Genomic DNA, 454,588 nt, shown 5'->3' with positions numbered 1-454,588 from the left:
TCCGCAGGTCCCGCACGCGGGAGCCCGTGGTCGCGATCACGCGCCGCGCGGCGGCCAGCGCCCGCAGGTCGCCCGGCACGACGAGCAGTCCGAGGTCGAGCTGGGTGAGGGCAGCGTGGGCCGCCTCGTCCGCGGTCCTGGGGAGGTCGAGGACGACGAGGCCGCCGCCGCGCCGTGCGGCGGCAAGGACGGACCGCATGGCGTCGGCGGACAGCGGCGCCGCGTCCGAGCGGTCCCAGCTGAGGAGCCGCACTCCGTGCGCCCGGGGCAGCGACTCGTCCAGCACGCGGCCGGGCAGCCTGCCGCGTGCGGAGAGCAGCGCCGGCCAGCGCGGTCCCGCCGCGCCCTCGCTGCCGAGCACCACGTCGAGGCCGCCGCCGAGCGGATCGCAGTCGATCAGTGTGGTCCGCAGCCCCGTCGCGGCGGCGGTGACGGCCAGCGCGCAGGCGAGGGTGGAGGCGCCGGCGCCGCCCCGGCCGCCGATGACGCCGACGGCAGGCGCGGGCGCGCCCGGTTCGACGGCCTCGGCGATGCGCTCGGCGAGCCAGGGCTCGTCGCCCGGGAGGTGGACGACCTGCTCGACGCCGAGCGCGAGCCCCCGTTCCCACACGGTGTGGTCGTCGAGATCGCGTCCGACCAGCACCACACCGGGCCGGCGCCCGGGCCACTGTTCCGGCCCGGGCCGGGCGAGGGCGCGGTCGTCCCCGAGCAGGACGAGCGGCGCGCGCTCCCACCGCCCGGCCGGCACCGTGCCGCCGTGGACCACCTCCGGTTCGGCGCCGGCCGCGGCGCACAGCCGCAGCAGGTCGTCGAGCGTCCCGTCGTCCTCGGTGAAAATCAGAATGGATTCGGTCATGTCCCCGATCCCCGTTCAACCCGTGTAAACCGATCAACCGTTTGGCACTTCGACTTCGCGCTGCGCGTCCGGCCGGTCGCCGACCGCAGCGAAAGTGATGGCCATTACGGTGCCGGTCGCCCGCACGTTTCGGGGATCACGGGCAAAATCTGTGGATAACTCCGCCCCTGTGGAAAACTCCGTCACCCGTTTCAGTGACATCACAGAGCGAAAGCCCCCACGGGTGTTCCCATCGGCTACTCTCGGTCACGCCCGAGGGGGGCAGTGGCACCCTCGGGCACCCACCCGGCTACGGCACGCGGCGCACCGGTGGCACCCACACGGTGTCGGAAATGCCCCTGGACATGCGACGACCCCCGCCGGGGGGAGAGCGGGGGTCGTCTTCCTCGGCCGACTCGGGGGGGGAGGAGTCGGACCGGGTTAGCACGGTCGCGAACGATCCGTGACTTCCATGGTGTACCCGAGAGGCTTCTCAAGCAAACCCAACACCACCAGCGTACGCCGAATGGCGGCCCTTTATGCTCGGCACGTGGAAATCCTGCCCCGGCCACGTACCGCCGCCTTCTTCGACCTCGACAAGACCGTCATCGCGAAGTCGAGCACCTTCACCTTCAGCAGGCACTTCTACCAGGGCGGCCTCATCAACCGGCGTGCCGTACTGCGCACCGCGTACGCGCAGTTCGTCTACCTGGTCGGCGGCGCCGACCACGACCAGATGGAGCGCATGCGGGAGTACCTGTCCGCGCTCTGCCGCGGGTGGAACGTCCAGCAGGTCAAGGAGATCGTCGCCGAGACCCTGCACCAGGTGATCGACCCGATCATCTACGACGAGGCCGCCTCCCTGATCGAACGGCACCACGCCGCCGGCCGGGACGTCGTCATCGTCAGCTCGTCCGGCTCCGAGCTGGTCGAGCCCATCGGCGAACTCCTCGGCGCCGACCGCGTCGTCGCCACCCGCATGGTCGTCGAGGACGGCCGCTACACCGGCGAGGTCGAGTACTACGCCTACGGCCCGACCAAGGCGGAGGCCATCGCGGGCCTCGCCGCATCGGAGGGCTACGACCTGGACCGCTGCTACGCGTACAGCGACTCCGTCACCGACATCCCGATGCTGGAGTCGGTCGGCCACCCCCACGCCGTCAACCCCGACCGCGCCCTGCGCCGGGAGGCGCTGGCCCGCGAGTGGCCCGTGCTGACGTTCGAGCGCCCCGTGCGTCTCAAGCAGCGCGTGCCGTCCCTGCCGCCGCGCCCCGCCCTCGCCGTCGGCGCCGCCGTGGCCGCCGCCGCGTGCGCCGCGGGGTTCGTCTGGTACGCGAGCCGGCGCCGCACGGCGCGCGCCCTCACCGCCACGCGCCCCTGACCCCGGGGGCACGCGCCCGGGTTCACGCGCCGCGCTGCAGGGCCTCGCACACCGCCACGGACTCCCGCGCCCCCAGCTCCGCGGCGCGCCCGCAGTGCGCGATCCACTCGGCGACGCCCCCGGGCGTGCCGGTGGCGTAGCCGGCGAGGGCCGCCAGGTAGGCGTCACGCCCCTCCTCCGCGTGGCCCACCTCGGTCGGTACGGCCCCCTTCGGGTCGAGGCCGGCGGCGACCAGCACGATCCGCTGCGCCGCCCGCGCGACCTGCCCGTTGTACGAGGTGAAGGGCCGCAGCGCGAGCAGCTCGCCGTGCACCACGGCGGCCTGCACGAGCGCGGGCGCCCGGGTGCCGGCGACGACGAGACGGCCGAGCGCGTCGAGGCGCGCGGCGACCTCGTCCGGCGGCGGCACCGGCACGCCGAGGCCGGCGAGGGCGGGCTCGTCCACCGGTTCGCCGCCGGTCCTCGGCCTGCCGACCGACGCCCGCGCGTCGCCCGCCGCGAGCAGGTGCAGCCGTGCGAGGACACGCAGCGGCGAGACCCGCCAGACGTCGAGCGCCTGCCCCGCCTCCCCGGTGAGGCGCAGCGCGGCGCCGACGGTCCGCGCCGCGTCGTCCGCGCCGAAGTCGCTGCGTCTGCGGACCTCTTCGAGCGCCCAGTCGGCCCCGTCGAGCGCGGCCGACGCGCGGGCGCCGCGCAGCGCGGACTCGGCGGCGACCTCGGGGCTGCGGCGGCGCATGACGCGGTGTCCGTGGACCCGGTCGACGGCCGCGCGGACGGACGCGACGGCGGCGGCCACGCCGGGCAGGTCGCCGAGGGGGGCCAGCGGGTCGGACGGTGTGTCGGCGTTCATAGCACCGAGCCTAGGCCCGGTCCAGCGGGCCGCCGTCACACGATGGAGTGCACTTGCCCGGACGGGCGTCCGGCCGGGGCACGGCCCACGGCTACGCTCTTGAACATGAAGATCGCTTTCGTTGGCAAGGGGGGCAGCGGCAAGACGACGCTGTCCTCGCTGTTCGTCCGCCATCTGGCCGCGCGGAGCGTTCCCGTGACGGCCGTGGACGCCGACATCAACCAGCATTTCGGCGTGGCCCTCGGCCTGTCGGAGGAGGCCGCGGCCGCCGTCCCCCCGCTCGGCGGGCACCTGCCGTTCCTCAAGGACCACCTGCGCGGGGACAATCCGCGCATCCAGTCGGCCGCGACCATGATCAAGACGACGCCGCCCGGCGAGGGATCACGGCTGCTGCGGCTCGGCGAGGACAACCCGGTGTTCGACGCCTGCGCGAGGACCGTGCCGCTCGACGGCACCGGCGGCGGGACGGCGCGCCTGCTGGTGACCGGCCCGTTCACCGCGGACGACCTCGGCGTCGCCTGCTACCACTCCAAGACCGGGGCCGTGGAGCTGCTGCTGAACCACCTGGTCGACGGCCGGGACGAGTACGTGGTGGTGGACATGACGGCCGGGAGCGACTCGTTCGCCTCCGGCATGTTCACGCGGTTCGACATGACGTTCCTCGTGGCCGAGCCGACGCGCAAGGGCGTCTCCGTGTACCGCCAGTACCGCGACTACGCCCGGGGCTACGGGATCGGTCTCCGCGTCATCGGGAACAAGGTGCAGTGCCCCGACGACCTGGCGTTCCTCCGGGAGCAGGTGGGGGACGACCTGCTCGTGTCCTTCGGCCACTCGGACTGGGTGCGCGCCCTGGAGCGCGGCGCGCCGCGGCCGTTCAGCGGCCTGGAACCGGCCGCCCGCCGGGCACTCGGCACCGTGCACGAGGCGGCGGACGTGTCGTACGAGCGGCGCGACTGGGTGCGGTACACCCAGCAGATGGTGCACTTCCACCTGAAGAACGCCGCCGGCTGGGGCAACGAGCGCACCGGGGTCGACCTGGCCGCGCAGGTCGACCCCGGTTTCGTGCTGGGCGAGCCGGCGGGCGCCGGCTGGGGCCGGCAGCCCGTCTGAGCCGCTCAGGTACCGGCGGTGGCGCCGGCCTCCGTGTCCGGTTCGGTCCCGGGCTCCGTCTCCGGCGCCGCGCCGGCCCCCGCACCGTCGCCGCCGTCGTCCCCGCCGGAGAGGAACGCCGCCCAGCCGCCGGCCGGCGCCTCGCCCACGTCCAGGGTCCGCAGCTTCTCCAGCACGGCCGGGTCCTGCGCGTCGAGCCAGTCCACGAGCTGCCGGAACGACACGCACTCCACGCCGTCGCGCGGGCAGACGTCCTTGATGACGGCCTCGACCGCGTCCATGTAGACGCCGCCGTTCCAGCTCTCGAAGTGGTTGCCGATGATGAGCGGCGCGCGGTTCCCGTCCAGGGCCCGGTCGAAGGCCGCCATCAGGCCCTGCCGCATCTCCTCGCCCCACTCGGCGTGCCGCGCGGGGTCCCCGCTCCCGGGGCCGGACTGGTTGTACATGAAGTTGTAGTCCATCGACAGCGTCTCGAAGTCGTGCCCCGGCACGGGCACGGACTGGAGCGGGACGTCCCACAGCCCGTGCCGCTTGTCCGGCCACACCTGGAGACCGTTGCCGCTGGAGTCGTAGCGGAAGCCGAGGTCGGCGGCCGCGCGCAACAGGTTGTCCTGGCCCTCCAGGCAGGGTGTCCGGCCGCCGATGAGCTCTTCGGCGTAGTCGAACGGCAGCGGGTCCATGTCGGTGAACCCGGTGGTCGTGCGCCAGTTCTGCACCATCCACACGGCCTGCTCGATCTCGCTGCGCCACTCCTCCGGCGTCCAGGAGGCGACGCCGTCGGCGCCGCAGAAATGGCCGTTGAAGTGGGTCCCGATCTCGTTGCCCTCGCGCCAGGCGGCCGCCACCTGTTCCAGGGTGTCGGCGATGTGCTGGTCGTTCAGGTAGCCGATGTCGGAGGCCCCGGGGGCGCGCCCGGGCGGGTGGTAGCGCTCCCGTTCGCTCTCCGGGAGGAGGTAGAGGCCGGACAGGAAGAACGTCATGTCGGCGTCGTACTCCTGCCCGAGTTCGCGGAAGCGCTCGAACAGGCCGCTGCCGTCCTCGCCGGCGCCGTCCCAGGAGAAGACGACGAACTGCGGCGGCTCCTCGCCCGGCGCGAGCGGCTCCGCCGTACGCGCGCCCGGCTGCGGGCCGGTGTACGCGGTCGAGCCGTCGCCGATGAGCCGGACCGCGCTCTGCTCCTGCCGCTCCTCCGCCCGTTCGCGCTGCCGTGTGGGCGCCTTCTCGCCGCCGCGGGTGTCGCCGGCGGCGCCGTCCGTCGCCGTGCCGCCGGAGCAGCCGGCCGCCACCAGGGCGAGGACGGCCAGCGCCGCCGCCCGATTCGCCCGATTCCCGTGTGTCACCATCCCAGGTCCTCTCGCCGCCGTCACGGCGCCCGGGGCCGGGGATCGCCGCGCACCCAACCTCCCGCATGGGGCATACGAGATGTTTGTACGACAAGCGGATTTGATGACTAATTAACTCATACGGCTTAAATCAGGGCTGAATGGCGACAGAGCGGTAGAGACGGTCTTTACGCGGCATTACCCTTCATTTACCGGATCTTGAAAGCGCCCATACCCAGCCCATCGCCATCGGACGGAGACGGAAATGTCCGCCTGCGCCCCACGCCGGGCCGATCTCTTCGCGTCGGTCTCGGTCTTCCTGATCGCCCTCCCCTTCGCCCTGGGCATCGCCCTCGCCACCGGCGCCCCGCTCCAGGCCGGCCTGGTGGCCGCCGCCGTCGGCGGCATCGTCGCCGGGTCGCTCGGCGGATCACCGCTCATGGTCAGCGGCCCCGCCGGCGGCCTCACGGTCGTCACGGCCGAGCTGATCCAGCAGTACGGCTGGCGCACCACCTGCGCCATCACGGCCCTCGCGGGCGTCGTCCAGCTCACGCTCTCCGCCTGCAGGGCGGCCCGGTCGGCCCTCGTCGTGAGCCCGGCGATCGTGCACGGCATGCTCGCCGGCGTCGGTGTCACCATCGCGCTCGCCCAGTTGCACGTCGTCCTGGGCGGCAGCCCGGAGAGTTCCGCCGCTGCCAACCTCCAGGCGCTCCCCCGGCAGCTCGCCTCCCCCGGCGGCGCCGCGCTCGCCGTCGGCGCCGTGACCGTCGGCGCCCTGCTGCTGTGGCCCCGGCTGCCCGGCCGCACCGGCACGGCGCTGCGGAAGGCGGTTCCCGCCGCGCTCGCCGCCGTCATCCTCGGCACCTTCCTGGCCCGGGCGGCCGGTTTCCGGATGGAACAGGCCGATCTGCCGTCGTGGAGCAGCCACACCCTGCCCGAGCTGCCCGACGGACCGGTCCTCGGCCTCCTCGCCGCCGTCCTCACCGTCACCCTCGTCGCCAGCGTGGAGTCGCTGCTCTCGGCGGTGGCGATGGACAAGCTGACGGCGATCCGACAGCGCTCCGGCGGAGCGCCCGTCGCCCGCACCGACTTCGACCGCGAGCTGCGCGGCCAGGGCACCGCGAACATCGTCTCCGGCCTGTTCGGCGGCCTGCCCATCGCGGGCGGTGCCGTCCGCAGCACGACGAACGTGTCCGCCGGAGCCACCGGGCGCGCCTCGGCCGTCCTGCACGGCTGCTGGATCGTGCTCGCCGCCGGCCTGCTGGTCGGGCTGATCGAGTTCATCCCGCTCGCGGCGCTCGCCGCGCTCGTGATGGTCGTCGGCGTCCAGATGGTGAACGTCCGGCACATCCGCAGCATCGCCCGGCACCGCGAGGTCCTCGTGTACGCGGCGACCGGCCTCGCCGTCACGCTGCTCGGCGTCCTGCAGGGTGTCGGGATCGGCGCGGCGGTGGCCGTGGGCGTGGCCCTGCACCGCCTCGCGCGCACCCGGATCGAGCACGAGCGCGCGGCCGACGGTGCGCACCACGTGCGCGTCCGCGGCCAGCTCACGTTCCTCGCGGTGCCCCGCCTCAGCAGGACCCTGGCGCTGATCCCCGAGCGCGGCAGGGCCACCGTCGAGCTGGACGGCACGTTCATGGACCACGCCGCCTACGAGACGCTGCACGACTGGCGGACCTCGTACACGGCCACGGGCGGCGAGGTCGAGGTCATCGGCAGCTCGGGGCAGCGCATCGGCGAGCAGGAGCCCGTGCACAACTGCCGGCCCTGGCAGCCCTGGCGCAACCACCAGTGCACCGGCGCCCCGCACTCCGGCGTCACGGAGCGGTCCGCCGGCGGCACGCGGGGGCGGGGCGACGACCGTGCCCGTGCTCACGGACACGGCCACGCCCCCGAGGGCGACCACGACCAGCTCATCAGCGGCGTGCGCAACTTCCAGCGCACCACCGCCCCCCTGCTGCGGCGGGAGCTCGCCCGCCTCGCGCACGAGGGCCAGCGGCCGACCCAGTTGTTCCTGGCCTGCGCGGACTCGCGGGTCGTCACCAGCATGATCACGTCCAGCGGCCCCGGCGACCTCTTCACCGTCCGGAACGTCGGCAACCTCGTCCCCCTCCCCGGCGCCGGGTCCGCGGACCACTCGGTGGCCGCCGCCATCGAGTACGCCGTGGACATCCTCGGCGTGCGGACGATCACGGTGTGCGGGCACTCCGGCTGCGGCGCCATGCAGGCGCTCCAGCAGCCCCCGACCGGAGGTGACGGCGGCGCGCTGGAGCGGTGGCTGCGGCACGGCCGGCCGAGCGTCGAGCGCATGGCCGCGTGGAACGGCTCCGCGCCCCGCCTCGACCGGCGGCCCACCACCGACGCGCTGGAGACGCTCGTCCTCACCAATGTGGTGCAGCAGCTCGACCACCTCGCGCGCCACGCGTGCGTGGCCCGGCGGCTCGCCGACGGCACGCTCGAACTGCGCGGGATGTACTTCCACGTCGGCGAGGCCCAGGCGTACGTCCTGGAGCGCGGTGGTGCCGCGGTGCCCGTCTTCAGCGCGGTCGAGCCCCTGCCGGAGGCCGCGCCGCAGACGGTGGCCGGCTGAGCACGGTGGGAAGAAGCGGTCCCGGCGGCCCGTCCGAGCGGCCGCCGGGACCGTTCACCGCGCCCCGCGACCGTTCACCGGGACAGGTCTACACCTGTGGGCCGGTTGCCCTTGTCAAAGCGGACATCGCCTGATGGGGTGTGGTCCGGGGACGAAGCTGACGCCGCAAGGGAGATGTCGTGAGCAACGAGAGCCTGGCCAATCTCATGACCGAGGAGCGGAGGTTCCCGCCCCCCGCCGAGGTGGCCGCTGACGCCAATGTCACCGCCGCCGCCTATGCGGCGGCCTCCGCCGACCGGCTGGGATTCTGGGCCGAGCAGGCGCGGCGCCTCACCTGGGAGACGGAGCCCACCGAGACCCTCGACTGGTCGAACCCGCCGTTCGCCAAGTGGTTCGCCGACGGCCGGCTGAACGTCGCGTACAACTGCGTCGACCGCCACGTCGAGGCCGGCCACGGGGACCGCGTCGCCATCCACTTCGAGGGCGAGCCGGGCGACAGCCGGGCCATCACCTACGCCGAGCTGCAGCGCGAGGTCTCACAGGCGGCGCACGCGCTGACCGAGCTGGGCGTCGTCGCGGGCGACCGCGTCGCGATCTACATGCCGATGATCCCGGAGACGGTGATCGCGATGCTGGCGTGCGCCCGCATCGGGGCGCCGCACTCCGTGGTGTTCGGCGCGTTCTCCGCCGACGCGCTGGCGGCCCGCATCGTCGACGGCGACGCCCGGGTCGTCGTCACGGCGGACGGCGGCTGGCGGCGCGGCGCGCCCTCGGCCCTCAAGCCGGCCGTGGACGAGGCGCTCACCCGCCCCGGCACGGAGAACGTGCGCAGCGTCCTCGTGGTGCGCCGCACCGGGCAGGACGTCCCCTGGTCCGACGGCCGCGACCACTGGTGGCACGAGCTGGTGGCCCGGCAGCCCGAGGAGCACACGCCCGAGGCGTTCGACGCCGAGCACCCGCTGTTCATCCTGTACACGTCGGGCACCACGGGGAAGCCGAAGGGCATCCTGCACACGTCGGGCGGCTACCTGACGCAGACCTCGTTCACGCACCACGCGGTGTTCGACCTGAAGCCCGAGACCGACGTGTACTGGTGCACCGCCGACGTGGGCTGGGTCACCGGCCACTCGTACATCGTCTACGGCCCGCTCTCCAACGGCGCCACCGAAGTCCTGTACGAGGGCACCCCGAACACCCCGCACAACGGCCGCTGGTGGGAGATCGTCCAGAAGTACGGCGTCACCCTCCTGTACACCGCGCCGACGGCCATCCGCACCTGCATGAAGTGGGGCGACGACATCCCCGCCGGGTTCGACCTGTCCAGCCTGCGCGTCCTCGGCTCGGTCGGTGAGCCGATCAACCCGGAGGCGTGGATCTGGTACCGCAAGCACATCGGCGGCGACCGCACGCCGGTCGTGGACACGTGGTGGCAGACGGAGACGGGATCCGTGATGATCAGCCCGCTGCCGGGCGTGACGGTCGCGAAGCCGGGGTCCGCGCAGGTGCCGCTGCCCGGCATCAGCGCGACGGTCGTCGACGACGAGGGCAACGAGGTGCCCGACGGCTCCGGCGGCTACCTCACGGTGACCGAGCCGTGGCCGTCGATGCTGCGCACCGTCTGGGGCGACGACCAGCGCTTCATCGACACGTACTGGTCGCGCTTCCCCGGCACGTACTTCGCGGGCGACGGCGCGAAGAAGGACGCCGACGGCGACATCTGGCTGCTCGGCCGCGTGGACGACGTGATGCTCGTGTCCGGCCACAACATCTCGACGACCGAGGTCGAGTCGGCGCTCGTCTCGCACCCCCGGATCGCCGAGGCGGCCGTGGTCGGCGCGAGCGACCCGCAGACGACGCAGGCGATCTGCGCGTTCGTCATCCTGCGCGGCGGTGCCCGGCCGGACGAGGACGACGCGGCCCTGGTCGACGAGCTGCGGTCGCACGTGGCGAAGGTGCTGGGTCCGATCGCCAAGCCGAGCCGCGTCCTCCCGGTGGACGAACTGCCGAAGACGCGGTCGGGCAAGATCATGCGGCGGCTGCTGCGCGACATCGCGGAGGACCGCGAGCTGGGCGATGTGACGACGCTGACCGACCCCGCCGTGATGGAACTGATCCAGGCCAAACTGCCGTCCGCGAAGAGCGAGGACTGATCCGGGGCGGCCGGCTCACGGGCCGGCCGCCCACCTGGGGGCGCCCGGTATGTCATCGGGCGCCCCTATAGCATTCGGATCACTCCCCGGGGGCAGCGGACAGGTGTCAGGAACTGACGCGTCACCAGCGCGCCGTTACTGTCGGACTGCACCGGCGACGCGACGACCACCGCCACCGGGAGACGAAAGAAGGAGACCGCGATGACCGCAGCCGACGACGGGCGCAGCCTCGGGGAGCTGATCTCCTCGGCCACCGCCGAGCTGTCCGGCCTGGTGCACGACGAGATCGCGCTGGCCAAGGCGGAGATGCGGCAGGACGCCAAGAAGGCGGCGCTCGGCAGCGCGGCGGGCATGTTCGGCGCGGTGCTCGCGCTGTTCGCGATGCCGATGTTCAGTTTCGCGCTGGCCTTCTGGCTGCGGAACTGGTGGGACGTCCCGCTGGCCATCGCCTGCACGATCGTCGGCGGGCTGTACGTGGTGATCGCCGCGATCCTGTTCGGCCTCGCCAAGGCCAAGTTCGGCCGCATCTCGCCACCCGAACGGTCGATCAGGTCCGCCAAGGAGTCAGCCGCCGTACTGTCGAACGTCAAGCCGCATCCGCGTGACGTCCCCTCGGACGCGTCAGGCTCGGCCACATGACCCCTGCCGCCGACCAGTCCGGCGCCCGGTCCGCGGCCGTCCTCCTGGACGGGCCGTGGACCCATCGCGACGTCGCCGCCAACGGCGCCCGGTTCCACATCGCCGAGATGGGGGACGGGCCGCTCGTCCTGCTGGTGCACGGGTTCCCGCAGTTCTGGTGGACGTGGCGGCATCAGCTTCCCGCGCTCGCCGAGGCCGGCTTCCGGGCCGTGGCGATGGACCTGCGCGGCGTCGGCGGGAGCGACCGCACGCCCCGGGGCTACGACCCGGCCAACCTGGCGCTGGACCTGACGGGCGTCATCCGTTCCCTCGGCGAGCCGGACGCCGCCGTCGTCGGGCACGACCTCGGCGGCTACCTCGCGTGGACCGCCGCCGTGATGCGCCCGAAGCTGGTGCGGCGGCTCGCCGTGGCCTCGATGCCGCACCCGCGGAGCTGGCGCTCCGCCCTGCTGCGCGACCCGCGGCAGACGGCGGCGAGCGCGTACGTGTGGGGGTTCCAGCGCCCCTGGCTGCCGGAGCGCAAGCTCGTCGCGGACGACGCGCGGACCGTGGGGCGGCTCCTCGACGAGTGGTCGGGGCCGCGCGGGCTCGATCCGGCCGCGGTGGAGGTGTACCGGCGGGCGATGACGATCCCGTCGACCGCGCACTGCGCCATCGAGCCGTACCGCTGGCTGGTCCGGTCGATCGCCCGCCCCGACGGCGTCCAGTTCAACCGGCGGATGAAGCGGCCGGTCCTCGCGCCCACGCTGCATCTGCACGGGTCGCTCGACCCGGTGCTGCGTGCCCGCAGCGCGGCCGGGTCGGTGGAGTACGTCGAGGCGCCGTACCGGTGGCGGCTGTTCGACGGGCTCGGGCACTTCCCGCACGAGGAGGACCCGGCCGCGTTCACCACCGAGCTGATCGACTGGCTGCGTGACCCCGAGCCGGACCGCTGACCCGCCCCGCGCGGTGGCGCCCGGCGGGGCGCGCCCCGGCGCACGTGCCGTCGGCATAGTCCGGGCGACTTCGCTCCTGGAAGGTTACTGACCTTGGAGGCCGGGCAGGGAGCTGAGTATGGGCTGGACGCACGACTACCGTGACGTGGCACGTGACCGCAGCGGCAACGGCGCCGCCGCCCCGGCGCACAGCGCCGTGCGGCATCTCGACGGTTCGCTGCACGATCCCCGGATCGGCTTCCCCGACATCCTCCGCCGCCGCGCGCGCTGGGTGAGCGCGCGCCTGCGGCACCCCCGCACCTGACGGACGGCGGGGCGAGTGCCCCGCGTCCGCCTTCTCACATCGCGCAGGACCCGCTGTCCACGGGCTCGTCGGCGGCGCGGCCCCGCGTGGCCAGTTCCCGCACCTCGTCGGCGGTGAGGGCGTACCCGGTGTGCTCGTCGTCGAGCGACTTCGCGAAGACCACGCCGAACACCTCGCCGTCCGGCGTGAGCAGCGGGCCGCCCGAGTTCCCCGGCCGCACGGTCGTGTGGAGCGAGTACACGTCGCGGTGGACGGTGCCGCGCCGGTAGATGTCGGGTCCGGTGGCCGGGAAGCGCTCCCGCACACGGGCGGCGCGGACGTCGTACGGGCCGCTCTCCGGGAAGCCGGCGATGATCGCGTCGTCCCCCGAGACGGCGTCGCCCTCGCTGAACTCCAGCGCGGGCGCCCGCAGCCCCGGCACGTCGAGGACGGCGACGTCCCGCTCCCAGTCGTACAGCACGACGGTGGCCGTGTAGAGCCGCCCCTCGCCGCCGACCTGGACGGTGGGCTCGTCGACGCCGCCGACGACGTGCGCGTTCGTCATGACCCGCTCGCGGGCGAAGACGAAGCCGCTGCCCTCCAGCATCTTCCCGCAGGACGCCGCGGTGCCGACGACCTTCACCACCGAGGCCCGCGCGTCCCGCGCCGTCTCGCCGCGCGCCAGCTCCGGGTCGGGCGGCGGTACGTGCCGGATGACCTCGCCGCCGCCGAACGGGGCGAAGACCTGGGGGAAACCGTTCTGCGCGAGGATGTCGCCGAAGCCGGCGAACCACGAGTCGGCCCGCTCCGGCACCACCCGCGACACGCCGAGCAGCACCCGTGAGTCCCGCACCTCACGGCCGACCGTGGGCAGCGTCGTCATGGCCAGGGCGGACCCCAGCAGCCAGGCCACGAGCAGCATGGCCAGGACGTTGACGAGGGCGCCGCCCGTCGCGTCGACGGCGCGGGCGGGGGACCAGGTGATGCGGCCGCGCAGGCGGTTCCCCCAGTGGGTGGTCAGCGCCTGACCGGCCGAGGCGCACACCAGGACGACGACCACCGCGACCACGATCCCCGCCTCGCCCGGCCGCGCCCCGTCACTCACCTCGCGCCACACCACCGGCAGCGCCGAGACCGCGAGCAGCCCGCCGCCCACGAACCCGCTGACCGACAGGACACCGACGACGAACCCCTGCCGGTAGCCCATCACCGCGAACCAGACGGCGGCGAGCAGCAGCAGGACGTCGAGCACATTCATGTGCGCAACGGTCTCACGCGCCGTGGTCGAGAGGTAGCTCGCGGTCGTGGTCCCAGGGGCGCTCCCAGCCGGCGAAGTGCAGGATCCGGTCGATCACGCCGGCCGTGAACCCCCACACGAGCGTCCCGCCGACCTCGAAACACGGCCCGCGGTACCCGCTGGGGTGAACCGCCGTCCCGCGCCTGCGCCGGTCCGCCAGGTGGCTGACCGGGACGGTGAAGACCCGCGCCGTCTCCGCCGGGTCCATCGGCGCGACGGGCGACGGCTCGCGCCACCAGGCGAGGACCGGCGTGACGACGAAGTCGCTGACCGGGATGTACAGCCGCGGCAGCGTCGCGAAGACATGGACGCCCGCCGGGTCGAGGCCGGTCTCCTCCTGCGCCTCGCGCAGCGCGGCGCGCAGCGGCCCCTCACCGTCCGGGTCGCCGTCGGCCGGATCGAGCCCCCCGCCGGGGAACGAGGGCTGCCCCGCGTGGGCGCGCAGGCTGGTGGCCCGCTCCAGGAGCAGCAGCTCGGGTCCCTGCGCGCCCTCGCCGAGCAGGACGAGGACGGCGGAGGGCCGGCCGCCGGTCGGGGGCGGCAGCCAGCGGCTGAGCTGGCGCGGCCGGATCGTGCGGGCCGCGTCCGCCAGGGGCCGGAGCCACGGGGGCAGCACGCCGTGGTCCGCGGGGTCCGTACCGGTGTCGGTGTCGTGCGCGCTGCTGGTCATGGGCTCCTCGGCGGTCGGGGCTGCGGTCAGTTCGCGGGGGCGGGCGCGGCGGGCGTGCCGGGATAGTCCGGCGGCGGCTTCAGGCGCTGCCCCGGCTTGCCGCCCATCTCGTACTTGAGGAGCTTCCGCGCCTTCTCCGGGTCCGTCTCGCCCTCACCGAACGACGGGCACAGGTGGGCGACCGGACAGGCGCCGCACGCCGGCCTGCGGCTGTGGCAGATGCGGCGGCCGTGGAAGATCACCCGGTGCGAGAGCATCGTCCACTCCTTCTTCGGGAAGATCTCCGCCACCTCCGCCTCGATCTTCTCCGGGTCGGTCTGCTCGGTCCATTTCCAGCGGCGCACGAGCCGCTGGAAGTGCGTGTCCACGGTGATCCCCGGGCGGCCGAACGCGTTCCCGAGGACGACGTGCGCCGTCTTGCGGCCCACGCCCGGCAGGGTGACGAGGTCCTCGATGCGGCCGGGGACCTCGCTGTCGTACCGGTCGCGCAGGGCCGTGGCGATGCCGAGGAGCGCCTTGGCCTTGCTCCGGAAGAACCCGGTCGGACGGATCAGCTCCTCCAGTTCCGCCGGGTCGGCGACGGCCAGGTCCTCGGGGGTGGGGTAGGCGGCGAAGAGGGCGGGAGTGGTCTGGTTGACCCGCAGGTCGGTCGTCTGGGCCGACAGGACGGTGGCGATCAGGAGCTGGAAGGAGTTCTCGAAATCGAGCTCCGGATGCGCGTAGTAGTACGTCTCGGCGAGGACGCGGTTGATCCGGCGGGCGCGGCGGACCATCGCGAGCCTGCTCTCCGGGCGCGCCGCGCCACCCGTACCGGCGCGTTCGCTGTCGGCGGAATCCTGGCGTGCGTTCACCCGGCCGGCCTCTCCTTCTCGTGCGTCTCGCGGCGTGCCCGCCGGGCAACCGCACGGACCCGTACGGGCCGTTGGGCACCCGGCCAGCGTAGACGGCGGCACCGACATCCGCCCGGTTCCCGGCCGTATCGGCCCCCGAGGGGTGCCCTGCCGTGGGAAGGGCAGCCGTAGTACGTCAAACTTGTGACTGATAGCACTGCCGAGGCGTCCGGCATCATGGGGGACGTCACCCGGCCGACAAGGAGAAGAACTCGTGGACGACGTTCTGCGGCGCGCCCCGCTCTTCGCGGCGCTCGACGACGAGCAGGCCGCTGAGCTGCGCGCTTCCATGACCGAGGTCACCCTGGCCCGCGGCGACACCCTCTTCCATGAGGGCGACCCGGGCGACCGCCTCTACGTCGTCACCGACGGCAAGGTCAAGCTGCACCGGACCTCGCCCGACGGCCGCGAGAACATGCTGGCCGTCCTCGGTCCCGGCGAGCTGATCGGCGAGCTGTCCCTCTTCGACCCGGGGCCGCGCACCGCCACCGCCACCGCCGTCACCGAGGTCAGGCTCCTCGGCCTCGGCCACAGCGACCTCCAGCCCTGGCTGAGCGCCCGCCCCGAGGTGGCCGCGGCGCTGCTGCGGGCCGTGGCGCGCCGGCTCCGCCGGACGAACGACCAGATGTCCGACCTCGTCTTCTCCGACGTGCCGGGCCGTGTCGCGCGGGCGCTGCTCGACCTCTCGCGCCGCTTCGGCGTGCAGTCCGACGAGGGCATCCACGTCGTCCACGACCTCACCCAGGAGGAGCTGGCCCAGCTCGTCGGCGCCTCCCGGGAGACGGTCAACAAGGCGCTGGCCGACTTCGCCGCCCGCGGCTGGCTGCGGCTCGAGGCCCGCGCCGTGATCCTGCTCGACATCGAGCGGCTGGCCCGCCGCTCCCGCTGACGGCGGTCCGACCCCCGGCCGCCGCGCCGGGGGTCCCGCGCGTTCCCGCCCTGGTCAGCGGCGGCGCAGCAGCACGCCCCGCACGAACGCGGCCTGCCCCACGTGCTGCGTGTCGTCGTTCACGACGCTCACCAGCCGCACGCCCAGCGTGACGTGCGGCGTCCACGAGGTGTCGACCACCCGGGACAGATCCTCGTCCGCCAGGCCCCCGAGGTACGCCACGGTCCGCCCGTGCACCTCGTCGTGATAGCCGGCGAGCAGTTCGGGGGCGATCCCGCGCACGGCCGCCACGTCCTCGCTCGTATGGCCGTACCCGATGTCCCCGGCGGGGAACGGCAGCCCGAACCGGCCGTCCCAGTCCTCCTTCGTCCAGATCTGGTCGTGTCCTGCCACGCCCGCGACGTGGTCGTCCTGGACGCGGGTGAGGTGCCAGACCAGCCAGGCGATCGAGTTGGCCGCCGGGTCGAGACGCGCGGTCAGCTCCTCCTGCGTGAGACCGTCCAGCACTTCGTGGACGGACTCGCGGACCCGGTCGTAGGCGTCGATGAGCAGTTCGGTGCTCGCGGTCATGACGTGGCTCACTCCTCGCTGGTCGGTCGTACGAGTCCATGCTCGCGCAGGTAGGTGAGCTGGGCGCGCACGGTCAGCTCGGCGGCGGGGCGGACGGCCGGGTCCACGTCGGCGTAGACGCGGGCGACGATCGCCGCCGGGGTGCGCAGACCGTTCTCCACGGCCGTCTCGACCTGCGCGAGCCGATTCGCGCGGTGCACCAGGTAGTAGTCGACGGCCGCCTGCGCGTCGTGGAGCACGGGGCCGTGGCCCGGCAGCACGGTGCGGACGCCGTCGTCGGTGGTGAGGGAGCGGAGGCGGCGCAGCGAGTCCAGGTAGTCGCCGAGCCTGCCGTCCGGATGGGCGACGACAGTCGTGCCCCTGCCGAGCACGGTGTCGCCCGTCAGCACGGCGGCGTCGGCGGGGAGGTGGAACGACAGCGAGTCGTCCGTGTGGCCGGGGGTGGGGACGACGCGCAGTTCGAGCCCGTCGACGGTGAGGACCTGGCCTGCCGTCAGCCCCTCGTCGCCGAGGCGCAGCTCCGGGTCGAGCGCCAGGACGGGGCTTCCGGTCAGCTCGGCGAAGCGGGCGGCGCCGGCGGCGTGGTCGGCGTGGCGGTGCGTCAGCAGGGTGTACGCCACGCGGCGGCCGGCCCGTTCCACAGTGGCGGCGACGTGCCGCAGGTGGGTCTCGTCCAGCGGCCCCGGATCGACGACGACGGCGCGGCGGGCGCCGGGCTCGGCGAGGATCCAGGTGTTCGTGCCGTCCAGCGTCATGGGGGACGGGTTCGGCGCGAGGACGAGGAAGGAACGTTTCCCCACGGGTCCGGTCGCGACCGTGGCCGCGGGGCGGCCGGGCGGCGGGTCGATGTCGGTCATGGCCGTGGCTCCCTCGGTGCTGCGGGCAGTCGTCCCCCGAAGTCCTCGTACCCCGGCCAGGACACCACCACGTCCCCGCCCTCCACCGCGGCGCGCGCCATCACCGGGCCGGGCACCGGTGCGGCGGCCGCGGCGGCCCGTACGTCCTCGGCGCGGCCGCCGGCCTCCGCGTACGGCAGGAGCGCGCGGAGGGTCGCGACGGTCGGCGGCAGCATGCCGTACGCGAGCGCGTCGGCGGGCCGGAGCCACGCGGTGCGGTCCGCCTCGGTCGACGCGTTGCGGCACCGCTGACCGGGCGGCAGCGCGGCGACGAAGAACCAGGTGTCGTACCGGCGTGCCTCCCACTCCGGCGTGACCCACCGCGCCCACGGCGCGAGCAGACCGGTGCGCGCCGTGAGGCCGTGGTGCTCGAGGAAGGCGTCGAACGCCGGCGGGCCGCCGGGTCCCGGCACCTCCGTCACGACGCCGTCGCCGCCGGCGGGTCCGGCGAGCAGCACACCGGCCTCCTCGTACGTCTCCCGCACGGCTGCGTGCGCCGGCGACGCGTCACCCGGCTCGACGGCACCGCCCGGGTAGGCGTACATCCCGGCCGCGAACGCCATCGTCGCGCGCCGCCGCAGCATGAAGACCTCGATCCCGTCCGCGCCGTCCCGCAGCAGCAGCACGGTCGCCGCGGGCCGGGCCGGCACGGGCGCCAGCTCCCCCCGCAGGAACGCCCGGACACGCACCGGCCAGTGAGCGGGAAACCGCCCGGCACCACTTCGTCCCATGCCCGGATGCTACGCGCGGACCATAACCACCGGCCCCGCACCATCCGAGTCATGCCACCGCCATACCGACACGCCCGAGGATCTCCAGCTCCCGGCCCCTTGAGTCCGCCTACCGGGACTTCGCCACGAGCCGCGGGCATTGCGCAGGCCGGGTAATGCCTTCGGCAGCAAGTGGAAGAAGGGGGAGGGGCGGCGGGGGCCGTAGCGGTTGCCGTACTCCGCTGCCGTGCCGAATGCCAGAAGGCACCTACTCACGTGAGTAGGTGCCTTCTGATATGTGTCGGGGTGGCGGGATTTGAACCCACGACCTCTTCGTCCCGAATGAGGTTCGACCATGATCCCCATCTTTGCCGTCTTTAGATGTGCAGGTCAGGGTGTTGTTCTGAGGTGGTGTGGCGGGGCTTCAGCGGGCCTCAAGAGGAAGATCATCTCCCAGGATTCTCCCAGAAGTGGGCTGCCCGTCCACAGAGTGTCTGGGCGCCTTAGGGCAGGTCGTATAGACCCTCTTCATCTTCTTCCAGATCCTCTTCATCAACCAGTTCATCGAACGCTCGCAGTAGTGGGTAACCCACGTCTGGCTCGACTGCGGCGATATAGCATGCCCAGCCCAACAGGCGACGCCGAAACATCTCATCGCCCTCGCCGCCGAACTCTGTCATATAGGCGGCGTAACCGAATTTCGATATCACGTGCAAGATCCATCGCATCTTGCGCTTCACCCTACGTGGAATCCGCGGCCCGTCCGATTCTCCGACATACAAACCGGTAACGTATTGCGGACCGCCGCGGCGCATGAAGACGGTCTTGCGCGTGTTTATCGACCAGCCAGCGTCGTCGAGAATACGAGCGATATCTACTGAGTGGCGGTTAGTGACATCTCCAGAGAATGTCAGATCGTCCACGTAGCGCGTAAAAGAAAGACCCTCCGACCGTGCATACTCAGCGAGGGAGCGGTCCGTGCTCAGGAAAGCCAAATTAGACAAGAGGGGCGACGTACTCAGCCCGATTGGCAGCTTGCCACCGATAGTAACAAGATTGACGGCAAGTTCCGCAGCCTTCTCTTCGTAGCCTTGCTCTCGCAACAAATCCCGTATCGTTGCGGCACCAATGGACGGAAAGAAGTCCTCAAGATCCATGCGCAAGACGCACCTCTTTGCAAGGTGCTGACTGGCATTGCTGATCGTGGAACGTCCGCGAACGAACCCGTGAACATGGCCGGGAGCTTCATACGAGAATCGGCTCGTAAAGCTTCGATGCAGATTCTTGCTAATGGTATTGAATGGCGACTTCAGCTCGAATACTTCTCGTATCCCGCCGTGCTTCTTGCGATGCCTCCGCTGGACATAGAAGATCCCTTCACCTGCAGGAAGATGTGCGGATAGCCATTCCAGATCCTTGACCGACAGGAAGGCTTGCTCCGCCAGGTGATCAACCGAAAAAGCCACTGGTCCCCCTGCGGTGGCACGTCAAAGAGGTAGGGCCACACTCCCGTGCAAGGACTATCATGCAACGCACGCGAACTCGCGCACAACGTTGACCGCAGCCCCACCTCGGCGGGATTGTATCACACATCAATGAAGTGGGTCCTTTCGACTGGAAATGCGGCCGTGCTCGAACGAATAGAGTATAGAAATGGACGGCTCAACCTCGCGGAATCCCCTGTAAGGCCGGCCTTTCGGATCCAAGGTGCGGCCGGCTTGGAGCCATCTACTTACGGCTGCCATGACATAGTCGATGATGGCGGTAGACATGTAATCGCGCTTGGCGACCATTGCGAGCTTCAATTTTGGCAGCGGTGCTGTTTTGCCGATTGTTTTGTGGGCCTGCTTGGTGACGATATTAGGTAGTCGGCCAATGATCGACGTCATCTCTTCGCTCTGTTCTATGTAGCAAAGCAGCTCAGATTCATTGCGATGTCGGACCAAAAGATCACTCAACAACTTTATATACATGAACTCGATTCGCTCGGATTCCGTGCCGCCAGGGACGCGCGTTCGATCAGTGACGAGCATGTACGTCTTGAAGAAGGTGGCCCGCATCAGTTCTAGAAATGGAACAGAAACCTCTACCGGATCGTTCGAACTGTGAAAGCCATCCTTGCGGAATTCTTCGAAACTACCAAATCCGGTCAAGCTACTCCTTGCGTCTAGGCGTTTGTGCAAATCACGGATTCTCACCTCAATATCTTCTGCATCTTCACCCAGTTCAACCGCGCCGACAATTAACGGCTGGGAGGCGTTTCCGTTTCCTGACTCGTCCATAAAAATTTTCACTAAATAGCCTTTCGTGTGGCCTGCCTCAGCGCCAGCCAAGCTATCCGCACCATCGCGCTTCGAGGGGTAACGGCGTCCACCAGGCCATGCTCGGCGTTTCCCGGTCTCACAACCTAAACTTCACCGGATAACCCACACCCTATACGGGGCTGCCTGCGAATTGCATTGCGGAGCAAGTTTGCAAGGTTCTGCAGGCGAGACGGTATCTGTGGGGATGGAGCGATTTAGACCTTGGCCTTGCGCCACGGTGCGGTGGGGTGGGGTCCGACAGGGTGTCGAGGATCAGCTCGCACCAGGTGACGGCAGCGTTGACCGTGAGTCGGGCGTGGCGCACTCCAAGCCCGGACGGTGCGCTCGCCTGGCCGTGACCGCTGCCGAAGCCCTGGTTGCGTAGTTCGGCGACCCCGACGGCGATGTTCACCGAGCCCGAAAGGATCTTCTTCACGGCCTTGCTGCCGTCCGGTCCGTCAGGTGCCGAGCCGGCGTCAAGCTTCAGCGCTTTCTGGACAGTGCTGATCAGAGCGGGAAGTGCGGCGTTCTTGTCGACGTCGATGCCGAGTTCGTTGAGAGCCGTCTTCGCGGTCGCCTCGATGAGCTGCTTGGCTGAGCCAATGGCACCGTGGGGATCTGTGGTGAGATCTCTGCGGATACGCTCCAGCTCGATCGTGATGCCTGAGGCGTCGCTCAGGCCGCTCAGATCACGGACCAGCACCGGCGGGTTGGACCAAGAGATCCTGCCCTCCCGATCGAGAGCGAAGCCGTCCGGTTCCAGGCGCACCCTGATGTCGTCCAACCACTTCGGTGTGCCCTGATCGCCCGGGTCGCGGTACGCGCGAATAAAGTCCTCGAAGACCAGGAGCGCACGCCGCACCTGGTTAGGGTCTGACCAGTCGACACCTTCCGCGTAGAGCATGAACTCGGTTCGACGCTGGCCCGAGTCCTGGTACTTCAGCTCGTCTGGAGGGACGGGAGCGAACCCGTGGTCTTCCCACAGCTCGGCCACGATGCGAATGGTCAGGTCCGTGGCCAGAGAGCGAAAGGCATTGCGGGTCGCGGGGCTCACCAGATCCCGCCGTGCGGTGACGGTCATAGTCTGAAGATACGAGCAGACGCTGGCGCCCGTCTCGGTCTTTTCGCAGCGGGACGTCTGTCGCTGACGAACATCGCCCCCTCTGCTGTTACTGGGCCTACGCCCCTCTGTGGAGTACGAGCCTGAATGCAGCGGCCCGCTTGGCCATCCCCTGCTTCCACGGCGTTGGATCCTCCTCGGCGATCTCCCGCCACAGCACCGCAGATGCGGAACCGAATGCCGTCAGTGCCTCCGGATCGGTGTTCCGCCACGACGGGAAGCGGCCTGCGAACATGATCGCGTCCTCCGCCGGGTGGCCGGCGTCCATGAGCCTCAGCGCCAAGGCGCCTGGATCGATCCACGCCGCACCGCGCGTTGGCCACGCCCAGTCGATGAGGCGAGCCCGCCCGTCGGCGATCAGGTCGTTGTGCGGTGCGAAGTCGGTATGCAGCAGGGTGTTGCCACTGAAGTGCTGGAGCGTTCCGGGCGGAGCGTAATCCGCCCAGCGGTCCACCGCGTCCTTGATCTCGATGTCGGCCGGAGCGGTGACCCGTTGCAGTTCGGTGAGCGCGGCTTCTACGAGCACCAAGTCGGCTGAGCCGGGCCTGTAGTCGGCGTGGCGACCGCTCAGGACCTCGTATCCGAGAAGGCTCCATCTACCGACTTCCAGGTGCCAGTACAGGTGGGGACACGACGTGGGCAGGTGGGGAGCGATCTCCGCCTCGCGGCGCTGTGCTGCGACCTGCGGATGATCACTCGCGATGCCCTTCACGAAAACGCTGCCGCTCTCGGTCTCCAGGACGGAGGCGACACCGGAGTTCATGCCGCCGGTCATGGTCACTGCCTGATGCACGGCGCCGGTCTTGTCGGTGACAGCTTGGCGGACGTCGGCGGGGAGCTGATCGAAGGGAATGCGAGACATCCGGCGCGGGCAGTGGCGCGACCCGGGCCTCGGTCAGGAGACCTTCGGCGAGTACGCAAGCCGCTGGTACGAGGCCCAGGACCTGGCCGCCTCGACCATGCAAAACTACAAGCGCCACATCGAGGAGCACCTGCTCCCCGACTTCGAGGACAAGGCGCTCGCCGGCATCTTGCGCACGGACGTCGCCGCCTGGGAGAAGAAGGGGAAGGCCGTGTACGCGGCCTCCAGCGTCAAGACCTGGCGCTCGACCTCCACCTGATCTTCGAGGACGCGATCGACGAGGGCCTGATCACCTCCAACCCGGCCGCCAGGCGGCGAGGGCGTGGCAAGCGCGCCGGCCGCTCGCGGGACCGCGGTCCGGAGAAGGTCGTCACCGACACCCTCGGCATCCTCCTGACCGCCGAGCGAGCGGCCCTGCTGTCTGGCCGCGACGACGAGTTCGTCGCCGTGGTCCTCAAGGGCTACACCGGAAAGCGCTGGGGCGAAATCGTCGGCCTGGAAACGGAGCTCGTTCGGCCCGGCGTGTCCCGTGTCGAGTGGCAGCTGTACGAGTTGGACACCGGTGAGCTGGTGCGCTGTCCGCCGAAGGACGAAAGCTACCGCAACATCGACTCGATGGGCTGGCTATCGTCCCTGGTCTTCGACCACATCGCCCATACGAAGCCGACGCCGTGTCCCTGTCACGGAGGACGTACGTCTTCCGGGGCCAGGGGGCAGCGCGTACCGGTGGGCACCAGGGCGCGAAGCTGGTCGATGTCGCGCGGCTGGCGGGCGTCTCCACGGGGACGGTCTCCAACGTCCTCAACCGACCCGACCGGGTCGCCGAGGCCACCCGAGTGCGGGTCGAGAAGGCCATCGCCGACCTCGGATTCGTACGGGGCGGCACAGTGTCGGAGCACGCAGCCCACTGGCGCAGGAACGGCTTCGCCACCTGGCTGTTCACCCCGGCGGCCTCCGGCTGGTACCCGAAGAAGGCACCGCAGGAGGCCCGCCCCGTGCCCATCCTCGGCGAGCGGTGGCCCGGCGTCCCCGCACGAGGGCGGGGCGCCACCGCTCGCGCCGATGCCTGCTGGCTCCCGATCGCCAAGGGCCTCACACCCCACGGCCTCCGTCACACCCACCGGACGTTGATGGAGCACCTGGGCGCCGAGAAGGTGCTCATGGACGAGCGCATGGGCCACCTCGACGGTTCGGTCTCCGCGCGCTACGCCCACGTCACACCCGGCATGCGAGAACGCCTCAAGCTCGGCCTGACCCAGCAGTGGGAGGCAGCACTCGACGCCCGTCTGGCCCTGTGCCCAAGATCCCCTGTGGGTGTGCTCAACGACCTCCTTCGCACGCGCGCGGCCGCCTTCCGGTAGCCCCACGGTGCCCCACGACACTGTTGTGGGGCACCGTCGCATTCCCCGTTCTTAGCGCACTGCGATGTGCTGAAGCGTTTGACCGGTCGAAGCGATAAGGACCGCCTATCGTCGGTCGCGTGAGTGACTTCAGCCCTGGTGCCCCGCTGTGCAAGCTGCTCTTCGGCCGTGCGACGAGCTGTGCATACCCCGATTGCCCAGAGCCCTTGGTCGAGGAGCATCGAGGACTGCTGAGCATCAACGTGGAGGTGGCTCACATCCGCGCGGAGAAGGCTGGAGGGCCGCGATTCGATTTGAACTTTACCGAGGTCAACAGTGAGCCGAACTTGGTGCTTCTGTGTCACAAGCATCACAAGTGGGTGGACCGCCACCCGGACGCCTACCCCACCGAAGAACTGCTGGCCTGGAAGGAATGTCAGGCTACCCAGAGCCGTGGTGGCGGCCTGAGCGCAGACCAACTCAATCAGGTCGTAAAGGCGTTCACGACGCCGCAGGCTGAGGCGGAAGCGGTCGGCATTATCAGCGCCGGAGGCGAGAACATTGTATCCAAGATCGAACACCTCCCGGAGCTGAAGCTCCTGAACGCCGACACTGAAGCGCGCTACCTCGGCGTGCGCATCACCAACGTGGGAGCGATCGGATTCGGGGTCGATGCCGTCGGCTATGAGATCGATATCCACGGGCCAGCCCCGCTGGTCTATGGATTTCCCGCCGAGCACATCCGCCACCGGCCGCCGAGGCGCCTGGAGCCGCAGGCGAACACGGTCTGGCTCATCGACCATGATGTGCTTTGTAACGGAATCCGACTCGTGATGCAGACGGTGAGGGTATACGTCCCTGTGCGGTTTCGTGCGTTCTGCCACCTCGGATCCGGAGGTCGAGTGCTCGGGCCGTGGGTGTCCGCGCTACACCTCCCCATCTGGAAGGACCACATCTCTCAGGAGTGGCTGGACGGCTTCGCGGAGCGAGCGGAGCAGACGCGCGCGAAACTTCGGCCAAAACAGTGATTTCGCAGATCTGTTCCAACCAGAGCTGACCGTCACCACCCGGGACCCCGGTACCGGCAGCAGCCCGGTGAGGGCGGAGTGGCCGAGGCGGTTGGTGTCGAGCAGCAGTTCGATCTTCGGAATCTTGAATCTGATCCACTTAGCAGATCAGACCCCTGACCTAGCACTTTATTGTCGGGAACGCACGACGTCTTGGTCCGACGAGCGCGAGCGCGGGAACGCCCGCGAGCCGGGGGCGTTGGCTGGTGCGTCGGCGGCAGCAGCCGCCGAGCCAGCGGCGCCCGTTGGCGTACGACCTTTAGTTCTCCGCACTGCGCTGACCTGCCCCCGGCATTCGGATGTGGCGCCACACGTGCGCGTAGCTGCGACGCACTGCGCGCATCCAGGAAGGAACAGAGTTCCAGTCGGCGGCCACCTCTCGCTCGCCCCAAGCCACCTGCATGATCCGGCGATCACCGGCGAAGTCCTCGACAAGATCGCGTCGCAGGAAGAGTAGGTGGCCGCGCCAGGGCTTGTCCGCGCGGAAAACTGCGGAGGCGCGCTGGCCATCCAGGCCCACGAGGTCGACCGTGCCGGGCAGTTGGCGCAGACCGAACCTGGCAGCGAACTCGAACGACGGCACGTCGTAGCTCCCGCCGAGACCGATCTCCGAAGGGCTGTCGGGGGCGAACTCCACGGCGACCTGGTCGAGCCCGATGCCTTCGTCCTGCCAGTCGCGACGCAGCGCGCGGTGCGGGAAGGCGCCTGAGGCATCGTCGTCGAGGGTCAGCTCGAACCGGGGGCTCCACGGCATTTCAGCGGCCAGCACGTCGCGGACCATCGGCAGCGGAGGGAAGAAGTGGTTTCCCAAATATTGGCGCTCGCCGGCGAGCTGTTGGGCGGGTTCCGCGTCCTCCGGCTCCATCAGGAGGGTGCGGAAAAACCCGAACACGGTCCGCCCGTCGTGGCCGTGCTTCAGATACCCCTCGACCAGAAGCCAGCCGCCCTTCACGCCGTGGACCTCCTCGGGTGACCACAGCTGGTCCGGGACGGCCACCGTCCCCGAGGTGAGCCACGTCTGGTCGTCGGTCGGTTCCACGGGCGCCCAGAGCGGAAGGGGCATGGGCGCCACGGGAGGTCGGTCGGGAAAGGTCGGGTCGATGTCGGGCATCAAGCGCTCTGCGTCCCCGAATGGGGCTGGTGCGCGGCCGACGTCCACGAGGCGGCCGACCATTTCGTGGTAGGCGATCCAGCCGTACTTCTTGCCGTACCGCTCCACCCTCCTTTTAGAGCTGTAAGGCCGCTCGGCGTTCGCGGCAATGGACTGGTCAACGCTGCCGAATCCCTTCTCGCGCCAGCCCAGTTCCCAAACGCGGGCCATGACCTCGGCGCGGGCCCTGCGGTAGTCGGGGTGGGTGAAGTCGTAGTTGTCCCTGCCGTTGATGGCGGCCCCGATGATGTAGTTCTCGAAGTCCATGCCGAAGGTGCGGGCGCACTCCTCGGCGTTGGGGTCGTCGTCCTCCATCACCTCGGCTGGCGCCACGGCAGCGAACCTTGGCGCGAAGGCGTCGACACTCTCCGGGACGGCGGTAGGGTGGAGGGCGCCGGCGAATTCATAGGTGGCCCGTACGTGGCCGCGCAGTTGCTCGTGTGAGGTGGGTGTGGTCCCGCCATCGAGGAAGTGGCTGCGCAGTTGCACCAGCCAGTCCCGCAGCGCGCCTTCGAGCGGTCCGCCGGGATCGGGCATCTGGTGGGCGCTGACGGCGCCGAACGCTGCGGCGACGACCCGTTCGATGACGTAGGGGTCATCGATATCGAGCATCCGGGCGGCGAGGTCGAACAGCCGCTTGGGTTCGGGCCGGCCGTAGCGCTGGATGGCTTTCGTCGCCAGGTCCCGCATGCTCGTGTCCGAGGAAGTCAGCAGCCAGGCGATGGCCAGCGCTTCCAGGTCGTCGCTCTCAGCGCGATCGCTGGTGCCGGACCACCTGTCGATCGCTCGTTCCAGGTCGGCCGTCAGCCGGTCTGGAGCCTGGCCTCGAGCCCATTCGGTCCAGCGCAGGTCACGTTCGGGAAGGGGCAGCTGGCGCAGGACGCGGTCGAGGAATACGGCATTCAGGCGGTGCGGCGCCGACCTGCGGATCTCCCACAGACGGCCGAACGCTGGTCGGCCCTTCCTTCTGCTGGGATGCGCGGTAACGAGCGCGGTTGCGAGCGCGTCGACGGTCTCGTCGTCGAGGAAGTCCGATTCGGTGGTGAGTTCCTGGGCGAGCACCAACGAACGGTGTTCATCGGGGGCGACGCGCCACAGGTGGTGCCGGGTGAAGCGGCGTGGCAGCAGTGAGATGAGACCGATGAGGATGTCCTCGGCGAGGGGGTGCGCTTGGTCGCCCAGGAAGGACTGCCAGAGAGTCGCCTCCGCGAGCTGCTCGTTGACGTCCGCGGGGGGAATGCGCACCAGAATCGCGTCGGCGATCAAGTATCCAGCGAGGCGATCAAAAACGAAGCCGCACTCCGTGTCGTCGGAGCCTCTGATCTCTTCGCGGAAGATCACTCCCTCCTCTGCGAGGCGCCGGAACAGGCTTTCGTCCCAGTTCGTCTGGTCAGCGTCGAGGATTCTTCGTGCTTCGTCGAACGGAAGCCGACGGACGCTGTGCGCCCACAGGTGTCTCGCCAGAGCCGTGAGGCGGCGCTGGATCTGGTCCGCCGGCACCGGGATGCGGGCCGGATCCTGGGCCAGCCGCTCGACCACACCCTTGCGGTACAGCTCGAAGACGCCGATGAGGGACTGAGGCAGCGCTTCCACGCCCACCGGCACTCGGCGGGCGTGGTTCGCGGCCTCGCAGTACATGCGGACGAACAGCGGGTTGTGGAACTCTCCCATCGGCAGCCAGGCGTCGGCCGGATTGATCAGGTAATGACGGAAGTACACGCGGAGGATGTCGTCGACTTCCGCGCGCTGCCACTCCAGCTCCAGGAGCACTGTGTCCTGCGGGAGGGCCTGGTCGGCGAGCGCCTCGCGGAGGGTGACGATCACCGCCACGTGAGGGTAGGCGCCCAGGGCCGGTGCCAATCCGGCGAGCAGTGTTCTCCACTGCGAGGGCCGCTCTGCCTCGTTCAGGCCGTCGATGATCAAAGGAATCCGGCAGCCGGCGCGGCTACCAGCTGAGTTGAGCGCTTCCAGGAGGTCCTCGAAGTAGTCGACCTTCAGTCCGGGGATCCGTCGCGCGAGGTCGTCGAGCGTCCCGCGGGCAGGCAGGTTCCCGCCCTGGATGAAGACTCCTGCCGTGGGCTGGTCGTTCGGGGAGGTCATCTGCGCGGCGAGGTGCGTCTTGCCCTGTCCCGCGGCGGCGATGACGGCGAGTAGGGGGGCTTCGATGTCCGCCCGGGTGTCGTGCAGCCACTGGACGATGTCGCGGATCTCCGCACCGAGACCAGTGACCAGCAGCGCCTCGGGCAGGCCACGCTTCCTCAGTCTGAGCACGAGGCGTCGCAGTGTTCGGGGAGAGGTTGCGGGCAGCCGCTGTTCGGCGAGGCGCTCGCGGACCTCCCAGGGCCGGAGGCTCCTCCCTGCGTCAAGGACCTCCCGCAGGTCGTCGACGAACCGCTCCAGGTCGTCGGCAATCTTTACGGCGTCTTGGCGGAAGGTGTTGTCGAGGCCGTCGGGGGCTGCGCGCAGTGCCTGGATCCGGGCTGCGATGTCGTCGGTGCGCTGCTGCAGCCACTCGAACGACGCCGGGCGCAGCAAGGCCCGGTCGATGCGATGCTCCACGTGGTGGGAGGTGTGCAGCCGTGGCATCCACCGTGCCTCGACGGGTGCAACAGATCGCTTGTGGGCTTGCGCCAGTACGTCTGCGGTGAGGGCAAGTTCACCGAAGAAGGTGGAGCGGAGCTCGTCGTGTCCCGCGAGCTGGTCGTCGTAGTTCTCGGTGGACCAGAGTTTGACGCTGACCCCCTTCTGACCGAGTCCGTTGATCCATTCCTCGTCCCCCTTGGCGGGTCGCTTCGGAAGGCAGAGCACAAAGTCGGTCAGCCCTACGACGTGCTCGATCGCCTTAGAGAGCGAGTCCTCGATCTGCTTGCGCTGGCCTGCGCTGAGCTCATTCTTGCTGTTGAGGATGAACCACTTGCACGACCAACCCCAGACGCGGCCGGGGTCGCCGAGAGCACCGGCGTGATCGACGTGCAGGTAGAACTCGACGCCGGGCTGGTTGCGGCGCTCCCGCATCGTGCCCAGCGCGCCGTAGCGGCGGGAGACGATGGCCCGTGTGAGCGCTTCGAAGTTCCGGTCGGCGGCGCCGGGCAGACGTTCCAGATCAGTCAGATCCACTGTCGCTCCGAGTGCTTGCATCCGACCGAGTGATCGTGTCCTCGTCCCATTCGTGACGGGAGAAGATCTCGACTTTCGCGCCGTAGTGGAGAAGTGCCTTCAGGAATCCCTGGACGTCGGACTCGTCGGTCCAGATCCGGACCATCTCTCCGGTGCGGGTGACGGTGTGGTCAAGGGCGAAGACATCGACGTCGTACCTCCCCATGTCGTACAACTTCATTTTGGCGAGTGCTTCGCCGAGTTCGCGAGGCATGCGCTCGCCAGGGCTCTGCCAGTCGTCATCGGACCACGCGTCCTCGGCAAGAGCCTTCAGAGCCTCCATGCGCTCCTCCGCTGCCTTGGCACCGGTGACCGTCTGAAATCGGCCGATCAAGACCAGGTCCATCGAGTGCTCCGAGCCGTAGCCGTTCCAGATCCTCATCGGGCCTCCCTCAGCGCCTGCACGGCTTTCATGATGGAGCCCCCGACTGACAATCCCGTGGGCGCATAGGCGTGAGGGCGCAGGACGCCTGTCGCGTCGACATGCATGTGTGCGTCGAGGGGGCGCTCGCCTGGGACGGCCTCCGCCGTGGGCAGCGTGGCTTCGAGGCCGGTACGGGAAATCGCGAGCCGAACCCCGTTCCTGGCTGCCGCGGCCCACTCGACGAGGCGCTGAGCGTCGGCGTCGCTGATACCGGGAGTTGCCGCGGTTGGCTGCTCCGGAAGAAGCAGGAGTTCGGACGCGCCGACCTCGTCGGCGAACTCTGCGAGGTCATCCAGTTCGCCGACCGTGTCGGCATTGATGACAGCGTTGATGCCGAACGGGGCGAGAGAGCCGAGCAACCCGGCCGCCTGGACCACGGCCGCGAACGGCCGGCCGCGGAGCCGCTCGTAGGTGGCTGCTACCCCGTCGACTGACAGGCGGACGAAGTGCACGGCCCCGCGCAGGGATTCGACGAGTTCGGGTGTGAGCCGGTGCCCATGCGTCGTGAAGGTGACCGCCATAGACGTGGACTGGGCTATGTCCGAACACAACTGGGCGAACCTTCGGTACGCGGTCGGTTCCCCTCCTCCGAAGCCAACCCCGAGGCACCCGGCAGCATCGAGTTCGACCGCCCACGCGACTACACGCTCCCTGTCGAGCGCGGCGGCGTGCTTGGGCGCATAGCAGTAGGCGCAGCGGAGTTCGCAGGCGTTAGTCAGCGCGATGGACAGGTACCGCGGAGCACGGGAGAACTGCTCAACGGGAACAGGCACCTCGTCGAGGAGCACGTTCATCCCCGAGTTACGGTCGAACAGGTGAACACCGGCTGCGGACAGGCGAATCTTGCACGTCACCGACAGCATGATGCCACCGCTGCCAGTGATGCCGGGAGGGAGCGTGCAAGGTCGTCGGTGCAGTGCCCGCAGTGGGGCGTCGGGAGCGTTGTAACTGAGCGCGGCACTATGAGGGCGCCACGGCGACGACCAGCATCAAGGTGGAGCGGCTGTAGGAATGACGGCTGGGGTCCCCGATGCGGTTGGCCCCGGGGACCATGCCCTGCGTAATCACCCTTACAGGTCGAACAAACTCTCCTGGAAGTTCTCGACGACATCCCGTCGCGGGTAGAACAGGCCCAGCAGCAGAAAAGTCTTGGGGCGGGCCGCGACGTTTCCGACGAAGCAGTGCACGGCCTTCTCCGGAGAGATCATCCGGTCGAACCAGCGCTCGCGGAGCTTCTCCTCCACGTCGTCCTTCCCATACTGGCGAAGGAACTTGCGGTACGACTCGCCCGCCTCCCAGTCCCTCAGCCCCATGTCGTGACCACCGCACTCCCGATCCGCGCATCGGAAGCTGTACCGGAACTCAAGTGGCACCCACTCCAGTTGGCGAAGGTCCTGCGCGAGTAGATCCAACTGATCAGCCAGGGCCGCCTTTGAAGCTGGCCAGGGCTCAGCAGGTGCGAAGCGGAAGCCGGTGAACTCTTCTGGGCGGAAGACACCAAGCGATGTCCCTCGCCGTTCCTGGTCCCGCTTTATGGAGCACAAGGACGGCGCCACGAGGGGCTGAACATGCGAGAAGCGTTCGCGCCAGCCGTCCGCTGTCCCGAGGCGCTCGATGACCTTGAGGGTCTGCAGGTTGGGGCGCAAGCTCTCGGGACGGCGGTCCCCGGGGTGTCGCTGCACGTCGACCTCGACGATCGAGTACTTGGCGAACTGGCTTTCTTCGTTCAGCAACCGGAACGGAACCGGAAAGAGCCGCACATGCTGGGGCGTTCCCTGGTCGAGCCGTATGCCGGCCACGCAGCTTGTCTCGTGGTACTTCGCGGACAGTTCCGGATAGGTCTTGACTGTGATCATGATCCGTGCGCGCTCTCGACTCCCCGATCCCATGGTTGCCCCCTCCATAGATCTCCCGATCCTATGATTGGAGGAGAGGCATGCGATGCGGGCAAGAGCGCGTGCAGGAGCGAGGGGTGAAGTCAGGCCAGGGGAATTACCGGCACGGCGGCTCGATTGCGAACCGTCTCCAGGACGACCTGCCGGTGGCAGCGGCTCTCGTCCTTCTCGAAGCACAACACCGCCACCCGCGACTGCTGGGCATGCTCCGCGAGGCGGTCAAGGTCGGCCTGCGCCTCCTGGGACCGCAGCAGGCCACGGAAGCGCGCGCGTCCCACCTCGACCCGGCCGTCCCAGAAGGGCTCCCGGTTGTCCTTCGGATTGCCCAGGCCACGCAGGTGCGTGTACTCAATACCGGCCTCCGCCAGGGCATCTCCGAGGCGGGTCTTGCTGAAGCCCTTCTTGCGACTGATCGGCGTGAGCCGTACATCCGCCACGACACCGATGCGGCTGTCGACGAGCGCGGCGACGAACGAGTCGATGTCCCGCCCTTCGTATCCGGCGGACCATAGGCCGGGCGTGACGGCCGGGACCTGGGTCGCCCGGAACAGATCATCGAGAGAGACCGCAAGTGCCTCAGCCACCGAGCCAACGGTCAGGAAACCTGGCTGGATCGCTCCCTCGCTCTCCAGGCGACTCAGCGTTCCGACGGCGATGCCTGCCTCTTTCGCCAGCCGTTCCCGCGTCCACCCACGGTCTTCCCTTAACGCACGTACCCGCTGGGCGAGCGCACGGGCCCGGTCGTGAGAAGGAGCTGAGAGATGACCAGCCATATGCGGTGTTCCTAACGACCGTTGGGGTGGCCCGCACGGGTGTTCCTGATCAGCTACGAGCCCGGATTCGCGAATGCGCAGGTCATCGGGCGCGTGAGCGCCACTATTCCTGCGGCACCGGAGACTGCTCCCGGGAGAAGCCGATCAAGATCTTCTCCCATATCTCTCCCAAGCGATCTCCAGGAACCAATCAGGGACCCGACCCGCGCTGCGGATCAGGCCCCTGACCTGGTACTTCACTGTCGGGGTGGCGGGATTTGAACCCACGACCTCTTCGTCCCGAACGAAGCGCGCTGCCAAGCTGCGCCACACCCCGGTGCAGCGGTGACTACTTTAGCCGACGCGGGGCCGTTCGGGGAAATCAGGTTTCCCTCGGGGTCAGGGTCAGCAGCGTTGCCTCCGGTGGGCATGCGAAGCGCACCGGGGTGTAACGGTTCGTGCCGCAGCCCGCCGATACGTGCAGGTACGAGCGGTGGCCCGGTGTCTCGTGGGTCGAGAGGCCCTTCACCCGCTCCGGGTCCAGGTCGCAGTTCGTGACCAGCGCGCCGTAGAAAGGTATGCAGAGCTGGCCGCCGTGGGTGTGGCCGGCGAGGATCAGGGGGTAGCCGTCCGCCGTGAAGGCGTCCAGGACGCGTAGGTACGGTGCGTGGACCACGGCGAGGGAGAGATCGGCGTCCCGCTCCGGGCCGCCCGACACGTCCTGCAGGCGGTCGCGGCGGATGTGGGGGTCGTCCAGGCCCGTGAAGGCCAGGTCGAGGCCGTTCACCGCGAGGCGGCCGCGGGTGTTCGTCAGGTTGAGCCAGCCGGCGGCGTCGAAGGCGTCGCGCAGCTCCCACCACGGGTTGCGGGGCACGTTGTGCGCGGGACTGTTGCCGTGGCGGCCCGAGGCGCGCTCGGCGAGGTAGCGGGCCGGGTTGCGCAGCACCGGGGCGTAGTAGTCGTTGGAGCCGAAGACGTACGCCCCCGGGAACTCCAGCAGCGGCCCCAGCGCGTCGATCGTCTCCGGGACGGCGTCCGGGTCGGAGAGGTTGTCGCCCGTGTTGATCACGAGGTCGGGGCGCAGGCCGGCGAGGGACTGGAGCCAGCGCTGCTTCTTGCGCTGCCCCGACACCATGTGGATGTCCGAGACCTGCAGGACCCGCAGCGGTCCGGCGCCGGGCGGAAGGACCGGGACGGTCACCCGGCGGAGGCGGAACGAGCGGACCTCGAAGCCCGCCGCGTAACCGACGGCGGCGGCGCCGAGACCGGCGACGGTGAGGGCGGCGGTGAGAGGGATGCGGTATCGCGCGCGCATGGGGGACATCGTGTCACGGCTGACACAATGGTGAGCATGAGCTCCCTCAAGTCCCGCCTGCAGAACGACCTGACCGCCGCGATCAAGGAGCGGGACGAGCTGCGTTCCGCGACGCTGCGGATGACTCTCGCCGCGATCACCACCGAGGAGGTCGCCGGCAAGCAGGCCCGGCAGCTCTCGGACGACGAGGTCCTCGCGGTGATCACGCGGGAGACGAAGAAGCGGCGCGAGGCGGCCGAGGCGTTCGACCGGGCCGGGCGGGACGAGCAGGCGGCGCGGGAACGTGCCGAGGGTGAGGTCCTGACCGGCTACCTGCCGGCGCAGCTCACCGACGACGAGCTGGCCGGCATCGTCGCCGAGGCGGTGGCCGAGGCCCGCGGCGCGGGTGCCGAGGGCCAGCGCGCGATGGGCGCCGTCATGAAGATCGTGAAGCCGAAGGTCGCCGGCCGGGCCGACGGCGGCCGGGTGGCCGCCGCCGTGAAGCAGGCCCTGGCCGGCTGACCCGGCCCGTCAGGGCCAGTTGCCGCCGCCGCCGGACGGGAGGTCGATGTCTCCCAGGCCCGGCAGGTCGAGGTCGATGTCGCCGTCGTCACCGTTCCCGTTGTCGCCGTTGCCACCGTTGCCGTTGCCGTTGCCGCCGTTGCCGTTGTCACCGCGGTCGTCGTCACGGTCCTCGTCGTCGCCTTGCTCGTCGTCCCCGTGGTCGTCGGCGCGCGGCACGTCGACCTCGGTGAAGGACGAGGCCTGCACGCCCTCGAGCGCCCCCGTCATCGCCTGCCGCCAGATCGGCCCGGCGACGCCCGCGCCGCTGGCCCGCTCGAAGTACTGGCCGCCGATGGTGACGTCCTCCATCGCGAACAGCTCGTCGGCGCCGCCGACGCGGACCGCGGTGACCAGCTCGGGCGTGTAGCCGACGAACCACACGTTCTGCCGCTCGTCGGAGGTACCGGTCTTGCCGGCGTTGTCCCGGTCGGTGAGCCCCACGGCCTGGCCCGTGCCGTCCTCGACGACGCCCTTCAGCATCTGCGTGACCGTGTCGGCGGTGTGCGCCGACATGACCTGCTCGCACTCGGTCTCCGGCACGGGCAGCTCCTCGCCGTCCGCGTCGACGACGGAGGTGATCACGATCGGGGTGCAGTACGTGCCGTGGTTGGCGAAGGTCGCGTAGGCGTTGGCCATCTCCAGGGGGGCGATGGTCTCGGCACCGAGGGTGAAGGAGGGGCGGACGGGGAGTTCCTCGTCGTCACCGCGCACGACACCCATCTCGCGGGCGAGCGACACCGCGTTGCAGAGGCCGGCCTCCTGCTCCAGCTTCGCGAAGTAGGTGTTGATGGACTGGCCGAGGGCGCTGGTCATGTCCCAGGTGCCCTCCTCGTCCTCACGCTCGTTGGAGACCTCCCAGACCGGTTCGTCGGCGGAGCCGAAGCGGTTGCCCTCGCAGTCCTCGAACTCGTCCATCTGCATGACGATCTCGGACTCGGTCTCGTACGACTGGGCCGGGCTGATGCCCTCCTCCAGGGCCGCGGCCGCCGTGATCGGCTTGATGGTCGAACCGGGCTGGAAGCCGTAGTACGAGCCGCCCATGGAGTTCGACACGTTCATGTTGATCTGGGTCTGGTGCTGCGCGGGGTCGAAGCCGTACGGGCGGCTCTGCGCCATCGCGAGGACATGGCCCGTGCCCGGCTCGACCTGGACGACGGAGGCGACCGCGTCGTCCTCCGGGTCGGCGCCGTCGCGGGCGGCCTGCGCGGAGGCGGCCTGGGCCTGCGGGTCGAGCGTCGTGGTGATGGTCATGCCGCCGAGCGCCCACCGGGCCTCGCGGTCCTCCCTGGTCTCGCCGAAGACCGGGTCGTTCAGGAACGCCTGCTTCACGTACTCGCAGAAGAAGGCGGCGTCGTTGGTGGCGGTGATGCAGCCGACCTGGGTCTCACTGACGTCGAGGCCGAGGTCGGTCGCCTGCGCCTCGTCGGCCTCGGCGCGGGTGAGGTGGTCCGCCTCGACCATCTTGTCGAGGACGGTGTTGCGCCGGGCGAGGGCGGCCTCCGGGTGGAGGATCGGGTCGTATGCGCTGGGCGACTGGACCAGGCCGGCGAGGAGCGCGGCCTCCGCGACGGTGAGGTCCGCGGCGTGCTTGGAGAAGTAGCGCTGGGAGGCGGCCTCGATGCCGTACGCCTGCTGGCCGAAGTACGTGATGTTCAGGTAGTTCTCGAGGATCTGGTCCTTCGTCAGCTCCTGTTCGAGCTGTATCGCGTACTTCATCTCGCGGACCTTGCGGCCGAGGCCCTCGGCGCCGCTCTGCGTCATGGCCTCGGCGACGGCGGCCTCGTCGTTGCCCGCGGCCTCGACGAAGACGTTCTTCACGTACTGCTGGGTGAGGGTCGAGGCGCCCTCCTCGACCGAGCCCGACTCGACGTTGCGGGTGAGGGCGCGGAGGATGCCGCGCAGGTCGACGGCGCCGTGTTCGTAGAAGCGGGCGTCCTCGACGTCGACGAGGGCGTGCCGCACGTGCTCGGACATCTCGTCGAGCGGGACGACCGTGCGGTTGCGCTCGTAGACGTCGGCGATCTTCTCGCCGTCGGCGTCCAGAATGGTCGTCTTCTGTGTGAGCGGTGGCCGCTCCATCATCGCGGGGATCTCGTCGAACCCCTCCATGGTCCCCGCCGCCGCCAGACCGATGAGACCGGCGGCCGGCAGGGCCAGACCTGCGAGTACGGCTCCGGCAACGACGCTCACCCCGAGGAACTTGGCGATCTGCTGCGTCGCGCTCAGCCCGCCACCCGGACGCTTCCTACCCATGGCGCCAGCCTACGTTGCGAAACACCGGACAGGCGGCCATCCCTTCGCCTAGGCTGCTCACGATTCACACGACATGCCTGCCGTCAAGCTGAGACTCACTCGAAAGGGTGCACTCGAACAGACGTCGCACGCACGCCTGTCACGCCTGTGACCAGCGCGCCTCCTGTTCACTCGTACGAGTGACATCGCCCAACGCATAGTCCTAATGGGCCATAGGAGATTAGGCCCCTCGGGGGTGTTGTGGGGTGCCCGCCTTCCGTAACGTCCTGCTCCGGCGAGGCGAATATGCCAATCGCCGCCGTGGGGGAGCCTGGTTTTCGGGGAAGGACGGCACCTGCATGAGCTGGCTTACGGACTGGACCGCGCAGGCGGCCTGCCGCACGACGGATCCCGACGATCTGTTCGTGCAGGGCGCGGCGCAGAACCACGCCAAGGCGGTCTGCACCGGCTGCCCGGTCCGGACGGAGTGCCTGGCCGACGCGCTGGACAACCGGGTCGAGTTCGGCGTCTGGGGCGGCATGACGGAACGGGAACGGCGCGCCCTCCTGCGCCGTCGGCCCACCGTCACGTCGTGGCGCCGGCTGCTGGAGACGGCACGCTCGGAGTACGAGCGGGCCGCGCGGCCGGAGGAGGCGGACGCCGCCGGCGGCCCCGGGTTCGAGGAGTACGCGAACGTGGGGTGAGCGCCCGCGTCATGCGGCGGGCGCCGGGGGGAGGGCCAGCAGGTCGCCGATCGTGCGCAGACCGGTGAGGTCGTGCACGTCGCCGGGCAGCGCGGTGATCTCGGCGACCGGCACCGTGGGGTGGAGCGAGGTGAAACGCGCGCGGACGCGCTGCTGGCGCGCGAGGCGGCGCATGCCCTCGGCGTGCACACGGAGCAGGGCGGCGGCGAGCGCGTCGGGGGCCTGCGCGGGGCCGTCCCAGGGGTCAGCATCCCCGGTCCGATGATCGACAATGCCGGACTGCGGGATTTTTTCCGTACCGGTCGGGGGGACGGACGCGGCGCCCGGAAGGTGCTCCAGCGTCTCCGCCGCGGCCGTGGCCCGTTCCGCGCCCAGCCCCGGCACGGCCGTCCTGTGCACCCTGTTGAGGATGAGCCCGGCCAGCGGCATGCGGTCGGCGGCGAGGCGTTCCACGAAGTAGGCGGCCTCGCGCAGCGCGTCCCGCTCGGGCGCGGCGACGACGAGGAACGCCGTCCCCGGCGCCTGGAGCAGCCGGTACGTGGCGTCCGCGCGCGTCCTGAACCCGCCGAACATCGTGTCCATCGCCGCCACGAACGTCTGCACGTCCCGCAGCAGCCCGGTGCCCATGACGGTGCCGAGCGCGCCGGTGACCATGCCGAGCCCGGCCATGCCGAGGCTCATCACCTTCCGGCCGGCCCGGCCGCCAGCCCGCGCCGGGGCCGCCAGGACGCGGATGAGCCGGCCGTCGAGGAACGAGCCGAGGCGCTGCGGCGCGTCGAGGAAGTCGAGGGCGGACCGGCTGGGGGGCGTGTCGACGACGATGAGGTCCCACTCGCCGCGGGCGGCGAGCTGGCCCAGCTTCTCCATCGCCATGTACTCCTGCGTGCCGGCGAAACCGGCGGAGAGCGACTGGTAGAAGGGGTTCGCCAGGATCGCGCGGGCACGCTCGGGCTCCGCGTGCGCCTCGACGATCTCGTCGAAGGTGCGCTTCATGTCCAGCATCATGGCGAACAGTTCGCCGCCGGCCCCGCGCGCGGTGCCGGGCACGGCCCTGGGCACGTTGTCCAGCTCCGTGAGCCCCAGGGACTGGGCGAGGCGGCGGGCCGGGTCGATGGTGAGGACGACGACGCGGCGGCCGCGTTCGGCGGCGCGCAGGGCGAGCGCGGCGGCGGTGGTCGTCTTGCCGACGCCGCCCGAGCCGCAGCAGACGACGATGCGGGTCCCCGGGTCGTCGAGCAGCGGGTCGACGGCGAGCGCGGGGACGTCGTGCGGTGCGGCGTGGGATGACGGGTGCGGGCTCATGTCCGGGTCACCATTCGTGGTCGCGGAGCAGGCGGGCCAGGCGGTACAGGCCGGCGATGTCGACGCCGTCGCCGAGCAGCGGCAGGTCCCGGACGGGCAGGCCGGGGCCGGTGAGCGCGGCGCGGCCCTCGGCCTCCAGGGCGAGCCGTGCCGCGTACGCGTGTCCCTCGGCGAGGAGGGGGCCGGCGATCCGTTCGGCTTCGGGGAGGCCCGCGCGGGCGAGGGCGGCGGCGAGGGCGGCCGGCTCGGCGTCCGGTGCCGGCGGCCGGGCGAGCAGCGGCGGCCGGACCATGTTGACGACGACGGTGCCGGTCGGCAGGCCGGCGGCGCGGAGTTCGGCGATGCCGTCGACCGTCTCCTGGACCGGCATCTCCTCCAGGAGCGTCACGAGGTGCACCGCCGTTTCCGGGGAGGTGAGGACCCGCATGACGGCCTGGGCCTGGTGGTGGACGGGGCCGACGCGGGCCAGTCCCGCGACCTCGTGGTGGACGCCGAGGAAACGGGTGATGCGCCCGGTGGGCGGCGCGTCCATGACGACGGCGTCGTAGACGTACCGGCCGTCCTGGCCGCGGCGGCGGGACGCCTCGCACGCCTTGCCGGTCAGCAGGACGTCGCGGAGTCCGGGGGCGATGGTCGTGGCGAAGTCGATGGCGCCGATGCGGCGCAGTGCCCGCCCCGCGCCGCCGAGCTTGTAGAACATGCTGAGGTAGTCGAGCAGGGCGCGTTCGGCGTCGATGGCGAGGGCGAAGACCTCGCCGCCGCCGGGGCCGATCGCGATGCGGCGTTCCTCGTAGGGCAGGGCCTCGGTCTCGAAGACCTGGGCGATGCCCTGGCGGCCCTCGACCTCGACCAGCAGCGTGCGCCGCCCCTCGTCGGCGAGGGCGAGCGCGAGCGCCGCGGCGACGGTCGTCTTGCCGGTGCCGCCCTTGCCGCTGACCACGTGCAGTCTGCGCGCTGGAGTCACACCGGCGAGCCTACGGCGCGGCCCGGACGCGCGGGGCGGGGGGACGTACGGCGGCCGGCCCGGCATTGTCAGGGGCAGGGCCTAGAGTGGCGACCATGACGAAGTGGGAATACGTGACGGTGCCGCTCCTGGTGCACACGACCAAGCAGATCCTGGACAACTGGGGCGAGGACGGCTGGGAGTTGGTCCAGGTCATCCCCGGGCCGAACCCCGAGCAGCTCGTGGCGTACTTCAAGCGGCCCAAGGGCGGCCAGGCGTGAGCACGGTCGAGGACCGGCTGGCGGGGCTCGGGCTCGTGCTGCCGCCGGTCGTGCCGCCGGTCGCGGCGTACGTGCCGGCGGTGCGCACCGGGCGCCATGTGTACACCTCGGGGCAGGTGCCGCTCGTCGACGGAGCGCTGCGGTACGCCGGCAAGGTCGGCGCCGAGGTCACCCCTGAACAGGCGTACGAGTCGGCGCGTGTCTGCGCGTTGAACGCGCTGGCCGCCGTCAAGTCGGTCGCCGGCGACCTCGACCGGGTCGCGCGGGTGGTGAAGGTGCTCGGCTTCGTGGCGTCGGCGCCCGGGTTCACGGGCCAGCCGCAGGTGGTGAACGGCGCCAGCGAGCTGCTCGGCGAGGTCTTCGGCGACGCCGGCGTGCACGCCCGCAGCGCGGTCGGGGTCGCGGTGCTCCCGCTGGACGCGCCCGTCGAGGTCGAGATCCAGGTCGAGCTGGCCGGGGACTGACCGGCGGCCGTACGCCCGGCGGCCCGCGCCGCGCGTACGCCGGCGCGCGGTGCGCCGGGCCCGTCCCGGCGATGCGCCGCGGGGCCTCTCCACTTCTCAACGGGCGTGCCAGAATGGCGAATTGGCCCGGCCGGGCCTGCGGCGTACCCGGAGCCGGGGAGGGTGAGCAGTGCGGGCGCTGAAGAAGGACGATGCACGGCGCGCCGGCCCGGACGGTGCGATCGTCGTACGGTCGCGGCGCGCCGCCGCCCCGGGCCTGCCGCCCGCCGGGAGCCTCCGGTGAACGGCGGCCCGTTCCCCTACGAGCGGTACCTGACGCCCGTCCCCGAGCAGGCCGACGCGCTCGTCGACCTCTCGGACGTCGTCCGCGACGCCCGCCTCGGCCGCCACGGCGCCCGCTCCCTCGACCGGCTCCGCCTGGTCATCGAGGCGCTCGGCGACCGGCTGCGCGACCAGTGGGTCACCGTGCACGCGATCGCCGACCCGCGCCTGCGCACCCGCCGCACCGAGTTCCCCGACCGCACGGAGCCCGACCTCCTCGCCCGGCTGATACGCGACGGGCTCGTCGCCGAGCTGCCCGACGCCCGCGAGGCGCTGCTCGACATCGCCGGCATGACCGGCCTGCCCGTCATCGGCCGCGACTCCTACGACGACCTCCGCGGCGGCCACCCCTGGGTGCAGGGCAACACCGCCCAGTTCCTCATGCCGCGCCCCGCGCCCGCGCGTACCGTCCGGCTGACGGCGCGCGACATGGGCGTGCACGCCGCCGATCGCGCGCCCCGGCCCCGCCGGCCGCTCGTCGACGTGGTGGCGCGGCACTGGCGGTGCCCGGAGCGGACGTGCTCGCTGTACGACCGGCGGCGCGGGGAGGCCGTCCAGCTCCCCCGGGTGCGCGGCGGCGAACCGCAGTGCGAGTGGCACGGTCTGCCGCTCGCCGACGACGGCCCGCGGCCCGGTGTCGCGGGGCTGAGGCTGCGCTGCGGCCCCGACGCGGTGCACCGGCTCGCGCTCGACGCCGGGACGACCGTCGTCCTCGGCCGCGCGCCGGGTCCCGCCCTGGACGGGGAGCGGACCATCGCCATCGACCGCTGCATCGCCGATGGCGGCTCCCCGCCCGACGCCGGGGGCCGCCGCGTGAGCCGCAGACACCTGGAGATCCGGGTCGGCGCCGACGCCCTCCGGCTGCGGAACCTCAGCAGGCACGGCACCCGCCTGTGGCGTCCAGGACCCGGCGCCGGGACATGGTCGGCGCTGCCCGACGACCGGCCCGCCGTCCTGCACACCCGTGACATCGCCGAACTCGCGCCGGGCGTCACCCTCGCCCGCACCGGGCGCCGGCTCCCCGCGGAGATCGCGGCGGCCTGGCGCGAGGCCGCGGCGGAGGCCGAACGCCGGGGCGGCGGGGGCGCCCTCACCGGTCCGCCGCCGTGACGCGGGCGCGACGATCCCGGGCACCCGGCGTCGGCACCCGGCCGATCGGGTAGAACGGGGCGATGACCGACTCCACATCCGCCACACCCGAGCAGGAGCGCCCCGACTGGGAGAAGCGCTTCCGCGCCGCCCGCGTGTCCCTGCCCCGCTGGGCCGAGGACGCGCCCGACCGGTCGCTGTTCGTCTCCAACGCGACCGGCACGTTCGAGCTGTACGCCTGGGACCGCGCGACCGGCGAGCAGCGCCGCGCCACCGACCGGCCGAACGGCACGGTGCACGGCACCCTCAGCCCGGACGGCGCGTGGCTGTGGTGGTTCCGGGACAGTGACGGCGACGAGTTCGGCACCTGGGTGCGCCAGCCGTTCCACGGCGGCGCGGACGAGCCCGCCGTGCCGGGCCTGCCCCCCGCGTACTCCGCCGGCCTCGCGCTCGGCCGTGACGGCACGGTCGTCGTCGGCCGCATGACCGAGGAGGACGGCACGACGATCCACGTCGTACCCGCCGGCGGCGGCGACCCCGTGGAGATCTACCGGCACCGCCAGTCCGGCGGCGTCGGCGACCTCAGCCACGACGGGACGCTGCTCGCGATCGAGCACACCGAGCACGGTGACGCCATGCACTCGGCGATCCGCGTGACCCGTCTCGACGGCACCCCCGTCGCCGAGCTGGACGACACGGCCGGCGGCACCGAGGAACTCGGCCTCACCGTCCTCGGGTTCGCGCCCGTCGACGGCGACCCCCGGCTCCTCGTCGGCCACCAGCGGCGCGGCCGGTGGGAGCCGCTCGTCTGGAACCCGCTGACGGGCGAGGAGCAGGAGCTGGACCTCGGCCTGCCCGGCGACATCGCCGCCGAGTGGTACCCCGACGGCAGCGGTCTGCTCGTCTCGCACAGCTACCGCGCCCGCGACGAGCTGTGGCGTCACGACGGGGCGACGGGCGCCACCGAGCGGATCGACACGCCGCCCGGCACGATCATGGGCGCGTCGGCCCGCCCCGACGGCTCGGTCGAGTACCTGTGGTCCTCGGCCGCCGAGCCGCCGGTCGTACGGTCCACCGCGGGCGGCCGGGTCCTTCAGCCGCCGGGGCCGCGGGCGCCGCGTTCCGTGCCGGTCACGGACGCGTGGGTGGAGGGTCCCGGCGGGACGGTGCACGCCCTGGTGCAGCGGCCGGCCGGGGGCGAGGGGCCGTTCCCGACCGTCTTCGACATCCACGGCGGGCCGACCGCCCACGACAGCGACGCGTTCGCGGCCGGCCCCGCGGCCTGGCTCGACCACGGCTTCGCCGTCGTGCGGGTCAACTACCGCGGCTCGACGGGGTACGGGCGGGCCTGGACCGACGCGCTGAAGCACCGGGTCGGTCTGATCGAGCTGGAGGACATCGCCGCCGTCCGCGACTGGGCGGTGGACAGCGGCCTGGCCGATCCGGAGCGTCTGGTCCTCACCGGCGGTTCGTGGGGCGGCTACCTCACGCTCCTCGGCGTCGGCACCCAGCCGGAGGCGTGGGCGGTCGGCGTGGCGGCCGTGCCGGTCGCGGACTACGTCGCGGCGTACGAGGACGAGATGGAGGCGCTGAAGGCCCTGGACCGCACGCTCTTCGGCGGCGCGCCCGACGAGGTGCCGGACCGCTGGGCCGCGTCGTCGCCGATCGGCTACGTGGACGACGTGAAGGCCCCCGTGTACATCTCGGCCGGCCTCAACGACCCGCGCTGCCCGATCCGGCAGATCGAGAACTACGTCGAACGGCTCGCCGCCCGGGGCGCGGTGCACGAGGTGTACCGGTACGACGCGGGGCACGGCTCGCTCGTCGTGGAGGAGCGGATCAAGCAGGTGGCGCAGGAGATCCGCTTCGCGCGAGCGCACCTTCCTGGCTCGGCCGGGGCTGCTCCGGAATGATGCCGAGCTCGGCGTCGCGCTGCTGTTCCACCTCGCGCCGGAACAGCCGGAACCACATGAAGACGGCGAACGCCGCGAAGACGAACCACTCGGCGGTGTAGCCGAGGTTCTGGAAGGCGTCCATGTCGAGGCCGGTGCCGGTCGGCGCCTCGGCCGGCACGGCCAGCATCGGCTCCTCGGCGTCCCGGACGGTCAGCCACGCGTCGGTGATCCCGTACGGCAGGATGTTGATCAGCGCGGCGGCGCCGATGACGCCGAGCTGGCCGGCCGGCAGCCCGTCGGTGGGGCCGTCCACGGTGGACGGCGACTCGGGGGCCTGGAGCGCCCCGGTGACGGTGACCTCGCCCGTGGGCGGCGCGGGGGCGCGGTCCGCGTCGGCGGTGCCGGGGAGCCAGCCGCGCACGACGGGCAGGGCGGGGCTGCCGTCGCTCGGGCGCAGCGGGGTGAGGACGTAGTAGCCGGTGCGGTCCTCAAGCCGCCGGCCCGGGACCAGCAGTTGGTGGGCGGCGTCGTACGTACCGGTGACCTCGGCCTGCTCGCCGACGCTCTCGGTGGTGAGGGGGAGGAGGTCGGCGATGGGCCGGGGGTCGCCCGTGGCCTCCGCCTGGCGCTGCTGCTCCCGGTGGTTGTCGACCTGGTCCTCGAAGCGGCCGAGCTGCCACATGCCGGCGAACAGGCAGACGGGGATCGCCAGGACGACGAAGAGGTTGATCCCCCACCAGCGCGGGGTCAGGAGGAACCGGTACACGGCCCCACCGTACTTCGGCCGGCGCCGTTCAGGACGCCGGGGCCTCCAGGACACCCGTGCGGTAGACGGTGCCGGAGCAGGTTCCCGCGAGCAGGATGCGGGCCGCCTCGGGCTCGCCGGCGGCGGGTGTGTAGCGCAGCAGGACGCCGTCGGTGGTGCCGTCGTCAGTGCCGTCGCCGTCGGTGCCGCCGGTCGTGGGCTCGTCGGTGCCGTCGCCGTCGCCGGGGGCCGTCGGGTCGGTGGAGCCGCTGCCGTCGGACGTGCCGTCGCTGTCGCCGGGGGTGGTCGGGTCGGTGGTGCCGCTGCCGTCGGACGTGCCGTCGGTGTCGCCCGGGGCGGACGGGTCGTCGGTGGCGCTCTCGGTCCCCGTCGTGTCGGTGCCGGTGCCGGCCGTCTGGGTCGTGGTGGTGCTGTCCGGGGTGCCGGCGAGCGGCGCGGTGCCGCCCAGCTCGGTGGTGAGCCCGCCGTCCGACGTGCCGGCGGCCGGCTCGGCGGCGACGGCGCAGCTCGCGGCCGTACCGGAGGACGGCACCCAGGCGAACTGGATCTCGTACGCCCGGCCGGGGGACAGGACCAGCTCCTCCAGGGTCTCGTCGGGCGTGGGCAGGCCCACGGCGCGGTCGCCCTCGGTCCGGTCGAGGACCTGCACCTGAGCGGTGGCGGACATGTCGCCGGCGGCGAGGGGCAGGGCGGACAGCTCGTCGTCCCCGGTGACGCGGCAGGCGTCGTCCGAGACATTGACCATACGGATGAACCCGTAGACGCGGCCCTGGTCGTCCGGTGTGCCGGCGACCGTATGGACGCTGCCGAGCTGGTCGCGGTCGCACGTCGGGGAGGAGACGCCGTCGTCGGACTCGACCCCGCCGGCGGCGCCCCCGGCCTGGTCCTCCGGCGACCGGCCCGTGCCGCCCGGGTCGGCGCGCGGCTCGTCGGAGGGCAGCGGCAGGCCGTCGGGCGGGTACGGGCCGGCCGCGCCGGGCAGCCCGTCGAGGTCACGTGTGCCGTCGAACGCGCTGTCGCCCTCGGGACCCGACACCGTGTGCGTCCCCGAGCCGCCGACCGCCCCGGTCGCCGACAGCACGACGGGCGCGCCGATACCGAGGAGCGCGAGTGACGCGGCGGTGCCGACGAGGAACTGCTTGCGGCGCCTGCGGCGGGCCGCGACGGCGGACCGCAGGTGGTCGAGGGCGTCGGCGGACGGATCACCGATGCCGTCGACGGCGTCCCGCAGGAGGCGGCGGAGCGCCTCCTCCCCGTCCTCACCGTCCTCGCCGCCGGGCGCGCCGGTGTCCCCGGGCGGTCCCGGACCGTCCGGTGCCTCCGCCCCCGGCTCCGGCCACCGCGTACCGCGCGCCGGCCGGCCGGGATCGCGGTCGGTCATCTGGCGGCCTCCATGGCGACGCGCAGCGCCGCGATGCCCCGGGAGCCGTACGCCTTGACCGAGCCGGCGGAGATGCCGAGCGTCTTCGCGACCTCGGCCTCCGTCATGTCGGCGAAGTACCGCAGCACGAGGACCTCGCGCTGACGGCGCTGGAGACCGCGCATCGCCCGGATGAGGTCGGCGCGCTCGAGCTGCGCGTACGCCCCCTCCTCGGCGCTGGCGGCATCGGGCATCGGTTTGGAGAGCAGCTTCGACCCGAGGATGCGGCGGCGGAGCGTGGAGCGGGAGAGGTTGACGACGGTCTGGCGCAGGTAGGCGAGGGTCTTCTCCGGCTCCCGGACGCGGCTGCGCGCGGAGTGGACGCGGATGAACGCCTCCTGGACGACGTCCTCGCAGGAGGCGATGTCGTCCAGGAGCAGTGCCGCCAGGCCGAGGAGCGCGCGGTAGTGCGCCCGGTAGGTCTCGGTCAGGAAGTCGACGGTGGTGCCTTCAGCCATCGTGCCGTCCGCGGCGTCCCGCGGGGCGTCGAGGCCGCTCGCGGGCGTCGGCGCCGAGGCGGGCAGCGGGGCGATCACCGGCATGCCCCGGCGGCGCGTCGTGCTCGCGGGACGCGGAAGGCGTCGAGGGGGGACGGCCGGGAAGTCGAGTACCTCTGCCACGCCGATTGGACACGCCGTCCCCCGCGAAGGTTGTACGGGACGCGTGGGATGGCGGTCGGCGGGGCGGTCGCCCTCATGGTCCATCACCTGCCCCGCTCGTCCGTCCGATGGGCGTCCCGCCGCCCGTGGGGCACCAAAGACGCTCCCCGTACCGCGACTGGTTCCGTTGCGGCACGGGGAGTTGAAATGGTCTCCCGGCGCCCGGTCCTGAGCAAGCCGTGGAGCCCTACGAGTTGGTCACGGCAGCTTCACGACCGGCGCGGACGCGGGACCTGGACGTACGGCGGCGGGCGCGCGCCTCAGCGGCCGGTGCCGCCGTAGACGACGGCCTCCTCGGAGTCCGAGTCGAGCCCGAACGCCGTGTGCACGGCGCGGACGGCGGGCACGACGTCGTCGTGGCGCGTGACGACGGAGATGCGGATCTCGGAGGTGGAGATCAGCTCGATGTTGACCCCGGCGTTGGACAGGGCCTCGAAGAACGTCGCGGTGACGCCCGGGTTGGTCTTCATGCCGGCGCCGACGAGGGAGATCTTCGCGATCTGGTCGTCGTAGCGCAGGGCCTCGAAGCCGATGAGCGGACGGCGCTTCTCCAGGGCGTCGATCGCCTTGCGGCCCTCGTCCTTGGGCAGGGTGAACGAGATGTCGGTCAGGCCGGTCGCGGCGGCGGAGACGTTCTGGACGACCATGTCGATGTTGACCTCGGCGTCCGCGATGGTGCGGAAGATCGTCGCGGCGACACCGGGCTTGTCCGAGACGCCGACGATCGTGATCTTGGCCTCGGACGTGTCGTGGGCGACACCCGAGATGATTGCCTGCTCCACCGGCTGACCTCCGAGCGGCTCGTTGCTGACCCATGTGCCCTGCAGGCCGGAGAACGACGACCGCACATGGATGGGGATCTGGTAGCGGCGCGCGTACTCCACGCACCGGTGCAGCAGCACCTTGGAACCGGAGCTCGCCAGTTCCAGCATGTCCTCGAAGGAGATCCAGTCGATCTTCCGCGCGGCGCTCACCACGCGCGGGTCGGCCGTGAAGACGCCGTCGACGTCCGTGTAGATCTCGCACGCCTCGGCGCCGAGCGCGGCGGCGAGGGCGACGGCGGTGGTGTCGGAGCCGCCGCGGCCCAGGGTGGTGATGTCCTTGCCGCTCTGGGAGACGCCCTGGAAGCCGGCGACGATGGCGATGTTCCCGGCGTCCACGGAGGACTGGATGCGGCCGGGCGTCACATCGATGATGCGCGCCTTGTTGTGGACCGCGTCGGTGATGACGCCGGCCTGGCTGCCGGTGAACGACTGGGCCTCGTGGCCGAGGGCTCCGATCGCCATCGCCAGCAGCGCCATGGAGATGCGCTCGCCCGCGGTCAGCAGCATGTCCAGTTCGCGCCCCGAGGCGACCGGGGACACCTGGCCCGCGAGATCGATCAGCTCGTCCGTCGTGTCCCCCATGGCGGAGACCACGACAACCACCTGGTTGCCGTTCTTCTTGGCCTCGACGACCCGCTTGGCGACCCGCTTGATGCCCTCGGCATCGGCAACGGAGGAGCCGCCGTACTTCTGCACGACAAGGCCCACGTGTGCTGCTCCTCGTTCTCTCACTCTCCGTAGCCAGTGCGGCGGCCACGGCCGGATGAATTCTACCGAGCGATACGGCCGGGCGGCCCGCTCAGCGACGACCCCTGCCCAGACGACACGCCGCACACACGGAAACACGCGCGAAACGTAACCGACCTCACACGCCGCCGGTCCACATGTGCCCACTCCCCCACCGGCGTAATGTGCGCCTATGGGGCTTTCCTCCGAATCCGGCGCGCTGGACCGGCTCCTCACCGACGCGGTGCGGGACACCGGCGCCTACGGGGCGGCCCTCTACCTTCTCGACCCGACCGGGCGGCTCCTGCTGATGACCGCCATCACCGGCCTGCCCGCCGACGTCGCGGAGCCCTGGCACCGGGTCGACCTGGACATGCCCAGCATCCTCGCGGACACGGTCCGCCTCGAACGCCTCCACTGGCGCAACGCCCCCCTGGAGGAGGCCGAGGGCCGCCAGGCAGCGCTGACCAGCCTGCCCATGCCGTACGCCTACGCCACCGCCCATGTGCCGCTCGCGTGCGGCGACAGCCCCTGCTCCGGCGCGCTGGTCGTGCTCTGGCCGCCCTCGCACGCCGCCCTCACCCCCGGGGAACACGCCGCCCTGTCGCGCATCGCGGACCGCATGGGTACGGTCCTGCGGCGCGCCGCCGACGCCGGCACCCCCGAGACCGCGGGCGACCGTCCCCGCGAAGTCCCCCTGCCGCGCGACCGCACGCCCGACCCGGCACTCACCCTGGCCGCCGCCGACTTCGCCGAACGCCTCCCCGAGGGCGCGCTCGCCCTGCGCCTCGACGGCAGCACGTCCTGGGCCAGCGCCACAGCGGCGGACCTGCTCGGCACCACCGTGCGCGACCTGCTCGACGCCCGCCCCTGGGACGTCCTGCCGTGGCTGTGCACGCCCGCCTGCACCGACCGCTACCGCGCCGCCCTGCTCACGCGCGAGCCGACCTCGTTCACCGCCGTCCGCCCGCCCGACCACCGGCTGCGGTTCCAGTTCTACCCGGGCGCCCACGGTCTCAGCGTCCGGGTCACACCGACGTCGGAACCCGTGCACGGCCCGCCGGCCTCCGGCTCCCCCTGACCCAGGACGGCACACTGCAACGCGTCACCCAGGTCGCCGTCGCGCTGACCCAGGCCATAGGCGTCCGCGACATCGTGGACATCTCCGCAGGCCACATCCTGCCCGCGTTCGACGCCCAGGGCCTCGTCCTCTACGTCACCGAGGGGGACCGGCTGCACGTCGCCGGCCACCGCGGCTACAGCGAGGAGGTCATGGCCCACTTCGACGGCGCCACCCTCGGCACCCGGGCGAACGCCGCAGCCCGCGCCATGGAGGAGAACCGGCCCGGCTTCTACGGCAGCCCCCGGGAGATGTCCGCCCTCTTCCCCGGCATCCCCGAGCTGACCGGCAAGGCCGCCTGGGCGTTCCTGCCGCTCGTCACGTCCGGCCACGCCGTCGGCTGCTTCGTCCTGTCGTACGACCGGCCGCACACGTTCACCCGCGACGAGCGGACGATCCTCACCTCGCTCGCCGGCCTCCTCGCCCAGGCCCTCGACCGGGCGCGCCTCTTCGACGCCAAGCAGCAGCTCGCCCGCCAGCTCCAGGCCGGCCTGCTCCCCCACGCCCTCCCCGACCTGCCCGGCCTGTGCCTGGCCGCCCGCTACCTCCCCGCTACCCGCGGCATGGAGATCGGCGGCGACTTCTACGACGTGCTCCCCCTCGACGCGTACGGCCGCGTCGCCGCCGTCATCGGCGACGTCCAGGGCCACAACGTCACGGCCGCCGCGCTCATGGGCCAGGTCCGCACGGCCGTCCACGCGAGCACGGACCGCCCGCCGCAGGACGTCCTGGCGCGTACGAACCGGCTGCTGACCGACCTCGACCCCGGGCTGTTCACGAGCTGCTGCTACCTCACGCTCGACCCGGCGGCGGAACGGGCCACCCTCGCCACGGCCGGCCACCCGCCGCCGCTCATCCGCCTCCCGGACGGCCGGATCACCGTGCCCGACCTACCGCCGGGACCGCTCCTCGGCATCGACGCCGACGCCCGCTACCCGGCCGTCGGGCTGCCGCTGCCCAGCGGCTCCGTCCTGCTCCTGTACACCGACGGCCTCGTGGAACGGCCCGGCCTCGACCCGGACGCCGCCACCGCCGGCCTCGCGCGCGACCTCGCCGCGGCGGCGGACCACACCTTCGGCTCCGGCGGCACGATGGACGACCTCGCGGACCACCTGCTGCGCGTCCGCCACACGGAGAACCGTGAGGACGACATCGCGCTGCTGCTCCTCAACCCGTGCGCACCGCGCTCCCCGCACCATCGGAACCACTGACCCGCGCGTCGTGGGCGGCGCGGGCGCTGTCGGCGGCTGCGCCGTGGGGCTGGCCGCGGCGCGCGGCGTACGGGTCGTGGCACTCGCCGGCGCGGTGGACGAGCCCGCCGTCCGGGCGCTGGACGCGGCCGTCCTCGGGACAGCGGCACTCGCCGCCGTCCGCACACGCGGCACCTGCGCCGCCCTGAGCGGCGGGGCGCCCGTACCGCTGCGCGCATCCGCGTGCGCACCGCCTGGATCGCGGTGGACGGCACGGCCCTCGCCGGCCTGGCCGCGCTCGCCGCGGCCGGCCGGCTCACGCTCCGCGTCGCTGGCACGCTGCCCCTGACGGACGCCGCGCGCGCCCACGAACGGCCGGCCGCCGGCGGCCTGCGCGGCCGGCTCGTCCTCGTGCCCTGATCAGGACGGCCCGTCGGCGGCCGTCCGCAGGCCGAGGGGCGCGGCGATCTCCGCCTCCATGACGCGGCCGGCCTGCCGTTCCAGGTCACCGTCCTCGGCGTCGCTGTCGGTGTCGAGCCCGTCCAGCTCGGCCAGCGGGGTGTCGAGCCGGACGTGGGCGACCAGCGACTGCAGGGCGCGGAGCGTGGCGCTCGCGGTCGGGCCCCAGTTGGACAGGTAGGAGAACTGCCACCACCACAGCGCCTCGCTGACACGCCCCGCCGAGTAGTGCGCGAGGCCGTGCCGCAGGTCGGAGACGATGTTCGCCAGGTCGTCGGAGATCCGCGCGGCGACCGGCGTGCTGCGCGGCACGTACGGGTCGAAGACCTCGGAGTACACGTCGACGGGGGCGAGCAGGGTCGCCAGGCGCTCCCGCAGCTCGTCCAGGTCGGCCTCGGGGCCGGTGTCCGGCTCGTACCGCTCCTCGGGGACGATGTCCTCGTGCGCGCCGAGCCGGCCGCCCGCCAGGATCAGCTGGGACACCTGCAGCAGCAGGTGGGGGATGGCGCTGTCCGGGTCGTCGCCGCGCGCCACCTCGCCGACGGCGACGATGAAGCTCTCGACCTGGTCGGCGATCTGGACCGCGAAGTCGTCGGGGCCGCCGGCGCCCGACGGCTCGTCCGCCGCGGCTCCGGCCGCGGGACCGCCGTGCGTACCGCTCCTTGTCATCGTGTGGCCGCCTTCCCCGTGCCGCTGCCCGGCGCGTACGTCTCTGCCTCACACATCAAGCAGCCGCCTTCCCTCGAAAGCGCGTCCCAAGGTGACTTCGTCGGCATACTCCAAGTCTCCACCGACCGGCAGCCCGCTGGCCAGCCGTGTGACGCGCAGCCCGAGGGACCCGACCATCCGCGCCAGGTAGGTCGCGGTCGCCTCGCCCTCCAGGTTGGGGTCGGTGGCGAGGATCAGCTCGGTGACCGATCCGTCCGCGAGCCGCGCCAGCAGCTCCCGGATGCGCAGATCGCCCGGCCCGACGCCGTCGATGGGGCTGATCGCCCCGCCCAGGACGTGGTACCGGCCGCGGAACTCCCGGGTGCGCTCGATGGCCACGACGTCCTTCGGCTCCTCGACGACGCAGATGACCGTGGGGTCGCGGCGCGGGTCGAGGCAGACGCGGCAGCGCTCCTCCTGGGCGACGTTGCCGCACTCGGCGCAGAACCTGACCTTGGCCTTCACCTCGGTCAGGGCGCGCGCGAGCCGCGTCACGTCGGCGGGCTCCGCCTGGAGGATGTGGAAGGCGATCCGCTGGGCGCTCTTCGGGCCGACGCCCGGCAGCCGGCCCAGTTCGTCGATGAGGTCCTGGACTACCCCTTCGTACACGGAATGCCTCGTCTCTGGTCGTTGGATCCCGCCCGGCCGGGGCCGGGCGGGACGGCGCCGGGCGGCACGGTCGGGAGGGTCAGAACGGCAGGCCCGGGATGCCGCTGCCGCCACCGCCGCCGAGCCCCTTGGCCAGGGGGCCGAGCTTCTCGGCGGCGAGCCGCTGCGCGGCCTGGTTCGCGTCGCGCACGGCGGCGATCACGAGGTCGGCGAGGGTCTCGGTGTCCTCGGGGTCGACGGCCTTCGGGTCGATCACCAGGCCGGTCAGCTCGCCGGAACCGGTGACCGTGGCCTTCACGAGGCCACCGCCCGCGCTGCCCTCGACGGGGGTGCTGGCCAGCTGCTCCTGGGCCGCCGCGAGGTCCTGCTGCATCTTCTGGGCCTGCTGCAGCAACTGCTGCATGTCGACCCCATTACCACCGGGAAACACGGTCACTCCTGGCTCGTCGCTGTCTAGAGAGGTGCCCTCCCGAGCCTACGGGGCTCATGGAGGCGCGGTCCCACCCGAGGGGGAACTCACTCGTGCTGGTACTCCTCGATGACCGTCGCGCCGAGCTCCCGGACGATCAGCTCGTAGCCGCTGAGCGCCGTCTCGTCGAGGTCGGGGTCGTCGTCGGCCGGCATGTCGTCCTCGGCGGCCACGGGCGGGGGCGCGGCGACGGGCGGCCGCGGCGCGGCGGGAGCCGGAGCCGGCTGCGGCGGACGGTCGGCCTGCGGCGGCGGGACGGCGCCCGGCGACGGCGCGGCGGGGGCCGCGGGTGCCGGCGGCGGGGTACGGGGGGCGCCGCCCCCACCGGGACCGCCGCCCGGATCGACCACGGCGTCGATCCGCCACTGGACGCCCAGGGCGTCGGCGAGGGCCTGGCGCAGGACCTCGTCGCTGCCGCTGTTGACGAAGCTGTCCCTGGCCCCGACCGTCGCGAAGCCGAGCCGCAGGGTCCCGCCGTCGAAGCCGGCGAGCTGCGCGTTCTGGCTGAGCAGGATCCAGCTGAACCGGCGGCGCTGCTTCACGGCGTCGAGGACCTGCGGCCACAGCTGGCGCACCTGCGCGGGATCGCCGCCCCCGCCGGTCGCCGCCGGGGGCACGGCGGCCGCGGGAGCCGCGGCCGGCTGCGGTTCCGGCTGCGGCGCGGCGGGCTGCCGTGCCGGTGCCGGGGCGCCCGCGGCCCGTGTGGGCCAGGCACCGGGCCGGGACCCCTGCGCGGGGGCCTGCACGGCCGGCGGGGCGGCCTGCGCGGGCTCGGCGGGCGCCGGGGGGGGCGTCCGCACCGGCGCCGGCTGCTGGGCCGGCGGCTCGACGGGGGCCGCCGGCGCGGGCGGCGGGGTCCGGTCGACCGGTGGCGCGGGCGCCTGGACGGCGGGCGGCGCCTGCTGCGGCGGCGCCGCGGGGACCGCGCCGAGCCGCTGCCCGCGCTCCAGCCGGTCCAGCCGGGCCTGGAGGGACCGCTCGTCCCCGTACGCGGCGGGCAGGAGCACCCGGGCGCAGATCAGCTCCAGTTGGAGCCGCGGCGAGGTGGCGCCGCGCATCTCCGTGAGGCCGGTGTTCACCAGGTCGGCGGCGCGGCTCAACTCCGCCGCCCCGAGCGCCTCGGCCTGCCGGCCCATCCGCTCCAGGACGTCGGCCGGCACGTCGATGAGGCCCTTGTCCGCCGCGTCGGGCACGGCGGCGAGGATGAGGAGGTCGCGCAGCCGCTCCAGCAGGTCGGCGACGAACCGGCGCGGATCGTGCCCGCCCTCGATCACCCGGTCCACGACCGAGAACGCGGCGGTCCCGTCCCCGGCCCCGAACGCCTCCACGACCGCGTCGAGCAGCGCCGCGTCCGTGTAGCCGAGCAGGCCGGTCGCCATCTCGTACGTCACGCCCTCGTCCCCGGCGCCCGCGAGGAGCTGGTCCATGACGGACATGGAGTCCCGCACGGACCCGGCGCCGGCCCGGACGACGAGCGGCAGCACGGCGTCGGCGACGGGAATGGCCTCCCGCGCGCAGACCTCCGCCAGGTGGTCCCGCAGGGTGCCGGGGGGCACGAGCCGGAACGGGTAGTGGTGCGTGCGGGACCTGATCGTCCCGATGACCTTCTCCGGCTCGGTGGTGGCGAAGATGAACTTGAGGTGCTCCGGCGGCTCCTCGACCACCTTCAGCAGGGCGTTGAACCCCGCCGGGGTGACCATGTGGGCCTCGTCGATGATGTAGATCTTGTACCGGCTGCCCGCAGGGCCGAAGAACGCCTTCTCGCGCAGGTCCCTGGCGTCGTCGACACCGCCGTGCGAGGCGGCGTCGATCTCGATGACATCGATGGACCCCGGCCCGTTCCGCGCGAGATCACGGCACGAGCGGCACTCGCCGCAGGGTGCGGGCGTGGGGCCGTTCTCGCAGTTGAGGCACCGCGCGAGGATCCGCGCACTGGTCGTCTTGCCGCACCCGCGCGGACCGCTGAAGAGGTACGCGTGGTTGACCCTGTTGTTCCGCAGGGCCTGCTGCAGCGGGACGGTCACGTGCTCCTGCCCGATGACCTCGGCGAAGGTCTCGGGTCGGTAGCGGCGGTACAGCGCGAGGGAGGACACGTCACCGACGATATAGGCCACCACTGACAAGCGGGACACGCACGACAAGACCCCTCGCGCACCCGCCAGAGCTCACCTACCCTTGCTGCCTTCCGGCCCTGGGGGAGTTCAGCGAGATGACGCCGCGCGAGGGGCTGCTGCCAACCCTACCGGATCCCCGCACGCGCTCGTCCCCCCTCCCCCTCCCGGAAGACGGTTCGCAACCACCGTCCGTCGTCTTGTATCGTTTGCGGCGGAGGATTCGCCTAGAGGCCTAGGGCGCACGCTTGGAAAGCGTGTTGGGTTCACACCCTCACGAGTTCGAATCTCGTATCCTCCGCCAGCTCTCACCGGGCTGTCCGAAGGCCCCCGCCGCCATCCACGGCCGGGGGCCTTCGTCATGTCCGTCCCAGGTGCCTGTCCGGTGACCCCGATCGGCGCCCCCGGTCGCTGGCCCTCGTGCGTCCCCGCCCCTCGGGCCGGCTACCACATGAGGGCGGCGTCCGTGGAGGTCTGCCAGTAGGTGACGGCGGCCGCGTCTCCGACGAACACCTCGCCGCCCGGCAGCGCCAGCTCGATCCCGTCACCCACCGCGTGTCCGTAGCTGTCCATGAAGGTGAGAGTGGAGGAGGTCGAGACGTACCCCTCCGCCGAGTCGCCGGACGAGGTGATCACGCCCGCGTACGCGACGTCGCCCGGCTCGAGCGTGATCACGGCCTGCGGCGCGCTGTCCTCGACGGGCGGCAGCGGAGCCTGGGAATCGTCGAACCCCAGGAGGGGATAGGAGTGGGCGTCGCACCTCTCGTCGCCGGTGTTGGTGACGGTGAGCAGCAGGTGGTTGATGGGCTGCTCGACGGGGGAGACGGTCACCTGGGTGTTCTGGTCGGCGCAGGGGATGACGGCCACCTCGTCGCCGGCGGTACCGTCCTCGCCCTGTCCCCCTTCCTCGTCGATGTCCTCGTGCTCCTCAGCCTGGCCGCCGTCCTCGGTGACGCCGTCGCTGCCGCTGTCCTGGTCGGCGGGCGCCTCGTTCTCGCTCTGGTCCGTGCCGCCGCCCGCGGCGAGTTCGTCGTCCTCGCAGGCGGTGAGCGAGAGGGCGGCCACGGCGGCGACGGTGGCGACGAGCGCCCGGGTGCGGTGGCGGAGCGTGAAGGCGGTCATGGCGTACTGCTTTCTCGAGTGGCCTGTCAGGTGCTTGCCGGCGGCGGGTCACTGCCGGACGACCACAGACTGGGCCGGGTTTCGTCCCGCCCGCCAGCGGCCATGACCGGGACGGGAGGCTGGGACGTTCGAACCACCGCTGAGCTGGGCGAATGTGAGCCGCGTCGAATGCCCGCCCGGAACGGAGAAGCGGGGGACGCGGGCCGTGCGGTGGGGATCCGCAAGGTCTTTCCCTCCCCGGGTGGATTGTGGACGGTGTGGTGCCCATCATGGCGGGGTGGAGATCCGGACTGAGCTGACTCCGTTGGTGCGCACCGATTTCGGTGATGACGGGGCCTGGTGTGCCGTTCTGCGTGTGGTCGAGGCGCCGGTGGGTGGTGAGGGTGGCGTGCGTGCGGTTGTCGAGGTGGTGGATGACCCGTCGTTCGCCGCCGTCAGCAGTGAGCGGGTTGTCGCGTCGGTCGGCGCCGATGTGCCGCACGCTGTCGTGGTCGTCGCCGATCGGCGGACCATGGTCGATCCGGCCAAGCCGCTGCTCGTCGTCGATCGCGCGGACGGGACCGGCGTGCGGTGTGTTCCCGAGGCGCTGTGGGCGCTGCTCAATGACACGGAGTTCCGGGGCATCGGGCTCGCGGAGATGGTGGAGCACGTCGGCGCGGACGGGCTGTTCCGCGGGGTGGGCGGGCCGCAGGGTCTCGAACGGCGGCTCGCCGCGATGGCGGCGCTGCGCCGGACCGGTGCCGCTCCGGCGACCGTCCGGGTACCGGGGCGTTTCCCCGGCGCCGGTGGTGGCTCAGCGGCCGAGTGACACGACGGCGCCCCGGCCCGTGCCGGAACGGGGACGCCGTCGGGACGCGGGTGCGTCAGGACGAGAAGAAGAGGCCGGAGATCCCGCCCCTGCGGTGGCCGTGGTGGCCGTAGTGGCCGCCGTGCTGCGGCGCGCCCCAGGCCGGGCCGTGGCCCTGCTGCTGGTACGGGGCGGCGGGCGGCGGAGCCTGCGGGGCGGACCACTGCGCCTCGAGGCGAGTCAGCTGCTCCAGTTCGCCGAAGTCGAGGAAGATGCCGCGGCAACCGCTGCACTGCTCGATCTGGACCCCATTCCGGTTGAACGTGTGCATCATCGCACCGCACTTGGGACACTGCATCGGTCGGCTCCCTCATCGGCTGCCTGGTGGACCCACTGGGCCGTTCAGCTTAGTCGGACAGTCTGCTGATACGGAGGCAGGCTTCGGCAAGTGCCCGTTCCTCGGCGTCCAGTTGCCGGCCCGACGCGCGGGCGCGCTCCAGCGCCCGGACGGTCAGGCAGGCCGTCATCAGACGCGCCGGTACGTCCACGTCCGGCCACGGGTCCCAGCCGGGCCGGTAGGCGCCCGTGAACGCCTCCCACGCGGCCGCGGGCAGCAGCCCCGCCGCGTACCAGGCGGCCGGGCGCGACAGGTCCCAGGCCGGGTCGCCCGCGCCGAGGTCGTCCACGTCGATCAGCCGCCAGCCGCCCGCGAACCGCACGAGCTGCCCCAGGTGGAAGTCCCCGTGGCACAGGACGGGCGCGGCGGGCGACGGCAGCGGCGTGGTCCGCAGGACGTGGGACGCCGCCTCGGTGAGCGCGCTCGGCGGCAGCGCGGCCAGCGTACGGAGGGCGGCGGGGACGCGGGACGGTGCGCCGCTCGGGGGCAGCGGCAGGCCGAGGGATGCGGCGGGGAGCGCGTGGAGCCGGGCGAGGAGCCGGCCGGCGTCCTCCCACGGGACGGCGTCCGGCGCGGCCGGGTCGATCGGTTCGCCGTACGGCCAGCGGGTCGCGGGACGGCCGTCGGGCCACGCGGCGATCCGTGCCGGCGGCAGGGGCGGCAGCAGCAGGCCGGCGGCGGCCGGGTGGGCGGCGATCGCCAGCCGGCGGGCGAGCGCGGGTATGTCGGTGTCCGGGGCGTGGGCCTTCGTCACCGTGTCGCCGGCGCGGACCACCGTGACGCCCGACCGCTCGGCCAGGACGGCGGTGCCCGCGCCGGGCGTCACCGGCGCGGGATGCGCCACGATCCGGGGCCGCGCTCGCGGCGCTCGGAGACGGCCCGTTCCATCGCGGCGCGCTCCTCGTCGCTGACGCGGTGGATGACGACGAGGCGGTCGGTGAGCTGGAGCCGCCCCACCTCCGGGTCGTCGAACGGCAGGAGCTGGTGGCCCCGTATGACGGTGACCACCAGGTCGTCGCACTCGCGCGGGGTGCGGCCCGCCTCCGCCTTGGTGACCGGCCGCTCCCGGAGGCTCAGGCCCTTGCTGTGCTGGATCAGGTCCTCCATCACCGCGCCCGAACTCGGACTGATCATGGACAGGCCCAGCAGCCGGCCGGCCGCGCTGGAGGACGTGATGACGGAGTCGGCGCCCGACTGCCGCAGCAGCGGGACGTTCTCCTGCTCCCGGACGGACACGACGATGCGCACGCTCTTGCTGAGCTGGCGCACCGTCAGCGCGACGAGGACCGCCGTGTCGTCGCGCTGGGTGGAGATCACGACCGACTTGGCGCGGTCGGCGCGGGCGCGCATCAGGACGCTGCTGCGGGTCGCGTCCCCGACGACGCCGGCGTAGCCGTCGGCGCCGGCCAGTTCGACGACGGCCGGGTTGGGGTCGACCACGACGATGCGGTCCTGGGTGAGTCCGGCGCTCATCAGGGTCTCGGCGGCGGAACGGCCCTTGGTGCCGAAGCCGACGATGACGGTGTGGTCGCGCAAGGTGTTCCTCCAGTGGGCGAGGCGCCACTGATCGCGGGTGCGCTCGGTGAGCACTTCCAGTGTCGTCCCGACCAGGATGATCAGGAACAGCACCCGCAGCGGGGTGATGAAGAACGTCGTCAGCAGCCGGGCCTTGTCGCTGACCGGCACGATGTCGCCGTAGCCGGTCGTCGAGAGGGACACGGTGACGTAGTACAGCGAGTCGAGGAAGCCGACCGGGCCGCCTCCGACGTTGTCCTTGTAGCCCTCGCGGTCGAGGTAGACGATGATCACGGCGGCGACCATCACGGCGGTGGCGAGCGCGATGCGCCGCATCACCTGGACGAGCGGGCCGACGCTGGTGCGGGGCAGGAGGACGCCGTGCGAACGCTCGTCCCGGGGATCGTCCGGGACGTCGTCGTCCTCGCTGCCGCCGCGTGCGGATCTTCCGATGATTCTCATGCCTGGGGGAGGTCGAGGAGACGGACCCGGTCACGCGCCTGCGCGCCGCCGGGCGGGATGACGGCCAGTGCCGACGCGGCGGCGATGCCGCGCAGCATCGCCGGTCCGGTGAAACCGATGGGCCGCGCAAGACCGGGCTCGGGGCACACTACCGGCACGAGCCGCGTGTCGCGCGGGTGGCCCCGTACCGGGTCCGTGAGGGCGGCCGGGCGCTCCGGTGGCGCGGGCTGGTCGGCCAGGCCCCGCAGGAGGGGCGCGGCGAGGGTGAGGAGCCCGGAGACGGCGGCGAGCGGGTTGCCCGGCAGGCCGACGAGGGGGAGGCCGGAGGGCAGTTCGGCCAGGAGCATCGGGTGCCCCGGGCGGACGGCGACGCCGCTGACGAGGAGGTGGGCGCCGAGGCGGTCCAGCGTCGCCCGCAGGTGGTCCACCGGGCCGCGCGCCGTCGAACCGGTGGTGACGACGAGATCGGCGCGGCTCGTGCTGATCGCCTCGTGGAGGGCCTCGGCGTCGTCGCCGAGGCGCCGGGTGACGAGCGTCTGGGCGCCGAGTGCCGTGAGCCAGGGGCCGGTCATGGGGCCGAGGGCGTCACGGATGCGGCCGTCGTGCGGGAGGCCGCGGTGGAGGAGTTCGTCGCCGAGGACGAGGACCTCGACGCGGGGGCGGGGGCGGACGACGAGCTGGTCGTAGCCGGCGGCGGCGGCGAGGCCGAGCGCGGCGGGCGTCAGCGTGGTGCGGGCCGGGAGGAGTTCGGTGCCGGTGCGGCACTCCTGTCCGCGGGCGCGGATGTCGGTGCCGGGGAGGGGGTGCGCGCCGGTGAGGCGGCCGGCCGCGGCACTCCCCCGTTCGGCCCGCAGCACGGCCGTCGTGCCGCGCGGGACGCGCGCGCCGGTGGCGATCGCGACGGCCTCCCCGTCGGCCAGGCGCGGGCCTGCGCCGCCGCCGGCGAGGACGCCCCGCGCGTCGCCGGTGGACAGCACGCGCCAGGGTCCCGGGCCGGCGACGGCCCAGCCGTCCATGGCGGAGGTGTCGAACGCGGGGAGGTCCGTGAGCGCGACGAGCGGCGCGGCCAGGGTGTGGCCGAGCGCGAGGTCGAGCGGCAGGCGGCGCGGGGACAGCGGCCGGGCCGCGCGGTACGCGGTCGCGCGCGCCGTCTCCCACGACGGGGGTGCGGGCGGCGGCTCGTGGCGCTCGGGGGCGGGCGCCGCCGCGGGCGGGGGCGGCGCGGCCGGCGGGCGGAGCGCCGGGGTGACCGTCGCGGCGGCGGCCGGCCCGTTGGCGAGGGCCAGGGCGTCGTCGAATTCGTCGATCACGGGTGCGCGCCCCCGGTGCCCGGCTGTCCGGGGCTCTCGCCGGCCGGGGCGGACTCCTCGTCCCAGCGCTGCGCGAGCGCCGCCACCTTGCGGGCCGCCTCCGCCGGCGACATCCCGTGGAGGGCCGCCGCGTAGCCGACGAGGAAGGTGCTCAGGGGCGCCGCCGGGCGCGCCACGGAGTGGGCGGCGTCACGGGCGACGTCGAGCAGCACCGTGGTGTCCACGTCGGGGTCGATGCCCAGTTCGGTCTTGACCGCTGCGATCCATTCGTCCAGCACCCGTCCATGGTCCCTGATCCTGGCGCGGGCCGCTGCGATGTCCGCCCAGGTGTCGCAGTCGGAGGTGTCGGCGCCCGGCACCTCGGCGGCGGGGAGGCGGCGCAGGCCGAGGCCGGTGAGCGGCAGGTGGAGGGGCAGGCCGGTGAGCGTGCCGTACTCGGCGGCGGCGAGGGCGAGTTCGCGGCGCAGGGGTTCGGCGCGGTAGACGGCCGTGAGGGGCTGGTCGCGGCCCCCGGGGTCGGTGAGGAGGGCGGCGTCGGCGTCCGGGTCCTCCGCGAGGGCGGCGCGGAGGGCGTCGATCGCCGGGAGCGCGAGGAACGGAAGGTCCGCCGCCAGCACGGCGACGACCGGCGCGTCGGTGTGGGCGAGGCCGGCCGCGAGGGCGGGCAGGGGGCCGCCGCCGGGCGGCTCCTCCCGTGTCCAGACGACGGTGCGGCCCGGGGTGGCGCGGCGGGGGCCGACGACGACCGTGCGGCGGGCGCCGGCGCAGGCGCCGAGCACGCGGTCCAGCAGGGACCGCCCGCCGACGGGCACGGCGGGTTTGTCGGCGCCGCCGAGGCGGCGGGCGTCGCCGCCGGCCAGGACCAGCGCGTCGTAAGGCGTCATGTCGCAACGCTAGCCGGGTGGTCGGCGGCGCTGTTCCCGAGGTCCCGCGTCGGTGGTGTGCCGCGCCGGCGGCCCGCCGGGTGACGGCGCGATGAGTTTTCCGGCGGCGTCCGGTCGTACGTGCACGGTGCCGGTCAGGGCGCCGGACGGACAGGCACGCGCGAGGAGAGGGCGGTCGCCATGCGGTTGACGCTGACGCAGTTCATGACACTGGACGGGGTGACGCAGGGGCCGGGTGGCCGGGAGGAGGACCCGAGCGGGGGGTTCGATCTGGGCGGCTGGTCCATGCCGTTCGTGGACGAGGACTTCGGGCGGTGGATCAACGGCTGGTTCCGGCAGGCGGACGCGTTCCTGCTCGGGCGGCGGACCTACGACATCTTCGCCGGCCACTGGCCGCGCGTCACCGACCCGGCCGACCCGATCGCGTCCCGGCTGAACGGGCTGCCGAAGTACGTCGTCTCGCGCACGCTGCACCACCCCGAGTGGGGCGGCACCTCCGTGCTGAACGAGGACGTGCTCGGCCAGATCGCCGAGCTCAAGCGGCAGGAGGGGCGTGAGCTGCAGGTCCACGGCAGCACCGCGCTGGCGCGCTTCCTGCTGGCGCACGGGGTGGTGGACGAACTGCGGCTGTTCGTCCACCCCGTGGTCCTCGGCGGCGGACGGCGGTTCTTCGCCGAGGGGGAGGCGCCGGCGGCCCTGCGGCTGCGGGAGAGCGGTACGACGCACTCGGGGGTCGCCGTGCTCGTCTACGAGCCGGCGGGGGAGCCGCTGTACGGGGAGGCGCCGCCGCCCGGGGAGTAGCCGGCGGGGGCGTGGGCGACCGGGCAGCCGGCACCCCGGGCGCGTGCGCGCGCGTCGTCGTCGAGGAAGAAGTTGGGGAGCTGGTCGGCCTCGTCGTAGTACCGGTGGTAGACGGGGGTGAGGCCGCCGGACACGGGCGGGACGATCCAGCTCCAGTCGGCCGGGACGATCCGCCCCTGGGCCTCCTCGCGTTCGATGTGGGTGAGGAAGCGGCGGGACTCGGTGTGATGGTCGGCGATCTTGACCCCGGCCCGTTCGAAGGAGTGCAGGACCGCGACGTTCAGCTCGACCAGGGCGCGGTCCCGCCACAGGGTCGTCTCGCTGCTGGTGTCGAGGCCGAGGATGCCGGCCATGACGGGCAGGAGGTTGTACCGGTCGGCGTCCACCAGGTTGCGCGCGCCGATCTCGGTGCCCATGTACCAGCCGTTGAACGGGGCGAGCGGGTAGTCGATGCCGCCGATGGACAGCCGCATGTTCGAGATGGCGGGGACGGCGTGCCAGCGCAGCCCCAGGGCGTCGAACGCGGGCAGGTCCGGGTGGGTGAGCGGCACTTCGAGCACCAGCTCGCGCGGCACGTCGTAGAGCCGGGGCCGGTCGTCATGGGTCTGGACGACGAGCGGCAGGATGTCGAACCAGCCGCCCGGCGCCTGCCAGCCGAGGCGCCGCACGGCGTCCGTGAAGTCGATGTGGGCGCCGTCGCCGACGGTGCCGCCCCAGGCGTCGCGGTAGCCGGCGTACCGGATGAGCTGGCTGTTCCAGACGCGGGGGGCGGAGCGGTACGGCGTGGCGGGGGCGAAGACGGAGAGGACGGGGCGGATCCGGCCCTGGTTGGTGGCGAGCCGGAGGTGGTCGCAGAGCCCCTGGAACACCTCGTCGGCGGTGACGGCGTCCCGGCGATCCACGACGCGCAGGCTCTTCCAGTACAACCGCCCTATGCACCGGCCGGCGTTGCGCCAGGCGACGCGCGCGCCGAACTCCAGCTCCTCCTGGGTGTGCCGGTAGGTGCCGGTGCGGTCCAGGTGCTCCCGGATCTGCCGCAGACGCATGTCGAGCGGAACGGGCTGATCGGGATGTTCCACGTGAAACATCCGCAGGAAGTCCTCGGCCTCGCGCCAGTCGGGCGTCCGCCAGTCGGGGACGTACCGGGGCGAGGTGGCGGGTATGAGGCGGTCGGTGGTCATGGGGTCTCCCGGGTCGCCTGCACCTGCTGCGCTCACGTGCGGGGTTCACGCGCTGGAGCATGGGCTGGGTCAGGTAGGTCCGCCCTCGGCTGGAGAGGGCGGATGGGGACGCACACCGGGCCGTGCGGGCCGGGGCCGTCGCCGACCGGGCGGACGCTACCACCGCGCACGGGCGATGATCATCTCGCGCACTCCGCCGGGGCGGGCCGGGCGCGCGGCGGGGGACCTCAGCCGACGTTCCCGTACGGGGGGAGACCGCGCCGCCGGGGACGCCAGAAGCGCCAGGCGGCGTCGAGGACATCGGCGTTGCGCTGCTCCCACTCGGTCGCCTCACGGGCCGCGTCCACCGGGCACTCCCAGGAACGGCCACTCGTCAGGGGAGCGAGCCGCAGCACCCGCTCCGTGCGCGCCGTGACCCGACCGACCCTGCCGGTCCGCGTGTCCACCACACACGCGCCCTGCGTCCAGGCCATCGCGGCCCCCTCCGTCGTCCGTCACCGTCGGGACCACTCTGCTCGCTGTCCGTACCGGGAGGACGCCGATTTCCACCGCATTGCGCAACGGAAGACCCCTTCGGGGGACGGGCCGGGGGTGAAACGGGCCGCGCGTTCGAATCCGCGGCGGGTGGGTGGCGGGCCGGCCCGGGGCACATGCTGGGGGCACTATGCCAGGTCCGCCCCCGGCCTGTCCCGGGTTCGGCCGGGGACCGCCCGGATCGCGTACAACACCGTTTCCCGCCCCCGGGGCCGTGCGTACGCTGCCGCCCATGATTCGAGCCGTGTTGTTCGACGTCGGTGAGTGCCTGGTGGACGAGAGCCGCGAGTGGGACGGCTGGGCCGCCTGGCTGGGCGTGCCGCGCCACACGTTCTCGACGCAGTTCGGGGTGACGATCGCCCAGGGCAGGGAGCACTGGGACACGTTCAAGATCTTCAAGCCGGGCTTCGACCTGGCACGTGAGCGGGCCAAGCGCGACGCCGTGGACCAGCCGGAGTGGTTCGGCGAGAACGACCTGTACCCGGACGTCCGGATCACCATCCGACTCCTGCGGCAGGCCGGTCTGCTGGTCGGAGTGGCCGCCAACCAGTCGGAGGCGACGACGATCATCCTCCGCCGGCTGTTCGAGAGCACCGTGGACCTGATCGCCACCTCGTACGACACGGGCGGCATCGAGAAGCCGGACCCCCGGTTCTTCCAGATCATGGCGCAGGCCCTGCGGCTCGAACCCCACGAGGTCCTCTACGTCGGGGACCGGCTCGACGAGGACATCCGCCCGGCCGGCGCGGCCGGACTGCAGACGGCGCTGATCAACCGGGGTCCGTGGGGGCTCACCCACCGCTTCGACCCCGATGCCGACACGCTGCCGACCATGCGCATCGACGGACTGCGCGAGCTGAACGAGGGCATCGCCAAGTACAACGCGGGCGCCCACTGACGTCCCGCGCGGCTCAGGCCGGCGGGCGCCGCGCCATCCAGTGGTAGAGCGTCATGGCGACGCTGGTGGCGAGGTTGTAGCTGGACACCCGTGGGCGCATGGGAAGCGCGAGCAGGGTGGTCGCGCGGGCGCGCACGGCGGGGGACAGGCCGGCCCGTTCGGAACCGAACGCCAGCAGCGCGCCGTCCTCGATCGTCACGGTCCGCAGGTCCGCGCCGTCCGGGTCGAGGGCGTAGAGGGGACCGGGGGGCAGCTCGGCGGTCGTGCACCGGCGCACGGCCGTCGCCCAGTGCAGCCCGGCCGCCGCGCGCAGGACCGCCGGGTGCCAGGGGTCGGCGGTGCCGGTGGTGAGGACGCCGCCCGCGCCCGCGCCGGCGGCGAGGCGGACGACGGCACCGATGTTGCCGAGGTGGCGGGGGTTGTCGAGGACGACGACGGGGGCGTCGCGGACCGGTTCACGGGGCGCGGGGACGGCGAGCGCCGCGACACCCGTGGGGTGCGGGCGCGTGACGAGCGCGGCGAGCACGGCGGCCGGCACGGGCGTCAGCAGCGCGTCCAGGGCGGGTGCCACGTCCGGCGCCAGGTCGGCGGCGAGGGCGAGCGCCGCCGGTTTGTCGGAGGTGACGGCGAGCGGGACCTCGGCGCCGAACCGTACGGCGTGCTTCAGCGCGTGGAAGCCGTCGAGGAGCACCGCGGGACCGGCCGCCAGCTCCCGCCAGCGGTCCGCGGCATCGTTCACCACCGTTCGGACGCCCGGTCGGGCACCGCCGGGCGCGGTCCCGGCACCGGCGCCTGCACCGCGCCGTCCCGCGGTGCCGGGACGCCCGCGGGAGCGGGCCGGGGCAGCAGCCGCAGCCGTTCCGCCACCGCGCGCACCCGCGACCCGCCCCACAGCAGGAACGCGGTCGGCAGGAACACGCTGTCCATCGCGATCATCGCCAGCGAGAAGAACGGCAGCCCCATCAGCACCGCGATGCCGATGTGCTCGCCGACCATCACGAAGAGCAGGATGTTCTTGGCCCGCCGGTTGAGCAGCGCGAAGACGAACCCGACCTGTACGAAGACGGTCATGTAGCTCATCACGAGGATGATCCAGCCGTTCTGCGACAGGAGGTCCGACAGCCAGGGCCACGGCGTGAAGTAGTCGAGGTGCATGGGGTAGTAGACGGCGGTGCCGTCCTGCCAGCGCGAGCCCTGGATCTTGTACCAGCCGGCGGCGGCGTAGATCAGGCACACCTCGCACATGATCACGGCGATCGCCGCGTTGTGGACGAGGTTCGCGATGATGTCGGCGACGACGCGCGGCTCCCCCGGCGCGTACCGGCGGAGCAGCCACCAGACGGCGTGCACGGCCCACATGCCGCAGAGGAAGGCGGCCCAGATCCAGCTGTCCAGCTTCCCCGAGGTGAGGGACAGCAGCAGCCCGACGCCCGAGGCGACCCACAGCGTGACGCCGACGGGATCGTCCCCGTCCCCGTCCTGCCGCCTCGCCTCGCGGCGCGCGTCCAGGGACCAGACGCGTCCGCAGCGGGTGAGCGTGAGGTACATGGCCATGAGGTGGATGACGTTGTCGCCGCCGTCCCCCATGAAGACGCTGCGGTTCTGGAGGGACAGGACGCCGACCATGAACACGATGGAACTGAACCGCGTCCGCCAGCCGAGGAGCAGGGCCACGCACGCGAGGAGTGTGGTGTGGTAGACGCACTCGAACCAGACCGTGGAGTGCGACCACAGCAGGACGGTGAACGCCTGGTTGCTGTCGACGAAGCGGGTCGCGAGGTCGAGGCCCCAGGGGCTGCCCGGGCCGTACAGCGTGTCGCGGTTGGGCCACTCGCGCAGCAGGAACAGCAGCATCGTCGCGGCGAAGCCGATCCGCACGACCGCGCTCTGGTGCGGGCCGAGCGTGCGGCGGGTGACATGGCCGATGCCCCGGGCGACGGCCGCGTCGAATCCCCGGCTCAGGCCCTTGAACGGCGACGGCGGGGCGGCGGGCGGCGGGGCGGCGGTCATGACCGGTCCTCCGGCAGGTCCCCGGGCTGGACGTCGCGCCAGTCCGTCAGCGTGTACTCGGTGTCCGTCTCGTAGTCCTCGGTGCGCCAGTCCGGGGCGGGAACGCGTGTCCTGGCCTCGCGGAACTGCACCCGGGTCACGGCCGAGACGTCGACGCGGTCGCCGATCCTGGCCAGCGCGATCCGGCGGATGTAGGTCTCGGACAGCTCGCCGCGCAGGCCGACCGGGTCGCCGTCGTCGTCGTGGGACCCGGTGTAGAGGTCCCAGGCGCGGCGCAGCATGTTCTGGTCGGCGTGGCTGGGGAGGAGGTTGTGGCGGATCGCGTCGATGTCGGTCGCCGTGAGGTCGTACCACTCGGTGACGCGGGAGGCGCCGCCCTCGGGACCGTCCACCTCGAACCGGACCTCGACGGCGACGTTGCGCTGCAGCGGGTTGGGCGCGAACAGCTTCCAGTTCTGCTCGAACTCGGGCATGACGTAGCCGACGACCCGGTCCTTGCCCTGTTCACGGGCGGTGTTGGACGGTGCGACGAAGAGGAACACCATCAGCAGGTGGAACACGCCGTATATGGCGATGCCGCCCAGCGCCAGCGCTATGACGATCCTGGACGGCCAGGACAGGGCGCCGATGCCGACGGTCTCCGTGCGGGTGGCCGCGTCCACGGTGCCCGGCGCCGCGGCGGGGGACGCGTAGAGCCCGCTCCCGGGCGGTTCGGCGGGCTTCTGTGGCCCCGGCTCGGATGGCAGCATGCTCGGCCCGCTCCCCCACGACGGCTGATTCGTGACCCGAGCACCGTACCCGCCCGCGGGCCGCCTTGACACGCCGGTGGCGGCCCCCGCGACCGGAACCGGTCGCGACGGCGCGGGCGGGCGGGCGGCCGGGTGACAGGATGGCCCCACGGACCGACGCGCCGCGGCCGGACGCGGACCAAGGACGGTGGGACATGAACGGCAGGCCCCTGCTGAACCGCAGGCTCGAAGGACTCGGCACCACGATCTTCGCCGAGATGTCGGCCCTCGCCACCGCGACGGGCGCCATCAACCTCGGCCAGGGCTTCCCCGACACGGACGGCCCCGAGGCGGTGCGCGAGGCCGCCGTCCGCGCCCTGCGCGACGGCCGGGGCAACCAGTACCCGCCCGGTCCCGGCGTCCCCGAGCTGCGCGAGGCGATCGCCGAGCACCAGCGGCGCTTCTACGGGCTGGCGTTCGACCCTGCCACGGAGATCCTGGTCACGGCGGGTGCCACGGAGGCGATCGCGGCGTCGATGCTCGCGCTGCTCGAGCCGGGCGACGAGGTCATCGCGTTCGAGCCGTTCTACGACTCCTACACCGCGTCCATCGCCATGGCGGGCGCACACCCCATGCCGCTGACCCTGCGCGCCCCGGACTTCCGCCCCGACCTGGACGCCCTGCGCGACGCCATCACACCCCGCACGCGCCTGCTGCTCCTCAACTCCCCGCACAACCCGTCCGGCATGGTCCTCACCCGCGGTGAGCTGGCGGCGATCGCCGAACTCGCCGTACGGCACGACCTGCTGGTGGTGACCGACGAGGTGTACGAGCACCTGGTGTTCGACGGCGAGCACGTCCCCCTGATCTCCCTGCCGGGGATGCGCGACCGGACGGTGTGCATCTCCTCCGGCGGGAAGACCTTCTCGTTCACCGGGTGGAAGGTGGGCTGGGTGACGGCCGCCGCGCCGCTCGTGGCGGCGGTGCGGACGGCGAAGCAGTTCCTCACCTACGTGAGCGCGGGGCCCTTCCAGTACGCCGTGGCCGAGGCGCTGCGCCTGCCCGGCGACTACTTCACGGGCCTGCGCGAGGATCTGCGGGCCAAGCGCGACCTGCTGGCGGCCGGGCTGGCCACGGCGGGTTTCGAGGTGCACCGCCCGCAGGGCACCTACTTCATCACGACGGACATCGCACCGCTGACCGACGAGGACGCCGCCACCTTCTGCCGCGCGCTGCCCGCCCGCTGCGGTGTCGTCGCCATCCCGAACTCCGTCTTCCACACGACGCCCGGCGTCGGCACCACGCAGGTGCGTTTCACGTTCTGCAAGCGCGGGACGACGCTCGACGAGGCCGTCGCACGGCTGCAGAACCTGTGACGGCGGCGGTCAGCCGACGGCGGACGACAGAGGTGCGAAGCGGCGGGTGATGTCGCCCGGCAGGTCGCGGATGCCCAGGGTCATCAGGGTCGAGGTGCCGTGCGGCACGAGGCCGTTGGCCGCGAGCCAGTCGGCGAGCTCGGGGTGGCGCCTGTCCACGTCCGTGCGGAGCGGGACGCCTGCGGGCGCGCCCGCAGCGAGACGGGAGATCAGGGCCTGCGCGGTCGCCGGGTCGCGGGCGATCACGGGGCCGAGCACGGTCGACGCCGGCTGCGGCCAGGCCGCGGCGAAGCCGGTGAGAGCGCCCCCGTCCTCGGCGACGAGGAACTGGTCGGCGAACGACGGCAGGCGGGCGAGGAGGTCCGTCCGGTCGGCGCCGAACGCCGTGCGGTCGAGCGCCAGGACGCCCGGCAGGTCGGCGGCGGTGGCCGGCCGGACGCCGGACGCCTCCGCCGCCGGGGCCGGGCGGGAGCCGGTGAAGTGGCCGCGGAAGGTGTCGGACGCGCCGGCCTCCGCGAAACCGAACCGCCGGTACAGCGGCAGGGCCTCCTGAGTGGCCGACAGGAACAGCGGCGTGCCCGCCGCTTCGGCGATCACATGGCGCAGCAGCCGGCTCGCGAGGCCGCGGCGTCCGTAGCGCTCGGCGGTGAGGACCATGCTGATCGCGCCGAGCGTGCCGGCGCAGGAGGTGGCGACGACCGTGGCGACGAGCCCGCCCACCGGGTCGCCGGCGGGGGCGTCGATGCCGTACCCCCGGCCGGCGGCGAGGAGGAGACGCCACTTCCTGTCCTTGCGGCCCCAGCCGCGGCTCTCGGCGAGGTCCAGGCAGGCGGTGTGATCGGCGAGACTGAGGCGCCGGATCGGCAGCGCCTCCGGATCGAGGGGAAGCGCGTCGGGCGATGCGGTGGTCGTCACCCGTCCAGCCTCCCCGATCCCGCGCCACCGGGGCGACCCGTTTGTACGAGTGCTGCGTCACACGCGATCCGCACGGCGCGCGAAGTCACTGGCGCGCCCCCGCCCCGGGCGGTTGGCTGGGCGTCATGACGGACGACTTCGACGAACCGCTGCCCGGCACACGCCGTGTCCTCGCCCACCGCCTCGCGGTCACCCAGGCCCGGGGCCGCGCCCCGTCGGTGGTCGCCGCCCTGGTGCGGGACGGCCGCACCGTGTGGAGCGCGGCACGCGGTGAACTGCCGGACGGCGCAGACCCGGCCGGGGTCCAGTACCGCATCGGATCGATCACCAAGACACTGACGGCCGTCGCCGTTCTGCGGCTGCGCGACGAGGGGCTGCTCGACCTGGGCGACCCGCTGCGCGCCCACCTCGCCACCCCGCACGGCGGCGACGCCACGATCGCGCAGCTCCTGTCGCACTCCTCCGGTCTCGCCGCCGAGGCGCGCGGCCCCTGGTGGGAGCGCACACCGGGCGACCTCCGTCCCGAACTGACCGACATCTTCGGCCCGGGGCCGCTGAAGCACCCGCCGGGACGCCGGCACCACTACTCGAACCCGGGGTACGCCCTCCTCGGCGCCCTGGTGGAGAAGCTGCGCGGCGCGCCGTGGTACGAGGCGGTGCGCGAGGACGTCCTGACGCCGCTCGGCATGACACGGACGACCCCGCTGCCGTGCGAGCCGCACGCCGCGGGCTGGGCCGTGCATCCGTACGCGGACGCGCGGCAGCCGGAACCGGCCGTGGACACCGGGCGGATGGCGCCCGCGGGCCAGTTGTGGTCCACGGCGCGGGACCTCGGCACGTTCGCCGCGTTCCTGGCCGGCGGGACAGAGGACGGAGTGCTGTCCACGGCCACGCTGGCCGAGATGCGCCGCCCGGCCGTGGCGCCCGAGGCCGCCGCGTGGGACGCGTCCTACGGGCTCGGGGTGCAGCTCCTGCGACACGACGAGCGGCTGCTCGTGGGGCACACCGGGTCGATGCCGGGGTTCCTCGCGGCCGTGCTGACGAGCCCCGGGGAACGGCTCGGCGCGGTCGTGCTGGCCAACGCCACGGCGGGACCCGCGGTCACCTCACTCGCCCGCGACCTGATCGCGCTGACGGCCGAGCACGAACCGGTGCTCCCCGAACCCTGGCGCCCGATGCCGGCCGCCGACGCCGATCCGGCGCTGATCGCGCTCACGGGAACGTGGTTCTGGGGGCCGACGCCCCATGTCCTGCGGCTCACGGCCGGCCGGCGGGTCCACCTCGGACCGGCCGACGGAGCGGGTCGCGGCTCGGAGTTCCGGCCGGAGGACGACGGGACGTGGACGGGGCTCGACGGCTACTGGGCGGGCGAGACGCTGCGCGCCGTGCACGGGGAGGACGGCCTGGTGAGCCACCTGGATCTCGGCTCGTTCGTGTTCACCCGAAAGCCGTACGACCCGGCATCGCCGGTGCCCGGCGGAAGTGATGCCGGCGGGTGGCGTTGATCACGGCACGAAACTTTCACATTGCGGTGGGCGGGGTGACCTGTCGTCCCGTCACAATTCCCGCTTGAAACCGGTGTGCGTGGCGCGGAATCCGAGCCGCTCGTAGAAACGGTGCGCGTCTTTCCTGGTGTTGTCCGAGGTGAGCTGCACCAGGGCGCAGCCGAGGCGGCGCGCCTCCTCGACGGCGAGGCGGATCATCGTGCCGCCGATGCCCCGGCCGCGGAGTGCGGAATCGACGCGCACGGCCTCGATGAGGGCACGTGACCTGCCCTGACGCGACAGGCCGTGGAGAACGGTGAGTTGGAGGCAGCCGACGGTGCGCCCGTCCAGCTCGGCGACGAGGAGGTGCTGCGACGGGTCGGCGGCCAGCCGGTCGAACGCCGCGCGATACGGCGTGAGATCGGCCGGATTCTCACGGGTCGCGCCGAGAATGTCATCCGCGAGCATCGCGACAATCGCGGGGACATCTTCGGCGGCGGCGGGTCTCAGGGCGATGTTCATGACGGCGCAGTCCAGGTGAAGACGGGGAAAGGGGAGCGAAACACGCGTCGCGGCCGGGGGGTTGTGTATCAGCCGCATAACGGTAGGGTCGGACCGGCATCACGCCGGTGAGTAGCCGTTCAGTTTATGAGATGCAGGGGGCGTGACAACCGGGTTTCCGGTTAACCACCCGCTCCCGGTGAGCATGCGCGCACGCTGTGCAATCGGGAGTTGATCGAGGCGAGGCAGGGTCATGACCGCGATATCGGCCGGTGACGGCGCCACCAGCACCACCACCGGGCAAGGGACCACCCAGGGCGGCAGGCCGCCCTCGCACGACGCGCAGATCATCCAGCGCACGCTCACGGAGATCCAGCCGGTGGCCGACCAGGCCACGTCCTACTTCTACGCGCTCCTCTTCGTCCAGGCACCGGCGCTCCGCGAGCTGTTCCCGGCCGCCATGGACTCGCAGCGCGATCGCCTGTTCGGGGCGCTGCTCGTCGCCGCGGAGCGCATCGACGACACCGAGGCGCTGACCGAGTACCTGAGCAATCTCGGCCGCGGGCACCGCAAGTACGGCACGCAGTCCGACCACTACCCGATCGTCGGCGAGTGCCTGATGTCGGCGCTGGAACGTTTCGCTCCGAGCTGGGGCCCCGAGGCCGAGGGCGCCTGGGTGCGGGCGTACACGGCGATCTCGCAGATCATGATCGACGCGGCGGCCGACGACGAGCTGCGCGCGCCGCCGTTCTGGTACGCGGAGATCGTCTCCCACGAGCGGCGGACGAACGACGTGGCGGTCGTCACCGTGCGCACCGACCAGCCGTACGCCTACCGCGCCGGCCAGTACGCGAGCGTGGAGACGCCGTGGTGGCCGCGCGTGTGGCGGTACTACTCGTTCGCCTCGTCGCCGCGCTCGGACGGGCTGCTGTCCTTCCACATCAAGGCGGTGCCGGCGGGCTGGGTGTCCCGGTCGCTCGTGCACCGCGCGCGGCGCGGGGACGTGATCCGCCTCGGGCCGCCGAACGGGCAGATGACGGTGGACCACGCCTCGTCGCGGGGGCTCGTGTGCGTCGGCGGCAGCACCGGCATCGCGCCGATCAAGGCGCTGGTGGAGGACGTGGCCGCGCACGGCGGGCGGCGCTCCGTCGATGTCTTCTTCGGCGCCAACCGCGATGCCGAGCTGTACGACCTGGACTCGTTCCTCGACCTGCAGCGCCGGCTGCCCTGGCTCTCGGTACGGCCGGTCGTCGCGGAGCTCGCCACGCGCGGGACGCAGGGCCTGCTGCCCGAGGCGGTGCGGCAGTCCGGCCCGTGGCGGGAGAGCGACGGGTACCTGTCCGGGCCGCCGCAGATGATCCGCAAGAGCGTGGACGCGCTGGTGTCCGCCGGCATCCCGGTGGAGCGGATACGGCACGACTTCATGGGCACCCTCGTCAGCGCGGCCGGGAAGTAGCCGGGCTCGGGGGATCGGCGGAGCGACAGCAGTACAGCGCGGCACGGCACCGGCGCGCGCCAGGACACGGAACAGCACAGCAGCGCACGGCGAGGATCAGGAGACATGGCAGGGATATCCAGGCCCGGTGGCACCAAGGGACGGCACCGGAACGGCCGGCTGCTCCCCCCAGGCACCGAACCGGCGGCTCCGCCGGCGCTCCCCCCGGCCCTGCCGCCCGTGCCGCCGCCCGTGCCGCCGCCGGTGACCTCCGCCGCGGCCGTTCCCGCCGTACCGGCCGCGCCGGCCCCTCCCCGCGCGCTTCCCGCGCCATCGGCGCCGCGGGCACCGCAGCCGCAGACACAGCCGGTGCCGTTCACGGTGCCGCCACCGCCGGAGCGCGCGGGCCGTCCGGGCAGCGCCGGAGAGCACGCGGTGCAGCGCGCGCTCGGCAGCGAGGACCGCGCGTCGCGGTTCTACGACGAGCAGGTCCTCGATCACCTGAACGAGCGGATGCGTGAGTTCGTGGGCCGCCAGGAGATGTTCTTCCTGGCCACCTCCGACCGGCACGGCGAGTGCGACAACTCCTTCCGCGCGGGGCCGCCCGGCTTCCTCCACGTCCTCGACCCGTACACCGTCGTGTTCCCCGAGTACCGGGGCAACGGCGTGCACGCCTCCGTGGGCAACATCTCGGAGAACCCGCACGCCGGACTGCTCCTGCTCGACTTCGAGCGGTCCCGGATCGGCCTGCACATCAACGGGCGCGCCCGCATCGTGGCCGACGCGGAGCTGCGCGCCCGGCACCCGGAGCTGCCGTCCGACACGGTGCCGGGCCGCCGGCCGGAAGTGTGGGTGCGGGTCGACATAGAGGAGGCGTACATCCACTGCGCCAAGCACATCCCGCACATGATGAAGGTGGACCGGCGCACGGCGCGTGAGTGGGGCACGGACGACATGAAGCGGAAGGGCGGCGACTTCTTCGGCGCCGCCCGCGAGGCGCAGGTGCGCCGCGCGCGGGAGCTGGGCGGCGGGGCCGCCCCGCGCACACTGCCGCCGGGGGCCGGCGTCGTGGCCGTCCGGGAGGCACCCGTGCCCGAGGCGCCCGTGCCGCCACCGTCGGCCGAGGCGTGGCGGGAGGAGGCCCGGCGGGCGCTGGAGCGGGCCGAGCGCTCGGCGTCCGCCGGCGGGGGCGGCGGCTGGTTCGGCTGATGGGGCGGTGGCGCCCGGGTCAGGCCAGGTCGTCGGCCAGCAGGGCCTGGAGGCCCGCGATGTTGCGGATCAGGTAGGCGGCGAGCGACGCGGGCACGATGTCCGCCGACACGAGACCGCGCGGCGTGAACGGCAGCCGCACGATCTCGTACGTGCCGCGCGGCTGCTCCACCTCGGGGCCGTGCCGTCTCCGCGGGTCCATTCCGGCGAGGCGGCAGACGAAGAAGTGCTGCACCTTCAGCCCGCCGGGCGGCACGTCCTCGCCGGGCTCGGGGACGTGCGGGACGGTGTCCACGAAGGCGGGCACGACGTCGGTCACCTCGGCGCCCAGCTCCTCGGCCACCTCGCGGTGCAGGGCGGCCACGACCGTGGGATCCGTCGGTTCGACACCGCCGCCGGGGGTGACCCAGTAGGGCCGCAGGCCGGGCTTGGTCCGCTTGATCAGGATCAGCCGCCGGGGGCCGGCCGGGTCGGAGTCGTCGAACAGGATGGCGCGGGCGGTGCGTTTGACCACACGGCGGGCAGGGGTCATGAGGGACATGTCGCCCGCGCGCCCGGCAGCGAAACCTGCTGCCTCACCGGGCGGCGGCGTCCAGGGCCCGCAGCAGGTCGGCGACGATGTCGTCCGCGTCCTCGACGCCGACCGACAGCCGTACGAACCCCTCCGGCACGGGGTCACCGCCCCACCGGCCGCGCCGCTCGGCGGTGGACCTGACGCCGCCGAAGCTGGTGGCGTCCCCCACGATCCGCAGCGCGTCCAGGAACCGGTCGGCGAACTCCCGCCCCGGCAGGGTGAAGGAGACCACGCAACCGAACAGGCGCATCTGCCGGGCGGCCAGGGCGTGCGACGGGTCGTCGGGGAGCCCGGGGTGCCGCAGCCCGGTGACCTCGGGACGCTCCCGCAAGGCGCGGGCGACGGCCAGGGCATTGGCGGCCTGCCGTTCGACCCGCAGGTGGAGGGTCGCGATGCCCCGGTGGGCGAGCCATGCCTCCATCGGGCCGAGGATCGCGCCGACCTCGGTGCGCCAGGCCCGGATGCGGGCGGCCAGCTCCTTGTCGCGGCAGACCACATACCCCAGCAGGACGTCCCCGTGGCCGTTGAGCGCCTTGGTGCCGCTGGCGACGGAGAGGTCCGCGCCCAGGTCGAGCGGGCGCTGCCCGAAGGGTGTGGCCAGGGTGTTGTCCACGGCGACGACGGCACCGCGGGCGTGGGCGGCGTCGGCGAGCCTGCGGATGTCGCACACGTCGAGGCCCGGGTTCGCGGGAGTCTCCAGCCACAGCACGCGGGTGTCGTCGTCGAGGGCGTCGAGCTGGGCGTCGCCGCCCGTCGGCGCGGTGCGGACGGTGACGCCGAGGGAGGCGAGCCGCTCACGGACGCGCGGCATCATCTGGTACGCGTCGTCGGGGAGCACGGCCGCGTCGCCGGGCCGGAGCAGGCCGAGGAGCACAGCGGAGATCGCCGCCATGCCGGAGGGGAACACGATCGCCTCGGCGTCCTGGTCGGGCGACTCCAGCGCGGCGATGGCCTTCTCCAGCGCGGTCCAGGTCGGGTTTCCCTGCCGGCCGTAGGCGTACGGGGCGACCGCGGGGTCGCCGGGCAGGTGGAAGTGCGCGGCGAAGACCGGACCGGGGAGCGGCGGTTCGTAGGGCTCGGGGGTGGGCACCCCGGCGTGCACCGCGCGCGTTCCGTCTCCGGTCATGAGCTGCCTCCTGGATTGTCGTATTTGACCAGAGTAGGCGGTGGGCGGGAGGAGGAGCCGGTCAGGGGAGGGCGGCCCGGGCGGCGGCGCCGGCGCTCCGGCCGTAGGCACCCCCGAACAGCGCGGCGTGCACGAGGAGGTGCTGCAACTGGTGCAGCGGTACGCGGGCCGCGCGGCCGGGGATGGGGCGGACGGACGTGTAGGCGCCGAGCAGCCGGTCGAGGTGGGGACAGCCGAAGAGTTCGAGGAGCGCGAGGTCGGTCTCTGGGTGGCCGCCCTGGGCCGCGGGGTCGATGAGACGGGGCCGGCCGTCGGACGACCACTGGATGTTGCCCGACCAGAGGTCGCCGTGCACCGTGGCGGGCGGCTGGGGCGGACCGGCGGCCTCGCCGATCCGGTCGCACAGCAGCTCCACGGCCCGCGCGTCGGCGTGCCCGATGCCTCCCGCGTCCACGGCGCGGCGCAGGAGGGGCAAAAGGCGATGTTCCACGTGAAACATCGGCCAGTCGGCCGGGTCACGGACGGGCTCGGCGGGGCGGGACAGGGGGATGGTGCCGAGGTAGCGGGGGCCGGCTGTGCCATAGCGGTCGGCGGGGGTGGCGTGGAGCGCGGCGAGATCCCGGCCGAGGCGCTCGGCCTGTGCCGCGTCGGGCGCGGCGGGCTCCAGCCACTCCAGGACGAGGAGGTCCTCCTCGACGGCGAGCACCTCGGGCACGCGTACGGCCCCGGTGGCCCGCAGCAGGGCCAGCCCGTCGGCCTCCGCGGCGAAGAAGCCCGGCGGGGGTGCGTCGAGTGTCTTGACGAAGACGCCGGTGTCCGTGCCCGCCGGGGAACCGCCGGGCAGCGTGACGCGGTAGGCGTCGCAGATGTCGCCGCCGGCCAGGGGCTGGACGGAGAGGGGGGAGCGGGTGGCGAGGAGCCGCGCGGTGCGGGTGCCGAGCGCGGCGGCGTTCACCGCTCCCCGTCCGGCTCGGCCAGCCACGCGACCAGCCCGGGAACCGCCCCCTCGATGATGCGGAGCGAGGTGACGAAGTCCTCGGCGCCGCCGTAGTAGGGATCGGGCACATCGAGCCCGGCGCCCCGGCCGGGACCGGCCGGCTCGAAGCTCCGCAGGAGCCGCACCTTCGCCCGCTCCTCCGGGGTGCGCGCGAGGGCACGGAGCGCGCGCTCGTGCCCCCGGTCCAGGGCGATGACCACGCCGTACCGGTCGAACCAGTCGGCCTCGAACGCCCGGGCCACGTGGACCTCGGGCGCCGTGTCGTACCCGGCGTCGAGGAGGGCGGCCGTGGCGCGGGGGTCGGCGTGCTCACCCACATGCCAGTCCCCCGTGCCGGCGCTGTCCACGGCGTACCGGTCCGCCGCCCCCGCTTCGCCGAGGCGGGTGCGCAGCACCACCTCGGCCATGGGGGAGCGGCAGATGTTGCCGGAACAGACCATGCAGATCCGTCCGGGAGGGGTGTCCGTCATGCCTGCGTGTCCGCTCCTGTGCTCGGGCCGGTACCGGTGCCGGTCAGTCGTCGTCGTCCCGGTCGAGGACCATGTTCACGGCCCAGGACACGATCGAGATGATCAGCGCGCCGAGGAACGCCGCTCCGAACCCGTCGACCTCGAACCGGTCGTCACCCGCGATCCAGCTCGTCAGCAGCAGCATCAGCGCGTTGATCACCAGGGTGAACAGGCCGAGCGTCACGATCAGCAGCCCGAGTGAGAAGAACTTCACGATGGGCTTCACGACCACGTTGACCACACCGAAGATCAGTGCGACGACGAGCAGCGTCACCGTACGGCTGCCGGTGTCGTCGCCGTCCTCCCCGAGGGTAATGTCACCCACCAGCCACACCGCGACGGCGAGGGCCACCGCGTTGGCTACGAAACGGAACAGGATGCTTGTCATACGGAGATCGTTTCAGATGGCACGGTCGAAGCAAGGGGTCACGGGGCGATGAAGGAATTCCGGCTGGACCGGCTGGAGGCCGAGCGGCTGGCGAACGACGGGGCCTACCTTCGCTTTCTTCGCGAGCGCACCATGTCCGCCGGGCTCTACGCCCTGGACGCGGGCGCACAGGACTCCCAGGGTCCGCAGCGGCAGGACGTCGTGAACTTCGTCGTCAGCGGACGGGCGTCCATGACCGTCGGCCAGGAGACCACGACGGTGGGCCGGGGCAGCGTGGTCTTCGTCCCCGCCGGGGTGCCGGCGCGCTTCCACCACATCACGGAGGACCTGCGCGTCATGGTCGTGTTCTCGCCCCCCGAGGGCTGATCCGGCCCGCTCTCTCAGGGTCGCGTCAGGGAACGGTCAGGGGCGGACCGGGGCTGCCGAGCCTCCCGTCGCCCCCCTGACGCGCCTAAGCTCGCAAGAGCCGGGGCAGACGCGTCCCGGCGACACGTTCTCGGAAACAGGAGCCCCTGGCCATGAAGGAAGCCTTCACACGACTGCCGTGGTGGGTGCGGTGGATCGCCATCCCCGCCATCCTGCTCGTCGTCTTCGGCAGCCTTCTGATCTCGGTGATCACCTGGGTGGTCTCGCTCGTCTTCCGCATCCTCCTCGCGGCCGCGCTCATCGCGATCCTGATCTTCGTGGTGCGGAAGTTCACCTCTTCCTCCTCCTCCGGCGGCGGCTGGTAGGCGCCGCCGCGGGCGGCGCCTTGTCGGCCGTGACCATGAGCGCGGCGAGGCACGTCGTCACCGGAACCGACGCCACGAGGCCGATCGAGCCGACCAGCGTGCGGACGATCTCCTCGGCCACCAGCTCGCTGAACGCCACGCTCCCCACGCTGCTCCGCGCGATGGTGAACAGCAGGAGCAGCGGCAGGGCCGCGCCCGCGTAGGCCAGCACCAGGGTGTTCACCACCGAGGCGATGTGGTCGCGCCCGATGCGCATGGCCGACCGGTACAGCGTGAGCCAGCTCGCGCCGGGGTCGGCCTGCTTCAGCTCCCAGACGGCGGACGTCTGGGTGACCGTGACATCGTCCAGGACGCCGAGGGACCCGATGAGGATGCCGGCGAGCAGCAGGCCGCGCACCTCGATGCCCGGATAGAGGCTGTGGACGAGACCCGTCTGCTCGTCGGTGTTCCCCGTCAGGTGGGCCCACCCGGTGAACAGCGACCCGAGCACGCCGATCAGCAGCAGCGAGACGAGGGTGCCGAGGACGGCGACGGAGGTCCGCGCGGTCACGCCATGGGTCAGGTAGAGCGTCGTGAGCATGATGACGGAGCCGCCGATGACCGCGACGACCAGGGGATTCGAGCCGTGGAGGATCGCGGGCAGGATGAAGAGCGTCAGCACCGCGAAGCTGACGACGAGTCCGACCAGCGCCAGGACGCCGCGCAGCCGCCCCACCGCGACCACCGCGAGCGCGAAGATGCCGGCGAGCAGCAGGATGGGCGTCTGCCGCTCGACGTCGCGGACGCTGTACTGGAGCTCCTCCGGCGCGTCGGGCGCGTAGGCGACGATGACCCCCTGGCCCGTCTCGTACCGCAGGGTCGCGTCGGGCGGCACCACCTCGGTGAACTGCCGGCCGCTGTGCGGGCCGGTGGTGACCTCGACGGTCGCCTCCTCGCACGGCCCCTCCGAGCCGCGCGGCACCTGCACGCCGAGGTCCTCGCAGGCGTGCTCGGTGACGGCGACGACACGGGCGTGCTCCGTCTGCTGGTCGAAGCCGACGCCCGTGTGTTCCTGCTGTTCGGGGCTGCCGCCGGGCCACAGGAGCACCAGCCCTGCGGCGACCGCGGCGGCGAAGGGGATCAGCACGGCCGCTATCACCCGCCGCAGCCGCGCCGATACGGGCGTGGCGGGGCCGTGCCCGTGCCCGTGCGCATGCCCGTGATCGTGTCCCGGTCCTGGCCGGTCACCGGGGTCGCGCCGGCGTCCGGACGGGGTGCCCGCCGGGTCGCGGGGCGCGGGCGGGGTGTCGTCGTCGAGTCGGCTCACGCCCCGATCATCGCGCAGCCCCGGGGGCACCCTGGTCAGCACACCCCGGCGCGGGCTAGCGTGTGGGGTGCGACCAAGCACATCGCGGGAGCTCCGGGCACGGGGCTGAGAGGGCGCTGCAGCCGCGCCGACCGCCGAACCTGTTACCGGGTAATGCCGGCGTAGGGAGTGGGTCTGATGACCACGCAGAACGCACGCACGTCCGACGTGTCCGCACTCGGCTCGCACAAGGGGTATGTGACGGGTTCACGCCCCGACCTGCGGGTCCCGGTCCGCCGCGTGCACCTCACCAACGGAGACGACGTCACCCTGTACGACACGTCGGGTCCCTGGACCGACCCGTCCGTCGAGACGGACGTCCGCGCCGGGCTGCCCGCCCTGCGCGCGGACTGGATCGCCGAACGCCGCGCCGACGGCCGGCCGGCCGTCACCCAGCTCGCGTACGCGCGGGCCGGCGAGATCACGCCGGAGATGGAATTCGCCGCGATCCGGGAGAAGCTGGCGCCCGAGTTCGTGCGCGACGAGATCGCCGCGGGCCGGGCCGTGCTGCCGGTCAACGTCAACCACCCGGAGTCCGAGCCGATGGTGATCGGCAAGAACTTCCTGGTCAAGGTCAACGCCAACATCGGCAACTCAGCTGTCACCTCCTCCATCGACGAGGAGGTCGAGAAGATGCGGTGGGCGACCCGCTGGGGCGCCGACACGATCATGGACCTCTCGACCGGCCGCGACATCCACACCACGCGCGAATGGGTCCTGCGCAACTCCCCCGTGCCGGTGGGCACGGTGCCGATCTATCAGGCGCTGGAGAAGGTCGGCGGCCGGGCGGAGGAGCTGACCTGGGACGTCTACCGCGAGACGGTGATCGAGCAGGCCGAGCAGGGCGTCGACTACATGACGGTCCACGCCGGCGTGCTGCTGCGGTACGTGCCGCTGACAGCGCGCCGCAAGACCGGCATCGTCTCGCGCGGCGGCTCGATCATGGCGGCCTGGTGCCTGGCACACCACAAGGAGAGCTTCCTCTACACGCACTTCGACGAGCTGTGCGAGATCCTCCGCGCGTACGACGTGACGTTCTCGCTCGGCGACGGCCTGCGCCCGGGGTCGATCGCCGACGCCAACGACGCGGCGCAGTTCGCGGAGCTGCGGACCCTGGGCGAGCTGAACCGGATCGCCAGGGCGCACGACGTGCAGACGATGATCGAGGGGCCGGGCCACGTCCCGATGCACCTGATCAAGGAGAACGTCGACCTGCAGCAGGAGGTGTGCGACGAGGCGCCGTTCTACACGCTCGGGCCGCTGACGACGGACGTGGCGCCGGCGTACGACCACATCACGTCGGGCATCGGCGCGGCGATGATCGCGTGGTGGGGGACGGCGATGCTGTGCTACGTCACGCCGAAGGAGCACCTGGGCCTTCCGGACCGGGACGATGTGAAGACCGGCGTCATCACGTACAAGATCGCGGCTCACGCGGCCGATCTCGCCAAGGGGCACCCGGGCGCCCGGGAGTGGGACGACGCGCTGTCCGACGCGCGGTTCGAGTTCCGCTGGGAGGACCAGTTCAACCTGGCCCTCGACCCGGACACGGCGCGGGCGTTCCACGACGAGACGCTGCCGGCCGAGCCGGCGAAGACGGCGCACTTCTGCTCGATGTGCGGGCCGAAGTTCTGCAGCATGAAGATCTCGCAGGACATCCGGCGCGAGCACGGGGACGCGCTCGCCGGCGCGGCGGCCGGCAGCGAGGCGGAGGCGGCGGCCGGGATGGCGGCGAAGTCGGCGGAGTTCGCCGAGGCGGGCCACCGCGTCTACCTGCCGGTCGCCGAGTGACCGACGGCGGCTGACGCACCGCCGGCGCGGCCGTCCCCGGGCGGGGGCGGCCGCGCCGTGGCGTACGGACGGGGTGTCAGGCCGTGAACCCGCCGTCCGCCGTGAGGACGGCCCCCGTCGTGTACGACGCGTCGGGCGACGCGAGGAACGCCACCGCCGCCGCCACCTCGTCCGGCGACGCGTACCGCCCCAGCGCGGTGAAGCCGCGGACGGTCTCGGCGAGCGGGCTGTCGGCGGGGTTGAGATCGGTGTCGGTGGGTCCCGGCTGCACGAGGTTGACGGTGATGCCGCGCGGGCCGAGGTCGCGGGCGAGGCCCTTCACCATGCCGGTCAGGGCGGCCTTGCTGAGGGCGTAGAGCGTGAGACCGGGGAACGTCGAGCGCTCCGCGATCTGGCTGCCGATCGTCACGATCCGGCCGCCGTCGCCCATGTGCCGCAGCGCCGCGCGGGCGGCCAGGTAGGGCGCCCGCACGTTGACCGCGAGCGTCGCGTCGAGCTCCGCGCGCCCCATGTCCTCGACGGATCCCATCGGGTAGGACGCGGCGTTGTTGACGAGGATGTCGAGCCCGCCCAGGCGCTCGGCCGCCGCGTCCACCGCGGCCTCGACGGCGTCCGCGTCGGCTGCGTCGGCACGGAGCGCGACGCCCGTCCGCCCGGCACGTTCCACCGCGCCGGTCACGGCGGCCGCGCTCACCTCATCCCTCAGGTAGGTGATGGCGACGTCGGCGCCGCCGTCCGCGAGCCGCAGGGCCACCGCGGCACCGATCCCCCGGCTGCCGCCGGTCACCAGGGCCTTGCGGCCCGCGAAGATCTGTTCGTTCATGTCTCGATCCTCGGCCGGGAGCAGCCACGGCACCGGCGGTCGCCGGACATCGCGTTCGGGGTACGCGCGGCGCGGCGTCAGCGGGCGGCGAACCGGTCCGTCGCCGCACGGACACGGGCGCGCGTCTCCTCGTTGCCGAGGTGGCCGGCCGCCTCCGTGACGTGCAGTTCGGCGTCGGGCCACGCCTTCACCAGCTCCCAGGCGGTCGTCAGCGGACTGCCCATGTCCATCCGGCCGTGCACCAGGAAGCCGGGGATGCCCGCGAGCCGTCCCGCGTCCCGGATGAGCTGGCCCTCCTCCAGCCACGCCCCGTGCGAGAAGTAGTGGGCGCAGATGCGCACGAGCGAGATCCTGTCGCGCGCCGGGCGGCCGCCGTACGGGCTTCCGCCGGGGGGCACCTCGCCCGAGAGGACCGTGTCCTCCCAGGTGCACCAGTCGGCGACCGCTTTGTCGCGCACAGCCTGGTCGGGGTGTTCCAGGAGCCGCGCGTAGGCCCCGACGACGTCGCCGTCGCGCGGCGTGCCCGGCGCGCCCTCCAGGAAGCGGTCCCACGCCTCGGGGAAGAAGCGCCCGACACCGCGGTACAGCCAGTCGATCTCGGAGCGGCGTGTCGTCGTCACGGCCGTGACGACGATCTCCGAGACGCGCTCCGGGTGGGCCTCCGCGTAGGCGAGCAGCAGGGTCGAGCCCCAGGAGCCGCCGTACAGGAGCCAGCGGTCGATGCCCAGGTGCTCGCGCAGCAGCTCCATGTCGGCGATGAGGTGGTGGGTGGTGTTGTGCCGCATGTCGGTGGCCGGGTCGGCGGCGTGCGGGGTGCTGCGGCCGCAGCCGCGCTGGTCGAACCGCACCACCCGGTACAGCTCGGGGTCGAACACCTGGCCGCCCCGGTAGCTCATGCCCGAGCCGGGGCCACCGTGCACGACGACGGCCGGCTTGCCCGCCGGGTTGCCGCTGACCTGCCAGTACACCTGGTTGCCGTCGCCCACGTCGAGCATCCCGGACGCGTACGCCTCTTCCATGGCGGAGATCCCTCCCTGTTGTGACAGCACTAATACAGCGCTGTTACGATACCCCCATGGACCCCACCGGACCCGCGTACCTCGGCACCCGCCTCCGGCACCTCATCGAACTCCTCGACGGCGACATCGCCGCGGTCCAGGCGGACATGGGCATCACGGGCTTCCGCATCCGGTACTCCGCGCCGATCCGCGCCATCGCCGCGCGCGGCCCGCTGTCGATCCGCGACCTGGCCGCCGCCACGGGCGTCACGCACTCCGCGGCCAGCCAGACCGTCGCCCGGATGGCCAAGGACGGCCTGGTCGTCCTCGACGCGGGGACGGACGCCCGCCGCCGCATGGTCCGCCTCACCCCGCGCGCCGAGGCCCTGCTGCCGAAGCTGAACGCCGAGTGGGACGCCACCGCCCGCGCGGCGGCGGCGCTGGACGCCGAACTGCCGTACCCGCTCAGCCGCCTGATCGAGGAGACCCTCGACGCCCTGCGCCGCCGCCCGATGCGTGCCCGCGTGACCGGGATCGCCGAGGCCGCCGACGACCAGCAGCCGCCCCCGTAGGGTGATCCCATGGATTCACCCACCCGTACGAACGGGGTCGCGCTCGTCACCGGCGCCTCACGCGGCCTCGGCGCCGTCATCGCCGCGCGCCTCGCCGCCGACGGTCACCCCACGGCCGTCGTCTACCGGTCCGGCGCCGACGGCGCCCGCCGGGTCGTGGACGGCATCCGCGCCGCCGGCGGCACGGCCGAGGCGATCGCCGCCGACGTCACGGACGAGACGGCCGTCACCGCCCTGGTCGAGGACGCGGCACGGCTGCTCGGCGCGCCCGTCACCACTCTCGTCGTCAACGCCACCGGGCCGCAGCCGGACACCGACCCCACGGAGGTGACCTGGCAGGATCACCTCGACCAGCTCACGTTCTTCGTGAAGAGCCCCACCCTGCTCATGCGCGCCGTGCTGCCCGGCATGCGCGCGCACGGGGGCGGCCGGATCATCCAGATCGGCTCGGACGTGCTGGAGCGCGCCCTCCCCCAGATGACCCCGTACGTCGCGGCGAAGGCCGCCCAGCACGCGCTGACCGAGTGCTGGGCGCAGGTCCTCGGCCCCGACGGCATCACGGTCAACACGGTGGCGCCCGGCTGGGTCCCCGTCGAGCGGCACGCGGGCACGGCCGCCGAGTCGCTCGCCTCGTACGCGGCCGAGGTGCCGCTGCGCCGGATGGGCCGCCCCGAGGACATCGCGGCGACCGTCGCCTTCCTGGCGTCCGACGCGGCCTCCTTCATCACGGGTGAACGCGTCAAGGTCAACGGCGGCCACACCCTGGGGTGAGTCCGGGGCGGCGGCGCGGACCCGGACCATGATCACGAAACCCCGCATACTGGTCGGATGACCGACAGGACACGGGGGTTCGTCCTCCGCTCCCCCGAGGGCGCCAGGTACCGCTTCGACCCGGGCGCGCTGAGTCTGGAGTTCCTGCTGACCGGGGGGCCGGGGCCGCAGGCCGCCCGCCACGAGTCACTGCACGAACCGGGTGACCTCGGCGCCTGGGCCGCCAGGTCGCGCCTGGCGCTCCGCCCCGGCACGGTGCGCGTCGCGCCGGACGACGTACCCGCCGCCCGGCGCCTGCGGGACGCGCTGTGGCGGCTGGTCGGCGCCGTGATCGCGGAACGGGAGCGCCCCGCCGCCGACATCGCGGAGCTGAACGCGGCCGCCCGCGAGGCACTCGTCCCCCGCATGACCGAGGACGGACGGCACGGCTGGGCCGCTCCCCCGACGGGCCGCCAGGTCATCGGGACGGTCGCGCGGGACGCCATCGGCCTCCTCACCGGCCCGCACGCCGCGCGCGTGCGCCAGTGCGCCACGGACACGTGCTCCCTCGTCTTCGTGGACACCTCACGGCCCGGCCGCCGCCGCTGGTGCTCCATGGAGCGCTGCGGCAATCTCCAGAAGGCCCGCGCGCTGCGCGAACGCCGCAGGACGGCCGCGGGCTGACCCGTGCGCTACGCTCCGCCCGGGTCCAGGGCGCGCACGGTCCGGGCCGGGTTCCCGACGGCGAGGACGTCCGCCGGCAGGTCCCGGGTGACGACCGCCCCGGCGCCGACGACCGTGTTCGCGCCGATGGTGACGCCGGGGCAGACGATGACACCCCCGCCGAGCCACACGTTGTCGCCGATGGTGATCGGCCGCGCCGCCTCCCACTTCGCGCGGCGCGGCCCCGCCTCCAGCGGGTGGGTCGGCGTCAGGAGCTGGACGTTCGGACCGAACTGGACGTCGGCGCCGATGGTGATGGGGGCGCAGTCGAGGAGGACCGCTCCGCAGTTGACGAACGTGCGGGGGCCGATGGAGATGTGGATGCCGTAGTCCACCTGGAGCGGCGGGCGGACGTAGGCGCCCTCCCCGAGGTGGCCGAGGAGTTCGGCGAGGACGGCGACGCGGTCGGGGTCGTCGTCGGCGGTGGCGTTGAAGCGCCGGGCGAGCCGGTGGCCGCGGGCCGCGTCCGCGGCCAGCTCGGGGTCGTCGGCGAGGTAGGGCTCGCCGGCGAGCATGCGGGCCTTCATGGACCGCGGGTCGGGGTCCGGGACGACGCTGGTCATGCCGTCCGTTCTACCGCCCGGATCCCTCCAAAAGGGACAGAATGCCGGAAATCGCCAGATCGAATGACCTGGAATCGTCCGCCGCGCGCGCGAGGACGTAACCCCCTTGCAGGACGGCGACGACGGCGGCCGCCAGAGCGGCGGGCTCGGCCGCGGGCCGCGGGTCCTCGGCGAGGACCGCCGCGACGCGCTCCCGCAGCCAGGCGAACGTCTCCTCGACCGGGGCGCGCAGCACGGGGTCGGCCATCACGTCGGGGTCCTGCGTGAGGCGGCCGATCGGGCAGCCGCGCAGCACGTCGCGCTCACGGCGCAGGTAGCCGGCGACGCGCTCCGCCGGCGCCCCCGGAGCGGACAGCGCCTCGTCGGCCGCGGCGCGCAGCGCGTCGGCCGTGCGCCGGATCGCGGCCAGGGCGAGCGCCTGCTTGCCGGGGAAGTGGTGGTACATGCTGCCCTGGCCCGCGCCGGCGCGCTGCTGGATGGCCTTCGGGCTGGTGCCGACGTAACCGCGCTCCCACAGCAGCGCGCGGGCGCTCTCGATCAGGCGCTCCCGCGCGGACGCCTCCGGGGAGGACTGCCGCGGCACGCTCACAGGACGTGCGGCTCGACGCCGGGCGCCTCCGCCGCCATCGGACGGCCCGCCGCCTCCCACGCGAGCATGCCGCCGTCGACGTTGACCACGTCGAGGCCGCGCTGCGCCAGGTACTGCGCGACCTGCGCGGAACGCCCGCCGACCTTGCAGATCACATACAGCGGACCGTCGTGCCGGGCGGCGAGGCCCGTGATCTCCTCCAGGCGTGCCACGACCTGGCTCATCGGGACGTGCGTCGCGCCGTCCGCGTGGCCTGCGGCCCACTCGTCGGGCTCGCGGACGTCCAGGAGCGGCGCGTCGGCGGGAACGGCGGTGGCGGGCGTGGACGGAAGCGGTGCGAAGGTCATGCGCCGACCCTAACGCGCCGGCCCGTCGCCGCCGCCCGGCTCCGCGGGACCCGTACCGTCCGCTGTGCCCGGGTCGTCGGCGAGGAGACCGGCGAGTTCGGCCTCGCGCTCGGCGACGCGGCGCCGCAGGCCCTCCGCGATCTCGTCCAGCATGCCGTCCGGGTCCCCGCCGGCCATGCGCAGCATGGAGCCGACCGCGCTGTCCTCCAGGGCGGCCACGGCGTCGGCGAGGAGGTCCTTGCGCGCGGCGAGCCACTCCAGGCGGGCGTACAGCTCGTCGGCCGGCATCCGGCCGGGCTCGGGGGCCGGGCCGCGCTCCCACTCGTCGGCGAGCTCGCGCAGGGCGGCCTCGTCGCCGCGCGCGTACGCCTGGTTCACGCGGGCGACGAACGCGTCGCGGCGGTCGCGTTCGTTGGCGTCGGTGGCCAGGTCGGGGTGGCAGCGGCGGACCAGCTCCCGGTAGAGGCGGCGCGCCTCGTCGCTCGGCCGGACGCGCGGGGGCCGCTGCACGGACTGCTGGGTGAGCATGGCGTAGCCCTCGGGGCTGAAGCCGTCGCCGTCGAGCCAGCCGTGGAAGAGTTCGGCGACGCCGGGCATCGGCATGATGGCGGCGCGCAGCTCGCGGGCGCGGCGCTCGTCCTCGGGGTCGCCGGTGCGGGCGGCGACGGCCTCGGCGATGGCGGCGTCCAGTTCCTCCAGGCGGGCGTACAGGGGGCCGAGGCGTTCCTCGTGGAGGCGGGAGAAGTTTTCCACCTCGATGCGGAAGGTCTCGACGGCGATCTCGAACTCGATCAGCGCCGTCTCCGCGGCGCCGACCGCGCGGGCGAGCCGCTGCGTGGCCTCGTCGTACGCCGCCGCGTCCGTGGCGTCGGGCTCTGCGGGGGAGGGGACGGCCTGTGGTGTGGCGGGGTCTTCGGGGGTCGCTGCCATCCGGACAGGGTACGGGTCAGGGCCGCAGTGCCCTGGGGCACCTCTCGGCTTCCTCGGGGCCGAGGTGGTTCTCGGCCCAGCGGCTCAACTCGACGAGGGCAGGACGCAGTTCGTAGCCGGCCCGGGTGAGTTCGTAGCTCACGCGCAGGGGCGGGCCGTCCACGACACGCCGGGTGAGGAGGCCGAGGGCTGCCAGCTCGGAGAGGCGGTCGGAGAGCATGCGCTCGCTGATTCCGGGGACGGCACGCTTGAGCTCGCCGAAGTAGCCGGGGCCGGTGAGCAGTGCGGCGATGAGGAGGCCGGTCCAGCGCTTCCCGAACACCTCGAAGACGCGCGTGATGGAGGAGCCGGGCTCCGTACAGACGCCCGCCCCTTCACTGTCCCGTGCGTCCTGCATGTCATCAGCCTAACGGTGATATGAGACTTTCTCGTCGGTGCAGAAAAGTAAGCTACCTGTGGTACTAATAGTTGAGTACGTAACCACAGTACCTGAGATCACCGCCCCACAGGAGGTCCCCATGGCCACGCTCCTTCACCTCGACTCCTCGCTCAACGGCGACGCGTCCGTCTCCCGCGCCGTCACGCGCACGTTCCGCGAGACATGGGAGCAGGAGCACCCGGAGGGCACGGTCGTCTACCGCGACCTCGCCGCCGACCCGCTGCCCCACCTGACCGGCATCGCCTACCACACCCAGAACACCCCGCCGGCCGAGCGCACCCCCGAGCAGACCGAGTCCTTCGCGCTGCGCGAGCAGCTGATCGAGGAGCTGGAGAACGCCGACGCCGTCGTGATCGGCGCCCCGCTGTACAACTACTCGATCCCCTCCACGCTGAAGTCGTGGTTCGACCACGTGATCGTCCCCGGCCGCACGGCCGGTGAGACCTCGACGATCGCCGGCAAGCCGGTGACCGTCGTCACCAGCCGGGGCGGCTCCTACGCCGAGGGCACCCCGATGGCGGGCAACGACTTCAACCACCCCTACCTGCAGTGGCTGCTCGGCGGCTCGCTCCAGCTCGACGTCACGTTCATCGTCCCCGAGCTGACCCTCGCCTCGGTGGTCCCGGCCATGGCGCCGCTGCTGGACAAGGCCAAGGAGTCGGAGGCCACCGCCCACGAGACCGCCCGTTCGACGGCCCGCGAGCTGGCGTCCCGGCTGGCCGCCTGACCGACGCGGCGCCGGCGGGGGGTCGGGGCCCGGCCGGCCCCCGACCCCCCGCGTCAGCGCGCGGCCAGGGCGCGGGGCCGGGGCTCCGTCGCGGCCAGATGCGCCCGTACGCCCGCCACCAGCCGCGGCGCCGCGAACGAGGCGCCGTACACGAACCGCATCGAAGGCCCGAACACCGGCGCCGTCAGCAGCCCGGCGAAGAACAGCCCCGGGTGCGACGAGGCGAACGCGGCCGTCAGATCGGGGGACGCCGTGCCCCGGACCGTCCGCAGCGTCTCGCGCAGCGAGGCGTCGAGGACGCGCAGCCGGCGCAGGTCCGGCTCGAACCCGGTTGCCGCGATCACGTGGTCGGCCTCGGCGGACTCGCACACGCCGGCCCCCTCCGTCGGCGCCAGGTCGATGCGCAGGCGGGCCGCGTCACCGTCCGGCACGGCACGGACGACCCGCAGGCCGAGCCGCACCGGCACCACGCCCTCCACGCGCTCCCGCAGCCACCAGGCGCCCGCGGGGCCGAGAGCGGTCCGGGCGATGTGCGTCCTCGCCTGCGCCGGCAGCAGGCGCACGGCGCCCGGCAGCCGGGACCAGGCCCAGCTCGACCAGCCGGTGCCCAGGCCGCTGTGGGGGGCGCGCAGGGTGGACAGAGGGCTGCGTCGCAGCGGGAGAGGGAGCGTGTTCCACCGGATCGCGCCGGCGCGCGCGATCAGTACGGGGCGCGCGCCTTCTTCCGCGAGCAGCGCGGCCGTCTCCAGCGCCGCCTGTCCCGCCCCCAGCACGACGACGTCCCGGTCGCGGAAACGGGCCAGGTCCCGGTGGTCGCTGCTGTGGGACGCCAGCCCCAGCGGCAGGTCGCGGAGGGCGCCCGGCAGGTGCACGAAGGGCATCACCCCCGGCGCCATCGCGACGGCGCGCGCGTCCACCGTGCCCCCGTCCGCCGTCTCCAGGCGGAAGCCCGGCGCGCGCGGCAGGACGGCGGTGACCGTCCTGTCCTCGACCGGCACCGGCAGCCGGTCCGCGAACCACAGGCCGTAGCGCGTGAACGCGCCGATCGGCAGCGGTCTGCCGTGCTCGGCGCGCAGCCCGTGCGCGGCGGCGTACGCGGCGAACGACGTGCCCTCCCCGGGCGCCGACAGGTCGGAGGCCCAGGGCTCCGACTTCAGGTACATCCCCGCCGGCATGTGGTCGCGCCACGACGCCATCGCCCGCCCGAACACCCGTACGTCGAGTCCGGCGGCCGCTGCGTGCGCGGCGACGGACAGCCCGTACGGACCGGCACCCACCACAACGAGGTCATGCATCAGGCGTCTCCTTCTCCCACTGTCCTGCCGGTCCGGCGCACCAGGCGGCGCGCCCACGCCCCCGCCACGGCGCAGAACGGCGCCGGGTCGTCCGCCGCGAACCACGCCCACTCGGTCTCCCCCCGCCCGCCCGGCCGGCCGCCCCACCACCGCTCGCCCCGCCTTGCCCCCGCCAGCGCCGCGAGGAGCCCGTGGCTCTCCACGACGAACGTCCGCCACGCCCCCGCCGGGCGCGCCGGTGCCGGCCGCTCGGGACGCCGCCCGGTGAGGTCGAGGTGCAGCGCGCGGACGACGTCGAGCCCGGAGCGGTCGGCGAACAGCCGGAACTGCGCGCCGGGGCGCGGATTGAAGTCGAGCAGGTGGTACGCGCCCCCTGCCGGGTCGCGCCGGAAGTCCAGGTCCACGACGCCGCGGAAGCCGAGGCGTGCCGCCAGATCGCGGGCCAGGGCGGTGAGCGGCGGGTTCGGCAGCCAGCGGCCCACCGCGGTCCCTCCGGCGGGTCGCGGCCACGCCAGGTCCTTGCGGCCGGTCCCGGCGAGGAGGCATGTCCCGTCCGCCGCGAAGGTCCCGTGGAAGAACCAGTCGGCGCCAGGGCCGCCGCGCACGAACCGCTGGAGCAGCAGACGGCTGCCGGCCCGCGGCGCGCGCTCGTAAAGCCGCAGCGCATCGGCCGCCGTGCGGACGACGACCGTGCTGCGCAGCCCCGTGCCCGGCGGCAGCAGCCACGGGCGCGACCACTTGGCGACGAGCGGCAGCCCGAGCGCGCGGACGGCCGCCGTGACGTCGGCCGGGCCTTCGGGCACGACGGTGCGCGGGTGCGGTACGCGGTGGCGCGCGCAGAGGTCGGCGAGCGCCGCCTTGTCCGCCACCGCCTCGACCACGTCGGGCGGGGCGCCGGGCAGCAGGAACGCGGACGCGATCCGCGGGGCGATACGGGCCGCGGTGAGGGCGCCGAGGTCGTCCATCGGGATCAGCGCCGCGGGCCGCCCGATCCGCCGTGCCGCGGCCAGGAGCGCGCGGGCGACGGCGTCGGGGGAGGCCGGGTCGCCGGGGAACGGGTGCGCGGCTGCGAGGTGGCGGGAGCGGGCCAGCGGCACGTCGTCCGACTCCGTGAACGCGTGGACCTCGACCCCGGCCCGTCCCAGCGACCTGACCGCTCCCAGCGAGCCGTGGTGGAACGGGTTGCGGTCCAGGCGCAGCAGGAGGGCGGGGACCCGCGCGTCGAGCGGTGGCATGGGGTGATCCTTCATCGCCGCCCGCGCACCGGCGCCGCGGCGGCGGCCGCGTCCGCGATCGGCCGGGCGGAAAGCGTTCGGGCGGCCCATTGGTCCGACCTGCACTCGATACGACGATCAGTGCGCGCTGCGGGTACTCCCCCGGTCGGCCGTGTCCTCGCGACCCGGCGCGGCGTTAGGGAGGGACCGGCCCACTCCGCACCCCGTCGAAGGTGATACCCCCCATGCAGCACGCCCGACCCGCCGCCGTGTCCGGGCAGGTCCCGCAGCCCCGGCCGGCCCGGGAACCCGACATGACGAACGCCGAGTACGCCGCCTCCCGCCATGCGGTCTGGCTCAGCGCGACGGCCGTCATCACCGATCCGTACGGCCGCGTCCTCGTCGTCGAGCCGACGTACCGCGACACGCTGCTGCTCCCCGGCGGGGGCGTCGAGGCGGGGGAGACCCCGGCCGAGGGCTGCCGCCGCGAGATCGCCGAGGAGACCGGCCTCGACCTGCGGCCGAGCGGTGTCCTCGCCGTGGACCACGTGGGGCCGCGCGCGGAGGGCATCCCGGACGACCTGCCGTTCCCCGGCGATGTCCACTTCGTCTTCGACGGCGGCACCCTGCCCACCGAGACCGTCGGCCGGCTCCGCCTGCCGGCCGACGAGCTGGCGGGCGCGCGGTTCCTCCCCGCCGAGGAGGCGGCGGCGCGCATGGCGCCGGGCGAGGCGCGCCGGCTGCTGGCCGCGCTGCGGGCGCGGTGGGGCCGGCCCGGGCCCGTCTACCTCCAGGACGGCCGGCACGCCGGGCCGCTGCCGGTCCTCGACCGGCACCGGGTCGTCGGCAGGCCGGGCGACGGGGCGTCCCGGCCCTGGCGGCCGGGGACCGAGCTGCCCACGGCGCTGCCGCCGGTGCGCTCGTGGGGGTGGCTCTTCGCGCCCGACGGACGGGTGCTGCTGCTCGTCCACCCGGGCGGGCGGCACATCCTCCTGCCCGGCGGCCCCCTGGTGGGACGCGACGGGGGCGATCCCGGCGCCGCGCTCGTGCGGGAGGCGTACGACACGGCCGCCGCCAGGGTCACGGATCCCCGCGTCCTCGGCCACGTCCCCGACGCTGCGGGCGGGCACCAGGGGCTCGGCCCCTGCGCCCGTGTCGCCATGGCCGGGCGGCTGACCGGCATCGGCCCCGCCGCTCCCGACCCGGCGACCGGCCTCACCTACCCGCGCCTGCTCGCGACACCGGCGCAGGCCGCGGAGCTGCTGGGCTGGGGGGCTCCCGCGCACGAGCAGGCCGCGGCGGCCGTACGGATCGCGGCGGAGCGGTGGGGCGTCCCGGCCGCACCGGAGTCGGCCGTCTCGGACGTGCCGGCGGAGGGGCTCCCCGGCCCGGCCGGGACGGAGCGCGTCAGTCCCCGATGACGCCGGCCGCGCGCGCCGCCGTCAGCCACGCCGGGAACTCCGACAGCAGCCGGTCGTACAGGTCGGCGTCGGCCATGGCGGCGATGTCGTCGACCGCGAAGAAGCCGACGTTGTCGATTTCGCGGTCCGGCAGGGTGTCGAACCGCTCCAGCACACCGAAGCCGCCGCTGCCGAGGCCCACGAACTGCCAGAAGACCGGCTCGTCCGCCGCGGCCCGCAGCTGCTTCTCGATGAGCGCGTTCTGGTAGACGCCGCCGTCCGAGAAGAACAGCACGAGCGTCGGCACGGTCGCGGACGAGCCCTTCACGAAGGAGCGGACCTGCCCGATGACGAGGTGCTCGTTGTTGCCGAAGCCGATGCGGGACATGTCCACCTGGCCGTCGGTCAGTTTCCCGCGCCTGGCCTTCCGGCCCATCTCCGAGCCGCGGACGTGCAGTTCCAGCCAGCGCGGGAGGTCGCCCAGTGCGAGGTCCGGCAGCCGGGCCGGCTTCGACGCGAAGGTCCACGCCTGCATCGCGCCGTCGTCGTCGAGGCTCGCGGCGACGGCGGCCATGCGCTCCACGACGCCGTGGACGACGCGCTCGCGGTACAGGTGGCTCATCGACCCGGAGGCGTCCAGGACGAGGACGACGCGGGCGCGGACCCCGCCGGCCCCACGCTTGGCGAGGCTGACGGCGATCTGTTCCTTGCGCAGGGAGAGCCGCCCCCGCATGTCGACGGGCAGGCGTTCCTCGCCCTTGGTGAGACGTACCGCGGGCGCGGCGGGCTCCGGTTCCGGCACGGGCGGGGGCGCGTCGTCGTCCACGCCGATGCCGAAGTCGGTGGCGAGGCCCGCGAGGCCGCTGTCGTACCCCTGCCCCACCGCACGGAACTTCCACTGGCCGGAGCGCAGATACAGCTCGCCGCCGATGAACGCCGTCTCCGCCGCCGCCGTCATGGGGAAGACGGCGAGTTCCCGGCCGGTCGCCGCGTCCAGCAGCAGCATGCGCAGGTCGGCGAGCCCGCCGAACGTCCCGCCGTCCGCCGACGCGGCGAGCAGCACTCGTTCGACGCCGGGTTCGAGCGCTGCGAGGTCCACCTCCACGGTGTCGGTGCCCGGCTGCTTGCCGAGGTGCCGTACCGCGCCGGCGGGATGGACCGGCTGGTTGTAGAAGACGAAGTCGTGGTCGTCGCGGACGCGTCCGTCGGCGGTCAGCAGCAGCGCGGAGGCGTCGGCGTCCGGTCCGCCCGGCGCGGCCGTCCAGGACAGGACGGCCCGCACCGAGGGGACGCCGACCGGCATGTTCGCGCCCTTGGCGAGGTGTATCGGGGTCACGTCGCCAGTGTGCGGCACGGTGGCCGGAATCAGACCCCGAGGCCGCCCGCGATCTCGGTCTCCTCGCGGGTGAACTCACCGGTCAGCAGGGGCATCGCCGCCCGGATCGACTCCTGAGCCGCGGGCAGGCGCAGGGACGCGTCGTGCGCCTCCTTGTCCGTCCAGACCTCCGTGACCCAGATCAGATCCGGGTCGCCGGCCGCGCGGGCCACCACGTACGCCCGGCAGCCGTGGTCCTTCAGCGCGTCGGCGGAGCGCAGCAGCAGGCCGATCACCTCGTCGCGGCGGCCGGGCTGTGTGCGCATGCTGCCGATGTATCCGTAGCTCATGTCCCCTGCCTACCACCGGCCCACCGCGGCCTCAAGAGTGGTACGGGAGCACACGCGTCACGGCCCGCACCGGCAGGGAATCCGGTACGGGCCGTGGTCGGCACCGCGTGGCGGCGCGGGGTCAGCCGCCGATGTACCACCCGCCACCGCCCATCGCGGCGATCGCCACGATCGCCAGGACGATGTCGATCGCTCCGAGGATGACACCGGCCTTTGCCATACCGGTCGGGGTGCCGCGGTTCGCGAGCATGCCGAGCACGATGGCGATCACACCGAGGGGTATCCCGGCCAGGAACAGGCCGACGATGCCGCAGACGAGGCTCGCCACCGCCATGGCGTTGCTGTTCTGTCGCGTACTCGCGTAATGCCCTGCCATCTCCGCCTCCGTCACATTCGTGTCGCTTGCGTCTCGTTCAGGTCATTCGTTCGCCGAGGTTCCGGTTACCCGTGAAACGGAGGAGCACACGGCGCGAGTACGGCGGAGCCCCGTCGGGTCACCTGGGCGCGCCGGCGGGCGGGGCTTCCGTGGCGGCGGGGGCCGTCCGGGGGGATGCGGCGGCGACCCGCCCGCCGCTCCCGGCACGGGGAGCACCGCGCCGCTCCAGGACGGCGGCGGCGCCCGCGAGCGCGAGCGCCGCCAGGGCCATGCCGCTGCCCACCAGGTTGGCCCTGGTGGCGTCGGCTCCGGTGGCCAGGACGAGGCCGCCGAGCCAGGCGGCGAGCGCGTTGCCGAGGTTGAAGGCGCCGATGTTCAGCGCGGACGCCAGGGTCGGCGCTCCGCCCGCGTGGTCGAGGACGCGCTTCTGCAGCGGGGGGACCGAGGCGAAGCCGAACGCGCCGATCAGCGTGAGCGTCACGGCCGCCGCCGCCTTGTCGTGCGCCGTCACCGTGAACAGGGCGAGGAGCGCGGCGAGACCGCCGATCGTCACGGCGAGCAGCCGCATCGGGGCTCGGTCCGCGTACCGGCCGCCGACGAGGTTGCCCACCACCATGCCGGCACCGAAGAGGATCAGCAGCCACGTGACGTCGCTCTCCGCATAGCCGGCGCTTCCGGTCATCATCTCGGCGATGTACGTGATGGCGGCGAACACGCCGCCGAAGCCGAGGATCGTCATGCCGAGCGCGAGCAGCACCTGCGGGTGGCGGAGGGCGGCCAGTTCGGCGCGCAGCGAGCCGGCCCGTCCCCGGGCCTGGGGCTGTGCGGACGTGCGGCCGGCGTCGGCGGGGACGAGGAGGAGGACTCCGGCGAGTGCCACGACCCCGACGCCCGCGATGGCGGCGAAGCTGATGCGCCAGTCGAGGCGCTGTCCGATGAGGGTGGCCAGGGGGACGCCCGCGACGTTCGCGACCGTCAGGCCGGTGAACATCAGCGCGATGGCACGCGCCCGCTGCCCGGGGGCCACCATGCGCGCGGCGACCACCGACCCGATGCCGAAGAACGCGCCGTGGGCGAGGGAGGAGACGACCCGGCCGGCGAGCAGCACGGAGAAGGCGGGGGCGACGGCCGAGAGGGCGTTGCCGAGGACGAAGAGGACCATCATCGCGGTGAGGACGCGTTTCGGGGGCGCCTTGGCCCCGAGGATCGCGATGACGGGCGCGCCGATCACGACGCCGAGCGCGTACCCCGTGGCGGTGGCGCCCGCCGTCGAGGTGGACACGCCGAACTCGGCCTCGAACTGCGGCAGCAGACCGGTGACGGCGAACTCGGTGGTGCCGATGCCGAACGCACCGATCGCCAGGGCCAGGAGTGCGACGGGCACGGGAGTCCCCTCCTCGGTTGGTGGATGACCGCACAGGACGGCGACAGTACGCGCGTACGCCGATAGTTGCAAGCGCGCTATATTGCTGACGCGCCTATTACCGGTAGCCCTCTAGCGGCCCGCGCCGAATATTGCGCGGTCGCTTACCCTGGTGGAGTCCGCCGCGCCGAAGGGAGAGGGCCATGTCACGACCGGAGCCGGCCCTCGCGCAGAGCTGGTGCGCCCTCTCGGCCCTGCACAACCGCATCGAGAGCCACATCGAGAAGGCCCTCCAGTCCGCGCACGGCATCAGCGTGCGCGAGTTCTCCGTGCTCGGCGTCCTCAGCGGGCAGCACGACGGGGACGGCGGCCACTTCCGGATGAACGAGCTGGCCGACGCCGTCGTCCTCAGCCTCAGCGCCACCACCCGCCTGGTGACCCGCCTGGAGGACCGCGGCCTGCTCTCCCGCTACCTCTGCCCCACCGACCGGCGCAGCATCTACACGGACGTCACCGCGGCGGGCGCCCGGCTGCTCGCCGAGGCGGGGCCGACGAACGACCGCGCGCTCGCCGAGGCCCTCGCCGACGCCGAGCGGCGGCCGGAGCTCGCCCCGCTCGCCGCGGCCGTCCGCACGCTCCGGCCGGCCGCCTGACCTGCGACGCGCCGCGGACACCGACACGGCCGATTCCTTCAAGAACCGGGCCGAGGCCCGTGCGTAGCCTGCGGGCATGACACCTCGACTCGACCTGTTCGGCATCATCACCGACGACATGGCCGCCTCCCTGGCGTTCTACCGGCGCCTCGGGCTCGCCGTCCCGGCCGACGCGGACAGGCAGCCGCACGTGGAGATCACCCTGCCGGGCGGCGGACGGCTCGCCTGGGACACGGCGGACACGGTGCGCGCGTTCCTCCCGGACTGGACGCCGCCGCAGGGCGGGCACCGGCTCAGCCTGGCCTTCCTGTGCGAGGGACCGACCGAGGTCGACACCCTGTGGACGGAGCTGACGCAGGCCGGCTACACCGGTGAGAAGGCGCCCTGGGACGCCTTCTGGGGCCAGCGCTACGCCATCGTCCTCGACCCGGACGGCAACCCGGTGGACCTGTTCGCGCCGCTCCCCCAGGCGGAGAGCCCCAGCTGAGCCCCGTCCCGGCCCGGCAGCGCCCCGGCCGAGCCGTCCCCGCTCGCCGCGCCGCCCGGGACCCGGGTGGGGCGGCCGCGCGGGGCCCGGAGCCGTCCCGCGTCAGGACGCGCCGCCGGCAGGGCGCCGGTCGCGTCGCAGCCGCGACCACGGCACACCGGCCAGGTCACGCACGTCGCGCGCCAGGTGCGCCTGGTCCGCGTACCCGGCCAGCGCGGCCACCGACGCCGCCGGCACCCCGGCGTCCCCGTACCGCAGGGCCCGCTGCAGGCGGAGGATGCGGCCCAGCGTCTTCGGCCCGTAGCCGAACGCCCCGGTGCACCACCGTCTGAACTGCCGCTCGCCCAGCCCGGTCCGGCGCGCCGTGGCCGCCACTCCGAGCCCCGCGCCGAGGGCCGCCACCGCCTCCCGGCGCCACGCGGGCGGCGGCGAGGCCGACCGGGCGAGCAACCGTGCCGCGAACGCCTCCAGCGCATCGCCGGTCCGGCCGCCCGGCGCGATGGACCCCAGCCGTTCGGCGGGCTCCCGCACGGCGCGCGGCGACCACAGGTCCGCCAGGGGGACGCGCAGCCCGGTCAGCTCGTCCGCCCGCACCCCGAATACGGCGGGTCCCACGCCCGGTTCGAACCGCACACCGACCGTCTCCACGCGCCGCCCCGTATCCGGGACGACGAACGCCCGCCGGTCCGGGCCGGCCACCGTCAGACACGCGCCGTCCCACAGCAGGTCCATGCACCCGTCCGGCAGGATCCGACCGCCCGGCCCGGCCGTGCCCCGCCACACCCGCGCCGCGCCGAGCACCGCCGAGCGCGCCGGTCGTTCCCTGTACATGGTTCCCCATCGTGGCACGCTGCTGCCGTGCGCCATCTCGGACTGATCACGCTCCTCGTCCCCGACTACGACGAGGCCATCGCCTACTACACCTCCGTCCTCGGCTTCGAACTCCTCTCCGACCTGCCCGTCCACGAACCGGGCAGGCCCAACAAGCGCTGGGTCGTCGTCGCGCCGGGCCGGGACGCCCAGACGGGCCTGCTGCTCGCCCGCGCGGACGGTGAACGGCAGACCGCCCGCGTCGGCGACCAGACCGGCGGCCGGGTCGCCTTCTTCCTCTACACCGACACCTTCGACACCGACTGCCGCCGTCTGAAGGAGGCCGGTGTCTCCTTCGAGGGGGAGCCGAGGAACGAGCCGTACGGCCGGGTCGTCGTGATCGCCGACCGGTACGGCAACCGCTGGGACCTCATCGAACCGGCACCGGCCTGACGGCGTCCGGCACCGCCGGGGCGCCGCCGTCCGGGTCCGCGAAGAGACGGAGCAGTTCGAGCAGGCGGTTCCCGGGCTGGGCGCTCCAGTGCGGCGCTCCAGGCCGGGGGCCGTCCCCGAGCCGGGCGACGGCCCAGCTCAGGTGGAGCAGCAGGACGCGCGCCCACCACACGCCGGCCTCGCCCGGCGGGACCCCGTACCCGGTGAACACGTCGCCGAGCGACCTCGGCGGCACCTTCGCGAACTCGACCGCCGGGTCGGTGACCGCCGCGTCCCCCCAGTCGACCAGTGTCACCGCACCACCGTCCGCGGGAGCGTCCACCAGGATGTTCAGCGCGGAGACGTCGCCGTGGATCAGGACCGGCCGGACCACCGCCTGCGCCGCGAGCCCGGTGAGCCGGTCGCACCAGTCCCCCAGCCAGCGCGCCGGCCCCGGGCCGATCCACCCCTCCGCCGCCGAGCGGTCCACGCCCGGCCGCGGATCTCCCGCCACGTCCTCCACCGGCACACCGGGGAGCGCGGAAGCCGGCGGCCCGGCCCCGTGCAGGAGGGCGAGCTCACGGCCCAGCGCGCGGTGGACGGCCGGCGACGGCTCGCCACCGCCGGGCACCGTGCCCCGTATCCGGCGCAGCAGGAGGTACGGGACGTCCGCCGCGCCGCCGTCCTCGACGATCTCGGGCACGCGCACCCCGAGCCGCGCGGCGTACGGGATGACGACGGCCTCCTTCCGCAGGTCGGCGACCGGCCCGGGCGACCGCCGCGCGACCTTGGCGACCAGCCCGTCCCCGAGGTACCAGGTGTACGCCGCCTCGCCCGCGACCGGCACCGGGCGCACCGCCGCGGACGGGACGCCGTGCCGCCGCGCCACGGCCGCCACCGTTTCCCGCACGGCGGCCGGCGCCGCTTCCTCGCCACCACGATCACTTGCAGTGAGCATCTGCTGTCTCATGGTGGCGACCTTACCCGGGGCCACTGACAATTCGTTACGTGGTGTAGTCGGCGTTGATCCTGACATAGCCGTCCGACAGGTCGCAGCCGTACACCGTCGCCCGGCCCTCGCCGATACCGAGCGTCACGCCGATGTCCACCTCGTCCTGGCTCATGACCCGCGTCAGCCGGGCCAGCACCTCGCCGGTCTGCTCGGCGGGGTAGACCTCGACGTCACCGAACCGCACGGTGACCTTCTCCTGCTCGATGTCCAGGTCGTCGCTGTTCTTGCCGACCGCCATGACGACCCGCCCCCAGTTGGGGTCGGCGCCGTGCACGGCCGTCTTGACGAGCGGCGAGTTGACGATGCTCTTGGCCACCCGCTTGGCCTGCTCACGGTCCCGCGCGCCCTCGACCGTGACCCGCAGCAGCTTGGTCGCGCCCTCGCCGTCCCTGGCGAGCTGCTCGGTCAGATCGAGGCACACCTCCCGCAGGGCCGCGGCGAACGCCACCGCGTCCACGGGGCCCGCCGCGCCGCCCGCGATCACCGCGACGGTGTCGGACGTGGAGGTGTCGCTGTCGACGCTGAGCGAGTTGAACGTGTCGTCCACCGCCGCCCGCAGCGCGCCGTCCAGTTCGTCCGCCCCGACCTCGGCGTCGGTGACGAGGTACGCGAGCATCGTCGCCATGTTCGGCTCGATCATGCCGACGCCCTTGGCCACCCCCACGATGCGGGCGCCACCGACCGCGCGGACCGCCGTCTTGGGCCGGGTGTCGGTCGTCATCATGGCGCGGGCCACGGCCGTCGGATCCGCGTCGAACGCGCCCCACGCACCGGTCAGCCGCGCCCTGATCGGCCCCATCGGCAGCGGCCTGCCGATGACGCCCGTCGAACTGATGAGCACCTCGTCCTCGGCGACGCCGGTCAGCCGCGCCACATGGCCGGCGATCTCCGTCGCGTCGGCCGCGCCCTGCTCACCGGTCGCCACGTTGGCGTTGGAGGCCAGCGTGACGATCGCCCGCAGCCGCCGCCCCGCCGCGTGCCGCCGGCTGACCACCACGGACGGCCCGGCGAACCGGCTGCGCGTGAACATGGCCGCGCTGACGGCCGGCCGGTCGGAGACGATGACCGACAGGTCGTCGCCGGCCTCACGGACCCCCGCGTGCGCGGTGACCGCACGGAAGCCGGCCGGCCACTCCACTGCATCAGTATTCGACATGCCGCATATGATTTCACGCGTCTCGGGCGGCGTCCAGTGGCTTCCCCCGCCCCCCGCCAGCCCCGTACCGGCATGACGAGCGTCGTGAACGTCCCCTGGTCGGCGGACCGCACCACGACCGGCCCGGACTCCGCCGGCACCTCGATCAGCACGTCCGGGTCGAACGCCACCCGCACCCGCCCGCCCGTACAGATCGCGCCCAGGTCGCCCGAGCGCAGCACGAACGGTGACACCGCGTCCGACAGCGCATCGCGCAGAACGGCACGGCACGCGCCTCCTGCCCGGGGGCATACCGGCGGTACCCCGCCGCGTCCACACGCTCCGGGCGGAGCAGACCGCAGTCGTCGTAGAACCGCAGCGCGCTCGGGGCCGGCCCCACCCGGCGGGCGAAGGCACCGATCGCCGGCAGTCCGCCGTCCTCCTCATCGGCCATATGGACGATGCTGGACGTTCAGCCCACTCGAAGGTCAAGCCGCGCCGCCCGCCCGCGATACCGGTTCCGGCGGACGCTGGCCTTGACGCCGACGTCAAGGCATACGGTCGCGACGACAGACCGGCTCTGCACCGTGCCGTCGTCGGAAGGGAACCGCGCATGCGTATCGGAGAACTCGCCGCGCTCGCCGGGACGACACCCCGCGCCCTGCGGCACTACGAGTCCCTGGGGCTCCTCGCCTCCCGCAGGGACGCGAACGGGTACCGCACCTACGACAGCGGTGACCTGCGCCTGCTGCGCCAGATCCAGGCGCTCCAGGCGTTCGGCTTCGGGCTGGAGGAGACCCGCCCGTTCCTGGACTGCCTGCGGGCCGGACACCCGAGCGGCGACACCTGTGCCGGCTCGCTGGCGATGTACCGCGACAAGCTGGCCGAGCTCGAGGCGTGCATCGAGGAGCTGAGCGCCATCCGCGACACCGTCAGGGAACGCCTCGCCCGGGCCGAGCGGGCCGCTCCCCCGGCACCGCCCCGGCCGCTCTGCGAACTGACCGCCCACCGGCCCCCGGCCTGACCCCGCACCGAGGAGAACAGCATGCCGCCGACCACCTCCGGACACGCCCCCCTCACCGAGACCACCGACGACGACTTCGCCACGACGGTGCTCGCGTCCCCCGTCCCCGTCCTGGTGGACTTCACCGCCGACTGGTGCCCGCCCTGCCGGATGGTCGCACCGGTCCTCGCCTCGCTCGCGGCGGAACGGGGGGACTCCCTGCGCGTCGTCAGCCTGAACGTGGACCACAACCCGGTCACGACGGCCAGGTACGGCGTCCTGTCCATGCCGACCCTGATGCTCTTCCGCGCGGGCGAACCGGTGCGCTCCCTGGTCGGCGCCCGGTCCAAGGCACGCCTGCTGCAGGAGCTGGGCGACGACCTCTGATCCCTCGGCTTCTTCACGCGGAGATGTGGTGTTCTGCTTCCTTCCGGCGAGCGACGGGTGTCCGCGCTCCCGGGGGAAGCCTGTCCGTCGCCCATACGGCCATCGCGCAGACCGCGAATCCGGCCCCGAGGAGACTGGAGCCCGCCCAGCCGTGGGCGGCGTACATGGCGGTGGTCGCGGCTGCGCCGACGGCGGAGCCGAGCGAGTAGAAGACCATGTAGGCGCCGGTGACGCTGCTGGTGCGCCCGGGGTGCGCCGAGGTGAGCACGTGCTGGTTGCTCACGTGCACGGCTTGGACGGCGAAGTCGAGGGCGACGATCCCGATGACGAGGAGCCCCAGTGTCCACGGCAGGTGCGCGATCGCCGCCCACGAGAGGACGAGCAGCGTGAGCGCGAGGCCGGTGACCCGAGCCGTCCGTCCGGCGTCCGCCCACCGCCCCGCCCGTGCGGCGCCGAGCGCGCCGGCGAGCCCCGCGATGCCGAACAGTCCGATCCGGCTCTCGTCCAGGTGCCACGGCGCGTCCGCGAGCGGCAGGGACAGCCCGCTCCACAGCGTCCCGAAGGAGGCGAACGCGAAGAACGCGATGAGTCCCCGCGTCAGCAGGAGACGCTGACCGAAGAGTCCGCCGAGTGAGGCGAGGGCCTGCCGGTACCCCGTGGGCCGGCCGGGTCCCGCCTCCGGTGGCAGGGTGACGAGAACGACGGCCGCGAGCCCGAGCGACAGCACCGCCACCGCGGCGTAGACACTCCGCCAGCCCCACACATCGGCGAGCGTGCCGGTGACGACGCGCGCGCCCAGGATGCCGACCACGACGCCCGAGGTCACGAAGCCGATGTTCCGTCCGCGGTCGGCGGGCGGCGACACCGATGCGGCGTAGGCCACCGTGATCTGCACGACGACCGCGAACAGCCCGGACACCGCGAGCCCGGCGAACGCCGTCCACGCTGCCGACACGGATGCCGTGAGGAGCATGCCCGTCGCGGTGACCGCCAGATGCACGGCGATGAGCCGGCGCCTGTCGATGACCACATCGCCGAGCGGCACCAGGAGCACCAGCCCTGCCAGGTAGCCGAACTGGCCGGTCGCGACGATCCATCCCGCCTGCGATGCCGGCAGTCCGAGGTCACGCCCCATCGGTTCCAGAACCGGCTGTGCCGCATAGATGCCGGCCACGGCGACACCGCACACCGCCGCGAGCAGAAGCCGCCGCCACACGTCCATCGCGCCCCAACCCCAGTGAGTAGCTGATTGCAACCATTTTGACGGTAGGGCATGATGGTTTCAATAAGCAACTCATCGGAGGTGTCATGCCGCGCACCGCCCTGCGCGCCCCGAAGCCCGACTGGACCGACCCCGACTGTCCCGTCGCCCGCGCCCTCGACTTCGTCGGCGACAGGTGGAGCTTCCTCGTCATCCGCGATGCGATGGACGGAGCGCGATCGTTCACCGAGTTCCGGCGACGAACCGGGATCGCCCGCAACATCCTCACCGAGCGCCTGCGACGGCTCACCTCGTACGGACTTCTCGCCCAGCGCGCCGCGCCGTCGGGCCGCCGCCAGGAGTACGTCCTCACCGACGCCGGGCGCGACCTCTTCCCCGTCATCCTCACCCTGCGCCAGTGGGGGGAGCGCCACGCCTTCGCCCCCGGTGAGGCCCGCTCCACCCTCGTCGACGGGCACGGAATCCCCGTACCGGAGATCGTGCCGACCGGCGCGGACGGCAGCCCTCTCGATTCCTGTACCGCCCACGTGCAGAAGGCGCGTTAGAGGGCGTTCTCCGACGGGTCCCGAAGCGACGGGCGCCTCAGAAGCCGCCCTCCATGTTGACGAAGCGTGAGTAGTGACCCTGGAACGCCACGGTGATGGTGGCCGTCGGGCCGTTGCGGTGCTTCGCGACGATGAGGTCCGCCTCGCCCGCGCGCGGCGACTCCTTCTCGTACGCGTCCTCGCGGTGCAGCAGGATCACCATGTCCGCGTCCTGCTCGATCGAGCCCGACTCGCGCAGGTCGGAGACCATGGGCTTCTTGTCGGTGCGCTGCTCAGGACCTCGGTTCAGCTGGGAGAGGGCCACGACCGGTACCTCCAGCTCCTTCGCGAGCAGCTTCAGGTTCCTGGACATCTCGGAGACCTCCTGCTGCCGGCTCTCGGGCCGCCGGCTGCCGCCGCTCTGCATGAGCTGGAGGTAGTCGATGACGACGAGCCGGAGGTCGTTGCGCTGCCTCAGGCGACGGCACTTGGCGCGGATCTCCATCATCGACAGGTTGGGGGAGTCGTCGATGTAGAGCGGGGCCTCGTTGACCTCGGCCATCTGGCGGGCGAGCCGGTTCCAGTCCTCGTCGGTCATGCTGCCGGACCGCATGTGGTGCAGGGCGACGCGCGCCTCGGCGGACAGCAGGCGCATCGCGATCTCGTTGCGCCCCATCTCCAGGGAGAAGATCACGCTGGGCAGTTTGTGCTTGATGGAGCAGGCCCTGGCGAAGTCGAGCGCCAGAGTGGACTTGCCCATCGCAGGACGAGCCGCGATCACGATCATCTGGCCGGGGTGCAGGCCGTTCGTCAGCGAGTCGAGATCGGTGAAGCCCGTGGGGACGCCCGTCATCTCGCCGCTGCGGTTGCTGATCGCCTCGATCTCGTCGAGCGCGCCCTCCATGATCTCGCCGAGCGGCAGGTAGTCCTCGGCGGTGCGCTGCTCGGTGACCGCGTAGACCTCGGCCTGCGCGCTGTTCACGATGTCGTCGACGTCGCCGTCCGCCGCATAGCCCATCTGGGTGATACGCGTGCCGGCCTGTACGAGGCGGCGCAGAACCGCCCGGTCGTGGACGATCTCCGCGTAGTACTCCGCGTTGGCCGCCGTCGGGACCATGTGGACGAGCTGGTGCACATAGCCGGCGCCGCCGACCTTGGCCAGCTCGCCGCGCTTCGTCAGCTCGGCCGAGATGGTGATCGGGTCGGCCGGCTCGCCCCGGGCGTACAGGTCGAGGATGGCGGCGTAGATCGTCTCGTGGGCCGGCTTGTAGAAATCCTGACCCCGCAGGACCTCCACGACATCGGCGATGGCGTCCTTCGACAGCAGCATGCCGCCCAGCACGGACTGCTCGGCGGCCAGGTCCTGCGGCGGGACGCGCTCGAAGGCGGCTCTCTCGTCCGGCTCGCCCTCGGCGCTGCGCCGGGGCCGGGAGACGACCGTCCGCTCCGCCGTCTCGATGTCGTCCCACGAAGGACCCGCGTGTTCGAGATCAGCCATCGATCCCGCCTCCTCCCGGCCAGGCGAACCGCCCCGTCGTTTCTCAGTGATACGGCACAGCTCTGACATCCACCGGCCGGTGCGGGGCCTACGCTACGAGCCCCGGCGGAAGAGGACCAACCAAGTTATCCACAGGCTATGTGGATTTCAGATCGCACCCTGTGGACAGCCGCCCCTTTCCTGTGGACGACGGGGGGTCCGGCGGGGGACAACGCTGTGGAGAACCCGATCAAGATCATCGAAAAAGCCGCCTGACCTGCGGGTTCACCATCCACCACCTGTGGGTGGAAAAAAGTTCGAACCTTCCCTCCGCGCGCCGCCGCACCGGCCGCGACAGCGTGTGACCACCAGCACGAAGTAAGGGTCAGTTCACCATTGCATCTCTTACCTGTGGATGTTTGGATCGGAGCATGCCAGCCACCGTCCCGGGCGCACGCCGCCACGACCGGGAGATCCTCGCCCTCGCGCTCCCCGCGTTCGGCGCACTCGTCGCCGAGCCGCTGTTCCTCATGGCCGACAGCGCCATGGTCGGACACCTCGGCACCCCGCAGCTCGCCGGCCTCGGCGTGGCCGCCGCCCTGCTCGGCACGGTCGTCAACGTGTTCGTCTTCCTCGCCTACGCCACCACCGCCGCCGTCGCCCGCAGCGTCGGCGCCGGCGACCTGGCCACCGCGATCCGGCGCGGCATGGACGGCGTCTGGCTGGCCCTCCTCCTCGGCACCGTCCTGTTCACCGTGGTGCTCGCCACCGCGCCCGCCCTCGTGGACCTCTTCGGCGCATCGGCCACCGCCGCCCCCCACGCCACGACCTACCTGCGCGTGAGCGCCGCCGGCATCCCGCCCATGCTCATGGTTCTGGCCGCCACCGGCATTCTGCGCGGCCTCCAGGACACCCGCACCCCGCTGCGTGTCGCCGTCGCCGGCTTCGCCGCCAACCTCCTGCTCAACGCGCTCTTCATCTACGGCCTCGGCCTCGGCGTCGCGGGGTCCGCCTGGGGCACGGTCGCCGCCCAGTTCGGCATGGCCGCCGCCTACCTGCGCGTGGTCGTCCGCGGCGCCCGCCGGCACGGCGCCGACCTCCGCCCGAGCGCCGCCGGTCTCCTCGGCAACGCCCGCGCCGGAGCGCCGCTCCTCATCCGCACACTGTCACTGCGCGCCGTCCTGCTCATCACCACCGCCGTGGCCGCCCGCTTCGGCGACGCCGAGATCGCCGCCCACCAGATCGCGCTCACCGTGTGGACGCTCCTCGCGTTCGCCCTCGACGCCATCGCCATCGCCGGCCAGGCGATCATCGGCCGCTACCTCGGCGCCGGCGACGCCCCCGGAGCGCGCTCGGCCTGCGCCCGCATGGTGCGCTGGGGCGTCGTCTCGGGACTGGTCCTTGGCCTGCTCACGGCCGCCGCCGCACCGGTGCTGCTGCACCTGTTCACCGGGGACGAGGACGTACGCGGCCACCTGCTGCCCGTGCTGCTCGTGGCCGCCGTCTGCCAGCCGGTCGCGGGCGTGGTGTTCGTGCTGGACGGGGTCCTCATGGGCGCCGGGGACGGCCTCTACCTGGCGGGCGCCATGCTGGTGACCCTCGCCGTCTTCGCCCCGGTGGCACTCCTCGTGCCCGTGCTCGGCGGCGGCATCACCGCGCTGTGGTGGGTCTTCGGCGGCCTGATGATGGCCACGCGGCTCGTCACCCTCGCGCTCCGCGCGCGAACGGGCCGCTGGGTGGTCACCGGAGCGGCCCGCGCCTGACGCCGGCGCTACCCGGACACACCGATGGCCGCGCACCGCCGCTCGGACGGGGCGCGGCCATCGCGCGGGTCACTTCGCGGCGTCCACCTGGAGGCCGACGTTCGCGACGACCTCGGGGTGCAGCCGGACGGAGATCCGGTGCGTGCCGAGGCTCTTGATCGGCGTGGTCAGCTCGATGCGGCGCTTGTCCACATCGGGGCCGCCCGCGCTCTTCACGGCGGTGGCGATGTCGGCCGGCGTGACCGAGCCGAACAGCCGGCCGCCCGTGCCGGCACGGACCTTCAGCCGGACCGTGACGCCCTCGAGCTGGGTCTTCACCTCGTTGGCCTGCTCGATCGAGGCGATCTCGCGGATCTTGCGACCGCGGCGGATCTGCTCGACGTCCTTCTCACCACCGCGGGTCCACCGGATGGCGACACCGCGGGGCAGCAGGTAGTTGCGGGCGTACCCGTCCTTCACCTCGACGACATCGCCGGGCGCGCCGAGGCCGGAGACCTCGTTGGTCAGGATGATCTTCATGATGCGTGAGCCACCCGTTCCTTATCGCGCGGTCGAGGTGTAGGGCAGCAGCGCCATCTCACGGCTGTTCTTCACGGCCGTGGCGACGTCGCGCTGGTGCTGGGTGCAGTTGCCGGTGACCCGGCGGGCACGGATCTTGCCGCGGTCGGAAATGAACTTCCGCAGCAGGTTCGTGTCCTTGTAGTCGACGTAGGAGATCTTCTCCTTGCAGAAGACGCAAACCTTCTTCTTGGGCTTGCGCGCAGGCGGCTTCGCCATGGTGTCTCTCCGGTGAGTTCAAACAGAAGTTGGGTGGGAGCCGTCCGTCAGAACGGGGGCTCGTCCGAGTAGCCACCGCCACCGCCGCCCCAGCCGCCACCGCCGCCGCCCTGGCCGCCGGCCGGCGCGCCCGTGGCCCAGGGGTCGCCCGCGGGCGCGCCCTGACCGCCACCGCGGCCGCCCTGGCCGCCGGGCTGACCGCCGCCCTCGGGGCCGCCCCAGCCGCCGCCACCGCCCTGGCCGCCGCGCCCGCTGGCACGGGTGACCTTGGCCGTGGCGCTGCGCAGGCTGGCGCCGACCTCGTCCACCTCCAGCTCGAAGACCGTGCGCTTGACGCCCTCCCGGTCCTCGTACGACCGCTGCTTGAGGCGGCCCTGCACGATGACACGCGTCCCCTTGGTGAGGGACTCGGCGACGTTCTCCGCGGCCTGCCGCCACACCGAGCAGGTGAGGAAGAGGCTCTCGCCGTCCTTCCACTCGCTGGTCTGCCGGTCGAACATGCGCGGGGTGGACGCGACACGGAACTTCGCGACCGCCGCACCGGATGGGGTGAAGCGCAGCTCGGGGTCGTCGACCAGGTTGCCGACGACCGTGATGACGGTCTCGCCTGCCATTGGGGGAACCTCTCGGCGGGGGTTAACTGCTGTTGCTGCGATGATTGCTTACGGCACTGACAGTGCTGCTCGAAATGCCGGACATTCCCGGCCGTTCCCCTGCCTCAGTGGGTGGCGGGGCGGAGGACCTTCGTCCGCATGACCGACTCGTTCAGGTTGAGCTGGCGGTCGAGCTCCTTGACGAGAGCCGGCTCGGCCTGGAGGTCGATGACGGAGTAGATGCCCTCGGGCTTCTTGTTGATCTCGTAGGAGAGCCGGCGACGGCCCCAGGTGTCGACCTTCTCGACCTTGCCGTTGCCCTCACGGACGACGGACAGGAAACTCTCGATCAGGGGGGAGACAGCGCGCTCCTCCAGATCGGGGTCGAGGATCACCATCACCTCGTAGTGACGCATGCGGAAACCCACCTCCTTCGGACTCAGGCGGCCACGGTCGTTCCGTGGCAGGAGGGTCGTGATGCGTGTGCCCGCCGCCTCCGCGACGGAGGGGCGGACAGTACACCGTACCCGGTCCAGCCGTTCCGGTTGAAATCGGGCCGGAAGAGGGAGCACCCTGGACCAAGGAGGACATTCACGTCCAGGAGGTGTCATCCATGGCACAGGCCGCGCATCACGGGCCGCTGGCCCGCGCGCTGAACACCGACGGCCGGTCCCACCCCAGAGAGAACGGCCTCGCCGTCCTGACGCTCGTCCTGGGGGCGATCGCAGCCGTCACCTGCATCTTCTCCGGACTGCACATCCTGAGCGCCTGGGTCGGCATCGCCGGGCTGCTGGTGGGCGGCTGGTCCCAGATGAACTCCGCCACGACCGGGCAGCGCGTCCTCACGGTTCTCGGACTCGGGGCCGCCGGCATCGGTCTGTACATCGGCATGGCGAACGGCGGGCCCTGGAACGGCTGGCTCGACTGACGCGCCCCGGGGCGCGCGGACCGGACCGTCCGCCAACTATCCGGCCCTACGGGCGGCCGTACGGGACGGGCGCCGTTAGGCTTCCGGCCAGACCCTGCGATTGACGCAGCCGGCGACCGGAGGAGCGCCCCGTATGAGCCTGACCCTGAGGACCATCAGCCGCGAGGAGCACCTGGCGTACATCGACTCACTGCCGTCGGCCAGCCACATGCAGGTCCCGGCGTGGGGCGACGTGAAGTCCGCCTGGCGCTCGGAGTCGCTCGGCTGGTTCGACCGGGTGGGGCAGATGGTCGGCGCCGGCCTGGTGCTGTACCGCCAGGTGCCGCGGGTGAAGCGGTATCTGGCGTACCTGCCCGAGGGACCGGTGATCGACTGGTTCGCGCCGAATCTCGAGGAGTGGCTGAAACCGATGCTCGCGCACCTCAAGCAGCAGGGCGCGTTCTCGGTCAAGATGGGGCCGCCCGTCGTGATCCGGCGCTGGGACGCCGCGGCCGTCAAGGCCGGCATCCAGAACCCCGACGTCAAGCGCCTGAAGGACGTCCAGGCCACGTTCATCGAGCCGCGTGCCTTCGAGGTGTCCGACCGGCTGCGCCGCATGGGGTGGCAGCAGGACGAGGACGAGGGGGCCGGCTTCGGCGACGTGCAGCCCCGGTACGTCTTCCAGATCCCGCTGCGCGGCCGGTCGCTCGAAGAGGTCCACGCCGGCTTCAACCAGCTGTGGCGCCGCAACATCAAGAAGGCCGACAAGGCGGGCGTCGAGGTCGTGCGCGGCGGCTACGAACACCTGCCCATCTGGCAGCACCTGTACGAGATCACCGCGGAGCGCGACCACTTCAGGCCCCGCCCGCTCAGCTACTTCCAGCAGATGTGGCAGGCCCTGAACCGCGAGAACCCCGACCGCATGCGCCTCTACATCGCGCAGCACGAGGGTGAGCCGGTGGCCGCCGCCACGATGCTCATCGTGGGCGGACACGTCTGGTACTCGTACGGCGCATCGGCCAATCACAAGCGCGAGGTCCGCCCGTCGAACGCCATGCAGTGGCGGATGCTGCAGGACGCGTACGCCCTCGGCGCCCACGTCTACGACCTGCGCGGCATCGGCGACGCGCTGGAGGACTCGGATCACCTCTTCGGCCTGATCCAGTTCAAGGTCGGCACGGGCGGCGAGGCCGCGGAGTACCTCGGTGAGTGGGACTTCCCGCTGAACAAGCTGCTGCACAAGGCGTTCGACATGTATATGTCGCGTCGCTGACCCGCTCGCCGTCCTCACGCCCACCGCCGACGCCGAAGACGCCGCCGACACCGAAGACACAGAGAACACCGAAGACACAGAGAAGAGGTCCCATCGGCCATGGCGCTCACCCTCTACGTCGACACCGACCGCTGGCGGGCGCACCAGCGGTCGGTGCTGGCTGACTTCCCCGACCTGATCCCGGTCTGCAAGGGGAACGGTTACGGTTTCGGCCATGACCGCCTGGCCGAGGAGGTGGACCTCCTCGGCACCGGCATCATCGCCGTCGGCACCACCTTCGAGGCCGCGGCCATGAAGGACCGCTTCAGCGGCGACATCCTCGTGCTCACGCCCTACCGGCGCTCCGAGGAGCCGGTGCCGCTGCCCGACCGCGTGATCAGGTCGGCGTCGTCCGTCGACGGCGTGTACGGCCTGGTCGGCTCGCGGGTCGTGGTCGAGGTGATGAGCTCGATGAAACGGCACGGCGTGACACCGCGCGACCTGGGGAAACTCCAGGCGGCGCTGGACGACGTCCGGCTTGAGGGCTTCGCCATCCACCTGCCGCTCGACCGCACCGACGGGTCGGACGCCGTCGAGGAGGTCATCGGCTGGATGGACCGTCTGCGGGCGGCCCGGCTGCCGCTGGACACGATGTTCGTGAGCCACCTGACGTCGCAGGAGCTGGCGCGGCTGCGTCAGCAGTTCCCGCAGACCCGGTTCCGGGCCCGCATCGGGACCCGGCTGTGGCTCGGCGACCACGGGGCGACCGAGTACCGGGGCGCGGTCCTGGACGTGACGCCGGTGGCGAAGGGCGACCGGTTCGGGTACCGGCAGCAGAAGGCGCCGGGGGACGGCTGGCTCGCCGTCGTGGCCGGCGGCACGTCGCACGGGGTCGGTCTGGAGGCGCCGAAGGCCCTGCAGACGATCACGTCGCGCGCCAAGGGCATGGCCCGCGCCGGTCTCGCCACGGTGAACCGCAACCTGTCCCCGTTCGTCTGGGACGGGAAGCAGCGCTGGTTCGCCGAGCCGCCGCACATGCAGGTCTCGATCCTCTTCGTCCCCGCGGAGGCGCAGGGGCCGAAGGTCGGGGACGAGCTGAAGGCGATCCTGCGGCACACGACCACGACCGTCGACCGGGTCGTCAACCGCTGACCGCACAGACGGCGGCAGCCCCGGGTCCGGACCGGGGCTGCCGCTCATTCATGCCGATCGCGGCATGAGGGCCGCGAGGGGTCGGGTCAGCGCTCGACCTCGCCGCGGATGAACTGCTCGACGCTCTCGCGGGCCACGTCGTCGAAGTACTGGACCGGCGGGGACTTCATGAAGTAGGAGGACGCCGACAGGATCGGGCCGCCGATGCCGCGGTCCTTGGCGATCTTCGCGGCGCGCAGCGCGTCGATGATGACGCCGGCCGAGTTCGGGGAGTCCCAGACCTCGAGCTTGTACTCCAGGTTCAGCGGGACGTCACCGAAGGCGCGGCCCTCCAGGCGGACGTACGCCCACTTGCGGTCGTCGAGCCAGGCGACGTAGTCGGACGGGCCGATGTGCACGTTCTTCTCGCCGAGGTCCCGGTCGGGGATCTGGGAGGTGACGGCCTGCGTCTTGGAGATCTTCTTGGACTCCAGCCGGTCGCGCTCCAGCATGTTCTTGAAGTCCATGTTGCCGCCGACGTTCAGCTGCATCGTGCGGTCGAGGATGACGCCGCGGTCCTCGAAGAGCTTCGCCATCACACGGTGGGTGATGGTGGCGCCGACCTGCGACTTGATGTCGTCGCCGACGATCGGGACACCGGCCTCGGTGAACTTGTCCGCCCACTCCTTGGTACCGGCGATGAAGACCGGCAGGGCGTTGACGAAGGCGACCTTGGCGTCGATGGCGCACTGGGCGTAGAACTTGGCGGCGCTCTCGGAGCCGACCGGCATGTAGCACACGAGGACGTCGGCCTTCGTGTCCTTCAGGACCTGGACGACGTCGACGGGGTCCTCGTCGGACTCGACGATGGTCTCGCGGTAGTACTTGCCGAGACCGTCGTGGGTCTCGCCGCGCTGCACGGTCACGCCGCTCGGGGGCACGTCGCAGATCTTGATGGTGTTGTTCTCGCTGGCGCCGATGGCGTCGGCGAGGTCGATGCCGACCTTCTTGGCGTCGACGTCGAAGGCCGCGACGAACTCGATGTCCGAGACGTGGTATTCGCCGAACTGGACGTGCATCAGACCCGGGACCCGGCTGTCCGGGGAGGCGTCCTTGTAGTACTCGACGCCCTGTACCAGCGATGCGGCGCAGTTGCCCACGCCGGCGATGGCTACGCGAACCGAACCCATACCGGTTTGCTCCCTGTTGTGTGTGCTTGACATACCCCGCTCCGTCGCGGGGTGGTTATGTGGTGGTGTCGTCGGACGGCGGCCGGTCGCGCCGACGCCCACCGTCACGGTCGTCACGTCGCTCGCGCTGGTCGCGCCCTTCCCGCTCGCTCTCGATCAGTTCGTTGAGCCAGCGGACCTCGCGCTCCACGGACTCCATGCCGTGGCGCTGCAGTTCGAGGGTGTAGGCGTCGAGCTTCTCCCGGGTGCGGGCCATGGAGGCGCGCATCTTGGCGAGACGCTCCTCCAGCCGGCTGCGGCGTCCCTCCAGGACGCGCATGCGCACGTCCCGGGACGTCTGGCCGAAGAACGCGAAGCGGACGCCGAAGTGCTCGTCCTCCCACGCGTCGGGGCCGGTCTGGTCGAGCAGTTCCTCGAACCGTTCCTTCCCCTCGGCGGTGAGGCGGTAGACGATCTTGGCGCGGCGGTTGGACAGCGGGACGGCCGCGCGGGGGTCGTCCGGGTGGCGGCCGCTCTCCTCGGCCAGCCAGCCCTGCTGCACGAGGGCCTTCAGGCACGGATAGAGGGAACCGTAGCTGAACGCGCGGAAGACGCCGAGCGAGGTGTTGAGCCGTTTCCTCAGCTCGTATCCGTGCATCGGGGACTCGCGCAGGAGACCGAGGACGGCGAACTCCAGAATCCCTGACCGCCGGCTCACCGGGGAAACCACCTCCGTCCTCATGCGCGTGCCGTGCCTTGCCTGTCCGTCCGGGTGCCTGCCGTGCCGTTCGCACGGTCATGTCGTCGTCATGCCGCCCCGATGTATCGGTGCGATACATCCTGACGATAGAGGGGGCACCATCTCTCGGCAAGCGGGGGGTGAGTGAACGGGATCACATCGGCGGTTCACCCGGTCGTTTCGTGCGGATTGACCCGCACCGTGGACAAGGGGGATTGCGGTGCTGCGTAGTCTTGGGGCCGTGCGCACCACCATGGCGGGGAACCTCACGGCGCGAAACGGCGTCCAGGTCGGTGGTGCCGTGCGCCCGAACATCCATCCGGGGCGCGCGTCGGGGGAGTCGAAGCAAGCAGAAGTGTCTGCCGTCACCAGGCGATGGCGTCTGTCCGAGGAGTAGCTGTCCCATGAGCGAGCACCGTCGCAAGCAGCCGCCGAGCCGCGGCCGCCGGGCCGCGGCGCCGTCCGGCCGCAGAGCCGGGCCGCCGCCCCCGCCGCCGTCCGAGGGAGCCACACGGTCGGAGGGCGGCCCCGGCGCGACGGCCGAGCGCCCGTACGGCAGCCGTGCCGAGGCGAGGCGCGCGGCGCAGCGCTCGGGCCGGCGCCGGGGCAAGCCGGAGGTCCGCAAGAAGCGGTTCATCGACTACCCGCGCTCCGGGTACACGGGGCTGCGCCGCTGGGTGCCGTCCTGGCGCCAGGTGCTCGGGTCCGCCCTGACGTTCTTCCTGATGCTCATCGGCCTCGTCGGCGTCGCCTACGCGATGATCGACATCCCGCCGGCGAACGCCCTCGCCCAGGTGCAGAGCAACACGTACTACTGGGCCGACGGCTCCGAGATGACCGTCACGCGCCCGAGCGACACGAACATCACCCGCCAGTCGCTCGCGCCCGAGGAGATCCCGCAGGACACCAAGGACGCGGTCGTCGCCGTCGAGAACGAGTCGTTCTGGACCGACCGGGGCATCGACCCGATCGGCATCGGCCGCGCGATGCTCAACATGGCGCGGGGCGGTGACGTCCAGTCGGGCTCGACGATCACCCAGCAGTACGTGAAGAACTTCTACCTCAACTCCGACCAGACGCTCTCGCGGAAGTTCAGGGAGCTGCTGCTGTCGGTGAAGGTCAGCGCCGAGCAGTCGAAGGAGGAGATCCTCGCCGGCTACATCAACAGTGCCTGCTGGGGACGGGGTGCCTGCGGTATCCAGGCCGCTTCGCACGCCTACTTCGACAAGGAGCCGGAGGAGCTGACCATCAGCGAGAACGCGTTCCTCGCCGGTCTGCTCAAGGGTCCCTACCTGTACGACCCGTTCGACGAGAACGGCAACACGGACGAGGAGCGCCAGGAGCGGGCCACGAACCGCTGGCTCACCGCGATGCAGCGGCTTCTCGACGGCGGCGTGGTCGATCAGGCCGAGTACGACGAGATCATCGAGGCCGGCTTCCCCGAAGTGGTCGAGTTCCAGCCGGGCGCGGGCCAGGAGGGCCAGATCGGCTACCTGGTCAATCTCGCGAACCACTACATCATCTCCAGCACCGAGGAGACCGCGAACCCGGTCACCCAGGAGGACCTGGACAAGGGCGGCTACTCGATCTGGACCACCTTCGACAAGACGATGATGGAGCAGATGGAGGAGGCGGTGCAGACGACGATCGAGAACAACCTCGATCCGGAGAACCGCCCCGAGGACCGCTACGTCCAGTTCGGCGGCGCGGCCGTCGAACCGGGTGACGGCGCGATCCGTGCCATCTACGGCGGCGAGGACTACCTCGAGCACTACCTCAACAACGCCGACAGTCCGAACGTCCAGGTCGGTTCGACGTTCAAGCCGTTCGTCCTGGCGGCGGCCTTCCGGGACGGCATCCGAGATCCCGACAAGGGACCGGACCAAGGCCCCGAGGACAGAACGAGACTCTCGCCCGACAGCGTCTACCGCAGCGAGAACCACCTCCCCATCGTGACGTACGACGGGGAGCCCGCCATGGTCGAGGACGCGGAGACCGGCGAGGACGTGCAGTGGGAGCAGGAGAACTTCGAGGGCGGTGACCAGGGCGACATCACCCTGCGACAGGCCACGAACGTCTCGGCGAACAGCCCCTTCGTCCAGCTCGGCATGGACATCGGCACCCAGACCGTGGCCCAGGCGGCCGTGGACGCCGGCGTCCTCGAATCCAGCCTCGGCACGGTCAACGACACGGTGCCCACCTTCGCGCTCGGTGTGTCGACGCCGGGTCCGATCCGTATGGCCAGTGCCTACAGCACCTTCGCCGCGAGCGGTGAGCAGAACGACCCGTACTCCGTGACCAGGGTCGAGCAGGGCGGCAACACCGTTCTCGAGCACGAGGGGGACCCGGAGCAGGCGTTCAGCTCGGATGTCGCGGACACGGTCACCGACATGCTCACCGGTGTGATCCAGGAGGGCAGTGGTATGGGGGCCAAGGACATCGGGTTCCCCATCGCCGGCAAGACCGGTACCACGGACGACAACCGCAGCGCCTGGTTCATCGGCTACAGCTCGGAGCTGTCCACCGCCATCGGCATGTGGCGGCAGGCCGACTCCGAGGAGGACATCGTCGAGGGCGACGATGTGCAGCCCAACGAGTTCCTCCCCATGTACGGCACGGCCGGCAAGGACAAGATCAACGGTGGTTCCCTCCCGCTGGAGACGTGGAAGCGGTTCATGAGCGCCGCCTCCAACGGCGAGGAGGAGGACTTCCCCGAGGCGCCGGACGACCTCGGCGAGGTCGTCTGGGACGACCAGGCGGAGAGCCCGACTCCGGAGATCACGGAGGAGGAAGAGGAGGACCCGACGGAGGAGCCGACGCAGGAGGAGACCCAGGAGGAGCGGCCGACGCAGGATCCCACGCAGGAGGAGCCGACCGAGGAACCGACGGACGACCAGACCACACCGTCGGGGAACGAGACGTGTGGCGGCTGGGTCAACCCCTGTTCCGATGACGGCGGTGGATCCGAAGGGGACACCGAGGGCGATACCGAGGGATCAGAAGGCACATCCGAGGGGGACACCTCCGGCGAGGAGACGGACGAGGGCGCCAGCGAAGGCGCCGACGCGGGCGAGGGGGACAGCAACACGATCTGGTAGCTGCTTCCCGGTCGCTGTGCCCTGACCGGGGCACAGCGGGGCCGTGCGGCAGGATGTGGACATGGATCACCCCACTCCGCGTCCGGTCGCACGGCCCTCCGCCGAGGACGGGGTCGCCGCCGCGGCCAGTGAGCTGATCGGCGGCCCCATCGGCCGGCGGGCGGTCTCCACCGGAGACCCGCGGACCCCCCTCCGGGTCGTCGCACTGGTCATGATCGGGATGTTCGCGCTCGGGATGGCGCAGAAGGCGTCCTGCTACCACGGGGGCTGGTTCTCCGGCCCGGCGGACCAGTACACCCACGCCTGCTACTCCGACATCCCCCATCTCTACGGAGGCCGCGGCTTCGCCGACGGCCTCACCCCGTACTTCGACCGCATCCCCGAGTCGGTATCCACCATGGAGTACCTCGAGTACCCCGTGCTGACCGGCCTCTTCATGCAGGTCACCGCGTGGCTCACCCCCGGTTCCGACCCGCGCCCCGAACAGCTCTACTGGCTGATCAACTCGTCACTCCTCATGGTGTGCGCGGTGGTCCTCGTCATCTGTGTGAGCCGCACCCACGCGCGCCGCCCCTGGGACGGGATGCTGGTCGCCCTGTCCCCCGCCCTCGCGCTCACCGCGACGATCAACTGGGACCTCCTCGCCGTCGCCCTCGCGGGAGCCGGGCTGCTCATGTGGTCGCGCAGCCGGCCGCTGGCCGCCGGGCTGCTCATCGGCCTCGCCACCGCGGCCAAGCTCTACCCGGCTCTGCTGCTCGGTCCACTGCTACTGCTGTGCTGGCGGGCCGGTAAGTGGCGTCCCTTCCTCACGGCCGCCGGCGCCGCCGTCACCGCGTGGCTCGCGGTCAACCTCCCGGTCGCCATCCTGGCCACCGAGGGATGGGCGCAGTTCTACACCTTCAGCAGGGAGCGCCCCGTCGACTTCGGCTCCTTCTGGCTGATCATCGCCCAGCGGGCCGACACGACGCTCGACTCGGTGAACGTCTGGGCCACCCTCCTGGTCCTCCTGGGCTGCGCCGCCCTGGCCGTTCTGACGCTCTCCAGCGCCCGCCGTCCACGCCTGGGCCAGCTCGCCTTCCTGGTGGTTGCTCTCTTCGTCATCACCAACAAGGTCTACTCGCCGCAGTACGTTCTGTGGCTGATCCCGCTCGCCGCCCTGGCCCGACCGCGCTGGCGGGACATTCTGATCTGGCAGGCGTGCGAGGTGCTCTATTTCATCGGCATCTGGATGTACCTCGCGTACCTCAACACCGAGGGCAACGATGGGCTCCCCACCGGGGGCTACCAGTGGATCGTGCTACTGCACCTCTTCGGCACGCTCTACCTGTGTGTGATGGTCGTCCGGGACATCCTGCGCCCCGCCGAGGATCCGGTCCGCCAGGACGGCTCCGACGACCCGGGCGGCGGAGTCCTGGACGGGGCAGCCGACCGCTTCACGCTGCGGCGTCCCCGCCCGGTCTCCCCGCCGCCCCCGACCGCCTACGCCGGCTGGGGCATCGGTGCCGAAACGACTCACCCCACGGACGTTTCACGTGAAACATGACCGACATGACCGACAGAGCAGGCAGCACGAGCCGAGCGAAACGGAACAAGCCGAGCCCGGGTCCTCCGGCTCTTCGGTGAGCCGTACCGTCCCCGCCGCCGGAGTCGGCACAGCCGGCGCGCTCCGTGCGCTGCTGCGCCTGGCCGGGTTCCGCCGACTGCTGACCGTCCGTCTGCTCTCCCAGTTCGGGGACGGCGTCTTCCAGGTCGGTCTGGCCACCTACGTCGTGTTCTCCCCCGAGCAGCAGACATCGCCGGGTGACATCGCCGCCGCGATGGCCGTCCTCCTCCTGCCCTATTCGCTGCTCGGCCCGTTCGCGGGCGTCCTGCTGGACCGGTGGCGCAGGCGGCAGGTCCTCCTCCACGGCAACCTGCTGCGCAGCCTGCTGGCCCTCCTCACCGCCGCCCTGGTCATGGCCGACGTCGCCGACTGGCTGTTCTATCTGGCAGCGCTGTCGGTCACCGCGGTCAACCGCTTCATCCTGGCCGGTCTCTCCGCCGGGCTGCCCCGGGTCGTGCACCGGGAGCAGCTCGTCGTCGCGAACTCCCTGTCCCCGACAGCCGGAACGCTGGCCGCCACCATAGGCGGCGGGGCCTCCTTCGTGGTCCAGCTCGTCGCCCGTTCCCAGGGGGCCGAGGACGCCGCGGCCCTGGTGCTGTCGGCGGCCATCTACACGGTCGCGGGTCTGTCCGCTCTCACGATGGCCGCCGACCTCCTCGGGCCGGCCGGCGACACCTCCGTCCCCCGGCTCGCGACCGCCATGGCCGACGCCGCGCGTGGCCTCGCGGCGGGGCTGCGCCACTTGGCCGTGCGCCCCCTCGCGGCCCGCTCCCTCGCGGGCGTGGCTGTCATGCGGTTCTGCTACGGCGCGCTGCTGGTCCTCGTGCTGATGCTCACCCGCTACGGATGGTCCGAGGGCGACGACGACGGCATGGCCCTCCTCGGCCTGGCCGTCGCCGTGTCCGGCGCCGGATTCTTCGTGGCCGCCGTCGTCACACCGCCGGCCGTGGCGCGCTGGGGCGCCCTGCGGTGGTTCAGCTTCTGCGCGGGTACCGCCACCGTCCTGGTGCCCGCTCTGGGGCTCACCTTCAGCCCGGTGCCGATCATGGTCGCTGCCTTCGTCCTCGGGCTGGTGACGCAGGGCGCCAAGATCGTGACGGACACCGTGGTGCAGTCCTCGGTGGACGACGCCTACCGGGGACGTGTCTTCTCCCTCTACGACATGCTCTACAACGTCGCGTTCGTGGCGGCGGCCGGCCTCGCGGCACTGGTCCTGCCGTACGACGGCCGCTCGCCGACGCTGGTGGTGACGGTGACCGTCCTCTACGCCGGCACCGCGCTGCTCGCCCATCGGCTCACCAGCCGGGCGGTTTCACGTGAAACGGTCACTTCTGGGCGGACCACCACGTCCTGAGCGCCGCCTCCGCCGCTTCGCGGCCCAACGGCCCTTGCTCGATCCGCAGCTCCAGGAGGTACCGGTAGGCCCGTCCCACCTCCGGCCCCGGGCCGACGCCGAGGGCCGTCATGATCTCGTTGCCGTCGAGGTCGGGCCGGATCGCCTCCAGCTCCTCCTGCTCCCGGAGCCGCTCGATCCGCTCCTCAAGGCTGTCGTACGCCTGGGAGAGGGCCAGGGCCTTGCGCCTGTTGCGGGTCGTGCAGTCCGAGCGGGTCAGCTTGTGCAGCCGGGGCAGCAGCGGCCCGGCGTCACGGACGTACCGGCGCACGGCCGAGTCCGTCCACTCCCCGGTGCCGTAGCCGTGGAAGCGCAGGTGGAGCTCCACCAGCCGCGCCACGTCCCGCACCATGTCGTTCGGGTACTTCAGACGCGTCATCCGCTGCTTGGTCATCTTGGCCCCGACGACCTCATGGTGGTGGAACGAGACACGGCCGTCCGACTCGAAGCGCCGTGTCCTCGGCTTCCCGATGTCATGCAGCAGCGCCGCGAGCCGCAGCACCAGATCGGGCCCCTCCTTCTCCAGCCCGATGGCTTGCTCCAGCACGGTCAGACTGTGCTCGTAGACGTCCTTGTGCCGGTGGTGCTCGTCCCGTTCCAGCCGGAGCGCCGGGATCTCGGGCAGGACCCGGTCGGCGATGCCGGAGTCGACCAGAAGCGTGATGCCCTCGCGGGGGTGCTCGCTCAGGAGCAGCTTGTTCAGTTCGTCCCGGACCCGCTCGGCCGAGACGATGTCGATCCGCTCCGCCATGGCGCGCATCGCGGCCTGGACCGGCTCGGCGACGGCGAAGTCGAGCTGAGCCGCGAACCGGGCCGCGCGCATCATGCGCAGCGGATCGTCGGAGAAGGACTCCTCCGGGGTTCCCGGCGTCCGCAGGACACGGCGCGCGAGGTCGCTCAGGCCATCGTGCGGGTCGATGAACTCCTTGCGCGGCAGGGCGACGGCCATCGCGTTCACGGTGAAGTCCCGGCGCCGCAGGTCCTCGTCGAGCGAGTCACCGTACGCGACCTCCGGCTTGCGGGAGGTCCGGTCGTACGCCTCGGAGCGGTAGGTGGTGATTTCCAACTGGAAGTCACGCCCGTCCTGCGCCTCGGGCACCCTCTTCCGGCAGCCGACCGTGCCGAAGGCGATCCCGACATCCCACACCGCGTCCGCCCAGGGCCGGACGATCCGCAGCACGTCCTCGGGGCGGGCATCGGTGGTGAAGTCCAGGTCGTTCCCCAGCCGGCCCAGCAGCGCGTCCCGCACCGAGCCGCCGACCAACGCCAGGGAGAAGCCGGCCTCGGCGAACCGCGCGGCCAGGTCGTCGGCGACGGGAGCGACGCGCAGCAGCTCGCCCACGGCCCGCCGCTGCACCTGGTTCAGCTCCGGAGCGGCAGGACGGAAGTCGGTGTCTTTGGTGTCGTTCGGCACAACAGCACAGGGTACGTGGCCGGTGCTCGTCGGGTGTCCGGCCAGGTCCGGGAAGCGCGGCACCCGGGCCGGTCGATCATCGTTACCATGAGGGCCGATTCATGACGAGGGAACGGGGCTTACGCGTGCCAGAGGCTGCAGAGACGGTGTCCTGCGCCCCTCCGGACAGCCGCCGGAGGGCCGTGCCACGCCGCCGCAGATGGGTCGCCGCCCTCCTCACCACGCTGTCGGCCGCTCCGGTGCTCGCCGGGCTCACCGGCACCCCGGCCGCGGCCGCGCCGACCGCTGCCGTCGCCGATGTCGCCTCCGACTCCGTGCGGACGACCGTCACCCTCACCGAACTGACCCCGGCCTCGCCCGGCCCGGACGACACGATCACCCTGCGTGGCACCATCACCAACAACGGCGATGCCGCGATCACGGACGGGACGGTGGACGCCCGCGAGGCCGTCGCCCTGTCCAGCCGCAGTGCCATGGACGATGCGGTGGAACGCCAGGGCTTCACCGACAGCTCGGTCGAGGGCGAGATAGTACGCGGACACGGCCAGGACATCGGGACCATCCCTCCCGGCCTCTCGACCACCTTCGAGCTCCAGGTGCCGGTGGACGCGCTGAGCCTCGGCGAGGACGGCGTCTACCAGATCGGGGTGACCCTCACCGGGCAGACGGAAGCCGAGCGCTGGGACCACATCTACGGTGTCGGCCGCACCCTGCTGCCCTGGTACCAGGAGTCCAGCAGCACGCCGGACACCCGGCTGACCGTCCTGTGGCCGCTCATCTCCACCACCCACCTCACGGCGGAGACCGGGCCGGACTCCGAGCAGACGCCCGCCTTCCGCGACGACTCGCTGCTGCAGGAGATCTCGCCCGGCGGCCGGCTCGACCAGCTCGTCAGCCTGGGCACCTCGCTGCCCGTGACCTGGGTGATCGACCCGGACCTCCTCGCCTCGGTGGAGGCCATGACGGAGGGCTACCGCATCGACACCCCCGAGGGCGCGGTCGACGGGCAGGGGCAGGACGAGGCCACCGCCTTCCTCCAGCGCCTGCGCGAGGCGGTGAGCGGCGACGAGGTGATCGCCCTGCCCTTCGCCGATCCCGACATCGCCTCCCTCGCCCATCAGGGACAGGAGGTGCGCGGCGCCCTCGGACACCTGCGGGACGCGACAGAGATGGCCGGCGACACCGTGGAGGCGGTCCTGGACACCGACTCGATCACGAATGTCACCTGGCCGGTCGAAGGGGCCGTCGACCCCTCCATCGTGACGGTGGGCACCTCTGCGGGCGCGGACACGATCATCGCCCGCAGTGACAGCCTCCGAACTCCCGACTCCCTCGACTACACCCCGTCGGCCGTTCGTGCCCTGGATGAGGGGATCAGCGCGACCGTGGCCGACGCCCGGCTGTCCACTCTCTTCGAGGGCGACATGACGAGCGCGGGCAATGTGTCGCAGGCCCGGCAGGAACTGCTCGCGCAGACCCTGGCCGTCGCCCAGCAGGACGCCCCCGGCGAGCGGAACATCCTGCTGGCCCCCCAGCGGATGCCGGACCTCGCCCAGGCCCAGGCCATGGCCGAGGCGATCTCCGCGCTCCAGCGGGAGGGGAGCTGGATCGGGTTCGCCGACTTCTCGGAGACGGCAGCGGCCACACCGGACCCCGCGTTCTCCCAGGAGGTGCCGTCGGCCGAGGCATACCCGCAGGAGCTGCGCGACCGGGAGCTGCCCACCAGCGCGTTCCAGGCGATGCGGCAGACCGAGCGGACCCTTGAGGACTTCACGGTGATCCTGACGCAGGCGGACCGCGTGGAGACGCCGTACGGCAACGCCCTCCGCCGTGAGATGTCCACCTCGTGGCGCGGGAACGCCCAGGAGGCGTCCGTCTACCGGGCCAGTGTGCAGAACGGCCTCGACGACCTGAGAAGCCAGGTCCATCTCATCCAGAAGACGCCCATCACCCTCTCCGGGCGCAGCGCGACGATCCCGGTCACGGTGCAGAACAACCTCGTCCAGGACGTCGAGGGCCTGACCCTGCGCATCACGTCCAGCCGGCGCTTCGGTCTCGAGGTGAGCGAGCCGCAGGAGATCTCGGTCAGCGGTGGGCACAGCCAGTCGGTCAAGTTCTCGACCACGGCCAGGGCCAGCGGCCGGGTCACGATCACGGCGCAGCTCTACACGGCCGACAACAAGCCCTACGGTCAGCCGATGGAGTTCACCGCGGATGTCACCTCCATCACCTCGGCCGTGATGATGGTGATCGCGGGCGGTCTGCTCCTCGTGGTCCTCGCGGGCATCCGGATGTACACGCAGCGCAAGCGGGCCGCCCGGATATCCGGGTCCGACGAGGGCGCCCCGGACGCGGACGCCGAAGCCCGCCCGGAGCCCGGTGCGGCGCCCTCCGGGCAGGAGGCTTCCGAAGGGACACCGCCCGGTGAAGCTGCCTCGGGAGACACCGGCGGGACGGGGCGGCCCCCGGGTGAGCACGACGCCGACACCGGCGGCGGGAACACCGGCACCCAGCCCGGTAGTGAGAGGCTGGACGACGACCAGTGAGCCGCCGGGCGGCGGGGCACCACCGGCCCGTGAACCTTGAGGTGGAGTAGCGATGGAAGCGCCATACGACCGTGAGGACGGCCAGGCGCCGGGTGCCGGCGCGCCCTCGGGCCGTCGGCACGACCATCCGGCCGGTCCCTACCCGTCCGGCGCTCCCGGCTCGCGGCCTCCGGCGTCCGGCTACGACCCTGCCCATGATCCGCGGGCGGGTCATGGTGGGCACTATCCCGCCGACGCATACCATCAGGGCGCTTACGGTCAGGATCCCTACGGCTCCGACGCGGGGTACGGCGTGGGCACGCCCTACCCGTCCTCCCCGGAGCACCATGCTTCCTACGCGGCCCCCTATGACCCCGCGGGTCCGCAGGCCGGGTACCCGCCGCAGTATCCGGACACCGGAGCCGGTGGCTATGCGCCGGGGCACCAGGGCGCACCCGCCAGGCACTATCAGCCGCCGCAGAACCAGTCCGAACGCCCGCCGCCGGCAGACATGCAGCAGCCGCACAGCGGCTACCCGCAGCAGTCCCCCGACCCCTACCAGCAGGCCCCCTCGAACTGGCCCGATCAGGGCGGCGCCGGAGGCTACGCACCGGACCAGCAGCGCGCCCCCTATCCGGCGCAGTACGCGGAGCCCTACGGGGACCCGTACGCGCCCCCTGCCGATGGCATCGACGGGCTGATGAGCAGCGCGGCCGGGCCGCCCGCGGAGCCCGGCGGCCCGGGCCACCACCGCCCGGACCTCGACGACGCCTTCGCCCACCTCTTCCGTGACCAGCAGGGCGGCGCCGGCTCCTACCCGTCCCGGCCCGCGCCGCCGCCGGCTCCGCACCCCTCCGCGTACGGGGAGCAGTACCAGCAGCAGCCCGCCGGCCCGGAGCACTCCGGCTCCCCCGGCGGTCCCTACGGGGCTGCGGAGCAGCAGGAACCGGTGGCCCCCGAGGAGCCCGCGCGGCCGGCCGCCCCGGCGAAGCGGCAGGGCCGCGCGGCCGGGCTGCTGCGCTCCAGTGCCGTGATGGCCGCCGGCACCCTGGTCTCCCGGCTGACCGGCTTCGTACGTCAGCTGATCATCGTCGCCGCCCTGGGCGCCGCCGTGCTGGGCGACACCTACACGGTCGCCTGGGCACTGCCCAACATGATCTACATCCTGACGATCGGCGGCGGGCTGAACTCGGTGTTCGTCCCGCAACTGGTGCGGTCGATGAGGCAGGACCGGGACGGCGGCACCGCGTACGCCAACCGGCTGCTGACCCTCGTCATGGTGATCCTCGGGGCGCTGGTCGTCGTCGCCGTGCTGGTGGCGCCCGTGCTGGTCCGCCTCATGTCCGCGAAGATCGCGGACGATCCGGCCGCCAACGAGGTGGCCGTCACCTTCGCCCGCTACTTCCTGCCGACCATCTTCTTCATGGGCATCCACGTGGTGCTCGGACAGATCCTCAACGCCCGCGACCACTTCGGTCCGATGATGTGGACCCCGGTCCTCAACAACATCGTCGTCATCTTCACCTTCGGCATGTTCCTGTGGGTGTACGGCACCCAGCGCACCTCGGGCGTGGACGCGGCGACGATCACTCCGGAGGGTGTCCGGCTGCTGGGCATCGGCACGCTGCTCGGCCTCGTCGTCCAGTCCCTCGCGATGCTGCCCTACCTGCGGGCCGCCGGCTTCCGGGTCCGTCCCCGGTTCGACTGGCGGGGTCACGGCATGGGCAAGGCCGCCAAGCTCGCCAAGTGGACGGTCCTCTTCGTCCTCGCCAACCAGGCCGGGCTGGTGGTCGTCACCCAGCTCGCGACCTGGGCCGGTGACAACGCCGAACGTGCCGGCCATCCGGGCACCGGATTCATCGCCTACAACAGCGCGCTGCTGATCTGGCAGATGCCGCAGGCGATCATCACGGTCTCCGTGATGGCCGCCCTCCTGCCACGGCTGTCCCGGTCCGCGGCGGACGGCGACACGGCCGCCGTGCGGGACGACCTGTCCCACGGTCTGCGGACCTCCGCCGTGGCGATCGTGCCCATCGCCTTCGCGTTCCTCGCGCTCGGCGTACCGATGTGCACGCTGCTCTTCGGCTCGGCCGGCGAGGAGGGTGCCCGCTCCTTCGGCTACATCCTGATGGCCTTCGGCCTGGGTCTCATTCCCTTCTCGGCCCAGTACGTCGTCCTGCGTGCCTTCTACGCCTACGAGGACACCAGGACGCCGTTCTACAACACCGTGATCGTCTCGCTGTCGTGGATCGTCCTCTCGTCGATCTGCTTCGTCGCGCTGCCCGACCGCTGGGTGGTCGCCGGCATCGCGCTGAGCTACGGCATCTCCTACGCGATCGGTGTACGGACGGCCTGGCGGCGCCTGCGCCGCCGCATGGGCGCGGATCTCGACGGCACGCGCGTCGTACGGACCTACATCCGCCTCGCCGGCGCGAGCATCCCGGCGGCTGTACTGGGCGGCGCGGCGGGGCTCATGGTGCTGGGGGCGCTCGGCGAAGGCATGATGGGATCATTCGTCTCCCTGGTCAGCGGCGGTCTGATCCTGCTGGTCGTCTTCTACGGAGCGGCCAGGAAGATGCGGATCGAGGAGCTGACCGCGCTCGTCGGCATGATCCGTGGGCGGTTGGGCCGCTGAAAATGAACGAACGGGGCACCCGATCCGGTGACACCCGGCACGACACCACTCGGCCATATGGCGTACAGCCTTCGGCCGCCCTCATATGTCGTGCACTACGACGGACTACCGGCACAATGAGTCTGGCAGTGTCAAGAGCCCGACAGCCGAGAACGGGGAGGCGGAACGACGGTGGCCGAACGGAGCACGGCGACGAGCGCGCCGCAGGGGCCGACCAGCGTTCGCGACACCAGCGACGCCCCGGACGCCGAGCGCGCCGACACCAGGACGATGGCGCTCACCGCGGAGCCGGCGCCCGGCCGGCCGGGGACGGCCGACGACACCCCCCGCACGCCCGAACTGCACAGCGGCCACAGACTCGCCAAGCGGTACCGCCTGGAGGAGTGCATCACCCGTTTGGACGGGTTCAGCAGCTGGCGTGCGATGGACGAGAAGCTGCGTCGCGCCGTGGGTGTCCATATCCTGCCCGCGCACCACGAGCGCGCGGCCGCCGTGCTCTCCGCGGCCCGCTCGGCGGCTCTGCTGGGTGATCCGCGGTTCGTCCAGGTCCTCGACGCGGTGGAGGACAACGGACTCGTCCACGTCATCCACGAGTGGCTGCCGGATGCCGTACCGCTGAGCGCGCTGCTCGCGGCGGGTCCGCTGGAGGCGCACGAGGCGTACGCGCTGGCGAGCCAGGTCGCGCAGGCGATGACCGCCGCCCACCGCAAGGGGCTGGCGCACCTGCGCCTCACCCCCGGCACGGTGCTGCGTACCGCACCTGGCCAGTTCCGCATCCGGGGTCTCGCCGTGGACGCGGCACTGCGGGGGATCGTCTCGGACCAGGCCGAACGCGCCGACACGGAGGCCATCGGAGCGCTCCTCTACGCCGCCCTCACGCAGCGCTGGCCCTATGACGAGGGTGCCTATGGCCTCGCGGGCGTCGCAGGGCTCAGCAAGGGCTCCCGCGACTCACTGGCCACTCCCGAACAGGTCCGGGCCGGGGTCCACCGCGGTCTGTCCGAGGTCGCCATGCGCGCTCTGGTGAACGACGGCGCCACCGCGGCCAGCCAGAAGCCCGCCTGCACCACTCCGGAGGAGCTGGGGAAGGCACTGGCCGCTCTGCCCCGCATCCGCCCCGCGGACCCGACTCCGACGGGTATCGCCGGTTTCCAGCGCACCACCTACCAGCGGGGCTCGCTCGGTGCCGCACCGACGGCGGTGAACCCTCCCGTCCAGCCGCCGGCACCGCCCGCGCCGGCCCTCCCGGGCCGTACGGGTACCGCATTGAAGTGGGGTGTCTCGGCCCTGCTGATCGCGGCTCTCGGGCTGGGGAGCTGGCAGCTCGCCGACACCCTGCTGAAGGGGGACAGCCCCGGCGGGACCACCACGGAGGAGCAGGCGGCGCCCCCGGTCCAGCCGAACGACGCGCCCGAGCCTCAGCCGATCGACATCGCCGACATCACCGAGTTCAATCCCGGGGGCAGCGACCAGAGCCCCAGCACCCTGCAGAACGCGATCGACGACGACCCCGAGTCGGACTGGCACACCAAGAACTACTTCGGTCCGCACTTCGCCAACCTCAAGGACGGCCTCGGGGTCGTTCTCGACCTGGGTGACGTCACGACCGTCCACTCGGTCACCGTCGAGGCCGTCGGTGACACCCCCATGGAGTTCCGGGCGGCCGACCCGGAGGCGACATCCGCACCGTCGGATCCCGAGGACTTCACCACCGTCGCCGAGGGCAGCGGGGAGTCCGTCACGCTGGCCGGGGACGGCACGATCGAGACACGGTACATTCTCGTCTGGCTCACCGATCTGCCGCAGGGTTCCGACGGCAACTACCGTGGCCGCATCACTGACATCACCGTCACGGGGGAGTGAACACCGGGCAGTGCCCGGCCCGCCCGTCCGGGCCGGGCAGCGACGAGGGGAGGGTTCGCCGTGGGACACCGCGCGCCCCGCGAGCCTTCCGACACCGCGACCGATGACGATCTGCTCCACCGGCACGTGGCGGGCGACCCCGATGCCTTCACCGAGATCGTGCGCCGCCACCGCGACCGACTCTGGGCCGTGGCCCTGAGAACGCTCGGCGACCGCGAGGAAGCCGCTGACGCCCTCCAGGACGCCTTCGTCTCCGCCTACCGGGCGGCCCACACCTTCCGCGGCCAGGCCGCGGTCACCACCTGGCTGCACCGGATCACCGTCAACGCCTGCCTCGACCGCATGCGCAAGGCGAAGAGCCGTCGCACCGCCCCGCTCCCCGAGCCGGGACGCCTGGAGGACCTCCTGGAGCCCCAGGAGTCCGCCGCCGATCCGGCCGAGCGTCAGGACCTCCGTCGCCAGCTCGAAGAGGCCCTGGCCGAACTGCCCGCCGAGCAGCGCGCCGCACTGGTCCTGGTGGACATGCAGGGCTACCCCGTCGCCGAGGCCGCCCGCATCCTGGAGGTACCGGTGGGGACCGTCAAGAGCCGATGCGCCAGGGGACGATCCCGGCTGCTGCCCCTGCTCCGACATCTTCAACCCCGCACGGAAGCGGAAGACAAGGGAAGGAACCGGACACCGGGCGCATCCGTCCCATCTCCGAGGAACGCGGGAGAGACCGGAGCCGTACAGGGAAGGGGGGAGAAGCGCTCATGAGTGATCGACACCCCGGGCCGGAGGAGCTGGCCGACCTCGAAGAGGATCTCCTCCCCACGGCCGAGGCGGCAGCACTCCACGACCACCTCACCCACTGCACCGCCTGCTCGGACACACTCGCCGATCTCGCTCTGCTGAGACAGGAACTCCAGGCCTTCCCGGCTGCGCCGATACCGGACGACATCGCTGCGCGCATCGAGGACGCCCTCGGCGCAGTTTCACGTGAAACCAGAAGAGAGGTGCCGCGTGAAACCAGAGGAGCGGTGCCACGTGAAACCAGAAGAGCGGTGCCGCGTGGCACCGAGAAGGAAGGGCCACGGGAGTTCGGGGAGGGAAACCCCGCGGACGGTCGGACGGCGGAAGCCGAATCCGAGGAGTGGGGTCCGGTCGCATCCCCGACAGGGCCGGGCAGCGGTTCCCGGCGGCGCCGGCCGCGCCTGGCGCTCGCAGCAGCGGGCGCCCTGGTCATGCTCGGCTTCGGCGCGATCGTCGTGCAGTCCATGGACCATGTCGGGACGGGGACGGAGGATGCCGGAACCGCCGAGATGTACGCCGATGGCGAGGCGGCCGATGGTGCGGATCAGGTGGCCGTGCAGGTGCGTGAGCTGCTCGCCGAGGCGGCGGTACTCCCCAGCGTGCTGAGCACCAGTGGCACGGCCTCCCCGGACCCCTCCGAGGAGCGCTCCGCGGAATCCGCGGAGCCGACAGAGACCGAGGCTCCGGACTCGGCCGAGGCTTCGCCCGACATGGGTTCCGGGACCAGTCCTGGGCCGGACGAGACCGGCGTCGCCGAACCGGCCGAGGTCCCCTCCTGCGTCGAGGCCGCCATCGGACGCCGGGAGGCGCCGCTGGCCGCGGGTGAAGAGGACTACGCGGGGAACGACGCCTATCTCGTCGTCTTCGCCCACTCGGCGGACCCGGACCGCGTCGACGCCTACATGGTCGACGCGGGCTGCGTGAACGCCCACCCCCCGATCTCGGGGGAAGTGCTGCTCCGGGCGAGCTACCCGCGCGAGTGAGGGCTGCCCGTCGCGCGAGGAGCCGGGAATGTCTGGGACCCTAGGATCGGTTATTGGACTGTGGGCCCCGGCCGGGGTCCCGGGTGAGAGATCCTGAGACAAGGAAGATTTCCGTGAGCGACGTCCGCAACGTGATCATCATCGGCTCTGGACCCGCCGGCTATACGGCTGCGCTCTACACCGCACGCGCTTCGCTCAACCCCCTCGTCTTCGAGGGATCGGTCACCGCGGGCGGCGCCCTGATGAACACCACCGAGGTCGAGAACTTTCCCGGCTTCAAGGACGGCATCATGGGTCCCGACCTGATGGACGGCATGCGTGCCCAGGCTGAGCGATTCGGCGCCGAGCTGGTCCCGGACGACGTGGTGTCCGTGGACTTCAGCGGCGAGATCAAGAAGGTGACCGACACCGCCGGCACCGTCCACGAGGCCAAGGCCGTCATCGTGGCCACCGGATCGCAGCACCGCCGGCTCGGCCTCCCTCAGGAGGACCAGCTCTCCGGCCGCGGGGTCTCCTACTGCGCCACCTGCGACGGTTTCTTCTTCAAGGAGCAGGACATCGTGGTCGTCGGTGGCGGTGACACAGCCATGGAGGAGGCCACCTTCCTCAGCCGCTTCGCCCGCTCGGTCACCATCGTGCACCGCCGGGACACCCTGCGGGCGTCCAAGGCCATGCAGGAGCGTGCCTTCGCCGACCCCAAGATCTCCTTCGCCTGGGACAGCGAGGTGGCGGAGATCCACGGCACCGAGGGCAAGCTCTCCAGCCTCACCCTGCGCAACACCAAGACGGGTGAGACGTCCGAGCTGCCGGTGACCGGCCTGTTCGTCGCCATCGGCCACGACCCCCGGGTGGAGCTGTTCACCGGTCAGCTCGAACTGGACCGCGACGGCTATGTCCAGGTCGAGGCCCCCACCACGCGCACCAGTGTCCCGGGCGTCTTCGCCGCCGGTGATGTCGTGGACCACACCTACCGCCAGGCGATCACCGCCGCCGGGACGGGCTGCTCCGCGGCACTCGACGCCGAGCGCTACCTGGCCGCCCTCACCGACGCCGAGGCCGTTTCCTCGGACGTCCAGGTCTGACTTTTCTCTCCCACCACCACCCCACCGAAAGTGAAGGAGAAGCATCATGGCCGGTGCCACCGTGACCGCCACTGACGCGGACTTCGAGGAGAAGGTCCTCAAGAGCGACAAGCCCGTCCTGGTCGACTTCTGGGCGGAGTGGTGCGGTCCCTGCCGCATGGTCGCCCCCGCGTTGGAGGCCATCGCCGCCGAGCACGCCGAGAAGCTCACCGTCGTCAAGCTCAACATCGACGAGAACCCGGCCACGGCGGCCCGCTACGGCATCATGTCCATCCCCACGATGAACGTCTACCAGAACGGCGACGTCGTGAAGACCATCGTCGGAGCCAAGCCGAAGGCCGCGATCGAGCGGGATCTCAACGCCTTCATCTCCTGACACCGGCACCCCCTCCGAGGGCCGGTCATGTTTCACGTGAAACGTGACCGGCCCTCAGTGCTGGCTGGAGCGAGACCCTCCCTCTACCGCTCCCGACCAGCCGGTCCCACGCCTGCCCGACGTCCGTCCGCCAGGACACCGTGCGCCGCAGCTCCAGCCGCATGCGGGGAGACACCCGATGGGAACGCGCCTCCTCGAACCCCACCGCCGCCAGGAACGGCGCCGGGAGCAAGCAGGAGTCGGTGCGCCCACGCGCGTCGGCGAAGCACTCGATCGCCCGGACGCCGCGGCCCGCGAGATCCTTCACCACCGACTGCATCAGGGTCCGCCCGAGCCCCTGTCCCCGGCACTCAGGGGCGAGCCAGGCAGTCAGCAGCAGGACGGCGTCCGGACTGACGGGGCTCGTGGGGAAGGCAGCGGCCCGGGGCACACGGTCGGGAGGCGCGTAGAGAGCGAAGCCGACCCGAGTCTCATCGACCACGACCAGTCGGCCGCAGGGCCCCCACTCCTGAGTCAACGACGACACCCACGCCCGCTTCCGACGCAGGCCGTCCGCTGGTCCCTCGGCGGACAGCGAGCCGGACTCCCGGCGCGGCTCACCGACCGGACCGGCCTCCCAGAAGAGACAGTCACGGCAGCGGGCCGGTAGATCCCCGACACAGTCGGGCGTCAGTGGCACAAGACGGCGCCCCATGGATGCATGGTATCCATGGGGCGCCGAGATGATGCGACGCTCGCTGCCGGTCGCTTTCCTGTCAGTCGCTCCCCTCGGCGGAAGGCGCGGGATCGGCAGCCCGGGTCTGCTCCAGGACCGGCCGCTCGTCGGGCGCCAACTGGCTGAGGATGCGGTTCAGGTCCTCCACCGAGGCGAACTCGACGACGATCTTGCCCTTCTTCTGACCGAGGTCCACCTTCACGCGTGTCTCGAAGCGATCCGACAGGCGGCCCGCCAGCCCTTCCAGGGCGGGGGAGATCCGAGTGCCGGCCCGGGGGCCACGCGGCTTCGCGCCCTTCTTGGCGGCCGAGCCCATCAGCACGAGGATCTCCTCGATGGCCCGGACCGAGAGGTTCTCGGCGACGATGCGATGCGCCAGCCGCTCCTGCTCCTCCGGGTCCTCGACAGCCACCAGGGCACGGGCATGGCCGGCCGACAGCACACCGGACGCCACGCGCTTCTGGACGTTCGTCGACAGGCGGAGCAGCCGGAGCGTGTTCGACACCTGCGGACGGGACCGGCCGATGCGATCGGCCAGTTCGTCGTGGGTGCACTGGAAGTCCTTCAGCAACTGGTCGTAGGCGTGCGCCTCTTCCAGCGGATTGAGCTGAGCCCGGTGGAGGTTCTCCAGCAGCGCGTCCAGGAGCATCCTGTTGTCTTCGGTGTGCCGGACGATCGCGGGGATCGCTTCCAGCTCCGCTTCCTGACAGGCCCGCCACCGGCGCTCACCCATGATCAGCTCGTACTGATCGGAGTTCACCTGCCGGACGACGACCGGCTGGAGCAGCCCCACCTCCTTGATGGAGGTGACGAGTTCGGCCAGCGCGTCCTCGTCGAAGACCTCGCGGGGCTGATGGGGGTTCGGGATGATCGCGTCGATCGGGATCTCGGCGAAGTACGCTCCGGCCGGCGGAGCCGGTACCGGTTCAGCGGCCGGACCCGAAGCGGGGTCCGGGGCGCCCGGTGCCCGCTCCACGGCCGGCGTACCGTCCAGACGCTCAGCAGCGGACGGGACGGGGATGCCCCGCTGCGGGTTGAGCATGGGCAGGGAAGCGGGTGAGGCCGGCCCCGCCTCGGAGGCCGCGGCCTCGCTCTCCGAACGCGGCGGCGCGGCGGGAATCAATGCTCCCAGCCCACGGCCGAGACCTCTGCGTCGTTCGCTCACTGTGTTCCCTCCACCGGGCCGCGCTGTTCCTGCTGCGGCAGAACATGCTGAGAAGCCACACCCCGCAGGGCGATCTCCCGAGCGGCTTCCAGGTAGGACAGGGAACCGCTTGAACCGGGATCGTAGGTGAGGACCGTCTGTCCATAGCTCGGTGCCTCGGAGATGCGGACGGACCGGGGGATGTTCGTCCTGAGGACCTCGGCGCCGAAGTGGCTGCGCACTTCCTCCGCGACCTGGGAGGCCAGCCTGGTCCGGCCGTCGTACATGGTCAGCAGGATGGTCGAGACGTGCAACTCGGGGTTGAGGTGTCCCCGGACCAGCTCCACATTGCGCAGGAGCTGCCCCAGGCCCTCCAGGGCGTAGTACTCGCACTGGATGGGGATGCAGACCTCCGCGCCGGCGACCAGCGCGTTGACGGTGAGCAGGCCGAGCGAAGGCGGGCAGTCGATGAAGACATAGTCCAGCGGTTGCTCATAGGCGCTGATCGCCCGCTTCAGCCGGCTCTCCCTGGCCACCAGGGAGACCAGCTCGATCTCGGCACCGGCCAGGTCGATGGTGGCGGGAGCACAGAAAAGGCCCTCGACATCGTGCACCGGCTGGACGACGTCGGACAGCGGCAGGCTCTCCACCAGGACGTCGTAGATGGACGGGACTTCGGCGTGATGATCGATACCGAGCGCCGTCGAGGCGTTCCCCTGCGGGTCGAGGTCGATCACCAGGACCCGTGCCCCGTGCAGGGCCAGCGAAGCGGCGAGGTTGACCGTGGTCGTGGTCTTGCCGACGCCGCCCTTCTGGTTGGCGACGATCATGATGCGGGTGCTCTCGGGACGCGGCAGGCTTCCGCCGGTGCGGTACATCGCCGCCACCGCCTGCTGAGCCGCCCGGCCTGCCGGAGCCGGCCCGGTCGGCGGCGGGGCGCTCGACGCGATGTCCACCGCGCCTCCCGGTGCATCCGCCGGTTCGGACCGAGGGCCGGGGACCGGATCGGCCGTCGGCCCCGCGATATTGGCGTCGGACCGCAATGGTTCACTCTCCTCGACACGCGCAGCCTTCGTGGGTTCAAAGCCTGCCATGTCGGAGGGCTCCGGAACCAGCGAGGTCCCCATACCTGTGGACAACTGACTGCCTGTGGAGAGTGGCGCCCCTCGTGTGGGTGAGGAACGGCGGCCCCCTCGCTCCCTCGACTCGGAGGCCGCGCGTCCCCGGCTGATGATTCCGTGCAACAGCGAGCGACGTTTCACGTGAAACACGATGCCCAGCGCCACGACCGCCCGAGGAGCGACACTCCGCGTCGAGGTCATCTCAGACGCTTTTACCGTCGCTTCGGACGAACCCATGACACTGGGCAGGAGAAAGGAAGGCGGAGCGGCCGGACCGCTCAGCGGTGCCCGCGGCCGGAACGGGTGCCGCGGCGTGCGGCCTTGGCCCGTTTGGCAGCGAAGCGCACACCGCCGGGGCTCTCCCCGACCTCGACCCGCACCACGGTCGACGGCGGATCCACAACATCCGCCCCGACGCGGAGGACGGAGCTGCTGACGGCCCCCAGCTTGCCGAGCGCGGAGCGGGCCGCCCGCAGCTCATCCTCGGCGGTGTCGCCCTTGAGGGCGAGCATCTCGCCGTAGGGCCGCAGCAGTGGGATGCCCCACCCCGCGAGCCGGTCGAGCGGAGCGACGGCCCGGGCGGTCACCACATGGACGGGCGTGAAGGTGCTCAGCACCTCCTCGGCTCGTCCCCTCACCACGGTGACCTGGTCGTCGAGGCCGATCAGCTCGACCACCTCCTGGAGGAAGGTCGTGCGCCGCAGCAGGGGTTCCAGCAGGCTGATCCGCAGGTCCGGCCGGACCAGGGCGAGCGGAATACCCGGCAGACCCGCACCCGAGCCGACATCGCAGACGGTGACACCCTCGGGCACCACCTCGGAGAGAACCGCGCAGTTCAGGAGGTGGCGCTCCCAGAGACGGGGCACCTCACGCGGACCGATCAGGCCGCGGCGCACCCCCACCTCGGCGAGCAGGTCCGCGTACCGAACCGCGTCGGGCAGCCGGTCGCCGAAGACCCGCTGCGCCGCGGGAGGCGGCGTCGGTACCTTCGGCGACTCGTCCGCGGAGGGGGCCTCACTCACGGGAGGACGACCACCCGGCGCTGCGGCTCCTCGCCCTCCGACTCGCTGCGCAGGCCGGCCGCGGCCACCGCGTCGTGCACGACCTTGCGCTCGAACGGCGTCATCGGCTTCAGCTTGACCGGCTCGCCGGTCTCCTTGGCCTCCCGCGCGGCCTCGGTGCCCAGCGCGGTGAGCTTCTCGCGCTTGTGCGCCCGGTGGCCGGCGATGTCGAGCATCAGACGGCTGCGCTCACCGGTCTCCCGGTGCACCGCAAGGCGGGTCAGCTCCTGGAGGGCCTCCAGGACCTCGCCGTCGCGGCCGACGAGCTTCTGCAGGTCACGCGCCGAACCGTCGGCGATGATCGAGACCGCGGCCCGGTCGCCCTCGACGTCCATGTCGATGTCGCCGTCGAGGTCCGCGATGTCGAGCAGCCCCTCCAGGTAGTCGGCCGCGATCTCGCCCTCCTGTTCCAGCCTGGTCAGCGCATCGGTGACCTCGGCGGGAGCGGCGGCGGCTGAAGTGGTCTCCGTCACGGGTGGCGCTCCTTCTTACTTCTTGCTCTTCGCGGACGGCTTGTTCTTGCCCTGGGAGGGCTTCCGGGCGGGCTGCTTCTTCGCCGCCGGCTGCTTCTTCTGCGCGGTGCCGTTGCTCTGCGCTTGCGGCTGGGCCTCCGGCTCCTCGACATCCGCATCGGGCTTGTCGGTCGCCGAGGACTCGGCCTGGGACCGCGGCTGCTGCCCGGTGCCGGACTGGCGCTGTGCCTTGGACTGCCGCTTGGGCTGCGTCCGCGCGCTGCGGGCCGCCTCGGCGGTCTTCTTCCCCGGGGACTCCGCCGGCGCGGCGATCTTGCCCTTCTTCTGCAGCCGCTCCTGGCGCTGCTTGTAGGCGAGGCTGCCCGGCGTGGGGTTCCGCTGGATCACGAAGAGCTGCTGACCCATGGACCAGACGTTGGTGGTGAGCCAGTAGATCAGGACGCCGACGGGGAAGTTGATGCCGAAGACGGCGAACATGATCGGGAAGACGTACATGAGCAGCTTCTGCTGGTTCATGAACGGCGTCTTCGCGGTGAGGTCCACGTTCTTCGTCATGAGCTGGCGCTGCGTGTAGAACTGCGACGCCGACATCAGGATGATCATGATGATCGTGACGGTGCGGACCGTGCCCAGGGAGGCGCCCAGCTCGGCCACCTCGTGGGCGCTGTCCATGAACCGGGTGGCGATCGGAGCGCCGAACACCGTCGCCTGGCGCGCGCTCTCGACCTCGGCATCGGTGAGGACACCGACCTTCTGGTTGTTCGCGATGTGGCTGAGCGTCTGGAAGAGGGCGATGAAGAAGGGGGACTGCGCAAGGATCGGCAGGCAGCTCGCCAACGGGTTGGTGCCCGTCTCCTTGTACAGCTTCATCATCTCTTCGGACTGACGCTGCCGGTCGTTCTTGTAGCGCTCCTGGATCTTCTTCATCCGGGGCTGGAGCGCCTGCATGTTCCGCGTCGCCTTGATCTGCCGCACGAAGAGCGGGATCAGGCAGATGCGGACGAGGACCACCAGGGAGACGATCGACAGGCCCCAGGCCCAGCCGCTGTCCTCATCGAAGATCAGGCTGTACAGCGAGTGAAACCGGATGATGATCCATGAGACAGCGATATAAAGAGGACTGAGGATCGAGTTGATCGTGTCCACGGGTCAGGCTCCTTGGGCATTGTTGGGGGCACCCCCGGGCGAGGCGTGGGAAAGCGTCCGGTGCCGCAGACGGTCGCGAAGCCGCCGATGCCATACCGGGCGCTTCCGGGGAGGAACGTGATCGACTCCCCCGGGCGACCAGGGGTTGCAGCGCAGGATGCGCCAGGCCGCCAGGACGGTCCCCTTCACCGCACCGTGCCGGTCGATGGCCGTGTATCCGTAATGGGAGCACGACGGGTAGTAGCGGCAGACGGGGCCGAGCAGCGGGCTGATGGTCCACTGGTACAGCTTGATCAGCAGCAGCAGTGGGTACTTCATGGCCGTACCCCTCCCAGCAGCCGTTCGAGCGCGGCATCGAGCTCCCGGGCGAGGCGCTCATGGGCGAGATCGCCCGCACCGGGCAGTGCCCGCACGACGACCAGGCTACCGGCGGGAAGCCGCGTCAGCCGGTCCCGCAGGAGATGACGCAGACGCCGTTGCACGAGGTTGCGCACGACCGCGTTGCCCACGGCCTTGCTCACGACGAAACCCGCACGCGGCGGAGGAAGGGTTTCCTCCGCCGGGTGCGGGTTGTCACCGCCGCTCAGATGGACGACGAGGTGCGGGCGTCCGGCCCTGCGCCCGCGGCGCATCGCCGTCGCGAAGTCCTCGCGCCGCCTCAGCCGGTTCTCGGAGGGCAGCACCGCATGGACCTGTGATCGGGCAGGTCAGGCCGACAGCCGGGCGCGGCCCTTGCTGCGGCGGTTCGCGATGATGGCGCGGCCGGCACGCGTCCGCATCCGCAGCCGGAAGCCATGGGTCTTGGCCCGGCGCCGGTTGTTCGGCTGGAAAGTGCGCTTGCTCACTCGGGGACTCCAGAAGATCTTCGGTGTCCGGCTTCGGGTAGGCAGCCGGGACAGGACGTGGACCGCCGACAGCTGTCACCGTGCGCCCGCGAGGAACCCGCTGCGCCCGAGTCAGCCGCTGGCCAGCTCTTCGAAGGCAGATCTTCGGAGGCATGCGGCAGCAGCCGTCGACGACTCGACCTCGCCACGGTACGCGCGACGCGTCCCACAGGTCAAACCCGGACCGCCCCGACTTGTACACAGCCTGTGGACAATGACTTGATGTGCCCCCGGACCGCTGACTAACGTGGCTGAACTCGGAATCTTTTCCCGACCGCCCCGGAGTCAACCCTCGGGCGCCCGACAACGCCAGCGCCACCCGTGCGAGTGAGGAAGCGTGCCCCGTGGCCGACCTGCCTGTAGATCTTGCCGCGGTCTGGCCACGCGCGCTGACGGCCATGCTGTCCGACCCGCAGCGTCTCGAGGCGAAGGATCACCGGTGGCTCCAGGACTGCCAGCCACTCGCCCTCGTCTCGGGCACGGCGCTCCTCGGCGTCTCGAACGAGTACGCGAAGAGCGTCCTGGAGGGGAGGCTCGCCCCGCTGCTCGGCGACGTGCTCAGCCGCGAGTGCGGCCAGCCGATCCGGCTGGCGATCACCGTCACGGCGCCCCCGCCGGAGCCCCGGCGCCCGCTCCCGGAGCCGCCGGCGCACGAGGCACCCGGGCACCACGACGTACCGGCGCCGCACGCGCCCCCCGAGCACGATCCGTACGCGGACGGCGGCTACCGCGGTGAGCCGGTGGTGCGCCCCGCGTATCCGGACCATCCGCAGGCACCGCGCCCCGGCGGCGGGTGGCAGCAGGCGCACACCGCGCCCCCGGCCCCCGAGTACGCGTCCTACGGCCGTTCCGAACCGTACGAGCACCAGTACGGAGGTGGCGGCGCGGTCGGCTCGCCCGCTCCGCCGCCCGGGGGCTCGCCGGGCGGTCCCGCCGAGCCGACCGCGCGGCTGAACCCGAAGTACCTCTTCGACACGTTCGTCATCGGCGCGTCCAACCGGTTCGCGCACGCGGCGGCCGTGGCGGTCGCCGAGGCGCCGGCGAAGGCCTACAACCCCCTCTTCATCTACGGGGAGTCCGGCCTCGGCAAGACGCACCTGCTGCACGCGATCGGGCACTACGCCCGCAGCCTCTACCCGGGCACCCGCGTGCGGTACGTGAGCTCCGAGGAGTTCACCAACGAGTTCATCAACTCGATCCGCGACGGCAAGGCGGACGCGTTCCGCAAGCGCTACCGCGACATGGACATCCTGCTGGTGGACGACATCCAGTTCCTGGCCAGCAAGGAGTCGACGCAGGAGGAGTTCTTCCACACCTTCAACACCCTGCACAACGCCAACAAGCAGATCGTGCTGTCCTCGGACCGGCCGCCCAAGCAGCTGATCACCCTCGAGGACCGGCTCAGGAACCGCTTCGAGTGGGGCCTGATCACCGATGTCCAGCCGCCGGAGCTGGAGACGCGCATCGCGATCCTGCGGAAGAAGGCGGTGCAGGAGCAGTTGAACGCGCCGCCCGAGGTGCTGGAGTTCATCGCGTCCCGGATCTCGCGGAACATCCGCGAGCTGGAGGGCGCGCTGATCCGCGTCACGGCCTTCGCCAGCCTGAACCGGCAACCCGTCGACCTGGGCCTGACCGAGATCGTCCTCAAGGACCTCATCCCCGGCGGGGAGCACGCGACGCCGGAGATCACGGCGGACGCGATCTCCTCGGCCGTCGCCGACTACTTCGGTCTGACGGTGGAGGACCTGGCGGGCTCGTCGCGCAGCCGCATCCTCGTCACGGCACGGCAGATCGCCATGTACCTGTGCCGGGAGCTCACGGACCTGTCGCTGCCCAAGATCGGCCAGCACTTCGGCGGCCGGGACCACACGACCGTCATGCACGCGGACCGCAAGATCCGCGCCCTCATGGCCGAGCGGCGGTCCATCTACAACCAGGTCACCGAGCTGACCAACCGCATCAAGAACGGCTGAGCGCGGCCCGCGAGCCGGCCGGGCACCCGCACGACGGTGCCCGGCCGCGTCCGTGTGCCCACGTTTGTGTGCCCGCAGCCGTCCGTCGACCGTCCACGGCGCCCCCGGAGTCCCGGAGGCGCCGTTCGATTTGTGATCCAGGCAGGCCAGTTGTCCACAGGAAGAGCGATCCGCGCCCGTCCACACCCTGTGTGCGGCCGGAGTTGTCCGCAGCCGTATCCACAGGGCCTCGACAAGAAGATCGTTCGCGCTGGTCAGGCGGCTGTGGAAATGTGGGAAACGATGATCCACAGTCTGTGGACGAAGCAGGCGCCCACAACGGTCGCGGAGCGTTGTCCACCGCTCACCCACAGGCCGAGGCGGGTTTTGCACAGGTAATCCACAGGGTTGTCCACTGTTCGGCAACACAACGCGCCGCCTCACCGGGGAGAGTGAATCAGATCACAGGACGGCCCGCCGGAGCCTGTTGAGAACCGCCCCGGATCTGGGGACGAAGCTGTGGGCAAACCGGCCGCTCCTGTGGACGCCCTGTGGACGGCCGGGCGTCATCCACAGGAGGCCCCTGTTCATCCACTGGTCCACCCACAGGCGCTGTGGACAAAAAACGGGGCTTGAGCTGGGGAAACGCGGTTATCCACGGTTTCCACAGGCCCTACTACTACCACTACGGATATAAGTCGGCCGGATCGTTTGAAAGCGGGGGCTGTGCACAACTCGGCCCGGAGCCGGTCTACCCACCTCGCATCGATTTGACTCACCGAAGCGCCTAGTGTCAGTGGGGTGCGCCAGACTGGAGCCTCGAACGAGAGCCAGCAGGCGACGAGCCAGCGAGAGCGGGAGGCTGCCGAAGTGAAGATCCGGGTGGAACGCGATGTGCTCGCGGAGGCGGTGGCATGGGCCGCCCGCAGCCTGCCGGCCCGGCCTCCGGTACCGGTGCTCGCGGGCCTGCTGCTGAAGGCGGGCGACGGCGTCCTGAGCCTCTCCGGCTTCGACTACGAGGTGTCGGCGCGGGTCTCGGTCGAGGTCGACGTCGAGGACGAGGGCACGGTCCTGGTCTCCGGCCGCCTCCTCGCCGACATCTGCCGCGCCCTGCCGAACCGGCCGGTGGAGATCTCGTCGGACGGGGTGCGCGTGACCGTCGTCTGCGGCACGTCGCGCTTCACCCTCCACACCCTCCCGGTCGAGGAGTACCCGGCGCTGCCGCAGATGCCCACCGCGACCGGCACCGTCCCGGGCGACGTGTTCGCGTCCGCGGTCTCCCAGGTCGCCATCGCCGCCGGCCGCGACGACACCCTGCCGGTCCTGACCGGTGTGCGGATCGAGATCGAGGGCGACCGGGTCACGCTGGCGTCCACCGACCGGTACCGGTTCGCGGTCCGCGAGTTCCTGTGGAAGCCGGAGACGGCCGACATCTCCGCCGTGGCGCTCGTGCCCGCCAAGACGCTCCTGGACACCGCGAAGTCCCTCAGCGGCGGCGAGACGGTCTCCCTGGCCCTCGCGGGCGCGGGGGCGGGCGAGGGCCTGATCGGGTTCGAGGGCGCGGGCCGCCGCACCACGACCCGGCTGCTCGAGGGCGACCTCCCGAAGTACCGGACGCTCTTCCCCACCGAGTTCAACTCGGTCGCCGTCATCGAGACCGCGCCGTTCGTCGAGGCCGTGAAGCGCGTGGCCCTCGTCGCCGAGCGCAACACCCCGGTCCGTCTCGGGTTCGAGCAGGGGGTGCTCACCCTGGAGGCCGGGTCGAGCGACGATGCACAGGCTGTGGAGCGGGTGGACGCCCAGCTCGAGGGCGACGACATCTCGATCGCCTTCAACCCCGCCTTCCTCCTGGAGGGGCTCAGCGCGATCGACGCACCCGTGGCCCAGCTCTCCTTCACCACCTCCACGAAGCCCGCGCTGCTCAGCGGGCGGCCGGCGGTGGACGCCGAGGCCGACGAGTCGTACAAGTACCTGATCATGCCGGTGCGGCTGAGCGGCTGAGCAGTCGGCCGCCCGGTCCTGGCGGCCGCCGGGCACCGAGCAGGTGAGCGGCCTGGCCGGACAGGTGTGCGCCGGGCGTGCGAAGTAGGCTCGGGCTCAGTTTCGCAACGTCACGAAGGAGTCCTGATGGAGCTCGGTCTCGTCGGTCTCGGCAAGATGGGCGGGAACATGCGCGAGCGCATCCGCCAGGCCGGCCACACCGTGGTGGGATACGCCCATGAGGCGGATGTCGCCGATGTCCACAGCCTGCGGGAACTGGTGGACGCGCTCGCCGCTCCGCGGGTGGTGTGGCTGATGGTCCCGGCCGGTGCCGCGACGCAGTCCACGGTCGACGAACTGTCCGAGCTGCTGTCGCCCGGCGACGTCGTCGTCGACGGCGGCAACTCGCGGTGGACCGACGATGCCAAGCACGCCGAGCAGCTCGCCGCCAAGGGCATCGGGTTCGTGGACTGCGGCGTCTCCGGCGGTGTCTGGGGCCTGCAGAACGGCTACGCCCTCATGTACGGCGGTGACGCGGAGCACGTCGCCCGCGTCCAGCCGATCTTCGACGCCTTGAAGCCCCCGGGCGAGTTCGGCTCCGTGCACGCCGGCAAGGTCGGCGCCGGCCACTTCGCCAAGATGGTCCACAACGGCATCGAGTACGCCATGATGCAGGCCTTCGCCGAGGGCTGGGAGCTGCTGGAGGCCGCGGACGAGGTCACGGACGTCCGCGAGGTCTTCAAGTCCTGGCGCGAGGGCACCGTCATCCGCTCCTGGCTGCTCGACCTCGCGGCCCGCGCCCTGGAGGAGGACGAGCACCTGGAGTCCCTGCGCGGGTACGCGGCCGACTCCGGCGAGGGCCGCTGGACCGTCGAGGCCGCCATCGACAACGCGGTGCCCCTGCCCACCATCACCGCGTCCCTGTTCGCGCGGTTCTCCTCGCGGCAGGACGACTCGCCGCAGATGAAGATGATCGCCGCGCTGCGCAACCAGTTCGGCGGGCACGCGGTGGAGAGCTCGAAGTAGTCCCGCCGTGCATGTGACGCACCTGTCGCTGGCGGACTTCAGGTCCTATCCCCGGGCCGAGGTGGAACTCGGCCCGGGGGTTTCGTCGTTCATCGGCCCCAACGGCCAGGGCAAGACGAACCTGGTGGAGGCCGTCGGCTATCTCGCGACGCTCGGCAGCCACCGGGTGGCCTCGGACGCGCCGCTGGTCCGGATGGGCGCGGAGCGCGCCGTCGTCAGGGCCTCGGTCACGGAGGGCGGCAGGCAGCAGCTGGTCGAGCTGGAGATCAATCCCGGCCGGGCCAACCGCGCACGGCTCAACCGGTCCGCGCAGGTGCGTCCCCGCGATGTGCTGGGCGTGGTCCGCACCGTGCTGTTCGCCCCGGAGGACCTGCACCTGGTGAAGGGGGACCCGGGGGAGCGCAGGCGGTTCCTCGACGAGCTGGTGACAGCCCGCGCGCCGCGCCTCGCGGGCGTCCGGGCCGACTACGACCGGGTCCTCAAGCAGCGCAACACCCTGCTGAAGTCGGCGGCGATGGCCCGCCGCCACGGCGGCCGCGGCGCCGATCTGACGACCCTCGACATCTGGGACCAGCACCTCGCCCGGTCCGGCGCCGAGCTGCTCGCCCAGCGGCTCGCGCTCGTCGCCGCCCTGCGGCCCCTCACCGACAAGGCGTACGAGGAACTGGCGCCCGGCGGCGGGCCTGCCGGGCTGGCGTACCGTTCCTCCGCCGGGGAGGCGGTCGAGGAGGGGGCGTCCCGGGATGAGCTGTACGCCGCGCTGCTCGGCGCGCTCGGCGAGGCACGCGCGCAGGAGATCGAGCGCGGTGTCACCCTGGCCGGCCCGCACCGGGACGACCTCGTACTGCGGCTCGGCGACCTCCCGGCCAAGGGATACGCGAGCCATGGCGAGTCCTGGTCGTTCGCGCTGGCGCTGCGGCTCGCGGCCTTCGGGCTGCTGCGGGAGGAGGGGCCCGAGCCGGTGCTCGTGCTGGACGACGTGTTCGCCGAGCTGGACGGCAGGCGGCGGGAGCGGCTGGCCGAGCTGGTCGCGCCCGGCGAGCAGGTCCTGGTGACGGCCGCGGTGCCGGAGGACGTGCCGGCCGGGCTCACCGGGAGCCGGTACGCGGTCGCGGAGGGGCGGGTGGACCGTGTCTGAGACCACGGGTGACGGCGCCGGTGCGGGTGCGGGAGGCGGGGCGGAGCCCGGCGAGCCCCGGCTGTCCGGCGTCGACCTGGCGCGCGTGGCGCTGCGCGCCGCCCGTGAGCAGGCGCGCGCCCGGGGTGCCATGACCCAGCAGCGCCGGCAGGCGCGGCGTGGCGGCGGCCTGCGCTCCGGCGCACGCGCCGGCGGGCGCGATCCGCTCCCGCTGGGCGCGGCCATCGAGCGGCTGACCGTGGAGCGGGGCTGGGAGATGCCGCTGGCCGTGGGCGGTGTGGTGGGCCGCTGGCCGGACCTGGTGGGTCCCGAGGTGGCGCAGCACTGCGCGCCCGAGGGGTACGACGAGGAGGCGCGCGTTCTCACCGTCCGCTGCGACTCCACGGCCTGGGCGACGCAGCTGCGGCTCCTCGCCCCGGAACTCCTGCGCCGCCTGAACGCCGACCTCGGGCCGGGGACGGTCCGGCTGATCAGGGTCCTGGGGCCTTCGGGACCGGGGCGCGGCCCCGGCAGACTGCGTGCTCCGGGCAGCCGCGGCCCCGGTGACACCTACGGGTGACGGAGGTCGATCAGGGGTGCGGAAGTGATGCCGGTCACGTTCGCGGGACGTTGACAGGTCGAAGCGCTGAGTACGGCCGTGAGCGGATTCGGGACCGGCCCCGAATATGGGGAGTCACCGGAGGGCGGTTGAGGGCGGCACATGCGGACTGAGAGGCCGGGAAACAGCCACTATGGTTTGCGCTACCGGTAGACTGGAGTAACCCGCCCCGTTGCGGACCATGTCGAACGACGCAGCCGCTCCTGTTTGCCGGAGTTGGCTCGTGCTGTGCCAGAAAGGGCGCTTCGTGGCCGATTCCGGCGATGCCAACAACCCCACTCCGTCCCCGGCCGACCCCGCGGACGGCTCCTCCTACGACGCCAGTGCGATCACGGTCCTGGAGGGCCTGGACGCGGTCCGCATGCGGCCGGGCATGTACATCGGTTCGACCGGCGAGCGCGGCCTGCACCACCTCGTCTACGAAGTCGTGGACAACTCGGTGGACGAGGCACTCGCGGGCCACGCCGACCTGATCGATGTCACCGTGCTCGCGGACGGCGGCGTCCGCGTCGTGGACAACGGCCGCGGCATCCCCGTGGGCATGGTGCCGTCCGAGGGCAAGCCGGCCGTCGAGGTCGTGCTCACGGTCCTGCACGCGGGCGGCAAGTTCGGCGGCGGCGGGTACGCGGTCTCCGGCGGCCTGCACGGCGTCGGCGTCTCCGTGGTGAACGCGCTGTCCACCCGGGTCGCCGTCGAGGTCCGCACTGACGGTTACCGCTGGACCCAGGAGTACGAGCGGGGTGTCCCCACCGCCCCCCTGCGCCGCAACGAGGAGACCGACGAGACCGGCACCACGGTCACGTTCTGGGCGGACGGCGACATCTTCGAGACGACCGACTACTCGTTCGAGACCCTCTCCCGCCGCTTCCAGGAGATGGCGTTCCTGAACCGCGGGCTCACGATCACCCTCACCGACGAGCGCGAGGCGGCCAGGCAGACCGCCGGCGCCGACTCGGCCGACGGCGACGGCCACGACAAGCCGCGCACCGTCACCTACCACTACGAGGGCGGCATCGCCGACTTCGTCCGCCACCTCAACTCCCGCAAGGGCGAGGTGATCCACCCCTCCGTGATCGAGATCGCCGCCGAGGACCCGGAGCGCAAGATCTCCCTCGACGTCGCGATGCAGTGGAACACCCAGTACAGCGAGGGCGTCTACAGCTTCGCCAACACGATCCACACCCACGAGGGCGGCACCCACGAGGAGGGCTTCCGCGCGGCGCTGACGGGCCTCGTGAACCGTTACGCGCGCGACAAGAAGCTGCTGCGCGACAAGGACGACAACCTCACCGGTGAGGACATCCGGGAGGGGCTGACCGCGATCATCTCGGTGAAGCTCGGCGAGCCCCAGTTCGAGGGCCAGACGAAGACGAAGCTCGGCAACACCGAGGCCAAGACGTTCGTCCAGAAGATCGTCAACGAGCACTTCGCCGACTGGCTCGACCGCAACCCGAACGAGGCCGCCGACATCATCCGCAAGGGCGTCCAGGCGGCCACCGCCCGCGTCGCCGCGCGCAAGGCCCGCGACCTCACCCGCCGCAAGGGCCTGCTGGAGACGGCGTCCCTGCCGGGCAAGCTCAGCGACTGCCAGTCGAACGACGCGGCCCAGTGCGAGATCTTCATCGTCGAGGGCGACTCGGCCGGCGGCAGTGCCAAGGCCGGCCGCGACCCGCAGTACCAGGCCATCCTGCCGATCCGCGGCAAGATCCTGAACGTGGAGAAGGCCCGCATCGACCGGGTCCTGCAGAACACCGAGGTCCAGGCGCTGATCTCGGCCTTCGGCACCGGTATCCACGAGGACTTCGACATCGCGAAGCTCCGCTACCACAAGATCATCCTCATGGCGGACGCCGACGTCGACGGCCAGCACATCAACACCCTGCTGCTGACGCTGCTCTTCCGCTTCATGCGCCCGCTGGTGGAGGCCGGGCACGTGTACCTCTCCCAGCCTCCCCTCTACAAGATCAAGTGGGGCCGGGAGGAGTGGGAGTACGCCTACTCCGACCGGGAGCGGGACAGCCTCATCCAGCTCGGCCGCGAGCGCGGCAAGCGCATCCGCGAGGACTCGATCCAGCGGTTCAAGGGCCTCGGCGAGATGAACGCCGAGGAGCTGCGGGTCACCACCATGGACCGCGCGCACCGCGTGCTGCGCCTGGTGACGCTGGACGACGCCGCGGCGGCCGACGACCTGTTCTCGATCCTCATGGGCGAGGACGTGGAGGCGCGCCGCTCCTTCATCCAGCGCAACGCCAAGGACGTCCGCTTCCTGGACATCTGACGCCGCCCGCCCGTCCCACAGCAGCCCGAAAGGAACCGGACACACACGATGGCCGAGGACATGCCTCCCACCGACACCCCCGCGTCGGGGGACGAGGGCGCCCTGCGCATCGAGCCGGTGACGCTCGAGACCGAGATGCAGCGCTCGTACCTCGACTACGCCATGAGCGTCATCGTCTCCCGCGCGCTGCCCGACGTGCGCGACGGCCTGAAGCCGGTGCACCGGCGCGTGCTGTACGCCATGTACGACGGCGGGTACCGCCCCGAGCGCGGCTACTACAAGTGCGCCCGTGTCGTCGGCGACGTGATGGGCACGTACCACCCGCACGGCGACACGTCGATCTACGACGCGCTCGTCCGGCTCGCCCAGCCCTGGGCCATGCGCATGCCGCTGGTCGACTCCAACGGCAACTTCGGCTCGCCCGGCAACGACCCGGCCGCCGCCATGCGGTACACCGAGTGCCGCATGGCGCCGCTGGCGATGGAGATGCTCCGGGAGATCGACGAGGAGACCGTCGACTTCCAGGACAACTACGACGGCCGCAACAAGGAACCGACCGTCCTGCCCGCCCGCTTCCCGAACCTCCTGATCAACGGTTCGGCCGGCATCGCGGTCGGGATGGCGACCAACATCCCGCCGCACAACCTGCGCGAGGTGGCGTCCGGCGCCCAGTGGTACCTGGAGCACCCCGACGCGTCCGCCGAGGAGCTGCTCGACGCCCTGGTCGAGCGCATCAAGGGCCCCGACTTCCCCACCGGCGCGCTGATCGTCGGACGCACCGGCATCGAGGAGGCGTACCGCACCGGGCGCGGCTCGATCACGATGCGCGCGGTCGTGGAGGTCGAGGAGATCCAGGGCCGCCAGTGCCTCGTCGTCACCGAGCTGCCCTACCAGGTCAACCCGGACAACCTCGCGCAGAAGATCGCCGAGCTGGTCAAGGACGGCCGGGTCAGCGGCATCGCCGACGTCCGCGACGAGACGTCGTCCCGTACGGGCCAGCGCCTCGTCATCGTGCTGCGGCGCGACGCGGTCGCCAAGGTCGTGCTGAACAACCTCTACAAGCACACCGACCTCCAGACCAACTTCGGCGCGAACATGCTGGCCCTCGTGGACGGCGTGCCGCGCACCCTGTCGCTCGACGCGTTCATCCGCAACTGGGTGACGCACCAGATCGACGTCATCGTCCGCCGCACCCGCTACCGCCTGCGGAAGGCCGAGGAACGCGCCCACATCCTGCGCGGCCTGCTCGCGGCCCTCGATGCCATCGACGAGGTCATCGCCCTCATCCGCGGCAGCCAGACGGTGGACGTGGCGCGCCAGGGCCTGATGGGGCTGCTGTCGATCGACGAAATCCAGGCGAACGCCATCCTGGAGATGCAGCTCCGCCGCCTGGCCGCGCTGGAGCGGCAGAAGATCATCTCCGAGCACGACGAGCTGGAGCAGCGGATCCGCGAGTACAACGCGATCCTCGCCTCGCCCGAGCGGCAGCGGGAGATCATCTCCGAGGAGCTGGCGTCCATCGTCGAGCGGTTCGGTGAGGACCGGCGCACCGCGCTGATCCCGTTCGAGGGCGACATGTCCATCGAGGACCTGATCGCCGAGGAGGACATCGTCGTCACGATCACCCGTGGCGGCTACGTCAAGCGCACCAGGACGGACGACTACCGGGCGCAGAAGCGCGGCGGGAAGGGCGTGCGCGGCACCAAGCTGCGCGAGGACGACATCGTCGACCACTTCTTCGTCTCGACGACGCACCACTGGCTGCTGTTCTTCACCAACAAGGGGCGCGTCTACCGGGCCAAGGCGTACGAGCTGCCGGACGCCGGGCGCGACGCGCGCGGCCAGCACGTGGCCAACCTGCTGGCGTTCCAGCCGGACGAGCGCATCGCCGAGATCCTCGCCGTGCGCGACTACGAGGCCGCGCCGTACCTGGTGCTCGCCACGAAGTCGGGTCTCGTGAAGAAGACGCCCCTCAAGGACTACGACTCGCCCCGCTCGGGCGGCGTCATCGCCATCAACCTCCGCGAGATGGCCGACGGCCGGGACGACGAACTGATCGGGGCCGAGCTGGTCTCGCCCGAGGACGATCTGCTCCTGATCAGCAAGAAGGCACAGTCGATCAGGTTCACGGCGACGGACGACACGCTGCGTCCCATGGGCCGGGCCACGTCCGGTGTGAAGGGCATGAGCTTCCGCGAGGGCGACGAGCTGCTCTCGATGAACGTGGTGCGTGCCGGAACGTTCGTGTTCACCGCCACGGACGGCGGGTATGCGAAGCGCACGCCGGTCGACGAGTACCGGGTGCAGGGCCGTGGCGGGCTCGGCATCAAGGCGGCCAAGATCGTCGAGGACCGTGGCTCGCTGGTCGGCGCGCTCGTGGTGGAGGCGACCGACGAGATCCTCGCCATCACGCTCGGCGGTGGGGTGATCCGCACGCGGGTCAACGAGGTCAGGGAAACGGGCCGTGACACCATGGGCGTCCAACTGATCAACCTGGGGAAGCGGGACGCCGTCGTCGGCATCGCCCGCAACGCCGAGGCCGGCCGCGAGGCCGAGGAGGTCGAGGCGGAGGACGCCGACGCCGGCACCGAGGCCGGCGCGGCGGTACCCGGGCAGCCCGAGGGCACCGACGCCCCGGGCGCGGAGCATGAGGAGTGACGCGTGAGTGAAGCCACGGGCGCCTCGGCAGGCGGCACGGGAAGCGACGGCGCACCGCCGTACCCCCCGCCACCGGCCGCACCGCCGGGCGTCGGCGCCCGTGGCGAGGGCTCCGGGGGCACCCGTTCCCGGGGCAGATCCCGTAAAGCCGACCGTGGGGGGACCACGATGACCAGCGCCAGACCCGCGGACCCCTATGGGCAGGGCCAGGGAACCGGCCAGGACCAGCACAACTACCACCCGCCGCGCGCCTACCAGGCGCCCGCGGGCAGCGGCCCCACCGTGGGCCACCAGCAGGGCGACCGCGGCCAGCGGGTGGCCCGTACGGGCGCCCGTACGGTGCCGAGGACGCGCAAGGCCCGCCTGCGGGTCGCCAAGGCCGACCCCTGGTCGGTGATGAAGGTCAGCTTCCTGCTGTCGATCGCCCTCGGCATCTGCACGATCATCGCCGTGGCGGTGCTGTGGATGGTGATGGACGCGATGGGCGTCTTCACGACCATCGGCGACACCATCAGCGAGGCCACCGAGACGGACACCTCCAGCGGCTTCGACCTGGTGGCGTTCCTGTCCCTGTCGCGCGTGCTGCTGTTCACCGGTGTGATCGCCGTGATCGACGTGGTGCTGGCCACCGCGCTCGCGACGCTCGGGGCGTTCATCTACAACCTGTCCGCGGGCTTCGTCGGCGGTGTCGAGGTGACGCTCGCCGAGGACGAATGACGCACGCCGCCCGGCCGGCTCCCGGCCCGGGCGGCGTCCGGACCGGTGCGATTTTGGCGCGGAGGCGGGCATGCGCTAGCCTTTCTTCATCCGCGCGGGGCTATAGCTCAGATGGTTAGAGCGCATCCCTGATAAGGATGAGGCCACAGGTTCAAGTCCTGTTAGCCCCACCGCGTGTTCTGGCCCGGTGGAGGGAGGATCTCCCTCCACCGGGCCAGACCCTTTGTGGCAGGACACGATTGGGTATCATCGGGCCCCAGATGATCCGATCACGTTTGAAGAAGGACGAGGTAGCGCGGTGAAGAAGCTGCTCCTGGTCGCCCTGGCCGCCGTGGCCGGTCTGCTCGTGTACCGCCAGATCCAGGCGGACAAGGCCGAGCAGGACCTGTGGACCGAGGCGACGGACTCCGTGCCGTCCGGGTCCGCCGGGGCCTGAGCCGTCCGGCGCGTTCCGCCCGTCGAGGCGGAGGCGATTTCCCGAAGACACAGACACGCCTCCCGTTTCCCGTCGCCGCTGTGCGGCCCGGGGCGGGAGGCGTCGTCGTACCCGTGTGCGCGTGTGCGGGTGCGAAAGAGGCGGGTGCGGGCGGCTGACGTCCGCGGTGCACGACCCCCTTGTCGTGCACCGGCGGCCTGTCAGCCCTGGTGGTGCTCGTAGTGCTCGACGGCCTCACGGGTGCGGGCGATGCCGTAGACCCGGAGGAATTCGGCCAATTCCGGGTGGGTGTCCGCGAGCAGCCGGGAGGCGCTCTGGATCTCCGAAGCGTCCGCGACCGACCGCAGCAGCGCCTGGATCTCGCGGACCACGCGCTTCGACGGGTTCGCCGGAACGCCCACCGAACCCGGGCGGGTGGCCGTCGAGTTGGGGCTGAGGACGTTCCCGCCGGCGGTACGCCGGATCTCGTCCATGGCGGCGGTCGCCTCCGCCGCGCTGATGCGCCCCGCCCGCACCTCGCCCGCCAGGTCCTGGAGCGCGCGGACGCGCTGGACCACGGCCGGATTGCCGATCTTCGCCCGCTGGCCGCTCATGAGCTGCGACAACATCGGTGCCGAGAGCCCCAGAACCACCGCCAGGCGCGCCTGGTTGAGGCCGAGATCGGCGATGAGACGGCGGAACAGGGTACCGAGTGGCTCCCCGTACCAGGTCGTCTGCTGCTCTCTGGCCTTGTCCGTCGACTCCTGCTGTGTTGCGTCCATCGGTGTCTCCCCTGTTCTCCCCTGATCGCTTCACGTGAGCGAAGCTGCGCGTCATCCTACGGAGGGACCCTTGCCCGGGGCGATACCCGGTCGGCATCGGGCGTCCGGATTGGGTAACCTAGGGCGAGGTCGCCGCCGGGGAGTTCCGGTGGTGGTCGAGGGGCCTTAGCTCAGTTGGTAGAGCGCCGTCTTTGCATGGCGGATGTCAGGAGTTCGACTCTCCTAGGCTCCACACTTCCCGGATCAGTCCGCCTCCCGCAGTTCCGCGGGCGGTGTGCGGGCCTCGTCGACCGGTTCCGTGCGCTCCAGCTCGCCCCAGACGATGTAGCGGTGCCGCGACGTGTAGACGGGCGTGCAGGTCGTCAGGGTGATGTAGCGGCCGGCCTCGGTGGCGCCCGAGCCCTCCGGGACGGGGGCGATCACACCGGTGTCGTACTTCGAGGTCTCCGGCAGGATCTCGAACACCCGGTAGATGTACCAGGTGTTCTGCGTCTCGAAGACGATCGGGTCGCCCTCCTCGATGTGGTCGATGGAGTGGAACTTCGCCCCGTGGCCGTCCCGGTGGGCGGCGAGCGCGAAGTTCCCCTCCTCGTCCCACGGCATCGCGGACTCGACGGGCTCGTCGTAGTAGCCGGCGACGCCGCCGTTCAGCACATCGAGGGCGATGCCCTCCTTGACGAGGATGTCGTCGTCGCTCATGGACGGGACGTGCAGGAAGCCGATGCCGTCCTCGGGGTCGTACTCGGGCGGGACGGTGGCGTCCTCGCCGTCGTCGTCCGCCCCGGCCGCCCAGTGCTCGCGGACGGCGTCGCTGTCGTGCTTCGCCTCCTGGTTGGCGACGACGTTGGTCCACCACAGGGAGTAGACGACGAAGAGGGCGAGCACGACGCCGCCGGTGATCAGCAGTTCGCCGAAGACGCCGACGGCCGCGGCGGCCCGGCGCCGGGCCGCACTCACCGGCGCGGGGGCGGGCACCGCGGTCTCGTCGTCCGCATCGTCGTCCGCGTCGGTGTCGGGCTCGGTGCCCGGTGCGCCATCGGTCTCCGGCTCGGGACCGTGCCCGGCGGTGGGTTCCCCGTCGGCTGGATCCCCGGCCGGCCCGGTGTCCTCCGGGGGCGGCGACTGCCCGGCCCCGGAGGCGGCGCCGGGCTCCTCCGGCGGATCAGTCGGTGAGGGCATCGGGAGTCCCTTCGCTGCGGGGACGCTCATCGGTCAACGTCCCCCACACGATGAGCCGGTAGGTCGAGGTGAACTCCGGTGTGCAGGTCGTCAGGGTGATGTAGCGGCCCGGTTCGGTGAACCCGCCCTGTTCGGGCAGCGGGTCGAGGACGGAGACGTTCGACGGGGAGGTGGAGTCCAGACGGCTCGTCACCTCGTAGGTGTAGAACGCGTCCTCGGTCTCGACGACGATCGGGTCGCCGTCCTCGAGGTTGTTGATGTAGCGGAACGGTTCGCCGTGCGTGTTGCGGTGGCCGGCCAGGCCGAAGTTGCCCTCGTCCTCCCACGGCATGGCGGTCGGGAGGCCGTCGTCCTCGGTGTAGTGCCCCACGAGGCCCTGGTCGAGGACGTCCTCCTTGTCCACGCCCTCCGCGATGGGCACGCGGATGTCGAGCGTCGGGAGGTAGAGGATGGCGAAGCCCTCGCCCGGTGAGAAGACGCCCGGGTCGCGGTCGTCCTCCGGCTCCTCGTCGCCCTCGTCGCCCGTGCCGCCGGTGTCCTGCTGGTCCCACTGCTCGGTCAGGTTGTCGGCCTCGGTGTTGGCGTGGGCCTGGGCGCGGTAGTTCGTCCACCAGAGCTGGTAGACGACGAAGAGGAGCATCACGACACCGGTCGTGATGAACAGCTCCCCGATGACGTTGCTTATCGCGGTGCCCGTCTGGCGGGCGGCCTTCGCCGCGGCCTTGGCGGCCCTGCGCCGGGCGGCGCGCCCCCCGGTCACCTCGGCGGCGTCGGCGGGCGGGGCGGCCGGGGTCTGCGCGGCGCCCGCGGGACGGGCGCGGCGCCGTGACGCCGGCTTCCCCCGGGCGGCGCGGCGGCGTTCCGCGCGGCCGGGCCCCGGGGGTCGGCCGGGATCGGTCAGGTCAGCGGGGCGGCGCAGCCCCACCGTCTCCGGGTCCTCGGGGAACGGACCGGGCAGCCCGGGACCGTACCCGGTGCCCTCGTCGTCGCCGGGGACGGCGGCCATGATCTCCGTGGCCTCCCCGGCGTCCTCGGGGCCTTGCGGAGTCGCGGGGCCGGGGATGTACGGGGGATGGCCGTGCGGAGCGTCGTACGGGTCGTCCCGCGGACGGCCGTCGGTCACGCCGCCGGCTCCTGGAGGCCGGTCCGCCCCACCACCGGGGCCAGGCCCGCCGACCGGGCGACCGCCTCCTCGTCGCCGCAGACGGTGAGCCAGTTCGCCAGCATGCGGTGACCGCCGGTCGTCAGGACGGACTCGGGGTGGAACTGGACTCCCTCGACGGCCAGTTCGCGGTGGCGGAGGCCCATGATGACGCCGCTCGCGGTCGTGGCCGTCACCTCAAGGCCGGCCGGGACGGTCGCGACCTCGACGGCGAGGGAGTGGTAGCGCGTGACCGTCAGCGGGGCCGGCAGCCCGGCGAAGACCCCGGTCCCGCTGTGGTCGACCTCGGAGGTCTTGCCGTGCAGCAGCTCGGGCGCGCGGCCGACGACGCCGCCGTACGCGACCGCCATGGCCTGCATGCCGAGGCAGACCCCGAAGACCGGGATGCCGTGGCCGGCGCAGTGGCGGACCATGTCGATGCAGACACCGGCCTGTTCGGGGGTGCCGGGCCCCGGGGAGAGGAGGACGCCGTCGAAACGGCCCTCCGCGACGCGGGCCGGGGTGACGGCGTCGTTGCGCAGGACCTCGCACTCCGCGCCGAGCTGCTGGAGGTACTGGACGAGGTTGTAGACGAAGCTGTCGTAGTTGTCCACGACGAGGATGCGGGTGCTCATGGGGACGCTCATTCGACGGTCACGTTGTTGAAGGGGAGCAGTGGCTCGGCCCACGGGAACACGTACTCGAAGAGCAGGTACACCACCCCGAGCACCAGGACGATGGAGAGCAGGAGGCGCACCAGTGTGTTGCCCGGCAGGTGCCGCCAGATCCACCCGTACATGGCTCAGCCACCCCTTCGATCAACCACCGGCTGGACCAAGCGTACGACGTGGTGCCGGTGGGCCGGAGGGGATCGCGGTCATTCCACGGGCGACGCGTGACGCAGGGCCGTGCCGCCCGCGTAGCCGGGGAGCGTGACGGTGGTGTGGTCCGTGACCTCCCAGCCGAGGCCGTACGCCGCCACGTACTGCTGATAGGTGCTGATCGCGGGGGAGGCGGCGATGGCGTCGTGCAGGGCGCCGGTGTCGCCGACGGCGGTGATGGTGTACGGCGGGGAGTAGAGGCGGCCCTGGAGGATCAGGGTGTTGCCGACGCAGCGGACGGCGCTCGTGGAGATGAGGCGCTGGTCCATGACCTGGATGCCCTCGGCGCCGCCGGCCCACAGGGCGTTGACGACGGCCTGGAGGTCCTGCTGGTGGATCACCAGGTCGTTCGGCGAGGGGTCGGGCACGTCGGGGACGAGGGGGCCGGCGCCGGGCGGGGCGTCGGTGAGCGTGACGGTGAGGCCGGGGCCGGTGAGGGGGGTGAGGCCGGCGGCGGCCTCCAGGCCGGCGAGCCGGTCGCCGGCGGCGGGGTCGTCCGCCGCGTCGTGCCGGGCGAGCTCCTCGACCTCGGCGCGGAGGGCCGCGGTGGCGGCCTCCAGGTCGTCGTTCTCGCGGGCGCGCTCGCGGATGAGGTCGGACATCCGCAGGAGGGAGTCGTCGGTGCGGATGTTGCTGCCGCCGGAGACCTCGACGCTGGACCAGAAGATGAGGCCCGCGAGCGCGAAGACGGCGGCGGTGGCGAGCCGGGCCGGCCGCAACCGGATCCTGTTCACGGTACCCCTGGTCTCCAGAAACCGTTGTGGACGGACTACGCTAACGGACGTGTCCCGTGCTACGCGCTGAGAGGCGCATCGACAGGAGAGCACTCGTGCCGAAGTCCAGGGTTCGCAAGAAGAAGGACGACACCTACACCCCGCCGGAGAAGCGGCAGGCGACCAAGCTCGACATGGGCGGTCGCCGCTGGGTCGCGCCCGTGATGCTGGCGCTGTTCGTGATCGGTCTGGCCTGGATCGTCGTGTACTACGTGACCCAGGCGGATCTGCCCGTCGAATCGCTCGGGGACTGGAACATCGTCGTCGGCTTCGGCTTCATCGCGCTCGGGTTCGTCGTCTCGACGCAGTGGAAGTAGCGGGTTGAGCGGCCCCGGGAGACCGGGGCACGTTTATCCACCGACCATCACACCATCTGTGGACAACGGAGTGATGGGGCGAACGTCTGTGCGGGTTCTGTGTGGGGTCGGATTGTGTCGAAACCTGCGCTGACCAGGGGGAACGTCGTCCTCGACGGAGAGCGGATCAGTGCGCCGACCCCATGCACAGGGACGTGCACCGCCTGTGGATAACTAGCTCCCGAGCAGGGCCGACGTGCGCAGCGCGATGGCGGTGAGCAGCACGGCGAGCACGACCGCGCATGTCCCGGCCTGGACGAGCAGCCGCCCCTTGCGCGGCGCGTGCACCATGCCGAACGTCACGGCGGCGCCCGCGACCAGGCCGCCGATGTGGGCCTGCCACGCGATGCCCGACATGACGAAGGTGATCACGAGGTTCACCGCGAGCAGGGTCAGGATCGGGCGCATCTCCATCCGCAGCCGGCGTGCGAGGACGGCGGTGGCGCCGAACAGGCCGAAGATCGCGCCGGAAGCGCCGAGGGCCGACTCGTTCTGCGGGGCGAGCACGTAGAACAGCGTGCTGCCGCCCAGGGCGGAGATGAGGTAGAGAGCGGTGAACCGCACCCGGCCGAGCGCGGCCTCCAACTGCGGGCCGAGGAACCACAGCCCCAGCATGTTGAAGGCGATGTGCCAGATCTCCTGGTGGAGGAACGCCGAGGTCAGCAGCCGGTACCACTCGCCGTCGGCGACGCCGCGCCACTCCCACGTGTACCACTCCTGGGCGTGACCGAGGAGGCTGAGGTCGAGGACCAGGTCGTCGCCCCCGGCGAGGACGGCGACGAAGACCACGAGGTTCAGCGCGAGGAGGACGCTCGTGACCACGCGGGTGTTGGCCGTGAGCGCGGCACCGGTGATCGTACGGGGGCGCGTGGCGCGGTTCGCGCGGGCGGCGGCGGCTCCCCCCGCGCACTCGGGGCACTGGTAGCCGACCGCGGCCGGCACCATGCAGGCCGGGCAGATCGGTCGGTCGCAGCGCGCGCAGCGGACTCCCGTCTCCTGGTCCTGGTGCCGGTAGCAGCGGGCCAGGGCGGGCTGCTGCGGCTGGCTGTACCACTGCGCCATGGTGCTGTCCTCCCCTCTCCGTCCCAGCGTAACCGTGCGGCTGCCGAACGGGGCCGGCCTCCCGCACGCACAGTACGCGCGGGAGGCCGGAAAGGTTCCCGGGCCGTCAGCCCTCGGTGGAGATGGTGACGGACTCGATGACCACGTCCTCGACGGGACGGTCGGTGCCCCGGTCGGTCGCCGTGGTGGCGATGGCGTCCACGACCTTCTGCGACTCGGGGTCGGTGACCTCGCCGAAGATGGTGTGCTTGCCGGTCAGCCAGGTCGTCGGCGCCACGGTGATGAAGAACTGCGAACCGTTGGTGCCCGGACCGGCGTTCGCCATGGCCAGGAGGTAGGGGCGCGTGAAGGCGAGGTCCGGGTGGATCTCGTCCTGGAACTTGTACCCCGGGCCGCCGGTGCCGTTGCCCAGCGGGTCGCCGCCCTGGATCATGAAACCGCTGATCACACGGTGGAACACGGTCCCGTCGTACAGCTTGTCCGACGACCGCTCGCCCGTGGCCGGGTGGATCCACTCGCGGGAGCCCTCCGCGAGTTCGACGAAGTTCTTGACCGTCTTGGGCGCGTGGTTCGGGAAGAGCCGGACCACGATGTCGCCGCGGTTGGTCTTGAGAGTGGCAAGGAGCTGCTCGGCCACGATGTACCTTCCGTCTACGTCAGTGACGGTTCCCGATCCTGCCACGACCGCACGACACGCGGTGACCCCGGATGGCCGTTAGGCGTGCCGGAGGCCCCGGTAGCAGGAATGATTTCCGCACGAGTGGACAAACGCCACCGGTAAGCGCATGGAGGAGGAACAGTGAGTCACAACGGGAAGTCAGGTGTGCGCCATGCCACTGACATGGTGACCCCCTACGCCCTGACGGCCAAGGAGAACGCCGTTCACTACGCGCAGCAGGCGGGTGCCCACGTGGCGCCGATGGCCAGGAAGGCGGCCACCCGGGCGAAGCACGGTTACGCCTCCCAGGTGGTCCCCCGTGTGGCGCGCGCGAAGGCGGCGGCGGGGCCGGCCCGCGCCCAGGCCACGGTCCGCTCCCAGGCGGCGATGGCCGCGCTGCGGGGCGACGTGTCCGTGCGGGACATCAAGGCGGCGGTCCGGCGCCGGCAGCGGCGCGCCAGGACCGGACGCATGATGCGCCGGGTCGGCATGATCGGTCTGGTGGCCGGTGGCGCGTTCGCCGCATGGAAGTGGTGGTCGGGGCAGAACAGCCCGGACTGGATGGCCGAGGACTCCCCCGCCACCGAGGTGCCGCAGGACTCCGGCGAGCACTGAGCGCGCCGTGCGCGGCGTCGCACGGGCGGGGCCGTACCCGGAAGTCCGGGTACGGCCCCGCCCGTGACGTGTGCCGCGGTGAGCGCGGCGGCTGTCAGCCGTTGCCGAGGATGGTGTTGCCGTTGTTCCCGCCGTTGTCGCCGCCGCCGTCCTGGCCGCCGTCCTGACCGCCGCCGAGGTCGTACGTGCGGAGCACGATCTCGGAACCGGGCTCGACCTGCTGCGTCGAGTCCGGGGACTGCGTCATGACCATCGCCGTCGCGGTGTCGGGACCCTCGACCCTGACGGTGAAGCCCTGGGACGTCAGGGTGTCGCGCGCCGTGGAGAGCAACTGGTTCGTGACGTTCGGCGGATTGACCGTCTCCGGCTGCTCCGGGGCCTTCGCGACCGTCAGCGTGACCTGGCCGCCCGGCTGGTAGGAGTCATTGGCCTGCGGGTCCTGGGCGATGACCTGGCCCTCCGGGTAGTCGGACGTCTCCTCGTAGCGCGGGGCCGCGGTGAAGTCGTCCTGTTCGAGCCGGGTGACGGCCGCGTCGTACTGCATGCCGACGACATCGGGCACGGTGACCTCGTCCGGCTCGACGGCGACGGTCACCGTCACCTCCTCGCCGGGCTGGATCATCTCGCCAGCCTCGGGATCCTGATCCAGGACCGTGCCGGGCTCCTCGTCGTCCGTCTCCTCGGTCTCCTTGGTCGACTCCAGGCCCGCATCGGTGAGCGCTGCCTCCGCGTCCTCCCACGACATGCCGCTGAGGTCGGGGACCTCGATGTCCTCGGGACCCGCGGAGAGGAACAGGGTCACCTGCGCGCCCTTGTCCAGCTCCTCGCCCTCGGCCGGGTCGGTCCGGCAGGCGAGGCCCTCGTCCTCCTCGCACGCCACGGGCTCGCCGGTGGTGACCGCGAAGCCGCGGTCCTCCAGCGCCGCGGTGGCGTCCTCCTCGCTCTGCCCGGCGACGTCGGGCACCGTGACCTTGGCCTCGGGCGAGTCGCCGGAGAACAGGACCCGGCCGATGAAGATCGCGCCGATCAGGACCAGGACGGCCGCGATGACCAGGAGGATGGTGGAGGTGTTGCGGCGGCGCTGGCGCCGGTCGGCGCGCCCGCCGTAGTCGTCGTAGGAGTCGTACCCGTCGCCGCCGTCGGCCGGGGGCATCATCGTGGTGCCCGGGTCGGTGGCGCGCAGGGCCGTGGTGGGCCGGTCGTCGTACCCGTACGGCACGGAGCCGAGGCCCACCGCCGCACCGACCGGGCGGCCGTCGAGCGCCGCCTCGATGTCGGCCCGCATCTCGTCGGCGGACTGGTAGCGGTAGTCCGGGTCCTTGACGAGGGCCTTCAGGACGATCGCGTCGGTGTCCGGAGTGATCTCCGGGTCGAAGACGCTGGGCGGCTGCGGCTCCTCGCGCACGTGCTGGTACGCGACCGCGACCGGGGAGTCGCCGATGAACGGCGGCCGGACGGTCAGCAGCTCGTACAGCAGGCAGCCCGTCGAGTACAGGTCGGAACGCGCGTCGACCGTCTCGCCCTTGGCCTGCTCCGGGGAGAGGTACTGGGCGGTGCCGATCACGGCGGCCGTCTGCGTCATCGTCATGCCGGCGTCGCCCATCGCGCGGGCGATGCCGAAGTCCATGACCTTCACCTGGCCGGTGCGGGTCAGCATGACGTTGGCCGGCTTGATGTCGCGGTGGACGATGCCGTTGCGGTGCGAGTACTCCAGGGCCTGGAGGATGCCGATGCACATCTCCAGGGAACGCTCCGGCAGGAGCTTGCGGCCCGAGTGCAGCAGCTCGCGCAGCGTCGACCCGTCCACGTACTCCATGACGATGTACGGGATGGAGATGCCGTCGACGTAGTCCTCGCCGGTGTCGTAGACGGCGACGATGGCGGGGTGGTTCAGCGAGGCCGCGGACTGGGCCTCGCGGCGGAAGCGGGCCTGGAACGTCGGGTCACGCGCCAGGTCGACGCGGAGCGTCTTGACGGCCACGGTACGGCCGAGGCGCGTGTCATGGGCGAGGTACACCTCGGCCATGCCGCCGCGGCCGAGCACCTGGCCCAGCTCGTACCGCCCGCCGAGGCGACGCGGCTCTTCCATGTTTCCAGCCCTCTCCGTTCGGTCACGGGCGGCACCCCCTGGCCGGCCCGTGGGGCGCGGGGACCAAGCCCTGGCTTACGGTACCCGCCGGACGCCCGCCCGCCGGACGGCGGTGGGCCGCCGATACGCAACCGGTATCGCCGTCCCCCGCGGCCGGCCGCAGGGGACCGGTCCTGTGTGAGACGTACGGGGCGGGCGCGCGGTTGCCGTGCCGGGGGTGCTCATCCGCGGCCCGTCGTCCCCGGGCGGCCGGTCACTCCTGGCTCCCGAGGACGGCCTCCATCACGTCGTGCGCGATCGGGGCGGCGAGGCCGCTGCCGGAGATGGCGTCACGCTCGACACCCGCGTCCTCCACGACGACGGCGACCGCGACCGGCGACTCGTCGTCCACCATGGCGTAGGAGACGAACCAGGCGTACGGGTTCTCCGAGTTCTCCTCGCCGTGCTGCGCGGTGCCCGTCTTGCCGCCGACCGTGACGCCGTCGATGGACGCCGCGTCGTGGGACGGGCCGTCCGACACGACGCTCTCCATCGCGGACTGCATCTGCTGCGCCGTCTCCGGCGACATCGGCCGGCTGAACTCCTGCGGCTCGTGCTGCTCGATCACGTTCAGGTTCGGCGCGACGAGCTTGTCCACCATGTACGGCTCCATGAGGGTGCCGTTGTTGGCGATGGCGGCGGCGACCATGGCCATCTGGAGCGGGGTGGCCCGGTTGGACGCCTGGCCGAAGCCGGCCTGCGCGTTCTGCGGGGCGTTGTCCTCGGGGTAGACGCTCTCCTGCACCCGGATCGGGATGGTGAGGTCCTCGCCCTGGTTGTACCCGAAGGACTCGGCGGTCTCGATCATCTGCTCGTTGCCCAGCTCGTCGGAGAGCTTGGCGAACACGGTGTTGCAGGAGTCGACGAGGGCGATGCGCAGGGTGGCGTTCTCGCAGCGGTCGTTCGTGAGGTTCGTGACCTCGGACTCGGTGCCGGGGAGGTAGTACGGGTCCGGGGTGTCCGTGGGCTCGTCGACGTCGGGCAGGAGGCCGTTCTCCAGGGCGCCGGTGGCCGTGACCAGCTTGAACGTCGAGCCCGGCGGGTACGTCTGGCGCAGGGCGCGGTTCAGGGTGGGCTCGTCCGGGTCCTCGCTCAGGGCGGCGAACGCCTCGCTCGCCTCCTCCGAGTTGCCCGTGACGGTGTTCGGGTCGAAGCTCGGCGTCGAGACGAGCGCGAGGACGGCGCCGGTGCGCGGGTCGATCGCGGCGACGGCACCCTTCGCGTCGCCCAGGCCCTCGTATGCGGCGCGCTGGGCGTCGGCGTTCAGGGTCGTGACGACGTTGCCGCCGCGCGGGTCCTCGCCGGTCAGCATGTCGATCGTGTTGTTGAAGAAGAGGCGGTCGTCGTCGCCGGTGAGGAACTCGTCCTCGACGCCCTCCAGCATCGTGGCCGACCGGAAGAGCGACGTGAAGCCCGTGACCGGCGCCCACAGCTCGCCGTCCGTGTAGGTCCGCTCGTAGGTGAAGTCGTCGTCGTCCGTCTCGACGGAGCCGGTGACCGGCTCGCCGTCGACGATGATGTCGCCGCGCGGCTGGGCGTACCGCTCGATGATGGTGCGGCGGTTGTTCGCGTCGTTCTGCAGCTCGTCGGCCTGGACGAACTGGACCCAGTTCACCCGGGCGAGGAGCGCGAGGATCAGCAGGCCGCAGAAGATGGCGACCCGGCGCATTGGCTTGTTCATGCTCGGACCACCTGAGTCTCTTCCGCGTCGAGGGAGGGTGCCGGTGCGGGCGCGGGCTTGCGGGCAGTGTCACTGATGCGCAGTAGGAGCGCGATAAGCGCCCAGTTCGCGATGACGGAGGAACCGCCCTGGGCGAGGAACGGCATCGTCATGCCCGTCAGCGGGATCACACCGGTGACGCCGCCCGCCACCACGAAGATCTGGAGGGCGAAGACCGCCGTCAGACCGCCGGCGAGGAGCTTGCCGAACGGGTCGCGCGCCGCGAGGGCGGTGCGGAAGCCGCGCTCGATGAGCAGGGCGTACAGCAGGATGATCGCCATCATGCCGGCCAGGCCCAGCTCCTCGCCGACCGTGGCGAGGATGTAGTCGCTCTTGGCGCCGATGCCGCCGATCAGCCGCGAGAAGCCCTGACCGAGGCCTGAGCCGAACAGGCCGCCCGAGCCGAAGGAGTACATGACCTGCGCGCTCTCCGTCACACCGCCGTTGGACGCGAGGGCCAGCGGGTCGAGCCACTGGTCGACACGGGTCTTGACGTGGCTGTTGAAGCTCGCGACGAAGACGGCGCCGCCGACCGAGAGCAGCAGACCGAAGACGATCCAGCTCGTCCGCTCGGTGGCGATGTACAGCATGATGACGAAGACGCCGAAGAACAGCAGCGACGTACCGAGGTCCGTCTCCAGGACCAGGATCATCAGGCTGATCGCCCACACCACGAGGATCGGGCCGAGGTCGCGGCCGCGCGGCAGGTACAGGCCCATGAAGCGGCGGCTGGCCAGCGCCAGCGCGTCCCGCTTGACCATGAGGTAGCCGGAGAAGAAGACGACGATGATGATCTTGGCGAACTCGGCCGGCTGCAGTGAGCCGACGCCGGGCAGCGAGACCCAGATGCGGGCGCCGTTGACGTTCTTCCCGAGACCGGGCACCAGCGGCATGACCAGGAGCACCAGCGCCACGACCATGGAGATGTACGTGTAGCGCTGGAGGATGCGGTGGTCCTTCAGGAACAGCAGCACCAGGATGAACAGCGCCACGCCCACCGTCGACCACAGGAGCTGGTTCGGGGCCATGGGGCCGCCGAGGGAGTCCGTCGTGATCGTCGGCTCCTGGTCGAGGCGCCAGATCAGCACGAGGCCCATGCCGTTCAGCAGGACCGCGACCGGCAGCAGGAGCGGGTCGGCGTACGGCGCCCAGCGGCGGACCACCAGGTGCATCACGCCGGCCAGCAGGCCGAGCCCGAGCCCGTAGCCCGCCATGCCGGCCGGGAGGCTCTCGTCCTTGGCGAGGCCGACGTTCGCGTACGCCAGGACCGGAAGGAGCACGGCGAACACGAGCATGGCCAGCTCGGTGTTCCGGCGGCTCGGGAGCCCGCCGGTGGAGACGGTGGTGTTGCTGGTGCTGCTCATGACCTGGTCTCTGGGTCGGCTGCTCGGGGACGGGACGCTACGCCGGGGCGCACTCGCTGGCCAGCTCCTGCTGGCGCTCGGTCATCGACGGCACGGCCGGCTTCTCGGAACTCTTGCCGTCGTCGGCCCCCTGGTCCAGGGCCTCATCCTGCTCGGCCTTGAGGCGGCACGCCTCGGCCTGCTCGGCCAGCTCGGCGATGGCGGCCTCGGCGTCGGAGCGGCCACCGGGCGAGATGCTGCCCTCCAGCTCCTCGCGCTGGTACGGCGGGAGGTCGTCGAGGGTGATCTCGGGGTGGTCCTTCTCGACGCTGCTGAGGCTCAGGGGGCCGAGTTCCTGGCTGATGCCCCGGTACAGCGCGACGTGATCGCCGTTGACCGCGACGTAGTACTGGGTCTGCGTCCAGCGGTACCCGGCGTACGCGCCGCCGCCGACCACGGCGAGGGCGAGGACGATCAGCGCGGCGCGCTTCAGCCCGCGGTGGCGGCCCTTCGGGCGCCGGGGGACGTACTCCTCGTCCGTGAACGCGCCGAACACGCCGGTCGGCGGGTCCTGCCCGGGGGCGGGCTGCGCGCCCTGCGGCCGCGCCAGTTCGGCGGCGCGGGCGGCGGGGGTGCGCGGCGTCTCCTGCGCGCGCTGCGCCTGCGCCTCGGCGACAGCGCCCACGATCTGCGGGGCGTCGTTGAGCTGGCGGGCGAGCGTGTCGCCGACCTGGGTGTCGGTGTCCAGGACGTCGGCGACGATGCACGTCACGTTGTCCGGGCCGCCGCCGCGCAGGGCCAGCTCGATCAGCTCGCGGACCGTGTCCTGCGGCGGGTGGTAGGTGCCGAGGGTGTCCCGCATCGTCTCGGCGCTCACGACGCCGGACAGGCCGTCGGAGCACAGCAGGTAGCGGTCCCCGGCGCGCACCTCGCGGATCGACAGGTCCGCCTCGATGTGGTCCTGGCTGCCGAGCGCGCGCATCAGCAGCGAGCGCTGCGGATGCGTGGTGGCCTCCTCCTCGGTGATGCGGCCCTCGTCGACGAGGCGCTGCACCCAGGTGTGGTCCTGGGTGATCTGCGTCAGCTCGCCGTCGCGCAGCAGGTACGCGCGGGAGTCGCCGACGTGGACGACGCCGAGGCGCTGGCCCGTCCACAGGAGGGCGGTGAGCGTCGTGCCCATGCCGTCGAGGCGCGGGTCGTCGGCGACCATGGAGCGCAGCAGCCCGTTCGCGCGCTGCACGGACTCGTCGAGCGAGGTGAGGATGTCGGAGCCGGGGATGTCGTCGTCGAGCTGGACGAGGGTGGAGATGACCTCGCTGCTCGCCACCTCGCCGGCCGCCTGCCCGCCCATGCCGTCGGCGATGGCCAGCAGGCGCGGCCCCGCGTAACCGGAGTCCTCGTTGTGCTCGCGGATCATCCCCGTGTGGGACCCGGCCGCGAATCTCAGTGACAGGCTCATGCGCGCCTTTCCCACCCTCCGGTCGTCATGGGATCGGGCCTACTTCCGCAGTTCGAGGACGGTCTTGCCGATACGGATCGGCGCGCCGGTCGGGATGGGGACCGGTGTGGTGAGCCGGCCGCGGTCCAGATACGTCCCGTTGGTCGAGCCGAGGTCCTCGACGATCCACTGGCCGTCCCGGTCGGGGTAGATCCGGGCGTGCCGTCCGGAGGCGTAGTCGTCGTCCAGCACGATGGTCGAATCGTGTGCCCGGCCGAGCGTAATGGTCTGCCCCTGGAGCGCGACAGTGGTTCCGGCGAGGGAACCCTCGGTGATCACGAGCTTCGTCGGGGCGCCCCGGCGCTGCCTGCCCCTCGGCTGCGGCTGTGGCTGCGGCTGCGGCGCGGGCCGGCCGCGGTCGGCGCGGCGCGGGGACGCGCCCTGGGGCTCGGGGCGGCGGGCGGTCGCCCGCTGCGTGACCCGGGTGCCGAACAGGTCGCTGCGGATGACCTGCACGGCGACGATCACGAACAGCCACAGGACGGCCAGGAATCCCAGCCTCATGACCGTCAGGGTCAGCTCTGACATTGCCCCCCGCTTACCCTTCGGCTTGCCGGTAGATGACTGTGGTGCTGCCCACGACGATCCGTGAGCCGTCGCGGAGCGTAGCGCGTGTGGTGTGGCGGCCGTCCACCACGATCCCGTTCGTGGACCCGAGGTCGCGCACCGACGGGGGATCCGTGGCCTGGATCTCGCAGTGGCGGCGGGAGACACCGGGGTCGTCGATCCGCACATCGGCCTCGGTGCTGCGGCCGATCACGAGGGTCGGCCTGGCGAACTGGTGGCGCGCGCCGTTGATCTCGATCCAGCGCCTGGTCCTGCCCCTGGCCGGAGCGGCGGGCGGCACCGGGGCGGCGTTCGCGCGGGGCGGGGCCGGCGGGCGCGGGGGCGCGCCGGGCGGCACCGCGCCGGGCCGGGGGGGCATGCCCGCGGGCGCGGGGGCCGGGTCGGCGTAGGCCGGGGGGACGGCGCGGCTGTCGTAGCCGGGGCCGGAGGAGGCCGCCAGGGTGCGGCTGCGGACGCGGTAGAGGCCGGTGTCGAGGGACTCGGCCTTCTCCAGGTGGACGGTGATCTCGCCCATGAACGTGTACCGCTGCTGCTTGGCGTACTCACGGACCATGCCCGCCAGCTCCTCGCCGAGCTGGACGGCGTAGGGCGCGAGGCGCTGGTAGTCCCCGGCGCTGAGCTCGACGATGAAGTCGTTCGGGACGACGGTGCGCTCGCGGTTCCAGATGGTCGCGTTGTTGTCGCACTCGCGCTGGAGCGCGCCGGCGATCTCGACCGGCTGCACCTCGGACTTGAAGACCTTCGCGAAGGTGCCGTTGACGAGGCCCTCCAGACGCTGCTCGAAGCGCTTCAGTACTCCCATGTGTGCACCTCCTCCTCGCATGTCCCGGGTGCGCGCCTGAAGTGGTAGGGATTGCTGATCGTATCCACGCGCACGGATGATCAGGTGGTTCCCCGGAACGCAACGCTCCACCCCGGATCGTAGGGGGGAGCTTGGAACAGTGTCGCGCATGCCGGGAGGTAATGCGGAGGGGATGCCCGGTCCGGGAGCCGGGGTGCGCGGGGAACGGGGATGAGACCGGGGTCCGGGGCGTGTTAGCCTTCTGGATGTCGGCGCCCGGGCCGGTCCCGCGAGGGATCGGGGGCTGGGAGCCGGTGGTGCGAGCGCGGGTGGCGGAATAGGCAGACGCGCTGGATTCAGGTTCCAGTGCCCGAAAGGGCGTGGGGGTTCAACTCCCCCCTCGCGCACCACGATCAGGACCCCCGTTCCGGGTACGGAGCGGGGGTCCTTCGTCGTGTGCGCGGGGTGCCGGCCGGGCTGCCGCGGTGTGAGGCGTTTCACGTCAGGCAGTTGATATGTAAATCCCAGAATGACCTTGTGTGTCTGGCGCCGCGCGTTTTACGTGATTTCGCTTTTGTTGTCTGTCATGGTTTTCACCGCTTGCCGATCACGGGTTGGAAGTGGGGCCATGAGACATTTCGCGCCGATTTCTCTGCTCTCCCTGGTGCTTCTCGCGCTGTTGCCGCTGGCTCCGGCCGGCACCAGCGCCGCGGCGGACACCGTGCCCGCCCCGCCCCTCGCCGAGCGGTATCGCGCGGTGCTGCACGGAGGGTTCGCGCGTGCCGCCAACACCGTGATGACCTGCGGCGACGTCATGGTGGACGACGCCGTCCCGTGCGCGGACGCGCAGGCCGGGCAGGCAGCGGCGAGCGGCCAGTACGCCATGACGTACGTCGACACCGACGACGACCCGAACACCTACGATTCCAGCGCCGCCGAACTACGGCTCCCCGCCGGTGCGCGGGTCGACTACGCGCGGATCTACTGGAGCGCGAACATCAGCGTCGGCGAGGAGAAGGCGCCCGCCGACAACCCGAGAATCCTGCTCGCCGAACCCGGTGGCCGATACCGCGAGATCCTCGCCGACGACACCGCCGGCGACGTCACGGCCGAGGACGGCTCCCTCTACACCGCGTCCGCCGACATCACCGAACTGGTGCGGTACGCGGGCGGACGCGGCCCCTGGACCGTCGGGCAGGTCAACGCCGCCGCGGGCAACTCCCCCGCCGGCGGCTGGGGCGGCTGGACGATCGTCGCCGCCTTCGAGCACCCGGACGAACCGCTGCGGGAACTCGTCCTGTGGGACGGCCTCGCGACCGCGGGCCGCGGCAGCCCCGTCGAACTGACCGCGACCGGACTCGACGTGCCGGCCGGCGCGGAAGGGCGGCTCGGCCTCGTCGCGGGCGGCGGCGAGCGCGTGCCCGACGGCGCGGACGGCGGCGACCGGGTCACGGTGAGCGCCCCCGGCGCACCCCCGACCGTCCTGCACGACGCGGCCAACCCGGGCACCGACGTCCTCAACGGAACGGTCGCCGACCTCGGCCGCGCCACGGCCGGCCGCGACCCGGCCCACGCCCACACGCTCGGCTACGACTCGGACGTGCTCGACCTGACCGGGGCGCTGGAGCCGGGCGCCGACCGGCTGTCCGTGGCGTTCGGCGGCGGCCGGGACGCCTACCACCTGAGCGCGGTCTTCCTCCAGACCGCCGCGCGGCAGTGAGCGGGGGCGGGCGGCCGTGTCCACCGATCCCCGGACGGCCGGGGCGCCCCGCGCGCTGACCGTCGCCCACCTCGTCCAGCCCGTGGACGGCGGCGTCGCCCGGGCCGTCGCCGACCTGGTGCGCGCCCAGACCGGGGCGGGCACGCGCGCCGTCGTCCTGTGCCCGCCGGGCGGGCGGCTCGCGCGGGACGTCCGGGCGGCGGGCGCCGGGGTGCGCCTGTGGCTCGCAGGCCGCGGGCCGGGCGCTGACCTGCCGTGGGAGGTGCTGTGCGCCGCCCGCCTGCTCGGGCGGCTGCGGCCCGACGTCGTCCACCTCCACAGCGCCGAGGCGGGCCTCGCGGGGCGGCTCGCGCTGCGCGGCCGGGTGCCCACCGTGCTCCAGCCGCACGCGTGGTCGTTCCAGGCCCTCACCGGACCGGCCGCCGCGGCGGCGCGGCGCTGGGAGCGGTACGCGGCGCGCTGGACCGGCCGGTTCCTGTGCGTCAGCGAGGCGGAGCGCGCGGAGGGCGAGCGGGCGGGCGTCCGCGGCCGGTACGCGGTCGTGCCGAACGGCGTCGACCCCGCGCGGCATCCCGTCGCCGGGAGCGTGGACCGGCGGCAGGCGCGGGCCGCGCTGGCCATGGTGCACGGGCTGCCGCAGCGCGCGCCCCTCGTCGTGTGCGTGGGGCGGCTCACCCGGCAGAAGGGGCAGGACGTGCTGCTGCGGGCCTGGCCGCGGGTCGCCGCCCGCGTGCCGGGCGCGCGGCTCGCCCTCGTGGGCGAGGGTCCCGAAGGTGCCGCGCTGCGCCGCGCCGCGGGTCCCGGGGTCCTGCTCGCCGGGCACAGCGACGACACGCGCCCCTGGTACGCGGCGGCGGACGTGGTCGTGCAGCCGTCCCGCTGGGAGGGGATGGCCCTGGCGCCGCTCGAAGCGATGGCGGCCGGGCGGCCCGTCGTGCTGACGGACGTCGGCGGGGCGCGGGAGAGCCTGCCGGACGGGCACGCGCCGCACTGCCTGGTGCCGCCGGAGTCGCCGGACGCGCTCGGGGACGCGCTGGTCGCGCTGCTCGCGGACGCCGGGCTGCGCCGTCGCCTGGGGGAGCGGGCCGCCGGGCATGTGCGCGAGGCGCACGACGTGCGGCGCGCGGCGGACGCGTGCGCCCGTGTCTATCGCGAGCTGACGTCCGTGGTGGCGCCGCGGGTGCCCGACGACGGGGAACGCGCGCGGCGATGACGATCGAGGGAACGGCCGGGCGCGCCGGCACGACGGGGCGCCCGGGGACGCGCGGACCGGCGGTCGTCCCACCGCGCGGGCCGCTGAGCGCGCCGATGGCGCCGCGGATCCGCCCCGGGGGCGGCCGGCTGCGGGACGCGGCCCACGGGCCGCTCCTGGCCGACGTCCTGGCCGTCGCCGTCACGGCCGCCGTGTGGACGGGCGCGCAGACGCACCGCCTGCAGGCCGCCGTCGCTGCGGCAGCCGTACTGATGCTGCTGAACGCCACGCGCGGTCTGTACCGGCCGGCCCCGACGGACGGCGCCCTGGACGAACTCCCCATGCTGTCCGCCCACTCCGCCGTCGCCTGGTGCGTCGCCGATGCGGTGCTCGACGCGGCAGGATCGTTCCTTCACCTGCTGGCGGCCGTCATCGGACAGGCGCTGACCGCGTGCGCGCTCCGCGCCGTGGCGCACGCCGTGCGGCGCGGCGCCGCACGCAGCAGGCCGCGCTCCACGCTCGTCATCGGGACCGGCCCGCTCGCGCAGCGCCTCGCGGCGGGACTCGCGCGGCACCCGGAGTACGGCATGCGGCCGGTCGGACTCGTCGGCCGCGCGCCGAGGCGGTCGCACGGGGCGGCGCCGCTGCCCGTGCTGTGCGCTCCGGGCGACATCGAGCGGGCCGTCGTCCAGAACACCGTGCGCGACGCTGTCTTCACGGTCCCGCCGCGCCCCGAGCTGCTGCGGCTCCTCCACGGGCGCGGATGCACCGCGTGGCACGTCTGCGGCGAAGCCGGCGCGCGGTCCGCGGGGAACCTGCTCGGTCACCCGTGCCGGCGGGTCGAGCCGCCCCGGACACCGGGCGCGCGACGGCCGGTGAAGCGCGGGCTCGACATCGCCGTGGCGGCGGTCGCGCTCGTCGCCGCCGCGCCGCTGCTGCTCGCCTGCGCGCTGGCCGTCCGGGTCTCGGACGGCCCCGGCGTGCTGTTCCGGCAGGTGCGCGTCGGGGAGGGTGGACGCCGGTTCGTGCTGCTGAAGTTCCGCACGCTGCGGCCGGCCGACGACCGGGAGGCGGCGACCCGGTGGTCCATCGAGGGCGACCCGCGCGTCTCCGCCGTGGGCCGCCTCCTGCGGCGCAGCTCCCTCGACGAACTGCCGCAGCTGTGGAACGTCCTGCGCGGCGACATGAGCCTCGTCGGACCGCGCCCCGAGCGTCCGTACTTCGTCGAGCGCTTCAGCCGCGCCCATCCCGGCTACGCGGACCGGCACCGCATGCCGGCCGGGCTGACCGGGCTGGCGCAGATCAGCGGGCTGCGGGGGGCCGCGGCGTCGATCGAGGAGCGCGTCCGTTTCGACAACCTGTACATCGACACCTGGTCGCTGTGGCAGGACGTGCTGATCATGCTGCGCACGACGGCCGTGTGCCTCCGGTTCGGAGGCGGGCGATGACGGCCCTCCTGGCGCCCGTCGCGGCCCGGACGGTCGCGCACCGGCGGATCGTCCCGCTGCTGGCGACCGTGCTGCTGCTCGCGCTGCCGGCCGACCGTTGGGGCCTCGGCGCGGGGCGTGCCGGGCCGGCGGACCTGGCGTCGGTCGTGCTGGTCGGCGTGTGCGGGGCGGTGCTGCTGCGGGGGGAGCGGCCCGCACTGGGGCGTGCCGCGGTGGCCGTCCTCGGGGCGCCCGCCGTGGTGTTCGCCCTGGTGACGATCGCCGCGCGCGACCCGGAGGCCGCGCTGCCCGGGGCGCTGCGGCTGCTGCAGACCTTCGTGCTCGTACCGCTCGCGGTCGTCGTCCTCGTGCGGGACGCCCGGGACGTACGGCTCGTGGCGGGCGCCCTGGTGGTGCTCGCGCTGGTGCAGGGCGCGGTGGGGACGTGGCAGTACGCGTCGGGCAGCGGGGCGTCGTACATGGGGCGGACCGTGCGGGCGGTCGGTACGTACGGTCCGCAGCACGTGATGACCATGGCGACGGTCGTCGGCTTCGGGATCGTCGCCGCCCTCGCGTGCGCGCTGGCCCCGCCGCCGCGGGCGCCGCGCTGGTGGCGGCCGGCGGCCCTCGGGTGCGCCGTGCTGCTCGGCGTGCCCCTGGCCGTCTCGTTCAGCCGCGGCGCGTGGCTCGCCACGGCGGTCGCGGTCCTGGCGGTCGCGGTGCCGGCGGCGCTGCTCGGCGGGCGGCGGGCGCGGCGGGTGCTGCTCGCGCTGCTCGCGGCCTGCGCCCTGCTCGGCGGGGGCGCCGCGTTCGCCTCGGGCATGGTCGGGGAACGGCTCGGCAGCATCGGCGAGGTGACGGGGACACCGGACCAGTCGGTCGTCGACCGGTACGCGATGTGGGACGCGGCGCTCGGGATGTGGGCGACCGACCCGTGGACGGGCGTCGGGCCGAAGGGGTTCGCCGCGCTGCGGGACGGGCACGCCTCCATCGCCCTGTCGGGCGGCAGCGACACGGGCGGCGCGGGGCACGGCTTCGTACGGCAGGAACTGCTGTCGCCGCACAACATGTACCTCATGGTCCTCGCCGAGCAGGGCCTGTTGGGCGCCACGGTCCTCGTCGGCGGGTGGGCGGCGCTCGTGGCGCTGGGCGCGGCCGCGCTGCGGCGGCGCCGGGCGGACGCGGCGGGGCTGCTGGCCGCCGGGCTGCTGGCCTGGCAACTGGTGGCGTTCCTGTACGGGGACATCGGCGGGCCGACGACGGTGCTGACGGGCATCGCGTTCGGGCTCGCGGCGCGGTGGGTGGTGCCCGCGCCGGCCGGCGACGGCGCGGGGGGTGCGCGGCCGTGAGCGGCACGCTGCGGGCACCCGCGCGTACGCCGGCCGGCGTACGCGGTGACGGGGCGCGCGCCCCGGGCCGGTTCGTCGCCCGGGCCGCGGCCGTCACCGCCGCCCTCACGGCGGCCGGTGCGGCCTGCGGGCTGGTGCGCGACCAGATCATCGCCCACCTGTTCGGCGCGGGCGGGGAGACCGACGCGTTCCTCGTCGCGTGGACCGTGCCCGAGTTCGCCTCGACGCTGCTCATCGACGACGCGATGGCGCTGGTGCTCGTGCCCGCGTTCAGCATGGCGCTGGCCCGGGGCGGCGCCGGGCACGTACGGGCGCTGCTGGCCGGCACGTTCCCGCGCCTGCTCCTCGCGCTGGGCTGCGTGTGCGCGCTGCTGGCCGCGGGCGCGCCGCTGTTCGTACGCCTGCTCGCGCCCGGGCTCGCCGACCCCGCGCTCGCGGTGGACTGCACGCGGCTGACCGCCCTCAGCGTCCTGACGTTCGGCATCGCCGGGTATTTCAGCGCGGTCCTGCGCGCCCATCGCTGCTTCCTGCCACCGGCGTCGATCCTCGTCGCCTACAACGCGGGGATCATCGCCGCCGCCCTCGCCCTCCACGGCCTGTGGGGCGTACGGGCCGCCGCCGCCGGGGTCGCGGTGGGCGGCGCGCTGATGGCGGCCGTGCAGCTCCCGGCGTTCCTGCGGCGGCTGCCGCGCGGTGCCGCCGTGCCGCGGACCGTGGAGCGCGCCGTCCCCCTCGTCGTGCCGGTGGTCGCGCCGGTGGCCCTGTTCGCGGCCGTGCGGCAGACCCAGGTGCTGGCGGAACGGTTCCTCGCGTCCGGTCTGCCCGCCGGTGCCATCTCCCACCTCAACTACGCCCAGAAGGTCGCCCAGCTCCCGATGGTGCTCTCCCTGATGGTCTGCACCGTCACCTTGCCGCTGGTCGCCCGCGCGCTGGCCGACGGCGACACCCGGGGGGCGCGGCTGCGGGTCGAGCGGGACCTCGCGCTCGCCGCCGTCGTCGTCCTCGCCGGTGGCGCGTACATCGCCGCGTACGCCCCGCAGATCGTCGCGCTGCTCTTCGAGCGCGGCGCCTTCGACCCGGAGGCCACCGCCGCCACCGCCCGGGTCATGCGCGTGTACGCGCTCGGGCTGCTCGGGCACACGCTCGTCGGCGCCCTCGTCAGGCCGTACTTCTCCACGGGGCGGCCCACCTGGTACCCCGCCGCCGCCATGGCTCCCGGCCTGCTGGTCACCGTCGCGGCCGGCGCCGTGGCGGCCCGCTGGGGCGGCGCGCCGGGCATCGCCGCCGCCAACGCGGCGGGCATCACCCTGACCGCCCTCCTCCTGCTGCGCGGGCTGGGCCGGTACGCGGTCCCCGTGGACGCGCGCCGCATCGTCGGCCGCCTGCTGCGGCTCGCCACGGCCGCCGCGCTCGCGGCCGGCACCGGCTGGCTCGTCACCGCGACCGGCCCCGCCACCGGACCCCTGGCCACCGCGGCGGCCGGCTGTCTCGTCGTACCCGCCGCCTTCGCCGCGTACGCCCACGCGCTCCGCGCCCCCGAGGCGGCCCTGCTCGTCACCGCCGTCCGGACCCGCCGGAAAACCCGTACGACCCCCGACCGGAGGCTGCCGCATGCCCGTTGACCCCCGCCGCCGCGGCGAAGCGCCCGGCGCCGTCCCGCTGTGGGTGCTCATGTACCACTCCGTGGACTACGCCGACGAGGACCCGTACCGCATCACCATCACCCCGGACCGGCTCCGCGAGCAGCTCGCCTGGCTGCGCCGCCGCGGACTGCGGGGCGTCTCCGTCGGGGAACTGCTGCGCGCCCGCGCGGCGGGGCGCGGCGAACGGCTCGTCGGCCTCACCTTCGACGACGGGTACAAGGACTTCGTCGACTACGCCGTGCCGCTCCTGCGCGGCCACAACTGCACCGCCACCGTCTTCGTCCTCCCCGGGTACCTCGGCGGCAGCAACGTCTGGGACGCCGACGGGCCGCGCAAGCGCCTGCTCACCGACGACGGGGTGCGCGCCGCCGCCGACGCCGGGATGGAGATCGGCTCGCACGGCATGACGCACGCCGCCCTGACCGCGCTCCCGGACGAGGACCTCGACGCCGAACTCACCCGGAGCAGGGCCGCGCTGCACGAGATCACCGGCGCCGACGTGCCGGGTTTCTGCTACCCGTACGGCGCCGTCGACCGGCGCGTCGCGCGTGCCGTACGGGCGGCCGGCTACGCGTACGCCTGCGGCATCAGCCCGGGGTCGCTCACCGGACGGTGGGCGCTGCCGCGCGTCCACGTCGGCGAGTCCGACTCGGCACGGCGGCTGCGGCTCAAGCACTGGCTGCACCCGGTCCGCCGCCGGTCCGTGCGCCTCGACGCAGCGGCCGCGGGCGGGGCGCTGCGGTGAGACGCGCGCTGCACGTCATCACCGGCCTGGGCGTGGGCGGCGCGGAACGGCAACTGCGCGCCCTGCTGCGGCGGCTGCCTCTGGCGTGCGACGTCGTGACGCTCACCGACCCGGGGCCGGTCGCCCGCGACCTGCGCGCCGACGGCGTCCGCGTCGCCCACCTCGGCATGCGCGGCAACCGCGACCCGGCGGTCCTGCCCCGGCTCGTGCGGCTCATCAGGAACGGCCGCTACGACGTGGTGCACACGCACCTGTACCGCGCCTGCGTGTACGGGCGCGTCGCCGCGCGCCTCGCCGGTGTGCGGGCCGTGGTGGCGACCGAGCACTCGCTCGGCGAACGGCGCATCGAGGGCCGGCCGCTGACGCCGGGGACCCGTTCGCTCTACCTGGCGACCGAGCGGCTGGGCGCTGCCACCGTCGCCGTGTCAGCGACCGTCGCCGAGCGGCTGCGCGCATGGGGGGTGCCGGCGGGGCGCATCCACGTCGTCCCGAACGGCGTCGAGGCGGACCGGTTCCGTTTCGACCCGGCCACGCGGCGTGCCGTACGGGCGGCCCTCGGGGTGCCCCAGGACACGGTGGTGGTGGCCGGCGTCGGGCGGCTGGTGCCGGGCAAGGGCTTCGGGACGCTGGTGCGTGCGGTGGCGACCCTGCCCGGCGCGGTGCGGCTCGTGCTCGTGGGCGACGGACCGGAGCGGGACCGCCTGCGGACCCTCGCCGAAGGGCTCGGCGCGGCGGGGCGGGTGCTGTTCGCCGGGGAGCGGCCGGACGTCCCGGCGCTGCTGTCGGCCGCCGACCTGTTCGTATCGCCCTCCGCCGAGGAGACGTTCGGCCTCGCCGTGCTGGAGGCGCTGGCCGCCGGTCTGCCGGTGCTGCACGTGACGTGTCCCGCGGTGGACGAACTGCCGCGCCGGGAGGCGCCGGGTGCCCGCCGGGTGGGCGCAGGGGCCGGGGAGCTGGCCCGCGCGCTGCGCGCCGAACTGGCGCTGGGAGTGCGGCGGCTCCCCGTGCCGGCGGCCGTCCGCCGCTACGGCGTGGACCGGGCCGCCGAGCGGCTGATGACCGTGTACGAGGGAGTGCGGGAACGATGAGCCAGCGGGTGGTACGGGTGGTCGCGCGGGTGCGGCCGGGCCGGCGGCTGCGCCGGCGCCTGGCCCGGCTCCGGTCGTGGTTCCGGCGGGGGTTCCGCGCCTGGCCGCGCGTACGGCTTCGGTCGCTGTCCCGTCCGTGGCTGCCGCCGCTGGCCGGGATGGCGCTCGGCGCGCTGCTCGGCTGCGGCTGCGCGGCGCTGACCGACCACGCCTACGCGGCCGACGCCTACGTCGTGGTGGCAGCCGCCGACGACGCGGACCGCGCGGCGGCCGTGGGGCTCGCCCAGGCGTACGGCCGGCTGGTGACGAGCGGGGACGTGCTGCGGACGGCGCACACGGACGCCGGGGTGGACACGGCGACGCTGCGGGACCGGGTGACGGCCGCCACGTCACCGGACGCGCCGGTCATCGGCATCACCGGGCGGGCGCCGGACGCGCAGGACGCGGCACGCGCCGCCAACGCGGTGGCCCGTGCCCTCGTGGCCCGGACGGACGCGGCCGACGAGGCCACGGGCACGTCGCTCGTCCAGGTGCTGGAGGCCGTGCCACCGGCGGATCCGGTCACGCCGCGCGGCCTGCTGTCGGCGGCGGTGGGAGGCTGCGCCGGGGCGGTGGCCGGGCTCCTCCTGCCCCTCGCCCGTCCGGGCGGGGGCACCGGGCGCGGCCCGGGCCGCACCGGCCAGCCGCCGGTGCCGGCACAGCCGGATCCGCAGGAACGGGCCGGAGCGACGGTGTGACACGGGCCGGCACTTCCGTGGTCAGTGCGGGCGGGACGCGCCGCCGTCGATCATGAGGGTCTGCGCCGTGATGTGCGCGGCGGCGGGGGAGGCGAGCCAGTGCAGCGTCGCCGCCACGTCGCCCGGGCGGCCGGTGCGGCCGTCGAACGCGTCCGTCGTCGCGTGCGGGACGGCGCCGGCGCCGTCGACCGGGCCGGGCGCCACCACGTTCACCGTGACGCCGCGCGGCCCGAGGTCGCGTGCGAGGCACACGGCGTACGGGTGGAGCGCCGCCTTGGCGCCCGTGTGGGCCGCCGGCGCGCCGCCCCGGCAGGCGGCGGCCGAGGACACGAACAGCACCCGGCCGCCCGGGGACGCCAGGCGGTCGCGCAGCGCCTCCGTCAGGAGCACGGCGGTCAGGACGTTGCGCCGGAAGTGCGCCGTCCACTCGCGGGCCACGGTGGCCAGCGGATCGGCGGGCACGTCGCCGGTCTCCGTCCCGTCCGTGCCGCCGGCCGCGAGCACCAGGACGTCCACGGCGCCGAACCGGTCCCCGACCCGGCGGGCCACCCGGTCAGCGCCGGCCGGGTCGGTGAGGTCGGCGGGACAGGCCACGGCGCCCCCGACCGCTTCGGCCGCCCGTTCGAGGACGGCCGCCCGCCGGCCGACCAGCACGGCCGTGTCGCCGTCGCGCGCGAAGGCGTGCGCCGTGGCCAGGCCGATGCCCGTGCCGCCGCCGCTGATCACCACCGTCCGTCCGGCCATGTCCGGACCGTAACCCGTCACCTCGGGACCCGCCACGTGAGCGTCGTCCCCTTCCCGTCCGGCCCCGGCCCCGTCGACGCCTCGCCGCCGAGGGACACGGCGCGGTCCCGGATGTTGCGCAGGCCGCTGCGCCGCGTCACGTCGGGCGGGACGCCCACACCGTCGTCCGACACGGTGAGCGTCACGGCGGGACGGCCGTCCGGCAGGGTGCCGGCCGCGTCCACCGTGACATCGACGCGCGAGGCCCTGGCGTGGCGCGCGGCGTTGGACAGGCCCTCGCGGAGCGCGGCCACGAGCTGCCCGGCGACCTCCTCGCCGACCAGGGCGTCCACCGGACCGCCGAACGCGACCGACGGCGCGAAGCCGAGCGTCGTGGCCGCCGCGCCCGTCTCCCGCAGCACACGGGTCCGCAGGCCGCTCGGCGCCTCGTCCGGCGGCTGCTGGAGCGCGAAGATCGCCGTACGGATCTCCTGGATCGTCGCGTCCAGTTCGCGGGTCGCCGTCTCGATGCGCTCCGCCGCCGCGGGAGCGGCGCGCCGGGCGCCCTCCAGGACCATGCCGACCGCGAACAGCCGCTGGATCACCAGGTCGTGCAGGTCGCGCGCGATCCGGTCGCGGTCCTCCAGGACGGCGAGCTGTTCGCGGTCGCGCCGCGCGCGGGCCAGCAGCAGGGCCAGGGCCGCCTGCTGCGCGAACTGGATCGTGAGCGCCCGTTCCTGGACGGTGTACGGCGGCGCGCCCGGCTCGCGGGAGAGCGCGAGCGCGCCGAGGACCGTGCCGTCGCTCGCCAGCGGCAGCAGCATGCCGGGTCCCTGCGCGCTGGTCAGGCCCATGTGCATCCGGGGGTCGCCGACCGGGTCGTCGAGCACGACGGGTTCTCCGGCGAGGACCTGCCGCACAGCCAGGACGTGCCCGGGGAGCACCGTTCCGATCAGCCCGCGGGGGGCCTCGGCGCTGGCGGCGACGACCTGCAGGCCCCGGTCGCCGGTCGGTTCGAGGACGGCGCCGGTCGTGGCGCCCGCGAGCCGGCGGGCCTGTTCGGCGACGACGGCCAGGGCGTTGTCCTCGTCGTCGGACAGCAGGGTGGTCGACAGTTCGAAGCTGCTGTCCATCCACCGGGACTGGACGCGGATCGCCTCGTGCAGCCGGGCGTTCCCCAGCGCGATGCCCGCCTCCGTGGCGAGGACGCGCAGGAGCTGGCGGATCTCGGCCGTGAACGGGCGGCCGTCCGCGCGGGCGGAGACCTGGAGGGCGCCGAACTTCGCGCCGTGCACGAGGACCGGCACCCGGAGCGTGTCGGGAGTGCGCGGGGAGGTGCCGTCGAGCAGCGCGCGCACCAGGTCGTCGGGCGGCGGGCCGTCGCCGTGGGTCACGAGGTGGCCGATGCCGTTCCCGTCGTCGTTGAGGACGGCGACGGCGGCGAACCGCGCGCCGGCCAGTTCGGCGGCGGTGGCGGCGGTACGGCGGAGCACGGCCAGGGGCTCGGTGTCGCCGCCGATGGACTCCATGGCCCTCAGCAGCCGGGGGATCGGTGTCCGCTGCCGCATGGGCCGAGCGTAATCAGTCCGGTATGGGGGCGAAAGTCGGGAATGCGGGAACGGGGGGTCACCCGGCCGCCGCCATCACCGGTCCGTCCTGGGCCTGCTCCCGCGCGAGGAGGCGCCGGTAGGGGCCGTCCGCCAGGGCGAGCGCGGCGGGGGTCCCGCGCTGTACGACCCGGCCGCGGTCCAGCACCAGCACCTCGTCCACGGCGTCGAGGCCGGTGAGCCGGTGGGTGATCAGCACGGCGGCGCGTCCCTCGGTGGCGGTGAGCAGGTCGGCGGTCAGGGCGTTGGCGGTGGGCAGGTCGAGGTGTTCCGCCGGCTCGTCGAGCACCAGGACCGGGAAGTCGGCCAGCAGAGCGCGGGCCAGCGCCAGCCGCTGCCGCTGCCCGCCGGAGAGATGGGCGCCGTGTTCGCCGACCGGGGTGTCGAGGCCGTCCGGCAGGCCGTCGACCCACTCCAGCAGGCGGGCGGCGGCGAGGGCACCGCGGAGGGCGGTGTCGTCCGCGTCCGGTGCGGCGAGACGCAGGTTCTCCCGCAGGGTGCTGTCGAAGAGGTACGCGTCCTGGGCGCACAGGCCGACCATCCGGCGGACGGCGTCGCCGTCGAGCGCTGTCGCGTCGGTGCCGCCGAGGGTGTACGTCCCGCCGGCCGGGTCGAGGAACCGCAGCAGGCAGTGCGCGAGCGTTGTCTTGCCCGCGCCGGACGGGCCGATGACCGCGACACGGCGGCCCGGCGTGAGGTCGAGGTCGATGCCGCTCAGCGCGGCGGGCGCCGTCGCGTCGGCCCGGTCCGGGTGGCGGGCGGTCAGACCGCGCAGCCGGACCGGGAACGGACCGGCCGGCGGGGACGCGGGACGGTCCGGCTCCCGGACCGGCGCCGGGGCGTCCAGGATGTCGCGGACGCGCTCGGCCGACCGGCGGGCGCGCTGGCGGTGCGCGACGGCGAGCGGCAGGCCGGCCACCGCCTCGAAGACGGAGAGCGGCGTCAGCACGAGGGTCGCCAGCCAGACGCCCGGCTCGGCGGGTACCGCCAGCCAGGCGACGGCGGTGACGGTCCAGCCGGTGATCAGGGCCAGCAGGCCGCCGCCCAGCGCCTGGGCGGCGGCGGAACGGGCCGCGAGCCGGGTGAGGCGGCGGTCGGCCTCGGCGGCGACGGCCAGCCGGGCGGGCAGCGCGCCGGCGACCGCCAGTTCCGCGGTGCCGGTCAGCAGGTCGACGGTGGCCGTCGACAGGGCGCCGCGCGCCGGGGCGAGGCGCTGCTCGGTACGGCGGGCCACGGCGGCCGTCAGCAGCGGTACACCCACCCCGGCGGCGAGCAGGCCGGCCGCGAGCGCGGCACCGGCGGCCGGGAGCAGCGCGCCGGTGAAGACGACCGCCGCCAGGCCGACCGCCGCCGCGCCCACCAGCGGCAGGAGCCACCGCAGGAAGTAGTCCTGGAGCGCGTCCACGTCGGCGACGAGGCGCGAGAGCAGGTCGCCGCGCCGTGTGCGGCCGAGCCCGGCGGGGGCGAGGCGCTCCAGCCGCCGGTACACGGTGACGCGCAGACCGGCCAGGACGCGCAGCACGGCGTCGTGGCCGACCAGCCGCTCGGCGTACCGGAAGACGGCCCTGCCGATGCCGAAGGCGCGGGTGGCCGTGACGGCGACCATCAGGTAGAGCACCGGCGGCTGCTCGGACGCCCGTGAGATGAGCCAGCCCGAGGTGGCCATCAGACCGGCCGCGCTGCCCAGGGCGAGGGCGCCGAGGAGCGCCGCCAGGCCGAGGCGGCCCGTGTGGCCGACCCCCTCGGCGCGTACCCAGCGCAGCGGGGACAGGGCACGCGATCCGCCGGCCCTGTCCGTGGCCTCGGCGAGCGGCGCACCGTCCTGCTCGGTCCTCGTCGCGGACGGCGCCCCGGCCTCGTCGGTGGGGCCGGGAACGTCCGGCTTGGCGGCCTTCGGCCGGTTTGGTTTCACGTGAAACACGCGGTCCGCGGCGGCCAGGAGAGCGGGCCGGTGGGTGACCAGGAGGGCGGTACGGCCGGTGGTCAGCCGCCGGATGGCCGCGACGACCTCCGCCTCCGTGTCGCCGTCCAGGGCGGCCGTGGGCTCGTCGAGCAGGAGGATCGGCCGGTCGGCGAGGAACGCCCTGGCCAGCGCGACACGGCGGCGCTGTCCCGCGGAGAGGCCGGCGCCCAGCTCGCCGAGCCGCCGCTCCGGGGCCAGGTCGCCGGCCGCCGCGGCGCGCAGGGCCGCGGCGACGGCCTCGTCGTCCGCGTCCGGGCGTGCCAGGCGGACGTTGTCGGCGACCGTCCCCGCGAAGAGGTGGGGGTGCTGCGGGACCCAGGAGATCCTGCGCCGCCAGGCGGCCGGGTCGAGCGTGGCGAGGTCCTGACCGCCCACCAGGATCCGGCCGGCGGCCGGCCGCACCAGTCCGAGCAGTGCTGCGAGGAGGGTGGACTTGCCGCCGCCCGACGGGCCGGTAAGGGCGACGGTCTCGCCGGGGGCCAGCGTCAGACTGGTCGGGGCGAGCGCGTCGTCGGTGCGCCCCGCGTACCGCACGGTCAGCCGGTCCAGCGTGATCGTGCCGTCCGCCGGAACGGGAGCGGTGCCGGTGGCCGGGAGTTCGGCCTCCAGCAGGGTGAACACCTCGTCGGCCGCCGACAGGCCCTCCTGCGCGGCGTGGAACTGCGCTCCGACCTGCCGCAGGGGCAGGTATGCCTCCGGCGCCAGGATGAGGACGACGAGCCCGGTGAAGAGGTCGAGTTCGCCGTGCACCAGGCGCATGCCGATGCCGACCGCGACCAGTGCGACCGAGATGGTGGCCAGCAGTTCGAGGGCGAAGGAGGACAGGAAGGCGACCCGCAGGGTGCGCAGCGTCGTCCGCCGGTAGTCGTGGGTGATGGCCCGGATGGTGTCCGCCTGGGCCTTGGCGCGGCCGAAGACCTTCAGCGTCCCGAGGCCGCCGACCACGTCGAGGAAGTGGCCCGCGAGCCGGGTGAGCTGTCGCCACTGCCGGTCCATCTGCGTCTGGGTGGCCCAGCCGATCAGCGCCATGAAGAGCGGGATCAGCGGCAGCGTCGCGGCGATCGTGGCCGCCGACACCCAGTCGTCGGTGACGATCCGGGCCAGCACGGCGGCCGGTACCACGGCGGCCAGCCCGAGCTGGGGCAGGTAGCGGGCGAAGTAGCCGTCGAGGGCATCGATGCCGCGCGTGGCCAGCGTGGCCAGCTCACCGGTGGACCGGCCGCCGCCGTCCGGCAGCCGGGCGGCCCGCTCGAGCAGCCGCATCCGCAGCTCCGACTTCACGGCGGCGGCCGACCGGTGCGCGGCGAGTTCGGTCAGATAGCCGACCAGGCCGCGCCCGACCGCCGTCGCCGCGAGCAGCAGGAGCGGTGTGCGCAGGTCCGCGAGTGCCCTGCCGTGGACGAACGCGTCGGTGACGATGCCGGCGATCAGCACGGCCTGGGCGATGACGAGCCCGGCGCCGGCCAGCCCGAGCGCCACCGACGCGGCCAGGAAGCCGCGTGTGGCGCGGGCGTGGCGCAGCAGGCGGGGGTCGATGGGCTTCATGGTCGTCCCGCCCTACGACGCTATGTGCTGGGTGCCGACGCGCTTGCGGAACACCCAGTACGTCCAGCCCTGGTAGAGCAGCACCAGCGGCGTGGCGAGGACGGCGCACCAGGTCATGATCCGCAGCGTGTACGGGGCGGACGCGGCGTTCTCCACGGTCAGGCTCCACGACGGGTCCGTCGAGGACGGCATGACGTCCGGGAAGAGGGCCAGGAACAGCGTGGCCACCAGGGACACGATCACCACGCCCGAGAAGACGAACGCCCAGCCCTCGCGGCCCGCCGCGTTGGCGGCCAGTGCCGCGGCGAGCGCGGCGCCCGCCACCACGATGGCGGCGAGGCTGCGGACGTTGCCGTGGTCGGCCTGCGTCCAGGCGAGGAACAGGCCCGCCAGCACGGCGGTCGCCGCACCGAGCCCGCCCGCCGCGCGCCGTGCCCGCAGCCGGATGTCGCCCACCGTCTTCAGCGCGGCGAACACCGCGCCGTGGAACGTGAACAGGACCACCGTCATCACGCCGCCGAGCAGCGCGTACGGGCTGAGCAGGTCGGCCGGGCCGCCGGTGTACTCGTGCCGCGCGTCCATGGGCACGCCGCGCACGATGTTGGCGAAGGCGAGGCCCCACAGGAAGGCGACGCCGAGCGAGGTCCAGAAGACGGCGCGCTCCCAGTTCCGCTGCCACCGCTCGGACGACCGCTTCGCCCGGTACTCGAACCCGACGCCCCGCACGATCAGGCCGACGAGGATGAGCAGCAGGGGCAGGTAGAAGCCGGAGAAGAGGGTCGCGTACCAGTCGGGGAACGCGGCGAACGTCGCCCCCGCGGCCGAGATGAGCCACACCTCGTTGCCGTCCCAGACGGGGCCGATGGTGTTGATCAGGACCCGGCGCTCCGCCCGGTCGCGGGCCAGGGTGCCGCTGAGGACGCCGATGCCGAAGTCGAAGCCCTCCAGGAAGAAGTAGCCGGTCCACAGCACGGCGATGATGACGAACCAGATGTCGTGGAGTTCCATCGCACGCTCCTCAGTACGAGAACGCCATCGGGCGGTCGGCGGCGGGGTCGTCCCCGCCGATCCTGCTCGGCGGATTCAGATCGGACTCGGTCAGCTCCGGCGGCCCCGCCTTGGCGTACTTGATCAGCAGCCGCACCTCGATGAACCCGAGCACCGCGTACAGGGCGGTGAAGACGATCAGCGAGATGAGGACCTCCGCCTGCGACACCCCCGGGGACACGGCGGCCGAGGTGCGCAGCAGGCCGAAGACGGCCCACGGCTGGCGGCCGGTCTCGGTGAAGATCCAGCCCCAGGCGTTGGCGATCAGCGGGAAGAGCATGGTGAGCACGGCGAGCCGCCAGTACCAGCGGGTGAGGACCGGACCGAGGGCGCGGTCCCGGGTGAGCGCCAGGTGGGGGCGTTCGTCCGGTCCGGTGCGCAGGTGCTCCGCGAGCCACAGCCGACGGCGGGTGAGCCACAGTCCGACGGCGCCGAGCGTGAAGGAGGCCATGCCGAAGCCGATCATCCAGCGGAAGCTCCAGTAGGCCACCGGGATCGCGGGCCGGTAGTCGCCGGGGCCGTACTGCTCCTGCATCGCCTCGTTGGTGTCGTTGATGCCGGGGACGGCCTCCGAGAAGTTGTCGTGCGCGAGGAACGACAGCAGACCGGGCAGTTCCACCGTGACCCGGTTGTGGCCCTCGTCCACGTCGCCGATGGCGAAGAGCGAGAACGGCGCGGGTGCCTGGGTCTCCCACAGGGCCTCGGCCGCGGCCATCTTCATCGGCTGCTGCTCGTACATGATCTTGCCGAGCCGGTCGCCGGTGAACGCGGTCAGCAGGCCGGCGACGACCATCGTGACGAGGCCGAGGCGCAGGGACGTCCGCATCACCTGGACGTGCCGGCGGCGCATCAGGTGGTAGGCGGCGATGCCGACCATGAACGCCCCTCCGGTGAGGAACGCGGCGGTGATGGTGTGCGCGAACTGGGCGACGGCCGTGTTCTGGGTGAGGACGCGGACGAAGTCGGTGAGCTGCGCGCGGCCCGTCTCCTCGTCGATCCGGTATCCGACCGGGTGCTGCATCCAGGAGTTGGCGGCCAGGATGAAGTAGGCGGACAGGACGGTGCCGACCGCGACCGTCCAGATCGTGGCGACGTGCAGCTTCGGCGGCAGCTTGTCCCAGCCGAAGATCCACAGGCCGATGAACGTGGACTCGAAGAAGAAGGCGATCAGCGCCTCGAAGGCGAGCGGGGCGCCGAAGACGTCTCCGACGAAGCGGGAGTAGTCCGACCAGTTCATGCCGAACTGGAACTCCTGCACGAGGCCGGTCACGACCCCCATCGCGATGTTGATCAGGAAGAGCTTCCCCCAGAACTTGGTCGCCCTGAGGTACTTCTCCTTCTTGGTGCGCACCCACGCCGTCTCCAGGCCCGCCGTCAGCGCGGCCAGCGAGATCGTCAGCGGGACGAAGAGGAAGTGGTAGACGGTCGTGATGCCGAACTGCCACCGCGCCAGGGTCTCCGGTGCGAGAGCGAGGTCCACGGTTGTGCTCCCTCCGCCGATGAGCGGGTGGAATGATCAGGTCTTGTGAACGTATTCACATTCACAAGCCATTATGGACCACACCCCCCGCGATCACCGTCGCGGGGGGTGCCGTCAGCTCCGCAGCCTGGGATGCCGGGCCAGGAACGCCTCGGCCGTGCGCAGCAGCAGGTCGTTCCCTTCGCGCTCCCCCACCGAGGCGCGCACGCCCTCGCCCTGGAACGGCCGCACGGTCACGCCCGCCTCCTCGCACGCCGCCGCGAACGCACCGGTGTCCGCACCGAGCCGCAGCCACAGGAAGTTCGCCTGCGAGACGGGCACCCGCCAGCCCTGCGCCGTCAGCGCGTCCCACAGCCGCGACCGCTCCGCCACCAGCGCGTCCACCCGCTCCGCCAGCGCCGCCTCGCTCCGCAGCGAGGCGATGGCCGCGTTCTGCGCGATCTGGCTCACACCGAACGGCACCGCCGTCTTCCGCAGCGCGGCGGCCACCGGCGCGTGGGCCACGGCGAACCCGACGCGCAGCCCCGCCAGGCCGTACGCCTTCGAGAACGTCCGCAGCACGCACACGTTCGGCCGGTCGCGGTACAGCTCGATGCCGTCAGCGACCTCCGGGTCCCGGTTGAACTCCCGGTACGCCTCGTCGAGCACCACCAGCACGTCGTCCGGCACCCGGTCGAGGAACCGCACGAGGTCGGCGCGGGGGATCGCCGTGCCGGTCGGGTTGTTCGGCACGCAGACGAAGACCAGCCGCGTCCTGGGCGTGATCGCGTCCGCCATCGCGTCGAGGTCGTGCCGCTCGTCCGGCGTCAGCGGCACCCGGACCGAGACGGCCCCCGAGATCTGCGTGATGATCGGGTAGGCCTCGAACGAGCGCCACGCGTAGATCACCTCGTCGCCCGGCCCCGCCGTGCACTGCACGAGCTGCTGGGCCACTCCGACGGAGCCGGTGCCGGTCGCCAGGTGGTCGGCGGGGACGCCGAACCGCTCGGCCAGCTCGGCCGTCAGCGCGGCGCAGGCCAGGTCCGGGTACCGGTTGAGAGCGCCCGCCGCCGCGACGGCCGACTCCAGCACACCGGGCAGGGGCGGGTACGGGTTCTCGTTCGAGGAGAGCTTGAACGTCACCGGCCCGCCGTCGGCCGGCTTCCCCGGCACATAGGCGGGGATGCCGTCCAGCGCGGACCGCAGCCGTGGACCCGCGGCCGCCACGGCTGCCGGGTCCTGAGAAGATGAGGTTGTCACCCGATCCACCCTAAGAGACCCCCCACACCGGCGTGTCTCCGCGCGGGAGAGGCGCTGACGGCATCCGTGCGCGGGTGGCGTGCGCCGTGGCGCGCCCCACTCTTGAGGGTGAGGCGCGGGGCGTTGAATCGACGGCCGCGGGGCCGCGAATTCCGCACACCCCCTTGGGATCTTCGGCGAGGTGTGCCACTCAGCCTTCGAAAGCTCTCCAGAAGACGCCTCCTGTCGTGCAGAAACGTCACGCCGTCACCGCGTCCACGTCCCGCCGCGCCGTGCCCCGACCGGGCCTACCATCAGGTCGCCATGACAGCAGCGAAGCATCAGGTGACCCGGACCGCCGGCCGCAGGACGAGCGGGCAACGGGCGGGCATCAGGGATGTCGCCGCGGCCGCCGGGGTCTCGATCACCACCGTCTCCGACGCGCTCAACGGCAAGGGCCGCCTCCCCGACGCGACCCGACGCCACGTCCGCTCCGTGGCCGACCGCCTCGGCTACCGCCCCTCGGCCGCCGCCCGCACCCTGCGCACCGGCAAGTCGGGCCTGATCGGGCTCACCGTCACCACCTACGGCGACGAGCCCTTCACCTTCACCGAGTTCGCCTACTTCGCGGAGATGGCCAGGGCCGCCACCTCCGCGGCACTCGCCCGGGGCTACGCCCTGGTCATCCTCCCCGCCGGCGCGCAGCGCAGCGAGTTCGACGTGTGGTCCAACGTCGCCCTCGACGGCACCGTCATCATCGACCCGTCCGACCACGACCCGGTCGTCGCCGAACTCGTCCGCCAGGGCGTGCCCGTCGTCTCCGACGGCAGGCCGGGCGGCAGTCTCCCCGTCACCGCCTGGGTGGACAACGACCACGAGGCCGCCGTGACCGGCCTCCTCGACCACCTCGCGGCCGGCGGCGCCCGCCGGATCGGCCTGCTGACCGGCACCAGCACCGACACGTACACCCGCCTCTCCACCCGCGCGTACCTCACCTGGTGCGAGCGCCACGGCCAGGCCCCGGTGTACGAGTCCTACCCCGCCCACGACCCGTGCGCCGGCGCCGTCGCCGCCGACCGGCTGCTCGCGCGCCCCGACCGGCCCGACGCCGTCTACGGCCTGTTCGACCCGAACGGCACGGACCTCCTGGCCGCCGCCCGCCGCTACGGCCTGCGCGTTCCCGAGGACCTGCTCATCGTCTGCTGCAGCGAGTCGACGGTCTACGCGGGCACCGAGCCGCCCATCACCACCCTGTCCCTCAAGCCCGCCCGCATCGGCACGGCCGTCATCCAGCTCCTCATCGACGCCATCGAGGGCGTCGACGGACGCTCGGCCACCCCCGTCCCGGCCGCCGAGGCCGTGCACCGGGTCATGCCCACCGAACTGATCGTCAGGACCTCGTCGCAGCGGCCGCCCCTCACCGCGGCCCGCGCGGACGGCGGTCCCGCGGTCCCCCGGGTGGCCGCCCCGCGCCGCGCACCCGCCGCCGACCAGTAGATTCCCGGGTACAGGTGTGTCACATCCGGGCACCGGCGTTCCTATGATGGGCGAACGGCACCGGGACCGGCCGGTCGGCGGGTCCAACAGGTGGAGGCGGCGCGTAGTGGTGGAGGGGTCGATGACTCAGGGGGCCGGCGAGGGACCGGATGTGTGGCCCGGCGGAGCGGAACCGGCCGTGCCCGGCGCCCCCTACACGCCGACGGAGCGCGACCTGCCGGTGATCGAGGGGGCGGGGCCGCTGTACGTCGTCGGCGACGTCCACGGCTACCTGGAGGAACTCCGCGCCGCCCTGCGGGAGGCGGGCCTCATCGACGGATCGGACGCCTGGGCCGCGGGCAACGCGCGGCTCTGGTTCCTCGGCGACTTCACCGACCGGGGGCCGGACGGCGTCGGCGTCCTCGACCTCGTGATGCGGCTGTCCGCCGAGGCCGCCGCGGCCGGGGGCTACTGCAAGGCGCTCCTCGGCAACCACGAGCTCCTTCTGCTCGGTGCCTGCCGCTTCGGCGACGCCCCGGTCGAGTCGGCGGCCGGCACCGGCTCGTTCAAGACCGCCTGGCTGCTGAACGGCGGCCAGCACTCCGACATGGAGCGCCTCGAGGACCACCACCTCCAGTGGATGTCGCGCCTCGACTCCCTCGCCCTCGCGGACGGGCACCTGCTGATGCACTCCGACACCACCTCGTACCTGGAGTACGGCAGCACCGTCGAGGACGTCAACGACGCGATCTGGCAGGCGCTCCAGCGCAATGACGTCGAGGAGACGTGGGAGCTGTTCCGCAAGTTCACCAAGCGCTTCGCCTTCAGGGACGACGCCGGGCCGCAGACGGCGCGCGAGCTGCTCGACACGTACGGCGGGCGCCGGATCGTGCACGGGCACAGCCCCATCCCCTACCTCACGGGGGAGACGGGCGGCGCCGACGGTGACGGGGAAGGCGGCGACGAGCCCCCGGGCGCCCGTGTGACCGGCCCCTACGTCTACGCCGACTCGCTCGCCGTCGCGATGGACGGCGGGGTGACCATGGCGGGGAAGCTGCTGGTCGCCTCGCTGCCGCTCACGCAGGAGTGACCGCGCGGGCCTGACGGACGCGGCCCGCGTTCAGCCGGCCACGGGCCGCCGGCAGGACAGGAGCTGCTCGATCACCCGGGCGACTCCGTCGTCCTCGTTCGACGTGGTGCGGTGCGGTGTCGCCGCGAGGACGGCGGGGTGGGCGTTGGCCATGGCGTACGCGGTGCCCGCCCAGCCCAGCATCTCCAGGTCGTTCGGCATGTCGCCGAACGCGACGACCTCGTCGGGCCTGATGCCCCGGCGGGCGCAGCGGTCGGCGAGCGTGCTGGCCTTGCTCACGCCGGGCGCGCTGATCTCCAGGAGCGCGGCCGGGGAGGAGCGCGTGACCTCGCCGTACGCGCCCGCGACCGAGCGCGCGAGGGTGAGGAAGGCGTCGGGGTCGAGCGCCGGGTGGTGTGCCAGCAGCTTGAGGACGGGCAGCCCGGCGTGCCGGGCGTCCGGGGCGAGGAGACGTTCGACGGGCGCGATCTCGAACGCCGGGTCGAAGCCGAACGGCGGGTAGTCCGGCTCGTAGTGGAGACCGGTGGTGCGTTCCACCGCGAAGGTGACGCCGGGCGCGGCGGTCCGCAGGGCGCCGACGATCGCGCACGCGTTCTCGCGCGGCAGCGGCCGGGTCTCCACGAGCTCACCGCCCTGGTGCAGGTCCACGACGGCCGCGCCGTTGCCGCAGATGGCGATCCCGTGGCCGTGGACGTGGTCGCTGACGACGTTCATCCAGCGGGCCGGGCGCCCGGTCACGAAGATCACCTCGAGCCCGGCGCTCTCGGCGGCGGCGAGGGCGGCGATGGTTCGTGCGGAGACGGTCTTGTCGTCGCGCAGCAGCGTGCCGTCGAGGTCGGTGGCGATCAGGCGCGGCAGGGCTTCGGGAAGGGACACAGTCAACGAGCATATGCGCGCACATCCGTGCGCGACCTCACTCGTATGTGGGCGGAGCCGGTCGTTGTCGTGAAGCGGCGGTTGCGCGGCCGGATTGGCCCTACGCTTGCGGGATGGCTGACACACCCGAGCTGCCGCTCCGGCTGTCCACCGTCATCCTTCCCGTGCACCGCTGGTCCGGCGGGGGCCGGCGGATCTGGCAGCGCGCCGAGGAGCTGGGCTTCCACACCGCCTACACCTACGACCACCTGTCGTGGCGCGGCTTCCGTGACCGGACCTGGTTCGGTGCCGTGCCGACGCTGACGGCCGCCGCCGCGGTGACCGACCGCATCCGTCTCGGTCCGCTCGTCACCTCGCCCAACTTCCGGCACCCCGTGACGCTCGCCAAGGAGCTGATCACGCTCGACGACATCGCGGACGGCCGGATCACCCTCGGCATCGGCGCGGGCGGCACCGGCTTCGACGCGACGGCGCTCGGGCACGACGCCTGGTCGCCGCGCGAGCGGGCGGGGCGCTTCGCCGAGTTCCTGCGGCTGCTCGACCGGCTGCTGAGCGAGGGCGGCACGGGCAGTGGCTCCCGCGGCGTCTCCTACCGGGGGGACTACTGGTCGGCGCACGAGGTGCGCATGATCCCCGGCTGCGTCCAGCGGCCGAGGCTGCCGTTCACGGTGGCCGCCACGGGGCGCCGTGGCATGCGGCTCGCCGCCCGGCACGGGCAGGCGTGGGTCACGGTCAGCGACCCGGCCGGGTTCGACGGGGGCAGCACACCGGACGCGTTCGACGCGCTGGCCCGGCAGGTGCGGCGGCTCGACGCGGTCTGCGAGGACGAGGGGCGCGAGCCGGGGACGCTCGGCCGTGTCCTGCTGGACGCGGGGGGTCCCGGCGGCGGCGCGCCGCTCTCCTCGGTGGGCGCCTTCGTCGAGTACGCGGGGACGGTCGCCTCGCTCGGGTTCACGGAGCTGGTGCTGCACTGGCCGGTGGAGGACTCGGCGTTCGCCTCGGACCCGGCGGTCTTCGAGCGCATCGTCACGGAGGCACCGGCGCAGCTCGCCGCGTGAGTGCCGCGCCGGGCGGTGTCCCGGGGCCGGCGTCCACCGGGAAAGCTACCGAAGTCGACAAGGGGTGCGACCAAAGAAGGACGCGCCGTCCGGCGGTGCGGCGTTAGCGTCCCTGGTGTGAGCGGACACAGCACGTACACGAGTGTGATCCGGACCGACGGTCTGACGAAGCGGTACCCCCGGGTGACCGCGCTGGACCGGCTGACCGTGGACATCGGCCCCGGCGTGACCGGCCTCGTCGGGGCCAACGGCGCCGGCAAGTCCACGCTGATCAAACTGCTCCTCGGCCTGGCCCCCGCCACCGAGGGATCCGCCGCCGTGCTCGGTCTCGACGCGGCGCGTGAGGGCGGCACCATCCGTGAGCGCGTCGGGTACATGCCGGAGCACGACTGCCTGCCGCCGGACGTGTCGGCCACCGAGTTCGTCGTCCACATGGCGCGCATGTCCGGGCTGCCCGCCACGGCCGCCCGCGAGCGCACGGCCGACACGCTCCGCCACGTCGGGCTCAACGAGGAGCGCTACCGCCCCATGGGCGGCTACTCGACGGGCATGAAGCAGCGCGTCAAGCTCGCCCAGGCCCTGGTGCACGACCCGCACCTGGTGCTCCTCGACGAGCCGACGAACGGCCTCGATCCCGTCGGACGGGACGAGATGCTCGGCCTGATCCGCCGCGTCCACACGGACTTCGGCATCTCGGTCCTGGTCACCTCGCACCTGCTGGGCGAGCTGGAGCGCACCAGCGACCACATCGTCGTCATCGACGGCGGCCGGCTGCTGCGCTCTGAGGCCACCGCCCGCTTCACGGAGGTGACCACCGCGCTCACCGTCGAGGTCACCGACACCGACACCCATCCGGACGGCGCGGACGCCCTGCGGTCCGCGCTGGCCGCCGCCGGGCTCACCGTGGAGGCGGCCCCGGGCCGGCTGCTGAGCGTCGAGGCGGGCGACGACTCCGTGTACGACACCGTCCGCGACACCGTGGCGGAGCTGGGCCTCGGCCTGGTCCGCATGGAGCAGCGCAGGCACCGGATCGCCGAGGTCTTCGAGGAGGCACGGTCATGACGACCCCGCGAGAGGCGGCGCCCGACCGCATCCACAACATCGGCTACCGCCGCTACGACGGCGCGCGTCTCGGCGCCGGGTACGCCCGGTTCTCCCTGTTCACGCACTCGCTGCGCGGCTCGTACGGCCTGGGCCGGTCGGGGAAGTCCAAGGTGCTGCCGTTCGGCCTGTTCGGCGTGATGGCGATTCCCGCCGTCGTCATGGTGGCGGTCGCGTCCACCACCGGCATGGACGAGCTCATGATGGACTACCGGTCGTACGGGCTCACCATGCAGCCCGTCCTCGGCCTGTACGTGGCGCTGGCCGCGCCGCAGATGGTCTCCCTCGACCTGCGGTTCAAGACGATGCCGCTGTACTTCGCGCGGCCCATCGCCCGGGCCGACTACGTGCTCGCGAAGTACGCGGCGCTCAGCGCGTCCCTGTTCCTGTTCGTCGGGGTGCCCATCACCGTGGCGTACGCGGGCGGCCTCCTGGCCGAGCTGGGCTTCGCCGACCAGACGACCGCGTACCTGCGCGGCCTCGTGGTGACGGCCGTCCTGGCCGTCCTGCACGCGGGCATCGGGCTGCTCGTCGCGTCGCTCACCCCGCGCCGCGGCTTCGGGGTCGCCGCGATCATCGCCGTCCTCACCATCCCGTTCTTCGCCGTGAACGCCCTGCAGGTCACGGCGAGCGAGCAGGGCAGCACCGGGGCCGTCGGCTGGCTCGCCGTCTTCTCGCCGGGCACGCTGCTCGACGCCTTCCAAAGTTCGCTGCTCGGCGGCGAGAGCGGCTTCATCGACGGCATCACCCCGTCCGTCGCGGCGGGCACGGTCTGCCTCCTGGTGATCGCAGGGCTCGCGGTCTCGTGCCATCTGCTCCTGCTGCGCCGCTACCGGAAGGCCGGGCTCTGATCACCATGACCACCATCGACATCACCAACGCCTCCCGCTGGTTCGGCAACGTGGTCGCCGTCAACGACGTGACCATGTCGATCGGCCCCGGCATCACCGGCCTGCTCGGCCCGAACGGCGCCGGCAAATCGACCCTGATCCACATGATGAGCGGTTTCCTCGCGCCCTCCGCCGGCACGGTCACCCTGGACGGTGCCCCCATCTGGCGCAACGAGGACGTCTACCGGCACATCGGGCTCGTCCCCGAGCGCGAAGGCATGTACGACTACCTGACCGGCGGTGAGTTCGTCCTCGCCAACGCCGAGCTGCACCGGCTGCCCGATCCGCCGGCCGCCGCCCGCGCGGCCCTGGCCACGGTGGAGATGACGGAGGCGGCTGACCGCCCCATCGCGACCTACAGCAAGGGCATGCGGCAGCGCGTGAAGATGGCCTCGGCCCTCGTCCACGAGCCGTCGGTCCTGCTGCTGGACGAACCGTTCAACGGCATGGACCCCCGGCAGCGCATGCATCTCATGCGGCTCCTCCGGCAGATGGGCGACGACGGGCGGACCGTCCTGTTCTCCTCCCACATCCTGGAGGAGGTCGAGCAGCTCGCCGGGCACATCGAGGTGATCGTGGCGGGCCGGCACGCGGCGTCCGGCGACTACCGCCGCATCCGCCGTCTCATGACCGACCGGCCGCACCGCTACCTCATACGCTCCAGCGACGACCGGTCCCTGGCCTCCGCGCTGATCGCCGATCCGTCCACGACGGCTGTCGAGTTCGACGCTGCGGAGCACGCCCTGCTCGTGCAGGCCCAGGACTTCGGCCGCTTCACCACCGAACTGCCCCGGCTCGCGAGGGAGCGCGGCATCCGGCTCCTGACCGTCTCGCCCGCCGACGAGTCCCTCGAAAGCGTCTTCTCCTACCTCGTCAGCGCGTAAGGAGCGCCCGCGTGTACAACGAGACCGTCGCCCGGCTCACCTACCGGGCTCTGCTCGGCCGCCGCAGGGCCGCCATCCTCGCGACGCTTCCCGCGCTGCTGATCGTGATCGCCATCGTGGTGCGCGCGCTCGGCGGTGAGGACGACCGGTCGGCCGAAGGCGTGCTGGGCGGCTTCGCCCTCGCGTCGATGGTGCCGCTGATCGGTGTCATCGCCGGCACGGGAGCGATCGCCCCCGAGATCGACGACGGGTCGATCGTCTACCTGCTCGCGAAGCCCCTGCCCCGGCGCACGATCATCCTCACCAAGCTGTCCGTCGCCGTCGCCGTCACCGTCGTCTTCACGACGATCCCCGTGCTGATCGCCGGGCTCGTGCTCAACGGCAACAGCCAGGGCATAGCCGGGGCGTACGTCCTGGCCTCGGCGGTCGCCTCCGTGGCGTACAGCGCGGTGTTCCTGCTCCTCGGCACCGTCTCGCGCAACGCGGTCGTCCTCGGCCTGGTCTACGCCCTGGTGTGGGAGGCGCTGTTCGGCAGCCTCGTCCCCGGCGCGCGGACGCTGAGCATCCAGCAGTGGGCACTCGCGACGGCCGAGCGGGTGGCGGCCGACGGCACCGGCGTCACATCGGACGTGGCGCTGCCGACCGCGATCGTCCTGCTCGTCGTGGTGACGGTCGCGGGCACCTGGTACGCGACCCGGAGGCTCCGCTCGCTGACGGTCGCCGGGGACGACTGAGGCGGCCGGGCGGCAGGTCAGCGCGCGTTTGCCGCGACGCGTCCGACGACCGTCACCGCCCGGTCCAGCTCCTCCTGTGTCGTGTAGTAGTGCGGCGAGAGGCGCACGAGCGGCGGCAGCTTCCGCTCCAGGGCGTCGAACTGCGCGCCCTCCCGGTTGGTCAGGCTGACATTGATGCCGTGGTGGGCCAGTTCGGCGGCGACCTCGTCCGCCGGCACCCCGGCCACGGACGCCGTCACGATGGCGCACCGATCGCGCCCGAGGTCGTGCGTCGTCACGCCGGGCAGGTCGTCCAGGGCGTCGCGCAGCCGGGTGCCCAGCGCGACGGCCCGCGCGCCCGTCACGGCCGGATCGAGGGCCAGGGCCTCGCGCACGGCCGTGCCGAGCCCGAGGACGGCCGCGTAGTTCTTCTCCCATGTCTCGAACCGGCGGGCGCCCGGCCGCCAGGTGAAGCCCTCATCGCCGTCCCACTCGGCCGAGGCGATCTCGGCCACCGGCGGGTCGAGCAGGGGAAGAATCGTTTCCGCAGCCCACAGGAAGCCCGTGCCGCGCGGCCCCCGCAGGAACTTGCGGCCCGTCGCCGCCAGCAGGTCGCACCCGATCGCGGCCACGTCGACGGGGAACTGCCCGACGGACTGCGTCGCGTCCAGCAGGTAGGGGACTCCGGCGGCCCGGGTGATCCGCCCGATCTCGGCCGCCGGGTTCACGAGCCCGCCGCCGGTCGGCACATGGCTGACGCCGACCAGCTTCGTCCGCTCGTCGATCAGCCCGGCCAGCGCGCCGGTGTCCAGGGCGCCGTGCTCGTCGTTCGGCACCACCACGATCTCGACACCGGTGCGGCGCGCGGCCTGGAAGTACGTCAGCACGTTGCTGCCGTACTCGGCGCGGCCGGTGAGGATGCGGTCGCCGGGCCGGAAGGTGTGGGCCAGCGCGGCGAAGGCGGCCTGCCAGGCGCGCGTCGAATTGTCGAACAGGGCGATCTCCGAGGCCCGGCCGCCGATCAGCGCGGCCAGGTCGTCGTGGACCCGGGCGATCCGGTCGGCCGCCGCATCGGCCGCCTCGTAGCCGCCCGTCCTGGCCTCCAGGTCGAGGTGCTCGGTCATGGTGCGGAGTGTGCCGGAGCTGAGGAGCCCGGCACCGGCGTTGTTCAGATGGATCCGGTGCGCGCAGCCCGGTGTGTCATGGCGGAGGGCGTCGATGTCCAGCCTGTTGAGAACCATGGATCACCAGGATGCTTCACGGCACACGGCCGCACAAGCGCAGCGCCGGTACGCGCGGAAGTGGCGGTGGTCACGGGAGTGGCGGAGGAACGGTGGTGGGGCGTCGGGAAGTCCGGTTATCCACAGGCTCGTTGTGCACAACCTGTGGATAACTTCCGCCGCGTGATCGCCGGTTGAGCCGTGCGGATCAGACCGTCCGGTCCGTCGAGGGCCGCAGCAGCGCCTCGAGCACCAGCGCGATGCCGTCCTCCTCGTTGCCCGCGGTCACCTCGTCGGCCACGGCGATGACCTCCGGATGGGCGCCGGCCATCGCCACGCCGCGCGCCGCCCAGGTCAGCATGGGAACGTCGTTCGGCATGTCGCCGAACGCGATGGTGTCCGCCGCCCCGACGCCGAGACGCCGCGCCGCGAGCGCGAGCCCGCGCGCCTTGCTGAGGCCGAGCGGCAGCATCTCCACCAGCCCCTCGCCGGACACGACGACCGTCACCAGGTGGCCCACCCGCTCCCGCGCGGCGGCGGCCAGCGCGTCGTCGGACAGCGAGGGGTGCTGGAGGTACAGCTTGATGACCGGCTCCGCCAGCACCTCGTCCCGGCCGGGCACCCGGTACTCGGCCACGGCGGCGTCCTCCGTGACGCCGTACCCCGTCATGCTGCGGAAGCGCGCGTCGAGGACCAGCCGGCCGTCGGCCCCGCCCCGGTCGGCCGCGAGCCCGAGGGGCCCGAGAGCCTCCTCCAGCAGACCGACGGCGTGCCGCGCGACGGCCCGGTCGAGGGTGACCGAGGTCAGCAGCCGCCGTTCGCCCGCGTGGTAGACCTGCGCGCCCTGCCCGCACACGGCGAGCCCCCGGTACCCGAGGTCGTCGAGTATCGCGCGGGTCCACGCGACACTGCGGCCGGTCGCCACCACGTGCTCGGCGCCCGCCGCCTGGGCGGCGGCGAGCACGCCCCGCGTGCGTGCCGAGACGGTCTTGTCGTCGCGCAGCAGGGTCCCGTCGAGGTCGGTGGCTATCAGCCGGTACGGGAAGCGCTGCGGCAGGCTGGGCCGGGGCGTCACGCGCCGGCCGGGGACAGGACGTCGCGGCCGCCGAGGTACGGACGCAGCACCTCGGGGACACGCACCGACCCGTCGGGGAGCTGGTGGTTCTCCAGGAGGGCGACGATCGTGCGGGGGACGGCGCACAGGGTGCCGTTCAGCGTGGCCAGGGGCCGGACGCCCGACTCCTTGGTGCGGACCCGGACGTTCAGCCGGCGGGCCTGGAACTCCAGGCAGTTCGACGCGGAGGTCAGCTCGCGGTACTTGCCCTGCGTGGGGATCCACGCCTCGCAGTCGAACTTGCGCGAGGCCGACGCCCCGAGGTCACCACTGGCCACGTCGATCACGCGGAACGGCAGCCCGAGCGAGGTGAGCCACTGCTTCTCCCACTCAAGAAGCCGCCGGTGCTCCGCCTCCGCCTCCTCCGGCGCGACGAAGCAGAACATCTCCACCTTGTCGAACTGGTGCACCCGGAAGATGCCCCGGGTGTCCTTGCCGTACGAGCCGGCCTCGCGCCGGAAGCACGGCGAGAAGCCCGCGTACCGCAGCGGCAGGCGGTCGGCCGGGAGGATCTCGTCCATGTGGTACGCCGCGAGCGGGACCTCGGACGTGCCCACGAGGTAGAAGTCGTCCTTCTCCAGGTGGTAGACGTCCTGCGCGGCCTGGCCGAGGAAACCGGTGCCCTCCATGGCGCGCGGCTTCACGAGGGCGGGCGTGAGCATCGGCGTGAAGCCGGCCGCCGACGCCTGCGCGACGGCGGCGTTGACGAGGGCCAGTTCGAGCAGTGCGCCGACGCCGGTCAGGTAGTAGAAGCGCGACCCGGAGACCTTCGCGCCGCGCTCGGTGTCGATGGCGCCGAGCGCCTGGCCGAGCTCCAGGTGGTCCCGGGGGGCGAAGCCCTCGGCCTCGAAGTCGCGGATCGTGCCGTGCGTCTCCAGGACGGCGAAGTCCTCCTCGCCGCCGACCGGCACGTCGGGGTGGACGATGTTCCCGAGGCGCAGGAGCAGGGCCTGGGCCTCGGCGGCGGCCTCGTCCCGCGCGGCGTCGGCCGCCTTGACCTCGGTGGCCAGCTCGCCGGTGCGCGCGAGCAGGGCGGCCTTCTCGTCGCCCGTGGCGCGCGGCACGCGCTTGCCGAGCTGCTTCTGCTCCGCCCGCAGCTCGTCGTAGCGGGCGGTGGAGGACCGGCGGCGCTCGTCGGCGGACAGCAGCGTGTCCACGACGGCGACGTCCTCTCCTCGGGCGCGCTGGGACGCGCGCACTCGGTCCGGGTCCTCACGAAGCAGGCGAAGGTCAATCACGGGACCAGGCTACCGGGGGCCGCGGGACGCGCGTAAACAATAAGTCCCCTCGATGCATATGCCCGTTTTGCCGCTTTGATGGAGAAAGCCGCGCCGGGAATCCACAGGTCAGGAGCGCTCCCGCAGAAAGTTATCCACAGGGATGGAGATGCAGCTGTGGACAAGTAGGGGAATGCCGGGAGTGCTGTTTGAGGCGTCTGGGAATGCCCGATTCAAACCCCGTTCACGCTCTCTTCCGGGGGAATCCGGCCCGAATTGACTCACTCCGCAGAGTTATGGGTACCGCGCGGGGTGACGAAAGTGGTTTCGACACCCTGTGGTGCCCTTCGCTCCCGGTGGGGCGGTATGTCGATATTGTCCAGCCGCCCGTATCGACTTGTCCACAGCCTCCGGACCCCGCCTGTGGATAACTCGGCCGGTCATCCACAGGCGGCCGCCCCGTCGCCCGTCAGGACCGGTCGGGCGCCGGCCTGCCGTCCAGGCAGCGCGTCAGCCAGTCCGCCGCCGCGAGGAAGTCCGCGTCCGCCGTGCCCGTCCGCACCGTCGGCGCCACCCCGTCCGCCCGCGGGTACGACCCGAGGAACCGTACGTCCGCGCACAGCCGCCGCAGCCCCATCAGCGCCTCGCCGACCCGACGGTCCGCGATGTGCCCCTCGCAGTCGGCGGAGAAGCTGTACTGCCCGATCCCCGCGCCGGTCGGCCGCGACTCGATGCGGGTCAGGTTCACACCGCACGCCGCGAACTCCTGCATCACCTCGAGCAGCGCGCCCGGATGGTCGGCCCGCAGCCACAGCACCACCGACGTCTTGTCCGCGCCCGTCGGCGCCGCGGGCCGCGCGGGGCGGCTCACCAGAACGAACCGCGTCGTGGCGTTCTGCGCGTCGTGGATGTCCGTCACGAGCGGCACGAGACCGTAGATCGGCGCGGCGAACTCCCCGGCGAACGCCGCGTCGTACCGCCCCTCCTGCACCAGCCGGGCACCGTCGGCGTTCGACGCGGCCGACTCCCACTGCGCGTCGGGCAGGTGCCGCGCCAGCCACCCCCGCACCTGCGGCTGCGCCACCGGGTGCCCGGTCACCGTCTTGATGGTGTCCATCGTCGTCCCCGGCCGCGCCAGCAGGGCGAACGCGATGGGCATCAGCACCTCGCGGTAGATCATCAGCGGCCGGCCCGACGCCAGCTCGTCCACCGTGGCGTTGACGGCGCCCTCCACCGAGTTCTCGATGGGCACGAACGCGGCGGCCGCCTCACCGCCGCGCACGGCGTCGAGCGCGGCGGGCACCGAGATCGTCGGGACCAGCTCGCGCGTGGCCGCCTCGGGCAGCGTCCGCAGCGCCGCCTCGGTGAAGGTCCCCTCGGGGCCGAGATACGTGTAACGGCTCGCACCTGTCATGCCGCCACCGTAGCGGCGCGCCGCGCCCGGCCGCCCGCCGGTCTCAGCCTTCGAGCAGCCGTTGACCGACGTACTCCCCCTGTGCTGCGCCGCCCGGCACGGCGAACAGCGCGCTCGCCTCGTGCCGGATGTACTCGGACAGCGCGTCGCCCCGGTCGAGCTTGCGCTGCACCGGCACGAAGCCCTTCAGCGGATCCGCCTGCCAGGCGATGAACAGCAGCCCCGCGTCCGGGCTCCCGTCCTCCCCGAACCCGTCGTGGTACGAGAACGGCCGCCGCAGCATCGCCGCTCCGCCGTTCGTGTCGGGCGAGGTGACGCGTACGTGCGCGTCCGCGGCGATGACGGGCCGCCCGTCCCCGTCCACCGCGTCCAGGTCGACGGGCGAGGTCTCGGAGCCGCCGGTCAGCGGGGCGCCGTCCGACTTCCGGCGCCCTATGACGCGCTCCTGCTCGGCCGCCGACAGGTCCTCCCACGGGTCGAGCAGCATCCTGATGCGGCGGACGACGGCGTAGGAGCCGTGCGCCATCCACGCCGGGTCGCCGTCGGACGGTACGAAGATCCGCTCGTCGAAGTCGGCGTCGCCGGGCGCCGGGTTGTTGGTGCCGTCCACCTGGCCCATGAGGTTGCGGGTCGTCATCGGGCGCGCGGTGGCGCCCGGGCTCCGGTTGAAACCGGACATGGTCCAGCGCACGTCCGCCGTGCCCGCCGCCGCCCGCTGGATCGTGCGCAGCGCGTGGAACGCCACCAGCGCGTCGTCCGCGCCGATCTGGACCCACAGGTCGCCGTTCGAGCGGTCGGGGTCGAGCGCGTCCGACGAGAAGTCGGGCAGCGGGTCGAGCGCGGCCGGCCGGACGGCGGTCAGCCCGGTCGCGTCGAAGAAGCTGTGGCCGAAGCCGAACGTCACGGTCAGGGACGCGGGACCGGCGTCCAGCGCGACCCCGGTGTCGGTCTCCGGGGTGCCGCCCGCCATCAGGTCGGCGGCCAGCGCGGACCAGCGGCGCAGCAGCGCGGCGGCCTCCCGCCGCCCCGCGTCCGGGACGAGGTCGAACGCGGCGAGGTGCCCGCGGGCCTGCATGGGGGTCGTGATGCCGGGCTGGTGCGTTCCGTGGAACGCGACGGACGTACGCCCCACCGTGGCCAGGTCGGGACCCGGGTCGCCGGTGGCGGCCGAGTGGCCGAGGGCGCCGCCGGCGCCGCCGACGGCGAGTCCGGCGGCACCGGCGGCGCCGGTCGTGGTGAGCAGTCGGCGGCGGGAGATTTCGGGCATGACGGGTCTCGCAGTGTCGCAGGATCAGCCGATGGGAACGGTCGCGGTCTCGGTCACCTGGTCGATGTCCGAGGTGCGCAGGGTGAGGGCGAGCTGCCAGTCCCCGGCGAGCGGGAGCTGGACGTCGGTCACGGTCCAGTGTCCGGAATCGAACGGCACCGGGTCGTGGCGCAGCGGGCCGAGGTCATCGGCGGGCAGCGTGAGGGCGACCTTGATCTCCGCCACGTCGAGGGGCTCCCCCTGCGGATCGGTCAGGGTGATGTGGAGCGTGTTCTCGCCGGTGCGGGCGGGGGTCAGCTCCAGGGCTGCGGTGCCCTGACCGCCCGGACCGCCGGTGTCGAACGGCATGCTGACGGAGACGGGCCCCGACGGCTCGACGGTGTCCCCGCCGCCCTCGCCGCTCCCGTCGGCCGCCGCCGGCGCGTCCGCCGCCGTGTGCGCCGGGGTCGTGGCGGTCAGTGCCGTCGTGACGGCCAGCAGGACGGCGGCGATCACCGTCTCGGCCAGGACGGAACGCCGCAGGCCGCTGCGCTCCGGGTCGCCGTCGCGCGCCCTGCGCCGGGCGGTGGCGGCCACGGCGTCGCGCTGGCGGGCGAGCTGGCGCGCCCGTTCCGGATCCTCGGCACCCCCGGCCGCGGCGGGGACGGGCTCGGGTTCGGGCTCGGGTGCGGCGGTCCCCGCTTCCGCGCGGTCCATGAGGCGGCCCGTCCAGCGCCGGGAGAAGCCGGCGGCCACGAGCATCGCGGCCACCAGCGCCACCTTCACCATCAGGAGCTGCCCGTAGGACGTGCCGGTCAGCGCGTCCCAGGAGAGGCCGACCTGCCGCCACGACTGGTACAGCCCCGTGACGGCGAGGACGGCGACGCTCGTCAGCGCGACCGCGGAGTAGCGGGCGACGGCGGCGCGCGGCAGGGGCAGCGGGCTGCGGGCGAGCAGCGTCAGCAGGGTGGCGAGGCCGCCGAGCCAGGCCGCGACGGCCAGCAGGTGGGCCACGTCGGCGGGGATCGCGAGGCCCGTCTGCCGGCCGGTCGACGCGTGCTCGGACATGGACCAGGTCGCCGCGGTGCCGACGGTGAGGATCCCGCCGGCGAGCAGCAGGCCGAACGTCACGTCGCGGACGCGTTCCGCGTGGGCCAGCGCGTCGTCGGCGCTGTCGTCGGTGTCCTCCCCGGCGGCCCTGTCGGCGCGCAGCCGCGCGTACCAGCCGTACAGGACGGCGACGAACGCGCCGGCGGCCGCCGTCAGCAGCAGCCGGGTGACCAGCGCCGTGCCCGTCCGCGTCTCGACGACGTCCCGCAGCCCGCCGAGGTCGAACACGTCGGACAGCTCACCCGAACCGGTGTACGGCGTACGCAGCAGGAGCAGGGCCACGGTCCCCGCCGCGAGCAGCGTCCACCCCGTGAGCGTCACCCGTTGCGCGGCCCGCAGCCCCGTCGCCACCGGCCAGCACACCAGGACGAAGGCGCAGGACCCGAAGAGCAGGACGAACCCCGCGTACGACGCGTACCGCCCGATGTCGTACAGCAGCCCGACCGCGCCGTCGTCGCCGCGGCCCGCCACCGCCGCCAGGTCGACGCTGCTGTCCGACGGCGCCCCGATGGAGAAGGTGAACGCCCCCGCCACCGGGTGGCTGTCGGCCGAGACCACGTGCCAGGCGACGGTGTACGTGCCGTCCCCGAGATCGCCGGCGAGCGCCACGCCGTGGGTCGTGCCGCTCCCGGTCGGCCGCCCGGTGTCGGCCTGCGATCCGTCCGGCGCCAGCACGCGGATGCCGCCGTCGCCGACGGAGACGCTCTCGGAGAACGTCAGCGTGACCTCGTCCGGTGCCTCGGCGACCACCGCGCCGTCCTCCGGGTCGGTGCCGGTGAGCGCCGCGTGGGCGTCCGCCGCCGGCGCGGCGATGAGCAGCGCGGCGAGCGCGCCGGCGCAGGCCAGCAGCGCGGCCAGCGCGCGGTGCCGGCGGCGCCGGGGACCCGGCCCCGGCTCCGGCCTGGAGAAACGGTACGGCAGCGCGGTCATGACGGTGCCTCACTCTCCGGTGTGGTTGGCGGCCTCCACGGGCACGTCGAGCGTGATCGGCGCGGAGGTCTCGAAGTGGAGTTCGAGCGGTACGGTGTCGCCCTCGTCGGGGCGGCGCTCCAGGCCCATGAGCATGAGGTGGTTCCCGCCCCGGTCCAGCCGCAGCGTGCCGCCGGCCGGGACGGCCAGCGAGTCCACCCGGTGCATCGTGGTGCCCTCCGTCTCGTGCATCTCGACGGATTCGGCGGCCTCGCTGGTGACCGAGGTGAGGGCGTCGTCGGTGTCACCCGTGTTGCTGATGGTGAGGTAGCCGCCCGCCACGTCGGCCGTCGGCGGCTGCGGGATGTAGGCGCCCGAGACACTCAGCCGGGGCGCGTCCCCGGCGTCGTCGCCGTCCTGTCCGCCACCGCCGCCGCACCCGGCGAGCGCCACGGCGAGCGCGCCGGCGAGTACGGACGCGGCGGCGCGACGGCCGGCGCGCGTCACGGCAGCTCCCCGGCGATCAGCTTCGGCAGGTCGCGCTCGAACGTCTCGGCGGTCACGCCCTCGGAGTACAGGACGTGCGCCTTGTCGTCCGTCGGCAGGAAGCCGATGACCTGGGCGCCGTGCGTCGAGACGATGTCGCCGTTCTCGTCCTCGTACGCCGGCTCGATGTACACGCCGAGCGACTCGGCGGCCGCCTGGACGGCGTCGAAGTCGCCCGTGAGACCCGTGAAGTCCGGGTCCTGGGCGTCGAGCCAGGGGCCCAGCGACTCGGGCGTGTCGCGTTCGGGGTCGGTCGTGACGAAGACGACCCGCAGGTCGGCCCGCTGCTCCTCGGTCAGGTCCCGGGCGGCGACGGCGATGTTGCTCATGGTCAGCGGGCAGATGTCGGGGCAGTTGGTGTAGCCGAAGTAGAGCAGGGTGGCGTGCCCGGCGGTCTCGGCCCGCAGGTCGTACGGTTCGCCCTCGGTGTCGGTGAGGACGAGGTCCGGCTTGTCGAACGGCGTGTCGAGGACGGTCCCCTCGTCGACGGCCGTTCCGCCGGACACCTCGGCGGCCGGGGCGTCGCCGCCCTCGTCGCTGTCGTCGCCCCCGCCGCCGCAGGACGTGAGGGCGAGGAGGCTGACGGCGGCGACCGCCGCGGTACGGAAGGTGCGCAGGTGCATGTGTGGTGTTCCCGGAGTGTGAGGGGCGCGGGGACGGGCGGACGGTGAGGCCCGTCCGCCCCCGCGCGGTGGAGCGTGGTGCGAGGGGGCGGCACCGTGCGCCGCCCGCCGTCAGGAGGCGTTCCGGCGGCGGCCCGCGAGGACGCCGAACGCGACGCCCGCGAGGCCGACGACGATGCCCGCCGCGCCGAGGACACGGGCCATGGTGTCGCTCGCGTCGTCGTCCGTGCCGTCGGCGGCGCTCTGCGTGTCGGCGCCGGACTCGCCGGCCGCCTCACCGTTCGCCGCGTCGTCGGTGACCGCCTCGTCCCCCGCCGAGGCGTCGGCGGCGGGCGTCAGGGTCAGGACGGGCGACGGGTTGTCCGGCTCGGTGCCGCCCTCCTCGGCCGGCTCCTCGATCCAGCGGACGACCTCGTCGTTGCTGTAGGTCTGGATGGCGTCGAAGACGAGCCGGTCCACGCCCTCGGGCAGCGGCCCGACGGACAGCGGGAACGACTGGAACTGCCCGGGCGCGATCTCCCCGCCCGTCCAGGTGATGACGCTCGGCGCCTCGGTGACCTCGCTGCCGTGCACCTCGACCGGCTCGTCCAGCTCGGCGGTCTCGACCTCGACGTCCCAGCCGGGCACGGGCTGCGGCATGACGGACGTGAGCGGGTGCTCCGGGTCGAGGTGCAGTTCCAGACGGACGGTGGAGGCGTTGTCCCGCTCGTTCGGGACCTTGACGTCGATGACGCTGTACCCGCCCTGCTCGGCTTCCGCGGGGTCGATGCTGACGTGCGCCGACGCGGTCGGGGCGGTGATCGCGACGACGGTCGCGGCAGCCGCCGCGACGACGGTGCCGGCGGTCAGACGTGTGCGCTGCATGAAGGCACTCCTGAGGAGTAGTCGGAGGAGAACACGGGGATCGGGTGCCGGGGTGCGCCCCGGGCGCGCGGCGGTGGCGCACCCGTCCTGTTTCCTCCGGGGGAGTGCGTCAGGCCGCGAGAGCGAAGAGGTGCGCCGTGCGCGCCGGCGGTCCGCGCCGGATCACGACGTCCGGCAGGGGCGTGCCGCTGGTCGCCGGGGTCGCGTGGTGACCGGTGCGCGCCGGTCGTACGACGGGCACGCCCGGCAGCAGGTCGGCGCACAGGAGGCGCGCGAGGAACAGCACGCGCCCGAGCGTGAACGGCCGGCGCGCGGCGAGCCGTACGAGCCGCCAGAGCGCCGCCTCACCGCGCCGCAGCAGCCAGCCCGCCGCCAGCGCGGCCAGCACGTGGCCGGCCAGCATCCCGCCGGACGGCAGCAGGCCGTGGGCCGCGCCGCCGGCGTCCGCGGCGGGCGCCGCCGGATCGAGACCGGCGGCGGCGACGATGCGGGTCGCCGAGCGTTCGGTGAGCGCGAGCGCGTGGTCGTTGCACAGGAGGCGGTGGGCCTGGGCGATCGCCCCGCCACCGTGGTGGCCGGCGCCCGTGGCGCCGAGGCTGTAGAGCCCGTGCAGGAGGAACTGCCCCGCCGCAAGCAGGGCGGCGAGCGCGGGCAGCGAACGGCGCTCCCGGCCGGTCAGCGGCAGCGCGACGAGGAAGGCGGCGGCCCAGCCGGCGGCCAGCGCCCAGGCGCTGACGCCGAGCCCGCCGGCCGAGAGATGCCCGGCCGCGGCCAGCGTGGCGCACGCCGCGGCGAAGACCGCGGCGCGCAGCACTCGCAGATCCGCTCCGGCACGCATGGCGCGCCCATCATCTCATCGGAGGGCGCCGGGAGCGCCGGTGGGGCACCGCCGTACAACGCGGGAAGCACCCGAGCCGACCCGCAGGGCATACCCCCCTATCCGGCGATACGTCATGACACATCCGCCGAACGAGGGTGTTGGGTCACCTGTACGCTTACGCACCCCGCTGATAGGCAATACCTACAGACAAGTCCGGACCGTCCGACCGGTCAGGACCGTCACCGGAAGGAGGCTGGAGCATGAGCATCTGGTGGTCTCTCCAACTGCGGCGGGAAGCGGCCAGTGTCCCGCTCGCGCGCCGGCTCCTCGTCGGCGCGATGGAGGCGGCGGGGGTGGATCCGGAGATCGTGCACGAGGTGTCGGTCGCCCTCTCCGAAGCCTGTTCCAACGCCGTGCGGCACGGGGGCGAGCGCGCCGGCGTCTACCGGGTGACGGCCTCGATCCACGGTGACGTGTGCCGGATCGAGGTCACCGACTCGGGCCCCGGCTTCCCGCCGGGCGGCTGGCTGCCGCCGGTGGCCGCGCCCCCCGCCGCCAGGGATCCGGCGCCCGGCGGACGCGGCCTCGGACTCATCGAGGCCCTGTGCGACCGCGTCCGCTTCGGCAACCAGCCGGGCTCCGGCGGCGCCGTCGTCACCTTCGACAAGGTCCTCAAGTGGCGGGACGGCGCGCTGCTGTCCCTGCGCTGACCCCGCCCCCGGCCGCTACTCCCCGGCCGGGGCGTAGACGACGAGCATGCCGCTCTGGTCGTCGGGGAACACGCCGTACCCCTCGACGTCCAGGAACGGCAGGACGTCCCCCGTCGTCTCCTCGACCTCGCCGGTCGCGATGTCGAGGCGCACGGGGACGTACTCGTAGCCGCTGTCGCTCTCGACCGTCGCCGTGCCGTACGCGTGCCCCGTGTCGTCGACCGCACCGAACAGGACCGGGTTCGTCCGGTCGGTGGGGGCGAAGCAGTGGCCCGTCCCCTCCTCCAGGTCGAAGGCCAGGTAGCCGTAGACCAGGTACCGGCCGGTCGCCGACATCCGCCACTCCTCGTCGTCGGCCGTCATGCCGTCGGCCGGGCAGGTCGCCGACGCGACGGTCTCGCCCGTGTCGTCCCGGAGGATCGCCCAGGTCTCGTCGCCCTCGTCCTCCTTGCCCTCCCACCGCGCGGCGATGAGGCCGTCCTGGTGGCGGAACGCGCGGGCGCCCTCCGCCAGGACGTTCTCCGGGGCCACGCCGTAGCTCGTCCACGCGTCAGGGACGAAGAAGCCCTCGTAGCCCGAGTCCTCCGAGATCAGCGGGCCGGCCGCCGTGATGCCGGCCACGGCCGGGTAGAACCAGTCGTCGCAGGCGTCCTCCGGGCAGTCCGCCGGCGCGGCGATGCTGTCCGCCTCGGTGGTCGCCAGCTCGCCGCTCGCGAGGTCGACGGCCACGACCGACTCGTCGAGCTCGACCATGAGCGCGCTCCCGCCGTCCGTCACCTCGCCGGCGCCCGGGACCTCCACATGGTGGAGGGGCGCCAGCTCGTCGCCCGCCTCACCGGCGGCGAAGATGTCGATCACGACGGTCTCCTCGCCGCGGTCGATCAGCTCGGCGCCCGCGGTGCCCGACGACCAGAAGGCCACGTAGTCCGTGCCGTCGACGGTGGGCGCGAGGACCTGGAGCTCCGCGTCCGGGTTGACCGGCTCCACGGGCGCGGTCCGCCACAGGCGCTCGCCGGTGGCGATGTCGAACACGGTGAGGACGCCGCGGCCCGTCTCGGTGTTGAACAGGCCGACGGCGCCCGCCCGCGGGAGGGTGACGACGCTGCCGTCGATCTCGCGCTCCCAGCCGCGGGCGGTGTCGTACACCGGGGGGACGCTGAGCTGGGTCGTCGGCAGTCCGAGCGCGTCGTCGTCGGCGGGGGTGTCACCGCCGTCACCGCCGCCCTTGCCGTCGCCGCCGGCCGACGTGCCGCCGGACGTCTCCGCGCCGCCGTCGTCCCCCTTCTCACCGCCACCGCCGTCACCGCTGTCACCACCGCCGCCGCACGCGGCGAGCACCCCCACCGCGACCACACCGACCAGCGCGTACCGCAGCCGCATCACCGCATCCCCCTCACCGTCGCCGCTTTCGGCGGCATCATGGCACAGGCGGGGCGACGGGCCGCCGGGTCGTGCGCCGGCGGATGGGGCGGGGCCGCGGATTGTCCGGTCTGTACCCGGTTCGCCGGACCCGCGTTACCGTGGGGGAACGGCGCGAGCTGCGCCCTCGATCGCGCGGAGGTGGCGACCATGACCCAGATCGGGCCGAAAGAACTCGTGATCCTTGCGATCGTCGTCCTGCTGGTCTTCGGGACCAGGCGGCTCCCGGACATCGCCCGGTCGCTCGGCAGGTCGGCGCGCATCCTCAAGAGCGAGACGGCCGCCCTCCGCTCGGACGGCGCGGCCCCCGCCACGGGCGACACCGCCCCGGCCGGGACCGGCGCGGAGCCGGGCCCCACGACCAGGAGCTGACGGCCGGCGTCAGCGCTTCGCGTGCCGCCCGTGCCCCTGCGCGGTGGGCGGCGGCGTCCCCGTACCGCCCGTCTCCGCCGACCGGGCCGCCGCGCGCCGGGACCGCAGGAACTCGATCGCGATCGGCACCACGGACAGCAGCACGATCGCCACGAGCATCAGCTCGATGTTCTCCCGGACGAAGGCGACCTTGCCGAGGCCGGCGCCCAGCAGCGTCACCCCGGCTCCCCACAGCACACCGCCGAGCACGTTGAACACGACGAACGAGCGGTAGTCCATGCGGCTCACGCCCGCGATGATCGGCGTGAAGGTCCGCACGACCGGCACGAAGCGCGCGAGCACCAGCGACTTCGGCCCGTGCTTCTCGAAGAACGCGTGCGCCTTCTCCACGTTCTCCTGCTTGAAGAGCCGCGAGTCGGGCCGGCGGAACAGCGAGGGCCCCACCTTCCGGCCGAAGAGGTACCCCACCTGGTCGCCGAGGACGGCCGCGAGCACCACGAGCAGGCAGGTCAGCCACAGCGGCGTGTGCAGGTACTGCCCGGTCGAGACGAGCATGCCGGTGGTGAACAGCAGTGAGTCGCCCGGCAGGAAGAAGCCGATCAGCAGCCCGGATTCGGCGAAGACGACGATCAGGACGCCGATCAGTCCGAAGCTGTCGATCAGTGTCTCGGGGTCGAGCCAGCTGGGGCCGAGGGCCAGTGATTCCATGCGGGGAACCTCGCGGGGCGCGGCCGGGGTACGGTCCCCGGCCTTTCGATCAGGCTACCAACCCCGTGACGCCCGCCCGCCGTTCCGCGCACGGGCCGTGACGGGGCGGCCCCGGCGCCGCCGTGCGCGCGCTGTGACGCACCGCGATCGGGGCAGACGCGCGGGAGAGGCGTGGTGCATGATGTGGGACCGGAGCTCCACACGGACAGACATTCGGAAGGCCCTCTCATGACCCGCTCCCCCCGTCGGCTGGTGATCGCGCTCCTCTGTCTCGGCTCCCTCGGTCTGGCGACCGCCTGCGGTTCCGACGACGGATCGTCCGACGACGCGGGCTCCGAGCCGTCGTCCGAGCAGTCGTCCGAGGGCGTCGTCCGCGAGAGCCCCAGCGAGGACGCGGGGAGCGACAGCGACAGCGGTCCGGCCAGTGTCGAGCCGTCCGATGCCACCGCCGCCACGGTCCACACGAGCCTCGGCGACATCGAGGTGACGCTCTTCCCCGAGCAGGCCCCGCTGGCCGTCACCAACTTCGCCGGGCTCGCCGACGGCAGCCTGCCGTACGAGGGCCAGGAGGGGGACGAGCCCCTCTACGACGGCACGGTCTTCCACCGCGTGATCGCCGACTTCATGATCCAGGGCGGTGACCCGGAGGGCACCGGCATGGGCGGTCCCGGCTACGAGTTCCCGAACGAGACGAGCCCCGACCTGACGTTCGAGGACCCCTACCGCCTCGCGATGGCGAACGCCGGCCCCGACACCAACGGCTCGCAGTTCTTCATCACCGTCGCGCCCACGACCTGGCTGGACGGCGGCTACTCCATCTTCGGTGAGGTCACCGACGAGGCGAGCCGCGAGGTCGTGGACAGCATCGCCGCCGTGGAGACCGACGCGAACGACAAGCCCGTCGAGACGGTCGTCATCGAGTCGATCGAGGTCGCCGAGTAGCCGGTCGGCCGCCGCGGGGACGACGATCTGCCCATATGCCCGGCTGATACTCTCGCCGGGTGACGCCGCACGCCCCCGGGCCGATGCCCGCCGCCGCCCCGCAGGCCGCGCCCCCCGCGTTCCCCGGCATCCCGGCGGACGAGGGCTCGTGCACCTACGCGGTGGACCTCTGGCCGGCCGACCCCGCCGTGCTCACCGACGAACCGCGCCTCCTGGCCATCCTGCGCACCGCCGCGGCCCGGGGCGGCGCGACCGTGCTCGGTGAGTCGTCCCACGTCTTCCCCAACGGCGCCGTCACCGCCGTCCTGCTGCTGTCGGCGTCCCACATCAGCGTGCACACCTGGCCGGAGCACCGGCTCGCCCAGGTCGACGTGCTCGCCTACGGCCGGGAGAACGGCGAGCGCATGGTCGCCTCGGTCGAGGCCGCGCTCGCACCGGCGCACGTCACCACCGCCCGGCTCCCGCGCTCCTTCACGCCCTGAGCCGGCCGGGCGGCCCGCCGGCGCTCAGGCCGAGAGCCGCGCGACCCACGCCTCCACGTCGTCGGCGGTGCGCGGCAGGGCGGCGGACAGGTTGCGGTACCCGTCCTCGGTGACGAGGAGGTCGTCCTCGATCCGCACGCCGATGCCCCGGTACTCCTCGGGCACCGTCAGGTCGTCCGGCTGGAAGTAGAGACCCGGCTCCACCGTCAGGCACATGCCGGGCGCGAGGGTGCCGTCCGCGTACGTCTCCCGCCGGGCCGCCGCGCAGTCGTGCACGTCCATGCCGAGCATGTGACCCGTGCCGTGCAGGGTGTAGCGGCGCTGGAGACCCAGGTCGAGCACGCGGTCCACCGGCCCCTCCAGCAGGCCCCACTCCACGAGCCGCTCCGCCAGCACGCGCTGCGCGGCGCGGTGGAAGTCGCCGTACTTGGCACCGGGCCGCACCGCCGCCATGCCGGCCTCCTGCGCCTCGTACACGGCGTCGTAGACCTTGCGCTGGATCGCGCTGAACCGGCCGCCGACCGGCAGGGTGCGGGTGACGTCGGCGGTGTACAGCTCCGTCGTCTCCACGCCGGCGTCCATGAGGAGGAGGTCACCGGGGCGGACGGGGCCGTCGTTGCGCACCCAGTGGAGTGTGGTGGCGTGCGGTCCGGCGGCGCAGATCGAGCCGTAGCCGACGTCGTTGCCCTCGACGCGGGCGCGCAGGAAGAAGGTGCCCTCCAGGTAGCGCTCCGAGGTGGCCACGGCCTTGTCGAGGACGCGCACGACGTCCTCGAAGCCGCGGGCCGTGGCCGCGCAGGCGTGTTCGAGCTGGGCGATCTCGAAGTCGTCCTTCACGAGGCGCATCTCGGAGAGGAAGACCCGCAGCTCCTCGTCGCGCTCGCCCGTCACCTTGTCGGTGAGGGCCGCCTCGACCTCCGTGTCGTGGCCGCGGACGACGCGCACCGGACCCGTGGCGGCGGCGAGGAGTTCCGGCACGGTCCGCACGTCGGCGACCGGCAGGCCGTACAGCCGTTCGGCCTCGGTCAGGCTCGTGCGCCGGCCGACCCACAGCTCGCCCTGGCCGCTGAGCCAGAACTCGCCGTTCTCCCGGTCGGAGCGGGGCAGGAGGTAGAGCGTCGCGTCGTGGCCGCCGTGCTCGGCGGGCTCCAGGACGAGTACGCCGTTCTCGGACTGGTCGCCGGTGAGGTACGCGTACTCGACGGCGGCGCGGAACGGGTAGTCCGTGTCGTTGGAACGGGTCTTCAGGCGTCCGGCGGGCACCACGATCCGCTCACCGGGGAAGCGCCCGGACAGCGCGGCCCGGCGGCGGGCGGTGTGCTCCGCCTGGGGGACCGGGGCGAGGTCGCGCCGCTCGGTGTTGGCCCAGCCGCGCCTCATGAACTCCATGAGTTCGTCGGAGACGCGGGGGGTCACCTTGTTCTTGCGGTCGGAGCGCTCGGCGTTCCCGTCGGCGGCGGGCTGCTCCCCGCCGTTCGCGTCCGGGGTGGTCTCCTCGGTCCGCTCCTCCGCCATGTCGCGCCTCCTCCGCCCGGTCACCGGTCGCCCCCATCGTATGCGGCGCGGGGCCGGCGGCGACAGGGCGGGCCGACGCGCGGATCAGTCGAAACGCGCCGCCAGCAGGACGATGTCCTCCGCGCCGGATCCCGCGCCGTCCCCGCCCTCGCCGGCCGGGACGGTGGCGAGGACGTGGTCGCACAGGGCCTCCGGATCGGCGAGGGCGTCGGGTCCGGCCGCCAGCGCGGCGGCCCGCAGCCGGGCGAAGGCGCGGTCCATCGGCTCACCGGTGCGGTGGAGCAGGCCGTCGCTGAAGAGCAGGACCGTTTCTCCCTCGGCCAGGTCGAGCGTGACGCTCGGCGCCTCCCAGCAGGCCAGCATGTTGAGGGGCGCGGACAGCGTCGTCTCGGCGAAGTCGGCACGGGCCGGGCCGACGACCAGGGGCGGCGGGTGCCCGGCGGAGGCGAACACGACACGGCGGGCCGCCGGCTCCGCGTGCCCGAACAGCGCGGTCGCCGGACGGCCCGGCTCCGTGAGGCGCAGCAGGAGTTCCAGGTCCGAGAGCACGGCGACCGGGTCCTCGCCCTCCATCACGGCGTACGCCCGCAGCCCGGCGCGCAGCCGTCCCATGGCGGCCAGCGCGGCGGGCCCGGTGTCCGCCGTGCCGCCGACCGCGAGGCCGAGCGCACGGTCGGGCAGCGCGAGCGCGTCGTAGAAGTCCCCGCCGCCGTGCGGCCCGGTCCGGTGCCGCACGGCCAGCGTGACGCCGGGCAGGCGCGGCAGCCGGGCCGGCAGCAGGCCCTCGCGGACGGTGGCGAGCGCGGAGCGCGCGCGGGAGAGGTCGAGACGGTTCGCGATGTGCTGGGCGGCGTGCCGCAGATAGAGGGAGAGCAGGCGGCGCTGGCGGCGGTCCGGCTGACCCGGCTCGTCGTACAGCCAGACGGCGGCGCCGAGCCGGCCCGCGGGGTCGGCGGACAGCGGGGCGGCGTAGCTGGCGGCGAACCCGAGGCGGGCGGCGACCTCGCGGTGCCGGGGGTGCAGTTGCTCCTCGCCGGCGATGTCGCGGTGCACGACCTCGCCCGGCTCACCGGCCTCGCGCGCACCCCCGTCGGTGTCCTGGCCGGCCAGGGCCGCCGCGGGGGTGTGGAAGCCGCGCGGTACCGTCTCGATCTGCCCGAGGTCCGCGCGGCCGAGCCCGAGGCCGGTCAGCCGCTGCGGGCCGAGTCCGTCGGCCGGGCCGAGGGTGACGAGGCCGCGCCGCGCGCCCACCAGGCCGGCGCCGGCGCGCAGGGTCTCATGCAACGCGTCGGTCAGGGTACGCGTACGGGCGATGCGTTCGGTGAGGCTGTGCAGGGTCGTCAGATCGGAGATCCAGGAGGCGAGCCGGTCCTGCACGCCACCGGGCCGGGCTGCGGTGGGGGCGCCGGCGGGCCGGGACGGCCGTGGCGGGGGAGTCTGCGTCACGGAGGAAAGCGGGGCGTGGATTCCGGCCACTTTCGGCGAGGGTGAGGTGCTCATGCGGGAGGGCTTTCGTCATGGCGCGCAGGCCCACGGGTGTCGGTATTGTCCTGCCGAGTTGGATGATGCCCAGGTGGTGCGCGCGTTCCGGGGGCGACAGGCCGGGGCGCCGCGACTTTGGCGGAAAACGGCCTGCGCTCCCCGCCGGACACGATCGACTGGCGGCCACGGCCGAGGAACGGTCCGGGACGGACCGGGCGTGCTGCCCGTACATATCGGAACGGATCGGCGGGTTCCGGCGTCCTACAGGACGAGGTGGTCGGCTCCCCCCTCGCCCGCTGCTCCTCACTGCGCGACACGCTGCACACGGTGATCTGGGTTCCACGTGGTGTATCCGACCCGCGAAGGAAGGGACGAGCGCTGATGCGCGAGATCCTCGGAGAGCGACGCACGAACGGAGACGGTGACGGACACGGCGAGGAGCGGCGGCAGGACGACGCCCGCCGCCGCGCCGCCCTGCGGTACGCGACCCACTGGGGGTGGCCGGTGCTCCCGGGCGCCGGAGCCGGCCCCGACGGCCTGTGCGACTGCGCCCGCACCGGGTGCCCGGTGCCCGGTGCCCACCCCGACGACCCGGCGCTCCTCGCCGCCACCACGGACCCCGCGATGGTCCGCTGGTGGTGGACGACCCGCCCCGGCGCGCCCGTCATCCTGGCCACCGGCGGCCGGGCACCCTGCGCGCTGAGCCTGCCCGCCCTGGCCGGCGCGCGGGCGGTGGCCGCCTGCGAACGCCTCGGTGTCGCCCTCGGCCCCGTGGCCGCGACCCCTACGCGCTGGCTGCTGCTCGTCGAACCCTACGGACTGCCCGAGCTGGGTGAACTCCTCGCCGACCAGGAGCACGTGCCGAGTTCTCTGCGGTTCCACAGCAGCGGCGGATACGTCCCGCTGCCGCCGTCACGCATCGGCGCGGGCGGCGTGTGGTGGGCGCGCGAGCCCGGGGCGCCGCGCGGCGGCGACCGGCCCCCGTGGCTGCCGCGGGTCGGCGAGGTGCTCGACATCCTGGTGGACGCCGGGCTCACCGCTCCCGACCAGGGCAGCCGGCTGGCGTACTGAACCGCCCGGCCGCGGACATGAGGAGACCCGATCGCTGGCGACGGGGGATGCACCAGCGACCGGGTCCACCTCAGAAGGTAACAAGACATCGGGGAATCGCAAATCCCCCGCCGGCCGGCCCGGGCCGCAGGACCGGCCCGTTGTGAGCGGGATCACGGCCGCGCGGGGCCGCCGCCCGTCAGGTGAGGGTGATCTGACGGTTGGTGAGGCCGCTGCGCGCCCGCCGCTCCTCGGGCGTGAGCGGCGCGTCCGCGGCGAGCGCCTCGGCGAGCCGCTCGCCGAACGCGGCCGCCGGCTTCTCGCACTCCTCGGCGCCCATCGAGGTCGGCAGGTCCCACACCGGCACGGTCAGCCCGTGCGCCCGGAACGACCCGACGAGACGCGTGCCGTCGCCCAGCGACGAGGCACCCGCCGCGTGCAGCCTGGCCAGGGCGTCCAGCAGGTCGTCCTCGGCCTGCGGCATGACCCAGCGCAGGTGGTTCCGGTCCGGGGTGCGGCACCAGTAGGCCGCCTCGACGCCGGACAGGCGCGCCGTCGGGAGGGCCGCCTCGTTCGCCCGTTCGAGGGAGGCGGTGACCTCGGGCGTCGCCTGCGTCGCGTCGTCGAGCCAGAACTCGAAGCCCTCGTGCACCTGCGGGACGAACGGCGCCGACAGGTCGAGCACGTCCTGCAGCCGCGGCCCCTCGGGGGCGGTGCGCTCGGACGGGACCGGGTTGCCCGGCGCCGAGGTCAGCGCGCGGGTGAGGACGTCGGCCAGGTCACGGCTCAGGTCCCCGGTGGCCGTGTCGTTCTGCACGGCCACGAGGACCGCCCCGTCGTCCCGGCGCAGCGCCGGCCACGCCATGGGCAGCACGGTGGCCAGCGTGACGGACGGCACGTCGCCCGGCAGCCCGTCCCGCAGGGTCAGCGGCACGGTGGCCGCGGGCACCAGCTCCCGCAGCGCCACCCAGTCGCACTCGCCGGGCAGGCCCTCGAACGGCCGCCTGACCAGCTCGGTCGCCGCCTGCGCGGCCGCACGGCCGTGACACGCCTTGTACCGGCGGCCCGAGCCGCACGGGCAGGGCTCACGGGCGCCGACGACGGGGACCTCCCCACCGGCGGGACGCTGCTGCTGCGGTTGGGGACGGCGCTTCTTGGCCATGGGGGACCGGTCTCCTGCGTGCGTGCGGACGGCTGAACGGGTACGCCCCGGGAGCCTAGTGCCCCATCGGCCGAGGTTCGCCCCGTCGCGTCGTCCTGCCTACGCCGGGGGCGTGCCGAGCACCGCCCACACCGTCACCGTCCCCGCGCCCTCGGCCTCCCGCACGCCCCAGGCACGGGCCAGCGTGCCGATGATCGTGAGACCACGGCCGCCGCGCGCGGTGACCGACGGGGTCGCCGGGCGGGGCCGCGTCGGACCGCCGCCGTCCGTGACCGCGACCGTCACGGCGCCGTCGCTCTCCCGCGACCACGCGGCCCGTACACCGTCGCCGCTCGGCAGCGGACGCGCGTGCCGCCACGCGTTGCTCAGGAGTTCGGACAGGACGAGCGCGGCGTCGTCGACGACGGAATCGGGTGTGCCGCTGTCGCGCAGTTCCGCGCGCAGCCGGCGCCGGGCCGCCGCGATGCCGGACGGGCCGTGCAGCACCGTCATGGATGTCGACGTCGGTACCTGTCGTGTGACCACCAACGCCACCCCCGCAACCTCCTCAGCCCCACGCCAAGTGATTGGTGCCCTCGGCGGGTGGCCAGGAAACCGGGGCCGGACGACCTGTTGACGCGGACGTGACCGGCGGTGTGCGCCGTGTGCGCCGGGGCGCGCGCGCTCACCCGGCGGGGGACCGGCGGGCGAGCTGCTCACGGACGGCGCGGGGGCGGTTCGTGATGATGGCGTCCACGCCCAGGTCCGCGCACAGTTCCACGTCGGCCGGCTCGTCGACGGTCCACACGTGGACGCGGTTGCCCGCGCGGTGGGCGCGCTCGACGTACCCGGGGTCGCGGCGCAGGACACGGATGGCCGGCCCGGCGACGCGCACGCCGTCCGGCAGCCGGCCCGTGCGGTGCACGGGCAGCAGGAACTGCATGAGGAACACGGTCGGTATGTCCGGCGCGGTCTGCCGAACGCGGTGCAGCGAGCGGGCCGAGAACGACATCACCCGCACCTCGCCCGGCAAGGGGTGGCGCGCCAGCGCGTCGAGCAGCCGTTCCTCGACCCGTCCGGCCCAGCGCGTCGGGTGCTTCGTCTCGATGGCGAGCCCGACCGGCCTGTCCGCCTCGGCGACGAGCCGCAGCAGGCGCTCCAGCGTGAGGACGGTGGTGCGTTCGGGATCGGCGGTGTCGGGGGCCTCGGCGCCCGCGGGGGTGCGCCAGGAGCCGAAGTCCAGCTCCGCCAGGTCGGCGAGTTCGAGGGCGGAGACGGCGCCGCGGCCGTTGGACGTCCGGTCGACCCTGCGGTCGTGGACGCACACCAGGTGGCCGTCGGCGGTGAGACGGACGTCGCACTCGAGCGCGTCGGCGCCGTCCTCGATGGCCCTGCGGTAGGCGGCGAGGCTGTGTTCCGGTGCGTCCTCGGACGAGCCGCGGTGCGCGACGACCTGGGGGCGGGGCGGGCGGTTGCGGTCGGCTCCCATCGCGTCATGGTGCCACGGGCGGGACGACGCGCCGCCGATCGGTGGCCCTGCCGCGGGTTTATGCCCGTCTGACAGAGCATGGGCAACACTGGACGCCTATTCGTCGTGCACCCGAGGAGTCAGCTGTGAGCACCGAGGAAGAGCGCGCCGGCCGGCCGGACGGTCCCGCGACCGGCGCGCCGGTGGGCGGCGGTCCCGCGGACCCCGCCGCACGGTCACCCCAGCCTCCGGCGGTTCCCCCCGCAGGGCCTCCCGTGGCGCAGCCCCCCGCCGCCCCGCCGGCGGCACCGCAGGGGCAGCAACCGCCCTCGCCGTACGCACCCCCGGCTCCCCCCGCCGGACATCAGGCGCCGCCGCCCGCCGAGCCGCAGGAGGCGCCGGGGACCACCGTGCTCCGCGCGCTGCCCGCCGGGCCGGCCCCGGCAGCGCCGCCGCCGGCCCTGCCGCCCGCCGACGCGGCGGGTCCCGGCATGCCACCGCCCGCCGCGCCGTGGTCGGCGTTCCCCGAGCCGGCGCCCCGGCGCAAGCGGCGCAACGGCCTCGTGATCGCCACCCTCGTGGCCGCGCTCGTCGCCGGTGGTGTCGGCGGCGGCGTCGGCTATCTCGTCGCGGACGACGACGGGACGTCCGCCTCGTCCGCCGCCCTGAACCAGGGCTCGGAGGACGGCCCGGCCGCCCGCCCGCCGGACTCCGTCGCCGGGATAGCGGACGCCGCGCTGCCCAGCGTCGTCACCATCGAGGCCGGCACCGCGACCGAGGGCAGCACCGGCACCGGCTTCGTCTACGACGAGGACGGCCACATCCTGACCAACAACCACGTCGTCGCCTCCGCCGCCGACGGCGGCACCCTCACCGTCACCTTCTCCGACGGCGAGACGTACAACGCCGAGGTCGTCGGCCGCGCCGAGGGCTACGACGTGGCCGTCATCCGCCTCACCGACCTGAACGGCCGCGAACTCACGCCCCTGCCGCTCGGCGACTCCGACGCCATGGCCGTCGGCGACGCGACGATCGCGATCGGCGCGCCGTTCGGCCTCTCGGGCACGGTCACCACCGGCATCATCAGCGCGAAGGACCGCCCGGTCGCCTCCAGCGACGCCACCGGCACCAGCGCCTCCTACATGAACGCCCTCCAGACGGACGCCTCCATCAACCCGGGCAACTCCGGCGGCCCCCTGCTGAACGCGGACGGCGAGGTCATCGGCATCAACTCGGCCATCCGCTCCACCGGCGACGGCATGACGGAGGCCGGCAGCATCGGCCTCGGCTTCGCCATCCCCATCAACCAGGCGAAGCGGGTCGCCGAGGACCTGATCGAGGGCGGCGAGCCCATCTACCCGATCATCGGCGCCTCGGTGAACAGCGGCCAGACGCAGCAGACCGCGGGTGCCCAGATCGTCGAGCGGACGGGCGACGGCACCGAGCCGGTGACCCCGGGCGGCCCCGCCGCCGAGGCAGGGCTGCAGGCGGGCGACGTGATCACCGAGTTCGGCGGCCGCGCGATCGACAGCGGCCCCACTCTGATCAGCCAGATCTGGACCTACGAACCGGGCGACTCCGTCGAGCTGACCTACGAGCGCGACGGCGAGGAGCACACGACGACCATCGTCCTCGGCCAGCGCGAGGGCGACTGACGGACAACCGCTAGGCTGTGCGGGTGCGCCCGGGAGGCGTGCCCGAGCGGCCGAAGGGAACGGTCTTGAAAACCGTCGTGAGGCAACCCCTCACCGTGGGTTCAAATCCCACCGCCTCCGCGCGATGAGCAGTGAGGGCGGCCTCCGACCCGAGCGGATTCGGTCGGAGGCCGCCCTCGTTCTGCTTCCCCGTGCCGGCCCGTGCCCGGCCCGGTTCCGGGGGATCGCTGCGGTTCAGGGGCGATCGGTGGTGTAGCCACCGGTCCCCGTACCGCGCGTGCCGCCCGTGTCGTGCTTCTTCTTCCCACGAGGGATGAGGCCCAGCAGGCCGAACAGGCCGAGCAGGCCCCAGAGCCCCCAGCCGCCGCCCCCGCCGTCGTCGTTGTCGTCCTGGGCCTGGCTCTCCATGGTCTGCGCGGCGACGGCCGGGGCCGTCTCCGGTGTGTGCGCCTCCGCGGTGACCGCGGCGGGTCCCGCGAGAAGAGCGGCGGTAAGGACGGCACCTGTAGTCATGCGACGCATTGGTCTCCTCCTCCAGACGACCCGTGGTTGGGTCCTGTGTCCATGTCCGCCGCCACCGGAGCGCCGTGCAACTCCGACGGGCGCGCAAGTCCCCCGACGGCGGTGTACGCCGTCTGCGGCAAGGCTTCTCCGGCTGTCGGGCGCGTTACGGCGAATGGGTGACCCGACCGGGCCGCCGGCCCGTGTGCGGCCGGGTACCGGACGTGACGGCCGGCGGCCGGCACCCCGGTGCGCGGCCCGGCGGACGCAGATCACACTGCGCCGCCCGCGCCGGGAAACCGCAGGTGGCGGCGATCTCCGGCGATCAGGCGCCGCTTCGGTGCTTCCGGGTGGTTTGGCGATGTCGTACCGACCTGAGAAGCTTTTCTCGTAGAGGAGTTCGGTCCGGCCGCACGGTCGGCGCCGGCGGCGACGAGAGGACCAGGAGGTCCGTGAACGAGCAGACCGGCGGGTACGGTGTCCCGGGCCGGGTGCCGCGCATACGCGTGACCGGCCGCCCCGGGGAGGACGTCCTGTGAACGATGCCTCCCCCGCGCGACGCAACGGTGTGAGTCCTCTGATCTCCCTTCCCGCGGATCTCCGCGCCTTCCACCAGATGTACCGGCCCGCCTACGTCCGCTGGGCCGAGCTGCACCTCGGTCACCGCGACGCGGCCGAGGCCACGGCCGACCGCGCGTTCGAGCGGCTGGCCGCCGAGTGGGCCGACGTCCTGCGCCTCGACAGTCCCACCGGGTACGCCTGGAGCGTCCTCAAGCAGTGCACGCTGGACGAGGCTGGGCGCCTCGGCCGGCGGGCCGCCGTCGTGGACACCGCCGCGTTCGAGACCGTCGCGCTGCGCACCGCCGTCGACCCCGTCGGCGAACTGGCCGACAGCATCTCGCTGCACCAGGCCATCCGGGAGCTTCCCGAACGCCAGCACGACGTCATCGTCCTGCACTACTGCGTCGGGTACAGCGCCGAGGAGACCGCCGACATCCTCGGTCTCACCGTGCCCGGCGTGCGGTCCACCGCCCGGTACGCGCAGCACCGCCTCAAGGAGCTGCTCGGCCTCGGCCGTCCGGAGAAGGAGGGCGCCGATGACGGCACCGACCGTTGAGGAGCTGCTGGCCCGGGCCGTCCTGGCCCGTCCGCTCCCCAGCTACACCACGGCCGAGCTCGAGGCGGCCGAACGCCGGATCGCCGCCCGGATCGCCGCGGCCGGGCAGGAGTGCGCGGCCCGCCGCCCCGAGCCGCTGCCCGGCAGCGTCGGCGGCCAGCTGGCCACCCTGTGCCGGACGGTCGTCGACAAGGACGGCGCCCTGGAACACATGGGGGCGCTCGTCGGGGGGCGCATACCGCAGCCGGAGGGGGCGCGCGTGCTGGGCTGCGTGCTCCAGCTCGCCGGCCGGGAGGACAGCGCGCGCTTCTGGTGGCAGTTCGCCGCCGGTGCCGGCGACGCCCCCGCCGCGTACTGCCTCTACCTCCACCACCTCGCGCTGGGCGAGGAGTGGGAGGCCGAGCTGTGGCGGCGGCAGGCCGATCCGGAGCACACGCCCGGGTTCCCGCCGGACGGCGAGCCGGCCGACGGGAGCGACCCCGCGCTGGTGCTGCGGGTGCTCGCGCTGCTGCACGGCGACCACTCCTGCCTGACGGACGCGGCGGCGGCCGCCGTCGACTCCGTCCCGGACGCCGTCCAGTTCGTCGACGAGATAGAACTCCCGCTTCCCTGTGCGGACTTCGCCCAGCGGATCGAGCGGCTGACGGATCGATCCGTGGCCTGACGGAGGTTTGAACGGCCGCCGTCATTCGTGCGAGCGAATCCGGGCGGTACGGGTGGTAGCCGGGTGATCCGGTGGGCAACTCTGGTCTCGCGACGTCGTGTTCCGTCCGCGGCAGACAGGCCACCTGCCGAGCCACACCATCCGTCCGATCCCGACCGGATCGCGTCCGATTCCACGGAGGAATTGACATGGTTAGCATGCGCACCGCTCGCGCCCTCACGATCCTGGCCGCCGCGCCGTTCGTCGTCGGTGCCCTGGCGGGGGTCGCCCAGGCCGACAGCGTGGACGCCATCAGTGGCAACGTCATCGCCGGTGACACCGCCAACAACCTGAACGGCAACTCCACCATCACCCAGCAGTCGGCGGTCGGCCCCGGTGCCACCAACGAGAGCAACTCCGCCAGCGTCAATGGCCTCGGGTTCATCGACCAGTCGGACAGCAACGTGCTGGTCTTCATCGACGGCTTCGGTCGGTAGTCCGCCGTGCGGTGACGTTCCGGGGTACGTCGTCCGCACTCCGCACCGGCAGGGTCAGCCGCGCGGGCCGCACCGACAGGTGCGACCCGCGCGGTCGTATGTCCGTCGGAACAACGCTGCCGCCCGAACGCGCGCCGGGCCGTGCGCCGTCCGGCTGAACCGGCGCACCCCCCGGGGAGTGTCGCCCCGCCGCGCGCCGCCCCCGCGGCCTTCACTCATTCTCATGCGATATGCCCATCACACTCTGCTGGCCCTGTTGCTGACGGCCCTGCTGGCGACCCCGGCCACCGCCCAGGCCGCCGACGACCCGCGTCCGCTGCCCGCCCCCACCCTCATGGACAGCGACCTCACCGAGCAGGGCGCCGAGATCTACGAGGGATCCGCGTTCGACACCTGCGAGGCCCCGTCCCTGTCCACCATGGGCGCCTGGCTCTCCTCGCCCTACCGCGCCGTCGGCGTCTACATCGGCGGCCGGGGCCGCGCCTGCCCCACGCAGACCAACCTCACCCCCGACTGGGTCGGCGACGTCTCCGAAATGGGCTGGAAACTCCTGCCGCTCTACGTCGGCTCGCAGTCCCCCTGCGTCCGCGACGACGCGAAGGCCGCCGTCTCCATCGACGCCGACCGCCCCTGGCAGCAGGGTGTCGAGGAAGCCGCCGACGCCATCGCCGCCGCCGAGGACCTCGGGCTCGCCCCCGGCAGCCCCGTCTACCTCGACATCGAGGACTACGACCACCTCGACACCTCCTGCGCGCGGACGACCCTCGCGTACGTCCAGGGGTTCAGCCGCGCCCTGCGCGCGGAGGGCTGGATCCCCGGTTTCTACTCCAGCGCCGAGTCCGGCATCGCGCACATGGAGGCCGCACGCGCCGACGGCGCCGTGGACCTGCCCGACGTCCTGTGGTTCGCCCGCTGGGACGCCGTCCCCGACCTGGACGCCGAGCCGTCCCTCGACCCCGCCGCGTGGCAGCCGCACCGCCGCATCCACCAGTACGCGGGCGACGTCACCGAGACCCACGGCGGGCACCGCCTCGCCATCGACCGCAACCTGGTCCACGCTCCCGTCGCCGTCCTCAGGTGAATCCCTGAGCCGCACTGAGGGTGCGCATCCACCCCCGTCCACCCACGGGAGGTGGGGCCCGCGCCACCTCTCCACCCTGGGGCGGATGCGTCATCGAGACCTGTGGCCGATCCGCCCGAGGGGGGCCGGCGCCTAATTTGTAGTACATGACCACGCCCACCGCGGCTCCGAAGGCGCCACCACCGACCTTCACCTCCTACGTCCGGGAGCGCGGCCCGATTCTGCTGCGGACGGCCCGTTCGCTGACGGCCAACCCGTCCGACGCCGAGGACCTCCTCCAGACCGCCCTGACCAAGACCTACCTCGCCTGGGAGCGCATAGAGGACCACCGCGCCCTCGACGGCTACGTCCGCCGCGCGCTGATCAACACCCGCACCTCCCAGTGGCGCAAGCGCCGCGTCGACGAGTACGCCGTGGACGAGCTGCCCGAGCCGGACCGTGACCCCCGGCCGGACCCGGCCGAGCAGCAGGCCGTCCGCGACGCGATGTGGCGGGCCATAGTGAAGCTGCCGGAGCGCCAGCGCGCCATGGTCGTCCTCCGGTACTACGAGGACATGAGCGAGGCGGCGACCGCGGAACTCCTCGGCGTCTCGGTCGGCACGGTCAAGAGCGCCGTGTCCCGCGCCCTCGCCAAGCTGCGCGAGGACTCCGACCTGAGCGGTGTGCTGCGCGCCCCCGCGCCCGCCGCCGCCCGCGCCCGCCACACCATGGCCGCCTGACTCCTCGCGCGCCCCTGCCGCGCATCTGGCCAAGACGCCACCGAGCCACCACAATCACCGGCACACGCGTCGCACTCGTCCCCCGTGGGAGGCCATGGTGCTCGGCACGATGCAGGACATCCCCCTACTCGTGAGCCGCATCCTGCGGCACGGTACGACGATCCACGCCCGGTCCACCATCACCACCTGGGCCGGTGACGCCCCGCCGCGGCGCCGCACCTTCGCCGAGGCGGGTGCCCGGGCGGCCCAGCTCGCCCACGCGCTCCACGACGACCTCGGGGTCCGCAGCGACAGCGTCGTCGGCACCCTCATGTGGAACAACGCCGAGCACGTCGAGGCGTACTGGGCGCTCCCCTCCATGGGCGCCGTCCTCCACACCCTCAACCTCCGCCTGCCGCCGGCCCAGCTCGCGTGGACCATCCGCCACGCCGCGGACCGCGTGATCATCCTCGACGGCAGCGTCATCCCCCTCATCGCGCCGCTGCTCCCCGCGCTGCCGGACGTCGAGCACCTCGTCGTCTCCGGACCGGGCGACCGTGCCGCCCTCGCGGCGAGCGGTACGACGGCTGCCGTGCACGACTACGAGGACCTCATCGCCGACCGCCCCACCACGTACGACTGGCCCGACCTCGACGAACGCAGCGCGGCCGCCCTCTGCTACACCTCCGGCACCACCGGCGACCCCAAGGGCACCGTCTACACACACCGTTCCATCTACCTGCACTCGATGCAGGTCAACATGGCCGAGGCCATGCCGCTCGGCACCGGCGACGCCACGATGCCGATCGTGCCGATGTTCCACGTGCTGGCGTGGGGGCTGCCGCACGCCGCGTTCATGTCGGGGGTCGGCCTCCTGCTGCCCGACCGCTTCCTGCGGCCCGACGCCCTCGCCGCCATGATCGCCGCCGAACGCCCCACCCACGCGGCGGCCGTCCCCACCCTCTGGCAGGGCCTCATCGCCGAACTGGCCGCCCGCCCCCGCGACATCTCCTCCCTCGACCGCGTCACCATCGGCGGCTCCGCCTGTCCACCCGCACTGATGAAGGCGTTCGAGGAACAGCACGGCGTACGCGTCGAACAGGCCTGGGGCATGACCGAGACGTCGCCCCTCGGCGCCGTCGCCCGCCCGCCCGGCGGCCTCACCCCCGACGAGGAGTGGCCGTACCGCCTGACCCAGGGCCGGTTCCCCGCCGGCGTCGAGGCCCGCATCACCGGACCCGACGGCACCGCCCTCCCCTGGGACGGCGTGTCCGCCGGCGAGCTGGAGGTACGCGGTCCCTGGATCGCCGGCTCCTACTTCGGCGGCGCGGGCCGCGAACCCCTCCGCCCCGCCGAGACGTTCACACCGGACGGCTGGCTGCGCACCGGCGACGTCGGCACCGTCTCCCCGGACGGCTACCTCACCCTCACCGACCGCGCGAAGGACGTCATCAAGTCCGGCGGCGAGTGGATATCGTCCGTCGCCCTGGAGAACCACCTCATGGCCCACCCCGCCGTCGCCGAGGCGGCCGTCGTCGCCATCCCCGACGCACGCTGGGGCGAACGCCCCCTGGCCGCCGTCGTGCTCGCGGCCGACGGCCCCGCCCACCCCGGCTTCACCGCCCTGCGCGACCACCTCGCCGACCGCGTGCCGCGCTGGCAGCTCCCGGACCACTGGACCGTCATCGCCGAGGTGCCGAAGACGAGCGTCGGCAAGTTCGACAAGAAGCTGCTGCGCGCCCGCCACGCCGCCGGCGACCTCGACGTCACCACGCTCCCCCGCCCCTCGGCCGGGGGTCAGTGAGCCCCGATCTTCGTCAGCAGATCGACGATCCGCTCCTGCACCTCCGGGTTCGTGGACCGCTCGGCGAGGAACAGCACCGTCTCCCCCGACGCGAGGGACGCGAGCTGCGCCGGGTCGCTCTCCGCCGCCGTGTAGACGACGAAGGGCGTCCGGTGCAGCAGTCCGTTGACGCGGAGCCAGTCGATGATGCCCGCGCGGCGGCGGCGCACCTGGTTCAGGTCCATGACGACGAGGTTCGGCCGGATCTGCGAGGCGACCTCCATCGCGTCCGCGTCGCTCGCGGCGTGCGCGGCCTGCATGCCCCGCCGCTCAAGCGAGGCCGCGAGCGCCGTGGCGATCTCCGGCTGCTCCTCCACCAGCAGGACCCGGGGCGGGTGCTGCTCGCTGTCGCGCGGCGCGAGGGCCTTCAGCAGCACGGCCGGGTCCGCCCCGTACGCCGCCTCCCGGCTCGCCTGGCCGAGCCCGGCCGTCACCAGCACCGGGACCTCGGCCGCCACCGCGGCCGCGCGCAGCGACTGGAGCGCCGTCCGCGTGATCGGCCCCGTCAGCGGGTCCACGAACAGCGCCGCCGGGTACGCGGCGATCTGCGCGTCGACCTCCTCGCGGGAGTGCACGATGACGGGCCGGTAGCCGCGCTCGGTGAGGGCGTGCTGCGTCGACGGGTCGGGCTCCGGCCACACCAGGAGCCGGCGCGGGTTGTCCAGGGGCTCGGGCGGCAGCTCGTCGTCGGCCTGCGGGCGGGCCGGGACGAGGGCCCGGCCGTCGGTGACCTCGACCGCGCCGTTCGGCCCGTCCAGGGGCTCGGGTCCCTCCGCGGCGCCCGCGGCCGGCGCACCGATCGTGTACTGCCGCCCCCGGCCCTGCGTACCGGCCGCGGGGCCGGCCTGCGCCGCTCCCGGCACCGGCCGCGCGGGCAGCGCGGGCTGCTCGGGACGCGGATCCTCGGCCGGCGGTGTCGCCAGCTTCCTGCGCCGTGTCGGCTGGGCCTGCGGTACGGGCGCCTGCGCGGGCGGCGCGGGCGACGGCACACCGGGCGGCGCCGGGCGCCGCTCCGGCAGCGGGGCCACCGGGACGCCCTGACCCAGCGTCTGCACACTCACCCCGGGCAGCGTCGCGTCCGACCGGGCGCGGTCGCTGCCCGGCATCGGCAGCGCGCGCGGCTGACGCGCGGGCGCCATCGGCGGCGGCGCGCTCCCGTCCAGGATCGGGCTCGCCGCGACCACGGAGTGCTCGACGGGCGGCGGCTCCTCCTGCGGCTGCTGTGCCTCCGGCGCCTGCTGCTCCGGCGCGGCGGCGGGCACCTCGGCCACGGGCTCGGCCTGCCTCCGGCGCCTGCGGCCCGTCGGCCGGGCATCCGTCTCGACGCCGCCGGGCGGTGTGGCGTCGGACATCTCGTCGGGGACGGGCGCGGGGCCGTTGCCCTGCGCGTCGGCGGGACCGAGGGCACGGCGCCGCCGCCCGTGGCCAGCCGCCGTCTCACCGGTGTCACCGGACGGCGCGAACGCCGCCTCCGGCACCGGCGTCGAACCCGTCCCGTGCCCCTCGTCGGCCGGCCGGCCCGCGCGCCGCCGCCGTCCGGTCGGCGTCGCCTGCACCGGCTCGATCTCCGCGGCCGGCTTCCGCGCGGGCTCCTGCGCCGTCCCTCGGGCGGGCTGCGCCGGGACGGGCATCACCGTCGTGTCGCCGCTCGCGTCGCGCGTCGCCGGGGCGGCCGACACCGCGCCGCCGCCCGACAGCACCGGCACCTCCAGCACGTACGCGGAGGCGCCCCCGACCTCGTGCGTCTGGAGCACGCCGCCGTGCTGCCGCACGATCCCCCGCACGATCGGCTCGTGCACCGGGTCTCCGCCGGGGTACGGGCCGCGCACCTCGATCCGTACGACGTCTCCGCGCTGCGCGGCCGCCACGACGATCGTCGAGTCGCCCGCGGCACCGGCGCCGGACGCCGCCCGGCCCGTCGCGTCGACCCCGGCGACGTCCGCCACCAGGTGCGCGAGGGCCTGCGCGAGCCGGTCCGGGTCCACCTCGGCCTCGATCGGCGGCGCGTGCACGGCGAACTGCGCCCGCCCCGGGCCGATCAGCTCCGTCGCCCCCTCGACGCCAGCCGACACGACGGCGTCCAGCGAGACCCGTTTCACCGACAGCTTCTCGCGGCCCTCGTCGAGCCGCTGGTAGCTCAGCACGTTGTCCACGAGGGTGGTCATCCGCGTGTAGCCGGCGGCGAGATGGTGCAGCACCTGGTTGGCCTCGGGCCACAACTGGCCCGCGGGGTCGGCCGCCAGGGCCGACAGCTCGCCGCGGAGCTGCTCCAGCGGCCCCCGCAGGCCGTCGCGCAGCACGGACAGCAGTTGCGCGTGCCGGGCCGCCAGCGCGTCCATCGGCCGCCGGTCCGTGAACGCGAGGACGGCGCCCACGAGTTGGTCACCGTCCCGGACGGGCGCGGTCGTCAGGTCGACGGGGATGGCCTGCCCGTCCTTCGTCCACAGGACCTGTCCGCGCACCCGGTGCTTGCGGCCGGACGACAGCGTGTCGTGCAGCGGCGTCTCCTCGAACGACAGCGGCGTGCCGTCGGCGCGCGAGTGCTGTGCGAGCGGGTGGAGTTCCTGACCGCCGAGCTGGCTGGCGCGATGCCCGAGGATCTGGGCGGCGGCCGGGTTCACGAGGACGATGCGCCCGGCCGTGTCGACGCCCACGACCCCCTCGGACGCGGCGCGCAGGATCATCTCCGTCTGCCGCTGCTGGCGCACCAGTTCGGCTTCGGTGTCGAGCGTCCCGGAGAGGTCGCGGATGATGAGGACGAGCAGTTCCTCCCCGGCGTAGTCGTCCGCGAACGCCGCCTCGATGGCCGAAGCGTACGGGGCGCGGCCCGAGTCGAGCCCCGCGCTGGTCACCTCGACCTGGAGCGCACTCCCGTCCGTCCGCCGGGCGATCATCCGGGTCGGCCTGGTCCTGACACTGGGGTCCTCCTCGGGCCGGCGCATCGAGCCCGGAATCCGCCGTGGGTCGAAGTCCGGGACGATGTCGAGCAGTCCACGACCGATGAGGGGGGCGCCCGGAGCCTCCAGGGTCTCCACGGCGATGGCGTTGGCGTTCACGACGGTGCCGTTGCCGTTCACGAGCAACAGCGCGTCGGGAAGTGCGTCGAGTATGGCGGCGAGGCGAGCAGCGCCTCTCGCTGGCCTGCTGCTCACGACGTCGGTTCCTCCCTTGACCCACGTGATTCAGGTGCACGGACCCCGTGCGTGTCACGAAGGGAGTCTACGGCCAGTGGCGCCGGGCGCACGGGTCCGTTCGAAACTCGCAGCTCAGGACTGTTCGGACGCCATGCTGGGCAGGACGGGGACGAGCGCGTCCCACCGGGCGATCTCGCAGCCGTTGGTCCTGCGGTACGACGCGTCGACCGCCCGGCCGTCCCACACGCCCCGGACGGTCGCGGTCGCGGGGCCGCCGTACAGGTAGGTGCACAGGGGCGCGGCCTCCTTGGTGCCGGTCTTCTCCTCCGTGAACGGCGCGTCGGCCGCGAGGAGCGCGTCGCACGCGGCCTCCGGGTCGGGGTGCGTCCCGCCGGCGGGCTCGCACGTCAGCTCGTACGTGCCGTCCCGCTCCGCGCCGGCGCCGCTGACGGTGATCGTCAGGTGGTACGGCCCCTCCTCCGCCCCGGCGGCGGCGACGGCGGGGCTCGGCAGCGCGGCGGAGGCGGCGAGGACGAGGGCGGCGACGATGGTCTTGCGCGACATGCGGGTGCTCCAAGGGGGCGTGTACGGTGCGTGAGCGGGTTCGCTCTCCCTGTCAACGCTCCCCCTCCGCGACCGGAGCGCAACTCGACGGACCGTGTGTACGCCCGTAGGGTGGAATCCGATTGGCTGACGCCGTTCGGGCTGTGGCATCATTTGCACGCACGCATCGTCCGCGCTGCCGTGCGAGGAGGCTTCGCCTAGTCTGGTCTATGGCGCCGCACTGCTAATGCGGTTTGGGGTAACCCCCCATCCCGGGTTCAAATCCCGGAGCCTCCGCAGGGAACACGAGCCACTCGAAGCCCCGGCCCCACGGCCGGGGCTTCTGCCGTTCACAACCACATCACCGCAGGTCGGACGGGGTGCGGGGAACGGATTTCACGCTCGCCCACGAGTCATGTAATGTTGTCCACGCAACGCCCCCCCAGGGGGCAGGCGCTCGTAGCTTAACGGATAGAGCATCTGACTACGGATCAGAAGGTTGCAGGTTCGAATCCTGCCGAGCGCACACCATGGAGGCCCTGTCGATCATCGACGGGGCCTTTTGCGTTGTCGTCCGCGCTATGGTGCGGCCATGCCGTACGTCAATGTCCGACGGCGAGCCGGTGAGGGGCCGTACGCCTGTCCTTGCTGCGGTTTTCTCACTCTGGCCGAGCGGGGAGGGCACGGGATCTGCCCCGTGTGCTTCTGGGAGGACGACGGGCAGGACGATCAGGACGCGGAGCGTGTGCGCGGAGGGCCGAACGGTCGGCTGAGCCTTTCCCGTACCCGGGCCAACTTCCTTGCCTTCGGGGCGTGTGACGAGCGGCGTGTTCCGCTGGTCCGGGAGCCGACCGCGGAGGAGCACCCGCTGCGGGGGGATGGACCACACAGCTGAACTGGCACGTCGTGGACAGGGGCCGGTCGGCGGCGTTGGCGACCGGCCGGGTGGGTCAGGACAGTGCGTGGCGCTGCTGGCGTGCCCGGCGGTTCGCCTCCGCCACGCGGTGGCGGAGCGACTCGCTGGCGCTGATCGGGCGGACCTCGTCGGGGAGGGCCGTCCACTCGCGGCCGCCGCCGGGCGGGCGCAGCCAGATGTGGCCGGACAGGTAGGACATGACACGGCCGATCCGGTCGTGCGACGCGTCGTAGACCATCGTGCCTATCTCCGGCTGTGCTGGGGTGTCGGTCATGGCCGGGCTCCGAACGCTGTGACGGACGCTGGTGCGGTGCCGTGTGATCGGCTTCACTTTCTCTACCATGCCCGACCGGCGGGGCGCCGAACGACCGGCGCCCCGCTTCCAGAGGGAAATTTGAGGTTGTCCTGTCCGTGATGTCCGTGCGGCCGGATTCATTCGCCCGTGCATATGCCACCGGGATGGGGCAAGTCGATCAGTCGGTCGCGGCCCCGAGGGGCAGCGCCTCGGCCAGCGTGCGGTACGCGGCGAGGGGGATGTCGGTCATCGGCCCGTCACTGACGACCTGGACGGCCACGTGGTCGGCGCCCGCGTCGAGGAACCGGTCGACCGCGGCGCGGATCGCCGTCGCGTCGCCGAGGCCGTAGACCGCGTCGAGGAGCCGGTCGCTGCCGCCGGACGCGAAGTCGTCCTCGGTGAAGCCGAGACGCAGCAGATTGTTCGTGTAGTTGGGAAGGGCCAGGTAGCGCGTGAGATAGGCGCGCGCGGTCGCGCGGGCGCCGTCGAGGTCGGGGTCGAGCACGACCTTCAGCTCGGGCGCCAGGAGAGCGGTGTCGCCCAGTTCCTCGCGGGCCTGGGCGACGTGCTCCGCCGTGACGAGGTACGGGTGGGCGCCGGCCGAACGGTCGCGGGCGAGGCGCAGCATCTTCGGGCCGAGGGCCGCCAGTACGCGGCGGTCGGCCGGGACCGGGCTGTCGGCGGCGTCCAGCGTGTCGAGGTAGGCGACCATCGACGAGTACGGGCGGTGGTACTGCTTGTGCAGCGCGCTGTGGCTCGCGCCGATGCCGAGGACGAAGCGGCCGCCGTACGAGGCGTTCACCTCCGTGAAGGCCCGGGCGGTGTCGGCGGCCGGGCGGTCCCAGATGCCGGTGATCCCGGTCGCGACGGTGAGGCGGGACGTGGCGGCGAGCACCGGGACGGCGTGGACCGGCGCCGGGCTGCCGCCGATCCAGACGGCGCCGTAACCCAACTCCTCGATCTCGGCGGCCGCCTCGGCGATGACGCCGCGCCGGGCCGGGTCGTCGCCGCGCAGGGCGCCGGACCAGATCCCGACGCGGCCGATGGTGTCGGTGAGTGCTGTGGTCATGGACGACGGAACCTGTGCCGCGCGGCGTGTTATTCCGCCACGATCTCCTCCCCCTCGATCGTCACCCGCACGGCCGGGAGGGGGGACGGCGCCGGGCCGGAGACGACCTCGCCGGTGGCCGCGTCGAAGACCGACTGGTGGCAGGGGCAGCGCAGTTCCGCGCCGTCGGGCTGGACCGAGCAGCCCTGGTGGGTGCAGATGGTGCCGAACGCGGCGACGGTCGTGTCGTCGGAGCGGTAGACGTACGCCTCGCCGCCGCTCTCGGTGCGGACATAGGTCGGCTCGCCGACGGGGACGTCGTCCAGGGCGGCGAGCCGCTCCCCCGGGCGGACGCCGGGGTCGGTGGAGTCGCCGCCGGTGTCGCAGGCGCTGAGGCCGAGGACGCCCGCCGACGCGGCCGGCACGGCCAGGGAGGCCGTCAGGACGGCACGGCGGGACGCGGGAGCCGTGCGGGGTGCGCTGAGCTGGGAGGAGGTGTCGGACGCTTGCATGCCGGGGGAACGAATCAGTGGCTCCCCGGGTGCCCGGACCGGCGCACGGGGAGACAGCACGCGCCGGGGAGCGTGCGGGGCGGCGGGAAGGAGCGTGCGGTGTTCATGGGTCGGGGTGTCCCGGCGCGGGGGGCATTCGCTAGGGTCGGCAAGCATGGCGCACAACCAGCAACAGCCGTACGGTTCCCAGGATTCAGACCCGGCCGGCAGCACCCAGATGTTCAAGGCGTTCGTCGACGGCGGAGGCACCCCGCAGGCCGGCCCCGCCGCGACGCCGGCCCAGTCGTCCGGATCGAAAACCGGGCTGATCATCGGCGTCGTGGTGGCGATCGTCGTGATCGCCGTCGTGGCCTTCCTGGCACTCGGCTGAACCGCGCCGGACCGGCGGGCGCTCGTACCGCCGGTCCGGGCCCCGTCACTCCTCGGCGGTGAGCCCCTCGCGCAACTGCGCGAGGGTCCGCGTGAGGAGGCGCGAGACATGCATCTGCGAGATGCCGACCTCGTCGCCGATCTGGGACTGCGTCATGTTGCCGAAGAAGCGGAGCATGATGATGCGCCGCTCCCTGGCGGGCAGGCGGGCCAGCAGGGGCTTGAGGGACTCGCGGTACTCCACGCCCTCCAGGGCGCTGTCCTCGTATCCGAGGCGGTCGGCGAGGGAGCCCTCGCCGCCGTCCTCCTCGGGCGCGGGGGAGTCGAGGGAGGAGGCGGTGTACGCGTTGCCCACGGCGAGGCCGTCCACGACCTCCTCCTCGGACACCCCGAGGCAGGTGGCGAGTTCGGCGACGGTGGGGGAACGGTCGAGGCGCTGGGACAGCTCGTCGCTCGCCTTGGTGAGGGCGAGCCGCAGCTCCTGGAGCCGGCGCGGGACGCGCACCGACCAGGACGTGTCACGGAAGAAGCGCTTGATCTCGCCGACGACCGTCGGCATCGCGAACGTCGGGAACTCCACGCCGCGTTCGCAGTCGAAGCGGTCGATGGCCTTGATCAGTCCGATGGTGCCGACCTGGACGATGTCCTCCATCGGCTCGTTCCTGCTGCGGAAGCGGGCCGCCGCGTAACGGACGAGCGGCAGGTTGAGCTCGATGAGGGTGTCCCGGACATAGCCGCGCTCGGGACTGTCCGGCTCCAGCGCCGACAGCCGCTGGAACAGTGAACGGGACAGGGTGCGCGTGTCGAGGTTGTCGGTCTCCGCGGGAAGGTCTGGCGGCAACGAGGGTACGTGCGGCGCGGGAACATGCGGCGTGCCGGTCGTGGCGAGCACCTTGGAGCTGCCCAGTTCTACGGACATGCCACCCCCTTGAGGTCGTGGACGGGTCGCGGCGGCGCGCTTCCGGCGGTACTGGACGAGAGAAGTGCGCCCTCTCGTGGATACCGGCGGGACCGCCACGGCAAACGCGGTTCCAACAGAATGTCACATGTCATCAACGCGACGTAGCTTCATGTCGATAAAACGGCACGGCTGGTGTGGAAGTTCCCGGAGTTGGGTCACTCGTCGGAGTCAGGAGTCGATCGGATTTGCGGACCGCAGGCGGGTGAAGCTCCGGGCCAGCAGTCGGGACACGTGCATCTGCGAGACGCCCAGCTCGGCGCTGATCTGGGACTGGGTCAGGTTGCGGTAATAACGCATGAGGAGGATGCGCCGTTCCCGCTCCGGGAGTTGGACCAGGAGATGCCGGACGAGCGCCCGGTGCTCCACGCCGGCGAGGCCCGGGTCCTCGTAGCCGAGCCGGTCGGCGATCGCCCGGTCGCCGCCGTCCTGCCGCTCACCGTCCGCCTCGATGGAGGTCACCCGGTACGCCCGGCCGGCGTCCACGCTGGCCAGGACCTCCTCCTCCGGAACGCTCAGCCGCTCCGCGATCTCGGCGGCGGTGGGGGCGCGTTCGAGCGCGACGGTGAGGTCCTCGGCCGTCGCGCAGACCTGCGCCCACAACTCGTGCAGCCTGCGGGGGACATGCACCGTGCGCACGCTGTCGCGGAAGTAACGCCTGATCTCGCCCACGATCGTGGGCAGGGCGAACGTCGCGAACTGCACGCCGCGCGCGGGGTCGAAGCGGTCGATGGCGTGGATCAGTCCGATGGTGCCGACCTGGACGATGTCCTCCATCGGCTCATTGCGGCTGCGGAAGCGGAGCGCGGCGTAGTGGACGAGGGGGAGGTTCGTCTCGATGAGCGCCCCCCGGACCCGGTCGTGCGCCGCCGTGCCGGCGTCATGGCGGCCGAGCTGCTCGAACAGCGCGCGGGTCAGCGCGCGCGCCTTGGCGCCCCGGTTCTGCGTCACCGCCACTGCCGACCACCCCTAACGGTGCACGAGCCGCAAAAGCACCTCTAGCATCACCGGACGGATTGACCGTGTGCAAGCACCTGGCTGCGCCGTGTTAGGGAAGCGGATCGGTGGCGAGGTCGCCGACACCCCGGACGGCCTCGGCCACGCCGCCGAACACCAGCTCGACGCACTCGGCCGACCGCTGCGGCTGGGACACCACGCCGTACAGGACGGCCACGGCGACGACGAACAGCCCGGCGTTCCTGAGCCGCGCGGGGGAGATCCTGTCCATGCCTGCCGCCTCACTCGGTCCGACGGGGTGCACGGGCGGGCGGCCCGGTGCACGGGGGCTCATTGAAGCACGCGGGGTGCGCCGGGCGGAACGCGCGGCGGACCGGCTCCGCCGCGATGTGCACGGTCAGCCACGCGTGGCCGCCGCACCGTCCCAGGGGTTCACGAGCAGGACACCGGTGCCCTCGAAATCCTCGACGTTCCTGGTGGCCAGTGTCGCCCTGCGTCTGGCGCAGATCGCCGCGATCTGCGCGTCGGCGGTGGCGATCGGCCGACCGCTCCTCTCCCGGGCCAGCGCGATGTCCGCGTACCGGGTGGCCGAAGCCGCGTCGAACACCTCGATGCGCCCGCCGAGATCCTCGAACAGCATCGTGTCGATGCCTTCCGCCAGTTCGGACCTGCGCCTGCCGTCCGGCAGTCGGCGTACCCCGTACCACAGCTCCGCCGCAGTCACCGAGGTCGTCACGACCTCATCCGGCACGAGGTCGTCGAGCCAGTCGATGACCCGCTGCTCCGGAACCGGTTTGATCAGCTCCGACAGGATATTCGTGTCAAGGACGATCATTCGAAGGCCGCCGGGCGCGGCGCATCCTGCCGGACAGGCGTTTCCAGCTCCGCTCCGCCGAGGCCGGCGAACCGCTCGCGGATGCGGGACCCCAAGGGGCGGGCGGGGCTGCTGGGGGTGAGCTGCTCACTGAGGATCGCGCGCACCTCGGCCTCCATCGACCGGCCGTGCCGTGCGGCCTGCACGCGCAGTCGCGCGTGCGTCGCATCGTCCAGACCTCGGATCGTCAGAGTCGCCATGCCACCTCCTTCTGGATTGCTGTCAATGCTAGCATCGCATTCGTCTTCGGGGGGTGCGTATACGAGGCGGATCGCGCGGCCGGCCTGCGCGCCGTCCGGCAGTGCGGTATGCGCCCGCATGCGAAAACCCTCCCGGCCCGCGGAGACGCGGGCCGGGAGGGTCTGAGAGCGGTAGCGGAGGGATTTGAACCCTCGGTGGAGTTGCCCCCACACTCGCTTTCGAGGCGAGCTCCTTCGGCCGCTCGGACACGCTACCGGGGGTAGCGTAACCCACGGGGCGGCGTGGGTTGAAATCAGTTGCCGCGCACCCGGGCGGGGGAACGGAAGAAGTCCGTCAGGACGCGGCCGCAGTCGTCCGCCAGGACCGAGCCGATCACCTCGGGGCGGTGGTTCAGCCGGCGGTCGCGCACCAGGTCCCACAGCGAGCCGGCGGCGCCCGCCTTCTCGTCGCGCGCCCCGTACACGATCCGGTCGACCCGCGCCTGCACGGCCGCGCCCGCGCACATCGTGCACGGCTCAAGCGTCACCACGAGGGTGCAGCCGGTCAGGCGCCACGCGCCGAGGCGTGCGGCGCCCGCGCGGAGCGCGAGCACTTCGGCGTGCGCCGTCGGGTCGCCGGCGGCCTCCCGTTCGTTGCGGGCCTCGGCGAGGACGGCGCCCGTGGCGCCGCCCGGGCCGAGGAGGACGGCGCCCACCGGGACGTCACCCGCCGCGCCCGCCGCCGCGGCGCCCGCGAGCGCCCGGCGCATCGCCGGCCGCCACGGGTCGCGCAGCGGGTCGGCGCCGGTCACCGGGCGCCGCTGTACGTCACCTGACCGCCTCCAACACGTCCGCGCAGCCCAGCGCTTCGGCGATCGAGCCGAGGGCGTCGTCGGGCGTGAGCCGGCGCACCGTGGCCGCGTCGATGCCGAGGTCGGCCAGCAGCCCGGCGTCGCCCAGCGGGCCGCGCGGCACCGCCTCCTGGCCGCCGGTGCCGGGCACGGCGTCCTCCGGCTCGTCCGCGGCGAGGCCGTCATCGTCCTCGCCGTCGTCCTCCGGCAGGCCGGCGAGGCCGTCCAGGAGGTCGTCGTCGCCGGGCGCACGGCCCGTCAGCTCGTCCGTCAGCAGGATCTCGCCGTACGCGCTGCGCATGGCCCGTGCGGCGTCGGAGACGTAGACGCGGGGATCGTCCTCGCCGTCCACGCGGACGAGGCCGAACCACGCGCCCTCCTGCTCGATGCAGACGAGAACGGTCTCGTCATCGGGAGCGGACTCGCGGGCCAGCTCCGCCAGCTCGTCGAGACTCTCCACGTCGTCGAGTTCTGTGTCACTCGCTTCCCAACCATCATCGGTCCGCGCGAGCAGTGCGGTGAAGTACACCGTGACTCTCCCCACTCGGTTAGGCAGTGCCACGAGCATCGTGGCAGAAAAGGTATGTCCTGTCGGGTAACCCGGCAGGACTCCACGGAATGTCCGTCGGCGTCACGCCGGTCGTGCCGGCGCCCCGGGCGGGCGGTCGCGGGCGTGGCCCGCTCCTTTCTCCACGCACCACTCTCCACGTCGCCGCCGTCGATTGTCCACCGGGGGTCCACATCGGCGAACCAGCCGGTCAGGCACCGGTTGTCGGCGGGGTTCGGTACTGTCGGCCCCATGCGGACCCACGTCGTCGACCACCCTCTGGTGGCCCACAAGCTGACCACGCTGCGCGACGCGCGCACCGACTCCCCGACCTTCCGGCGGCTCGCCGACGAGCTGGTCACCCTGCTGGCCTACGAGGCGACCCGCGACGTCCGCACCGAAGTGGTGGACATCACCACGCCGGTGGCGGAGACCACGGGCGTGCGGCTGTCGCACCCCCGGCCGCTGGTCGTGCCGATCATACGGGCGGGGCTGGGGATGCTCGACGGCATGGTGCGGCTGCTGCCGACCGCCGAGGTGGGCTTCCTCGGCATGATCCGCGACGAGACGACGCTGGAGCCGTCCACCTACGCGAACCGCATGCCCGACGACCTGTCCGGCCGTCAGGTGTACGTCCTGGACCCGATGCTGGCGACCGGCGGCACGCTCGTCGCGGCCGTCCGCGAGCTGATCCGGCGCGGCGCCGACGACGTGACGGTCATCTGCCTGCTGGCGGCCCCTGAGGGCGTCGAGCGGCTGGAGGGCGAGCTGGCCGGCGCGCCGGTGACGGTGGTCACCGGCGCGCTCGACGAGCGGCTGAACGAGCAGGGCTTCATCGTGCCGGGCCTCGGCGACGCGGGCGACCGGATGTACGGGACCGTGTAGCCGGTCAGCAGGCGGGCGGTGACGAGGCGTCGTCCCCGGCCGGCTCGGCCGAGGGCGACGCCAGGTCGGCGAGCCGCTGCTCGGCCTCGTCGGCGGCCGCCAGTTCGGTGAAGCCGTCGCCGATCACGAAGTCGACGACGGCCGGGTTGTCGGCCCGCTCGCCGGACTCGGGGGTCCCCGTCTCCGCGTCCTCGACCTGGGCGCCGAGGACGGTCAGGGCGCCCGACTCCTCGGCCGCCGCGGTGCCCAGCAGCAGGGCGGTGGCGTCGACCTGGCCGTCGAGGTCCGCCGGGGCGTTCTCGACCTCACCGATGGAGAAGCCGCGCTCGGCGAGGGCGTCGGCGGTCGCCTGGGCCAGTCCGGTGCGCGTGGTGGCGTTGTAGACGTTGACGGTGATGGTGTCCGGCTTCGGCAGGTCCACCCGGGTGTCGGTGCCGCCGCCCGCGCAGTCCTGGCGGCCCGCGGCGTTGCGCGTGCCCGCGCCGGCGGGGCGGTCGCCGTCGCCGGTGAAGACGTCGATGAGCTGGAGGGTCCCGTAGCCGAGCAGGCCGAGCACCGTGACCACGGCGAAGACGGCGAGTGCGGCCCGGCGGCGGCGGCGCGGCCGGCGCATCCTCGGGTAGCGGTCACCCGTGATGCGGAACTTCTTGCCGCCCATGCCCGGTGGCGTCAGCATGCTCATGGCCGCAGCGTAGCCACGCACGTGCCGGTGGCCCAAGACATGATCAGCTAAACGGCTCCCGGCGCCCCGAACAGCGCAGTGGCGCGCGGGCCGCGGCGGCGCCGGTCAGCCCAGTTCGAGGACGCGCGCGTGCAGTACCTGGCGCTGCTGGAGTGCCGCGCGGACCGCCCGGTGCAGGCCGTCCTCCAGGTAGAGGTCGCCCTGCCACTTGACCACGTGGGCGAAAAGGTCGCCGTAGAACGTGGAGTCCTCGGCGAGGAGGGTCTCCAGGTCGAGCTGCTGTTTCGTCGTGATCAACTGGTCGAGCCGGACCGGGCGCGGCGCGACGTCCGCCCACTGCCGGGTGCTGTCCCGGCCGTGGTCGGGGTACGGTCGTCCGTTTCCGATGCGCTTGAAGATCACACGGGAAGCCTACCGGTCGGCGGCCCGCCGCCGCAGCCTCCGCGGTGCCGCCGGCGGTCAGCGCGCGGTGCCGGGGAGGCTCCACGCGTACCGGCCGACGGCGTGGGCGACGACGCGGGCGGTGACGGTGAGGGCGGGGCGGCCGATGTTGTCGAGGTCGTCGCAGGGGCGGTGGTAGCAGGGGTCGTACGCGCTGTCCGCTGTCCCGCCCCACCGGTCGGCGCCGGCCGGGGTCTTGATGCCCTCGGCGCCGGTGAACACGCCGCCGGCCGGGATGCCGGCGTCGATGAACGGGGTGTGGTCGCTGCGTCCGTCGAGCGCGGTCGCCTCGGGGTCGGCGCCCTCGGCGCGCAGCAGCTCCGTCAGGTCGCCCGCGATGGCCGGGTCGCCGTCGAGGACGAAGAGGCCGTGGTTGGGCGAGGCGAGCATGTCGAAGTTGAGGTACAGCGCGATCGCGTCGCTGGCGCCGCCTGGAAGGTGCTCGACGTAGTGCTCGGAGCCGGCGAGGCCCGACTCCTCGGCCGACCACAGGGCGAACCGCAGGTGGTGCGGTGCGCGGCCGGCCGGGTCGGCCTCGGCGAGCCGCAGGGCCGTCTCCAGGAGGGCGGCGGAGCCCGAGCCGTTGTCGTTGATGCCCGGGCCGTCGGGCACGGAGTCGAGGTGCGCGCCGGCCATGACGGTGCGCCGGGGGTCGCCGCCGGGGGAGTCGGCGATGACGTTGACCGTCTCGCGTTCCTCGGCGAGCTCGGCGAGTTCGAGGCGGACGGTGACGGTCTCGCCGGCGGCCAGGGCGTCGGCGAGGGCGGTGCCGTCCTCGCGGGTGATGCCGCCGGTGGGGATGCGGCCGGCGGCGGGGTCGCCGAGGGTGCCGCTCAGCTCGCCCGCGGTGTTGTTGCGGACGAGCGCGGCGAGCGCGCCGCCCGCGGCGGCGTTGGCCTGCTTCTCGGCGAAGGTGCAGTCGCCGCGTTCGATCAGCGCGATGCGGCCGGTGTACGTGCCGGCGGGGGAGGGGGCGCAGGCGGTGCCGGCGTCGGCGAGGGGGGCCTGGATGCCGCCGTCGGGGGTGGCCGGGGTGTAGGTGAGGGTGCGGACGGGGATGGCGCGCTCGTCGGGCGTCAGCTGGGTCAGGCGTTCGGTGAGCGGCTCGCGGTGGTCGAAGGTGAAGCGCTGGTGGGTGACGTCGTAGCCGGCGGCTTCGAGGAGGCGGCCCGCGTACCGGGCGGATTCCTCGTGGCCGGGGCTGCCGGCGGCGCGGTGGCCGCCGGACGCGTCGGCGATGCGCTGGAACTCGGCGAGGTGGCGGAGCGCGCCGTCGGCGGTCGTCGCGTCGGCGAGGGCGCGGGCGAAGACCTCCGCCCGGTCGTGCGGCGCGGGCGCCGGGGGCGTGGCCGGTGCCGCGCCGAGGAGGAGGGGGACGGCGGCGAGGGCGGCGGTGGCGGTCAGGACGGCGGTGGCACGGGCGGTGCGAACGATCACGGCATGGGACGGTAGCGCACGTTATGGGTGGATTCGGTCGTCTCGGGGAGGTCGGCGGCGCCGGCGTAGGCACGGGCGAACGCGGTGGCGCGCGGGCCGGGGGTGACCAGGTGTTCGATGGCGGCGAGGCGGCGGCCGAGCGCGCGGTCGCGGTCGGCGCCGTGCGCGGCGGGCAGGTGCAGGAGGCGCAGCAGACGCCCGGAGAACGCCTGGGTGCGCCGTACGTCCGGGAGGCGGCGTGCCGAGTACGCGGCGGCGGGGCCGGCGGCTGTGGGAGAGGCGATGACGGCGGCGAGGGCGGCGGCGTCCGCGATGGCGAGGTTCATGCCCTTGGCGCCGCACGGGGTGAGGACGTGCGCGGCGTCACCGGCGAGGAGCAGCCGTCCGTGGCCCATCGGCGCGGTGATCTCGGAGCGCATCCGCAGGACGCGGGCCTCGGTGACCGCGCCGATACGGGGCAGGTCCGCGCCGTCGAGGCGGTGGCGCAGCGCGGCGGTGATCCGGCCCGGCGGCCAGGTGGCCGCCGTGTCGCCCGGTGGGCACTGGAGGTAGAAGCGGGCGAGCCGCGGGGAGCGCGGCATCATCCCCGCGAACCCCGCCGCGTGGACTCCGTACACCACGCCGGGCACGGGCCGGTCCACCTCCGCCAGGACGGCGAGCCAGTCGTACGGGTGGCGGCGCGCGCTGCGTCCGGCGCGCACGGCGGCGGGCAGGGCGGTGCGGGACGGGCCGAGCGGGCCGTCGCAGCCGACGGCGAGGTCGCAGGCGACGGTGAGGCCGTCGGCGCAGCGGACCGTGAGCGGGGCGCCGGGCGTGTCGTCGATCCCGACGGCGGCGCGCGCGAACAGCGGGGGCGTGCCGGCCGCCTCCAGTGCCGCGATCAGGTCGCGGACGAGGAGCTGCTGCGGGTAGACCCAGTGGCCGGCGCCGCCGAGCGCGGCGTAGTCGAGGCGCAGGAGGCGGCCCCGGCACAGGAAGTCGCACCAGCCGTGGGGGACGCCGCCGGCGATGAGGCCGTCGGCCAGGCCGTGGGCCGCGAGCAGGCGGACGACGCGGTGCTCGACGAGCCCGGCGCGGGGGCGGCGTTCGACGGCGGCGCGGGAGTGACGTTCCAGCACGACGCAGTCGGTGCCCGCGCGGGCGAGGAGGTTGGCCAGGACGAGACCGGCGGGTCCTGCCCCGATGATCGCGACGCGGGTGCGGAGGCTGGGCACGGGCGGCGGCCGGTCAGTCGGCGGGGACGAGGTCGGGGTGGAACAGCTCGTTGATCAGGGCGAGCGGCGCGTCGCCGTGCCAGACGAGGTACGTCTTGTAGCAGGCCGGCCGGGCGTCCCAGGTGCGGCGGCCGACGTCGAGGAGCGTGCGGCGGTGGCCCGCGCCGGCGGCGTTGAGCGCCGGGCCGAGGGGGACGGAGTCGCCGGTGAGGCAGGCGGTGATGGCCGCCGGGAGGTGGGGGCCGAGGTGCGCCACGACGTGGTTGGCGGACAGCGGGGCGCCGTCCGCGCGCAGCAGGGCGGTGCGGCGGACCAGCACGTCCGTGCCGGGCGCGACGTGCAGCAGGGGCGGTACGGCCGGGCCGCCGGCGGCTGCGGGGGCGTGCGACTGGGCGACGCGGTGCAGGCGGGGGCGTTCACCGGCGAGGGCTTCGAGCAGGGTGGTCGTCAGGCCGTCACCGGCGAGCAGTATGCGGGTCAGGGGCGACGCGAAGCGGTCGGGCGTGGCACGGGGGTCACGGTGGTCGCCCAGGGGAAAAGAGGCGCAGGGTGTGGGCAGGGGCGTGTGCATACGGCTGTCCGCTCCCGTTGCGTGGATGGGGTGTGTCGGTAGGCAAACGCGCGGTGGGGGCCTGAGGTCACTCGGTCGGGTGGGCGCGAGGATGGGGGCATGCCGTCGCCAGTCGATCCGTCCGCGTCCCGTCCGTCCCGCCGCTCCCCGGCACCGTCCCCGCCGAAGGACCCGCCGGGGACGTTCGACGAGCTGTCCGCGCTGCTCAGGGAGCGGCGGGACGCGCTGACGCGGTCGCAGCGGCTGCTGGCCGACCGGGTGCTGGCCGACCCGGAGGGCGTCGCCTTCATGACCGTGTCGGAGCTGGCGTCGGCGGTCGGGGTGAACGAGGCGACCGTCGTCCGGTTCGCCGCGGGGCTCGGCCTCGACGGCTACCCGGGGCTGACGCGGCTGTGCCGGGAGCGGCTGCGCGAGCAGGCGCAACTGCTGCGCCGCTACCGCACGCTCGAACAGCTCGGCGGCGAGGACGGCGACCTGCTGGAGCGCGCGGCGGCGCTGGACCGGGCCAACATCGCGCGGACGTTCGCCCGGATCGACCCCGCGGTGTGGGACGGGGCGGTGCGCGCGCTGGCGGAGGCGCCGCGCGTGCACGTGATGGGGCTGCGGAAGTGCCACGCGCCCGCGTACCTGCTGGGGTACCTGCTGCGGATGCTGCGCGAGGACGTCGTCACCGTCACGGGGGGCTCCGGGCTGCTGACGGACGAACTGCGGCGCGTACGGGAGGGCGACTGCTTCGTGTCGCTGGCGATCCACCGCTACGCGGCCGACACGGTGCGCGCGGCGGCGTGGGCGCGGGACCGGGGCGCGCGGTGCGTGGCGCTGACGGACAACGCGTCGTCGCCGCTGGCGGTGTCGGGGGAGCACGTCTTCTACGTGGACGCGTCCGGACCCTCCGTGCTGCGGTCGCTGACGGGCTTCACCGCGCTGGTGCAGGCGCTCGCGGCGGGCGTGGCGGGGGCGCTCGGCCAGGACGCGCGGTCGTCGCTGCTGGCGGAGGAGGAACTGCTGGACGCTTTCGACGTGTACGAGGCGCCGCGCTGACGTGGCGGAATCGCGACAGCGGGCGGCGGATCCGTGCTACGGGACGCGGTCGTCCCCATCGGGCGGCCGACGGCTGCACCCTGCACGCCACCGTCATGGGCGGGGGGCGCGCCCCTTCTGCTGATGCACGCCGGCGGCCCCGACCACCGGAGCATGCTGCCCCTGGCCGAACGGCTCGCGGACCGCTGCACGGTCGTCCTGCCGGACCTTCGGGGTTCGGCCGCTCGTGGTCCCGGTACACGGACGACATGCTCGGGCTCCTGGACCGTCTCGGGATCGCCGACGCCGCCTTCGCCGGTGCGGGCCGCCGTGCTGGTCGGGGTCGAGGACGACGCGGCGAAGGAGGAGGAGATTTGGTTCCGCGACGCGTTCGCCGCCCGCGTCGCGGCCGGGGGCATCGAGGCCGGCCGGGAGCCCGTGCTCGTGCACTTCCCGCCCGTCGTCGGGGCCATGGTGCGCGACGCCATACCCCGTTCCGACCCGGCGAGCGTGGTCGCCGCGGCGGCCATCGGGCGCGACCGTTCGTTTCGGGACGTCGGCGAACTCGCCGCGATCGGCGCGCCGTGCTCGTCCTCCCCGGCACCGACCCGCGGCACCCGACGGCGCTCGCCGAGGAGGTCGCGCGCACCCTCCCCGGCGGGCGACTGGCCACCGTCCCGATCGGCGGCGAGCTGCTGACGGCGGACGACCTCGCGCGGGCCGTCGCGCCGGCGGTGCGCGCGTTCCCGGCCGACGACCGGACCTGACGGCGGTCAGGCGGCCCGCGACGTGCCGGTGAGCGCGTGCAGTGCCGTGCGCAGGTGGCCCAGCGACGCGGCCAGCCAGGGCAGGGACAGCGGGTCGTCCGCCCGCAGGGCCGCGTGGCGTTCCTCGGTGGTGTCGCCGTAGAGCAGGCTGGTGGCGACGCGGACCCGCAGGGCGTCGTGCGTGTCGCCGAACGCCGTGCCGGGCAGGACGCCGACGCCGTGCGCGTCGAGCAGGTGCCCGGCCAGCGCGTCGGCGCCGTCGATGCCGCGCGCGGCGAGGGCCTCGCGGTGCGGGCCGAGGTCCGGGTAGAGGTAGAAACCGGCCTCGGGCGCGCGGCACTCGGCGCCGGCCGCCGTGAACTCGGCGTGCACGGCTGCCGCGACCGTTCCGTGCAGGCGGCGCGCGGCCGCGATGTGCGCCAGGATCCCGGGCGGGTCGGCGAGGACGTGCGCGGCGACGGCCTGCATCGGCGCGGCGAGCCCGGACCACACCTCGCTCGCGACACCGGCCACGTCGGCGCGGACGCCGTCGCCCCAGGCGCCGTCGGGGAAGCGGGCGAAGCCGATGCGCCAGCCGCCGAGGGCGAGGGACTTGCTGAGGCCGGTCGTGACGACCGTGCGGTCGGGGAGGTGGCCGGCGGCGCGGGGGGCCGGGCCGCCGTCGTGGACCAGTTCGGCGTAGATCTCGTCGGCGATGACGGCGAGGCCGTGACGGGCCGCCAGGTCGCAGACGGCGCGCAGGTGGCCGGGCCTGGCGACCGTGCCGGTCGGGTTGTCGGGCACGGTGAGGACGAGGACGCCGGGGTTGTCGGCGGTGGCCAGCGCGTGCGCGAGGTGGTCCGGGTCGGGGACGCCGCCGGCCTCGGCGGGGACGGGGACGCCGATGACGCGCTTGCCGGTGAGGGCGGCCTGCGCCGCGTAGCTCACCCAGGCGGGGCGCGGCAGGACCACGTCGCCGGGGAGCGCGGCGAGCAGCGCGTACAGCAGGGGCTTGCTGCCCGGCGCGAACACCACCTGCTCGGCGCGCGTCGGGAGCCCGCGCCTCGTGAACCAGCCGGCCGCCGCGTCGCGCGCCTCGTGCGAGCCGGCGACGGGACCGTAGCCGTTGCGCGGGGCGGCCTGGGCGAGGACATCGGCGATGGACGGGGGAACGGGCAGACCGGCCTCGCCGAACCCGAGGTGGAGGACGCGCTCGCCACGCTCACGGCGGGCACGGACGGCGGTGTCGATGGCGAGGGTGGGACTGATCGTGGTGCTCATGCGGGTCATTCTTGCAAGAAAAATTGCATGAGTGCAGAGATAGGCAACTTGACGTGCGTCACGTCGGGGCGGGGCCGCGGATACATTGAGGCCATGTCACGCAAGGTCCGGCGCATCACCGTCACCGGCTACAAGTCGATCGGCCACGTCGAACTGGCCCTGGGGCCGGTCACCGTGCTCGTCGGCCCCAACGGCGCGGGCAAGAGCAATGTCATCGAGGCCGTCGAACTGCTCGGTCGTATCGCCGACGGCGAGCTGGGCATGGAGGTCGGGCTGCGCGGGGGCGCGATGGCCCTGTTGCACGACTCGGCCGAGGCCCCGGCGGAGATCGCGCTGCGTGTCGAGGCGGACGACGGCGATCTCGTGAACGCCTACGAGGCGGCTCTCGTCCCCTCGCGCAGGGACGAACTGGTCTTCGGCCGCGAGGCGGTGGAGTTCCACGACAGGGCGCGCCACGCGCAGCCCTGGAACCGGCAACTCGGCCGTGGCCACCGTGAGTCGAGACTCGCCGACATCGCCGGGGAAGGGCAGTCAGGGGCCGGCGACGTGGCGCGTCACACGCTGGAGATACTGCGGGGCTGCCGGGTGTTCCACTTCCACGACACGACCCCCGGCGCCCCGGTGAAGCAGCCGGGGTACGCGTCCGACACGGAGGTCCTCCATCCCGACGGACGCAATCTCGCCGCGTTCCTGCAGCGCCTGCGGGACGGGTCTCCGGCGGAGTACCGGCAGATCGTACGCACGGTGCGGTCCGTCGCCCCCTTCTTCCGCGACTTCGTCCTCGCCGAGGACCCGGCGGGGCGGGTGCCGCTGCGGTGGCGGCAGTCCGGGTCCGACACGGTCTTCCCCGCCGACGCCCTGTCCGACGGCACCCTCCGTTTCATCTGCCTGACCGTCCTCCTGCTCCAGCCCCGCCCGCCGGCGCTGCTCGTGCTCGATGAGCCGGAGCTGGGACTGCACCCTTTCGCGATCACCGTCCTGGCCGAGCTGTTCCGGTCGGCCTCCGCCCACAGCCAGGTCCTCGCCGCCACCCAGTCCGTCACCCTGCTCGACCAGTTCGCACTGGACGAACTCGTCGTCGCGGAGCGGGTGGACGGCGCGACGAGCCTGTCGGTCCCCGTCGGGTCCGTGCGTCCGTGACCGGGGCCGTTGTCGTGGTTGCTTCGGGCGTACGGGTTCGTCGGTAGAGGGGGCTGTCCCGTGGCCGGGATAGTGTGCCGCGGTATGGGGCGAATCCGTGTCGAACAGGATGAACGGGGTGTGTGCGGATGAGTGTCGCCGTCGTTCTGTTCACCGCTGATCTCCGGCTGCACGACAATCCGGTGCTCCACGCGGCCGTCGGGGAGGCCGACGAGGTCGTGCCGCTGTTCGTCGTGGACTCCGGTGTGCGCGGGACCGGGTTCGCCGTGCCGAACCGTGCCGCGTTCCTCGCCGACAGCCTCGCCGCCCTCGACGCCGGGCTGCGGGCGCGCGGCGGGCGGCTCGTCGTGCGGCGCGGCGGCGTCGTCGAGGAGACGTGCCGGGTGGCGGCCGAGACGGGCGCCCGCACCGTGCACACCGCCGCGGGCGTCAGCGGGTACGCCGACCGCCGCGAGGGCGCGCTGCGGGCCGCCCTCCAGTCCGACGGACGTGATCTGCGCGTCCACGACGGCTCCCAGACGATCGTCCCGCCCGGCACCGTCCTGCCGACCGGCCGCAAGGACCACTTCGCCGTCTTCTCCGCCTACTTCCGCCGCTGGGCCGACGTCCCCCGCCGCCCCGTCCTGGCCGCGCCGCGCCGCGTGCGCGTGCCCGGTGTCGCCGGGGACGACCTGCCGGACGCCCGCTCCCTCGTGCCACGCGCCGCGTGGGAGGCGCCCGCGCCCGGGCTCCCGCGGGGTGGTGAGGACGCGGCCCGCCGCCGCCTCGCCGCCTGGCTGCGCGGCCCCCTGGACGCGTACGCCGACCGCCACGACGACCTCGCCGCCGACGCCACCTCCCGCCTCTCCGCCGACCTGCACTTCGGCTGTCTGTCCGCCGCCGAGGTCCGCGACCGCGCGGAGCGGCGCGGCGGCCCCGGCGCCGAGGCGTACGTACGGCAGCTCGCGTGGCGGGACTTCCACCACCAGGTGCTGGCGGCGCGCCCCGACGCGGCGCGCCGCGACTACCGCACGCGCGGCGACCGCTGGCGCAGCGACGAGCGGGCAGCCGACGCCTGGCGCGAGGGCCGCACCGGCTATCCGCTCGTCGACGCGGCGATGCGCCAGCTGCGGCACGAGGGCTGGATGCACAACCGGGCGCGGCTCGTCACCGCCTGCTTCCTCACCAAGTACCTGTACGTCGACTGGCGGGTCGGCGCAGCGCACTTCCTGCGCCACCTCGTCGACGGCGACCTGGCGAACAATCAGATGAACTGGCAGTGGATCGCCGGTACGGGTACCGACTCCCGGTTCAACCGCCTCCTCGACCCGGTCGCCCAGGCCCGCAGGTACGACCCGGCCGGGGAGTACGTGCGCCGCTGGGTGCCGGAACTGGCCGGCGTCACGGGGGCCGGCGTCCACCGGCCCTGGCGCCTGCCGGACGGGGAACGCGCGGCCACCGGCTATCCGCCGCCCCTCCTCGACCTCCGCCCGGCCGCCGACCGCTTCATGGCCCACCGGAAGCCCTGACGGACCGGGCGCCGGTCACGTGGGGTGACCGTCCGCCGGTCCGCACCGGCGCGGAAGTCCACACCCCGATTCACCCGAGCGGGTGGTTTGGGGCAGGCGCTCTGTAACGCCAACGAGCAGCCGCGATGCTGGCGGGGTGACTCAGCCCTTCCACCTGCCCGCGTTCTACACCCCCTATCCGGCACGGCTGAACCCCCACCTCGACGAGGCCCGCGCGCACACCCGCGAGTGGGCGCGGTCGATGGGGATGCTGGAGGGTTCGGGGGTGTGGGACGAGCGCGATCTCGAGGCCCACGACTACGCGCTCCTGTGCGCCTACACCCATCCCGACGCGACCGCTTCCGACCTGTGCCTGGTCACCGACTGGTACGTGTGGGTCTTTTTCTTCGACGACCACTTCCTGGAACTGTTCAAGCGCACGCAGGACCGGCCGGGAGGCAAACGCCATCTCGACCGGCTGCCGGCCTTCATGCCGATGGATCTTGCCACCGGCACCCCCGAGCCCGCCAACCCCGTCGAGGCCGGGCTCGCCGACCTGTGGGCACGCACGGTGCCCGCGATGTCGCCCGACTGGCGCGCCAGGTTCGCCGAGAGCACCGCGAACCTCCTCAACGAGTCCCTGTGGGAGCTCTCCAACATCAACGCCGGCCGCATCCCCAACCCGGTCGAGTACATCGAGATGCGCCGCAAGGTCGGCGGCGCCCCCTGGTCGGCGGGGCTCGTGGAGTTCGCCGCGCGCGCCGAGGTGCCGGCCGAGGTGGCGGCGTCCCGTCCGCTGCGCGTGCTGCGCGACACGTTCTCGGACGGCGTGCACCTGCGGAACGACCTCTTCTCCTACCAGCGCGAGGTCGAGGACGAGGGCGAGTTCAGCAACGGCGTGCTCGTCCTGGAGACGTTCTTCGGCTGCTCCACGCAGGACGCCGCCGAGGCGGTGAACGACCTGCTCACCGCGCGCCTCCAGCAGTTCGAGCACACGGCGCTCGCCGAGCTGCCGACGCTCTTCGCCGAGACCGGGCTCGCGCCCGACGGCGTGGCCCGCGTCCTCGCGTACGCCAAGGGCCTCCAGGACTGGCAGTCCGGCGGCCACGAGTGGCACCTGCGCTCCAGCCGCTACATGAACGACGGCGGTGCCGCCGCCGAGCGGCACGGCGCGCTGGCGGGGCTGCCGGGGCCGACCGGGATCGGCACGTCGGCCGCCTGCTTCCCGCCCACGACGCGCCGTGCCGAGACCGCGCGGGCGCGCCGCTTCTCGCACGTCCCGCACCGGCACGTCGGCCCGTCCGTGCTGCCGGACTTCGACATGCCCTTCACGACGCGGCTCAGCCCCCACCTGGACGCCGCCCGGCGCGCCACCGTCGCCTGGGGCCGCGCCATGGGCATGACCAGCGAACCCCCCGGCGTGTGGACGGAGGACAAGCTCGCCGGCTACGACTTCCCGCTCTGCGCCGCCGGCATCCACCCCGACGCCACGGCCGACGACCTGGAGATCGCCTCCTGCTGGCTCACCTGGGGGACGTACGGCGACGACTACTACCCGGTCGTCTTCGGGCGCACCCGTGATCTCGCGGGCGCGCGGCTGCTCACCGAGCGCCTGGGCGCGTACACCCCGGTGGACGACCCGTCCGCCACGCCGCCGCCGACGAACGCGCTGGAGCGCGGCCTCGCCGACCTGTGGCGCCGTACGGCGGGGCCGATGACGCCGGAGCACCGCCGGGTCTTCCGCACCTCCATCGAGGAGATGACGGCCTCCTGGCTGTGGGAACTCGACAACCAGGCGGCCAACCGGGTCCCCGAGCCGGTGGACTACCTGGAGATGCGGCGGCGGACGTTCGGCGCGGAGTTCACGATGAGCCTGTGCTGGCTGCGGCGCGGCCGGACGCTGCCGCCCGAGGTGTACGCGAGCGGCCCGCTCCTCTCCCTGGAGAACGCGGCCGCCGACTACGCGGGGCTCCTCAACGACGTCTTCTCGTACCAGAAGGAGATCGAGTACGAGGGCGAGCTGCACAACGGCGTCCTGGTCGTGCAGAACTTCTTCGACTGCGACTACCCGACCGGCCTCGCGATCATCGACGATCTGATGAAGTCCAGGATGCGTCAGTTCCAGCATGTCGTCGCTCATGAACTGCCCGTTCTCTGTGAGGATCTGAACCTCGATGAGCAGGAACGGTCGGCTCTGGGCGCCTACACCACCGATCTGGAGCACTGGCTCGCCGGCATCCTCATCTGGCACCGGGGCTGCCGCCGCTACCGCGAGGAGGACCTGCGGCCGGCCCTCCCGACCGGTCCCCGCGGCCTCGGCACCGCCGCCCTGCGGCCCTGGGCGGCACAGCCCGCGTAATCCCGCCGGGTGCCCCCCACCGGGGTCGTGCGCCGCCCGCTCAAGCGGTGCGGGCGGCGCGGAGGGCGTGCTTATAACACACGCCAACCGGCTAGGGAAAGGTTTCCTCACTCACTCTGTTGCGGACCGTAAGTACACATGTACGCTACGTAGCGTGCACATGGATGAGACCTTTTTCGCAGATCCGTACGGGCACTACGCCCGGCTGCGGGCCGGCGGCTCCGTGCACCAGGTCACGGGACCGGACGGAGCGCCGGCCTGGCTGGTGACGCGCTACGCGGACGTGCGCGCGGCGCTCCAGGACCCCCGCCTGTCCACGAACGCCGCGCACAGCAACGGCTGCGGCTACCGCGGACTCCCCCTGCCGCCCGCCCTGCGCAACGATCTGCTGCACCTCGACCCACCCGACCACACCCGCCTGCGCCGGCTGGTCTCCCACGCGTTCACCCGGCGCTCCGCCGAGTCCCTGCGGACCGCCGTCGAGGAGCACACGGAACACCTCCTCGACGCCGTCCTGCCGACCGGCTCCGCCGACCTCATGGCGGACCTCGCGCTGCCCCTGCCGCTGCGCGTCATCTGCGACCTCCTCGGCATCCCCCGCGAGGAGGCGCGTGAGGTCGCCGACTGGACCGACACCCTGCTGATCCCCGGCTGCCCGCACGCGGCGGCGGACGCGATACGACGGGCCGAGAGCCACCTGCGGCGCATCATCGCCGAGAAGCGCGAGAACCCCGCCGACGACCTCATCACCGGACTCGTCGAGGCGTGCGACGAGAACGGCCGGCTCACCGAGGACGAACTCGTCAGCGTCGCGTTCATCGTCCTGGCGGCCGGGCACGAGACGACCGCCAGCTTCATCGGCAACGGCGTCCTCGCCCTCCTGAGCCCCCGGCACCACTGGGAACGGCTCCGCGCCGACCCCGCGCTGCTGCCCGCCGCGATCGAGGAGCTGCTGCGGTTCGACGGGCCGCTGCCGCTGGCCATCCGCCGGTTCGCGACCGAGGAGCTGACGATCGGCGGCACCCGCATCCCGGCCGGCGACTCGGTGCTGCTCTCGCTCGCCTCGGCCAACCGGGACGAGCGCCGCTTCCCCCAGGGCGACCGGCTCGATCTCGACCGCGGCGGACAGGGCCACCTGTCGTTCGGCCGCGGCATCCACGTGTGCCTCGGCATCCCGCTGGCGCGGCTCCAGGCGAGTGTCGCACTGACCGCCCTGCTGCACCGCGCCCCGGACCTGGCGCTCGCCGTCCCGCCGGGCGAGCTGGCGTGGCGCCCGTCCCACCGCACGCGGCGGCTCGCGGCGCTGCCGGTGACCTGCTGACCGAGGGCCGCCCGCCGAAGGAGGCGAATCGTTTTGTTGATGCCCATCCGACCGCAGCCGCTCCATCCCCGCTCGGACGAGATCGAGGCGCAGGCGTACGCCTGGGCGGTCCGGCGCGGCCTGGTGGACGAGGCCGGCGGGCGGGCGCTCGCCGCCTCCCGCGTCGTGACCCTGGCCACCAGCTACTACCGCACCGCCGGCTGGGCCGAGATGGCCGTGCTCGCGCGCTTCTACGTGTGGCTGCTGACGCTGGACGACTGGTTCGACGCGCCGGGCGGACCGCCGGGGCGGGTGCCCCGCGTCTTCCACGAGGCGCTGGCCCGCGACCTGTGGCCGGCCGTGACGGCGGGCGCGCCGGACGCGTGGCGGCACCGGTTCACGCGGCACCTGCGCGGCTGCGTCGCCGGGTACCGGTGGCAGGCGGCGGTGCGGACGGGGGCCGTGCCCCTGCCGGACGTCGCGGCGTACGTGACGTGGCGGCGGCGGTCGTTCGGGGCGTACCCCGTGTTCGACCTGATCGAGTACGTGGAGCGGCAGTCGTTCCCCGACGCGCTGGTCGGCGGCGCCGCGGCCCGTACGACGGTCGCGGCGGCCAGCGATGTCATGGCGTGGACGAACGACATCCACTCCCTGCCCCGCGACCGGCGCGCGGGGGAGCGCGGGAACCTCGCGGTCCTGCTGCGCGAGCGGCGCGGCGGCGGCTGGGACGACGCGGTGGCCGAGGCGGAACGCATGACCGGCGACCGCGTCGCCGACCTGCTGCGCGCCCGTGACGACCTCGCCCGGTCGGGGCCGCAGGGGCGGCTCCTCGGGGCGCGCGTCACGGGCGCGGTGCGCGGGGCGTGGGACTGGCACCGGGCCAGCGCGCGGTACCGGTCCCACGCCCCCTGAACATCAGGTGAGCATCGCGGCCACGGTCGCCGCGCCGTGCGTCAGGGCGTCGCGCGCGGTGTCCGAGACCGACCCGAGCAGCGGGTGGGCGAGGCGGTCGGTGAAGCGGTCGAGGGCGGCGGTCGCCGTACGCGTCGCGCCGTGCTCGGCCGCGGTCTCCGCGACGGTGAGCTGGACCCGCAGGACGGCGAGCAGCAGCGGGCCGCGCACGTCACCGCTCTCCGCGTAGGCGTCGAGGCGGTCCCGCAGGTCGCCGATGCTGCCCGGCGCCCAGTAGTCGGGCACGGGGACGGCCGACCAGTCGGTGTCACTGGCGAGGTAGAAGCCGGTGTACGACGGCTGGTTGTACGCCGTCTGCTGCCGGGCGACCTCGGCGCGGTACTGGGGGTCGTGCATCAGCGTGTACAGCTTGTGGTCCGTCACCTCGGTGGAGAGGTAGAGGCGGATCGCGGAGCTGTCGGCGGTGCGGACGAGCATCTCCTCGCGCCAGTCGCCGAGGACGTCGGCGACGAGGGAGGGGTTGCCCTTGGTGCCGTTGTTCGTCAGCGTGCCGTCGGCGGTGAGCAGGGTGCCGCGCCGCCAGTCCTCGATGGTCGGCGTGACGTCGCCGGCGCCGTCGATGATCTGGGTGGACATGTCGGCGGCCCAATGGATGCTCTGGTTGTTGCCGGGGGCGTCGCCGCCGATGTACGTGCCGTCCGCGCTCCACAGGCCGGTCTCGGACGACTCGGCGGGCAGGGACGCCCAGGTCTCCAGGCCCGGGTACTCGGGCAGCAGGTCGGCGACCATGCCGCGGCCCGTGTCCCGGCCGGTGTAGCCGCCGTACAGGACCTCGCCGGTGGCGGCGTCCCGCAGGGCGTACCCGTAGGGCGCGCTCGTGGCGCCCTCGTGCACGGTGAAGATCTCCAGACCCGGGCGGTTCGGGTCGATGTCGGTGACGTGCATGGCGTCGCCGTGGCCGAGGCGGGCCGACACGCCGGGCGTCGGGCTCTCGTCGGGCATCTCGCCGAACGAGCTGTACAGCAGGCTGCCGTCGTCGTCCAGCGTGGCGGAGCCGTAGACGATCTCCTGGCGGCCGTCGCCGTCCACGTCGGCGGCGCTCAGCGAGTGGAAGCCCTGCGTGGTGAGGGTGCCGTACTCGGGGTCGGTGCCGTCGACGCCGTGCGGGGAGTCGTTGAACGGGTTGGACATGGGGGTCCAGCCGCTGTCCACGGCCCAGTCCTGGGTGAGGTGGCGGCCGTCCCAGCGGTACGTCACGACGTTGGTGCGTGTGTAGTAGCCGCGGGCGAAGACGGCGGAGGGGTGGGTGCCGTCGAGGTAGGCGACGCCGGAGAGGAAGCGGTCGACGCGGTTGCCCGGCTCGATGCGGCTCATGGCGTAGTCGCCCCACATGAGGCCGTCGTCGTAGCGTCCCGGCTCGTAGGGGACGGTCTCCAGCTCGGCGCCGGTGGCGCCGTCGAAGACGGTCAGGTACTCGGGGCCGTCGAGGACGAAGCCCTCGAAGGCGCGGAGGTTGTTGCGGCTGCTGCGGCTCGGCGCGTAGACGTCGATGAAGTAGTCGGCGAGCGCCTCGGCGTCGGCCCGGCCGAGCGGGTAGTCGTACCGCGGCTCGATGTCGAACGCCTCTTCGAGGGTGGCGGGCCAGTTGCCGGCGACGACCTCGGGGTGCTCGTCCCAGCCGAGGAACATCTCGACGAGGTGGTCGTAGTAGCCGTCGGCGGAGAGCCGGTAGTCGTCCTCGTTGCTGTAGCCCGCGCGCACGTCGGAGCGGGGCAGGGTGATGTAGTCCTCGGAGACGGCGTCGCCGTCCTCGTCGTACTGGGTGGTGCGGGTGCCGGGGGCGGTCTTGAGGATCGTCTCCGAGCGGCCGTCTCCGTCGAAGTCGTAGACGAGGAACTGCGTGTAGTGCGCGCCGCTGCGGATGTTGACGCCGAGGTCGATGCGGTTCAGCAGGGTGCCGTCGAGCTCGTACGTGTCGATGTACGTGTTGCCGGTGTAGCCGACCTGGGAGACGTCCTTGGCGTTGGACGGGTACCACTTGACGACGTACTCGTACTGGCCGTCGCCGTCCACGTCGCCCACCGACATGTCGTTGGCGGAGTACGTGTAGGTCTCGCCGGCCGGGGTGACGCCGTCGGCGGGCTTCTGGAGCGGCAGGTCGTAGTGGCTGTCCGACCAGGGGGTCACCGGGTCGGAGAGGTCGACCTCGGCGCCGTCCACGACGGCGGCGACGCGGTACTCGGCGCCGGCGGGGGCGTCGCGGTCGAGGTAGTTGGTGCTGTCCTCGACGGTGGCGAGGCGCTCGCCGTCGCGGTAGACGGCGAAGTCGGCGCCGGCGACGCCGGTGTCGGTGTGGCCGGTGACCTCGGAGCCGAGCAGCCGCCAGGAGAGGAACGTCCCCTCGCCGGTGCTGACGGCGACCAGGCCGCGGTCGAGGTTCTCGAGCTGGACGGCGGCCGGGCCGTCGTCGCCCCGGCCGCCGAGCGCCTGCGCGGGTGCGGCCTGCGCCGCGGCCGTTCCGGCGGCCGTGACCAGCAGTCCGGCGAGCGGCACGACGGCGAGCCGCCGCGTTCTGTGCCCGTGGTGTCTCACAAGGGGACGCCCTTCCTCCGGTGGGTGGGTGGACCGGCATCGATTGAGTCGTTTCAATCCATGAATCCGGCGGCGACGGTACGAGCGCTCGGGACGCCCGTCAAGGGGTCGGGCGCCTCACGCTCCGTCACCTCGCGCCGGTGTCCCGGCACGCGGACGCGTACCGGGACACCGGGATGAGAGGCCGTCAGCAGCGGATCACCGGCCGGCCGGCACGAGGGGCACGGGCGCCGGGGCCGGCTCGGGCGCGGCCTCGCCGTGGTCGACGTTCGGCAGCCAGGACAGGAACCGGGGCAGGTACCAGTTGCGCTCGCCCAGCAGCGCCATCACGGCCGGCAGCAGCACCATCCGGACGAGCGTCGCGTCCACGAGGACCGCCACCGCGAGCCCGACACCCATCTGCTGCATGTCTTGCATCCGCAACAGCGCGAACACCGAGAAGACCGCGACCATGATCACCGCCGCGCCCGTCACCGAGCCGGCCGTCCCCCGGATCCCCTCGCGGATCGCCTCCCGCGTGGCGAGGCCGCGCAGCCGTGCCTCACGGATGCGGGACACGACGAACACGTGGTAGTCCATCGACAGGCCGAAGAGGATCACCAGCACGAACAGCGGCATCCACGCCTCGATCGCGCCCGCCTTCTCCGTGCCGAGCAGGGAGGCGCCCCAGCCGTGCTGGAAGACCGCCGTCATCGTGCCGTAGGCGGCGCCGACCGACAGCAGGTTGAGGACGATCGACACCAGCGCGATCGGCAGCGACCGGAAGCACACGAGCATCAGCACGAACGTGACGGTCGCGATGAACAGCAGCACCGGCACGATGTCCGTGCCGAGCTGGTCGGTGAAGTCCAGCGACTCGGCCAGGTCGCCCGCCACGTACGCGTCACCGACCCGGCCGAGCGTGTCGGGGACGATGGAGTCGCGCAGCTCGGCGAGGGCCGCCTTCGACGTGTCGTCCGATCCGTCGCCCTCCAGCGGGACCGAGATCCGTACGACGCCCTCCGCCTCGTACCGCTCCACGGCCACCCGGTCACCGAACCGCCCGGCCGCCGTCACCCGGTCCTCGAACCGCGCGAGCGCGTCGGTGAAGCCGGGCGCCGTCACGTCGTCCGCCCGGACGACCACCTCGGCGGGCGCGGGGCCGCCGGGGAACGTCCCGGTGATCTCCCGGTGGGCGATGGTCAGTTCGGCGTCGGATCCGAGCTGCTTCTCCATGCCGAGCTGTTCCGTCCGCATCCCGAGGGCGGGCGCGCACAGGACGAGCAGCACCGCCGCCGCACCGGCGGCGAACAGGCCGGGGCGCGCCAGCACCGGACGCATGAGCCGCCCGGAGAGACCGTCGCGCGCCCGCCCGGCCGCCGCCCGGCGCTCCCTGCGGCGGGAGAGGAACGGGACGCGCCCCGCGTTCACCCGGTCCCCGAGCAGCGACAGTGTGGCGGGCAGCACCGTGACCGACCCGAGCATCGCCATCAGGACGACCAGGATCGTCGCGACCGCGAATCCGTGGAACAGCGCGAGCCCGGACAGGAACATGCCGGACATCGCGACGAGCACCGTGAACCCGGACACCAGGACCGCGCGGCCGCTCGTGGCCGCCGCCACCCGCAGCGCGGTCTCCGGGTCCCGCCCGGCGGCGCGCTCGTCCCGCTCCCGGCGCAGGTAGAAGAGGCAGTAGTCGACGCCGACGGCGAGGCCGACCAGGAACATCACGGAGTTGGTCGCCTCGTCGAGCGCCACCAGGTGGCTGGTCAGGGCCAGCAGGCCGAACGTCCCGACGCACGCGGTCAGCGCGAGGAAGACCGGCAGCAGCGCGGCGGCGAACGCGCCGAAGACGACCAGCAGGATGCCGAGCGCCAGCGGCACGGCCGTGAACTCGGCGGTCCGCAGGTCGCTGCCGAGCATGTCGGACAGCGCGATCCCGGCCGTCGCCTCGCCGAACTGGTGGAACGTCAGCTCCGGGTGGCCGGCCCGTACCGCGTCCACCGCGTCGAGGACCGGGTCGGCGCGGTCGGTGACCGTCTCGGGGTCGCCGGCGAAGTCGAAGGCGAGCAGGCCGGCGCGCCCGTCGCCGGAGGCCACCGGGTCCGTCAGGGGCGCGACCTCGCCGGTGGCGGTCAGCGCGTCCGCCAGCTCGCCGGCCGCCGCGCGCCAGCCGTCGGGCTCGTCGGCGCGCAGCATGACCATCTCGTGGGCGGGTTCGTCGATGCCGGCGTCCTCCAGGATGCGCACGGCCTGCCCCGACTCGCCCGTGCCGTACTCGGCCCGGGTGAGCGACTGCGTGCCCGAGGCGGCGCCCGCGACCACGGCGACCACCACGAAGAGCAGCCATCCGATGATCGCGGTCCCGCGGTGGCGGGTGCTCCAGCCGCCGAGCCGTACGGCGAGCCCGGGGCGGGCCGGCCCGCCGGCCGGGTGGTGGTTCCGATGTGTTCGCGTCATACCGCCGACGCTAGGAACGCCGCGGCCGCCGCCCCAGCCGTCTGCCCCGCCCACCGGGGGTGGTGTCAGGTACACCCCCGGGACTCGCCCCCGCCCCGCTGACGGATCCCCGCCCGGCGCGGGAGAGTGAGGTCACCGAAAGCCGGAACGATCCATGGAGGAGAGCAACGATGGTCACCGGGAACGCCTTTCTCGCCGTCGCACGCGGCTTCGCACTCGCCGTCGTGTCCGTCGTGTGCTCGGCGCTGCTGTTCAGCCTGCTGATCACCTCCATGGCCCTGACCGCGGTCGGCGCCGGTCTGTGGACGACGCCGTGGCTCGTACGGCGCATCGACCGGTACGCCGCCCACCGCGCGCGGCTCGCCGACGCGTGGGGCGGTGTCCCCATGAGTGCGCCGGCCCTGGCGGCGGGTCCCTCGCGGCTGCTGCCCTGGCGGTACGTGAGCTGGCTGCTCGCCGACATGACGGCCGGGTGCGTGACGGCCGCGCTGCCGCTCGGACTCGTCGCGCAGGGGGTGTTCGGCTTCGTGCTGGCGGCCGGCGTGTGGGAGCCGATCCACGAGGCGGGCGGCACCCAGTGGTACGCGTTCGTCCCGGTGGCGTCGCAGGACACGGCGAACCTGGCCGGCGCGCTCGGCGCGGTGTTCGTCGTAGCGGGTCTCGTCCTCGCCCGGCCGACGCTGCGGGCGCACTTTCTGCTGACCCGCGGCTCGCTCGGCGCCCGCGTCGCCTGACGGTCAGGCGGCGGCGTCCGCCCGCTCCCCGTCCGTGCCCGCCGGGCCGACGGGGAGCAGCCCGCGTTCGGCGAAGACCTTCTTGGCGGCGAGGGTGGCGTTGAGCGCCCTGGGGATGCCGTTGTAGACGGCCGAGTGGAGCAGGGCCTCGGTGATCTCCCCGGGGGTGAGGCCGACGTTGAGGGCGGCGTTCACGTGCACGTCGAGCTGGGCCTCGCAGCCGCCCAGCGCGGTCAGGACGCCGAGGGTCACGAGCTGCCGGTCGCGCGGCGCGAGCCCCGGCCGGTCGTACATGTCGCCGAAGGCCCAGGCGACGACCTGATGCCCGAGTTCGGGGGAGACGTCGGCGAGCGAGGCGATGACGCGGTGGCCGGCCTCGCCGTCGATCCGGTCGAGGGCGGCGAGCCCGCGGGTGAACCGCTCGTCGCGGGTCAGGGCGGGGGCGTCGGTGGCGGGGGTGGTGGTCATGGTGCGTCGTCCTCTTCGTCGGCGGCCAGCAGGGCCTCGTACGTCTGGATCTTGGTGTCGAGCGCGGACGCGTTGCGGCGCAGGGTGCGGATGCGGTCCGCGAGTTCGGCGCGGTGCGCGCGCAGCAGGGCGAGCCGTTCGGCGACGGTCGTGTCGCCGGCCGCCCGCAGCGCCGCGTACCGCTGCATGCCGGCGATGGACATGCCCGTCGCCCGCAGCCGCAGCAGGAACTCCAGCCATGCCAGGTCGGCGGCGGCGTAACGGCGCTGGTTGCCGGTGGTGCGACCGACCCGTTCGATCAGCCCCGCCTTCTCGTAGTACCGCAGGGTGTCCGGCGACAGGCCGGTGCGTTCGGCGACCTGGGTGATGGTGAGGGCCGGCTCCCGATCGGGGAGCGCGGCCTGTCCGCTGCTCATGAGGAGGACCGTAGAACTTGGTGCGCGCTCCAGGTCAAGCGCCGTTCGTCCCCCGGTCCGCCGCCGTGTCGAGGAGGTCGCGCAGCCGCGGTCCGCCGTGCCCCGCGGCGAACCGCTCCCACGCGGCCGGGTCCGTGCCGAGCGCCGCCCGTACGGCGGAGCGCACGGGCGCGGCCACCGGGGGCGCCAGCGCGGCGTGCGCGGGGAGGGCGCGTACGGTCTCCGGCGTGCACTCCGGCGCGTCGGTGACGGCCCGCGCCCAGGCGCGTTCGGCCGCCGCGCCGCCCGTCACGCGCGCCGGCAGCTCCTCCGTCAGCCGGCGCAGCGCCTCGCCCGGCGCGGGGTGACGTGCCAGGACGGCGGGGAACAGGCGGCGTCCGCCCGGTCGTTCGGCGAGGGCGAGCAGGGCGCGCTCGACGGCGGCGGGGTCGTCCGGGTGGTCGTCGAGCCAGCGTGCGACGGTCTCGTCGGGGGCGTGTTCGAGGCGTGGCCCCGGATCGGCGAGCAGGCGTTCCACGACGGCCGTCTCTGCGTCCGGGTCCCGGGTGCCGGCCAGCACCGCCCGTACGCCGTCCCGCAGGCCGTCCGTCACGTCGGGGTGGTGCAGCAGCAGGTCGCGCAGCCAGCCCACCGGGCGGCGCCGGGGGCGGCCGGACGGCGTCTCCCACAGCGCCACGGCCTCGGCCGCGGTGCGGGCGAACCGTTGTCCGAGGGCGCGCAGCTCCTCCGGGGGCGTGCGCCAGGCGCGTTCCCCGGCGCGCGCCGGGGTGAGGATGGGGCGCCAGCGGTCCGCCGCGCGGGCCGCCCAGTCGGCCGCCGCGTTGTGGCCGCGCGCGCCCGTGTCCGCCATGGCCTCGGCGGAGACGTCGGACGACGGGAGGTATGCCTCGGGAAGGGCGCGGGCGTCCGGCGGCAGGGCGGCCAGCTCGTCGGCGATCCCGGCCCACTCCGCGCCGGTCGCCCCGCCGGCCGTGAGCAGCCGGCACACGCGGGTGGCGAGGACGGCCCCGGCGAACCGGGCGAGATCGGCCTCGGCGACCGACCGCAGCACGTCCGGCTCGACGTCCCACGGCAGTGCGCCGAGGAGCAGTTCGCGGACCATGACGCCCGCCACCGTGCCCCCGGTGAGCCGGACGATCTCGCCGTGCCGGCCGGGGTGGGCGCGCAGGACGCGGAGCCACAGGGTGCGCCAGGCGGCGAGGTTCGCGCGGTGCCCCGCCAGCCAGGCCCGTACGTCCTCGCCCTCCGCGAGGTCGGCGGGCTCGCCGGGCAGGAGCCGTACAGCGGCGGCGAACACCTCGTCGTCGATGGTGTCCCCGGCGTCGAGGACGGCCTGCGGCGCGGTCGGCCGGGTGAGGAGCGCGGGCGTCATGGCGGGCGGGTCGCCGGCCCGTACGGCCAGCTCCCGCGCGCCGGCGGTGCCGAGCCGGGCCAGCTCGGCGTCGGCGCACGCGCCCAGTACGGACGCCCTGACGCCGGGTGGGCAGGCCGCGTGGCGCAGCGCGGGACGCAGGGCGTCGAGGAGGCTGTCGCGGTCGGCGCCGGGACGGAGACGGGGGAACCGGGCCGCCGCGACACGTATCGCGGGGTCGTCCGGGGCTTCCGGGGCGGCGTCGGAGGCCAGTGCGGCCAGGGCGCCCGTAGGGATGCCTCCGGCGGACGGCTCGGCGTTCGGACGGTCGGTCATGCGGGGTCCCCCTTGCGTTCCGGCAGCAGCAGTCCGGCCACAGAAAGCGCGCCCCAGCCCAGCGACACGGCGACGGCTCCCCAGCGCTTCGGGCGGGAGGGCAGTGTGCGGCCGAGGACGAGGGCGTCGCCCAGGTCGGACGCCACGCGCAGCGCCGCGGCGCAGGCGAGGGCGGGTCCTCGCGGGGCCAGCACCATGGCCGTGCCGTTGGCCGCGTCCCGCAGTCCGACGGGCCGCAGTCCGATCCGCACCGGCTCACCGTCCCCGAGTCCGGAGGGACGCCCGAGCAGCCCCGGGCGGGCGATGACGGCGACACCGTACAGAGCGGTGGCGGCACCCACCGAGCGCAGCAGCCGAACGTTCATGCCCGAAGTATCCACCGCCCCGGGGCGGCGGCGGGGCGGAACGCACCCGCGTCACCCGCCGGTCGCTCCGGCACCACCGCGTCCACCGGGGGGCGCCGCGCGCGGCCCTCCGCCCGGGGGGCCGGCTCGCCGGTGCCCCCGTCCGGACGCGGCCTGCGGAGGCTGATCGGCTCGTGGTGCCGTCGGCGAGGTCTCGATGAGGGCTTGAGTGTCCGCGTCACCCGGGTGCACCGCGCTCGGCCGGTGGCGGGGCATCGGTCGGCGGGTCGGCCCGCCGCTCCGGCGCGGCCTGTGGGGACCGGGGTGGGAGTCCGCCTGGTCCGGCCGGGGTCCGTTCGGGCGCGGTGCCGCGTCGGGTGTGTGCGTCGGGGGCGGTCCGGCCGTGCCGGTCCGTGCCGCTGAACGGCGGATGCCCCGTGGGACGCGGTGGCGTCGTCCACGGGGCATCGGCGCGGCCGCTCAGACGGCGGCCGCCCTGATCGCCGGGGTGCGCATCGTCCTGCGGGCCGTCAGCAGGCTCGTCGCCAGGGTCGCCAGCACCGCGACCGCCGCGATGCCCGCCCAGATCAGCGGTGCCTCGGCCGGCCAGGACGCCTTGGTGCGGACTCCGGCGAACGCCGCCAGACCCGCCGCGCCGGCGGCCGTCCCGCACAGCAGCCCGACCACGAGGACCAGCGTGCTCTCGATCCCGACGGCGCGCACCACCTGGCGCGGCGTCGCCCCCGCCAGCCGCTGCCCGCCGAACTCGCGCCCCCGGTAGGACGTCGAGGCGTACAGGCTGTTGACCAGCATGACGCAGCAGAACACGACGATGATGCCGACGACGATGACGTTCAGCGTCTCCAGGTTCTTGTCCTCCACGGTCCGCGTCACGCCCGCCGCGTCGAGCGCGTCCCGCTCGACGGCCTGGATGCCGAGCGTCGCCGTCGCGATGCCGGTGAAGAGGATCAGCGGCATCAGGACGCCCGCCATGCCGGACGCGCGCCGCCGCAGCGTGGTGACGGCCAGGTAGCCGCTGCCGCCGGTCAGGGCGCCGATCGGACGGCCGAGGACCGCGAGGACGCCGCGCAGCAGCGGCGCGGAGAGGACCGCGAAGCCGATCGACAGCATGATCGCGCCGTACGCCGGTCCCATCATCAGCTCGGGCTGGTCCGGGTCCATGGCGAACGTGGAGCACACCCCGCCGGCGCCGGCCAGCAGCGCGAGTACGCCCGCCGTGTTCTTGAGCCCGGTGCGCGGCTTGCGCGCCGTGTCCGTGGCGGCCCGCGCGGCCCGCCGCACGGCGAGGTACGCGGCACCGACCGACGCCACCAGCGTCACGGCGAAGCCCGCCGACAGGGCGATCGGGCCGAACGCGTGGTCCACGCCGTCCGCGACCTGCCCGGAGTCCTTGAACGCCGCGAGCAGCGCCCGGCCGCCCAGCATCCCGGGAACGATCGCGAGCAGTGCGCCGACGAGGCCGACGACCGCCGCCTCGCCCGTCACCATCCGCGTGACCTGCGCGGGCGTGGCGCCCGTACGGCGCAGGAGGGCGATCTCCTCCTCGCGCTGCCGCACGTTCACGGTCAGGGTCGAGGCGATGGCGAAGAAGACGAGCAGGGTCCCGTACCCGCCGACGACGCCGCCGGCGAGCGACAGGGTCTCGGCGCTCGTGTCGTCCACGTCGCCCGCCGTGGCCGTGTCCTGCATGGAGAGGAACGTCATGGTGATGACCGCGCCGAGGAACGCGGCCAGCAGCGTGCCGGTGAAGCGGCCGGGCCGCCGCCGGATCGAACGCAGTGCCAGGGCCAGCATCGTCACACCCCCACCGGGCTCGTCGTGTCGCCGAGGTGCGCGAGCCGTTCCGCGACCGCGTCGGCGGTCGGGGTGTCCAGCCGGCCGGCGAGCCTGCCGTCCGCGAGGAACACGACGGAGTCGGCCCACGACGCCGCCACCGGGTCGTGCGTCACCATGACGACGGTCCTGCCGTGCACGGTGACGGTCTCGCGCAGGAGCGCCAGGACGTCCCGGGCGCTGCGCAGGTCGAGGGCGCCGGTCGGCTCGTCGGCGAGGATCAGCGCGGGGCGGGTGACCAGCGCGCGGGCGATCGCGACGCGCTGCCGCTGGCCGCCGGAGAGCTGCTCGGGCAGGTGGCCGAGGCGGTCGCCGAGCCCGACCTGCGCGAGGACGGCGCGGGCGCCTGCGCGGTCCACGCGGTGGCCGGCCAGCTTCAGCGGGAGGATCGTGTTCTGGTACACGGTCAGGGTCGGCAGCAGGTTGTACTGCTGGAAGACGAACCCGATCCGCTCCCGCCGGAACTTCGTGCGGGCCGCCTCCTTGCCGCCGGTCATCTCCTCGCCCGCGATGGCGACGCTGCCGTGGTCGGGCCGCTCAAGGCCGGCGGCGCACTGCAGCAGCGTCGACTTGCCGGATCCCGAGGGACCCATGACGGCCGTGAACGTGCCGGCCGGCAGGCTCAGCGTCACGTCGTCGAGCGCGGTGACGGCCGTGCCGTCCCCGGCGGCGCCGTAGACCTTGCGCAGCCCCGTGAGGCGCAGCGCCTCCCCGCCGGGACCGCCCTCGGCCCGGCCGTCTCCCGTACGTCCCGTCCGTCGCACCACGATGTCCGCTCCCTCAACCCGTCGCTTCTCCAACTGCCCTCAACGCTATGGAGATCGACGGGCCGGGGCAGGAGCCCCACACACCGGACCTGAGGTGTATCCAGCACCACCCCCGGCCCGGGTGGGGCAGGAAGGCGGCGCCGCCGGTTCAGGGGGTGGTGTCGTGGTCGAGTGCTCGGGCGACGGTGCGGGCGATGTGGAGGAACAGTCCGGCCCATGCGGTGAGTCCGGCGCCGGTCAGGGCGAGGACGGTCCAGGCGGCGGTCATCGGTCGGTCTCCGGCGCCATGTCGCGGACGGCGGTGTGCAGGACGTCGACGGCGTCGGCGGCGATGGCGCGGGCGGCGTCGCGTTCCAGGTCGGCGGTCGTCCGTGCGGTGGCGAGGGTGGCGGCGGGCCAGAGTCGGTCCACGGCGGGCTGCACGTCGGCCAACTGGTCCTCGTCCAGATCGGCGAGCCGCCGCACGAGGTCGGTGGGAACGATGTCGGGCCAGTAGTGGAGGTCTCCCCGGCTGCTGCTCGGGTGGGCGACGAACGGAACAAGCCGCTGTTCGACCAGGCAGCCACGGCAGGCCTGGAACCCGCGCCCGGGTCCGGCCGTCGCCTCCCCCGCCGCGACGGTGATCAGCGGCTCGCCGGTGGTCTCGCAGTACATGCACAACGGCCCCGGCGCCGCTTCCACAGCGGCCCGCAGCTCATCCACGGCCGCCACGATCCCGTGCTCGGCCTTCGCACGGGCTGCGCGGAACAGGCGGGTGACGATCGGCTGCAACACGACACCCGGCGCCAGGTCGGCGAGCCGCTCCACCAGGTCGTCCGGAACCTGGTCCGGCCACTGGTGCGGCTCACCCCAACTCGACACGGGGTGGTGGACGACAGGGATGAGACGGCAGGCCAGCAGACACGACCGACACGCATGCTGCGACCATCCCGCTGCCGATTCGGCCTGCATCAACGAGATCACTGTCAACGCCGGACCGGTCTCCCCGCACCCACCACAACGGAGAACCATGCTCACGCCCCCGCCTCCGACTCGTCCGTGTCCTGGCCGTCCGGCGCGCCCGGTGGCGCGGAACCGAGCGGCATGACCGGCCCCTCCAGGCCGGTGATGACGGTGATGTGCGGGTTCTCCTCCCGCCTCGGGGCGGGTGTGATGGGTTGCGGCATGGGTGCTCTCCTGTGACGGTCAAGGTGCTGACAGTCACAGCCTGCCGCGCCGGCAAGGGTCTGGCGTTACCACGTTGGCAACACCGGATCACCCGGAGACGCTTGACAAATGCCCACTGATTGCTAAACGCCGCACCACGCGGCGTAGCTGCGGAGGTCGTCGGTGGCCCGGGCTCGCGCGCGGAGCAGTGTCGCCACTGTCTCGTGCACGCCCGGGTGGTATCGCGTCTGCTGAGGTGCCACGTCGCGGGCCCGTCGTAGCGATTGCAGGGCCGCGTCGTGCTGTGCGGTCCATGCTTCCGCGCGTGCTCGTGAGGCCCAGTAGGCCCCTGCGCGCGCGGCCGGGTAGCCGTCGGGCAGCGTCACCTTGCGGGCGTCGCGGAGCGCCTTGGCGTGCCGGTCCATGTCGGCGCTCGCCGACATGGCGTGGATGACGACGTTCGTCGGCCCGAAGACCAGGCCGTAGTCGGTCAGTTCGCCGGTTCGTCCGGCCAGTTCACCGGCCTCCTCGAGCCAGTCCTCGGCCGTGGAGTCGTCGCCGCTGCGGCGCGCCAGGACGGCCGCCCGCAGGTACAGAGCCCCGCGCACGGCGCGGGCGGAGGTCGATCCGTCGTCGTCCAGGTCCCGGAGCGCCTGGTGCACGAGGGCGAAGCCGCGGTCGTGCCGGGCCGCGTCCGCCATGAGCTGGGACCGGTCCCATCTCTCGATCGCGACCTGCCGGGGGTCGCCGGAGCGCGGCGCCGCGGCGGCCATGCGTCCGAGTGCGTGCCGTGCGAGGTCCACGTACCCGATCTGGCGGGCCACCACGTAGACCGTGCGTCCCAGTTCGGCCTGGAGCCAGCGCGCTCGCTCGCTGTCGCGTGTTCCCGGTGTGTCGTGGAGGAGCGCCGCGTAGTTGATCTCCGCGATCAGCGCGGGAAGCCGCTGGGCGACGTCGAGATAGGCGCCGGCGGCGCGTTCGGCCTCCAGCGTGCGTACCGCGACCGCCAGTTCGGCCAATGGCCGGGGCGGGGGCTCGTCGGTGCCCGGCGGGATGTCCCAGTCGTCCAGCGCGCTGCTGATGGGGGCCAACAGCCCGTCGAGCTGGTCCTGCTGGAGCATCTGGATGTAGGGCTGACCGTGGAGAACGGAGACGCTGACGCTGAGCGCGCGTGCGACGCTGGCGACGATGCTCGGGCTCGCGTACCGCTGACCGTTCTCCACACGGGAGATCTGCGCCGGGGAGACGTGCGCCCGGCGGGCCAGCTCGCGGACCGTCAGGCCCCTGAGCTGCCGCACGGTCTGGATACGGGTGCCGATGCCCTCTATGGGGTCGGCGGGGAGCGCTGGCATGGTGGACTCCGCCTTGCCGTCCTTGGGTGACACCTGGACGGTACCCCCGGCCCGTGAGCAAGGAACGGCAAACGGCGTCCGTGGCTCGGTCGTTCACCGGCAGGGCTCGTCTTTCCCCGGGCTGTACGGCGACCGGTGCCGGCCCCGCGCGTCACCCGGTCACGGCCACCACGGCGTTGACGACTCGCCCCACATTCGCCCCTCCCCTTCTTCGGCCTTGCGGGGGCTGGCGCGGCGTTGTGGACTTCGCGCATGACGACACGGGTGCTGTATGTGATCGCCTGTGCGGCCGGGCCTGCGGAGTATGTGGATCAGGGGGTACGGCGGGCGCAGGCGGCCGGGTGGGACGTGTGTCTGGTCCTCACGCCGTCGGCCGCGCCGTGGAGACACTGCGGACACAGGGCGTGCGGGTGGTGTTCGCCCCGGGCGAGCCGCACCCACCGAAGCGCGGGGACGCGGCGGCGTACGACTGGAGCGCCGTGCTCGCGGCACTGCCCCAACACCCGGGCGACCCGGCACCGTGAGAGGACGCCTCCCGCCGTCGGCTGTGAGGCCGGGGCGGGAGGCGCTGTATTGCTGGTGGATCTGCCGTTGTGACAGGGCGAGTGCGGCGACCGTGGTGGCCTGGGGCGGTCGCGTTCCCGTGGGGCGGGTCTCGCGGGGGTCACCACATCAGGGCGTCGGCCGGGTCCGTGAGCCAGTAGCTGACGGCTGCCTCGGGGCCGACGAACGCCTCGCCGCCGGGGAGCGCGACGGACGCCATCTCGCCGACGGAGCCGCCCTCCTCGTCGCCGGACGCGAAACCGACGGCCAGCGAGTGCATGGTCTCCCCCTCCCCGCTCTCGCCGGACAGGACCACGCTCGCGTACACGGACTCGCCGGGCTCCAGGAACGGCACGGCGTGGGGGACGCTCTCCTCGATCCAGGCAACGGCCGACTGGCCCTCGTCGAAGCGGAGGTAGGGGGCGTAGTAGGCGTAGCAGGCCTCTGTGCCGGTGTTCGTGGCGGTGAGGAGGAGGTGGTTGATCGGGCGGGACACGGACTGGGCGACGACCTCCGTCATGGACGTGTCGCAGGCCGGTGCCTCCACCCCGTCATCGGTGTCGGTGTCGGTACCCGGGTCGGTGCCGGCGTCCGTGTCCGAACCGGTGTCGGTGTCGGTGCCGGCGTCCGTGTCCGTGCCGGTGTCGGCGCCGGTGTCCGTGTCCGTGTCGGAGCCGAGGTCGGTGTCGGTCCCGTCATCGGTGTCCGTGCCGGGGGCCTCCTCCTCCGTGTCCGTGTCCGTGCCCGGGTCCGCCGGGGCGATCTCGGACGGCGACTGCGGGGCGGTGCCCCCGAGGTCCTCCTCGTCCCCCTGGCACGCGCTGAGCGAGAGGACGGCGATCGCGGCGACCGCAGCGGCGGCGACACGGGTACGGGAACGGCGGGTGAACTTGCGCATCGGTCTGTCTCTTCCTGTACGGGCGAACGGAGTTCCGCACCACCGGTCCCCGTCCGGCGGGGAGCGGCGTGCTTGGATGACCGAAGCCTGCGGCGCGTTCCGTCCCGGGTGCCACACCAGGCGCCGCATCCGGGGCAGTGGGACGTTCCAGCGGGTGTGACCTGCGGAAACGTGGGTGCCTGGGATGACCGAACGGGATGGAGGAACGGTGGGGGCGGCTGCGGAGACGGCGGATTTCGCCGTGCTGCTTGAGGAGTTGAAGGGCCGTTCGGGGCTGAGCTATGGCACGCTCGGCAAACGCCTGCACATGAGCCCGTCGACCCTTCATCGCTACTGCAGGGGCGAGGCCCTGCCGTCGGACTACGGCTCGGTGGAGCGGCTGGCCCGCCTCTGCAAGGCGTCCCCCGACGAACTGCTCGAACTGCACCGGCGCTGGATCGCCGCCGTGGCCGCACGCGACCGGGAGCGCCGTACGTCGGCACCCGCGCCCGCCCCGGAACCGGCGGCACCCGCGCCCGCACCCGTGCCCGCCCCGGAACCGGCCGCGCCCGCGCCGCTCCCCGCCCCCGTACCGCCCCCGGCCCCCGCGCCGCCGCCCGTGACCGCGCAGGCCCCCGTGCCGCGCCGCCGCCGCCCCGCGGCCCGCGTCGCCGTGTCGGTGGCGGCCGTCCTCGCCGTGGTCGCCGCGGCCGGTGTCGTCGTGACGCTCTTCCCGGACGGCGACGGCGACGGCCGCGAGACGTTCCTCCCGGGCGGCACCGCGGACGCCGGCACCGAGCCCGCCCCCTTCGCCACCAGGCTCGTGCCCAACGCCTGGGAGGACTCCTGCAGCCAGTTCTACCTGGTGGACGACGCCCCGGCGGACGTCGGACCGCCGCCGGGCGAGCAGGACGCCGACCGCTGGGTCGACTCCGAGGACGCCGTCCCCGCCGACGGCCAGTTCATCGAGCTGACCGTCCAGGGCACCGGCCCGGAGACCGTCGTCCTCCAGGATTTGCACGTCCGCGTCGTCGACAGCGGCGACCCGCTGCCGTGGCAGGTGTACGGGATGGGCGTCGGCTGCGGCGGCGACGTGCGGGTCAGCGCGTACGACGTGGACCTCGACGCGGCGCGCCCCGAGGCGGTCCCCGGCGACGGGGTGTCCGAGTTCCCGCGCAGCGTCAGCGAGTCCGAACCCGAGGTGATGCGCATCCGGGCGGTCACGGCCGACCGGGACGTGCGGTGGTACCTGGAGCTCGACTGGTCGAGCGGCGACCGGGAGGGCACCCTCCGCATCGACGCCGGCGACGGCGAGCCGTTCCGCACCAGCGGCACGTCCGCCGCCACCGGCCGCTGGGTGTATCCGCTCGGCAACACCGAATGGATCGTCGAGCCGCCGCACTGAACAGGGGTCGGGCCGCCGCGCGCGGGTAGCGTCGGCCCCATGTACGCGATTTCCGTCACCGAGCCAGGTGGCCCCCAGAACCTCGTGTGGACCCAGGCGCCCGACCCGGAGGTGCGGGCCGGGGAGGTCCTGATCGACGTCGCCGCCGCCGGCGTCAACCGCGCCGACGTCCTCCAGCGCCAGGGCTTCTACGACCCGCCGCCCGGCGCGTCCGTCCATCCCGGCCTGGAGTGCTCGGGCCGCGTCGTCGCGGTCGGCGACGGCGTGACCGGGTGGCGGCCGGGCGACGAGGTGTGCGCCCTGCTCTCCGGCGGCGGCTACGCGGAACGGGTCGCGGTGCCCGCCGGTCAGGTGCTGCCGATCCCCGGCGGGGTGGACCTCACGACGGCCGGCGGCCTGCCCGAGGTGGTGTGCACGGTGTGGTCGACGGTGTTCCGGCAGGCGGGGCTGCGCGCCGGGGAGACGCTCCTCGTGCACGGCGGCGGCAGCGGCATCGGGACGGCCGCCGTGCAGATCGCGAAGGCGCTCGGCGCGCGCGTCGCCGTCACGGCGGGCAGCGCGGAGAAGCTGGAGCGCTGCGCGGCCCTCGGCGCCGACATCCTCATCAACTACCGCGAGCAGGACTTCCCCGCCGCGCTGCGCGGTGCCACGGACGGGCACGGCGCCGACGTCGTCCTCGACATCATCGGCGCCAAGTACCTCGCCAGGAACATCGACGCCCTCGCCCCGAACGGCCGGATCACCGTCATCGGCTTCCAGGGCGGCGCCACGGGCGAACTGGACTTCCGCGCCCTGATGGCGAAGCGCGGCAGCATCGCCTCGGCGTCCCTGCGGGCGCGGCCAGCGGCGGAGAAGGCGGAGATCGTCGCGTCGGTGCGCGAACACGTCTGGCCGCTGATCGCGGACGGCCGGGTGCGGCCGGTGGTGGACCGCACCGTCCCGATGCACGACGCGGCCGAGGCGCACCGCGTGATGGAGGCGAGCGGGCACACCGGGAAGATCGTCCTCGTCCGCTGAACCGCTTGTCCGATATGCGGTCTTTGTCCATCTGTGTGACGCTGGTGTCCTCGGTCGGACGAAGTACGCACGAAGGGGCGGGCCTGTGAGGGTGAGCGCGGGCGTCGCGGCAGTGGTGGGCACGCTGGGAGGGACGGTTCTCGTCGTCCTGGCCGCGATCGTGCTGGTGGCGGGGCTGCCGGCCGGCGCGGCGGCGGAGGAGCGCGGGCCCGGCGCCGGGCGGGAGTCGGTGGACGGTGAACGCCCGCCGTTCTCGCGGCCGCGGTGGGACGAGCGCCCCGACCGCGAGGAGCGGCGGGAGCACCGGGAGCGGCACGCCACCGCCCCCGGCGCCGCCCCGCCGGAACCGGCGGCACCCTCGGCCCCGCCGTCACCGTCACCGGAGCCCGCGTCCCCCTCGCTCCCGCCCGCCGCATCGCCGCAGGCGGCGACGGCGGACACGGGCGGCGACCGGGTCCTCCCGGTCCTGTCGCTCGGCGCCGGCCTCGCGTCGATCGGCCTCGGCATCGGCCTCCTCGGCCTGCGCCTGCGCCGCTACTGAACGCCCCCCGCCTGGACGCCGCCCAGGATCCGGGCGCGTCACACGCGGGGGCACGGTGGGGCGAGGCGTCCGTGCGGGAGCATGGAGAGATGTATCTATAATAACTGCACCTATCCATGAGGAGCTGGTGCTGTGGACAAGCCCGCCGGGATGTTCGACCGCGACTTCGAGTGGGCAGAACTGACCCGGTTCGCCACCCTGCCGTCCCCGCACGCCACGCTGGGCGTGGTCTCCGGCCGTCGTCGGCAGGGCAAGACCTTCCTTCTCGACGCCGTCGCTCGTGCCACCGGCGGCTTCATGTTCACCGCCACCGAGACCACCGAGGCCGACGCCCTGCGTCAGTTCGGTGAGGCACTGGCCCGTCATCGCGGACTGCCCACCCCGTTCCGTTTCGCACACTGGGACGAGGCGGTCGTGGAACTCATGCGCCTCGCCGACGCGGGCGGTCCCGCCGTGGCGGTCATCGACGAGTTCCCCTTTCTCGTCAAGGCGTCTCCCTCCCTGCCCTCGATCATCCAGCGTGCTCTGGACCCCGCCGCCCAGCACACCAACACGCCCGTGCGCCTGCTGCTGTGCGGTTCCGCGCTGTCGTTCATGGGCCGACTGCTGTCCGGCGATGCTCCCCTGCGTGGCCGAGCCGGTCTCGAACTCGTGGTCCCGACCCTCGACTTCCGGCTCGCGGCCGAGTTCTGGCAGATCGACGACCCGCGCACGGCGCTGCTGACCCATGCCATCGTCGGGGGGACGCCCGCCTACCGCCGTGAGTTCACCCAGGAGGACGCTCCCGCCGGGCCGGACGATTTCGATGCCTGGGTGGTGCGTGCGGTGCTCAACCCGGCGCGTCCGCTTTTCCGGGAGGCCCGCTACCTCCTCGCTGAGGAGCCCGAACTCCACGACACCGCGTTGTACCACTCGGTACTGGCAGCCATCGCCGCCGGCAACGCCGCTCGTGGCGGCATCGCCGACTATCTGGGGCGCAAGTCCACCGACCTCGCCCACCCGTTGACCGTCCTCCAGGACGTCGGCATGATCACCCACGAAGCCGACGCCTTCCGCCGCAACCGTTCCGCCTACCGCATCGCCGAGCCGCTCGTCACCTTCTACCACGCGGTCATGCGCCCGGCCTGGGGCGATCTGGAGCGCCCCGGGCGGGCGGGCGGCGTATGGCGCCGGGCCCGGTCCACCTTCCGCAGCAAGGTCGTCGGCCCACACTTCGAACAGGTCTGCCGGGAATGGGCACGCTGGCATGCGACACCCGACACCCAGGGAGGGCACGTCGCACGCGTCGAGGGCGGAACCGTCAACGACCCGGCGGCCAGGACCAGCCACGAAGTCGACGTCGCAGTCCACGGCGAGAACCGGGAGGGCCGCCAGGCGCTGCTCGCCATCGGCGAAGCGAAATGGAGTGACGTGCTGGGGGCCGGTCACCTGGAACGCCTCCGGCACATCCGTTCCCTCCTGATCAGGAACGGCACGGCCACCGAGGCGACGAGGCTCTACTGCTTCAGCGGCACCGGCTTCACCGATGAGCTGCGCCACCTCGCGGAGAACGACCCCTCGATCCAACTGATCGACCTGCCCCGCCTCTACCACGGAGGGTGACTCCCGCCCTCCGGCGCGCGCCGGTCGACGGACGCGCAGGCCGGGTCCGGGCTCCCCGGCCTGCGCCTGCGCCGCTACTGAACGCCCCCCGCCCGGACACCGCCCACGTCGTGCGCGGTCCCCGCGGCGACGGCCCGCAGCTTGTCCGGGTTGGCCACGTTGTGGATGGCCGAGATGCGGCCCTCGTCGTCGAAGTCGAACGTCACCGTCGCGATCACCCGCCCGGCGCCCCGGAACACGATCCCGGGGCCGCCGTTGATCGCGGCGAGCGCGACCTCCATGTCGGCCGGTTCGATCCCCTGGTAGGAGACCGCGCCGATGGCCGCGAACCAGGCGGCCACCGTCGCCGCCCCCGTGACCGGCCGCATGGCCTGCCGCACCTTGCCGCCGCCGTCCGTCCACAGGGTGACGTCCGGGGACAGCACCTCCATCAGCGCGTTGACGTCGCCGCCGCCCGCCGCGGCGAGGAACCGTTCGGTGACCGCGCGCCGCGTCGGACGGTCGGCGGTGAAGCGGGGCCGCCGCGCCCGTACGTGCTCCCGCGCCCGGTGCGCGGCCTGCCGTACGGCGGTCTCGGAACGCTCCACCGCCTCCGCGATCTCGGCGTGGCCGAAGCCGAAGACCTCCTTCAGCACGAACACCGCGCGCTCCAGCGGGCTCAGGCTCTCCAGCACGACCAGCAGCGCCATCGAGACCGACTCGGCGTCCAGGACGGTCCCGGCCGAGTCCTCGGTGGTGAGGATGGGCTCGGGGAGCCAGGGGCCGACGTACGCCTCGCGCTTGTGGCGGGTCGAACGCAGCCGCTCCAGCGCCACGTTCGACACGATGCGGGCCAGGTAGGCCCTCGGGTCGGCCACCTGCGAGCGGTCGGCGGCCGACCACTTGAGCCAGGCGTCCTGCACGGCGTCCTCCGCGTCGGCCGCCGTGCCGAGGAGGCGGTACGCCACCGAGAACAGCAGGGACCGGTGCTCGGTGAACACCCGCTCGTCCGGAGCCATGGCCGCGCCGGTCACCGCGCCTCCCCCTTCCGGGTGAAACGGCCGCCGCGCGGCCAGAGCACGCCCGAGGCGGGCATCCTCTTCATACGGCCGTACGTCGGCCAGGGGGCTGCTGTCACCGTCTCCTTGTACCGGACCGCCATGCGTCCGGCCAGGTAGATCCGCCGGGGGCTGTCGTCCGGGTGCGTGAACTGCACCACGGCGTCGTTCCTGCCGAGGCTGATCGGCGTGTGGTAGTAGCCGAACCGGAACGGCTTCGTCCGCTTGCCGCCCAGGGTCCGGAGGATCGTCAGCGCCGCGTGCACGCCCGTCGGCATGCCGCCCTGGCAGGTGCCGTGCATGACCCCGTAGCCCTGCCCGACGGCCGCCGCGTCGCCCACCGCGTACACCTCCGGGTGCGACACCGAGCGCAGTGCCCTGTCGGTGACGACGCGGCCGTGCCCGTCCACGGCGAGGCCGGCGGCGGCGGCCAGCGGCGACACCCGGGTGCCCGCGGCCCACACCACGGCGTCGGCGGCGACGTGCTCCCCGTCGGCGACATCGACGCCGTCCGGCAGGACCTTCACGACCTCGGCGCCGGCCCGCACCCGCACGCCCAGGCGGTCGAGGGCGGCCCGGACGTGGGCCGCCGCCCCTGCCGCCAGGCCGGCGCCCGGTTCCCGCCGGGCGAGCAGGACGACGTCGAGGCCGGGGTGGCGCTCGGCGATCTCGGCGGCCGTCTCGACGCCGGTCGGCCCGCCGCCGACGACGGCGACCGTGCCGGTGCCCCCGGCGAGCCGGCCGGCGAGCAGTTCGGCGTCCCGGTCGCCGTCCAGGGTGTACGCGTGCTCCTCCGCCCCCGGCACCGCCGCCGTGTCGGCCACGCCGCCGAGCGCGTACACGAGCGTGTCGTAGCGCAGGACGCGGTCGTCGTCGATCCTGACGGTCCTGGCGTCCGCGTCCACGGCCGTCACCCAGCCCCGTACGAAGCGCGCCCCCGTGCCGTCGAGGAGCCCGGGGATGTCGAGGGCGTCGAGCGGCTGCCCCGTCGCCGCCATGTGCAGGCGCATCCGCTCGGTGAACCGCTCGCTGCCGTTGACCAGCGTCACTGTCACGTCGTCGCGCCGCTTCGTCCTCGCCGCGAGCTGCATGGCGGCCGCCATGCCCGCGTAGCCCGCGCCCAGGACCAGTACCTCGTGGTGTGCGCTCATCGTGCTTCCGCCTCTCCGTCGTCAGGTTGCGGTGACGATCAGCAGATGGAAGCTGCGGCGCCGTTCGTGACATGCGGCGGGTGTGGCGTGCGTCACACGCCGGCGCGGGTGCGGAACCGCCTCCGGTACTCGGTCGGGGTCGTGTCGAGTCTGCGGCGGAACGCCCGCACCAGCGTGTCGACGCTGCCGAACCCGCAGGCGGAGGCGACCCGTTCGAGGGTGTCGTCGGTCGATTCCAGCGCCTGGCGCGCCGCTTCGACGCGCACCGACTCGACGTAGGCGTGCGGGGTCGTGCCGAGCTCCGTCTTGAAGATGCGGGTGAGCTGACGGTCGCTCACGTGCAGGTGCGCTGCGAGGTCGGCGACGGTGAGGGGCTCGGCGACGCGGCGCATGATGTGGTGGCGCAGGTCCTCGACGCGGCGCGTGGTCGCGACCTGCTCCAGGGGGACGCTGAACTGGCTCTGCCCGCCGGGCCGCTTCAGGTACATCACGAGCTGCCGGGCGACGCGCAGCGCGACGGCCTCGCCCAGGTCGTCGGCGATGAGGGCGAGCGAGAGGTCGAGGCAGGCGCTGATGCCCGCGCCGGTCCACACGTCGCCCTGGCGGATGAAGATCGGGTCGGGGTCGACCTCGACGTCCGGATGGTCGGCGGCGAGCCGCTGGGCGGTCGACCAGTGCGTGGTGGCGCGCTTGCCGTCGAGGAGACCGGCCGCCGCCAGGATGTGCGCCCCGACGCAGACGGACGCCACCCTGCGGGAGAGTCCGGCGAGCTGCCGCACCCGCGTCACCACGGCCGGGTCGGTGAGCGGGCGGACGCCGCCGCGGCCGTCCGCCGCGACCGCGCCGGGGACGACCAGGGTGTCCGGGCGCCTCGCCGCCAGCGCGTCGAAGGTGGTGTCGGGCAGGACGCGGACGCCGGCGGCGGTGGTGACCGGGTCCAGGGTCTCGGCGGCGAGGACGACCTCGTACCCGGCCGCCTCGTCCGTCTCGCGCCGGGCGAGGGAGAAGACCTCGGGCGGCCCGGTGACGTCCAGCAGGTCGACCCCGTCGAAGAGGACGACGGCGATCAGCCGTCCAGCGGTCGTCATGCGCGCTCCCGGGGATGTCGGTTTCTGCAGGATAGACGACATTGCCGACACGGCGCCGCGGTTCTAGCGTCGAAGGCGCGGGTCACCGCACCGGTGACCCGCTCCCCGACTCATGACCCAGGTGGTTTCCCATGCCCACGACGACCCTGCGGCAGCTCAACGGACTCGACGACACGCCCGCGACGCTCGCCGGCTCCACCCTCGTCCTCGTCGACTACCAGAACACCTATACGACCGGCGTGATGGAACTGGACGGCTGGCGGGCCGCGCTGGACGCCGGTGCCCGGCTGCTGGAGCGTGCCCGGCGGGCGGGCACCGCGGTCATCCATGTCGTCAACGACGGCGGCGAGGGCACGCCGTACGACATCCGCGCCGAGATCGGGCGGATCCACCCCGCGGTCGCGCCGGCCGACGGCGAGCCCGTCGTCGTCAAGAAGGTGCCGAACGCCTTCGTCGGCACCGACCTCGACCGGCACGTCGACGCCGCGGGCACCACCGACCTCGTCATCGCCGGCTTCATGACGCACATGTGCGTGGCGGCCACCGCCCAGGGCGCCTTCCTGCGCGGCAACCGCCCCACCGTCGTCGCCGACGCCTGCGCGACCCGCGCGCTGCCCGTCGCAGGCACCGAACTGGACGCACGCCAGGTGCACGACGCCGCCCTCGCCACCATCGCGGACCTGTACGGGATCGTCGCCCCGTCCGGGGCGGGGATCGTCTGACGGGGCGGCCGTACCGGGACCTCCGTCAGGCGATGCGGCGGACGCGGTGGAACGCGAGGAGCAGCAGCAGCGCGGCCAGGGCGACGAAGAGGCCCGTCTCGATGAACTGGAAGTCCCAGAAGCGGTCACCGGGCTGGTAGAGCCGCCAGTTGTGGGAGCCGGGGCCGAGACCCTGCGCGGCCATCGCGTCCGCGCACGCGTCGGCCCCGTCCTGTCCTGTGGCCGCGGGCGGGCAGCCGACCTGCGCGTTCTCGCGCACCAGGTTCCCCGCCGCGTCGCGCAGCCCCTGGCTCAGGATCCAGTCGCCCGACGCGGGGTTCGGCCCATCGGTGCTCGCGAGTCCGTAGGTGAGGCTCTCGGCGGACATGAAGTGACGCCGCAGCAGTGTCTCGACGGCGACGCGCACGACGACGAAGCCGGCGAGCGTGGTGGCCATCGCGGTCAGCATGCGGCGCGAGAGCGTGCCGGCGAGGATGCCGAGGGCCACGGCGAACAGGGTGTAGCCGATGGGCGCGATGCCCTGGACGTCGAACCAGATGTAGCCGAACCGGCCGTTCCCGTTGGCCGCCATCGGCGCGTACCACCACGAGACACCCAGCGCGTACGCCGCGGCGAGGAGCGTCGTGAGGCCGCCGATGACACCGAACTTGGCGAGCGCCCAGCGGCCGCGGCCGACACCCTGCGTCCATATGAAACGGTGCGTTCCCTGCTCGACCTCGCGGGAGACCAGCGGCGCGCCGAAGAAGAGCCCCACGAGCAGCGGCAGCGCCACGAAGAGGATGCCGACGTACGACAGGGATTTGAACTCGTTCTGGAAGGCGGTGCTGAGGGCGTTGCAGGCGTCCACGGCCGAGTTGGGGGCGAGTGGCTCGGTCCCGAGGTCCGCGAGGCAGGCGCCGAGCCCCGAGTCGTCGTAGGCGTCGCGCATGTCCAGGCCGGTGGGGACCATGACCGCGGCCAGCACGGCCAGGCCGATGGCGGCGAAGAGGGCCTGCTTGCGGTGCTGTTTCCAGATGAGCCAGATCACGCGGTCACGTCCGATGCGGTGCGGGTGCGGGAGTCCCCGGCCTGGAGGTAGCCGAGGACGATGTCCTCCAGGGACACGTCGTGCTGGGTCCAGTCCCGGCCGAGGCGGCCGTCGTCGTCGGTGCGGACCAGCAGCGTGGACTGCCGGTCGGTGTGGCTCGCGGCGATGACCTCGGCCACCCCCGGCACGCCGTCCGGCCCGGTGCGCGGACCGACCAGGGTGCGGTGCCCGTCGAGCAGGTCGTCCACGGGGCCGGCGAGCCGGACGTGGGAGCGCTGGAGGACGACCAGGTGGTCGCACACCCGCTCCAGGTCGGCGACGAGGTGCGAGGACAGCAGCACCGTCGTGCCGCTCTCGCCGACCATGCCCATCAGGGCCTGCATGAAGGAACGGCGGGCCAGGGGGTCGAGGGCCGCGACCGGCTCGTCGAGCAGCAGCAGCCGCGGGCGTTTGGCCATCGCGAGGGCGAGCGCCACCTGCGCCCGCTGACCGCCGGAGAGGGCGCCGACCGGCTTGTCGGGCGGGATGTCGAGGCCGGCGACGGGGTCACGGGCGAACGCGGCGTCCCAGCGCCGGTTCAGCCTGCCGCCCAGGGCGATCAGGTCGGTGGCGCTGAAGTCGCGGTAGAGGGGCGTGTCCTGCGCGACGAACCCGACGTCGGGCAGGACGTCCGTGTTGGCGTGCGGGTCGGCGCCGAAGACCCGCACCCGGCCGGCGTCGGGCCGCAGCAGGCCGACGGCCAGGTGCAGCAGGGTGGACTTGCCCGCGCCGTTCGGGCCGACCAGTCCGGCGATCCGCCCGGCGGGCAGTCGCAGCGAGCAATCCTGGAGCGCCCAGCCGCGCCCGTAGCGCTTGCCGAGGCCGCTGGTCTCCAGGGCCGTGTCCGTCATGGGTGTTCCCCGCTTCTCAATCGCTGTCATCGGGTGGTGGCGCGTCGGGCATGGCGCGCAGGGTGGTGTCGATCAGGGCGGAGACGTCCTCCCGGCCCAGACCGGCGGCGCGTGCCCTGGTGAGCCAGGCCACGAGTTCGTCGCGCAGGTCCGTGTGGTCGGCCGGTGACGAGTCGGCCGGGGTGGCGATCAGGAAGGTGCCGACCCCCGGCCTGCCTTCCGCCAGGCCCTCCAGTTCGAGCTCCCGGTAGGCCTTCAGGACCGTGTTCGGGTTGATCGCGAGGGACTGCGCGACCTGACGGACCTTCGGCAACTGGTCGCCCGGCCGGGCGAGGCCGACCCGGAGGGCCTGCTTCACCTGGAGGACGAGCTGCACGTACGTGGCCGTCCGCGAACGGCCGTCCAGCACGAACTCGATCACGTGTTTCTCCGCTTGTGCTACGACAATAAGACAGACTGCTGATGAAGGGGTGCCCTGTCAAGTATGGTTGTCCTAGGACTCTAGGACAGCGGGTGGTTCCCCCTCGCGCGGCGCGCGGGTCAGCGGCGTTGCATGATGGAGGCATGACTCAGCCGAGGAACGAACCACCGCAGGAGAACGCCCAGATCCTGGTCGTGGGTCCGGACGGGATGGCGCTGAGCGGCGCGCCCGGCAAGGACGGCGGCGACGGTGACGAGGGCCGCTCCGAGACGCCCATCACCGAGATGGTGGAACAGCCGGCGAAGGTCATGCGCATCGGCAGCATGATCAAGCAGCTCCTGGAGGAGGTGAAGGCCGCTCCCCTGGACGAGGCGAGCCGGGCGCGGCTGAAGGAGATCCACGCCAGCTCGGTGAAGGAGCTGGAGGAGGGCCTCGCGCCCGAGCTGGTGCAGGAACTGAGCCGCCTGTCGCTGCCGTTCACCGACGACGGGGTGCCGACCGAGGCCGAGCTGCGGATCGCGCAGGCGCAGCTCGTGGGCTGGCTGGAGGGGCTGTTCCACGGCATCCAGACCGCGCTGTTCGCCCAGCAGATGGCGGCCCGCGCGCAGCTCGAACAGATGCGCCGCGCGCTGCCGCCGGGCGCCCTGCCGGACGACGTGGCCGAGCCCGGCGGCAAGGACCCGCACGGCGGCGCCCGCTCCGGCCCCTACCTGTGAGACGTCCCCGCCCGGGGACATACGGACGCGAACGGCCCGTGGTCACGTCATCGGCGTGACCACGGGCCGCTTCGTGCCGCGTCAGCCCCAGCTCAGCAGGCGGCGCGGGTGCTCCAGGATCGCCGCAACGTCCGCGAGGACGCGCGAGCCGAGCGCGCCGTCGATCAGACGGTGGTCGAACGACAGACCGAGCGTCGTCACGTGCCGGGGCTTCACCCTGCCCTTGTGGACCCACGGCTTCTCGCGGACGGCGCCGAGGGCGAGGATCGCGGACTCGCCCGGGTTCAGGATGGGCGTGCCCGTGTCGATGCCGAAGACGCCGATGTTGGTGATGGTGACCGTGCCGCCGCGCATGTCGGCGGGTGTCGTGCGCCCCTCGCGGGCCGTCGTCACCAGGTCGCCGAGGGCGCGGGCCAGCTCCGGCAGGGTCTTCGACCCGGCGTCCTTGATGTTCGGGACGACGAGGCCGCGCGGCGTGGCGGCGGCGATGCCCAGGTTCACGTAGTCCTTGTGGACGATCTCCTGGTTCGCCTCGTCCCAGTAGGCGTTGACCTCCGGGTTGCGGCGGATCGCGAGCAGGAACGCCTTCGCGACGATCAGCAGGACGTTCACGCGCAGCCCGGCCAGGTCCTCGTCCGCCTTGAGGCGCTCGACGAGACGGACGGTCCGCGTCACGTCCACCGTCACGAACTCCGTCGCGTGCGGCGCGGTGAACGCGCTCTCCACCATGGCCTGCGCCATCACCCGCCGGACGCCCTTGATGGGCTCCCGCCGCTCCCGCGCGGCGTCGGACGGCGGCTCGTCGGCGACCGCCGCCGCGGGGACGGGGGCCTGCGCGCGGCTCGCGGGCGCGGGCTCGGCCGCCGAGCGGACGTCGTCGCGCGTGATGACGCCGCCCGGCCCGGTCGGGACGACGGCGGTGAGGTCCACGCCCAGGTCCTTGGCGAGCTTGCGCACCGGCGGCTTGGCGAGCGGCCGCGCGCCGTCCCCGGCCGCCGGTGCCGGGACGGTCGCCGCGGGCTCGGGCTCGGGCTCGGGCTCCGGCTCCGGCTCGGGGACGGACACGGCGGCGGCCGGCGCGGGCACCGCCTTCCGCGGCCGACGCCGCGTCGCCCCGGCGGACACGCCGTACCCGACGAGCACCGGCTCCCGCTTCTCCCCGGCCCCGGCCTCCGCCGCCGGGACGGCACCGTCGCCGCCGTCGTCACCGGCCGCCGGATCGGTGTCCACGGTGATGATCGGCGACCCGACGTCGACCGTCGTGCCCTCCGGGACGTGGATCTCCCGCACCCGGCCGTCGAACGGGATGGGCAGCTCGACCGCCGCCTTGGCGGTCTCGACCTCCACCACCACCTGGCCGTCGCTCACCGTGTCACCCGGCTGGACGAGCCACTTCAGGATCTCCGCCTCCGTGAGACCCTCACCGACGTCCGGCATCCGGAACTCACGGAACCGCTGTGCCGCAGCAGCCATCGTCACGCTCTCCTCGACCTCTTCACTCAGTACGCCAAGGCGCGGTCGACGCCGTCCAGCACCCTGTCAAGCCCGGGGAGGTAGTCCTCCTCTATGCGCGCCGGCGGGTAGGGGGCGTGGAACCCGCCCACCCGCAGCACCGGCGCCTCCAGATGGTAGAAACACCGCTCCGTGATCCGCGCGGCGATCTCGGCACCCGACCCGAAGAACACCGGCGCCTCGTGCGCGACGACCAGCCGGCCCGTCTTCTCCACCGACCGCTGGATCGTGTCGAAGTCGATCGGCGACACCGACCGCATGTCCACCACCTCCAGGGAGGTGCCCTCATCGGCCGCAGCCTCCGCCGCCGCCAGGGCCGTCTTCACGGTCGGGCCGTACGCGAGGAGCGTCAGGTCGGTGCCCTCGCGCACCACCCGCGCCGCGTGCAGCGGCCCGGGGATGCCGTCCGTGTCGACGTCGCCCTTGTCCCAGTAGCGGGCCTTCGGCTCGAAGAAGATGACCGGGTCGTCGCACTCGATGGCCTGCCGCAGCATCCAGTAGGCGTCGTGCGCGTTCGAGGGGGCGACGATCTTCAGGCCGGCGACGTGCGCGAACAGCGCCTCCGGGGACTCGCTGTGGTGCTCGACCGCGCCGATGCCGCCGCCGAACGGGATGCGCACCACCACCGGCAGCCTGATCTTCCCCAGCGCCCGCGCGTGCATCTTCGCGAGCTGCGTGACGATCTGGTCGTACGCGGGGAACACGAAGCCGTCGAACTGGATCTCCGTCACCGGCCGGTAGCCGCGCAGCGCGAGGCCGATCGCCGTGCCGATGATGCCGGACTCGGCCAGCGGCGTGTCGATGACACGGTCCTCGCCGAAGTCCTTCTGCAGGCCGTCGGTGACCCGGAAGACGCCGCCGAGCTTGCCGACGTCCTCGCCCATCACGAGGACCTTCGGGTCCGCGTCGAGCGCGGTGCGCAGGGCGGCGTTGACCGCCTTCGCGAGAGGGAGCCGCTCGGCCATCTCAGTTCTCCTCGGCGTGGTCGGCGAACGACGCGAGGTAGGCGGCGTACTGGGCACGCTCCTCGTCCACCAGGGTGTGCCCGTCGGCGTACACGTGCTCGAACGCCGCCATCGGGTCGGGGTCGGGCATGGTGCGGATCGCCTCCCGCACGCGCCGCGCGAGGGCGTCGCTCTCCTCGTCGAGCGCGGTGAAGAACGCCGCGTCCGCCGCGCCGAGCCGCTCCAGGTGGCGGCGCAGCCGCAGGATCGGGTCGCGCGCCTCCCAGACGGCCAGCTCGTCGTCGGGGCGGTAGCGCGTCGGGTCGTCGGACGTGGTGTGGGCGCCCATCCGGTAGGTGAACGCCTCGACGAGCATCGGCCCCTGGCCCGACCGCGCGTGCTCGGCCGCCGCGCGGGTGACGGCGAGGACGGCCAGCACGTCGTTGCCGTCGACCCGGACACCGGGGAAGCCGTAGCCCTGCGCCCGCTGGTACAGCGGTACGCGGGTCTGCCGCTCGGTGGGCTCCGAGATGGCCCACTGGTTGTTCTGGCAGAAGAAGACGACCGGCGCGTTGTAGACGGCCGAGAAGGTGAACGCCTCCGCCACGTCGCCCTGGCTGGAGGCGCCGTCGCCGAAGTACGCCAGCACCGCGGCGTCGGAGCCGTCCTTCGCCACGCCCATCGCGTAGCCCGTGGCGTGCAGGACCTGTGAGCCGATGACGATCGTGTAGAGGTGGAAGTTGTTGGTGTTCGGGTCCCAGCCGCCGTGGTTGACGCCCCGGAACATGCCGAGCAGCATCTGCGGGTCGACGCCGCGGCACCACGCCACGCCGTGCTCGCGGTAGGTCGGGAAGACGTAGTCGTCGGGCCGCAGCGCGCGGGCCGAGCCGATCTGCGCGGCCTCCTGGCCCAGCAGCGAGGGCCACAGGCCCAGTTCGCCCTGGCGCTGGAGCGCCGTCGCCTCGGCGTCGAACCGCCGCGACAGCACCATGTCGCGGTACAGGCCGCGCAGCTCGTCGTCGGTGATGTCGAGGGAGTAGTCGGGGTGCTCGACGCGCTCGCCCTCGGGCGTCAGGAGCTGCACCATCGCGCCGGCCGCGCCGCCCGTGCTCCGTCCGCCGCCGCGGCGCGCCGGGCGCGCCGCCTTCTTCCGCGGTGCGGTCGCGGTCTTGCGCGCGCCCGAGCCGTGCGCGGCTCTGCTCTCCACGGTCACTCGTGCTCCTCCGTCGGTCCGGCCCCCGGGGTCCGCCGGGCGGCCAGTGCGGCTCGCCCGGTCCCGTACGGCGCACGGGGGTGGGTGCGGCGCGCGGAACCGAGCGGGTTCCATGTCCCTTGCCCCGGTCCCGTACGACCGCCTCATAAGAGCACGGTAGCCGTGCCGCCCACAAGACGTGAAAGCGCCCCTGACCTGCGGATTTACTGTGATGTCCAAGTACTTGTCGAGGGAGTGGAGCCGCGCTGGTCCAGGTTGGTCACCAGCCTCCCAGCGCGTGGGGACCCTTGCACGTTAACCCGGCCGACCGGGTCCCGGGAAGGTTCGCGACGGCCGTCGCGGGGGCGTACGCCGGGCGCCCGGGAGCGCGCTGTGTGAGACTGGTCACGTGCCAGAAGACGGAAAAATCCGGGTATTCCTCCTCGACGACCACGAGGTGGTGCGGCGCGGCGTACGGGAGCTGCTGGCCATGGAGTCCGACATCGAGATCGCCGGCGAGGCGGGCACGGCGGCCGAGGCGCGCGCCCGCGTCCCGGCCGCGCGGCCCGATGTCGCGGTCCTCGACGTGCGCCTCCCGGACGGCAGCGGCGTCGAGGTCTGCCGGGACATCAGATCGCAGGACGAGTCGATCCGGTGCCTGATGCTCACGTCGTACGCGGACGACGAGGCGCTGTTCGACGCCATCATGGCGGGCGCGTCCGGCTATGTGCTGAAGGCCATCCGGGGCAGTGAACTGCTCTCCGCCGTACGGGACGTGGCGGCCGGCAAGTCCCTCCTCGACCCGGACGCGACCCGCCGCGTGCTGGAGCGCCTGCGCGGCGGCGGGCAGGCCGCGCAGAACGCGCCGGGCGCCGGGGACGAACGCACGGCCCGCCTGACCGAGCAGGAACGCCGCATCCTCGACCTCATCGGCGACGGCCTGACCAACCGCGCCATCGGCGAGGAGCTGCACCTCGCCGAGAAGACGATCAAGAACTACGTCTCCAGCATCCTCGCCAAGCTGGGCATGGAACGCCGCTCCCAGGCCGCCGCCTACGTCGCGCGCCTCCAGGCCGGCAAGCGCGAGTGACGCGGCGGCGCCGGATCCCGGTCAGCCCGTGAACGCCTCCGACACCCGCTCCCGGTGCCGCGTCCACCACACGACGAGCGCCGACGCCGCCGGGAACTGCGGATCGGCCCGGTGGTCGTGGCGCTCGTAGTGCCAGCGCAGCATCCAGAAGTCGTTCAGCCGCTCCCACCACACGCGGTGCACCGCGGCGGCCAGCTCGTCCGGACGCGCGCCCGTGGCGGTCCGGTACGCGCGGGCGTACGCCCGGACCTTCGCCAGATCGAGCGTGCCCCGCGGCCGCAGGAAGAAGATCGCCGCGGCGCGGACCGCCTCCTCCGCGCGCGGCTGCACGTCAAGTCGGTCCCAGTCCACGATCGCGACCGGCTCGACCGGCCCCTCGGCGCGGTACAGCAGGTTCAGCGGGTGGAAGTCGCCGTGCACCCAGCCCTCTGCGGGCACCTCGGCGGGTCCCGGGCGGCGGTGCGCGTGGGCGCGCAGCAGGTCGCGGCGCTCCAGCAGGCGGTGCTCGGCCAGCTCGTCGAAGCCGGTGCGGCGCGGCCGGGCGCGGATCAGCCCGAGCAGCCGCGCGATCAGCTCCTCCGTCTCGGTCGGCACGGCCGAGGCGCGGTGGGGCGCGTTCAGCGACGGCGGGGCGTACGGCAAGGGAGTACGCCTTATCACCTGGTCGAGTGCCCGGTGCACGCGCCCGAGCAGCGCCCCCAGGCGGTCGCTCTGGCCGCGGCTGAGCTGCCCGCCGTCCCGGTGCCTGCCGTCCACCCAGGGGTGCAGGGCGTAGCAGCGGCCCCGGTGCACGACGACCGTGCGGCCGTCCCGGTCGGGCAGCGGTGGCGCGACGGGCAGGCCGAGGCGCGCCAGCTCGGCCGTCGCGCGGTGCTGCCGCACCAGCGGGTCGGTGGCGGCCGGGTCGCCGTCGAGGTGGTGCTTCAGGAAGAACCGGCCGGTGGTCGTCGCGACGCGGTAGCCGCGGTTGAGGAGCCCGGCGGTCAGCGGCCGGCAGTCGATGGGGGTGCCCTGACCGTAGCGGCGGACCAGCACGGTCAGGGTCTGCTCCGTGAGGGACATGCTGAGGCGGATCGTCAGGGGGTCGTCGTGGTGTCGCCCTCGGCGCCGCTGACGTCCTCGCCCGTACCGGTGTCCGCGTCGCCGCCCTCGGCGTCGCCCGTGCCGGTGTCGCCCGTCGGCGGCGGGGACTCCTCGCCCTCGTCACCGCTGCCGCCGTCGTCCGAGCCGCTGTCCGGCGGGGGCGTCTCGTCGTCGGACTGCGTCGGGTCGCCGGTGGGCTGCTCGGTCTCCTCGCCCGTCGGCTGCTCGGTCGGGGACGTCGTCGACTGGTCGCCGTCGTCCTCCCAGCCCTGGTCCCAGTCCTCGTCCCACTCCTGGCCCCCGGAGGTGCCGGAGTCGTCCCGGTGCTCGTCCTCCTCGGCCGTCTCGTCCGAGGAGGGGGACTCGTCGTCCGGCCGCTGGTCCGCCGACTCGGTCGGGCTCGGCGGCCCCGACTCCGCCGGCGGGTCGGCCGGATCGTCGCCGCCGCCCAGCCGGACGGCGACGAGGACGCCCGTCGCGACCGCGAGGACCGCGAGGACCGCCACCAGCAGGATGCGCAGCCGCGAGCCGGTGCGCGCGTCGGCCGCCGTGCCGCCGGGCGGGGTGCCGTCCGGGCCGCCGAGCAGCAGCGGGACACCGGCCGCCGGGGTGGCCGCGGTGGTCGTGGCGCGGGTCGGGGCGGCGGTGCCGAGCGGCGGGGTCGTCCCGCCGGTGAGGGAACCGGTGTTCCACAGGCCGGCGGTGTGGCCGCCGTGCTCCTCCAGCATGCGCAGCGCGTACCGCACCATGCCGCGCATCTCCTCGGCCGTCTGGTAACGGTCCTCGGGGTCCTTCGTGAGGGCGCGCATGACCAGGCCGTCCAGCTCGGGCGGCGACGCGGGGGCCACCTCGGACGGCAGCCGCGGCATGTCCTGGACGTGCTGGTAGACGACGGACAGCGGCGTCTCGCCGATGAACGGCGGGCGCAGCGTCAGCAGCTCGTACAGGAGGCAGCCGACCGCGTACAGGTCGGACCTGGTGTCCACCGTCTTGCCGAGCGCCTGCTCGGGCGAGAGGTACTGCGGCGTGCCCATCACCATGCCGGTCTGCGTCATCGTCTGCGCGGCGCCGTGCAGCGCCCGCGCGATGCCGAAGTCCATGACCTTGACGGCGCCCGTGTCCGTGATGATGACGTTCGCCGGCTTGATGTCGCGGTGCACGATGCCGTGCTGGTGGCTGTAGGCCAGGGCCTCAAGCACACCCGAGACGATCGCGAGGGCGCGCTCGGGCGGCGGCGGGTCGGAGTCGATCAGCAGGTCGCGGATCGTCCGGCCGTTGACCAGCTCCATCACGATGTACGGGGTGACGCGGCCGTTGCCGGTCTCCTCGCCGGAGTCGAAGACGGCGACGACGGCGTGGTGGTTCAGGCCCGCCACCGACTGCGCCTCGCGCGTGAAGCGCGCCTTGGACACCGGGTCCTCGGCCAGGTCGGAGCGCAGCAGCTTCACCGCCACCGTCCGGCCGAGCCGTACGTCCTCGGCGGCGAACACCTCCGCCATGCCCCCGCGGCCGAGCCGGTGCGTCAGCCGGTAGCGGCCGTCTCCGACGAATCCGCCGTTTCCCCACATGTCCGGCGTTTCGGGGACCTCGTTGCCGGACGCCCCGGACTCGTCCTCGCCGGAGCCCGCAGCGCCTTGGTCCTGTGCCATCAGTCCTCGCCGTGTTCACTGGGTCGCCGGGCCATCAAACCCGTTCGCGGGCCACGCTGACAAGTTGAGACTTGACGTCCCCGGGGGCTGGGGCACACTGGCCACGGAAAACGGCTCCGTACACACGCGCGCCCGCGGCACGGCGGCCGCGCGCCGCCTGGGGGGAACACGTCGCATGACCGGACACTCGACCGTCGGCGGCGGCCGCTACGCGCTGCGGCGGCTCCTCGGCCGGGGCGGCATGGCGGCCGTCCACCTCGCGTGGGACACCGTGCTGGAGCGCGAGGTCGCCGTCAAGACGATGCGGAGCGAGGTCAGCGGCGACGACGCGTTCCGCGAGCGGTTCCGCCGCGAGGCCCAGGCCGTGGCGAAACTCACGCACCCGAACATCGTCTCCGTCTACGACACCGGTGAGGAACGGGAGGGCGGCGGCGCCGTCCCGTACATGGTCATGGAGTACGTCGACGGCCAGGGCCTGCGCGACGTGCTGGAGAACGACATCGCCGCGTGGGGCGCGATGCCCGCCGACAAGGCGCTGCGGATCACGGCGGGCGTCCTCGCCGCCCTGGACCTGAGCCACGAGAAGGGGCTCGTCCACCGCGACATCAAGCCGGGCAACGTCATGATCACGCGGCGCGGCGCCGTCAAGGTCATGGACTTCGGCATCGCGCGGGCCATGCAGACCGGGGTGACGTCCATGACGCAGACCGGGATGGTCGTCGGCACGCCGCAGTACCTGTCGCCCGAGCAGGCGCTCGGCCGCGCCGTGGACGCCCGCGCCGACCTGTACTCGGTGGGCGTGATGCTCTTCGAGCTGGTCACCGGACGCGTCCCGTTCGACGCCGACACCGGCCTCGCCGTCGCGTACGCGCACGTCACGGAGGACCCGCCGGTCGCCTCGTCGCTGAACACGGCGATCGAGCCCGCGCTGGACGCCCTCATCGCGCGGGCGCTGCGCAAGAACCCCAACGAGCGGTTCCGCAGCGCCGGCGAGATGCTGGCGGAGTGCCGCCGCGTCGCGGAGCTGCTGACCGGCGCGGCGCCCTCGATCGCACCGGACGCGCCGCCGCCGGGCGGGAGCGGCGCGGGCATAGCGCAGGCGGTGTTCCCCGAGTTCGGGGCGCCGGTGACGCCCTCGCCGTACGCGCTGGGCGGTGGCGGCGCCTACGGCTACCCGCGCGTCGGCGGCGACACGCCGCCGGCGGGGCCGTACGCCCCGCCGGTGACCCCCGCGCCCGTGCCGGCGGCCGGCGGCGGCCGTCCCGCGAGGTCGCGGGCCACCTGGCTCGTGGTGGCGGCAGCGGCCGTCGCGGTGGCGCTGATCGCGGCCGTCTCGTTCGTCGCGCTCACCCGCGGCGGTGGCGGGGAGCCGGAGGCGGGCGGTACGGAAACCGCCGTGGAGGGCACCGCGGAGGCGACCGCCACCGACGGGCGCCGCTACACACCCGGCGACCCGGAGAAGACGATCGCCGCGACGGAGTGCTCCGGCGCCTTCGACCACTGGGACCAGAACGAGCACGCGGGCGCCGTCGCCATGCCGGACTTCTACGACGTGCACATCGACTCGGTGAAGGCGTGCATACGGGCGGCCGGCTGGCGCTACGAGGACGACGTCCGCTACGAGGACGAGACGCTGAAGGGCGAGGGCATGGTCATCGCGCAGACGCCGGGACCCGGCCAGCCGTACGACCCGGACACGGACCCGCCGATCAAGCTGACCGTCTCCACCGGCCTTGAGCCGGTCTCCTGACCGGCCGCCGTCAGTACGCGACGGGGAAGCTCGTCAGGATGCGCTCGGCGAGGACCGTGTCGCCCTCGACCTTCACCTTGTCGGCGACCCGCCTGGCCCGCACCCGCCCGCTCGCGACGCGCGTGAACGTCTCCCAGTCGGTGGTGAACGTGACGAGCGGGCCGAGCGACGGGTTGCCGTCGACGCTGCCGTTGCCCTCCTCGTCGACGCGGACCGTGCGCACGAACTCCACCGGACCGCTCACCTCGAACACGACGGCCGACTTCTTCGGCGCGTCCGCCCGCTCCGCGACGATGCCGGGCAGCCGCCGCAGCAGCACGTCCCGGGCGACGAGGGCCGCCGGGGACGCCAGGTCGCCGGGCTGCCGCAGGGCGCGCCGCAGGTCCTGCTCGTGCGTCCACACGTTGAAGATCCGCTGGGCGAGGAACTCACGGAGCGTCAGGGTGCCGTAGAGGGGGTGGGTGATCTCGGCGTCGGGGCCGCGGCGTTCGTTGCGGAGCTGGCGGGAGCGGCGGATGACCGTGTACTCAAGCTCGCTCGTCATCTCCGGCCCCGTGTGGTGCCGGCGCACGTCGACGGGGACCTCCAGGTAGCGCGTGGTCTCGTCCACGACGTGGTAGAGGTCGCGCGGCAGGGCGTGGATGGGGCGCGGGTCGCCCAGGGCCTCGCACTCGCCGCCGATCACGTGGGACACGACGTCCCGCACCGACCAGCCGACGCGCTCCGTGGGGCGGTTCCACTCGCCCTCGACGAGCGAGGAGGCCAGCTCCGATATCGACTCGATCGACTGGGTCCAGGCATCGATGTACGGCTGAAGGCTCGATCGCTCGGTCACAGAACCCCTCGTGGCGGTTTCGTCGCTGGCTTGGGTGGTCACACGGTACGCCGCGCCGACGCGGCCGGTGAATGGTTCTTCCGGGACGAATCCTAGTGCCGCGCACGGCGCCGCGGGGGTGCGCGCGACGAGGGGCGGAGCCGGGCGGAGGCGTTGTGCAGAACGCCGCCGCCCGGCCCCGTGCCCACCATCGTCGCGGCCCCGTTTCACGACTCTGTGACAGGACATCGACAAGCCTGCCGCACCGGGGCCGACGGCCTCAGCCGGCGGGCCGCAGGAAGGCCGCCATCGCGTTCGCGAGGAGGAACGGGTCGTTCGCCGCGCACAGTTCGCGCGCGGAGTGCATCGACAGGATCGGCGCCCCCACGTCCACCGTGGGAATGCCGTGCCGGGTCGCGGTGATGGGGCCGATCGTCGTGCCGCAGGGCACGTCGTTGTGCGAGACGAACGGCTGCCACGGCACGCCCGCCTGCTCGCACGCGGCGGTGAACACCGCGCGGCCCGCGGCGTCGGTGGCGTAGCGCTGGTTCACGTTGACCTTGAGGAGGGGACCGCCGCCGGCGCGGGGGCGGTGGTCGGGGTCGTGGCGCTCGCCGTAGTTGGGGTGGACGGCGTGGCCCGTGTCGGCGGACAGGCAGTACGAGCCGGCGAGGGCGCGGGCGCGGTCCTCGTGGGTCCCGCCGCGGGCGTACACGTCGCGCTCCAGGGCGGTGGCCAGGAGCGGCCCCGCGGCGCCGGTGTCGGACTCGCTGCCGGTCTCCTCGTGGTCGAACGCGGCGAGGACCGGCACGAAGCGCGTGTCCGGGCGGGCGGCGTCCAGGAGCGCCGCGGTGCCGGCGTGCACCGACAGCAGGTTGTCGAGACGGGGGGCGGCCAGCAGCTCACGGTCGCGGCCGAGGTACGCGGGCGGCTCGACGGCGTGCGTCATCAGGTCGAAGCCGGCCACCGCGTCGGCCGACGGGAGCCCCGCCGCGTCCGCGAGGAACGCGATCAGCTCGCCGTCCCGCGGCTCCCCGAGACCCCACAGCGGCATGGTGTGGTGCTGCCTGTCCAGGGCCAGGCCGTCGTTCACGGACCGGTCGAGGTGGATCGCGAGCTGGGGGACGCGCAGCAGCGGCCGGTCCACGTTCACGAGGACGGTGCCGCCGTCGCGCAGCACCAGGCGCCCGGCGATCCCGAGATCCCGGTCGAGCCAGCTGTTGAGGAGCGGACCGCCGTAGATCTCGACGGTGAGCTGCTTCCAGCCGTGCCTGCCGCCGTCGGGGGACGGCTTGATCCGCAGGGTGGGGGAGTCGGTGTGGGCGCCGATGACGCGGAACGGGGTGGCGGGCGCCGCGCCCTCGGGCACGTACCAGGCGATGAGCGCGCCGCCGCGCAGGACGTACCGGCCGCCGGGGGCGCCGTCCCACGGGTCGGTCTCCCGCAGCGGGGTGAACCCCGCGTCGGCCAGGCGGCGTGCCGCGTTCGCCGCCGCGTGGTACGGCGTGGGGGACGCGGCGAGGAACGCCATCAGGTCGTCGGTGTGGCCGCGGTCGAAGGGTGCGCTCATGGGGCACAGCATACGAATCCGCCCAGGAGCGCCCGGGGCGTCCGGCGCACCCCGCCCGCCGCCGCGCGGGGCGGGGTGCGCCGGGCCGTCAGAAGGCGGCCTCGTCCAGGTCCATCAGGGACAGGTCGGTCTCCTCGGCGACGCGCCGCGCCACGGCGACGGACGGCAGGACGGTGGCGGCGAAGTGCCGGGCCGCCGCGACCTTGCCCGCGTAGAACGCACGGTCCTTCGCGCTCGCCCCCGGCAGCTTGGCGACGGCCACGGCGGCGCCGCGCAGCAGCAGGTAGGCGACGACGACGTCACCGGCCGCCATGAGGAACGGCGTCGTGTTGAGCCCGACCTTGTACAGCGCGCGGACGTCCTTCTCGGTCGCCGCGAGGTCGGTCAGCAGCACACCGACCAGGCCCTCCAGATCGCCGACGGCGCTCGTCAGCCGCTCGCGCGCCCCCGCCAGCTCCGCCCCGCCGGGCTCCTCGGCGAGGAACTTCCTGATCTCCTCGGCCAGCGCCGTGAGGGCGACGCCCTGGTTGCGGACGATCTTGCGGAAGAAGAAGTCCTGCCCCTGGATCGCGGTGGTGCCCTCGTAGAGCGTGTCGATCTTCGCGTCCCTGATGTACTGCTCGACCGGGTAGTCCTGGAGGTACCCGGAGCCGCCGAGCGTCTGGAGCGACTCGGCGAGCTGCTGGTAGGAGCGCTCCGAGCCGTACCCCTTCACCACGGGCAGGAGCAGGTCGTTCAGCGCCTCGTCGGCGGACGCGTCCTCGCCCGCGGCCTGCTTCACGGTGATCGAGTCCTGCACGGACGCGGTGTACAGGACGAGGGCGCGCATGCCCTCGGCGTACGCCTTCTGCGTCATGAGGGACCGGCGCACGTCGGGGTGGTGGGTGATCGTGACGCGCGGGGCCGACTTGTCGGCGAACTGCGTGAGGTCCGGACCCTGCACGCGCTCCTTCGCGTACGCGAGGGCGTTGAGGTAACCGGTGGAGAGGGTGGCGATGGCCTTCGTGCCCACCATCATCCGGGCGAACTCGATGATCTTGAACATCTGCCGGATGCCGTCGTGCTTCTCGCCCAGCAGCCAGCCGCGCGCCGGGGTGCCGTGGGCGCCGAACGTCAGCTCGCACGTGTTGGAGACCTTGAGGCCCATCTTGTGCTCGACGTTCGTGGCGAAGACGCCGTTGCGCTCGCCGAGGGCGCCGGTGTCCCAGTCGAAGTCGTACTTCGGCACGATGAACAGCGACAGCCCCTTCGTGCCGGGCTTGTGGCCCTCGGGGCGGGCGAGGACGAGGTGGACGATGTTCTCCGAGAGGTCGTGCTCACCGGAGGTGATGAACCGCTTCACCCCCTCGATGTGCCAGGAACCGTCCTCCTGCCGCACCGCCTTCGCACGCCCGGCACCCACGTCGGAGCCCGCGTCGGGCTCGGTCAGCACCATCGTGGACGCCCACTCCCGGTCCACCATGAGACGGGCGATCTTCCGCTGCTCCTCGGTGCCCTCGTCGTACACGACGCGGCCGAAGGTGGGACCCGAGCCGTACATCCAGATCGCGGGGTTGGCGCCGAGGACGTTCTCGCCGGCGGCCCACACGAGGGAGCGCGGCGCCGTCAGGCCGCCCAGCTCCTCGCCGATGCTCATCCGCCACCACTCGGCGTCCATGTAGGCGCGGTAGCTGCGGCGGAACGACTCGGGCAGCGGCGCGGTGTGCTCGGCCGGGTCGAAGACCGGCGGGTTGCGGTCGCCGTCGGTGTACGAGGCGGCCAGCTCGTTCTCGGCGAGACGGGCGACCTCGCGGAGCATCTCCCGGGCGGTGTCGGGATCGGTCTCACCGAAGGGGCCGGTGCCGTACACCGTCTCGCGGCCCAGGACCTCGAACAGGTTGAACTCGATGTCGCGGAGATTCGACTTGTAGTGACCCATGGCGGCGACTCCGTAGAAGTGCGGTGCGGTGCGGTGTGTGACGTGCGTGCGGTGCGGAGGGGACGGTGCTGCGTACCGACAGGTAACACCCATATTGCTACCCGCGGGTAATAAGAAGCAAGCGGAAACCGGTCAATCACGGGTCGATACTCTTTCCGGCATGTACGGCTACGACAACCAGTCCGCCTACCAGGGGCAGCAGCAGCCCTACGGGGGACAGCAGCCGCTGGCCGGCTACGGCGGCCAGCAGCTCTACCCGGAGCAGCCGCAGCCCGCCGCCCCCGCGGCCCCGCCCGCGCCGCCGTCCCTCGCCGACGCGCTGCGCGCCTACACGTCCGGTGCCATGTCGAGCGAGGAGTTCCACGACATCTTCCTCGGCGCCAAGATCTACTGCCCGCGCGGTGACAACCCCGGGTTCCTCGCCCTGCACACCACCCAGCAGCCCGTCATCCCGCTGTTCAGCTCGCTGAAGGAGCTGCGCCGCTACGCCGGGAAGGAGTCGAAGTACTTCACGGTGACGGGCGGCGAGGTCCTCGACCTCCTGCCGACCGGGTACGGCTTCGCGCTCGACATGGAGGGCGAGCACCGGCTCGTGCTCGACGCCAAGTCCGTGGAGGAGATGGTCGATTACACGATGCGCCGGCTGTACGGCTGAGCGGCGCCGCCGGAGTGCGCCGCCTCGACAGAAGTTGATGCTTCAACTAACCTGGGGGCGGCCACTCAGGAGGTTCCGATGCCCGCCATCACCGTGGACAACCCGCTCACCCTGCCCCGCGTCCCCGCGCCCGCGCCGGACGACGTGCCGCGCCCCGTGCGCGCCGTCACCACCGCGCCGACCGGCTACGAGGGCGAGGGCTTCCCCGTCCGCCGCGCCTTCGCGGGCATCAACCACCGCCACCTCGACCCGTTCATCATGATGGACCAGATGGGCGAGGTGGATTATCAGGCCGGCGAACCGCGCGGGACGCCATGGCACCCGCACCGGGGGTTCGAAACCGTCACTTACTTGATTGACGGAACCTTCATTCATCGGGATTCGCATGGCGGCGGCGGGGTCATCAATGACGGTGACACTCAGTGGATGACGGCCGGATCCGGGTTGCTCCACATCGAGACTCCGCCCGAAGAACTGGTCATGTCCGGCGGGCTGTTCCACGGGATCCAGTTGTGGGTCAATCTGCCGGCCGAGGACAAGATGATGGCGCCGCGGTACCAGGACATCGGCGGCGGGAGCGTCACGTACCTGACCAGCGCCGACGGTGGTTCGTTGCTTCGGTTGATCGCCGGGAGCATTGGTGGCAACGAAGGGCCAGGGATCACCCACACGCCGATCACGCTTGTGCACGCCACAGTGCAGGCCGGAGCCGAATCGGTCCTTCCCTGGCGGTCCGATTTCAACGCGCTCGCGTACGTGCTCGCGGGAAACGGCTACGCGGGAACGGAGAGGCGACCCGTTCACATGGGCCAGACCGTCGTTTTCGGCAGTGGCGATGCGCTCACGGTCGGCGCGGACACGAAGCAGGATTCCCGGACGAACGCCCTTGAGATCCTGCTCCTCGGCGGGCAGCCGATCCGCGAACCGATCGCGCACTACGGGCCGTTCGTGATGAACACGCGCGCCGAACTGCAGCAGGCGTTCGACGACTTCCGGGCGGGGCGTCTCGGTACCGTTCCCGCCGTCCACGGCATGACGGGGGCCGGGCCGCGCGGCTGACCGGGGGCGGTGTCACACCGCGGGGGCGCCGGGTGCCGGGTCGGCCGGTTCCCTGCGCTCCCGCAGCTCGAACCACGTCGTCTTGCCCATCCCGCGCGGCTGGTACCCCCACGCGTCCGACATGGCGTCCATCAGCACCATCCCCCGCCCCGTCGTCGCCAGCTCCCCCGGGTCCCGGACGCGCGGCAGCTCGTCGCTCGGGTCGCTGACCTCCACGCGCAGCAGCCGGTCGCCCCGCCGCCCGCTCAGCTCGGCCACGATCAGCGCGTCCCCCTCCGTGTGGATGAGGGCGTTCGTCACCATCTCCGAGACCAGCACCGCCGCGCCGTGCACCCGGTCGGGGTCGGCCCAGTCCCGCAGCATCTCCGCCACCCGGCGGCGGCCCTCCGCGATCCGCGCCGGCTCGTCCTGCCCGATCGTGAGGACCGCCCTGCGCACCGGCTCCCCGGCGTCGCCGCGCGGCGGCCCGCCGCGCCGCCGCAGCAGGACGAGCGCGATGTCGTCGCGGTCCTCCCCGCGCGCCGCGCCCGCCGTCGACGGCGTCCCCTGCACCGTGTCGACGAGCGTGTCCGCCAGGTCCTCCAGATGCAGCCCCCGCAGCCCCTCCACGGCCTCCCGCAGGCGCGCCCAGCCCGAGTCGAGGTCGCGCCCGCCGGTCTCCACCAGGCCGTCCGTCACCAGCAGCAGCGTCTCGCCCGGCTGGAGGATCAGGCGGGTCGTCGGGTAGTCCTCGCGCGGCGCGATGCCGAGCGGCAGGCCGCCGGCCGTCGGGCGCGTCACGAGCGAGCCGTCCTCGAAGACCATCACCGGGTCCAGGTGCCCGGCCCGCGCGATGTCCAGCGTCCCCGACGGCGGGTCGACCCGGACGTACAGGCAGGTCGCGAACCGTGGGTCGGGCGTGTCCTCGCCGAGCGAGGCGAGGAAGCGGGAGGCCCGGTTCAGCACCGCGTCGGGCCGGTGCCCCTCCGAGGCGTACGCGCGCAGCGCGATCCTGAGCTGCGCCATCACGGCCGCCGCCCGCACGTCGTGGCCCTGCACGTCCCCGATGATCAGGGCGACCCCGCCGTCCGGCAGCGGGATCACGTCGTACCAGTCGCCGCCGACCCGCAGCCCCCCGCCGGTCGGCACGTAGCGGGTCGCCAGCAGCATCCCCGGCACCGTGGGCGCGGGGCCGGGCCGCATGGTGTGCTGGAGGTCGGCGGACAGCTCGCGCTCCGTGTCCTGGAGGAACGTCCGCGACAGCGCCTGCGCCAGCAGCCGCGCCAGCGTCGTCAGCATCGCCCGGTCGTCGATCGTGAACGCCACCGGCGAGGAGAACGCCACCAGCCACACGCCGATCAGCCGGCCGCCGACCGACAGCGGCAGGAACGCCCACGAGCAGCGGTTGTACGTCCGCACGGCGGGCCAGAAGTCGCCGTAGCGCTCCCGGTACTCCTCGGGCGTGGCGATGTACACGGCGTGCCCGGTGCGCATCACCTCGGCCGCCGGGTACGCGCTGTCCAGCGGCAGCGGCAGGCCGAGCGCGTCCGTGTCGATGGGGGTGCCGTGGTACTCGGCCATCCAGATCCGGTCGCCCTCGCTGGTGAAGACGGCGATGCCGTCCGGCGAGAAGCCCGGCATCGCCAGGGCGGCCGTCGCCCGCAGGACGTCGGCCGTGCTGTCGGCCTCGGACAGCGCCTGCCCCGCCTCCAGGACGAACGCCTCGCGCGCACGCCGCCAGTCCCAGTCCTCGGCGGCCATCGGCGGCCGGTCGGGGGCCGTGCGCGGGACCTCGACCAGCGTGCCGGCCGCCCCCCGCACCGGATCCCCGGGCCGCATCAGCGAGCCCGCGACCCGCATCCGCAGGGTCCGCAGCACCTCGCCGCTCTCCGTGACGAGCCGGAACTCGGCCTCCGTCACCCGGCCCTCCGCCTCGGCGACCGACAGGACGCGCTGGAGGTCGGTGAAGTCCTGCACGGGGGTGCGGGAGCGGAGCGCGCCCTCGGACAGGGTCGTCGGGCCGGGGCCCAGGCCGAAGAGCCCGGCGGCGGTGCCGTCGAGGACGACCACGCCCCGGGCATCGTCCCAGCTCCACACTCCGACGCCGGCGGCGGCCAGCACATCTTCGGCGCGCATGATGCCCCACCTTATGCAGGTATACGGGGAAGCGGCGAGCGAAGGTGGGCCGGTAGTCTGATGACCCGTCCCCCCATCCGCCTACGCCTTGGACGAACGATGCATCGGTACCGGTCCCACACCTGCGGCGAGCTGCGCTCGACGGACATCGGCCGCGATGTCCGGCTGTCGGGCTGGCTCCACAATCGCCGGAACCTGGGGGGCATCCTCTTCGTCGATCTGCGGGACCACTACGGCGTCGTCCAGCTCGTCGTCCGCCCCGGCTCGGCCGGCTACGAGGCCGTCAGCGAGCGGCTCGGCGGTCTCGCGAAGGAGACGGTCCTGCGGGTCGACGGCACGGTCGTGGGGCGCGGCGCCGAGAACGTGAACCCGGAGCTGGCCACCGGCGAGATCGAGATCGAGGTCGCCGAGGTCGAGGTCCTGGGCGCGGCCGAGCAGATCCCGTTCACCATCAACGCCGAGGACGGCGTGAACGAGGAGCGCCGCCTCGAGTACCGCTTCCTCGACCTGCGCCGCGAGCGCATGCACCGCAACATCATGCTGCGCTCCTCCGTCATCGCCGCGCTCCGGCGGAAGATGACCGACCTCGGGTTCAACGAGCTGGCGACCCCGATCCTGTCCGCCACCTCGCCGGAGGGCGCGCGGGACTTCCTGGTGCCGTCCCGGCTGCACCCCGGCACGTTCTACGCGCTGCCGCAGGCGCCGCAGCAGTTCAAGCAGCTCCTCATGATCGCCGGTTTCGACCGGTACTTCCAGATCGCCCCGTGCTTCCGGGACGAGGACGCGCGCGCCGACCGCTCGCCGGGCGAGTTCTACCAGCTCGACGTGGAGATGAGCTTCGTCGAGCAGGAGGACGTCTTCGGGGTCATCGAGACGGTGATGACGGAGATCTTCCAGGAGTTCGGCGGCGGGCGGCACGTCACCTCGCCGTTCCCGCGCATCCCGTTCCGCGAGGCGATGCTGAAGTACGGCTCCGACAAGCCCGACCTGCGGGCCAGGCTGGAGCTGACGGACGTCTCGGAGATCTTCGCCGGCTCCGGGTTCAAGGCGTTCGCCGGGAAGCACGTGCGGGCGCTCGCCGTCCCGGACACGGCGGGGCAGCCGCGCAAGTTCTTCGACCAGCTCGGCGAGTTCGCCGTCTCACTGGGCGCGCAGGGCCTCGCGTGGGTGCGTGTCGGGGAGGACCGGACGCTGACCGGGCCGATCGCCAAGTTCCTCACCGAGGAGGACACCGCGGCCCTCCTCGGCGCGCTGGACGCGGGTCCCGGCACGGCCGTCTTCTTCGGCGCCGGCGCCTTCGACGAGGTGTCCCGGATCATGGGCGCGGTCCGCGTCGAGGCGGCCCGGCGGGCCGGCCACTTCGAGGAGAACGTCTTCCGGTTCTGCTGGATCGTGGACTTCCCCATGTTCGAGCGGAACGAGGACACCGGGGCCGTCGAGTTCTCGCACAACCCGTTCTCCATGCCGCAGGGCGGCCTCGAAGCGCTGGAGAGCAAGGACCCGCTGGACGTCCTCGCCTGGCAGTACGACATCGTCTGCAACGGGGTCGAGCTGTCCTCCGGCGCCATCAGGAACCACGAGCCGGAGATCATGTACCGGGCGTTCGAGATCGCCGGCTACAGCCGCGAGGACGTCGAGCGCGACTTCGGCGGCATGCTGCGGGCCTTCCAGTACGGCGCCCCGCCGCACGGCGGCATCGCCCCGGGCGTCGACCGCATGGTGATGCTCCTCGCGGACGAGCCGAACATCCGGGAGACCATCGCGTTCCCCCTCAACGGCAACGCGCAGGACCTCCTGATGGGCGCGCCGAGCCCGGTCGACGACAGCCGCCTGCGGGAACTGCACCTCTCCCTGCGGGAGTCGGCCAAGCGCCAGCCCTGATCCCGGGGTTCCCTGCGGTGCCGCGCGGGGGCGGGGGGCGGCCCCCTCGTCCCCGCGCGGTGTGCTCAGTAGGATGACCGCCGGCCGGTGCTGCCGCCGGCCGGAGGGGGGCCTCGATGAGTCAGCCGCCGTACGGAGCGCCGCCGCCGGGCTGGGGGCAGCCGCCCGGGGGGAGTGTGCCGCCGCCCGCCGTGCCGCAGGCCCCGGCCGCCCTGCCGCCCGGGACGCCGCCCGTGGCCCCGCCGTACGCGTCCCCCTATCCGCCGGGGCCGCCGACCGGCGCCGTCCCGTCCGTCCGGCCGGTGCCGCCGCCCGGGGGCACGCTGGAACTGCGGCTCCCGGGCGCGGCGCCCGCCGGGTTCGGCCCGCCCGTGCCGCCGTCCGGCGGGCGGCGGCGCGGCCCGTCGGCGCGCGCGGTGGTGATCGCGAGCGTGGTAGCCGCCGTCGCGCTGGCCGGGGTGGGCCTGTTCGTCTCGCTCGGGGACGGCGGGGGCGGTGAGGCGTTTGCCGGTGCCTCGCCGAGCGCTCCCGCGGACACCGGTGCGCCGGACGACGACCCGGCCGACATCCTCCCGGACGAGACCGACGACCTGATCCCCGATGCGCCGGGTGCTCCGGTCGAGATCCCGGACGAGACGCTGCCGGACGCGCCGCTCGCCGCCCCCACGGGGACGGGTCTTGAGGCGATCTGGCGGCGGGACGGCGGCGGTCTGCTCGTCCTCAGCGGCGAGCCGGTCGAGGGCGGTGACGGGCAGCAGCTCTACGGGGCCGGCTATGTCGAGGGCGGGCTGGAGTGCTCGGGCGCCCACGCCACGGTGGACGGCGCGGAGCGGATCGCCCTGCTGTGCACCGAGGACGGCGTGGACACCGGCGAGGAGCTGGGGGGCTTCATCGACTTCTCCGGCGGCGACGACCTCGGCATCGCGTGGGACGACGGCGGCTCCGACGCCTACACCCGCTACGGCGACCTCTCGCAGTACGGACAGCAGGGCTGAGGGGCGTCAGCGGACGACGTCGAGGACGTTGAGCTGGATGCCGTTCGCGTACGTCTCGTGCTCGACGAGCCGCAGCCGCTGCGTGTCCTTGTCGGTGTCGCTGAACAGCCGCTTCCCCGCGCCGAGCAGGACGGGGAAGACGAGCAGGTGGTAGCGGTCGATCAGGCCGGCGTCGGACAGGCCGTGGTTCAGGGCGGCACTGCCGTGCACGATGATCGGCCCGCCCTCGGTCTCCTTGAGCGCGGCGACGTCGTCGAGGGAGCGCAGGATCACGGTCTCGCCCCACTCGGGGACCAGGCGGTCCTCGGTGAGGGTGGTGGAGACGACGTACTTCGGCATGGCGAGGTAGCCGGCGAAGTCCTCCATGGCGGGCCAGACCGGGCCGAACGCCTCGTAGCTGGTGCGGCCGAGCAGCAGCGCGGTGGACTCGCGCTGCTCGCGGTCCTTGATGGCGTACGCCTCGGGGAGGAACTCGACGTCCTTGACGGTCCACCCGGAGTTCCGGTGGCCGGGCTCGCCGCCCGGGGCCTCCACGACGCCGTCGAGCGAGACGAAGGCGGTGCTGATGAGTATGCGCATGCGGGGCTCCTGGGTCTTCCGGGCAGGCGGCACGGCGGGCGGCCGTGGACACGATGTCAGGGAGGACCCGGGGCCGCCGGGGAACTCATCGGTCCCCGCCGGCTCCCGCGCGACCGCTCAGAGACCGAACTCGGACGGGTGGAGGGCGAGGGCGGCGCACGCCTCGCGCAGGACGGCGGCCTCCGCGTGGGAGAAGTAGCCGTCGGCGCCGGCGACCACCATGCCGGTCTGGATGACCGCCCTGGCCTCGGCCGGCTTCTTCGCCACCTTCGCCAGCTCCGCCATCGCCTCGGACCGGCCGGCCGGCAGGCCCCGCACGAGCTGGTCGACATGCCGGTTGAAGCGCCGCCGCAGCTCGTCGGCCGGGAAGTTCTGCAGGACCTCGTTGGTGACGATCATCTGCTCGACGTGCTGCCGCTCGGCGCTGTCCACCGTGCCGTCGGCGGCGGCGACCAGCGCGCACACCGCCATGCTCGCGTCACGGTAGGCGCCGCTCTTCAGCTCGTGCCGCATGGAGGTGAGCTGCGACTTGAGGGCGCCCATCACCATGGACCGCGTCCCGCCGCCGCTGCCGCCGCTCCCGCTCCGGCCGCCGCCGGGCCGCCCCGTCGCTCCCTTGAGCTGGTTGATCCGGTCCCACATCGCCATCGCCCTGGCCTCCCTACAGGCTGTCCCGTCCCGTGAACGCCCGGGACGGACGCCGGGTTCCGGCACCCTTGTCCCTCCATGGGGTGAACGTCTTCAGCCGCAGGCTGTTCGCGACGACCGAGACCGACGAGAAGGCCATCGCCGCGCCCGCCAGCATCGGGTTGAGCAGCCCGGCCGCCGCAAGCGGCAGCGCTGCCGTGTTGTAGCCGAACGCCCAGCCCAGGTTGCCGAGGATGGTCCGCAGGGTGCGGCGGGACAGGCGGATCGCGTCGGCCGCCGCCAGCAGGTCGCCCCCGACCAGCGTCAGGTCGCTCGCCTCGATCGCGGCGTCCGTGCCGGTGCCCATGGCGATGCCCAGGTCGGCGGTGGCGAGGGCGGCGGCGTCGTTCACGCCGTCCCCGGCCATGGCGACCGTACGGCCCTCCTCCCGCAGCCGCCGGACCACGGCCACCTTGTCCTCCGGCAGCACCCCGGCGATGACCTCGCGGATGCCGACCTCGTCGGCCACCGCGCGGGCCACCCGCTCGTTGTCGCCGGTCAGCAGGACCGGCGTCAGTCCGAGCGACGTCAGCCGCCGCACGGCCTCGGCGCTGGTGGGCTTCACGGCGTCGGCGATCTCGAGCACCGCGCGTGCCGCGCCGTCCCAGGCCACCAGGACGGCGGTGCGGCCACGTTCCTCCGCGTCGTCACGGGCCGTCCGCAGCCACTCGGGCAGGGGCACGGACGCCCCGGCCAGCAGCGGCTCCCGGCCGACGAGCACGGTGTGCCCCGCGACCGTGCCCCGGACGCCGAGGCCGGGCACGGCCGTGAAACCGGCGAGGGCCGGCAGCGGCCCGGTGCGCTCGCGCGCCGCGTCGGCGACCGCGCGGGCGACGGGGTGCTCCGAGGCGTGCTCGACGGCGCCCGCGAGCCGCAGCACCGTCTCCTCCGGCGTGCCCTCCGGCGCCGTGCGGACGGCCAGCAGCGTCATCCGGCCGGTCGTGACGGTGCCGGTCTTGTCGAGGACGATCGTGTCGGCCCTGCGCGTCGTCTCCAGCGCCTCGGGACCCTTGATGAGGATGCCGAGCTGCGCGCCGCGCCCGGTGCCGACCAGCAGCGCGGTGGGCGTGGCGAGCCCGAGGGCGCAGGGGCACGCGATGATCAGGACGGCCACGGCGGCCGTGAACGCGGTGTCGGCGCCGGCCCCGCGCCACAGCCAGAAGGCCAGTGTGCCGAGCGAGAGCAGCAGCACGGCGGGCACGAACACCGCCGAGACGCGGTCGGCGAGGCGCTGGGCCGCGGCCTTGCCGCTCTGCGCCTCGGCGACGAGCCGCGCCATCCGCGCGAGGCGGGTCTCCTCGCCGACGCGGGTGGCGGTGACGACGAGGCGGCCGCCGGCGTTCAGCGTGCCGCCGGTGACGGCGGCGCCGGGGCCGACCTCGACGGGCACGGACTCGCCGGTCAGCAGGGACGCGTCGACGGCGGATGTGCCCTCGGCGACGGTGCCGTCCGTCGCGATCTTCTCGCCGGGCCGGACGACGAACCGCGTGCCCACGGCCAGGCGGCCGGCGGGCAGCCGCTCCTCGCGGCCGTCGTCGTGCAGGACGGTGACGTCCTTGGCACCGAGGTCGAGGAGGGCGCGCAGCGCGGCGCCCGCGCGGCGCTTGGTGCGCGCCTCCAGGTACCGCCCGGCGAGGAGGAACGCGGTGACGCCGGCCGCGGCCTCCAGGTAGATGTCGGGCGGGCCGTCCTGGCGCCGGACGGACAGGTCGAACGCGTGGTGCATCGCCGGTTCGCCCGCGCCGCCGATGAACAGCGCCCACACCGACCACAGGAGCGCGGCGAGCGTGCCGAGGGAGACGAGGGTGTCCATGGTCGCCGCGCCGTGCCGGGCGTTCTTCAGGGCGGCGCGGTGGAACGGCCGGCCGCCCCAGACGACGGCGGGTGCGGCGAGCGTCAGGGACAGCCACTGCCAGTACGTGAACTGCCAGGCCGGCACCATCGCGAGCACCACGACGGGCGCCGCGAGCAGGGCCGTGACGGTGAGCCGGTGCGCGAGGTCGCGGCTGTGGGCGGTCTCCCCGGTGTCGTCGGCGCGGCCGCCGCCCCCGTCCCCGTCCGCCGCCTCCGGCGCGGGAGGCCGCGGCGGAGTGGCGGTGTACCCGGTGGCCTCGACGGTCGCGACGAGGTCCGCCACGGTGACGTCGGGGGCGTGGGCGACGCGTGCCTGCTCGGTCGCGTAGTTCACGGTGGCGGTGACGCCGTCCATGCGGTTGAGCTTCTTCTCGATCCGCGCGGCGCAGGCGGCGCAGGTCATGCCGCCGATGGCCAGCACGACCTCGGTCCCGTCGGCGGTCTCCCGCGGTGTCGCTGTCATCGCCGCATCACTGCTCCTCGACGCTCGAAGATACCCTCCGGAGGTATGTCTACCATACCCCCCAGGGGTATCAAAACGGCGCGGATGCCCACCCCGGGCTGCCGCCCCGCGGCCGATGCCGCACCCTGGAGGCATGGCACCGCGCGCTCATATCGTCGTACTGGCTCCTGGATCCAGGGGGCGGCGTGTCCGCGCGGGCGGCGCCGACCTCGGGCTCGCCCGCTCGCCCGCCGAACTCATCGAGTTCCTGCGCAGGGCCGGGCTCGACCCCGACGACGTGCGGCTGGACGACCCCGCGCTGATCGAGTGGCGCGGCGGCGGCCCCGACGTATGGACTCCTTAGCGCCACGCCCCCTCGCTCTCCCGCCACATCACTCCGGTCCGCCGTCCGGGCGATGAGTTCCCGCTGCCCCGGGGGGCACAGGTGCGGACGGACACATCCGGACGACGGAAGGGCGGGCGATGACGCGCTCGTGGAGCGGGCCTGCGGTCGAGACGACGGGGCCGGTCAAGGCATGCGGCGGCAGACGGGCCGAGTGACAACGGCCAGCCATCGGAGAGGTCAGGCCCCGCCATCCGTTTCCGGATACCGAGCCTGTTCTCGTATGTGTCTCTCAGCGCACGCGATGACCAGGAGGCTGGCGCTCCGGCGCGGTCGGAGTCCACTGGCCGGAGGCCGGATCCTGGCCGAGGCCGCGCACCCGTTCGCTCGGAAGACTCTGTCCGGCATGGTGCTCCACACGATCATGCGGAGACGGCGCTCGCGGTCTTCCGGCCGGTGCCGAGCCTGAGGAGCAGCGAAGCCCCGGTCAGCGCCACACCGAACCACACGACACTGGTGACACTCATATCGTCGGCGAACAGTCCGCCCAGAAGCGCTCCGAGCGCGATGGACGTGTTGTACGCCATGGTATTGAGCGACATCGCCGCTTCGAAGGTCTCGGGCGCGGCAGCGAGAGTCATGTTGACCTGGCTCAGCTGCACGGCGCCGAAGGACAGCCCCCAGAGGACCAGCGCGACGATCACGCCCGCCTTCCCGTCGCCGGTCGTGAGCAGCAACAACAAGGCCGTGATGAGACCCGCGCCACCGACGACGAAGGTGCCCCGCACGCTCTTGTTCACCGTGTATCCGGCGACGAAGTTCCCGACGGCGCCTCCGATACCGAAGATGATCAGCACGACGGTGATGAAGGTGGCTGTGGCCGATGCACTGTCCTCCAGGAAGGGCCGCACGAAGGTGTACGCCCCGAAATGGCCAAGGACGAAGAAGACGACGATGAACAGCACCGTACGCAGCTGCACGTTCTTGAGCGGGAGCTCGAAGACTTCCCGGACCGAGACCGCGTTCGCTGACGGAAGCGACGGGACAGTGGCAGCGACCGCGAGGAACACCAACACGCTGAGGCCGGCCCAGATGGCGAACGTGGTGCGCCAGTCGGTGTAGCTCTCGATGATGGTGCCCAGCGGGATGCCCACCACGGTGGCGATCGAGATGCCGGACATCACGACCGCGGCCGCCTTGCTCGCCTGCCGCTCCGGCACGATACGCATGGCCATGCTCACGCCGATCGCCCAGAACACACCGCTGGCGAATCCCATGACGAGACGCGTTGTCAGGATCAGCGGGTAGTTCGGTGAGATGGCGGTGATGAGGTTGCCCAGGGCCAAGATCGCCAGCAGCGTGGACAGCAGCAGGCGCCGGTTGACACGCCTGGTCCAGGCCACGATGAAGGGTACGCCCAACCCCGCCGCGACACCTTGCGCCGTGACCATCAGCCCGGCGGCACCCACGGAGATGTCCAGGCTGTTGCTCAGCGGGGTGAGCAGGCCGACGGGCATCAGCTCAGTGGTGAGGAAGACGAACAGACTGGCCGTGATGGCGGCAACACCGAGCCATGCCCGTGATGCCGAAGGCCGGCGTTCTTCCTGAGGGAGCATTTCCTGCTGTGTGACCATTTCGTCGCTCCGATGGATTCAGGCTGTCAGGTTTACGGATTTCTCTGGAACTCTTCGCCGGATCAATGCGCCGTCTTGGCCCGGATACCGCTGGTCTCGTCGCGGTGAAGAGGTTCATCGGGGCCGGGCTCTTGCGGCCTGGCTGGCCGGGGTTGCGCCAGCAGCATGGCCGTGAGAATCGATACGACACCGATCAGCTGCAGAATCGACAACGTCTCGTGGAGAAACACGTATCCGAGAATGGTCGCGACGATCGGGCTGCCCAGGGCGAGGAAGGAGACCGCCAGTGCCGGCAACCTCTCTATCCCGCGGAACCAGATCATGTAACTGATGACGGCGCCGAGGGAGACGAGATAGGCGAACCCTAGGATGTTGGTTCCTGTGATACTGGACGGCAGTCCTTCGACGGCCAGCGTGAACGGAAGCAGGACCAGTCCGCCCACGGTGAGTTGCCAGCCGGTGAAGGGAAGCAGCCCCACCCCGTCCGGGCGCCCCCACCGCTTGGTCAGCGTGATGCCGGTGGCCATGCACATCGCGCCGCCGAGCGCCGCCACCACACCGACGTAGTCGAGTTCCACCGTTCCCCTGAACACGAGCAACACGACACCGGCCACGCCGAGGACACAGGCCGCCACATGGGAAGACCGGATTCTGTCGCCGATGAACAGCGCCGCCAGGACGAGTACGAACATCGGCTGCGCCGACATGATCACCGCCGCGATGCCACCGGGAAGCCGGTAGGCCGCGACGAACAGCAGGAAGTTGAATGCGCCGATGTTCAGGGTTCCGAGCACCAGGGTGCGCCACAGCCAGACCCCGGTCGGTAGCGTGCGGGCGAGGGCCAGCAGAAACAGGCCCCCTGGAAGCGCCCGCACGGTGGTGGCCAGCAGGGGACGGTCCGGCGGCAGCCACTCGGTTGTCACCAGATAGGTGCTGCCCCAGACCGCCGGCGCCAGTGCTGTCACACCAGCGGTGAGGAGTTGCCGCCCGCTCTTCATGTCGCGCCGCCTCCCGTACCGGAACACCTGTCATCGACATCGCCGATGACAGGCAGGACAAATGCATTCACGTTCAACTGATTCCTCGATGAAGGAGGTCGCTCTCCGCGACCAGACAGCGGTTTCCGACGGCAACGATTTCGTCGGGCAGGAGGCGGCATCCGGGTAGTGCGGCGACAGGCCTCCCGCACACCTCAGTCGAAGATGGCTTCGCGGGTGCGGGTGCGCTTGATCTCGAAGAAGCCGTCGGTGCCCGCCACGGCGAGGACACCGTCCCAGAGGCGTCCGGCGGCCTCGCCGCGCGGAGTGGGGCTGATCACCGGTCCGAAGAAGGCGACAGGGCGCACCTGTTCGACTTCCAGCAACCAGCGGGAGGTGAGCCATGCCCACGGACAGCGCGGATCGACCCATATGTCGGCGACGGTGACCGTCTGCGGCTTCGGCGGAGCAAGGCTCATGACCGGCTCGTCCTCTCGATCGAAATCTGGTTGCCGCCGGCTTGCTCAAGCTCGGGAGAGAGCACCGTGAGAACGGGCGACGGGGGAATTCCCCAAGGAACACCGATGCGGTCCCTTCACAGCGGGACTTGGCACACGCACAGTCTCAGTCCGCAGCCATCAATGAGTCCAACACATGCTTGTCACCTCATCTAGCGCGATGCACGATAGATGCATGGAGCTCCAGCAGATGCGCTACGTGGTTGCCGTCGCCGAGACGAACAGCTTCACCCGGGCCGCCGAACGCTGTCTGGTCGTCCAGTCCGCCCTCAGCCACCAAGTCGCCCGCCTCGAGAAGGAACTGGGCGCGAGACTCTTCGAGCGCACCAGCCGCCGGGTACGGCTGACGCCGGCCGGTGCGGCCTTCCTTCCCGCAGCCCGGCAGTGTCTGGACGCCGCGGAGCGCGCGGCCAACGAAGTCGCCGCGGCCGTCGGCGAGGTGCGCGGACGGCTCGCCGTGGGCGTCATCCCGTCCGTCGCCGCAGTCGACATCCCGGGCGCCCTGCGCGACTTCCACCAGCAGTACCCGAACGTGCGCATCAGCCTGAGCGTGGGCGCGAGCGACGGACTGGTCGAGCAGGTGAAGACGGGAGGCATCGAGGTGGCCTTCCTCGGACTGCCGACGACGGTGCGCCCCGAAGGCGTCAACTCCCGCGAACTCGCCCGTGACCGGCTGGTCGCGGTGGTGGGGCCGGACCATCCGCTGGCCCAGGAGTCGGCGGTCGACCTGCGCAGGCTGTCCTCCGAGATGTTCGTGGACCTGCCGGCCAAGACGGCCGGACGTGTCCAGTCCGACCTGGCCTTCTCGGCCGCCGGTGTCCACCGCGACGTCGCCTTCGAGGTGACCAACGCAGACTTCCTGGCGCGACTGGTCGGACAGGGCCTCGGTGTCGCCATGCTCCCCTCCGCCTACGTGGCTCGACTCAGCGGCGTCACCACCATCGAGGTCACCGACGCACCGACCCGCGTCGAGCACATCGTCTGGAGCCGCGACAACAGCACGCCCGCGGCCACCGCCTTCCTCGCCATCCTCGGCATCTCGGTCGATGACAAGTGAAACGGTGGTCGCCGCCCCGGCTGCCCGGGCAGGCGACCTCGACGTGCATGCAGCGGGGAGCCGCGAGAGCGTGCTTGAGCTCACTGTGTCGCGGTGAATCTCGAGCGTCGCCGTTGAGCGGTTCAGCGTGATGCAGTGCAGTCCGGGGCACCTTCTCCCTTGGCGGTGCCGACGACCGGCTCGGCCTCGCCGATGGCGTACGCCACCTGGACCTCGCAGCGGGTGGCGAGACCCGCGGCGACCACGTTCTTGGCGGCCCGGCGCATCGCGTACGTGGCGGAGCGGTCGATCTCGTCGCCGCCCGCGTCCTGGTCGCGGTGTTCGGCACGTTCACGACGCGCCTGTACAACCGCGCGTGATCCCGCGCGCGGCGGGAGCGGTGTCGAACGCCCGTTCCTTCCCCTGGCGGGGCGGCTGTACCAGGATGTGCCCATGCACGACGACTCCTCCCCCCGCGCGATCGCGGACGCCTACGTGGAAACCCTCGCCGACCTCGACCCCCTGGTCGGCACCCAACTCGGCATCAGGCCGGGCGCCACCGCCCTGCCCGACCTGTCGCCGGACGGCTCGGCCGCCGTCGCCGACGCCCAGCGGGCCACCCTCGCGCGGCTCGGCGACGCGGCGGGGACGGACGCCCTGCCGCCCGTCGAGCGCCGCGCCGCCCGCCTCCTGCGCGAGCGCCTCACCGCGCGCCTCGCCGTCCACGAGGCAGGGGAGGACCTGCGCAACGTCTCGAACCTCTTCTCGCCGGTCCAGTCGCTGCGGTCGATATTCCTGCTGATGCCGACCGGTACCGACGACGACTGGGCCGCCATCGCCCGGCGCATGGCCAACGTCCCCGACGCCCTGGCCGGGTACACGGCGTCCCTGCGGGAGGGCGTCGCGCGCGGCATGACCGCCGCCCCGCGCCAGGCCGAGACCGTCGCCGCCCAGCTCGACACCTGGCTCGCCGCCGACTGGTACCGCGACTTCGTGTCGGCCGGACCCGACGCCCTGCGCGCCGACCTCGACGCCGCCGCCACCGCCGCCACCGACGCCCTGGACCGCCTGCGCGGCTACCTGCGCGGCACGTACCTCCCCGCCGCGGCCGGGACGCCGGACGCCGTCGGCCGCGACCGCTACCTCGCCGGCGCCCGGCTGTGGACCGGCGCCGACCTCGACCCGGAGGAGGCGTACGCCTACGGGTGGGAGGAGTTCCACCGGCTCGCCGCCGAGATGCGGTCCGTCGCCGGGCGGATCCTGCCCGGCGCGCCGACCGCCGCGGTGCTCGAACACCTGGAGCGCGAGGGCGAGGCCATCGAGGGCGAGGAGGCGATCCGCGCCTGGCTCCAGGACCTCGTGGACCGCGCCATCGACGCGCTCGACGGCACGCACTTCGAGCTGGCCGCGCCGATCCGCCGCGTCGAGACGATGATCGCCCCGCCCGGCAGCGCCGCCGCCCCGTACTACACGCGGCCGTCCCTCGACTTCAGCCGCCCGGGCCGCACCTGGCTCCCGACCCAGGGCGCCACCCGCTTCCCCGTGTGGCACCTCGTGTCGACCTGGTACCACGAGGGCGTGCCGGGGCACCACCTCCAGCTCGCGCAGTGGGTGCACGTCCAGGACAGCCTCTCCCGCTTCCAGGCGAGCATCGGCAGTGTCAGCGCGACGACCGAGGGGTGGGCGCTGTACGCCGAGCGCCTCATGGACGAGCTGGGCTTCCTCACCGACCCGGCCCACCGCATGGGCTACCTGTCGGGGCAGATGCTGCGTGCCGTCCGCGTCATCATCGACATCGGCATGCACCTGGGGCTGCGCGTCCCGGCCGGCGAGGAGTTCCACCCCGGCGAGGTGTGGACGCCGCAGCTCGCGGCGGAGTTCTTCGCGCTGCACACGGGCCACGACCCGGAGTACACGGCGTCCGAGCTGACCCGCTACCTCGGCATGCCGGGCCAGGCCATCAGCTACAAGCTGGGGGAGCGGGCCTGGCTCGCCGGCCGTGCGGCGGCCCGCGAGGCGGCGGGCGGCGCGTTCGACCTGAAGGCGTGGCACATGGCGGCCCTGTCCCTCGGCGCCCTCGGCCTGGACGACCTGGCCGGCGAGCTGAGCGCCCTGCGCTGAGACGCCGCCCGCCGCGCCGGCGTCAGTCCTCCGGCGCGGCGGGCACCCCGCGCACGCGGAGGCCCGCGAGCAGCCGCAGCGTCGCCTCGGCGACCTCGTCGACGGCCGCGTCGAACACCTCGCGGTTGCGCGCCGACGGGGTGCGGTACCCGCTGATCTTGCGCACGTACTGCAACGCGGCGGCCCGCACGTCGTCCTCGGTCACGTCGTCGGCGGCGGGCGGGCGGAGCGTCCTGATGCTGCGGCACATGCCGTCCAGTGTGCCCCGTGCCCGGCGCCGCGGCCGAGCGTCATAGTCCACAGGCGGCCCGTCATCGTCCACAGCGCCCGCCCTAGCATCGAGTCACTGCCGAAGCCGCGCGGCACCGGTCATCCCGTTCCACCCCCACGAACGAACGGAGATCCCCCCATGCGCAGGACGAGCGCACGCTTCAAGCTGGTCAGTGCTGTCGCGGTGACGACCGCCGTGGCAGCGCTCGGCGGGGTCACCGCCGCCCAGAGCGCCGCGGCCGGCACCGCCGCCGCGCCCCTCGCCGCCGGGACGCCGACCGGGTTCGGCGCCGGCACGACCGGCGGCGCCGGCGGCTCGACCGTCACCGTGGACTCGGCCGACGAGTTCATCGACGCGGCCGAGAGCGACGGGCCGCTGCAGATCCGGGTCACCGGCACCATCGAGCTGGACGACATGGCGGACGTGACGTCCGACAAGACCATCGTCGGTGTCGGCACCTCCGGCGTCATCGACGGCAGCGGCCTCAACATCTCCCGGGCCGACAACGTCATCGTGCAGAACCTGACGTTCCGCGACTCCGACGACGACGGGATCAACGTCCAGTACTCGACGAACGTCTGGATCGACCACAACGACTTCACGAACCCGAACGACGGCGCCCTCGACATCAAGCGGGCGTCCACCGACATCACGGTCTCGTGGAACCACGCCTACGACGTGGACAAGAACATGCTGCTCGGCCACTCCGACAGCAACGCGTCCGAGGACGTCGGCAAGCTGCACGTCAGCTACCACCACAACTGGTTCGACGGCACGACGCAGCGGAACCCGCGCGTCCGCTTCGGCGACCCGGTGCACGTCTACAACAACTACTACGACAACGTGAGCAGCTACGGTGTCGCCTCCACGGAGGACGCGGGCGTCCTGATCGAGGGCAACTACTTCGAGGGGACGGACGACCCGTACCACCTCGGCGAGGCGTCGTCCGACGAGGGCAGCATCGTCGCCCGCAACAACCACTTCGTGGACTCCGGGAGCGGCGAGGCCGGCGGCTCCGTCGCGTCCATCCCGTACAGCTACAGCCTCGACCCGGCGTCCAGCGTCAAGTCGATCGTGACGGCGGGCGCGGGCGTCGGCCACGTCTGACCGGCACACGCCCATGGCGGCGGCACGGACGCTCCGGCGCCCGTGCCGCCGCTCTTGTCGGCCGGCCCGCCCACCGCTATCGTCCACGCCGACCTCGTACCGCGTCGGGCAAGGTTCGCCCCGTCGCGTCGCCCGGCACGGCACCTCGCCGCGTTGCCGAATCGTCCAAGTGCGCCCAGCACGAGGGCGATCCGGCGCCTTGCGATGCACCGCACCGGACGCCGCTCCTCGACGGGCAAACCCTGCCCGACGCGGCACTCGTACCCCGCTGTCGTCCCCGAACGAGGCAGCCAGCATGGTGGAGTTGCGATCCGCGACGGCGCGGCGTCCGGCCGGCAGGGCGACGATCGGCCTGGTCACGGCCAACCTCCACCTCGGTGTCGGCGCGACCCTGTGGGCCGGCGTCATCGACGCCTGCGCCCGCAACGACGTGAACCTCGTCTGCTTCCCCGGCGACGCCCTGCACCCAGGATCTCCCCGCAACGCCCTCTACGACCTGCTGGCGGGCGCCCGTGTCGACGGGACGATCTGCTGGTCGTCCACGCTCGGCCTGGCCGCCGGCGGCGACCGCGCCGCCCGCCTCGCCCGCAGGCTCGCCGCGCTCGGACCGGTCATCAGCCTGAACCGCGCCCTCGACGGCCGGGAGACCGACACCCTGCTGCTCGACTCGCACGCGGGCATGCGGGAGGCCGTCAGCCACCTCGTACGGCACCACGGCCGCCACCGCCTCGCCTGCCTGCGCGGGCCGCTCGCCAACCCCGTCTCCCGCGACCGGTTCCGCGCCTACACCGACGCGCTCACCCGGCACCGCATCCCGCGCGACCGCCGGCTCGTCTCCGCGTCCCTCGACTACGCGTCGGGCGCGGGCGCCGCCGCGATGCGGGTCCTGCTCGACGTGCGCGGACTGCGCCCCGGCAGCGACTTCGACGCCGTCGTGGCCTGCAGCGACGTCCTGGCCGCCGACGCGCTGCGGCTGCTCACCGAGCGCGGCATCCGCGTCCCCGACGACGTGGCGCTGATCAGCTTCAACGACTCGGCCGAGGCCAGGATCAGCGATCCGCCGCTCACCTCGGTGGCCCTGCCGTTCGCCGAACTGGGCGCGCTCGCCGTGGACACCCTGCTCGCCCGCCTGCGCGGGACCCGGCCGCCCGCGCGCCGCGCGGTGCCGGGGACCCTCGTCATCCGCAGGTCCTGCGGGTGCGCCTCGCCGCTCGTCGCCCAGGGCGCGGCCGACGCGCCGCCGGACGCGGACGGGCCGCCGGACGGGGAGCCGCCGCTGCCGCCCCTCGGCCCCGGCTTCCTCCCCGCGCTGGAACGCCGCCTCGCCGCCCGTACGCGCACCCCCGAGGACGCCGCGGGACTCGACCGCGCCCTGCTGCGGCTGCGCGCCCGCACACCGCCGACCGCCGAGGCGGAACGGGCCGTCGCGCAGGCCCGGCTGATGGTCGCCGACAAGGCGCGCCGGCTCCTGGAGTACGAGCGCTGGACCAGCGAGCAGGAGGCCCGCCGCCTGCGCGCCCTCGCCACCGCCCTCACCACGGCGACCGACACGGCCGCGATCGCCGAGGCGCTCGACCGCCACCTCCCCGGCCTCGGGATACCGCGCCACCGCCTCGCGCTGCTCCCGCGCGGCCCGGACGCCACCGCCGCACCGCTCGCGCTGCCGGTCACGGGCGACCGGCCCGACCGGTTCACGGCCGTCCTCGAACCCCTCCACATCGGCGCCGAGCACCTCGGCCACGCCGTCTTCGAGACGGAGCCGCCCACCGGCCCCGGCGGTGAGAGCACCAGCCGCGCCGCCGCACGCCGGGGCGCGCTGTGCCGGGCGCTCGGCGACCATGTCAGCGCCGCCCTGAAGGGCGTGCGGCTGTTCGAGGAGGTGCGGGAGGCCAGGGACGCGGCCGAGCGCGCCAGCCGGTTCAAGACCCGCGTCCTCGACAACGCCACCGACGAGCTGCGCACCCCCGTCGAGACGATCCTGCGGCACACCGGCCCCGGCGACCCGGCGCACGAGGGCGCGGCCCGGCTCCTGCGTCTGATCGACGACCTCCTCGACCTGTCGCGCTCCCAGACCGACGCGCTCGCGCTCGACCGCCGCCTCGTCGACCCCCGCCCCCTGCTGACGGGCGCCGGCGCGGCGCGGCACCGCGTACCGGCGAGGCTGCCGGCCGTGCGGGCCGACCCGGCGAGGCTCCGCCAGGTCCTCGGCAACCTCGTCGCGGCAGCGGGGGACGACGCGCTGCTGACCGCCGCCGTCGCGCCGCCGTACCTGACGGTGCTGGTGCGGGGCACGGCGCCGGCCGTCCCGCGCGACGAGGACGAGCAGGCCGTGTTCCAGCCGTTCGCGACCCGCGGGCTCGGGCTCGCCGTCGCGCGCCGCCTCGCCGCGCTGCACGGCGGCACCCTCACCGCGCACCGCGCCGCCGGAGCGCTGGAGTTCCGCCTCGACCTGCCGCTGCCGACGCCCGCCGAGCCGCACGGGCCGCCCGCCGCCGCGCCGGGGACCGCGCTCCTCACGGTGGACCGCGTGCCGCCCGGCACGGCCGCCGCCGTCCCAGGCCTTTGGCCGCGCGCCGTCCACCCCGACGACGACATCACGACGCTGACCGCGGGCACCCCGCCGGCCGCCGTCGCCTGGGACACGGCCGTCGCGACCCCGCAGGCGTGGGCGACGGCCCGGCGTCTCCACGGCCACCCGGCGCTGCGGCACACCCCGTTCCTCCTGTACGGGCCGGCCGTCGAGGGCACCGACCTGGCCGCCGCGCTGCGCGCGCTGCGGCCGGCGGGCATCGCCGAACCGGCCGTCGTGGCGTGCGGCGCCCCCGCCGCGCGCGAGCGCCTGCGCCGGCTGGCCGCCGCCGCGCTCCCCGGCAGCCCGGTCCGCGCCGCGGCCGACGGGACGGCCGCGCTGGCCCTGCTCGCCGAGGAGGCCGCCCCGCCCGCGCTGCTCGTCACCGACCGGGTCCTGCCCGACATGGACGGCTTCGACCTGGTGGAACGGCTCCCCGGGGTGCCCGCGCTGATGCTGAGCGACGCCGGCTTCAGCCCCGCCGACGTACGCCGGGCCGAGCCGCACCCGGGGCTCGTCCTCCTCGGCCACGGCATCCTCGACGACGCCGAGACGGCGCGTCTGCTCGCGGCCCTCGTGGAACGCGCGGCGCCCGGCCGCCGGCCCGCGGCCGACCCGGCCCCCGTGCGCCACGCCCTCGCGTACATCGAGCAGCACTACCGGTACCGCTTCTCGCGGTGGCAGGTCGCGCAGGCGGCCGGCGTCAGCGAGGACCATCTCGGCCGGCTGTTCCACCGCGAACTGGGCGTGACGCTGTGGGAGTACCTGACGCGGCTGCGCATCAGCCGCGCGAAGGAGCGGCTGCAGCGCAGCGACGACAACGTGGAGACGGTCGCGCGGGCGGTCGGCTTCCACGACCGGGCGTACTTCAGCCGGGTGTTCCGGCGGGTGACGGGGGTGGCCCCGCACGCGTGGCGCGACGTGCGCGACGTGCCGTGACGCGGCCCGGCCGGTAATCCCCGTGCGCGGCCGGTCACGCGCCGATACCGTTCCGGCGCGTGAGCACTCGTCCCCCGGCGCCGGACGCCGACCCCACCGATCATGCAGCAGACATCGAGCAGAACCGCAGGAACTGGGACGCCCGTGTCCCCGTCCACGCCGGGAGCGCCTTCTACGACCTGGCCGCCTTCCGCGCGGGCGAGGTCTCGACGCTCCGCCCGCTGGAGGTCGAGGAGGTCGGCGACGTCACCGGGCTCCGGCTCCTCCACCTCCAGTGCCACATGGGCCAGGACACCCTCTCCTGGGCGCGGCTCGGCGCCGACGTCACCGGCCTCGACTTCTCCGCGCCCGCCATCGACACCGCGCGCGGGCTGGCCCGCGACACCGGGCTCGCCGACCGGGCTCGGTTCGTCACCTCGGACGTGTACGGGGCGCCCGACGCGCTCGCGGGGGAGCGCTTCGACCTCGTGTACACCGGTTTCGGGGCGCTCGTGTGGCTGCCGGACCTGCCGCGCTGGGCGGCGACGGTGGCCGGGCTGCTGAAGGACGGCGGGCGTCTGTACCTGGCCGAGTTCCACCCGCTGACGGAGGTCATGACGGACGACGGACGCGGCTTCGAGCGCGGCTACTTCGACACCGCGCCCGCCGCGTACGACTACCCGCGCACGTACACCGACGGCCCGGAACTGCCCGAGCCGCGCCACGTCGAGTGGCACCACACGCTGGGCGAGGTGGTGAGCGCCGTCGCGGCGGCCGGGCTGCGCGTCGAGTTCCTGCACGAGCACGACGTGACGGCGTTCGGGGCGTTCTCGACGCTGGAGAAGGACCCGGCGTCCGGCTTGTACCGCTTCCCGGCGGGGCAGCCGGCCGTACCGCTGCTGTACTCGCTGAGCGCGCGCCGCACCGCCTGACCGACCACTTGAACGGATTGTTCAACGCGAGAAGTTTTCGCCGAACCGTTGACGCCATGGTGTGCGGTCGGCGACGATGGGGGCATGACGGACGCACCCACCGACCCGTTCCTCCCGCCCGATCCCGCCGCCGCCCGCGAACACCGGGCGTACGCGGCGCTGTTCCGCATCGCCGAACGGCACGCGGCGACGCCCGAGCAGCGCGCGCGGGGCACCCACCCCGCCGTCATCGCGCCGCACGAGGCGGTGCGGATCGTCGCGTTCCTCCTGTCCGGCGCCGCCTTCCCCGAGGACGGCGAGCCGGCGGTGGACCGCGCCGACATCACGGCCGCGCTCAGCCTCGTCCCCCGGGCGCGCGGGGAGATGGACGACCTGGAGGCCGGCCTCCTCACCATGGCGCGCGGTCGCGGGCTGACCTGGCAGGAGATCGCGTTCGGCCTCGGCCTCGGCACCCCGCAGGCCGCCCGTCAGCGGTACGCGCGGCTCGCCGGGCGCACCACCGGCGGCACGGACGCGGGGGAGTAGGGACGGCTCAGGCGTCCGGCAGCGCGGCGAGCAGCTCGGCGGCGCTGCCGGACCCCGGCGCGCGGCCCTCGCGCGCGAAGGTGTTCACGGCGCGGCGCAGCGCCTCGTTGACCGGCGCCGGGACGCCGTGGCGGCGCCCGATCAGGACGATCTCCCCGTTCAGCCAGTCAGCCTCGACCGACCCCGTGCCGCGCCGCAGGCTCTGCCACGTCGAGCCGCCGCCCACGTCCGCGCCCGGCACGGGCCGCATGTCCATGCGGTCGCCGCGCAGCGCCGCCTGCTCCGCCTCGCCCGCGTACGGGATGCCGGCGGCCGTCAGCACCGCCTCGCCCTCGGCGCGGGCGCGGCGCAGGAGTTCCGCCGCGCCGGGATCGCCCGTGCCGCACACGGCCTGCACGGCGTTCCCGAGGTTGCTCAGCAGCTTGGCGTACTTCCAGCGCAGCACGTCCGGCACGACCGGGGCGAGGAAGTGGGCGCCCTCCAGGTCCGCCGCGATCGCGCGGGCCGTGTCGTCGGGCTCCCCGCCCGGGTGGCGGCCGATGTGCAGCATCCCGGTCAGGGGCGCGCACGGCGCCGTCACGACCCCCGGTTCGACGAACTGCGCGGGCAGCCACACGCACACCCCGTACACGCGGGCGAAGCGGCGCAGCGCCAGGTCCTCGTTCGCCACGCCGTTCTGCACGCACAGCAGCGGCAGGTCCGCCGCCGCAGGCGCCCACGCGGCGAGCGCGGCGTCGGTGTCCTGCGTCTTCACGGTGAGGAGCAGGACGTCGCCGGGCCGCGGCCCGGCCTCGTCGGGACCCGACGCCACCGGGATCCGCAGCGTCCGCGTGCCGTCCGGGGTGTGCAGGCGCAGGCCGTGCTCGCGGAGGGCCGCCCCGTGGGCGCCGCGCGCGACGAGGACGACGTCGCGGCCGCTCTCGTGCAGCCGCCCCCCGATGGCCCCGCCGACCGCGCCGGCGCCGATGACGATGTAGCGCATGAGTGTCATTCAAACACCCGTGCCCTCCCGGCGCGCCGGGTCACCAGTACACGACGACCTTGTCGCCCTCGTCCACCGCGTCGAAGAGGGCGGCGATGGCGTCCTCGTCCCGGACGTTGACACAGCCGTGGGACGCACCGTTGTAGCCGTTGGCGGCGAAGTCCTGCGAGTAGTGCACGGCCTGGCCGCCGTCGAAGAACATGGCGTACGGCATGGGGGAGTCGTACAGCGTCGAGTGGTGGTGGCGCGACTTCCAGTAGACCTCGAACTCGCCCTCGCGCGTCGGCGTCTGCTCCGCGCCGAACCGTACGTCCACCGTCATCCGCACCTCGCCGTCGACCACCCACGACAGGGTGCGGCTCGTCTTGGAGATGCACAGGACGCGGCCCTCCAGGCAGCGTTCGTCCAGCTCGCCCGGCTCCGGCTCGGGGATCTCGACGGGCGGGTACAGCTCCTCGCGCGTCGGCTCGTCCGTGGCGCCCGTCAGCGACGTCCAGGTGTCCTCGAAGACGGTGCCGGACGCGTCGAGCCCCGCGGCCTCCTGGTAGGCGCGGACGGCGGCGGCCGTGACGTCGCCGTAGTAGCCGGTCGGGTTCTCGTCGAAGTGCCCGGCCTGCCCGAGGCGCGCCTGGAGTTCGCGGACCTGCTCGGAGTTGTCGCCGTAGCCCATGACCTGGACGGGCGGGTTGAGTTCGGCGTCGGTCGGGTCGTGGGTCGCGCCGAGCAGGGTGTCCCAGGTGGCGGCCGACACCTCCCCCGAGACGTCGAGGCCGGCCGCGCGCTGGTACTCGGAGACCGCGCCGAGCGTCACGTCGCCGTAGAAACCGGTGGGGCGGGCGGCGAAGTGGCCGAGCTGCCCGAGGCGTGCCTGCAGTTCGCGGACCTGCTCGGACTCGTCCCCGTAGGCGAGGACGATCTCGTCGGCCGGGTCGTCGGACGGCTCGTCGGTGGGTTCGTCGGACGGGGTGGCCGTGCCGTCGTCCGCGGCGTCGTCCGCCGGCTCCTCGGTGGCCTCCGGCTCCGCCGTGCCGGGCGACGACGGGCCGTCCGCGGCTGTGCCGTCCGGATCCGCCGCGCAGCCGCCGAGCAGCAGCGCGGCGGCGGTGGCGAGCGCGGCGACCGCCACGGCGGGACGGCGGTGGCGTACGAGAGCGGAACGCATCGGTCTCCCCCTGAGCCGGATGTGTCACGAACGGAAGCAGCCCCGTGAAGTGGGCGTCCACCGGTAAAGATGCGCAGAACGGCCCGATTGTTGCGCCCGAGGCCATAACGAAGCGGGCACGATGCGCCGTTGCCGGCGGCGCGCGGGAGTGCCGGGGGGCGCGCGGTGTGCGGGGTCAGCGCAGGAGGGCGCGTACGGTCGCGACCGTGTCGGCGTCCGCCGCCCGCTTGTCCTCGCGGTAGCGCACGACCCGCGCGAACCGCAGCGTCACGCCCTCGGGATAGCGGCTGGAGCGCTGCACGCCGTCGAGCGCGATCTCCACGACGAGTTCGGGCCGCACCCGGACCGTGCCGCCCGACTCCTCGACGGCCAGCTCCCGCAGCCGGTCCGTCTGCCAGGCGAGCAGCGCGTCCGTGAGGCCCTTGAACGTCTTGCCGAGCATCGCGAACGTCCCGTCCGGCCGCCGCGCGCCCAGGTGCAGGTTGGACAGCCGGCCGCGCCGCCGCCCGTGCCCCCACTCGGCGGCCAGGACGACGAGGTCGAGCGTGTGCACCGGCTTCACCTTGAGCCAGGCGGCGCCGCGCCTGCCCGCACCGTACGGGGCGGCCAGGTCCTTCACGACGACGCCCTCCTGCCCGCGCTCCAGGGCCATGGCGGCGAAGTCCCGGGCGGCGCGCCGCTGCCCGGGGTCGGTCGGGTCGGTGACGACGTGCCGCAGGACGCGGCGCGGCGCGGGCGCGATCCGGGCCAGTTCGGCGGCGCGCTCCCCGGTGGACAGGCCGAGGAGGTCGTGGTCCCCGACCCAAAGGACGTCGAAGAAGACGGGCGACAGCGGCAGGGTGCCCGCGTGCGAGCCGACGCGTCCTGCCGTCTCCTGGAACGGCCGGGGGCGCCCCGCGTCGTCGAGGGCGATGACCTCGCCGTCGAGGACGGCGCGGTCGGCGGCGAGTTCGAGGGCGGCGGCGCGGACCTCGGGGAGCCGGTCGGTGATCTCGTCCAGCGTGCGGGTCCACACGCGCACCGTGCCGCCGTCGCGGTGGACCTGCACGCGGATGCCGTCCAGCTTCTCCTCGACGGCGCACGGCCCGCCGATACGGTCCAGCGCGTCGTCGAGGTCCCGCGCCCCCTGCGCCAGCATCGGCAGGACGGGCCGGCCGAGCGCCGGCCGGAACTCCGCCAGGGCCGCCGGGCCGCCGGCCAGCACCGCGCGGGCCACCGCGCCGAGGGAGCCGCCCAGCATCACGGCGCGCCGTACCGCCTCCGGCGGCACGTCCACGGCGGCGGCCAGCCCCTCGGCGGCGAACGCGTCCAGGGCGCCCTGCCGCAGCTCGCCGGTGAGGAGGCGGACGAGGAAGTCCTGCTCAGCTGCGGTGGCGTCGGCGAACAGGGCGCCGAGGAGCCGCTGCCGCGCGGCCGTGGCGCCCGTCCCCGAGACGGCCGCGATCCGGTCGAACGCGGCGTCCGTGCCCGCCACGGTCAGGCGCGGGGCGGCGGCGGGCGCCGGCCGCTCCCGCAGCGCCGCCGCCCCGACGCCGACGCGCCGCTGCGGGAGCCGCCCGGCGAGCCAGGTCGTGACGACGGGCGCGTCCGCCGGGTCCGTGGCGCGGAACAGCGCGGCGAGTGCCGCGACCTTCGCCGACCGCGCGGCGAGCCCGGCGACCTCGTCCGACGTCCGCACGACGCGTTCGAGCAGCACGCTCCCCATGGTGGGGGACGGTGCGGCACCCCGCCACGGGGCCGGTCAGGCGGCCGGCGCGTCGATCGCCGTGTTCTGCCCCGCGACGATGCGCCACCCGTCCGCCTGCCGGGCGATGACGTACAGCGCCCTGCCGTGGGCTCCCCCGGACGGGGCGCCGGCGGCGTCGACCGGGGTCTGCTCGACGTTCACCGCGATCACGTCGGGCGTGATGGCCAGCATCGCGGCCACCTCGTAGCGGGCGTACGCGTCGCGCAGGAAGCCCGTCATCGCGGGTGCGCTGAACGCCACGATCTCCGCCCGGCCGTCCAGACGCCGCCCGGCGGCGTTGGTCCACGACGCGCGGGCGGCGTACAGCTCGCCCATCGCCACCGGGTCCTTGGCGTTGAACGCGTTCGCCAGGTCCTTCACGACGCCGGCGACGGCCGCCCGTGCGTCGGGCGCGATCTCTGCCGCGACATCCACCATGGTCGTTCCCCTTTCCGGACCGGCGGCACCCGCCGCCGTCACCGGTGATCCGACAACCTCAAGCGGGCTCGAAGTCAAGCGCGCACCGTTGCCCGGCCGTGGGAGCGCGGCCACACTGGGCCCGGGGGTGGTCTCATGGTGGGTGGGACCGGTGACACGCCTGTCGTCACCGACGCGATGAACCGCGCGGCACAGCACCTGCTCCGGGGACGGCGGCGCGCCGCGCGCCGCTGGCTGCGGCGGGCCGGAAGGGCGGCGTCGCATCCGGACACGCTGTACCGGATCGGCCACGCCTTCCACACGGAGCTGCACGAGCCGGCGGAGGCGGTCCCGTACTACAGCCGCGCCGCCGACGCCGGGCACGTGGCCGCCATGAACAACCTCGGCCTCGTCCTCAAGGAGACCGGCGCCCACGCCGCCGCCGAGCGCTGGCTCCTGCGCGCCGCCCGCACCGGCGACCTCGACGCCGCCCACAACCTCGCCCGGCTCCTCCAGCGGACCGGCCGCGCGGACGAGGCCCTCGACTGGTACCTCGCGGCAGCCGCCGGCGGCCTCGTGGACGACATGCTGAACGCCGGGATGCTGCTCACCGCGCGCGGGCGGCACGACGAGGCGCGGGAGTGGTTCCGCCGGGCGGGGGAGGCGGGGCATCCGCTGGGCGAGGGCCTGGCCCGCGCCATCGGCGAGCGCGCCGCCGGGGCCGGCCCGCCCTCCGCCGCCGACCGCCTCCTGGACGCCGCCGGGGAGGCGTACCGGCGCTACGGGACCGACGGCGACCGCGGCCATCTCGCCCGGGGACTCGACCTCGTCGGCCGCGCGCTGGACGACAACAACCTCCCGCGCGCCGTCCGCGCGGAGGCGCTCGTCCTGCGCGGTGTCCTGCTGCGCCTGCGGTACGAGCGCGACCGGGACACCGGCGCCCTGGCCGCCGCCGTCGAGGCGGGCCGCGCCGGCGTCGCGCTGTCCGAGCCGGGCGACACGTACTACGGGGCGCACCTCGCGTCCCTCGGCAGCACGCTGCACGAGGAGTTCAACCGCACCGGGGACCTCCCCGTCATCGACGAGGCGATCGCGCTGCACCGGCAGGCCGTCGACGCGGTCCCCGCCGACCACCCGGACCGCGTCCCCGCCCAGTCCAACCTGGCGGGCGCCCTCCTCGTCCGCGCGGGCGCCGTGCCCGACGAGGCCGTGCTCACCGAGGCCGTCCTCCTGAGCCGCGAGGTGGTGCGCGCCACGCCGCCCGGCCACCCGGGCCGGGCCACGTTCGCCGTCAACCTGGGCGCCGCCCTCCTGACCCTGCTGCGCGAGCGGCCCGACCACGTCCTCGCCGACGAGGCCGCCGACACGTACGACGAGGCCCTGCGCCTCCTGCCGCCGGCGCACCCGCTGCGCCCCGGCATCGAGGCGAACCGCGCGACCGCCCACGCCCTGCGCGACGCCCTCCGCGCGGACCTCGCCGCCGCGTCACCGGCACCCCCCGACGGCGACGCGGCGGCCGGGGACCTGCTCCTCGCCCGCTACGAGGCCACCGGCAGCGCCGCCGACCTCCGGCAGGCCCTCACCCTCCTGGCCGCCGCCCACGCCCGCGCGGCCGACCAGGACACCCGCCGTTCCACCGCCCTGTCGTACGCCACCGCCCTGTGGTCCCTCGCCGAGCGCACCGGCGGGCGGGACGCCATGGACCGGTCGGCCGCCCTGTTCACGACCGTCCTCGACACGGCGCCGCCGGACCACCCCGACGCGGGCACGGCCCACACCTCCCTCGGGTCCGTGCTCCTCATGCGCTGGCGGACGGGCGGCGACCCGGACGACCTCGACGCCGCCGTGGACCACCAGCGCGCCGCGCTCGACGGCGCGCCCGAGGGGCACCCGCGCCGCGCCGGCCGCCTGTCGGCCCTCGCGGGAACGCTCCTCGCCCGCTGCCAGGCGTACGGCGACTCGGCGGCGCTCGCGGAGGCCACAGGCGCGTGGCGCGAGTCCCTCGCCCTGGCCGCCGACCCGTCCGAGGCGGCCGGCATCGCGTCCAACCTCTCGATCGCCCTGCGCTCGCACCCCGAGCCGACCGCGGACGACCTCGACGAGGCGGTGGACCGCGCGCGCGACGCCGTCCGCGCGACTCCGCCGGGCCGCCTGCTGCACGCCCGGTTCACCTCGAATCTCGCCCTCGCGCTCATCGCGCGCCACCACGCGGCCGGGGACGGCACGGCCGACCTGACGGAGGCCGCCGAGGCGGCCGAGCGCGCCGTCGCCGGGACACCCCTGGACCACCCGGCCAGGATCGACCGGCTCGCCACCCTCGCCGAGACCCGGCACCTCCTGTACCAGGCCGATCCCGCCCCCGGCGCCCTGGACGCCCTGGTGCGCGCCGCCGAGCAGGCCGTCACGGCCACGCCGCCCGGCCACCTGCTCCGCGTCCGCGCCACGTCCCTCCTCGGCTTCGCACTCGTCCGCAAGGCCATGGACACCCGGGACGACGCCCTGTCGCGGCAGGCCCGGGATCTGCTGCGGCAGGCCGCGACCGACCCCGCCGGGCCGGTCCGCGAACGGGTCTCCGCCGCCACCCGCTGGGCGGCCGCCACCTATGTCACCGAAGGCCCCGAGGCCGCGCTCGCCCCGTTCACCCTCGCCGTCGAACTCCTCGCCCGCACCGCGCCCCGCCGCATCGGCCGCGCCGACCAGGAGCGCGGACCCGCCCGCTTCCAGGGCCTCGCGGCCGACGCCGCCGCCTGCGCCATGGCCTGCGGCCGGCCCGACCGCGCCGTCGCGCTGCTGGAGACGGGCAGGGGCGTGCTGCTCGCCCAGGCCCTCGACACCCGCACCGACCTGACGCGGCTGCGTGCGGCGCATCCGGACGACGCGGCCCGTCTCACCGCGCTCCGCGCCGTGCTCGACGCCGTGCCCGCCGCACCGGGAGCCGCCGGCGCCCCGCCCGACCGGCACACCGCGGCCCGCGCCTGGGACGACCTGGTCGCCGCCGTACGCCGCCGCCCCGGCTTCGCCGACTTCCTCCTGCCGCCGCCGGTCGACCGCTTCCTCACCGCGCTGGACGGCCGTACCGCAGCCGTCCTCGTGAACGTCAGCCACCTGCGCAGCGACGCGCTGATCCTGCACGGCGGCCGGCTGACGTCCGTCCCCCTGCCCGGCATCGAACCGGAGACGGTGCGGCGGCGGGCGGAGGACTTCCTGACCGCCGTCACCGGCCGGGCCGCCTCACGCGCCGGCCGTGTCGCGCGGCGGCGGATCGTCGCCGACACCCTCGACTGGCTGTGGCGCGACCTCGCCGACCCCGTCCTGACCGCCCTCGGCCACACCGCGGCGCTCCCGGACGGCACGCCGGACCGGCCCCGGGTCTGCTGGCTGCCCACCGGCCTCCTCACCGTCCTGCCGCTGCACGCGGCGCAGGCGGCGGACCCGGCGGACGGCGCGGTGCTCGACCGCGTCGTCTCCAGCTACGCCCCGACCCTGCGTGCCCTCGTGCGCGGGCTGGACGCGCGGCGGCCCCCCGCCCCGGGCGCCGCGCCGCTGGTCGTCGCCCTCGCCGAGACGCCGGGCGCCGCGCCGCTGCCGGGCGCGGCCGCCGAGGCGGCGCTCCACGTGGAACGGCATCCGGGCGCCCGCCTGCTGAGCGGCGCCGACGCCACGCGCGCCGCCGTCCTCGACGCCCTGCCCGCCCACGACCTGGTGCACTTCGCCTGCCACGCGATGAGTCCCGACCGGGTCCTGCTGCACGACCACGGGACGCGGCCGCTGACGGTCCCGGACATCTCCGCGCTCGACCTGCCGGCCGCGTACCTCGCCTACCTGGCCGCCTGCTCGACGACGCGCGCCCGCCCGGACCTGGCGGACGAGGCCGTGCACATCACGGGGGCGTTCCAGCTCGCCGGGTACCGGCACGTCGTCGGCAGTCTGTGGCAGATCGACGACCGCTCCGCGCCGCGTGTCGCCGACGCGTTCTACCGCGCGCTGGCGGCCGGCGCCGCGCCGCACCGCGCGCTGCACGACGCGGTGCGGGAGCTGCGCGCGCGGGAACCGGGGGCGCCCGAGCTGTGGGGCGCGTACGTGCACGTCAGCGCAGCAGGTTGAGCGCGGAGACGACGGTGAACGCGAGGACGAGCTTCTCGAACCGCGCCTCGTCCACGTGCCGGATCACGAGCCGCCCCAGCAGGCCGCCGGCGACGACGACACCGGCGAGCGCCGCGTTCAGGCCGAGCGAGTCGCCGTCGATGAGGCCGAGGCCGGCGCTGAACGGCACCTTGAACAGGTTCACGATGAAGAAGAACCACGCCGCCGTGCCGAGGAACGCCATCTTCCGGAAGCCCGCCGACAGCAGGTACAGCGACATGACGGCGCCCCCGGCGTTCGCCACCATCGTCGTGAAGCCCGCCAGCAGCCCGAACACGGCGGCCCGCACCGGTCCGGCCCCCGTCTGCGGGCGCCGCCGCTGCCACAGGTGCACGGCGACGACGGCGAGCAGCGTCCCGCCGATGGTCCGCCGCATCACGGTGTCGTCCACCCACGCGACGAACGCCGTGCCGACGAGGACGCCGACGACGACGGACGGGAGGAGGCGCAGCAGTTCGGGCCAGTTCACGTGCCGGCGGTAGGCGCCGACGGCCATCAGGTCGCCGCAGATCAGCAGGGGCAGCAGCGCGCCGCTCGACTCGCGCGCGGGCAGGACGGCCGCGAACAGCGCGACGCTGATCGCCGCGACCCCGCCGATCGAGGTCTTCGCGAACCCGACCAGCAGGGCGGCGACCACGAGCACCGTCCACTCGGCACCGGTCAGCCCACTGATCACCCCGGGACCCTACGCCCGTACGGGTGATCGCGGGGAACTTGTCCACCGACCGGTACGTGATACCGGGCGTGAAGGCATCAGCGGAAACCGACCTGCGCCCCGCCCGGCAGCGCACCGTCCCGCACCGGTTACGCCCGCGCCTGCCGCGCACCGTCCGCGGCAGGCGGCTGGCCCTCCGGACGGCCGTGGCCGTCCTCGCGCTGCTGACGCTGCCGAGCGCCTGGGTGTACGTCAGCACCGGTGACCGCGTGCGCACGGTGGAGTCGGCGCCCACCGCGCCCGTCGGCATCGTGTTCGGCGCCGGGCTGCGCCCCGACGGCACCCCGACCGCGTGGCTCGCGGACCGTCTCGACGTCGCCGCCGCGCTGTACGACGCGGGCCGGGTCCGCGTCCTGCTGGTCTCGGGCGACGACAGCGGCCCCTCGTACGACGAACCGGGCGCCATGCGCGCCTACCTCACCGCCGAGCACGGCATCCCCGCCGACCGGGTCGTCACCGACGGCGCCGGCTACAGCACCTGGGACTCCTGCGCCCGCGCCCGCACGGTCTTCGGCGTCGAGCGCGCGCTCCTCGTCTCGCAGGACTTCCACATACGCCGCGCCCTGGCCCTGTGCGACGCGGCGGGCATCGACGCCTGGGGCGTCGGCGCCGGCGACCACGCGAGTCTGCTGTGGTACTTCAGCGGCCTGCGGGAGATGGCGGGCGCGGTCACCGCCGCGAGGGACGCGCTGACGACCCCCGCACCGCGTGTCCCCGGGCCGCCGGACGACGCGGTGGACGACGCCCTCGCGGCCGCCGGCTGACCGCCCGCGCCACCGATGACGCCACTCGGTACCATTCAGTGCCAGCGTGACGCCATCCAGCACCATTCGGCGCCACAGGGGGTTGCGCATGGCGCCATGGTGATGCCATGATGACGTCATGGATCTCACCCCGTATGTCGACACCCTCCGCCGCGAACTCGCGGTGGCCGCCGAGGCCGGTGGGGAGGACGCCCGCGACCTGGCCGAGCGGCTCACCGCCCCCCTCGAATCGGCGACCCGCCTGACCCTGCTCAACGTGCTCTCCGCCGCGATGGCCGAGATCACCCGCGAGCTGGCCCCCGGCTCGGTCGACGTACGGCTGCGCGGTCTCGACCCCGATTTCGTGGTGACGCCACCGCCCGCCGAAAGTGGCGCCACCGTGGCGCCGGCCGCCGCCACCGAGGCGTTCACGGCCCCCGCCCCGGCCGAGGGCGACGAGGGCGGCACCGCCCGCGTGAACCTGCGCCTCCCGGCCCACCTGAAGGCGCGCGCCGAGGAGGCGGCGGGCCGCGAGGGCCTGTCCGTCAACGCGTGGCTCGTCCGGGCCGTGTCGGCGGCGGTCGACGGCGGCGCCAGGCCCCGCGCGACGGAGGGCGCCCGCACCGTCGGACAGAGCTTCACCGGCTGGGTGCGCTAGCCGCGCCCGCCCCCCCGCACCACTCCACCCACACCACGTCCCACCTGCGGGGACGTTCAGAAGACCCAAGAGGACGGGACAGCCATGCCTTCTTTCGACACCCACGGTCCGATCTCGGTCACGGCGCACGTGGACGCCGGATCGGTCACCTTCGCCGCGAGCGACCGCCCCGACACCGTCGTCGAGGTGCTGCCCCGCGACCCGGAGCGGAGCCAGGACGTCCGGGCGGCCGAGCAGACGGAGGTCACCTGCGCGAACGGCGCCCTGACGATCAGGACCCCGAAGCAGCGCAACCTGTTCGGCCGCACCGGCACCGTGGACGTGACGGTCGGCCTGCCCGCCGGATCGCGCGTCGACGCCACCGGCGCCTGGACGCAGGTGCTCGGTGAGGGCCGGCTCGGCGAGGTGAGCGTGCGGACCTCGGCCGGCGACGTCCGCCTCGACACCACGGGCCCGCTGCGGCTGACCGCGTCGCACGGCGCGCTCACCGTGCGGCGGGTCGAGGGCGACGCCGAGATCACCACCAGCTCCGGCAGCCTGCGCGTCGGCACCGTCGAGGGGGCCGCCGTCCTGAAGAACTCGCACGGCTCCACGACGGTCGAGGCCGTGATGGGCGAGCTGCGGGTGCGCGGCGCCAACGGCGACATCGACATCCGGCGCGCCGAGGGCTCGGTCACCGCCGTCACCGCGCACGGCGCCGTCCGGGTGGGCGAGGTGGCGCGCGGCACCGTCCAGCTGGAGACCGCGTTCGGCGCCATCGAGGTCGGCATCCGCGAGGGCACGGCCGCCTGGCTCGACGTCAGCTCCACCTCGGGCCAGGTGCGCAACGGGCTCGACGCGGCCGGTGCGCCCGAGGCGGCCGGCGACACCGTCGAGGTCCGCGCCCGCACCCGGTACGGCAGCATCGACATCCTCCGCGCCATGCCCTGAGGCCCAGGCCCGCCCCCGCCTCCCCACCACTCCATCCTTCGAACAGGAGGACCCCATGCCTTCCTCTGTCATGCCCACGTCCACCCGGGCGGGCGGCCGTCCGGCACCGGCCGCCGTCTCCGCCGTCGGCCTGCGCAAGTCGTACGGCGAGAAGACCGTCCTCGACGGCATCGACCTGCGCATCCCGGCCGGCTCGGTCTTCGCGCTGCTCGGCCCGAACGGCGCGGGAAAGACCACCACCGTGGAGATCCTGTCCACCCTCACCGCCGCCGACGGCGGCGAGGCCCAGGTCGCGGGCCACAGCATCACCACGGCACCGGCCCGGGTGCGCTCCGCGATCGGCGTCACCGGGCAGTTCGCCGCACTGGACGACCTGCTCACCGCGGAGGAGAACCTGCTCCTCATGGCCGACCTGCTGCGCCTGCGCAAGCGCGACGGCCGCTCCCGCGCCGCGGCGCTGCTGAAGCGGTTCGGCATGGCGGACGTCGCGCACAAGCGGGCCGCGACGTTCTCCGGCGGCATGCGGCGCCGGCTCGACCTCGCCATGACGCTGGTCGGAGACCCCGAGGTGATCTTCCTCGACGAGCCGACGACCGGCCTCGACCCCCGCAGCCGCCGCACGATGTGGGACATGGTGCGCTCCCTGGTCGCGGGCGGCACCACCGTCTTCCTCACCACCCAGTACCTGGAGGAGGCCGACCAGCTCGCCGACCGGATCGCCGTGCTCGACGGCGGCCGGATCGTCGCCGAGGGCACCGCCGACGACCTCAAGACGCGCGTCCCCGGCGGCCATGTGCGCCTGCGGTTCACCGACCCCGACGAGTACGGGCGCGCCGCCGCCGCCCTCCCGGACGCGGCCCGCGAGGACACGGACCTCGTCCTGCGGGTCGCCGGCGACGGCGATCTCGACGCGCTGCGCGCCCTGCTCGACCGGCTCGGCACCGCCGGCGTCCGCGCCGCCGACCTCTCCGTCCACACCCCCGACCTGGACGACGCGTTCCTCGCCCTCACCGGCGACGGCACCACCACCGGCCCGCGCCCCACCGAGGAGACCCCCCGATGAGCACCCTCGCCCACGCCCTGCACGACTCGACGACGATGCTGCGGCGCAACCTGATCCACGCGATCCGCTACCCGGCCGTGGGATTCGGCAGCGCCATGATGCCGATCCTGATGCTGCTGCTGTTCGTGTACGCGTTCGGCGACCCGATCGGCGCCGGGATGGGCGGCGGCCGGGACGTGTACCTGGAGTACCTGACGCCCGGCATCATCATCATGGGCGTGGCCGCCGGCTCCATGTCGACCTCGATCGCGGTCTGCTCCGACATGACCGAGGGCATCATCAACCGCTTCCGGACGATGGACATCACCCGCTCGTCGTTCATGACGGGGCACGTCATCGGCAGCGTCGTCCAGACGATGCTGTGCGCCGTCCCGGTCGTGGGCGTCGCGCTCGCCGTCGGCTTCCGGTCGGACGCGACCCCCGTGGAGTGGCTGGCGGCAGCGGGCCTCCTCGCCGCCATCGCGTTCGCCGTCACCTGGCTGTCGGCGGCGCTCGGCCTGATCTCGAAGACCGTCGAGTCCGCGAGCAACAAGCCGCTGCTGATCCAGTTCCTCCCGTTCCTCGGCTCCGCGTTCGTGCCGGCCGAGTCGATGTCCCCCGGCCTGCGCTGGTTCGCCGAGAACCAGCCGTTCACCCCGATGACGGAGACGCTGCGCGGCCTGCTCTCCGGCTCGGAGATCGGCAACGACGGCTGGATCTCCCTCGCCTGGTGCGCCGGCATCGGGCTGGTCGGCTACTTCTGGTCGCGCTCGCTGTTCAACGGCGCCACCAAGCGCTGAGCCGCCCCGTACGCCCCGCCACCGCGCGCCGGTGGCGGGGCGCACCCGTCTCCACGCCGCGTGCGCCCGCCGTTCACCCCCCGGACGCCCTTACGGCGCATCGGAGTCCGCCGCGCCGTGTACAAGTGGCGCACCATGGCCACCACAGCAGCCACGCCGGCACCCGGCGCAGCGCCCGCCGCCGGAGCACCCGGCACGAGGCCCGCGCGGGAACACCGCCACGACGTCGACCTCCTGCGCCTCGTCGCCTCCTGCACGGTGATCCTGAGCCACGTCGCCGCCGCGTTCCTCAAGGCGGTCGACGGCGACGCGGCCAACGGATCCGCCGCCTACTGGGTCGGCATGACGGGCGACTCGGCCGGCTCGTTCGCCGTCCCCGTCTTCTTCGCGATCGCCGGCTGGGCCGTCCTCGTCGGCGCGCCGCCCCGCGACAGCCGCCGCCTGTGGCAGCGCGTCGTCCGCAACACCACGCCGCTGTTCCTGTGGACGGCCGCCTACCTGGGCTGGGCCTGGCTGCGCGGCCGGAACGACGAGCCCGTCACCGACCTCGCGGTGCGCGGCCTCTTCGGATCGATCCAGCCCGCGTACCACCTGTGGTTCATGTACGTGTACATCCCCATCGTGGCGCTGCTGGCGTTCGCCGCACTGGTGAAGGCGGGCGCGCGCCCCTGGGGGACGGGCGCCGCGCTCCTCGGCATCGCCTGCCTGCCCAGCGCCCTCACCACCCTCGGCGAGATCACCGGCCACGACGCCCCGTCCACAGGCTGGGGATTCACGACGTACTCCGTGGTGTACGCGGTGGGCGGCGCGCTCGTCCTGTCCATGCCGCGCCGCCTGCCCGCCCGCCACCGCCGGTGGCTGCTGCTCGTCGCACCGGCCGCCGTCCTCGGCATCATCCGGTACAACACGCGGATCCACTACGTCATCCCGAACGCCCACCTGTTCGTCGCCGCGCTGACGCTGGCCGTGATGCTGCTGCTGTGCCGCGTCCGCGTGCCGGAGCGCTGGCGGCCCCGCATCTCCCGCGTCGCCGGAGCGGCGCTCGGCGCGTACATGGTGCACGTCTTCTTCGTCGAGGAACTGGTCCGCCCGCTGATCCCGACGGACGCCGGCCTCGTCGCGACGACCGGCGTGTTCCTCGGCCTGCTGCCGGTCACCATCGTCCTGTCGTACGCGGTCAGCATGCTGTGGGGCCGCCTGGGCCTGCGCCGCATCCTGGGCTGACCCGCGCCGCGGCGGACCTCAGCGAACTCGACACCCCGGTCCGCCGGTACGGGCGTACCCTGTCCGCCCGTGACGAATGATCCGGACGGCGGTCAGGTCCTCGCGGGCGGCGTGACGAACGCGGGCGCGGTGATCCGTCGCGGCGACCTGGTCGAACGGCCCGCACCGCGCACCGCGCACGCCCTCCACGCCCACCTCAGCGCGCTGCACGGACGCGGCTTCGACGCGGCCCCCGCCCCGGTGGCCCTGCTGCCCGGCGGCCGGGAGCTGCTGACGTTCGTCCCCGGCACCACCGCCCTGCCGCCGTTCCCCCGCGAGGCGCTGGACGAGCCCGTCCTCACGTCCGTGGGGCGGCTCCTGCGGCGCCTGCACGACACCGGCACCGGCATCGCCCCCGACCCGTCGGCCGACTGGCCCCGCGACCTGGCCGACCCCGAGGGCGGGCCGCTGCTGTGCCACAACGACGTGTGCGTCGAGAACGTCGTCCTCCGCGACGGACGCGCCGCCGCCCTCATCGACTTCGACATGGCCGCTCCCGGCCGCCCGGTCTGGGACTTCGCCATGACGGCCCGCTACTGGGTCCCCTGCTGCCCCCGCAGACGTCGGCCTTCGCGTACCCGCCCGGTCTCGACGCGCCGGCGCGGCTCCGCGTGCTCGCCGACGCGTACGGCCTCCCGGCGGCGGAACGGGCCGCGCTGCCCGCCGTCCTGGAGCAGGCCCACGACGTGTGCCGGGCGTTCGTCGCCGCCCGCCTGGCCGACGGCGACCCGATCCACACCCGGGTGCACGCCGAACGCGGCGGCTGGGCACGCTGGGACCACGTCCACGCCTGGCTGACCGCGCACCGCGAGACGTTCACGGACGCCCTGCTGCGCTGACCCGCACCGGCCGCGGCATTCCCGCGCGCCCTCACTGTACCTACAGGTATGTACACTGCAGGCGCGGCACAACTCCCCGACAGGAATGGGCTCCCCATGTACGCGAAGCAGTACGAGATCACCCTGCCCGCCGACTACGACATGGAGATCATCCGTGACCGCGTCGCCGCCGGCGGACACGTCCTCGACGACCGGGCGGGGCTCGGCCTGAAGGCGTACGTCATCCGCGAACGCGGCGTCGGCGGCTCGCCGGTCAACCAGTACGCGCCGTTCTACCTGTGGAACGACCCGGGCGCGATGGCCGCGTTCCTGGTCGGCGGCGGCGGTTTCCAGAACATCGTCCGCGACTTCGGACGCCCGGCCGTGCACCACTGGACGGGCATCGCGCACGTCGCAGGACCGGCTCGCCGCGCGACTCCCCGTGCCGCGTCACGCCGCCTGACCGCGGCCCCGCCCGACAGCGACGCGGACGGCACGGGCCTCGGCCCGGCGGAATGGATCGCCCGGGAAACGGCCGCACTGCACACCCTGGCGGCCCACGACGGCGTGCACACCGCCGCACTGGCACTCGACCCGACCCACTGGCAGTCGATGCGCTTCGTCCTGTGGGCGGACACGGCGGCCGAGGACGGGACGGCGACCGAACACTACGAGGTGCTGCACCTGTCGTCCCCCGGCCTCGCAGCACTCCCCGACGGCACGACCTGGTGACACCGCCCCGCCGCCCCCGCCCGGGTCAGCGGCGGGCCTTCGCCGCCGTGCCGCGGACCTTGCGGACGAAGCGCAGTGCCGCCCTGCGGCCCGGCAGCTGGCCCGCCACGCCCGACGCGAAGCCGCCGGGGAGCGCGAGCGCCGTCAGGCGGCTCCGCTTCACGTAGCGCGCCGCGAGGCCGCCCTGGTGCTCGGACAGCCACCGCTCCGCCTCGCCGCGCAGCGCCGCGTGCATGCGCGGCTGCATCGTGAACCCGATGACCCGCACGAGCGGTTGCAGCGCCGCGCCGGCCTCCGTGTCGGCGGTGACCACGCGGCCGGCCCGTTCCTCCTCCAGGTCCGGCAGGAACGCGTCCACCAGCGTCACGGGGACGCGGTTGCTGTTCTGGAAGGGCCGCAGCCGGCTCAGCACCAGCTCCGTGCCCACCCGGGCGATCGGGACGCCGTAGTACGCGGACGCCGTCAGCAGCGCCGTCGAGAAGCACCCGACGACCAGGTCAGGCCGGAAACGGTCGAACACGGTCTCCGCGAGCATCGGTTCGGTCAGCACGGTCAGCCGTACGCCGGCGTCGGCTGCCGCCTTCTCCAGCGTGCGCGAGTACTGGGCGGGGGCGGTCGGGTGCGGTTTGAACACGACCGTGCCGCAGCCGGCGGCCGCCGCACCCCGCAGCATGCGCTCGTGGAGCGACTCCTCCTCGGCGGCCGTCAGGATGTTCAGGGCCGCCAGGTACTGGCCCAGCAGGACGGCCGTACGCCCGCCCGCCGGGGCGGCCTCCCGCGCCTCCGGGGCCGCCGCGCCGCTGATCTCGTCGAGGACCGCGCGGAACGCCGCGTCCGGCACGACCCGCGCCGGCACCTCGTACTCCGACAGCAGCATCGGCGCGAGCCCCGGGATGAGGTCCAGGTGCAGCAGGCGCCGGATGCGGCACGCCGTCGGCCACTGCAGCCGCTCGCGCGTCGGCCCGTAGCTCATCAGCCCGTCCGCGTACACCTCGACCGAGGCGTCGGCGAAGATCTCGGCCAGCGCCGCCGCCGGCTTGGCGTGCACCGACTCCACCACCAGGTCGAGCGGCCCGTCCCCGATGCCCCACGCCCCGCGCAGCAGCCGGTCCCACACGGGGACGTCGGCCGGCTCCGGCGCCCACAGGGAGGGGTGGTTCGGGTAGATGGTGTCGTTCCAGCTCACCACGGTGTCGAACCGCGTGACGACCCGGTCCCAGCCGGTCATCTCCTCCAGCGCGGCCGCCGCCTCGGGGACGGTCGCGTTGTTGCTGACCAGCAGGACGCGCCGCGCCGGCTCGAACAGGCCGGCGTCGATCGCGGCGGCGAGGGTGGCCGCGCCGTACAGCGTGGACACCTCGAAGAGCTGTGTCCGCCCGGCCCGCTCGTCCACGCCCCGCTCCTTCGCACCCGTTACGTCGCTCATGCCGCCACCGTCCTGCGGCCCGCGCCGGGACCGCGCCCGGCCAGCCGGCGCAGTATGCGGCCGCGCTCGTCGCCCATCGCCGCGATCACCGGCTCCAGCACGCCGCGCGGCATCCGCCGCAGCGCTTCCGTCGCCTCGCGCTTCAGCCGCCGGGCGGCCTCCGTCTCGTAGCGGGATGAGTTCCCCACATGGAAGGCGATCATCGCGCAGTACGTCCGTACGATCTTCGGCAGGAAGCGGTCCGCGTCCGGGTGCTCCCAGACCTCCGCCAGGATCTGGTCGTGCGCGGGCAGGAAGTCGAGCTGCCGCTCGTCCCTGATCTGCGTGAGCGACGTGCCGACGCCGCGCCGGTAGAAGACCCCGTACAGGCCGGCGACGGCGAAGCTCCGCGTCCGCAGGTGCGTCTGCCACGTGAAGACGCGGTCCTCCGCCGTCCGCAGCTCGGGCGCGAACCGCAGGCCGTCCTCGAAGATCCGGCGCCGGTAGACGCCCGCCCACACGAACGGGTAGTCCACCATCGTCTTCGCGTTCGCCGGGTTGATGCCGTCGCGCGGATCGAGGACGACGCCGCGGCGCGGCGCCGGCGCCCGGACGACCAGCCGCTCACGCCCCGTGGCCTGCACGTGGTCGGTGCGGACGACGTCGGCGCCGAGCCCCTCGGCCGCCGCGAGCAGCCGCTCCAGGTAGCCGGGCGCGTACCAGTCGTCGCCGTCGAGGAACGTGAGCCAGTCGCCGCCCGCCGCGTCGATGCCGGCGTTGCGCGCCCGCGAGATGCCGCCGTTCGTATCGAACCGGATGACCCGGCCCTCCGGCAGTTCCGCGTCCACGCGGCGCAGTATGTCGGGCGTGGCGTCGGACGACGCGTCGTCCACGACGATGAACTCGATCCCGGGCGCCGCGTTGCGGGCGAGGCTCCGCAGCGTCGTGGGCAGGAACTCCTGCACGTTGTGGCAGGTGACAATGACGGAGAGGCGCGGCACCCGGCGACGGTAAACGCCGTCCACTCCCGGCGGGGCAACGCCGCGCGACGACCGGGTGAACTCCGCCTGAACCCTCGCCGGACGACTTCCCCCGCCGCGCCGTGGGTAGGAAGCGGCCCGTACGGGCACTCGACAGCCCCACGCGGCGCACGGGCGAGCAGGAGGACGGGACGGGATGAGCGACCCCACGGGCGGCACCCCCGCCGGCGACGGCAACACGGAGTACGGCCGCAAGAAGTTCAAGCGCTCGGCCGGCCACTTCGCCGACCGGATCACGGCCGACGGCCGCGACGGCTGGCCCGTCGGGGCCGGCCGCTACCGGCTGGTCGTCAGCCGTGCCTGCCCGTGGGCGAGCCGCGCCCTGATCTCGCGGCGTCTCCTCGGCCTGGAGTCCGCCCTGTCCCTGGCCGTCGCCGACCCGATCCAGGACGACCGGAGTTGGCGGTTCACGCTCGACCCGGACGGCCGCGACCCGGTCCTCGGCATCCGCTACCTGAGCGAGGCGTACGACGCGCGCGCCACCGGCTACCCGGGCGGCGTCAGCGTCCCCGCCGTGGTGGACGTGCCGAGCGGCCGGCTCGTCACCAACGACTACCAGCGGATCACCCTCGACCTCGCGACCGAGTGGACGGCCCTGCACCGCGCCGGCGCCCCCGACCTGTACCCGGAGCCGCTGCGCGACGAGATCGACGAGGTGATGGACGGCGTCTTCCGCGACGTGAACAACGGCGTCTACCGCGCCGGCTTCGCCACCGACCAGGCCGAGTACGAGGCGGCGTACCGGGACGTCTTCGGCCGGCTCGACGTCCTCTCCGCCCGCCTCGCCGGCAGCCGCTACCTCGTCGGCGACACGATCACCGAGGCCGACATCCGGCTGTTCACGACGCTGGTCCGCTTCGACGCCGTCTACCACGGCCACTTCAAGTGCAACCGGAACAAGATCACCGAGGACCCGGTGCTGTGGGCGTACGCCCGCGACCTCTTCCAGACGCCCGGCTTCGGCGACACCACCGACTTCGACCACATCAAGCGGCACTACTACTGCGTGCACACGGGGATCAACCCCACGGGCATCGTCCCCGCCGGCCCCGACCTGTCCGCCTGGCTCACCCCCCACCACCGCGAACAGCTCGGCGGCCGCCCCTTCGGCGACGGCACCCCGCCGGGACCGGCCCCGGAAGCGGAACGCGTCCCGCCCCCGGGCCGCCCCTGACCCGCGCTCCCTACCGCGCCACGTACTGCGTGAGGATCGCCTGCACCTCGTAGATGTCGACGCCCTTGGTGAACTTCTTCGTCAGCGGCACCGGCATGCCCGACAGCCAGATCTTCAGCTCGGCGTCGAGGTCCATGTGCCCCGCCGTCTCCACGGCGAAGTGCGTGATGCTGCGGTACGGCAGCGAGTGGTACTCGATCTTCTTGCCGGTCACGCCCTGCTTGTCCACGAGGATCAGCCGGCGGTCCGTGAACAGCAGCGTGTCCCGGATGAGGAGGTACGCGGCGTGCACCCGTTCCCCCTCGCCCAGCAGCCGCGCGTACTCCTGCTCCGCCTCGCCGGCGTCCACGGCGTGCGCGTTGCCGAACAGCCCCATGACGACCCCTCCCTCTGTCCGTTGCTCCGGAGAATCCGGATGACGATGACACCATCATCCCGCATACTGGCGCGGCGTCCACGTCCGTGAACATCGCGAAGGGGGAGGGGACATGAAGCTCGCCGAAGCTCTCGCGCTGCGCGCCGACGCGTCACGTCGCGTGGAACAGCTCCGCGCCCGCGTCATCGGCAACGCCCGGCACCAGGAGGGCGAGACCCCCTCCGAGGACCCGGTCGCGCTCCTCGCCGAGGCGGACGGCGTCCTCGACTCGCTGGAGACGCTGATCCGCCGCATCAACCGCACGAACAGCACGGTCGCCGTGGCGCCCGAGGGCACGCTGACCGACGCCCTCGCCCGCCGCGACGTGCTGCGCCTGCGCCACGCCCTGCTGACGGGCGCGGCCGACGCGGCGGCGGGCCGGGGCGGGGCGCGCCAGCTCCGTTCCGAACTGAAGATGCTGACGGAGCTGCCGGTCGCCGAACTCCGCGCCCGGGCCGACGTCCTGGCGCGCGAGATCCGCGAGCTGGACATGCGCATCCAGCGCACGAACTGGGAGGCCGACCTGCTGGAGGACTGACGGGCGGCGCAGCGGAGCGGGTAGTCGCGACGGAGGCGTGCACACACCGCGGGCCGGCGGTTCATCCGGCTCCTCCTGGTGCGCTGAGGGCAGTGCGGGGTTCGACTCCCCAACGGCACACGTCAGCCCAGTACGGCGCACAGGTGACAGTGCACTCCGCACGGTTCATCACCACGTGCAGATCCGGAGCGACGAGGGCGGGCAAGGGGCACTCCGCGCGCGGCCGGTCATTACCGGGCCGGCGCTCCGTAGCGCGCGGCGATCGCGGTGGCCCGGTCGCGCAGGGCGTCGCGCAGCCACTGCGGGGACAGGGCCTCCGCGTCCGTGCCGAGCTGCCACAGCGCCCACTCCGCGTGCCTCGGGTCCTGGAAGGTCACCTCGACACACAGCCGGCCGTCCGCCGCCGTCTCCTCGGAGTGGACGGCCAGCGCCGTGCCCACCAGTTCCTCCCGCCGCGCCGGGGCCACCCGCACCCGTGCCGTGACCAGGTCGCCGCCCGCCCGGAACCGCGCGCCGCGGTCCCGCCAGGCCCGGGCCAGATCGACCCGGTCCTGGCGCTCGGCCGGCTCGGGGAGTTCCTCGGCGGCCAGGACGCGGGCCAGCCGGTAGGTGCGGTCGGCGCCGGACCTCGTCGCCAGCAGATAGCCCTTCTCCCGGACGGTGACCAGGCCGATCGGGTCCACGGTGCGCCACCGCGGCGGCCGGTCGGCGGCGGCGTAGCGGATACGGAGCCGGTGGCCCGCGAACACGGCCCGCCGTATCTCCGTCACGACGGCGTCGGGCACCTCGTCGGCGTCGGACCTGCGGGCGAGCAGATCGGTGTCCGGGTCGATGAGCAGACGCCGCGCCGCGCCGGCCGCGGTGGCCCGGGAACTCTCGGGCAGCGCGTCGACCACCTTGCGCATGGCCGAGGCGAGCGCCGTGCCGAGTCCGAACGCCTGCGCGCCGCGCCGTGATCCGGCGACCACGAGGGCCAGCGCCTCGTCGTGATTGAGCCCGGTGAGTTCGGTCCTGAAGCCGGGCAGCAGGGCGAAGCCGCCGTACCGGCCGCGTTCCGCGTAGACGGGGACACCGGCCGCGGACAGCGCGTCGATGTCGCGCAGCACCGTGCGCGTGGACACCTCCAACTCGCGTGCCAGCGCGGTCGCGGACAGCCGGCCGTGCTGCCGCAGGAGCAGCACGATCGATACCAGCCGGTCGGCGCGCACGCGGCAACGCTACCGCGATACACGACAGTTGATGTCGTGATTGGCTGACAGGCTCCTCATCGGCAGCAACACCCGTCGCACGAGAGGTGCTTCCCCATGGCCCACGCCATCGTCAACCCCGACGGCCTGCACGACCCGGTCCCGTTCGGCTACAGCCACACCGCCGCCGTCCCCGCGGGCTCGGAACTGGTCTTCGTCGCGGGCCAGTACGGGTCGGGCCCGGACGGTGCCGTCGTCTCGGCGGACTTCGCCGAGCAGGTGACGCGGACGTTCCGCAACATCGCCGTCGCCCTGGCCGCCCACGGGCTCGGCCTCGGCCATGTCGTCCAGCTCAGGACGTACGTGGTGGACCACGGCGTCACCAGGCTCGGGCCGATCGCGGGGGCCGTGCGGGAGTGCTGGGGCGACAAGCCGCCGGCGCAGACCCTCATCGGTGTCGCGGGCCTGGCCACTCCGGACGTCCTCTTCGAGGTCGAGGCCATCGCCGCCCGCTGACCCACCCACCCCCCGGCCGCCCCTGCGAACGGCGGCCGGGTCTCCCGCCCCTCTTCTGGCCCGATCCATGTTGCCCTTGTATGCTTCTATGGACGTGATGTACATCGAAGGGGGTGGTCCGGGTGACCGTGACACAGATCGATCTGGATGATCAGGCCCTGGAGCGCACCATGGCTCTGACGAAGTCGAGGACGAAAAAGGAAGCGGTGAACATCGCTCTCCGGTACTACGCCGAGCAGCAGGAGCGCGCCGCCCGGATCGGACGCCACTTCGAGCGTGCGCGTGAGTGGGGCGCTGTCGAGGACGCGGAGGCGTTGCACCGGGCGGAGAAGCACGCCCGGTGATGTATTTGCTCGACACCTCGGCCCTTGTGCGGCTGCTCCGCGAGCCGAAGCTGCGGACGGCGTGGCACGATGCCATCGAGGTGGGCGCCATCGCGTCCTGCTACCCACAGCGCACGGAGTTTCTGCGCAGCGCGCGGAACAGCCGGGAATACGACGAGATCGCGGAAATGTTCTCGGACCTCTACCCGGACGCGTCGGTACCGAAGGGCGCGGGACGCTGGATCGGTGCGATGCAGCATCGTATGGCCAGAGCCGGGGAGCACCGTGGCGCGTCGGTGGTCGATCTTCTGATCGCGGCGACGGCGGCCCATCACGGCCTGACCGTGCTGCACGACGATGCCGACTACCGTGTCGTCGCACGGCATGCTCCCGAACTGTCGGAGCGCAACGTTCACGATGCCGCCTGAGCCGGTGGGGGCCACCGCCACTACGAGCGGCGGCCGGGTTTTCCGCCGCCGCGGCGGCCGCCCTTGGTTCCGCCCGCGCCGCCGCGGCGCCCGCCCCGGGCCGGTGTCCGGCGCTGCTGCGGTTCGGGCTTCCGCTTCTTCTCCTTCGGCTGCGGCGGTGTCGGGCGGCCCCGCGAGCTGTTGACCGTCCGGCCGCGCACGATGCCGATGAAGTCCTCCACGAGGTCGGTCGTCGCCGCCTCCGGCCACGCCAGCCCGACCTGCGACGCGGGGGCGTCGGTGACCGGCCGGTAGGTGAGGTCCCTGCGGTGGTGGAGGCGGGCGAGCGACTGCGGCACGACGAGCAGCCCGATGCCCGCGGCGACCAGCTCCACGGCGTCGCCCGTCGTCGCGGGACGCTCCAGGGCGGGGCGGCCCGGCGGGCGGTCCCACGGGAGGGTGTCGTCCAGGGGGTGCAGCACGATCTCGTCGGCGAGGTCGGCGAGCGCCACCTCGTCGACCGCCGCCACCACGTGGTCCTTCGGGACCACGACGACCGTCATCTCGGTGTAGAGGGGGATGACGCTGAGGTCCGTACGGTCGGCCGGCAGCCGGACGAAGCCGGCGTCCGCCTCCCCCCGCCGCAGCACGCCGTCCGCGCCCCCGGCGGGAATCCCGGACAGCACGAGCGGGACGTCGGGCAGCCGCTCGTTCCAGATCCGCACCCACTTGGCCGGCGTCACGCCCGGGACGTAGGCGAGCCGGAACGTGCGGGGCGCGTCGGAGTCTGTCACGGCGCCAGGCTATCCCCGCCCGTGGCCGGGGACGTCGTCACGGCTCGTTACCCTTGGCAGCATGACAGCGAACCCGACCGCCCAGACGATGAAGCCCGCCACCGCGGCGAAGAAGCTGGGCGTGTACCTCCCGGCGACGCCCGCCGAGTTCAGGGACGGTGTCGTCTCCCGCGCCGAGCTGAACGCGCTCCAGGCGGACCCGCCCGCGTGGCTGGTGGAGCTGCGGCGCGACGGGCCGCACCCCCGGCCGGTGGTCGCGGCGAAGCTGGGTGTCTCCATCGCCGGCCTCGCCCGCGGGGGCGTCACCGAGCCCCTCACGACGGCGCAGATCGAGGCCCTGAAGCAGGACGTCCCCGACTGGCTGCGGCGCGAGCGCGAGACGCAGGCGGAGGTGCGCAAGGAGGCCGCCCGCCTGAAGGAGAAGCGCGCCGCCGAGGACGAGGACGGCGGGGGCCGTTCCTGAGCGGCGCCACCCGGGAGACCCGCACGCTGCCCGTCCTCGCGGCGGGCGCCGTCGAGGTGCCGTTCGTCATCCACTGCTATGACGAGGTGATGGCCCGCGACACCACGTGGAACGCGCACTCCCACCCCTTCCACGAGCTGCTGTGGACCGAGCGCGGCGCGTCCACGGCCGTCGTGGGCGAGCGCGTGTGGACCGTCACCCCGGCCCTCGGCCTGTGGATGCCCGCAGGCACCCTGCACTCCGGCTCCGCCCCGGCCGGCACGTGGTTCCGCGCCAGCTTCTTCGGCCCGAGCGGCACGACGTCGATCTCCGGCACGCCGGTGGGCGTCGAGATCACCCCGCTGCTGCGGCTGCTCCTCGCGCGGCTGAACGACCGCGGCCTCCCCGCCGCCTCACGGACGGTGACTGAGGCCATGGTCCTCGACGTCCTGACCCCGTCCCCCGGGAGCTGCTGCTCCAGGTCCCCGTGTCGGACCTGCTGCGGCCCATCGCCGACGCGGTCCGCAGGGACCCGGGCGACCGGCGCGCGCTGGCCGACTGGGCGTCCGAGCTGGGCGTGAGCGCCCGCACGATCACCCGCGCGTTCACCGCCGAGACCGGCACGAGTTTCGCCCGCTGGGTGGCGGCGGTGCGCGCGCAGCACGCCGTCGGGCTGCTGACGCGGGGCCTCGCGGTCGACGAGGTCGCGGAGCGGGTCGGCTACGGGTCGGCCAGCGCGTTCGGGGCGGCCTTCCGGCGTACGACGGGGCTGACGCCCGGGGCGTTCCGCGCCCGCTGAACGGCGCTCCACCGCCGCCCGTATGTCCCGATCGCTACAGTCGCTGTCCAGAAGGGTCGATTGCGACATACGGGTCCGTCTCATAAGGTGCTCAGGCAAGGCAAGCCTTACCTAACCTGCCCTGCACACCCCGGTGCACCGCTCCACGACCGCGTTCCGCGACCCAGACGTGCGAGGTCCGGCACCAGCGATCCAGCGGAAGTGGAGTTACGGAACCCATGCGACGACACCGCGTCCCCCTCCTCGCCACGGCGGCGGCCCTCCTCCTCGGGCTCACGGCCTGCGGCGGTTCCTCCGACGACCAGGACGACGCCCAGGGGGGCGGCTCCGGGACGGGCGACAGCGCGAGCCAGTTCCCCCTGACCATCGAGCACGCCCTCGGCGAGACCACCATCCCCGAGAAGCCGGAACGCGTCGCCACCGTCAACTGGGCCAACCACGAGGTGCCGCTCGCCCTCGGCATCGTCCCGGTCGGCATGGCGGCGGCCAACTTCGGCGACGACGACGGCGACGGCGTCCTCCCCTGGGTCGCCGAGCGCCTGGCGGAACTCGACGCCGAGACCCCCGTCCTGTTCGACGAGACCGACGGCATCGACTTCGAGGCCGTGGCCGACACCCAGCCCGACATCATCCTCGCCGCCTACTCGGGGCTGACCCAGGAGGACTACGACACGCTGAGCGAGATAGCGCCCGTCGTCGCCTACCCGGACGCCGCCTGGGCCACCCCCTGGCGCGACATCATCCGCCTGAACAGCGAGGCCATCGGCCTCGCCGAGGAGGGCGACGCGCTGATCTCCGACATCGAGGGCCAGATCGACGACGTCGTCGCCGACTACCCGCAGCTCCAGGGCAAGTCGGCCATGTTCATGACCCACGTCGACCCCAACGACGTGAGCCAGGTCGGCTTCTACACCACGCACGACACCAGGACCCTCTTCTTCGAGGACCTCGGGCTGACCATCCCGGACAGCATCGCCACCCTCTCCGAGGGCACCGACCAGTTCGCCCTGACCCAGAGCGCCGAGCAGATCGACGCGTTCGACGACGTCGACATCATCACCGGCTACGGCGACGACACCGGCGAACTGCTGGAGACCCTCCAGAGCGACCCGCTGCTGTCCCACATGCCCGCCGTGGAGCGCGGCTCCGTCTACCTCCTGCCCGGCAGCTCCCCCTCGCGACCGCCGCGAACCCCACCCCCCTGTCGATCTCCTGGGTGCTTGAGGACTACGTCGCCGCGCTCGCCGACGCCGCGGACAGGGTCGAGTGACCACGGCCGAAACCCGCCGCGAACCGGACGCCGCCCCCGCGCGGCGTCCGGCGCGCGTCCGGCTCCTGTGGCTCCTCGCGGTGCTCCTCGTGCTGGCCGCCGCCATGTTCGCGTCCGTCGCCCTCGGCTCGCGCACCGTCCCCTGGTCGGACGTGTGGGCCGCGCTCGGCGGCGCGGACGACACCATCGGGCAGGCCGCCGTCACCAAACGGATCCCGCGCACGGTGCTCGCCGTGCTCATCGGCGCCGCCCTCGGCCTCGCCGGCGGCGTCATGCAGGGCGTGACCCGCAACCCGCTGGCCGACCCCGGCATCCTCGGCGTGAACATGGGCGCGTCGCTCGCCGTCGTCACCGCCGTCGCGTACTTCGGCCTCACCTCGCCGACCGCCTACGTGTGGGTGGCGCTGGCCGGCGCGGGCCTCTCCGCCGCCTTCGTGTACACCGTCGGCTCCCTCGGCCGCGGCGGCGCGACCCCCCTCAAGCTCGCCCTCGCGGGCGCCGCGACCTCCGCCGCGTTCGCCTCGCTCGTCAGCGCCGTCGTCCTGCCCCGCAACGACATCGCCGGCGGCTTCCGGCTGTGGCAGATCGGCGGCGTGGGCGGCGCCTCGTTCGAACGCATCGGGCACGTCCTGCCGTTCCTCGCCGTCGGCTGCGCCGTCTCCCTGCTGGCCGCCAGGTCCCTCAACTCGCTCGCCCTCGGCGACGACGTCGCCGCCGGCCTCGGCGAACGCGTCGCGCTCGTGCGGGCCACGGCCGCCCTCGGCGCCGTCGTGCTGTGCGGCGCCTCGACGGCCGTCGCCGGACCGATCGGCTTCGTCGGCCTCGTCGTCCCGCACGCCTGCCGCCTCCTCGTCGGCGTGGACCACCGCTGGCTGCTGCCGTTCTCCGCCCTGACCGGCGCGTCGCTGCTCACCGTCGCCGACGTCGTCGGCCGCCTCGTGGCCCGCCCGGCCGAGGTCGACGTCGGCATCGTTACCGCGCTGATCGGCGCCCCGTTCTTCATCCACGTCGTCCGCCGTCAGAAAGTCCGTGCCCTGTGAACGCCCCCGCCGCCGCCCGGCCGTCCGTGCTGCGGGACGTCACCCGCGGCCGGACCCGGCGCGCCCGCCGCCGTCTGCTCATCGTGCTGGTGCTGGCCGCCCTCGTCGTCGCCGCGTTCGCCGTGTCCCTGATGTTCGGGCACACGTACTACCCGCCCGGCGACGTGTTCCGCGTCGTCCTGGGGGAGCGGGTGCCGGGGGCGTCCTTCACGGTCGGGCGGCTCCGGCTGCCCCGCGCGGTCCTCGCCGTGACGGCCGGCCTCAGCTTCGGCATGGCGGGCGTCACGTTCCAGACGATGCTGCGCAACCCGCTGGCCAGCCCGGACGTCATCGGCATCAGCTCGGGCGCCGGCGCGGCGGCGGCCATCGCGATCGTCGCGCTCTCCCTGGACGACACGCAGGTCTCCGTCCTCGCGATCACCGCGGCGCTCGCCGTCGCCCTGCTCGTGTACGGGCTGGCCTTCAGGGACGGCGTCGTCGGCACGCGGCTCATCCTGATCGGCATCGGCATCTCCGCGATGCTCGACAGCGTCACCTCCTACGTCCTGTCCCGGGCCGCCGAGTGGGACCTGCAGGAGGCGACGCGCTGGCTGACCGGCAGCCTCAACGGCACGACGTGGGACCAGGTCGTGCCGACCGCCATCGCCCTGGCCGTCCTCGCCCCCGTCCTGCTGTCGCGGGCACGGCACCTCTCCGCGCTGCAGCTCGGCGACGACACCGCGTCCGCCCTCGGGGTACGCGTCGAACGCACCCGCGTCACCCTCATCGTCGCCGCCGTCGGACTGATCGCCTTCGCCACCGCCGCCTGCGGGCCGATCGCGTTCGTGGCGTTCCTGTCGGGACCCATCGCGGCACGGCTCGTGGGACCCGGCACGTCCCTGCTGGTGCCGGCCGGGCTCGTGGGCGCGCTGCTGGTGCTCGTCGCGGACTTCACGGGCCAGTACGCGTTCGACGTCCGCTACCCGGTGGGCGTCGTCACCGGCGTCCTCGGCGCCCCGTACCTCGTCTACCTGATCATCCGCACCCACCGGGCGGGAGGCTCCCTTTGACCACGTCCCACGCACTCGCCGCCGAGAACCTCACCCTCGGCTACGGCGACCGCGTCGTCGTCACATCCCTCGACCTGACGGTGCCGCCCGGCGCGATCACCGCCATCGTCGGCGCCAACGCCTGCGGGAAGTCGACCCTGCTGCGGTCGATGTCACGCCTGCTCGCCCCCTGCGAGGGCCGCGTCGTCCTGGACGGCAAGGAGGTGCACCGCCTCCCCGCCAAGGAACTCGCCCGCACCCTCGGCCTGCTGCCGCAGTCCCCGATCGCGCCCGAGGGCATCACGGTCCTCGACCTCGTCGGCCGCGGCCGCCACCCGCACCAGGGGCTCTTCTCCCGCTGGAACGACAAGGACGACGCCGCGGTCGCCTCGGCCCTCGAAGCGACCGGCACCGCCGACCTCGCCGACCGCGCCGTCGACGAACTCTCCGGCGGCCAGCGCCAGCGCGTGTGGATCGCGATGGCCCTGGCACAGCAGACCGACCTGCTGCTGCTGGACGAGCCGACCACCTTCCTCGACGTGAGCCACCAGATCGAGGTCCTCGACCTCCTGACCGACCTGAACCGCTCACGCGGCACGACGATCGTGATGGTGCTGCACGACCTGAACCTCGCGGCACGCTACGCGGACCACCTGATCGCCCTGGCGTCCGGCACCCTGCACACCGCCGGAACACCGTCCGACGTCCTGACGGAGGACTGCGTCCGAGCGGTGTTCGGCCTGGAGAGCCGCATCATCGACGACCCGATATCGGGCCGCCCCCTGATGCTCCCGATAGGCCGCCACCACACAGCCCCCACGATCGTGGACGCATGACCAACCACAGCCGGTGGAAGTCACACGAGTTCGGCCCGTCCCTGAAATGACCAGCCGCAGGTCGCTTCACATACGCAGTAGTTCATCGACGGCGATCTCGCAGGGCACAGGTCCAGGGATCTGTGCCTTGTCCCCGGGCAGGTACACCCCCACATCATAGGGTCGATGGCTGTGGAGAAGGGCTCCCAGCCGAGCGGTCACCCGGGTCATCGCATCGGGGCTCCTACGGGGTCCAGCCGGGTTGCCGACCGGTGATCGCGAGCAGCCGGTCGAACAGCGCGGCGTCCCCGGGTATCTCGATCCGCGCCCCCCACAGGCCGGGCACCGGGGCATTCGGCACGAACTCGGCGACGTGCTCATAGCAGGCACGCACCGTCTCGTCGGGCAGTTCGAAGGGCTGTCCCGTGGCCCGGGCCAGATCCCATCCGTGCACGACGATCTCGGTGAACGCGATCCTCCCCCACAGCTCGTTCGGCAACTCCGCGCCCGCCCCACTGGACACGCCCTCCCAGGCCGTCGGCTCGTTCCACGCCTCCCCGAGCGCCCGGAGCTCCCCGGCCAGTCCCTCTCGCCATCCCTCACGCGGCGGCGCCCACAGCGCTCCCGCCGGCTGCTCCTCCTTGCGCGCGACGGCCCGGGCTCCCCGCGCCACCTCGGCGACATGCGCGAGCAGCTCGCCGACGTCGTATTCGGCACACGGAGTGGGGTCGTCGAGCTGCCCGTCCCCGAGACCGGCCACGACCCGGCCCATCCGCGCGCACGCGGGCTTCAGATCCATCACGTCTCCACACCTCTCACCGCTGGTGCCTGCACCAGCAAGGACACGTGGGATCGCCAGAAATCATCGCTGTCTCTCCGGCCGACCGGAAAGAGACCGCGGGGAGATCCGGACGGAGCCCCTCACCCAGCCCTGCCGGCGGCCTCCGGCCCCGTCGTCTCCCCGGAGCATGCGCCCCTCCTCGTCCGGGCTTGACCTTCCCACCGGCCGGCGCGGCCGTCCCGCCGACGGAGGACGAGCTGCGGGCGGCCGACGAGATGCAGTGGTGAGCGCGGGCACGCCCCTGCGCGGCGAGGTCTGGGGATGTGCCCTGCCGCAGCCGCTCGGCCCGCACCCAGTGGTTGTCCTCACGGTCAACCGCATCGCTGAACCACTGTCCTCGGTAACGGTCGCGCTGATCACGGGAACCACAGGCCCGCGGGCCACGCACATCCGGGTAGGCCCCGACTCCGGCCTGACCGAATACACCGAGCCCTACGTGAACTGCGCGGACCTCCACACGGTCGCGAAGGCACACCTGCGCAAGCGGCTGGGACTCCTGGCCTCGGGCGAACTCCGCAGCGTGGAAACGGCAATCCGCATCATCCTGGGCTTCCAACGCTGAGCCCCGCACCGGCCCGACAAGGCCGAAGGGCGCCCCGAAGAACACGACGGCCCAGGCCGGGAATCGCGTCCCGGACCTGGGCCTTGACTGCTGGAGCGGGCGACGAGAATCGAACTCGCGCTCTGGGCTCGGGAGGCTTGGGAATCACCGTGCGAGAGGGTTTGGTGTGCCCCCTGACCCGTGTGAATGTTGCCTCAGCGGGGTGCTCGGGCGTTCGCCGAGGTCCGTTGCTGACCTTGGTTCTCCACCCGTTCCGGCAGTACCAGGCACGGTGCCGACACCGAGTTCGCCAGCGAGGCGGTCACAGGTCTGCGAACGGCGGGATGATGCGGACGATGGCAATGAGCTTGATGCGCGGTACGGGGAGGGCGAAGAACCAGCCGTCCGCCAGGAGGGGGATGCGGCGGAGCCCACCCGGGCCGCCGTGACTCGGGCCGGCACCGATATCGGTCACGTCGACGCCGACCTCGGCCAGAGTCACCAGTTCGTCGGCCAGTCGCTCGACCTCGGTGACGACATGGGGCGGGAGTCCCGCGATGACATGCTCGGCGTCCGGGTCGTACTCCCACCGCCACTGTTCCTTGTCGTTCACGGAAGGTGCTGCCCGCGATGAACACCGGCCTCGGCGGCTGCCGTGTCGAGGATGCCGCCGATCTCGGCGGCGATGGCACGGGCATCGGCCAGGTCGTCGGTCTCGGCTGCACGTGCCTCAAGCGCGTGCAGCCGGGCCGCGCGGTCCGGAGCACGCTCGATCGCGACGTACACGGCCCACTGACCGAGGAAACGGCGCAGGGGTGCCGCGCTGACCTGTTCGCGGGCTTGCCGTAGGGCGGCGGAGCGTTCGGCGTCGAACGTGGGCAGCGCCCCCGGAGCGACGAGCGCGAGGGCGGCCCGCAGTTCCTCGGGGGTGCTCGCAGGCTGCGGGACCCGAGGCGCCCCGGAAGAGGGGTCCGATGCGGTCGTCATGGAGGCGATCCTCTCCTTCGGGCTGCCGGCGCTGCTGCCGCCAGCGTGTCCGATAAGACCCGGAATCTCAAGCTCGGGGCCAGCCGATGCAGGGTGTGGATCGTTGGCCGGGCAGGGACCAACGATCTGGCCGTGACGGAGGCGGAGTCCTGACCGACCGAGCCGCTCGGCGCCTCGGCTCTCCCCCTGGCAACACAACGGCCCAGGCTGGGAATCGGGTCCCTGACCTGGGCCTTGGCTGCTGGAGCGGGCGACGAGAATCGAACTCGCGCTCTGAGCTTGGGAAGCTCATGTTCTACCATTAAACTACGCCCGCAGTGAACGGTGCTCCGCATCGTTCTGGTGGGTTCACCTTACCCCATCGGGGCGCCGTCGGGGTATCGCGGAGTGGCTGCGTCGGAGTGTCCGAGGCTTCCCCTAGGGTGGCGGTCGTCGTCGAGCAGGGGAGAGGGAAGCTTTGCAGACCGCTGTCACCGTTGTGCGATGTGCCGAGGGGCACCAGTTCAGTACCACGCGGTTCCCCATGCAGCAGTTGGGCAGTGAACGGATCGGGCCCGGGCGGTTGTTGAGGTGTCCCCGGTGTGCGCGGCTCCGCAGTGCGGTGCCCGTCGTGGGCGGGGAACTCAGATCTCCGTCCGGTGGAAGTTCAGGTACGAGCGCGACGGTGTAGGTCCGCGCTGGCCCTGGTAGCGGGAACCCACCCCGGCCGAGCCGTAAGGGCGTTCGGCCGGGGAGGTCAGCCGGAACAGGCAGAGCTGGCCGATCTTCATGCCGGGCCACAGTTTGATCGGGAGCGTCGCCACGTTCGACAGCTCCAGCGTGACGTGGCCCGAGAAACCCGGGTCGATGAAGCCGGCCGTCGAGTGGGTCAGGAGGCCGAGGCGGCCCAGGGAACTCTTGCCCTCCAGCCGGGACGCCAGGTCGTCCGGGAGCGTGATCACCTCGTAGGTCGAGGCGAGGACGAACTCCCCCGGGTGCAGGATGAACGGTTCGTCGCCCGGGGACTCGATCGTCCGTGTCAGGTCCGGCTGCTCCACCGACGGGTCGATGTGCGGGTACCGGTGATTCTCGAACACCCGGAAGTAGCGGTCGAGCCGCACGTCGATGCTGCTCGGCTGGATCATCGACGCGTCGAACGGGTCGAGCCGTACGCGTCCGCGATCGATTTCGGTCCGGATGTCCTTGTCTGACAGAAGCACGCCCCGAGGCTACCCGGTCATCAGGATGCCCAGCTTCACCAGGACCAGGAGGCCGAGGAGCTGGATCGCCGACGAGCCGAGGGCGCGCGGGCGACTGATCTCGTGGGAGACGCTCACCATCAGCGTGAACAGGACGCAGGTGCCGATCCACGTGGCCCAGCCGACGGTCTGCACCAGTGCCGCGCTGCTGCCCATGAACAGGGCCAGCGCCAGACGCGGGATGTCCGCCAGGCACATGATCAGCATGGCGAGGCCGGCGGTGGGTGCCCAGATGCCGTTGCCGCCGAACTGGCGCGCCATGTTGTGCGTGACGGTGCTGAGCAGCAGGGCGCCCAGCATCATCGCCACACCCGTCGCCAGCAGGGGCGGCACGAGCGCCGAGAACGTCGTGTCGTTGATCGAGTCGCGGACGTCGTCGATCCCGAACGCCGTGGCCAGGCCGTAGATGAAGGTCACACTCAGCGCAGGCACCCACATGCGGTAGTCCCGCATGCGGAGGAACGTCTGGTTCGGCCGCAGGATGATGCCGGTCAGGAGCTGCGCCCACGGCAGGGGCGGCTGCGGAGGCGGCTGAGGTGCCGGCTCCGGCTCGCCGTAGCCGTAGTCCGGCTCGGGGTACGGCTGGCCATGGGCGTTGTGCCCATGGGCGTACGGGTCGTCGGGTCGTCCTGGGTATCCGGCCACGCCTATGAACGTACCGTCTCGCGCTCGGTGCTCTCCTCCGGGTCGGGCTTGGTCTTCACGGATTCCAGGAGGAGTTGGGCGACGTCCACGACGCGCAGGGACTCCTTGGCGGCGTCGGCGTTCTTCTTGCCGTTGACCGAGTCACTGAGCATGACCAGACAGAACGGGCAGGCCGTGGAGATGATGTCCGGGTCGAGGGACAGCGCCTCGTCGACGCGCTCGTCGTTGATGCGCTTGCCGATCCGCTCCTCCATCCACATGCGGGCACCGCCGGCGCCGCAGCAGAACCCGCGCTCCTTGTGGCGGTGCATCTCCTCGTTGCGCAGGCCGGGGACCTTGCCGATGATCTCGCGGGGCGGGGTGTAGACCTTGTTGTGCCGGCCGAGGTAGCACGGGTCGTGGTAGGTGATGAGGCCCTCGACGGGGGTGACGGGGACGAGCTTTCCCGTGTCCACCAGGTGTTGGAGGAGCTGTGTGTGGTGGATCACCTCGTACGAGCCGCCGAGCTGCGGGTACTCGTTGGCGATGGTGTTGAAGCAGTGGGGGCAGGTGGTCACGATGCGGGTGGCGCCGGCCTCGTCGAGGGCGGCGACGTTCTGCTCGCCGAGCTGCTGGAAGAGGAACTCGTTGCCGAGGCGGCGGGCGGAGTCGCCGGTGCACGCCTCGTCGCCGCCCATGATCGCGAACTTCACGCCGGCGATGTGCAGCAGCTCGGCGAACGCCTTGGTGGTCTTCTTCGCGCGGTCCTCCAGGGCGCCGGCGCAGCCGACCCAGTAGAGGTACTCGACGTCGGCGAGGGACTCGACGTCCTGGCCGAGGACGGGCACGTCGAAGCCGACCTCCTTCGTCCACTCCAGCCGCTTCTTCTTGGCGAGGCCCCAGGGGTTGCCCTTGCGCTCCAGGTTCTTCAGCATGGTGCCGGCCTCGCTGGGGAACGCCGACTCGATCATGACCTGGTAGCGGCGCATGTCGACGATGTGGTCGACGTGCTCGATGTCGACGGGGCACTGCTCGACGCAGGCGCCGCACGTCGTGCAGGACCACAGGACGTCGGGGTCGATGACGCCGCCCTCCTCGGCCGTGCCGACGAGGGGCAGCTCGGTGACGGGGGCGGGCGTGTCGGTGCCGGGGGCGGCGGAGACGGCGGCGCCGGGCAGCAGGTACGGGGCCTTGGCGTGGGCGTGGTCCCGCAGGGACATGATCAGCAGCTTGGGGGACAGGGGCTTGCCCGTGTTCCACGCGGGGCACTGGGACTGGCAGCGGCCGCACTCGGTGCAGGTGGAGAAGTCGAGGAGGCCCTTCCAGGAGAAGTGCTCGACCTTCGAGACGCCGAACTGCGTGTCCTCGCCGCCCTCCTCGTCGAGGACGGTCTCGAAGTCGATGGGCTTGCCGCCGGCCGTCATCGGCTGGAGGGGGCCGAGCGCGGTGGCGCCGGACGCGTTGCGCTTGAACCAGATGTTGGGGAAGGCGAGGAACCGGTGCCAGGCGATGCCCATGTCGGTGTTCAGGCCGACGGTGATGGCCCAGATCATCGTGGTGCCGAGCTTCACGAGCGCCACGAGGTAGACCAGCGTCTGGAGGGTGCCGGTGGACAGGCCGTCGAACGCGGCCACCAGCGGATAGGTGACGAAGTGCGCGGCGCCGTAGCCGTCGACGTGGTGGAGGGCGCCCTCCAGGCCGCGGAGCACCAGGATGCAGACGCCGATGACCAGGATCACGTACTCGACGAAGTACGCCTGCCAGGCGGTCGAGCCGGTGAAGCGGGACTTGCGGCCGGGGCGGGAGGGGAGGCTGAGGAGCCGGATCGCGATGAGGGTGAGGATGCCGAGGGTCGTGCCGGCCGCGATGAACTCGATGTACATCTCGTACGGGAGGAAGCCGCCGAGCACCGGGAGCGTCCAGTCGGCGGCGAAGAGCTGGCCGAACGCCTGGACGATGGTGAGGCCGAGGGTCAGGAAGCCGATGGCCACGAACCAGTGCGCGACACCGACGACGGCCCACCGGTTCATCCGGGTGTGGCCGAGGAATTCCCTGGCGAGGGTGAGGGTGCGCCGCCCCGGATCGTCCGTGCGGCTGCCCTCGGGCACCGGCTGGCCGAGCCGCAGGAAGTGGACGATCCGCACGACGGCCCGGCCGATCAGCGCGACGGCGATCGCGGTGAGGACCAGGGTGGTGACGATCGCGGCGAGTTGCATGACGGCTCCTCGTGACGGGCAGGGCCCGGCGGGCTGTACCAATGGGTAACTTAACCCATCGGGCGCCACCTATGCTGCCCTCTTTCGTCTACGTCCTTCGGGCGGAAGGTATCGACAGATCATCGCAAATGCCGCAGACCGGACGATCCGGCCCGCACGATGGACCGCATGCCCTTCCATATGACACGCGGACAGAAAGTGCTGTGGTGGCTCCTGCTGGCCTTCGGGGTGCTGCTGGCGGTCGGCGCCGGCGTCGCGCTGTGGGCCTACCAGCGGCTCGAGGGCAACATCAGGACCGACCACGCCGCCGCCGAGGCCCTGGAACGCGACGCCGGCGACCGCCCGCGCGCCACGGCGGGCGCGGGGCGCACCATCATGGTCATCGGCGACGACCTCGGCTCCGGCACCGGCAACGCCAGGTCCGACACGGTGCTGCTCCTCCACCTCTCCGCCGGCGGCGACCGCGCCGACGTCGTGAGCGTGCCGCGCGACATCGTGGCCGACATCCCCGCCTGCCACGGGCCGGACGGCGAGCCGACGCGGGCGCGGCGCGCGCAGTTCAACTGGGCCTACCAGTTCGGCGGCGCGGCCTGCACCATCCGGACGTTCGAGGGCTTCGCGGACCTGCGGATCGACCACCACCTCGTCATCGGCTTCGACGGCTTCGCCCGCCTCGTGGACGCCGTCGGCGGCGTGGAGGTGGAGCTGGCCGAGGCCGAGCGCGACCCGAACGTGGGACACGACCTGTCCGCCGGGCGCCACCTGCTGGACGGCGAGCAGGCCCTCGCGTACGTCCGCGCCCGCGTCCACGTCGGCGACGGCAGCGACCTCAACCGCCTGGAGCGCCAGCAGCGGTTCCTCGGCCTGCTGCGCGACCGGATCACGGAGTCGGGCGTGCTCACCGACCCGGCGCGCCTGTACCCGGTGCTGACCGCCGTGACCTCGGCCATCACCGCCGACCCCGGTCTCGACTCGCTGGACGAGCTGCGCGCCCTCGCGGCGGACCTGCGCGGCGTGCCGGAGGGCGGCGTCACGTTCCACACCGTCCCGACCCTGCCGCACCCCACCCGGCCGGACCGGCTGGTGCTCGACCGGCCGGCCGCCGACCGTCTCTTCGACGCCCTCCGCGACGACCGGCCCCTCACCCGCCCGGCGGCCCCCTGACGCCCGGCCGCCCCGGGCCGTCACGGCTGCCTGAACGGCCCCGCGCCGCGCCCGCCCGGGATGCGGCGCGCGGGGGGCCGTGCTGGCATGGGGACATGATCGACGTCCCGGTCGCCGCGGGCACCGGCCTCCGCGGTCCAGCCGTCCGCGCGTCCGCCCCGCGGCCCGCCGCCCCCAGGACCGCCGCGCCGCCCGGCGCGGGCGGCCCGCGGCCGCCGGACGCCGTCGAGATCCTGCCCTGAGCGGGCCGGCCGGGAGGGTTGCGCATGTGGTCGTGGTCGCGTCAGGCGGTGCTGTGGGCCGCTGTCGTACCTCTCGCCGTCCTGGTGACCTGGGACGCGCCCCGCACGGCCGGGGAGCCGCCGCAGGCACGGCGCCAGGGCGCGCCGGAGCGGCCGCTGCCCGCGGTGCAGCAGCCGGCGCCCGCGCCGGACGTGGTGACGCGTGACGCGTGGGGCGCGGACGAGGAGCTGCGGACGGAGGCGGTCACGTACACGGGTGCCGCGCGGGCGGTGTTCGTGCATCACACGAGCCATCCCGACGACTACGACTGCGACGAGGTCCCGGAGATGCTGCGGTCCATGCAGGCGGACCACGTGTCCCGCATGGGATGGGACGACGTGGGCTACAACTTCGTGGTGGACAAGTGCGGGACGGTGTACGAGGGGCGGGGCGGGGGGTACGAGCGGTACGTCATGGGCGCGCACACCACGGGGTTCAACAGCGACAGCGTGGGGGTGGCGGCGCTCGGGGAGTTCCCCGCCGGGGTGCCCGTCCCGGAGCCGCTGATCGAGGGGATCGCGCGGATCGCCGCGTGGAAGCTGCGGCCCGGGACGGACCCGCGCGGACAGGTGCGGCTCGTGTCGACGAACGACGCCAGCCGCGTCCCCGAGGGGGAGGAGGCCGAGCTGGCGGTGATCTCGGGGCACCGGGACATCGTGGAAACGTACTGCCCGGGCGAAGCGTTGTACGGGGAGCTGCCGCGCATCCGCGAGGAGGCCGCCCGGCTGCGGATCGAGGGGGCGGGCGGGGGCTGACGTGACCCGGGCGCGTCCGGAGCGTTTCCCCTCGCGGGACCCTCGACCGTCCCCGCGGCCCCGGAATCACGGGGCTGAGCGAGCAGGGGGCACAGGACTTGAGTCGACTCCGCTCAGGTCATTTGACTGCGTCGCTCCGCTGAGGCACTCTTGAGCCAGTTCCACTCAAGCTCAAGCAAGCCAACCAGTCGGAGGAAACCGAAATGGCACGTGCGGTCGGCATCGACCTGGGCACGACGAACTCTGTCGTCAGTGTGCTTGAAGGCGGTGAGCCCACCGTCATCACCAACGCCGAGGGCGCCAGGACCACGCCGTCCGTCGTCGCCTTCGCGAAGAACGGCGAGGTGCTCGTCGGCGAGGTCGCCAAGCGCCAGGCCGTCACCAACGTGGACCGGACCATCCGCTCGGTCAAGCGCCACATGGGCACCGACTGGAAGATCGGCCTCGACGGCAAGGACTTCAACCCGCAGCAGATCAGCGCCTTCATCCTGCAGAAGCTGAAGCGCGACGCGGAGGCGTACCTGGGCGAGAAGGTGACCGACGCGGTCATCACCGTCCCGGCGTACTTCAACGACCACGAGCGCCAGGCCACCAAGGAGGCCGGCGAGATCGCCGGCCTGAACGTCCTGCGCATCGTCAACGAGCCCACCGCCGCCGCCCTCGCCTACGGGCTGGAGAAGGACGACCAGACGATCCTGGTCTTCGACCTCGGCGGTGGCACGTTCGACGTGTCGCTGCTGGAGATCGGTGACGGCGTCGTCGAGGTGAAGGCCACCAACGGCGACAACCACCTCGGCGGTGACGACTGGGACCAGCGCATCGTGGACCACCTGGTCCGCCAGTTCGCGAGCGCGCACGGCGTCGACCTGTCCAAGGACAAGATGGCCCTCCAGCGGCTGCGCGAGTCCGCGGAGAAGGCGAAGATCGAGCTGTCCTCGTCCACCGAGACCACGATCAACCTGCCCTACATCACGGCGTCGGCCGAGGGCCCGCTGCACATGGACGAGAAGCTCACCCGGGCGCAGTTCCAGCAGCTCACCTCGGACCTCCTGGAGCGCTGCAAGGTTCCGTTCCACAACGTCATCAAGGACGCGGGCATCCAGCTCGCGGAGATCGACCACGTGGTGCTCGTCGGCGGCTCGACCCGCATGCCGGCCGTCGCCGAGCTGGTGCGCGAGCTGACCGGCGGCAAGGACGCCAACAAGGGCGTGAACCCGGACGAGGTCGTCGCCATCGGCGCCAGCCTCCAGGCCGGTGTCCTGAAGGGCGAGGTCAAGGACGTCCTGCTGCTCGACGTCACCCCGCTGTCCCTCGGCATCGAGACCAAGGGCGGCATCATGACGAAGCTGATCGAGCGCAACACGACGATCCCGACGAAGCGCTCCGAGATCTTCACCACGGCCGAGGACAACCAGCCGTCGGTCCAGATCCAGGTCTACCAGGGCGAGCGCGAGATCGCGGCGTACAACAAGAAGCTCGGCATGTTCGAGCTGACCGGCCTGCCGCCGGCGCCGCGCAGCGTGCCGCAGATCGAGGTCACCTTCGACATCGACGCGAACGGCATCATGCACGTGTCGGCGAAGGACCTCGGCACCGGCAAGGAGCAGCGGATGACCGTCACCGGCGGCTCGGCGCTGCCGAAGGACGACATCGAGCGCATGATGCGCGACGCCGAGCAGTACGCCGACGAGGACGCCAGGCGCCGTGAGGCCGCGGAGACCCGCAACCAGGCCGAGCAGCTCGTCTACACCACCGAGAACTTCATCAAGGAGAACGCGGAGAAGGTCCCGGCCGAGGTGAAGACCGAGGTCGAGGCTGCGGTCGCCGAGCTCAAGGAACAGCTCAAGGGCGAGGACACCGCGGCGATCCGCGAGGCGTCCGAGAAGGTCGCCTCCACGAGCCAGAAGCTCGGCCAGGCGATGTACGCCGACGCCCAGGCGGCCCAGGCCGCGGGCGGCACCGAGAGCCAGCCGGGTGCCGCGGGCGGCCGGCCGGCCGACGACGACGTCGTCGACGCCGAGATCGTGGACGAGGACAAGCCGAAGGGTGGTGCCGGCGCGTGACACAGGACCCGCAGGGCTTCGAGCAGGAGCCCGATGAGGTCCCGGACGCCGAGGCGGCGGGCGGCGAGCAGCCGCACGCCGAGGGTGCGGCGACCGGCTCCCCGGCCGGCGGCGGTGACGCCGCGGCCGGGGAGCCGGGGGCGGCCCAGGACCGGGAGGCGCACGCCCAGGACCTCGAGGACTTGGCGCTGACCGCGCAGCTCGACCAGACCCGTACGGCGCTCGCCGAGCGGACGCAGGACCTGCAGCGGCTGCAGGCGGAGTTCCAGAACTACCGCCGGCGTGTCGAGCGGGACCGGGTGGCGGTCAAGGAGATCGCCGTCGCGAACCTGCTGACCGAGCTGCTGCCGGTGCTCGACGACATCGGGCGCGCCCGCGACCACGGTGAGCTGGTCGGCGGCTTCAAGCAGGTCGCCGAGTCGCTGGAGACGGTGGCGGCCAAGATGGGCCTGATGCAGTTCGGCAAGGAGGGCGAGCCCTTCGACCCGATGGTCCACGAGGCGCTGATGCACAGCTACTCGCCGGACGTCACCGAGACCACGTGCGTGCAGATCCTCCAGCCCGGGTATCGCATCGGCGAGCGGACCATCCGTCCGGCCCGGGTCGGTGTGGCCGAGCCGCAGCCGGGGAAGCCCGCGGAGGCGCAGGACGACGGCTCGGCCGAGAGGGACGCCGGCGGTGGCCCGGACGAGGGCTGACGCCGGAGCACCGTTCGGCGGGCACGGAGAGGAGGGACGCCGGGGATGAGCACCAAGGACTTCATCGAGAAGGACTACTACAAGGTCCTCGGCGTCCCCCGGGACGCCACCGAGGCCGAGATCAAGAAGGCGTACCGGAAGCTGGCCCGGGAGAACCACCCGGACGCCAACCGGGGCGACGCGGCCGCCGAGGAGCGGTTCAAGGACGTCTCCGAGGCGTACGACGTCCTCGGTGACGCGAAGCGCCGCAAGGAGTACGACGAGGCGCGCGCCCTGTTCGGCGCCGGCGGTTTCCGGCCGCGCGGCGCCGGGGGCGCGGGCGGCCCCGGCGGGCAGTTCACGTTCGACCTGGGCGACTTCTTCGGGGGTGCCCCGGGCGCCGGCGGTGCGCCGGGCGGCGGTGCCGCCGGTACGGCCGGCGGCTTCGGCGGCGGGCTCGGGGACGTCCTCGGCGGACTGTTCACGGGCCGTGGCGGCGCCGCCGGCACCCGTACGGCGGCCCGGCGCGGGCAGGACATCGAGTCCGAGGTGACGCTGAGCTTCGCCGAGGCGGTCTCGGGGGCGACCGTTCCGCTGCGCATGTCGTCGGCCGCCGCCTGCAAGGCGTGTTCGGGCACCGGCGACCGGAACGGCGCGCCCCGCGTGTGCCCGACCTGTGTCGGTACCGGCCAGGTCAGCCGCGGCGTCGGCCGGGGTGCCTCACTGGGCGCGCCCTGCGCCGACTGCAAGGGGCGCGGTCTGATCGCGCAGGACCCGTGCCCGGTGTGCCGGGGCAGCGGGCGGGCGACGAGCCAGCGGACGATGCAGGTCCGCATCCCGGCCGGTGTGGACGACGGGCAGCGCATCCGGCTGCGCGGCAAGGGCGCGCCGGGCGAGCACGGCGGCCCGCACGGTGACCTGTACGTCGTCGTGCATGTCGGGGAGCACCCGGTGTTCGGCCGCCGCGGGGACAACCTGACGGTGACCGTCCCGGTGACCTTCCCGGAGGCGGCGCTCGGCGGCGAGATCAAGGTGCCGACGCTGGACGGTCCGCCCGTCACGCTGCGGCTCCCGCCCGGTACCCCCGCCGGGCGGACGATGCGGGCCCGCGGCAAGGGCGCGGTGCGCAAGGACGGCACCCGCGGCGACCTGCTGGTCACCGTCGAGATCGCCGTGCCGCGCGAGCTGGGCGACGCCGCCAGGGCGGCGCTCGGGGAGTACCGCGCCGCCATGTCGGGGGAAGACCCTCGGGCAGGGCTGTTCGAGGCCGCGAAGGGAGAGTAGAAGATGGACGGCCGGCACGGACGGAGCAGCACCCCCTACGAACTGACCGAAGACACCCCGGTGTACGTCATCTCCGTGGCCGCGCAGCTCTCCGGGCTGCACCCGCAGACGCTGCGCCAGTACGACCGGCTCGGCCTGGTCTCGCCCGACCGCACGGCCGGGCGCGGCCGCCGTTACTCGGCGCGGGACATCCAGCTCCTGCGCGAGGTGCAGCGGCTGTCCCAGGACGAGGGGATCAACCTGGCGGGGATCAAGCGGATCATCGAGCTGGAGCACCAGGTCGCCGCGCTGCAGGCGAAGGTCGCCGAGCTGCAGCAGGCCGTGGAGGGCGCCGCCCTCGCGATGCGGCAGGCGGAGGCGCAGGTGCACGCCTCCTACCGCCGTGACCTCGTGCCGTACCAGGACGTGCGTCAGTCCGCGGCCATCGTGGTGTGGCGCCCCGACCGGGGTCGCTGAGCATCCGCCGTCATCCGGACGTGCCCCCGCCGCCCGGTCACCGCTGCACGCGGTGGCCGGGCGGCGCGCGTATGCCGGGGCGGGGGTCAGGGCCGGTGGGCCGGTGCGTCCGTGCCGCTGTCGTCCGCGGGCCGTGGCGGGGCGGCGCGGTCCGTCGCCCGGTCCAGTGCCCGGCCGAGGGGCGGGAGGAGGAGGCAGGCGGCGAGGGTCGCGTAGAGCCAGCCCGCCAGCACGTCCGTCGGCCAGTGCACGCCGAGGACGACGCGGCTCGCGCCGACCGCCGCCGCCCACAGCGCCGGCACGCCGTACGCGACCGTCCGGGGCACGCGCGGCAGGCGCGCGAGGAAGACGGCCACGCCGATGGCCACCATGGCGGAGGTCGCCGCGTGGCCCGACGGCATGGCGGCGTTGTGCACGTGGATGAGCCAGTCGGCGGCCGGCGGGCGCGGCCGGTCCAGCGCGGTGACGAGGGCGAAGCGGCCGAGCTGCCCCGTGACGAGCGCCCCGACGCCCGCGACGGCGCCGAGCCACCACGCGCGCGGGGCGGCCAGCGCTCCGGCGACCGCCGCCACGACGAGGGGCGGCACCCCGCTGCCGGTGCTCGTGATGACGCGGAACGCCTCGCTCCAGCCGGGGGTGCGGTGCCGTACCGCCGCGTCGTGCAGCCGGCTGTCCACGGCGAACGGCGCGCCGTCGCGCAGCGCGACCACGGTGACGAGGGCGATCAGGGCCACGGCGGACACGGCTGCGACGGTGCCCCGGAGTGGTCGGCTCATGCGGGACAAGCCTAGTGCCGCGTCGGGCGGGGCGGCCGGGGGCCGAGCCCTCGGCCCGTGGAGGAGGTGCGGGCCACGGCGATGATTTTCGGCCGGCTGTCTCGTCCATGTGTGCAGCGGGTGCTTCCGCACCAGCACGACCAGCCACAGAAGGAGCGCAATGCTGAACCAGGTCGCGGAGGGTGTGCTGACCCACCGGAGCGAGTTGCTCGAGAACAACGCCGTCGTGGTGCAAGGCCCGACCGGTGTGCTGCTCATCGACCCCGGGCTCACCGAAGCCGAGATGACCTGCCTCGCGGACGACCTCCGCGAGCTGGGCCAGAGCGTGGTGGCGGGCTTCGCGACGCATCCCGACTGGGATCACGTGCTCTGGCACCCCGCGTACGGCGACGCGCCCCGGTACGGCACCGCCCGCTGCGCGGCGCATGTGCGAGAGGTGCGGGCGGACCCGGACTGGAAGGCGCATGTCGCCGAGGGGTTGCCGCCGGAAATCGCCGGGGAGACACCGCTGGACCTGTACGGCCTCGTCACCGGTCTGCCGGCCGGAGCGGCGCGGATTCCCTGGAACGGCCCTCGCACCCGAATCATCGAGCACCCGGCGCACGCCCCGGGCCATGCGGCGCTGCTGATCGCGGAGCGCGGCGTCCTCGTCGCCGGCGACATGCTTTCCGACGTCCTCGTCCCGAACTTCGACGAGTTGAACGAGACCAATGACCCTCTCGGGGAGTACCTCGTCGGACTGCGCCTGCTCGATGACGTCGCGGGCGATGTCGATGTCATGGTCCCCGGCCACGGATCGGTCTGCGGAGCCGAGGGGATGCGCGCACGGATCGAGCAGGACCGGGCGTACGTCCTCGCGGTGCGTGCGGGCCGTGTCCCCGGCGACGCGCGGGTCGGCCCGACGGCCGAGCCCGGCTGGGAGTGGACCACGGACATATCCGTCGACCAGGTCCGGCGCCTCGCTGAAAGAGCTGGTTGAGGCGAGCGCGGCGGCACGTCCGCGCTGGCGGAAGCGATGGACGCGGCGGCTGCCGCCGGGCGCCGGCAGGCTCGTCGCCTCGGCGGACGGCCCGAAGCATCGCCGGACGTGCCGCGGGCGGTCAGTTGCCGACCGAGACGACGTGTCCGGCGCGGCCCGGGTCGGTGGCGGAGTCCAGCAGCGCCGTGGCGAAGTCGGCGCGGGTGATCTGGAATCCGCCGGGGACGTTGCGGTCGACGCGGTGGCGGTGGCGGCCCTTGCCGGGCCGGTCGGTCAGCCGTCCGGCCCGGACGACCGTCCACGGCAGGCCCGAGTCCCGCACGGTCCGCTCGGCGCGGCGCATGTCGTCGAGCATGTGCTTCAGCAGGGGCGCCAGGATCAGCGGTTTGACGACGAAGCGGGTGAACGGGTCGTCGCCGGCGCCCGGGGCCATCGCGCTGTTGCTCGCGATGACGAGGCGCGGCCCCGCGCCGCCGGCGGCCCGTGCCGCCCGGACGAGGGCGGCCGTGCTGTCGGCGCACGCGCCGGTGGGGTGCTTCCGGTCGCGCGTGCCGATCGCGTTGACGACCGCGTCGCGTCCGGCGACGGCGTCCGCCAGGGCGTCGGCGGACGCCGGGCCGCCGTCCGCCACGGTGACGCGGACGTGTTCCCGCAGGTCGGCGGGCATCCGGGCGGCGTCGCGGACGACGGCGGTCACGTCGTGGCCTGCCGCGACGGCCTGGCGCACGACGGCGCTGCCGGTGCCGCCGTTGGCGCCGAGCACGGTGAGTTTCATGGGGTTCTCCGCAGGAGGGGAAGGGGTGAGTAAATATTCACTCACCCCTAGAGTGGGTAAGCACCCACTCACCTGTCAAGCGGGGATCATGAACGCACGGGAACGCATCCTGGACGCCGCCGCCGGCGTCATGCGCGAACAGGGCGTCGCCAACGCCACGACGAAGCAGATCGCGCGCGCCGCGGGCACCTCCGAGGCGCTGCTCTACAAGCACTTCCGCGACAAGGAGGAGATCCTCCTGCACGTCCTCGCGGAGCGGATGCCGGCCTTCCCCACCGGGGCGCGCGCCGGCGAGGGGAGCGTCGAGGCCAACCTCACCGCGGTCGCGCACGGGGCGCTCCGCTTCTACCTGCACGCCTTCCCGATGATGGCCTCGATGGTGGCCCAGCCCCGGCTGATGGCCGCGGTCCGCGACTCGCTGGCCGGGTACGGGGCCGGACCCCGCCACCCGGTCACGGCGCTCACCGCGTACCTGGCGGCCGAGCGGGACCTCGGCCGCGTGGCGCCCGGCGCCGACCCCGCCGCCGGCGCGGCGCTGCTCATGGGCGCCTGCTTCCAGCAGGCGTTCCTCCGGTACTTCGAGGGCGGCCCCGACATCCCCGAGGAGGCGGCGGCCGCCCTGGTGCGCGGGCTGCTCCCGGCGCTCCTGCCCTGAGCGGCGGAAGCGCGGCGGCGGCCCGGGTCATGTCCGCAGGTACGAGGCCCCGTTCAGGTCGAGGACCGTGCCGGAGGACCAGGTGGCGCCGGGTGACGCCAGCCAGTGCACGGCGTCGGCGACCTCCTCGGGGCGCGCGACGCGCCCGAACGGGCTCTGGGCGCGGATGCCGTCGCCCTCGGGACCCGTCAGCCGCTCCGCGACCCGGTCCGTCGCCACGAAGCCCGGCGCCACCGACATGACGGCGATGCCGTGCGGCGCCAGCGCGACGGCGAGGGACTGGCCGAGCGCGTGCAGGGCCGCCTTGCTCGCCCCGTACGCCGGGTGGTCGGGCTCGCCCCGGAACGCCCCGCGCGAGCCGACGTTCACGATCCGCCCGGCCGCGCCGCGCCCGATCATGCGGCGGGCGGCGCAGTACGACGCGTTCGCCGCGCCCAGCAGGTTCACGTCCGTGACGCGGCGCCACGCGCCCTGCCACTCGGCGTACGACGCGGTGGCGGGCGGGTGCGGCAGCATGACGGCCGCGTTGTTCACGAGGACGTCGACGCCGTCCAGGGCCTCGTCCGCCGCGGCCACGAGGCGTTCCACGGCGTCCGGGTCGGCGAGGTCGGCGCCGAGCGCGACGTGCCCGGTGCCCGGCAGCGAGCGCACGGTCTCCTCGGCCGCCTCGCGCCGCGACCCGTAGTGCACGCACACCCGGTCCCCGCCGCGCGCGAACGCCGCCGCGACGGCCCGTCCGATGCCGCGCGCCGCGCCCGTCACGAGGACGCCGCGGCCGCTCATCGCGCGAACACCTGCGCCGGGTCCGAGAACGCCTTGAACTCCAGCGCGTTGCCCGCCGGGTCGAGGAAGAACATCGTCCACTGCTCCGCCGGCTCACCGGCGAACCGCAGCACCGGCTCGATGACGAACTCCGTGCCCGCGGCCCGCAGCCGGTCCGCGAAGGCGTGGAACTCCGCCACCGGCAGCAGCAGCCCGAAGTGCGGCACCGGCACCCGGTGGTCGCCGACCGACCCGTACCCGGCCGGGCCGCGCGGCGGCCCCGGCACGGCGTGGGTGACGAGCTGGTGGCCCGCGAGGTCCCAGTCGACCCAGGTGCCCGTCGAACGGCCCTCCCGCAGGCCGAGGACGCCGCCGTAGAAGTCACGCGCCCGCGCGAGGTCGTCCACGGGGACGGCGAGGTGGAAGCCGGGCCGGTCGTTCATGTGTGCGTCCTTCCGTCGGTGTCCCGCCCCCGGGACGATCATCCCTCCCGGTGCCGCCGGCCCGGGGGCGGGGGTGCGCGGGCCGGTCAGCGGCGGCCGGCCGACCAGCGCACCTCGACGTCGGCCGCGCGGACGTACGCCACGCGGTGGCCGAGCTGGATCTGGTAGTAGTCCTCGCCGCGCACGACCTGGTGCCCGGCCGGGTCGTACGTCACGGCCCGGTAGTACTCGCTCGGCGTGCGCAGCCCGACCGCGTACGCCTGGTCGGCGGGGATCTCGTAGACGAGCGGGCTGACGGCCTGCACCGGTACGCCGTCCGGGTACGCGGCGGCCTCGGGGTACGCGCGGCCGTACACGGGGATGGTGTCGGCGCCGTCCTTCCCGGTGACGACCCAGCCCTGCGCGTTCAGGGCGGTGGGCGCGTCGGCCGGGTTGTGGAACCACGCCTTCTGCCCGAGGTACCAGATCGCGGTCCACTCGCCGGAGCGGTCGGCGACGGCGAACCGCTGCCCGGCCGAGGCGCGCGCGCCGACGTCGTTCACGCCGGGCGAGGACGCGCCGTCGCCCGGGTGGGTGCCGATGTCGGTGACGAGGGGCGCGTCGGCGCTCGGCGCGGTGTGCAGGCGCACGGTGGCGGAGCCGTGCGGGTCGCACGCGGCGCCCGCGCTCTCGCAGCCGGTGTAGTCGGTGCCGTTCGTGTCGTAGTCCGGCGCGATGGTCACGAGGCCGCCGCGCGGGCCGGCCGTGGCGTGGAAGGGGGCGCCGAGCAGCCGGAAGTAGTGCGACCAGTCCCAGTACGGGCCGGGGTCGGTGTGCATGCCGGCGATGCCGGAGGTGGTGGTGCCCTGGACGTTGTCGTGGCCGAGGATGTGCTGCCGGTCCAGGGGGATGCCGTACTCGTGCGCGAGGTACCGCACCAGGCGGGCGGACGTGCGGTACATGGCCTCCGTGTACCAGGCGTCCGGGTCGGTGAGGAAGCCCTCGTGTTCGAGGCCGATGGACTTCGCGTTGACGTACCAGTTGCCGGCGTGCCAGCCGACGTCCTTGGTGGCGAGGTGCTGTGCGATGTGGCCGTCGGACGAGCGCAGGCTGTAGTGCCAGGAGACGTATGTCGGGTCCTGCACGAGGTCGAGGGTCGTCTCCCACGTGGCCTCGGTGTCGTGGATGACGATGTAGTCGATCTCCTGGGACGTCTCGCGGTCGGCGATGTCGTAGTTGCCGTAGTCGCCGCCGCCCAGGTCCTCGTACGGCGCGGGGACCCAGGAGCAGGAGACGCTCCGGGGGCACTCGACGTTCGGGTCGCGGGGCTCGCGCGGCAGGCCGAGCGCCTCGGCGGTCGCGGTGTCGGGGGTGACGTCCAGGGCGGCGAGGGTGATGCGCGCGCCGGTGTCGGTGACGCGGTCGGCGCCGGTGGCGATGACGTCGTACACGTCGTCGGCGAAGACCTCGGCGGCGTCCAGGGTGTCGGCGCCCGCGTAGGCGGCGACGGCCCCGTACCAGTCGGCCGGGTCGTCGCTGAGGGGCGCGCCGGCGCGGGCCTGGGCGTCGGCGAGGAGGGCGGCGCCGCCCTCGATGTTGGCGGCCGGGTCGGAGCGCAGGTCGGCGGGGGAGCGGCCGGTCAGCTCGGCGGCGCGGGCCACGGTGCCGGAGCCGTGGTCCTGCGGGTCGGAGGCGGTGGTGAGGGGCGAGCCGGGGGTGAGGGGGCGGGCGTCGTCGCCGCGCGGGTCCTCGTCGCCGTCGGCGTGGTGGCCGGCCGATCCGGCGAGGGCGGCCGACACGTCGGTGAGGTGCATCGGCCCGTAGCCGCCGGACACGCTGGGGGCGCCGTCGTGGGTGTCCCAGCGGGACTCCAGGTAGGAGACGCCGAGCAGGACGCTCTCGGGGACGCCCCAGCGTTCGGCGGCGTCCGTGAACGCGGCGCTGAGCGTGCCGTCCTGCCCGGCCGGCGCGGCGGCCGCGGGGGGACCGGAGAACAGCAGGGGGACGGCCAGCGCGGCGACGGCGGCGGCGCCGAGCGGTCGCAGGGGGTACGGGGTCGGGTGCTTGGTCCTCGCAAGGCGGGCCTCCGGAGGGTCGGTTCGCCATGAGCATGAGGTGCGGGAAGGCATGAGCATGCTGGTGGGGAACGGTGGCGCCGTCAATGCGCGCGTGCCACGGGCGCGTCGGCGCCGCCGGCGGCTCCCGGTGGCTTTCTGCGGGTGTCGTGGCGTCGCCTGGGGCACGGCACTGGTCTGGACCGGTGGCTGCCGTACGGTCCGCCGTGCGGGCTTTACCCGATCTTTGCCGGCGGTGCCGCCGCCCGCCGCCGCGTCAACGCGCGTCATCCGGCCACTCGTTCAGCGGACGGTGACTGGACAGGGGCGGTGCGTGATCCCAGGGTGTCCGTATGGAACAGGGTGTTCTCAGGAGGGCCGCGCTCACGCTGACAGCCGCCGCGCTGGTGCTCGGGACGGCCGTCCCGCAGGCCGGCGCCGCTGCCCTGCCGTGGGAGGACGGGCCGGTGGGCACGGTGGGGAAGCTCCTGTGGGACGCGGGCGGCGGGCGTCTCGGCATGTGCTCGGGCGCGGTCGTGGACGCGCCGAACGGCAGCGTCGTCGTGACCGCCGCGCACTGCGTCAGGACGCAGGACAACCCGGAGCCGCCGGACGAGGTGTGGTTCGTGCCGGGCTACGACCACGGGAAGGACCGGTACCGCGAGGACGGGTGGCGCGTGGCGTCGTTCCACACGCCCGAGGGCTGGGACACGGCCCGCGACACGACGGAGATCCTGCACCACGACTACGCGTTCCTCACGCTGGCCGAGAAGGACGGCGTGACGGTGCAGGAGGCGCACGGCGCGAACCGCCTGGAGTTCGAGCCCGTCCCGGAGGACCGCGACGTCGCCGTCCTCGGGTACCCGGCCCTCGCGCCGTACGACGGCGAGTCGCTGCACTGGTGCGGCGGGCCGACGGAAGTGCTCGCCGAGGGCGAGGCCGACCCGGCGAACACCGGTGGCCTCCTGCTGCGGGACTGCGACCTGACGGCCGGCACGAGCGGCGGGCCGTGGCTCCAGGACTTCGACGCGGCGGCCGGCGGCGGCACCGTCGTCGCGGTGATGTCGGTGGGCAGCGGCGACGGCGACGTGGTGGGCCGCCCGTTCCCCGCCGAGGCGCGGGCGCTGTACGACGGGGCGGCCGCCACCCGCTGACCGCCGGCCCCTGCGTCCCGGCCCTCTCCGGAAGGGCCGGGACGCAGGGGCCGCGCGCCTTTTTCCTCCCCGGGTACGGGATCGCTCCCACCGTCCTGTTGAGTGGAATAGACTCAACTTATCGTACGTTGGAGCTGGCAGGCCCAGTGGCCCGACCGAACCGGACGGAACCAGACGGAGGAGTACCGCTCGTGAACGCCGAGCTGACCAACAGGAGCCGGGACGCGATCAGTGCGGCCAACGACCGCGCGCTCACCGGCGGCCACCCCGACATCACCCCGGCCCATCTGCTGCTCGCGCTGCTCACGGGCCAGGACAACGAGAACATCCAGGACCTCCTCGCCGCCGTCGAGGCCGACCAGGCCGCGCTGCGCTCGGGCGCCGAACGGCTGCTGGGCGGCCTGCCGCGCGTCCGGGGCGCGTCCGTGGCGAGGCCGCAGCCCAACCGCGAGCTGCTCGCCGTCATCGCCGACGCCTCCCGGCGCGCCGGGGAGCTGGGCGACGCCTACGTCTCGACCGAGCACCTGCTGATCGGCCTCGCCGCCGAGGGCGGGCGCGCGGGCGAGCTGCTGACCGGGCAGGGCGCGACGGCCGACAAGCTGCTCGCCGCGTTCCAGGCCGGCCGGGGCGGGCAGCGCGTGACGACGCCCGACCCCGAGGGCACGTACAAGGCGCTGGAGAAGTTCGGCACGGACTTCACGCAGGCCGCGCGCGAGGGGCGGCTCGACCCCGTCGTGGGGCGCGACCAGGAGATCCGCCGCGTCGTCCAGGTCCTCTCCCGCCGCACGAAGAACAACCCGGTGCTCATCGGCGAGCCCGGCGTCGGCAAGACCGCCGTCGTCGAGGGCCTGGCGCAGCGCATCGTGAAGGGCGACGTGCCCGAGTCGCTGAGGAACAAGCGGCTGGTCTCCCTCGACCTCGGCGCGATGGTGGCCGGGGCGAAGTACCGGGGCGAGTTCGAGGAGCGGCTGAAGTCCGTGCTGGCGGAGATCAAGGACAGCGACGGGCGGATCATCACCTTCATCGACGAGCTGCACACCGTGGTCGGCGCGGGCGCCGGCGGCGAGTCCGCCATGGACGCGGGCAACATGCTGAAGCCCATGCTGGCGCGCGGTGAGCTGCGGCTCGTCGGCGCCACCACGCTGGACGAGTACCGCGAGCGCATCGAGAAGGACGCCGCGCTGGAGCGCCGCTTCCAGCAGGTGCTGGTCGCCGAGCCGACCGTCGAGGACAGCATCGCGATCCTGCGCGGGCTCAAGGGCCGCTACGAGGCGCACCACAAGGTGCAGATCGCGGACGGCGCGCTGGTCGCCGCCGCCACCCTGTCCGACCGCTACATCACCTCCCGGTTCCTGCCCGACAAGGCCATCGACCTCGTGGACGAGGCGGCGTCGAGGCTGCGGATGGAGATCGACTCCTCGCCCGTCGAGATCGACGAGCTGCAGCGCGCCGTCGACCGGCTGCGGATGGAGGAGCTGGCCCTCGCCGGCGAGTCCGACCCGTCGTCCCGCGAGCGCCTGGAGCGGCTGCGCCGCGAACTCGCGGACCGCGAGGAGGAGCTGCGCGGCCTCACCGCCCGCTGGGAGAAGGAGAAGCGGGGCCTGAACCGCGTCGGTGAGCTGAAGGAGCGCCTGGACGAGGCCCGCGGCCTCGCCGAGCGCGCCCAGCGCGACGGCGACTTCGAGGCCGCCTCCAAGCTGCTGTACGGCGAGATCCCCGGTCTGGAACGGGAGCTGGCCGCCGCGTCCGAGGCGGAGGCCGAGGCGGCGTCGGCGACCACCATGGTCAAGGAGGAGGTCGGCCCCGACGACATCGCCGACGTCGTGTCGTCCTGGACGGGCATCCCGGCGGGCCGCCTGCTGGAGGGCGAGACGGAGAAGCTGCTGCGGATGGAGGAGGAGCTGGGCCGGCGCCTGGTCGGCCAGCAGGAGGCCGTACGGGCCGTCTCCGACGCCGTGCGCCGCAGCCGCGCCGGGATCGCCGACCCGGACCGGCCGACCGGCTCGTTCCTCTTCCTCGGCCCGACCGGTGTCGGCAAGACCGAGCTGGCGAAGGCGCTGGCCGACTTCCTCTTCGACGACGAGCGGGCGATCGTCCGCATCGACATGAGCGAGTACGCCGAGAAGCACGCCGTCGCCCGGCTCGTCGGCGCGCCCCCCGGCTACGTGGGGTACGAGGAGGGCGGCCAGCTCACGGAGGCCGTCCGCCGCCGCCCGTACTCCGTGGTCCTGCTCGACGAGGTGGAGAAGGCGCACCCGGAGGTCTTCGACGTGCTGCTCCAGGTCCTGGACGACGGGCGGCTCACGGACGGGCAGGGCCGTACGGTCGACTTCCGCAACACGATCCTCATCCTCACCTCCAACCTCGGCTCGCAGCACCTGATCGACCCGCTCGCGAAGCCGGAGCAGCGGCACGAGGAGGTCATGGCGGCGGTGCGGGGCGCGTTCCGCCCCGAGTTCCTGAACCGTCTGGACGAGACGGTCGTGTTCGACCCGCTGACCGGCGACGAGCTGAGCCGTATCGCGCGGCTCCAGGTCGGGCTGCTCCAGCGGCGGCTGGCCGACCGGCGCCTCACCCTGGACGTCACGGAGCTCGCGCTGCGCTGGCTCGCCGACGAGGGCATGGACCCGGCGTACGGCGCCCGTCCGCTGCGCCGGCTCGTGCAGACGGCGATCGGTGACCCGCTGGCCCGCAGGATCCTCGCCGGGGACGTGCGGGACGGCGACACGGTCCGGGTGGACGCGAGCCCGGACGGGGGGCTCGTCCTGCTTGCCACGTCCGGGAGGGCGTGAGGGAGTATGGAGGGCGCCCCCGCCGCCGTACGAAGGGACCAGCCCGTGTCCGTCGATCCGTCCGCGATTCCGAACTTCGGAGGACAGCCGCCGAAGCGGCAGGAGGGTGACAAGCAGGGCCGGCCGGAAGGGCAGCCCCGGCGGCCCACCGCGCCGATCCTGCCGAACCAGGACCTCGTGAAGCAGCTCCTCGACCGCATGAAGCTCAAGTACGCGGAGGACAAGCAGGGCGACCTCGTCGCGCCCTGGAAGTCCTTCCGCACGTACTTCCTCTTCCGCGGTGAGAAGGCGCAGCGCCTGATGTCCGTGCGGACGTTCTACGACCGTCCGCACGGCATCGACGACAAGCCGATGCTGCTGGAGAGCATCGACGAGTGGAACCGCACCACCCTGTGGCCCAAGGTCTACACGCACACCAATGACGACGGCACCGTCCGGCTCATCGGTGAGGTGCAGATGCTGATCGGCACCGGCGTCGGCTTCGACCACTTCGTCGCGAGTGTGATCAGCTGGGTCCGGGGCGCGGTCGAGTTCGACAAGTGGCTGGTGCAGCGCCTCGGCCTGGAGAAGGACGCCCCGGAGGAGGACGGCGCGCCGGAGGCCGGTTCCGAGGGGGAGCAGGGGGACGCGTCGTGATCGTCGCGTTCTCCGTCACGCCGATCGGCGCCGGCGAGGACGTGGGCGAGGAGGTCGCCGAGGCCGTCCGCGTCGTGCGCGCCTCGGGGCTGCCGAACCGCACCGACGCCATGTTCACGAGCGTCGAGGGCGAGTGGGACGAGGTGATGGACGTCGTGAAGCGCGCCGTCGCGGCCGTGCAGGCCCGCGCGGGGCGCGTCAGCCTCGTCCTGAAGGCCGACCTGCGCGAGGGCGTCACGGACGGTCTGAACAGCAAGGTGCGGCGCGTCGAGGACCTCCTCGGCTGAGCCCGCGCCGCACGGTCCGCGGCCCGCACCCCGTCCGGGGCGCGGGCCGCGGTCGTTCAGTCCGCCATGACGGACGAGATCCAGTTCTCGTGGTAGGTGGCGCTCGGCATCACGTTGGGGTCCTCGCCGCAGGTGTCGACGCTGCGGCTCTCGATGGCCACCAGCTCCCAGTGGCGGTCGTTCCACCACACGGCGGGCGTGCCCGAGTCACCCGAACAGTTGCCGGTGGGCGGGTCCGCCGTGTCGTCGACGCACAGGTCGCCCTCGGTGAGGTCGTAGATGCTGCCCTTGACGCACGCGTCGTCGTCGATGACCTCGGTGTCGAGCTGGTTCAGGGTCACGGCGGCCTGGGTCTGGCCGATGGCGGTGATGCCCCAGCCGATGACGCGGAGGTCGGCACCGGGTTCGGCCTCCTCGTCGGCGATGCGGATGGGGCGCACGGGGACGGAGTGGTCGAGCCGCAGCAGCGCCACGTCGCTCTCCCGGTCGTCCGGCGTGGTCCAGTAGTCGGGATGGACGAACGTCTCGACCACGTCGGCCGTGCTGCCCCCGGTGGTGCGGTCGTTGGAGCCGACCCGGATGTCGAACAGGTCGGCCGCGTACGGCTCGCCGGCCTGCTGGTCGAAGACGCAGTGCGCGGCGGTCAGCACCCACTCGCGGTCGATGAGGACGCCGCCGCAGCGGAACCGGTGGTTGCCGCCCTGGTCCCAGTTGAGGGCGGTGACGAACGAGTAGTTCTGACTGGCCGGGTCACCGCCGATGATGCGCGGTGACACGCCGTCGTCCGCGTGGGCGCCTCCCTGGAAGGTCGCCAGCATGCCGGCGGCCAGTGCGACGGCGAGCGTTCCCCTGATCCTGGACTTCGTGATCAACGTGCCTCTCCTCGTGCCGAGTTGGGCAGTGCGGGCACAGCATAGGGGAAGAATGCGAACGTTTGCTCGAATGTGTGCGGGGTAGAGATCACCGCTTCGGGAGCGCCCGGCCGGCCCCGCGCCGGAACGACGGAGGCCCGCACCCCGTCCCCGGGATGCGGGCCTCCGTCGCGCTGCGTCCGGCGCCGCTCAGGCTGCCGTACCGGCCGCCTCGGCCGCGACCTCCTCCGCGAAGTGGCACGCCACCGGGTGGCCCTGCCCGCGGTCCTTCAGCTCCGGCTCCTGCGTGGCGCAGATGTCCTGCGCCTTCCAGCAGCGGGTGCGGAACCGGCAGCCGCTCGGCGGGTCGAGCGGGCTCGGCACGTCGCCGGTGAGGACCGTGCGGCGGCGCTCGCGCTCCTTGCGCGGGTCCGCCAGCGGCGCCGCCGACAGCAGCGCCCGCGTGTACGGGTGCGCGGACCGCTCGTACACGTCCTCCCGCGTGCCCGTCTCGACGATCTTCCCGAGGTACATCACGGCCACGCGGTCCGAGATGTGCCGCACCACCGACAGGTCGTGCGCGATGAAGACATAGGCCACGCCGAGGCGCTCCTGGATGTCCTCCAGCAGGTTCACGACGCCCGCCTGCACCGACACGTCGAGCGCGGACACCGGCTCGTCCAGCACGAGCAGCTTCGGGTCGAGCGCGAGCGCGCGGGCGATGCCGATGCGCTGGCGCTGGCCGCCGGAGAACTCGTGCGGGTAGCGGTTGCCGTGCTCCGGGCTCAGGCCGACCAGCTCAAGCAGCTCGGCGACGCGGGCGCGCCCGCCGTCGCGCCACTGGCCCTGCACCTTGAGCGGCTCGGCGATGATGTCGTTCACCGGCAGGCGCGGGTTCAGCGAGGCGTAAGGGTCCTGGAAGACCATGCCCGCCTTGCGCTGCACCGGCCGCAGCTGCGTCGCCGACAGGCCGGTGATCTCCTGGTCGTCGAACCGGACCGACCCGGACGTCGGCCTGATGAGCTGGAGCACGGCCCGCCCCGTCGTGGACTTGCCGCAGCCGGACTCGCCGACGACGCCCAGCGTCTCGCCCTTGTCCACCGAGAACGACACGCCGCTGACGGCCTGCACCTGACCGACCGTGCGGCGGACCAGGCCGCCGCCGCGGACGGGGAAGTTCACCACCAGGTCGGTGACCTTCAGCAGTTCGGTGCCGGTCGCGGCCTCGTCCTTCGTCAGGGGGAGCGGAGTGGTGGTCATCGGACCTCCTCGGATGCGGAGCTGCGGAAGAACGCCGTCGGGTCGTCCGCCTCGGCCAGTCGGTCGCTGTGGTGGCACGCCGCGAGGTGCCCCGTGTCCTTCGGCGCGAGCTCGGGCTCCCGCTCGCGGCACACGTCGGTGGCCAGCGGGCAGCGCGGCGAGAACGGGCAGCCCGGCGGCAGGCTGATCAGCGACGGCGGAGTGCCCTTGATCGGCCGCAGCCGCTCGTCCCGCTCGCCCTCCAGGGATGGGATGGACCCGAGCAGCCCCGCCGTGTACGGCATGCGCGGCTCGTAGAACACCTCGTCGGTCGAACCGATCTCCACCGGTTTGCCCGCGTACATCACGAGCGTACGGTGCGCCATGCCCGCGATCACGCCCAGGTCGTGCGTGATCATCAGGATCGCGGCGTTGACCTCGTCCTTGACCTCCAGGAGCTTCTCCAGGATCTGCGCCTGGACCGTCACGTCGAGCGCGGTGGTCGGCTCGTCCGCGATGATCACGTCCGGGTCGTTGATGATCGCCATGGCGATCATCACGCGCTGCCGCATGCCGCCGGAGAACTCGTGCGGGTACGACTTCAGCCGCCGGTCCGCCTGCGGGATGCCGACGAGGTCGAGCATCTCCTTCGCCCGCGCCAGCGCCTTCTTGTACGGCACGAGGTGGTGCGCGAGCACGGCCTCGGCGAGCTGGTCGCCGACCGAGCGGACCGGGTTCAGCGAGGTCATCGGGTCCTGGAAGATCATCGCGATCTTCCGGCCGCGCAGCGACCGCTGCTCCTTGGGCCGCAGCGCCAGCAGGTCCTGGCCGCGGTAGCGGATGCTGCCGCGCACCCGGGCGTTCTTCGGCAGCAGACCCATGACGGCCATCGACGACACCGACTTGCCGGAGCCCGACTCGCCGACGATGCCGAGGACCTCACGGGCGTGCAGCGTGTAGTCGACGCCGCGCACCGCCTTCACGACGCCGTCGTCGGTGGGGAACTCGACGGTGAGGTCCTTGACCTCCAGGATCGCTTCGTCGGACGGCGGCCGGGTGTCGGCCAGGGACCGCGCGTCGTGGACGTCCTCGGCGGCGTCCGTCACGGACGCCTCGACGCCGGGGTCGGGCGCGGTCGGGTTGTTCACAGGGGGAGTCAGGGAAGACATCAGTCACGCACCCGGGTCTGTCGGGGGTCGAAGGCGTCGCGCAGGCCGTCGCCGATGAAGTTGACCGACAGGGCGATGGCGATGATGAACACGCCCGGCCAGTAGAAGAGCCAGGGGCGCACCGTCAGGGCCGTGCGGTAGTCGTTGATCAGGCGGCCGAGCGAGGTGTCCGGCGGCTGCACGCCGAGGTCGAGGAACGACAGCGCGGACTCGGTCAGCACCGCGCTGGCGATCGCCAGGGTCGCCGACACGATGATGATGCCCATCGTGTTCGGCAGGATGTGCTTGAAGATGATCCGCCGGGCGCGCGTGCCGACCGAGCGCGCGGCCTCCACGTACTCCTTCTCGCGCAGCGCCAGGACCTCGCCGCGCACCAGGCGGGCGATCTGCGTCCACAGGCACAGGCCGAGGAACAGGGCGAACAGCACCACGCCCTTGCCGGCCACGATCGCGCCGATGAGGCCGGCGATCAGCAGCGTCGGGACGGCGATCACGACGTCCGTGATCCGCATCAGGACCGCCTCGACCCAGCCGCGGAAGTAGCCGGCGGCCGCGCCGATGATGGTGCCGACGATCGTCGAGACGAGGCCGACGATCACGGCGATCATGAGCGACACCTGCGTGCCGCGCATCGTGAGCGCGAAGTAGTCGCGGCCCACGTTGTCCTGGCCGAACGGGTGCTCGCCGAGGTGCACGCCGCCGCCGCCGAGGAAGCCGGGGATCACCGACAGGGTCGGCTTGGCGTCGCCGGAGATGGAGCCGGTCGCCGTCGGCGACTTGTCCCACCAGCCGGGGATGGGGCCCGCGCCGATCGAGGTGACCGCCAGCAGGACGACCAGGAGGAAGAGGAACATGCCCACCAGGGCGCCCCGGTGCCGGAAGAACCGGCGCCGGATGAGCTGCCCCTGCGAGCGTGCGACGACGGTGAGTCCATGGGCTTGGGCATCGCCCGGGGCCGCCGGGGCCGCTTCCGCCCCGGCCGGCTGCGCGTTCTGCGTCATGGCCAGTCTCCTTTACGACAGCCGGATGCGGGGGTCGAGGACGGCGTAGGCCATGTCCGCGATCATGTTGAACACGACGATCGCGCCGCCGCTGACGACGAAGAACGCCATGATCGGCATCGGGTCGCCCTGGGTGATGCCGACGGTCAGCAGGTTGCCCATCGCGGACCAGCCGAAGACCCGTTCCGTGACCACGGCGCCACCGACGATCGTGCCGATGTCGTACGCGACGAGCGTCGTGATCGGGATCAGGCCGTTGCGCAGGACGTGCCGCGTGATGACGGCCCGCTCGCTCAGGCCCTTGGCCCGGGCGGTGCGGACGAAGTCCTGGTTCATGACCTCCAGCATGCTGGCGCGGGTGTACCGCGTGTAGGTCGCGAGGGAGATCAGGACGAGCGCGAGGGTGGGCAGCGCGAGGTGGCCGAACGAGTCGAGGCCGCTCTCCCAGAACGTGCCCTCGTAGTTCGGGGTCTCGGCGCCCACCGTGGAGATCGGCCGGTTGCCCACCGAGTCGCTGTAGTCGGCGAACGACTGCAGCATCCGGTCGACGAAGATCACCGCGCCGGCGAACAGGCCGGTGAGCGCGGCGGCCGGGACGGCGCTGCGGCGGTACAGGTCGCCGCCGAGGAACCAGCCGATCGCCCCGGAGACGACGATCGCCACCACGGCCAGGCCGAGCAGCGTGAGGATCTGCGGGTCGTCCAGGACCGGGTCGAGCGCGAAGTACGCGACGATGCCGAGCGCGGCGGCGATCAGCGACGCCTGCAGCGGCGGCTTCCATTCGAGGCCGCTCACCAGGGTCGTGAAGCCGATGGCGCCCGCGATGGCGGTCAGCGCGACGACGACCGGGCCGAGCCCCGGGTCGGCGAACCACTCGGTGACGGACAGGACGTACAGCAGCACGGCCATCGCGGCCGTGGCGCTCACGAACGCCGTGATCCGCGACCTGCGGTCCCCGACGATGATGCCGCCGCAGAACAGGCCCGTGATCAGCGCGATGCCCCCGATGAACATCGGCGATATCTCGGGGTCGGCCAGCCAGTCGTTGAAGTCGAGCGCGAGGAACTGCTTGAGCAGCGTGCCGACCCAGAACAGCGGGAGCGAGAAGCAGACGAACGCCACGAAGGTGACCACCTGGTCGAGCGCCGAGTACTGGCGCAGGGCCGAGATGACACCGATGGAGATGCCGATGACGATCGCGAGGACGGTCGCCCCGGTGATCAGCTGGAGGGTCGCGGAGAACGCGGTCTCCAGCAGGTCGTTGACACTCTGGCCCTGCCGGTTGACGCCGAGGTCACCGGTGAGGGCGTCGCCGAGCCAGCGGACGTAGCGGAGAGCGGTGGGATCGTCGAGATGCATCCGTTCGGTGATCTCGGCGATGGCGCTCTCCCGCGCGTTGTCGGGTAGCTGCCGCGCCTCGGCGAGAGGGTCCCTGACGTTCGTCGAGAGGAAGAACACCACCACCGAGGCGGCGAAGAAGACCCAGATCGAGACGAAGAGCCGCCGCGCGATGAAGACGAGCATGTGCGCTGACTCCAAGGTGTTTCGGGGGCGGTTGGCGGGTTCACCGGGGGCGGACCGGTGACGTGGGGGGAGTGGGGGAGTTGGGGTCGGCCGCCGACGCGGGACGGGGCCGGAGGACATGTCCCCCGGCCCCGCCCGGCGTGTGCGGATGACCGCCGACACCTGCCAGGTGTGTGGTGACGGTGTGCGACGGGGTGCGGTCCGGTGCGGTGGGCGTCCGCCTACCCCACCGGACCGCTGTCACCCGCCGTCCGTCAGGACTTGCTCCACTGGTCGGCGTTCCAGGTGATGCCGTTCTGCGCCGGGTTCGGGATCACGTTCTGGACCTGGCTGCCCCAGGCGGAGATGCCGGGGTGCTGGTACAGCGGGATCGTGACCATGTCCTCCCAGGCGAGCGCCTCGACCTGGGCGGTCAGCTCGATGGCCTCCGTCTGGTCCGAGGTGCGCATGAGCTGGTCGAGCAGGTCGTCCATCTCCGGGGAGGAGTAGCAGCCGTTGTTGTTGCCCTTGCCCACGGGGGAGCACTCGGACACGGTGCGGTAGGTCGAGTTCCAGCCGGAGCGCTCGGAGGAGCCGGCCCACGCGAACATGGCCACGTCGAAGCGGTTCTGCGCCAGGGCGCCGTCGGTGTCGAAGAAGTCGGCGGCGGCCTCGAACTCGACGTTGAAGCCGGCCTCGTCACAGGACGCCTTGATCATCGTGCCGGCGTCGACGCGGCGCTGGTTCTCCAGCGTGCCGAGGCGCACGGTCGTGCCGACCGCGTCCTCCTCCTCCAGGATCTCGCGGGCACGCTCCACGTCCGTGGTGCCGAACTCGTCGATGTACTCCTGGGAGGCGGCGATGGCCTCCTCGTAGCCCGGGTCCCAGGGCGCGACGTTGCGGACGTCCTTGACCACGGAGTCCGGCACGACCGGGCGGATCAGGTTGTCCACGAGCTGCTCGCGCGGCACGCACAGGGCGAACGCCTGGCGCAGGGCGAGGCTGTCGGCGAAGGGGCCGTCGTTGAAGTTGAAGTCGAGGTGCTCGTAGGTGTACTCGTCCTCGACCTGGCTCTCCACGCCGGAGGCCGACTGGATCTGCTGCGCGATGTCGACCGTCGGCTGCGGCTCGATGATGTCGACCTCGCCGTTCTGCAGCGCCTGGACCTGCTCCTCGTCCGCGATGGTGCGGAAGACGATGCTCTCGGCGGCCGGCGGCTCACCCCACCACTTGTCGTTGTAGGTGAGCGTGACGGACTGGTCGGCGACGTAGTCCGTGACCTTGTACGGGCCGGACGACGGGATCAGCGACGCGTCGGGCAGGGCGCCGGAGACGAGCCAGCCCTCGTTGTAGAAGTCGGCCGCGGCCTGGAGCGCGGAGGCGTCGTCGCCCTGGAGGGCGGCGATGAAGTCCTCCTCGGACGAGAAGCCGCCCTGCTCCCAGACGACGTGCGCGGGCATGATGGCGTTGTTGCCGTGGCCGGGGCTCGCGGTGACCCAGTCGGCGAAGGGCTCGTCGTAGACGAGGGTGAAGGACTTGTCGCCCGGAGCGCACTCGGGCATCGCGGTGTCCTCGATGCCCTGGGTGCCGACGGCGGAGAAGAGGCCGTCGAAGGCGCCGCTCTGGACGGTCCACCACAGGAGGACGTCGTCGCAGTCGATCGAGGTGCCGTCCGACCAGACGGCGGCGTCGTTGATCGTGTACTCGACGGTCAGCGGGTCGTCCGAGGTCTTCTCGAAGGTGCCGAAGTCCTCGTTGCGGACGGGCTGGCCGTCCTCGTTGCCGTAGGTCCAGAAGCCGGAGATCACCTGCTCCATGACCTGGCCGTTGGCGACGCTGTTGGCGCCGGCCGTGGCGTTGTTCCAGCTCTGGAACGGCTGGGCCATGGCGTAGGTGACGGTGCCGGAGGGACCACCACCCGCGTTGCTGTTCTCGTCATCGCCGTTGTCGTCGTCGCCGCCGCCGCACGCGGAGAGGACGAGGGCCCCTCCGAGCGCGGCCACGAGGACCTTCGACGTTCTGCCGAAACGGGTCATCTGTGGGCCTTCCGCGGTGTCATGGCTTCTGGTGTGAAGTTGGGCTGAGCTTCCTCACAGATCTGGGCGCGAACAAGTGCGGCCGAGTGACCGTTGTGCAGCCGAGATGTGAAGCTGGCTGACCTGTTATCTGCAAACCTGATGATTACGCCCGAAATCGGGTCATTAGGCGTACCCGTCCGGAGGTCTCCGCGCGTTGACTTTGCAGAACTGTTCGGTATGCGTGCGGACGGTGGGTGAACAGGTGAGCCACCCTGCCCCCGAGGGGATGGAAACCTGGTGAAGTTGGGTAAAAACGCTGTTCGGACCATGAGTTCCGTGGTTCGGTGGTCGCGATGTCCGCGAGGGGGTCGGGCGGTGCGCCGCACCCCTCAACTGCGCGCATGCGGGGGGCCGTCCCATGCTCACCACGATCAACACCACGTTCACCGACACCCGGGCCGACGACCTGGCCTGGGCGCTCGGCCGCGAGCCGCTGCCGTCGCTGGCCACGCTCGACCTGGAGCTCACCGGGGCGCGGGTCGAGCTGCGCGTCCTCGGGGCGTCGCACCAGGTCCTGCTGGAGAGCCGGGGCGGCACCTGCTCGGAGACGGTGGCCTGCCTGCCGGGCAGCAGGACGCCCCTGCCGCTGGGGGTGTCCAAGCGCCTCGGGAACTTCGACTACGAGTTCGCGGCACATGTCGAGACGCTGAGTCCCGGGTCGTTCGCGGGGCGGGCCCAGGAGCTCCTCGCCCTCGTCGCCGACCATCCGCACGGGCTGGCCGCGATGTTCCCGGGCGATCCGAACGCCTTCACCGCCCTGCTCGCCCAGCGGCGCGGCGCGCAGATCCACTGGCGCACCTGGCACGCGTACCCGCAGGAGCTCTGCCTCGTCGCGACGCGAACGCGTGTGACCGGCGCGGCGTGAGGGCCTGATTCCACTCCTGTGGGTGACAAATAGGCAGCGCTGAGTGACGTAATGTTCGGTTCATGATCGACACGTACGACACCGAGCGGGCCGCCGGGGACCGTTCCGCGGTCGCCGTGCTGCCCGTGTCGGCGGGGGCGGGGCGCTGGGTGGTCCTGGTGGCCGTCTTCGTCTGCGCCGCCTGCGGCCTGATCTACGAGCTGGAGCTCATCGCCCTCGCCGACTACTTCGTCGGCGACACGGTCACGCACACGTCCGTCGTGCTGTCGCTGATGGTCTTCGCGATGGGGATCGGTTCGCTGGGGGCCAAGCGGCTGCGGCGGCGGGCCTCGGCGAGTTTCGGCCTGATCGAGGCGGCGCTCGCGCTGATCGGCGGCTCCTCCGCGCTCACCCTGTACGTGTGCTTCCTCGCCTTCGGGGTGGCGCGGCCGGTGCTGATCTGTCTCTCTCTCGCCATGGGCGTCCTGATCGGCGCGGAGATGCCGCTGCTCATGACACTGATCCAGCGCGTGCGCGCCCAGGACGCGGGGCGCGCTGTGGCGGACCTCTCGGCGGCCGACTACGTGGGCGCGCTGCTCGGCGGGCTGGCGTTCCCCTTTCTTCTGCTGCCGCTTTTCGGCCAGTTGAGCGCCGCGCTGTTCACCGGCGTGGTCAACGCCCTGGCGGGCGGCCTGCTCGTGCTGTGGCTCTTCCGCGGCGACCTGTCGCGCCGCTGCCGCCGCTGCCTGCTCGTGCTGAACGCCGGCATCATCGCCGCGCTGGTCGCCTGCGCGACGCTCGTCGGGCCGCTGGAGCGGGCGGCCGAGCGCGCGCTGCACGAGCGGGGCGCGGCCGGTGTGTGCGCGGCCGCGGGAGTGGCGTCCGGTGCCGGTCCGGGCACGGCGCGTGAGGGCGCGGCGAACGGCCCCGGGATAAGTGATCCGATCACCGTGTGTGGGTAGGCTCCGCGCCATGGCCATGGAGCACGAGGTCTACGTCCCCCTGTCCGCCACCGTCGTGCGCCGCGCGTTCGCCGACCCGGAGCGTGTGTCCCGCTGCGTTCCCGGGCTCCAGGCCGAGCCGGACGGCACGTCCGCCGGGCTGCGCGGCCGGCTGCGCGTCCGTGTCGGGTCCTCCACCATCACCTACCGCGGCACCCTCGTCGTCACGGAGCGTGGTGAAGGGGTCGTCGTGGAGTGCGAGGGCGAGGAGGCACGGGGCAGTGGGACGGCGCGGCTCGTCCTCACCGTCGTGCCGAGGCCGGTCGCCGACGGCTCGGGGACGACCCTGGCGTTCGGCGGCCAGGTCGAGGCCACCGGCCGCCTGGCCGAAGCGGGCGCGGACCGGCTGGACGCGGCGGGCCGCCGGCTGCTCGACCGCTTCGCCGAGGCCCTGGCGGCCGACCTCGCGGCGGACGGGGGGGAGCGCGACGCCGGCGCGGACGGTGAGTTCGCCGTGCGCCCGGTCCCCGGCGGGATCGGCACGCCGGACGACAACGAGCGGGCCATCCCCGGCATCCCGGCCGCCAGCGAACCGGAGCCCGACCCGTTCGCGCCGGAGGGCCTCGGCCTCGACGAGCTGACGCCGGCCGAGCGGGACGCGGCCGAGGCGGCCGGTGAGCGCGTGGACGACCTCGCGGACCTCGCCGGCACCGGGGAGGCGGGCGGCCGTCCGGGAGCCGAGGACGCCCGGGGCGGCCCCGACGACCCGGGGGACGCCGACGATCCGGCGGGCATCGAGGAGGTCTCCCTGCTCGGCGGGACCGACGCCGTCGACGAGCTGACGGCCGACGAGCTGCTGGCCGGCGATGAGGACCTCATGGGCGCCGAGGACATCGGTGACCTGGTCGATCTCGCCGCCGAGGAGGGCGTGCTGTCGGGCGGCGGTGAAGTGCCCGAGCCCGAGGCGGACTTCGCCCGGCGCACGATGATCGGCAGGAGCGCGGAGGAGGTCGACCACGCCCCGCCGCGCGGCCGGTACGCCCCCGAGCCCGCGCCCGGGCGCACCCCCGGACCGTCCGCCGTGCTGCGCTGGGCCGCGCCGGCGGCGGCCGTGGCGGTCGCGGGCGCCGTGCTGATCCGGGTGCTGCGGCGGCGCCACCCGGCGGGCCGCTGACCCGCGCGCCCCCGCGACGCGCCGCCCCAGGGGCCAACCGCTCTAGGATTTACATACATCGGATCGTTATCGTCGTGGGGTGACCACCCAAGACACCGAGCGCGGCCTGCTGCTGCGCGCGGGCGACACCGAGCTGACCGTCCGGCCCGACCAGGGCGGGCGCATCGCGTCCCTCCGGGTCGGCGGCACCGAGCTGCTGCGCCAGGGCGACCGGTACGGCTCCTTCGTGATGGCCCCCTGGTGCGGCCGGACGCGGGACGGCCGGTTCCACAACGGCACGTCCGAGCACCGGATGCCGCTCGACGCCGGCCCCCACGCCATCCACGGCACCGTCCGGCACCGCGCCTGGCGGACCGTCACGGCCGATGACACCTCCGCCGCGCTCGTCACCGACCTGACCGACCCCTGGCCCTACCCCGGCCGGGTCACCCAGCTCGTGGAGCTGGCCCCCGACGGCGGCGGCGTGACGCTGACCCTCGGCGTCGAGACGCTCGGCGACTCCTTCCCCGCCCAGGCGGGGTGGCACCCGTGGTTCCTGCGCTCGCTGACACCCGGCGGTTCCGAGGTGCGGCTCGCGTTCGACGCCGAGTGGCAGGAGGAGCGCGGCGAGGACCACCTGCCGACCGGCCGCCGTATCGCACCGCGCCCCGGCCCCTGGGACGACTGCTTCGGCATGCCCGACGGCGTGCGGGTGGCCCTCACCTGGCCCGGCGAGCTGGAGCTGACCGTCGAGAGCCGCACACCGTGGGTCGTGGTCTACGACGAACTGCCCGAGGCGGTCTGCGTCGAGCCGCAGTCGGGGCCGCCGGACGGCCTCAACACCATGCCCCGGCTCGTCACCGAGCTGGAGCCGCTGGAGATCTCCACGACCTGGACCTGGCGGCGCCCGGCCGCGTAGCGGCCCGCACCGCGCCCGCTCCGGGGCGCTGACGTAGGGTTCCGTGCCATGAGTGTGCGTGACGAGCTGCTGCGGCAGATCAGGCGGAAGGCGGTCGTCGAGGGCAAGGTCGTCCTGTCCTCGGGGATCGAGGCGGACTGGTACGTGGACCTCCGCCGGATCACCCTGGACGGCGAGGCGGCGCCCCTGGTCGGCCAGGTCATGCTCGACCTCACCGCCGACCTGGACTACGACGCCGTGGGCGGTCTCACGCTCGGCGCCGACCCGGTCGCCGCCGCCATGCTGCACGCCGCTGCGGCGCGCGGCCGGCGGCTCGACTCCTTCGTGGTGCGGAAGGCCGAGAAGACGCACGGCCTCCAGCGGCGCATCGAGGGACCGGACGTCGCGGGCCGCCGCGTGCTGGCCGTCGAGGACACCTCGACCACCGGCGGGTCGGTCCTCACCGCCGTGACCGCGCTGCGGGAGGCCGGTGCCGAGGTCGTCGGTGTCGCCGTGATCGTCGAGCGCGGCGCGGCGCCCGCTGTCGAGCGCGCGGGGCTGCCCTACTACCGGGCGTACGAGGTGGCCGATCTCGGCCGCTGACGTCCGGCGGGACGTGGGGTGCTGACGGAGGGTGACTGTTTCACGTGAAACGGTCACCCCCTGCCAGGCAGGGGGGCGGCTCCCGGTCTGGGAGGATGAGCGCTGACCACGCCGCGACGACGATGTCGTTTCCCTGACCCACCGAGCAGGTTCCCAGCACATTTCAAGGAGCGGACACATGCCCATCGCGACTCCCGAGGTCTACAACGAGATGCTCGACCGGGCAAAGGCGGGCTCGTTCGCCTACCCGGCCATCAACGTCACCTCGACGCAGACCCTGCACGCCGCCCTGCGGGGCTTCGCCGAGGCGGAGAGCGACGGCATCGTCCAGATCTCCACCGGCGGTGCCGAGTTCCTCGGCGGCCAGTACGCCAAGGACATGGTCTCCGGCGCACGTGCGCTGGCCGAGTTCGCGCACATCGTCGCCGAGAAGTACCCGGTGAACATCGCCCTGCACACCGACCACTGCCCCAAGGACAAGCTGGACGGCTATGTCCGTCCGCTGCTCGCCCTCTCCAAGGAGCGGGTCGACGCGGGGCAGAACCCGCTGTTCCAGTCCCACATGTGGGACGGCTCCGCCGAGACCCTCCACGACAACCTGGCGGTCGCCGAGGAGCTGCTCGCGCTCGCCGCCGCCGCCCGCATCGTGCTGGAGGTCGAGATCACCCCGACCGGCGGCGAGGAGGACGGCGTCAGCCACGAGATCAACGACAAGCTGTACACGACCGTCGAGGACGCGCTGCGCACCGCCGAGGCCCTCGGCCTGGGCGAGAAGGGCCGCTACCTGCTGGCCGCCTCCTTCGGCAATGTCCACGGCGTCTACAAGCCGGGCAATGTCGTGCTCCGCCCCGACCTGCTGAAGGACCTGCAGGAGGGCGTCGGCGCCCGCTACGGCAAGGAGTCCCCGTTCGACTTCGTCTTCCACGGCGGCTCGGGCTCCACGCAGGAGGAGATCAGCACCGCGCTGGAGAACGGCGTCGTGAAGATGAACCTCGACACCGACACGCAGTACGCCTTCACCCGGCCGATCGTGGACCACGCGTTCCGCAACTACGACGGTGTCCTGAAGGTGGACGGCGAGGTCGGCAACAAGAAGGTCTACGACCCGCGGAGCTGGGGCAAGCTCGCCGAGGCCGGCATGGCCGAGCGCGTCACCAAGGCGTGCGCCGACCTGCGGTCCACCGGCACCAGCCTGAAGTGACGGCCGTCGCCGTCCCGTCCCGGAAATGGGGCAGACTGGACGGCATGGCCATTCACGAGAACCTGCTCGGGGGGCCGCCCCCGACCCACCTGCCCGACGACCCGGAGCCGCGCGCCCTGCTGGCGGGCGGCACGGCTCCGGCTGAGGTGGCTGCCGCCCACCCGGCGTCCTCGCTGGCGTGGGCGCAGCTCGCGGACGACGCGTTCGCCGAGGGGCGCGTCGTGGAGTCGTACGCGTTCGCCCGGACGGGATACCACCGCGGTCTGGACGCGCTGCGCCGCAGCGGCTGGCGCGGCCAGGGGCCGATCCCGTTCGAGCACGAGCCGAACCGCGGTTTCCTGCGTGCCCTGCACGCGCTCGCCCGGGCCGCCCAGGCCATCGGCGAGGAGGAGGAGTACAAGCGCTGCGCGCAGTTCCTGCGCGACAGCTCGCCGACCGCCGCCGACACGCTCTCCTGACCGGACCGACGCACCGAGGCGCCCCGCGACGTTCGCGGGGCGCCTCGGCCGTGTCCGTACCCGGTACTGCCGGTCACGCGACCGGTGCGGAGCCCTGCTGATCGGCCCAGCCCGCGTCGGCCGGGTCGACGGCGGGGTCCTGGGCGGGGTCGCCCACGGGCGGGAGGGTGCCGGTGAGGCGGGCGTAGGCGACGATGTTCGAGTCGTAGCCGCCGTCCCGGCTCCACCGGCCGCCGCAGGTGATGAGCCGGAGCTGCGGAGTGTCCACGGCGCCGTAGACGCGTTCGTCGGGGAAGTCGCTCTTCGGGTACTGCTCGACGGAGTCCACGGTGAACACGGCGGTCCGTCCGTCCTCCCGGTCGATCTCGATGTTCTCGCCGGGTCTGAGCTGGCCGAGTCCGGCGAATGCGGCGGGACCCGTGTAGGTGTCGAGGTGGCCGACGATCAGGGACGCGCCGCGCTCGCCCGGCGCCACGCCGCCCGAGTACCAGGCGGCGCGCATGGCGTCCTCCTCGGCGGGGGACGGCGGACCCCCGTCGGTGCCGAGCGCCGCGCCGAACACCTCGACGTCCGTCCCGAGCTGCGGGATGCGGATGCGCGTCGGCTCGGAGCGGGGCAGTGGCGGCGCCACGAACCCGGAGGGGCTGCCGAGCGCGCCGAGGTCGGCCGTCGATCCCGCGTCGGGGGCGGCACCCGGCGCGTCCACGGCGCCGGGCCGGGAGACGCCGTCGGCGATCTGGCTGGACGCGCGGGCCTCCCGCACGTCGTCCCCGCCACCCGTGCCGACCAGGCCGACGGCCACCGTCAGGCCGACGGCGGTGACCGCCGCGAGCGCCTCCCAGCGGCGGCTGCGCAGGGCGAGCCGCTGGTGCCGGGTCGTGCGTCGTGCGGGCGGGGGGCCGCCGCGTGCCCTGCGGCGCCGGTTGCGGCGCGCCCTGAGCAGGGCGCGGACGAGGCGCAGGAGGCGGATCGCCACCGCGAGCCGGCCGGCCCGGCGGACGACGCGGCGGCCGATGGCGGGCGTGCCGAGCAGCATGACGTTGATCAGCACGACGCCGGAGCGCCGTCGCCGTCGCTCCCGCCGCCGGTCGGGCGGGCCGGCGGCAGGTGAGGCGGTCACCGGCCGGCGGGCGGGAGCGGCGGCCGGTGACCGCGCGGCCTCGGGCCGCGCCGCCTGCCCGGTCTTCTTCGTTGCTCGGGCCTGCCCTGCCGCTGTGGCCTTCTTCGGCGCCTCGGCCTTCTCGGCCTTCTCGGCCTTCCGGGTCCTGCCGGTCTCCCGTGCGTCCCCGCCGTCCTCGGCGGTCCCCTCCCGGGGAGCCGCCTCGCTGCGGGCGGGGGTGTGGCCTTCCTGGCGGGCGCGGCCGGGGGCGCGCCGGGCTTGCATGGGGGCCCTTCCGTCCGCTCGGCGGGGGCGTTCACCGCGTCGTGGGGCGTGGGCGTGCCGCCGTCGCTGGGTGCCGCCTCGGCGGGGGTCCGGCGGAAGCGGAGCCGGCGGCGTCCGCCGGGCGGCCTTCCGCGCCGTGCCCGCCGCCCGTGCGCGTCCGGTCCTGCCTCCGGCGCCGGGGCCGGCCCGGGGACCGCGCCACCGGCCGCCGGCGGCGTCCCGGTGTCCTGTGCCCCGGGCGGCTCCGCGGCCGGCTCGCGGTCTCCGGGCGACGCTTCCTCCGCCGGGACGGTTCCGGCAGCCGCACCCGTGTCCCGTGCCTCCTCCGGGGCCTTATCGGGCCGGTCGGCGGTGCTGTCCGTGCCGGTGGGGTCGGGCTGGTCGGGGGTTCCGGGTTGCTGGGACGGGACTTCGGCGGGCGCGGTGTTCTCGCTGTCGGCCGGTTGTCCGCCGGGTCGGTCGGCGGTGCTGTCCGTGCTGGCGGGTTCGGGCTGGTCGGGGGTTTCGGGGCGCGGGGACCGGGCTTCGGCGGGCGCGGTGTCCCCGTCGCCGGAGGGCTGCCCGCCGGCCGTGCCGTCCGGCCCGGTCGGGGCCGTGACGGCGTCGGGCGGAGTGGTGACGCGGGCGGTGCCCGCAGGACGGGTGGCGGCCCGGGGCGGCACGGCCCCGGACTCCTGCGCTGTGCGGCGGGTGCGGCGGCGGCCGGTGTCCGGGAGGAGCCGGCCGCCGGTCAGGGGCTCCGGTTCTCTGCGCGGCCCGAGCGACAGGCGGGGCCGGCGCCCCGGGAGGTCCCCGAGGGCGCCGTTCCGCATGTTCCGCGGCACCCGCAGCGCCGGCGACCTCCGAAACGGCCGCAGGAACTCAGGCACGTCGCATCTCCTCAGTAGTGCTGCGCGGTGGAACGGCGCCGGCGCGCCAGGAACACGTAACCGGCGGCACCGGCCGCCGCGACACCGCCGCCGACCGCGAGGGCCGTCGTCCGCGTGCCGCCGTCGCTCCCGCTGGAGCCGCCGAAGCCGGCCGCCGCGCCACCGCTGGGCGTGGCGGCGGTGAACGTGAAGTTCGTCGTCAGCGTCGTGCCGTCGTCGCACCTGACCGTCACCGGGTAACTGCGGCCCGGCTGGAGGCCGCTGGACTTGATCCGGCCGGTCCCCGTCCACTGGTTGCCGCTCGTCTGGCGCAGCGTGATGCTCTGCTGGAACGCGTTCGAAGTGGCCGAACCCGACGGTCGGCAGGTGACCCGGACGGTGACCGAGGTGTTCGGGCCGCCGGAGCTGGGGGAGATGGAGATCGGCGCGGTGTTCCAGGACGGCTTGTCGTCGTCCTGCGCCAGTGCGGGCGCGGCCGGCGCGAACGCGAGCAGGGCGGTCGCCGCCGCCACCGCGAGCCGGCGGGCGCCACGGGAGTGCGGGTTCCTGATGGACGTCTTCATAGGACGCTCTTCCTCCGGATCGTCTGCCGCACGCGAGGGGCGTAACGGCCTGTCACCCATGCGAACAGTGGGTGACCGGGTGCGCACCCGGAGTGCGTCCCACCGGGTACCGGGCCGCCCCGATGGCGGAGCGGCCCGGCGGCGCTAGCGCACCGTCAGGTCCCGGCGGCGGAAGCCCGCGAGGCCCAGCGCCAGCAGGGCGGCCGCGAGCAGCGTCAGGACGGCGAGCGGCGTCCACTCCCAGCCGGCGGCGGGCACCCGCGGTACGTGGCCGAGCGGCGACAGGTTGCGCAGGGCCTGCGGCACGTCCGTCAACTCGCCCAGGTACACGGTGAAGAAGCCGTACGCGGGCACCGCCCACGCCGCCGCCGATGCCGCCGGGAACCACCCGTACAGAGCCAGCGCCACCCCTGCCGTCACCCACAGCGCGGGCGCGTACGCCAGCGACGCCAGCACGAGTTCGCCGAGCAGCGACCGGTCGCCGGCCGAGGCCGCCCCCGAGACGCCGAACCCCGCCCCGGCCAGCAGCATCACGGCCGTGCCGCCGGCCAGCGCGACCGCCGTGTGCGAGGCGGCCCACCGCGTGCGGGACAGGCCCGTCGCCAGCACCGGCTCCGCGCGTCCGCCGGTCTCCTCGCTCCGCGGCCGCAGCATCGCCTGCACGGTGTACATGGCGGCCACGACGGCGAGGACGCTCATCACGACGGAGGCGAAGGACTCCACCATGTCGCCGCCGAGCCGGGCGACCGCCTCCCGCAGGCGCTCGTTGTCGGTGAGCAGGTCCTCCGCCTCGCCGAGGATCGAGCCGTACATCAGGCCGAACAGCAGCGCCCCGGCGGCGAACCCGGCGAGGGTCCCGCGGTGCAGCCGCAGGGCGAAGCCGAGCGGCCGGACGAGCGCCCCCGACGCCGCCGGACGGCCGGGCCGCGGCGGCCGCAGCCCGGCGCCCGCGTCCCTGCGGGTCTCCAGGGCGCACGCCACCGCGCCCGCGCCCGCCGCCAGCCCGACGAGGAGCAGCAGCGGCCACCAGCGGTCGTCCACGTACACGTACGTCCGCTGCGCCCAGCCGATCGGCGACAGCCATGCCACCGCGTCGGGTCCCGTGTCGCCCACGGCGCGCAGGGCGTACGCCAGCCCGACCGCCGCGAGGCCCTGGCCCACCGCCCCGCGTCCGAAGGTGCTGATCTGCGCCGCGACGGCGGCCAGGGCCGCGAAGGCCGTCCCCACGGCCGCGCCCGCCGCGCCGTACAGGACCGAACCGCCCGCCGTGATCCCGTCGGCGCCGAGCCCGGCGAGTCCGGCGGCGGTCAGCGCGCCCAGGGCGACGTTCGCCGCGACGGCGACGGTCACCGCGGCGGCCAGGTGCGCGTGCCGCCCCACGACGGCCGCCCTGACCAGCTCGGCGCGCCCCGACTCCTCCTCCGTCCTCGTGTGCCGCACCACTGTCAGGACGCTCAGCACGCCGACCGCGACGGCGGCGAAACCGAGCAGTTCGTGGCCCAGCATGGCGCCGTGCGTGTACACGCCGTCCAGGTAGTGCGCGGGGCCGGTCATGGCGAGCGCCGCCGGCTCCCGCATCGTCTCCGCCACCTGGGCACGGTCGTCCGCCGTGGCGTACTGCGACCGGAAACTCGCCGCCGACGACAGGGTGGTCAGCCACACCGCGGCGATCCACACCGGCAGCCGTACGCGGTCCCGCCGCAGGGCGAGGCGGACGAGCGTCCCGGTGCCGGCCAGCGCGTGCCGTACGGCCTCCCCGCGTCCCGTACGCCCGGCGGCCGGTACGTCCCCCGCGCCGCGCACGGGCAGCGCCGCGCTCACCGGGAACCGCCCCGCGCGTGCCCGCCCTGGGCTCCGTCCAATTCGTCGCCGTAGTGCCGCAGCATCAGCTCCTCCAGCGTCGGGGGATGGCTCACCAGGCTCCGCACGCCGAGCCCCGACAGGGCCGCGACCGCGCCGTCCAGGTGTTCGCCGTCGACCGTGAAGTGCAGCCGCTGCCCCTCCGCCCGCGCGTCGTGCACCCCCGGCAGGTCCGCCATCAGCGCCGCCGCCTCCCGCGCGGGGGCGCGGGTCTCCGCCTCGACGGTCGTCCTGGTGAGGTGGCGCAGTTCGGCGAGCGTGCCGGACTGCACGGTCCGGCCGAGCCGCACGATGCTCACGCGGTCGCACAGCTTCTCGACCTGGGCCAGGATGTGGCTGGACAGCAGGACGGTCCGGCCGGCGGTCCGTGCCTCGGCGACCACGTCCTGGAAGACGACCTCCATCAGCGGGTCGAGGCCGGACGTCGGCTCGTCCAGCAGGAGGAGTTCGGCGTCGGAGGCGAGGGCCGCGACGATGGCGACCTTCTGCCGGTTGCCCTTCGAGTAGGTGCGGCCCTTCTTGCGCGGGTCGAGGGCGAACCGCTCGACCAGGTCGTCCCTGCGCCGCGCGTCGAGGCCCCCGCGCAGGCGGCCCAGCAGGTCGATGGACTCGCCGCCGGTGAGGCCGGGCCACAGCTCCACGTCGCCCGGTACGTACGCGATGCGCCGGTGCAGCGGCACCGCGTCGCGCCACGGGTCGCCGCCGAGCAGGGACACCGTGCCGCTGTCGGGGCGCAGCAGGCCGAGCAGGACGCGGAGGGTCGTGGACTTGCCCGCGCCGTTCGGGCCGAGGAACCCGTGGACCTCGCCGGTGCGGACGGTCAGGTCGAGCCCGTCCAGCGCGCGGGTGCGGCCGAAGTTCTTGATCAGGCCCGCGACGGCGACGGCGGTGTCGTCGACGCGGGCGTTCGCTGTGCGTATGCCCTTGGTCACCCGTCACACGCTACGCTTGTTTCACAAATTTCTGAAGTTAAGGAACTGTCAAGAAGCCGCGGCGTCCCGGTGACGCCATGGATGGGAGGATGGCGGTGTGACCGATCACGACCGGACACCGCACGAGCACGACGGCACCTTCCCGCCGGACCTCGCGGCCTTCGTGGAACGCTTCGCGGGCGACCTCACCGCCTCCGGCATGGCGCGGATGCCGTCCCGCGTCTTCGCCTGCCTGCTCGCCTCGCCCGAGGGGGCGCTCTCCTCCGCCGACCTCGTCGTCCGGCTGAAGGTGTCGCCCGCCGCCGTCTCCGGCGCCGTCCGCTACCTGTCGCAGGTCCGGCTGATCGGCCGTGAACGCGCGCCGGGCTCGCGCCGCGAGCTGTACCGCCTCCATCACGACGTCTGGTACGAGGCCATCCTCGACCGGGACGACGACCTGCTGCGCTGGGGCGCGGCCCTGCGCGCCGGCGCCCGTGTCGCCGGCGAGGACACCCCGGCGGGCCACCGGATGGCGGAGTCGGCGGAGTTCATGGAGTTCCTCGTGAAGGAGCTGCACGGCATCCTCGACCGCTGGCGCGCCCACCGCGCGGCCGACGGCACGGCCCCCGGTCTCAGCGGGGCACGGTCAGCCGCAGCGCGCCCGGCCGCACCGTCCAGGTCCGCGCCCACGCCGGCCCCAGATCGACGGCGCCCGCCCGGTAGCTGAACGCGGCGCCCGACACCGTCACGGACGACACGCGCGCCCGTACGTCCCGCGCCGGCGTGACCGGCCCGCACGGCCGCACGACGACCTCGGCGAGGCCGCCGGCCGGCCGTACCGACACCCCGGCGACCGGCCGGTCCGTGTCGGCGAGCAGCCGGCCGTCCCCCTCGACCCGCAGCCGCTGGCGGACCGAGCCGGGACGCATCGGGTGGCGCCACAGCGGCGCGCGCCGGGCCGGGATGCCGAGGCCGAGGGCACCGGGCACGGCCCCGCCCGCGTCGTCCGTCAGCAGATCGACGCGGCGCTCCGCCCCCGCCAGGACCGCGCGCGAGGCCCGGACCGGATCGGCGGGCACCCCCAGGGCGCGCGCCACCGCGACCAGCGGCACCGGCCCCACCGGCACGATCGCGAGCGGCCCGTCCCCGGCGACACCGTGGCCGCCCCCGTCCCACAGCAGGGCGGTGAGCGCCCGCAGCAGGGTCCTGTCGTCGCCGACGAGGACGACGCGGTGGCCGCCCCTGCGGGCCAGGACGCGCGGCATGGCCCCCGGCCGGTCGAGGAAGCGGATCTGCGCGCCGCCCGCGCCCGCGCACAGCACGTCCCTGGCGATGCGCACCGCTTCGCCGTCCGCGCGCTGCGCCGCCGGGTCGATCACGATGAGCACCTGACTGTTCGCCTCCCGGCCGGGTCTCCCGTAAGCTCTCTTTGCAAGAGCCCCTGCCGCGATTGCGTCAGGGGTTTCGTCGATCCGGGGCGGCCCTAGTGGTGGATGCCCCGCTCGGAAGGGGTGTACGCCTGTGCCCGCACTAGTGCTGCTCGGTGCCCAGTGGGGTGACGAAGGCAAAGGCAAGGCGACTGATCTGCTCGGCGGTTCCGTCGACTACGTGGTGCGCTACCAGGGCGGCAACAACGCCGGTCACACCGTTGTCGTGGGCGACCAGAAATACGCCCTGCACCTCCTCCCCTCCGGCATCCTCTCCCCGGGCTGCACCCCCGTCATCGGCAACGGCGTCGTCATCGACCCCGGGGTCCTGCTGGCGGAGCTGGCCGGCCTCGACGAGCGCGGCGTGGACACCTCCCGCCTCCTGATCAGCGCGAACGCCCATCTGATCACCTCGTACCACCAGACCCTCGACAAGGTGTCCGAGCGGTTCCTCGGCAAGCGGAAGATCGGCACGACCGGGCGCGGCATCGGCCCGGCGTACGCGGACAAGATCAACCGCCAGGGCATCCGGGTGCAGGATCTGTTCGACGAATCGATTCTGCGCCAGAAGGTCGAGGCCGCCCTCGACCAGAAGAACCAGCTCCTCGCCAAGCTCTACAACCGCCGCGCCATCGCCGTGGACCAGGCGCTGGACGAGCTGCTCGGCTACGCGGAGCGGATCCGCCCCTACGTCTGCGACACCGCGCTCGTACTGAACCGGGCCATCGACGAGGGGAAGGTCGTCCTGTTCGAGGGCGGCCAGGGCACGCTCCTCGACGTCGACCACGGCACCTACCCGTTCGTCACCTCCTCCAACCCGACGGCGGGCGGCGCCTGCACGGGCACCGGCGTGGGGCCGACGAGGATCAGCCGCGTCATCGGCATCCTCAAGGCGTACACGACGCGGGTCGGCGCCGGCCCGTTCCCGACCGAGCTGCTGGACGAGGACGGCGACCGGCTGCGGCGCGTCGGCCACGAGTACGGCGTGACGACCGGCCGCGACCGCCGCTGCGGCTGGTTCGACGCCGTGATCGCGCGGTACGCCACCCGCGTCAACGGCCTGACCGACTTCTTCCTCACCAAGCTCGACACGCTGACCGGCTGGGACCGGCTCCCGGTGTGCGTCGCCTACGAGATCGACGGCGAGCGCGTCGAGGAACTCCCGGCCAACCAGAGCGACTTCCACCACGCGAAGCCGATCTACGAGTACCTGCCCGGCTGGCACGAGGACATCTCCAAGGCCCGCGCGTTCGACGAACTCCCGGCCAACGCCCGGGCGTACGTCCGCCGGCTGGAGGAGCTGTCCGGCGCGCGGGTCTCCGCGATCGGCGTCGGGCCGGGGCGCGAGGAGACGATCCAGATCAACTCGTTCCTCTCCTGACGGCCGCCCGGCCGCACACGGCGAACGGGCCGGGGAGCGCGGATCATGTCCGCACTCCCCGGCCCGTTGTCGTCACCGGCCCGACGGCCGTGCCGCCGCGCTACTCGACGAGCGTGGCCGTGAAGGTCTCCGCCGCCGAGTCGTGCGGGGTGAACTCGATGCTCGGCGCGTAGCCGCTGGCGGGGTCGTCCCACGAGATCGTGTACGGCGGCAGGTTCTCACAGGCGCTGTCGCTCGCCACGCCGGGCCCGACGATGATCGCCGTGCCGGGCTCGTCACCGGACACCAGGACCGCGTCCCACGTGCAGCTTCCGTCCGTGTAGGAGACCGCGGACTCGCCGGCGTAGCCGGTGGTCGTGAAGGTCACGCTGAGGGTGTCGCTCTGGTAGGTCTGGGAGAAGATGTCGTACGGCATCCCGTCGTCACCGGTCTGCGTCGTCGCCGTGTACAGGGTCCCGCTGTAGGAGTTGCCGGAGTCGTCCGTGGCGGACCAGGACATCGAACCGTCGCCCTGGAGCGTGAGCTGCTCCGTCGCGTACGGCGCGCAGGCCAGGTCGGAGGGGATCGTCGAGGCGGGTCCCGAGCTGACGAGGGAGACGCCGTCGGCGGAGCCGGACTCCAGGTTGCCGCCCTCGATGCACAGCCGGTCGCTGAGCACGCTGTAGACCGTCGCGACGGTGGCACCGGTGGCGCCCTCGGACAGTTCGACGCGGACCCAGAAGCCGCCGTCGGAGTAGGCCTCCCAGGCGCCGACGTAGCCGTTCGGCATGGTGCCGTCGTCGGCGGGGTCCGTGGTCGGATCGGTGGTCGGCTCGCCGTCGTCCGGTGACGGCGACTCGGTGACGTCCTGGGTCGGAGCCGCCGTCGGGTCGTCGTCCGGGTCGTCGCCGCCGCCGCTCGTGAGCACCACGGCGCCGACGATCACGGCGATCGCCACGACGGCGGCGATGGCGGCGATCAGGATGTTGCGGTTCTTGTTGGAGCCGCCGCCGGGGCCGCCCGGCAGGGGCGTGCCGGGGAGGCCGGGACCGCCCGGGTAGCCGGGGCCGTACGGGCTGGCCGGCGCCGTCCCGCCGGGCTGCGGGTAGCCGTACCCGGGGCCTGGCTGCTGCGGGTAGCCGTACCCGGCGGGCGGCGGGGTGCCGTAGCCGGGCGGCGGCGTGGCCGACGTCATGGTCGCCATCGCGTCCACGCCGGTGCCGCCGGGCGGCGGCGTGGCCGGGGTCGCCGGGGGCGCGCTGAACGCCGTCGGCGTGGGCGGCGCGGCCGGCGGCTGGGCCGGGGGCGCGTTCGTCGGCAGCGGGGTGACCGGCGGCTGGCCCGGCATCGCGGGCGGCGGCGCGTTCTGCGGCAGCGGGGGCGCCTGCAGCGGGTCCTCCGAGTCGAGGAGTTCGACGGCGTGCCGGCCGAGCCGCGCGACGAGCGCGCCGGGCAGCCACGGTTCGTCGCCGTCGTCCGCTATGTCCGTGAACTGGAGGAGCTGGTCGAGCGACGGGCGGTCCGCGGGGTTCTGCGCGAGGCAGTTCTCGATCAGGGGGCGCACGCCGTCCGGCACACCGTCGAGGTCCTGCTGGCCCTGCACGATCCGCAGCATCAGGGCCGTCATGGCGCTGTTCGCGTCACCGAACGGGGTGCGGCCGGTCGCGGCGAACGTGAGCACCGACCCGAGGCAGAACACGTCGCTCGCCGCCGTCAGCGTCTCGCCCCGGCACTGCTCGGGCGACATGAAGCCGGGCGAACCGACCGCGGCTCCCGTCCTCGTCAGGCCCTCGCCGTTCGCCTCCAGGGCGCGGGCGATGCCGAAGTCGATGACGCGGGGACCGTCGATGGTGATCATGACGTTCGACGGCTTGAGGTCGCGGTGGACCAGGCCGGCGGCGTGGATGTCGCGCAGGGCGCGCACCAGGCCGTTCGCCAGGATGAGGAGCGTCCGCTCGGGCAGCGGGCCGTACGTCGTGCTGACCACCTCGTGCAGCGACGGACCGGCCACGTACCCGGTCGCCACCCACGGGGTCTCCGCCTCCGTGTCGCAGCCGAGGACCGGCGCGGTCCACTCGCCGCCGACGCGGCGCGCGGCCTCGACCTCGTGCTGGAAACGCTGGCGGAACTCGGGCTGCGCGGCGAGCTCCGGCTGCACCAGCTTCACGGCCACCGTGCGCCCGCGGTCCGAGCGTGCGAGGTAGACGCTGCCCATTCCGCCGGCGCCCAATTTCCCCAGCAAGCGGTATTGGCCTACTCGTTGAGGATCCTTCGGCCCGAGCGGTTTCATGCTGTGTTACTCCTCTTCGCTCCGGTAAGCCTCACGAGAATACGGGCCCCCGTGCACACGGGGGAGGACAGCGGCAGAACCGTAATCGGTTCCCGATCCGATCGTGTGTTTGGCTTCTGTGTCAATTCGTGACCTGAACGCCACGGGACCGGTACGGCCCGTGAAGGTACGTGATCACTGCCGGTCCCATGAACTTCCGTCCTCGCCGTCGCCGATCCAGTCGATCTGGATGGCGTCGTCCTCGAGCCACATGCGGAACGCGTAGCCGAGGAAACAGTCGGCGTCGCTCTCCTCGTCGACGATGACGTCGGGACCCATCACGACCTCGTCGCCGTCCACCTGGACGAGGTGATTGCGCCAGGTGCACTTCATCTGCCCGCCGTCCTGGGTGTAGGTGACGAGCTGGTCCCCGACGGCGCCCTGCTCCACGACGACGGTGGTCGTGCCCTCGTCGCCGTCGTCCTGGTTGGCCCACTCACCGCCGTAGGTGCCGAGAAGCTCGGCCGGCATGTCCTCGCCGTCGGACGGTTCCGCCTTGTCGAGGGTGGCGCTCTGGCTGCTGTACGCCCACTCGACGGTGGTGCCGTCCGCGGAGAGCGCGAGGCGCTGGGGGGTGCGGTTGTCGCGGCACGCCTCGTCCCGCTGGCTCGCCGGGACGCTCTCCCGTGAGTCCTCGGTGAACTCCAGCTCGTCGCCCGCCGACTCCAGCTCCATGTCGAACGTGCAGAGCGTGCTGGGCGTGAGGACGGTCGCGGTGCCGATCGTGTCGCCCACCGATCCCTTCTCGATCTCGAAGCGCAGGAGCTTCGTCGAATCGTCCTCGGCCTCGTACTCGCCCTGCCAGACGCCGACGTACTCCTCGGCGACCTCACCGCCGGCGCCGGACCCGTTCGCCGCGATCGCGATGCCCGCCACCACCGCGACGGCGGCCACCGCCGCGCCCAGCGCGAGCGCCGTCCGGCGGCCGTTCCAGCGCCGCGACCCGCCGCCGGCGCGGGGGGCGACGGAGTACGGCGCGCTGCCGGTCGGACCGAACGTGCCGGTGACCCCGGACAGCGGCGCGGACGTCACGTACGCCGGGGAGGGATGCGCGTACGGCGACGGCACCTGCCGCGGCGTGAACGGCGCCTCCGTCCCGGCCGGCCGTGACGGCGGCGTCGGGTTCGGGTCGCGGACGGCCTCGTGGCCCGTGCCGCTGTCGGGTCCCTCCGAGTCGAGGAGCTCGACGGCGTGCCGGCCGAGCTGCGCGATCAGCGGCGCGGGCAGCCACGGCTCGTCGCCGTCGTCCGGCGCCGTCAGGCTCTCCAGCTCGTCCAGGGACGGCCGGCGCTCCGGCTGCTTCGCGAGGCACAGGCCGATGATGTGCCGCAGCGGCTCGGGCAGGCCCTCGAACCGCGGCTCCTCCTCGGCGATGCGGAACATCAGGATGTGCACCCCCGAGTCGAGGGCGCCGAACGGGGTCCTGCCGGTCGCCGCGTACGCCAGGAGCGACCCGAGGCAGAACACGTCGCTCGCCGGTGTCAGGGTGCCGCCGCGGACCTGCTCGGGGGACATGAACCCCGGCGAACCGACCGTCGCGCCGGTCCTGGTGACCCCGCCGGACATGGTGTCGAGGGCGCGGGCGATGCCGAAGTCGATGACGCGCGGGCCGTCGATCGTCAGCAGCACGTTGGACGGCTTGAGGTCGCGGTGGACGAGGCCCGCGCCGTGGATGGCGCGCAGGGCGTGGACGAGACCGTTGGCGAGCAGGGTCGTACTGCGGACGGGGAGCGTGCCGAACTGGCGGCTCACGACCTCGTGCAGGGACGGGCCGGCGATGTAACCGGTGGCGACCCAGGGGGAGTCGGCCTCCGTGTCGGCGTCGAGGACCGGCGCCGTCCAGCGGCCGCCGACGCGCCGGGCCGCCGTGATCTCCATCGCGAACCTGCGGCGGAAATCCGGCTCCAGGGCCAGCGACGGGCGGATCGTCTTCACCGCGACGGTCCGGCCGCGCTCCGAACGCGCAAGGTAGACCTGGCCCATGCCGCCCGAGCCCAGGCGGGCGATCAGGCGGTAGTTCCCTATTCGGTGCGGGTCGTTCGGCGACAGCCGGTCCATGTGCGGCGTTCCCCCGGTGGCTCAGTTCTGTTTGCCCCACTGAGGATAGAGGGGAGGGGGCGGCGGCGTACGCCGCATCCGTGTGGCGGGTCGGGCGGCGGCGCGTTCGACGGCGGCCGTGAGCCGTTCCAGGGCGCGCGCGGCGTCGGCGAGCCGTTCCCCGCCGCCCAGTTCGGCGGCCAGGCGGTGCGCGTACGCGGCACGGTGCGGCGCGGTGCGGCCGATGGCGGCGCGTCCTAGGGCCGTCGGGGTCAGGAGCCGCGCGCGGCGGTGCGCCGGATTGGGCTCCCAGGTGGCGAGACCGTCCGCCACGAGCAGATCCGCGGTACGGCGCACGCTCTGCCGGGTGATCCCGAGGGTCCGCGCGATGCCGGCGGCGGTCTGCGGCGCGCCGGCGACGGCGCCGATGACCTGCCACCGCGCCGCGGTCAGCCCCGCGGCCCCGGCCAGTTCCCCGCAGACGGCCAGGACATGACCGGCCAGCCGGAGTGCGGCGAGCGCCGTCCTGTCGAACCCGGCGGCGCCCGCGTCCCCGTCCACCGCGTCACCCGCGCCACTCCCCGTCACGCGCAGCAACCTGTCATGACGACAGCATGCTGTCAACCGGATCACGCGCTGTACCCTGGGCTGCCGTGATTCGACGGAACACCCTGCGGGAGCAGCTCGCCGACGCCCTGCGGGAGGAGATACTCGCCGGACGCCTCGGCCCGGACGGCGAGTTCACGGTGCGGGAGATAGCGGAGCACTACGGCGTCTCCGCGACGCCCGTGCGCGAGGCCCTCGTCGACCTGTCGGCCCAGGGCCTGCTGGACGTGGAGCAGCACCGCGGCTTCCGCATCCGGCAGTTCTCCGCCGACGACTACCTCGCCATGATCGACGCGCAGACCCTCGTGCGCGACGGCGTCCTCGCCGGCGGGCCGGTCCGCGACCCGCGGCTGGCCGGCCCCGACGCGTTCACCTCCATACGCCGCCGCGCCGCTGCCGCCCGCCAGGCCGCCGAGGCGGGCGACCTCGACATCCTCATCGGCTACGACCTCCGCTTCTGGCGCGAACTCGACGCGCTCCTCGGCAATCCGCACATCGGCGAGTTCCTCGACCGCATGCGCGTGCGGTGCTGGGCGTTCACCGTGCCGTTCCTGCGGCGCGCGCCCGAACTCGTCCACGAGCTGTGGACCGGCCACCTCGACCTCGCCGACTCCGTGGAGCGCGGCGACCGCGCCGACTCCGAGCGCATCCTCCGGGAACACCGCGCCCACGCCCTCCGCCTCGCCGAACGCCTCACCGCCGCCCGGCCCGGGACGTGACCCCGCCCACAGGCCCTACCCTGACGGTACGCACACCCCCGCTCAGCCGTGCCCGCGCCGTCGCGACCGAGAGTGAGCCGTTCCGTGGCCTGTGACCTGTGGCTGGTCCCCCTCGTCGATGTGCTGTGCCACAGCCCCGACAACCCGTTCGCCGACGAACTGGCCGAGTACGACCGGGCGCTCACGGAGGCGGGCGCGCCCCCCGTCCCGGTGTACGGCTACGTGCCCGGCATGTCCGGCACGGTCGCGCCCGTCGCCGGCTTCGACTACACGGCGCTCCATCTCCTGCGCCGCGCCCACCTGCTGAACCTCAGCGGCCTGCCCGTCACGCCCGTCACCGGACTGGACGGCGACTACCAGCAGGTGCTGGAGATGTTCGAGAGCGCCGCACGCGGGTCGCACCTCGTCTGGCACTTCGACCACGCGGGCGCCTACGTCCCGGTGGACTTCCCCCGGCCCCTGGAGAACGAGGCGCTGCTGGCCGGCGGCGGGCCGCTCGGGTCGAGCCACGGCCTGCTGCGGGAGCTGGAAGCGGTCGCCCCGGTCCTGGACATCGACCCCCTCAACCCGCCTCCCGCGCCGGAGCCGCCGGCGGGACCCACCGCCCTGGACGAGCCGGCGGCGGCCCCGGCGGCGGACGGCCCGTTCGCCCGGGAGCGGCACGTCTGGCTCGGCCTGCACGCCGCGGCCACCCGCAGCCTGGCCCAGGGCTCGATGATCGTCTTCAGCTGACGGCCGGTCACCCGGTCCCGCCGCGGCCCTGCTCCGGGGCCGCTGCCGCGGCATCGTCGGCCGCAGGTCCGGTTCCGTGCCGGGACGGGCGCGCCGCCCCTGCTCCCTGGGCGCCGGCTGCGCGCCGGCCGCCCTCGGCGGCAGCGGTCCCGCGGACACCGCGCCGATCTGCCGCGCCCACTCCGCCGTCTCCGCCCGCACCACCGCCGTCACGTCCTCCGAGAAGGCCCGCAGCAGCCCGACGCACCGCTCCACCGTCTCTCCGGGCAGCTCGTCCGGGCCGGCCCCGAGGGTCTCGGCGGCCCACTCGTAGCGCAGGAGCTCCAGGCGCTCCCGCACCGCGAGCGCCGCCGTCACGTCCCGCAGCCAGGCCGACGTGAGCCCGAGGTGCCGGTCGCAGGCGAGGCACACGGCCGCCCCGAGCAGCGCGAGGTGCCCGGCGCGCTCCAGGTGCAGCAGGGGCAGTGCCGCGCCGGCCGCCGCGCCGAGCACCGTGCCGAGGCGCAGCAGCCGCGCGGCACGCCGTTTCCGCCGCTGGTCCGCCTGGTACCTGGCCAGGGCGCGCAGGCCCTCGGCCTCGGCCCGCGCGTACAGCCCCGCCAGGTCCCCGGCGGACGGGACCGCGCCGCCCGCGGGCTGCCTCAACCCGTGCCCGCTCACCTCTCGCACCTTCCGACGCACCGCTCCGGTCCCCGTTCCGGCATGTTTCTCTCATGCCGGGACCGGTCCTCGCGGACCGGGATGATCGCGGCTTCGGCGGCAAAGCGCCCGGAAGCGGCGGCACGTCAGCTATCAGGCAAGCCGACGGCTCACCCGAAAGAGTGAGCACGGGGAGTCCGCCGTTAGGCTGCATCCGTGAACATCCTCGTCATCGGCGGCGGCGCCCGCGAGCACGCCCTCTGCCACGCCCTGTCCGCGGACCCGGCCGTCAGCGCCCTCCACTGTGCCCCGGGCAACGCGGGCATCGCCGCGGTCGCCACCACCCACCCGGTGGACGCGCTCGACGGCGCGCAGGTCGCGGCGCTGGCCCGCCGGCTGGACGCCGACCTCGTCGTCGTCGGCCCCGAGGCGCCACTGGTCGCCGGTGTCGCGGACGCCGTGCGGGCGGCCGGCGTGCCGGTGTTCGGCCCGTCCGCCGAGGCGGCCCGCCTGGAGGGCAGCAAGGCGTTCGCGAAGGAGGTCATGGCCGCCGCGGGTGTGCCGACGGCCCGCTCGTACGTGTGCGTCACCCCGGCCGAGGCCGACGCGGCGCTCGACGCGTTCGGCGCGCCGTACGTCGTGAAGGACGACGGGCTCGCGGCCGGCAAGGGCGTCGTCGTCACCGACGACCCGGCCGTGGCCCGCGCCCACGCGCGCGGCTGCGACCGCGTCGTCGTCGAGGAGTACCTGGACGGCCCCGAGGTGTCGCTGTTCGCGGTGACGGACGGCGAGACCGTCGTCCCGCTCCAGCCCGCGCAGGACTTCAAGCGCGCCCACGACGGCGACGAGGGGCCGAACACCGGCGGCATGGGCGCGTACTCGCCGCTGCCCTGGGCCGACCCCGGCCTGACCGACGAGGTGCTGCGGACCGTCCTCCAGCCGACCGTGGACGAGATGCGCAAGCGCGGCACGCCGTTCTCCGGCCTGCTGTACGCGGGGCTCGCGCTGACCTCGCGCGGGGTGCGCGTCGTCGAGTTCAACGCCCGCTTCGGCGACCCGGAGACGCAGGTCGTCCTCGCCCGGCTGCGGACGCCGCTCGCCGGGCTGCTGCTGGCCGCGGCCACCGGGACGCTGGCCGACCAGCCGCCGCTGCGCTGGAGCGACGAGGCCGCCGTCACGGTGGTCGTCGCCGCCGAGGGGTACCCGGCGGCGCCGCGCGCGGGTGACCCGATCGAGGGACTCGACGAGGTCGCGGGCGAGGACGGTCCGGAGGCGTACGTCCTGCACGCCGGGACCCGCCGGGACGCCGAGGGCCGCGTCGTCAGCGCGGGCGGCCGGGTGCTGTCCGTGACGGCCAGGGGTGCCGACCTCACGGCCGCCAGGGAGCGTGCCTACCGCGCGGTGGGCCGTATCCGGCTGGCCGGCTCCCACCACCGCACGGACATCGCCGCCCGCGCCGCTGCCGGCTGACCCCCGGGGGACGGTCCGGCCGTATGTCCGGCTCTGCCCAAAGCCCCACCATCGAGTGACGTTCGGCCGACCGGCTGACGGGCCTCCCGTGCCCAACTAGGGTGCGGCGCAGTGTCATTCGCCGTTTCCCGTTCCGTGACCCACCGCGATCGGATCACTGCGCGTTGCGTTGTCGGTGCGCGGTGCGACAGTGGGACACAGGAGCGGGCGGCGTCGGGACAGCGGAGGGCAGGGGCATGGAGCAGCGACATACGCGCACGCGGGGAGCCGGGCACTCCGCGCGGGACCACGCGCTGGCCGTCCTCCGCGCGCGGAACGGCGCGCTCGCCCTCGCGCTGCTGCCGGCCGCCGTCGCGGTCGTCCTCGCGGTGACGGGCGCCGGTTCCCCGGCGCTGCTCACCGGGGTGGCGGCCCTGGCCGCCGCGGTCCTCGCCCTCGGTGCCCTCACCGGCCTGCTCATCGCACGCGCCCGCCCGGCCGTCACCCCCACGATCGAGGTGCCCGCGCACGCCGCGCCCGCCCTCCACCGGCTCATACGCGAGCTGGCCCACCGCATGGACGTGCCCGTGCCCGGCGGCATCGCCCTCGCACCCGACTGCGACAGCTGGCTGGAAGAGCCGCACGGGCCCGCCGCGGCGGCGGCGGACGCGCCCGTGCTGGTCATCGGATCGCCCTTCCTGTGGTGGCTCCGGGTGGACGAGCTGCGCGCCCTCATCGCCCCGGTCGTCGCGGGCACGGGTCCCGCCGCCCACCCCGACATCGCCGCGGCGCGCCGCTGCGTCCGCGCCTGGGACGCCATGGTGGGCGCCGCACCGCCCGGCACCCCGTTCGCGCGGCAGCCGGCCCGCGCCTTCGCCGGGCTGGTCGCGCGGACGCTCCTGCGCCTGTCCGCCGAGCACGCCGCCGGGATGGAGCGGGGCGTCGCCCTCGCCGCCGCCGACCGCGCCCAGGACGTCGAGCCGGCCCTGCGCCAGGCCGCGCAGGAACAGGTGGCCCTCGCCTACGCGGGCTGGGACCGGCTGCTCACCCGGGTCGCGCTCCCGGCCTGGCGCATAGGCCGCTGGCCGCGCCGGCTCGACGCCGGGGTGGTCGCCGCCCTCACCGAACTGTCCCGCCGCGACCGCCTCGCCGAGGGGTACGCCGCCCGGCTCGACGACCGCCCCGCGTGCGACCTGCTGGAGGAGCCCGGCGCGGTGGACGAGGCCGTCTCCCTCCTGGCCGCGCGGCTGTACCACGGCGCCGACACCGAGCACGACCCCGCGCACGCCCCGCACGACGCCGGGCGTGACACCGCGCAGGCCGCGGACCACCCGGGCGGTCACGGGTCCGCCGCCGGGCGCCGCACCTCAGCCCCGGCCACCGTCCGGCGGCCCCGGCACGGCGTCGCCGGCGGCTGGCTCCCCGTCGACTGGGCCGGCTACCCGGAGGAGGTCGTGGACCGCATCTGGCGCGACCGCGCCGCCCGGCTCTTCGACGCCCTGGACGCCGCCGAGACCCCGACGCTCGCCTGCGCCCTCCAGCGCCTCGCCGAGGCCGCGGCCCGCGACGGCACCGACGCCCTCGCCGCCCGGCTCGGCGCCGCGGCGGCCCGCGCGGAGGCCGCCCACGCGTCCCGCGTCCCGCTGCCGGGCGCCGCCGCCCTGCCGGCGCCGCCCCCGTGGCAGGCCCCGGCGGGCCGCGACCTGCTCGCCGAGCACGTCACGGCCGTCGTCTGCTGCGCCGCCGCCGACACGACGGGCGCCGCCCCCGGCCTCGACTGGCTGGACGGCCCGGTCCTCCTGGCCGGCGCCGGCGGCCCCCGGGACAAGGACCTCTCGGCGCCGGTCCGCCGGCTCCTCGACGAGGGCGACCCCGGTCCGCTGCGCGACTGGCTGGCAGGCGCCGGCGTCCGCCCCGACAAGCCCGTCCGCCTCGTCTGAGAGGACGACCGCACCCGCGCCACGCGCGACGACAGCACACGAGGGACGGCAGCACGAGGGGACCGACCACCCGGGGCACACCCCGGACGCACACAAACGAACCGCAGCCACCCGACAGAGGGCGAAACGTCGGCCGAATCCGGCCGATTTCCGTCTCGGGAGGGCTCGACACACTTCACGCTTGGCGCCACTATCAGGCAACCACCTCCGGTCAACCCCGCGAAACCGTCGGTGATCGGGCGCTGCCGGATGTGATGTGCTGATGACGGCACTGACCGGGCGGAGGTGCAGGGAGGGGAGCTTGACAGAAGGTACGGAGCGCATCGGACGCTGGGAGTCCGGCAGCGCGCTCACGCACGCCGCGGCCGATCCTTACGGGCAGGGGCCGCTGCCCTGGCTCCGGGGCAACGGCCACTACCGTCCCAGTGCCCACGCGGTACCGGGCCAGCCCGCGGGCCCGGACACGGCCGACGACGTGAGCTGCCAGATCAAGGGCTTCGTGCCCGACGGCGCGGTGGAGCCGGGCAAGCCGCTCGACTTCCACGTCACGGTGAACCCGCCGCAGGAGTTCACGATCGCCATCTACCGCATCGGCCACGTCGGCCAGGGCGGGGCGCGCCTGCTGATGCACAGCCCCAGCCTCATGGGCACGCAGCAGATGGCCCCGCTGGTCGCGGGCCGCGCCGTGTCGTGCCACCACTGGTGGCTGGCGTGGCGGCACCAGGTGCCCACCGACTGGCGGCCCGGCGCGTACGTCGCCGTCCTCACGACGGCGGACAACCGCTTCAGGTCCCATGTCCCCTTCACCGTTCGCGACGGCCGGTCCGCCGACCTGCTCCTCGTCCTGCCCGACGTCACCTGGCAGGCGTACAACCTCTTCCCCGAGGACGGCCGGCACGGCGCCAGCCTCTACCACGCGTGGGACGAGACGGGCCGGCTGCTGGGCGAGTCCGAGGCGTCCACGACCGTCTGCTTCGACCGCCCCTACGCGGGCGCCGGGCTTCCCCTGCACGCGGGCCACGCCTACGACGTCATCCGCTGGGCCGAGAGCCAGGGCTACGACCTGGCCTACGCCACCGCCCGCGACCTGCACGCCGGCCGCGTCGACCCGGCCCGCTACCGGGGCATCATCTTCCCCGGCCACGACGAGTACTGGTCCGTCCCCATGCGCCGCGCCGCGGAGCGCGCCCGCGACGAGGGCACGTCCCTCGTCTTCCTGTCCGCGAACACCATGTACTGGCAGGTCACCCTGAACCCGCTGCCCGCCGGCGCCCCCGACCGGCTCCTGGCCTGCCGCAAGCGCCAGGGTCCCGGCCGTTCCCTCCTGTGGCGCGAGCAGGGCGACCCCGAGCAGACGCTCCTCGGCATCCAGTACACCGGCACCGTCCCGTACCCCCAGCCCCTCGTCGTGCGCAACGCCGATCACTGGCTGTGGCAGGGCACGGGCGCCGCCGAGGGCGAGGAGATCCCCGACCTGGTCGCCGGCGAGGCCGACCGCTACCACCCGCGCACCCCGCTGCCCGAGTCGGAGAGCCGCGTCCTGCTCGCCCACTCCCCGTACACCGACGCGGCGGGGGCGCGCCGCCACCAGGAGACGTCGCTCTACCAGGCGCCGAGCGGCGCGTGGGTGTTCGCGTCCGGCACCTTCGGCTGGTCCCCGGCGCTCGGGCGGCCCGGCCACATGGAGCACCGCGTGCAGCGCGCCACCGCCAACCTCCTCAACCGCATCTGCAAGCGCGACTGACCCCGCGGCACCGGCCGGCCCCGGTGCCGCGATCCGGGCGAACGCCGCACGTCCGCCCGTACCCGGTCACCGCGGCCCGCCGCCCTGCGCGAGAATGGACCGCGCCGATCACCGCTCAGCAGCCAGGAGGCTCCGTGCCCGGATTCGTCGAGAAGCCCGATCCCGTGGAGGTCCCCGGGCTGGTGCACCTGCACACGGGCAAAGTCCGCGACCTCTACCGCAACGAGGCGGGCGACCTCGTCATGGTCGCCAGCGACCGCGTCTCCACGTTCGACTGGGTCCTGACCACGGAGATCCCCGACAAGGGCCGCATCCTCACGCGGCTGTCGCTGTGGTGGTTCGACCAGCTCGCCGATCTCGTCGACAACCACGTGATCTCCACCGACGTGCCGCCCGGTGCCCCCGCCGACTGGGAGGGCCGCACCACCGTCTGCCGGAACCTCGACATGATCCCCGTCGAGGCCGTCGCCCGCGGCTACCTCACGGGCTCGGGGCTGAAGGAGTACGAGCGGGACAGCACCGTGTGCGGGCTCGCCCTCCCCCCGGGCCTCGTCGACGGCTCGGAGCTGCCGGCGCCCATCTTCACGCCGGCCACCAAGGCGGCCGTCGGCGACCACGACGAGAACGTCAGCTACGAGGAGGTCGCCCGCCGCGTCGGCGCCGAGACGGCAGCCCAGCTCCGCCAGACCACCCTGGCCGTCTACGGGCGGGCGCGGGACATCGCGCGGGACCGCGGGATCATCCTGGCGGACACGAAGTTCGAGTTCGGCCGCCCGGCCGGCGCGGGGGACGACGCGCCGCTCGTGCTGGCCGACGAGGTCCTGACGCAGGACTCGTCGCGCTTCTGGCGGAAGGACGAGTGGCAGCCCGGCCGCCCGCAGCGCGCCTACGACAAGCAGTACCTGCGGGACTGGCTGACGCGCGAGTCCGGCTGGGACCCGGACGGCAGCGTGCCGCCCCCGCCGCTGCCCGAGGAGATCGTGGAGCGCACGCGGACCACGTACACGGAGGCGTTCCGCCTGCTGACGGGGATGCCCTGGGACTGAGCCCGCCGCACGGCGCGCGCCGGACACGGATCCGGCGCGCGCCCACGGGCGTTCACCGCGGGCGCGGTACAACGACGAAGAGGCCGCCTCCCCTCGGGGAGACGGCCTCTTCGGACCGAGCGGACGACGAGATTCGAACTCGCGACCCTCACCTTGGCAAGGTGATGCTCTACCAACTGAGCCACGTCCGCACTGGCGACCACTGTACCCCATCCGGGGAGGGGTACGAGCGGTTGGAGCGGGTGACAGGAATCGCACACTGCGCCTCCCCCTTGGAAAGGGGGTGTTCTACTACTGAACTACACCCGCGCGACCTGGGGTTCCGGCCTTTCGGCCTCGCCCCTTCGGCGTGTTCCAGACTCTAGCCGATCACCCCGGGGTGATGGCAAATCGGCCCCGGGGGCGGTCGGCGGACGCGGCGTCAGGCGTCGGCGTGCGCCTCGTTGAAGGCGTCGTAGACCTTCTTGGGGAGTCGGCCGCGCGCGGGGACGCCGAGGCCGTTCGACTCGGCCCAGGCCCGCACGGCCCTGGGGTCGGGGGCGACCGAGGTGCGGGTGAACGGGCGCCCGGACCGCGCCTGCTTGCGGCCGGCCTCGACGTAGGGGGCGAGGGTGGTGCGGAGCTTCTCGGCGTTGTGGGCGTTGAGGTCGATCTCGTACGTCTTCCCGTCGAGCCCGAAGGCGACCGTCTCCTGCGCCTCCCCGCCGTCGATGTCGTCGGAGAGGGTGACCACTACACGCTGTGCCACGGATATCGGTCCTTCCGGGAGATTCGCGCGGATCGCGACGCGGGTGCCGGGCGCTCCCATAGTTCGCGGGTCTGTTTCTTTAATTTGTACCGCGCGGGGACCGGTAATGCGAAGGGGAATTTCCGATCGCGGGTCCGCCGCAACCGGGACCCTACTTTTTCTTTCCCGTTTACAGGAGGGGTTTGTGGGCTCGATACCTTAACGTGACCAAGAAGCCCGCGGGGAAGCCTGTGGCCCGGCTTGCGCTACTCGCGTAGATTTTTCCGCCCGGTAGGCTGTCGCTGCGTCCAGCGCACGCACCGACAGCACCGCAACACCACCACCGGGAGTACCAGTGGCTCGCGTCGTAGTTGACGTCATGCTCAAGCCGGAGATCCTCGACCCGCAGGGACAGGCGGTCCAGCGCGCCCTGCCACGGCTGGGCTTCGAGGGGGTCACCGACGTCCGCCAGGGGAAGCGTTTCGAACTCGAGGTCGCCGGGCCGGTCGACGAGGCCGCCCTCGAGCGCGTCCGCGAGATGGCCCGCACCTTTCTCGCCAACACCGTGATCGAGGACTTCCGGGTCCGTGTCGAGGAAGAAGAGGCGGTCCGGTGACCACTCGTGTGGGAGTCGTCACATTTCCGGGTTCCCTCGACGACCGGGACGCGCAGCGCGCGGTAAAGCTGGCCGGTGCCGAGCCGGTCGCCCTGTGGCACGGTGATAAAGATCTCCGCCAGGTCGACGCGGTGATCCTGCCCGGTGGATTCAGTTACGGCGACTATCTGCGCTGCGGCGCGATCGCGCGTTTCTCCCCGGTGATGGAAACGGTTGTCGAGCAGGCGCGCGCGGGTCTGCCGGTCCTCGGTATCTGCAACGGGTTCCAGGTCCTGTGCGAGACGCACCTGCTGCCCGGCGCCCTCACCCGCAACGACCACCTCCACTTCATCTGCCGCGATCAGCGCCTGCGCGTGGAGAACGCCGCGACCGCCTGGACCGCCGACTACACGGCCGGCCAGGAGATCACCGTCCCGCTGAAGAACGGCGAGGGCGGCTATGTCGCGGACGAGCGCACCCTGGACGCGCTGGAGGCCGAGGGGCGTGTCGTCTTCCGCTACCTCGGCGGCAACCCCAACGGCTCCCGCCGCGACATCGCCGGCATCACCAACGAGGCGGGCAACGTCGTCGGCCTCATGCCCCACCCCGAGCACGCGGTCGAGGCCCTGACCGGCCCCACCACCGACGGCCTGGGATTCTTCACCTCGGTTCTCAGGAAGCTGGTCGCCTGATGTCCCTGGACACCGTCAAGCACGCCGCCGACACCCCCGACTCCCCGCAGCCCTGGGCCGAACTCGGCCTCAAGCGCGAGGAGTACGACCGCGTCCGGGAGATCCTGGGCCGCCGTCCGACCGGTGCCGAGCTGGCCATGTACTCGGTCATGTGGTCCGAGCACTGCAGCTACAAGTCGAGCAAGCCGCACCTGCGGCAGTTCGGCGAGAAGGCCCCGCACAGCGACGCGCTCCTCGTCGGCATCGGCGAGCAGGCGGGCGTCGTGGACGTCGGCCAGGGGTATGCGGTCACCTTCAAGATCGAGTCGCACAACCACCCGTCGTACGTCGAGCCGTACCAGGGCGCAGCGACGGGCATCGGCGGCATCGTCCGCGACATCATCGCGATGGGCGCCCGGCCGGTCGCCGTGATGGACCCGCTGCGGTTCGGCGCCGCCGATCACCCGGACACGCGCCGCGTGCTGCCGGGTGTCGTCGCCGGCATCGGCGGCTACGGCAACTGCCTTGGCCTGCCCAACATCGGCGGCGAGGTCGTCTTCGACCCCTGCTACCAGGGCAACCCCCTCGTCAACGCCCTGTGCGTCGGCGTCATGCGGCACGAGGACATCCACCTGGCCAAGGCCTCCGGAGCGGGCAACAAGGTCATCCTCTACGGCGCCCGTACCGGCGGTGACGGCATCGGCGGCGCCTCGATCCTGGCCTCCGAGTCGTTCGACGACGCGAAGCCCAGCAAGCGTCCCGCGGTGCAGGTCGGCGACCCGTTCCAGGAGAAGCTGCTCATCGAGTGCACGCTGGAGGTCTTCGCCGAGGGCCTGGTCACCGGCATCCAGGACCTGGGCGCGGCCGGTCTGTCGTGCGCCACGTCCGAGCTGGCGTCCAACGGCTCGGGCGGCATGCGGGTCGACCTCGACACCGTGCCGCTGCGCGACTCCTCGCTGACGCCCGAGGAGATCCTCATGAGCGAGTCGCAGGAGCGCATGTGCGCCGTCGTCGCCCCCGAGCACGTGGACCGCTTCCTGGAGATCTGCGCGAAGTGGGACGTCATCGCCACCGTCATCGGTGAGGTGACGGACGGCGACCGGCTGGAGATCTTCTGGCACGGCGAGCAGATCGTGGACGTCCCGCCGCGCACCGTCGCGCACGAGGGCCCGGTGTACGACCGCCCGCAGGCCCGCCCGGACTGGCTGGACGCGCTGCGTGCCGACGACCCGGCCGCGCTCGCCCGCCCGGCCGACGCGGAGGAACTGCGCGCGCAGGTCCTCACGCTGGTCGGGTCGCCGAACCAGGCGGCCAAGTCGTGGATCACCGCCCAGTACGACCGTTACGTCCTGGGCAACACGGTGCTCGCCCAGCCCGAGGACAGCGGCATGATCCGCGTGGACGAGGAGACGGGCCTCGGCGTGGCGCTCGCCACCGACGGCAACGGCCGCTACGCCAAGCTCGACCCGTACGCGGGCGCGCAGCTCGCGCTGGCCGAGGCGTACCGCAACGTCGCCGCGACCGGCGCGCGCCCCCTCGCGGTCACCGACTGCCTGAACTTCGGCTCGCCCGAGGACCCGGCCGTCATGTGGCAGTTCGCGGAGGCCACCCGCGGCCTCGCGGACGCCTGTCTGACTCTCGGCACGCCCGTGACCGGCGGCAATGTGTCGCTGTACAACCAGACGGGCGACGCGGCGATCCACCCGACGCCGGTCGTCGGTGTCCTCGGTGTGATCGACGACGTGGCGCGGCGCACGCCGATGGCGTTCTCCGAGCAGGGGCAGCTCCTCTATCTGCTGGGTGACACGGCGGATGAGTTCGGCGGGTCGGCCTGGTCCCAGGTCGTGCACGGACACCTGGGCGGGCTGCCGCCCCGGGTGGACCTGGAGCGGGAGCGCCTGCTCGGCGAGATCCTGATCTCCGCCTCGCGCGACGGCATGATCGACGCGGCGCACGACCTGTCGGACGGCGGCCTCGTCCAGGCGGTGACCGAGTCGTGCCTGCGCGGCGGTCAGGGCGCGCGGCTGGTTGTGCCGGACGGTCTCGACGCGTTCACCTTCCTGTTCTCGGAGTCGCAGGGCCGCGCGGTCGTGTCCGTGCCGCGCAGCGAGGAGATCCGGTTCACCGACATGTGCGCGGCGCGCGGGCTGCCCGCGGCACGCATCGGCGTGGTGGACGGGGACGCGGTGGAGGTGCAGGGCGTGTTCACCATCTCCCTCGACGAGATGCGGGCGACGCACGAGCGCACCCTGCCGGAACTGTTCGCCTGACCTGACCTGACCGGCCGGTCGGGTCGTCGCCGGGGCCATCCGCTCTTCGGGGCGGGTGGCCCCGCCGCGTTCCGGTGGCCGCGGCCGCTCAGGCGGGTATGGAGGAAGCGGCGACCCGGTCGAGGAAGCGGCGCTGCGACCGCGTCTCCACAGCCTTGGCGGCGTACACCGTCCGCACCCACGCGATCGCCTCGGCGGGGGGCGTCCCCCGGAGCACGGCAAGCGCGGCCAGGGCGGTGCCGGTGCGTCCGCGCCCGCCGCCGCAGGCGACCTCGACCCGCTCACCGCGCTCCACGCGCGCCAGCGCCTCGCGGAGCCGGGCCATCGCCTCCTCCGGCCGGCGGGGCGCGGAGAAGTCCGGCCAGTCGATGCGCTCGTGCGGCCAGGGCGGGGTCCACGGCCGCAGCCCCACCAGCCGCCGGCCGTAGAGACCGGGGCGATCGAGCGGATGCCCCAGCAGGTACAGGCCGAACTGCGGCGGCGGGTCCGGGATCCGCGCCGCGCGCAGGCCCCGCGCCAGGACCGTGCCGCCCCCGGGAAGCCCGACCGTCCGCGGCGTCGCCCCGCCATCGGCCGTCGTGTCAGCGCTCATCCGTCCTCACCCCTCGTGATGCGTCGCCTTCCTTGTGGCACCACGGTAGGAGTCCGACGGCCGGGCGGACCATGAGGCTGCCCTCAAAGAAAGGCTGCGGAAAACCTCAGTACCCCACTATTTGGGCAGTTGTCTCCCGTTTCGTCCTCTCGGCGGTGGCTACCCGGCGCGGGACACAGGTTCGTACGGCACGCGTACGGACGCCGTGACCTGGGAGGACACGAAGCGCCATGAGCGACACCACCACGAACCAGGCCCGCCAGAAGGCCGCGGACGCGGCGGGCACCGCGCGCGAGGAGGCCCGGGACGTCGCCGGGCGCGGGCGCGAGACGGCCATGTCGGCGGCGCGCGAGTTCGGCGACCGGGTCGCCGACGAGGCGCGCGGCCAGGAGCGGAACGCCACCAGGACCGTGCGCCGGTGGGCCGACGACCTCGCGGCCATGGCGGAGCACGCGCCGCAGGACTCCCCGGCGCGCGGCCTCGTCGACCGGGCCGCCGACACCGGCCGCCGCGCGGCGGACTACGTGGACGAGAACGGCATGTCGGGCGCCGCCGATGAACTGCGCCGGTTCGCCGCACGGCGGCCGGCCGCCTTCCTCGGCGGCGTGGCGCTGGCCGGGTTCGCGCTCGGCCGCCTCGCCAGGGCCGGCAAGGCACAGGCGGGGAGCGACGGCTCCGGCGCGGCAGGTCCTGACGGCGGCCCCGACACCGGCCCGCGCCCCTGACCGGCGCCCCGCGGCGCGTACCCGGATCCAGCGAGGAGGAGCACACACGATGAGCAACTCGGCCGATCACATCCGGAGCGAGATCGAGGCCACCCGTGCCCGGCTCAGCGACGACCTCGACCGCCTCGCCGACCACGTCGGCCCGCGCGGCATGGCAAGGCGCGGCGGGCAGCGGCTCCGCACCACCGCCTACGGTCTGCGGGACCGTGCGTCCGGCGCCGCCGGTTCCATGTCGGGCACGGCCCAGCGGGCCGGCGGCCACGGGCGGGAGGCCGCCCAGGACACCGCCCACCAGATGCGCGACCGCGCGGGCCGCGCCGGCAGCACGGCCCGCGAGACGCCGGGCATGGCCGCCGAGCGGACCCGGGGCAACCCGCTGGCCGCCGGCCTGATCGCCTTCGGCGCCGGCCTCGTGGCCGCGGCCCTGCTGCCGCCGTCGCAGACCGAGCAGGACGCCGCGTCCCGGCTCTCCGACCGCGCCGGCGACTACGCGGGCCCGGTGCGGGACGCCGCCCGCGAGTCCGCCCGCCATCTGCGCAACGACGCCACGGCCACGGGCATGCGCGCCGCCCGCGACATGCAGCGGACGGCGAGCGACGCCGCACGGTCCACGCGGGACCGGGTGCGCCAGGGCGGCCCGCAGGAGCGGCCGAGCCCCGACGGTCACGGTCCCGACGGCGACGGGCCGCGCGACCACGGCGTCTACGGCGACTGGGAGCGGTGAGCCGGCCGGCCGCCGCCGGGCCGCCGAAGGGACCCGGCGGCCTGCCCGCCTCCGCGTGGCGCACGGCGCTCACCCGTACGGTGAAGGCGTTCAAGGCGGCGAACCTCGGTGACCTCGCCGCCGGCCTCACGTACTACGCCGTCCTCGCCATCGCCCCGGCGCTGCTCGCGCTCGTCTCGGTCCTCGGCCTGATCGGCCGTCCGGCGATCGACGCGCTCAAGGACAACGTGGCGACGCTCGCGCCCGGCTCGGCCCGGGACGTGCTGACGACGCTGCTGGACGAGCTGGGCAGCCGCCGCGGTCAGGCCGGTGTCGCGCTGGTGATCGGCGTGGCGCTGGCGCTGTGGTCGGCGTCGGGGTACGTCGCGGCCTTCATGCGGGCGTCGAACACGGTGTACCGGATGCCGGAGGGCCGGCCCGTGTGGAAGACGCTGCCCGTGCGGGTCGGGGTGACGGCGGTCCTGGTCCTCCTGGTCGCGCTGATGTCGGTGGGCGTCGTGTTCACCGGCGCCCTGGCACGTCGCGCCGGACAGGTGCTCGGCCTCGGCGACACGGCCGTGACGGTGTGGAACATCGCCAAATGGCCCGTGCTCGCGATCCTCGCCGTCCTGGCCGTCGCGATTCTGTACCGGTTCGCGCCGAACGTGCGCCACGGCTGGCGCTGGGTGACGCCCGGCAGCCTGTTCGCGGTGCTCGTCTGGGCGGTCGCCTCGGTGGCGTTCGCCGTGTACGTGGCGAACTTCGGCAGCTACAACAAGACCTACGGGAGCCTCGCGACCGTGGTGATCTTCCTGGTGTGGTTGTGGATATCCAACATCGCGCTCCTCCTCGGTCTCGCGTACGACGCCGAACTCGAACGCGCACGCGCCGAACAGGCGGGCCACCCACCGGACGAGGAACCCCACACGGAACCCCGCGACACGCGCGGCTTCTCCTGACCCCACCCGCCCGCGACAGGGCGGACGACGATTCCGCCGGCCCACCACGCCGGCGGAATCGTCGTCCCGTGTCAGGCCGGGAACGGTGACCGCCTTCCGCACGCGCTCGGTGGCGCCTTCATGACCGATGCCCGGTGAGGAACGGTCCCGAGGGAGCCCACCCGTGCCGCGGCGACGCGCGGACGCCTCCGGTGCCTCGCCAGGATCCCGCCGTTCACCCCGGACATCCGCACAGCGGGGAGCGCCGCCAAGGCCTGCCGCAGGCCGGAGCCCCCGGGCCGCCGCCCGCCCGACCGCGCGCGGAGCGGCCGTCACCGAACAAAAAGGGACCGCCCGCCCCCGAGGGGACGAACGGTCCGGTCGGACCGGGCGGCGGCGCTTGTCTCAGTACCCCGCGCGCGTCTCGTAGCGCGGCCCGAGATCCGGCCGGTCCACGCCCTGCAGCTCCGTCACCAGCCGGTGCACGGTCACCAGGTCGTGCAGCGCCACCCGCGTCCGCTCGTCCGGCAGCCCGGCCGTCCGCGCCACCTCCGTCGCGTACACGGCCTCACCCCCGTGCCGGCGCTCCGCCTCGCCCAGCGCGCCGAAGACGCGCGCGTGGTCCGCGCCGTACTCGCGCTCGTCACGGCCGGTGAACGTCCGCCCGGGCGGCGGCAGGGGCGGCTCCGACGCCTCGCGCTCGTCGGCGCGCCACGCCGCCATCTCCCGCTGCTTGCCGCCGAACGGCTCCGAGCCGCCCCGCTGCTTCGACGCGCCGGTCGTCGCCTTGCGCTCACTGGGCCGCTCACCGGCCCGTTCCGCCTCGCGCGCGGCCATCCGCCGCTGCTCCTCGTTGCCCTCGACCTTCTTGCCCATGCCGGGTCACCTCCTCAACGCTGGTACGTACCCGTCAGCGTGCCGCTGGCAAGACCCCGCGCGTCCAGCACGCGGCGTGCCTCGGCCGCCGACACATCGTCCGGCAACGTCACGTCCGCCGGCAGTGCGTACAGGCGGAACTCGTACCGGTGCGCCGGGTCGCCGGGGGGCGGCTGCGGGCCGTCCCAGCCCCGGTCGCCGAACCCGTTCGGGTGCGCCGACCCGCCGTCCGGCAGCTCACCGGCGGCCGTGCCCGCGCTGGTCGGGTCGATGTCCGTGACCAGCCAGTGCAGGAACGTCCCGCCCGGTGCGTCGGGGTCCTCGCACAGCAGTGCCAGTGCACGTGTGCCGGGCGGGGGCCGCGACCAGTCCAGCGGTGGCGACACGTTCCCGCCGCCCCGCGCGTGGCGCTCGGGGACCGGCGCGCGGTCGTCGAACGCGGTGCTTCGCAGTTCCATTGCCGTCATGGGTCCGGGGTACCCGGCGCTTCCCCGGGTGATGCGGCGCCGGCGGGGACGATTCGGCCCCCGACGGGCCTTTCCGCCCGGCCCGTTCCCCTGTCCCGGCGGCGTTCGACGTAAGCTCCGTCGTATGTCCGGTGCCGTCCGGCGCAAGCCTCGCGCCTACCACCCCGACCGGGTCCGTGACGCCGTCCTCGCGCAGGTGGAGGCCGTGCGGCTCGCGGCCCACGAGCTCACGCCAGAACAGCGCGCGAAGGCCCCGCGCCTCCCCGAGCTGCTCGGGCACCTCGCCCGCCAGATCGACGCCCTGCCCCGCCTCCTGGCCGAACCGGCACCGCGCGCGATGCGGCCGCAGCTCGACATCACCGGCTGGGTCCTCGCCACCGTCCACGAGGAGCGGGACGCGGCCCCCGTCGACGCCATCGACGCCGCCGCCGAGGAGGTCGAGGCCGTCCTGGAGACGGGCGTGCGCGAGGACCTCCTCGTGCCGCACCACCTCGGCGCCATGCGGGCCGTGGACCTCACTGTCACCCGAGTGGTGGAACTGGTCCTCCACAGCGACGACCTCACGCGCGCCACCGGGCACCACGTCCAGCTCGACCGTACGGCCCTCGCCATCACGACCCGGGTCCTCGCCGACGCCCTGGCCGCGAAGGCCCCCGGCTCGTCCACGGAGCTGCGCGTGCCGCCGTTCGCCGCCGTGCAGTGCGTCGAGGGGCCCCGGCACACGCGCGGCACCCCGCCGAACGTCGTGGAGGCCGACCCGCTCACCTTCCTGCGCCTGGCCACCGGCCGCACCGCGTGGGACGCCGCCGTGACCGCGGGGCGACTGCGGGCGAGCGGCGAGCGGTCGCGCGCCCTCGCGGCGGAACTGCCCGTGCTCGGCTGACAGCACGCTGTCCCCTATGGGGCATGTCTCACCTTCCGGGGGTTCTCCGCGCCCCCGTCACCTGGCCTAGACTCGGGATCGTGCGTGGTGACGGACGACTCAACCACGACCTCGACCCCGGCGAACGGGCACCCAAGGACGCATGCGGCGTCTTCGGTGTCTGGGCCCCGGGCGAGGAGGTCGCCAAGCTCACCTACTTCGGCCTGTACGCGTTGCAGCACCGTGGCCAGGAGTCCGCGGGCATCGCGGTGAGCGACGGCTCGAAGATTCTGGTGTTCAAGGACATGGGCCTGGTCTCCCAGGTCTTCGACGAGACCTCCCTCGGGTCGCTGCCGGGGCACATCGCCGTCGGCCACACCCGGTACTCGACGACCGGTGCCCCGACCTGGGAGAACGCCCAGCCGACGTTCCAGGCCACCGGCCACGGATCGATCGCCCTCGGGCACAACGGCAACCTCGTCAACACCGCCGAGCTCGCCCGGCTCGCCGCCGCCCTCCCCGGCGGCCGCGGCCCGCGGCACCGCGTGGCGGCGACGAACGACACCGAGCTCGTCACGGTCCTCCTCGCCGGCCAGACCGACCCGGAGACCGGCACGCCGCTGACCGTGGAGGAGGCGGCGCCCCGCGTCCTCCCGCAGGTCAAGGGGGCCTTCAGCTTCGTCTTCATGGACGAGGAGACGCTCTACGCCGCCCGTGACCCGCAGGGCATCAGGCCGCTCGTCCTCGGCCGCCTGGAGCGCGGCTGGGTCGTGGCCTCCGAGACGGCGGCCCTCGACATCGTCGGCGCCTCCGTCGTCCGCGAGGTCGAGCCGGGCGAGCTGATCGCGATCGACGCGAACGGTCTCCGCTCCAGCCGGTTCGCGGAAGCGAAGCCGAAGGGCTGCGTCTTCGAGTACGTCTACCTCGCGCGCCCCGACACCGACATCGCCGGGCGCAACGTCTACCTCTCCCGCGTCGAGATGGGCCGCCGCCTGGCCGCCGAGGCGCCGGCCGACGCCGACCTCGTCATAGCCACGCCCGAGTCCGGCACCCCCGCCGCCATCGGGTACGCCGAGGCCAGCGGCATCCCGTACGGCTCCGGGCTCGTGAAGAACGCGTACGTCGGCCGGACCTTCATCCAGCCGAGCCAGACCATCCGCCAGCTCGGCATCCGCCTCAAGCTGAATCCGCTGAAGGAAGTCATCCGGGGCAAGCGCCTCGTCGTCGTGGACGACTCCATCGTCCGGGGCAACACGCAGCGCGCCCTCGTCCGGATGCTCCGCGAGGCCGGCGCGGCCGAGGTCCACGTCCGGATCAGCTCGCCGCCCATCAAATGGCCGTGCTTCTTCGGCATCGACTTCGCGACCCGCGCCGAGCTGATCGCGAACGGGCTGTCCGTCGAGGAGATCGGCAGCTCGCTCGGCGCCGACTCCCTGGCGTACATCTCCCTCGACGCCATGGTCGAGGCCACGACGATCGCCAAGCCGGACCTGTGCCGCGCCTGCTTCGACGGCGAGTACCCGATCGATCTGCCCGATCCGGCGGTCCTCGGCAAGGACATCCTGGAGCAGCCCGGCACGTCACCGGCCCTCCTCGGCGGCGCCGGCGCGAGCGACGCGCTGCGGCGCCCGTGACGCTCCGCGTGCCCCACCGCACCGCCCCCGCGCAGCAGCCGGGGACCCCCACCAGCAGGAAGATCCGATGAGCACCGACAACGCGCCCGCACCGGGCGGCGTCAGCTATGCCGCGGCAGGCGTCGACATCGAGGCCGGCGAGACCGCCGTCGAGCTGATGAAGAAGTGGGTGGCCAGGACCCAGCGGCCCGAGAGCGTCGGTGGTCTCGGCGGCTTCGCCGGCCTGTTCGACGCGTCCGCGCTCAAGGGGTACCGGCGGCCGCTCCTCGCCTCGGCGACCGACGGCGTCGGCACCAAGGTGGCCATCGCGCAGCGCATGGACGTGCACGACACGATCGGCCACGACCTGGTCGCGATGGTCGTGGACGACCTGGTGGTCTGCGGCGCCGAGCCCCTGTTCATGACGGACTACCTGTGCGTCGGCAAGGTCCACCCCGAGCGGGTCGCGGCCCTGGTCAAGGGCATCGCGGAGGGCTGCGTCCTCGCCGGCTGCGCCCTGGTCGGCGGTGAGACGGCCGAGCACCCGGGCCTCCTCGGCCCCGACGAGTACGACGTGGCGGGCGCCGGCACCGGTGTCGTCGAGGCCGACGCCGTGCTCGGTCCCGAGCGGGTCCGCGCGGGTGACGTGCTGATCGCCCTCGGCGCCTCCGGCCTCCACTCGAACGGGTACTCCCTGGTCCGGCACGTGTTCTTCGACCTGGCCGGCTGGACCCTGGACCGGGAGGTCCCGGAGTTCGGCAGGACCCTGGGGGAGGAGCTGCTGACTCCGACCCGCATCTACGCGCTGGACTGCCTCGCGGCGCTGCGCGCGGCCGAGGTGCACGCGTACGCGCACATCACGGGCGGCGGGCTCGCGAACAACCTGGCCCGCGTCGTCCCCGACGGGCTGCACGCCGTCGTCCGCCGCGACACCTGGACGCCCGCACCCGTGTTCGACGCGGTCGCGCGAGCGGGCGGTGTCGCGCCGGAGGAGCTGGAGCGCACCCTGAACATGGGCGTCGGCATGGTGGCCGTCGTCCCACGGGACGCCGTGGACACGGTGCTCGCCACCTTCGCCGGACGCGGGGTGCCCGCCTGGGTGGCGGGCGAGGTCGTCCCCGCCGGTGACGGGACACCCGGCGGCGGCGCGTCCCTGACCGGCAGCCACCGCGCGTGACGGAGTGGCCCGGCGTGACGGCGGCGGGCAGCACTGAACCCGGTCCGGGAAGGCCCGGACCGGGTCATGCGGTCACCCGAGGGTGGGGTCGTGTGCTTCCGCCGTCACAGGAGCAGCCGAACGCGGAGCCCGGAGCCCGCCGGAGGCCGGCGCGCGTCAAGCGCGGCGCCGCTCCGGGGCGGAGTCGGGCGATGACTCGCCGTCATCGTCGTCGTCCTCGTCGCTGTACATCTCCGCGTACCGCGTGTACACGTCGTCGTCCAGCTCGTCCAGCTCTTCGCTGTCCTCGAACCGTTCGCCGTTCGGCGACCGGTCCTGCTTCGATGCACCCAGCTCTTCGGCCAGACGAGAGAGGTCCGTCCTGCCGCTGTTGTACTTAAGCTGGCGGGCGACCTTCGTCTGCTTGGCCTTGGCCCGGCCGCGCCCCATTGGCTCGACCCCCTCAACGACGGGACCCGACGGCCCCGGTGTGTTGACATCCGTTCATGATCGAGAGCGGGCTCTCGGTCGAGAACCCGGTCCACCGGCCTTCAACCGTACCTGCTTCCGCGGGCCTACGGTACGCCGTCCGCAGGACCGGAGCCGCGAGCATGGCGTCCGATGACCCTCTCTTTGCTGGTCAGCGGCGATTTTACCTTCTTTCTCGACACGTCCCGCACGAGGGTGGTGACATGTCTTACGCGGATGGCGCAGCCGGCGCGCCCGGCGTGCGCCCGGCGGCCGCGATCCGGGCCTGTGCGACCCGGTCCGCGGCCCGCGCTGGGGTGATCCCCTCGGCGGCCGCGCGTTCGAAGATCTCCAGGGCCGTCGCGTGGATCTCCGCCGCCTTTGCCTTCGCACGTGCGAAGTCGAAACCGGCGAGCTCGTCCGCGACCTGGATGACACCGCCCGAGTTCACGGCGTAGTCGGGCGCGTAGAGGATCCCCCGGGCGGCGAGCGCGTCGTCGACACCCGGGTGGGCGAGCTGGTTGTTCGCCGCGCCGCACACCACGCCCGCCGTCAGCAGCGGCACGGTCCTGTCGTCCAGCGCGCCGCCGAGCGCGCAGGGCGCGTAGATGTCGAGCCCGTGCGTCGTGATCAGCGTGTCCGTGTCGGCGACGGCCGTCACCCGGGGGTGCTCGTCGAGGACGCGGCGGACGGCGTCGGCCCGGACATCGGTGACGACGACACGGGCGCCCGCCTCGACGAGGTGCCCGGCCAGCAGCCGGCCCACCTTGCCGACGCCGGCGATCCCGACGGTGCGGCCGGCCAGGCCGGCGTCCCCCCACCGGTGCTGCGCGGCGGCACGCATGCCCTGGAGGACGCCGAAGGCCGTGAGGACGGACGAGTCGCCGGCGCCGCCGTTCGCCGGGGAGCGCCCCGTGGTCCACGGGCAGGCGCGGGCGACGACGTCCATGTCCTCGACATAGGTGCCGACGTCACAGGCGGTGACGTACCGGCCGCCGAGGGACGCGACGAACCGGCCGTACGCGAGGAGCAGCTCCTCCGTCTTGACCCGGCCGGGGTCGCCGATGATGACGGCCTTCCCGCCGCCGTGGGCGAGACCCGCGAGGGCGTTCTTGTAGCTCATGCCGCGCGCGAGGGCGAGCGCGTCGCGGACGGCGGCCTCCTCGGGCCGGGGCGCACCGGGGTAGGCGTGGAACCGGGTGCCGCCCAGCGCGGGACCGAGGGCGGTCGAGTGGATCGCGATGACGGCGCGCAGCCCGGTCGCCGGGTCCTGGCAGAGCACGACCTGCTCGTGGCCGCCCTGGTCGGCGGCGAACAGCGCGGTCATGAGGTCGGGTGCGGAGGGTTCGGCCGGGGCGGGGCCGCCGGGGCGGAGTGCGGAACGTACGTCGGTCACGGTGGTGACTCCTGCGGACGTGTGGCGGGTGCCCTCGTGCGGGTCGGGAGGGCGCTGGCGGGACGAGCCTAACGGCGGTGCGGGGGCGGCGGATGCGTCGGGGAGCGCGGACTGACACGATCGGGGGAGAGGGGTGCGCGTGGCCGTGCCGCGCGCGGGATCCGGGAGGGGCCGTGACGTCCGTGAGCAAGGTGCCGTACGCCGCGTATCTGCGCGTCTACGAGCCACTGGCCGCGTTCCCCGAGCGGGAGCGCGCGCACTGGGCCGACTACGCCCGGCGCGAGCGCCTGCCCACGGATCAGGACGAGGTGCGCGACGCGCTGCGCGCGCTGGCCGCCGTGCCCGCGCGCGTCGTACCGGCGGGGGAGAGCGGCGACGCGTTCGTCACCGTGGAGGGCGGCGAGCTGCGGGTGTGCCCGTGGCGGACGCGGCTGCGTGCCTGGCGCGCGCTGGACGAGGTGGGGCAGTGGCTGCTGCCGCAGCCGGTGCTCGACGCGGCGCTGCCGCCGGTGGCCCGGCGGCGGGCGGCCGCCGAGTACGCCCGGTGGCGGGAGCGGAACGGCGAGGCGGACCGTGTGTGGATCAGGTCGGCGCTGTGGCACGTTCCGGTGCGGTGGTTCGCGCTGTTCGCGGACGAGGAGCGGGAGTTCAGGCCGGCGGGCGCCACGGGCGGCCCGGTGCTGCGCTACCGGACGCCGATGGTGGAGGCCCGGCGGCGGGTCGCGCGGGCGTTGCGCACGGTTCGACGGGCGGTCCCCGAGGGGCCGTTGGCCGAGGCGCTGACGGATGTGGGGCGCTGGATCGAGGAGTTCCACCCGTTGTCGCTGCTGGAGTTGGACTACGGAGGGCTGGTGTGGGCGGTGCCGGAGGGGGAGTTGGCGCGGGACCGGTCCGCCGCCGACGCGGCGGCGGGGCTCGCGGCGCTCGCGGCGGGCGACCAGGAGGCCGCGAAGCGGTGGTATGACGGTCTCGGCGAGCGCTGGATGGCCGTCAGGGAACGGCAGTTCGCCAACTGATCGAGCGGTGTTCGGGACCAAAGCCCCACGTCAGGGGCCTAAAGGCCCTAAGCGTGATGGAAGGCACGGAAGGAACTCTTGCCTTCAAGCCGCCCCCTCGTGTCAAAATAGGACAAGGAGCCCGCGGGGGTCTCCCGCTGTCCGCGCGTCGATGTGGGTCGAAGGGCGGACAGATCGGTATTGCGCTTCTTGGCGGGGCTGATGGCGAAACATCGCACTGTGACGGATCGTGCAGGGCGAGTGACCGTCCGCTATGGCATGGTCCAGTCGGCTTCCGCCGAGGTTGAACACCTGAGAGGGCAATTCCATCGGTTTGGCCGACCCGGCTGGACGGATGGTGTAGTTGTAGTGCCGAGGACATGCCGTTCGTCCTATAACCGACTCGACTCGCGACTGCCATTTCGGGCAACGCGGGTCAAGGTGCAGAATTTAGAGGAAAGAACCGAGATGGTTCGGTTCTCCCGAGGAGGCCGCTCATGACCGCTCGCACCCCTGATGCCGAGCCGCTGCTGACCCCGGCTGAGGTTGCCACGATGTTCCGCGTCGACCCCAAAACGGTCACACGCTGGGCAAAGGCAGGCAAACTGACGTCCATCCGCACGCTCGGTGGGCACCGTCGCTACCGTGAAGCGGAGGTTCGCGCACTGCTCGCGGGCATCCCGCAGCAGCGCGGCGAGGCCTGAATCGCCCTGTCTTGACCCCTGTACGGCCCGGGCTCCGGGGCCCCCACCCCGGCCTGCTCGGTACGTGATCGCGCCGGACTCCGCCGAGTCCGGCGCGATTTTTCGTGCCCGGGGGCGGGTAGAGGGGTCCTGAGGGGCGCCGGCCGGGGTACCGCGGGGCCGCCCGGCGGGGCGTGCAATTGCACATATCAAATCGAGAGGTTTCGCTGCGGGGTTGGGCGAGCTCAGGGCGCTATCGAATGGCGTGACTCCCGTCACATCCGCGGGCTCTTGCCGTCCATGATGATCTTGGGGTAGTGGGCGGACGCCGCCCGCGCGTCCCCGTCGACGCCCGCGCCGGACCGGCACCCGTCACGCGCGTGGACACGCCCCCACCGGCGCGCTCGCACGAGAGAAGCCCGGCCCCCGTGTGGGGGTCCGGGCTTCGGACGTGTGGTGCTCAACTCCGTGCGGTCCTGACGGGATTTGAACCCGCGGCCTCCACCTTGACAGGGTGGCGAGCACTCCAAACTGCTCCACAGGACCAAGTCGCGAGCGTGACTCTACCCCAGATGGCGGCGGGGGGCCAATCGGGTGCGCGGCCCGCCCCGGCGCCGGTCAGCGGGCCGGGACCAGGGCGTCCACCGCCTTCATGATGCGCTTGTCCGACACCGGGTACGCCGTGCCGAGGGCGTGCGCGAAGTAGCTGACCCGCAGCTCCTCGATCATCCACGGGATCTCCGCCGCCTGCGCCGGCACCGGCCGGCCGGCCGGGAACTGTTCGAGCAGCCACGCGTACTCGTCGCGCATCTCGTGGACCTTCGCCATCCGTGCCGCGTCCCGGTCGGCCTGGTGCGGAAGCTGCTGGAGCCGCCGGTCGACGGCCGTCAGGTACCGCAGCAGATCGGGCAGCCGCCGCGCCCCGTGCTCGGTGACGAATCCCGGCTTCACCAGGTGGTCGAGCTGCTGGCGGACGTCCGTCCGCGCCGGCAGGAGGACCGGGCTCGTGAGGGACCGCAGCCGCCGTTCGCACGCCTGCCACGCCGTCAGGACCTCCCGCACCTGCCCGGTGATCCGCAGCGTGAGGTCGGTGATGTCCGCCCGCACCGCGTCGAACAGCTTGGTGAACCCCTCCTCGTCCCACGCGGGGCCGCCGTGCGCCGCGATCAGCCGGTCGGCCGCCGCCCGCACACAGTCGTCGAACAGCGCCTGCACGCTGCCGTGCGGCGTGGCGGACAGGGCGAGCTTCGCCGCGTTGTCCAGGCGCCGCTGCGCGAACTTCGACGGGTCGGACGGCAGGCCGAGCAGGATGAGGCGCCGCGTGCCCAGGGCCATGGCGCGCGCCTGCTCCCGCTCGGTGTCGAACAGCCGCACCGCGACCGTCGCGCCCTCGTCGACCAGGGCCGGGTACGCCTTCACCGGCTGGCCGCCGCGCCGCGTCTCGAACGTGCGGGGGAGCGCGCCGATGGTCCAGCGCGTCAGCCCCTCGGCGCCCGCGGTGAACGCGCGGTCGAGCGCCGCCCGCGCCCGGGGGCGCAGCCGGTCCCGCAGCTCGTCGAGGTCCTTGCTCTCCGCGTCGCCGGGCACGGGGCGCCGTCGCTCGTCCACCACGCGGAACGTGACGCGCAGGTGGGCGGGGACCTTCGCCTCGTCGAAGTCCTCCGGCGCGACGGGCACCCCGGTCATCCGGGTCAGGCCGCGGGCCAGCGCCGCCCGCAGCGGCTCACCGGTCGGCTCGGGGGTGGCGGCCAGGAAGCGGCGCGCGCAGTCCGGCGCCGGAACACAGTGCCGTCTGATCGGTTTCGGCAGGGATCTGATCAACTCGGTCACCAACTGTTCGCGCAGGCCCGGGATCTGCCAGTCGAAGCCGTCGGCCGTGACCTGGTTGAGGACCTGCAGGGGCACCGCGACCGTCACGCCGTCCGCGTCCGTCCCCGGCTCGAACTGGTACGTCACCCGGAACGACAGCCGGCCCTGCCGCCAGGTGTCCGGGTACTGCTCCTTGGTGACCCGCTCCGCCCGCTCGTTGATGAGCATGGACTTCTCGAAGTTGAGCAGGTCCGGTTCCTCGTGGCGCTTCTTCTTCCACCACGCGTCGAAATGCGCCCCCGACACGACGTCCTCGGGGACGCGCCGGTCGTAGAAGTCGTACAGCGTCTCGTCGTCGACGAGGATGTCGCGCCGCCGTGCCCGCTCCTCCAGCTCGGCGACCTCGTCCAGCAGCTTGCGGTTCTCCGCGAAGAAGCGGTGCGGCGTGCGCCAGTCGCCCTCGACCAGGGCGTGCCGGATGAACAGGTCCCGCGATGTCTCCGGGTCGATCCGGCCGTAGTTGACCTTCCGCTGGGCGACGATCGGGACGCCGTACAGCGTGACCCGCTCGTAGGCCATCACCGCGGCCTGCCGCTGCTCCCAGTGCGGCTCGCTGTACGTCCGCTTCACGAGGTGGCCGGCGAGCGGCTCGATCCAGTCGGGGTCGATCCTGGCGTTCACCCGCGCCCACAGACGTGACGTCTCCACCAGCTCGGCCGACATGACCCAGCGCGGCGGTCTGCGGAACAGCGCCGACCCCGGGAAGACCGCGAATTTGGTGCCCCGCGCGCCCAGGTACTCGTTCTTGTCTGTGTCCTTCAGCCCGATGTGCGACAACAGGCCGGCCAGCAGCGACTGGTGGACGCGCGCCGGATCGGCCGCTTCGCCGTCGCGCGGCGCCGCCGGCTCGATCCCGAGCGTCCGGCCGACCGAGCGGAGCTGCGCGTAGATGTCCTGCCACTCGCGTATCCGCAGGTAGTTGAGGAACTCGGTGCGGCACAGCCGGCGGAACGCGGACGAGGACAGCGCGCGCTGCCGCTCGCGGACGTACGACCACAGGTTGAGGAGGGCGAGGAAGTCCGACTCCTCCGCCGGACCCTCGCGGAACCGCTGGTGCTTCGCGTCCGCCTGCTGCTGTTTGTCGCTCGGCCGCTCGCGCGGGTCCTGGATCGAGAGGGCGGCCGCGATGACCATCACCTCGTGCGCGACACCGTTCCGGTCGGCCTCGATCACCATGCGGGCCAGGCGCGGGTCGACGGGGAGCTGCGCGAGCCGCCGGCCCAGGTCGGTCAGCCGCGCGCCGGCGAGCGCGCCCAGCTCCTCGAGCAGTTGCACGCCCGCCTTGATCGACCGGTGGTCGGGCGCGTCGATGAAGGGGAACCGCTCGATGTCGCCGAGCCCCGCGGCGTTCATCTGGAGGATGACGGACGCCAGGTTGGTGCGCAGGATCTCGGCGTCCGTGAACTCGGGGCGCGAGAGGAAGTCGTCCTCCGAGTACAGCCGGATGCAGATGCCGTCGCTGGTACGCCCGCAGCGGCCCTTGCGCTGGTTCGCGCTGGCCTGGGACACCGGCTCGATCGGCAGCCGCTGCACCTTCGTGCGGTGGCTGTAGCGGGAGATGCGGGCCGTGCCCGGGTCGATGACGTACCGGATGCCGGGGACGGTGAGGGAGGTCTCGGCGACGTTCGTGGCGAGGACGACGCGGCGTCCCGCGTGCGGCTGGAACACGCGCTGCTGCTCGCCGTGCGACAGGCGCGCGAACAGCGGCAGGATCTCGGTGTGCCGGAGCTTCCGCTTCTCCAGGGCGTCCGCCGTGTCGCGGATCTCGCGCTCGCCGGAGAGGAACACCAGGATGTCGCCGGGACCCTCGGCCTGCAGTTCGTCCACCGCGTCGCAGATGGCCGTGACCTGGTCGCGGTCGGCGCCGGCGTCCGCCTCATCGCCGTCCCCGCCGGCGGGCTCCTCGAGCAGCGGCCGGTAGCGCACCTCCACCGGGTACGTGCGCCCGGACACCTCGATGATCGGCGCGTCGCGCCCCTCGCGGTCCCTGAAGTGCCGGGCGAACCGCTCCGGGTCGATCGTCGCCGAGGTGATGACGACCTTCAGGTCGGGGCGGCGGGGGAGGAGCTGGGCCAGGTAGCCGAGGAGGAAGTCGATGTTGAGGCTGCGCTCGTGCGCCTCGTCGATGATGATCGTGTCGTACTGCCGCAGATCGCGGTCGTGCTGCACCTCGGCGAGCAGGATGCCGTCCGTCATCAGCTTGACGAGGGTGTCGTCGCCCGCCTGGTCTGTGAAGCGCACCTTGTAGCCGATGGCCTCGCCGAGCGGCGTGCGCAGTTCGTCGGCCACGCGCTGGGCGACCGTGCGGGCGGCGATGCGGCGCGGCTGCGTGTGACCGATGAGGCCCTTGACGCCGCGGCCGAGCTCCAGGCAGATCTTCGGGAGCTGGGTCGTCTTGCCCGAGCCGGTCTCGCCCGCCACGATCACCACCTGGTGGTCGCGTATCGCCGCCAGGATGTCGTCCTTCTTGCGGCTGACGGGGAGCTGTTCCGGGTAGTCGATGGCGGGCACGGCGGCGCGGCGCCGTGCCACGCGCTGCTCGGCGGCCTCGATCGCGGCGCCGATCTCGGTGAGCACCGCGGCCTGGGCGGCCGGCTTGCGGATGCGGCGCGCGCCGTCGAGGCGGCGGCCGAGGCGCTGCTGGTCGCGGAGAGTGAGTTCGGGCAGCCGCGCGGCCAGCTCGGACAGGGGGGAGGGGTGCGTAGGCATACGCATCCAAGAATCTCACCCGGGGCGGGTGGGCGGCGAGCCGATATCCCACTGCGCGTGTTTCGGCAGAGATGTCCGCATAGGGTGCCTTTGTGGGCAAATGGTGGCGGGTGGTGCGGCGATCCGTGTTCTTCCCCGCGGTCGTGGTGTCACTGATCGTGGCAGCGGCGGCGGCACTGTTCGCCGGGTCGTACACGTATGCGATGGCGGACCCGGCGCCGCGCCGCATCCCGGTCGCGGTGGTCGGCGACCCGCCGTCCGGGGGGAAGGCGGGCCGCTTCGTGGCGGAGCTCGAACGCCGGCTCGACACGTCCCTGCGGCTGCGCCACTACGACAGCCGTCCACAGGCTGTGGACGCCGTCGAGAGCCAGGAGGTCTTCGCCGTCCTCCGCAACCACGGCGGCGACCGCGTCGAACTCGATCTCGTCAGCGCCTCCGGCGCGTCCGTCTCGATGCTCCTCACGCAGAACGCGCCGCCGGCGGCGAAGGCGGCCGGCATCGACCTGCGGGTGAAGGACATCAAGCCGCTCTACGAGGGCGATCCCCGTGGCCTGGCCATCTTCTACATCTCCATCGCCAGCGTGATCATGGGGTTCCTCGGCGCCGTCCAGCTCAGCGTGAACGCGTCCGCCCTGAACCCGGCCGAGCGCATCGCCTTCACCGCCGCGTACGCGCTGCTCGGCGGCCTCGCGATCATCGCCGCCGTGGACTGGTGGCTGGCCGCGCTGCCGCTGCCGTTCTGGCAGACCTGGGGCACGCTCGCGCTGACGATGTTCACCTCCGGGATGGTCTTCACCATGTTCAACGCCCTCATCCGGCGCTGGGCGATCCTCCCGACATGGGGCCTCATGGTGATGCTGGGCAACCCGTCCTCCGGCGGCGCCGTCTCCTGGCCGCTGCTGCCCTCCGTCCTCGGGGCGATCGGACGCTGGCTGCCGCCCGGTGCCGCCGTCAACGCGCTGCACACCGCCGTCTACTTCCGCGGCCACCAGCACGCGCAGCCGTACCTGGTGCTGGCGGGCTGGGCCGTCGTGTCGGCCGCGGTCTTCTGGACATGGCGCCACCGCCACCCCGGCGGCCGCCCGCCCCGCACGCACGCCGGCTGACCGGGAAAACGGAGAGGCCCCGGTGGGATCTCTCCCATCGGGGCCTTTCACGGGTACTGCTTCCGGTGGCTGGGGCCGGGGTCGAACCGGCGACCTTCCGCTTTTCAGGCGGACGCTCGTACCAACTGAGCTACCCAGCCGGAGCGGTCCTGACGGGATTTGAACCCGCGGCCTCCACCTTGACAGGGTGGCGAGCACTCCAAACTGCTCCACAGGACCTTGCATGCGACATGGTGACGCGTACCCCCGACGGGATTCGAACCCGCGCTACCGCCTTGAAAGGGCGGCGTCCTGGGCCACTAGACGACGGGGGCCGGCGGCCCGCCTGGCACCTTCCGATGCCGTCGGGGACGTGAGAAGCATAGGGGATACCGCGAGCGATCGGCAAAACGGTTCGGGAGGCGGGGGCGCGCACCGGTTCGTCCCCGCGCCCCGGGGGAGAATGACGGCGTGCTGGAGATGACGCGCGAGGAGTTCGAGGAGCTGGTCGGCGAGGCGCTGGACCGCGTGCCGCCGGAGCTGACCCGGCTGATGGACAACGTCGCCGTCTTCGTCGAGGACGAGCCGCCCGCCGAGGCGCAGGAACCCGACCTGCTCGGCCTCTACGAGGGCATCCCGCTGACCGAGCGCGGCGAGTGGTACGCCGGTGTGCTCCCCGACCGCATCTCCGTGTTCATGGGGCCGACGCTGCGCCTCGTCGCGCGCGAGGGCGGTGACCGGGAGATGGTGGTCGAGGAGGTCGAGATCACGGTCGTCCACGAGATCGCCCACCACTTCGGGATCGACGACGAACGCCTGCACGCGCTCGGCTACGGCTGAGGCGTGTCCTGGCCCGCAGGGCGGCAGTTGAGCACACGGTGATCCCGCCGCCCGCATCCCATCCGGAGGCCGCAACCGTGCGCAGCCGTGCCCGTCCCGCCGTCGCCTTCCCCCGTGTCGTCGCCGTCTCGGCGGTCGCGCTGGCCGCCGGGCTGCTGGGCGGCTGCATCACCGTCGAGCCCGGCGGGCCGGCTCGCGGGCAGGACACGGCCGGCGCGGGCGATGCGTCGGCCGACGACGGTGCCGGCGCCCCGTCCGGCGGCGCGGACGGCGGGGATGCGGGGACGGCGGGCGGTGGCGCGCAGGGCGGGAGCGGCTCCGGCGGTGGCGACGAACAGTCCGGTGACGCGGAGCACGGGCGCGCGGGGGAGGGGCGTGACGCCACCGAGGAGCGCGCGCGGGACGACGACGAGCCCCGGCGCACGCCCGGCGCCACCCCCGATCCCGCCGGCGCCGGCACCGAGGACCCGGACGCGGACCCGGGGGCGTCCGACGGCGACCCCGAGCCGGACCCCGGGCCCGCGCCGGACGCCCCGGAACCGGCACCCGACCCGGATCCGGAGCCGGACCCGACCACCCCGCCACCCGACCCCGGACCCACCCCCGACGTGCCCCCGGACGAGCCGTCGACCGTGCCGGACGACCCGTCCCCCGGCGGCGGGAGCTGAGCCGGCGCCCGGGTGCGCGCGTGGGGCGAGTGACCCGTTTGCGCATCACCGCGCCGCGTGCGTATGCTTGTAGATCGTTTGATCCCACTTGCCCGGCGCCCCGATGCAGCGCGCCGTGTGGCGCGTTCCTCACCAGCCGTGGCTGACCGCATCCAGGCGGTCCAGAGCACCTACGGAGCACAGGCGCGTGCCGACCCCACAAGACTCCGGAAGGTTCTCATCAGCATGTCCGTCACCACCCCCGAGGCTCTTCTCCCGCTGGAGGACGAGCCGACCCTGACATTCGCCGACCTGGGCCTGCCCCAGGACGTCGTGCGCAAGCTCGCCCAGAACGGCGTCACGACCCCGTTCCCCATCCAGGCCGCCACCATCCCGGACGCGCTGGCCGGCCGGGACATCCTCGGCCGCGGCCGCACCGGTTCCGGCAAGACGCTGAGCTTCGGCCTGCCGACGCTGGCGCGCCTCTCCGGCGGCCGTACCCGCGCGAAGCACCCCCGCGCCGTCATCCTGACGCCCACCCGTGAGCTGGCCATGCAGGTCTCCGACGCGCTGGAGCCGTACGGCGACGTGCTCGGCCTGCGGCTGAAGGTCGTCTGCGGCGGCACCTCCATGGGCAACCAGATCTACGCGCTGGAGCGCGGCGTCGACATCCTCGTCGCCACGCCCGGCCGGCTGCGCGACGTGATCGGCCGCGGCGCCTGCTCGCTGGACGACGTCGAGGTCGCCGTCCTGGACGAGGCCGACCAGATGGCCGACCTGGGCTTCCTGCCCGAGGTCACCGAGCTGCTCGACCAGGTCCCCCCGGGCGGCCAGCGGATGCTGTTCTCGGCGACGCTCGAGCACGAGATCGACACGCTGGTGAAGCGCTACCTGGTGGAGCCCGTCAGCCACGAGGTGGACGCGGCCCAGGGCGCGGTCACGACGATGAGCCACCACGTGCTCATCGTGAAGCCGCGCGACAAGGCGCCGCTGACCGCCGCGATCGCCGGGCGCGAGGGCCGCACCATCGTGTTCGTCCGCACGCAGCTCGGCGCCGACCGGGTGGCGGGCCAGCTCCGCGAGGCGGGCGTCCGGGCGGACGCGCTGCACGGCGGCATGACCCAGGGCGCGCGCACGCGGACCCTGGCGGACTTCAAGGACGGCCGCGCCAGCGTGCTGGTGGCGACCGACGTCGCGGCGCGCGGCATCCACGTCGACGGCATCGACCTGGTGCTGAACGTGGACCCGGCCGCCGACCACAAGGACTACCTGCACCGTTCCGGCCGTACGGCGCGGGCGGGGCGGTCCGGCACGGTCGTCTCGCTGGCGCTGCCGCACCAGCGGCGGACGATCTTCCGGCTGATGGAGGACGCGGGCGTCGACGCCTCGCGGCACGTCATCGGGCGCGGGGACCTCTTCGACGAGGACGTCGTCGACATCATCGGCGCCAGGTCGCTGACCGAGGTGCAGGCCGAGGCGGCGATGGGCGCCGTGCAGCACGCCGAGCGCGAGGTCGCGCGGCTGGCGCGGGAGCTGGAGCGTGCCCGGGAGCGGGCCGGCGAGCTGCGGGACGAGGCCGAGCGGCTGACCGGCCGCGCGGCGCGCGAGCGCGGTGACGACCCGGCCGAGGCCATCGCGGCGTCGGCCGAGGCGATCGCCGCCGCGGTGGCCGAGGCGGAGGCGGAGGCCGAGCGCGAGGCGATCCGTGAGGCGCGGCGTGCCGAGAAGGCGGCCCGTGCGGAGGGCTCGCGTGACGGGGACCGTCGTGAGGGCGGGTTCCGGCGTGATGACCGGGATCGCCGGGACCGTGGTGACCGGGAGCGTCGTCCGTACGGGCGGCGTGAGGATCATGACCGCGGCGGCTTCCGGCGTGAGGGTGACCGTCGTGAGGGCGGGTTCCGGCGTGATGACCGGGATCGCCGGGACCGTGGTGACCGGGAGCGTCGTCCGTACGGGCGGCGTGAGGATCATGACCGCGGCGGCTTCCGGCGTGAGGGTGACCGTCGTGAGGGCGGCTTCCGGCGGGACGACCGTCCGTCGTTCGACCGCCGGGCGGACAAGCCGCGCTGGAAGCGGAACGACTGACCGTATGCCTTCGGGCGCGGCACCGGCCGGGGCTATGCTTCCCCTGCGGGCCGTTAGCTCAATTGGCAGAGCAGAGGACTTTTAATCCTTTGGTTGTGGGTTCGAGTCCCACACGGCCTACGGGCTGAGAGGGGCCTTCCCGCCGCGCGACGCGGCGGGAAGGCCCCTCAGGCGTTGGTGGGGATGTGCGGGACTGTCAGGACGAGCGTCCCGTCGGGCGGGTTCCCCGGTAGGGGGTCTGCTGCCACGCTGTGTTCATGACACGCATGGGGATCCGGGGAACGCGCCGCGCGGCTCTGCTCGTCCGTTCTGTTCTTGTGGTGGCCGCGGTCTCGGTGGCGGTGGTGGGCTGCGGGGGCGGGGATGACGACGGTGACGATGCGGCGGAACTGGAGGACGCCGTCCGCGCGTACACGGAGGCGTTCTTCGCCCCCGACCCGGACGCCGCGTACGACCTGCTCTCCGCACGGTGCAGGGAGACGATCGACGAGGAGGCGTACACCACGACGCTGGAGGACGGCGCGGGCCGGTACGGGGAGTTGACGGTCGAGTCGTTCACGGTGGAGGAGATGGACGGTGGCGCGGCGCGCGTGACGTACGGGGTGGGGGAGCCGGAGATCGATCAGCAGCTCCTCGCGCAGCCGTGGACGCGTGAGGAGGGCGGGTGGCGCTGGGACGCCTGCTGATCCGGGAGCGCGGCCGATTGTCAGTGGTGTCGCTTACGGTTCTCATGTGGTCGCCGTGAGCGAATGATGAGGGGGCGTGGGATGGTGAACGGTCAGGGCGTGCAGCGGTATTACGCCGAGCAGGCGGAGCGGCTGGCCGGGCGGTACGAGGGGCTCGCGTTCGACGAGGTGCACGCGGGGTTCGTCGCGCTGCTGCCGGACGGGCCGGCGCGGGTGGCGGACATCGGGGCCGGCACGGGGCGGGACGCCGCCGCGCTCGCCGACCGGGGGCATGACGTCGTGGCGGTCGAACCGGTGGCCGCGATGCGGGAGTCCGCGGGGCGGCACCGCGATCCGCGGATCACCTGGATCGCGGACGCCCTGCCGGCGCTCGGCCGGGTGGGCGGGGTGTTCGCCTTCGTCCTCGTCTCCGCGGTGTGGATGCACCTCGCGCCGGACGAGCGGTCCCCGGGGATGCGGCGTCTCGCGGCGCTCCTCGCGCCCGGTGGTGTGCTCGCCCTCAGCCTCCGGCACGGACCGCCGCCGGACGGCCGGCGGATGTACGACGTGCCGGCGGAGGAGACGGTGGCGCAGGCCGGGGCGTGCGGGCTGATACCCGTGCTCCGGGCGCGGCGGGAGACCGATCTCCTCGGTCGGGGCGGCGTGCGGTGGAGCGAGCTCGCCTTCCGCGCACCGGCCTGACCGGGCGTCACGCCCGGCGGTCGTGGCGGGAGGGCGCCGGTTCCCCGTGGGCGGCGTTCGGCCGCAGGACGTGGAGTTGTCCGCGGCTTCGCCCTGGACGGTGCGGAGGCCGGCGGCCGTGGCCGGCGGGCCTTCAATCCCGCTCCGCGGTCTTCGCCTTGTCGTGCGCCCGGCCGGCGAGGACGGCGCCGGTGACGGCGGCGGCGATGTGGACGCCGATGCCGAGCGCGGGGCCGCCCGGCATCCCGCGCAGCAGGCCGGCGTCGTCCGGATCGACGAGTTGGCGGACGGCTCCCTGCGCCCCGAGGACGAGGAGGACCATGCCGAGGATCTGAAGGAGTGTGTACTTCATCGAAAGCCCCTTGGTGGCGTTGGCCGGTGCTCGTCGAAGCCGTTGCGCGCCGGCGATCGTTTTTACAATGCGATCGCACTGTAACCAGGTGTGGGGCAGGTTGCAATGCGCTCGCATTGCTACGGAGGTGGAAGAGGTGGCCGATGCCGAGGTACGTGGATCACGAGGAGCGCAGAGGGCGCCTCGTCGACGCGGTCTGGACGCTCGCCGTGCGGGGTGGCCTGGAAGAGGTGACGCTCCGCAGGGTCGCCGCCGAGGCCGGCGTCTCCATGGGGCAGGTGCAGCACTACTACCCGTCGATGCAGTCCCTGATCGGTGACGCGCTCGACCGCGCTGTGCTGGCCGTGAACGCGGACATCGAGAGGGCCGTCCGGGAGGCCGGCGACGCCGGTCCCGAAGCCGTGCTCCGCGCGTGTCTGCGTGCGCTCGTGAGCCCGTCGGACGGGACTCTGCGGCTTCTGCGCTTCTCGCTGGCCGCGGCGGGCCGCGCGGTCTCCGATCCCGCGACCTGCCAGGTGCTGGCACCGGGAGGTGACGAACTGCTGACCTTCACCGCCGGCCTCATCACCGCCGCCCGACGCGACCGTGGTCGCCCGCCGCTGCAGGACGAGCGCACCGAGGCAGACATCTGCTGGTCGCTCGCCACGAGCCTCGGTGTGGATGTCGCCCTGGGGTACCGCACGCACCGGTCGGCCGGAAGCACGCTGGACCACCACATCGACCGGCTCCTCGGCGCGGGCTGAGACCGGCGGACCCGTGGCGAAGCGCGTGCGTGATCCCCAGGCGACCCGTCGTGTCGTGGGCCGGTGGCGCGCCGGTCGTCCGGAGTTCAGGCGGTTCCCCGTGCACCGGCCGGCGGGGGCCGCCGCCGCACGAGGAACGTCGATCCGTTCGACTTCGTCAGCCGGCGCCGGGACGTGCTGCTGGTCCTGTTCATCGTGGTCCGCCTGTGGGCCATGCGGCAGGGCGGCTGGCGCGCGGCGGCGTCGCGGGTGCCAGGGAATGCGCCCTCGCCGGGCACGACCTCATCGCCACCCCGCGTGCCCGGCGCCGCTACCGGCGCCTGATGCCCCGTGAACTCCGGGTTCCCGCCCTGTGGCGGGACGCCGAGCGCGCCCTCGCGTCCGCACGGCAGGCCGCCGCCCCCGCCGGCGGGCGGCCGTACGCCGTCCTCTCCGGCCGGGAGCTGCCCGAGCCGGACGGTGAGCCGTGGTGGCGCGGCCGGCCGTCTTCCGTGTCCGCGACTGGATCTCCGGCGCCTGCACGACGCGACCGTCGGCACGCCGATCGAGGGCGGCGAGGAGCCGGTGCGTCACAACGACTTCCCGTCCCTCGATGTCGCCTTCGTCGGCGCCTCCCCGTCTCCGCGTTCGACTTCGGTCAGGGGCGCCCCCGGCCCCGCGTCCGTGCCGCCGCCTCTGCGGCCCGGCTGTGGTTGCTCGGCGCCGGGATCGCCGTGGGCCGGACGGCCGCTCCCGCGCGCGTTCCCCGACCTCCACGGGCTGCCGGCCGAACACCGTGCGCCGGACGCGTCGCCGGCCCCGAGGCCTGGCCGCACCGGGAGATCGCCCGGCCGCGGGAGCACACCGACGCCATCGACCGCGGCCTCACGCCGGCCCGGCTCAGTCCACCGTTCTCGCCCCGCGCGCCGCCCACACCAGCAGAACGGCCGCGAGCGGCCAGCACCGCGCGAGCGCGCCGAAGGCCGCGCCGCCGTCCCCGGTCAGGTACGGCGTGAGCACCAGGGCCAGTCCACCCGCCGCGACGAGCTGCCCCGCCATGCGCCAGACCAGCAGCGTCACGGTGCCGGCCGCGCCCATCATGCTGCGCAGCAGCAGCCACGGGGGAGTCGGCGGCCGGTACGCCGCCACCAGCGCGCCCGCCACCATCACCGGCACCGCGCCGAGGACGAGCACGAGCACCGGCACGTCCGTGGCCGGCGCGAGCAGAGCGGCCACCGGGAGCCCCGGAAGCAGCAGCACGAGCACCGGCACCACGGCGTGCAGCGCCGCGAGGGCGGAGCGTGAACGGGGCCACCACAGTCGCGCCCGTGCCGGGTCCGCCGCGTCGAGACGGGCCGGCTCCAGCAGGACCCCGGCCCCCATGGCGCCCAGAAACCCCGCGACAGCGGCCAGGAATCCCTGCCCCGCCCCCGCCGTGACGAACACCCCCGCGAGCAGCATCCAGGCCGTCACGACCCGCCGTGGGCGCGACGCCAGCCCCACCACGTCCCGCCACAGCACGGCCGCCCACAGCACACGAGGCGGGCGCAGACGCCGCAGCACGCGCGGTACGTGGGTACCGGTACTCCCCACCCCGTCCGCCACGGCCGTGCGCGCCGCCCGCAGGTCCAGCGACAGGAGCCCGGCGACCGCCTGCCCGGCCGCACGGGAACGCGCCCGCAGCACGGACGCCGGTACGCGTTCCACGGCACGTGTCATGGGCAGCAGCACGGCTCCGGTGCAGCAGACCAGCAGCACTGCCGCGAGGGGCCAGGCGGGGGCGTGGAAGCCCGTGGCGGCCAGACCCGGCTGTGCCGCCCACCCCCAGGGACCGGACCACAGGACGGCGGTACGGAGCGCGCCGGGCAGGAGGACGTCGTTCCCCGGTGCCCCGGAAACGCCGAAGCTCTGCACCGCCGCCGTGCCGAGGAGCAGCGCGCACAGCAGGGCCGGTCCCAGTAGCAGGCGTACAGCCCCCGCTACGTAGGGGAAGCGCTGTACGGCCAGCGCCCCCGCCGTGGAGAGCAGGGCGAGGCAGACGGCGGCCGGCACCCAGGCGAGGACAAGAAGGCCGAGCCCGGCCAGCCGGGAGGCACCCAGGACCAGGGCCACAGCGAGCCCGGCCAGCAGCGCGGCCAGGGCGTTCAGTCCCAGCGACAGCAGAAACCAGGGACGTACCAGGGGACCGCGGGGAACGGGCAGGGGCAGCAGCCAGTCCGCGTCGGCCCGCGGCATGGTCACCGGGCCGCGCCACAGCGCGTCGGCCAGAGGGACGCAGACCGCGGCGAGCGCCAGGGCGGGGGCCGCCCACGGGAGTGCGGCGCCGATCTGCGCGGCGTGGTCGGCGAACGGGCCGCCCCGGTCGATCTGCGCCACCAGCCCGGCGCCGTACAACCCGTACCAGCCGCCCAGCACCATCACGGTCACGTACGCCGTGTACCCGGCCCTGCGGCGGCGTGCCGCGCCGCGCCGGGCGCGCAGCCACGGGCGTATGTCGGGCGGCGCCGAGCCCGTCACGATGCGGCGGGGACGCCGTCGGTGAGGACGAATGTCCGGTCGGCCAGGGCGGCGGCGAGCGGGCGGTGGTGCGTGACGAGCAGCAGGGCCGTACCCGAGGCGACGCGGTCCGTGAGGGCGGCGGCCAGCCGTTCCCGCGCGGCCGGGTCGAGACGGGCCTCGGGCTCGTCCAGGAGCAGCAGGTCGGCGGGGCGCAGGAGCGCGGCGGCGAGCAGGGTCTCCTGGAGCTGCCCCGAGGACAGCTCCGTCGGCAGGGCGTCGGCGCGGCTGGTGAGCCCGTGCGCGGCCAGGGCCTCGGTGACGCGCAGTTCCGCGTCCGGCACGCCGTGGCCGGTGGCGACCAGCTCCAGGTGCTGCCGCACGGTGAGGTCGGGGTAGCAGGCGAGAGCATCGCCCGCGACGGCGACCCGCGCGCGGACCCGGGGGTCGTTCTCGTCCATGGGGCCGCCGTCGAACGTGACGCTGCCCGTCGTGGGCCGGTCCCGTCCCGCGGCGATGCGGAGCAGCGTGGACTTGCCCGATCCGTTGCGGCCCAGCAGCGCCACGCACTCCCCGGGGGCCACGTCGAGGTCGAAGGGGGCGAGCACCTGGCGCTCCCCGCGGACCCGGCTGACTCCGGCCAGACTCAGCAGCGCACCTCGGTGACTGTGTGTTCCGGTGTCGTCGCGGATAGTCATGAAAACTGTGGCTCTGTGTAATGAACCGAGTGCATGGTGCTGAACTCCGGGGGGTGGGGTGTGAGGCGCGGCATATGGCGCCGGTCACCTACGGGTGTCGATCGTAGGCGGGGGCCGGTGGGGGTGGTGCGGGGGCGGGGTGTGGGGGCCGGATGGCCCGTGCCGGTCTTCGGGTCCCGCTCGTAGGTCACCTCGTTGCCGCCTCCGGGAGCCGCCTCCCACCATGGCGATCGTCCGGAACCACCAGGTATGTCCCGATCTGGAACGAGGTGCGTCCCATGACCGCGAACACCACCCCCCGCAAGCTCACCCTCGCCGGCGTCCTGACCGCCGGCACCGCGGCCGCGGCCGTCTCCCTCATCCCCGGCACCGCCCAGGCCGCCCAGAACGACTCCCCCACCGTCGAGCGCGTCGCGGAGCAGACCACCGCCACCGCCTTCACCCCCACCGACACCACCGACACCACCACCCCCGCCAAGCCCCACACCGCCGACACCAAGACCGCCGACACCAAGACGACCGACACCAAGACGGCCGACAGCAAGACGGCCGACAGCAAGACCGTCGAGGACACCGCCTCCAGCGCGGACGTCGGCACCGTCGGCCGCGGCGCCCACTACACCGACGACGGCACCCTCGTCACCATCGACCGCACCGACCAGCCCTCCCCCGAGCCCGCCTCCCAGGACGACATCGAGGACTGGATCAACGAAGCCCTCGACGTCATGAAGAAGAACGACATCCCCGGCACCTACGACGGCATCTACAGCAACCTCATGCGCGAGTCCAGCGGCGACCCCCTCACCATCAACATGTGGGACACCAACGCCCACGAGAACATCCCCTCCAAGGGCCTCCTCCAGGTCATCGACCCCACCTTCGAGCAGTACCACGTCGACGGCACCAGCGAGAACATCTACGACCCCGTCGCCAACATCGCCGCCGCCTGCAACTACGCCGCCGACCGCTACGGCTCCATGGACAACGTCAACAGCGCATACTGACCACCCCCCCAGCACCACCCCACGCGGGCCGGCCACCCCGGCCCGCACCCGCATGTCCGGGATCACCACCCCAGCTCGTCGCACCCCCGGTGCCCGGCCGGCTCGACCTGCAGCGTCGCGTGCGCCACCCCGTGCCGGTGCCGCAGGACGTCCCGCGCGCGGTCGAGCACGGCGTGGGTGTCCGCCTGCTCCCGCGCCACCAGGTGCGCCGTCGCGACCGGCATCCCCGAGGTCAGCGTCCACAGGTGCAGATCGTGCACATCCGTGACGCCCTCGATCCCCGCGAGGTCCTCCGTCACCGCGTCCAGGTCCATGCCCTCCGGGGCGTGCTGCGCCAGCACCGCCAGGACCTGCCGCCCCAGCATCAGGGCGCGGACGACCACGAAGCAGCCGATCGCCACCGCGACCGCCGTGTCCCACGCGGCGTGCCCCGTGGCCGCCACCAGCCAGCCCGCGACCAGCACCCCGACGGACCCCGCGGTGTCGGCCACGACCTCCAGGTACGCGCCCCGCACGTTCAGGCTCTCCGCGGCCCCGGCCCGCAGCAGCACGAGCGCGGCGACGTTCACGGCGAGGCCCACGGCGCCCACCACGAGCATCGGCCCGCTGTCCACCCCGGCGTCACCGCCGTCGCCGATGCGCCCGATCGCCTGCGCCACGATGTACACGGCCACCCCGCACATCAGCAGCACCGCGAGCCCGGACGCGAAGACCTCGGCGCGGTAGGAGCCGTACGTACGGCGTCCCGTCGCGTCCGGCCGGGCCGCGATGCGGGTCGCGACCAGGGCTGCACCCAGGGTCACGACGTCGGCGGCCATGTGGCCCGCGTCGGACAGCAGGGACAGCGAGCCGGCGGCGAGGCCCGCCGCGAGCTCCACCAGGAAGAACGCGGCGATCAGCGCGCAGGCCACCGCGAGCCGCCACCGGTGCCGCCCGCTCGCGGAGAGCGCGGCGGCGCCGTGGTCGTGTCCGTGCCCCATCAGCCGTGCTCCCCGTGCCCGTCGCAACTGTCGGGAGCGGCGTGCCCGATGTGCTCGACGGCGAGGTCGAGCAGCGTCGCGACATGCGTGTCGTCCAGCCGGTAGAACGCGACCCGGCCCGCCCTGCGCGCGGCGACGACGCGGTGGGCGCGCAGCAGCCGCAGGGCGTGGGAGGTCGCGGACTCGCTCAGCCCGGTGACGGCGGCGAGGTCGCGGACGCACAGCTCGCCGTCCCGGAGGGCGACCAGCAACCGGAGCCGGCCCGGGTCGGCCATCAGACCGAACACGTCCGCCGTGTCGGCGATGTCCCGCGCGGACGGCATGCGCGCGGCGACGGCCCTGACCCGCTCGCCGTCCACGACGTCTGAAGAGATGTTCACATGTGAAGAGTGGGGCCGCCCGGGAGCCGCTGTCAAAGGCGGTGACGACAACCGTTCCCCTTGTCGTCACCGCTCGTGCCCGCGGGGGCGCGCTCCGCATAACGACTGACACACCGTCAGAATGCGAGATGCGGCACATCCCCCCGCCGGGATGCCCCGGTTGGCCGTGATGCGCGCCGAATTGCCCGGCGGGTTTTCCCGGTTGCTTGCCGCGAAGGCTTGGAATCACACGCCTCCGTCTATTAACGTTCGATAACGCAGCGCGGTCGTCAGTGCCGTCGCGAGGGCGGCACCGTGCTGCGTCGCCGAATCCGGCGTGCGGAACAACTGCACTCGAAGGAACCGGGGAACCAACCACCTGGGGTGAATCGGACAGCCGCAGGCCACCGCCGTCGGCCGCCCGTAGGAGACCTTCCTGCTCCGAACCCGTCAGCTAACCCGGTAGGCGAGGGGAAGGAAAGGAGAACGCCTCCGTGGCGTCGAACCGGCATGCCTCCGTCGAGGACACCCGCCCCGGGGCGCACCTCCTCGATCCGTACGATCTGCACGACACGGCCGTCCGCCCGGCGCACGGCACGCACGGCATCGCCCACCAGCACAGCGCCTTCGGCGGCTCGTACGGCACCTACGGCAGCCACCCCGACCTCCCCCCGGCGCACCCGACCGACATCGCCGACACGGCCGATGCCCCGGCGTACTTCGGCCCCCTCGCCACCGACGACGAGCCCCGCACCGAGTGGAACCCGAGCGAGGAGACGCTCCTCCCGCTCCGCGGCCGGCACCGTGTGGCGCGCAAGGGCGGCGGCACGATCGCCCGCAGCCGGGCCGTTCTCGGCGTCGGCGTCATCGCCGCGGTCGGCGCCGGCGGCATGGCCTCGGCGAACGACGACGGCGCGGCCGCCGTCCCCGGCGTGGACGCGGCGGCCGACCAGCTCCGCGCGATCCCCGTCGTCGGCGACATGCTGCCCGACCCGGGCGCCGACTCCGCCGCCGATGAGGCGGCGGACGAGGCCGCGGCCGAGCAGGCCCGCGAGGACGCCGGTGCCGCGCTGCGCGCCCGTATCCTCCAGCAGGCCGATCAGCAGGAGACGGCCGTCGACACGCGCACGGCCGCGGCCGCCCTCGACGCGGCCCGCGAGGCCGCCGCCGAGGAGGCCGCCGCCACCGCCGAGGCGGAACGCCAGGCCGCGGAGGAAGCCAGGGAGCGCGAGGAGGAGGAGCGGCGTCTGCGCGAACTCGCCGCCAGCTACACCCTCCCCCTCTCCGACTACCGCCTCAGCTCCGGCTTCGGCCAGTCCGGCACGATGTGGGCCTCCAACCACACCGGCCAGGACTTCGCCGCCTCCACCGGTACCCCCGTGAAGAACATCCACACGGGCACCGTCCAGGAAGCCGCCTGGGCCGGCTCCTACGGCTACCGCGTGATCGTCGAGCTGGAGGACGGCACCGAGCTCTGGTACTGCCACCTGTCCTCGATGAGCGTGTCGGCCGGCCAGTCCCTCACCACGGGCGACCAGATCGGCCTGGTGGGCTCCACCGGAAACTCGACGGGCCCCCACCTCCACGTGGAAGTCCGCCCCGACGGCGGCGACCCGATCGACCCCCTGACCTGGCTGCGCAACCTGGGCCTCTCCGTCTGACGAGGACACGACGCGCCGATGAGTGCTCGGGTGCCCTGCTGCGGGCACCCGATGCCTCCGCTGAAGGCGTGTGCAAGACGACCCCGCCGTACCGAATCAACTGATCGTCTGCCGGTCGTATGATCTCTCGGTCTCGGGTTCTAGGGTGGCGGCATGACCGTTGCTCTGCGTCCCGTCGGTGATCTCCAGGTCTTCCCCCTCTGTCTGGGCGGGAACGTGTTCGGCTGGACGGCGGACGAGTCGGAGTCGTTCGCTGTCCTTGATGCCTACGCGGACGCCGGCGGCAACATCGTGGACACCGCTGATGTCTACTCCGCCTGGGCTGACGGCAATTCGGGCGGTGAGTCGGAGACCCTGATCGGCCGTTGGCTCGCACGCCGCGGCCGGCGCGACGATGTTCTGATCGCGACGAAAGTCGGCAGTCACCCGGACTTCCGCGGTCTGTCCGCGTCCACGGTCAAACGCGCAGCCGAGGCGTCTCTGCGCCGTCTCGGCACGGACCACATCGACCTCTATTACACGCACTCCGACGACGAGTCGGTTGAGGTCCCGGAGATCGTCACAGCACTCGACGCCCTCGTGCGCGAGGGCAAGGTCCGTGCCCTTGGCGCCTCCAATATCTCCGCCACGCGGCTGCGGGCGTCACTGGACTTCGCGTCCCAGGAGCGCATGGCCCGCTATGTGGCGATCCAGCCGCGCTACAACCTGGTCTCGCGCGAGACGTACGAAGGTGATCTCGCGGCCACAGCAGCCGACCACGGTCTGGCGGCTCTGCCGTACTCGGCCCTGGCATCCGGCTTCCTCACCGGCAAATACCGCCCCGACACCACGTGAGCAGCGCCCGCTCCTCCCGCGCGGCCGGACACCTGGCGACGGAACGGGGCCGCCGCGTCCTGGCCGCCCTCGACGACATCGCGACCGCTCACGGAGCAACGCCGACAGCGATCGCACTGGCATGGCTGCGGACCCAACCGACGATCACCTCACCGATCGCGAGCGCGCGCACACCAGAACAGCTCCAGGCACTCCTGGAGTCAACCACGATCACCCTGACCCCCGACGAGTCCACAACCCTGGCCAACGCCTCGTCGCGCCAGTGAAGCTACGAAAGGTGGCTGAGTCATGGCGAACTCGACTACTCGCACTGCCCTCGGTCAGGTGCTGAGCGACATAGCACGGTCCTATGACAGGACCGCTGGAACGAAGAAGGGCATATATGCGCAAGACCTTCTGCGCTCCATATCGGATATGCCGCTTCCTCTTCCGGCTGGCGTACGTGCGGCGGGTTTCGGTGGCAATGGGGCGGCTGCTTTGTCTCCCTGGGTTGGAGTGTTCAACCCAGACATCTCAAATAGCTCTAGTCAAGGACTCTACCTAGCTTACCTCTTCAGTCCGGACCTTAGCGCGGTGACACTGTCGCTTCAGCAGGGAGTGGAAGGCCTGGAGAAGACCCTTAAAAGGGGGGTTAGGTTGCAGCGGCAGCTTCGGGAGAACGCGCTTGCGATCCAGCGAGGAATTCTCGGAGAGGCTCTAGAGGGGTGGGATTCCCAGCTCGTTTTGCAGTCGCGCCCGCAGGATTGGCGGCTGCGTGCCTATGAGGCGGCTAGTGTCGCCGCCAAGCGTTATGACCTGGCTGATCTACCCACTGAGAAGACCTTGGCGGCGGATTTGTGGGCCGCAGTCGATCTACTTGATTCGGCTTCGCGTGTCGAGATTGGCCCTGCGGTACACGAACCGGGGGAAGCATCGCCTACTCGACGCGATCCGACGCCGAATCGCGGGTGGGGTGCTCCCGGGACTATGAATTACTTCAAGCCGAAAAATGACGCGGATTACCTCGCTCGCATCGCGGAACGGACTCTCCGTAAAAAGCGTCGGCATGAGGCCCTCATACGCGAATTTGGCTCCTACGTTTACCTGCGTGGATTCACGCCGATAACCGAGAAAGTTCATCCGCGTGATCTAATCTTGAAGAGGGAGTTCGATAGTTGGCTGATTGAAGCGAAGGTCATCAGGGAGGGCAATGTTACCGTTGCGGTCCGTGAAGCGGTGGCGCAGTTGCTGGAGTATCGACACTTTATTCGGGACGAGAGGAGAGAACCGCGACTGGTCGCTCTTTTCACGGACGAGATAGGTATTTACTCCTCCTATCTAGAACATCTCGGGATCGGCTCCGTCTGGAAGACCACAGGCGGTTGGCTGGGCTCACGGTCGACTGAGAAGTGGGACATCGTCGATCCGCAGCCTCTATACCCGTGAGCGAGCCCTTCAGGAGACCGGCGCCGCTAGAAGATGTTCACCTCGGTGGTGTCTTCGTGTCATGTGGGGCACCCTGTTGTGCGTCGTTCGTCGTGCAGGGTCGGGGGTATGAAGTTCAGGCTGCGGCCCGGCAGTGTCGCGCGTGCTGAGGATCTGTTCACCCCGTGTGTCCGTGAGTGTGCCGCGTATGTGGCCGGTGGTGGCCGGGATGCGGCGCTCGTCGCCGCGATCGGTGCGCTGGTCGTCGAGCACTCCGCCCATGAGCCGTCCGCCGAGCGAGCCTTCGACGCCCTGCTGCGGGCCGGGCAGTGCGCCCTCGACGCCGGGGAGGTGCGGCTCGCGCGGCGTGTCGCCGATTCCGCCGTCGCCCTGCGCAGCCGGTCCAAGGGGGCGTGGCGGCTCCGCGGGGGCGCGCTGGAGGCGGACGGGCGGGAGACCGAGGCCGTCGAGGCGTACGAGCGGTACCAAGACCTCGCCGGTGGCGGGACCGAGGACATCGCCCGCCGCGTCGCGCTGCTGCGGGAGAAGCGCGCCGCGCTCACCGCGGCCGACGCCGTCGTGCCGGACGCGCTGCTGCGCGAGCGGCCGGCCGCCGACGTGCGGGCCGCCCTCACCGCCGAGATGGAACGCCGCCTCGCGGAGACCGGCGCGGCCGACCCCGGCACGCGCCTGCTGGCCGAGGCGTTCGGCACCTACAGCAGGCTCGCCACCGACGGCCGGATGGACGATCCGCTGCTCGGCGGCGGCGCGCCCATAGGAGTCGGCGACTTCCGGGGCCAGGTCGAGGGTCGCAGCGTCGTCGTCGTGGCGAACGGCGAGGGTGTCGCGGCCGGCGGGCTCGGGGCCGAGATCGACCGGTACGACGTGGTCGTGCGCCTCGACTCGTTCCGCACGCACCCCGAGGGCACCGGGAAACGCGCCGACGTCCACGCCGTCTCGCACCGCAGCGACGGCCCCGGGTGGCGCAGGACCGTCACGACGCGCCTGGTCCTCGCCGACAAGCCGTCCGAGTGGCGCACGGCGGTACGGGAGCGGCTCGTGCCCGGCGCGCAGCAGTACGTCGGGGACCGCACGCTCGCACGCCCCGTCCGCGACCCGGCGCTCATGGGCGAGTCCCGGTGGGCCGTGGACGCGAGCACGGCGTTCACGGTCGCGCGGCTGCTCGATTTCCTCGACGTCAGCGAGCGCGTCGACCTGGTCGGCTTCGGCCTGCCGGGGCAACTGCGCCCCGAGGAGGCGCAGTGGATACGCGCGCACGCCCGGCGGACGGACGGCCTCCTGACCTCGCTGCGCTGACCCGCCCCCCGGCCCCGCCGTCCTCCGGCCGCGGCCCGCGACCACCCCGGTCGCCGAGCAGCCACAGGCGGTCGAGCAGGGCGCGTTCCGCGGCGGGGAAGGTGTCGCCGGCGGTGCCCCGGTCGGCGCGCTCGCGCAGCAGCGCCAGCTCGGCCGCCGCGGTCTGGTACGCCGCGACGGCGCGCGCGCCCGCTGCACCGGCGCGTCTGCGGGCCGCGCGCCGCTTGCGCGCCCGCTCGCGCATCGAGCCGAGCGCCGCTGCCTCGCCCGCGCGCAACCACCCGGCCTCCTCGTACAGGGGGAGCGTGCGGCGGACGGTCCGCAGCTGGCGCCGGCGCTCCCGCACCGCGAGGCGGCTCAGCAGCGCGAACACCGGCAGCATCACGAGCGTGTAGACACCGGCGAAGCCGAAGAACGACAGGGCCGTCGACGCGTTCCACACGGCGTGCAGCCCGAACGCGGCGGCGAAGCCCGCCAGCGGTACGCCGAGCCGCCACCGCGACCGGTCGCCGGCGGGCAGGGTGCTCGCCAGCCCGATGGCCGCCCCCGTCAGCGCCGTGAACACGGGGTGCGCGAACGGCGCGACGAGGATGCGCACGAAGAACGTCACCACCGCGGCCGAGTCCGGGCCGCCGGTCGTGCCCGCGAGCCGGTCCTGCGTGACGGCGCTGCCGAGGTACAGCACGTTCTCCGTGAAGGCGAAGCCGGTGGCCGACACCCCGGCGGTCACCAGCCCGGCCAGGACGCCGTGGAACGCCAGCGGCCGGTACCGGAACAGCGCGACGACCACCGCCGCCTTGCCCGCCTCCTCCACCAGGGGCGCGCCCACCGTGAGGTAGAGCATGTCGTCGTGCGCCGGCGCGACGGTCGCCGAGGCGCCGGTCAGCCAGCGCAGCAGCACGCCGTTGGCGATGAGCGTGAGGAACGTCGCCGCGCACGCGCCCCACGCGAAGGCGAACGCGAGGGTGCCGCGCGGTTTGGGCGCGACCGCGTCAAGCCGCGTGAAGACCAGGGCGATGAACGGCAGCGGCAGCGTCGCCAGACCCACCCCGGACAGGAATCCCTCCGCCCCCGCCTCGTGCCGGATCACCAGGGCGACGATCACGGCGCACAGCGCGAGCGCGAGCCCGAGCAGCACCGCGGACGAGGGCGGGGGAGAGGGGAGCGGGGGACGCGCGTGGGGCACGCGGCCGACTCTACGGTCTGCTCGCGCGCCGTCGACAGACCGCGCACGGAACCGGCCGCGCGCCGCCCGTCGCGCCCGGCGCGCGCCGCGCGGGTCAGGGCAGCCGGCGGAAGACGAGGTCGCGCACGACGTGCCCCTTGGCCAGCCCCTGCCGTTCGAAACGGGTCGGCACGCGCCCGGCCGCGCGCGGCGGGGCCCAGCCGCCGTCCGGGGCGGTGTTCTCGAACGACGGGCTGTCGGTCAGCACTTCCAGCATGCGTTCGGCGTACGGTTCCCAGTCGGTCGCGCAGTGCAGCAGGGCGCCGGGGGCCATGCGGGAGGCGGCGAGCTCGGTGAAGTCGGGGCGGATGATGCGCCGTTTGTGGTGCCGCGACTTCGGCCACGGGTCGGGGAAGAAGACGCGCACCCCGGCGAGCGCGCGCGGGGGCAGCATCTCGCGCAGGAGGATGACGGCGTCACCGTTGGCGACGCGCACGTTCGTGAGCCCGCGCTCCTCGGCGAGGCGGAGCAGGTTGCCCTGGCCGGGGGTGTGGACGTCGCAGGCGAGCAGGCCGGTGCCGGGGTTAGCGGCGGCCATCTCCGCGGTCGCCTCGCCCATGCCGAAGCCGATCTCCAGGACGACCGGCGCGCCGTCGAACAGGGCGTCGAGGTCGAGGACCCGCCGCCCGTCGACCTCGATGCCCCAGCGCGGCCACAGGCGCAGCAGCGCGTCGCGCTGGGCGGCGGTGACGCGGCTGCGGCGCGGCTGGAAACTGCGGATGCGGCGGTCGAAGCGGTCCCCGGCCGGGTCGGCGGCGGGGCCGGTGCCCGGCGGGAACATCGCGCCGGCCCGGCGCGGCGGCTCGGGGGTCTGGTCGGTCACAATGCGCCCGATTGTACGGTCGCGCCCCCGCACGCCCCGTACGCGCCGGGCGCGGCCGTACGCGCCGTCGTGCGCCGCTGACGTACCGTCATGAGCGGGTCCCGCGGGGCGGAACCGATACGACACGTATGGTCGTCGGATGATATGACGTGCATCTGCACGGAGACGGGAGAGGCAGGGAGCCGGGGGAATGGCGGACGACGCCGAGGGCCGGATCGGCCTGGTGGCCACAGTGGGGGTACTCCTGTTCGGGCTGCTGACGGTGTTCGTCGTCGTGTTCAGCCGCCAGGACGGCACCGCCGCCGAGTCCCTCGAGGAAGTCGCGGACACCCGCCCCACCGAGACCGCCAACGCGCCCCCCGAGGCCCTGGCCCGCGTCTGGGACGCCCCGGCCGTCGCCCTCGGCGAGGACGCGGACGTCACCGCCGACCCGGCGGGCACCGCCGATCCCGCCACCCGCCTGTGGCTGTCGGAGCGCGCGATCACCCTCGTCTCCCCGGCGGGCGTCACCGCGTACGGCACGATCGACGGCGCCGAGCTGTGGTCCGTGCCGCCGCCCCCGGGAGCCGGCCGGCCCTGCGCCGCCTCCGACGGCGTCAACGACTCCGGCGTGGGCGCCGTTCTCTACACCACCGAGGAAGGCGACTGCGCGCTCCTCGCCGCCCTCGACACCGACACCGGCACGCTCCCCTGGTGGAAGGACCTCACCGACACGGACGGCGAGGACGCGCCGGACACGGACACGGGCACCGGCTCGGACGAGCAGCCGGCCACCCCGGTCGACCCGGCCGCCGTCACCCTGACCGCGGGCGAGCAGACCATCACCGTGAACCTGGACGCCGAGGGCACGGTCGCCGGCTTCCACCGGTTCGACGCCGCCGCCGGCACCGAACTGCCGCTCCCGACACCGCCGCCGGACCAGGCCCCCTGCGCGGAGGGCGCACAGGCCAGGACCGAGGCCGTGGGCCACGCCGGCTCCCGCGTCGTCGAACTCGTCCGCTGCGTCCCCGCCGACGCCGGCACCGGGCGCGACACCGAGGGCGACCCGGGCACCGACCCCGCCGGCACCGACGGCGGCACCGGGACCGCGACCGGCACGGAAACCGCCGGCGACCTCCTCCTCAACGCCTACACCGCCGACACCGGCGAGCTGGAGTGGACCCACCCGGCCGCCGACGGCTCCACCCTCACCTTCTCCGCCCTCCTCGCCGGCGACCCCGTCATCCTCCGCCAGGACGACGAACTCGTCGTCTACGCGGAGACGGGCGAGGAGGCGTGGCGCATGCCCCGTCCGGACCGCCGCCCCGTGGCCGCCGGCGAGATCCTGTGCGTGCTCGGCGGCGGAGGTACGGGGGAGACGGCGGACGACGGCACCCTGCCGGTCACCGGCTACGGGCTGGACTCGGGCACCGTGCTGTGGGAGACCGCGCTCGACGACGCCCCCCAGTTCTTCGGCACGGACGCGAACGGCGGCCTCCTCACCGGCAGCGTGCAGGGCGACGCGCTGTGGCTCGCCACCGTCGACCCGGCGGACGGCACCCCCCGTCCTGGCCCGGTCGTCGAACTCCCGGCCCACCGCGTCGGCGACCGTCAGTACATGGCCCGCGACGAGTACCAGCTCTACCTGCTGTCGACCGTCGAGACGGACGAGGGCCCCGCCCTCAGCCTCAGCGCGTTCGAACGCTAGGACGCCCCCGGCGCGGTCAGCCGCCGCCGTCGGCCCCCCGCCGATCGGCCGCTCGTGCCGCTGTCATGTGCGAGGTCATGCCGGAGAAGCGAGGAGCACGCGAGCCTGCTCCTGCAACTGCCGCACCAGCGGCTCGTGCCCGTACGGCGCGAGACGGTGCAGCAGGTCCCGTACGTAGTCCGTGGTGCGCGCCGACGATATGCGCCCGGCTACCTCCACGGCCCGCGCCCCGACCGCGCACGCCTTGTCCAGGTTGCCCGACTCCAGCTCGGCGACGGCCGCCACCACGAGCCGCAGCCCGTGCGAGCGCACGAACTCCTCCGTCGGCTCGGACAGCGCCTGCTCGGTGAACCGCCGCACCTGCCCCGGGACCTTGAGGTCGATGTAGCACTCGGCGGCGTCGGCGGCGAGCCGGTCGTGCTGGTAGAAGTCGAGCCAGCTCGGGTCGTCGTCGGTGTCGCGGGACCGCTCCAGGAAGCTCTCGGCCGCCGCCAGCGCCTGCCCGCAGCCCTGCGCGTCGTGCGCCTTCGCCAGCGCGCGCGCCTCGACCAGGTGGAAGAAACTCATGGTCCGGGCGGTGGCGAGGGAACGGTTGCGCTCCAGCGCGGCCTGCGCGAGGTCGACCCCCTCCTCGGCGAACCCCCGGTACGTCGCCTGCAGCGACATGGACGCCAGCACGTACCCGCCGAGCGGCGCGTCCGCCGCCGCCCGCGCCAGCCGCAGTGCCTGGATGTAGTACCGCTGCGCGGCCTCCTGCTGCCCGGTGTCGAACGCCATCCAGCCCGCGAGGCGCGTCAGTTCGGCGGTCGCGCGGAAGAGCTGCCGCCCCACCTCGTCCGAGTAGCTGCCCTGGAGGAGCGGCGCGGCATCCGTCCGCAGGCACTCCGGGACCATGGACGAACGCCAGTCCCCGCCGCCGTACTTGGAGTCCCAGCGGCGCGCCTCCTCGGCCGCCTCCCGCAGCTTGGCGACGTCGGAGTGGCCCACGCGTCCGGCCGCCCCCTCGGTGGGCCGCGGCGCCTCGCGCGCCACCGACGCGTCCGCCTGGCTGATGAGCCACCGCGACACGGGCCCCGCGTACGCGCTGACGGCGAACGATCCGGCCAGCGACTGCCAGATGCCCTTGCCCGGCGCGACGTCCAGCCGGTACAGCTCCGTCGCCGCGTCCACCGCGCCCGCGATGTCGCGCGGGAACGACAGGCCCACCTCGGGCGCCGGATCGGTGTCGGCGAGCCCGATCTCGTGCAGCGGGACGGGCCGGCCCAGCTTGCCGCTGATGGCCGCGGCTATGAGATGCGGCGCCGACCCCTGCGGCACCATTCCCTTGGTCACCCAGCGGGCGACGGAGGTCTTGTCGTAGCGCAGCGTCAACCCCCGCTGCGCGCCCAGATCGTTGACCCGGCGGGCGAGACCGGCGTTGCTGATTCCCGCAAGGGCGAGAACCGCGCCCAGCTTCTCGTTCGGCCCGCGTTGTTCTCTGGACATGCGCGCACCCCTGACACACCCAACGGCGGCCCCACGACCAGTGCGGGGCCTCTCCGTACCTCCGCCAACCCAGCGTAGTTCGGCGCCTCCTGACCGTTAAGGGGGTGAATCCCGGTTGGCGTGTTTATGACCGTACGGGCGTGCGAGCGCTGCCCCGTCCAGGGAACGTGCTCCGGCTATGTGGCCGTGCGCCCGGCCGTGCGCTCTGTCCGGCCGCGGGAGGCGGCGCTTCCATGGGCACCGCGTGGGTCGGCCCGCTGCCCTCACGGAACCGGCGGGCCGGGGGTTGCCGCCGCCCCATTCCCCGCGGGTGGCGGACCGGCCCGGGAGGCGGTCGGCGTCTCCCGGGCCCTGAACCGCGGCGTCGCCCGGCAGGGTGCCGATCGGCGCGCACCGGTCACACTTTGGCCGAAAATCGCCCGCCCCCACCGGGGCGCGCGCAGCCCGTCGCGCGCACCGTCGCGCGCCCCCGTCCGTCCGCCACGCGGTGCGAAGGACCCCACCGCCGTGCCCCGTTCGCGTTCGCCGCATGGCAGCATGGGCGCAGGCACCTGCGCGACGGCCCCACGCCCGCGGACGGTCCACGGACCCCCGCGTACGTTCCCGGGAGTGACCGGAGCGCCCAACTCACCGGGGGAGGCGGCGATGCGATGGTTGGTCGGCTGGTGCGGAGCCACGGCCGGCGCCGCCCGTGACATCCAGCCGCTGGGCGCCCATCTGCTGTGGAACGGCCCCGACCCCCTCTGGGCGGTCGGCGACTGGCGCCCCGACGAGATCCGTCTCGTCCAGGCCGACGGCGACACGCACCTCGCCGTCTTCGGCCACTGCGGCGCCGACGACGCCACCCTGCGGCGCTCTCTCGTCTCCGCGCGCGCCGGCGCACTCCGCCAGCTCACGCTCTGGCCCGGCAGTTACACCGCCGTCGCCCGGTTCGGCCGCCGCACCGTCGTCCCGGCCGACCTCGCCGGCGTCCGCCCCGTCTTCCACACCGACTGGGCCGGCGGCTCCGCCTACGCGACGGCCGCCCTGCCCCTCGCCGACCTCACCGAGGCCCAGCTCGACGTACCGCACCTCGCCGCGTTGCTGGCCGCGCCCGAGGCGCCCGAGGCCACCGGCGACGGCACCCCGTACCGCGGTGTCCGCCGCGTGCCGCCGGGCCACGCCCTGATGCTCCGTGAAGGCGGCGTCCGCGACATCGTCGACTACGAGCCGGCCGTCCCCATGGTCGTCGCCGCACCGCCCACCGAACGGGAGGTCGCCGTCGCCGGCGTGCGCGACGCCCTGGTCGAGGCCGTCCGCAGCCGCCTCGCCGCCCCCCGGCACGCCCCCGCCACCGACGGCGGCCCGGTGCCCGGCATGGGACCGGCCGACCGCGGCGGCCGGCACGCCGAGCCCGCGCCCGGCGTCGGCGCCGACCTGTCCGGCGGCAGCGCGTCCGCCACCCTCGCCCTGCTCGCCGCCGGCCTGCCCGGCATGCCCGGCACGGTCTTCGGCACCGGCGCCACCCAGGCCGGCGAACGCCTGCTCGCCGTCACCTTCAACGACCTCACCGCCCCCGCCGCCGGGACGCCGGGCGCCGCCGCCCGCGCCGCCGAACTCGAACGCGCCCGCGCCATCGCCGAGAGCCCCCGCCTCCACCACGTCGTCGTCACGGGCGGCGAGGAGGCCCTGCCCTGGGCCGGCCTCGACACCGGTCCCCTCACCGACGAACCGGGCCCCGCCCTCGTCACCGCGTCCCGCCACCGCCTGCGCCTCCTCGCCGGCAGCGCGGACCACTTCGTCGGCAGCGGCGCGCGCCATGTCCTCGACGCCCACCCGGCCCGCCTCGCCGACCTCCTCATCGACCGCCGCCGCCGTTCCCTCGTACGGCCCGTCACGGCCCTCGCGCGCGCGACGGGCGGCGGGAGCCGTTCCGTCACGGTGCCGCTCACGATCTACCGCGCCGCGCGGCGCCTCGCCCGAACCCCGTACCCGGACGGCCTCACCGGCGCGGCCGTCGCCCTGCGCACACCGGTGGCCGCCGACCCGTTCACCGACGCGACGCACGACGGCGCGCTCGGCGCCTCCCTCGCCGCGCTCGCCTGGTGCCGCCCGGGGCCGGCCGCCCGGTGGCTGACGGGGGAGGCACTGGCGGAAGTATCGATTCGGCTCGAAGCGGTGGCGGCGCGGCCGCGCTCGGCCGCCGGCACGGGCCGGCCCGGTGTCCGCCGCGCCCGCGCCGCCCTGGCCCGCAGCGCCGCCGACCACCGCGTCCTGGAGCAGGCCGCCGAGGTCCGCCACCAGCGGCTGCACGCCCCCTTCTACGACAATCAGGTGGTCCGCGCCTCGCAGGCGCTGCCCGAGTCGCTCCGCGTCCAGCCGGGGGCGCGCGCCGATGTGCTGCGCGCCGTCCTGGAGGGCGCGGGCGTCCGCGCCCTGCCGCCCGGCTGGGGCGCGACGACCCAGGCCGCGACCCACGGCGAGGCCGCACGGCTCGGCCTGCACGCCCACATCGGCACCCTGGTCGACCTCTTCGACGCCCCCCTGCTCGCGGACGCCGGCCTGATCGAGGCCCGTGTCGTCCGCAAGGCCCTGCGCGCGGCCGCCGAGGGCGAGCGCCTCCCGCTCGACGGCCTCGCCGAGCTCGTCTCGACCGAGGTGTGGCTCCGCCGCCTCCTCGCACGCCGCGGCTCCTGCTGGACCGCCGAGGGCCACCGCGACCCCCGCGCGGTGACGAGCGGCGTCAGCCCCTGAGCCCCCGCCCCCACGCGGGGCGCCCGTGGCCCCGGTCCCGGAACGCCGTTCCGACTCGGACATGTCTGACGACACCAGGCGGCCGTGCCCCGCGTACCGGCCGTCCCTGCGACTCGGCGCCGGCGGCCCGCCGTGTCAGCCGCATTCGATGACGCTCTCCGCCCACGCCGCGGGCGCCAGCAGGCCGAGCAGCCCGTGCGGACGCACGGTGAGCCGCATCTCCGCCACCCCGTCGAGCGGCACCTCGACCGGCGCCCCCGGGGCACCGGCGGCGAGCACCGGCGAGCGCCACAGCTCCACGCCGTCCCCGTACACCGCGAACTCGGCCGCCCCGAGCCCGACCGTCCGGTCGTCCAGGCCGGCCACCGCGCGGAAGACGGCGCAGGGCCGGTTCAGGTCGATCGTCACCGAGGACGCCGCGCCGACGGAGACCCCGTGCGCGTACGCCGTGCCGCCGATCGACAGCCCGTCCGACCGCCGCCACACGGGCGTGCTGCCCGCGACGCGCACGGTCGGCGCGTCACCGTCGCCCGTGAGGTCGTACGCGAGGGCACGCAGCTCGTACGGCGTCGGCCCGGGCGCGGGCGGCGGGGGAGTGGGCGACGGGGACGGGTCGGGGGCGGCAGGCTGTGTCGTCTCCTCGTCCGGCCGGGGCGCCGGGGGCGCGTCGGGGGTGTGTTCCGGCGGCTCGGTAGGCTCCGGCGCGGCCGTCTCCTCCGCCGGTTCACGGGTCCGGGACGGCCCGGGCTCCTCGGCCGGCCGGTCCGGCGGCGCGGGGTCCGCCGGCTCCGGCCGGTCCGGAAGCGCCGGCGCCGACGGCAGCGACTCGGGCCGCGCGGCCTCGTCCGGCCCCCGCTGCCCCGCGAGCGCGAACGCCAGGGCGGCGGCCAGCGCGGTCGCCACCACCCCGGAGGCGATCCCCGCCTTCATCGCCCCGCCGATCCCCTGGAGCGCCCCGGCACCGCCCCCGCCGGAGCCGCCCCCCGCGGCGGCCGCGGCACTTCCGGCAGCCGCGGCCGTACCGCCCCCGGCCGCCCCGAGCCAGGCCGCGGCACCGGCCTGCGACCCCGCGGCGAACCACCCGATGAACGCCACCGGCAGCAGCGCGCCCAGCTCCGCGTTCAGCAGCCGCACCTCGCGCGCGGCCGTCGCGCAGTCCACGCACTCCTCCAGGTGCCGGCGCAGCCCCCGCTCCGCCCGCGCCCGCAACCCGCCGCGCGCGTACGCCCCGAGCCGCGCCGCGTACCGCGCGCACTCACCGCCCGCCCGCGCCGAACGGCCCACGTGCTCCTGCAGGAACGCCTGCCGCAGCCCCTCCCGCGCCCGGTGCGCCAGCACCGCCGTCGCGTTCGGCGTCAGCCCGAGCAGCGGCGCGACGTCGCGCGGCGACGCCTCCTCGACGGCCGTGTGCCACAGCACCGTCTGCCACCGCTCCGGAAGGCTGCGGAACGCCCGCACCGCCATCGACGCGTCGGCCTCCCGCATCGCCCGCACGTCCGCCCCCGCGGTCGCCGCGCCCCCCACCGCGCGGCCGGCCTCCGCCTCCACCGCGAACACCGCGAAGTCCTCGACCAACTGCTCACGCCGCGCCGTACGCGCCCAGTCCGCCGCGACCCGCCGCACCGACGCGAGCAGGTACGCCCGCACCGAAGCACGCGGCCCCGCCCCGCCCCGCACGGCCTGCAGCGTCGCCGTGAACACCTCGTTCGTCAGGTCGTCGGCCGTGTCGGCGTCCCGGCAGCACGTCCGCGCGTACCGGCGCACGGACGCCGCATGGCGCCGGTACAGCTCGTCGTACGCCCCCATGTCGCCCGAACGCATCCGTTCGACGAGTGCGAGGTCCCCGGGACCGGCCGCCTCGTGCTCCCGACGCTGCCGCGGCACGGTGGAACCGCCGCCCTTCCCCTCAACGCCCATGCCCCGCCGCCCCCGTCATGTCTGCCAGCAGCGGTCAGGGTGACACGCACACCCACCCGTGCACGCCATACCGCGAGGGAGACCACTCTTCCGGGGGGATTCCACGGCGAACGCCCGCGCGGCCGCTCCCGCGCGGGCTCATCACCGCGCCGCTCAGCGACCGTTCGCCCGCAGCCCCCGCAGCAGGATCCGCAACAGCCGCTCCTCCGCCGCCGACTGCCGCACCGGGTCAGCGACCCGCGGCGGCGACGCGGCTATGACCAGCATCAGGTCCGCCACCGTCACATCCGCCCGCAACTGGCCCGCCGCACGCGTCCGCTCCACGAGCTGGCCGACGGCCGAGAGCAGCTCACTCGTCCCCGCGCCCCGCTGCTGCGGAACGCCCACCACGTCCGCCCCGCCGGCCGCGACCGCCTCCGGCACACCGGCCGACAGCAGCTCCGGCGGCAGCAACCGCCCCGCGCCCCCCGCGGCCGAGTGCTGCACGAACTCCTCCAGCGCGCTCCACGGCTCGTCCGCCGCCGCCAGCGCCTCCCGCGCCCTGGCCGTCAGACGCTCGGTCTCCTCGGCCGCGATGTACCGCACGAGCGCCTCCTTGTTCGGGAAGCGCCGGTACACCGTCCCGACACCGACCCTCGCCCGCCGCGCGACCTCCTCCATCGGGGCGCCGTACCCCAGCTCCCCGAACACATCGCGCGCCGCGCTCAGCACATGCCGCAGATTCCGCTGCGCGTCGACCCGCAGCGGCCCCCCGTCCTCCCGGACCCCCCGGGCCGGCTCCGCCTCACCGGACACATCACCCCACCCGTCCGCCTTCCCGACTGCCCCCACAACCGATCCCCCCGATCCCCCATGACGCCGGCGGCCCGCGCCGCCCTTCCTGTTCCGCTAGCAGGCAACCTAGTTGAGCCCACTGACACCCAGCACCCGAAAGCCCCGCCCCGCCCCCCGCGCCACGCCCCCGAACGGACCACGCCGCGCACACCCTGTGGACAAAACCACGCCCCCGGGTGCCTCATGGACGGGTGACGAAGCGACCCGCGCACATCGTGGTGATCGGCGGCGGTCATGTCGGCCTCTCCACGGCCCACCGCCTCCAGCGCAGGCTGCGCCCCCACCTCAGACGCGGCGACGTCACGATCACCGTCGTCAGCCCGCGGCCGTACATGACGTACCAGCCGCTCCTCCCCGAGGCCGCCGCCGGCTCCCTCTCCCCCCGCCACGTCGTCGTCCCCCTGCGCCGTCTCCTCGCCCGCTGCCGAGTCCTCGCGGGGAGGCCACCGCCGTGGACACCGAACGCCGCACGGTGACCGTCCGACCCCCGGCTCCCCGCCACACCGCCACCCGCCCCGGCGGCGAACCCCCGGCGGACGCCCCCCATGTCCTGCCCTACGACGAACTCGTCCTCGCCCCCGGTTCCATCACCCGCGCCCTCCCCATCCCCGGCCTCGCCGAGAACGGCATCGGCTTCCGCACCGTCGAGGAGGCCATCGGCCTGCGCAACCACGTCCTCGAACAGCTCGACATCGCCGCGTCCACCCGCGACACCGCCGTCCGCGACGCCGCCCTCACCTTCCTCGTCGTCGGCGCCGGCTACGCGGGCGTCGAAGCACTCGCCGAACTCGAGGACATGGCCCGCCACGCCTGCCGCTCCTACCCCTCCCTCCGCCCCGACGAGCAGAAGTGGCTCCTCGTCGAGGCCACCGACCGAGTCCTCCCCGAGGCCGGTCCCGACATGGGCGCCCACGCCCTGCGCGAGCTGCGCCGCCGCAACGTCGACGTACGCCTCACCACCCGCCTCGAATCCTGCACGGGCCGCACCGCCGTCCTCAGCGACGGCACCCGCCATCCCACCCGCACCATCGTGTGGACGGCCGGCGTACGCCCCCACCCCGTCCTCGCCTCCTTCGGTGTCCCCCTGGACGACGAGGGCCGCGTCCGCTGCGCCCCCGACCTCCGCGTCGAGGACACCCCGCACGTCTGGGCCGCCGGCGACGCCGCCGCCGTGCCCGATCCGACCGCCCCCGATCCCGGAACGCGCTGCGCCCCCAACGCCCAGCACGCCGTCCACCAGGCCCGCCGCCTCGCCGACAACATCGCCGCCGTCCTCACCGGCGGCCCCACCGCCGACTACCGCCACCGGCAGACGGGAGCCGTCGCATCGCTCGGGCTGCACCGGGGCATCGCGCGGGTCCGTGGCCGCCGCCTGACGGGCCGCGCCGCCTGGCTCGTCCACCGCGTCTACCACCTCCTGCGCATGCCGACGGGCAACCGGAAGGCGCGCGTCCTCGCCGAATGGACCCTTGCGGGATTGTTCAGACGTGAGATCGTCTCCCTCGGCTCGCTGGAACACCCGCGGGCCGGATTCGAGCTCGCGGCCCGCACCCCCCGCGACCCCGAGGACGCCTGACGGCGCCCCGCCGTGTGACCATGGACGGGCCGCCGGCCGGCGGGGAACCACTGACCAGCACCACAGGACGACGCGGAACGAATCGGAACGGAAGCTGTGAATTTCACGCGCTGGGGACTCCGGCTGCCCGGAACGCAGCGGCGCCACGCCGCCTCCGCCGGACCCGACGCCGCCGGCGTACCCGCGGCCCGTACCGAGCCGCAGGCCCCGCGCCCCGCGGGCGGCCCCGGTGTGGACGCCCACGCGGTCCACGAACTGCTCGGCCAGGTCCCGGCCCCCGTCGCCGTCGTCCACGGCCCGGAGCACCGCGTCGCCTACGTGAACGACGCCTACGCCTCGCTCTTCGGCCCCCGCGCCCCCGGCGCCCCGGCCGGCGAGACACTCCCCGAGCTGGCCGAACTGGGCCTCCTCCCCCTCATGGACCAGGTGCAGCGCAGTGGCACCCCCCGCACGCTGAAGTCCCGCAGGGTCCCGGGTCACACCCGCGACAGCCACTTCACCTTCACGTGCACGCCCGTACGGCTGTCCGTCCCCGGTGTGCGCACCCCGCACCGCGGGGTCCTCGTCTTCGCCGCCGACGTCAC

At 73.3% G+C, this 454,588-nt stretch carries 418 protein-coding genes, 17 tRNA genes, 1 other RNA gene, 11 pseudogenes and 2 riboswitches (2 of these 449 cut by a window edge); of the genes and pseudogenes, 209 read left to right on the top strand and 238 right to left on the bottom strand.

The annotated features are described in order from the left end of the window. On the bottom strand, positions 1-856 hold the 5' portion of the coding sequence (ssd, locus tag EMA09_RS15195) for a septum site-determining protein Ssd (RefSeq protein WP_129841572.1). 215 nt of this gene lie to the left of the window's left edge; the window shows 856 of its 1,071 coding nt (coding positions 1-856); it begins with the start codon at positions 854-856; its stop codon lies beyond the left edge, outside the window. Between the two features lie 529 nt (positions 857-1,385). On the opposite strand from ssd, the gene EMA09_RS15190 reads away from it, so the two are divergent. After that, the gene (locus tag EMA09_RS15190) at positions 1,386-2,216 is read left to right on the top strand and encodes an HAD family hydrolase (protein WP_240796407.1); all 831 of its coding nucleotides are present in this window, start codon (positions 1,386-1,388) and stop codon (positions 2,214-2,216) included. A gap of 22 nt (positions 2,217-2,238) precedes the next feature. Here EMA09_RS15190 and EMA09_RS15185 read toward each other — a convergent pair whose 3' ends face one another. Further along, positions 2,239-3,066 carry a Fic family protein gene (locus tag EMA09_RS15185; protein ID WP_129841570.1) on the bottom strand — a complete coding sequence of 276 codons (828 nt, stop codon included), beginning with the start codon at positions 3,064-3,066 and terminating at the stop codon, positions 2,239-2,241. 105 nt (positions 3,067-3,171) lie between these two features. Between EMA09_RS15185 and EMA09_RS15180 the strand changes: the two genes are divergently transcribed. Then, on the top strand, positions 3,172-4,176 hold the full coding sequence (locus EMA09_RS15180; protein WP_129841569.1) for an ATP-binding protein: 1,005 nt from the start codon (positions 3,172-3,174) through the stop codon (positions 4,174-4,176). 5 nt (positions 4,177-4,181) lie between these two features. Here the strand turns inward: EMA09_RS15180 and EMA09_RS15175 are convergent, their stop codons facing one another. Continuing rightward, complete coding sequence (locus tag EMA09_RS15175; RefSeq protein WP_129841568.1) at positions 4,182-5,519, bottom strand: hypothetical protein; 1,338 nt, start codon at positions 5,517-5,519, stop codon at positions 4,182-4,184. A 244-nt stretch (positions 5,520-5,763) separates the two neighbouring features. On the opposite strand from EMA09_RS15175, the gene EMA09_RS15170 reads away from it, so the two are divergent. From EMA09_RS15170 to EMA09_RS15150, 5 genes are all read left to right on the top strand, one after another. Next, a complete protein-coding gene (locus tag EMA09_RS15170; protein ID WP_129841567.1) occupies positions 5,764-8,088 on the top strand; it encodes a bifunctional SulP family inorganic anion transporter/carbonic anhydrase in 2,325 nt (774 codons plus the stop codon). A gap of 179 nt (positions 8,089-8,267) precedes the next feature. Continuing rightward, the gene (gene acs / locus EMA09_RS15165) at positions 8,268-10,238 is read left to right on the top strand and encodes an acetate--CoA ligase (RefSeq protein WP_129841566.1); all 1,971 of its coding nucleotides are present in this window, start codon (positions 8,268-8,270) and stop codon (positions 10,236-10,238) included. Between the two features lie 201 nt (positions 10,239-10,439). Continuing rightward, positions 10,440-10,877: a phage holin family protein gene (locus tag EMA09_RS15160; protein ID WP_129841565.1), complete on the top strand. Its 438-nt coding sequence runs from the start codon at positions 10,440-10,442 to the stop codon at positions 10,875-10,877. After that, positions 10,874-11,812, top strand: a complete 939-nt coding sequence (locus EMA09_RS15155) for an alpha/beta hydrolase (RefSeq protein ID WP_129841564.1) — start codon at positions 10,874-10,876, stop codon at positions 11,810-11,812. Before EMA09_RS15160 ends, EMA09_RS15155 begins: the two co-directional genes overlap by 4 nt. Positions 11,813-11,930: 118 nt before the next feature. Next, positions 11,931-12,116, top strand: a complete 186-nt coding sequence (locus EMA09_RS15150) for a hypothetical protein (protein ID WP_129841563.1) — start codon at positions 11,931-11,933, stop codon at positions 12,114-12,116. Positions 12,117-12,150: 34 nt separating this feature from the next. On the opposite strand, the gene EMA09_RS15145 is transcribed toward EMA09_RS15150, so the two are convergent. The 3 genes from EMA09_RS15145 to nth are packed head-to-tail and all read right to left on the bottom strand — an operon-like array spanning position 12,151 to position 14,835. Beyond that, on the bottom strand, positions 12,151-13,353 hold the full coding sequence (locus tag EMA09_RS15145; protein WP_129841562.1) for a MarP family serine protease: 1,203 nt from the start codon (positions 13,351-13,353) through the stop codon (positions 12,151-12,153). A 13-nt stretch (positions 13,354-13,366) separates the two neighbouring features. Next, entirely contained in the window at positions 13,367-14,062 is a 696-nt protein-coding gene (locus tag EMA09_RS15140; RefSeq protein ID WP_129841561.1) for a CoA pyrophosphatase, read from the bottom strand. A 26-nt stretch (positions 14,063-14,088) separates the two neighbouring features. Beyond that, positions 14,089-14,835, bottom strand: a complete 747-nt coding sequence (gene nth, locus EMA09_RS15135) for an endonuclease III (protein ID WP_240796671.1) — start codon at positions 14,833-14,835, stop codon at positions 14,089-14,091. Positions 14,836-15,166: 331 nt separating this feature from the next. Between nth and EMA09_RS15130 the strand changes: the two genes are divergently transcribed. Then, positions 15,167-15,841 (top strand): Crp/Fnr family transcriptional regulator, encoded by a 675-nt coding sequence (locus EMA09_RS15130; protein WP_129841559.1) that lies wholly within the window; start codon positions 15,167-15,169, stop codon positions 15,839-15,841. Positions 15,842-15,895: 54 nt separating this feature from the next. On the opposite strand, the gene EMA09_RS15125 is transcribed toward EMA09_RS15130, so the two are convergent. The 7 genes from EMA09_RS15125 to EMA09_RS15095 all read right to left on the bottom strand — a co-directional run bounded on the left by EMA09_RS15125 (position 15,896) and on the right by EMA09_RS15095 (position 22,302). Beyond that, positions 15,896-16,411, bottom strand: a complete 516-nt coding sequence (locus EMA09_RS15125; RefSeq protein WP_129841558.1) for a DUF664 domain-containing protein — start codon at positions 16,409-16,411, stop codon at positions 15,896-15,898. A gap of 8 nt (positions 16,412-16,419) precedes the next feature. Further along, positions 16,420-17,268 carry an MBL fold metallo-hydrolase gene (locus EMA09_RS15120; protein ID WP_129841557.1) on the bottom strand — a complete coding sequence of 283 codons (849 nt, stop codon included), beginning with the start codon at positions 17,266-17,268 and terminating at the stop codon, positions 16,420-16,422. Beyond that, entirely contained in the window at positions 17,265-18,038 is a 774-nt protein-coding gene (locus EMA09_RS15115) for an NUDIX domain-containing protein (RefSeq protein WP_129841556.1), read from the bottom strand. The genes EMA09_RS15120 and EMA09_RS15115 overlap by 4 nt, the downstream gene beginning before the upstream one ends. Positions 18,039-18,520: 482 nt before the next feature. Then, the gene (locus EMA09_RS15110; RefSeq protein ID WP_129841555.1) at positions 18,521-19,483 is read right to left on the bottom strand and encodes a reverse transcriptase family protein; all 963 of its coding nucleotides are present in this window, start codon (positions 19,481-19,483) and stop codon (positions 18,521-18,523) included. Between the two features lie 126 nt (positions 19,484-19,609). Then, positions 19,610-20,350, bottom strand: a complete 741-nt coding sequence (locus EMA09_RS15105; RefSeq protein WP_129841554.1) for a hypothetical protein — start codon at positions 20,348-20,350, stop codon at positions 19,610-19,612. A 100-nt stretch (positions 20,351-20,450) separates the two neighbouring features. Continuing rightward, entirely contained in the window at positions 20,451-21,401 is a 951-nt protein-coding gene (locus EMA09_RS15100) for an abortive infection family protein (protein WP_240796406.1), read from the bottom strand. A gap of 97 nt (positions 21,402-21,498) precedes the next feature. Further along, positions 21,499-22,302, bottom strand: a complete 804-nt coding sequence (locus tag EMA09_RS15095) for an aminoglycoside phosphotransferase (RefSeq protein WP_129841553.1) — start codon at positions 22,300-22,302, stop codon at positions 21,499-21,501. A 1-nt stretch (position 22,303) separates the two neighbouring features. On the opposite strand from EMA09_RS15095, the pseudogene EMA09_RS15090 reads away from it, so the two are divergent. Together EMA09_RS15090 and EMA09_RS15085 are read left to right on the top strand one after the other, a co-directional pair. Beyond that, positions 22,304-23,663, top strand: a pseudogene (locus EMA09_RS15090) (LacI family DNA-binding transcriptional regulator); the annotation flags it as partial. Positions 23,664-23,782: 119 nt separating this feature from the next. Then, positions 23,783-24,670, top strand: a complete 888-nt coding sequence (locus EMA09_RS15085; RefSeq protein WP_129841552.1) for an HNH endonuclease signature motif containing protein — start codon at positions 23,783-23,785, stop codon at positions 24,668-24,670. Between the two features lie 298 nt (positions 24,671-24,968). On the opposite strand, the gene EMA09_RS15080 is transcribed toward EMA09_RS15085, so the two are convergent. From EMA09_RS15080 to EMA09_RS15050, 7 genes are all read right to left on the bottom strand, one after another. Continuing rightward, on the bottom strand, positions 24,969-28,976 hold the full coding sequence (locus EMA09_RS15080) for an ATP-binding protein (RefSeq protein ID WP_129841551.1): 4,008 nt from the start codon (positions 28,974-28,976) through the stop codon (positions 24,969-24,971). Then, on the bottom strand, positions 28,963-29,397 hold the full coding sequence (locus EMA09_RS15075; protein WP_129841550.1) for a DUF6375 family protein: 435 nt from the start codon (positions 29,395-29,397) through the stop codon (positions 28,963-28,965). The genes EMA09_RS15080 and EMA09_RS15075 overlap by 14 nt, the downstream gene beginning before the upstream one ends. Further along, complete coding sequence (locus EMA09_RS15070; protein ID WP_168220732.1) at positions 29,394-30,293, bottom strand: radical SAM protein; 900 nt, start codon at positions 30,291-30,293, stop codon at positions 29,394-29,396. The genes EMA09_RS15075 and EMA09_RS15070 overlap by 4 nt, the downstream gene beginning before the upstream one ends. 216 nt (positions 30,294-30,509) lie before the next feature. Next, complete coding sequence (locus tag EMA09_RS15065) at positions 30,510-31,295, bottom strand: hypothetical protein (protein ID WP_240796405.1); 786 nt, start codon at positions 31,293-31,295, stop codon at positions 30,510-30,512. A gap of 122 nt (positions 31,296-31,417) precedes the next feature. Further along, on the bottom strand, positions 31,418-32,107 hold the full coding sequence (locus EMA09_RS15060) for a DUF488 family protein (RefSeq protein WP_129841547.1): 690 nt from the start codon (positions 32,105-32,107) through the stop codon (positions 31,418-31,420). Between the two features lie 242 nt (positions 32,108-32,349). Further along, positions 32,350-32,423: transfer RNA gene (locus tag EMA09_RS15055), tRNA-Pro, on the bottom strand. A 45-nt stretch (positions 32,424-32,468) separates the two neighbouring features. Beyond that, positions 32,469-33,401, bottom strand: a complete 933-nt coding sequence (locus EMA09_RS15050; protein WP_129841546.1) for a metallophosphoesterase — start codon at positions 33,399-33,401, stop codon at positions 32,469-32,471. Positions 33,402-33,437: 36 nt separating this feature from the next. Between EMA09_RS15050 and EMA09_RS15045 the strand changes: the two genes are divergently transcribed. Beyond that, entirely contained in the window at positions 33,438-33,902 is a 465-nt protein-coding gene (locus tag EMA09_RS15045; RefSeq protein ID WP_129841545.1) for a GatB/YqeY domain-containing protein, read from the top strand. A gap of 9 nt (positions 33,903-33,911) precedes the next feature. Here EMA09_RS15045 and EMA09_RS15040 read toward each other — a convergent pair whose 3' ends face one another. Continuing rightward, complete coding sequence (locus EMA09_RS15040) at positions 33,912-36,197, bottom strand: transglycosylase domain-containing protein (RefSeq protein ID WP_129841544.1); 2,286 nt, start codon at positions 36,195-36,197, stop codon at positions 33,912-33,914. 338 nt (positions 36,198-36,535) lie between these two features. On the opposite strand from EMA09_RS15040, the gene EMA09_RS15035 reads away from it, so the two are divergent. Beyond that, positions 36,536-36,880: a WhiB family transcriptional regulator gene (locus EMA09_RS15035; protein WP_240796404.1), complete on the top strand. Its 345-nt coding sequence runs from the start codon at positions 36,536-36,538 to the stop codon at positions 36,878-36,880. 9 nt (positions 36,881-36,889) lie between these two features. On the opposite strand, the gene EMA09_RS15030 is transcribed toward EMA09_RS15035, so the two are convergent. Together EMA09_RS15030 and EMA09_RS15025 are read right to left on the bottom strand one after the other, a co-directional pair. After that, positions 36,890-38,182, bottom strand: a complete 1,293-nt coding sequence (locus EMA09_RS15030; protein ID WP_129841543.1) for an ArsA-related P-loop ATPase — start codon at positions 38,180-38,182, stop codon at positions 36,890-36,892. A 7-nt stretch (positions 38,183-38,189) separates the two neighbouring features. Continuing rightward, the gene (locus EMA09_RS15025; protein ID WP_129841542.1) at positions 38,190-39,212 is read right to left on the bottom strand and encodes an ArsA-related P-loop ATPase; all 1,023 of its coding nucleotides are present in this window, start codon (positions 39,210-39,212) and stop codon (positions 38,190-38,192) included. A 29-nt stretch (positions 39,213-39,241) separates the two neighbouring features. Here EMA09_RS15025 and EMA09_RS15020 point away from each other — a divergent pair, with 29 nt between their 5' ends. From EMA09_RS15020 to EMA09_RS15005, 4 genes are all read left to right on the top strand, one after another. Then, positions 39,242-39,406: a DUF4177 domain-containing protein gene (locus tag EMA09_RS15020; protein ID WP_129841541.1), complete on the top strand. Its 165-nt coding sequence runs from the start codon at positions 39,242-39,244 to the stop codon at positions 39,404-39,406. Next, positions 39,403-39,870 carry a RidA family protein gene (locus EMA09_RS15015; protein ID WP_129841540.1) on the top strand — a complete coding sequence of 156 codons (468 nt, stop codon included), beginning with the start codon at positions 39,403-39,405 and terminating at the stop codon, positions 39,868-39,870. Before EMA09_RS15020 ends, EMA09_RS15015 begins: the two co-directional genes overlap by 4 nt. 279 nt (positions 39,871-40,149) lie before the next feature. Next, positions 40,150-41,301 (top strand): FHA domain-containing protein, encoded by a 1,152-nt coding sequence (locus EMA09_RS15010; RefSeq protein ID WP_129841539.1) that lies wholly within the window; start codon positions 40,150-40,152, stop codon positions 41,299-41,301. A 62-nt stretch (positions 41,302-41,363) separates the two neighbouring features. After that, on the top strand, positions 41,364-43,193 hold the full coding sequence (locus tag EMA09_RS15005) for a prolyl oligopeptidase family serine peptidase (RefSeq protein WP_129841538.1): 1,830 nt from the start codon (positions 41,364-41,366) through the stop codon (positions 43,191-43,193). Here the strand turns inward: EMA09_RS15005 and EMA09_RS15000 are convergent. From EMA09_RS15000 to EMA09_RS14985, 4 genes are all read right to left on the bottom strand, one after another. After that, entirely contained in the window at positions 43,120-43,941 is an 822-nt protein-coding gene (locus EMA09_RS15000) for an SURF1 family protein (RefSeq protein WP_129841537.1), read from the bottom strand. The two genes, EMA09_RS15005 and EMA09_RS15000, sit on opposite strands and share 74 nt — an antisense overlap. A 28-nt stretch (positions 43,942-43,969) precedes the next feature. Continuing rightward, complete coding sequence (locus tag EMA09_RS14995) at positions 43,970-45,322, bottom strand: hypothetical protein (protein WP_129841536.1); 1,353 nt, start codon at positions 45,320-45,322, stop codon at positions 43,970-43,972. Further along, complete coding sequence (locus EMA09_RS14990) at positions 45,319-45,903, bottom strand: SigE family RNA polymerase sigma factor (RefSeq protein WP_129844051.1); 585 nt, start codon at positions 45,901-45,903, stop codon at positions 45,319-45,321. The genes EMA09_RS14995 and EMA09_RS14990 overlap by 4 nt, the downstream gene beginning before the upstream one ends. A gap of 377 nt (positions 45,904-46,280) precedes the next feature. Beyond that, positions 46,281-47,552, bottom strand: coding sequence for an aspartate kinase (locus EMA09_RS14985; protein WP_129841535.1), 1,272 nt, complete (start codon positions 47,550-47,552; stop codon positions 46,281-46,283). A gap of 211 nt (positions 47,553-47,763) precedes the next feature. Between EMA09_RS14985 and EMA09_RS28990 the strand changes: the two genes are divergently transcribed. The 3 genes from EMA09_RS28990 (at position 47,764) to EMA09_RS29460 (ending at position 50,300) form a co-directional block, all read left to right on the top strand. Next, positions 47,764-48,651 (top strand): PAS domain-containing protein, encoded by an 888-nt coding sequence (locus EMA09_RS28990; protein ID WP_240796402.1) that lies wholly within the window; start codon positions 47,764-47,766, stop codon positions 48,649-48,651. Between the two features lie 74 nt (positions 48,652-48,725). Further along, positions 48,726-49,901 carry a GAF domain-containing SpoIIE family protein phosphatase gene (locus EMA09_RS28985; RefSeq protein ID WP_240796401.1) on the top strand — a complete coding sequence of 392 codons (1,176 nt, stop codon included), beginning with the start codon at positions 48,726-48,728 and terminating at the stop codon, positions 49,899-49,901. Between the two features lie 222 nt (positions 49,902-50,123). After that, complete coding sequence (locus EMA09_RS29460) at positions 50,124-50,300, top strand: zinc-binding dehydrogenase (protein ID WP_346655831.1); 177 nt, start codon at positions 50,124-50,126, stop codon at positions 50,298-50,300. On the opposite strand, the gene EMA09_RS14970 is transcribed toward EMA09_RS29460, so the two are convergent. From EMA09_RS14970 to ffs, 5 genes are all read right to left on the bottom strand, one after another. Further along, a complete protein-coding gene (locus EMA09_RS14970) occupies positions 50,301-51,008 on the bottom strand; it encodes a DUF5063 domain-containing protein (RefSeq protein ID WP_129841534.1) in 708 nt (235 codons plus the stop codon). Positions 51,009-51,056: 48 nt separating this feature from the next. Continuing rightward, complete coding sequence (recR, locus tag EMA09_RS14965) at positions 51,057-51,656, bottom strand: recombination mediator RecR (RefSeq protein ID WP_129841533.1); 600 nt, start codon at positions 51,654-51,656, stop codon at positions 51,057-51,059. A 79-nt stretch (positions 51,657-51,735) separates the two neighbouring features. Next, the gene (locus EMA09_RS14960; protein ID WP_129844050.1) at positions 51,736-52,086 is read right to left on the bottom strand and encodes a YbaB/EbfC family nucleoid-associated protein; all 351 of its coding nucleotides are present in this window, start codon (positions 52,084-52,086) and stop codon (positions 51,736-51,738) included. Positions 52,087-52,172: 86 nt separating this feature from the next. Next, positions 52,173-54,218, bottom strand: a complete 2,046-nt coding sequence (locus EMA09_RS14955; RefSeq protein WP_129841532.1) for a DNA polymerase III subunit gamma and tau — start codon at positions 54,216-54,218, stop codon at positions 52,173-52,175. A 42-nt stretch (positions 54,219-54,260) separates the two neighbouring features. After that, positions 54,261-54,357, bottom strand: an RNA gene (ffs, locus tag EMA09_RS14950) — signal recognition particle sRNA small type. 95 nt (positions 54,358-54,452) lie between these two features. On the opposite strand from ffs, the gene EMA09_RS14945 reads away from it, so the two are divergent. Then, positions 54,453-54,540 (top strand) — tRNA-Ser (locus EMA09_RS14945). 140 nt (positions 54,541-54,680) lie between these two features. Here the strand turns inward: EMA09_RS14945 and EMA09_RS14940 are convergent. Continuing rightward, positions 54,681-55,358 carry a DUF4232 domain-containing protein gene (locus tag EMA09_RS14940; RefSeq protein WP_129841531.1) on the bottom strand — a complete coding sequence of 226 codons (678 nt, stop codon included), beginning with the start codon at positions 55,356-55,358 and terminating at the stop codon, positions 54,681-54,683. 277 nt (positions 55,359-55,635) lie between these two features. On the opposite strand from EMA09_RS14940, the gene EMA09_RS14935 reads away from it, so the two are divergent. Next, positions 55,636-56,166, top strand: a complete 531-nt coding sequence (locus EMA09_RS14935) for a hypothetical protein (RefSeq protein WP_129841530.1) — start codon at positions 55,636-55,638, stop codon at positions 56,164-56,166. Between the two features lie 55 nt (positions 56,167-56,221). On the opposite strand, the gene EMA09_RS14930 is transcribed toward EMA09_RS14935, so the two are convergent. The 5 genes from EMA09_RS14930 to EMA09_RS14910 are packed head-to-tail and all read right to left on the bottom strand — an operon-like array spanning position 56,222 to position 60,713. Then, positions 56,222-56,503, bottom strand: coding sequence for a zf-TFIIB domain-containing protein (locus EMA09_RS14930; protein WP_129841529.1), 282 nt, complete (start codon positions 56,501-56,503; stop codon positions 56,222-56,224). A gap of 49 nt (positions 56,504-56,552) precedes the next feature. Then, positions 56,553-57,368 (bottom strand): aminoglycoside phosphotransferase family protein, encoded by an 816-nt coding sequence (locus EMA09_RS14925; protein WP_240796400.1) that lies wholly within the window; start codon positions 57,366-57,368, stop codon positions 56,553-56,555. Beyond that, on the bottom strand, positions 57,365-58,519 hold the full coding sequence (locus EMA09_RS14920; RefSeq protein ID WP_129841528.1) for a potassium channel family protein: 1,155 nt from the start codon (positions 58,517-58,519) through the stop codon (positions 57,365-57,367). The genes EMA09_RS14925 and EMA09_RS14920 overlap by 4 nt, the downstream gene beginning before the upstream one ends. Then, positions 58,516-59,805 carry a molybdopterin molybdotransferase MoeA gene (locus EMA09_RS14915; RefSeq protein ID WP_346655869.1) on the bottom strand — a complete coding sequence of 430 codons (1,290 nt, stop codon included), beginning with the start codon at positions 59,803-59,805 and terminating at the stop codon, positions 58,516-58,518. The genes EMA09_RS14920 and EMA09_RS14915 overlap by 4 nt, the downstream gene beginning before the upstream one ends. 20 nt (positions 59,806-59,825) lie before the next feature. Further along, positions 59,826-60,713, bottom strand: coding sequence for an NTP transferase domain-containing protein (locus EMA09_RS14910; protein WP_129841526.1), 888 nt, complete (start codon positions 60,711-60,713; stop codon positions 59,826-59,828). 180 nt (positions 60,714-60,893) lie between these two features. Here EMA09_RS14910 and EMA09_RS14905 point away from each other — a divergent pair, with 180 nt between their 5' ends. After that, a complete protein-coding gene (locus EMA09_RS14905) occupies positions 60,894-61,514 on the top strand; it encodes a dihydrofolate reductase family protein (RefSeq protein ID WP_129841525.1) in 621 nt (206 codons plus the stop codon). Here the strand turns inward: EMA09_RS14905 and EMA09_RS14900 are convergent. Next, positions 61,460-62,695, bottom strand: a complete 1,236-nt coding sequence (locus EMA09_RS14900; protein WP_129841524.1) for a nitric oxide synthase oxygenase — start codon at positions 62,693-62,695, stop codon at positions 61,460-61,462. The genes EMA09_RS14905 and EMA09_RS14900 overlap by 55 nt on opposite strands. A 227-nt stretch (positions 62,696-62,922) precedes the next feature. Next, a complete protein-coding gene (locus EMA09_RS14895; RefSeq protein WP_129841523.1) occupies positions 62,923-63,168 on the bottom strand; it encodes a hypothetical protein in 246 nt (81 codons plus the stop codon). Between the two features lie 293 nt (positions 63,169-63,461). Between EMA09_RS14895 and EMA09_RS14890 the strand changes: the two genes are divergently transcribed. After that, positions 63,462-64,127, top strand: coding sequence for an HAD family hydrolase (locus EMA09_RS14890; protein ID WP_129841522.1), 666 nt, complete (start codon positions 63,462-63,464; stop codon positions 64,125-64,127). A 13-nt stretch (positions 64,128-64,140) separates the two neighbouring features. On the opposite strand, the gene EMA09_RS14885 is transcribed toward EMA09_RS14890, so the two are convergent. The 3 genes from EMA09_RS14885 to EMA09_RS14875 are packed head-to-tail and all read right to left on the bottom strand — an operon-like array spanning position 64,141 to position 66,886. Further along, positions 64,141-64,866 (bottom strand): TrmH family RNA methyltransferase, encoded by a 726-nt coding sequence (locus EMA09_RS14885; RefSeq protein ID WP_129841521.1) that lies wholly within the window; start codon positions 64,864-64,866, stop codon positions 64,141-64,143. Further along, entirely contained in the window at positions 64,863-66,137 is a 1,275-nt protein-coding gene (locus EMA09_RS14880; RefSeq protein ID WP_168220731.1) for an HTTM domain-containing protein, read from the bottom strand. The genes EMA09_RS14885 and EMA09_RS14880 overlap by 4 nt, the downstream gene beginning before the upstream one ends. Next, complete coding sequence (locus tag EMA09_RS14875) at positions 66,134-66,886, bottom strand: DUF5819 family protein (protein WP_129841520.1); 753 nt, start codon at positions 66,884-66,886, stop codon at positions 66,134-66,136. Before EMA09_RS14875 ends, EMA09_RS14880 begins: the two co-directional genes overlap by 4 nt. Positions 66,887-67,080: 194 nt before the next feature. On the opposite strand from EMA09_RS14875, the gene EMA09_RS14870 reads away from it, so the two are divergent. Beyond that, the gene (locus EMA09_RS14870) at positions 67,081-68,241 is read left to right on the top strand and encodes a pyridoxal phosphate-dependent aminotransferase (RefSeq protein WP_129841519.1); all 1,161 of its coding nucleotides are present in this window, start codon (positions 67,081-67,083) and stop codon (positions 68,239-68,241) included. Positions 68,242-68,250: 9 nt separating this feature from the next. Here the strand turns inward: EMA09_RS14870 and EMA09_RS14865 are convergent, their stop codons facing one another. Then, positions 68,251-69,156: a GNAT family N-acetyltransferase gene (locus EMA09_RS14865; RefSeq protein WP_206305950.1), complete on the bottom strand. Its 906-nt coding sequence runs from the start codon at positions 69,154-69,156 to the stop codon at positions 68,251-68,253. Positions 69,157-69,281: 125 nt separating this feature from the next. Between EMA09_RS14865 and EMA09_RS14860 the strand changes: the two genes are divergently transcribed. Continuing rightward, positions 69,282-70,661: a serine hydrolase domain-containing protein gene (locus tag EMA09_RS14860; RefSeq protein WP_129841518.1), complete on the top strand. Its 1,380-nt coding sequence runs from the start codon at positions 69,282-69,284 to the stop codon at positions 70,659-70,661. A gap of 51 nt (positions 70,662-70,712) precedes the next feature. Here EMA09_RS14860 and EMA09_RS14855 read toward each other — a convergent pair whose 3' ends face one another. Continuing rightward, positions 70,713-71,162 (bottom strand): GNAT family N-acetyltransferase, encoded by a 450-nt coding sequence (locus EMA09_RS14855; RefSeq protein ID WP_206305949.1) that lies wholly within the window; start codon positions 71,160-71,162, stop codon positions 70,713-70,715. 232 nt (positions 71,163-71,394) lie between these two features. On the opposite strand from EMA09_RS14855, the gene EMA09_RS14850 reads away from it, so the two are divergent. Then, positions 71,395-72,597 carry a globin domain-containing protein gene (locus EMA09_RS14850; RefSeq protein WP_129841516.1) on the top strand — a complete coding sequence of 401 codons (1,203 nt, stop codon included), beginning with the start codon at positions 71,395-71,397 and terminating at the stop codon, positions 72,595-72,597. A 414-nt stretch (positions 72,598-73,011) separates the two neighbouring features. After that, positions 73,012-73,785, top strand: coding sequence for a pyridoxamine 5'-phosphate oxidase family protein (locus tag EMA09_RS14845; RefSeq protein ID WP_240796670.1), 774 nt, complete (start codon positions 73,012-73,014; stop codon positions 73,783-73,785). Positions 73,786-73,804: 19 nt separating this feature from the next. Here EMA09_RS14845 and EMA09_RS14840 read toward each other — a convergent pair whose 3' ends face one another. From EMA09_RS14840 to EMA09_RS14820, 5 genes are all read right to left on the bottom strand, one after another. Further along, a complete protein-coding gene (locus EMA09_RS14840) occupies positions 73,805-74,317 on the bottom strand; it encodes an NUDIX hydrolase (protein WP_129841514.1) in 513 nt (170 codons plus the stop codon). 43 nt (positions 74,318-74,360) lie between these two features. Then, positions 74,361-75,485, bottom strand: coding sequence for a cystathionine gamma-lyase (locus tag EMA09_RS14835; protein ID WP_129841513.1), 1,125 nt, complete (start codon positions 75,483-75,485; stop codon positions 74,361-74,363). A 61-nt stretch (positions 75,486-75,546) separates the two neighbouring features. Beyond that, on the bottom strand, positions 75,547-76,440 hold the full coding sequence (locus EMA09_RS14830) for a fructosamine kinase family protein (protein ID WP_129841512.1): 894 nt from the start codon (positions 76,438-76,440) through the stop codon (positions 75,547-75,549). After that, the gene (locus EMA09_RS14825) at positions 76,437-76,952 is read right to left on the bottom strand and encodes a low molecular weight protein-tyrosine-phosphatase (RefSeq protein WP_129841511.1); all 516 of its coding nucleotides are present in this window, start codon (positions 76,950-76,952) and stop codon (positions 76,437-76,439) included. The genes EMA09_RS14830 and EMA09_RS14825 overlap by 4 nt, the downstream gene beginning before the upstream one ends. Positions 76,953-76,995: 43 nt before the next feature. Beyond that, complete coding sequence (locus EMA09_RS14820) at positions 76,996-77,379, bottom strand: phage holin family protein (protein ID WP_129841510.1); 384 nt, start codon at positions 77,377-77,379, stop codon at positions 76,996-76,998. 48 nt (positions 77,380-77,427) lie between these two features. Between EMA09_RS14820 and EMA09_RS14815 the strand changes: the two genes are divergently transcribed. Further along, a complete protein-coding gene (locus EMA09_RS14815) occupies positions 77,428-77,745 on the top strand; it encodes a cupin domain-containing protein (RefSeq protein ID WP_129841509.1) in 318 nt (105 codons plus the stop codon). A gap of 152 nt (positions 77,746-77,897) precedes the next feature. Then, positions 77,898-78,110, top strand: coding sequence for a DUF5326 family protein (locus EMA09_RS14810; RefSeq protein ID WP_129841508.1), 213 nt, complete (start codon positions 77,898-77,900; stop codon positions 78,108-78,110). On the opposite strand, the gene EMA09_RS14805 is transcribed toward EMA09_RS14810, so the two are convergent. Further along, entirely contained in the window at positions 78,076-79,257 is a 1,182-nt protein-coding gene (locus tag EMA09_RS14805) for a YibE/F family protein (protein WP_240796669.1), read from the bottom strand. The genes EMA09_RS14810 and EMA09_RS14805 overlap by 35 nt on opposite strands. Positions 79,258-79,490: 233 nt before the next feature. Then, a riboswitch (TPP riboswitch) is annotated at positions 79,491-79,601 on the top strand. Here EMA09_RS14805 and thiC point away from each other — a divergent pair. After that, positions 79,594-81,246 (top strand): phosphomethylpyrimidine synthase ThiC, encoded by a 1,653-nt coding sequence (thiC, locus tag EMA09_RS14800; RefSeq protein WP_129841506.1) that lies wholly within the window; start codon positions 79,594-79,596, stop codon positions 81,244-81,246. Its footprint overlaps the riboswitch before it by 8 nt. Before the next feature lie 76 nt (positions 81,247-81,322). Here thiC and EMA09_RS14795 read toward each other — a convergent pair whose 3' ends face one another. Together EMA09_RS14795 and pip are read right to left on the bottom strand one after the other, a co-directional pair. Continuing rightward, positions 81,323-82,069, bottom strand: coding sequence for an SDR family oxidoreductase (locus EMA09_RS14795; protein WP_129841505.1), 747 nt, complete (start codon positions 82,067-82,069; stop codon positions 81,323-81,325). 77 nt (positions 82,070-82,146) lie between these two features. Continuing rightward, a complete protein-coding gene (gene pip / locus EMA09_RS14790; protein WP_129841504.1) occupies positions 82,147-83,088 on the bottom strand; it encodes a prolyl aminopeptidase in 942 nt (313 codons plus the stop codon). A 56-nt stretch (positions 83,089-83,144) separates the two neighbouring features. On the opposite strand from pip, the gene EMA09_RS14785 reads away from it, so the two are divergent. Genes EMA09_RS14785 through EMA09_RS14775 form a run of 3 tightly spaced genes read left to right on the top strand, consistent with a single transcriptional unit; the run spans position 83,145 to position 85,073 of the window. Then, positions 83,145-83,639, top strand: a complete 495-nt coding sequence (locus EMA09_RS14785; protein ID WP_129841503.1) for a MarR family transcriptional regulator — start codon at positions 83,145-83,147, stop codon at positions 83,637-83,639. Positions 83,640-83,648: 9 nt separating this feature from the next. After that, positions 83,649-84,410 carry an SDR family oxidoreductase gene (locus EMA09_RS14780; protein WP_129841502.1) on the top strand — a complete coding sequence of 254 codons (762 nt, stop codon included), beginning with the start codon at positions 83,649-83,651 and terminating at the stop codon, positions 84,408-84,410. A gap of 57 nt (positions 84,411-84,467) precedes the next feature. Then, positions 84,468-85,073 (top strand): ABATE domain-containing protein, encoded by a 606-nt coding sequence (locus EMA09_RS14775; RefSeq protein ID WP_129841501.1) that lies wholly within the window; start codon positions 84,468-84,470, stop codon positions 85,071-85,073. An 8-nt stretch (positions 85,074-85,081) separates the two neighbouring features. On the opposite strand, the gene EMA09_RS14770 is transcribed toward EMA09_RS14775, so the two are convergent. The 5 genes from EMA09_RS14770 to EMA09_RS14750 are packed head-to-tail and all read right to left on the bottom strand — an operon-like array spanning position 85,082 to position 87,938. Next, entirely contained in the window at positions 85,082-85,675 is a 594-nt protein-coding gene (locus tag EMA09_RS14770) for a sugar O-acetyltransferase (RefSeq protein ID WP_129841500.1), read from the bottom strand. 10 nt (positions 85,676-85,685) lie between these two features. Beyond that, positions 85,686-86,258, bottom strand: a complete 573-nt coding sequence (locus EMA09_RS14765) for a TetR/AcrR family transcriptional regulator (RefSeq protein WP_129841499.1) — start codon at positions 86,256-86,258, stop codon at positions 85,686-85,688. 2 nt (positions 86,259-86,260) lie between these two features. Further along, on the bottom strand, positions 86,261-86,611 hold the full coding sequence (locus EMA09_RS14760; protein WP_129841498.1) for a rhodanese-like domain-containing protein: 351 nt from the start codon (positions 86,609-86,611) through the stop codon (positions 86,261-86,263). A gap of 9 nt (positions 86,612-86,620) precedes the next feature. Next, positions 86,621-87,541, bottom strand: a complete 921-nt coding sequence (locus tag EMA09_RS14755) for a J domain-containing protein (protein WP_240796399.1) — start codon at positions 87,539-87,541, stop codon at positions 86,621-86,623. A 16-nt stretch (positions 87,542-87,557) separates the two neighbouring features. Then, on the bottom strand, positions 87,558-87,938 hold the full coding sequence (locus tag EMA09_RS14750) for a helix-turn-helix domain-containing protein (RefSeq protein WP_129841497.1): 381 nt from the start codon (positions 87,936-87,938) through the stop codon (positions 87,558-87,560). A gap of 121 nt (positions 87,939-88,059) precedes the next feature. On the opposite strand from EMA09_RS14750, the gene EMA09_RS14745 reads away from it, so the two are divergent. Beyond that, positions 88,060-88,707 (top strand): NAD(P)H-dependent oxidoreductase, encoded by a 648-nt coding sequence (locus EMA09_RS14745; protein WP_129841496.1) that lies wholly within the window; start codon positions 88,060-88,062, stop codon positions 88,705-88,707. A gap of 53 nt (positions 88,708-88,760) precedes the next feature. On the opposite strand, the gene EMA09_RS14740 is transcribed toward EMA09_RS14745, so the two are convergent. After that, positions 88,761-90,002, bottom strand: coding sequence for an NAD(P)-binding domain-containing protein (locus EMA09_RS14740; protein ID WP_129841495.1), 1,242 nt, complete (start codon positions 90,000-90,002; stop codon positions 88,761-88,763). Further along, positions 90,002-91,237, bottom strand: a complete 1,236-nt coding sequence (locus tag EMA09_RS14735; protein WP_129841494.1) for an ATP-grasp domain-containing protein — start codon at positions 91,235-91,237, stop codon at positions 90,002-90,004. The genes EMA09_RS14740 and EMA09_RS14735 overlap by 1 nt, the downstream gene beginning before the upstream one ends. Positions 91,238-91,461: 224 nt before the next feature. Here EMA09_RS14735 and EMA09_RS14730 point away from each other — a divergent pair, with 224 nt between their 5' ends. After that, positions 91,462-92,637, top strand: a complete 1,176-nt coding sequence (locus EMA09_RS14730; protein WP_240796398.1) for an NUDIX hydrolase — start codon at positions 91,462-91,464, stop codon at positions 92,635-92,637. Here the strand turns inward: EMA09_RS14730 and EMA09_RS14725 are convergent. From EMA09_RS14725 to EMA09_RS14710, 4 genes are all read right to left on the bottom strand, one after another. After that, positions 92,624-93,952, bottom strand: a complete 1,329-nt coding sequence (locus EMA09_RS14725; protein WP_129841493.1) for a VWA domain-containing protein — start codon at positions 93,950-93,952, stop codon at positions 92,624-92,626. The genes EMA09_RS14730 and EMA09_RS14725 overlap by 14 nt on opposite strands. A 29-nt stretch (positions 93,953-93,981) precedes the next feature. Further along, positions 93,982-94,281 (bottom strand): putative quinol monooxygenase, encoded by a 300-nt coding sequence (locus EMA09_RS14720; RefSeq protein WP_129841492.1) that lies wholly within the window; start codon positions 94,279-94,281, stop codon positions 93,982-93,984. Positions 94,282-94,402: 121 nt separating this feature from the next. Further along, positions 94,403-94,657, bottom strand: a complete 255-nt coding sequence (locus EMA09_RS14715; protein ID WP_129841491.1) for a DUF4190 domain-containing protein — start codon at positions 94,655-94,657, stop codon at positions 94,403-94,405. Positions 94,658-94,775: 118 nt separating this feature from the next. After that, a complete protein-coding gene (locus EMA09_RS14710) occupies positions 94,776-96,041 on the bottom strand; it encodes an MFS transporter (protein WP_129841490.1) in 1,266 nt (421 codons plus the stop codon). Between the two features lie 182 nt (positions 96,042-96,223). On the opposite strand from EMA09_RS14710, the gene EMA09_RS14705 reads away from it, so the two are divergent. Both EMA09_RS14705 and EMA09_RS14700 read left to right on the top strand, forming a co-directional pair. Continuing rightward, on the top strand, positions 96,224-96,673 hold the full coding sequence (locus EMA09_RS14705) for a MarR family transcriptional regulator (protein ID WP_129841489.1): 450 nt from the start codon (positions 96,224-96,226) through the stop codon (positions 96,671-96,673). Between the two features lie 76 nt (positions 96,674-96,749). Continuing rightward, the gene (locus EMA09_RS14700; RefSeq protein WP_129841488.1) at positions 96,750-97,160 is read left to right on the top strand and encodes a VOC family protein; all 411 of its coding nucleotides are present in this window, start codon (positions 96,750-96,752) and stop codon (positions 97,158-97,160) included. Between the two features lie 102 nt (positions 97,161-97,262). Here EMA09_RS14700 and EMA09_RS14695 read toward each other — a convergent pair whose 3' ends face one another. Beyond that, complete coding sequence (locus tag EMA09_RS14695) at positions 97,263-97,991, bottom strand: helix-turn-helix domain-containing protein (RefSeq protein ID WP_129841487.1); 729 nt, start codon at positions 97,989-97,991, stop codon at positions 97,263-97,265. A 27-nt stretch (positions 97,992-98,018) separates the two neighbouring features. Between EMA09_RS14695 and EMA09_RS14690 the strand changes: the two genes are divergently transcribed. After that, the gene (locus EMA09_RS14690) at positions 98,019-98,423 is read left to right on the top strand and encodes a VOC family protein (protein WP_129841486.1); all 405 of its coding nucleotides are present in this window, start codon (positions 98,019-98,021) and stop codon (positions 98,421-98,423) included. On the opposite strand, the gene EMA09_RS14685 is transcribed toward EMA09_RS14690, so the two are convergent. The 3 genes and pseudogenes from EMA09_RS14685 to EMA09_RS14670 form a co-directional block, all read right to left on the bottom strand. After that, positions 98,401-99,372 carry an aminoglycoside phosphotransferase family protein gene (locus EMA09_RS14685; RefSeq protein WP_168220730.1) on the bottom strand — a complete coding sequence of 324 codons (972 nt, stop codon included), beginning with the start codon at positions 99,370-99,372 and terminating at the stop codon, positions 98,401-98,403. The two genes, EMA09_RS14690 and EMA09_RS14685, sit on opposite strands and share 23 nt — an antisense overlap. 34 nt (positions 99,373-99,406) lie before the next feature. Then, positions 99,407-100,570 (bottom strand): bifunctional glutamate N-acetyltransferase/amino-acid acetyltransferase ArgJ, encoded by a 1,164-nt coding sequence (gene argJ / locus EMA09_RS14680; RefSeq protein ID WP_129841484.1) that lies wholly within the window; start codon positions 100,568-100,570, stop codon positions 99,407-99,409. Between the two features lie 265 nt (positions 100,571-100,835). Further along, positions 100,836-101,003: pseudogene (locus EMA09_RS14670) on the bottom strand (MerR family DNA-binding transcriptional regulator); the annotation flags it as partial. A 159-nt stretch (positions 101,004-101,162) separates the two neighbouring features. Between EMA09_RS14670 and EMA09_RS14665 the strand changes: the two are divergent. Next, positions 101,163-101,573 carry a MerR family transcriptional regulator gene (locus tag EMA09_RS14665; protein WP_129841483.1) on the top strand — a complete coding sequence of 137 codons (411 nt, stop codon included), beginning with the start codon at positions 101,163-101,165 and terminating at the stop codon, positions 101,571-101,573. A 21-nt stretch (positions 101,574-101,594) separates the two neighbouring features. Then, on the top strand, positions 101,595-101,939 hold the full coding sequence (trxA, locus tag EMA09_RS14660) for a thioredoxin (protein WP_129841482.1): 345 nt from the start codon (positions 101,595-101,597) through the stop codon (positions 101,937-101,939). 13 nt (positions 101,940-101,952) lie between these two features. On the opposite strand, the gene EMA09_RS14655 is transcribed toward trxA (EMA09_RS14660), so the two are convergent. Next, positions 101,953-103,161, bottom strand: a complete 1,209-nt coding sequence (locus EMA09_RS14655; RefSeq protein WP_129844045.1) for an MFS transporter — start codon at positions 103,159-103,161, stop codon at positions 101,953-101,955. 86 nt (positions 103,162-103,247) lie between these two features. On the opposite strand from EMA09_RS14655, the gene EMA09_RS14650 reads away from it, so the two are divergent. Further along, positions 103,248-103,706 (top strand): helix-turn-helix domain-containing protein, encoded by a 459-nt coding sequence (locus tag EMA09_RS14650; protein WP_129841481.1) that lies wholly within the window; start codon positions 103,248-103,250, stop codon positions 103,704-103,706. 37 nt (positions 103,707-103,743) lie between these two features. Here EMA09_RS14650 and dnaB read toward each other — a convergent pair whose 3' ends face one another. Further along, on the bottom strand, positions 103,744-105,183 hold the full coding sequence (dnaB, locus tag EMA09_RS14645; RefSeq protein WP_129841480.1) for a replicative DNA helicase: 1,440 nt from the start codon (positions 105,181-105,183) through the stop codon (positions 103,744-103,746). Positions 105,184-105,593: 410 nt separating this feature from the next. On the opposite strand from dnaB, the gene EMA09_RS14640 reads away from it, so the two are divergent. After that, positions 105,594-106,925, top strand: coding sequence for an MATE family efflux transporter (locus tag EMA09_RS14640; RefSeq protein ID WP_129841479.1), 1,332 nt, complete (start codon positions 105,594-105,596; stop codon positions 106,923-106,925). 69 nt (positions 106,926-106,994) lie between these two features. On the opposite strand, the gene rplI is transcribed toward EMA09_RS14640, so the two are convergent. From rplI to rpsF, 4 genes are all read right to left on the bottom strand, one after another. After that, on the bottom strand, positions 106,995-107,444 hold the full coding sequence (gene rplI / locus EMA09_RS14635) for a 50S ribosomal protein L9 (protein WP_129841478.1): 450 nt from the start codon (positions 107,442-107,444) through the stop codon (positions 106,995-106,997). Positions 107,445-107,465: 21 nt separating this feature from the next. Further along, positions 107,466-107,702 carry a 30S ribosomal protein S18 gene (gene rpsR, locus EMA09_RS14630; protein WP_003978893.1) on the bottom strand — a complete coding sequence of 79 codons (237 nt, stop codon included), beginning with the start codon at positions 107,700-107,702 and terminating at the stop codon, positions 107,466-107,468. 47 nt (positions 107,703-107,749) lie between these two features. Next, the gene (locus EMA09_RS14625; RefSeq protein ID WP_129841477.1) at positions 107,750-108,316 is read right to left on the bottom strand and encodes a single-stranded DNA-binding protein; all 567 of its coding nucleotides are present in this window, start codon (positions 108,314-108,316) and stop codon (positions 107,750-107,752) included. Positions 108,317-108,420: 104 nt separating this feature from the next. Further along, positions 108,421-108,711 carry a 30S ribosomal protein S6 gene (rpsF, locus tag EMA09_RS14620; RefSeq protein WP_129841476.1) on the bottom strand — a complete coding sequence of 97 codons (291 nt, stop codon included), beginning with the start codon at positions 108,709-108,711 and terminating at the stop codon, positions 108,421-108,423. Positions 108,712-108,908: 197 nt separating this feature from the next. Between rpsF and EMA09_RS14615 the strand changes: the two genes are divergently transcribed. The 3 genes from EMA09_RS14615 (at position 108,909) to EMA09_RS14605 (ending at position 111,606) form a co-directional block, all read left to right on the top strand. Further along, positions 108,909-109,223, top strand: coding sequence for a hypothetical protein (locus EMA09_RS14615; RefSeq protein ID WP_129841475.1), 315 nt, complete (start codon positions 108,909-108,911; stop codon positions 109,221-109,223). 133 nt (positions 109,224-109,356) lie between these two features. Further along, on the top strand, positions 109,357-110,475 hold the full coding sequence (locus tag EMA09_RS14610) for a peptidoglycan bridge formation glycyltransferase FemA/FemB family protein (RefSeq protein WP_129841474.1): 1,119 nt from the start codon (positions 109,357-109,359) through the stop codon (positions 110,473-110,475). 99 nt (positions 110,476-110,574) lie between these two features. Beyond that, complete coding sequence (locus EMA09_RS14605; RefSeq protein ID WP_129841473.1) at positions 110,575-111,606, top strand: alanine racemase; 1,032 nt, start codon at positions 110,575-110,577, stop codon at positions 111,604-111,606. A gap of 86 nt (positions 111,607-111,692) precedes the next feature. On the opposite strand, the gene EMA09_RS14600 is transcribed toward EMA09_RS14605, so the two are convergent. Both EMA09_RS14600 and EMA09_RS14595 read right to left on the bottom strand, forming a co-directional pair. Further along, positions 111,693-112,775 (bottom strand): inositol-3-phosphate synthase, encoded by a 1,083-nt coding sequence (locus EMA09_RS14600; RefSeq protein ID WP_129841472.1) that lies wholly within the window; start codon positions 112,773-112,775, stop codon positions 111,693-111,695. Between the two features lie 55 nt (positions 112,776-112,830). Further along, positions 112,831-113,472: a PadR family transcriptional regulator gene (locus EMA09_RS14595; protein ID WP_129841471.1), complete on the bottom strand. Its 642-nt coding sequence runs from the start codon at positions 113,470-113,472 to the stop codon at positions 112,831-112,833. 425 nt (positions 113,473-113,897) lie between these two features. On the opposite strand from EMA09_RS14595, the gene EMA09_RS14590 reads away from it, so the two are divergent. The 3 genes from EMA09_RS14590 to EMA09_RS14580 all read left to right on the top strand — a co-directional run bounded on the left by EMA09_RS14590 (position 113,898) and on the right by EMA09_RS14580 (position 119,548). After that, the gene (locus EMA09_RS14590; RefSeq protein ID WP_168220729.1) at positions 113,898-116,591 is read left to right on the top strand and encodes a transglycosylase domain-containing protein; all 2,694 of its coding nucleotides are present in this window, start codon (positions 113,898-113,900) and stop codon (positions 116,589-116,591) included. A 61-nt stretch (positions 116,592-116,652) separates the two neighbouring features. After that, positions 116,653-118,134 carry a glycosyltransferase 87 family protein gene (locus EMA09_RS14585; RefSeq protein WP_129841469.1) on the top strand — a complete coding sequence of 494 codons (1,482 nt, stop codon included), beginning with the start codon at positions 116,653-116,655 and terminating at the stop codon, positions 118,132-118,134. 76 nt (positions 118,135-118,210) lie between these two features. Further along, the gene (locus tag EMA09_RS14580) at positions 118,211-119,548 is read left to right on the top strand and encodes an MFS transporter (RefSeq protein WP_129841468.1); all 1,338 of its coding nucleotides are present in this window, start codon (positions 118,211-118,213) and stop codon (positions 119,546-119,548) included. Here the strand turns inward: EMA09_RS14580 and EMA09_RS14575 are convergent. Beyond that, positions 119,520-121,001, bottom strand: a complete 1,482-nt coding sequence (locus tag EMA09_RS14575; protein ID WP_129841467.1) for a CCA tRNA nucleotidyltransferase — start codon at positions 120,999-121,001, stop codon at positions 119,520-119,522. The two genes, EMA09_RS14580 and EMA09_RS14575, sit on opposite strands and share 29 nt — an antisense overlap. A gap of 182 nt (positions 121,002-121,183) precedes the next feature. On the opposite strand from EMA09_RS14575, the gene EMA09_RS14570 reads away from it, so the two are divergent. The 7 genes from EMA09_RS14570 to trxA (EMA09_RS14540) all read left to right on the top strand — a co-directional run bounded on the left by EMA09_RS14570 (position 121,184) and on the right by trxA (EMA09_RS14540) (position 131,257). Further along, complete coding sequence (locus EMA09_RS14570) at positions 121,184-123,547, top strand: DUF6049 family protein (protein ID WP_129841466.1); 2,364 nt, start codon at positions 121,184-121,186, stop codon at positions 123,545-123,547. 490 nt (positions 123,548-124,037) lie between these two features. Next, positions 124,038-126,161 (top strand): murein biosynthesis integral membrane protein MurJ, encoded by a 2,124-nt coding sequence (gene murJ / locus EMA09_RS14565; protein ID WP_240796397.1) that lies wholly within the window; start codon positions 124,038-124,040, stop codon positions 126,159-126,161. 270 nt (positions 126,162-126,431) lie between these two features. After that, complete coding sequence (locus EMA09_RS14560) at positions 126,432-128,024, top strand: protein kinase family protein (RefSeq protein ID WP_240796668.1); 1,593 nt, start codon at positions 126,432-126,434, stop codon at positions 128,022-128,024. A gap of 60 nt (positions 128,025-128,084) precedes the next feature. Next, positions 128,085-128,780 (top strand): RNA polymerase sigma factor SigM, encoded by a 696-nt coding sequence (gene sigM, locus EMA09_RS14555; protein ID WP_129841463.1) that lies wholly within the window; start codon positions 128,085-128,087, stop codon positions 128,778-128,780. Beyond that, positions 128,777-129,799: a hypothetical protein gene (locus EMA09_RS14550; RefSeq protein WP_129841462.1), complete on the top strand. Its 1,023-nt coding sequence runs from the start codon at positions 128,777-128,779 to the stop codon at positions 129,797-129,799. The genes sigM and EMA09_RS14550 overlap by 4 nt, the downstream gene beginning before the upstream one ends. A 113-nt stretch (positions 129,800-129,912) precedes the next feature. Next, a complete protein-coding gene (gene trxB, locus EMA09_RS14545; RefSeq protein ID WP_129841461.1) occupies positions 129,913-130,881 on the top strand; it encodes a thioredoxin-disulfide reductase in 969 nt (322 codons plus the stop codon). A gap of 46 nt (positions 130,882-130,927) precedes the next feature. After that, positions 130,928-131,257 (top strand): thioredoxin, encoded by a 330-nt coding sequence (gene trxA, locus EMA09_RS14540; RefSeq protein WP_129841460.1) that lies wholly within the window; start codon positions 130,928-130,930, stop codon positions 131,255-131,257. A 25-nt stretch (positions 131,258-131,282) separates the two neighbouring features. Here the strand turns inward: trxA (EMA09_RS14540) and EMA09_RS14535 are convergent, their stop codons facing one another. The 9 genes from EMA09_RS14535 to rpmH all read right to left on the bottom strand — a co-directional run bounded on the left by EMA09_RS14535 (position 131,283) and on the right by rpmH (position 137,762). After that, the gene (locus EMA09_RS14535) at positions 131,283-131,951 is read right to left on the bottom strand and encodes a GNAT family N-acetyltransferase (protein WP_129841459.1); all 669 of its coding nucleotides are present in this window, start codon (positions 131,949-131,951) and stop codon (positions 131,283-131,285) included. A gap of 61 nt (positions 131,952-132,012) precedes the next feature. Then, a complete protein-coding gene (locus tag EMA09_RS14530) occupies positions 132,013-133,137 on the bottom strand; it encodes a ParB/RepB/Spo0J family partition protein (RefSeq protein WP_129841458.1) in 1,125 nt (374 codons plus the stop codon). Next, complete coding sequence (locus EMA09_RS14525; RefSeq protein ID WP_129841457.1) at positions 133,134-134,210, bottom strand: ParA family protein; 1,077 nt, start codon at positions 134,208-134,210, stop codon at positions 133,134-133,136. The genes EMA09_RS14530 and EMA09_RS14525 overlap by 4 nt, the downstream gene beginning before the upstream one ends. Positions 134,211-134,515: 305 nt before the next feature. Beyond that, a complete protein-coding gene (gene rsmG / locus EMA09_RS14520) occupies positions 134,516-135,259 on the bottom strand; it encodes a 16S rRNA (guanine(527)-N(7))-methyltransferase RsmG (RefSeq protein WP_129841456.1) in 744 nt (247 codons plus the stop codon). Beyond that, on the bottom strand, positions 135,256-135,771 hold the full coding sequence (locus EMA09_RS14515) for a R3H domain-containing nucleic acid-binding protein (protein ID WP_129841455.1): 516 nt from the start codon (positions 135,769-135,771) through the stop codon (positions 135,256-135,258). Before EMA09_RS14515 ends, rsmG begins: the two co-directional genes overlap by 4 nt. Before the next feature lie 15 nt (positions 135,772-135,786). Continuing rightward, the gene (yidC, locus tag EMA09_RS14510) at positions 135,787-136,908 is read right to left on the bottom strand and encodes a membrane protein insertase YidC (protein ID WP_129844044.1); all 1,122 of its coding nucleotides are present in this window, start codon (positions 136,906-136,908) and stop codon (positions 135,787-135,789) included. Between the two features lie 12 nt (positions 136,909-136,920). Continuing rightward, positions 136,921-137,235 (bottom strand): membrane protein insertion efficiency factor YidD, encoded by a 315-nt coding sequence (gene yidD, locus EMA09_RS14505; RefSeq protein WP_129841454.1) that lies wholly within the window; start codon positions 137,233-137,235, stop codon positions 136,921-136,923. Further along, the gene (rnpA, locus tag EMA09_RS14500) at positions 137,232-137,600 is read right to left on the bottom strand and encodes a ribonuclease P protein component (protein ID WP_129841453.1); all 369 of its coding nucleotides are present in this window, start codon (positions 137,598-137,600) and stop codon (positions 137,232-137,234) included. The genes yidD and rnpA overlap by 4 nt, the downstream gene beginning before the upstream one ends. A gap of 24 nt (positions 137,601-137,624) precedes the next feature. Then, on the bottom strand, positions 137,625-137,762 hold the full coding sequence (gene rpmH / locus EMA09_RS14495) for a 50S ribosomal protein L34 (RefSeq protein WP_016472057.1): 138 nt from the start codon (positions 137,760-137,762) through the stop codon (positions 137,625-137,627). 383 nt (positions 137,763-138,145) lie between these two features. On the opposite strand from rpmH, the gene dnaA reads away from it, so the two are divergent. From dnaA to EMA09_RS28980, 10 genes are all read left to right on the top strand, one after another. Then, positions 138,146-139,774 (top strand): chromosomal replication initiator protein DnaA, encoded by a 1,629-nt coding sequence (dnaA, locus tag EMA09_RS14490; protein WP_129841452.1) that lies wholly within the window; start codon positions 138,146-138,148, stop codon positions 139,772-139,774. Between the two features lie 849 nt (positions 139,775-140,623). Beyond that, positions 140,624-141,754, top strand: a complete 1,131-nt coding sequence (gene dnaN / locus EMA09_RS14485) for a DNA polymerase III subunit beta (protein ID WP_129844043.1) — start codon at positions 140,624-140,626, stop codon at positions 141,752-141,754. A 126-nt stretch (positions 141,755-141,880) separates the two neighbouring features. Beyond that, on the top strand, positions 141,881-142,759 hold the full coding sequence (gene gnd / locus EMA09_RS14480) for a phosphogluconate dehydrogenase (NAD(+)-dependent, decarboxylating) (protein ID WP_129841451.1): 879 nt from the start codon (positions 141,881-141,883) through the stop codon (positions 142,757-142,759). A 7-nt stretch (positions 142,760-142,766) separates the two neighbouring features. Next, positions 142,767-143,897 carry a DNA replication/repair protein RecF gene (recF, locus tag EMA09_RS14475; protein WP_129841450.1) on the top strand — a complete coding sequence of 377 codons (1,131 nt, stop codon included), beginning with the start codon at positions 142,767-142,769 and terminating at the stop codon, positions 143,895-143,897. Positions 143,898-143,958: 61 nt separating this feature from the next. Beyond that, a complete protein-coding gene (locus tag EMA09_RS14470; RefSeq protein WP_240796667.1) occupies positions 143,959-144,456 on the top strand; it encodes a DUF721 domain-containing protein in 498 nt (165 codons plus the stop codon). Positions 144,457-144,718: 262 nt separating this feature from the next. Further along, the gene (gene gyrB / locus EMA09_RS14465; protein ID WP_129841448.1) at positions 144,719-146,773 is read left to right on the top strand and encodes a DNA topoisomerase (ATP-hydrolyzing) subunit B; all 2,055 of its coding nucleotides are present in this window, start codon (positions 144,719-144,721) and stop codon (positions 146,771-146,773) included. 48 nt (positions 146,774-146,821) lie between these two features. Continuing rightward, on the top strand, positions 146,822-149,431 hold the full coding sequence (gene gyrA, locus EMA09_RS14460; RefSeq protein WP_129841447.1) for a DNA gyrase subunit A: 2,610 nt from the start codon (positions 146,822-146,824) through the stop codon (positions 149,429-149,431). Positions 149,432-149,599: 168 nt separating this feature from the next. Beyond that, positions 149,600-150,148 carry a DUF3566 domain-containing protein gene (locus EMA09_RS14455; RefSeq protein WP_129841446.1) on the top strand — a complete coding sequence of 183 codons (549 nt, stop codon included), beginning with the start codon at positions 149,600-149,602 and terminating at the stop codon, positions 150,146-150,148. A 96-nt stretch (positions 150,149-150,244) separates the two neighbouring features. Next, positions 150,245-150,318: transfer RNA gene (locus tag EMA09_RS14450), tRNA-Ile, on the top strand. 128 nt (positions 150,319-150,446) lie between these two features. Further along, on the top strand, positions 150,447-150,584 hold the full coding sequence (locus EMA09_RS28980) for a DLW-39 family protein (protein ID WP_223290877.1): 138 nt from the start codon (positions 150,447-150,449) through the stop codon (positions 150,582-150,584). 200 nt (positions 150,585-150,784) lie between these two features. On the opposite strand, the gene EMA09_RS14440 is transcribed toward EMA09_RS28980, so the two are convergent. After that, positions 150,785-151,345 (bottom strand): DNA-binding protein, encoded by a 561-nt coding sequence (locus EMA09_RS14440; protein WP_129841444.1) that lies wholly within the window; start codon positions 151,343-151,345, stop codon positions 150,785-150,787. Between the two features lie 159 nt (positions 151,346-151,504). On the opposite strand from EMA09_RS14440, the gene EMA09_RS14435 reads away from it, so the two are divergent. Next, positions 151,505-151,577: transfer RNA gene (locus EMA09_RS14435), tRNA-Ala, on the top strand. Positions 151,578-151,588: 11 nt separating this feature from the next. Here EMA09_RS14435 and EMA09_RS14430 read toward each other — a convergent pair. The 5 genes from EMA09_RS14430 to EMA09_RS14415 form a co-directional block, all read right to left on the bottom strand. Then, complete coding sequence (locus EMA09_RS14430; RefSeq protein WP_129841443.1) at positions 151,589-152,524, bottom strand: class E sortase; 936 nt, start codon at positions 152,522-152,524, stop codon at positions 151,589-151,591. Beyond that, on the bottom strand, positions 152,508-153,647 hold the full coding sequence (locus tag EMA09_RS14425) for a class E sortase (protein ID WP_240796396.1): 1,140 nt from the start codon (positions 153,645-153,647) through the stop codon (positions 152,508-152,510). The genes EMA09_RS14430 and EMA09_RS14425 overlap by 17 nt, the downstream gene beginning before the upstream one ends. Then, positions 153,644-154,300: an aminodeoxychorismate/anthranilate synthase component II gene (locus EMA09_RS14420; RefSeq protein WP_129841442.1), complete on the bottom strand. Its 657-nt coding sequence runs from the start codon at positions 154,298-154,300 to the stop codon at positions 153,644-153,646. The genes EMA09_RS14425 and EMA09_RS14420 overlap by 4 nt, the downstream gene beginning before the upstream one ends. An 8-nt stretch (positions 154,301-154,308) precedes the next feature. Then, a complete protein-coding gene (locus EMA09_RS28375) occupies positions 154,309-154,464 on the bottom strand; it encodes a hypothetical protein (protein ID WP_168220728.1) in 156 nt (51 codons plus the stop codon). A gap of 78 nt (positions 154,465-154,542) precedes the next feature. Beyond that, entirely contained in the window at positions 154,543-155,280 is a 738-nt protein-coding gene (locus EMA09_RS14415) for a DUF881 domain-containing protein (protein ID WP_129841441.1), read from the bottom strand. Positions 155,281-155,375: 95 nt separating this feature from the next. Between EMA09_RS14415 and crgA the strand changes: the two genes are divergently transcribed. Further along, the gene (gene crgA, locus EMA09_RS14410) at positions 155,376-155,636 is read left to right on the top strand and encodes a cell division protein CrgA (protein ID WP_129841440.1); all 261 of its coding nucleotides are present in this window, start codon (positions 155,376-155,378) and stop codon (positions 155,634-155,636) included. A gap of 213 nt (positions 155,637-155,849) precedes the next feature. Here the strand turns inward: crgA and EMA09_RS14405 are convergent, their stop codons facing one another. Continuing rightward, positions 155,850-156,737, bottom strand: coding sequence for a rhomboid family intramembrane serine protease (locus tag EMA09_RS14405; RefSeq protein WP_129841439.1), 888 nt, complete (start codon positions 156,735-156,737; stop codon positions 155,850-155,852). Positions 156,738-156,843: 106 nt separating this feature from the next. Then, positions 156,844-157,374, bottom strand: coding sequence for a peptidylprolyl isomerase (locus EMA09_RS14400; protein WP_129841438.1), 531 nt, complete (start codon positions 157,372-157,374; stop codon positions 156,844-156,846). A gap of 162 nt (positions 157,375-157,536) precedes the next feature. Between EMA09_RS14400 and EMA09_RS14395 the strand changes: the two genes are divergently transcribed. Further along, positions 157,537-158,010: a DUF5324 family protein gene (locus EMA09_RS14395; protein WP_276324182.1), complete on the top strand. Its 474-nt coding sequence runs from the start codon at positions 157,537-157,539 to the stop codon at positions 158,008-158,010. Between the two features lie 94 nt (positions 158,011-158,104). Here EMA09_RS14395 and pknB read toward each other — a convergent pair whose 3' ends face one another. The 6 genes from pknB to EMA09_RS14365 form a co-directional block, all read right to left on the bottom strand. Further along, positions 158,105-160,099, bottom strand: coding sequence for a Stk1 family PASTA domain-containing Ser/Thr kinase (gene pknB / locus EMA09_RS14390; protein ID WP_129841436.1), 1,995 nt, complete (start codon positions 160,097-160,099; stop codon positions 158,105-158,107). 253 nt (positions 160,100-160,352) lie between these two features. Next, positions 160,353-161,819 (bottom strand): penicillin-binding protein 2, encoded by a 1,467-nt coding sequence (locus tag EMA09_RS14385; RefSeq protein ID WP_129841435.1) that lies wholly within the window; start codon positions 161,817-161,819, stop codon positions 160,353-160,355. Then, entirely contained in the window at positions 161,816-163,222 is a 1,407-nt protein-coding gene (locus EMA09_RS14380) for an FtsW/RodA/SpoVE family cell cycle protein (RefSeq protein WP_129841434.1), read from the bottom strand. The genes EMA09_RS14385 and EMA09_RS14380 overlap by 4 nt, the downstream gene beginning before the upstream one ends. A gap of 37 nt (positions 163,223-163,259) precedes the next feature. Then, a complete protein-coding gene (locus EMA09_RS14375; protein WP_129841433.1) occupies positions 163,260-164,660 on the bottom strand; it encodes a PP2C family serine/threonine-protein phosphatase in 1,401 nt (466 codons plus the stop codon). Between the two features lie 39 nt (positions 164,661-164,699). Then, positions 164,700-165,227 (bottom strand): FHA domain-containing protein, encoded by a 528-nt coding sequence (locus EMA09_RS14370; protein ID WP_129841432.1) that lies wholly within the window; start codon positions 165,225-165,227, stop codon positions 164,700-164,702. A 10-nt stretch (positions 165,228-165,237) separates the two neighbouring features. After that, complete coding sequence (locus tag EMA09_RS14365; RefSeq protein WP_129841431.1) at positions 165,238-166,068, bottom strand: DUF3662 and FHA domain-containing protein; 831 nt, start codon at positions 166,066-166,068, stop codon at positions 165,238-165,240. 302 nt (positions 166,069-166,370) lie between these two features. On the opposite strand from EMA09_RS14365, the gene EMA09_RS14360 reads away from it, so the two are divergent. The 9 genes from EMA09_RS14360 to EMA09_RS14320 all read left to right on the top strand — a co-directional run bounded on the left by EMA09_RS14360 (position 166,371) and on the right by EMA09_RS14320 (position 175,948). Beyond that, positions 166,371-166,457: transfer RNA gene (locus EMA09_RS14360), tRNA-Leu, on the top strand. Between the two features lie 218 nt (positions 166,458-166,675). Beyond that, positions 166,676-167,767 (top strand): DUF3344 domain-containing protein, encoded by a 1,092-nt coding sequence (locus EMA09_RS14355; protein WP_240796395.1) that lies wholly within the window; start codon positions 166,676-166,678, stop codon positions 167,765-167,767. A gap of 16 nt (positions 167,768-167,783) precedes the next feature. Then, on the top strand, positions 167,784-168,980 hold the full coding sequence (locus EMA09_RS14350; protein ID WP_129841430.1) for a glycosyltransferase family 4 protein: 1,197 nt from the start codon (positions 167,784-167,786) through the stop codon (positions 168,978-168,980). Next, positions 168,977-170,407 carry an exopolysaccharide biosynthesis polyprenyl glycosylphosphotransferase gene (locus EMA09_RS14345; RefSeq protein ID WP_129841429.1) on the top strand — a complete coding sequence of 477 codons (1,431 nt, stop codon included), beginning with the start codon at positions 168,977-168,979 and terminating at the stop codon, positions 170,405-170,407. Before EMA09_RS14350 ends, EMA09_RS14345 begins: the two co-directional genes overlap by 4 nt. Continuing rightward, positions 170,404-171,735 (top strand): O-antigen ligase family protein, encoded by a 1,332-nt coding sequence (locus EMA09_RS14340; protein WP_129841428.1) that lies wholly within the window; start codon positions 170,404-170,406, stop codon positions 171,733-171,735. The genes EMA09_RS14345 and EMA09_RS14340 overlap by 4 nt, the downstream gene beginning before the upstream one ends. An 8-nt stretch (positions 171,736-171,743) precedes the next feature. Then, positions 171,744-173,357 carry a lipid II flippase MurJ gene (locus EMA09_RS14335; RefSeq protein ID WP_240796666.1) on the top strand — a complete coding sequence of 538 codons (1,614 nt, stop codon included), beginning with the start codon at positions 171,744-171,746 and terminating at the stop codon, positions 173,355-173,357. After that, the gene (locus EMA09_RS14330; RefSeq protein WP_129841426.1) at positions 173,347-174,123 is read left to right on the top strand and encodes a polysaccharide deacetylase family protein; all 777 of its coding nucleotides are present in this window, start codon (positions 173,347-173,349) and stop codon (positions 174,121-174,123) included. Before EMA09_RS14335 ends, EMA09_RS14330 begins: the two co-directional genes overlap by 11 nt. Then, positions 174,120-175,211 carry a glycosyltransferase gene (locus EMA09_RS14325; protein ID WP_129841425.1) on the top strand — a complete coding sequence of 364 codons (1,092 nt, stop codon included), beginning with the start codon at positions 174,120-174,122 and terminating at the stop codon, positions 175,209-175,211. The genes EMA09_RS14330 and EMA09_RS14325 overlap by 4 nt, the downstream gene beginning before the upstream one ends. Continuing rightward, the gene (locus tag EMA09_RS14320) at positions 175,208-175,948 is read left to right on the top strand and encodes a lipopolysaccharide biosynthesis protein (protein WP_129841424.1); all 741 of its coding nucleotides are present in this window, start codon (positions 175,208-175,210) and stop codon (positions 175,946-175,948) included. The genes EMA09_RS14325 and EMA09_RS14320 overlap by 4 nt, the downstream gene beginning before the upstream one ends. Before the next feature lie 21 nt (positions 175,949-175,969). Here the strand turns inward: EMA09_RS14320 and EMA09_RS14315 are convergent, their stop codons facing one another. From EMA09_RS14315 to hisC, 6 genes are all read right to left on the bottom strand, one after another. Beyond that, the gene (locus tag EMA09_RS14315) at positions 175,970-176,692 is read right to left on the bottom strand and encodes an SDR family oxidoreductase (protein WP_129841423.1); all 723 of its coding nucleotides are present in this window, start codon (positions 176,690-176,692) and stop codon (positions 175,970-175,972) included. Between the two features lie 17 nt (positions 176,693-176,709). Further along, the gene (locus tag EMA09_RS14310) at positions 176,710-178,239 is read right to left on the bottom strand and encodes a GAF domain-containing protein (RefSeq protein ID WP_240796394.1); all 1,530 of its coding nucleotides are present in this window, start codon (positions 178,237-178,239) and stop codon (positions 176,710-176,712) included. A 58-nt stretch (positions 178,240-178,297) separates the two neighbouring features. Further along, positions 178,298-181,786, bottom strand: coding sequence for a thiol reductant ABC exporter subunit CydD (cydD, locus tag EMA09_RS14305; RefSeq protein WP_129841422.1), 3,489 nt, complete (start codon positions 181,784-181,786; stop codon positions 178,298-178,300). A gap of 12 nt (positions 181,787-181,798) precedes the next feature. Next, the gene (gene cydB / locus EMA09_RS14300; protein ID WP_129841421.1) at positions 181,799-182,794 is read right to left on the bottom strand and encodes a cytochrome d ubiquinol oxidase subunit II; all 996 of its coding nucleotides are present in this window, start codon (positions 182,792-182,794) and stop codon (positions 181,799-181,801) included. A 10-nt stretch (positions 182,795-182,804) separates the two neighbouring features. Continuing rightward, complete coding sequence (locus EMA09_RS14295; protein WP_129841420.1) at positions 182,805-184,313, bottom strand: cytochrome ubiquinol oxidase subunit I; 1,509 nt, start codon at positions 184,311-184,313, stop codon at positions 182,805-182,807. A 114-nt stretch (positions 184,314-184,427) separates the two neighbouring features. Continuing rightward, entirely contained in the window at positions 184,428-185,519 is a 1,092-nt protein-coding gene (hisC, locus tag EMA09_RS14290; RefSeq protein ID WP_129844039.1) for a histidinol-phosphate transaminase, read from the bottom strand. 336 nt (positions 185,520-185,855) lie between these two features. Between hisC and EMA09_RS14285 the strand changes: the two genes are divergently transcribed. Continuing rightward, on the top strand, positions 185,856-187,028 hold the full coding sequence (locus tag EMA09_RS14285) for a LacI family DNA-binding transcriptional regulator (protein ID WP_240796393.1): 1,173 nt from the start codon (positions 185,856-185,858) through the stop codon (positions 187,026-187,028). A gap of 121 nt (positions 187,029-187,149) precedes the next feature. Continuing rightward, entirely contained in the window at positions 187,150-188,097 is a 948-nt protein-coding gene (locus EMA09_RS14280) for a metallophosphoesterase (RefSeq protein WP_129841419.1), read from the top strand. Positions 188,098-188,127: 30 nt separating this feature from the next. Here EMA09_RS14280 and EMA09_RS14275 read toward each other — a convergent pair whose 3' ends face one another. Next, the gene (locus tag EMA09_RS14275) at positions 188,128-188,973 is read right to left on the bottom strand and encodes an HAD hydrolase family protein (protein WP_240796392.1); all 846 of its coding nucleotides are present in this window, start codon (positions 188,971-188,973) and stop codon (positions 188,128-188,130) included. Between the two features lie 131 nt (positions 188,974-189,104). Here EMA09_RS14275 and EMA09_RS14270 point away from each other — a divergent pair, with 131 nt between their 5' ends. The 5 genes from EMA09_RS14270 to EMA09_RS14250 all read left to right on the top strand — a co-directional run bounded on the left by EMA09_RS14270 (position 189,105) and on the right by EMA09_RS14250 (position 193,640). Then, the gene (locus tag EMA09_RS14270) at positions 189,105-190,031 is read left to right on the top strand and encodes an LLM class flavin-dependent oxidoreductase (protein WP_129844037.1); all 927 of its coding nucleotides are present in this window, start codon (positions 189,105-189,107) and stop codon (positions 190,029-190,031) included. A 144-nt stretch (positions 190,032-190,175) separates the two neighbouring features. Next, a complete protein-coding gene (locus EMA09_RS14265; RefSeq protein ID WP_129844036.1) occupies positions 190,176-191,093 on the top strand; it encodes an ABC transporter ATP-binding protein in 918 nt (305 codons plus the stop codon). Further along, positions 191,090-191,983: an ABC transporter permease subunit gene (locus EMA09_RS14260; RefSeq protein ID WP_129841418.1), complete on the top strand. Its 894-nt coding sequence runs from the start codon at positions 191,090-191,092 to the stop codon at positions 191,981-191,983. The genes EMA09_RS14265 and EMA09_RS14260 overlap by 4 nt, the downstream gene beginning before the upstream one ends. Before the next feature lie 5 nt (positions 191,984-191,988). Further along, positions 191,989-192,906, top strand: coding sequence for an ABC transporter ATP-binding protein (locus EMA09_RS14255; RefSeq protein ID WP_129841417.1), 918 nt, complete (start codon positions 191,989-191,991; stop codon positions 192,904-192,906). A gap of 11 nt (positions 192,907-192,917) precedes the next feature. Continuing rightward, positions 192,918-193,640 (top strand): ABC transporter permease subunit, encoded by a 723-nt coding sequence (locus EMA09_RS14250; RefSeq protein WP_129841416.1) that lies wholly within the window; start codon positions 192,918-192,920, stop codon positions 193,638-193,640. A gap of 17 nt (positions 193,641-193,657) precedes the next feature. Here the strand turns inward: EMA09_RS14250 and EMA09_RS14245 are convergent, their stop codons facing one another. From EMA09_RS14245 to EMA09_RS14200, 10 genes are all read right to left on the bottom strand, one after another. Beyond that, positions 193,658-194,860: an aminotransferase class V-fold PLP-dependent enzyme gene (locus EMA09_RS14245; protein WP_129841415.1), complete on the bottom strand. Its 1,203-nt coding sequence runs from the start codon at positions 194,858-194,860 to the stop codon at positions 193,658-193,660. Between the two features lie 187 nt (positions 194,861-195,047). After that, entirely contained in the window at positions 195,048-195,914 is an 867-nt protein-coding gene (locus EMA09_RS14240; RefSeq protein WP_240796391.1) for an HAD family hydrolase, read from the bottom strand. Continuing rightward, positions 195,911-197,191, bottom strand: coding sequence for a serine--tRNA ligase (serS, locus tag EMA09_RS14235; RefSeq protein ID WP_129841414.1), 1,281 nt, complete (start codon positions 197,189-197,191; stop codon positions 195,911-195,913). Before serS ends, EMA09_RS14240 begins: the two co-directional genes overlap by 4 nt. A 448-nt stretch (positions 197,192-197,639) precedes the next feature. Next, positions 197,640-198,584 carry a prephenate dehydratase gene (pheA, locus tag EMA09_RS14230; RefSeq protein ID WP_129841413.1) on the bottom strand — a complete coding sequence of 315 codons (945 nt, stop codon included), beginning with the start codon at positions 198,582-198,584 and terminating at the stop codon, positions 197,640-197,642. A 43-nt stretch (positions 198,585-198,627) separates the two neighbouring features. Continuing rightward, positions 198,628-199,851: an iron uptake transporter deferrochelatase/peroxidase subunit gene (gene efeB, locus EMA09_RS14225; protein WP_129841412.1), complete on the bottom strand. Its 1,224-nt coding sequence runs from the start codon at positions 199,849-199,851 to the stop codon at positions 198,628-198,630. Between the two features lie 24 nt (positions 199,852-199,875). Beyond that, a complete protein-coding gene (locus EMA09_RS14220; protein ID WP_129841411.1) occupies positions 199,876-201,870 on the bottom strand; it encodes a copper resistance protein CopC in 1,995 nt (664 codons plus the stop codon). 9 nt (positions 201,871-201,879) lie between these two features. Beyond that, positions 201,880-202,356, bottom strand: a complete 477-nt coding sequence (locus EMA09_RS14215) for a copper chaperone PCu(A)C (RefSeq protein ID WP_129841410.1) — start codon at positions 202,354-202,356, stop codon at positions 201,880-201,882. Beyond that, positions 202,353-203,018, bottom strand: a complete 666-nt coding sequence (locus EMA09_RS14210) for an SCO family protein (protein ID WP_129841409.1) — start codon at positions 203,016-203,018, stop codon at positions 202,353-202,355. Before EMA09_RS14210 ends, EMA09_RS14215 begins: the two co-directional genes overlap by 4 nt. Positions 203,019-203,129: 111 nt before the next feature. Further along, on the bottom strand, positions 203,130-203,882 hold the full coding sequence (locus EMA09_RS14205) for a YcnI family protein (RefSeq protein ID WP_129841408.1): 753 nt from the start codon (positions 203,880-203,882) through the stop codon (positions 203,130-203,132). Positions 203,883-203,991: 109 nt separating this feature from the next. After that, positions 203,992-204,720, bottom strand: coding sequence for a hypothetical protein (locus tag EMA09_RS14200; RefSeq protein ID WP_129841407.1), 729 nt, complete (start codon positions 204,718-204,720; stop codon positions 203,992-203,994). A gap of 242 nt (positions 204,721-204,962) precedes the next feature. Here EMA09_RS14200 and EMA09_RS14195 point away from each other — a divergent pair, with 242 nt between their 5' ends. Beyond that, positions 204,963-205,412, top strand: a complete 450-nt coding sequence (locus EMA09_RS14195) for an ATP-binding protein (protein ID WP_129841406.1) — start codon at positions 204,963-204,965, stop codon at positions 205,410-205,412. Between the two features lie 15 nt (positions 205,413-205,427). On the opposite strand, the gene EMA09_RS14190 is transcribed toward EMA09_RS14195, so the two are convergent. Further along, the gene (locus EMA09_RS14190) at positions 205,428-206,792 is read right to left on the bottom strand and encodes a PQQ-binding-like beta-propeller repeat protein (protein ID WP_129841405.1); all 1,365 of its coding nucleotides are present in this window, start codon (positions 206,790-206,792) and stop codon (positions 205,428-205,430) included. 189 nt (positions 206,793-206,981) lie between these two features. Between EMA09_RS14190 and tatA the strand changes: the two genes are divergently transcribed. Beyond that, the gene (gene tatA, locus EMA09_RS14185; RefSeq protein ID WP_129841404.1) at positions 206,982-207,203 is read left to right on the top strand and encodes a Sec-independent protein translocase subunit TatA; all 222 of its coding nucleotides are present in this window, start codon (positions 206,982-206,984) and stop codon (positions 207,201-207,203) included. A 9-nt stretch (positions 207,204-207,212) separates the two neighbouring features. Here tatA and EMA09_RS14180 read toward each other — a convergent pair whose 3' ends face one another. Continuing rightward, complete coding sequence (locus EMA09_RS14180; RefSeq protein WP_129841403.1) at positions 207,213-207,911, bottom strand: VTT domain-containing protein; 699 nt, start codon at positions 207,909-207,911, stop codon at positions 207,213-207,215. 450 nt (positions 207,912-208,361) lie between these two features. On the opposite strand from EMA09_RS14180, the pseudogene EMA09_RS14175 reads away from it, so the two are divergent. Together EMA09_RS14175 and EMA09_RS14170 are read left to right on the top strand one after the other, a co-directional pair. Further along, positions 208,362-208,853, top strand: a pseudogene (locus tag EMA09_RS14175) (peptidylprolyl isomerase); the annotation flags it as partial. Positions 208,854-208,912: 59 nt separating this feature from the next. Then, positions 208,913-209,335, top strand: a complete 423-nt coding sequence (locus EMA09_RS14170) for an S-adenosylmethionine decarboxylase (protein WP_240796390.1) — start codon at positions 208,913-208,915, stop codon at positions 209,333-209,335. A gap of 24 nt (positions 209,336-209,359) precedes the next feature. On the opposite strand, the gene EMA09_RS14165 is transcribed toward EMA09_RS14170, so the two are convergent. Continuing rightward, the gene (locus EMA09_RS14165; RefSeq protein ID WP_129841401.1) at positions 209,360-210,850 is read right to left on the bottom strand and encodes an aminopeptidase P family protein; all 1,491 of its coding nucleotides are present in this window, start codon (positions 210,848-210,850) and stop codon (positions 209,360-209,362) included. An 84-nt stretch (positions 210,851-210,934) separates the two neighbouring features. Continuing rightward, the gene (locus EMA09_RS14160; RefSeq protein ID WP_129841400.1) at positions 210,935-212,350 is read right to left on the bottom strand and encodes a PP2C family protein-serine/threonine phosphatase; all 1,416 of its coding nucleotides are present in this window, start codon (positions 212,348-212,350) and stop codon (positions 210,935-210,937) included. 363 nt (positions 212,351-212,713) lie between these two features. Between EMA09_RS14160 and EMA09_RS14155 the strand changes: the two genes are divergently transcribed. Then, a complete protein-coding gene (locus tag EMA09_RS14155; RefSeq protein ID WP_129841399.1) occupies positions 212,714-213,403 on the top strand; it encodes a bifunctional DNA primase/polymerase in 690 nt (229 codons plus the stop codon). A gap of 178 nt (positions 213,404-213,581) precedes the next feature. Here the strand turns inward: EMA09_RS14155 and EMA09_RS14150 are convergent, their stop codons facing one another. From EMA09_RS14150 to EMA09_RS14140, 3 genes are all read right to left on the bottom strand, one after another. Then, positions 213,582-214,544 (bottom strand): DUF5926 family protein, encoded by a 963-nt coding sequence (locus EMA09_RS14150; RefSeq protein ID WP_129841398.1) that lies wholly within the window; start codon positions 214,542-214,544, stop codon positions 213,582-213,584. A gap of 99 nt (positions 214,545-214,643) precedes the next feature. Then, on the bottom strand, positions 214,644-215,036 hold the full coding sequence (locus EMA09_RS14145) for an ATP-binding protein (RefSeq protein ID WP_129841397.1): 393 nt from the start codon (positions 215,034-215,036) through the stop codon (positions 214,644-214,646). A 172-nt stretch (positions 215,037-215,208) separates the two neighbouring features. Next, positions 215,209-216,012 (bottom strand): glycerophosphodiester phosphodiesterase, encoded by an 804-nt coding sequence (locus EMA09_RS14140; protein ID WP_129841396.1) that lies wholly within the window; start codon positions 216,010-216,012, stop codon positions 215,209-215,211. A gap of 254 nt (positions 216,013-216,266) precedes the next feature. On the opposite strand from EMA09_RS14140, the gene EMA09_RS14135 reads away from it, so the two are divergent. Next, entirely contained in the window at positions 216,267-217,646 is a 1,380-nt protein-coding gene (locus EMA09_RS14135; protein WP_346655830.1) for a trypsin-like peptidase domain-containing protein, read from the top strand. Between the two features lie 32 nt (positions 217,647-217,678). Next, positions 217,679-217,766, top strand: a tRNA-Ser gene (locus EMA09_RS14130). 114 nt (positions 217,767-217,880) lie between these two features. On the opposite strand, the gene EMA09_RS14125 is transcribed toward EMA09_RS14130, so the two are convergent. Then, on the bottom strand, positions 217,881-218,159 hold the full coding sequence (locus EMA09_RS14125; RefSeq protein ID WP_129841395.1) for a WGxxGxxG family protein: 279 nt from the start codon (positions 218,157-218,159) through the stop codon (positions 217,881-217,883). 523 nt (positions 218,160-218,682) lie between these two features. On the opposite strand from EMA09_RS14125, the gene EMA09_RS14120 reads away from it, so the two are divergent. From EMA09_RS14120 to EMA09_RS14095, 6 genes are all read left to right on the top strand, one after another. After that, positions 218,683-219,264 (top strand): sigma-70 family RNA polymerase sigma factor, encoded by a 582-nt coding sequence (locus tag EMA09_RS14120; protein ID WP_276324181.1) that lies wholly within the window; start codon positions 218,683-218,685, stop codon positions 219,262-219,264. Continuing rightward, positions 219,245-219,928, top strand: coding sequence for a hypothetical protein (locus tag EMA09_RS14115; protein WP_129841394.1), 684 nt, complete (start codon positions 219,245-219,247; stop codon positions 219,926-219,928). Before EMA09_RS14120 ends, EMA09_RS14115 begins: the two co-directional genes overlap by 20 nt. A gap of 197 nt (positions 219,929-220,125) precedes the next feature. Beyond that, positions 220,126-220,404 carry a hypothetical protein gene (locus tag EMA09_RS14110; protein ID WP_346655829.1) on the top strand — a complete coding sequence of 93 codons (279 nt, stop codon included), beginning with the start codon at positions 220,126-220,128 and terminating at the stop codon, positions 220,402-220,404. 223 nt (positions 220,405-220,627) lie between these two features. Beyond that, complete coding sequence (locus tag EMA09_RS14105; RefSeq protein WP_129841392.1) at positions 220,628-221,485, top strand: DUF1906 domain-containing protein; 858 nt, start codon at positions 220,628-220,630, stop codon at positions 221,483-221,485. 146 nt (positions 221,486-221,631) lie between these two features. Further along, positions 221,632-222,204, top strand: coding sequence for a SigE family RNA polymerase sigma factor (locus EMA09_RS14100; protein ID WP_129841391.1), 573 nt, complete (start codon positions 221,632-221,634; stop codon positions 222,202-222,204). A 97-nt stretch (positions 222,205-222,301) separates the two neighbouring features. Continuing rightward, a complete protein-coding gene (locus EMA09_RS14095) occupies positions 222,302-223,987 on the top strand; it encodes a long-chain fatty acid--CoA ligase (protein ID WP_129844031.1) in 1,686 nt (561 codons plus the stop codon). Here the strand turns inward: EMA09_RS14095 and EMA09_RS14090 are convergent. Then, on the bottom strand, positions 223,981-227,178 hold the full coding sequence (locus EMA09_RS14090) for a PAS domain-containing protein (RefSeq protein ID WP_129841390.1): 3,198 nt from the start codon (positions 227,176-227,178) through the stop codon (positions 223,981-223,983). The two genes, EMA09_RS14095 and EMA09_RS14090, sit on opposite strands and share 7 nt — an antisense overlap. Positions 227,179-227,292: 114 nt before the next feature. Next, the gene (locus EMA09_RS14085) at positions 227,293-227,724 is read right to left on the bottom strand and encodes an SSI family serine proteinase inhibitor (protein ID WP_129841389.1); all 432 of its coding nucleotides are present in this window, start codon (positions 227,722-227,724) and stop codon (positions 227,293-227,295) included. Positions 227,725-227,910: 186 nt separating this feature from the next. Here EMA09_RS14085 and EMA09_RS14080 point away from each other — a divergent pair. From EMA09_RS14080 to EMA09_RS14070, 3 genes are all read left to right on the top strand, one after another. Continuing rightward, positions 227,911-228,000 (top strand) — tRNA-Ser (locus EMA09_RS14080). A gap of 156 nt (positions 228,001-228,156) precedes the next feature. Further along, positions 228,157-228,229: transfer RNA gene (locus EMA09_RS14075), tRNA-Arg, on the top strand. A 66-nt stretch (positions 228,230-228,295) separates the two neighbouring features. Then, a complete protein-coding gene (locus tag EMA09_RS14070; protein WP_129841388.1) occupies positions 228,296-228,598 on the top strand; it encodes a CPCC family cysteine-rich protein in 303 nt (100 codons plus the stop codon). 55 nt (positions 228,599-228,653) lie between these two features. Here EMA09_RS14070 and EMA09_RS14065 read toward each other — a convergent pair whose 3' ends face one another. The 3 genes from EMA09_RS14065 to EMA09_RS14055 form a co-directional block, all read right to left on the bottom strand. After that, positions 228,654-228,893 (bottom strand): hypothetical protein, encoded by a 240-nt coding sequence (locus tag EMA09_RS14065; protein ID WP_206305947.1) that lies wholly within the window; start codon positions 228,891-228,893, stop codon positions 228,654-228,656. 199 nt (positions 228,894-229,092) lie between these two features. Continuing rightward, positions 229,093-229,983: a TIGR03620 family F420-dependent LLM class oxidoreductase gene (locus EMA09_RS14060; protein ID WP_129841387.1), complete on the bottom strand. Its 891-nt coding sequence runs from the start codon at positions 229,981-229,983 to the stop codon at positions 229,093-229,095. Between the two features lie 29 nt (positions 229,984-230,012). After that, positions 230,013-230,474: a Rieske (2Fe-2S) protein gene (locus EMA09_RS14055; RefSeq protein ID WP_129841386.1), complete on the bottom strand. Its 462-nt coding sequence runs from the start codon at positions 230,472-230,474 to the stop codon at positions 230,013-230,015. A 154-nt stretch (positions 230,475-230,628) separates the two neighbouring features. Between EMA09_RS14055 and EMA09_RS14050 the strand changes: the two genes are divergently transcribed. Further along, positions 230,629-230,844: a hypothetical protein gene (locus EMA09_RS14050; protein ID WP_129841385.1), complete on the top strand. Its 216-nt coding sequence runs from the start codon at positions 230,629-230,631 to the stop codon at positions 230,842-230,844. 45 nt (positions 230,845-230,889) lie between these two features. On the opposite strand, the gene EMA09_RS14045 is transcribed toward EMA09_RS14050, so the two are convergent. The 8 genes from EMA09_RS14045 to EMA09_RS14010 all read right to left on the bottom strand — a co-directional run bounded on the left by EMA09_RS14045 (position 230,890) and on the right by EMA09_RS14010 (position 235,191). After that, complete coding sequence (locus tag EMA09_RS14045) at positions 230,890-231,762, bottom strand: RNA polymerase sigma factor SigF (protein ID WP_129841384.1); 873 nt, start codon at positions 231,760-231,762, stop codon at positions 230,890-230,892. Positions 231,763-231,972: 210 nt separating this feature from the next. Next, positions 231,973-232,758, bottom strand: a complete 786-nt coding sequence (locus EMA09_RS14040; RefSeq protein ID WP_129841383.1) for an RNA polymerase sigma factor SigF — start codon at positions 232,756-232,758, stop codon at positions 231,973-231,975. Between the two features lie 91 nt (positions 232,759-232,849). Beyond that, positions 232,850-233,029 carry a hypothetical protein gene (locus EMA09_RS14035; protein ID WP_129841382.1) on the bottom strand — a complete coding sequence of 60 codons (180 nt, stop codon included), beginning with the start codon at positions 233,027-233,029 and terminating at the stop codon, positions 232,850-232,852. Between the two features lie 126 nt (positions 233,030-233,155). Beyond that, positions 233,156-233,593 (bottom strand): type II toxin-antitoxin system VapC family toxin, encoded by a 438-nt coding sequence (locus tag EMA09_RS14030; RefSeq protein ID WP_129841381.1) that lies wholly within the window; start codon positions 233,591-233,593, stop codon positions 233,156-233,158. Beyond that, positions 233,590-233,832 carry a plasmid stabilization protein gene (locus tag EMA09_RS14025; RefSeq protein WP_129841380.1) on the bottom strand — a complete coding sequence of 81 codons (243 nt, stop codon included), beginning with the start codon at positions 233,830-233,832 and terminating at the stop codon, positions 233,590-233,592. The genes EMA09_RS14030 and EMA09_RS14025 overlap by 4 nt, the downstream gene beginning before the upstream one ends. Before the next feature lie 169 nt (positions 233,833-234,001). Beyond that, a tRNA-Ser gene (locus tag EMA09_RS14020) sits at positions 234,002-234,088 on the bottom strand. Between the two features lie 37 nt (positions 234,089-234,125). Then, complete coding sequence (gene tadA, locus EMA09_RS14015; RefSeq protein WP_129844029.1) at positions 234,126-234,581, bottom strand: tRNA adenosine(34) deaminase TadA; 456 nt, start codon at positions 234,579-234,581, stop codon at positions 234,126-234,128. 58 nt (positions 234,582-234,639) lie between these two features. Next, entirely contained in the window at positions 234,640-235,191 is a 552-nt protein-coding gene (locus EMA09_RS14010) for a hypothetical protein (protein ID WP_129841379.1), read from the bottom strand. A 270-nt stretch (positions 235,192-235,461) separates the two neighbouring features. On the opposite strand from EMA09_RS14010, the gene upp reads away from it, so the two are divergent. Further along, positions 235,462-236,094 (top strand): uracil phosphoribosyltransferase, encoded by a 633-nt coding sequence (upp, locus tag EMA09_RS14005; protein WP_129841378.1) that lies wholly within the window; start codon positions 235,462-235,464, stop codon positions 236,092-236,094. A 4-nt stretch (positions 236,095-236,098) separates the two neighbouring features. On the opposite strand, the gene EMA09_RS14000 is transcribed toward upp, so the two are convergent. The 5 genes from EMA09_RS14000 to EMA09_RS13980 all read right to left on the bottom strand — a co-directional run bounded on the left by EMA09_RS14000 (position 236,099) and on the right by EMA09_RS13980 (position 240,439). Next, complete coding sequence (locus tag EMA09_RS14000) at positions 236,099-236,776, bottom strand: LytR C-terminal domain-containing protein (protein ID WP_129841377.1); 678 nt, start codon at positions 236,774-236,776, stop codon at positions 236,099-236,101. Positions 236,777-236,881: 105 nt separating this feature from the next. Continuing rightward, entirely contained in the window at positions 236,882-237,178 is a 297-nt protein-coding gene (locus EMA09_RS13995) for a type II toxin-antitoxin system VapB family antitoxin (protein WP_129841376.1), read from the bottom strand. Positions 237,179-237,235: 57 nt separating this feature from the next. Beyond that, positions 237,236-238,654 (bottom strand): M28 family peptidase, encoded by a 1,419-nt coding sequence (locus tag EMA09_RS13990; protein WP_240796389.1) that lies wholly within the window; start codon positions 238,652-238,654, stop codon positions 237,236-237,238. Further along, positions 238,651-239,868, bottom strand: a complete 1,218-nt coding sequence (locus EMA09_RS13985; protein WP_129841375.1) for an FAD-dependent monooxygenase — start codon at positions 239,866-239,868, stop codon at positions 238,651-238,653. The genes EMA09_RS13990 and EMA09_RS13985 overlap by 4 nt, the downstream gene beginning before the upstream one ends. 13 nt (positions 239,869-239,881) lie before the next feature. Next, on the bottom strand, positions 239,882-240,439 hold the full coding sequence (locus EMA09_RS13980; RefSeq protein ID WP_129841374.1) for a hypothetical protein: 558 nt from the start codon (positions 240,437-240,439) through the stop codon (positions 239,882-239,884). 99 nt (positions 240,440-240,538) lie between these two features. On the opposite strand from EMA09_RS13980, the gene EMA09_RS13975 reads away from it, so the two are divergent. Continuing rightward, entirely contained in the window at positions 240,539-241,480 is a 942-nt protein-coding gene (locus EMA09_RS13975) for a MurR/RpiR family transcriptional regulator (protein ID WP_129841373.1), read from the top strand. A gap of 563 nt (positions 241,481-242,043) precedes the next feature. Beyond that, positions 242,044-242,226, top strand: coding sequence for a hypothetical protein (locus EMA09_RS28975; RefSeq protein WP_240796388.1), 183 nt, complete (start codon positions 242,044-242,046; stop codon positions 242,224-242,226). 6 nt (positions 242,227-242,232) lie between these two features. Here EMA09_RS28975 and EMA09_RS13965 read toward each other — a convergent pair whose 3' ends face one another. Next, positions 242,233-243,486, bottom strand: coding sequence for a pyridoxal phosphate-dependent aminotransferase (locus tag EMA09_RS13965; protein ID WP_129841372.1), 1,254 nt, complete (start codon positions 243,484-243,486; stop codon positions 242,233-242,235). A gap of 93 nt (positions 243,487-243,579) precedes the next feature. Here EMA09_RS13965 and EMA09_RS13960 point away from each other — a divergent pair, with 93 nt between their 5' ends. The 5 genes from EMA09_RS13960 to EMA09_RS13940 all read left to right on the top strand — a co-directional run bounded on the left by EMA09_RS13960 (position 243,580) and on the right by EMA09_RS13940 (position 250,684). After that, a complete protein-coding gene (locus tag EMA09_RS13960) occupies positions 243,580-244,626 on the top strand; it encodes an AAA family ATPase (protein ID WP_129841371.1) in 1,047 nt (348 codons plus the stop codon). Positions 244,627-244,754: 128 nt separating this feature from the next. Further along, positions 244,755-246,134 (top strand): deoxyribodipyrimidine photo-lyase, encoded by a 1,380-nt coding sequence (locus EMA09_RS13955; RefSeq protein WP_129841370.1) that lies wholly within the window; start codon positions 244,755-244,757, stop codon positions 246,132-246,134. A gap of 136 nt (positions 246,135-246,270) precedes the next feature. Beyond that, entirely contained in the window at positions 246,271-248,472 is a 2,202-nt protein-coding gene (locus EMA09_RS13950) for a terpene synthase family protein (RefSeq protein ID WP_129841369.1), read from the top strand. 160 nt (positions 248,473-248,632) lie between these two features. Next, the gene (locus tag EMA09_RS13945) at positions 248,633-249,793 is read left to right on the top strand and encodes a cytochrome P450 (RefSeq protein ID WP_129841368.1); all 1,161 of its coding nucleotides are present in this window, start codon (positions 248,633-248,635) and stop codon (positions 249,791-249,793) included. Positions 249,794-249,832: 39 nt separating this feature from the next. Beyond that, a complete protein-coding gene (locus EMA09_RS13940) occupies positions 249,833-250,684 on the top strand; it encodes a hypothetical protein (protein ID WP_129841367.1) in 852 nt (283 codons plus the stop codon). A 3-nt stretch (positions 250,685-250,687) separates the two neighbouring features. Here EMA09_RS13940 and EMA09_RS13935 read toward each other — a convergent pair whose 3' ends face one another. Both EMA09_RS13935 and EMA09_RS13930 read right to left on the bottom strand, forming a co-directional pair. After that, positions 250,688-253,276: a rhamnogalacturonan lyase gene (locus EMA09_RS13935; RefSeq protein ID WP_206305946.1), complete on the bottom strand. Its 2,589-nt coding sequence runs from the start codon at positions 253,274-253,276 to the stop codon at positions 250,688-250,690. A gap of 198 nt (positions 253,277-253,474) precedes the next feature. Continuing rightward, entirely contained in the window at positions 253,475-255,715 is a 2,241-nt protein-coding gene (locus EMA09_RS13930) for an MMPL family transporter (protein WP_129841366.1), read from the bottom strand. Between the two features lie 170 nt (positions 255,716-255,885). Here EMA09_RS13930 and EMA09_RS13925 point away from each other — a divergent pair, with 170 nt between their 5' ends. After that, positions 255,886-256,449, top strand: coding sequence for a hypothetical protein (locus tag EMA09_RS13925; RefSeq protein WP_129841365.1), 564 nt, complete (start codon positions 255,886-255,888; stop codon positions 256,447-256,449). A gap of 3 nt (positions 256,450-256,452) precedes the next feature. On the opposite strand, the gene EMA09_RS13920 is transcribed toward EMA09_RS13925, so the two are convergent. The 9 genes from EMA09_RS13920 to EMA09_RS13885 all read right to left on the bottom strand — a co-directional run bounded on the left by EMA09_RS13920 (position 256,453) and on the right by EMA09_RS13885 (position 264,483). Then, a complete protein-coding gene (locus EMA09_RS13920) occupies positions 256,453-256,917 on the bottom strand; it encodes a carboxymuconolactone decarboxylase family protein (RefSeq protein WP_129841364.1) in 465 nt (154 codons plus the stop codon). Next, entirely contained in the window at positions 256,914-257,333 is a 420-nt protein-coding gene (locus tag EMA09_RS13915) for a MerR family transcriptional regulator (protein ID WP_129841363.1), read from the bottom strand. The genes EMA09_RS13920 and EMA09_RS13915 overlap by 4 nt, the downstream gene beginning before the upstream one ends. A gap of 34 nt (positions 257,334-257,367) precedes the next feature. Further along, on the bottom strand, positions 257,368-259,020 hold the full coding sequence (locus EMA09_RS13910) for a hypothetical protein (protein WP_129841362.1): 1,653 nt from the start codon (positions 259,018-259,020) through the stop codon (positions 257,368-257,370). Then, positions 259,017-259,385 carry a hypothetical protein gene (locus EMA09_RS13905; RefSeq protein WP_129841361.1) on the bottom strand — a complete coding sequence of 123 codons (369 nt, stop codon included), beginning with the start codon at positions 259,383-259,385 and terminating at the stop codon, positions 259,017-259,019. The genes EMA09_RS13910 and EMA09_RS13905 overlap by 4 nt, the downstream gene beginning before the upstream one ends. Before the next feature lie 459 nt (positions 259,386-259,844). Beyond that, entirely contained in the window at positions 259,845-261,179 is a 1,335-nt protein-coding gene (locus EMA09_RS13900; protein WP_129841360.1) for an ABC transporter permease, read from the bottom strand. Positions 261,180-261,181: 2 nt separating this feature from the next. Further along, positions 261,182-261,982, bottom strand: a complete 801-nt coding sequence (locus EMA09_RS13895) for an ABC transporter ATP-binding protein (RefSeq protein WP_129844026.1) — start codon at positions 261,980-261,982, stop codon at positions 261,182-261,184. Positions 261,983-262,249: 267 nt separating this feature from the next. Next, positions 262,250-262,846 (bottom strand): hypothetical protein, encoded by a 597-nt coding sequence (locus tag EMA09_RS13890; protein ID WP_129841359.1) that lies wholly within the window; start codon positions 262,844-262,846, stop codon positions 262,250-262,252. Positions 262,847-262,998: 152 nt separating this feature from the next. Then, complete coding sequence (locus EMA09_RS28370) at positions 262,999-263,151, bottom strand: hypothetical protein (RefSeq protein WP_168220727.1); 153 nt, start codon at positions 263,149-263,151, stop codon at positions 262,999-263,001. Positions 263,152-263,274: 123 nt separating this feature from the next. Then, positions 263,275-264,483 carry a helix-turn-helix transcriptional regulator gene (locus tag EMA09_RS13885; RefSeq protein ID WP_129844025.1) on the bottom strand — a complete coding sequence of 403 codons (1,209 nt, stop codon included), beginning with the start codon at positions 264,481-264,483 and terminating at the stop codon, positions 263,275-263,277. A gap of 252 nt (positions 264,484-264,735) precedes the next feature. On the opposite strand from EMA09_RS13885, the pseudogene EMA09_RS13880 reads away from it, so the two are divergent. Further along, positions 264,736-265,007 (top strand): annotated as a pseudogene (locus tag EMA09_RS13880) (hypothetical protein). 140 nt (positions 265,008-265,147) lie between these two features. Here EMA09_RS13880 and EMA09_RS28365 read toward each other — a convergent pair. After that, on the bottom strand, positions 265,148-265,924 hold the full coding sequence (locus tag EMA09_RS28365; protein WP_168220726.1) for a DUF4232 domain-containing protein: 777 nt from the start codon (positions 265,922-265,924) through the stop codon (positions 265,148-265,150). A 184-nt stretch (positions 265,925-266,108) separates the two neighbouring features. Here EMA09_RS28365 and EMA09_RS13865 point away from each other — a divergent pair, with 184 nt between their 5' ends. The 4 genes from EMA09_RS13865 to EMA09_RS13850 all read left to right on the top strand — a co-directional run bounded on the left by EMA09_RS13865 (position 266,109) and on the right by EMA09_RS13850 (position 270,468). Next, positions 266,109-267,308, top strand: a complete 1,200-nt coding sequence (locus EMA09_RS13865) for a helix-turn-helix transcriptional regulator (protein ID WP_129841356.1) — start codon at positions 266,109-266,111, stop codon at positions 267,306-267,308. Between the two features lie 39 nt (positions 267,309-267,347). Beyond that, positions 267,348-268,325 carry an NAD(P)H-quinone oxidoreductase gene (locus EMA09_RS13860; RefSeq protein WP_129841355.1) on the top strand — a complete coding sequence of 326 codons (978 nt, stop codon included), beginning with the start codon at positions 267,348-267,350 and terminating at the stop codon, positions 268,323-268,325. Positions 268,326-268,410: 85 nt separating this feature from the next. Then, positions 268,411-268,866, top strand: a complete 456-nt coding sequence (locus EMA09_RS13855) for a hypothetical protein (RefSeq protein ID WP_129841354.1) — start codon at positions 268,411-268,413, stop codon at positions 268,864-268,866. A 150-nt stretch (positions 268,867-269,016) separates the two neighbouring features. Further along, the gene (locus EMA09_RS13850) at positions 269,017-270,468 is read left to right on the top strand and encodes an ATP-binding protein (RefSeq protein WP_206306067.1); all 1,452 of its coding nucleotides are present in this window, start codon (positions 269,017-269,019) and stop codon (positions 270,466-270,468) included. A 74-nt stretch (positions 270,469-270,542) separates the two neighbouring features. On the opposite strand, the gene EMA09_RS13845 is transcribed toward EMA09_RS13850, so the two are convergent. The 3 genes from EMA09_RS13845 to EMA09_RS13835 all read right to left on the bottom strand — a co-directional run bounded on the left by EMA09_RS13845 (position 270,543) and on the right by EMA09_RS13835 (position 273,744). After that, positions 270,543-271,466, bottom strand: coding sequence for an RNA polymerase sigma-70 factor (locus tag EMA09_RS13845; protein ID WP_129844024.1), 924 nt, complete (start codon positions 271,464-271,466; stop codon positions 270,543-270,545). An 11-nt stretch (positions 271,467-271,477) separates the two neighbouring features. Then, positions 271,478-272,656, bottom strand: coding sequence for an FAD-dependent oxidoreductase (locus EMA09_RS13840; RefSeq protein ID WP_129841352.1), 1,179 nt, complete (start codon positions 272,654-272,656; stop codon positions 271,478-271,480). 92 nt (positions 272,657-272,748) lie between these two features. Then, positions 272,749-273,744 carry a helix-turn-helix domain-containing protein gene (locus EMA09_RS13835; RefSeq protein WP_129841351.1) on the bottom strand — a complete coding sequence of 332 codons (996 nt, stop codon included), beginning with the start codon at positions 273,742-273,744 and terminating at the stop codon, positions 272,749-272,751. 131 nt (positions 273,745-273,875) lie between these two features. Here EMA09_RS13835 and EMA09_RS13830 point away from each other — a divergent pair, with 131 nt between their 5' ends. Then, a complete protein-coding gene (locus EMA09_RS13830; RefSeq protein WP_129841350.1) occupies positions 273,876-274,466 on the top strand; it encodes a cysteine hydrolase family protein in 591 nt (196 codons plus the stop codon). 25 nt (positions 274,467-274,491) lie between these two features. Here EMA09_RS13830 and EMA09_RS13825 read toward each other — a convergent pair whose 3' ends face one another. The 3 genes from EMA09_RS13825 to EMA09_RS13815 are packed head-to-tail and all read right to left on the bottom strand — an operon-like array spanning position 274,492 to position 276,804. After that, positions 274,492-275,493 (bottom strand): ABC transporter permease subunit, encoded by a 1,002-nt coding sequence (locus tag EMA09_RS13825; protein WP_129841349.1) that lies wholly within the window; start codon positions 275,491-275,493, stop codon positions 274,492-274,494. After that, positions 275,490-276,383, bottom strand: coding sequence for an ABC transporter ATP-binding protein (locus EMA09_RS13820; protein ID WP_129841348.1), 894 nt, complete (start codon positions 276,381-276,383; stop codon positions 275,490-275,492). Before EMA09_RS13820 ends, EMA09_RS13825 begins: the two co-directional genes overlap by 4 nt. 16 nt (positions 276,384-276,399) lie before the next feature. Next, entirely contained in the window at positions 276,400-276,804 is a 405-nt protein-coding gene (locus EMA09_RS13815) for a GntR family transcriptional regulator (RefSeq protein ID WP_129841347.1), read from the bottom strand. Between the two features lie 143 nt (positions 276,805-276,947). Here EMA09_RS13815 and EMA09_RS13810 point away from each other — a divergent pair, with 143 nt between their 5' ends. After that, positions 276,948-277,520 carry a bacterial proteasome activator family protein gene (locus EMA09_RS13810; protein ID WP_129841346.1) on the top strand — a complete coding sequence of 191 codons (573 nt, stop codon included), beginning with the start codon at positions 276,948-276,950 and terminating at the stop codon, positions 277,518-277,520. Between the two features lie 81 nt (positions 277,521-277,601). On the opposite strand, the gene EMA09_RS13805 is transcribed toward EMA09_RS13810, so the two are convergent. From EMA09_RS13805 to pdhA, 3 genes are read right to left on the bottom strand one after another with little or no spacing between them, the layout of a single operon-like run. Beyond that, positions 277,602-278,993 carry a dihydrolipoamide acetyltransferase family protein gene (locus tag EMA09_RS13805; protein WP_129841345.1) on the bottom strand — a complete coding sequence of 464 codons (1,392 nt, stop codon included), beginning with the start codon at positions 278,991-278,993 and terminating at the stop codon, positions 277,602-277,604. A gap of 26 nt (positions 278,994-279,019) precedes the next feature. Then, entirely contained in the window at positions 279,020-279,997 is a 978-nt protein-coding gene (locus EMA09_RS13800; protein WP_129841344.1) for an alpha-ketoacid dehydrogenase subunit beta, read from the bottom strand. 1 nt (position 279,998) lies between these two features. Next, a complete protein-coding gene (gene pdhA / locus EMA09_RS13795; RefSeq protein ID WP_240796387.1) occupies positions 279,999-281,189 on the bottom strand; it encodes a pyruvate dehydrogenase (acetyl-transferring) E1 component subunit alpha in 1,191 nt (396 codons plus the stop codon). A gap of 388 nt (positions 281,190-281,577) precedes the next feature. Here pdhA and EMA09_RS13790 point away from each other — a divergent pair, with 388 nt between their 5' ends. Continuing rightward, positions 281,578-282,258 (top strand): response regulator transcription factor, encoded by a 681-nt coding sequence (locus EMA09_RS13790; protein ID WP_129841343.1) that lies wholly within the window; start codon positions 281,578-281,580, stop codon positions 282,256-282,258. 21 nt (positions 282,259-282,279) lie between these two features. Here the strand turns inward: EMA09_RS13790 and EMA09_RS13785 are convergent, their stop codons facing one another. Further along, positions 282,280-283,320 carry a phosphotransferase gene (locus EMA09_RS13785; RefSeq protein ID WP_129841342.1) on the bottom strand — a complete coding sequence of 347 codons (1,041 nt, stop codon included), beginning with the start codon at positions 283,318-283,320 and terminating at the stop codon, positions 282,280-282,282. A gap of 14 nt (positions 283,321-283,334) precedes the next feature. After that, positions 283,335-284,990: a protein kinase gene (locus EMA09_RS13780; protein WP_129841341.1), complete on the bottom strand. Its 1,656-nt coding sequence runs from the start codon at positions 284,988-284,990 to the stop codon at positions 283,335-283,337. 175 nt (positions 284,991-285,165) lie between these two features. On the opposite strand from EMA09_RS13780, the gene EMA09_RS13775 reads away from it, so the two are divergent. Then, the gene (locus tag EMA09_RS13775) at positions 285,166-286,740 is read left to right on the top strand and encodes a protein kinase (protein WP_129841340.1); all 1,575 of its coding nucleotides are present in this window, start codon (positions 285,166-285,168) and stop codon (positions 286,738-286,740) included. Positions 286,741-286,750: 10 nt separating this feature from the next. Here EMA09_RS13775 and EMA09_RS13770 read toward each other — a convergent pair whose 3' ends face one another. The 3 genes from EMA09_RS13770 to EMA09_RS13760 all read right to left on the bottom strand — a co-directional run bounded on the left by EMA09_RS13770 (position 286,751) and on the right by EMA09_RS13760 (position 291,042). Beyond that, positions 286,751-287,575, bottom strand: coding sequence for a maleylpyruvate isomerase family mycothiol-dependent enzyme (locus tag EMA09_RS13770; protein ID WP_129841339.1), 825 nt, complete (start codon positions 287,573-287,575; stop codon positions 286,751-286,753). Positions 287,576-287,834: 259 nt separating this feature from the next. Further along, positions 287,835-289,124 carry a M18 family aminopeptidase gene (locus tag EMA09_RS13765; protein ID WP_129841338.1) on the bottom strand — a complete coding sequence of 430 codons (1,290 nt, stop codon included), beginning with the start codon at positions 289,122-289,124 and terminating at the stop codon, positions 287,835-287,837. An 88-nt stretch (positions 289,125-289,212) separates the two neighbouring features. Further along, on the bottom strand, positions 289,213-291,042 hold the full coding sequence (locus EMA09_RS13760) for an acyl-CoA dehydrogenase (protein ID WP_129841337.1): 1,830 nt from the start codon (positions 291,040-291,042) through the stop codon (positions 289,213-289,215). Between the two features lie 160 nt (positions 291,043-291,202). Here EMA09_RS13760 and EMA09_RS13755 point away from each other — a divergent pair, with 160 nt between their 5' ends. Next, entirely contained in the window at positions 291,203-291,697 is a 495-nt protein-coding gene (locus EMA09_RS13755; RefSeq protein WP_129841336.1) for an SseB family protein, read from the top strand. A gap of 78 nt (positions 291,698-291,775) precedes the next feature. Next, the gene (locus tag EMA09_RS13750) at positions 291,776-292,756 is read left to right on the top strand and encodes a pirin family protein (RefSeq protein WP_129841335.1); all 981 of its coding nucleotides are present in this window, start codon (positions 291,776-291,778) and stop codon (positions 292,754-292,756) included. 12 nt (positions 292,757-292,768) lie between these two features. Here the strand turns inward: EMA09_RS13750 and EMA09_RS13745 are convergent, their stop codons facing one another. After that, positions 292,769-294,871 carry a SpoIIE family protein phosphatase gene (locus EMA09_RS13745; RefSeq protein ID WP_129841334.1) on the bottom strand — a complete coding sequence of 701 codons (2,103 nt, stop codon included), beginning with the start codon at positions 294,869-294,871 and terminating at the stop codon, positions 292,769-292,771. A gap of 99 nt (positions 294,872-294,970) precedes the next feature. Here EMA09_RS13745 and aspS point away from each other — a divergent pair, with 99 nt between their 5' ends. Beyond that, a complete protein-coding gene (gene aspS / locus EMA09_RS13740; protein ID WP_129841333.1) occupies positions 294,971-296,752 on the top strand; it encodes an aspartate--tRNA ligase in 1,782 nt (593 codons plus the stop codon). Positions 296,753-296,868: 116 nt separating this feature from the next. Next, positions 296,869-297,747, top strand: coding sequence for a hypothetical protein (locus tag EMA09_RS13735; protein WP_129841332.1), 879 nt, complete (start codon positions 296,869-296,871; stop codon positions 297,745-297,747). Between the two features lie 6 nt (positions 297,748-297,753). Here EMA09_RS13735 and EMA09_RS13730 read toward each other — a convergent pair whose 3' ends face one another. The 3 genes from EMA09_RS13730 to EMA09_RS13720 form a co-directional block, all read right to left on the bottom strand. After that, positions 297,754-298,326, bottom strand: a complete 573-nt coding sequence (locus tag EMA09_RS13730) for a dihydrofolate reductase family protein (protein ID WP_129841331.1) — start codon at positions 298,324-298,326, stop codon at positions 297,754-297,756. A 117-nt stretch (positions 298,327-298,443) separates the two neighbouring features. After that, entirely contained in the window at positions 298,444-298,974 is a 531-nt protein-coding gene (locus EMA09_RS13725) for a TerB family tellurite resistance protein (RefSeq protein WP_129841330.1), read from the bottom strand. Between the two features lie 13 nt (positions 298,975-298,987). Further along, entirely contained in the window at positions 298,988-301,330 is a 2,343-nt protein-coding gene (locus EMA09_RS13720; RefSeq protein WP_129841329.1) for a heavy metal translocating P-type ATPase, read from the bottom strand. A 133-nt stretch (positions 301,331-301,463) separates the two neighbouring features. Between EMA09_RS13720 and EMA09_RS13715 the strand changes: the two genes are divergently transcribed. Continuing rightward, the gene (locus EMA09_RS13715) at positions 301,464-301,673 is read left to right on the top strand and encodes a hypothetical protein (RefSeq protein ID WP_129841328.1); all 210 of its coding nucleotides are present in this window, start codon (positions 301,464-301,466) and stop codon (positions 301,671-301,673) included. 401 nt (positions 301,674-302,074) lie between these two features. Here EMA09_RS13715 and EMA09_RS13710 read toward each other — a convergent pair whose 3' ends face one another. From EMA09_RS13710 to EMA09_RS13700, 3 genes are all read right to left on the bottom strand, one after another. Next, entirely contained in the window at positions 302,075-303,286 is a 1,212-nt protein-coding gene (locus tag EMA09_RS13710) for an MFS transporter (RefSeq protein ID WP_240796386.1), read from the bottom strand. Between the two features lie 62 nt (positions 303,287-303,348). Continuing rightward, on the bottom strand, positions 303,349-304,284 hold the full coding sequence (locus tag EMA09_RS13705) for an EamA family transporter (RefSeq protein WP_129841327.1): 936 nt from the start codon (positions 304,282-304,284) through the stop codon (positions 303,349-303,351). A 194-nt stretch (positions 304,285-304,478) separates the two neighbouring features. Further along, a complete protein-coding gene (locus EMA09_RS13700; protein WP_129841326.1) occupies positions 304,479-304,742 on the bottom strand; it encodes a hypothetical protein in 264 nt (87 codons plus the stop codon). Between the two features lie 214 nt (positions 304,743-304,956). Between EMA09_RS13700 and EMA09_RS13695 the strand changes: the two genes are divergently transcribed. Next, a complete protein-coding gene (locus tag EMA09_RS13695) occupies positions 304,957-305,838 on the top strand; it encodes a LysR family transcriptional regulator (protein ID WP_129841325.1) in 882 nt (293 codons plus the stop codon). A gap of 173 nt (positions 305,839-306,011) precedes the next feature. Here the strand turns inward: EMA09_RS13695 and EMA09_RS13690 are convergent. Continuing rightward, positions 306,012-306,131: pseudogene (locus EMA09_RS13690) on the bottom strand (methionine adenosyltransferase domain-containing protein); the annotation flags it as partial. Between the two features lie 139 nt (positions 306,132-306,270). On the opposite strand from EMA09_RS13690, the gene EMA09_RS13685 reads away from it, so the two are divergent. Further along, positions 306,271-307,938 carry a DUF885 domain-containing protein gene (locus EMA09_RS13685; protein ID WP_129841324.1) on the top strand — a complete coding sequence of 556 codons (1,668 nt, stop codon included), beginning with the start codon at positions 306,271-306,273 and terminating at the stop codon, positions 307,936-307,938. 22 nt (positions 307,939-307,960) lie between these two features. On the opposite strand, the gene EMA09_RS13680 is transcribed toward EMA09_RS13685, so the two are convergent. Continuing rightward, positions 307,961-308,188 (bottom strand): DUF2277 domain-containing protein, encoded by a 228-nt coding sequence (locus EMA09_RS13680; RefSeq protein WP_129841323.1) that lies wholly within the window; start codon positions 308,186-308,188, stop codon positions 307,961-307,963. 159 nt (positions 308,189-308,347) lie between these two features. Between EMA09_RS13680 and EMA09_RS13675 the strand changes: the two genes are divergently transcribed. The 4 genes from EMA09_RS13675 (at position 308,348) to EMA09_RS13660 (ending at position 314,260) form a co-directional block, all read left to right on the top strand. After that, positions 308,348-309,316 (top strand): right-handed parallel beta-helix repeat-containing protein, encoded by a 969-nt coding sequence (locus EMA09_RS13675; protein WP_129841322.1) that lies wholly within the window; start codon positions 308,348-308,350, stop codon positions 309,314-309,316. 295 nt (positions 309,317-309,611) lie between these two features. After that, positions 309,612-312,824 (top strand): substrate-binding domain-containing protein, encoded by a 3,213-nt coding sequence (locus EMA09_RS13670; protein WP_168220725.1) that lies wholly within the window; start codon positions 309,612-309,614, stop codon positions 312,822-312,824. Between the two features lie 59 nt (positions 312,825-312,883). Further along, positions 312,884-313,735 (top strand): class I SAM-dependent methyltransferase, encoded by an 852-nt coding sequence (locus EMA09_RS13665; protein WP_206305945.1) that lies wholly within the window; start codon positions 312,884-312,886, stop codon positions 313,733-313,735. An 84-nt stretch (positions 313,736-313,819) separates the two neighbouring features. After that, the gene (locus tag EMA09_RS13660; RefSeq protein ID WP_129841320.1) at positions 313,820-314,260 is read left to right on the top strand and encodes a DNA-binding protein; all 441 of its coding nucleotides are present in this window, start codon (positions 313,820-313,822) and stop codon (positions 314,258-314,260) included. 7 nt (positions 314,261-314,267) lie between these two features. On the opposite strand, the gene EMA09_RS13655 is transcribed toward EMA09_RS13660, so the two are convergent. From EMA09_RS13655 to EMA09_RS13640, 4 genes are all read right to left on the bottom strand, one after another. Then, positions 314,268-315,242 (bottom strand): 2-dehydropantoate 2-reductase, encoded by a 975-nt coding sequence (locus EMA09_RS13655; RefSeq protein ID WP_129841319.1) that lies wholly within the window; start codon positions 315,240-315,242, stop codon positions 314,268-314,270. A 40-nt stretch (positions 315,243-315,282) separates the two neighbouring features. Beyond that, positions 315,283-316,404 (bottom strand): peptidoglycan-binding protein, encoded by a 1,122-nt coding sequence (locus EMA09_RS13650; RefSeq protein WP_129841318.1) that lies wholly within the window; start codon positions 316,402-316,404, stop codon positions 315,283-315,285. 175 nt (positions 316,405-316,579) lie between these two features. After that, complete coding sequence (locus EMA09_RS13645) at positions 316,580-318,100, bottom strand: ATP-dependent DNA ligase (RefSeq protein WP_129841317.1); 1,521 nt, start codon at positions 318,098-318,100, stop codon at positions 316,580-316,582. Positions 318,101-318,145: 45 nt separating this feature from the next. Continuing rightward, positions 318,146-318,568 carry an SgcJ/EcaC family oxidoreductase gene (locus tag EMA09_RS13640; RefSeq protein ID WP_129841316.1) on the bottom strand — a complete coding sequence of 141 codons (423 nt, stop codon included), beginning with the start codon at positions 318,566-318,568 and terminating at the stop codon, positions 318,146-318,148. A gap of 135 nt (positions 318,569-318,703) precedes the next feature. Between EMA09_RS13640 and EMA09_RS13635 the strand changes: the two genes are divergently transcribed. Further along, positions 318,704-322,651 (top strand): CHAT domain-containing protein, encoded by a 3,948-nt coding sequence (locus EMA09_RS13635; protein ID WP_129841315.1) that lies wholly within the window; start codon positions 318,704-318,706, stop codon positions 322,649-322,651. Here the strand turns inward: EMA09_RS13635 and EMA09_RS13630 are convergent. After that, positions 322,635-323,363, bottom strand: a complete 729-nt coding sequence (locus tag EMA09_RS13630) for a sulfite exporter TauE/SafE family protein (protein ID WP_129844020.1) — start codon at positions 323,361-323,363, stop codon at positions 322,635-322,637. The two genes, EMA09_RS13635 and EMA09_RS13630, sit on opposite strands and share 17 nt — an antisense overlap. 71 nt (positions 323,364-323,434) lie before the next feature. Between EMA09_RS13630 and EMA09_RS13625 the strand changes: the two genes are divergently transcribed. The 8 genes and pseudogenes from EMA09_RS13625 (at position 323,435) to EMA09_RS13590 (ending at position 330,391) form a co-directional block, all read left to right on the top strand. Next, the gene (locus EMA09_RS13625) at positions 323,435-324,169 is read left to right on the top strand and encodes an ElyC/SanA/YdcF family protein (RefSeq protein WP_240796385.1); all 735 of its coding nucleotides are present in this window, start codon (positions 323,435-323,437) and stop codon (positions 324,167-324,169) included. A gap of 118 nt (positions 324,170-324,287) precedes the next feature. Beyond that, the gene (locus tag EMA09_RS13620; protein WP_129841314.1) at positions 324,288-324,806 is read left to right on the top strand and encodes a hypothetical protein; all 519 of its coding nucleotides are present in this window, start codon (positions 324,288-324,290) and stop codon (positions 324,804-324,806) included. An 84-nt stretch (positions 324,807-324,890) separates the two neighbouring features. Further along, complete coding sequence (locus EMA09_RS13615) at positions 324,891-325,736, top strand: DUF4097 family beta strand repeat-containing protein (protein WP_129841313.1); 846 nt, start codon at positions 324,891-324,893, stop codon at positions 325,734-325,736. Between the two features lie 70 nt (positions 325,737-325,806). Continuing rightward, on the top strand, positions 325,807-326,799 hold the full coding sequence (locus EMA09_RS13610) for an ATP-binding cassette domain-containing protein (RefSeq protein ID WP_129844018.1): 993 nt from the start codon (positions 325,807-325,809) through the stop codon (positions 326,797-326,799). Continuing rightward, positions 326,796-327,578, top strand: a complete 783-nt coding sequence (locus tag EMA09_RS13605) for an ABC transporter permease (protein ID WP_129841312.1) — start codon at positions 326,796-326,798, stop codon at positions 327,576-327,578. Before EMA09_RS13610 ends, EMA09_RS13605 begins: the two co-directional genes overlap by 4 nt. A 135-nt stretch (positions 327,579-327,713) precedes the next feature. Then, positions 327,714-328,802, top strand: a complete 1,089-nt coding sequence (locus EMA09_RS13600; protein ID WP_129841311.1) for an acyltransferase — start codon at positions 327,714-327,716, stop codon at positions 328,800-328,802. A gap of 69 nt (positions 328,803-328,871) precedes the next feature. Then, positions 328,872-329,680 (top strand): annotated as a pseudogene (locus EMA09_RS13595) (phosphotransferase). A 96-nt stretch (positions 329,681-329,776) separates the two neighbouring features. Then, complete coding sequence (locus EMA09_RS13590) at positions 329,777-330,391, top strand: DUF4865 family protein (protein WP_129841310.1); 615 nt, start codon at positions 329,777-329,779, stop codon at positions 330,389-330,391. Positions 330,392-330,416: 25 nt separating this feature from the next. Here the strand turns inward: EMA09_RS13590 and EMA09_RS13585 are convergent, their stop codons facing one another. Both EMA09_RS13585 and EMA09_RS13580 read right to left on the bottom strand, forming a co-directional pair. Further along, positions 330,417-331,817 (bottom strand): polysialyltransferase family glycosyltransferase, encoded by a 1,401-nt coding sequence (locus EMA09_RS13585; protein ID WP_129841309.1) that lies wholly within the window; start codon positions 331,815-331,817, stop codon positions 330,417-330,419. Further along, a complete protein-coding gene (locus EMA09_RS13580; protein WP_129841308.1) occupies positions 331,814-332,797 on the bottom strand; it encodes a glycosyltransferase family 2 protein in 984 nt (327 codons plus the stop codon). The genes EMA09_RS13585 and EMA09_RS13580 overlap by 4 nt, the downstream gene beginning before the upstream one ends. A gap of 175 nt (positions 332,798-332,972) precedes the next feature. Between EMA09_RS13580 and EMA09_RS13575 the strand changes: the two genes are divergently transcribed. Beyond that, the gene (locus tag EMA09_RS13575) at positions 332,973-334,010 is read left to right on the top strand and encodes a glutathione S-transferase C-terminal domain-containing protein (protein WP_129841307.1); all 1,038 of its coding nucleotides are present in this window, start codon (positions 332,973-332,975) and stop codon (positions 334,008-334,010) included. Between the two features lie 10 nt (positions 334,011-334,020). Here the strand turns inward: EMA09_RS13575 and EMA09_RS13570 are convergent, their stop codons facing one another. Continuing rightward, a complete protein-coding gene (locus EMA09_RS13570; protein ID WP_129841306.1) occupies positions 334,021-334,386 on the bottom strand; it encodes a PH domain-containing protein in 366 nt (121 codons plus the stop codon). 112 nt (positions 334,387-334,498) lie between these two features. Between EMA09_RS13570 and EMA09_RS13565 the strand changes: the two genes are divergently transcribed. Further along, positions 334,499-334,963 carry a DIP1984 family protein gene (locus tag EMA09_RS13565; protein ID WP_129841305.1) on the top strand — a complete coding sequence of 155 codons (465 nt, stop codon included), beginning with the start codon at positions 334,499-334,501 and terminating at the stop codon, positions 334,961-334,963. 230 nt (positions 334,964-335,193) lie between these two features. Here EMA09_RS13565 and EMA09_RS13560 read toward each other — a convergent pair whose 3' ends face one another. Then, complete coding sequence (locus EMA09_RS13560) at positions 335,194-336,171, bottom strand: WYL domain-containing protein (RefSeq protein WP_129841304.1); 978 nt, start codon at positions 336,169-336,171, stop codon at positions 335,194-335,196. 96 nt (positions 336,172-336,267) lie between these two features. Here EMA09_RS13560 and EMA09_RS13555 point away from each other — a divergent pair, with 96 nt between their 5' ends. From EMA09_RS13555 to EMA09_RS13545, 3 genes are all read left to right on the top strand, one after another. Then, positions 336,268-336,666: a Rid family hydrolase gene (locus EMA09_RS13555; RefSeq protein ID WP_129841303.1), complete on the top strand. Its 399-nt coding sequence runs from the start codon at positions 336,268-336,270 to the stop codon at positions 336,664-336,666. Between the two features lie 122 nt (positions 336,667-336,788). Continuing rightward, positions 336,789-337,010, top strand: coding sequence for a type II toxin-antitoxin system VapB family antitoxin (locus tag EMA09_RS13550; RefSeq protein ID WP_206305944.1), 222 nt, complete (start codon positions 336,789-336,791; stop codon positions 337,008-337,010). Next, positions 337,007-337,417 (top strand): PIN domain-containing protein, encoded by a 411-nt coding sequence (locus EMA09_RS13545; protein WP_129841302.1) that lies wholly within the window; start codon positions 337,007-337,009, stop codon positions 337,415-337,417. The genes EMA09_RS13550 and EMA09_RS13545 overlap by 4 nt, the downstream gene beginning before the upstream one ends. A 20-nt stretch (positions 337,418-337,437) precedes the next feature. On the opposite strand, the gene EMA09_RS13540 is transcribed toward EMA09_RS13545, so the two are convergent. Continuing rightward, positions 337,438-338,190 carry a LysR substrate-binding domain-containing protein gene (locus EMA09_RS13540; protein WP_129841301.1) on the bottom strand — a complete coding sequence of 251 codons (753 nt, stop codon included), beginning with the start codon at positions 338,188-338,190 and terminating at the stop codon, positions 337,438-337,440. Between the two features lie 61 nt (positions 338,191-338,251). Here EMA09_RS13540 and EMA09_RS13535 point away from each other — a divergent pair, with 61 nt between their 5' ends. The 6 genes and pseudogenes from EMA09_RS13535 to EMA09_RS13510 all read left to right on the top strand — a co-directional run bounded on the left by EMA09_RS13535 (position 338,252) and on the right by EMA09_RS13510 (position 343,605). Further along, positions 338,252-338,653 (top strand): DUF5997 family protein, encoded by a 402-nt coding sequence (locus EMA09_RS13535; protein WP_129841300.1) that lies wholly within the window; start codon positions 338,252-338,254, stop codon positions 338,651-338,653. Next, positions 338,650-339,431, top strand: a pseudogene (locus tag EMA09_RS13530) (AraC family transcriptional regulator). The gene EMA09_RS13535 and the pseudogene EMA09_RS13530 overlap by 4 nt, the downstream one beginning before the upstream one ends. A gap of 218 nt (positions 339,432-339,649) precedes the next feature. Next, positions 339,650-340,701, top strand: a pseudogene (locus EMA09_RS13525) (iron-siderophore ABC transporter substrate-binding protein). Further along, positions 340,698-341,741, top strand: a complete 1,044-nt coding sequence (locus tag EMA09_RS13520) for an iron ABC transporter permease (RefSeq protein WP_129841299.1) — start codon at positions 340,698-340,700, stop codon at positions 341,739-341,741. The pseudogene EMA09_RS13525 and the gene EMA09_RS13520 overlap by 4 nt, the downstream one beginning before the upstream one ends. After that, positions 341,738-342,790 (top strand): iron ABC transporter permease, encoded by a 1,053-nt coding sequence (locus EMA09_RS13515; protein ID WP_129841298.1) that lies wholly within the window; start codon positions 341,738-341,740, stop codon positions 342,788-342,790. The genes EMA09_RS13520 and EMA09_RS13515 overlap by 4 nt, the downstream gene beginning before the upstream one ends. Continuing rightward, positions 342,787-343,605 (top strand): ABC transporter ATP-binding protein, encoded by an 819-nt coding sequence (locus EMA09_RS13510; RefSeq protein WP_129841297.1) that lies wholly within the window; start codon positions 342,787-342,789, stop codon positions 343,603-343,605. Before EMA09_RS13515 ends, EMA09_RS13510 begins: the two co-directional genes overlap by 4 nt. 223 nt (positions 343,606-343,828) lie before the next feature. Here EMA09_RS13510 and EMA09_RS13505 read toward each other — a convergent pair whose 3' ends face one another. Further along, positions 343,829-344,383, bottom strand: a complete 555-nt coding sequence (locus EMA09_RS13505) for a TIGR03086 family metal-binding protein (protein ID WP_240796384.1) — start codon at positions 344,381-344,383, stop codon at positions 343,829-343,831. A gap of 265 nt (positions 344,384-344,648) precedes the next feature. Here EMA09_RS13505 and EMA09_RS13500 point away from each other — a divergent pair, with 265 nt between their 5' ends. Then, positions 344,649-344,987, top strand: a complete 339-nt coding sequence (locus tag EMA09_RS13500) for a type II toxin-antitoxin system PemK/MazF family toxin (RefSeq protein ID WP_240796383.1) — start codon at positions 344,649-344,651, stop codon at positions 344,985-344,987. Positions 344,988-345,288: 301 nt separating this feature from the next. On the opposite strand, the gene EMA09_RS13495 is transcribed toward EMA09_RS13500, so the two are convergent. The 3 genes from EMA09_RS13495 to EMA09_RS13485 all read right to left on the bottom strand — a co-directional run bounded on the left by EMA09_RS13495 (position 345,289) and on the right by EMA09_RS13485 (position 346,269). Further along, the gene (locus EMA09_RS13495; RefSeq protein ID WP_129841294.1) at positions 345,289-345,579 is read right to left on the bottom strand and encodes a hypothetical protein; all 291 of its coding nucleotides are present in this window, start codon (positions 345,577-345,579) and stop codon (positions 345,289-345,291) included. After that, the gene (locus EMA09_RS13490) at positions 345,576-345,953 is read right to left on the bottom strand and encodes a DUF6247 family protein (protein ID WP_129841293.1); all 378 of its coding nucleotides are present in this window, start codon (positions 345,951-345,953) and stop codon (positions 345,576-345,578) included. Before EMA09_RS13490 ends, EMA09_RS13495 begins: the two co-directional genes overlap by 4 nt. Positions 345,954-346,195: 242 nt before the next feature. Continuing rightward, positions 346,196-346,269, bottom strand: a tRNA-Gly gene (locus tag EMA09_RS13485). Between the two features lie 141 nt (positions 346,270-346,410). Between EMA09_RS13485 and EMA09_RS28970 the strand changes: the two genes are divergently transcribed. Next, a complete protein-coding gene (locus tag EMA09_RS28970; RefSeq protein ID WP_129841292.1) occupies positions 346,411-346,623 on the top strand; it encodes a hypothetical protein in 213 nt (70 codons plus the stop codon). Here EMA09_RS28970 and dcd read toward each other — a convergent pair. From dcd to EMA09_RS13465, 3 genes are read right to left on the bottom strand one after another with little or no spacing between them, the layout of a single operon-like run. Further along, a complete protein-coding gene (gene dcd / locus EMA09_RS13475) occupies positions 346,577-347,152 on the bottom strand; it encodes a dCTP deaminase (protein ID WP_129841291.1) in 576 nt (191 codons plus the stop codon). The genes EMA09_RS28970 and dcd overlap by 47 nt on opposite strands. Positions 347,153-347,161: 9 nt before the next feature. Then, complete coding sequence (locus EMA09_RS13470) at positions 347,162-347,836, bottom strand: Yip1 family protein (protein WP_129841290.1); 675 nt, start codon at positions 347,834-347,836, stop codon at positions 347,162-347,164. Between the two features lie 2 nt (positions 347,837-347,838). After that, complete coding sequence (locus EMA09_RS13465) at positions 347,839-350,031, bottom strand: (Fe-S)-binding protein (RefSeq protein ID WP_129841289.1); 2,193 nt, start codon at positions 350,029-350,031, stop codon at positions 347,839-347,841. Positions 350,032-350,211: 180 nt separating this feature from the next. Between EMA09_RS13465 and EMA09_RS13460 the strand changes: the two genes are divergently transcribed. The 7 genes from EMA09_RS13460 (at position 350,212) to EMA09_RS13435 (ending at position 356,712) form a co-directional block, all read left to right on the top strand. Next, entirely contained in the window at positions 350,212-351,195 is a 984-nt protein-coding gene (locus EMA09_RS13460; RefSeq protein ID WP_168220724.1) for an LCP family protein, read from the top strand. A gap of 95 nt (positions 351,196-351,290) precedes the next feature. Beyond that, positions 351,291-351,437: a hypothetical protein gene (locus EMA09_RS28360; RefSeq protein ID WP_168220723.1), complete on the top strand. Its 147-nt coding sequence runs from the start codon at positions 351,291-351,293 to the stop codon at positions 351,435-351,437. A 24-nt stretch (positions 351,438-351,461) separates the two neighbouring features. Next, positions 351,462-352,232 (top strand): peptidoglycan recognition protein, encoded by a 771-nt coding sequence (locus tag EMA09_RS13455; RefSeq protein WP_129841287.1) that lies wholly within the window; start codon positions 351,462-351,464, stop codon positions 352,230-352,232. 203 nt (positions 352,233-352,435) lie between these two features. Next, positions 352,436-354,295, top strand: a complete 1,860-nt coding sequence (gene dnaK / locus EMA09_RS13450; protein WP_129841286.1) for a molecular chaperone DnaK — start codon at positions 352,436-352,438, stop codon at positions 354,293-354,295. Continuing rightward, entirely contained in the window at positions 354,292-354,993 is a 702-nt protein-coding gene (grpE, locus tag EMA09_RS13445) for a nucleotide exchange factor GrpE (protein ID WP_129841285.1), read from the top strand. The genes dnaK and grpE overlap by 4 nt, the downstream gene beginning before the upstream one ends. Positions 354,994-355,038: 45 nt before the next feature. Then, on the top strand, positions 355,039-356,256 hold the full coding sequence (dnaJ, locus tag EMA09_RS13440) for a molecular chaperone DnaJ (RefSeq protein ID WP_129841284.1): 1,218 nt from the start codon (positions 355,039-355,041) through the stop codon (positions 356,254-356,256). Positions 356,257-356,259: 3 nt separating this feature from the next. Beyond that, positions 356,260-356,712 (top strand): helix-turn-helix transcriptional regulator, encoded by a 453-nt coding sequence (locus EMA09_RS13435; RefSeq protein WP_129841283.1) that lies wholly within the window; start codon positions 356,260-356,262, stop codon positions 356,710-356,712. Positions 356,713-356,798: 86 nt separating this feature from the next. On the opposite strand, the gene EMA09_RS13430 is transcribed toward EMA09_RS13435, so the two are convergent. Continuing rightward, the gene (locus tag EMA09_RS13430; RefSeq protein WP_129841282.1) at positions 356,799-357,488 is read right to left on the bottom strand and encodes a phosphatase PAP2 family protein; all 690 of its coding nucleotides are present in this window, start codon (positions 357,486-357,488) and stop codon (positions 356,799-356,801) included. Between the two features lie 160 nt (positions 357,489-357,648). Here EMA09_RS13430 and EMA09_RS13425 point away from each other — a divergent pair, with 160 nt between their 5' ends. Beyond that, on the top strand, positions 357,649-358,467 hold the full coding sequence (locus EMA09_RS13425) for an MBL fold metallo-hydrolase (RefSeq protein WP_129841281.1): 819 nt from the start codon (positions 357,649-357,651) through the stop codon (positions 358,465-358,467). A gap of 121 nt (positions 358,468-358,588) precedes the next feature. Here EMA09_RS13425 and EMA09_RS13420 read toward each other — a convergent pair whose 3' ends face one another. After that, on the bottom strand, positions 358,589-359,242 hold the full coding sequence (locus EMA09_RS13420; RefSeq protein ID WP_129841280.1) for an NAD(P)-binding oxidoreductase: 654 nt from the start codon (positions 359,240-359,242) through the stop codon (positions 358,589-358,591). A gap of 88 nt (positions 359,243-359,330) precedes the next feature. Between EMA09_RS13420 and EMA09_RS13415 the strand changes: the two genes are divergently transcribed. Continuing rightward, positions 359,331-359,897 carry a TetR/AcrR family transcriptional regulator gene (locus EMA09_RS13415; RefSeq protein WP_129841279.1) on the top strand — a complete coding sequence of 189 codons (567 nt, stop codon included), beginning with the start codon at positions 359,331-359,333 and terminating at the stop codon, positions 359,895-359,897. A gap of 27 nt (positions 359,898-359,924) precedes the next feature. Here EMA09_RS13415 and EMA09_RS13410 read toward each other — a convergent pair whose 3' ends face one another. The 3 genes from EMA09_RS13410 to EMA09_RS13400 all read right to left on the bottom strand — a co-directional run bounded on the left by EMA09_RS13410 (position 359,925) and on the right by EMA09_RS13400 (position 363,216). Next, positions 359,925-360,680 carry an SDR family oxidoreductase gene (locus tag EMA09_RS13410; RefSeq protein ID WP_129841278.1) on the bottom strand — a complete coding sequence of 252 codons (756 nt, stop codon included), beginning with the start codon at positions 360,678-360,680 and terminating at the stop codon, positions 359,925-359,927. After that, complete coding sequence (locus tag EMA09_RS13405) at positions 360,677-361,102, bottom strand: VOC family protein (protein WP_129841277.1); 426 nt, start codon at positions 361,100-361,102, stop codon at positions 360,677-360,679. The genes EMA09_RS13410 and EMA09_RS13405 overlap by 4 nt, the downstream gene beginning before the upstream one ends. 86 nt (positions 361,103-361,188) lie before the next feature. Then, positions 361,189-363,216 (bottom strand): peptidoglycan recognition family protein, encoded by a 2,028-nt coding sequence (locus EMA09_RS13400; protein WP_240796382.1) that lies wholly within the window; start codon positions 363,214-363,216, stop codon positions 361,189-361,191. Between the two features lie 272 nt (positions 363,217-363,488). Here EMA09_RS13400 and EMA09_RS13395 point away from each other — a divergent pair, with 272 nt between their 5' ends. From EMA09_RS13395 to EMA09_RS13380, 4 genes are all read left to right on the top strand, one after another. Next, the gene (locus tag EMA09_RS13395; protein ID WP_129841275.1) at positions 363,489-364,289 is read left to right on the top strand and encodes a trypsin-like peptidase domain-containing protein; all 801 of its coding nucleotides are present in this window, start codon (positions 363,489-363,491) and stop codon (positions 364,287-364,289) included. 191 nt (positions 364,290-364,480) lie between these two features. Next, positions 364,481-367,081, top strand: coding sequence for an ATP-dependent chaperone ClpB (gene clpB, locus EMA09_RS13390; protein ID WP_129841274.1), 2,601 nt, complete (start codon positions 364,481-364,483; stop codon positions 367,079-367,081). A gap of 45 nt (positions 367,082-367,126) precedes the next feature. Then, positions 367,127-367,717, top strand: coding sequence for a YbjN domain-containing protein (locus EMA09_RS13385; RefSeq protein WP_129841273.1), 591 nt, complete (start codon positions 367,127-367,129; stop codon positions 367,715-367,717). Further along, complete coding sequence (locus EMA09_RS13380) at positions 367,714-368,004, top strand: thiamine-binding protein (RefSeq protein ID WP_129841272.1); 291 nt, start codon at positions 367,714-367,716, stop codon at positions 368,002-368,004. The genes EMA09_RS13385 and EMA09_RS13380 overlap by 4 nt, the downstream gene beginning before the upstream one ends. A 56-nt stretch (positions 368,005-368,060) precedes the next feature. On the opposite strand, the gene EMA09_RS13375 is transcribed toward EMA09_RS13380, so the two are convergent. The 6 genes from EMA09_RS13375 to EMA09_RS13350 form a co-directional block, all read right to left on the bottom strand. Then, positions 368,061-368,876, bottom strand: coding sequence for a serine protease (locus EMA09_RS13375; protein ID WP_129841271.1), 816 nt, complete (start codon positions 368,874-368,876; stop codon positions 368,061-368,063). A gap of 189 nt (positions 368,877-369,065) precedes the next feature. Beyond that, positions 369,066-370,115, bottom strand: a complete 1,050-nt coding sequence (locus EMA09_RS13370) for a dipeptide ABC transporter ATP-binding protein (protein WP_129841270.1) — start codon at positions 370,113-370,115, stop codon at positions 369,066-369,068. Next, entirely contained in the window at positions 370,112-371,242 is a 1,131-nt protein-coding gene (locus EMA09_RS13365; protein ID WP_240796381.1) for an ABC transporter ATP-binding protein, read from the bottom strand. Before EMA09_RS13365 ends, EMA09_RS13370 begins: the two co-directional genes overlap by 4 nt. Before the next feature lie 20 nt (positions 371,243-371,262). Continuing rightward, positions 371,263-372,264, bottom strand: coding sequence for an ABC transporter permease (locus EMA09_RS13360; protein ID WP_129841268.1), 1,002 nt, complete (start codon positions 372,262-372,264; stop codon positions 371,263-371,265). A gap of 12 nt (positions 372,265-372,276) precedes the next feature. Next, entirely contained in the window at positions 372,277-373,788 is a 1,512-nt protein-coding gene (locus EMA09_RS13355; protein WP_129841267.1) for an ABC transporter permease, read from the bottom strand. 254 nt (positions 373,789-374,042) lie between these two features. Next, positions 374,043-375,803: an ABC transporter family substrate-binding protein gene (locus EMA09_RS13350; protein ID WP_129841266.1), complete on the bottom strand. Its 1,761-nt coding sequence runs from the start codon at positions 375,801-375,803 to the stop codon at positions 374,043-374,045. Between the two features lie 400 nt (positions 375,804-376,203). Between EMA09_RS13350 and EMA09_RS13345 the strand changes: the two genes are divergently transcribed. From EMA09_RS13345 to EMA09_RS13315, 7 genes and pseudogenes are all read left to right on the top strand, one after another. Continuing rightward, entirely contained in the window at positions 376,204-376,710 is a 507-nt protein-coding gene (locus tag EMA09_RS13345; RefSeq protein WP_129841265.1) for a DUF2617 family protein, read from the top strand. A 62-nt stretch (positions 376,711-376,772) separates the two neighbouring features. Then, positions 376,773-377,528: pseudogene (locus tag EMA09_RS13340) on the top strand (spermidine synthase); the annotation flags it as partial. Positions 377,529-377,661: 133 nt separating this feature from the next. Continuing rightward, positions 377,662-378,804 (top strand): SRPBCC domain-containing protein, encoded by a 1,143-nt coding sequence (locus tag EMA09_RS13335; protein WP_240796380.1) that lies wholly within the window; start codon positions 377,662-377,664, stop codon positions 378,802-378,804. Between the two features lie 79 nt (positions 378,805-378,883). After that, on the top strand, positions 378,884-379,702 hold the full coding sequence (locus EMA09_RS13330; RefSeq protein WP_129841263.1) for an aldose 1-epimerase: 819 nt from the start codon (positions 378,884-378,886) through the stop codon (positions 379,700-379,702). Between the two features lie 48 nt (positions 379,703-379,750). Further along, positions 379,751-380,284 (top strand): orotate phosphoribosyltransferase, encoded by a 534-nt coding sequence (gene pyrE, locus EMA09_RS13325; RefSeq protein ID WP_129841262.1) that lies wholly within the window; start codon positions 379,751-379,753, stop codon positions 380,282-380,284. Between the two features lie 178 nt (positions 380,285-380,462). Then, positions 380,463-381,485 (top strand): class II fructose-bisphosphate aldolase, encoded by a 1,023-nt coding sequence (fbaA, locus tag EMA09_RS13320; protein WP_129841261.1) that lies wholly within the window; start codon positions 380,463-380,465, stop codon positions 381,483-381,485. Between the two features lie 44 nt (positions 381,486-381,529). Then, on the top strand, positions 381,530-381,943 hold the full coding sequence (locus EMA09_RS13315) for a DUF3151 domain-containing protein (protein WP_129841260.1): 414 nt from the start codon (positions 381,530-381,532) through the stop codon (positions 381,941-381,943). A 73-nt stretch (positions 381,944-382,016) separates the two neighbouring features. Here EMA09_RS13315 and EMA09_RS13310 read toward each other — a convergent pair whose 3' ends face one another. From EMA09_RS13310 to EMA09_RS13295, 4 genes are all read right to left on the bottom strand, one after another. Next, complete coding sequence (locus tag EMA09_RS13310; protein WP_129841259.1) at positions 382,017-383,327, bottom strand: class F sortase; 1,311 nt, start codon at positions 383,325-383,327, stop codon at positions 382,017-382,019. 880 nt (positions 383,328-384,207) lie between these two features. After that, positions 384,208-384,759: a hypothetical protein gene (locus EMA09_RS13305; RefSeq protein WP_129841258.1), complete on the bottom strand. Its 552-nt coding sequence runs from the start codon at positions 384,757-384,759 to the stop codon at positions 384,208-384,210. A 144-nt stretch (positions 384,760-384,903) separates the two neighbouring features. After that, positions 384,904-386,496, bottom strand: coding sequence for an ABC transporter permease (locus EMA09_RS13300; RefSeq protein WP_129844015.1), 1,593 nt, complete (start codon positions 386,494-386,496; stop codon positions 384,904-384,906). Between the two features lie 80 nt (positions 386,497-386,576). Then, on the bottom strand, positions 386,577-387,551 hold the full coding sequence (locus EMA09_RS13295) for an ABC transporter ATP-binding protein (RefSeq protein WP_240796379.1): 975 nt from the start codon (positions 387,549-387,551) through the stop codon (positions 386,577-386,579). Between the two features lie 97 nt (positions 387,552-387,648). Here EMA09_RS13295 and EMA09_RS13290 point away from each other — a divergent pair, with 97 nt between their 5' ends. After that, complete coding sequence (locus tag EMA09_RS13290; RefSeq protein WP_346655828.1) at positions 387,649-388,257, top strand: MarR family transcriptional regulator; 609 nt, start codon at positions 387,649-387,651, stop codon at positions 388,255-388,257. Here the strand turns inward: EMA09_RS13290 and EMA09_RS13285 are convergent. Further along, a complete protein-coding gene (locus EMA09_RS13285) occupies positions 388,163-388,909 on the bottom strand; it encodes a diacylglycerol kinase (protein WP_240796378.1) in 747 nt (248 codons plus the stop codon). The two genes, EMA09_RS13290 and EMA09_RS13285, sit on opposite strands and share 95 nt — an antisense overlap. A 142-nt stretch (positions 388,910-389,051) precedes the next feature. On the opposite strand from EMA09_RS13285, the gene EMA09_RS13280 reads away from it, so the two are divergent. Beyond that, positions 389,052-390,338: an adenylosuccinate synthase gene (locus EMA09_RS13280; RefSeq protein WP_129841257.1), complete on the top strand. Its 1,287-nt coding sequence runs from the start codon at positions 389,052-389,054 to the stop codon at positions 390,336-390,338. Between the two features lie 100 nt (positions 390,339-390,438). Here the strand turns inward: EMA09_RS13280 and EMA09_RS13275 are convergent, their stop codons facing one another. From EMA09_RS13275 to EMA09_RS13265, 3 genes are all read right to left on the bottom strand, one after another. Further along, entirely contained in the window at positions 390,439-392,607 is a 2,169-nt protein-coding gene (locus EMA09_RS13275) for a serine/threonine-protein kinase (protein ID WP_129841256.1), read from the bottom strand. Positions 392,608-392,781: 174 nt separating this feature from the next. Further along, a complete protein-coding gene (locus tag EMA09_RS13270; protein ID WP_240796377.1) occupies positions 392,782-394,704 on the bottom strand; it encodes a serine/threonine-protein kinase in 1,923 nt (640 codons plus the stop codon). A gap of 21 nt (positions 394,705-394,725) precedes the next feature. After that, positions 394,726-395,271 carry a MarR family winged helix-turn-helix transcriptional regulator gene (locus EMA09_RS13265; RefSeq protein ID WP_240796376.1) on the bottom strand — a complete coding sequence of 182 codons (546 nt, stop codon included), beginning with the start codon at positions 395,269-395,271 and terminating at the stop codon, positions 394,726-394,728. 26 nt (positions 395,272-395,297) lie between these two features. Between EMA09_RS13265 and EMA09_RS13260 the strand changes: the two genes are divergently transcribed. The 7 genes from EMA09_RS13260 (at position 395,298) to EMA09_RS13230 (ending at position 403,558) form a co-directional block, all read left to right on the top strand. Next, positions 395,298-396,008, top strand: coding sequence for a GntR family transcriptional regulator (locus EMA09_RS13260; RefSeq protein WP_129841255.1), 711 nt, complete (start codon positions 395,298-395,300; stop codon positions 396,006-396,008). A gap of 84 nt (positions 396,009-396,092) precedes the next feature. Then, positions 396,093-396,740: a hypothetical protein gene (locus EMA09_RS13255; protein ID WP_129841254.1), complete on the top strand. Its 648-nt coding sequence runs from the start codon at positions 396,093-396,095 to the stop codon at positions 396,738-396,740. A gap of 76 nt (positions 396,741-396,816) precedes the next feature. Further along, positions 396,817-397,053 carry a hypothetical protein gene (locus EMA09_RS28965; RefSeq protein WP_240796375.1) on the top strand — a complete coding sequence of 79 codons (237 nt, stop codon included), beginning with the start codon at positions 396,817-396,819 and terminating at the stop codon, positions 397,051-397,053. A gap of 542 nt (positions 397,054-397,595) precedes the next feature. After that, positions 397,596-398,849, top strand: a complete 1,254-nt coding sequence (purD, locus tag EMA09_RS13245) for a phosphoribosylamine--glycine ligase (protein WP_129841253.1) — start codon at positions 397,596-397,598, stop codon at positions 398,847-398,849. Between the two features lie 236 nt (positions 398,850-399,085). Beyond that, positions 399,086-400,768, top strand: coding sequence for a hypothetical protein (locus tag EMA09_RS13240; RefSeq protein ID WP_129841252.1), 1,683 nt, complete (start codon positions 399,086-399,088; stop codon positions 400,766-400,768). 301 nt (positions 400,769-401,069) lie between these two features. After that, positions 401,070-402,512, top strand: coding sequence for a N,N-dimethylformamidase beta subunit family domain-containing protein (locus EMA09_RS13235; protein WP_240796374.1), 1,443 nt, complete (start codon positions 401,070-401,072; stop codon positions 402,510-402,512). A gap of 134 nt (positions 402,513-402,646) precedes the next feature. Next, on the top strand, positions 402,647-403,558 hold the full coding sequence (locus EMA09_RS13230; protein WP_129841250.1) for a phosphoribosylaminoimidazolesuccinocarboxamide synthase: 912 nt from the start codon (positions 402,647-402,649) through the stop codon (positions 403,556-403,558). A 118-nt stretch (positions 403,559-403,676) separates the two neighbouring features. Here EMA09_RS13230 and EMA09_RS13225 read toward each other — a convergent pair. From EMA09_RS13225 to EMA09_RS13215, 3 genes are all read right to left on the bottom strand, one after another. Beyond that, positions 403,677-403,749: transfer RNA gene (locus EMA09_RS13225), tRNA-Gly, on the bottom strand. Between the two features lie 43 nt (positions 403,750-403,792). Then, positions 403,793-403,867, bottom strand: a tRNA-Gly gene (locus tag EMA09_RS13220). A 112-nt stretch (positions 403,868-403,979) separates the two neighbouring features. Further along, on the bottom strand, positions 403,980-404,306 hold the full coding sequence (locus EMA09_RS13215; RefSeq protein WP_129841249.1) for an Lsr2 family protein: 327 nt from the start codon (positions 404,304-404,306) through the stop codon (positions 403,980-403,982). A 334-nt stretch (positions 404,307-404,640) separates the two neighbouring features. Between EMA09_RS13215 and purS the strand changes: the two genes are divergently transcribed. Genes purS through purL form a run of 3 tightly spaced genes read left to right on the top strand, consistent with a single transcriptional unit; the run spans position 404,641 to position 407,821 of the window. Further along, complete coding sequence (purS, locus tag EMA09_RS13210; protein WP_129841248.1) at positions 404,641-404,901, top strand: phosphoribosylformylglycinamidine synthase subunit PurS; 261 nt, start codon at positions 404,641-404,643, stop codon at positions 404,899-404,901. Beyond that, positions 404,898-405,572: a phosphoribosylformylglycinamidine synthase subunit PurQ gene (gene purQ, locus EMA09_RS13205; RefSeq protein WP_129841247.1), complete on the top strand. Its 675-nt coding sequence runs from the start codon at positions 404,898-404,900 to the stop codon at positions 405,570-405,572. Before purS ends, purQ begins: the two co-directional genes overlap by 4 nt. Next, on the top strand, positions 405,572-407,821 hold the full coding sequence (purL, locus tag EMA09_RS13200; protein WP_129841246.1) for a phosphoribosylformylglycinamidine synthase subunit PurL: 2,250 nt from the start codon (positions 405,572-405,574) through the stop codon (positions 407,819-407,821). Before purQ ends, purL begins: the two co-directional genes overlap by 1 nt. An 88-nt stretch (positions 407,822-407,909) precedes the next feature. Here purL and EMA09_RS13195 read toward each other — a convergent pair whose 3' ends face one another. Further along, positions 407,910-408,413, bottom strand: a complete 504-nt coding sequence (locus tag EMA09_RS13195; RefSeq protein ID WP_129841245.1) for a protein-tyrosine phosphatase family protein — start codon at positions 408,411-408,413, stop codon at positions 407,910-407,912. A 230-nt stretch (positions 408,414-408,643) separates the two neighbouring features. Here EMA09_RS13195 and EMA09_RS28355 point away from each other — a divergent pair, with 230 nt between their 5' ends. The 3 genes from EMA09_RS28355 to EMA09_RS13185 are packed head-to-tail and all read left to right on the top strand — an operon-like array spanning position 408,644 to position 410,800. After that, positions 408,644-409,138 carry a hypothetical protein gene (locus EMA09_RS28355; protein WP_168220722.1) on the top strand — a complete coding sequence of 165 codons (495 nt, stop codon included), beginning with the start codon at positions 408,644-408,646 and terminating at the stop codon, positions 409,136-409,138. A gap of 49 nt (positions 409,139-409,187) precedes the next feature. Further along, entirely contained in the window at positions 409,188-409,862 is a 675-nt protein-coding gene (locus EMA09_RS13190; protein ID WP_168220721.1) for a DUF3618 domain-containing protein, read from the top strand. After that, positions 409,859-410,800: a YihY/virulence factor BrkB family protein gene (locus EMA09_RS13185; protein WP_240796373.1), complete on the top strand. Its 942-nt coding sequence runs from the start codon at positions 409,859-409,861 to the stop codon at positions 410,798-410,800. Before EMA09_RS13190 ends, EMA09_RS13185 begins: the two co-directional genes overlap by 4 nt. Before the next feature lie 384 nt (positions 410,801-411,184). Here the strand turns inward: EMA09_RS13185 and EMA09_RS13180 are convergent, their stop codons facing one another. Together EMA09_RS13180 and EMA09_RS13175 are read right to left on the bottom strand one after the other, a co-directional pair. Next, positions 411,185-411,655: a hypothetical protein gene (locus EMA09_RS13180; RefSeq protein ID WP_129841242.1), complete on the bottom strand. Its 471-nt coding sequence runs from the start codon at positions 411,653-411,655 to the stop codon at positions 411,185-411,187. 14 nt (positions 411,656-411,669) lie between these two features. Then, positions 411,670-412,113 carry a YbhB/YbcL family Raf kinase inhibitor-like protein gene (locus tag EMA09_RS13175; RefSeq protein WP_346655827.1) on the bottom strand — a complete coding sequence of 148 codons (444 nt, stop codon included), beginning with the start codon at positions 412,111-412,113 and terminating at the stop codon, positions 411,670-411,672. Positions 412,114-412,246: 133 nt separating this feature from the next. On the opposite strand from EMA09_RS13175, the gene EMA09_RS13170 reads away from it, so the two are divergent. The 3 genes from EMA09_RS13170 to purM all read left to right on the top strand — a co-directional run bounded on the left by EMA09_RS13170 (position 412,247) and on the right by purM (position 415,774). Further along, positions 412,247-413,005 (top strand): sterol carrier family protein, encoded by a 759-nt coding sequence (locus tag EMA09_RS13170; RefSeq protein ID WP_129841240.1) that lies wholly within the window; start codon positions 412,247-412,249, stop codon positions 413,003-413,005. Between the two features lie 77 nt (positions 413,006-413,082). Beyond that, entirely contained in the window at positions 413,083-414,618 is a 1,536-nt protein-coding gene (gene purF / locus EMA09_RS13165; RefSeq protein WP_129844010.1) for an amidophosphoribosyltransferase, read from the top strand. Positions 414,619-414,685: 67 nt separating this feature from the next. Next, entirely contained in the window at positions 414,686-415,774 is a 1,089-nt protein-coding gene (purM, locus tag EMA09_RS13160; protein WP_129841239.1) for a phosphoribosylformylglycinamidine cyclo-ligase, read from the top strand. Between the two features lie 156 nt (positions 415,775-415,930). On the opposite strand, the gene EMA09_RS13155 is transcribed toward purM, so the two are convergent. Together EMA09_RS13155 and EMA09_RS13150 are read right to left on the bottom strand one after the other, a co-directional pair. Next, positions 415,931-416,203 carry a DUF3073 domain-containing protein gene (locus EMA09_RS13155; RefSeq protein ID WP_129841238.1) on the bottom strand — a complete coding sequence of 91 codons (273 nt, stop codon included), beginning with the start codon at positions 416,201-416,203 and terminating at the stop codon, positions 415,931-415,933. 247 nt (positions 416,204-416,450) lie between these two features. Further along, positions 416,451-417,548 (bottom strand): Glu/Leu/Phe/Val dehydrogenase dimerization domain-containing protein, encoded by a 1,098-nt coding sequence (locus tag EMA09_RS13150; protein ID WP_129844009.1) that lies wholly within the window; start codon positions 417,546-417,548, stop codon positions 416,451-416,453. Positions 417,549-417,799: 251 nt separating this feature from the next. Between EMA09_RS13150 and EMA09_RS13145 the strand changes: the two genes are divergently transcribed. Continuing rightward, positions 417,800-418,633: a hypothetical protein gene (locus tag EMA09_RS13145; RefSeq protein ID WP_206306066.1), complete on the top strand. Its 834-nt coding sequence runs from the start codon at positions 417,800-417,802 to the stop codon at positions 418,631-418,633. Between the two features lie 476 nt (positions 418,634-419,109). Next, positions 419,110-419,316, top strand: a complete 207-nt coding sequence (bldC, locus tag EMA09_RS13140) for a developmental transcriptional regulator BldC (RefSeq protein WP_019431930.1) — start codon at positions 419,110-419,112, stop codon at positions 419,314-419,316. Between the two features lie 450 nt (positions 419,317-419,766). Here bldC and EMA09_RS13135 read toward each other — a convergent pair. Together EMA09_RS13135 and hrpA are read right to left on the bottom strand one after the other, a co-directional pair. Beyond that, positions 419,767-419,841, bottom strand: a tRNA-Asp gene (locus EMA09_RS13135). 72 nt (positions 419,842-419,913) lie between these two features. Then, positions 419,914-423,873, bottom strand: coding sequence for an ATP-dependent RNA helicase HrpA (hrpA, locus tag EMA09_RS13130; RefSeq protein ID WP_129841237.1), 3,960 nt, complete (start codon positions 423,871-423,873; stop codon positions 419,914-419,916). 113 nt (positions 423,874-423,986) lie between these two features. Between hrpA and EMA09_RS13125 the strand changes: the two genes are divergently transcribed. Continuing rightward, entirely contained in the window at positions 423,987-424,979 is a 993-nt protein-coding gene (locus EMA09_RS13125) for an ABC transporter permease (protein WP_346655826.1), read from the top strand. Positions 424,980-425,045: 66 nt separating this feature from the next. Here the strand turns inward: EMA09_RS13125 and EMA09_RS13120 are convergent. From EMA09_RS13120 to EMA09_RS13110, 3 genes are all read right to left on the bottom strand, one after another. Then, positions 425,046-425,119 (bottom strand) — tRNA-Phe (locus EMA09_RS13120). 4 nt (positions 425,120-425,123) lie between these two features. Beyond that, positions 425,124-425,198 (bottom strand) — tRNA-Asp (locus EMA09_RS13115). Positions 425,199-425,220: 22 nt separating this feature from the next. Next, positions 425,221-425,293: transfer RNA gene (locus tag EMA09_RS13110), tRNA-Glu, on the bottom strand. A gap of 136 nt (positions 425,294-425,429) precedes the next feature. Here EMA09_RS13110 and EMA09_RS13105 point away from each other — a divergent pair. The 6 genes from EMA09_RS13105 to EMA09_RS13080 all read left to right on the top strand — a co-directional run bounded on the left by EMA09_RS13105 (position 425,430) and on the right by EMA09_RS13080 (position 429,897). Then, a complete protein-coding gene (locus EMA09_RS13105; protein WP_206305943.1) occupies positions 425,430-425,798 on the top strand; it encodes a metallopeptidase family protein in 369 nt (122 codons plus the stop codon). Between the two features lie 77 nt (positions 425,799-425,875). Next, the gene (locus tag EMA09_RS13100) at positions 425,876-426,466 is read left to right on the top strand and encodes a hypothetical protein (RefSeq protein WP_129841235.1); all 591 of its coding nucleotides are present in this window, start codon (positions 425,876-425,878) and stop codon (positions 426,464-426,466) included. Positions 426,467-426,691: 225 nt separating this feature from the next. After that, a complete protein-coding gene (locus EMA09_RS13095) occupies positions 426,692-428,530 on the top strand; it encodes a DEAD/DEAH box helicase (protein WP_129841234.1) in 1,839 nt (612 codons plus the stop codon). 47 nt (positions 428,531-428,577) lie between these two features. Continuing rightward, a tRNA-Lys gene (locus tag EMA09_RS13090) sits at positions 428,578-428,650 on the top strand. A gap of 137 nt (positions 428,651-428,787) precedes the next feature. Next, positions 428,788-429,216 carry a nuclear transport factor 2 family protein gene (locus tag EMA09_RS13085; protein WP_129841233.1) on the top strand — a complete coding sequence of 143 codons (429 nt, stop codon included), beginning with the start codon at positions 428,788-428,790 and terminating at the stop codon, positions 429,214-429,216. 81 nt (positions 429,217-429,297) lie between these two features. Next, positions 429,298-429,897 (top strand): class I SAM-dependent methyltransferase, encoded by a 600-nt coding sequence (locus tag EMA09_RS13080; RefSeq protein ID WP_129841232.1) that lies wholly within the window; start codon positions 429,298-429,300, stop codon positions 429,895-429,897. Positions 429,898-430,030: 133 nt separating this feature from the next. Here the strand turns inward: EMA09_RS13080 and EMA09_RS13075 are convergent, their stop codons facing one another. Further along, a complete protein-coding gene (locus tag EMA09_RS13075) occupies positions 430,031-430,249 on the bottom strand; it encodes a hypothetical protein (protein WP_129841231.1) in 219 nt (72 codons plus the stop codon). A gap of 143 nt (positions 430,250-430,392) precedes the next feature. On the opposite strand from EMA09_RS13075, the gene EMA09_RS13070 reads away from it, so the two are divergent. Beyond that, positions 430,393-430,992, top strand: a complete 600-nt coding sequence (locus tag EMA09_RS13070) for a TetR/AcrR family transcriptional regulator (protein WP_129841230.1) — start codon at positions 430,393-430,395, stop codon at positions 430,990-430,992. Positions 430,993-431,871: 879 nt separating this feature from the next. On the opposite strand, the gene EMA09_RS13060 is transcribed toward EMA09_RS13070, so the two are convergent. Then, entirely contained in the window at positions 431,872-433,488 is a 1,617-nt protein-coding gene (locus EMA09_RS13060; protein WP_129841229.1) for a hypothetical protein, read from the bottom strand. Continuing rightward, positions 433,485-434,165: an ATP-binding cassette domain-containing protein gene (locus EMA09_RS13055; protein WP_129841228.1), complete on the bottom strand. Its 681-nt coding sequence runs from the start codon at positions 434,163-434,165 to the stop codon at positions 433,485-433,487. The genes EMA09_RS13060 and EMA09_RS13055 overlap by 4 nt, the downstream gene beginning before the upstream one ends. 278 nt (positions 434,166-434,443) lie before the next feature. Between EMA09_RS13055 and EMA09_RS13050 the strand changes: the two genes are divergently transcribed. Continuing rightward, positions 434,444-435,169 (top strand): transglycosylase SLT domain-containing protein, encoded by a 726-nt coding sequence (locus EMA09_RS13050; RefSeq protein WP_129841227.1) that lies wholly within the window; start codon positions 434,444-434,446, stop codon positions 435,167-435,169. Between the two features lie 62 nt (positions 435,170-435,231). Here EMA09_RS13050 and EMA09_RS13045 read toward each other — a convergent pair whose 3' ends face one another. Both EMA09_RS13045 and EMA09_RS13040 read right to left on the bottom strand, forming a co-directional pair. Then, positions 435,232-436,149, bottom strand: a complete 918-nt coding sequence (locus tag EMA09_RS13045; RefSeq protein WP_129841226.1) for a cation diffusion facilitator family transporter — start codon at positions 436,147-436,149, stop codon at positions 435,232-435,234. Continuing rightward, positions 436,149-436,529: a metalloregulator ArsR/SmtB family transcription factor gene (locus tag EMA09_RS13040; RefSeq protein ID WP_240796372.1), complete on the bottom strand. Its 381-nt coding sequence runs from the start codon at positions 436,527-436,529 to the stop codon at positions 436,149-436,151. Before EMA09_RS13040 ends, EMA09_RS13045 begins: the two co-directional genes overlap by 1 nt. Positions 436,530-436,822: 293 nt before the next feature. Next, a riboswitch (cyclic di-AMP (ydaO/yuaA leader) is annotated at positions 436,823-436,991 on the top strand. 11 nt (positions 436,992-437,002) lie between these two features. Here EMA09_RS13040 and EMA09_RS13035 point away from each other — a divergent pair. The 4 genes and pseudogenes from EMA09_RS13035 to EMA09_RS13020 all read left to right on the top strand — a co-directional run bounded on the left by EMA09_RS13035 (position 437,003) and on the right by EMA09_RS13020 (position 441,724). Next, entirely contained in the window at positions 437,003-438,169 is a 1,167-nt protein-coding gene (locus EMA09_RS13035) for a M23 family metallopeptidase (protein ID WP_240796371.1), read from the top strand. A gap of 153 nt (positions 438,170-438,322) precedes the next feature. After that, positions 438,323-439,269, top strand: a pseudogene (locus EMA09_RS13030) (aldo/keto reductase). Positions 439,270-439,327: 58 nt separating this feature from the next. Next, complete coding sequence (locus EMA09_RS13025; protein ID WP_168220720.1) at positions 439,328-440,428, top strand: DUF3578 domain-containing protein; 1,101 nt, start codon at positions 439,328-439,330, stop codon at positions 440,426-440,428. Positions 440,429-440,536: 108 nt separating this feature from the next. Further along, the gene (locus tag EMA09_RS13020) at positions 440,537-441,724 is read left to right on the top strand and encodes a hypothetical protein (RefSeq protein WP_129841224.1); all 1,188 of its coding nucleotides are present in this window, start codon (positions 440,537-440,539) and stop codon (positions 441,722-441,724) included. On the opposite strand, the gene EMA09_RS13015 is transcribed toward EMA09_RS13020, so the two are convergent. Beyond that, the gene (locus EMA09_RS13015; protein WP_129841223.1) at positions 441,606-442,910 is read right to left on the bottom strand and encodes a PrsW family intramembrane metalloprotease; all 1,305 of its coding nucleotides are present in this window, start codon (positions 442,908-442,910) and stop codon (positions 441,606-441,608) included. The genes EMA09_RS13020 and EMA09_RS13015 overlap by 119 nt on opposite strands. 94 nt (positions 442,911-443,004) lie before the next feature. Beyond that, entirely contained in the window at positions 443,005-443,730 is a 726-nt protein-coding gene (gene trmB, locus EMA09_RS13010) for a tRNA (guanosine(46)-N7)-methyltransferase TrmB (RefSeq protein ID WP_129844004.1), read from the bottom strand. Between the two features lie 232 nt (positions 443,731-443,962). On the opposite strand from trmB, the gene EMA09_RS13005 reads away from it, so the two are divergent. Further along, positions 443,963-445,459: a PQQ-binding-like beta-propeller repeat protein gene (locus EMA09_RS13005; RefSeq protein ID WP_129841222.1), complete on the top strand. Its 1,497-nt coding sequence runs from the start codon at positions 443,963-443,965 to the stop codon at positions 445,457-445,459. Positions 445,460-445,534: 75 nt separating this feature from the next. On the opposite strand, the gene EMA09_RS13000 is transcribed toward EMA09_RS13005, so the two are convergent. Then, positions 445,535-446,944 (bottom strand): MFS transporter, encoded by a 1,410-nt coding sequence (locus tag EMA09_RS13000; protein ID WP_129841221.1) that lies wholly within the window; start codon positions 446,942-446,944, stop codon positions 445,535-445,537. A 645-nt stretch (positions 446,945-447,589) separates the two neighbouring features. On the opposite strand from EMA09_RS13000, the gene EMA09_RS12995 reads away from it, so the two are divergent. Further along, positions 447,590-449,677, top strand: coding sequence for an asparagine synthase-related protein (locus EMA09_RS12995; RefSeq protein ID WP_129841220.1), 2,088 nt, complete (start codon positions 447,590-447,592; stop codon positions 449,675-449,677). 135 nt (positions 449,678-449,812) lie between these two features. On the opposite strand, the gene EMA09_RS12990 is transcribed toward EMA09_RS12995, so the two are convergent. Together EMA09_RS12990 and EMA09_RS12985 are read right to left on the bottom strand one after the other, a co-directional pair. Beyond that, on the bottom strand, positions 449,813-451,594 hold the full coding sequence (locus EMA09_RS12990) for a sigma-70 family RNA polymerase sigma factor (RefSeq protein WP_129841219.1): 1,782 nt from the start codon (positions 451,592-451,594) through the stop codon (positions 449,813-449,815). Positions 451,595-451,747: 153 nt separating this feature from the next. Then, positions 451,748-452,389, bottom strand: a complete 642-nt coding sequence (locus EMA09_RS12985; RefSeq protein ID WP_240796370.1) for a helix-turn-helix domain-containing protein — start codon at positions 452,387-452,389, stop codon at positions 451,748-451,750. Positions 452,390-452,619: 230 nt separating this feature from the next. On the opposite strand from EMA09_RS12985, the pseudogene EMA09_RS12980 reads away from it, so the two are divergent. Together EMA09_RS12980 and EMA09_RS12975 are read left to right on the top strand one after the other, a co-directional pair. After that, positions 452,620-454,004, top strand: a pseudogene (locus EMA09_RS12980) (NAD(P)/FAD-dependent oxidoreductase). A gap of 96 nt (positions 454,005-454,100) precedes the next feature. After that, positions 454,101-454,588, top strand: partial view of a SpoIIE family protein phosphatase gene (locus EMA09_RS12975; protein WP_129841217.1) — the start only. 1,162 nt of this gene lie beyond the right edge of the window; the window shows 488 of its 1,650 coding nt (coding positions 1-488); its start codon is at positions 454,101-454,103; its stop codon lies beyond the right edge, outside the window.

Source organism: Streptomyces sp. RFCAC02, assembly GCF_004193175.1.
Lineage (GTDB): Bacteria > Actinomycetota > Actinomycetes > Streptomycetales > Streptomycetaceae > Streptomyces.
The sequence above is the reverse complement of the archived record's forward strand: the minus strand, read 5'-3'. Positions and strand labels throughout refer to the sequence as shown.

Coding starts and splice junctions, on each gene's coding strand:
- EMA09_RS14740 (WP_129841495.1), bottom strand. CDS start 90,002: ATGCATGACCTCGTTGTGGTGGGTGCCGGTCCGTACGGGCTGTCCGTC.
- EMA09_RS15170 (WP_129841567.1), top strand. CDS start 5,764: ATGTCCGCCTGCGCCCCACGCCGGGCCGATCTCTTCGCGTCGGTCTCG.
- EMA09_RS13925 (WP_129841365.1), top strand. CDS start 255,886: ATGGTCACCGGGAACGCCTTTCTCGCCGTCGCACGCGGCTTCGCACTC.
- EMA09_RS13420 (WP_129841280.1), bottom strand. CDS start 359,242: ATGAAACTCACCGTGCTCGGCGCCAACGGCGGCACCGGCAGCGCCGTC.
- EMA09_RS13535 (WP_129841300.1), top strand. CDS start 338,252: ATGACAGCGAACCCGACCGCCCAGACGATGAAGCCCGCCACCGCGGCG.
- EMA09_RS13415 (WP_129841279.1), top strand. CDS start 359,331: ATGAACGCACGGGAACGCATCCTGGACGCCGCCGCCGGCGTCATGCGC.
- EMA09_RS14825 (WP_129841511.1), bottom strand. CDS start 76,952: ATGACGGACACCCCTCCCGGACGGATCTGCATGGTCTGTTCCGGCAAC.
- EMA09_RS14895 (WP_129841523.1), bottom strand. CDS start 63,168: ATGGCCTGGACGCAGGGCGCGTGTGTGGTGGACACGCGGACCGGCAGG.
- EMA09_RS13865 (WP_129841356.1), top strand. CDS start 266,109: ATGACCGAACGGGATGGAGGAACGGTGGGGGCGGCTGCGGAGACGGCG.
- EMA09_RS13850 (WP_206306067.1), top strand. CDS start 269,017: ATGTTCGACCGCGACTTCGAGTGGGCAGAACTGACCCGGTTCGCCACC.
- pyrE (WP_129841262.1), top strand. CDS start 379,751: ATGAGTGTGCGTGACGAGCTGCTGCGGCAGATCAGGCGGAAGGCGGTC.
- EMA09_RS13605 (WP_129841312.1), top strand. CDS start 326,796: ATGAGCACCCTCGCCCACGCCCTGCACGACTCGACGACGATGCTGCGG.
- EMA09_RS15100 (WP_240796406.1), bottom strand. CDS start 21,401: ATGACCGTCACCGCACGGCGGGATCTGGTGAGCCCCGCGACCCGCAAT.
- EMA09_RS14440 (WP_129841444.1), bottom strand. CDS start 151,345: ATGGACGCAACACAGCAGGAGTCGACGGACAAGGCCAGAGAGCAGCAG.
- EMA09_RS14105 (WP_129841392.1), top strand. CDS start 220,628: ATGCGATATGCCCATCACACTCTGCTGGCCCTGTTGCTGACGGCCCTG.
- EMA09_RS14385 (WP_129841435.1), bottom strand. CDS start 161,819: ATGAACAAGCCAATGCGCCGGGTCGCCATCTTCTGCGGCCTGCTGATC.
- EMA09_RS13940 (WP_129841367.1), top strand. CDS start 249,833: ATGCCCATCCGACCGCAGCCGCTCCATCCCCGCTCGGACGAGATCGAG.
- EMA09_RS13430 (WP_129841282.1), bottom strand. CDS start 357,488: ATGAGCCGACCACTCCGGGGCACCGTCGCAGCCGTGTCCGCCGTGGCC.
- EMA09_RS13615 (WP_129841313.1), top strand. CDS start 324,891: ATGCCTTCTTTCGACACCCACGGTCCGATCTCGGTCACGGCGCACGTG.
- EMA09_RS13055 (WP_129841228.1), bottom strand. CDS start 434,165: ATGACTATCCGCGACGACACCGGAACACACAGTCACCGAGGTGCGCTG.
- EMA09_RS14375 (WP_129841433.1), bottom strand. CDS start 164,660: ATGAGCCTGTCACTGAGATTCGCGGCCGGGTCCCACACGGGGATGATC.
- EMA09_RS13435 (WP_129841283.1), top strand. CDS start 356,260: ATGGACGGCCGGCACGGACGGAGCAGCACCCCCTACGAACTGACCGAA.
- EMA09_RS14260 (WP_129841418.1), top strand. CDS start 191,090: ATGACGACCCCGCGAGAGGCGGCGCCCGACCGCATCCACAACATCGGC.
- EMA09_RS14750 (WP_129841497.1), bottom strand. CDS start 87,938: ATGCAGGACGCACGGGACAGTGAAGGGGCGGGCGTCTGTACGGAGCCC.
- cydD (WP_129841422.1), bottom strand. CDS start 181,786: ATGAAGCCCATCGACCCCCGCCTGCTGCGCCACGCCCGCGCCACACGC.
- fbaA (WP_129841261.1), top strand. CDS start 380,463: ATGCCCATCGCGACTCCCGAGGTCTACAACGAGATGCTCGACCGGGCA.
- EMA09_RS14990 (WP_129844051.1), bottom strand. CDS start 45,903: ATGCCGGTGATCGCCCCGCTGCCCGCCTCGGCGCCGACGCCCGCGAGC.
- EMA09_RS13465 (WP_129841289.1), bottom strand. CDS start 350,031: ATGCAACTCGCCGCGATCGTCACCACCCTGGTCCTCACCGCGATCGCC.
- EMA09_RS15120 (WP_129841557.1), bottom strand. CDS start 17,268: ATGACCGACATCGACCCGCCGCCCGGCCGCCCCGCGGCCACGGTCGCG.
- EMA09_RS13310 (WP_129841259.1), bottom strand. CDS start 383,327: ATGCAAGCCCGGCGCGCCCCCGGCCGCGCCCGCCAGGAAGGCCACACC.
- EMA09_RS14190 (WP_129841405.1), bottom strand. CDS start 206,792: ATGCGGCTGCGGTACGCGCTGGTCGGTGTGGTCGCGGTGGGGGTGCTC.
- tatA (WP_129841404.1), top strand. CDS start 206,982: ATGACCCAGATCGGGCCGAAAGAACTCGTGATCCTTGCGATCGTCGTC.
- EMA09_RS13820 (WP_129841348.1), bottom strand. CDS start 276,383: ATGACGGACACGGCCCTGGAGACCAGCGGCCTCGGCAAGCGCTACGGG.
- EMA09_RS13695 (WP_129841325.1), top strand. CDS start 304,957: ATGGAGCTCCAGCAGATGCGCTACGTGGTTGCCGTCGCCGAGACGAAC.
- EMA09_RS28375 (WP_168220728.1), bottom strand. CDS start 154,464: ATGTACGGGTGGATCTGGCGGCACCTGCCGGGCAACACACTGGTGCGC.
- EMA09_RS14180 (WP_129841403.1), bottom strand. CDS start 207,911: ATGGAATCACTGGCCCTCGGCCCCAGCTGGCTCGACCCCGAGACACTG.
- EMA09_RS14815 (WP_129841509.1), top strand. CDS start 77,428: ATGAAGGAATTCCGGCTGGACCGGCTGGAGGCCGAGCGGCTGGCGAAC.
- EMA09_RS13705 (WP_129841327.1), bottom strand. CDS start 304,284: ATGAAGAGCGGGCGGCAACTCCTCACCGCTGGTGTGACAGCACTGGCG.
- EMA09_RS14025 (WP_129841380.1), bottom strand. CDS start 233,832: ATGGCGACTCTGACGATCCGAGGTCTGGACGATGCGACGCACGCGCGA.
- EMA09_RS13885 (WP_129844025.1), bottom strand. CDS start 264,483: ATGCCAGCGCTCCCCGCCGACCCCATAGAGGGCATCGGCACCCGTATC.
- rpsF (WP_129841476.1), bottom strand. CDS start 108,711: ATGCGTCACTACGAGGTGATGGTGATCCTCGACCCCGATCTGGAGGAG.
- EMA09_RS15185 (WP_129841570.1), bottom strand. CDS start 3,066: ATGAACGCCGACACACCGTCCGACCCGCTGGCCCCCCTCGGCGACCTG.
- EMA09_RS13425 (WP_129841281.1), top strand. CDS start 357,649: ATGCTGAACCAGGTCGCGGAGGGTGTGCTGACCCACCGGAGCGAGTTG.
- EMA09_RS14315 (WP_129841423.1), bottom strand. CDS start 176,692: ATGGCCGGACGGACGGTGGTGATCAGCGGCGGCGGCACGGGCATCGGC.
- EMA09_RS15005 (WP_129841538.1), top strand. CDS start 41,364: ATGACCGACTCCACATCCGCCACACCCGAGCAGGAGCGCCCCGACTGG.
- EMA09_RS14155 (WP_129841399.1), top strand. CDS start 212,714: ATGCGCGAGATCCTCGGAGAGCGACGCACGAACGGAGACGGTGACGGA.
- EMA09_RS14310 (WP_240796394.1), bottom strand. CDS start 178,239: ATGCGGCAGCGGACACCGATCCCCCGGCTGCTGAGGGCCATGGAGTCC.
- EMA09_RS14380 (WP_129841434.1), bottom strand. CDS start 163,222: ATGAGCAGCACCAGCAACACCACCGTCTCCACCGGCGGGCTCCCGAGC.
- EMA09_RS14600 (WP_129841472.1), bottom strand. CDS start 112,775: ATGGGTTCGGTTCGCGTAGCCATCGCCGGCGTGGGCAACTGCGCCGCA.
- EMA09_RS13900 (WP_129841360.1), bottom strand. CDS start 261,179: ATGCTGGCCCTGGCACTGCGTTCGATCCGGCGGCGGCCCGGCCGCTTC.
- EMA09_RS14045 (WP_129841384.1), bottom strand. CDS start 231,762: ATGTCCGTAGAACTGGGCAGCTCCAAGGTGCTCGCCACGACCGGCACG.
- EMA09_RS13910 (WP_129841362.1), bottom strand. CDS start 259,020: ATGACCGACCGTCCGAACGCCGAGCCGTCCGCCGGAGGCATCCCTACG.
- EMA09_RS13195 (WP_129841245.1), bottom strand. CDS start 408,413: ATGAGCGCTGACACGACGGCCGATGGCGGGGCGACGCCGCGGACGGTC.
- EMA09_RS14735 (WP_129841494.1), bottom strand. CDS start 91,237: ATGCCACCGCTCGACGCGCGGGTCCCCGCCCTCCTGCTGCGCCTGGAC.
- EMA09_RS28990 (WP_240796402.1), top strand. CDS start 47,764: ATGGGGCTTTCCTCCGAATCCGGCGCGCTGGACCGGCTCCTCACCGAC.
- EMA09_RS14115 (WP_129841394.1), top strand. CDS start 219,245: ATGACGGCACCGACCGTTGAGGAGCTGCTGGCCCGGGCCGTCCTGGCC.
- EMA09_RS14910 (WP_129841526.1), bottom strand. CDS start 60,713: ATGACGCCTTACGACGCGCTGGTCCTGGCCGGCGGCGACGCCCGCCGC.
- EMA09_RS14430 (WP_129841443.1), bottom strand. CDS start 152,524: ATGCCCTCACCGACTGATCCGCCGGAGGAGCCCGGCGCCGCCTCCGGG.
- cydB (WP_129841421.1), bottom strand. CDS start 182,794: ATGGAACTCCACGACATCTGGTTCGTCATCATCGCCGTGCTGTGGACC.
- EMA09_RS28355 (WP_168220722.1), top strand. CDS start 408,644: ATGAGCGACACCACCACGAACCAGGCCCGCCAGAAGGCCGCGGACGCG.
- EMA09_RS13755 (WP_129841336.1), top strand. CDS start 291,203: ATGTACGGCTACGACAACCAGTCCGCCTACCAGGGGCAGCAGCAGCCC.
- EMA09_RS14590 (WP_168220729.1), top strand. CDS start 113,898: ATGAGCGAGCACCGTCGCAAGCAGCCGCCGAGCCGCGGCCGCCGGGCC.
- EMA09_RS13920 (WP_129841364.1), bottom strand. CDS start 256,917: ATGACCACCACCCCCGCCACCGACGCCCCCGCCCTGACCCGCGACGAG.
- tadA (WP_129844029.1), bottom strand. CDS start 234,581: ATGCGCCGGGCGCTCGCGGGCGCCGCGGCGGCGGGCGCGGCGGGTGAC.
- EMA09_RS13180 (WP_129841242.1), bottom strand. CDS start 411,655: ATGGGCAAGAAGGTCGAGGGCAACGAGGAGCAGCGGCGGATGGCCGCG.
- EMA09_RS13565 (WP_129841305.1), top strand. CDS start 334,499: ATGAAGCTCGCCGAAGCTCTCGCGCTGCGCGCCGACGCGTCACGTCGC.
- EMA09_RS13840 (WP_129841352.1), bottom strand. CDS start 272,656: ATGAGCGCACACCACGAGGTACTGGTCCTGGGCGCGGGCTACGCGGGC.
- EMA09_RS13600 (WP_129841311.1), top strand. CDS start 327,714: ATGGCCACCACAGCAGCCACGCCGGCACCCGGCGCAGCGCCCGCCGCC.
- EMA09_RS13785 (WP_129841342.1), bottom strand. CDS start 283,320: ATGTCCCTCACGGAGCAGACCCTGACCGTGCTGGTCCGCCGCTACGGT.
- EMA09_RS14255 (WP_129841417.1), top strand. CDS start 191,989: ATGACCACCATCGACATCACCAACGCCTCCCGCTGGTTCGGCAACGTG.
- EMA09_RS14745 (WP_129841496.1), top strand. CDS start 88,060: ATGGCCACGCTCCTTCACCTCGACTCCTCGCTCAACGGCGACGCGTCC.
- EMA09_RS13370 (WP_129841270.1), bottom strand. CDS start 370,115: ATGACCACCACTCCGCTCCCCCTGACGAAGGACGAGGCCGCGACCGGC.
- EMA09_RS14875 (WP_129841520.1), bottom strand. CDS start 66,886: ATGCTGCCATCCGAGCCGGGGCCACAGAAGCCCGCCGAACCGCCCGGG.
- aspS (WP_129841333.1), top strand. CDS start 294,971: ATGCATCGGTACCGGTCCCACACCTGCGGCGAGCTGCGCTCGACGGAC.
- EMA09_RS14525 (WP_129841457.1), bottom strand. CDS start 134,210: ATGGCAGGCTTTGAACCCACGAAGGCTGCGCGTGTCGAGGAGAGTGAA.
- EMA09_RS13170 (WP_129841240.1), top strand. CDS start 412,247: ATGTCCGGTGCCGTCCGGCGCAAGCCTCGCGCCTACCACCCCGACCGG.
- trmB (WP_129844004.1), bottom strand. CDS start 443,730: ATGTTCCCGCCGGGCACCGGCCCCGCCGCCGACCCGGCCGGGGACCGC.
- EMA09_RS15040 (WP_129841544.1), bottom strand. CDS start 36,197: ATGGGTAGGAAGCGTCCGGGTGGCGGGCTGAGCGCGACGCAGCAGATC.
- EMA09_RS14000 (WP_129841377.1), bottom strand. CDS start 236,776: ATGAGCATGCTGACGCCACCGGGCATGGGCGGCAAGAAGTTCCGCATC.
- EMA09_RS13400 (WP_240796382.1), bottom strand. CDS start 363,216: ATGCTCATGCCTTCCCGCACCTCATGCTCATGGCGAACCGACCCTCCG.
- EMA09_RS14640 (WP_129841479.1), top strand. CDS start 105,594: ATGCCAGCCACCGTCCCGGGCGCACGCCGCCACGACCGGGAGATCCTC.
- EMA09_RS14610 (WP_129841474.1), top strand. CDS start 109,357: ATGAGCCTGACCCTGAGGACCATCAGCCGCGAGGAGCACCTGGCGTAC.
- EMA09_RS13175 (WP_346655827.1), bottom strand. CDS start 412,113: ATGGAACTGCGAAGCACCGCGTTCGACGACCGCGCGCCGGTCCCCGAG.
- EMA09_RS14050 (WP_129841385.1), top strand. CDS start 230,629: ATGGCGCACAACCAGCAACAGCCGTACGGTTCCCAGGATTCAGACCCG.
- EMA09_RS14615 (WP_129841475.1), top strand. CDS start 108,909: ATGGCACAGGCCGCGCATCACGGGCCGCTGGCCCGCGCGCTGAACACC.
- EMA09_RS14760 (WP_129841498.1), bottom strand. CDS start 86,611: ATGACCTTCGCACCGCTTCCGTCCACGCCCGCCACCGCCGTTCCCGCC.
- EMA09_RS14370 (WP_129841432.1), bottom strand. CDS start 165,227: ATGTCAGAGCTGACCCTGACGGTCATGAGGCTGGGATTCCTGGCCGTC.
- EMA09_RS13930 (WP_129841366.1), bottom strand. CDS start 255,715: ATGACGCGAACACATCGGAACCACCACCCGGCCGGCGGGCCGGCCCGC.
- pip (WP_129841504.1), bottom strand. CDS start 83,088: ATGGAAGAGGCGTACGCGTCCGGGATGCTCGACGTGGGCGACGGCAAC.
- EMA09_RS15075 (WP_129841550.1), bottom strand. CDS start 29,397: ATGAGGATCTGGAACGGCTACGGCTCGGAGCACTCGATGGACCTGGTC.
- EMA09_RS14775 (WP_129841501.1), top strand. CDS start 84,468: ATGACCGACAGGACACGGGGGTTCGTCCTCCGCTCCCCCGAGGGCGCC.
- EMA09_RS14220 (WP_129841411.1), bottom strand. CDS start 201,870: ATGACCGCGCTGCCGTACCGTTTCTCCAGGCCGGAGCCGGGGCCGGGT.
- thiC (WP_129841506.1), top strand. CDS start 79,594: ATGACCACGCAGAACGCACGCACGTCCGACGTGTCCGCACTCGGCTCG.
- EMA09_RS14880 (WP_168220731.1), bottom strand. CDS start 66,137: ATGACCGCCGCCCCGCCGCCCGCCGCCCCGCCGTCGCCGTTCAAGGGC.
- EMA09_RS13725 (WP_129841330.1), bottom strand. CDS start 298,974: ATGGCGATGTGGGACCGGATCAACCAGCTCAAGGGAGCGACGGGGCGG.
- dnaB (WP_129841480.1), bottom strand. CDS start 105,183: ATGGCTGATCTCGAACACGCGGGTCCTTCGTGGGACGACATCGAGACG.
- EMA09_RS14405 (WP_129841439.1), bottom strand. CDS start 156,737: ATGGCGCAGTGGTACAGCCAGCCGCAGCAGCCCGCCCTGGCCCGCTGC.
- EMA09_RS13345 (WP_129841265.1), top strand. CDS start 376,204: ATGCTCACCACGATCAACACCACGTTCACCGACACCCGGGCCGACGAC.
- EMA09_RS15035 (WP_240796404.1), top strand. CDS start 36,536: ATGAGCTGGCTTACGGACTGGACCGCGCAGGCGGCCTGCCGCACGACG.
- EMA09_RS13660 (WP_129841320.1), top strand. CDS start 313,820: ATGACGGACGCACCCACCGACCCGTTCCTCCCGCCCGATCCCGCCGCC.
- EMA09_RS14195 (WP_129841406.1), top strand. CDS start 204,963: ATGAGCATCTGGTGGTCTCTCCAACTGCGGCGGGAAGCGGCCAGTGTC.
- EMA09_RS15115 (WP_129841556.1), bottom strand. CDS start 18,038: ATGGGACGAAGTGGTGCCGGGCGGTTTCCCGCTCACTGGCCGGTGCGT.
- EMA09_RS13980 (WP_129841374.1), bottom strand. CDS start 240,439: ATGCACACGCCCCTGCCCACACCCTGCGCCTCTTTTCCCCTGGGCGAC.
- EMA09_RS14720 (WP_129841492.1), bottom strand. CDS start 94,281: ATGAGCTACGGATACATCGGCAGCATGCGCACACAGCCCGGCCGCCGC.
- yidD (WP_129841454.1), bottom strand. CDS start 137,235: ATGAAGTACCCACTGCTGCTGCTGATCAAGCTGTACCAGTGGACCATC.
- EMA09_RS14900 (WP_129841524.1), bottom strand. CDS start 62,695: ATGACCACCGACCGCCTCATACCCGCCACCTCGCCCCGGTACGTCCCC.
- EMA09_RS13355 (WP_129841267.1), bottom strand. CDS start 373,788: ATGCTCGTCTTCATCGCGCGGCGGCTCTTCGTCTCGATCTGGGTCTTC.
- EMA09_RS14245 (WP_129841415.1), bottom strand. CDS start 194,860: ATGGTTCTCAACAGGCTGGACATCGACGCCCTCCGCCATGACACACCG.
- EMA09_RS13335 (WP_240796380.1), top strand. CDS start 377,662: ATGGCCATGGAGCACGAGGTCTACGTCCCCCTGTCCGCCACCGTCGTG.
- EMA09_RS13080 (WP_129841232.1), top strand. CDS start 429,298: ATGGTGAACGGTCAGGGCGTGCAGCGGTATTACGCCGAGCAGGCGGAG.
- EMA09_RS14060 (WP_129841387.1), bottom strand. CDS start 229,983: ATGACCACAGCACTCACCGACACCATCGGCCGCGTCGGGATCTGGTCC.
- EMA09_RS14065 (WP_206305947.1), bottom strand. CDS start 228,893: ATGACCGACACCCCAGCACAGCCGGAGATAGGCACGATGGTCTACGAC.
- EMA09_RS12995 (WP_129841220.1), top strand. CDS start 447,590: ATGCGATGGTTGGTCGGCTGGTGCGGAGCCACGGCCGGCGCCGCCCGT.
- EMA09_RS13270 (WP_240796377.1), bottom strand. CDS start 394,704: ATGGACCGGCTGTCGCCGAACGACCCGCACCGAATAGGGAACTACCGC.
- EMA09_RS13700 (WP_129841326.1), bottom strand. CDS start 304,742: ATGAGCCTTGCTCCGCCGAAGCCGCAGACGGTCACCGTCGCCGACATA.
- EMA09_RS15095 (WP_129841553.1), bottom strand. CDS start 22,302: ATGTCTCGCATTCCCTTCGATCAGCTCCCCGCCGACGTCCGCCAAGCT.
- EMA09_RS13070 (WP_129841230.1), top strand. CDS start 430,393: ATGCCGAGGTACGTGGATCACGAGGAGCGCAGAGGGCGCCTCGTCGAC.
- EMA09_RS14655 (WP_129844045.1), bottom strand. CDS start 103,161: ATGGACGTGTGGCGGCGGCTTCTGCTCGCGGCGGTGTGCGGTGTCGCC.
- EMA09_RS14995 (WP_129841536.1), bottom strand. CDS start 45,322: ATGACCGACCGCGATCCCGGCCGGCCGGCGCGCGGTACGCGGTGGCCG.
- EMA09_RS13675 (WP_129841322.1), top strand. CDS start 308,348: ATGCGCAGGACGAGCGCACGCTTCAAGCTGGTCAGTGCTGTCGCGGTG.
- EMA09_RS15065 (WP_240796405.1), bottom strand. CDS start 31,295: ATGATCACAGTCAAGACCTATCCGGAACTGTCCGCGAAGTACCACGAG.
- EMA09_RS13000 (WP_129841221.1), bottom strand. CDS start 446,944: ATGTCCAGAGAACAACGCGGGCCGAACGAGAAGCTGGGCGCGGTTCTC.
- EMA09_RS13810 (WP_129841346.1), top strand. CDS start 276,948: ATGACTCAGCCGAGGAACGAACCACCGCAGGAGAACGCCCAGATCCTG.
- dnaJ (WP_129841284.1), top strand. CDS start 355,039: ATGAGCACCAAGGACTTCATCGAGAAGGACTACTACAAGGTCCTCGGC.
- EMA09_RS14890 (WP_129841522.1), top strand. CDS start 63,462: ATGATTCGAGCCGTGTTGTTCGACGTCGGTGAGTGCCTGGTGGACGAG.
- hrpA (WP_129841237.1), bottom strand. CDS start 423,873: ATGCCTACGCACCCCTCCCCCCTGTCCGAGCTGGCCGCGCGGCTGCCC.
- EMA09_RS14685 (WP_168220730.1), bottom strand. CDS start 99,372: ATGAGACAGCAGATGCTCACTGCAAGTGATCGTGGTGGCGAGGAAGCG.
- EMA09_RS13830 (WP_129841350.1), top strand. CDS start 273,876: ATGCCCACGACGACCCTGCGGCAGCTCAACGGACTCGACGACACGCCC.
- EMA09_RS14355 (WP_240796395.1), top strand. CDS start 166,676: ATGAGACATTTCGCGCCGATTTCTCTGCTCTCCCTGGTGCTTCTCGCG.
- EMA09_RS13635 (WP_129841315.1), top strand. CDS start 318,704: ATGGTGGGTGGGACCGGTGACACGCCTGTCGTCACCGACGCGATGAAC.
- purM (WP_129841239.1), top strand. CDS start 414,686: ATGAGCACCGACAACGCGCCCGCACCGGGCGGCGTCAGCTATGCCGCG.
- EMA09_RS14125 (WP_129841395.1), bottom strand. CDS start 218,159: ATGACTACAGGTGCCGTCCTTACCGCCGCTCTTCTCGCGGGACCCGCC.
- EMA09_RS14820 (WP_129841510.1), bottom strand. CDS start 77,379: ATGACAAGCATCCTGTTCCGTTTCGTAGCCAACGCGGTGGCCCTCGCC.
- EMA09_RS14160 (WP_129841400.1), bottom strand. CDS start 212,350: ATGAGCACCTCACCCTCGCCGAAAGTGGCCGGAATCCACGCCCCGCTT.
- EMA09_RS14780 (WP_129841502.1), top strand. CDS start 83,649: ATGGATTCACCCACCCGTACGAACGGGGTCGCGCTCGTCACCGGCGCC.
- EMA09_RS15020 (WP_129841541.1), top strand. CDS start 39,242: ATGACGAAGTGGGAATACGTGACGGTGCCGCTCCTGGTGCACACGACC.
- EMA09_RS13045 (WP_129841226.1), bottom strand. CDS start 436,149: ATGGGGCACGGACACGACCACGGCGCCGCCGCGCTCTCCGCGAGCGGG.
- EMA09_RS13395 (WP_129841275.1), top strand. CDS start 363,489: ATGGAACAGGGTGTTCTCAGGAGGGCCGCGCTCACGCTGACAGCCGCC.
- EMA09_RS13760 (WP_129841337.1), bottom strand. CDS start 291,042: ATGGGTCACTACAAGTCGAATCTCCGCGACATCGAGTTCAACCTGTTC.
- EMA09_RS14785 (WP_129841503.1), top strand. CDS start 83,145: ATGGACCCCACCGGACCCGCGTACCTCGGCACCCGCCTCCGGCACCTC.
- EMA09_RS13260 (WP_129841255.1), top strand. CDS start 395,298: ATGCTGTCAACCGGATCACGCGCTGTACCCTGGGCTGCCGTGATTCGA.
- EMA09_RS14110 (WP_346655829.1), top strand. CDS start 220,126: ATGCGCACCGCTCGCGCCCTCACGATCCTGGCCGCCGCGCCGTTCGTC.
- EMA09_RS13305 (WP_129841258.1), bottom strand. CDS start 384,759: ATGAAGACGTCCATCAGGAACCCGCACTCCCGTGGCGCCCGCCGGCTC.
- EMA09_RS14835 (WP_129841513.1), bottom strand. CDS start 75,485: ATGACCGGAGACGGAACGCGCGCGGTGCACGCCGGGGTGCCCACCCCC.
- EMA09_RS13800 (WP_129841344.1), bottom strand. CDS start 279,997: ATGGCCGAGCGGCTCCCTCTCGCGAAGGCGGTCAACGCCGCCCTGCGC.
- EMA09_RS13915 (WP_129841363.1), bottom strand. CDS start 257,333: ATGAGCAGCGGACAGGCCGCGCTCCCCGATCGGGAGCCGGCCCTCACC.
- pknB (WP_129841436.1), bottom strand. CDS start 160,099: ATGGAAGAGCCGCGTCGCCTCGGCGGGCGGTACGAGCTGGGCCAGGTG.
- EMA09_RS13460 (WP_168220724.1), top strand. CDS start 350,212: ATGACACGCGGACAGAAAGTGCTGTGGTGGCTCCTGCTGGCCTTCGGG.
- EMA09_RS14150 (WP_129841398.1), bottom strand. CDS start 214,544: ATGGCCAAGAAGCGCCGTCCCCAACCGCAGCAGCAGCGTCCCGCCGGT.
- EMA09_RS13960 (WP_129841371.1), top strand. CDS start 243,580: ATGTCACGCAAGGTCCGGCGCATCACCGTCACCGGCTACAAGTCGATC.
- EMA09_RS13670 (WP_168220725.1), top strand. CDS start 309,612: ATGGTGGAGTTGCGATCCGCGACGGCGCGGCGTCCGGCCGGCAGGGCG.
- EMA09_RS13945 (WP_129841368.1), top strand. CDS start 248,633: ATGGATGAGACCTTTTTCGCAGATCCGTACGGGCACTACGCCCGGCTG.
- trxA (WP_129841482.1), top strand. CDS start 101,595: ATGCCGCCGACCACCTCCGGACACGCCCCCCTCACCGAGACCACCGAC.
- EMA09_RS14860 (WP_129841518.1), top strand. CDS start 69,282: ATGACGGACGACTTCGACGAACCGCTGCCCGGCACACGCCGTGTCCTC.
- EMA09_RS14940 (WP_129841531.1), bottom strand. CDS start 55,358: ATGACCGCCTTCACGCTCCGCCACCGCACCCGGGCGCTCGTCGCCACC.
- EMA09_RS15125 (WP_129841558.1), bottom strand. CDS start 16,411: ATGACCGCGAGCACCGAACTGCTCATCGACGCCTACGACCGGGTCCGC.
- EMA09_RS13860 (WP_129841355.1), top strand. CDS start 267,348: ATGTACGCGATTTCCGTCACCGAGCCAGGTGGCCCCCAGAACCTCGTG.
- EMA09_RS13350 (WP_129841266.1), bottom strand. CDS start 375,803: ATGACCCGTTTCGGCAGAACGTCGAAGGTCCTCGTGGCCGCGCTCGGA.
- EMA09_RS13805 (WP_129841345.1), bottom strand. CDS start 278,993: ATGGCTGCTGCGGCACAGCGGTTCCGTGAGTTCCGGATGCCGGACGTC.
- EMA09_RS14665 (WP_129841483.1), top strand. CDS start 101,163: ATGCGTATCGGAGAACTCGCCGCGCTCGCCGGGACGACACCCCGCGCC.
- EMA09_RS13715 (WP_129841328.1), top strand. CDS start 301,464: ATGGCACCGCGCGCTCATATCGTCGTACTGGCTCCTGGATCCAGGGGG.
- EMA09_RS13575 (WP_129841307.1), top strand. CDS start 332,973: ATGAGCGACCCCACGGGCGGCACCCCCGCCGGCGACGGCAACACGGAG.
- EMA09_RS14205 (WP_129841408.1), bottom strand. CDS start 203,882: ATGCAGCGCACACGTCTGACCGCCGGCACCGTCGTCGCGGCGGCTGCC.
- EMA09_RS14795 (WP_129841505.1), bottom strand. CDS start 82,069: ATGAACGAACAGATCTTCGCGGGCCGCAAGGCCCTGGTGACCGGCGGC.
- EMA09_RS13685 (WP_129841324.1), top strand. CDS start 306,271: ATGCACGACGACTCCTCCCCCCGCGCGATCGCGGACGCCTACGTGGAA.
- EMA09_RS13750 (WP_129841335.1), top strand. CDS start 291,776: ATGCCCGCCATCACCGTGGACAACCCGCTCACCCTGCCCCGCGTCCCC.
- EMA09_RS13005 (WP_129841222.1), top strand. CDS start 443,963: ATGGCGGACGACGCCGAGGGCCGGATCGGCCTGGTGGCCACAGTGGGG.
- EMA09_RS13155 (WP_129841238.1), bottom strand. CDS start 416,203: ATGGGGCGCGGCCGGGCCAAGGCCAAGCAGACGAAGGTCGCCCGCCAG.
- EMA09_RS13315 (WP_129841260.1), top strand. CDS start 381,530: ATGGCCATTCACGAGAACCTGCTCGGGGGGCCGCCCCCGACCCACCTG.
- EMA09_RS15150 (WP_129841563.1), top strand. CDS start 11,931: ATGGGCTGGACGCACGACTACCGTGACGTGGCACGTGACCGCAGCGGC.
- EMA09_RS14280 (WP_129841419.1), top strand. CDS start 187,150: ATGACTCAGGGGGCCGGCGAGGGACCGGATGTGTGGCCCGGCGGAGCG.
- EMA09_RS14070 (WP_129841388.1), top strand. CDS start 228,296: ATGCCGTACGTCAATGTCCGACGGCGAGCCGGTGAGGGGCCGTACGCC.
- EMA09_RS14920 (WP_129841528.1), bottom strand. CDS start 58,519: ATGAGAATCATCGGAAGATCCGCACGCGGCGGCAGCGAGGACGACGAC.
- efeB (WP_129841412.1), bottom strand. CDS start 199,851: ATGCCCGAAATCTCCCGCCGCCGACTGCTCACCACGACCGGCGCCGCC.
- EMA09_RS14700 (WP_129841488.1), top strand. CDS start 96,750: ATGACACCTCGACTCGACCTGTTCGGCATCATCACCGACGACATGGCC.
- EMA09_RS14650 (WP_129841481.1), top strand. CDS start 103,248: ATGCCGCGCACCGCCCTGCGCGCCCCGAAGCCCGACTGGACCGACCCC.
- EMA09_RS13745 (WP_129841334.1), bottom strand. CDS start 294,871: ATGCGCGCCGAAGATGTGCTGGCCGCCGCCGGCGTCGGAGTGTGGAGC.
- EMA09_RS12990 (WP_129841219.1), bottom strand. CDS start 451,594: ATGGGCGTTGAGGGGAAGGGCGGCGGTTCCACCGTGCCGCGGCAGCGT.
- pheA (WP_129841413.1), bottom strand. CDS start 198,584: ATGACAGGTGCGAGCCGTTACACGTATCTCGGCCCCGAGGGGACCTTC.
- EMA09_RS14810 (WP_129841508.1), top strand. CDS start 77,898: ATGAAGGAAGCCTTCACACGACTGCCGTGGTGGGTGCGGTGGATCGCC.
- EMA09_RS14035 (WP_129841382.1), bottom strand. CDS start 233,029: ATGGACAGGATCTCCCCCGCGCGGCTCAGGAACGCCGGGCTGTTCGTC.
- EMA09_RS14100 (WP_129841391.1), top strand. CDS start 221,632: ATGACCACGCCCACCGCGGCTCCGAAGGCGCCACCACCGACCTTCACC.
- argJ (WP_129841484.1), bottom strand. CDS start 100,570: ATGTCGAATACTGATGCAGTGGAGTGGCCGGCCGGCTTCCGTGCGGTC.
- EMA09_RS13095 (WP_129841234.1), top strand. CDS start 426,692: ATGTCCGTCACCACCCCCGAGGCTCTTCTCCCGCTGGAGGACGAGCCG.
- EMA09_RS13730 (WP_129841331.1), bottom strand. CDS start 298,326: ATGCGCATACTCATCAGCACCGCCTTCGTCTCGCTCGACGGCGTCGTG.
- EMA09_RS13905 (WP_129841361.1), bottom strand. CDS start 259,385: ATGAACGTTCGGCTGCTGCGCTCGGTGGGTGCCGCCACCGCTCTGTAC.
- EMA09_RS13710 (WP_240796386.1), bottom strand. CDS start 303,286: ATGGTCACACAGCAGGAAATGCTCCCTCAGGAAGAACGCCGGCCTTCG.
- EMA09_RS14455 (WP_129841446.1), top strand. CDS start 149,600: ATGACCAGCGCCAGACCCGCGGACCCCTATGGGCAGGGCCAGGGAACC.
- EMA09_RS13640 (WP_129841316.1), bottom strand. CDS start 318,568: ATGGTGGATGTCGCGGCAGAGATCGCGCCCGACGCACGGGCGGCCGTC.
- EMA09_RS14340 (WP_129841428.1), top strand. CDS start 170,404: ATGACGGCCCTCCTGGCGCCCGTCGCGGCCCGGACGGTCGCGCACCGG.
- EMA09_RS13455 (WP_129841287.1), top strand. CDS start 351,462: ATGTGGTCGTGGTCGCGTCAGGCGGTGCTGTGGGCCGCTGTCGTACCT.
- EMA09_RS28365 (WP_168220726.1), bottom strand. CDS start 265,924: ATGCGCAAGTTCACCCGCCGTTCCCGTACCCGTGTCGCCGCCGCTGCG.
- EMA09_RS13410 (WP_129841278.1), bottom strand. CDS start 360,680: ATGAGCGGCCGCGGCGTCCTCGTGACGGGCGCGGCGCGCGGCATCGGA.
- EMA09_RS13720 (WP_129841329.1), bottom strand. CDS start 301,330: ATGACAGCGACACCGCGGGAGACCGCCGACGGGACCGAGGTCGTGCTG.
- EMA09_RS14140 (WP_129841396.1), bottom strand. CDS start 216,012: ATGGGAGCCGACCGCAACCGCCCGCCCCGCCCCCAGGTCGTCGCGCAC.
- EMA09_RS14755 (WP_240796399.1), bottom strand. CDS start 87,541: ATGGCAGCGACCCCCGAAGACCCCGCCACACCACAGGCCGTCCCCTCC.
- EMA09_RS14165 (WP_129841401.1), bottom strand. CDS start 210,850: ATGGCGGAGGAGCGGACCGAGGAGACCACCCCGGACGCGAACGGCGGG.
- EMA09_RS15160 (WP_129841565.1), top strand. CDS start 10,440: ATGACCGCAGCCGACGACGGGCGCAGCCTCGGGGAGCTGATCTCCTCG.
- EMA09_RS14365 (WP_129841431.1), bottom strand. CDS start 166,068: ATGGGAGTACTGAAGCGCTTCGAGCAGCGTCTGGAGGGCCTCGTCAAC.
- EMA09_RS14285 (WP_240796393.1), top strand. CDS start 185,856: ATGACAGCAGCGAAGCATCAGGTGACCCGGACCGCCGGCCGCAGGACG.
- EMA09_RS14055 (WP_129841386.1), bottom strand. CDS start 230,474: ATGCAAGCGTCCGACACCTCCTCCCAGCTCAGCGCACCCCGCACGGCT.
- EMA09_RS13555 (WP_129841303.1), top strand. CDS start 336,268: ATGGCCCACGCCATCGTCAACCCCGACGGCCTGCACGACCCGGTCCCG.
- EMA09_RS14345 (WP_129841429.1), top strand. CDS start 168,977: ATGACGATCGAGGGAACGGCCGGGCGCGCCGGCACGACGGGGCGCCCG.
- EMA09_RS13020 (WP_129841224.1), top strand. CDS start 440,537: ATGAAGTTCAGGCTGCGGCCCGGCAGTGTCGCGCGTGCTGAGGATCTG.
- EMA09_RS14770 (WP_129841500.1), bottom strand. CDS start 85,675: ATGACCAGCGTCGTCCCGGACCCCGACCCGCGGTCCATGAAGGCCCGC.
- EMA09_RS15180 (WP_129841569.1), top strand. CDS start 3,172: ATGAAGATCGCTTTCGTTGGCAAGGGGGGCAGCGGCAAGACGACGCTG.
- EMA09_RS15025 (WP_129841542.1), bottom strand. CDS start 39,212: ATGCCGGGCCGGCCGCCGTACGTCCCCCCGCCCCGCGCGTCCGGGCCG.
- EMA09_RS13085 (WP_129841233.1), top strand. CDS start 428,788: ATGACACGCATGGGGATCCGGGGAACGCGCCGCGCGGCTCTGCTCGTC.
- EMA09_RS13405 (WP_129841277.1), bottom strand. CDS start 361,102: ATGAACGACCGGCCCGGCTTCCACCTCGCCGTCCCCGTGGACGACCTC.
- EMA09_RS14320 (WP_129841424.1), top strand. CDS start 175,208: ATGAGCCAGCGGGTGGTACGGGTGGTCGCGCGGGTGCGGCCGGGCCGG.
- EMA09_RS14905 (WP_129841525.1), top strand. CDS start 60,894: ATGCGGTTGACGCTGACGCAGTTCATGACACTGGACGGGGTGACGCAG.
- EMA09_RS13590 (WP_129841310.1), top strand. CDS start 329,777: ATGTACGCGAAGCAGTACGAGATCACCCTGCCCGCCGACTACGACATG.
- EMA09_RS14200 (WP_129841407.1), bottom strand. CDS start 204,720: ATGCGTGCCGGAGCGGATCTGCGAGTGCTGCGCGCCGCGGTCTTCGCC.
- EMA09_RS14870 (WP_129841519.1), top strand. CDS start 67,081: ATGAACGGCAGGCCCCTGCTGAACCGCAGGCTCGAAGGACTCGGCACC.
- rpsR (WP_003978893.1), bottom strand. CDS start 107,702: ATGGCGAAGCCGCCTGCGCGCAAGCCCAAGAAGAAGGTTTGCGTCTTC.
- EMA09_RS14330 (WP_129841426.1), top strand. CDS start 173,347: ATGCCCGTTGACCCCCGCCGCCGCGGCGAAGCGCCCGGCGCCGTCCCG.
- EMA09_RS14715 (WP_129841491.1), bottom strand. CDS start 94,657: ATGGCAGGGCATTACGCGAGTACGCGACAGAACAGCAACGCCATGGCG.
- EMA09_RS14535 (WP_129841459.1), bottom strand. CDS start 131,951: ATGGGGCGCCGTCTTGTGCCACTGACGCCCGACTGTGTCGGGGATCTA.
- EMA09_RS15050 (WP_129841546.1), bottom strand. CDS start 33,401: ATGCGCGCGCGATACCGCATCCCTCTCACCGCCGCCCTCACCGTCGCC.
- EMA09_RS14850 (WP_129841516.1), top strand. CDS start 71,395: ATGACCGCGATATCGGCCGGTGACGGCGCCACCAGCACCACCACCGGG.
- EMA09_RS13490 (WP_129841293.1), bottom strand. CDS start 345,953: ATGACGACCGCATCGGACCCCTCTTCCGGGGCGCCTCGGGTCCCGCAG.
- EMA09_RS14560 (WP_240796668.1), top strand. CDS start 126,432: ATGGCGCTCACCGCGGAGCCGGCGCCCGGCCGGCCGGGGACGGCCGAC.
- EMA09_RS14085 (WP_129841389.1), bottom strand. CDS start 227,724: ATGTCGCGCAAGACCATCGTCGCCGCCCTCGTCCTCGCCGCCTCCGCC.
- EMA09_RS13975 (WP_129841373.1), top strand. CDS start 240,539: ATGCCGTCGCCAGTCGATCCGTCCGCGTCCCGTCCGTCCCGCCGCTCC.
- nth (WP_240796671.1), bottom strand. CDS start 14,835: ATGGTCCGCCGCGCCCGCCGGATCAACCGCGTCCTCGCCGAGACGTAC.
- EMA09_RS13050 (WP_129841227.1), top strand. CDS start 434,444: ATGACCGCGAACACCACCCCCCGCAAGCTCACCCTCGCCGGCGTCCTG.
- EMA09_RS14840 (WP_129841514.1), bottom strand. CDS start 74,317: ATGACCCCTGCCCGCCGTGTGGTCAAACGCACCGCCCGCGCCATCCTG.
- EMA09_RS13240 (WP_129841252.1), top strand. CDS start 399,086: ATGGAGCAGCGACATACGCGCACGCGGGGAGCCGGGCACTCCGCGCGG.
- EMA09_RS14605 (WP_129841473.1), top strand. CDS start 110,575: ATGGCGCTCACCCTCTACGTCGACACCGACCGCTGGCGGGCGCACCAG.
- EMA09_RS28370 (WP_168220727.1), bottom strand. CDS start 263,151: ATGCCGCAACCCATCACACCCGCCCCGAGGCGGGAGGAGAACCCGCAC.
- EMA09_RS13680 (WP_129841323.1), bottom strand. CDS start 308,188: ATGTGCCGCAGCATCAGGACGCTCCGCCCGCCCGCCGCCGACGACGTG.
- EMA09_RS13190 (WP_168220721.1), top strand. CDS start 409,188: ATGAGCAACTCGGCCGATCACATCCGGAGCGAGATCGAGGCCACCCGT.
- EMA09_RS13655 (WP_129841319.1), bottom strand. CDS start 315,242: ATGCGCTACATCGTCATCGGCGCCGGCGCGGTCGGCGGGGCCATCGGG.
- EMA09_RS13965 (WP_129841372.1), bottom strand. CDS start 243,486: ATGAGCACCACGATCAGTCCCACCCTCGCCATCGACACCGCCGTCCGT.
- EMA09_RS13505 (WP_240796384.1), bottom strand. CDS start 344,383: ATGGATCTGAAGCCCGCGTGCGCGCGGATGGGCCGGGTCGTGGCCGGT.
- EMA09_RS14145 (WP_129841397.1), bottom strand. CDS start 215,036: ATGACGGTGCTGCACGGCCCGTCCGGCATCGCGGCGGCCCGGCGCCGG.
- EMA09_RS14730 (WP_240796398.1), top strand. CDS start 91,462: ATGCAGCACGCCCGACCCGCCGCCGTGTCCGGGCAGGTCCCGCAGCCC.
- purL (WP_129841246.1), top strand. CDS start 405,572: ATGTCCCTGGACACCGTCAAGCACGCCGCCGACACCCCCGACTCCCCG.
- EMA09_RS14030 (WP_129841381.1), bottom strand. CDS start 233,593: ATGATCGTCCTTGACACGAATATCCTGTCGGAGCTGATCAAACCGGTT.
- EMA09_RS13150 (WP_129844009.1), bottom strand. CDS start 417,548: ATGACCGCGCTGTTCGCCGCCGACCAGGGCGGCCACGAGCAGGTCGTG.
- EMA09_RS13275 (WP_129841256.1), bottom strand. CDS start 392,607: ATGAAACCGCTCGGGCCGAAGGATCCTCAACGAGTAGGCCAATACCGC.
- EMA09_RS14930 (WP_129841529.1), bottom strand. CDS start 56,503: ATGCAGTGTCCCAAGTGCGGTGCGATGATGCACACGTTCAACCGGAAT.
- EMA09_RS28360 (WP_168220723.1), top strand. CDS start 351,291: ATGATCGACGTCCCGGTCGCCGCGGGCACCGGCCTCCGCGGTCCAGCC.
- EMA09_RS15045 (WP_129841545.1), top strand. CDS start 33,438: ATGAGCTCCCTCAAGTCCCGCCTGCAGAACGACCTGACCGCCGCGATC.
- EMA09_RS13765 (WP_129841338.1), bottom strand. CDS start 289,124: ATGAGCGCACCCTTCGACCGCGGCCACACCGACGACCTGATGGCGTTC.
- murJ (WP_240796397.1), top strand. CDS start 124,038: ATGCAGCAGCCGCACAGCGGCTACCCGCAGCAGTCCCCCGACCCCTAC.
- EMA09_RS15145 (WP_129841562.1), bottom strand. CDS start 13,353: ATGAATGTGCTCGACGTCCTGCTGCTGCTCGCCGCCGTCTGGTTCGCG.
- EMA09_RS13610 (WP_129844018.1), top strand. CDS start 325,807: ATGCCCACGTCCACCCGGGCGGGCGGCCGTCCGGCACCGGCCGCCGTC.
- bldC (WP_019431930.1), top strand. CDS start 419,110: ATGACCGCTCGCACCCCTGATGCCGAGCCGCTGCTGACCCCGGCTGAG.
- EMA09_RS13780 (WP_129841341.1), bottom strand. CDS start 284,990: ATGGCACAGGACCAAGGCGCTGCGGGCTCCGGCGAGGACGAGTCCGGG.
- EMA09_RS15155 (WP_129841564.1), top strand. CDS start 10,874: ATGACCCCTGCCGCCGACCAGTCCGGCGCCCGGTCCGCGGCCGTCCTC.
- EMA09_RS14855 (WP_206305949.1), bottom strand. CDS start 71,162: ATGAACATCGCCCTGAGACCCGCCGCCGCCGAAGATGTCCCCGCGATT.
- EMA09_RS13570 (WP_129841306.1), bottom strand. CDS start 334,386: ATGGGGCTGTTCGGCAACGCGCACGCCGTGGACGCCGGCGAGGCGGAG.
- upp (WP_129841378.1), top strand. CDS start 235,462: ATGCGGACCCACGTCGTCGACCACCCTCTGGTGGCCCACAAGCTGACC.
- dnaK (WP_129841286.1), top strand. CDS start 352,436: ATGGCACGTGCGGTCGGCATCGACCTGGGCACGACGAACTCTGTCGTC.
- EMA09_RS14550 (WP_129841462.1), top strand. CDS start 128,777: ATGAGTGATCGACACCCCGGGCCGGAGGAGCTGGCCGACCTCGAAGAG.
- EMA09_RS13650 (WP_129841318.1), bottom strand. CDS start 316,404: ATGCGTTCCGCTCTCGTACGCCACCGCCGTCCCGCCGTGGCGGTCGCC.
- trxA (WP_129841460.1), top strand. CDS start 130,928: ATGGCCGGTGCCACCGTGACCGCCACTGACGCGGACTTCGAGGAGAAG.
- EMA09_RS13835 (WP_129841351.1), bottom strand. CDS start 273,744: ATGACGACCGCTGGACGGCTGATCGCCGTCGTCCTCTTCGACGGGGTC.
- EMA09_RS15175 (WP_129841568.1), bottom strand. CDS start 5,519: ATGGTGACACACGGGAATCGGGCGAATCGGGCGGCGGCGCTGGCCGTC.
- EMA09_RS14705 (WP_129841489.1), top strand. CDS start 96,224: ATGTCACGACCGGAGCCGGCCCTCGCGCAGAGCTGGTGCGCCCTCTCG.
- EMA09_RS13585 (WP_129841309.1), bottom strand. CDS start 331,817: ATGAGCGACGTAACGGGTGCGAAGGAGCGGGGCGTGGACGAGCGGGCC.
- EMA09_RS13845 (WP_129844024.1), bottom strand. CDS start 271,466: ATGGCTCCGGACGAGCGGGTGTTCACCGAGCACCGGTCCCTGCTGTTC.
- EMA09_RS13360 (WP_129841268.1), bottom strand. CDS start 372,264: ATGACGCAGAACGCGCAGCCGGCCGGGGCGGAAGCGGCCCCGGCGGCC.
- EMA09_RS14970 (WP_129841534.1), bottom strand. CDS start 51,008: ATGACAAGGAGCGGTACGCACGGCGGTCCCGCGGCCGGAGCCGCGGCG.
- EMA09_RS13075 (WP_129841231.1), bottom strand. CDS start 430,249: ATGAAGTACACACTCCTTCAGATCCTCGGCATGGTCCTCCTCGTCCTC.
- EMA09_RS13620 (WP_129841314.1), top strand. CDS start 324,288: ATGGATCTCACCCCGTATGTCGACACCCTCCGCCGCGAACTCGCGGTG.
- EMA09_RS13955 (WP_129841370.1), top strand. CDS start 244,755: ATGAGTGTCGCCGTCGTTCTGTTCACCGCTGATCTCCGGCTGCACGAC.
- EMA09_RS15060 (WP_129841547.1), bottom strand. CDS start 32,107: ATGGCTGGTCATCTCTCAGCTCCTTCTCACGACCGGGCCCGTGCGCTC.
- EMA09_RS13735 (WP_129841332.1), top strand. CDS start 296,869: ATGAGTCAGCCGCCGTACGGAGCGCCGCCGCCGGGCTGGGGGCAGCCG.
- EMA09_RS14625 (WP_129841477.1), bottom strand. CDS start 108,316: ATGGCAGGCGAGACCGTCATCACGGTCGTCGGCAACCTGGTCGACGAC.
- EMA09_RS14420 (WP_129841442.1), bottom strand. CDS start 154,300: ATGAGCACCCGCATCCTCGTCGTGGACAACTACGACAGCTTCGTCTAC.
- rplI (WP_129841478.1), bottom strand. CDS start 107,444: ATGAAGATCATCCTGACCAACGAGGTCTCCGGCCTCGGCGCGCCCGGC.
- EMA09_RS15140 (WP_129841561.1), bottom strand. CDS start 14,062: ATGACCAGCAGCGCGCACGACACCGACACCGGTACGGACCCCGCGGAC.
- EMA09_RS14210 (WP_129841409.1), bottom strand. CDS start 203,018: ATGCACCTGCGCACCTTCCGTACCGCGGCGGTCGCCGCCGTCAGCCTC.
- gyrA (WP_129841447.1), top strand. CDS start 146,822: ATGGCCGAGGACATGCCTCCCACCGACACCCCCGCGTCGGGGGACGAG.
- EMA09_RS15030 (WP_129841543.1), bottom strand. CDS start 38,182: ATGAGCCCGCACCCGTCATCCCACGCCGCACCGCACGACGTCCCCGCG.
- EMA09_RS13775 (WP_129841340.1), top strand. CDS start 285,166: ATGACCGGACACTCGACCGTCGGCGGCGGCCGCTACGCGCTGCGGCGG.
- gnd (WP_129841451.1), top strand. CDS start 141,881: ATGGAGCTCGGTCTCGTCGGTCTCGGCAAGATGGGCGGGAACATGCGC.
- EMA09_RS14585 (WP_129841469.1), top strand. CDS start 116,653: ATGGATCACCCCACTCCGCGTCCGGTCGCACGGCCCTCCGCCGAGGAC.
- EMA09_RS14695 (WP_129841487.1), bottom strand. CDS start 97,991: ATGTACAGGGAACGACCGGCGCGCTCGGCGGTGCTCGGCGCGGCGCGG.